At 72.4% G+C, this 461,373-nt stretch carries 355 protein-coding genes, 19 pseudogenes and 1 riboswitch (1 of these 375 only partly in view); of the genes and pseudogenes, 193 read left to right on the top strand and 181 right to left on the bottom strand.

All coding sequences use genetic code 11. From position 1 onward, the window contains the following. A protein-coding gene (locus tag ACFZDK_RS19585) for a non-ribosomal peptide synthase/polyketide synthase (protein ID WP_390973972.1) crosses the window boundary here: on the top strand, positions 1-4,408 show its end. It extends 17,498 nt beyond the left edge of the window; only the last 4,408 of its 21,906 coding nucleotides appear in the window; its start codon lies off the left edge, out of view; its stop codon occupies positions 4,406-4,408. Positions 4,409-4,465: 57 nt separating this feature from the next. Beyond that, complete coding sequence (locus tag ACFZDK_RS19580) at positions 4,466-4,669, top strand: MbtH family NRPS accessory protein (protein ID WP_390973971.1); 204 nt, start codon at positions 4,466-4,468, stop codon at positions 4,667-4,669. A 64-nt stretch (positions 4,670-4,733) separates the two neighbouring features. Here ACFZDK_RS19580 and ACFZDK_RS19575 read toward each other — a convergent pair whose 3' ends face one another. From ACFZDK_RS19575 to ACFZDK_RS19565, 3 genes are all read right to left on the bottom strand, one after another. After that, on the bottom strand, positions 4,734-5,810 hold the full coding sequence (locus ACFZDK_RS19575) for an ABC transporter substrate-binding protein (RefSeq protein ID WP_390973970.1): 1,077 nt from the start codon (positions 5,808-5,810) through the stop codon (positions 4,734-4,736). A gap of 62 nt (positions 5,811-5,872) precedes the next feature. Then, positions 5,873-7,798: an ABC transporter transmembrane domain-containing protein gene (locus ACFZDK_RS19570; protein ID WP_390973968.1), complete on the bottom strand. Its 1,926-nt coding sequence runs from the start codon at positions 7,796-7,798 to the stop codon at positions 5,873-5,875. Then, entirely contained in the window at positions 7,795-9,492 is a 1,698-nt protein-coding gene (locus ACFZDK_RS19565; RefSeq protein ID WP_390974249.1) for an ABC transporter transmembrane domain-containing protein, read from the bottom strand. The genes ACFZDK_RS19570 and ACFZDK_RS19565 overlap by 4 nt, the downstream gene beginning before the upstream one ends. A 463-nt stretch (positions 9,493-9,955) precedes the next feature. Here ACFZDK_RS19565 and ACFZDK_RS19560 point away from each other — a divergent pair, with 463 nt between their 5' ends. Continuing rightward, positions 9,956-11,179, top strand: a complete 1,224-nt coding sequence (locus ACFZDK_RS19560; protein WP_390973966.1) for a serine hydrolase — start codon at positions 9,956-9,958, stop codon at positions 11,177-11,179. Here ACFZDK_RS19560 and ACFZDK_RS19555 read toward each other — a convergent pair. From ACFZDK_RS19555 to ACFZDK_RS19520, 8 genes and pseudogenes are all read right to left on the bottom strand, one after another. After that, positions 11,176-13,548, bottom strand: coding sequence for a SpoIIE family protein phosphatase (locus ACFZDK_RS19555; protein ID WP_390973965.1), 2,373 nt, complete (start codon positions 13,546-13,548; stop codon positions 11,176-11,178). The genes ACFZDK_RS19560 and ACFZDK_RS19555 overlap by 4 nt on opposite strands. Before the next feature lie 224 nt (positions 13,549-13,772). Further along, positions 13,773-14,477 carry a GNAT family N-acetyltransferase gene (locus tag ACFZDK_RS19550; protein WP_390973963.1) on the bottom strand — a complete coding sequence of 235 codons (705 nt, stop codon included), beginning with the start codon at positions 14,475-14,477 and terminating at the stop codon, positions 13,773-13,775. Positions 14,478-14,616: 139 nt separating this feature from the next. Then, positions 14,617-14,771 (bottom strand): annotated as a pseudogene (locus tag ACFZDK_RS19545) (multicopper oxidase domain-containing protein); the annotation flags it as partial. 228 nt (positions 14,772-14,999) lie between these two features. Continuing rightward, positions 15,000-15,980, bottom strand: coding sequence for a LysR substrate-binding domain-containing protein (locus tag ACFZDK_RS19540; RefSeq protein WP_390973961.1), 981 nt, complete (start codon positions 15,978-15,980; stop codon positions 15,000-15,002). Between the two features lie 172 nt (positions 15,981-16,152). Continuing rightward, the gene (locus ACFZDK_RS19535; RefSeq protein WP_390973960.1) at positions 16,153-17,985 is read right to left on the bottom strand and encodes an alkaline phosphatase family protein; all 1,833 of its coding nucleotides are present in this window, start codon (positions 17,983-17,985) and stop codon (positions 16,153-16,155) included. 221 nt (positions 17,986-18,206) lie between these two features. Continuing rightward, entirely contained in the window at positions 18,207-19,439 is a 1,233-nt protein-coding gene (gene efeB, locus ACFZDK_RS19530) for an iron uptake transporter deferrochelatase/peroxidase subunit (RefSeq protein WP_390974248.1), read from the bottom strand. Positions 19,440-19,450: 11 nt separating this feature from the next. Continuing rightward, a complete protein-coding gene (locus ACFZDK_RS19525; RefSeq protein WP_390973958.1) occupies positions 19,451-20,647 on the bottom strand; it encodes an imelysin family protein in 1,197 nt (398 codons plus the stop codon). A 130-nt stretch (positions 20,648-20,777) separates the two neighbouring features. Beyond that, a complete protein-coding gene (locus tag ACFZDK_RS19520) occupies positions 20,778-21,827 on the bottom strand; it encodes an amidohydrolase family protein (RefSeq protein WP_390973956.1) in 1,050 nt (349 codons plus the stop codon). 114 nt (positions 21,828-21,941) lie between these two features. Here ACFZDK_RS19520 and ACFZDK_RS19515 point away from each other — a divergent pair, with 114 nt between their 5' ends. Together ACFZDK_RS19515 and ACFZDK_RS19510 are read left to right on the top strand one after the other, a co-directional pair. After that, positions 21,942-22,799 (top strand): aldehyde dehydrogenase family protein, encoded by an 858-nt coding sequence (locus ACFZDK_RS19515; RefSeq protein WP_390973955.1) that lies wholly within the window; start codon positions 21,942-21,944, stop codon positions 22,797-22,799. Beyond that, positions 22,766-22,954, top strand: a complete 189-nt coding sequence (locus ACFZDK_RS19510; RefSeq protein ID WP_390973954.1) for a hypothetical protein — start codon at positions 22,766-22,768, stop codon at positions 22,952-22,954. Before ACFZDK_RS19515 ends, ACFZDK_RS19510 begins: the two co-directional genes overlap by 34 nt. 30 nt (positions 22,955-22,984) lie before the next feature. Here ACFZDK_RS19510 and ACFZDK_RS19505 read toward each other — a convergent pair whose 3' ends face one another. Continuing rightward, on the bottom strand, positions 22,985-23,113 hold the full coding sequence (locus tag ACFZDK_RS19505) for a hypothetical protein (protein WP_390973952.1): 129 nt from the start codon (positions 23,111-23,113) through the stop codon (positions 22,985-22,987). Positions 23,114-23,145: 32 nt separating this feature from the next. On the opposite strand from ACFZDK_RS19505, the gene ACFZDK_RS19500 reads away from it, so the two are divergent. Continuing rightward, on the top strand, positions 23,146-24,072 hold the full coding sequence (locus ACFZDK_RS19500) for a zinc-binding dehydrogenase (RefSeq protein ID WP_390973950.1): 927 nt from the start codon (positions 23,146-23,148) through the stop codon (positions 24,070-24,072). A 146-nt stretch (positions 24,073-24,218) separates the two neighbouring features. On the opposite strand, the gene ACFZDK_RS19495 is transcribed toward ACFZDK_RS19500, so the two are convergent. After that, entirely contained in the window at positions 24,219-24,698 is a 480-nt protein-coding gene (locus tag ACFZDK_RS19495) for a MarR family transcriptional regulator (protein WP_390973948.1), read from the bottom strand. Between the two features lie 159 nt (positions 24,699-24,857). Here ACFZDK_RS19495 and ACFZDK_RS19490 point away from each other — a divergent pair. The 3 genes and pseudogenes from ACFZDK_RS19490 to ACFZDK_RS19480 form a co-directional block, all read left to right on the top strand. Then, positions 24,858-25,361: pseudogene (locus tag ACFZDK_RS19490) on the top strand (enoyl-CoA hydratase/isomerase family protein); the annotation flags it as partial. A 67-nt stretch (positions 25,362-25,428) separates the two neighbouring features. Then, positions 25,429-25,569, top strand: a riboswitch (cobalamin riboswitch). Between the two features lie 36 nt (positions 25,570-25,605). Beyond that, entirely contained in the window at positions 25,606-25,827 is a 222-nt protein-coding gene (locus ACFZDK_RS19485) for a CbtB-domain containing protein (protein WP_390973946.1), read from the top strand. Positions 25,828-25,849: 22 nt separating this feature from the next. After that, on the top strand, positions 25,850-26,605 hold the full coding sequence (locus ACFZDK_RS19480) for a CbtA family protein (RefSeq protein ID WP_390973944.1): 756 nt from the start codon (positions 25,850-25,852) through the stop codon (positions 26,603-26,605). Positions 26,606-26,696: 91 nt separating this feature from the next. Here ACFZDK_RS19480 and ACFZDK_RS19475 read toward each other — a convergent pair whose 3' ends face one another. Further along, positions 26,697-26,846, bottom strand: a complete 150-nt coding sequence (locus ACFZDK_RS19475) for a hypothetical protein (RefSeq protein WP_390973942.1) — start codon at positions 26,844-26,846, stop codon at positions 26,697-26,699. Between the two features lie 153 nt (positions 26,847-26,999). Between ACFZDK_RS19475 and ACFZDK_RS19470 the strand changes: the two genes are divergently transcribed. After that, complete coding sequence (locus tag ACFZDK_RS19470) at positions 27,000-27,386, top strand: barstar family protein (protein WP_390973941.1); 387 nt, start codon at positions 27,000-27,002, stop codon at positions 27,384-27,386. A gap of 121 nt (positions 27,387-27,507) precedes the next feature. After that, positions 27,508-29,148, top strand: coding sequence for a phosphoglucomutase (alpha-D-glucose-1,6-bisphosphate-dependent) (gene pgm, locus ACFZDK_RS19465; RefSeq protein WP_390973939.1), 1,641 nt, complete (start codon positions 27,508-27,510; stop codon positions 29,146-29,148). Positions 29,149-29,322: 174 nt separating this feature from the next. Here pgm and ACFZDK_RS19460 read toward each other — a convergent pair whose 3' ends face one another. Both ACFZDK_RS19460 and ACFZDK_RS19455 read right to left on the bottom strand, forming a co-directional pair. Beyond that, on the bottom strand, positions 29,323-31,983 hold the full coding sequence (locus ACFZDK_RS19460) for an AAA family ATPase (RefSeq protein ID WP_390973938.1): 2,661 nt from the start codon (positions 31,981-31,983) through the stop codon (positions 29,323-29,325). Between the two features lie 127 nt (positions 31,984-32,110). Then, a pseudogene (locus tag ACFZDK_RS19455) lies at positions 32,111-32,566 on the bottom strand (BTAD domain-containing putative transcriptional regulator); the annotation flags it as partial. Positions 32,567-32,831: 265 nt separating this feature from the next. Here ACFZDK_RS19455 and ACFZDK_RS19450 point away from each other — a divergent pair. Next, complete coding sequence (locus ACFZDK_RS19450) at positions 32,832-33,524, top strand: hemerythrin domain-containing protein (protein WP_390973936.1); 693 nt, start codon at positions 32,832-32,834, stop codon at positions 33,522-33,524. Positions 33,525-33,528: 4 nt separating this feature from the next. After that, positions 33,529-34,443, top strand: coding sequence for a pyridoxamine 5'-phosphate oxidase family protein (locus tag ACFZDK_RS19445; RefSeq protein ID WP_390973934.1), 915 nt, complete (start codon positions 33,529-33,531; stop codon positions 34,441-34,443). 54 nt (positions 34,444-34,497) lie between these two features. On the opposite strand, the gene ACFZDK_RS19440 is transcribed toward ACFZDK_RS19445, so the two are convergent. The 6 genes from ACFZDK_RS19440 to ACFZDK_RS19415 form a co-directional block, all read right to left on the bottom strand. Then, positions 34,498-36,027 (bottom strand): alpha/beta fold hydrolase, encoded by a 1,530-nt coding sequence (locus ACFZDK_RS19440; protein WP_390973933.1) that lies wholly within the window; start codon positions 36,025-36,027, stop codon positions 34,498-34,500. Then, positions 36,024-37,181: a serine hydrolase gene (locus ACFZDK_RS19435; RefSeq protein ID WP_390973931.1), complete on the bottom strand. Its 1,158-nt coding sequence runs from the start codon at positions 37,179-37,181 to the stop codon at positions 36,024-36,026. Before ACFZDK_RS19435 ends, ACFZDK_RS19440 begins: the two co-directional genes overlap by 4 nt. Before the next feature lie 89 nt (positions 37,182-37,270). Next, positions 37,271-38,536: a sigma-70 family RNA polymerase sigma factor gene (locus ACFZDK_RS19430; protein WP_390973929.1), complete on the bottom strand. Its 1,266-nt coding sequence runs from the start codon at positions 38,534-38,536 to the stop codon at positions 37,271-37,273. Continuing rightward, positions 38,533-38,874 (bottom strand): YciI family protein, encoded by a 342-nt coding sequence (locus ACFZDK_RS19425; protein ID WP_390973927.1) that lies wholly within the window; start codon positions 38,872-38,874, stop codon positions 38,533-38,535. Before ACFZDK_RS19425 ends, ACFZDK_RS19430 begins: the two co-directional genes overlap by 4 nt. Further along, entirely contained in the window at positions 38,871-39,605 is a 735-nt protein-coding gene (locus ACFZDK_RS19420; RefSeq protein ID WP_390973926.1) for a nuclear transport factor 2 family protein, read from the bottom strand. Before ACFZDK_RS19420 ends, ACFZDK_RS19425 begins: the two co-directional genes overlap by 4 nt. 98 nt (positions 39,606-39,703) lie before the next feature. Continuing rightward, on the bottom strand, positions 39,704-41,083 hold the full coding sequence (locus ACFZDK_RS19415; protein WP_390973924.1) for an FAD-binding protein: 1,380 nt from the start codon (positions 41,081-41,083) through the stop codon (positions 39,704-39,706). Between the two features lie 180 nt (positions 41,084-41,263). Between ACFZDK_RS19415 and ACFZDK_RS19410 the strand changes: the two genes are divergently transcribed. The 8 genes from ACFZDK_RS19410 to hypE all read left to right on the top strand — a co-directional run bounded on the left by ACFZDK_RS19410 (position 41,264) and on the right by hypE (position 50,356). After that, positions 41,264-42,454: an acyltransferase family protein gene (locus tag ACFZDK_RS19410; protein ID WP_390973922.1), complete on the top strand. Its 1,191-nt coding sequence runs from the start codon at positions 41,264-41,266 to the stop codon at positions 42,452-42,454. A gap of 20 nt (positions 42,455-42,474) precedes the next feature. After that, positions 42,475-44,145: an enoyl-CoA hydratase-related protein gene (locus tag ACFZDK_RS19405; protein WP_390973920.1), complete on the top strand. Its 1,671-nt coding sequence runs from the start codon at positions 42,475-42,477 to the stop codon at positions 44,143-44,145. Continuing rightward, entirely contained in the window at positions 44,142-44,723 is a 582-nt protein-coding gene (locus tag ACFZDK_RS19400; protein WP_390973919.1) for a hydrogenase maturation protease, read from the top strand. The genes ACFZDK_RS19405 and ACFZDK_RS19400 overlap by 4 nt, the downstream gene beginning before the upstream one ends. A gap of 66 nt (positions 44,724-44,789) precedes the next feature. Then, positions 44,790-45,512: a hydrogenase nickel incorporation protein HypB gene (hypB, locus tag ACFZDK_RS19395; protein WP_390973917.1), complete on the top strand. Its 723-nt coding sequence runs from the start codon at positions 44,790-44,792 to the stop codon at positions 45,510-45,512. Further along, positions 45,509-47,869: a carbamoyltransferase HypF gene (gene hypF, locus ACFZDK_RS19390; protein WP_390973915.1), complete on the top strand. Its 2,361-nt coding sequence runs from the start codon at positions 45,509-45,511 to the stop codon at positions 47,867-47,869. Before hypB ends, hypF begins: the two co-directional genes overlap by 4 nt. Positions 47,870-47,872: 3 nt before the next feature. Beyond that, the gene (locus tag ACFZDK_RS19385; protein ID WP_390973913.1) at positions 47,873-48,175 is read left to right on the top strand and encodes a HypC/HybG/HupF family hydrogenase formation chaperone; all 303 of its coding nucleotides are present in this window, start codon (positions 47,873-47,875) and stop codon (positions 48,173-48,175) included. Next, a complete protein-coding gene (gene hypD, locus ACFZDK_RS19380; protein WP_390973911.1) occupies positions 48,172-49,299 on the top strand; it encodes a hydrogenase formation protein HypD in 1,128 nt (375 codons plus the stop codon). Before ACFZDK_RS19385 ends, hypD begins: the two co-directional genes overlap by 4 nt. Before the next feature lie 67 nt (positions 49,300-49,366). Next, positions 49,367-50,356, top strand: a complete 990-nt coding sequence (gene hypE / locus ACFZDK_RS19375; RefSeq protein ID WP_390974246.1) for a hydrogenase expression/formation protein HypE — start codon at positions 49,367-49,369, stop codon at positions 50,354-50,356. Positions 50,357-50,409: 53 nt separating this feature from the next. On the opposite strand, the gene hypA is transcribed toward hypE, so the two are convergent. The 16 genes and pseudogenes from hypA to ACFZDK_RS19295 form a co-directional block, all read right to left on the bottom strand. Next, positions 50,410-50,748, bottom strand: a complete 339-nt coding sequence (gene hypA / locus ACFZDK_RS19370; protein ID WP_390973909.1) for a hydrogenase maturation nickel metallochaperone HypA — start codon at positions 50,746-50,748, stop codon at positions 50,410-50,412. A gap of 7 nt (positions 50,749-50,755) precedes the next feature. After that, on the bottom strand, positions 50,756-50,932 hold the full coding sequence (locus ACFZDK_RS19365; RefSeq protein WP_355729391.1) for a hypothetical protein: 177 nt from the start codon (positions 50,930-50,932) through the stop codon (positions 50,756-50,758). A 22-nt stretch (positions 50,933-50,954) separates the two neighbouring features. After that, positions 50,955-51,161 carry a hypothetical protein gene (locus ACFZDK_RS19360; protein WP_355729389.1) on the bottom strand — a complete coding sequence of 69 codons (207 nt, stop codon included), beginning with the start codon at positions 51,159-51,161 and terminating at the stop codon, positions 50,955-50,957. A 44-nt stretch (positions 51,162-51,205) separates the two neighbouring features. Further along, the gene (locus ACFZDK_RS19355) at positions 51,206-51,802 is read right to left on the bottom strand and encodes a DUF5947 family protein (RefSeq protein WP_390973906.1); all 597 of its coding nucleotides are present in this window, start codon (positions 51,800-51,802) and stop codon (positions 51,206-51,208) included. Continuing rightward, the gene (locus ACFZDK_RS19350) at positions 51,799-52,344 is read right to left on the bottom strand and encodes a NifU family protein (protein ID WP_390973904.1); all 546 of its coding nucleotides are present in this window, start codon (positions 52,342-52,344) and stop codon (positions 51,799-51,801) included. Before ACFZDK_RS19350 ends, ACFZDK_RS19355 begins: the two co-directional genes overlap by 4 nt. Beyond that, positions 52,337-54,127 (bottom strand): nickel-dependent hydrogenase large subunit, encoded by a 1,791-nt coding sequence (locus tag ACFZDK_RS19345; protein ID WP_390973902.1) that lies wholly within the window; start codon positions 54,125-54,127, stop codon positions 52,337-52,339. Before ACFZDK_RS19345 ends, ACFZDK_RS19350 begins: the two co-directional genes overlap by 8 nt. A gap of 58 nt (positions 54,128-54,185) precedes the next feature. Next, a complete protein-coding gene (locus ACFZDK_RS19340) occupies positions 54,186-55,277 on the bottom strand; it encodes a hydrogenase expression protein HypE (protein WP_355729381.1) in 1,092 nt (363 codons plus the stop codon). Between the two features lie 3 nt (positions 55,278-55,280). After that, positions 55,281-56,774, bottom strand: coding sequence for a hypothetical protein (locus tag ACFZDK_RS19335; protein WP_390973899.1), 1,494 nt, complete (start codon positions 56,772-56,774; stop codon positions 55,281-55,283). Between the two features lie 245 nt (positions 56,775-57,019). Beyond that, positions 57,020-57,853 carry a methyltransferase domain-containing protein gene (locus ACFZDK_RS19330; RefSeq protein WP_390973898.1) on the bottom strand — a complete coding sequence of 278 codons (834 nt, stop codon included), beginning with the start codon at positions 57,851-57,853 and terminating at the stop codon, positions 57,020-57,022. Between the two features lie 31 nt (positions 57,854-57,884). After that, positions 57,885-59,237, bottom strand: a complete 1,353-nt coding sequence (gene ccrA, locus ACFZDK_RS19325; RefSeq protein WP_390973896.1) for a crotonyl-CoA carboxylase/reductase — start codon at positions 59,235-59,237, stop codon at positions 57,885-57,887. Positions 59,238-59,243: 6 nt separating this feature from the next. Next, complete coding sequence (locus ACFZDK_RS19320; protein WP_390973894.1) at positions 59,244-61,568, bottom strand: beta-ketoacyl synthase N-terminal-like domain-containing protein; 2,325 nt, start codon at positions 61,566-61,568, stop codon at positions 59,244-59,246. After that, positions 61,565-64,639: pseudogene (locus ACFZDK_RS19315) on the bottom strand (type I polyketide synthase); the annotation flags it as partial. The gene ACFZDK_RS19320 and the pseudogene ACFZDK_RS19315, both read right to left, overlap by 4 nt. A gap of 61 nt (positions 64,640-64,700) precedes the next feature. Beyond that, positions 64,701-73,211 (bottom strand): SDR family NAD(P)-dependent oxidoreductase, encoded by an 8,511-nt coding sequence (locus tag ACFZDK_RS19310; RefSeq protein WP_390973893.1) that lies wholly within the window; start codon positions 73,209-73,211, stop codon positions 64,701-64,703. Positions 73,212-73,270: 59 nt separating this feature from the next. Next, on the bottom strand, positions 73,271-91,000 hold the full coding sequence (locus tag ACFZDK_RS19305; RefSeq protein WP_390973891.1) for a type I polyketide synthase: 17,730 nt from the start codon (positions 90,998-91,000) through the stop codon (positions 73,271-73,273). Positions 91,001-91,096: 96 nt separating this feature from the next. Continuing rightward, positions 91,097-92,320 carry a cytochrome P450 gene (locus ACFZDK_RS19300; protein WP_390973890.1) on the bottom strand — a complete coding sequence of 408 codons (1,224 nt, stop codon included), beginning with the start codon at positions 92,318-92,320 and terminating at the stop codon, positions 91,097-91,099. Positions 92,321-92,479: 159 nt separating this feature from the next. Further along, a complete protein-coding gene (locus ACFZDK_RS19295; protein ID WP_390973889.1) occupies positions 92,480-95,818 on the bottom strand; it encodes a BTAD domain-containing putative transcriptional regulator in 3,339 nt (1,112 codons plus the stop codon). A 457-nt stretch (positions 95,819-96,275) separates the two neighbouring features. On the opposite strand from ACFZDK_RS19295, the gene ACFZDK_RS19290 reads away from it, so the two are divergent. From ACFZDK_RS19290 to ACFZDK_RS19255, 8 genes are all read left to right on the top strand, one after another. After that, positions 96,276-99,122 carry a BTAD domain-containing putative transcriptional regulator gene (locus ACFZDK_RS19290; RefSeq protein WP_390973887.1) on the top strand — a complete coding sequence of 949 codons (2,847 nt, stop codon included), beginning with the start codon at positions 96,276-96,278 and terminating at the stop codon, positions 99,120-99,122. A gap of 222 nt (positions 99,123-99,344) precedes the next feature. After that, entirely contained in the window at positions 99,345-100,598 is a 1,254-nt protein-coding gene (locus ACFZDK_RS19285; RefSeq protein ID WP_390973885.1) for a cytochrome P450, read from the top strand. 46 nt (positions 100,599-100,644) lie between these two features. Then, positions 100,645-102,204: a BBE domain-containing protein gene (locus tag ACFZDK_RS19280; RefSeq protein ID WP_390973883.1), complete on the top strand. Its 1,560-nt coding sequence runs from the start codon at positions 100,645-100,647 to the stop codon at positions 102,202-102,204. A gap of 7 nt (positions 102,205-102,211) precedes the next feature. Beyond that, positions 102,212-103,558 (top strand): crotonyl-CoA carboxylase/reductase, encoded by a 1,347-nt coding sequence (gene ccrA / locus ACFZDK_RS19275; RefSeq protein WP_390973882.1) that lies wholly within the window; start codon positions 102,212-102,214, stop codon positions 103,556-103,558. 32 nt (positions 103,559-103,590) lie between these two features. Then, on the top strand, positions 103,591-104,619 hold the full coding sequence (locus ACFZDK_RS19270; protein WP_390973880.1) for a beta-ketoacyl-ACP synthase 3: 1,029 nt from the start codon (positions 103,591-103,593) through the stop codon (positions 104,617-104,619). Next, positions 104,616-105,491, top strand: coding sequence for a 3-hydroxybutyryl-CoA dehydrogenase (locus ACFZDK_RS19265; RefSeq protein WP_390973878.1), 876 nt, complete (start codon positions 104,616-104,618; stop codon positions 105,489-105,491). Before ACFZDK_RS19270 ends, ACFZDK_RS19265 begins: the two co-directional genes overlap by 4 nt. Next, the gene (locus ACFZDK_RS19260; RefSeq protein ID WP_390973877.1) at positions 105,488-106,285 is read left to right on the top strand and encodes an alpha/beta fold hydrolase; all 798 of its coding nucleotides are present in this window, start codon (positions 105,488-105,490) and stop codon (positions 106,283-106,285) included. Before ACFZDK_RS19265 ends, ACFZDK_RS19260 begins: the two co-directional genes overlap by 4 nt. Next, entirely contained in the window at positions 106,282-106,464 is a 183-nt protein-coding gene (locus ACFZDK_RS19255) for a ferredoxin (RefSeq protein ID WP_390973875.1), read from the top strand. The genes ACFZDK_RS19260 and ACFZDK_RS19255 overlap by 4 nt, the downstream gene beginning before the upstream one ends. A gap of 24 nt (positions 106,465-106,488) precedes the next feature. Here the strand turns inward: ACFZDK_RS19255 and ACFZDK_RS19250 are convergent, their stop codons facing one another. Together ACFZDK_RS19250 and ACFZDK_RS19245 are read right to left on the bottom strand one after the other, a co-directional pair. Next, positions 106,489-107,313: a maleylpyruvate isomerase family mycothiol-dependent enzyme gene (locus ACFZDK_RS19250; protein WP_390973873.1), complete on the bottom strand. Its 825-nt coding sequence runs from the start codon at positions 107,311-107,313 to the stop codon at positions 106,489-106,491. A gap of 70 nt (positions 107,314-107,383) precedes the next feature. Then, complete coding sequence (locus ACFZDK_RS19245) at positions 107,384-107,725, bottom strand: hypothetical protein (RefSeq protein ID WP_390974267.1); 342 nt, start codon at positions 107,723-107,725, stop codon at positions 107,384-107,386. A 63-nt stretch (positions 107,726-107,788) separates the two neighbouring features. Here ACFZDK_RS19245 and ACFZDK_RS19240 point away from each other — a divergent pair. From ACFZDK_RS19240 to ACFZDK_RS19230, 3 genes and pseudogenes are all read left to right on the top strand, one after another. After that, positions 107,789-108,231, top strand: a pseudogene (locus tag ACFZDK_RS19240) (aldehyde dehydrogenase family protein); the annotation flags it as partial. Positions 108,232-108,263: 32 nt separating this feature from the next. Then, positions 108,264-109,315: pseudogene (locus ACFZDK_RS19235) on the top strand (alpha/beta fold hydrolase). A gap of 53 nt (positions 109,316-109,368) precedes the next feature. Next, entirely contained in the window at positions 109,369-110,862 is a 1,494-nt protein-coding gene (locus ACFZDK_RS19230) for a glycoside hydrolase family 3 N-terminal domain-containing protein (protein ID WP_390973871.1), read from the top strand. On the opposite strand, the gene ACFZDK_RS19225 is transcribed toward ACFZDK_RS19230, so the two are convergent. Then, positions 110,816-112,072, bottom strand: coding sequence for a glycosyl hydrolase (locus ACFZDK_RS19225; RefSeq protein ID WP_390974245.1), 1,257 nt, complete (start codon positions 112,070-112,072; stop codon positions 110,816-110,818). The genes ACFZDK_RS19230 and ACFZDK_RS19225 overlap by 47 nt on opposite strands. Before the next feature lie 73 nt (positions 112,073-112,145). Here ACFZDK_RS19225 and ACFZDK_RS19220 point away from each other — a divergent pair, with 73 nt between their 5' ends. Both ACFZDK_RS19220 and ACFZDK_RS19215 read left to right on the top strand, forming a co-directional pair. Beyond that, on the top strand, positions 112,146-113,168 hold the full coding sequence (locus ACFZDK_RS19220; RefSeq protein WP_390973870.1) for a BadF/BadG/BcrA/BcrD ATPase family protein: 1,023 nt from the start codon (positions 112,146-112,148) through the stop codon (positions 113,166-113,168). A gap of 65 nt (positions 113,169-113,233) precedes the next feature. Continuing rightward, positions 113,234-115,366: a glycoside hydrolase family 3 N-terminal domain-containing protein gene (locus ACFZDK_RS19215; protein ID WP_390974243.1), complete on the top strand. Its 2,133-nt coding sequence runs from the start codon at positions 113,234-113,236 to the stop codon at positions 115,364-115,366. Between the two features lie 10 nt (positions 115,367-115,376). Here ACFZDK_RS19215 and ACFZDK_RS19210 read toward each other — a convergent pair whose 3' ends face one another. The 6 genes from ACFZDK_RS19210 to ACFZDK_RS19185 form a co-directional block, all read right to left on the bottom strand. Continuing rightward, entirely contained in the window at positions 115,377-116,255 is an 879-nt protein-coding gene (locus ACFZDK_RS19210; protein WP_390973868.1) for an ABC transporter permease subunit, read from the bottom strand. Further along, positions 116,252-117,262: an ABC transporter permease subunit gene (locus ACFZDK_RS19205; RefSeq protein ID WP_390973866.1), complete on the bottom strand. Its 1,011-nt coding sequence runs from the start codon at positions 117,260-117,262 to the stop codon at positions 116,252-116,254. Before ACFZDK_RS19205 ends, ACFZDK_RS19210 begins: the two co-directional genes overlap by 4 nt. After that, positions 117,262-118,635, bottom strand: a complete 1,374-nt coding sequence (locus tag ACFZDK_RS19200; RefSeq protein ID WP_390973864.1) for an extracellular solute-binding protein — start codon at positions 118,633-118,635, stop codon at positions 117,262-117,264. The genes ACFZDK_RS19205 and ACFZDK_RS19200 overlap by 1 nt, the downstream gene beginning before the upstream one ends. A gap of 156 nt (positions 118,636-118,791) precedes the next feature. Continuing rightward, positions 118,792-119,439 carry a peptidyl-prolyl cis-trans isomerase gene (locus tag ACFZDK_RS19195; RefSeq protein WP_390973862.1) on the bottom strand — a complete coding sequence of 216 codons (648 nt, stop codon included), beginning with the start codon at positions 119,437-119,439 and terminating at the stop codon, positions 118,792-118,794. Then, positions 119,436-123,698: an NEW3 domain-containing protein gene (locus tag ACFZDK_RS19190; protein WP_390973860.1), complete on the bottom strand. Its 4,263-nt coding sequence runs from the start codon at positions 123,696-123,698 to the stop codon at positions 119,436-119,438. Before ACFZDK_RS19190 ends, ACFZDK_RS19195 begins: the two co-directional genes overlap by 4 nt. 107 nt (positions 123,699-123,805) lie before the next feature. Further along, the gene (locus tag ACFZDK_RS19185) at positions 123,806-124,690 is read right to left on the bottom strand and encodes an SIS domain-containing protein (RefSeq protein ID WP_390973859.1); all 885 of its coding nucleotides are present in this window, start codon (positions 124,688-124,690) and stop codon (positions 123,806-123,808) included. Between the two features lie 151 nt (positions 124,691-124,841). Here ACFZDK_RS19185 and ACFZDK_RS19180 point away from each other — a divergent pair, with 151 nt between their 5' ends. Further along, a complete protein-coding gene (locus ACFZDK_RS19180; protein ID WP_390973858.1) occupies positions 124,842-125,630 on the top strand; it encodes a sugar isomerase domain-containing protein in 789 nt (262 codons plus the stop codon). Between the two features lie 19 nt (positions 125,631-125,649). Here ACFZDK_RS19180 and ACFZDK_RS19175 read toward each other — a convergent pair whose 3' ends face one another. Continuing rightward, positions 125,650-127,095: an amidase family protein gene (locus ACFZDK_RS19175; protein ID WP_390973857.1), complete on the bottom strand. Its 1,446-nt coding sequence runs from the start codon at positions 127,093-127,095 to the stop codon at positions 125,650-125,652. A gap of 102 nt (positions 127,096-127,197) precedes the next feature. On the opposite strand from ACFZDK_RS19175, the gene ACFZDK_RS19170 reads away from it, so the two are divergent. Beyond that, positions 127,198-128,073, top strand: a complete 876-nt coding sequence (locus tag ACFZDK_RS19170) for a helix-turn-helix domain-containing protein (protein WP_390973856.1) — start codon at positions 127,198-127,200, stop codon at positions 128,071-128,073. Between the two features lie 251 nt (positions 128,074-128,324). On the opposite strand, the gene ACFZDK_RS19165 is transcribed toward ACFZDK_RS19170, so the two are convergent. Both ACFZDK_RS19165 and ACFZDK_RS19160 read right to left on the bottom strand, forming a co-directional pair. Beyond that, positions 128,325-129,788 (bottom strand): ATP-binding protein, encoded by a 1,464-nt coding sequence (locus ACFZDK_RS19165; protein WP_390973855.1) that lies wholly within the window; start codon positions 129,786-129,788, stop codon positions 128,325-128,327. Continuing rightward, positions 129,785-130,546: a winged helix-turn-helix domain-containing protein gene (locus ACFZDK_RS19160; protein WP_390973853.1), complete on the bottom strand. Its 762-nt coding sequence runs from the start codon at positions 130,544-130,546 to the stop codon at positions 129,785-129,787. The genes ACFZDK_RS19165 and ACFZDK_RS19160 overlap by 4 nt, the downstream gene beginning before the upstream one ends. 409 nt (positions 130,547-130,955) lie before the next feature. Between ACFZDK_RS19160 and ACFZDK_RS19155 the strand changes: the two genes are divergently transcribed. The 5 genes from ACFZDK_RS19155 to ACFZDK_RS19135 all read left to right on the top strand — a co-directional run bounded on the left by ACFZDK_RS19155 (position 130,956) and on the right by ACFZDK_RS19135 (position 139,326). Continuing rightward, positions 130,956-132,530 carry an IucA/IucC family protein gene (locus tag ACFZDK_RS19155; RefSeq protein ID WP_390973852.1) on the top strand — a complete coding sequence of 525 codons (1,575 nt, stop codon included), beginning with the start codon at positions 130,956-130,958 and terminating at the stop codon, positions 132,528-132,530. A 37-nt stretch (positions 132,531-132,567) separates the two neighbouring features. Continuing rightward, positions 132,568-134,277 carry an IucA/IucC family protein gene (locus tag ACFZDK_RS19150; protein WP_390973850.1) on the top strand — a complete coding sequence of 570 codons (1,710 nt, stop codon included), beginning with the start codon at positions 132,568-132,570 and terminating at the stop codon, positions 134,275-134,277. Next, positions 134,274-135,479 (top strand): alanine racemase, encoded by a 1,206-nt coding sequence (locus tag ACFZDK_RS19145; protein WP_390973849.1) that lies wholly within the window; start codon positions 134,274-134,276, stop codon positions 135,477-135,479. The genes ACFZDK_RS19150 and ACFZDK_RS19145 overlap by 4 nt, the downstream gene beginning before the upstream one ends. Continuing rightward, positions 135,479-136,798, top strand: a complete 1,320-nt coding sequence (locus tag ACFZDK_RS19140; RefSeq protein ID WP_390973847.1) for an MFS transporter — start codon at positions 135,479-135,481, stop codon at positions 136,796-136,798. The genes ACFZDK_RS19145 and ACFZDK_RS19140 overlap by 1 nt, the downstream gene beginning before the upstream one ends. A 71-nt stretch (positions 136,799-136,869) precedes the next feature. Next, positions 136,870-139,326 carry a transglycosylase domain-containing protein gene (locus ACFZDK_RS19135; protein ID WP_390973845.1) on the top strand — a complete coding sequence of 819 codons (2,457 nt, stop codon included), beginning with the start codon at positions 136,870-136,872 and terminating at the stop codon, positions 139,324-139,326. Positions 139,327-139,369: 43 nt separating this feature from the next. Here ACFZDK_RS19135 and ACFZDK_RS19130 read toward each other — a convergent pair whose 3' ends face one another. Together ACFZDK_RS19130 and ACFZDK_RS19125 are read right to left on the bottom strand one after the other, a co-directional pair. Further along, complete coding sequence (locus ACFZDK_RS19130; RefSeq protein WP_390973844.1) at positions 139,370-140,122, bottom strand: polysaccharide deacetylase family protein; 753 nt, start codon at positions 140,120-140,122, stop codon at positions 139,370-139,372. Beyond that, a complete protein-coding gene (locus ACFZDK_RS19125; protein ID WP_390973842.1) occupies positions 140,119-141,453 on the bottom strand; it encodes a glycosyltransferase in 1,335 nt (444 codons plus the stop codon). Before ACFZDK_RS19125 ends, ACFZDK_RS19130 begins: the two co-directional genes overlap by 4 nt. Before the next feature lie 545 nt (positions 141,454-141,998). Between ACFZDK_RS19125 and ACFZDK_RS19120 the strand changes: the two genes are divergently transcribed. Further along, entirely contained in the window at positions 141,999-142,676 is a 678-nt protein-coding gene (locus tag ACFZDK_RS19120) for a phosphatase PAP2 family protein (protein ID WP_390973840.1), read from the top strand. A gap of 393 nt (positions 142,677-143,069) precedes the next feature. Here ACFZDK_RS19120 and ACFZDK_RS19115 read toward each other — a convergent pair whose 3' ends face one another. The 3 genes from ACFZDK_RS19115 to ACFZDK_RS19105 are packed head-to-tail and all read right to left on the bottom strand — an operon-like array spanning position 143,070 to position 145,277. Beyond that, complete coding sequence (locus ACFZDK_RS19115; protein WP_390973839.1) at positions 143,070-144,098, bottom strand: M48 family metalloprotease; 1,029 nt, start codon at positions 144,096-144,098, stop codon at positions 143,070-143,072. Between the two features lie 4 nt (positions 144,099-144,102). Then, on the bottom strand, positions 144,103-144,531 hold the full coding sequence (locus tag ACFZDK_RS19110) for a BlaI/MecI/CopY family transcriptional regulator (protein ID WP_390973838.1): 429 nt from the start codon (positions 144,529-144,531) through the stop codon (positions 144,103-144,105). Positions 144,532-144,584: 53 nt separating this feature from the next. Continuing rightward, positions 144,585-145,277, bottom strand: coding sequence for a hypothetical protein (locus ACFZDK_RS19105; protein ID WP_390973837.1), 693 nt, complete (start codon positions 145,275-145,277; stop codon positions 144,585-144,587). Between the two features lie 71 nt (positions 145,278-145,348). Here ACFZDK_RS19105 and ACFZDK_RS19100 point away from each other — a divergent pair, with 71 nt between their 5' ends. From ACFZDK_RS19100 to ACFZDK_RS19045, 12 genes are all read left to right on the top strand, one after another. Next, a complete protein-coding gene (locus tag ACFZDK_RS19100) occupies positions 145,349-145,486 on the top strand; it encodes a hypothetical protein (protein ID WP_390974265.1) in 138 nt (45 codons plus the stop codon). Between the two features lie 328 nt (positions 145,487-145,814). Next, the gene (locus ACFZDK_RS19095) at positions 145,815-146,504 is read left to right on the top strand and encodes a VTT domain-containing protein (RefSeq protein ID WP_390973836.1); all 690 of its coding nucleotides are present in this window, start codon (positions 145,815-145,817) and stop codon (positions 146,502-146,504) included. A 32-nt stretch (positions 146,505-146,536) separates the two neighbouring features. Then, a complete protein-coding gene (locus ACFZDK_RS19090) occupies positions 146,537-147,190 on the top strand; it encodes a response regulator (protein ID WP_390973834.1) in 654 nt (217 codons plus the stop codon). Then, positions 147,181-148,449, top strand: a complete 1,269-nt coding sequence (locus ACFZDK_RS19085; RefSeq protein WP_390973832.1) for an ATP-binding protein — start codon at positions 147,181-147,183, stop codon at positions 148,447-148,449. The genes ACFZDK_RS19090 and ACFZDK_RS19085 overlap by 10 nt, the downstream gene beginning before the upstream one ends. 38 nt (positions 148,450-148,487) lie before the next feature. Continuing rightward, complete coding sequence (locus ACFZDK_RS19080; protein WP_390973830.1) at positions 148,488-149,762, top strand: hypothetical protein; 1,275 nt, start codon at positions 148,488-148,490, stop codon at positions 149,760-149,762. A 299-nt stretch (positions 149,763-150,061) separates the two neighbouring features. After that, the gene (locus ACFZDK_RS19075) at positions 150,062-150,916 is read left to right on the top strand and encodes a hypothetical protein (protein ID WP_390973828.1); all 855 of its coding nucleotides are present in this window, start codon (positions 150,062-150,064) and stop codon (positions 150,914-150,916) included. Between the two features lie 320 nt (positions 150,917-151,236). Continuing rightward, positions 151,237-152,181, top strand: coding sequence for an ATP-binding cassette domain-containing protein (locus ACFZDK_RS19070; RefSeq protein WP_390973827.1), 945 nt, complete (start codon positions 151,237-151,239; stop codon positions 152,179-152,181). Further along, positions 152,178-153,020 carry an ABC transporter permease gene (locus tag ACFZDK_RS19065; RefSeq protein ID WP_390973826.1) on the top strand — a complete coding sequence of 281 codons (843 nt, stop codon included), beginning with the start codon at positions 152,178-152,180 and terminating at the stop codon, positions 153,018-153,020. Before ACFZDK_RS19070 ends, ACFZDK_RS19065 begins: the two co-directional genes overlap by 4 nt. 40 nt (positions 153,021-153,060) lie before the next feature. Continuing rightward, positions 153,061-154,350: a histidine kinase gene (locus tag ACFZDK_RS19060; protein WP_390974242.1), complete on the top strand. Its 1,290-nt coding sequence runs from the start codon at positions 153,061-153,063 to the stop codon at positions 154,348-154,350. Then, positions 154,347-155,015: a response regulator gene (locus ACFZDK_RS19055; RefSeq protein WP_390973825.1), complete on the top strand. Its 669-nt coding sequence runs from the start codon at positions 154,347-154,349 to the stop codon at positions 155,013-155,015. The genes ACFZDK_RS19060 and ACFZDK_RS19055 overlap by 4 nt, the downstream gene beginning before the upstream one ends. 144 nt (positions 155,016-155,159) lie before the next feature. Further along, entirely contained in the window at positions 155,160-156,656 is a 1,497-nt protein-coding gene (locus ACFZDK_RS19050) for a hypothetical protein (RefSeq protein ID WP_390973823.1), read from the top strand. Next, on the top strand, positions 156,653-157,591 hold the full coding sequence (locus tag ACFZDK_RS19045; protein WP_390973822.1) for a lysylphosphatidylglycerol synthase domain-containing protein: 939 nt from the start codon (positions 156,653-156,655) through the stop codon (positions 157,589-157,591). Before ACFZDK_RS19050 ends, ACFZDK_RS19045 begins: the two co-directional genes overlap by 4 nt. Positions 157,592-157,635: 44 nt before the next feature. Here the strand turns inward: ACFZDK_RS19045 and ACFZDK_RS19040 are convergent, their stop codons facing one another. The 5 genes from ACFZDK_RS19040 to ACFZDK_RS19020 are packed head-to-tail and all read right to left on the bottom strand — an operon-like array spanning position 157,636 to position 163,111. After that, positions 157,636-158,382: a response regulator gene (locus tag ACFZDK_RS19040; protein WP_390973820.1), complete on the bottom strand. Its 747-nt coding sequence runs from the start codon at positions 158,380-158,382 to the stop codon at positions 157,636-157,638. Positions 158,383-158,438: 56 nt separating this feature from the next. Beyond that, positions 158,439-161,090 (bottom strand): FtsX-like permease family protein, encoded by a 2,652-nt coding sequence (locus ACFZDK_RS19035; protein ID WP_390973819.1) that lies wholly within the window; start codon positions 161,088-161,090, stop codon positions 158,439-158,441. Continuing rightward, positions 161,087-161,749, bottom strand: a complete 663-nt coding sequence (locus tag ACFZDK_RS19030; RefSeq protein WP_390973818.1) for an ATP-binding cassette domain-containing protein — start codon at positions 161,747-161,749, stop codon at positions 161,087-161,089. Before ACFZDK_RS19030 ends, ACFZDK_RS19035 begins: the two co-directional genes overlap by 4 nt. Further along, positions 161,736-162,470, bottom strand: coding sequence for an ATP-binding cassette domain-containing protein (locus tag ACFZDK_RS19025; protein ID WP_390973816.1), 735 nt, complete (start codon positions 162,468-162,470; stop codon positions 161,736-161,738). The genes ACFZDK_RS19030 and ACFZDK_RS19025 overlap by 14 nt, the downstream gene beginning before the upstream one ends. 5 nt (positions 162,471-162,475) lie before the next feature. Next, positions 162,476-163,111, bottom strand: coding sequence for a hypothetical protein (locus tag ACFZDK_RS19020; protein WP_390973815.1), 636 nt, complete (start codon positions 163,109-163,111; stop codon positions 162,476-162,478). A gap of 154 nt (positions 163,112-163,265) precedes the next feature. On the opposite strand from ACFZDK_RS19020, the gene ACFZDK_RS19015 reads away from it, so the two are divergent. Continuing rightward, on the top strand, positions 163,266-164,588 hold the full coding sequence (locus ACFZDK_RS19015; RefSeq protein WP_390973814.1) for a histidine kinase dimerization/phospho-acceptor domain-containing protein: 1,323 nt from the start codon (positions 163,266-163,268) through the stop codon (positions 164,586-164,588). A gap of 59 nt (positions 164,589-164,647) precedes the next feature. Here ACFZDK_RS19015 and ACFZDK_RS19010 read toward each other — a convergent pair whose 3' ends face one another. The 3 genes from ACFZDK_RS19010 to ACFZDK_RS19000 all read right to left on the bottom strand — a co-directional run bounded on the left by ACFZDK_RS19010 (position 164,648) and on the right by ACFZDK_RS19000 (position 167,558). Continuing rightward, complete coding sequence (locus ACFZDK_RS19010) at positions 164,648-165,742, bottom strand: ABC transporter substrate-binding protein (RefSeq protein ID WP_390973812.1); 1,095 nt, start codon at positions 165,740-165,742, stop codon at positions 164,648-164,650. Between the two features lie 77 nt (positions 165,743-165,819). Beyond that, positions 165,820-166,701: an ABC transporter permease subunit gene (locus tag ACFZDK_RS19005; RefSeq protein WP_390973811.1), complete on the bottom strand. Its 882-nt coding sequence runs from the start codon at positions 166,699-166,701 to the stop codon at positions 165,820-165,822. Then, on the bottom strand, positions 166,698-167,558 hold the full coding sequence (locus ACFZDK_RS19000; RefSeq protein ID WP_390973810.1) for an ATP-binding cassette domain-containing protein: 861 nt from the start codon (positions 167,556-167,558) through the stop codon (positions 166,698-166,700). Before ACFZDK_RS19000 ends, ACFZDK_RS19005 begins: the two co-directional genes overlap by 4 nt. 259 nt (positions 167,559-167,817) lie before the next feature. Here ACFZDK_RS19000 and ACFZDK_RS18995 point away from each other — a divergent pair, with 259 nt between their 5' ends. Next, positions 167,818-169,515 (top strand): ATP-binding protein, encoded by a 1,698-nt coding sequence (locus ACFZDK_RS18995; RefSeq protein ID WP_390973809.1) that lies wholly within the window; start codon positions 167,818-167,820, stop codon positions 169,513-169,515. Continuing rightward, positions 169,512-170,201 carry a response regulator gene (locus tag ACFZDK_RS18990; RefSeq protein WP_351498275.1) on the top strand — a complete coding sequence of 230 codons (690 nt, stop codon included), beginning with the start codon at positions 169,512-169,514 and terminating at the stop codon, positions 170,199-170,201. Before ACFZDK_RS18995 ends, ACFZDK_RS18990 begins: the two co-directional genes overlap by 4 nt. Before the next feature lie 6 nt (positions 170,202-170,207). Here the strand turns inward: ACFZDK_RS18990 and ACFZDK_RS18985 are convergent, their stop codons facing one another. Further along, positions 170,208-170,486, bottom strand: coding sequence for a hypothetical protein (locus tag ACFZDK_RS18985; RefSeq protein ID WP_390973808.1), 279 nt, complete (start codon positions 170,484-170,486; stop codon positions 170,208-170,210). Here ACFZDK_RS18985 and ACFZDK_RS18980 point away from each other — a divergent pair. Then, the gene (locus tag ACFZDK_RS18980; protein ID WP_390973806.1) at positions 170,478-170,603 is read left to right on the top strand and encodes a hypothetical protein; all 126 of its coding nucleotides are present in this window, start codon (positions 170,478-170,480) and stop codon (positions 170,601-170,603) included. The two genes, ACFZDK_RS18985 and ACFZDK_RS18980, sit on opposite strands and share 9 nt — an antisense overlap. 424 nt (positions 170,604-171,027) lie before the next feature. Further along, positions 171,028-172,665, top strand: coding sequence for a hypothetical protein (locus ACFZDK_RS18975; protein ID WP_390974241.1), 1,638 nt, complete (start codon positions 171,028-171,030; stop codon positions 172,663-172,665). Positions 172,666-172,821: 156 nt separating this feature from the next. On the opposite strand, the gene ACFZDK_RS18970 is transcribed toward ACFZDK_RS18975, so the two are convergent. Together ACFZDK_RS18970 and ACFZDK_RS18965 are read right to left on the bottom strand one after the other, a co-directional pair. Further along, a complete protein-coding gene (locus ACFZDK_RS18970) occupies positions 172,822-175,119 on the bottom strand; it encodes an FUSC family protein (protein ID WP_390973804.1) in 2,298 nt (765 codons plus the stop codon). A gap of 135 nt (positions 175,120-175,254) precedes the next feature. Next, a complete protein-coding gene (locus tag ACFZDK_RS18965) occupies positions 175,255-176,025 on the bottom strand; it encodes a polysaccharide deacetylase family protein (protein ID WP_390973802.1) in 771 nt (256 codons plus the stop codon). A gap of 248 nt (positions 176,026-176,273) precedes the next feature. Between ACFZDK_RS18965 and ACFZDK_RS18960 the strand changes: the two genes are divergently transcribed. Then, a complete protein-coding gene (locus ACFZDK_RS18960) occupies positions 176,274-176,876 on the top strand; it encodes a TetR family transcriptional regulator (RefSeq protein ID WP_390974239.1) in 603 nt (200 codons plus the stop codon). A gap of 209 nt (positions 176,877-177,085) precedes the next feature. Here the strand turns inward: ACFZDK_RS18960 and ACFZDK_RS18955 are convergent, their stop codons facing one another. The 3 genes from ACFZDK_RS18955 to ACFZDK_RS18945 form a co-directional block, all read right to left on the bottom strand. Next, complete coding sequence (locus tag ACFZDK_RS18955; protein WP_390973800.1) at positions 177,086-178,150, bottom strand: LLM class flavin-dependent oxidoreductase; 1,065 nt, start codon at positions 178,148-178,150, stop codon at positions 177,086-177,088. Next, complete coding sequence (locus tag ACFZDK_RS18950) at positions 178,150-178,656, bottom strand: SRPBCC family protein (RefSeq protein WP_390973798.1); 507 nt, start codon at positions 178,654-178,656, stop codon at positions 178,150-178,152. The genes ACFZDK_RS18955 and ACFZDK_RS18950 overlap by 1 nt, the downstream gene beginning before the upstream one ends. An 82-nt stretch (positions 178,657-178,738) precedes the next feature. Further along, entirely contained in the window at positions 178,739-179,239 is a 501-nt protein-coding gene (locus ACFZDK_RS18945) for a winged helix-turn-helix transcriptional regulator (protein ID WP_390973796.1), read from the bottom strand. 148 nt (positions 179,240-179,387) lie between these two features. On the opposite strand from ACFZDK_RS18945, the gene ACFZDK_RS18940 reads away from it, so the two are divergent. Both ACFZDK_RS18940 and lpdA read left to right on the top strand, forming a co-directional pair. Continuing rightward, a complete protein-coding gene (locus ACFZDK_RS18940) occupies positions 179,388-180,086 on the top strand; it encodes an SDR family oxidoreductase (protein WP_390973794.1) in 699 nt (232 codons plus the stop codon). Between the two features lie 61 nt (positions 180,087-180,147). After that, positions 180,148-181,545, top strand: coding sequence for a dihydrolipoyl dehydrogenase (gene lpdA, locus ACFZDK_RS18935; protein WP_390973792.1), 1,398 nt, complete (start codon positions 180,148-180,150; stop codon positions 181,543-181,545). A gap of 68 nt (positions 181,546-181,613) precedes the next feature. Here lpdA and ACFZDK_RS18930 read toward each other — a convergent pair whose 3' ends face one another. Continuing rightward, positions 181,614-182,042, bottom strand: coding sequence for a VOC family protein (locus ACFZDK_RS18930; protein ID WP_390973790.1), 429 nt, complete (start codon positions 182,040-182,042; stop codon positions 181,614-181,616). 280 nt (positions 182,043-182,322) lie between these two features. Here ACFZDK_RS18930 and ACFZDK_RS18925 point away from each other — a divergent pair, with 280 nt between their 5' ends. The 3 genes from ACFZDK_RS18925 to ACFZDK_RS18915 all read left to right on the top strand — a co-directional run bounded on the left by ACFZDK_RS18925 (position 182,323) and on the right by ACFZDK_RS18915 (position 185,131). Further along, positions 182,323-183,531: a DNA alkylation repair protein gene (locus ACFZDK_RS18925; RefSeq protein ID WP_390973789.1), complete on the top strand. Its 1,209-nt coding sequence runs from the start codon at positions 182,323-182,325 to the stop codon at positions 183,529-183,531. Positions 183,532-183,630: 99 nt separating this feature from the next. Next, positions 183,631-183,981 (top strand): helix-turn-helix domain-containing protein, encoded by a 351-nt coding sequence (locus tag ACFZDK_RS18920; protein ID WP_390973787.1) that lies wholly within the window; start codon positions 183,631-183,633, stop codon positions 183,979-183,981. A 142-nt stretch (positions 183,982-184,123) separates the two neighbouring features. After that, a complete protein-coding gene (locus ACFZDK_RS18915) occupies positions 184,124-185,131 on the top strand; it encodes a zinc-binding dehydrogenase (RefSeq protein WP_390973786.1) in 1,008 nt (335 codons plus the stop codon). A gap of 41 nt (positions 185,132-185,172) precedes the next feature. On the opposite strand, the gene ACFZDK_RS18910 is transcribed toward ACFZDK_RS18915, so the two are convergent. Together ACFZDK_RS18910 and ACFZDK_RS18905 are read right to left on the bottom strand one after the other, a co-directional pair. Continuing rightward, positions 185,173-185,805 (bottom strand): TetR family transcriptional regulator, encoded by a 633-nt coding sequence (locus tag ACFZDK_RS18910; RefSeq protein WP_390973784.1) that lies wholly within the window; start codon positions 185,803-185,805, stop codon positions 185,173-185,175. A gap of 96 nt (positions 185,806-185,901) precedes the next feature. Continuing rightward, positions 185,902-186,414: a MarR family transcriptional regulator gene (locus tag ACFZDK_RS18905; protein ID WP_390973783.1), complete on the bottom strand. Its 513-nt coding sequence runs from the start codon at positions 186,412-186,414 to the stop codon at positions 185,902-185,904. Between the two features lie 61 nt (positions 186,415-186,475). Here ACFZDK_RS18905 and ACFZDK_RS18900 point away from each other — a divergent pair, with 61 nt between their 5' ends. The 3 genes from ACFZDK_RS18900 (at position 186,476) to ACFZDK_RS18890 (ending at position 190,414) form a co-directional block, all read left to right on the top strand. Next, a complete protein-coding gene (locus tag ACFZDK_RS18900) occupies positions 186,476-187,777 on the top strand; it encodes a Bcr/CflA family efflux MFS transporter (RefSeq protein ID WP_390973782.1) in 1,302 nt (433 codons plus the stop codon). A gap of 270 nt (positions 187,778-188,047) precedes the next feature. Beyond that, complete coding sequence (locus tag ACFZDK_RS18895) at positions 188,048-188,494, top strand: hypothetical protein (RefSeq protein WP_359222749.1); 447 nt, start codon at positions 188,048-188,050, stop codon at positions 188,492-188,494. A gap of 9 nt (positions 188,495-188,503) precedes the next feature. Beyond that, positions 188,504-190,414 (top strand): M64 family metallopeptidase, encoded by a 1,911-nt coding sequence (locus ACFZDK_RS18890; RefSeq protein ID WP_390973780.1) that lies wholly within the window; start codon positions 188,504-188,506, stop codon positions 190,412-190,414. Positions 190,415-190,445: 31 nt separating this feature from the next. On the opposite strand, the gene ACFZDK_RS18885 is transcribed toward ACFZDK_RS18890, so the two are convergent. Then, positions 190,446-191,096, bottom strand: a complete 651-nt coding sequence (locus ACFZDK_RS18885) for a hypothetical protein (RefSeq protein WP_390973779.1) — start codon at positions 191,094-191,096, stop codon at positions 190,446-190,448. 175 nt (positions 191,097-191,271) lie between these two features. Between ACFZDK_RS18885 and ACFZDK_RS18880 the strand changes: the two genes are divergently transcribed. Both ACFZDK_RS18880 and ACFZDK_RS18875 read left to right on the top strand, forming a co-directional pair. Further along, positions 191,272-193,011 carry a SulP family inorganic anion transporter gene (locus tag ACFZDK_RS18880; protein ID WP_390973778.1) on the top strand — a complete coding sequence of 580 codons (1,740 nt, stop codon included), beginning with the start codon at positions 191,272-191,274 and terminating at the stop codon, positions 193,009-193,011. Positions 193,012-193,225: 214 nt separating this feature from the next. Next, positions 193,226-193,576, top strand: a complete 351-nt coding sequence (locus tag ACFZDK_RS18875; RefSeq protein WP_390973776.1) for a metalloregulator ArsR/SmtB family transcription factor — start codon at positions 193,226-193,228, stop codon at positions 193,574-193,576. 9 nt (positions 193,577-193,585) lie between these two features. Here ACFZDK_RS18875 and ACFZDK_RS18870 read toward each other — a convergent pair whose 3' ends face one another. Genes ACFZDK_RS18870 through ACFZDK_RS18855 form a run of 4 tightly spaced genes read right to left on the bottom strand, consistent with a single transcriptional unit; the run spans position 193,586 to position 194,818 of the window. Then, a complete protein-coding gene (locus tag ACFZDK_RS18870) occupies positions 193,586-193,765 on the bottom strand; it encodes a DUF6126 family protein (protein ID WP_390973774.1) in 180 nt (59 codons plus the stop codon). 59 nt (positions 193,766-193,824) lie between these two features. Next, a complete protein-coding gene (locus ACFZDK_RS18865) occupies positions 193,825-194,295 on the bottom strand; it encodes an ATP-binding protein (RefSeq protein WP_390973772.1) in 471 nt (156 codons plus the stop codon). After that, positions 194,292-194,630: a metalloregulator ArsR/SmtB family transcription factor gene (locus ACFZDK_RS18860; RefSeq protein ID WP_390973771.1), complete on the bottom strand. Its 339-nt coding sequence runs from the start codon at positions 194,628-194,630 to the stop codon at positions 194,292-194,294. Before ACFZDK_RS18860 ends, ACFZDK_RS18865 begins: the two co-directional genes overlap by 4 nt. 5 nt (positions 194,631-194,635) lie before the next feature. Then, the gene (locus tag ACFZDK_RS18855; protein WP_390973769.1) at positions 194,636-194,818 is read right to left on the bottom strand and encodes a hypothetical protein; all 183 of its coding nucleotides are present in this window, start codon (positions 194,816-194,818) and stop codon (positions 194,636-194,638) included. Between the two features lie 207 nt (positions 194,819-195,025). On the opposite strand from ACFZDK_RS18855, the gene ACFZDK_RS18850 reads away from it, so the two are divergent. The 3 genes from ACFZDK_RS18850 to ACFZDK_RS18840 are packed head-to-tail and all read left to right on the top strand — an operon-like array spanning position 195,026 to position 196,908. Next, positions 195,026-195,448 carry a BlaI/MecI/CopY family transcriptional regulator gene (locus tag ACFZDK_RS18850; RefSeq protein ID WP_390973768.1) on the top strand — a complete coding sequence of 141 codons (423 nt, stop codon included), beginning with the start codon at positions 195,026-195,028 and terminating at the stop codon, positions 195,446-195,448. A gap of 34 nt (positions 195,449-195,482) precedes the next feature. Then, positions 195,483-196,448, top strand: a complete 966-nt coding sequence (locus tag ACFZDK_RS18845) for a M48 family metalloprotease (protein WP_390973767.1) — start codon at positions 195,483-195,485, stop codon at positions 196,446-196,448. A gap of 52 nt (positions 196,449-196,500) precedes the next feature. Further along, a complete protein-coding gene (locus ACFZDK_RS18840) occupies positions 196,501-196,908 on the top strand; it encodes a hypothetical protein (RefSeq protein WP_390973765.1) in 408 nt (135 codons plus the stop codon). Positions 196,909-196,924: 16 nt separating this feature from the next. Here the strand turns inward: ACFZDK_RS18840 and ACFZDK_RS18835 are convergent, their stop codons facing one another. The 8 genes from ACFZDK_RS18835 to ACFZDK_RS18800 form a co-directional block, all read right to left on the bottom strand. Further along, positions 196,925-197,593 carry a response regulator gene (locus ACFZDK_RS18835; RefSeq protein ID WP_390973763.1) on the bottom strand — a complete coding sequence of 223 codons (669 nt, stop codon included), beginning with the start codon at positions 197,591-197,593 and terminating at the stop codon, positions 196,925-196,927. After that, positions 197,590-198,861 carry a histidine kinase gene (locus ACFZDK_RS18830; RefSeq protein WP_390974237.1) on the bottom strand — a complete coding sequence of 424 codons (1,272 nt, stop codon included), beginning with the start codon at positions 198,859-198,861 and terminating at the stop codon, positions 197,590-197,592. Before ACFZDK_RS18830 ends, ACFZDK_RS18835 begins: the two co-directional genes overlap by 4 nt. An 88-nt stretch (positions 198,862-198,949) precedes the next feature. Further along, positions 198,950-199,792: an ABC transporter permease gene (locus ACFZDK_RS18825; RefSeq protein ID WP_390973761.1), complete on the bottom strand. Its 843-nt coding sequence runs from the start codon at positions 199,790-199,792 to the stop codon at positions 198,950-198,952. Next, positions 199,789-200,745, bottom strand: a complete 957-nt coding sequence (locus tag ACFZDK_RS18820) for an ATP-binding cassette domain-containing protein (RefSeq protein ID WP_390973760.1) — start codon at positions 200,743-200,745, stop codon at positions 199,789-199,791. Before ACFZDK_RS18820 ends, ACFZDK_RS18825 begins: the two co-directional genes overlap by 4 nt. A 147-nt stretch (positions 200,746-200,892) precedes the next feature. Beyond that, on the bottom strand, positions 200,893-201,555 hold the full coding sequence (locus ACFZDK_RS18815) for a transglycosylase SLT domain-containing protein (RefSeq protein ID WP_390973758.1): 663 nt from the start codon (positions 201,553-201,555) through the stop codon (positions 200,893-200,895). Positions 201,556-201,729: 174 nt separating this feature from the next. Next, on the bottom strand, positions 201,730-203,412 hold the full coding sequence (locus ACFZDK_RS18810; RefSeq protein WP_390973756.1) for a DEAD/DEAH box helicase: 1,683 nt from the start codon (positions 203,410-203,412) through the stop codon (positions 201,730-201,732). A gap of 87 nt (positions 203,413-203,499) precedes the next feature. Continuing rightward, on the bottom strand, positions 203,500-203,703 hold the full coding sequence (locus tag ACFZDK_RS18805; protein ID WP_007502648.1) for a cold-shock protein: 204 nt from the start codon (positions 203,701-203,703) through the stop codon (positions 203,500-203,502). A 153-nt stretch (positions 203,704-203,856) separates the two neighbouring features. Next, entirely contained in the window at positions 203,857-204,330 is a 474-nt protein-coding gene (locus tag ACFZDK_RS18800; protein WP_390973754.1) for a helix-turn-helix domain-containing protein, read from the bottom strand. A gap of 94 nt (positions 204,331-204,424) precedes the next feature. Here ACFZDK_RS18800 and ACFZDK_RS18795 point away from each other — a divergent pair. Further along, a pseudogene (locus tag ACFZDK_RS18795) lies at positions 204,425-204,538 on the top strand (diguanylate cyclase); the annotation flags it as partial. 10 nt (positions 204,539-204,548) lie between these two features. Here ACFZDK_RS18795 and ACFZDK_RS18790 read toward each other — a convergent pair. Then, entirely contained in the window at positions 204,549-205,178 is a 630-nt protein-coding gene (locus tag ACFZDK_RS18790; protein WP_390973753.1) for a TetR family transcriptional regulator, read from the bottom strand. A gap of 151 nt (positions 205,179-205,329) precedes the next feature. Between ACFZDK_RS18790 and ACFZDK_RS18785 the strand changes: the two genes are divergently transcribed. Then, positions 205,330-205,884: an isochorismatase family protein gene (locus ACFZDK_RS18785; protein ID WP_390973752.1), complete on the top strand. Its 555-nt coding sequence runs from the start codon at positions 205,330-205,332 to the stop codon at positions 205,882-205,884. Between the two features lie 9 nt (positions 205,885-205,893). Here ACFZDK_RS18785 and ACFZDK_RS18780 read toward each other — a convergent pair whose 3' ends face one another. After that, positions 205,894-207,168 (bottom strand): cytochrome P450, encoded by a 1,275-nt coding sequence (locus ACFZDK_RS18780; protein WP_390973751.1) that lies wholly within the window; start codon positions 207,166-207,168, stop codon positions 205,894-205,896. A 10-nt stretch (positions 207,169-207,178) separates the two neighbouring features. Then, complete coding sequence (locus ACFZDK_RS18775; RefSeq protein WP_390973749.1) at positions 207,179-208,537, bottom strand: glutamine synthetase family protein; 1,359 nt, start codon at positions 208,535-208,537, stop codon at positions 207,179-207,181. Between the two features lie 357 nt (positions 208,538-208,894). Between ACFZDK_RS18775 and ACFZDK_RS18770 the strand changes: the two genes are divergently transcribed. From ACFZDK_RS18770 to ACFZDK_RS18725, 10 genes are all read left to right on the top strand, one after another. Further along, positions 208,895-209,083 carry a 4Fe-4S domain-containing protein gene (locus ACFZDK_RS18770; protein WP_390973748.1) on the top strand — a complete coding sequence of 63 codons (189 nt, stop codon included), beginning with the start codon at positions 208,895-208,897 and terminating at the stop codon, positions 209,081-209,083. 2 nt (positions 209,084-209,085) lie between these two features. Beyond that, a complete protein-coding gene (locus ACFZDK_RS18765) occupies positions 209,086-210,321 on the top strand; it encodes an FAD-dependent oxidoreductase (RefSeq protein ID WP_390973746.1) in 1,236 nt (411 codons plus the stop codon). A gap of 10 nt (positions 210,322-210,331) precedes the next feature. Continuing rightward, positions 210,332-211,144 (top strand): acetoacetate decarboxylase family protein, encoded by an 813-nt coding sequence (locus ACFZDK_RS18760; RefSeq protein WP_390973744.1) that lies wholly within the window; start codon positions 210,332-210,334, stop codon positions 211,142-211,144. A 126-nt stretch (positions 211,145-211,270) separates the two neighbouring features. After that, on the top strand, positions 211,271-212,731 hold the full coding sequence (locus tag ACFZDK_RS18755; protein ID WP_390973743.1) for an aldehyde dehydrogenase family protein: 1,461 nt from the start codon (positions 211,271-211,273) through the stop codon (positions 212,729-212,731). After that, a complete protein-coding gene (locus ACFZDK_RS18750) occupies positions 212,724-213,650 on the top strand; it encodes a 3,4-dihydroxyphenylacetate 2,3-dioxygenase (RefSeq protein WP_390973742.1) in 927 nt (308 codons plus the stop codon). The genes ACFZDK_RS18755 and ACFZDK_RS18750 overlap by 8 nt, the downstream gene beginning before the upstream one ends. Before the next feature lie 11 nt (positions 213,651-213,661). Next, entirely contained in the window at positions 213,662-214,507 is an 846-nt protein-coding gene (locus ACFZDK_RS18745) for a fumarylacetoacetate hydrolase family protein (protein WP_390973741.1), read from the top strand. Between the two features lie 43 nt (positions 214,508-214,550). After that, positions 214,551-215,177 (top strand): TetR family transcriptional regulator, encoded by a 627-nt coding sequence (locus ACFZDK_RS18740; protein WP_390973739.1) that lies wholly within the window; start codon positions 214,551-214,553, stop codon positions 215,175-215,177. Between the two features lie 187 nt (positions 215,178-215,364). Next, positions 215,365-216,807 carry an amino acid permease gene (locus tag ACFZDK_RS18735; RefSeq protein ID WP_390973738.1) on the top strand — a complete coding sequence of 481 codons (1,443 nt, stop codon included), beginning with the start codon at positions 215,365-215,367 and terminating at the stop codon, positions 216,805-216,807. Positions 216,808-216,868: 61 nt separating this feature from the next. Next, positions 216,869-218,359: an aldehyde dehydrogenase family protein gene (locus ACFZDK_RS18730; RefSeq protein ID WP_390973737.1), complete on the top strand. Its 1,491-nt coding sequence runs from the start codon at positions 216,869-216,871 to the stop codon at positions 218,357-218,359. Next, positions 218,356-219,066 carry a gamma-glutamyl-gamma-aminobutyrate hydrolase family protein gene (locus ACFZDK_RS18725; RefSeq protein WP_390973735.1) on the top strand — a complete coding sequence of 237 codons (711 nt, stop codon included), beginning with the start codon at positions 218,356-218,358 and terminating at the stop codon, positions 219,064-219,066. The genes ACFZDK_RS18730 and ACFZDK_RS18725 overlap by 4 nt, the downstream gene beginning before the upstream one ends. A 1-nt stretch (position 219,067) precedes the next feature. Here ACFZDK_RS18725 and ACFZDK_RS18720 read toward each other — a convergent pair whose 3' ends face one another. The 3 genes from ACFZDK_RS18720 to ACFZDK_RS18710 are packed head-to-tail and all read right to left on the bottom strand — an operon-like array spanning position 219,068 to position 235,647. Beyond that, positions 219,068-219,640, bottom strand: coding sequence for a MarR family transcriptional regulator (locus ACFZDK_RS18720; protein ID WP_390973733.1), 573 nt, complete (start codon positions 219,638-219,640; stop codon positions 219,068-219,070). A 57-nt stretch (positions 219,641-219,697) separates the two neighbouring features. Continuing rightward, a complete protein-coding gene (locus tag ACFZDK_RS18715; RefSeq protein WP_390973732.1) occupies positions 219,698-222,220 on the bottom strand; it encodes a right-handed parallel beta-helix repeat-containing protein in 2,523 nt (840 codons plus the stop codon). A gap of 38 nt (positions 222,221-222,258) precedes the next feature. After that, positions 222,259-235,647, bottom strand: coding sequence for a hypothetical protein (locus ACFZDK_RS18710; protein ID WP_390973731.1), 13,389 nt, complete (start codon positions 235,645-235,647; stop codon positions 222,259-222,261). 171 nt (positions 235,648-235,818) lie between these two features. On the opposite strand from ACFZDK_RS18710, the gene ACFZDK_RS18705 reads away from it, so the two are divergent. Both ACFZDK_RS18705 and ACFZDK_RS18700 read left to right on the top strand, forming a co-directional pair. Next, positions 235,819-236,676, top strand: a complete 858-nt coding sequence (locus ACFZDK_RS18705; RefSeq protein WP_390973730.1) for a hypothetical protein — start codon at positions 235,819-235,821, stop codon at positions 236,674-236,676. A gap of 46 nt (positions 236,677-236,722) precedes the next feature. Further along, positions 236,723-237,034 (top strand): hypothetical protein, encoded by a 312-nt coding sequence (locus tag ACFZDK_RS18700; RefSeq protein WP_046730425.1) that lies wholly within the window; start codon positions 236,723-236,725, stop codon positions 237,032-237,034. 66 nt (positions 237,035-237,100) lie between these two features. Here ACFZDK_RS18700 and ACFZDK_RS18695 read toward each other — a convergent pair whose 3' ends face one another. Genes ACFZDK_RS18695 through ACFZDK_RS18685 form a run of 3 tightly spaced genes read right to left on the bottom strand, consistent with a single transcriptional unit; the run spans position 237,101 to position 243,447 of the window. Next, complete coding sequence (locus ACFZDK_RS18695) at positions 237,101-241,645, bottom strand: FtsK/SpoIIIE domain-containing protein (RefSeq protein ID WP_390973729.1); 4,545 nt, start codon at positions 241,643-241,645, stop codon at positions 237,101-237,103. 60 nt (positions 241,646-241,705) lie between these two features. Beyond that, positions 241,706-242,878, bottom strand: coding sequence for a hypothetical protein (locus ACFZDK_RS18690; protein WP_390973727.1), 1,173 nt, complete (start codon positions 242,876-242,878; stop codon positions 241,706-241,708). Beyond that, positions 242,875-243,447, bottom strand: coding sequence for a sigma-70 family RNA polymerase sigma factor (locus ACFZDK_RS18685; protein WP_390973726.1), 573 nt, complete (start codon positions 243,445-243,447; stop codon positions 242,875-242,877). Before ACFZDK_RS18685 ends, ACFZDK_RS18690 begins: the two co-directional genes overlap by 4 nt. A 314-nt stretch (positions 243,448-243,761) precedes the next feature. On the opposite strand from ACFZDK_RS18685, the gene ACFZDK_RS18680 reads away from it, so the two are divergent. Then, a complete protein-coding gene (locus ACFZDK_RS18680) occupies positions 243,762-244,697 on the top strand; it encodes a ricin-type beta-trefoil lectin domain protein (RefSeq protein ID WP_390973724.1) in 936 nt (311 codons plus the stop codon). 10 nt (positions 244,698-244,707) lie between these two features. Here the strand turns inward: ACFZDK_RS18680 and ACFZDK_RS18675 are convergent, their stop codons facing one another. Further along, the gene (locus ACFZDK_RS18675) at positions 244,708-245,370 is read right to left on the bottom strand and encodes a polysaccharide lyase family 7 protein (RefSeq protein ID WP_390973723.1); all 663 of its coding nucleotides are present in this window, start codon (positions 245,368-245,370) and stop codon (positions 244,708-244,710) included. Between the two features lie 234 nt (positions 245,371-245,604). Here ACFZDK_RS18675 and ACFZDK_RS18670 point away from each other — a divergent pair, with 234 nt between their 5' ends. After that, positions 245,605-247,923, top strand: coding sequence for a Tat pathway signal sequence domain protein (locus tag ACFZDK_RS18670; protein ID WP_390973721.1), 2,319 nt, complete (start codon positions 245,605-245,607; stop codon positions 247,921-247,923). Positions 247,924-247,948: 25 nt separating this feature from the next. Continuing rightward, entirely contained in the window at positions 247,949-249,841 is a 1,893-nt protein-coding gene (locus ACFZDK_RS18665) for a glycoside hydrolase family 97 catalytic domain-containing protein (protein WP_390973719.1), read from the top strand. Here ACFZDK_RS18665 and ACFZDK_RS18660 read toward each other — a convergent pair. The 3 genes and pseudogenes from ACFZDK_RS18660 to ACFZDK_RS18650 form a co-directional block, all read right to left on the bottom strand. After that, positions 249,832-250,146: pseudogene (locus ACFZDK_RS18660) on the bottom strand (NAD(P)-dependent oxidoreductase); the annotation flags it as partial. The gene ACFZDK_RS18665 and the pseudogene ACFZDK_RS18660 overlap by 10 nt on opposite strands. 13 nt (positions 250,147-250,159) lie before the next feature. Next, positions 250,160-251,074 carry a squalene/phytoene synthase family protein gene (locus tag ACFZDK_RS18655; RefSeq protein ID WP_390973718.1) on the bottom strand — a complete coding sequence of 305 codons (915 nt, stop codon included), beginning with the start codon at positions 251,072-251,074 and terminating at the stop codon, positions 250,160-250,162. Positions 251,075-251,126: 52 nt separating this feature from the next. Then, positions 251,127-252,083: an alpha/beta fold hydrolase gene (locus tag ACFZDK_RS18650; RefSeq protein WP_390973716.1), complete on the bottom strand. Its 957-nt coding sequence runs from the start codon at positions 252,081-252,083 to the stop codon at positions 251,127-251,129. A 230-nt stretch (positions 252,084-252,313) separates the two neighbouring features. Here ACFZDK_RS18650 and ACFZDK_RS18645 point away from each other — a divergent pair, with 230 nt between their 5' ends. Then, the gene (locus ACFZDK_RS18645) at positions 252,314-253,249 is read left to right on the top strand and encodes a LysR substrate-binding domain-containing protein (protein WP_390973715.1); all 936 of its coding nucleotides are present in this window, start codon (positions 252,314-252,316) and stop codon (positions 253,247-253,249) included. 110 nt (positions 253,250-253,359) lie between these two features. Then, positions 253,360-254,112, top strand: coding sequence for a DUF1275 family protein (locus ACFZDK_RS18640; RefSeq protein WP_390973713.1), 753 nt, complete (start codon positions 253,360-253,362; stop codon positions 254,110-254,112). Between the two features lie 18 nt (positions 254,113-254,130). On the opposite strand, the gene ACFZDK_RS18635 is transcribed toward ACFZDK_RS18640, so the two are convergent. After that, the gene (locus tag ACFZDK_RS18635) at positions 254,131-255,660 is read right to left on the bottom strand and encodes an amino acid permease (protein WP_390973710.1); all 1,530 of its coding nucleotides are present in this window, start codon (positions 255,658-255,660) and stop codon (positions 254,131-254,133) included. Between the two features lie 220 nt (positions 255,661-255,880). Between ACFZDK_RS18635 and ACFZDK_RS18630 the strand changes: the two genes are divergently transcribed. From ACFZDK_RS18630 to ACFZDK_RS18620, 3 genes are all read left to right on the top strand, one after another. Next, positions 255,881-256,522: a dienelactone hydrolase family protein gene (locus ACFZDK_RS18630; RefSeq protein ID WP_390974235.1), complete on the top strand. Its 642-nt coding sequence runs from the start codon at positions 255,881-255,883 to the stop codon at positions 256,520-256,522. Between the two features lie 171 nt (positions 256,523-256,693). After that, positions 256,694-257,113 carry a hypothetical protein gene (locus ACFZDK_RS18625; RefSeq protein WP_390973708.1) on the top strand — a complete coding sequence of 140 codons (420 nt, stop codon included), beginning with the start codon at positions 256,694-256,696 and terminating at the stop codon, positions 257,111-257,113. Then, on the top strand, positions 257,110-257,775 hold the full coding sequence (locus ACFZDK_RS18620; protein ID WP_390973706.1) for an NAD-dependent epimerase/dehydratase family protein: 666 nt from the start codon (positions 257,110-257,112) through the stop codon (positions 257,773-257,775). Before ACFZDK_RS18625 ends, ACFZDK_RS18620 begins: the two co-directional genes overlap by 4 nt. Here the strand turns inward: ACFZDK_RS18620 and ACFZDK_RS18615 are convergent. After that, a pseudogene (locus ACFZDK_RS18615) lies at positions 257,756-258,924 on the bottom strand (MFS transporter). The gene ACFZDK_RS18620 and the pseudogene ACFZDK_RS18615 overlap by 20 nt on opposite strands. A gap of 356 nt (positions 258,925-259,280) precedes the next feature. Here ACFZDK_RS18615 and ACFZDK_RS18610 point away from each other — a divergent pair. The 3 genes from ACFZDK_RS18610 to ACFZDK_RS18600 all read left to right on the top strand — a co-directional run bounded on the left by ACFZDK_RS18610 (position 259,281) and on the right by ACFZDK_RS18600 (position 263,747). Beyond that, positions 259,281-260,039, top strand: coding sequence for an alpha/beta hydrolase (locus ACFZDK_RS18610; protein WP_390973704.1), 759 nt, complete (start codon positions 259,281-259,283; stop codon positions 260,037-260,039). A gap of 180 nt (positions 260,040-260,219) precedes the next feature. Next, positions 260,220-262,403, top strand: a complete 2,184-nt coding sequence (locus ACFZDK_RS18605) for a carbohydrate-binding protein (protein WP_390973703.1) — start codon at positions 260,220-260,222, stop codon at positions 262,401-262,403. Positions 262,404-262,517: 114 nt separating this feature from the next. After that, positions 262,518-263,747, top strand: a complete 1,230-nt coding sequence (locus ACFZDK_RS18600; protein ID WP_390973701.1) for an alpha/beta hydrolase family protein — start codon at positions 262,518-262,520, stop codon at positions 263,745-263,747. Between the two features lie 17 nt (positions 263,748-263,764). Here the strand turns inward: ACFZDK_RS18600 and ACFZDK_RS18595 are convergent, their stop codons facing one another. Then, positions 263,765-265,228, bottom strand: a complete 1,464-nt coding sequence (locus ACFZDK_RS18595; RefSeq protein ID WP_390973699.1) for a tryptophan 7-halogenase — start codon at positions 265,226-265,228, stop codon at positions 263,765-263,767. Between the two features lie 40 nt (positions 265,229-265,268). Continuing rightward, positions 265,269-273,206 carry an SDR family NAD(P)-dependent oxidoreductase gene (locus ACFZDK_RS18590; protein WP_390973697.1) on the bottom strand — a complete coding sequence of 2,646 codons (7,938 nt, stop codon included), beginning with the start codon at positions 273,204-273,206 and terminating at the stop codon, positions 265,269-265,271. A gap of 392 nt (positions 273,207-273,598) precedes the next feature. Here ACFZDK_RS18590 and ACFZDK_RS18585 point away from each other — a divergent pair, with 392 nt between their 5' ends. Beyond that, positions 273,599-274,750, top strand: a complete 1,152-nt coding sequence (locus tag ACFZDK_RS18585; RefSeq protein WP_390973696.1) for an alcohol dehydrogenase catalytic domain-containing protein — start codon at positions 273,599-273,601, stop codon at positions 274,748-274,750. A gap of 585 nt (positions 274,751-275,335) precedes the next feature. Here the strand turns inward: ACFZDK_RS18585 and ACFZDK_RS18580 are convergent. Next, positions 275,336-277,495, bottom strand: a complete 2,160-nt coding sequence (locus ACFZDK_RS18580; protein WP_390973694.1) for an MMPL family transporter — start codon at positions 277,493-277,495, stop codon at positions 275,336-275,338. 247 nt (positions 277,496-277,742) lie between these two features. On the opposite strand from ACFZDK_RS18580, the gene ACFZDK_RS18575 reads away from it, so the two are divergent. The 3 genes from ACFZDK_RS18575 (at position 277,743) to ACFZDK_RS18565 (ending at position 282,071) form a co-directional block, all read left to right on the top strand. Beyond that, positions 277,743-279,179 (top strand): 2-oxoadipate dioxygenase/decarboxylase family protein, encoded by a 1,437-nt coding sequence (locus ACFZDK_RS18575; protein WP_390973693.1) that lies wholly within the window; start codon positions 277,743-277,745, stop codon positions 279,177-279,179. Beyond that, on the top strand, positions 279,176-280,705 hold the full coding sequence (locus tag ACFZDK_RS18570; RefSeq protein WP_390973692.1) for an aldehyde dehydrogenase family protein: 1,530 nt from the start codon (positions 279,176-279,178) through the stop codon (positions 280,703-280,705). The genes ACFZDK_RS18575 and ACFZDK_RS18570 overlap by 4 nt, the downstream gene beginning before the upstream one ends. Positions 280,706-280,847: 142 nt before the next feature. After that, the gene (locus ACFZDK_RS18565; protein ID WP_390973690.1) at positions 280,848-282,071 is read left to right on the top strand and encodes a GNAT family N-acetyltransferase; all 1,224 of its coding nucleotides are present in this window, start codon (positions 280,848-280,850) and stop codon (positions 282,069-282,071) included. A gap of 141 nt (positions 282,072-282,212) precedes the next feature. Here ACFZDK_RS18565 and ACFZDK_RS18560 read toward each other — a convergent pair whose 3' ends face one another. Continuing rightward, entirely contained in the window at positions 282,213-283,325 is a 1,113-nt protein-coding gene (locus tag ACFZDK_RS18560; protein WP_390973689.1) for a SpoIIE family protein phosphatase, read from the bottom strand. Between the two features lie 345 nt (positions 283,326-283,670). Here ACFZDK_RS18560 and ACFZDK_RS18555 point away from each other — a divergent pair, with 345 nt between their 5' ends. From ACFZDK_RS18555 to ACFZDK_RS18545, 3 genes and pseudogenes are all read left to right on the top strand, one after another. After that, entirely contained in the window at positions 283,671-284,339 is a 669-nt protein-coding gene (locus ACFZDK_RS18555; protein ID WP_365678397.1) for a glycoside hydrolase family 11 protein, read from the top strand. Next, a pseudogene (locus ACFZDK_RS18550) lies at positions 284,339-285,025 on the top strand (polysaccharide deacetylase family protein); the annotation flags it as partial. The gene ACFZDK_RS18555 and the pseudogene ACFZDK_RS18550, both read left to right, overlap by 1 nt. Before the next feature lie 111 nt (positions 285,026-285,136). Then, positions 285,137-286,804: a tetratricopeptide repeat protein gene (locus ACFZDK_RS18545; protein ID WP_390973687.1), complete on the top strand. Its 1,668-nt coding sequence runs from the start codon at positions 285,137-285,139 to the stop codon at positions 286,802-286,804. Here ACFZDK_RS18545 and ACFZDK_RS18540 read toward each other — a convergent pair. Continuing rightward, the gene (locus tag ACFZDK_RS18540; RefSeq protein ID WP_390973685.1) at positions 286,801-288,885 is read right to left on the bottom strand and encodes a SpoIIE family protein phosphatase; all 2,085 of its coding nucleotides are present in this window, start codon (positions 288,883-288,885) and stop codon (positions 286,801-286,803) included. The two genes, ACFZDK_RS18545 and ACFZDK_RS18540, sit on opposite strands and share 4 nt — an antisense overlap. Before the next feature lie 216 nt (positions 288,886-289,101). On the opposite strand from ACFZDK_RS18540, the gene ACFZDK_RS18535 reads away from it, so the two are divergent. From ACFZDK_RS18535 to ACFZDK_RS18520, 4 genes are all read left to right on the top strand, one after another. Beyond that, a complete protein-coding gene (locus ACFZDK_RS18535) occupies positions 289,102-291,579 on the top strand; it encodes a SpoIIE family protein phosphatase (protein WP_390973683.1) in 2,478 nt (825 codons plus the stop codon). Positions 291,580-291,851: 272 nt separating this feature from the next. After that, on the top strand, positions 291,852-293,369 hold the full coding sequence (locus ACFZDK_RS18530) for a hypothetical protein (protein WP_390973681.1): 1,518 nt from the start codon (positions 291,852-291,854) through the stop codon (positions 293,367-293,369). 43 nt (positions 293,370-293,412) lie between these two features. After that, on the top strand, positions 293,413-295,035 hold the full coding sequence (locus tag ACFZDK_RS18525) for a protein kinase (RefSeq protein ID WP_390973679.1): 1,623 nt from the start codon (positions 293,413-293,415) through the stop codon (positions 295,033-295,035). 125 nt (positions 295,036-295,160) lie between these two features. Then, a complete protein-coding gene (locus ACFZDK_RS18520) occupies positions 295,161-295,652 on the top strand; it encodes a nucleotidyltransferase domain-containing protein (protein ID WP_390973677.1) in 492 nt (163 codons plus the stop codon). A 6-nt stretch (positions 295,653-295,658) separates the two neighbouring features. On the opposite strand, the gene ACFZDK_RS18515 is transcribed toward ACFZDK_RS18520, so the two are convergent. From ACFZDK_RS18515 to ACFZDK_RS18505, 3 genes are read right to left on the bottom strand one after another with little or no spacing between them, the layout of a single operon-like run. Continuing rightward, positions 295,659-296,030, bottom strand: coding sequence for a VOC family protein (locus ACFZDK_RS18515; protein ID WP_390973675.1), 372 nt, complete (start codon positions 296,028-296,030; stop codon positions 295,659-295,661). 56 nt (positions 296,031-296,086) lie between these two features. Continuing rightward, positions 296,087-296,932: a PaaX family transcriptional regulator C-terminal domain-containing protein gene (locus ACFZDK_RS18510; RefSeq protein WP_390973673.1), complete on the bottom strand. Its 846-nt coding sequence runs from the start codon at positions 296,930-296,932 to the stop codon at positions 296,087-296,089. Positions 296,933-296,939: 7 nt separating this feature from the next. Beyond that, entirely contained in the window at positions 296,940-297,701 is a 762-nt protein-coding gene (locus tag ACFZDK_RS18505; RefSeq protein ID WP_390973671.1) for an EthD domain-containing protein, read from the bottom strand. A 371-nt stretch (positions 297,702-298,072) separates the two neighbouring features. Between ACFZDK_RS18505 and ACFZDK_RS18500 the strand changes: the two genes are divergently transcribed. Continuing rightward, positions 298,073-299,677 (top strand): MFS transporter, encoded by a 1,605-nt coding sequence (locus ACFZDK_RS18500; RefSeq protein ID WP_390973670.1) that lies wholly within the window; start codon positions 298,073-298,075, stop codon positions 299,675-299,677. Between the two features lie 51 nt (positions 299,678-299,728). Here the strand turns inward: ACFZDK_RS18500 and gap are convergent, their stop codons facing one another. From gap to ACFZDK_RS18485, 3 genes are all read right to left on the bottom strand, one after another. After that, positions 299,729-300,724 carry a type I glyceraldehyde-3-phosphate dehydrogenase gene (gene gap, locus ACFZDK_RS18495; RefSeq protein ID WP_390973668.1) on the bottom strand — a complete coding sequence of 332 codons (996 nt, stop codon included), beginning with the start codon at positions 300,722-300,724 and terminating at the stop codon, positions 299,729-299,731. 135 nt (positions 300,725-300,859) lie between these two features. Then, on the bottom strand, positions 300,860-301,816 hold the full coding sequence (locus ACFZDK_RS18490) for a helix-turn-helix domain-containing protein (protein ID WP_390973667.1): 957 nt from the start codon (positions 301,814-301,816) through the stop codon (positions 300,860-300,862). Positions 301,817-301,866: 50 nt separating this feature from the next. Then, the gene (locus tag ACFZDK_RS18485) at positions 301,867-302,226 is read right to left on the bottom strand and encodes a winged helix-turn-helix transcriptional regulator (protein WP_390973665.1); all 360 of its coding nucleotides are present in this window, start codon (positions 302,224-302,226) and stop codon (positions 301,867-301,869) included. 74 nt (positions 302,227-302,300) lie between these two features. Here ACFZDK_RS18485 and ACFZDK_RS18480 point away from each other — a divergent pair, with 74 nt between their 5' ends. Continuing rightward, positions 302,301-302,951 (top strand): NAD(P)-binding domain-containing protein, encoded by a 651-nt coding sequence (locus ACFZDK_RS18480; RefSeq protein ID WP_390973663.1) that lies wholly within the window; start codon positions 302,301-302,303, stop codon positions 302,949-302,951. A 100-nt stretch (positions 302,952-303,051) separates the two neighbouring features. Beyond that, positions 303,052-304,620, top strand: a complete 1,569-nt coding sequence (locus ACFZDK_RS18475) for an FAD-dependent monooxygenase (RefSeq protein ID WP_390973662.1) — start codon at positions 303,052-303,054, stop codon at positions 304,618-304,620. Between the two features lie 21 nt (positions 304,621-304,641). On the opposite strand, the gene ACFZDK_RS18470 is transcribed toward ACFZDK_RS18475, so the two are convergent. After that, entirely contained in the window at positions 304,642-305,745 is a 1,104-nt protein-coding gene (locus ACFZDK_RS18470) for a substrate-binding domain-containing protein (protein ID WP_390973660.1), read from the bottom strand. A 257-nt stretch (positions 305,746-306,002) separates the two neighbouring features. On the opposite strand from ACFZDK_RS18470, the gene ACFZDK_RS18465 reads away from it, so the two are divergent. Then, positions 306,003-307,061 carry a cellulase family glycosylhydrolase gene (locus tag ACFZDK_RS18465; RefSeq protein ID WP_355727646.1) on the top strand — a complete coding sequence of 353 codons (1,059 nt, stop codon included), beginning with the start codon at positions 306,003-306,005 and terminating at the stop codon, positions 307,059-307,061. A 61-nt stretch (positions 307,062-307,122) separates the two neighbouring features. On the opposite strand, the gene ACFZDK_RS18460 is transcribed toward ACFZDK_RS18465, so the two are convergent. Genes ACFZDK_RS18460 through paaI form a run of 3 tightly spaced genes read right to left on the bottom strand, consistent with a single transcriptional unit; the run spans position 307,123 to position 309,428 of the window. Further along, a complete protein-coding gene (locus ACFZDK_RS18460) occupies positions 307,123-307,611 on the bottom strand; it encodes a GNAT family N-acetyltransferase (protein ID WP_390973657.1) in 489 nt (162 codons plus the stop codon). A gap of 42 nt (positions 307,612-307,653) precedes the next feature. Beyond that, positions 307,654-309,000, bottom strand: a complete 1,347-nt coding sequence (gene paaK / locus ACFZDK_RS18455) for a phenylacetate--CoA ligase PaaK (protein ID WP_390973655.1) — start codon at positions 308,998-309,000, stop codon at positions 307,654-307,656. Then, on the bottom strand, positions 308,997-309,428 hold the full coding sequence (gene paaI, locus ACFZDK_RS18450) for a hydroxyphenylacetyl-CoA thioesterase PaaI (RefSeq protein ID WP_390973653.1): 432 nt from the start codon (positions 309,426-309,428) through the stop codon (positions 308,997-308,999). Before paaI ends, paaK begins: the two co-directional genes overlap by 4 nt. 152 nt (positions 309,429-309,580) lie before the next feature. On the opposite strand from paaI, the gene ACFZDK_RS18445 reads away from it, so the two are divergent. The 9 genes from ACFZDK_RS18445 (at position 309,581) to ACFZDK_RS18405 (ending at position 317,119) form a co-directional block, all read left to right on the top strand. Then, complete coding sequence (locus tag ACFZDK_RS18445) at positions 309,581-310,804, top strand: acetyl-CoA C-acyltransferase (RefSeq protein ID WP_390973651.1); 1,224 nt, start codon at positions 309,581-309,583, stop codon at positions 310,802-310,804. Beyond that, complete coding sequence (locus tag ACFZDK_RS18440) at positions 310,801-311,553, top strand: enoyl-CoA hydratase-related protein (protein ID WP_390973649.1); 753 nt, start codon at positions 310,801-310,803, stop codon at positions 311,551-311,553. The genes ACFZDK_RS18445 and ACFZDK_RS18440 overlap by 4 nt, the downstream gene beginning before the upstream one ends. After that, positions 311,550-312,401, top strand: coding sequence for a 3-hydroxyacyl-CoA dehydrogenase NAD-binding domain-containing protein (locus ACFZDK_RS18435; RefSeq protein WP_390973647.1), 852 nt, complete (start codon positions 311,550-311,552; stop codon positions 312,399-312,401). The genes ACFZDK_RS18440 and ACFZDK_RS18435 overlap by 4 nt, the downstream gene beginning before the upstream one ends. A gap of 114 nt (positions 312,402-312,515) precedes the next feature. Beyond that, positions 312,516-313,487, top strand: coding sequence for a 1,2-phenylacetyl-CoA epoxidase subunit PaaA (gene paaA, locus ACFZDK_RS18430; RefSeq protein ID WP_390973646.1), 972 nt, complete (start codon positions 312,516-312,518; stop codon positions 313,485-313,487). After that, entirely contained in the window at positions 313,484-313,774 is a 291-nt protein-coding gene (paaB, locus tag ACFZDK_RS18425; protein ID WP_355727655.1) for a 1,2-phenylacetyl-CoA epoxidase subunit PaaB, read from the top strand. Before paaA ends, paaB begins: the two co-directional genes overlap by 4 nt. A 9-nt stretch (positions 313,775-313,783) precedes the next feature. Beyond that, positions 313,784-314,617, top strand: coding sequence for a 1,2-phenylacetyl-CoA epoxidase subunit PaaC (gene paaC / locus ACFZDK_RS18420; RefSeq protein ID WP_390973643.1), 834 nt, complete (start codon positions 313,784-313,786; stop codon positions 314,615-314,617). Further along, complete coding sequence (paaD, locus tag ACFZDK_RS18415; protein ID WP_390973641.1) at positions 314,611-315,129, top strand: 1,2-phenylacetyl-CoA epoxidase subunit PaaD; 519 nt, start codon at positions 314,611-314,613, stop codon at positions 315,127-315,129. The genes paaC and paaD overlap by 7 nt, the downstream gene beginning before the upstream one ends. After that, a complete protein-coding gene (paaE, locus tag ACFZDK_RS18410) occupies positions 315,129-316,241 on the top strand; it encodes a 1,2-phenylacetyl-CoA epoxidase subunit PaaE (protein ID WP_390973639.1) in 1,113 nt (370 codons plus the stop codon). The genes paaD and paaE overlap by 1 nt, the downstream gene beginning before the upstream one ends. 113 nt (positions 316,242-316,354) lie before the next feature. Further along, positions 316,355-317,119, top strand: coding sequence for a DinB family protein (locus ACFZDK_RS18405; protein ID WP_390973638.1), 765 nt, complete (start codon positions 316,355-316,357; stop codon positions 317,117-317,119). Here the strand turns inward: ACFZDK_RS18405 and ACFZDK_RS18400 are convergent. The 5 genes and pseudogenes from ACFZDK_RS18400 to ACFZDK_RS18380 all read right to left on the bottom strand — a co-directional run bounded on the left by ACFZDK_RS18400 (position 317,043) and on the right by ACFZDK_RS18380 (position 319,735). Next, positions 317,043-317,744, bottom strand: a complete 702-nt coding sequence (locus ACFZDK_RS18400) for a TetR family transcriptional regulator (RefSeq protein ID WP_390973637.1) — start codon at positions 317,742-317,744, stop codon at positions 317,043-317,045. The genes ACFZDK_RS18405 and ACFZDK_RS18400 overlap by 77 nt on opposite strands. A 45-nt stretch (positions 317,745-317,789) precedes the next feature. Next, positions 317,790-318,269: pseudogene (locus tag ACFZDK_RS18395) on the bottom strand (DUF1684 domain-containing protein); the annotation flags it as partial. Next, the gene (locus tag ACFZDK_RS18390) at positions 318,185-318,385 is read right to left on the bottom strand and encodes a hypothetical protein (RefSeq protein ID WP_390974263.1); all 201 of its coding nucleotides are present in this window, start codon (positions 318,383-318,385) and stop codon (positions 318,185-318,187) included. The gene ACFZDK_RS18390 and the pseudogene ACFZDK_RS18395, both read right to left, overlap by 85 nt. Continuing rightward, positions 318,385-319,484, bottom strand: a pseudogene (locus tag ACFZDK_RS18385) (LLM class flavin-dependent oxidoreductase). Before ACFZDK_RS18385 ends, ACFZDK_RS18390 begins: the two are co-directional and overlap by 1 nt. After that, positions 319,481-319,735: a hypothetical protein gene (locus ACFZDK_RS18380; protein ID WP_390973636.1), complete on the bottom strand. Its 255-nt coding sequence runs from the start codon at positions 319,733-319,735 to the stop codon at positions 319,481-319,483. The pseudogene ACFZDK_RS18385 and the gene ACFZDK_RS18380 overlap by 4 nt, the downstream one beginning before the upstream one ends. Before the next feature lie 281 nt (positions 319,736-320,016). Between ACFZDK_RS18380 and ACFZDK_RS18375 the strand changes: the two genes are divergently transcribed. Together ACFZDK_RS18375 and ACFZDK_RS18370 are read left to right on the top strand one after the other, a co-directional pair. Further along, positions 320,017-320,358: a hypothetical protein gene (locus ACFZDK_RS18375; protein ID WP_390973634.1), complete on the top strand. Its 342-nt coding sequence runs from the start codon at positions 320,017-320,019 to the stop codon at positions 320,356-320,358. 108 nt (positions 320,359-320,466) lie between these two features. Further along, positions 320,467-322,077: a cytochrome b N-terminal domain-containing protein gene (locus tag ACFZDK_RS18370; protein WP_390973632.1), complete on the top strand. Its 1,611-nt coding sequence runs from the start codon at positions 320,467-320,469 to the stop codon at positions 322,075-322,077. A 72-nt stretch (positions 322,078-322,149) separates the two neighbouring features. On the opposite strand, the gene ACFZDK_RS18365 is transcribed toward ACFZDK_RS18370, so the two are convergent. Then, positions 322,150-322,896 (bottom strand): NAD(P)H-binding protein, encoded by a 747-nt coding sequence (locus ACFZDK_RS18365; RefSeq protein WP_390973630.1) that lies wholly within the window; start codon positions 322,894-322,896, stop codon positions 322,150-322,152. A 115-nt stretch (positions 322,897-323,011) separates the two neighbouring features. Beyond that, entirely contained in the window at positions 323,012-323,908 is an 897-nt protein-coding gene (locus ACFZDK_RS18360) for an RNA polymerase sigma-70 factor (RefSeq protein ID WP_390973628.1), read from the bottom strand. Positions 323,909-324,111: 203 nt separating this feature from the next. Here ACFZDK_RS18360 and ACFZDK_RS18355 point away from each other — a divergent pair, with 203 nt between their 5' ends. The 3 genes from ACFZDK_RS18355 to ACFZDK_RS18345 all read left to right on the top strand — a co-directional run bounded on the left by ACFZDK_RS18355 (position 324,112) and on the right by ACFZDK_RS18345 (position 328,650). Then, entirely contained in the window at positions 324,112-324,555 is a 444-nt protein-coding gene (locus ACFZDK_RS18355; RefSeq protein WP_390973626.1) for a cupin domain-containing protein, read from the top strand. Between the two features lie 195 nt (positions 324,556-324,750). Continuing rightward, positions 324,751-326,364 carry a fibronectin type III domain-containing protein gene (locus ACFZDK_RS18350; RefSeq protein ID WP_390973624.1) on the top strand — a complete coding sequence of 538 codons (1,614 nt, stop codon included), beginning with the start codon at positions 324,751-324,753 and terminating at the stop codon, positions 326,362-326,364. A 378-nt stretch (positions 326,365-326,742) separates the two neighbouring features. Next, positions 326,743-328,650 carry an FHA domain-containing protein gene (locus ACFZDK_RS18345; protein ID WP_390973622.1) on the top strand — a complete coding sequence of 636 codons (1,908 nt, stop codon included), beginning with the start codon at positions 326,743-326,745 and terminating at the stop codon, positions 328,648-328,650. 70 nt (positions 328,651-328,720) lie between these two features. Here the strand turns inward: ACFZDK_RS18345 and ACFZDK_RS18340 are convergent, their stop codons facing one another. Continuing rightward, the gene (locus ACFZDK_RS18340) at positions 328,721-330,082 is read right to left on the bottom strand and encodes an RICIN domain-containing protein (protein ID WP_390973620.1); all 1,362 of its coding nucleotides are present in this window, start codon (positions 330,080-330,082) and stop codon (positions 328,721-328,723) included. Positions 330,083-330,278: 196 nt separating this feature from the next. Between ACFZDK_RS18340 and ACFZDK_RS18335 the strand changes: the two are divergent. Then, positions 330,279-330,908 (top strand): annotated as a pseudogene (locus tag ACFZDK_RS18335) (hypothetical protein); the annotation flags it as partial. Positions 330,909-331,016: 108 nt separating this feature from the next. On the opposite strand, the gene ACFZDK_RS18330 reads toward ACFZDK_RS18335, so the two are convergent. After that, positions 331,017-331,397 carry a GntR family transcriptional regulator gene (locus ACFZDK_RS18330; protein WP_390974234.1) on the bottom strand — a complete coding sequence of 127 codons (381 nt, stop codon included), beginning with the start codon at positions 331,395-331,397 and terminating at the stop codon, positions 331,017-331,019. Between the two features lie 211 nt (positions 331,398-331,608). On the opposite strand from ACFZDK_RS18330, the gene ACFZDK_RS18325 reads away from it, so the two are divergent. From ACFZDK_RS18325 to ACFZDK_RS18315, 3 genes are all read left to right on the top strand, one after another. Continuing rightward, positions 331,609-331,815: a DUF2180 family protein gene (locus ACFZDK_RS18325; RefSeq protein ID WP_390973619.1), complete on the top strand. Its 207-nt coding sequence runs from the start codon at positions 331,609-331,611 to the stop codon at positions 331,813-331,815. A 101-nt stretch (positions 331,816-331,916) separates the two neighbouring features. Beyond that, positions 331,917-332,354, top strand: a complete 438-nt coding sequence (locus ACFZDK_RS18320; RefSeq protein WP_390974233.1) for a transcriptional repressor — start codon at positions 331,917-331,919, stop codon at positions 332,352-332,354. 203 nt (positions 332,355-332,557) lie between these two features. Beyond that, entirely contained in the window at positions 332,558-333,799 is a 1,242-nt protein-coding gene (locus ACFZDK_RS18315; RefSeq protein ID WP_390973617.1) for an MFS transporter, read from the top strand. A gap of 154 nt (positions 333,800-333,953) precedes the next feature. On the opposite strand, the gene ACFZDK_RS18310 is transcribed toward ACFZDK_RS18315, so the two are convergent. The 3 genes from ACFZDK_RS18310 to ACFZDK_RS18300 all read right to left on the bottom strand — a co-directional run bounded on the left by ACFZDK_RS18310 (position 333,954) and on the right by ACFZDK_RS18300 (position 336,605). Continuing rightward, entirely contained in the window at positions 333,954-335,636 is a 1,683-nt protein-coding gene (locus tag ACFZDK_RS18310; protein ID WP_390973615.1) for an ABC transporter transmembrane domain-containing protein, read from the bottom strand. A gap of 92 nt (positions 335,637-335,728) precedes the next feature. Then, a complete protein-coding gene (locus tag ACFZDK_RS18305; RefSeq protein WP_390973614.1) occupies positions 335,729-335,857 on the bottom strand; it encodes a hypothetical protein in 129 nt (42 codons plus the stop codon). 139 nt (positions 335,858-335,996) lie between these two features. Next, entirely contained in the window at positions 335,997-336,605 is a 609-nt protein-coding gene (locus ACFZDK_RS18300) for a DUF1062 domain-containing protein (protein ID WP_390973612.1), read from the bottom strand. Between the two features lie 253 nt (positions 336,606-336,858). Between ACFZDK_RS18300 and ACFZDK_RS18295 the strand changes: the two genes are divergently transcribed. Then, complete coding sequence (locus ACFZDK_RS18295) at positions 336,859-337,563, top strand: Clp protease N-terminal domain-containing protein (RefSeq protein WP_390973611.1); 705 nt, start codon at positions 336,859-336,861, stop codon at positions 337,561-337,563. Between the two features lie 132 nt (positions 337,564-337,695). On the opposite strand, the gene ACFZDK_RS18290 is transcribed toward ACFZDK_RS18295, so the two are convergent. Both ACFZDK_RS18290 and ACFZDK_RS18285 read right to left on the bottom strand, forming a co-directional pair. Further along, complete coding sequence (locus ACFZDK_RS18290; protein ID WP_390973609.1) at positions 337,696-338,130, bottom strand: VOC family protein; 435 nt, start codon at positions 338,128-338,130, stop codon at positions 337,696-337,698. A 9-nt stretch (positions 338,131-338,139) separates the two neighbouring features. Next, positions 338,140-338,730, bottom strand: a pseudogene (locus tag ACFZDK_RS18285) (MFS transporter); the annotation flags it as partial. A gap of 1 nt (position 338,731) precedes the next feature. Between ACFZDK_RS18285 and ACFZDK_RS18280 the strand changes: the two are divergent. Then, a pseudogene (locus ACFZDK_RS18280) lies at positions 338,732-339,066 on the top strand (helix-turn-helix transcriptional regulator); the annotation flags it as partial. Here the strand turns inward: ACFZDK_RS18280 and ACFZDK_RS18275 are convergent. Further along, positions 339,008-340,354 (bottom strand): MFS transporter, encoded by a 1,347-nt coding sequence (locus ACFZDK_RS18275; protein WP_390973608.1) that lies wholly within the window; start codon positions 340,352-340,354, stop codon positions 339,008-339,010. The pseudogene ACFZDK_RS18280 and the gene ACFZDK_RS18275 overlap by 59 nt on opposite strands. 120 nt (positions 340,355-340,474) lie before the next feature. On the opposite strand from ACFZDK_RS18275, the gene ACFZDK_RS18270 reads away from it, so the two are divergent. Then, positions 340,475-341,056, top strand: a complete 582-nt coding sequence (locus ACFZDK_RS18270) for a TetR family transcriptional regulator (RefSeq protein WP_390973606.1) — start codon at positions 340,475-340,477, stop codon at positions 341,054-341,056. Positions 341,057-341,304: 248 nt separating this feature from the next. On the opposite strand, the gene ACFZDK_RS18265 is transcribed toward ACFZDK_RS18270, so the two are convergent. Both ACFZDK_RS18265 and ACFZDK_RS18260 read right to left on the bottom strand, forming a co-directional pair. Continuing rightward, positions 341,305-342,162 carry a DMT family transporter gene (locus ACFZDK_RS18265; RefSeq protein WP_390973604.1) on the bottom strand — a complete coding sequence of 286 codons (858 nt, stop codon included), beginning with the start codon at positions 342,160-342,162 and terminating at the stop codon, positions 341,305-341,307. A gap of 69 nt (positions 342,163-342,231) precedes the next feature. Further along, positions 342,232-344,004, bottom strand: a complete 1,773-nt coding sequence (locus ACFZDK_RS18260) for an ATP-binding cassette domain-containing protein (RefSeq protein ID WP_390973602.1) — start codon at positions 344,002-344,004, stop codon at positions 342,232-342,234. Positions 344,005-344,210: 206 nt separating this feature from the next. On the opposite strand from ACFZDK_RS18260, the gene ACFZDK_RS18255 reads away from it, so the two are divergent. Further along, positions 344,211-344,474: a DUF2630 family protein gene (locus ACFZDK_RS18255; RefSeq protein WP_390973600.1), complete on the top strand. Its 264-nt coding sequence runs from the start codon at positions 344,211-344,213 to the stop codon at positions 344,472-344,474. 157 nt (positions 344,475-344,631) lie between these two features. After that, positions 344,632-345,627 carry an amidohydrolase family protein gene (locus ACFZDK_RS18250; protein WP_390973598.1) on the top strand — a complete coding sequence of 332 codons (996 nt, stop codon included), beginning with the start codon at positions 344,632-344,634 and terminating at the stop codon, positions 345,625-345,627. Positions 345,628-345,661: 34 nt separating this feature from the next. Here the strand turns inward: ACFZDK_RS18250 and ACFZDK_RS18245 are convergent, their stop codons facing one another. The 3 genes from ACFZDK_RS18245 to ACFZDK_RS18235 form a co-directional block, all read right to left on the bottom strand. Continuing rightward, positions 345,662-346,174 carry a hypothetical protein gene (locus tag ACFZDK_RS18245; protein WP_390973596.1) on the bottom strand — a complete coding sequence of 171 codons (513 nt, stop codon included), beginning with the start codon at positions 346,172-346,174 and terminating at the stop codon, positions 345,662-345,664. A gap of 47 nt (positions 346,175-346,221) precedes the next feature. Then, a complete protein-coding gene (locus ACFZDK_RS18240) occupies positions 346,222-346,887 on the bottom strand; it encodes a nitroreductase family protein (protein ID WP_390973594.1) in 666 nt (221 codons plus the stop codon). A 67-nt stretch (positions 346,888-346,954) separates the two neighbouring features. Continuing rightward, positions 346,955-347,587, bottom strand: a complete 633-nt coding sequence (locus ACFZDK_RS18235; protein ID WP_390973592.1) for a TetR family transcriptional regulator — start codon at positions 347,585-347,587, stop codon at positions 346,955-346,957. Positions 347,588-347,669: 82 nt separating this feature from the next. On the opposite strand from ACFZDK_RS18235, the gene ACFZDK_RS18230 reads away from it, so the two are divergent. The 4 genes from ACFZDK_RS18230 to ACFZDK_RS18215 are packed head-to-tail and all read left to right on the top strand — an operon-like array spanning position 347,670 to position 351,707. Further along, positions 347,670-348,467 carry a TIM barrel protein gene (locus ACFZDK_RS18230; protein ID WP_390973590.1) on the top strand — a complete coding sequence of 266 codons (798 nt, stop codon included), beginning with the start codon at positions 347,670-347,672 and terminating at the stop codon, positions 348,465-348,467. After that, complete coding sequence (locus ACFZDK_RS18225; RefSeq protein WP_390973588.1) at positions 348,467-349,585, top strand: Gfo/Idh/MocA family oxidoreductase; 1,119 nt, start codon at positions 348,467-348,469, stop codon at positions 349,583-349,585. Before ACFZDK_RS18230 ends, ACFZDK_RS18225 begins: the two co-directional genes overlap by 1 nt. Beyond that, positions 349,582-350,697, top strand: coding sequence for a Gfo/Idh/MocA family oxidoreductase (locus tag ACFZDK_RS18220; protein WP_390973587.1), 1,116 nt, complete (start codon positions 349,582-349,584; stop codon positions 350,695-350,697). Before ACFZDK_RS18225 ends, ACFZDK_RS18220 begins: the two co-directional genes overlap by 4 nt. Beyond that, the gene (locus ACFZDK_RS18215; RefSeq protein ID WP_390973586.1) at positions 350,694-351,707 is read left to right on the top strand and encodes a TIM barrel protein; all 1,014 of its coding nucleotides are present in this window, start codon (positions 350,694-350,696) and stop codon (positions 351,705-351,707) included. Before ACFZDK_RS18220 ends, ACFZDK_RS18215 begins: the two co-directional genes overlap by 4 nt. Positions 351,708-351,763: 56 nt before the next feature. On the opposite strand, the gene ACFZDK_RS18210 is transcribed toward ACFZDK_RS18215, so the two are convergent. The 4 genes and pseudogenes from ACFZDK_RS18210 to ACFZDK_RS18195 all read right to left on the bottom strand — a co-directional run. Next, the gene (locus tag ACFZDK_RS18210; protein WP_390973584.1) at positions 351,764-353,395 is read right to left on the bottom strand and encodes a phosphodiester glycosidase family protein; all 1,632 of its coding nucleotides are present in this window, start codon (positions 353,393-353,395) and stop codon (positions 351,764-351,766) included. Positions 353,396-353,748: 353 nt separating this feature from the next. Continuing rightward, positions 353,749-354,438, bottom strand: a complete 690-nt coding sequence (locus tag ACFZDK_RS18205) for a DJ-1/PfpI family protein (RefSeq protein ID WP_390973582.1) — start codon at positions 354,436-354,438, stop codon at positions 353,749-353,751. Between the two features lie 124 nt (positions 354,439-354,562). Next, positions 354,563-356,416 carry an arabinofuranosidase catalytic domain-containing protein gene (locus tag ACFZDK_RS18200; RefSeq protein ID WP_390973580.1) on the bottom strand — a complete coding sequence of 618 codons (1,854 nt, stop codon included), beginning with the start codon at positions 356,414-356,416 and terminating at the stop codon, positions 354,563-354,565. A 215-nt stretch (positions 356,417-356,631) separates the two neighbouring features. Then, positions 356,632-356,778: pseudogene (locus ACFZDK_RS18195) on the bottom strand (heme-binding protein); the annotation flags it as partial. A 3-nt stretch (positions 356,779-356,781) separates the two neighbouring features. Here ACFZDK_RS18195 and ACFZDK_RS18190 point away from each other — a divergent pair. After that, positions 356,782-356,850, top strand: a pseudogene (locus ACFZDK_RS18190) (DNA-binding response regulator); the annotation flags it as partial. A 27-nt stretch (positions 356,851-356,877) separates the two neighbouring features. Here the strand turns inward: ACFZDK_RS18190 and ACFZDK_RS18185 are convergent. Both ACFZDK_RS18185 and ACFZDK_RS18180 read right to left on the bottom strand, forming a co-directional pair. Further along, a complete protein-coding gene (locus ACFZDK_RS18185; protein ID WP_390973578.1) occupies positions 356,878-358,467 on the bottom strand; it encodes a protein kinase in 1,590 nt (529 codons plus the stop codon). Between the two features lie 205 nt (positions 358,468-358,672). Then, the gene (locus tag ACFZDK_RS18180) at positions 358,673-360,130 is read right to left on the bottom strand and encodes a catalase (RefSeq protein WP_390973577.1); all 1,458 of its coding nucleotides are present in this window, start codon (positions 360,128-360,130) and stop codon (positions 358,673-358,675) included. 373 nt (positions 360,131-360,503) lie between these two features. Here ACFZDK_RS18180 and ACFZDK_RS18175 point away from each other — a divergent pair, with 373 nt between their 5' ends. Beyond that, positions 360,504-360,713, top strand: a complete 210-nt coding sequence (locus ACFZDK_RS18175; protein ID WP_390973575.1) for a hypothetical protein — start codon at positions 360,504-360,506, stop codon at positions 360,711-360,713. A gap of 78 nt (positions 360,714-360,791) precedes the next feature. Here ACFZDK_RS18175 and ACFZDK_RS18170 read toward each other — a convergent pair whose 3' ends face one another. Together ACFZDK_RS18170 and ACFZDK_RS18165 are read right to left on the bottom strand one after the other, a co-directional pair. Beyond that, complete coding sequence (locus tag ACFZDK_RS18170; protein ID WP_390973573.1) at positions 360,792-362,411, bottom strand: cation acetate symporter; 1,620 nt, start codon at positions 362,409-362,411, stop codon at positions 360,792-360,794. Further along, complete coding sequence (locus tag ACFZDK_RS18165; protein ID WP_390973571.1) at positions 362,408-362,827, bottom strand: DUF485 domain-containing protein; 420 nt, start codon at positions 362,825-362,827, stop codon at positions 362,408-362,410. The genes ACFZDK_RS18170 and ACFZDK_RS18165 overlap by 4 nt, the downstream gene beginning before the upstream one ends. 447 nt (positions 362,828-363,274) lie before the next feature. Here ACFZDK_RS18165 and ACFZDK_RS18160 point away from each other — a divergent pair, with 447 nt between their 5' ends. The 3 genes from ACFZDK_RS18160 to ACFZDK_RS18150 all read left to right on the top strand — a co-directional run bounded on the left by ACFZDK_RS18160 (position 363,275) and on the right by ACFZDK_RS18150 (position 368,643). After that, positions 363,275-363,781: a DUF1203 domain-containing protein gene (locus ACFZDK_RS18160; protein WP_390973570.1), complete on the top strand. Its 507-nt coding sequence runs from the start codon at positions 363,275-363,277 to the stop codon at positions 363,779-363,781. A 104-nt stretch (positions 363,782-363,885) separates the two neighbouring features. Then, positions 363,886-364,101, top strand: coding sequence for a DUF4177 domain-containing protein (locus ACFZDK_RS18155; RefSeq protein ID WP_266705471.1), 216 nt, complete (start codon positions 363,886-363,888; stop codon positions 364,099-364,101). 300 nt (positions 364,102-364,401) lie between these two features. Continuing rightward, entirely contained in the window at positions 364,402-368,643 is a 4,242-nt protein-coding gene (locus ACFZDK_RS18150; RefSeq protein ID WP_390973568.1) for a discoidin domain-containing protein, read from the top strand. Between the two features lie 86 nt (positions 368,644-368,729). Here ACFZDK_RS18150 and ACFZDK_RS18145 read toward each other — a convergent pair whose 3' ends face one another. Beyond that, complete coding sequence (locus ACFZDK_RS18145) at positions 368,730-369,113, bottom strand: hypothetical protein (RefSeq protein WP_390973566.1); 384 nt, start codon at positions 369,111-369,113, stop codon at positions 368,730-368,732. 133 nt (positions 369,114-369,246) lie between these two features. Here ACFZDK_RS18145 and ACFZDK_RS18140 point away from each other — a divergent pair, with 133 nt between their 5' ends. Both ACFZDK_RS18140 and ACFZDK_RS18135 read left to right on the top strand, forming a co-directional pair. Then, entirely contained in the window at positions 369,247-369,687 is a 441-nt protein-coding gene (locus ACFZDK_RS18140) for a VOC family protein (protein ID WP_390973564.1), read from the top strand. Between the two features lie 216 nt (positions 369,688-369,903). Beyond that, positions 369,904-370,842, top strand: coding sequence for an Ig-like domain-containing protein (locus tag ACFZDK_RS18135; protein WP_390974231.1), 939 nt, complete (start codon positions 369,904-369,906; stop codon positions 370,840-370,842). Between the two features lie 245 nt (positions 370,843-371,087). On the opposite strand, the gene ACFZDK_RS18130 is transcribed toward ACFZDK_RS18135, so the two are convergent. The 9 genes from ACFZDK_RS18130 to ACFZDK_RS18090 all read right to left on the bottom strand — a co-directional run bounded on the left by ACFZDK_RS18130 (position 371,088) and on the right by ACFZDK_RS18090 (position 380,836). Further along, positions 371,088-372,023 carry a TIM barrel protein gene (locus ACFZDK_RS18130; protein ID WP_390973562.1) on the bottom strand — a complete coding sequence of 312 codons (936 nt, stop codon included), beginning with the start codon at positions 372,021-372,023 and terminating at the stop codon, positions 371,088-371,090. Further along, on the bottom strand, positions 372,020-372,628 hold the full coding sequence (locus ACFZDK_RS18125) for a nucleoside deaminase (RefSeq protein WP_390973560.1): 609 nt from the start codon (positions 372,626-372,628) through the stop codon (positions 372,020-372,022). The genes ACFZDK_RS18130 and ACFZDK_RS18125 overlap by 4 nt, the downstream gene beginning before the upstream one ends. Continuing rightward, entirely contained in the window at positions 372,625-374,184 is a 1,560-nt protein-coding gene (locus ACFZDK_RS18120; RefSeq protein WP_390973558.1) for a GMC oxidoreductase, read from the bottom strand. The genes ACFZDK_RS18125 and ACFZDK_RS18120 overlap by 4 nt, the downstream gene beginning before the upstream one ends. Positions 374,185-374,216: 32 nt before the next feature. After that, the gene (locus ACFZDK_RS18115; protein ID WP_390973556.1) at positions 374,217-375,347 is read right to left on the bottom strand and encodes an ROK family protein; all 1,131 of its coding nucleotides are present in this window, start codon (positions 375,345-375,347) and stop codon (positions 374,217-374,219) included. 8 nt (positions 375,348-375,355) lie between these two features. After that, positions 375,356-376,678: a carboxylesterase family protein gene (locus tag ACFZDK_RS18110; protein ID WP_390973555.1), complete on the bottom strand. Its 1,323-nt coding sequence runs from the start codon at positions 376,676-376,678 to the stop codon at positions 375,356-375,358. A gap of 2 nt (positions 376,679-376,680) precedes the next feature. Next, positions 376,681-377,562: an ABC transporter permease subunit gene (locus ACFZDK_RS18105; RefSeq protein WP_390973553.1), complete on the bottom strand. Its 882-nt coding sequence runs from the start codon at positions 377,560-377,562 to the stop codon at positions 376,681-376,683. After that, positions 377,559-378,431, bottom strand: coding sequence for an ABC transporter permease subunit (locus tag ACFZDK_RS18100; protein WP_390973551.1), 873 nt, complete (start codon positions 378,429-378,431; stop codon positions 377,559-377,561). The genes ACFZDK_RS18105 and ACFZDK_RS18100 overlap by 4 nt, the downstream gene beginning before the upstream one ends. After that, positions 378,428-379,726 (bottom strand): extracellular solute-binding protein, encoded by a 1,299-nt coding sequence (locus tag ACFZDK_RS18095; protein WP_390973549.1) that lies wholly within the window; start codon positions 379,724-379,726, stop codon positions 378,428-378,430. The genes ACFZDK_RS18100 and ACFZDK_RS18095 overlap by 4 nt, the downstream gene beginning before the upstream one ends. Before the next feature lie 153 nt (positions 379,727-379,879). Further along, positions 379,880-380,836 carry a cupin domain-containing protein gene (locus ACFZDK_RS18090; RefSeq protein ID WP_390973547.1) on the bottom strand — a complete coding sequence of 319 codons (957 nt, stop codon included), beginning with the start codon at positions 380,834-380,836 and terminating at the stop codon, positions 379,880-379,882. A gap of 101 nt (positions 380,837-380,937) precedes the next feature. On the opposite strand from ACFZDK_RS18090, the gene ACFZDK_RS18085 reads away from it, so the two are divergent. Then, on the top strand, positions 380,938-381,855 hold the full coding sequence (locus ACFZDK_RS18085; protein WP_390973546.1) for an MBL fold metallo-hydrolase: 918 nt from the start codon (positions 380,938-380,940) through the stop codon (positions 381,853-381,855). Between the two features lie 60 nt (positions 381,856-381,915). On the opposite strand, the gene ACFZDK_RS18080 is transcribed toward ACFZDK_RS18085, so the two are convergent. Genes ACFZDK_RS18080 through speB form a run of 4 tightly spaced genes read right to left on the bottom strand, consistent with a single transcriptional unit; the run spans position 381,916 to position 385,506 of the window. Then, complete coding sequence (locus tag ACFZDK_RS18080; protein WP_390973544.1) at positions 381,916-382,317, bottom strand: nuclear transport factor 2 family protein; 402 nt, start codon at positions 382,315-382,317, stop codon at positions 381,916-381,918. Then, positions 382,314-382,967, bottom strand: a complete 654-nt coding sequence (locus ACFZDK_RS18075) for a cyclase family protein (protein ID WP_390973542.1) — start codon at positions 382,965-382,967, stop codon at positions 382,314-382,316. Before ACFZDK_RS18075 ends, ACFZDK_RS18080 begins: the two co-directional genes overlap by 4 nt. A gap of 5 nt (positions 382,968-382,972) precedes the next feature. Further along, complete coding sequence (locus ACFZDK_RS18070; RefSeq protein WP_390973541.1) at positions 382,973-384,541, bottom strand: cytosine permease; 1,569 nt, start codon at positions 384,539-384,541, stop codon at positions 382,973-382,975. Then, a complete protein-coding gene (speB, locus tag ACFZDK_RS18065; protein WP_390973539.1) occupies positions 384,538-385,506 on the bottom strand; it encodes an agmatinase in 969 nt (322 codons plus the stop codon). The genes ACFZDK_RS18070 and speB overlap by 4 nt, the downstream gene beginning before the upstream one ends. Positions 385,507-385,660: 154 nt before the next feature. On the opposite strand from speB, the gene ACFZDK_RS18060 reads away from it, so the two are divergent. From ACFZDK_RS18060 to ACFZDK_RS18050, 3 genes are all read left to right on the top strand, one after another. After that, entirely contained in the window at positions 385,661-387,160 is a 1,500-nt protein-coding gene (locus ACFZDK_RS18060; protein ID WP_390973538.1) for a PucR family transcriptional regulator ligand-binding domain-containing protein, read from the top strand. A gap of 248 nt (positions 387,161-387,408) precedes the next feature. Beyond that, a complete protein-coding gene (locus ACFZDK_RS18055; protein ID WP_390974229.1) occupies positions 387,409-391,479 on the top strand; it encodes a beta-galactosidase in 4,071 nt (1,356 codons plus the stop codon). 40 nt (positions 391,480-391,519) lie between these two features. Then, on the top strand, positions 391,520-391,711 hold the full coding sequence (locus tag ACFZDK_RS18050; protein ID WP_390973536.1) for a hypothetical protein: 192 nt from the start codon (positions 391,520-391,522) through the stop codon (positions 391,709-391,711). Positions 391,712-391,760: 49 nt separating this feature from the next. Here the strand turns inward: ACFZDK_RS18050 and ACFZDK_RS18045 are convergent, their stop codons facing one another. Both ACFZDK_RS18045 and ACFZDK_RS18040 read right to left on the bottom strand, forming a co-directional pair. Beyond that, positions 391,761-392,675: a class I SAM-dependent methyltransferase gene (locus tag ACFZDK_RS18045; protein WP_390973534.1), complete on the bottom strand. Its 915-nt coding sequence runs from the start codon at positions 392,673-392,675 to the stop codon at positions 391,761-391,763. A gap of 126 nt (positions 392,676-392,801) precedes the next feature. Continuing rightward, a complete protein-coding gene (locus tag ACFZDK_RS18040; RefSeq protein WP_390974228.1) occupies positions 392,802-393,935 on the bottom strand; it encodes a trypsin-like serine protease in 1,134 nt (377 codons plus the stop codon). Between the two features lie 294 nt (positions 393,936-394,229). Here ACFZDK_RS18040 and ACFZDK_RS18035 point away from each other — a divergent pair, with 294 nt between their 5' ends. The 14 genes from ACFZDK_RS18035 to ACFZDK_RS17970 all read left to right on the top strand — a co-directional run bounded on the left by ACFZDK_RS18035 (position 394,230) and on the right by ACFZDK_RS17970 (position 412,376). Next, positions 394,230-395,708 (top strand): glutamate--cysteine ligase, encoded by a 1,479-nt coding sequence (locus tag ACFZDK_RS18035; protein ID WP_390973532.1) that lies wholly within the window; start codon positions 394,230-394,232, stop codon positions 395,706-395,708. Positions 395,709-395,812: 104 nt separating this feature from the next. After that, positions 395,813-397,039, top strand: coding sequence for an aminotransferase class V-fold PLP-dependent enzyme (locus ACFZDK_RS18030; RefSeq protein ID WP_390973530.1), 1,227 nt, complete (start codon positions 395,813-395,815; stop codon positions 397,037-397,039). 179 nt (positions 397,040-397,218) lie between these two features. Further along, on the top strand, positions 397,219-399,234 hold the full coding sequence (locus ACFZDK_RS18025) for a discoidin domain-containing protein (RefSeq protein ID WP_390974226.1): 2,016 nt from the start codon (positions 397,219-397,221) through the stop codon (positions 399,232-399,234). Positions 399,235-399,249: 15 nt separating this feature from the next. Next, a complete protein-coding gene (locus tag ACFZDK_RS18020) occupies positions 399,250-399,840 on the top strand; it encodes a TetR family transcriptional regulator (protein ID WP_390973529.1) in 591 nt (196 codons plus the stop codon). Between the two features lie 70 nt (positions 399,841-399,910). Further along, complete coding sequence (locus ACFZDK_RS18015) at positions 399,911-401,092, top strand: histidine kinase (RefSeq protein WP_390973527.1); 1,182 nt, start codon at positions 399,911-399,913, stop codon at positions 401,090-401,092. Then, positions 401,089-401,748 carry a response regulator gene (locus ACFZDK_RS18010; protein WP_390973525.1) on the top strand — a complete coding sequence of 220 codons (660 nt, stop codon included), beginning with the start codon at positions 401,089-401,091 and terminating at the stop codon, positions 401,746-401,748. Before ACFZDK_RS18015 ends, ACFZDK_RS18010 begins: the two co-directional genes overlap by 4 nt. 113 nt (positions 401,749-401,861) lie before the next feature. Next, entirely contained in the window at positions 401,862-402,500 is a 639-nt protein-coding gene (locus tag ACFZDK_RS18005) for a GPP34 family phosphoprotein (RefSeq protein WP_390973523.1), read from the top strand. A 20-nt stretch (positions 402,501-402,520) separates the two neighbouring features. Continuing rightward, positions 402,521-404,101: a carboxylesterase family protein gene (locus tag ACFZDK_RS18000; protein ID WP_390973521.1), complete on the top strand. Its 1,581-nt coding sequence runs from the start codon at positions 402,521-402,523 to the stop codon at positions 404,099-404,101. A 438-nt stretch (positions 404,102-404,539) separates the two neighbouring features. After that, the gene (locus ACFZDK_RS17995) at positions 404,540-406,123 is read left to right on the top strand and encodes an ABC transporter substrate-binding protein (RefSeq protein ID WP_390973520.1); all 1,584 of its coding nucleotides are present in this window, start codon (positions 404,540-404,542) and stop codon (positions 406,121-406,123) included. A 2-nt stretch (positions 406,124-406,125) separates the two neighbouring features. Next, entirely contained in the window at positions 406,126-407,082 is a 957-nt protein-coding gene (locus tag ACFZDK_RS17990) for an ABC transporter permease subunit (RefSeq protein ID WP_390973518.1), read from the top strand. After that, positions 407,079-407,978: an ABC transporter permease subunit gene (locus ACFZDK_RS17985; protein WP_390973516.1), complete on the top strand. Its 900-nt coding sequence runs from the start codon at positions 407,079-407,081 to the stop codon at positions 407,976-407,978. Before ACFZDK_RS17990 ends, ACFZDK_RS17985 begins: the two co-directional genes overlap by 4 nt. Further along, a complete protein-coding gene (locus ACFZDK_RS17980) occupies positions 407,978-409,705 on the top strand; it encodes a dipeptide ABC transporter ATP-binding protein (protein ID WP_390973514.1) in 1,728 nt (575 codons plus the stop codon). The genes ACFZDK_RS17985 and ACFZDK_RS17980 overlap by 1 nt, the downstream gene beginning before the upstream one ends. Then, on the top strand, positions 409,702-411,711 hold the full coding sequence (locus ACFZDK_RS17975) for a CocE/NonD family hydrolase (protein ID WP_390973512.1): 2,010 nt from the start codon (positions 409,702-409,704) through the stop codon (positions 411,709-411,711). Before ACFZDK_RS17980 ends, ACFZDK_RS17975 begins: the two co-directional genes overlap by 4 nt. Then, a complete protein-coding gene (locus ACFZDK_RS17970) occupies positions 411,708-412,376 on the top strand; it encodes a TetR family transcriptional regulator C-terminal domain-containing protein (RefSeq protein WP_390973510.1) in 669 nt (222 codons plus the stop codon). The genes ACFZDK_RS17975 and ACFZDK_RS17970 overlap by 4 nt, the downstream gene beginning before the upstream one ends. A 102-nt stretch (positions 412,377-412,478) precedes the next feature. Here the strand turns inward: ACFZDK_RS17970 and ACFZDK_RS17965 are convergent, their stop codons facing one another. Next, positions 412,479-413,306 carry a methyltransferase domain-containing protein gene (locus ACFZDK_RS17965; protein WP_390973508.1) on the bottom strand — a complete coding sequence of 276 codons (828 nt, stop codon included), beginning with the start codon at positions 413,304-413,306 and terminating at the stop codon, positions 412,479-412,481. Positions 413,307-413,378: 72 nt separating this feature from the next. On the opposite strand from ACFZDK_RS17965, the gene ACFZDK_RS17960 reads away from it, so the two are divergent. Further along, entirely contained in the window at positions 413,379-413,981 is a 603-nt protein-coding gene (locus ACFZDK_RS17960) for a TetR family transcriptional regulator (RefSeq protein WP_390973506.1), read from the top strand. A gap of 247 nt (positions 413,982-414,228) precedes the next feature. Here ACFZDK_RS17960 and ACFZDK_RS17955 read toward each other — a convergent pair whose 3' ends face one another. Together ACFZDK_RS17955 and ACFZDK_RS17950 are read right to left on the bottom strand one after the other, a co-directional pair. Then, positions 414,229-415,563, bottom strand: coding sequence for an aldehyde dehydrogenase family protein (locus ACFZDK_RS17955; RefSeq protein ID WP_390973505.1), 1,335 nt, complete (start codon positions 415,561-415,563; stop codon positions 414,229-414,231). 44 nt (positions 415,564-415,607) lie between these two features. Next, the gene (locus tag ACFZDK_RS17950; protein ID WP_390973503.1) at positions 415,608-416,708 is read right to left on the bottom strand and encodes a zinc-binding dehydrogenase; all 1,101 of its coding nucleotides are present in this window, start codon (positions 416,706-416,708) and stop codon (positions 415,608-415,610) included. A 307-nt stretch (positions 416,709-417,015) separates the two neighbouring features. On the opposite strand from ACFZDK_RS17950, the gene ACFZDK_RS17945 reads away from it, so the two are divergent. Further along, positions 417,016-417,639 carry a TetR family transcriptional regulator C-terminal domain-containing protein gene (locus ACFZDK_RS17945; protein WP_390973501.1) on the top strand — a complete coding sequence of 208 codons (624 nt, stop codon included), beginning with the start codon at positions 417,016-417,018 and terminating at the stop codon, positions 417,637-417,639. Between the two features lie 42 nt (positions 417,640-417,681). On the opposite strand, the gene ACFZDK_RS17940 is transcribed toward ACFZDK_RS17945, so the two are convergent. The 4 genes from ACFZDK_RS17940 to ACFZDK_RS17925 form a co-directional block, all read right to left on the bottom strand. Beyond that, entirely contained in the window at positions 417,682-418,233 is a 552-nt protein-coding gene (locus ACFZDK_RS17940) for a hypothetical protein (RefSeq protein WP_390973500.1), read from the bottom strand. A 151-nt stretch (positions 418,234-418,384) separates the two neighbouring features. Beyond that, entirely contained in the window at positions 418,385-418,918 is a 534-nt protein-coding gene (locus ACFZDK_RS17935; protein WP_390973498.1) for a GNAT family N-acetyltransferase, read from the bottom strand. Between the two features lie 92 nt (positions 418,919-419,010). Next, on the bottom strand, positions 419,011-420,717 hold the full coding sequence (locus tag ACFZDK_RS17930; RefSeq protein WP_390973496.1) for an MFS transporter: 1,707 nt from the start codon (positions 420,715-420,717) through the stop codon (positions 419,011-419,013). Between the two features lie 279 nt (positions 420,718-420,996). After that, entirely contained in the window at positions 420,997-421,452 is a 456-nt protein-coding gene (locus ACFZDK_RS17925; RefSeq protein ID WP_390973494.1) for a MarR family transcriptional regulator, read from the bottom strand. 107 nt (positions 421,453-421,559) lie between these two features. Here ACFZDK_RS17925 and ACFZDK_RS17920 point away from each other — a divergent pair, with 107 nt between their 5' ends. Both ACFZDK_RS17920 and ACFZDK_RS17915 read left to right on the top strand, forming a co-directional pair. Beyond that, positions 421,560-422,591 (top strand): aldo/keto reductase, encoded by a 1,032-nt coding sequence (locus ACFZDK_RS17920; RefSeq protein ID WP_390973492.1) that lies wholly within the window; start codon positions 421,560-421,562, stop codon positions 422,589-422,591. A 48-nt stretch (positions 422,592-422,639) separates the two neighbouring features. Continuing rightward, positions 422,640-423,761 (top strand): Gfo/Idh/MocA family oxidoreductase, encoded by a 1,122-nt coding sequence (locus ACFZDK_RS17915; RefSeq protein WP_390973490.1) that lies wholly within the window; start codon positions 422,640-422,642, stop codon positions 423,759-423,761. 9 nt (positions 423,762-423,770) lie between these two features. Here the strand turns inward: ACFZDK_RS17915 and ACFZDK_RS17910 are convergent, their stop codons facing one another. Both ACFZDK_RS17910 and ACFZDK_RS17905 read right to left on the bottom strand, forming a co-directional pair. After that, on the bottom strand, positions 423,771-424,298 hold the full coding sequence (locus tag ACFZDK_RS17910) for a hypothetical protein (RefSeq protein WP_390973488.1): 528 nt from the start codon (positions 424,296-424,298) through the stop codon (positions 423,771-423,773). A gap of 193 nt (positions 424,299-424,491) precedes the next feature. Continuing rightward, positions 424,492-427,704: an alpha-L-rhamnosidase gene (locus tag ACFZDK_RS17905; protein WP_390973487.1), complete on the bottom strand. Its 3,213-nt coding sequence runs from the start codon at positions 427,702-427,704 to the stop codon at positions 424,492-424,494. A gap of 385 nt (positions 427,705-428,089) precedes the next feature. Between ACFZDK_RS17905 and ACFZDK_RS17900 the strand changes: the two genes are divergently transcribed. Together ACFZDK_RS17900 and ACFZDK_RS17895 are read left to right on the top strand one after the other, a co-directional pair. After that, positions 428,090-429,049, top strand: a complete 960-nt coding sequence (locus tag ACFZDK_RS17900; RefSeq protein ID WP_390973485.1) for an SDR family NAD(P)-dependent oxidoreductase — start codon at positions 428,090-428,092, stop codon at positions 429,047-429,049. A 133-nt stretch (positions 429,050-429,182) separates the two neighbouring features. After that, on the top strand, positions 429,183-431,036 hold the full coding sequence (locus ACFZDK_RS17895) for an FAD-dependent oxidoreductase (RefSeq protein ID WP_390973483.1): 1,854 nt from the start codon (positions 429,183-429,185) through the stop codon (positions 431,034-431,036). Positions 431,037-431,402: 366 nt separating this feature from the next. Here the strand turns inward: ACFZDK_RS17895 and ACFZDK_RS17890 are convergent, their stop codons facing one another. Continuing rightward, the gene (locus ACFZDK_RS17890) at positions 431,403-432,428 is read right to left on the bottom strand and encodes a pyridoxal-phosphate dependent enzyme (RefSeq protein ID WP_390973481.1); all 1,026 of its coding nucleotides are present in this window, start codon (positions 432,426-432,428) and stop codon (positions 431,403-431,405) included. A gap of 205 nt (positions 432,429-432,633) precedes the next feature. Here ACFZDK_RS17890 and ACFZDK_RS17885 point away from each other — a divergent pair, with 205 nt between their 5' ends. The 4 genes from ACFZDK_RS17885 to ACFZDK_RS17870 all read left to right on the top strand — a co-directional run bounded on the left by ACFZDK_RS17885 (position 432,634) and on the right by ACFZDK_RS17870 (position 438,024). Next, positions 432,634-433,368, top strand: a complete 735-nt coding sequence (locus tag ACFZDK_RS17885; RefSeq protein ID WP_390973479.1) for a hypothetical protein — start codon at positions 432,634-432,636, stop codon at positions 433,366-433,368. Positions 433,369-433,395: 27 nt separating this feature from the next. Next, entirely contained in the window at positions 433,396-433,872 is a 477-nt protein-coding gene (locus ACFZDK_RS17880) for an OsmC family protein (protein ID WP_390973477.1), read from the top strand. 292 nt (positions 433,873-434,164) lie between these two features. Beyond that, positions 434,165-435,340, top strand: a complete 1,176-nt coding sequence (locus ACFZDK_RS17875) for a cytochrome P450 (RefSeq protein ID WP_390973475.1) — start codon at positions 434,165-434,167, stop codon at positions 435,338-435,340. Between the two features lie 413 nt (positions 435,341-435,753). Beyond that, a complete protein-coding gene (locus ACFZDK_RS17870) occupies positions 435,754-438,024 on the top strand; it encodes a M4 family metallopeptidase (protein ID WP_390973474.1) in 2,271 nt (756 codons plus the stop codon). A 70-nt stretch (positions 438,025-438,094) separates the two neighbouring features. Here the strand turns inward: ACFZDK_RS17870 and ACFZDK_RS17865 are convergent, their stop codons facing one another. Then, on the bottom strand, positions 438,095-438,649 hold the full coding sequence (locus ACFZDK_RS17865) for a TetR family transcriptional regulator (protein WP_390973472.1): 555 nt from the start codon (positions 438,647-438,649) through the stop codon (positions 438,095-438,097). Positions 438,650-438,682: 33 nt separating this feature from the next. On the opposite strand from ACFZDK_RS17865, the pseudogene ACFZDK_RS17860 reads away from it, so the two are divergent. Beyond that, a pseudogene (locus ACFZDK_RS17860) lies at positions 438,683-438,934 on the top strand (alcohol dehydrogenase catalytic domain-containing protein); the annotation flags it as partial. A 582-nt stretch (positions 438,935-439,516) separates the two neighbouring features. Further along, positions 439,517-439,921, top strand: coding sequence for a hypothetical protein (locus ACFZDK_RS17855; protein ID WP_390973470.1), 405 nt, complete (start codon positions 439,517-439,519; stop codon positions 439,919-439,921). Positions 439,922-439,966: 45 nt separating this feature from the next. Here the strand turns inward: ACFZDK_RS17855 and ACFZDK_RS17850 are convergent, their stop codons facing one another. The 4 genes from ACFZDK_RS17850 to ACFZDK_RS17835 form a co-directional block, all read right to left on the bottom strand. Beyond that, positions 439,967-440,659, bottom strand: a complete 693-nt coding sequence (locus tag ACFZDK_RS17850) for a TetR/AcrR family transcriptional regulator C-terminal domain-containing protein (protein ID WP_390973469.1) — start codon at positions 440,657-440,659, stop codon at positions 439,967-439,969. A gap of 39 nt (positions 440,660-440,698) precedes the next feature. After that, positions 440,699-441,454 (bottom strand): SDR family oxidoreductase, encoded by a 756-nt coding sequence (locus ACFZDK_RS17845; RefSeq protein ID WP_390973467.1) that lies wholly within the window; start codon positions 441,452-441,454, stop codon positions 440,699-440,701. Between the two features lie 232 nt (positions 441,455-441,686). Beyond that, positions 441,687-442,055, bottom strand: a complete 369-nt coding sequence (locus ACFZDK_RS17840) for an MmcQ/YjbR family DNA-binding protein (protein WP_390973465.1) — start codon at positions 442,053-442,055, stop codon at positions 441,687-441,689. Next, entirely contained in the window at positions 442,052-442,447 is a 396-nt protein-coding gene (locus ACFZDK_RS17835; RefSeq protein ID WP_390973463.1) for an MmcQ/YjbR family DNA-binding protein, read from the bottom strand. Before ACFZDK_RS17835 ends, ACFZDK_RS17840 begins: the two co-directional genes overlap by 4 nt. Before the next feature lie 128 nt (positions 442,448-442,575). On the opposite strand from ACFZDK_RS17835, the gene ACFZDK_RS17830 reads away from it, so the two are divergent. After that, positions 442,576-443,505 (top strand): helix-turn-helix domain-containing protein, encoded by a 930-nt coding sequence (locus ACFZDK_RS17830; protein ID WP_390973461.1) that lies wholly within the window; start codon positions 442,576-442,578, stop codon positions 443,503-443,505. Positions 443,506-443,532: 27 nt separating this feature from the next. On the opposite strand, the gene ACFZDK_RS17825 is transcribed toward ACFZDK_RS17830, so the two are convergent. Together ACFZDK_RS17825 and ACFZDK_RS17820 are read right to left on the bottom strand one after the other, a co-directional pair. Continuing rightward, positions 443,533-443,892 carry a cyclophilin-like fold protein gene (locus ACFZDK_RS17825; protein ID WP_390973460.1) on the bottom strand — a complete coding sequence of 120 codons (360 nt, stop codon included), beginning with the start codon at positions 443,890-443,892 and terminating at the stop codon, positions 443,533-443,535. Between the two features lie 223 nt (positions 443,893-444,115). Beyond that, positions 444,116-445,108, bottom strand: coding sequence for an aldo/keto reductase (locus ACFZDK_RS17820; protein ID WP_390973459.1), 993 nt, complete (start codon positions 445,106-445,108; stop codon positions 444,116-444,118). Between the two features lie 124 nt (positions 445,109-445,232). On the opposite strand from ACFZDK_RS17820, the gene ACFZDK_RS17815 reads away from it, so the two are divergent. Beyond that, positions 445,233-445,862 carry a TetR family transcriptional regulator gene (locus tag ACFZDK_RS17815; protein WP_390973457.1) on the top strand — a complete coding sequence of 210 codons (630 nt, stop codon included), beginning with the start codon at positions 445,233-445,235 and terminating at the stop codon, positions 445,860-445,862. A 244-nt stretch (positions 445,863-446,106) separates the two neighbouring features. Here ACFZDK_RS17815 and ACFZDK_RS17810 read toward each other — a convergent pair whose 3' ends face one another. Further along, on the bottom strand, positions 446,107-447,129 hold the full coding sequence (locus tag ACFZDK_RS17810; protein WP_390973455.1) for a zinc-binding dehydrogenase: 1,023 nt from the start codon (positions 447,127-447,129) through the stop codon (positions 446,107-446,109). Positions 447,130-447,178: 49 nt separating this feature from the next. Further along, on the bottom strand, positions 447,179-448,522 hold the full coding sequence (locus ACFZDK_RS17805; protein ID WP_390973454.1) for a carboxylesterase family protein: 1,344 nt from the start codon (positions 448,520-448,522) through the stop codon (positions 447,179-447,181). A gap of 367 nt (positions 448,523-448,889) precedes the next feature. On the opposite strand from ACFZDK_RS17805, the gene ACFZDK_RS17800 reads away from it, so the two are divergent. The 3 genes from ACFZDK_RS17800 to ACFZDK_RS17790 all read left to right on the top strand — a co-directional run bounded on the left by ACFZDK_RS17800 (position 448,890) and on the right by ACFZDK_RS17790 (position 450,381). After that, a complete protein-coding gene (locus tag ACFZDK_RS17800; protein WP_390973453.1) occupies positions 448,890-449,075 on the top strand; it encodes a hypothetical protein in 186 nt (61 codons plus the stop codon). A gap of 294 nt (positions 449,076-449,369) precedes the next feature. Next, positions 449,370-449,507: a hypothetical protein gene (locus tag ACFZDK_RS17795; protein ID WP_180292669.1), complete on the top strand. Its 138-nt coding sequence runs from the start codon at positions 449,370-449,372 to the stop codon at positions 449,505-449,507. A 214-nt stretch (positions 449,508-449,721) separates the two neighbouring features. Further along, positions 449,722-450,381 (top strand): SDR family NAD(P)-dependent oxidoreductase, encoded by a 660-nt coding sequence (locus ACFZDK_RS17790; protein ID WP_390973451.1) that lies wholly within the window; start codon positions 449,722-449,724, stop codon positions 450,379-450,381. A 417-nt stretch (positions 450,382-450,798) separates the two neighbouring features. On the opposite strand, the gene ACFZDK_RS17785 is transcribed toward ACFZDK_RS17790, so the two are convergent. Beyond that, positions 450,799-451,413: a TetR/AcrR family transcriptional regulator C-terminal ligand-binding domain-containing protein gene (locus tag ACFZDK_RS17785; RefSeq protein WP_390973450.1), complete on the bottom strand. Its 615-nt coding sequence runs from the start codon at positions 451,411-451,413 to the stop codon at positions 450,799-450,801. Positions 451,414-451,516: 103 nt separating this feature from the next. On the opposite strand from ACFZDK_RS17785, the gene ACFZDK_RS17780 reads away from it, so the two are divergent. From ACFZDK_RS17780 to ACFZDK_RS17750, 7 genes are all read left to right on the top strand, one after another. Further along, positions 451,517-452,686 carry an alpha/beta fold hydrolase gene (locus ACFZDK_RS17780; RefSeq protein ID WP_390973449.1) on the top strand — a complete coding sequence of 390 codons (1,170 nt, stop codon included), beginning with the start codon at positions 451,517-451,519 and terminating at the stop codon, positions 452,684-452,686. A 387-nt stretch (positions 452,687-453,073) separates the two neighbouring features. Next, a complete protein-coding gene (locus ACFZDK_RS17775) occupies positions 453,074-453,382 on the top strand; it encodes a hypothetical protein (protein WP_390973448.1) in 309 nt (102 codons plus the stop codon). 37 nt (positions 453,383-453,419) lie between these two features. Continuing rightward, positions 453,420-454,193: a carboxymuconolactone decarboxylase gene (locus ACFZDK_RS17770; RefSeq protein ID WP_390973447.1), complete on the top strand. Its 774-nt coding sequence runs from the start codon at positions 453,420-453,422 to the stop codon at positions 454,191-454,193. 69 nt (positions 454,194-454,262) lie between these two features. Continuing rightward, a complete protein-coding gene (locus ACFZDK_RS17765; protein WP_390973445.1) occupies positions 454,263-455,171 on the top strand; it encodes an MBL fold metallo-hydrolase in 909 nt (302 codons plus the stop codon). Between the two features lie 121 nt (positions 455,172-455,292). Further along, a complete protein-coding gene (locus ACFZDK_RS17760) occupies positions 455,293-456,228 on the top strand; it encodes an MBL fold metallo-hydrolase (RefSeq protein ID WP_390973444.1) in 936 nt (311 codons plus the stop codon). Next, positions 456,225-456,761: a CocE/NonD family hydrolase gene (locus ACFZDK_RS17755; RefSeq protein WP_390973443.1), complete on the top strand. Its 537-nt coding sequence runs from the start codon at positions 456,225-456,227 to the stop codon at positions 456,759-456,761. Before ACFZDK_RS17760 ends, ACFZDK_RS17755 begins: the two co-directional genes overlap by 4 nt. Positions 456,762-456,764: 3 nt before the next feature. Further along, on the top strand, positions 456,765-457,163 hold the full coding sequence (locus tag ACFZDK_RS17750; RefSeq protein ID WP_390973442.1) for a hypothetical protein: 399 nt from the start codon (positions 456,765-456,767) through the stop codon (positions 457,161-457,163). A gap of 209 nt (positions 457,164-457,372) precedes the next feature. On the opposite strand, the gene ACFZDK_RS17745 is transcribed toward ACFZDK_RS17750, so the two are convergent. Continuing rightward, positions 457,373-458,362, bottom strand: coding sequence for an aldo/keto reductase (locus ACFZDK_RS17745; protein WP_390973441.1), 990 nt, complete (start codon positions 458,360-458,362; stop codon positions 457,373-457,375). Between the two features lie 50 nt (positions 458,363-458,412). After that, complete coding sequence (locus tag ACFZDK_RS17740) at positions 458,413-459,000, bottom strand: NAD(P)H-dependent oxidoreductase (RefSeq protein ID WP_390973440.1); 588 nt, start codon at positions 458,998-459,000, stop codon at positions 458,413-458,415. A gap of 243 nt (positions 459,001-459,243) precedes the next feature. Here ACFZDK_RS17740 and ACFZDK_RS17735 point away from each other — a divergent pair, with 243 nt between their 5' ends. The 4 genes and pseudogenes from ACFZDK_RS17735 to ACFZDK_RS17720 all read left to right on the top strand — a co-directional run. Continuing rightward, positions 459,244-459,972 carry a TetR family transcriptional regulator gene (locus ACFZDK_RS17735; RefSeq protein ID WP_390973439.1) on the top strand — a complete coding sequence of 243 codons (729 nt, stop codon included), beginning with the start codon at positions 459,244-459,246 and terminating at the stop codon, positions 459,970-459,972. A 17-nt stretch (positions 459,973-459,989) separates the two neighbouring features. After that, a pseudogene (locus ACFZDK_RS17730) lies at positions 459,990-460,184 on the top strand (Tn3 family transposase); the annotation flags it as partial. Positions 460,185-460,711: 527 nt separating this feature from the next. Beyond that, positions 460,712-461,143, top strand: coding sequence for an Rrf2 family transcriptional regulator (locus ACFZDK_RS17725; protein WP_390973438.1), 432 nt, complete (start codon positions 460,712-460,714; stop codon positions 461,141-461,143). Positions 461,144-461,236: 93 nt separating this feature from the next. After that, positions 461,237-461,373 (top strand): SDR family NAD(P)-dependent oxidoreductase (locus ACFZDK_RS17720; RefSeq protein ID WP_390974225.1); only part of this gene is annotated, 137 nt, incomplete at its 3' end.

Genomic DNA, 461,373 nt, shown 5'->3' with positions numbered 1-461,373 from the left:
CTACGACCTCGAAGGCCCCCTGGACGCCGACCGGCTGCGCGCCGCCGCCCAGGATCTGCTCGACGCCCACGAGAACCTGCGCAGCGGCTTTGGGTACCTGTCCTCCGGACGGCCCGTGGCCGTCGTACCGCGTACCGCCGTGCTGCCCTGGCGGCAGCTCGACCTCGCCGGACAACCGCAGGACTGGACCCGGCTGCTCGCCCAGGAGCGGCGCCGCTTCGACCCCGAACAGCCGCCGCTGCTACGGCTGTTGCTGGCCAGGACGGGCCCCGGCCGGCACCGGCTGGTCCTCTCCCACCAGCACCTGCTCCTCGACGGCTGGTCGCTGCCCCTGCTCACCGCCGAGCTGTGGGCCCGCTACGAGGGCCGTACCCCGGCCCCGCCCGCCCCCTACCGGGCGCATCTGCGGCTGCTGGCCGCCCAGGACCCGGCCACGGCCGCCGGGGCCTGGGCCGAGGCCCTCACCGGGCTCGCCGAACCCACCCGGCTCGCGCCCGCCGACCCCGACCGGGCCGCCGCCGTCCCGCACACCCACACCGTGGAGCTGGACCCCGACCGCACCGCACAGCTGGAGGCGTTCGCCCGGAGCCGGGGCGTCACCGTCAACACCCTGGTGCAGGCGGCCTGGGGCGTACTGCTCGGCCGGCTCACCGGACGCGACGACGTGGTGTTCGGCGCCACCGTCGCGGGCCGCTCACCCGAACTCCCCGGGTCCGAGGCGATGATCGGCCTGTTCATCAACACCGTCCCGGTCCGGGTGCGCGTCCGCCCCGAGGAGAGCACCGGCGCCCTGCTGGCGCGGCTCCAGGACGAGCAGTCCCGGCTCATCGCCCACCAGCACCTCGGCCTCGCCGACATCCAGCGCACCGCCGGACTCGGCGAACTCTTCGACACGCTCGTGGTGTTCGAGTCGTACCCGGCAGCGGAGCGCGAGGGGGAGACGGGAGACGCGCCGCGCGTCACGGTCCGCGAGCACGCGGACTCCACCCACTATCCGCTCGCCTGGGCGGTCGAACCCGCCGAACGGCTGCGGGTGACCGCCGAGTTCCGCCTCGACCTGTTCGAGGCGGCCACCGTACGACGGCTCACCGACGCCCTCACCGGCCTGCTCACCGGCATGGCCGCCGACCCGGACCGCCCCGTCGGCCGGCTCGACCTGCTCGGCTCCGCCGACCGCTGCACCGTGCTGGAGACCTGGAACGACAACGCGCTGCCGGACGCCGAACGGCTCGGCACCGTACCGGAGCTGTTCGCCGCCCAGGCCGCCGCCACCCCGGACGCGATCGCCGTCACCGACGGCCGCACCACCTGGACCTTCGCCGAGCTCGACGCCCGCAGCGCGGAGCTGGCGCGGATCCTGGCCGGGCACGGCGCCGGCCCCGAGCGGATCGTGGCCCTCGCCCTGCCCCGCACCGCCGACCACATCGCCGCGATCCTCGCCGTGATGCGCGCGGGTGCCGCCTATCTGCCCCTCGACCCCGACCTGCCCGAGGCCCGCCTCACCGGCATGCTGGACGACGCCCGCCCGGTCCTGGTCCTCGCCACCGCGCGGACCGCCGCCGACCTGCCCGCCACCGGCACCCCGGTCCTCCTCCTGGACGCCCCGGCGGACGCCCTGCCCCAGGCGGAACCCACCGCCCCCGGCCCCGACCACCCCGCCTACGTCATCTACACCTCCGGCTCCACCGGCCGCCCCAAGGGGGTCGTCGTCACCCAGCGCGGAGTCGCCAACCTCTTCCACAGCCACCGCCACGACCTGCACGACCTGGCGAAGCAGCGCACCGGACTGCGCCGGCTGCGGGTGGGACACGCCTGGTCGTTCTCCTTCGACGCCTCCTGGCAGCCGCAGCTGTGGCTGCTCGACGGGCACGCCCTGCACATCGCCGACGACGACACCCGCCGCGACCCCGAACTCCTCGCCGAGTTCATCCGCGCCCGGGGCATCGACTTCATCGAGGTCACCCCGTCCCTGCTGGCCCGGATGGCGGACAGCGGCCTGATCGGACCCGACGGCGAATGCCCGCTCGCGGTGGTCGGCTTCGGCGGCGAGGCCGTACCCGAGTCGCTGTGGAACCGGCTCGCCACGCTCCCGGACACCGAGGCGTTCAACCTCTACGGCCCCACCGAGACCACCGTCGACGCCCTCGTCGGCCGGGTCCGCGACAGCGCCCGGCCGGTCGTCGGCCGCCCCGTCCACCACTCCCGCGCCTACGTCCTGGACGCGGCCCTGCGCCCGGTCCCGCCCGGTGTCACCGGCGAGCTGTACCTGTCCGGACCCGGCCTGGCCCGCGGCTACCTCGGCCGCCCGGAGCTCACCGCCGAACGCTTCGTCGCCGACCCCTTCGGGGTGCCAGGGGCGCGCATGTACCGCACCGGCGACCTGGCCCGCTGGACCGAGGACGGCCTGCTGGAGTTCGCCGGCCGCACCGACGACCAGGTCAAGATCCGCGGCTACCGGGTCGAACCCGCCGAGATCGAGGCCGTCCTCGACTCCCACCCGGCGGTCGCGCGGAGCGTCGTCGTGGCGCGTGAACACCGGCCAGGGGTAAGGCAGTTGATTGCGTACACGGTCTCCGACGGCGCCGAGGGCACGGAGTTGCGGGCGCACGCCGCCGGGACCCTGCCCGACTACATGGTCCCGGCCGCCGTGGTGGTGCTGGAGAAGCTGCCGCTGCTGTCCAACGGCAAACTGGACCGGGCCGCTCTGCCCGCCCCGGACTTCACCGCCTCGGGCGGCGGCCGGGCCCCGGAGAACGACACCGAGCGCGCCCTGCGCAACCTGTTCGCGGACGCCCTCGGACTGCCCGCCGAGGCGATCGGCACGGACGACGACTTCTTCGCCTTCGGCGGCGACAGCATCGTCGCCATGCAACTCGTCGCCCGGGCCCGCTCGGGCGGACTGCGGGTCACGCCCCGCCAGGTCCTCCAGCACCGCACCGTCGCCGCCCTGGCCGCCGTCGCCGTCCCGCTGGGCGCGGGCGAACGGCACGCCACGCACGGCGACGGCACCGGCACCGTCCCGCTCACCCCGATCATGCGCGCCCTGCTCGACCGCGGCGGTCCCCTCGCCGCCTACCACCAGGCGGCGCTGCTGCGCACCCCGGCCGACCTGACCGAACCCGGACTGCTGACCGTGCTCGGAGCGCTCGCCGAGCGGCACGACATGCTCCGCGCCCGGCTGGTCCGCACCCCGGAGGCCGCGCTGTCCGTGCCGGTGGCTGCCGACACCGACGTACGGACCTGGCTCGCCCGGGTCGACGTACGCGAGGCCGCCGGGGACGAGACCGCGCTGCGGGACGCCGTCGCCCGCCACGCCCGGACGGCTCTGGCGGGGCTCGATCCCGAAGGCGGGGCGATGGTGCGGGCCGTCTGGTTCGACGCCGGGCCCGAGCGGCTCGGACGGCTGCTGCTCCTCGTCCACCACCTCGTGGTCGACGGCGTCTCCTGGCGGGTGCTGCTGCCCGACCTGGCCACCGCCTGGGCGGCGGTCCGTGGCGGCCGTACCCCCGAACTCGCCCCGGTGGAGCTGTCGTTCGCCCGCTGGTCGCGGCTGCTCGGCGCCCGGGCCGTCGAACCGGCCGCCGAGGACGAGCTGCCCTGGTGGACCTCCGCGCTCGCCGAGAGCGCCGGACTCCCGCTGCCCCGGCCCCTCGACCCGGTGCTGGACACGGTCGCCACCACCCGCCATCTCTCCCTGACCCTGCCCGCCGACATCACCGGACCCCTGCTGAGCCGGGCCCCGGCCGCCTTCGGGGCGAGCGTCAACGACGTCCTGCTGACCGCGTTCGCCCTGGCCGTGGGGGACTGGCGGGCCCGGACCCTCGGCGCGGCCGCCCCCGGCGGACCGGTCCTGGTCGACCTGGAGGGCCACGGCCGCGAGGAGGGACTCGCGGGCGACGCCGATACGTCCCGTACGGTCGGCTGGTTCACCAGCGTCGTCCCGGTCCGGCTCGACCCGGGCGCGACCGGCCCGGACGCCCTCGCGGGCGGACCCGCCCTGGACGCGGCCGTGGCCCGGATCCGCGACCGTCTCACCACCGTGCCCATGGCCGGCATCGGCCACGGCCTGCTGCGCCGGCTCAACCCCGCGACCGGCCCGCTCCTCGCCGAACTGGCCGAGCCGCAGATCGAGTTCAACTACATGGGCCGCTTCGGCCGCCCCGAGGCCGCCGACTGGTCCTACGCCCCCGAGGAGGACGCCGCCGACCTCGACCCGGACGCCGGCATGCCGATGTCGCACCCGCTCACCCTCAACGCCCTCACCGAGGACCGTCCCGAGGGGCCGGAACTCAGCGCCCACTGGGCGTACGCGTCCGGACTGCTCACCGAGGACGCGGTACGGGAGCTGGCCGGGACCTGGTTCCGGGCGCTGGAGGCGGTGGTACGGCGCGCGGACGAACTGAGCTGACCCCGAAGCCACTTGAGACCCACACCGATCAGATCCGAAAGGCAAGGACCCGCTGACATGAGCAACCCGTTCGAGAACCCCGACGGCGTCTACTCCGTCCTCGTCAACGACGAGGGCCAGTACAGCCTGTGGCCCGACTTCGTGGACGTCCCGGCGGGCTGGACGGCCGTGCACGGCCCGGCGGGCCGGCAGGAGTGCCTGGACCACATCGAGACCCACTGGACGGACATGCGGCCCAAGAGCCTCGTCGACGGCTCCTGACACACGAAAAGAAAAGGGGGGTGGGTCCGGTCCCGGACCCACCCCCCTTTTCGTGTGCGCGTGGTCACGACGTCGGCTGGGCCACCTGCGTCGAGGCCTTGCCGTCCACCGCCGCCGCCAGCTGCGGCACCAGACGGTCCAGGACGTACGGGATGCTCAGGACGGTCGACAGGGACACCGCGTTGCCGTAGTCGCTGGTCTCCTTGATGAAGACCTCACGGCCCTGCTTCACCACGTTCAGGTCGGCGTAGACCTTGTCGTCGTGCAGCTTGGTGACCGACGCGGTGGTGTCCGGCACGATCCACACGTCGACGTCCTGGTCGAGGAGGTCGAAGCGCTCCTTGCTGATGTTGGCGCCGAACTGGTCCCCGATCACCTTGTCCAGGTCCTTCGGCAGCGAGAAGCCGAGGTCGGACAGGAGGCGGGAGCGCGGGTCCTGGCTGCCGTAGACGAGCGTGCCCTCGTACGGCGTCGCCATCACCGCGCTCGCGCCGGCGAACTCGGGGTGCGCCTTCTCGGCCGCCGCGAACTTGGCCTCGACACCCGACACCAGCGTCTTGGCCTCGGCCGCCTTGCCCAGCGCCTGGCCGATCTCCTCGGTCTGCTGCTGCCACGGCACGCCGTAGTCGTTGTACTGCTTGGGCTGGGCCACCACCGGGGCGAACTTCGACAGGCTCTCGTACTGGGGCTTCGTCAGCCCCGAGTAGACGGCGAGGATCAGGTCCGGCTTGAGCGCGGCGATCTTCTCCACCTGCGGGCCGGTGCCGGTGTCCTTGAGCACGGTCGGCGCGGCGGCGCTGCCCAGCTTGTCCTCGGCCCACGGGCCGATCGCGCCCTTGTAGCCGCCCAGCCACTCGGTGGTGCCGACCGGGACCTTGCCGAGGGCGAGGACGGCGTCCTGGTCGGTGAGGCCGACGGTGACGATCCGCTGGGGCTCGGACTTGATCGTCGTACTGCCGAACTTGTGGGCGATCGTCACCGGGAAGGCGCCGACGGCCGCCGACGAGCCCGAGCCGCCGGCCGAGGACGAGCCGGAGTCGTTGTCGGAGTCGGAGGAGCCGCAGGCGACCGCCGTCGCCGTGAGCAGGAGCACGGAGACGAGCAGGCCGGTCAGCCTGGACACTCTGGTGGCGCGGGGCATCGGATGATCCTTCTGTTCGTGACGACGGGTCCGGCGGGGGGCGGCTCGGATCAGGGGGCGGGTCAGCGGGGAGCGTCGGCGGTGGCGGGTGCGTCGGGGGAGCGCTGGTGCGACCAGGCCCGCCACAGAGCGGCGTACGTGCCCCGGGCGGCGAGGAGTTCGTCGTGCGTGCCCTCCTCCACGACCCGGCCGCCGCTCAGCACGACCACCCGGTCCGCGGCGGCGGCCTGGCTCAGGCGGTGGGCCACGACCAGTGCCGTACGGCCGCGCAGCGCCCGCTCGGCGGCCTCGTCGAGCAGCCGGGCGCCCGAACTGCCCGCCTCCGCGGTCGCCTCGTCGAGCACGACGACCGGCGGGTCGGCCAACAGCAGCCGGGCCAGGGCGAGTTGCTGGGCGCGGTCGGCGGTGAGCTGGTGGCCGCCGTCGCCGACGACGGTGTCCAGCCCCTCCGGGAGGGCCTCGGCCCAGCCGAGGGCGCCCACCGTGGCCAGCGCCTCCCGCAGCTCCTCGGCGCTCGCCTCCGGGCGGGCCAGACGCAGGTCCTCGGCGAGCGGCCCGGCGAAGACATGCACCTCCTGGGTGACGAGCCCCACCAGCCGGCCGGACTCGTCCGGCGCGATGCCGCCGACCTCGATCCGCCCCGCCGCCGGGCGGTGCAGTCCCGCCACCAGCTTGGCCAGGGTGGTCTTGCCGGCGCCGGTGGTGCCGACCAGCGCGACCCGTTCCTCGGTCCGCACCTCCAGGTCGACACCGTGCAGGACCGGGCGGCCGGGCACGTAGGCGTGGGAGACACCGGTCAGCGTCACGGACGCCTCGCCCGTCGCGCCGTCCGCGTGCGGGGAGACCACGGGCGCCGGTTCGTCGACGACTCCGACCAGCCGGGCCAGTCCCGCCGTCGCCGACTGGGCGTCGTCGAGCAGCACCAGCGCGGTGTTCACCGGTCCGAAGAGGCTGTGGAAGTACAGGGCGGCGGCCGTCGCCGTGCCGACCGAGGCGGAACCGGACCGCACCAGCAGAAACCCGGTGACCAGCACCGCGGCCAGGCCCACGTACTCGGCGATGTGCAGCCTGCTGTAGAAGCGCAGCACCAGGCGCACCCCGCGCATCGTCAGCTCCACCGCCGCCCGCGAGCGCTCGGTGACCCGGCGGGTGTGGCCGTCCTGCAGCCGGTACGCCCGTACCGTCCGCGCCCCGCCGATGGTGTCCAGCAACTGCTGCTGCTGGGCCCCGGTGGCGATCCGCTCCTGCGCGTACAGGGGGACGGCGTTGCGGAGGTACCAGCGGGCGGTGTGCGCCTGCACCGGCACGGCGACCAGCGCGGCCGGCAGGAACCGCCAGTCCAGCAGGGCGAGGGCGCCCAGGGTCAGCACGATCGACAGCCCGGAGCGGGCCAGTTCGGGCAGCGCGGTGCGGACCGCGTCGGCGACCCGGGACACGTCCCGGGTGACCCGGGCGTTGAGGTCGCCGGAGCCCGCCCGCTCCAGGCGTTCGAGGGGCAGGGACAGGGCGCGGGCCACGAACCGTTCGCGCAGCCGGGCGAGCGCGGTCTCGCCGAGCCGGGAGACCAGCGACATGCCCAGCGCGGTGGTGACGCCCTGCACCACGGCGACCCCGGCGAGCGCGAGCACCGGCCGGGTGAGCGCGTCGGGGGAGCGGTGCTCGGTGACCACGTCGACGATGTGGCCGAGCAGCGGCTGGGTGAGCAGCCCGACGGCCGTGGCGAACATCAGGGTGCCGAAGCCCGCGGCGGCCAACGCCCGGTGCGGGCGCAGCAGTTCACGGACGGCCGCCCGGGTGCGGGCGGGTGTGGCGGTGGGCAGCAGGGCGCGCTCGGTGCTGTTCGGCTCTTCGGCGGTGGCCACGGGGGAGCCGTCGGAGCCATGCCGCTCGTCGGTCCCGGTGACGGGGGTGCTGTCGGTGCCGTGCGGTGCGTCGGCCGGGGGCACGAGGGCGGGCTCGGCGTCGTTCGGCTTGTCGGTCCCGGTCATGTCAGCACCGCCGTACGGTAGTTCTCGTGGGTGCGGGCGAGTTCCGCGTGGGTGCCCTCGGCGCCGACCCGGCCGCCGTCCAGGAGCACCACCCGGTCGGTGACGGCGAGCAGTGCCGGGCTGTTGGTCACCACGACGGTGGTCAGGCCCTGCCTGATCTCCCTGAGCCCCTGCGCGATCCGGGCCTCGGTGACCGCGTCCACGGCCGTCGTCGGATCGTGCACGACCAGGACCGGCGGTTCGGCGCGCAGCGCCCGGGCCAGCAGGACGCGCTGCCGCTGGCCGCCGGACAGCGACCGTCCGCCCTCGCCGACCTCCGTCGCCGCGCCCCGCGGAAGGGAACGGGCGACCTCGTCCGCGTCGGCGGCCGCCATGGCGCGCTCCGTCCGCGGGTCGTCCCGCTGCCCGTGCCCGGTCGGTTCTTCCGGGTGCACGTTCGCGGCCAGGGAGCCCTCGAACAGCGCGGCGTCGTGCGCGGCGACCAGTACCGCGGCGCGCAGCCCCGCCGGGTCCAGCCGGGTCAGCGGCACCCCGTCCAGCTCGACCGAGCCCTGCTGCGGGTCGGTCTCCCGGCCCAGGCAGCCCAACAGGGCCTCGGCGCAGGCCGGATCGGTCACGGCGATCCCGGTCAGCCGCCCGGCGGGCAGGTCGAGGTCCACGCCGTCCAGTCCGCCGAGCCGTACCCCGCGCAGACGCAACTGCCCGCGCACCGCGTCCGGCACCGGTTCGTCCCCGCCGACCACGGCGGGCCCGGCGGCGAGCACCTCGGCGATCCGGGCGGCGGAGGCGCGGCCCTGCGCCAGTTCGGCGTTGACCCAGGCGAACGTCTCCAACGGCCCCAGCAGGAACAGCGCGAGACCCACCGCCGAGACCAACTGGCCCAGAGTGAGGGACCCTTCGAGCGCCAACCGCCCGCCCACCCAGGCGATCAGCGCGATGAACCCGCCGGTGAGGGCCAGGACCAGCCCGGTCTGCCACGACTGGGCCCGCGCGGCGCGCAGGGTGGCCGCGAGGGACACCCTGCTGGTGCGCCGGTAGCGTTCGACGGCGGCCTGTTGCGCGCCGAGCCCCTTGAGCACCCGCAGCCCGGCCACCAGATCGGCCGCGACGCCCGCGGCGCCGGCGGCCCGGTCCTGCTCGGCCTCGCTGCGCCGCTCCAGCGGTTTGCTCAGCAGATGCCCGAGCCACAGCAGCACGGGGGTGCCGAGCAGCACGATCAGACCGAGCGGCACGGACGTCAGCAGCAGCGCCACGGCGCTCACGGCGATCCCCGCGACGGCCCATGTGCCGCTCATCAGCGCCATGTTGACCGCGCCGACCCGCTTGGCGTCCTCGGTGGCGACATTGGCCAGCTCGCCGGAGAGCCGGTCGTCCCCGGCGCCGCCCCGGGGGTCGACGACCCGGCGCACGATCGCCAGCCTGAGCGTGTGGGCGGCCTCCTCGGCGCCGCGTTCACCGGCCCGTGCGCCCAGCCGGAAACTCCAGGACAGGCAGACGTACACGACGGCCAGGACGGCCAGCCAGAGCACCAGACGTCCGGCATCCTGCCCGGCCACCGCCTGGTCGACGACGACACCGATGAGTACGGGGACCATGGCTTCCCCGAGTTGGTGCACGCAGCCGAGTGCCGAACCGAGAGCGACGCGCCGCCCCTGCCCTCTGACCGAGCGTGCCAGGACGTCCCGCCCCGACAGTTCCCCTGATCCCACCGGCCACCCTCCGAAGACGGTCAACTTAGGCAAGGCTACTCTAAGTAAATGTGGCGGCGTCAATCCCCGATCACCCTCGCAGAGGTGTCGGCGCGGGACGGCGGAATGCGCACGGCCGCTGGGGGCGGCCATCCGCTCGGAGATTCCGGGTGGGTCAACTGGCTTGGTCGGCCAGGAAGTTCACGATGCAGCTCACCGTCTTCGCCCTCGCCGGGCCGCTGGGCGCGATCACCATGGCCCTCGCGCCGCTCGCCCGACGCCGGGCAGCGGCGGCTCCCCGTCCCGACCGGAGCCGGTCCGGCTCCGCAAGGACTTCGAGCCCGCTCCACAGGGGGCTACGTACACCCCGCATTCGGAGGACAGCCCCATCCACCCGCGCGCCCGGATCCGGTTGGCTGGAGATCGCCACCGACCAGGAACCAGAGCACCGGGGGATACGAACATGCGGATGCCGTCGACGAAGAAGGCCGGCGCGGTCGTCCTGACCGCGATGCTGCTCGCGCCGGCCTCACCCATGGCCGCGACCGCCGCCACCGGCCACCCGGCCGCGCGGCACCACTACGACGAGGACGCACTCCGGCGGGACCTCGCCGCCGTCCGGCAGGCCGGGGGAGGCGACGTGAACGTGCTGGCCCGGGTCGACGGACCGCACGGCGCGCCGCTCATGGCACGCATCGGCACCCGGACGGCCGGCTCCACCGACCCGATCCCCTGGAACGCGCACTTCCGCGTGGCCAGCACGACCAAGACGTTCACCGCGACCGTGGTCCTCCAACTCGCCGCCGAGAAGCGGCTGTCGCTCGACGACAAGGTCGAGCACTGGCTCCCCGGAGTCGTCGCCGGAAACGGGAACGACGGCCGCCGCATCACCGTCCGCGACCTGCTCCGCCAGACCAGCGGCCTGTACGACTACATCGACGACCCCGAGATCCAGGACCGGCTGATCAACCACTTCGAGGAGAACCGCTACGACACCACACCCGCGGCCGACCTGGTCGCGGTGGCGATGAAGCACCGGCCGCTGTTCGTGCCGCGACCGAGCGGTGCGACCCGATGGGCGTACTCCAACACCAACTACCTGCTGGCCGGGATGATCGCCGAGAAGGCCGGCGGCGCGAGCTGGCAGGAACTGGTCGAGCGGCGGGTGATCGCCAGGCTGGGGCTGCGGGACACCTCCGTCCCCGGGCTCGACCCCCACCTGCCCGCCCCGCACGTGAACGCCTACCTGACGGGCCCCGACGGCACCCGGATCGACGTCACCGAGCACAGTCTCCAACACACCGCGGACTCCGGCGTGGTGAGCACCACCGCCGACCTCAACACCTTCTTCCGTGCCCTCGCCGGCGGCAGGCTGCTCCCCGCCGGGCAGTGGCGGGAGATGCGCCAGACCGTCCGGCGGACCGACGACCCGGAGGACCTGGCCGAGATGCCCGAGGGCACCTACGGCCTCGGGCTGCGCAGGATCCCGCTCTCCTGCGGCGGTCACTACTACCTGCACGAGGGCGACGGGGCGGGCGTCAACACCCGCCCCGCGGTGAGCGCGGACGGCAGGCGCGCGGTCACCGTCTCCCTCACGACCGCGACCGCGCCCCCGGACCTGGCCGCCCTCAACCGCGCGACCGGCGCCCTCGTCGACCACGCCCTGTGCGACAGGCCCGCCACGAGCCGCTAGGGGACGGCCAGTTCGGCCCAGATGGTCTTTCCGGACGCTGTGTACCGGGTGCCCCAGCGCTGCGACATCTGGGCCACCAGGAAGAGGCCCCGGCCGCCCTCGTCGTCCCGGCGCGCCCGCCGCAGGTGAGGTGCCGTGTGCGCGTTGTCGGAGACCTCGCACAGCAGACTGCGGTCCTTGATCAGCCGCAGCAGGACGGGCCCGGTGGCGTACCGGATGCTGTTGGTGACCAGCTCGCTCACCACGAGCGCGGCGGTGAAGGAGAGTTCGGACAGGCCCCAGTCCGTCAGCTGGCGTTCGGTGTCCGTGCGAGCCCGCGCCACCATCGCCGGGTCCGGCGGCAGTTCCAGGTCCGCCACCTGTCCGTCGGCGAGCCGCCGGGTGCGGATGAGCAGCAGCGTGGCGTCGTCCGCCTGCGGTCCGGGCGGCAGCGTCGACAGCGCCCGGTCGCAGAGCTCCTCCAGCGGGCACCGCTGCCAGGTGAGCACATGGGCGAGACGGTCGATCCCGCTGTCGATGTCGGTGCGCCGGTCCTCCACGACACCGTCGGTGAAGAACGCCACCACGCTGCCGCTGGACAGGCTCAGCTCGACGTTCTCGTAGGGCAGGCTGCCCAGCCCGAGCGGCGGTCCCGGCGCCAGTGAGGACAGCGCCACCGAGCCGTTCGCGTCGGCCACGATCGGCGGCGGATGCCCCGCGCTCGCCCACACACAGCGGCCGCTGACCGGGTCGTAGATCGCGTACAGGCAGGTCACCCCGAGCGCCTCGTCGCCCAGCCCGTCGTCCGCGTGGGGCTCCGAGTCCTGGGCGACCAGGCCGTCGAGCCGGGTGAGCAGCTCGGCCGGGTCCAGGTCCAGCAGGGCGAGGGTCCGTACGGTGGCACGCAGCCGGCCCATGGTCGCCGCGGCGTGCACACCGTGGCCGACCACGTCACCGACGGTCAGCCCCACCCGCGCCCCGGACAACGGGATCAGGTCGAACCAGTCCCCACCCACGCCCACCCGGCTGTCGGCGGGAAGGTAGCGGTAGGCCACCTCGACCGCGCTCTGCGCCGGCAGGTGCTGGGGCAGCAGGCTCCGCTGCAGCACCAGGGCCGCCGCGTGCTGGCTGGTGTAGCGGCGGGCGTTGTCGATGCCGACGGCGGCCCGTTCGGCCAGCTCCACCGCGAGGGTCTGCTCCTCGGGCCCGAACGGGTCGGGATTGCTGCTGCGCCGGAAGGTCGCCAGGCCCACCACGGCGTCCCGGGCGAGCAGCGGGACGAAAAGGCTGCACCGGTGTCCGGCCGACGCCCGCTCGCCCGGGGCGCCGGGCGGGGCGGCGTCGACGACGGGGCGGCTGGTGGCCAGGCTCATGGCCTGCGGTGACGCCGGCGGATAGGAGACGGGACTGGTCCGGAACTCCTCCGGGGTCCGCCCGTGCATCCGCAGCATGCTGTGCCCCGGCGCCGAGCCCGTCGGCGGCTGCCGTCCCTCGATGACCGCGGGCGGCAGGTCCACCAGCACCTCGTCGGCCAGCTGCGGCACCGCCACGTCGGCGAGCTCCGCGGCGGTCCGGCGCACGTCCAGCGAGGCGCCGATCCGCTTGCCCGCCCGCACCAGCAGCGACAGCCGTTCCTGGGCGCGGTAGCGGTCCGTGATGTCCAGGGACTCCTCGAACAGCCCCAGCGGCTCGCCCCGGGCGTCCACCAGCCGGTGGTACGAGCAGGACCAGACGTGCTCGCGCCCCGGGTCGGCCGGGGCCCGTCCGCGGTAGTGCATGCCGAGGATCGGTTCCCCCGTCGTCAGCACGTGCTCCATGATCTGGTCCTCGTCCGGGGGGTGGTGCCGCGAGATGAACTCGCCCTCCGGAAAGAGGTCCGCGGCCGGCCGGCCCACGTACTGGGCGACCCCGGCGAGCTCCAGATCGGTCGAGGTGTTCCCCCAGACCACACGCATGTCGGTGTCGAAGATCGTCAGGCCCACGGCGGACTCGGTCGCCAACCCCTGCAGCAGCGCCAGCTGCGCCTCCCAGCCGCGCAGCGCCGACAGATCCGCCGCGACCACGACCGTCGCGGCCGTGCCCAGGTGCGCGAGGGGGCTGAACGTGACGGCCGCGCGCAGGGTCCGGCCGTCACGGCAGCTGAGGTCCAGGACCGTGCTGCGGGCCCTGTCCGCCTTGCAGAGGGCGGACAGCCGCTGCCCCGGTTCCGCTGCCAGCAGCCGGGTGGCCGGCCGGCCGAGCACGTCCTCGGGTGGATGGCCGAGGAGACGCTGGGCCGAGGAGCCCCACCCGGAGATGCGGCCTTCCGCGTCCAGAACCGCGGCAGCGGCCCTGGAGAGGTCAAGGGGACTGTGGAACTCGACATCGGCCGCATGCGGAAAACGATCCATGGGCACCGCTTCCCTCCGTGCCCCCTCAGCATCCCGTGCCGCACGACGGACGACAACCGCACGCACCACCGCACCACGGTGCCCCCGCCTGGACCGCCCGGCACCTGGACCGACAGGGCCCGCGGCGGCACGGCCGCAGGACCGCCTGCGCCTGCTCGCCTGCTTCTGGTCCGTCCGCCCCGTCCGGTCCGCCCCGTCCGTCCGGGACTCGCGAGCCGGAGCCGTCAGGGGGTGCGGAACCCGCGGAACGTCACCTTCTTGCGGGTCTCGAAGCCGAGCCGTTCGTAGAGCGCGATCGCCCCGGTGTTCGCCTCGGCAACATGGAGGAAGGGGCGTTCGCCGCGCGCCAGCACCCGTGCGGTGAGCGCGTTCACCAGGCGGACGGCGTGGCCGCGCCCGCGTGCCTCGGGGGCGGTGCAGACGGCGCTGATCTCGGTCCACCCCGGCGGCCGGAGCCGTTCCCCCGCCATGGCCACCAGCCTGCCGCCGTCGCGGACGCCGAGGTAGGTGCCGAGCTCGTGGGTGCGCGGCCAGAAAGGGCCCGGCCGGGCCCGCCCGACCAGGTCGAGCATCTCGGGCACGTCGGCCGCACCCAGCTCGACCGGTTCGGCGCCGGCCGGAGCCGGTCCCTGATCGGGTGCGTCGCCGCCGGGCCGGACCAGCTGCCGGCCTTCGAGGACGAAGACCGGCTCCCAGTCCGGCGGCGGGGGCGCGGGACAGCTGAACAGGTCGGCGAACTCACCCCGGCCGAGCAGCCGGGCGAGGTCGGCCCAGTCCGCCCGGTCCGGATCCGCGGAGAGCGCCGAGAAGGTCGCGACGTCCGGCAGATAGGTGGCGGCCCGGCCGAGCCTGCGCGCGAGCCCCGCGTGGTGACCGCGCAGCGACGCACCGACCGGGTCGTCCAGTGCGAGGGCGTCGCCGCTCGTCATGGTCTCGCGCCTCTTCCGCCGTCAGTGGAGGGCCGATCAGGCGTGATGCCACGCGGTGCCGGCGCCCATGTCGCCGATCATCGTATCCACGGGCACCGGCACGGCCGATCCGGTGGTGCGGACCGCCGCCCGGGCCGGGTCAGCCCCCGTGGCCCTCCCCACGACCGTCGTGGGCCCCGCCGTGGTCGAACCTCATCGCCTCCTCCGGCATCCCCACGAAGGGCCGCATCATGCCCATGTCCTCGTGTTCGAGGAGGTGGCAGTGGTAATGAACCGGCCGTACGCGCCGTCGAAGTCGACCGGGACCGGACGGGGGGCGGGCAACGGCGCCACGTACGGTGTCAGTTCGTCCGGTGCCGGCGCCGCTTCCCCCGCGCCGTCCCCGATGGTCCTCTCGATGATCTCGGTCAAGATCGAACACCCCCGTGTGTCCTGTGGTTCTCTTCCCTCACCCCACAGGACTCCCGGGCCATGGTCGACGTTCCAGGAATGTTCCGGCCACCTGTCGACGGTCTCCCGTGTCTAGGAGGCCTGGGTCAGCCGGGGGAGTCCGGTCCCGACGTCCCCGGCGGTCTCCTGGCCGAACGGCCGGTGGGCGCCGCCCAGCGAGCCGGCGACCCGGCGCACGGTCTCCCGCAGCCAGCGGTGCGCGGGGTCGGCGTGCCGGTTGTGGTGCCAGTACATGGCCTCGACCAGCGGCACCTCGGGGAACGGCGTCGGTACGGCGACACAGCGCGCGAAACCGGCATAGTGCCGGGCCAGCAGCTCCGGCACCAGCGCCACCAGGTCGGTGCCGCCCACCAGGAACGGCAGCGTGGTGAAGCCGGGCGCGCTCACCTGCACCCGCGGGGTGATGCCGAGGGTCTCCAGCTGGCGGTCGGCGTGCGTCAGCTGTTTGCCGAAGGCGGACGCGGCATGCGGCATCTCGGCCAGGTCGCGCAGGGTGAGCCGGCCCTTGGCGAGCCGCGGGTTGCCGGGGTCGACGATGCACACGAACCGGTCGCGCATCACCGCCTCGCTGACCCCCGGCAGATGGAAGCCGAGCGGCACCACCATCAGATCGTGGCAGCGCAGATGCGACTCCGACTCCGGCCGGCCGTCGACGATCGGGTGCACGTCCAGACGGATCCCGGGCGCCTCCTGGGCGAGGGTCCGCAGCAGCGGCTCCACGAGCACCGTCATGACGTAGTCGGACATCACGACCGAGAACTGCTGGTTGCTGTCCGTCGGGTCGAAGCGGCGGGTGAGTGACACCGCCTCCTCGGCCTTGTGCAGCGAGGCCTGGACGACCGGGAGCAACTGCTCGGCGAGCGAGGTGAGCTCGTAGTCACGGCCCACCCGCACCAGCAGCTCGTCGTTGAAGTGCCGGCGCAGCCGGGCGAGGGAGCCGCTCATCGCGGACTGGCTGATGGACAGACGGCTGCCGGCGTGCGTGACGTTCTTCTCCTCCAGAAGCGCCTCCAGCGCCACCAGAAGATTGAGATCGATCGCTCCCAGACCCATCGCACATCCCCTTCCGGCCGCGCCGTCGCAGCAGTGGTGGAGAGGAGCGTAACCAGCGGATTCGACTCGGGAAAGGCCCGGCCTGCCGGGCCGCTGCCACGGTCCCGCACGCACCTCGGCACGGTCCGGGGAGGAGGACCGTGCCGAGGTGATCAGGGCCGTGCGGGAGGGGTCAGGCCGTGGCGCGCTGCTTGCGGCGCAGCGTGAGGAAGGTGCCCGTGGCGCCGGCGGCCACCAGGGCGCCCGCGCCGAGGCTGACCGGAAGGGTCGGGAACTGGCCCGAGCCGGTCGTGGCGGCCGTGTTCTCCATGGCCGGACCCGGGGTGATGTGCGTGCTCACCGCGGCCACGTGGTGGATCGGCTTGACCGACTTGACGGAGCCGTTCGCGTTGAGCAGCACCTGCTTGTTGTTGGGGTGCTTGAAGTCGAACATGCCCGTCAGCGAGCCCGCGGTGGCGTCGAAGGAGTGGTCGCCGACCCGGCCGGTGCGCCAGTTGTCCTCGATGAAGCGGGTGATCGAGGACTGGTCGGTCTGGGTGTGGTCGACCTTGTTCACCTTGCTGTACGGCGAGATGACCAGCAGCGGCTGCCGGGTGCCGGGGCCGCAGCGGTCGGCGTAGCCGCCGGACGCGGCCGGGCCGGCCTGGCAGGCGGCGCTGTCCAGGGCCTTGCCGTTGGAGCCGACCGTGGTGTCCTTGGAGCCGTTGCGGGGCTTGGCGTAGGCGTGGTCGTACCAGCCGTCGGAGTCGTCGTAGGCGACGACGATCGCGGTGGACTTCCACTGCGGCGAGCTCTGGATCGCGTTGATCTCGTCGACCAGGAAGTGCTGCTCGTCGGTCGGGTCGGAGTAGCCGGCGTGGCCGTCCTGGTACTCACCGGCCTTGAGGAAGCTGACGGCCGGGAGCTTGCCCGCCTTGGCGGCCGCGGTGAAGTCGGTCAGGTCGTAGTTGTGGTTCGCCTGGCCGTTGTGGCCGATCTCGTTGACGTTCTTCGGCGCCACGTGGTGCGGGTTGGACGTCGACTTGTAGTACGAGAACGGGTTGTGGTGCGGGCTGTAGTCGACCACCGAGGCGCCGCCGACGTTGGTGTGCGTGGTGTCGCACTTGGCGTAGGAGCCGGAGGTGCCGGTGTAGGCCGTCGACGGGCGGAAGCCGCCCTGGAACCAGCCCCACGTGACGTGCTTGGAGTTGAGCAGGTCACCGATGTTCTTGCCCTGCAGCGACGCCAGCGCGCTGGTGCTGGTGTGGTCCTTGTCGGAGCAGTCGTCGTAGGCCGGGTCGGGGTCGTTGACGACCGTGCCGACGCCCTTCGCGTTCGGGGAGGCGATGGCGTACGAGTCCGGCGTCGACGTCTGCTTGCCGGTGACCGAGTCCACCGAGATCGCGCCGTGCGTCTGACCCGAGACCAGGTTGAGCGCGCCGGGCGTGGAGGGGCCGTAGACCGAGCTGTAGGAGTGGTCGTTGAGGGCGTACTGCTGGGCGTAGTTCCACAGACCGGTGACGGTGTTGCCGTCGTAGTAGTCCATGACCAGGCCGGGCTCGCCGAACAGGCCACCGGAGCACTTGTCGACCTCGGTGTTCTGCACGAACTGGTCGGCCTTGCCACCGTCGTAGGCCAGCTGCTCGGGGCCGTAGGAGTGGTTCTGGTCGCAGGTCATGGCCTGCGCCGGGGTGAGCCGCTTCGGCAGGTACTGGTTCGGGTTCTTCGTCAGCAGCCCGGCGTGCGCGAGGGTGTCGACGTCCTTCGGGGTGTTCTTCGACGCCGTGAACTTGGTGCCGTCGGTGTTCGCGGCCTTCGGGTAGGTCGCGAAGTAGTGGTCGAAGGAGATGTTCTCGTCGAACAGCACGACCACGTGCTTGATCGGGGTCGCGGTCGACGAGCCGCCGCCGTGTCCGGCGGGTACGGCGGCCCAGCTGGGCGCGGTGCCTCCGAGGACCGTGAGTGCGGCGGCCCCCGCGAGAGTGCCGAGGCTCCTCATCGCCGTTCGTCTTCCTGTGCTGGCCATGCTGCTTCCCCTCCGGGCATGAACGTCACTGCGTCGTACAGGCAGGGATGCTTCGCCCGCTTCCGGGCGGTCCGGCGGAGCCATGATGGCGGGTGAATGAACACCGGGTCAGGGATGCTGGGGCAAACCTTGACCGCGTATTGACCGATTGGGCTACGGAGTTGTTCGAACAAGCTCGGGTCCAGCGGGTGGCCAAATTCCGGTCAAGAGCGCGCGGCGGCTCAGGTCAGCAGCGCGCGCCCGTACCAGTCGCCGCCGTCCCGCACGCCGGGCAGCGCGAAGAAGTAGCCGCCGCCGAACGGGGAGATGTAGTCGACGAGCGGTTCCCCGGCCAGCCGCTTCTGCACCGCCTCGAACTGCCGGGCCAGATCCTGCTGGTAGCAGCTGAAGAGCAGGCCCATGTCGAGGTTGCCGTTGCTGTCCATGCCCCGGTCGTAGTTGTAGGCGCGGCGCAGCAGCCGCTGGTCCGCGGTGGCCGTGGTGCGCGGGTTGGCGAGCCGGATGTGCGCGTCCAGCGGGATGACGTCCCCCTTCGGGTCGTCGGCGTAGTCGGGCGTGTCGTGCTCGGCGTCGCCGTCCAGAGGCGCTCCGGACGCGCGGGAGCGGCCGAACATCCGTTCCTGCTCGCTGAGCGAGACCCGGTCCCAGAACTCCACCAGCATGCGGATGAGCCGCACCACCTGGTAACTGCCGCCGACCGCCCAGTCCGGCTCGCCGGAGCCCTTGCCGACCCACACCAGCCGGTCCATCTCGCGGGCGCTTGCGGTCTCCGGGTTGGCGGTGCCGTCCTTGAAGCCCAGCAGGTTGCGCGGGGTGCCGGACGGCCGGGGCGGGCTGGTGAAACCGTCCATCCGCCAACGGACCTGCATACCGCCCCGGGTGTGCCGGGCGATGTCGCGCAGAGCGTGCAGCACGGTGTCGGTGTCGTCCGCGTGCAGGTGCAAACTGAGGTCGCCGTGGCACCACTCGGGCCTGAGGTCGTCGTCCGGGAACGCCGGCATCGCCGTCAGCCGGCGCGGTCTCAGCTTCCCGAGCCCGTACCGGTCGTCGAAGAGCGAGGCCCCGACCCCGACGGTCACCGCCAGTGCCCCGGACGGCAGTTGCTCGCCGAGGACGCCCGAGTCGGCGGGCGGTCCGGTGACGCCGACCGGCTCCGGGGTGCCGCCCGAGGTCAGGAAGCGGGCGCGCTCGGTGAGGGTGTGCAGCAGCTCGGCCAGCCCGGCCCGGTCCCCGGCGGTGACGTCGAACGAGGTGAACACCGTGGCCCGGCGGGGCGCGGCGATCGCGGACTGCTGGCGGGGACCGTGGAACGGAGCCACGGGCGTCGCGTCCGTTTCGGAGGTGGCCGCGGCGCCGGGCGCGGCCGCACCGCCCGCCGCGAGCCCCGCGCCCGCGAGGGCCGCCCCGCGCAGAAAACCGCGGCGGCCCACCCCACCCGTCCTCGCGCTGCTCATCTCGTCGGTACTCACACCGTCCTCCGCGGATCGCACAGGGTCGCCACCGACGCCAGCCGTTCCACCAGGTCGTCGAGGGCCGCGTCGACGTTCTCGCGCTGCCGGTGGCTCAGCCGTGTCAGGGGGGTCCAGGTGCCGTCGTGTCCGAAACCGTCGAGCGTCTTCCCGGCCCGGTCCAACTCGCTCTCCAGGCCGGACAGACCGGCGTACCGGGTGGCCAGCAGCGGGTGCAGCCGGGACAGGACCTGCTCGGTGCCGTCCAGGTTGGCGCGGGCGGTGGCGAGGTTGCTGCCGCTGCCGTAGTCGGTACGTCCGGTCAGCTCGAACTGCACCGTGTTCTCCAGGATCTCGTGCGCCCGCAGCCCCAGCTGGGCCGGGTCCATGCGGGTCTGCGCCCAGTCGTCGCGCAGTGCGGTGACCGCCTTCAGCAGGCCGGCCGCCGGTCCGCGCAGGCTCGCGGCGGACTCGCCGTGCCACAGTCCGTACTCGACGCGGTGGAACCCGGTGAAGTCCTTGTCGTGCACCCCGCCGGGCAGCCCCGCGTCCGTGCCGTTGATCGCGCCGTCCGCGTCGCCGAAGGCGTCGTACGCCGCGCCCATCCGCTCGTACTCCAGATGGGCGGGCAGCCAGGCGGTGCGGGCGGCCGCGAGGTCACCGCGGTCGACCGCGTCCTTGAGCGTCGTGGTCAGCCGTACGACGTCGGACAGGCCGCCGCCGATCCACTTCTGGTAGGCCAGCGCGGGCGGGATCAGGTCGTGCTCGGTGACCGGGGCCGCGGCCGGTCCGCTGCGGCCCTTCGCGATGCGGACCGTGGGCCCGGTGACGGCGTCGGCGTCGTCGGGCACGCACTTGAACGCGTACGCGCCCTTGCCCAGGCGGACGGTCAGCTCCCGGGTGGTGCCCGGGCCGATGTCCTCGACCTCGCCGTACACGGCCTGGCTCTTCGGGTCCTCCAGGAGGACCTCGGCCGGGCCGTCGGTCGGGTTGCGCAGGTCGAAGACCTGGATTCCGGACACCGGCGCGCTCCACCCCCGGCCGCAGTGACTGGCGGACACCTCCACCGTGGTGTGCGGCAGGGCGGCCGGGTCGGCGTGTGCGGGGCGCGAGTCGTGCGTGAGCGCCAGGACTCCGGCCACCAGGCAGACGACGGCGACACCGACGACCGCCCAGGGACGCAACGACCTCCCACTGAGGCCGGACAACACCATCCCGAGCTCCCGGGGTTCGTACCGTTCGTGATCGCCTCATGTTAGGCAGCCCTTTGTTCTCGAACGGCCGTCCAAAGGAACCCATGACCAAGAGTTCCCTGCCGGTTCACCCGGCCTCCCGAGGACTCCCTCAGCCGGTTCCGGGCTGCACCAGCCGGAAGAAGGCGCGGGCACCGGCACGCCGGGCGGACTGCCGCAGCCGCGCCGGGAGCGGACGACGGGCGGGCGCCGGGGCGGGCGCGTCGGCCAGGCGGGGGAACAGGGCCTCGGCGTTGCCGCGGTCGACGGCGGCGAGGGTGGCGGGGTCGACCCCGCTGTCGAGGCCGTTGGCGAAGTACTGGCCCGCGGCGGTGGGGGCGAACGGCCAGTCGCTGCCGAACAGCACATGTCCGGGGCGGGCGAAGGCCAGCAGCGTGGGCAGGGCGACGGGGCTGGAGGAGAGCGCGGTGTCGAAGTAGAAGCCGCGCAGGTCCTCCAGGAGGTCGAGGGGGCTGCGCCCGGTGTCGGCGGCCAGGGCGACGGCGATGCGGTGGGAGGCGTACGGCACGAAACCGCCGGCGTGGCTGAGGACGAACCGGATGTGCGGGTACCGGCGCACGACCCCGTTGCGGACCAGCAGATACGCGGCGCGGGTGGTGTCGAGCAGGAAGTCGGCGGCGAACGGCGGGATGCCGTCGACGGCGGGCCCGGGCAGTTCGGCCGGATGGACGAACACGACGGCACCGTGCTCGTCCAGCACCCGCCAGAGGGCGTCCTGTCCGGCGGCGCCGAGGTAGTCGCCGGCGGTGTTGGCAAGGAGGGTGACGCCGTCGGCGCCGAGTCCGGCGAGCGCCCGCTCGGCCTCCCGCGCCGAGGCGGCCGCGTCGGGCAGCGGCAGGGTGGCGAACCAGCCGAAGCGGCCGGGGTGCTCGGCGGTGAGGGCGGCGGAGAAGTCGTTGAGCCGCCGCGCCAGGCCGGCGGCCTCGCCGGGGTCGGTGAGGAAACCGGTGCCCGGGGTGGAGATCGACAGGATCGCCGTCTCGGTGCCCAGCAGGTCCATCAGTTCCAGGGCCGCCTCCGGACTCCAGTCCGGCAGCGCACGGCCGCCTGCCTCGGTGATCCCCTGCCGGGCGAGCGCATCCCGGTAGAGGGGCGGGACCAGGTGCTGATGGACGTCGATCCGGCGCGGGGTGCTGGTCATGGGGGCTGCCTTTCCCGTCGTAGCGGCACTTGACCGCCCTCTGACGACCTGCTTACCGTAACGCCTGCTCCAATTGGAATGAACGCTACATCAATGAATCGTGGCAGGAGCGACATGAGGTACCCGGACAGGGAGAGCGGGGAGCGCGAGGGCGGCGCCTACGACGTGGCCGTGATCGGGTACGGGCCCACGGGGGTGACCGCCGCGAACCTGCTGGGCCGGGCGGGCCTCAGGGTCGTCGTACTGGAGCGGGACGCCGAGGTCTACTCCCGGGCCCGGGCCATCTCCACGGACGAGGAGGTCATGGAGCTGGGCGGCAAGAACCCCGTCGTCCTCGGCTCGGACGCGGACCTCGACCTCGCCGCGGAACGCGTCGCCGCCATGCGGCTGATGAACGGCGGCCAGATCTGCCTCTGCCCCGGCTACGTCTTCGTACCGCGCACCCGCCTGGACGACTTCGTGGCCCGCTACGAACACGCGGTCCGGACGTACTTCCCCACCTGGCTGGAGAACCCGGACGTGGTCTCGATCATCGACGACCGCAACTTCGACCGGGTCACGGCCCTCGTCGCCGACGCCGAGGCCAAGGGCGCCCGGGCCGTGACCATCGTCCCGCCCGAGGAGGCCGCCGCCCTGCCCCGGCGCGCGGGGCGCCGGATCGCCCCCACCGTGCTGCTGGACGTGACCGAGGAGATGGCGATCGCGTCGGAGGAGATCTTCGGCCCGGTCCTGGTGGTAAACCCGTACGACGACCTCGACGAGGTCATCGACTACGTGGCCGCCCGCCTCAGCCCCCTGGCGGCCTACTTCTTCGGCTCCGACGGGCCGGAGTTCCGCCGCTTCGTGGAGCGGACCACCTCCGGTGGCGTCACCCGCAACGACCTCGCCGCGCACTGGGGGTGGAGGGCGCGCCCTCGGGGGGCATCGGGAGCAGCGGCATGGGCGCGTACCACGGACAGGTCGGTTTCCTGACGTTCAGTCACCGCCGGACGATCGCCGCCAGTACGGTCGAAACGGGCCTGGCCCAGCGGCTGCTTCCCCCGGCGGGCGAGGCGGAGGCCGAGGCGCTGCGCCGCATCGTCGCCCAGACCCTGACCGACCTCCGCGCCCGTATCAACGGCGCCTGACCTGAAGGGATCCGGAGCACCCATGCGTACTCAGGCGGCCGTCTCGTACGGCCCGGACAGCGGCTTCACCCTCCAGGACGTCGAGATCTCGGACCCGCGCCCCGACGAGGTCCTGGTCCGCCTCAGCGCGGCGGGCATCTGCCACACCGACCTGGTCACGAAGGCCATGATGCCGGGCGGGAGTGCCCGCGGTGTACGGCCACGAGGGCGCCGGCATCGTGGAGGCGGTGGGCGCCGAGGTCACGGGTGTGCGGCCCGGCGACCGGGTCGTCCTCAGCTACAACAGCTGCGGCATCTGTGCCCGTTGCGCGGCGGGCCGACGGGCGTACTGTGCCCGGTTCGCGCCCCTGAACAACGCGGGGCACCGCCCGGACGGCAGCACCACCCTGAACCGGCAGGGGGCCGGGGTCTGGTCCTCGTTCTTCGGCCAGTCGAGCTTCGCCCGGCACGCCCTGGCCACCCGCGAGAACGTGGTCGTGGTCCCGGAGGACACCGACCTGGTGACCGCCGCGCCGATGGGCTGCGGCTTCCAGACCGGCGCGGGGTCGGTACTGAACGTCCTGCGCCCCGAACCCGGGTCCGCGCTGGTCGTGTTCGGCTGCGGCGGGGTCGGGCTCGCCGCGGTCATGGCCGCCGCCGCCCTGGGCACCGGCACGGTGATCGCGGTGGACCTCGACAGGGACCGCCGCGCGCTGGCTGCGGAGGTGGGCGCCACCCACACCCTGGACGGTGCGAGCACGGACCTCGGCGACCGGATCAGGGACCTCACCGGCGGCGGCGCGACTCACGCCTTCGACACCACCGGAGCCCCGTCGGCCATCCGCGACGCGGCCCTCGCCCTGGCCCCGCTGGGCTCCCTGGTCGTCGTCGGCCTCGGCGCGGCGGACATCGGCATCGACGCGATGGACCTCATCGGCGGCGGCAAGACGATCCGCGGCAGCATCGAGGGCGACGCCAACCCGCAGGACCTGGTCCCGCTCCTGCTCGACTGGCAGGCGGCGGGCCGCTTTCCGGCGGAACGCCTCGTCACGCCCGTCCCGTTCGAGCGGATCGACGAGGCAGTCGCCCGGATGAGCACGGACATCGTCAAACCGGTCCTCACGTTCTCGCCGGCGTGAGACCCGCCTCCGCCCCGGCCGCCCGCAACGGGCCCCCTGCGCCGACGCGCGCCTCGAACTCGGCCCGCAAGGCCGCCAACTCGGCCACGCGCGCGTCGACGACGACCCGGATCTTCTCCTCGGACAGCGCGCAAACCGCGTAGTCCCTAGCTCAACGGCCGGCCGGCGTCGCCCGTCGCCGCCAGGAGCCTGCTGCCGATCTCGTGCAGCTGCCGGACCTGAGTCCGGGTGAGCGGGTCGAAGACGAGACGGCGTACGGCCGCCACATGACCCGGTGCCGAGCCCACCACCTTGGCCCAGCCCGCCTCCGTCAGCGTCGCCACCGTGAAGCGGCCGTTGTCCCGGTCGGGCCCCCGGCGCAGCCAGCCGCGGTCCTCCAGCCGCCTGGCGACATGGGAGAGCCGGGACAGCGACCCGTTGACGAACACCGCCAGCTCGCTCATCCGCAGCGTGCGGCCGGGCGCCTCGGAGAGTCCCGCGAGCACCTGGTACTCGAAGTGGCTGAGTCCCGCGTCCCGCTGCAACTGCGCGTCCAGCTCCGCCGGCAGTCTGACCAGCATCCCGGCCAGAACGAGCCAGGCGCGCGTCTCGTCGTCCGCCAGCCAGCGCGGCTCGGGAGTCTCCATGGGGAAAAGCCTAGCTTGACGCCTCAAGTGATCCTACTGGCGGGTTCAGTTGACACTTCAAGCCGGTCGCAGCGTAGGTGTCAGCACGCCGGGGACCGACCACCGGGACACCAGCGACCCCGGTTCTTCGACGCCAACCTTCGTCGCCGTCGGCCGCCGCACTACCTGCCGTCCGGCTCGCTCCCGGCGTTCGTCGCCGACCTCGCCGGACTGCCCGTGCCCGAGGCGCTCGCCCGGTACGTACGGCAGGCGCCCGAAGGAGAACTCGACGGGCAGCGGGCCTGGATCGATGCCTGTCACGGCGGTGCGGACACCGTCGAGGAGATCGTCCACCGGCTGCTCGCCCACGGTGACCCGGCGGCCAAGGAGACGGCGGAGACCCTGCTCACCAAGTCGCCGACCGCCCTCAAGGTCACCCTCGAAGCCGTCCGCCGGGCCCGTCGGCTCGGTTCGCTGGAGCGCGTCCTGGACCAGGAGTACCGGGTCTCCTGCGCGACCCTCGCCACCCACGACCTGGTGGAGGGCATCCGCGCCCAGGTCGTCGACAAGGACCGCGACCCGCACTGGTCCCCGGCCACCCTCGCCGAGGTCTCCGACGCCGACGTCGACCGCTTCTTCGCCCCGCTCGGTGAGCGCGAACTGGGCCTCGCGCCAACGGGTTGAGCCCGGCCGACGACCGTCCACCAGGCGGGAGACGAAGATCACGCCTGGTGACGCGGTCTTGGCCGTGCCCCTGACACGCGGTACGGTCTGTCCGATATCGACGACGGCGAGACGGAAGCCGGTGGGAATCCGGCACGGTCGCGCCACTGTATGCAAGAGCCCCCGGGCGCTTGCGAGTCAGACCCGTGGCTGTCGTCCAACGCACCACCGAGATGGGACGCGAACTCCCAGAGGAGGTTCTGCCATGGCGCAGACCGTCGCTCCGCCGACAGCCAACACCCGTGCCGTTCCCGCCAAGCTGCCGCTGTCCGCGATAGCTCCCTGGGCGGTCTTCTTCGGCATCCTGATGATGATCCTGCTCTACTTCGTCGGCGCCGAGCAGGGCGCCACCTCCGTGTTCAACGGCACGGACGTCCACGAGTGGGTGCACGACGCCCGCCACCTGCTCGGCTTCCCCTGCCACTGACGCGAGGGACGCCGTACCGCCCATGAACTCCGCAACGGTTCGCAACCTCCTGGTGCGGGGCATGCTCGCCGGCCTGGCCGCCGGCGTGCTCGCCCTGGTCGTCGCCTATGTACTCGGTGAGCCGAACGTCGACAAGGCGATCAGCTTCGAGGACGCCCACGCGCACGAGCACGAGATGGAGGTCGTCTCCCGCTCCCTGCAGTCCACCGCCGGCCTGGCCACCGGTGTCCTGGTCTACGGGGTGGCCTTCGGCGGCATCGCCGCCCTCGCCTTCTGCTTCGCCCTCGGCCGCGTCGGCCGCTTCTCGCCGCGGGCGACCGCGCTGCTGCTGTCCGGTGGCGCGCTGCTCGCCGTGTACGTGGTGCCGTTCCTCAAGTACCCGGCCAACCCGCCCTCGGTGGGCGACCCGGACACCATCGGCAAGCGCACCACCCTGTACTTCCTGATGATGCTGCTCGGCGTGCTGCTGGCGGTCGCCGCGACCATCCTCGGCAAGCGGCTCCAGCCCCGGCTGGGGACCTGGTGGGCGTCCGTGCTCGCGGTGGTCGGGTTCGCCGTCGTCATCGGGCTGGCCTACCAGTTCCTGCCGGCCGTCAACGAGGTGCCGAAGGACTTCCCGGCCACCCTGCTGTGGCGGTTCCGGCTCTCCGCGCTCGCCATCCAGGTGACGCTGTGGGTCGGATTCGGGCTGCTCTTCGGCGAGTTGGCCGAGCGCGTACTCAACCCGAAGCCGGCGAAGGCCCGGTCCGCCCGCCGGACGGTCTCCGCGGCACACTGACCGACTCGACGACTCGACGACACGCGAGACGACCCGACGCGACACGCGAGGGCCCTTCGGCACCGCCGGGGGCCCTCGCGCACCCTCGGCCTCACTGTTCGGGCCGGGCCGTCGCCAGATAGGCGCGGACCAGCGCCTGGCCCGTCCGGCAGCGTGTGGGGTGGCAGTCGGGGCAGTGCCGCACATGGTCGAGGTAGGTGTCGTAGCGGTCCTGGGCGGCGGGCGCGAGGGTGTTCTCCACGGTGCGGCCTCTCGTGAGTGCCCCAAGGCGCGGGAGTTGACTGAAGTTCAGTATGTCCCGTCGGCGGCCTTTCGGAACGTCCGCCGCGCCAGTTCCCCGGCAGATCGGCGGCTTGTCCGCTGCGGGCCGTGCGACGGCCGTATCCTGCGGGCCGTGACGGTGACCTACGTACTGGACGGCGGCGGGATCAGGACGCTGGAGGACTTCTGGCGGGTGATCGGCGAGGCGGTCGACGGGCCCGGCGGCTACTTCGGACGCAATCTCGACGCGCTCGCCGACTGTCTCGGCGGCGGCTTCGGCACCCCCGAGGACGGCGCCTTCGTGTTCGAGTGGCGTGACCACGAGACCTCCCGGACCTGGCTGGGCCACGCGGAGACCGCCCGCCAGCTGGAGATCCGGCTGGCCCGCTGCCACCCCACCAACCGTGCCGCCGTCGCGGCGGAGCTGGCCGAGGCCCGGGCCGGACGCGGAGCCACCGTCTTCGACTGGCTGGTCGACATCTTCGAACAGCGCGCCCCGGGAACCCTGCGCCTGCTGTGAACCGGCCGTGAACCCGCCGTGTCTTCGCCGCCGGAGCCGGTGCCGCACTCGCGTCCGCCGCTGCTGACAAGGAAAGATGGGCGTCGAGCGATCGATCAACGACTGCGGAGGAAGTGGACTCATGCCGCATGAGCGAGCGGGCCGGCCGGCGGCTCCGGAGGACCTCGTCGACGTGGCCCGGCTGGTCACGGCCTACTACGCGCTGCACCCCGACCCGGCCGACCCCGCCCAGCGGGTTGCGTTCGGCACCTCGGGACACCGCGGATCGTCCCTGACGACCGCGTTCAACGAGGACCACATCGCGGCCACCAGCCAGGCCATCTGCGAGTACCGGAGCGGCCAGGGCACCGACGGCCCCCTGTTCCTGGGCGCCGACACCCACGCCCTGTCCGAGCCCGCCAAGGTCACCGCCCTGGAGGTCTTCGCCGCCAACGGCGTGACCGTCCTCGTCGACAGCGCCGACGGCTACACCCCCACCCCCGCCGTCTCGCACGCCATCCTCACCCACAACAGGGGCCGTACGAGCGGACTCGCGGACGGTGTCGTCGTCACCCCCTCGCACAACCCGCCCGCCGACGGCGGCTTCAAGTACAACCCGCCGAGCGGCGGCCCCGCGGCCTCCGACGCCACCTCCTGGATCCAGGACCGCGCCAACCAGATCATCGCGGGCGGCCTGAAGGACGTACAGCGCATCCCGTACGAGCGTGCGCTCGCGGCGCCCACCACCGGCCGCTACGACTTCATGGGCGTCTACGTCGACGACCTGCCCAGCGTCCTGGACCTCGACGCGGTCCGGGCCTCCGGGCTGCGGATCGGCGCCGACCCGCTCGGCGGCGCCTCGGTCGCCTACTGGGGCCGCATCGCCGAACGGCACTCGCTCGACCTCACCGTGGTCAACCCGTACACCGACCCCACCTGGCGGTTCATGACGCTGGACTGGGACGGCAAGATCCGGATGGACTGCTCGTCGCCGTATGCGATGGCCTCGCTCATCGAGAAGCGCGACGAGTTCCGCGTCGCCACCGGCAACGACGCCGACGCCGACCGGCACGGCATCGTCACCCGCGATGCCGGTCTGATGAACCCCAACCACTACCTCGCCGTCGCCATCTCCTACCTCTACCGCCACCGCGAGCAGTGGGCGGCGGGCGCCGGCATCGGCAAGACCCTCGTCTCCTCCTCGATGATCGACCGGGTCGCCGCCGACCTCGGCCGCCAACTCGTCGAGGTACCCGTCGGGTTCAAGTGGTTCGTCGACGGACTGGTCAGCGGTGCCATCGGGTTCGGCGGCGAGGAGTCGGCCGGCGCCTCCTTCCTGCGCCGGGACGGCTCCGTCTGGACGACCGACAAGGACGGCATCCTGCTCGCCCTTCTCGCCTCCGAGATCACGGCCGTCACGGACAAGACCCCGTCCGAGCACTACGCCGACCTCACCGCCCGCTTCGGCGAGCCCGCCTACGCCCGCATCGACGCCCCCGCGACCCGCGAGGAGAAGGCCCTCCTCGCCAAGCTCTCCCCGGCCCAGGTCACCGCCGAGACCCTGGCGGGCGAACCGGTCACCGCCGTCCTCACGGAGGCGCCGGGCAACGGCGCGGCCATCGGCGGCATCAAGGTCACCACGGACAACGCCTGGTTCGCCGCCCGCCCGTCCGGCACCGAGGACGTCTACAAGATCTACGCCGAGTCCTTCCAGGGCCCCGACCACCTGGCCCGGGTGCAGGAGGAGGCCAAGGCGGTGGTGATGACCGCCCTCGGCGCCTGACGCCCCACGCCGGAGGCGACGACCGGACCCGTCCGGACCACCGCCTCCGGCACCTGCCGGATCCGGCGCTGTGAAGGGGAATCTGGATCGGCCGGACCCTTGTGTCCCGGACCCGCCGGGTGTGGCCCGGGCGGGTTGCTGGATGCGTCTCTGTGACGGGGCAATCCGGCACGGTCAGGTCGCGAAGGTGCGTCGGCGTGTTCGGGCGTCGGCCAGGGCCGCGGCAGCCCGGCGGGCGCTCTCGGCGAGATATGTCGAACCCCAGGCGTGTGCGGTGCGTTCGGCGAGGGCGTAGCCGTCTGCTGCCGCGCGGTCGTCGCCGAGGAGGCGGTGCAGGTCGGCGAGGGCGTGGGCGAGGGGGCGGCTGGCGTAGGCGGCGCCGGCGGCGCCGGCCAGCTGGTCGCGCAGGGGGAGCAGGTGCGTGAGGAGGGTCGCCGCGGTGTCGTGGTCGCGGTGGAGCACCGCGAGCTGGGCGCGGAAGTCGAGTTCCAGGCCGTAGAGGTGGTCGCGGAGCGGTTCCGCGGAGACGGGTACGGCCAGCGCCTCGTCGAGCCTGCCGAGGCGGGCCAGGACGAGGGCCTGGGCCACCGCGACCGGACCGCCGGCGGACTCGTACACGGCCCGGACCATCGGCTCGATCTCGGCCGCGCGGTCCTGGGCGAGCCGCATGCTGATCAGCCCCAGCGTCCGCAGTCCGGTGGCGTGGTGGGCGCCCACCCGCTGGAGCAGGGTGTCGGCCTCGGCGTAGCCGGCCTCCGCCGCCTCGAAGCGGCCGGTCACCGCGGCCAGCATGGCCGAGCTCGCGGCGCTGAGTCCCTGCGCCCACACCAGACGGTAGCGACGGGCCAGGGCCAGGCCCTCCACGGTGTGGCGGCGTACGGCGGCGGGGTCGTTGCGGGCGGCGGCGGTCATCGTGTCGAGGTGCTCGCAGACCCAGCGGTAGGCGGGCAGGTCGTGGGCGTGGACGAGGTCGCGCAGTTCGGCGGTGAGCGGCGGCCGGTCGGCCGCCCGGGTCTCGTGCGGCAGCAGCCGGGCCGAGGTCATCAACGCGGCCGCCATCAGCCGGGGTTCGCCGTCCGCACGGGCGAGCGCCAGCTGGGCGCCGGCCGCCTCCAGGGCGCGGTCGGCGTCCTCGGCGGCGACCGCGTCGACGAGGACCTGCAGGACCCGGGCACGGGTCGGGCCGTCCAGCCCGGGATCGGCCGCGAGGCCTTCGAGACGGGCCAGGGCGGTCCGGTCGTACGGCCCTTCGAGCCGGCTGCGCCAGGGCGCCGGCTCGGTCCAGGCCCCGTAGACGGCCGCGACCAGGTCGCCCCGGTCGGCCTGTTCGGCGAGTGCGACGGCCCGCTGCCGGGTACGCCGGGCCGCGTCCGTGGCGCCGGTGCGCACCTGCGCGCCCAGCAGCCGCACCAGCAGGTCGATCAGCAGGTCGGGCGGGGCGCCGTCGCCCGCGGTCGCGGTGCGGGTCTCGATCGCCTGCTGGATCAGGGTGACGGCGACGTCGTGGGCGTAGCGCCGCTCGGCGGTCTCGGCGGCCCGCAGCGCGTAGTCCACGGCGAGCGGGGCGTCGGCGGCGCTGCCGGAGCGGGCGAAGTGGTGGGCCAGCGCGGCGAGTTCGCCGGGACGGTGGCGGCGCAGCAGCCGGGCGACGCGGGCGTGCAGCCGGGAGCGCCGTACGCCGGACAGGTCGGCGTAGACCGTGTCACGGACCAGGGCGTGCACGAACCGGACGCGGCCCGGCCCGGGTTCGGCGAGCAGGTCGGCGGCGAGTGCGGCGTCGAGGCCCTCCAGCACCTGTTCCTCGTCCGCCTCGGCGGCGTCGAGGAGCAGGGCGACCTCCGTCTCCAGGCCCAGTACGGCGGTGAGCTGGACGACGGACCGCGCGGGGGCGGGGAGGAGCGCGAGGCGCCGGCGCAGGACGTCGCGCACCCCCTGGGGGACCTCGGAGACCGCGACCAGAGCGCCCTCGTCGGCGAGCAGCCGGGCGCTCTCCAGCACGTAGAAGGGGTTGCCGCCGGTGCGTTCGGCCAGTGCCGTCACCGTCGCCGCGTCGACCGGGGTCCCGCAGACGGCGGCGACCAGGGTGGCGGTGTCCTGCGGGGGCAGACCGCCCAGCGTGATCCTGTGCGGGGCCGTCGGCGCCAGCTGGGCGAGCGTCTTGAGGAGGTGCTCGCCGACCTGGGCGGGGCGGTAACCGGCGACCACGAGCAGCGGGACGCCGGTGACGGCCGCCGCCGCCTCGACCAGGGCCAGGGTCTCGGCGTCGGCGCGGTGCAGGTCGTCCAGCAGGACGGCGAGCGGCGCGCCCGAGGCCGCGGCGCGCAGCCAGGCGGCGAAGGCGCGGTGCATACGGAAGCGGCCGGCGGTGGCCTCGTCGCGGCTGGGGGCGGTCGCGCTCTCCGGTTCCCGCAGCAGCACCGCCAGTTCGTCCGGCCGCTCCGGGGGCACCTCACGGGCGAGCGCGCCGAGCGCCTCCACCCACGCCCAGGCGGGTGGGGCGCCCTCGTACTCGGGGCAGCGTCCGACCACCACCCGCCAGCCGGCCTGCCGCAGCCCGGCGGCCGACCGTTCGAGGAACGCCGACTTGCCGGCCCCGGCCTCGCCCGTGACCAGCACCAGGCCACCCGACTCCCGCGCGGCCCGGGCGGCCGCGTCCACGGCACGCAGCTCCGCGGCCCGGCCGACGAACAGCCCGCGCCCGGTGCGCACCGGCAACTCGACGGGGGCAGGCTCGGGTACGGCCGCGCGCAGGACGTCGAGCCGCCCGGCGAGCACGGCGTGCTCCAGCCCCCGCAGAGCGGGACCGGGATCGCAGCCGAGTTCGTCGCGCAGCACGGCGGTGGCGCGGCGCAGCGAGGAGAGCGCGTCGGCCTGCCGGCCGCACGCCCACTGCGCGAGCGCCCAGCAGCCGCCAGCCCTCCTCGCGCAGCGGGCTGTCCCGGACGAGCGACTCGGCGTCGGCCGCCGCCTGCGCGGCCCGGCCGGTGCGCAGATCGGCGGCGACGGCGAGCTCACCGGCGTCGGCGCGCAGTCCGGTCAGCCGGGCCACCTCCGCGGCGGCCCACTCCTCGTCCGCGTGCTCGGCGAAGGCCGTTCCGCGCCACCAGCCGAGCGCCTCGGCGAGCAGCCGCCGAGCCTCCTCGGCCGGGGCGCTGCGGGCCCGGCCCACCCAGGTCTCGAACCGCCAGGCGTCCACCGCGTCCCCGGCCAGCCGGAGCGCGTACCCCGGGGGAGCGGTCACCAGCACGGTCGCGGGCGCGCGCGGCGGCCGGCCCGGCTCCAGCGACCGGCGCAGATTGGACAGATAGGCGTGCAGCGACACCGTGGCCTTCGCCGGCGGCTCACCCCGCCACAGCGCGTCCGCCATCCGCTCGACCGGTACGACACCGCCCCGGGCCGCGATCAGCAGCGCGAGCACGGCGCGCTGCCGCGGAGCACCCAACGCGACCGGTGACCCCGCGACTTCGGCACCCAGCGGCCCCAGGACTCGCAAACGCAGCACGCCGCGGGAATCTACCCGAGCACCGCGTCGATCCCGTCAACAGATGATAAACGCGGTGCCATCCGGGCCGTCGAGGCGGCTACCGAGCCGCATGCCAAGCCGGTCGCCAAGCGGACGCCAAGTGGGCTGCGCCACGGTGGGCGACCGACACCGACACACCTGATCGCTGGAGCAAGCAAGCGTGTCCCCCTACAGCAGCCAGGGCGCCCCGGTCACCGCGGAGCGTCCTCACACCCACGAAATGGTCGTGGTCCACCGGGTTTTCCGCCGTGAGTCGGCGATGCTGCCCCGGCTGGTGCGGGCCGTACCCGACGGCGACACGGCCCGCGCGGCCCGGGTCGCCGAGGCCCTGCGCGACTACACCAACGGCCTGCACCACCATCACCACGCCGAGGACGAGCTGGTCTGGCCGCTGCTGCGGTCCCGGGCCGCGCACGACGAGGCGCTGGTGGGCCGGATGACCGAGCAGCACGAGGCGATCGACGGCACCCTGACGGCCGTCGCCGAGTGGCTGCCGGTGTGGGAGCGGTCCGCCGACCGGATCTCCGGCGAGGAACTGGCCCTGGCTCTGGACGCGCACCGCACCGCCCTCCTGGAGCACCTCGACGAGGAGGAGCGGTCGGTACTGCCGCTGATCGCCGAGCATCTCACCGTCGCCGAGTGGGACCTGGTCGGCGAGCGCGGCATGGAAGGGATACCCAAGAACAAGCGCATGCTGGCCCTCGGCGCCATCCTGGAGGAGGCCACGCCCGAGGAGAGCGCCTACTTCCTGGGCAAGGCCCCGCTGATCGGCCGCCTCCTGTGGCAGGCCGTGGGCCGCCGCCAGTACGCCGGCTACCGCCGGACCATGCGTGCCCCGCTGGACGGGGAGTAGCCCCGTGACCGTACTCGACTCCGCCCCGCTCGACGTCCTGGACGCCTACCGCACCTGCGAGTTCGTCACCCTCGGCCGGGACGGCACGCCCGCGGCCTGGCCGACGGCCGTGTGGCGCCGCCCGGACGGGACCCTGCTGCTCAGCACGTCCCTGGCGTTCGCGCAGAAGGCGCTGAACATCCGCCGGGACGGCCGGGTCGCCCTGCTCTTCTCCGACCCCACCGGCAGCGGCCGCGAGGAGCCCCCGCAGATCTTCGTCGGCGGCCGTGCCGAGTGCCCCGACGAGATCATGACCGGACCGCAGGGCGCCGAGGACTACTGGCGGATGCTGTTCGCCCGGCAGCCGCACAGCCGGTCCTACCTCGCGCCTCCGATGCGCCTGCTGATGGACTGGTACTACCTGCGGCTGCTGATCACCGTGACGCCCGAACAGGTCGTCGTACGGCCGCCGTTGCCCCCGGCGCCCGGCACGCCCGCACCGGCCGGCGACCTGGTCGGCGCCGCGCAGCTCGCCCCCTACCCGACGGCCGTGCTCGCCGCCCGCGACGCCTCCGGCGCCCCGGTGCTGGCCCGGACCCGGCCGGTACCCACGCCCGAGGGCTTCGCCGTGGCCGTGCCGGCCGACTGCCCCGCCGCACCGGGCCCCGCCGCGCTCCTCGTGCACCGGCACGACGAGCGCCTCAACCACATGCACAACGCCCTTGTGCGCGGCGGACTGCGCGAGAGCGACACGGGATGGCTGCTGGTCCCGGACCGGGTGGTGGAGCCGATGGGCACGGGCCGCGCGAGCGACGCGGTGAGCGTGCTGCGCGCCACGAAGCGGGCCACCGACCGCTATCTGGCCCGGCGGGGCCTCGCCCGGCCCCGCGTGCGGTGGCCGGAGTTCAAGGCGCTGGCGCGGGACGCGCGCCGGACCTGATCCGGCCGGGAACCTTCGGGCCGCCCCCGTGCGGGAACGGCCCGGAGGCCGCCCTCAGTGCGGGGACGCGGCGCAGGCGACGTCCGCGCCGGGCAGCCGCCCGGTCGCGAAGTAGGCGTTCACGGTCGTGTCCACGCAGTCGCTGCCGTAGACACCGAACACCGCGTGCTGGTCCGCGCCGCGCAGGGTCACCAGGCGGGAGCTCGGCCAGCCGCGGTGCACCGCCTGCGCGCCCTCGTAGACGGTGCGCGGGTCGCCGGTCGCGTTGACGAGCAGGGCCGGCACATCGTCCCGGATCACGGTCGGCCGCTCGCGCGGCGGGTCCCAGAAGGCGCACGGCCCGATGTTGTTGGTCACCGGACCGAACAACGGGTCCTGCGCGCGGGCAGTTTGCACATCACGCCAGTACGTCCGCGGATCGCGGGGCGCGGCGACGTCACCGCACAGGATGGACATCTGCACACTTCCGTAGGCCGATTCGGACCCGGTGAGCATGAAGCCCAGCGTGTCCGCGAGCCACGAGCTCGGGGTGACGGTCCTGCCGCCGGCCGCGTCCCGCAGGTCGCGCACGCCTTGGGCGAAGTCGCCGTAGGCCGCGTCGTTGTCCTGGGAGAGGCCGCTGAAGACCACCATCGGTACGGCACCGTCGTCCACCCGGTAGGCGCCGACCCGCAGCGGCGCCCGTTCGGCGGCGGCCTGGATCCGGTCCACGACCGCCAGCACCGCGTCCCGGGTGCGGCCCAGGCCGTACGTCGTGTCCCGGGCGGCCGCCCAGGCGGCCCAGTCCCGCAGGGCGTGCCGGTTGGCGGGTTCCGAGCCGCGCAGCAGCCGGGGGCTGTAGCGGGCGGGGTCGGCCACCCCGTCCAGGACCACCCGGTCCGTGCGCTTCGGGAACATCGTGGCGTACACCTCGCCGAGGTAACTGCCGTACGAGTAGCCGAGATAGGAGATCCGCCGCTCGCCGAGCGCGGCGCGGATCACGTCCATGTCCCGCGCGGTGTTCCGGGTGGTGGCGTACGGCAGTACGTCACCCTCGAACTTCCGGCAGTCACGGGCGAGTTCCTCGGCGATGGCGGTGGAGCGGTCGAAGTCGGCCCGGTCGTGCCCCGGGCCGCGGATCCCCGACCCCGTGGGCCAGTGGCAGTCCAGGGCGGTACTGCGGCCGACGAACCGGGGGTCCACGCCGACCACGTCGTACCGCTTGCCGACATCCTTCATCGCCGCGCGCACCCACGGCGGGTCGCCGATCGTCTGCCCGCCCGGCCCTCCGCTGTTGAGCAGCAGCGCGCCGACCCGGTGGGCGGTGTCGGTGGCCCTGATCCGGGAGACGGCGACGGTGATGGTACGGCCGTTCGGGTCGGCGTAGTCCAACGGCACGGTGACGTGGGCGCATCGGGCGCCGGCCTTCTCCAGATCCTTGCCGGTCTCGTCGTCGGGCCCGAGCACGCAGCTCTTCCAGTCGAGGTGCTGGTGGTGGTAGCGGGCCAGGGGGTCGGGGGCGGCGCTGTGGGTGGTGGCCGGTGCGGCGCCAAGGGTCAGGGCGCTCGCCAGGGCCAGGGCGGCCGATGCCGCGAAGCCGGTCATGCGGAGGTCCTTTCGGAGGCGCAGAGGGATGCGTCGACGAGGTCTTGGAAGTCCTGTTCGGCCCGGAGGGTGTCCGGCACCTGGTTGAGGGCGACGGCCACGCTCCGGCCGCCGGGCCCGACGGCGACCAGCGCCCGGTGGCCGCCCGGCACGGTCCCGGCGTGCCCCCACCACACCCCGCCGCACGACAACGGCGACGAGATCAGCCCCAGCCCGTACCGGGCGCCCGGCCACAGCCGGTCCGGGTCGGCGGCCACCGTCCGCCGCATCTCGGCGAGTCGGGGCGCGGGCAGCAGCCGTCCGCCGAGCAACGCGTCGGCGAACCGGGTGAGGTCGGACTGCGTGGAGACGAGCGCCCCGCCCACACCGCCGAAGGTCGTGTTCCAGTCGGTGCCGTCGACGCGCCGTCCGTCCTCGGAGGTGAAGTAGCTGTGCGAGTACCGCCCCCGGATCCGGGTCTCGTCACCCGGCCAGTACGTGTCGCGCAACCCGAGGGGCTCGATGATCCGCCGGTCGATCTCCGCCTCCGGACCGCGGCCGGTGACCTGCTGGACGATCAGGCCCAGCACCAGGTAGTTGGTGGTGGCGTAGTGCCATGGCTGCTGCGGGCGCGGGAGTTCGAGGGCGCGCGCGATCAACTCACGGGGTTCGAAGTGTCGGTGGCGCAGCCGCTCCGGGTGCTCCCACTCGGGGGCATCGAGATAGTCGGGCAACCCGCTGGTGTGACGCAGGAGTTGGCGTACGGTGATGTGCTTCCCGGCATCGCCGAGAGTGCCCGGCAGATAGTGTTCGACGGAGGTGTCGAGCGAGAGCCGGTGTTCGGCGGCGAGTTGCAGGACGACGGTCGCGGTGAACGTCTTGGTGACGCTGCCGACGCGCAGCCGGTCGGTGGTGTTCATGCGGCGGCCGGTGCGCGGATCGGCCGTGCCCACGGTCTCGGACCAGCGCCCGCACGGGCCGTCGGCGAGGACCGAGGCTCCGGTGATGTGGTCATGTGCGGTGAGTGTGGTCAGCGCCCGGCGGACCTCGTCATGCCTGCCGCAGCGCTCGGACGGCCCTGGTGGGGACGACCGCGCGGAGGCCGCGGGTGCGGCCGCCAGCACGATCACCGCCACCGATGACGCCAGGGCGGACTTCGCGGAAATCGTTGCCATGCACCCTCACGCTAGGCAGAGCCCGCCCCGCGATCACTCCAGTGGGCTGCCGCATTCAGGGTGGGGGAAGCCCCCGGCCGGGGCTCCGGTCAACCCCCGGCACCGCCGCACTGGGCGAGCCGCTTCTCCAGGAACCGGCGTTCGGCCGCGTTCTCCACCAACTCCAGGGCGTGGGCGTACGATTCGGCCGCCTCCCGCATGCGTCCCATCCGGCGCAGCAGGTCGGCGCGGGTCGCGGGCAGCAGGTGGTAGCCGGCCAGCTCGTCCGCCGCCTCCAGCTCCGCCACCAGGGCGAGCCCCGCCTCGCCGCCCTCCGCCATGCCCACGGCGACCGCGCGGTTCAGCCGGACCACGGGGGAGGGGACGTACCGCTGGAGTTCGCCGTAGAGACCGGCGATGTCGGCCCAGTCGGTGTCGGCGGCCGTCGCCGCGGTGGTGTGGCAGGCCGCGACGGCCGCCTGGATCTGGTACGGGCCGGGCCGGCCGCGACGCAGGGCCCCCTCCAGGAGCGCGGCACCCTCGTCGATCGCCGCGCGGTCCCAGGCCGTGCGGTCCTGGTCCTCCAGGGTCACCAGGTCGCCCGCCGCGTCCACCCGGGTCTCCCGGCGGGCGTCGTGCAGCAGCAGGAGCGCCAGCAGCCCGACCACCTCCGGTTCGTCGGGCATCAGCCGGGCCAGCAGCCGGGCCAGGCGGACGGCCTCGGCGCACAGGCCGGCGCGCATCAGATCGGCGCCCGCGGTGGCCGCGTACCCCTCGTTGAACAGCAGATAGAGCACGCCCAGGACGCCCGTCGTGCGTTCGGGCAGCAGATGCGCGGGCGGCACCCGGTACGGGATACCGGCGTTGCGGATCTTGCGCTTGGCCCGCACCAGTCGCTGCGCCATGGTCGCCTCGGGGACGAGGAACGCGCGGGCGATCTCGGGCGTGGTCAGCCCGGCCAGGGTGCGCAGGGTCAGCGCGACCCGGGCCTCGATCGGCAGCGCCGGGTGACAGCAGGTGAAGAGCAGCCGCAGCCGGTCGTCCCGCACCCCGCTGTCGTCGCCCTCGTGGTCCGGGTCGTACGGCCCCTCGTCCCGTGCCAGCACCGCAGCCTCCCGCAGCTTCTCGGCGCCCACCGCCTCCCGGCGCAGCACGTCCAGGGCACGGTTGCGGGCGGTCGTGGTCAGCCAGGCGCCGGGGCGGCGCGGCACTCCGTCGCGCCGCCACCGTTCGAGCGCCTGGGCGAAGGCGTCCTGTGCGCACTCCTCGGCGAGGTCCCAGTCGCCGGTCACCCGGATCAGGGTGGCGACGACCTGGGCCCACTCCTCGCGGAAGGCGGCGGCGACGGCCGCCTCCACCTCGTCCGTGGCACTCACTCCCAGACCGGCCGCACCTCGACCGAGCCGCCGGCGAGCGCCGCGGGGTGCCGGGAGGCGAGCGCGAGGGCCTCGTCGAGGTCGGCGACCTCGATGATGTCGAGCCCCGCGATGTACTCCTTGGTCTCGGCGAAAGGCCCGTCGCTCAGCAGCACTTCGTCGCCCTGGACGCGCACCGTGGTGGCGTCGGAGGCGGGCCGCAGCCGGGCGCCGCCCCTGACCACGTCCCGGGTGCGGACCTCGTGGATGTACGAGGTGAAGCGCGGGTCCTCGGCGATCTCGGCGGGGCTGAGCTCCTCGCCGCCGACCGGGGTGCAGATGAACAGGACGTACTTCATGACCGCTTCGCCTCCGCGGGGACCGAGACGTGCTCGTGGGCGATCACCCAGCTGAAACCGGTGTCGCGGTAGCCGGTGGTGACCCGCACCACCTGGTCCAGGGGCTCCCCGGTCACCCTGGTGCCCCGCAGCCGGACGAGGGCGTGGCTGAAGGTGCTGCCCTCGCCGGGGCGCACCCGCAGTTCGAGCACCTCGCGGTGGACCGGCCCGCTCAGCGTCGCGAACCACTCCTCGACCGCCTTGCGGACCGCGGCGATCCCCGACTGCGCCTCGACGCCGGCCGGTCCGAAGGCCTCCACGTCATGGGCGTAGCAGGCCGTCATTCGGTCGACGTCCCGCTCGCGGGCGGCCGCGGTCAGCTCGCCGTCGATCCGGCGGACGGCCGTCTCGGCGTCCTCCATGAGCCCCTCGTCCCAGAACGGGCGTACCTCCATGGCTCCGATGGTGGCCACCGGGTGCTGGGCGGCGATCCGTACCGCCTCCTCCAGACCGGCGCAGTCGACGACGTCGAACCCGGCGACGTACTCCTTCGTCTCCGCGAACGGCCCGTCGGTGCGCAGCACCTCCCCGTCGCGGACCCGGACGGTGACCGCGGTGTCCGGCAGCCGCAGCCGGTGGCCGTACAGCCGGGCCCCGGTGCGCACGCCGTGCTCCTCCACCCAGGGTTCGACCGGCGCCATCCCGGAGGCGTCGGCGGTGTCGTCGCCGCAGACCAGCAGCATGTACTTCATGGGTTCCTCCCGGTCCTCATGTGCTTCCTACACCCCACCGACGAACGGCGGCGGGCGGAATCGACACACCGTGGTCCCGCACGTGTGTGTGGCCCCGGTCACAGCCACAGACCGTGCCCCCTGCCCAGCACCCCGTGCGGGTCGTGCACGCTCTTGGCCTCCGCCAGCGTTCCCCACTGGCTGCCGTAGTGCTCCCGCCAGTCGGCGGGCGACATCGGCAGCGCGTTGACCGGGTAGGCCACGGCGCCCTTCGCCCGCGCGTACTCGAACGCCGTGCGGTTGGCGGCCACCATCGGGTCGGCGGCGCCCGGGGCCGCCGTGCGCAGCAGGGCGAGCAGCAGGACGACCTCGCCGTGCGGGCGGCGGAACAGCGGGGCCCGCAGCGTGCGGGTGAGGAGGGGGTAGAGCAGGACCAGGCCGTTCTCGCGCAGGTCCGTGAAGGCCGGGTCGGCGAGGACGTCGGTCACCACGGAGGCCGCGGTGTCCTCGGGGAGCAGCAGGTTCAGCCAGGGGTGCGGGTGCAGCCACTCTCCGCTCGCGCGCAGGATCTCCTCGTCCTCCGCCACCCGGTCGGCGAACTCGGCGTAACCGAGGTCCGTGATCTCGGCCGAGTCGAAGGAGAGGTCCGCGAGGAGGGCCGTGTCGTCGGGCGGGGTCGGCCCCTGGTGGGCGGCCACCGCCTCGACCATGTAGTGCCAGCCGCCGGCGGTGTCCTCCAGGGGACGGGCCTGCCCCTCCAGATAGGCGAAGCGCCGGTCCGTCGCCAGCAGGTGCTGGTCGGACAGGTAGCCGTCCAGGTCGGGGTAGTACAGGCAGTAGCGGCGCACCAGGGCGGGCGCGGGGGCCAGCCGCAGGGTGGCCCGGACGATGACGGCCACCTGCCCCAGACCGGCCGGCACCGCGTGGAAGAGGGCGCCGTGCCGGTCCGGCGAGCAGACCAGGTGTTCACCGGCCCCGGTCACCACCTCCAGCTCCAGCACCGAGTCCGCGACCAGGCCGTGCCGGTGGCTGGCACCGCCCAGCCCGCCCGCGCTCAGCACCCCGCCGACGCCGGCACCGAGGTAGTCCGTGAGGACGGGCGGGGCGAGCCCGTGGGGCAGGGTCGCCGCGAGCACGTCCCGCCACAGCGCCCCGGCCCGCACCTCGACCCGGTCCCCGGTCACCGGCCCGACCGCGCTCAGCTCGCCCAGGTCGAGGACGATCCCGCCGTCCGCCTGCCCCTGGCCGTACAGGGAGTGACCGCCGGACCGCGCGGCCACCGGGATCCCGCGCGGCCCGGCGTACGCCAGCGCGTCCTTGATCTCGGCGGCGGACCGGGGCCGCAGCACGCCCAGCGGCGGTGCGTGCACCAGCCCGCCGAAATCCCGGGCCGCTTCCCGGAGGGTCTCCGGGCGGGTGTCGAGCAGTTCCTCGCAGCGGGCGGAGACACGGTCCGACGACGTCACGGTGGCACGCTCCCAGGAGATGGCGGTCGGCACGGACGCGACCATCTTGGTCCGGCGACCCGCCGGACGGGCGTGGTTTCCCGTGTCGACACCCACACGGAAGGGTGGGTTTACGCCGTGGAAATCCGGAGAGCAGCGTGTCCGGAGCGATGCCCCCCGGGGCCTCCGCCCCGTCTTTGCCCCCGTCCCCCGTCGCTTTCCGAAGCGCATGTCGTGTGTGAGAGGTGTTCTGGTCTGTCCGGCTCCCGCGAGACCGCAGCCACAGTCGACGCGTCGCCCGCGCGGGTCGCGGACCGGACACCGGTCCCGCCGCCGCGCCCGGGCGAGGCGGCCAGGAGCGGCCCGCCGGGCGGGCGGGACGCCTACTTCGACAACGCGAAGTACCTGGCGATCGTGCTCGTGGCCGTCGGGCACGCCTGGGAGCCACTGCGCGCGGACAGCCGTACCGTCACCGCGCTCTACACCCTCGTCTACGCCTTCCACATGCCGGCGTTCATCGTCGTCTCCGGCTACTTCTCCCGCGGCTTCGACGCGAGCCCGGCCCGCATCCGGCGGCTGGTCACCGGCGTCGCGGTGCCCTATGTGGTGTTCGAGGTCGCCTACACCCTCTTCACCCGGTGGAGCGACCACGCCCCGGACCGCGACATCAGCCTGCTGGACCCCCTGTACCTCACCTGGTTCCTGGCGGCCCTGTTCCTGTGGCGGCTGACGACGCCGATCTGGCGGATCATGCGGTGGCCGCTGCCGGTAGCGCTCGCCGTCGCCATGCTGGCGAGCCTCTCCTCGTCCATCGGCAACGACCTCGATCTGCAGCGTGTGCTGCAGTTCCTGCCGTACTTCGTGCTCGGCCTGTGTCTGCGGCCGGAGCACTTCCGCCGGCTGCGCCGTTGGAGCGTGCGGATCTGCGCGGTCCCGGTCTTCGGCTGTGCGCTCGCCGTGGCGTACTGGTCGGTGCCGCGCTCGGGCTACCGCTGGTTCTTCCACCGCGACAGCGCCGAGCAGCTCGGCGTGCCCGCCTGGTACGGGCCCGTCATGACCCTCGCCACCTTCGGCTGCTCCCTGCTGCTGGTCGCCTGCTTCCTCGCCTGGGTCCCGGGCCGCCGCACCTGGTTCACCGCCCTCGGCGCGGGCACCCTCTACGGCTATCTGCTGCACGGCTTCCTCGCCCAGGGCGCCAAGCCCGCCCACTGGTACGACCCGGCCTGGATGCACGGCCCGCCGGGCGCGGTGACGGTCACCCTCGCCGCCGCCGCGGCGGTGACCGCGCTGTGCACCCCGCCGGTGCGCCGGGTCTTCCGGTGCGTGATGGAGCCCCGGATGGACTGGGCGTTCCGGAAGGAGGAGGGGCGGGCGCCGCAGGACGGGCGACGAAACGCCGCGCGGGTCCTTTCCGGAAGCCGCTGAAGCGGCGAATATGCCGCACCATGGACATTCTGCTCGTCGCAAGCGCGTTCAACAGCCTGTCCCAGCGGGTCTACGCCGAACTGTCCGACCTCGGCCACCGGGTGGACGTCGTCCTCGCCGCCCATGGCCCCGACGCCGTCCGGTCCGCGGTCCGGGACCGGAGCCCGGAGCTGATCATCGCGCCGATGCTCAAGACGGCGCTCCCCGAGGACGTCTGGCAGCGGCACACCTGTCTCGTCGTGCACCCGGGGCCGCTCGGCGACCGGGGCCCCTCCTCCCTCGACTGGGCCATCGCCGAACAGGCCCCCGACTGGGGGGTGACCGTCCTGCAGGCCGAGGCGGCCATGGACGCGGGCGCCGTCTGGGCGAGCGAGCCCTTCCCGGTGGAGCCGGTCGGCAAGAGCGACCTCTACCGCAACGAGGCCGCCGACGCCGCCCTCACCGCCGTCCACCAGGCCGTACGACGGTACGCGGAGGGCTCGTACAAGCCACGGTCGCAGAGCGGTGACGAGATCCGCGCCCGGGTCGTCTGGCGTGACGTCTTCCGTCAGACGCGGCGGCGGATCGACTGGGCGGCCGACGACACCGCGACGGTGCTGCGCAAACTGCGCGGGGCCGACTCCCAGCCCGGGGTGCTGGACGAGGTCCGCGACCGGGAGGTGTTCCTGCACGGGGGCCATCCCGAGGACCGGCTGCGGGGCCGCCCGGGCGAGCTGCTCGCCACCCGCGCGGGCGCCGTCTGCCGGGCCACCCGCGACGGCGCCGTATGGATCCCCGAGCTGCGCCCCCGGAAGAACTCCGGCGACCCGGCCCCCTTCCGCCGCCCCGCGGCCGACGTCCTCGCCGGCCCGGCCCTCCCCGAGGACCCCGCCCCGCTCGAACTGCCCGCGGACCGCCGTACCTGGACCGACATCCACTACCGTCGGCACGGCGACGTCGGCTTCGTCAGCTTCTCCTTGCCCGGCGGCGCGATGAGCACCGGCCACTGCCGCCGTCTGCTGGCCGCGTACGAGTACGCCCTCGCCCGGCCCACCCGGGTCCTGGTCCTCGGCGGCCGGCGCGACTTCTTCTCCAACGGCATCCACCTGAACGTCATCGAGGCCGCCCCCGACCCCGCCGCGGAGTCCTGGACCAACCTCAACGCGATGGACGACCTGGTCGAGGCCGTGCTGCGGACCACCGACCGGCTGGTGGTGGCCGCGCTCGGCGGCAACGCGGCGGCCGGCGGCGCCATGCTCGCCCTCGCCGCCGACGAGGTCTGGTGCCGCACCGGCGCCGTCCTCAACCCGCACTACCGGCGGATGGGCCTGTACGGCTCGGAGTTCTGGACGTACTCGCTGCCCCGCCGCGTCGGAGCGGACACGGCGGCGCGGCTGACGGACGAGGCACAGCCGGTGAGCGCCGCGACGGCCGCCCGGATGGGACTCGTCGACCTACTGGTACCGGTACCCGCGCAGGGGTTCACCGCAGAGGTCGAGCGGCTGGCCGCCGCACTCGCGGAGCGGCCCGACCTCGATCGCCGGATCGCCGCCAAGGCCGCGACACGCCGCGCCGACGAGGCGCAGCGGCCGCTCGCCGAGTACCGGAAGGACGAACTCGCCCGGATGCGGGCCCTGTTCTTCGACCCCACCGCCCCCTACCACGCGCTGCGCTCCGACTTCGTCCGCAAGGTCCCGGGCGGTGCCCGGTGACGCGGCTGCTGGTGGCGGGCGTCGGCAACATCTTCCTCGGCGACGACGCCTTCGGCCCCGAGGTGATCCGCGCCCTGGCCGAGCGCCCGCTGCCGCCCGGGGTGCGGGTCCGGGACTTCGGCATCCGCGGCATGGACCTCGCCTACGAACTGCTCGACGGCTGGACGGTCGCCGTACTCGTGGACGCGGCCGCACGCGGGCACCGGCCCGGCACCCTGTCGCTCGTCGAGCCGGAACCGCCCGACGGCGCCTCGGCCGCCCCGCCCGAGGCGCACGGCATGGACCCGGCGAAGGTCCTGGCCCTCGCCGCCCACCTCGGCGACGAACCCCTGCCCCGCGTCCTCGTCCTCGCCTGCGAGCCCGGCGCGCTGCCGCGCGGCGACGAGGACATCGCCCCCGGCCTCACCGGACCGGTCCGGGACGCGGTCGGGCGAGCCGTCGTCGCCCTGCACGCCCTGGTCCCGGCGCTGCTGGCGGATCCCCTGGTCACGCCCCCGTTGGACCGCCCGGAGGAATCCGCGGGCCCCGCCGCGGCCGGGCTCCCGCACCCGGCCGCCACCGGCGCGGAGGATCGCTAGCGGACCAGGACGAGGACCCACCCGTGCCACCGGTCCTTCCCCAGCCGAAGCGACCGAGGAGCACCCATGTGTCAGTCGGAGGAGGTCACCCGGGCCGTCCTGGCCAGGAACGACGGCCTCGCCGCCAGCCTGCGCGACGACCTGGCCGCGCGTGGGGTGAGCGTGGTGAACCTGCTCTCCAGCCCCGGCAGCGGCAAGACCGAACTGCTCGGCCGGGTGCTGGCCCGGGCCGGGGAGCGGGACGTCCCCGTCGCCGCCTTCACCGCCGACCTCGCCACCGAGAACGACGCCCGGCGGCTGGCCCGGTCGGGCGCGCCGGTCAAGCAGCTGCTGACCGACGGGCTGTGCCATCTGGAGGCCCGGCAGGTCCGCGGCCATCTGGAGGGCTGGCTGCCGGCGGACACCGCGCTGCTGTTCGTGGAGAACGTCGGCAACCTGGTCTGCCCGGCCTCCTACGACCTCGGCGAACACCTGCGGATCGTGCTGATGGCGGTCACCGAGGGCGAGGACAAGCCCGCCAAGTACCCCACCGCCTTCGGCTCCGCACACCTGGTCGTCCTCACCAAGACCGACCTCGCCGGACCGGCCGGCTTCGACGGGGCCGCCTTCGCCGAGCAGGTACGGCGGGTCAACCCCGGAGTGGAGATCGTGTCCACCTGCGCCCGCACCGGCGAGGGCGTCGACACCGTCCTCGACCGGGTGCTCGCCGTACGGGACGGAGTCCCCGCCCACCGGCCGCCCCTCGCCCCGCACCCGCACGGTCACGTCCATGCCCCGACCGCCTCGTGACGGCCCCCACCACGGCGGCGGCCGTCCGCCGGCGCATCACGGTGCGCGGCACCGTGCAGGGCGTGGGCTTCCGCCCGTACGTCCACCGCCTCGCCGCCGACCTGGCGCTCGCCGGATTCGTCGGCAACACCGCGAACGGCGTGCTCATCGAGGTGGAGGGGGCGCCGGCCGGGGTGGAGCGGTTCTGCGAGCGGCTCGCGGACGAGCCGCCGCCGCTGGCCACCGTGACCGCCGTGGGCGTCGAGGAGGTACCCGCCACCGGGGCGGACAGTGGGTTCACCATCCGCGCCACCGAGGAGTCGTCCCCGGGCCGCGCGCTCCTCCCGCCCGACACCGCGACCTGCCCCGACTGCCTGCGCGAGCTGGCCGACCCCGCCGACCGCCGGCACCGGCACCCCTTCATCACCTGCACCCACTGCGGACCCCGCTTCACCATCGCCACCGGCATGCCCTACGACCGCGCGGTCACCACCATGTCCGGCTTCCCCCTGTGCCCGAACTGCGCCCGCGAGTACGACGCCCCCGCCGACCGGCGCTTCCACGCCCAGCCCGTCGCCTGCCCCGACTGCGGACCCCGGCTGCGGCTGGTGCCCGCCGCGGGCAGCGGGGTGCGGGCCGCCCGCGACGGCGACGCCCTGGCCCGGGCTCGGGAACTGCTCGCCGCCGGGCGGATCGTCGCCGTGAAGGGCATCGGCGGCTACCACCTGGCCTGCGACGCCTCCAACGCGCGGGCCGTCGAGACCCTGCGGACCCGGAAGGCGCGCGGCGACAAGCCGTTCGCGGTGATGTGCGCGGACCTCGCCCAGGCGGAGCGGATCGCCGTGGTCGGGGCCGCGGAGCGGACGGCGCTCGCCGGCCCCCGGCGGCCCATCGTCCTGCTCCGCCCCCGCCACGGGGTGCGGCTGGCCCCCGGCGTCTGCCCGGGCAGCCCGCACCTCGGCGTGATGCTGCCCTACACCCCCGTCCACACCCTCCTGTTCGGCCTCCCCGGCGACCCGCCCGGCCCGCGCGTCCTCGTCATGACCAGCGGCAACCGCTCGGGCGAGCCCATCGTCACGGACGACGAGGAGGCGCTGACCCGGTTGTTCGGACTGGCCGACGCCTGGCTCGCCCACGACCGGCCGATCGCCTCGCCCTGCGACGACTCCCTGCTGCGGGTCCGCGCCGACGGCACCGAACAGGTACTGCGCCGCTCCCGCGGCTACGCCCCGCGCCCGCTGCGGCTGCCCGTCCCGGTGCGGCCCGCGCTGGCGGTCGGCGGCGACCTGAAGAACGCGCTGTGCGTCGGAGAGGGCGACCTGGCCTGGTTCGGTCCGCACATCGGCGACATGGGCGACCTGGCCACCCTGGAGGCCGCCGTCCGGGCCGAACGGCATCTGCACCGGCTGACCGGAGTCCGCCCGGAACTCGTCGCCGCCGACCGCCACCCCGGCTACCACTCCGCCGCCTGGGCCCGCCGCCGCGCCGCCCAACTCCCGGTGCGGAAACCGGTGTTCGTCCAGCACCACCACGCCCACATCGCCGCCGCGATGGCCGAGGCGGGCCTGGACGGCACCGCCCCCGTCATCGGGGTCGCCTTCGACGGCACCGGCTACGGAGACGACGGCACCGTCTGGGGCGGCGAGGTGCTCGTCGCCGACTACACCGGTTACCGGCGCCTCGCCCATCTCGCCCCGGCGCCGCTGCCCGGCGGGGACGCGGGCGTGGCCAACCCGTGCCGGACGGCACTGGCCCGGCTGTGGGCGGCCGGACTGCCCTGGGACCCGGACCTGCCCAGTCTCGCCGCCTGCTCCCGCGAGGAACTCAGGCTACTGGCACGGCAGTTGCCCAGTCAGGTCGGCTGTGTGGCCACCTCCAGCATGGGCCGGCTCTTCGACGCCGTGTCCTCCCTCGCGGGCGTCTGCCACCGCGCCGGGTACGAGGCCCAGGCCGCCCTGGAACTGGAGGCGCAGGCCCGCCTGGCCTGGGACGCGGACCCGGCCGCGTACCGCTTCGGCGACCGCTTCGACCCGGCCCCCGCGCTGCACGCGATCGTCACCGACCGGCGCCAGGGCGTCCCGGTGCCGGTGATCGCGGCCCGCTTCCACCGCGGTGTCGCCCGGGCGGTCCTGGACGTCTGCCGCGCGGCCCGCCGGGCCACCGGCCTGACCACCGTCGCCCTCACCGGGGGCGTCTTCGCCAACGCCCTGCTCGAGGGCGCGAGTACGGACCTGCTGCGCGGCGACGGATTCACGGTCCTGCTGCACGGCGAGGTCCCGCCCAACGACGGCGGCCTGGCACTCGGGCAGCTGGTGGTCGCGGCCCACGAACGACCCGACCACGACCGACGTACCCGATTCAGCGACGAGACGGAGTGACCCATGTGTTTGGCAGTGCCCGGCAGAGTCGTGAGCATCGACGACACGGCCGATCCGCTCACCGGCCTGATCGACTTCGGCGGAGTGCAGAAGCAGGCGTGCCTGGAGTACGTCTCCGACGTGCGGGTGGGGGAGTACGTCATCGTCCACGTGGGCTTCGCCCTGCAGCGACTCGACGAGGAGTCGGCCCTGGCCTCCCTCAAGCTCTTCGAGGAACTGGGGCTCCTGGAAGAGGAGTTCGGTGACGCCTGGCAGCAGGCGGCCCGGCAGGCGGCTCCGGAGACCGAGGGGAGCGAGTCCCGGTGAAGTACCTCGACGAGTTCAACGACCCCCAGCTGGCCCGCCGGCTGCTCGACGACATCCGGGCCACCGTCACCCGGCCCTGGGCCCTGATGGAGGTCTGCGGCGGCCAGACCCACTCGATCATCCGGCACGGCATCGACCAACTCCTTCCCAAGGAGGTCGAGTTGATCCACGGACCCGGCTGCCCGGTCTGTGTGACCCCGCTGGAGTGCATCGACAAGGCGCTGGAGATCGCCGCCCGCCCCGACGTGATCTTCTGCTCCTTCGGCGACATGCTCCGGGTCCCCGGCACCGACCGGGACCTGTTCCGGGTCAAGGGCGAGGGCGGCGACGTCCGCGTGGTCTACTCACCGCTCGACGCGCTCCAGCTCGCCCGGCGCCACCCGGACCGGCAGGTGGTGTTCTTCGCCATCGGCTTCGAGACCACCGCCCCCGCCAACGCCATGGCCGTCCACCAGGCCAGGCGCCTGGGCCTGACCAACTTCACCCTGCTGGTCTCCCACGTCCGGGTCCCCCCGGCCGTCGAGGCCATCATGACCGCCCCCGCCTGCCGGGTGCAGGGCTTCCTGGCCGCCGGGCACGTGTGCAGCGTGATGGGCATGGCCGAGTACCCGGAACTGGCCGAACGGCACCGGGTCCCCATCGTCGTCACCGGGTTCGAACCGCTCGACATCCTGGAGGGCATCCGCCGCACGGTGGGCCAGCTGGAGCGCGGCGAGCACCGGGTGGAGAACGCCTACGCCCGGGCCGTCCGCCCGGACGGCAACCCGGCCGCGATCGCCATGATCGAGGAGGTCTTCGAGGTCACCGACCGCAACTGGCGGGGCATCGGCCGCATCCCCGCCAGCGGCTGGCGGCTCAGCGAGGCCTACCGGGCCTTCGACGCCGAGCACCGCTTCGACGTCACCGGCATTCGCACCGAGGAACCGGCCGAGTGCCGCGCCGGCGAGGTCCTGCAGGGGCTCATCAAGCCCACCGACTGCGCGGCTTTCGGCACCACCTGCACCCCGCGCACCCCGCTCGGCGCCACCATGGTCTCCAGCGAGGGCGCCTGCGCCGCCTACTACCTCTACCGCCGGATGTCCGAACCGGCCCTTGCGCGCGAGGAGATGAACCCCGTTGGCTGAGCAGACCGTAGTCGACCCTGCGAGCTGGAGCTGTCCGGCGCCGATCCGCGACCAGCCGGTCGTGGTGATGGGCCACGGCGGCGGGGGCGCCCTCTCCGCCGAACTGATCGAGCAGGTCTTCACCCCCGCCTACGGCAACGCCCTGCTCGCCGGGATGACCGACTCGGCCGTCCTGCACCTCGGCGGTGCCCGGCTCGCCCTCTCCACCGACTCCTACGTCGTACGGCCGCTCTTCTTCCCCGGCGGCTGCCTCGGCGACCTCGCCGTCAACGGCACGGTCAACGACCTGGCGATGAGCGGCGCCCGGCCCGCCTATCTCTCCGCCGCGTTCGTCCTGGAAGAGGGCGTGGAGCTGGCCGTCGTCGAGCGCATCGCGCGGGCCATGGGGGCGGCGGCCGAGACCGCCGGGGTCACCATCGCCACCGGCGACACCAAGGTGGTCGAGGCCGGACACGGGGACGGCGTGTACGTCACCACCGCCGGGGTCGGCCTGGTGCCCGAGCGGGTCGACATCCGGCCGCAGCGGGCCCGGCCCGGGGACGCCGTGATCGTCAGCGGGCCGATCGGCCTGCACGGGGTCGCCGTACTGAGCGTGCGCGAGGGGCTGGAGTTCGGCGTCGAGATCGCCAGCGACACCGCCCCGCTGGCCGACCTGGTGGCGACCATGCTGGACGTCACTCCGGACGTCCACGTCCTGCGCGATCCGACGCGCGGCGGGCTTGCCGCCTCGCTGAACGAGATCGCCCGCGCCTCGGGAACGGGGGTGCGGCTCGACGAGCGGGCGATCCCGGTGCCGGACGCGGTCGCCAACGCCTGCGGCTTCCTCGGGCTCGACCCGCTCTACGTCGCCAACGAGGGCCGCCTGGTGGCCTTCGTCCCGCAGACGGAGGCCGAGGCCGTGCTGGACGCCATGCGCGCCCATCCGCAGGGGGCGGGAGCGGCCCGCATCGGGCAGTGCGTGACCGAGCACCCCGGCATGGTCGTGGTCGCCACCGGCCTGGGCGGCACCCGCGTCGTCGACATGCCGCTCGGGGAGCAGCTGCCCCGGATCTGCTGAGGGGGGCGCGAGGAGCCCGCCGGTGCCCCGGTCCGCCCGGGGCACCGGCGGGCTCACTCGACCGCGGTGATCTCCAGCTCCCGGCCGCTGCGCAGCTCGGTGGAGGGCTGGTCGCAGTGCGGGCACCAGAAGAACGGCGGCATGCCCACCGCGAACTCCTCGGCGCACGGGCCGCACCAGGCCTGTGCGGACACCTGCTCGACGACGAGCCGCGCGTCCGCCAGGGCCGTGCCGTCGCGGGCCACCTCGAAGGCGAAGGTCAGTGCGTCGGGGACGACTCCGGACAGTTCGCCGACCCGGACGGACACCGTCGACACGGTGTCCGCCCCGTCCGTCCGGGCCCACTGGTCGGCCTGCTCCACGATCGCGGTCGCGATCGACAGTTCGTGCACGCCGGACTCACGGATACCGGTTGCCCGCGCGCAGGCCACCGGCGATGCGCCAGATCTTCAGCTCACGCACGAGGCTGGGCAGCTGGCTGACGGCCAGCGCCAGGACCAGCGCGCTGACCACGGCGACCTCGGCGGTCAGCACGCGCTGAGCCGTCGTTCCTGCTCTTTTCCGTTGGATCAACATCCGGGGAACTCCCTGATCTGTGTCATCCCGGCGGGATGTTCGGCATGACGTCCAGGAGGACGTCGTGACGTTTCCAGTCGATGTTGGTCGAGCGCCGCGCGTCGGCGGTGCCGTCCTGGTGGTGTCCGGTCTGTTTCTTGTAAGGCCCCTCGTTGCCCTGGTGTATGCCGGGCACGTGGGACGGCGTGTCGGGCCTTGCCTGGGCTCGGCCCACTCTGATGTTGCCCATGCGGTTTCTCCTTCCTGTGCTGCCGTTCGTCGAGGCCGCTCGGCTCAGGGCCGCTCGGTGAGCTCCTCGAAGAAACGCTCCACGGCCGGCCACATCCGGCCGCCGCCGGAGAGCCCGCGCCATTCCCGGCGGACCACGGCGAGCATGCGGAAGCAGTCGTCGACCGGGACGATCCAGTGGTGGTCCAGGCCGTGGACCGTGTTGACCAGCAGCGCCTCGACATCGGGGGCCATGCCGGCCAGCGGCGGGCAGCCCGCGACCGCCCGCTGCCAGGCCGCCGCGTCCACCTGCCAGCGCATGGCCCCCGCCGGGCTCGGCCCCTCCGCCGTGACCGAGCCGTCGGCCCGCGGGATGAAGAAGACCAGGCCGACCGGGACCCCGAGGGCCGCGGTGTCGACCTTCGGGAGGCGGACCCGGCGGGTGGGGATCAGCCGGAAGTGGCCCTCGCCCTGGGGGGTCTCGGCGAACAGCACCGAGCAGGGACGGCAGGCACAGCGGACCTCCGCCTGCCCGGTGTCGTACAGATGCGCGTGGTCGGCGGAGACCGGGGCGGCGCACAGGTCGCACACCTCCGCCTCCGCGGCCGGCCGGTGGTCGGCGGCGGAGCGGATGAGGCGGGCCAGAGCTCCGTCGGTGGTCACCGGGCCTCCTGTGGCCGGCGCAGCGAGTCCAGCGGGACGAAGGCGGGCGCCGGAGCCTGCGGCAGCGGCTGCACGTCGGACAGCTCGGGGGCCGCGGCGAGCACTGCCTCCCGGACCGCGTCGGTCACCTCCGTGGTACCTCCGCCGCACCCGGAGCCGCAACCGCTGCCGGCGGCCAGCCGCACCCGGCCCACCTCGCCCTCCACCCCGGCCCACTCGACGTCGCCGCCGCGCTCCCGTACCGCCGGGCGCAGCCGCTCGACCGCGCGGGCGGCCCGGCGCTCGGGGGAGTCGGGGTGGATGTCGTGCAGGACCAGGAGGTGGTCGAGCAGTTCGTCGGCGGCCAGGCGGTCGGCCAGCGGCGCGTCCGCCCGGTCGAGGACCCGGGCCAGCGCCTCGCCGTAGACCTCGGTCAGCAGGCGCACCGCCTCGACGGCGGAGCTGCCGGTCGGGCCCGGAGCGGACTCCAGGCCCTCCAGCAGCGAGTCGAGACGGGCCAGCCGGGCCTCGACCGCCGGGCCGTCGAGCCGGCCCTCAGCCATGGTTCGCCCCGTACGTCGGCGAGTGCGTGACCGTCAGCGTCTTGCCCTTGCCCGTGTACATGTGGACACCGCACGGCAGACAGGGGTCGAAGCTGCGGACCGTGCGCATGATGTCGACGCCCTTGAAGTCGTCCGGGCCGTTCTCCTCGAAGATCGGCTGGTTCATGACGGCGTCCTCGTACGGGCCGGGGGTGCCGAACTTGTCGCGAGGGCTGGCGTTCCACGGGGTCGGCGGGTACGGGTGGTAGTTGGCGATCTTCTTGTCCTTGATCACCAGGTGGTGGGAGAGGACCCCGCGCACGGCCTCGTGGAAGCCGCAGCCGATCGCCTCGTCCGGCACCTCGAAGTCCTCGAACACCTTGGTGTCGCCGGACCGCACCAGGCCCATCGCCTCGTCCAGGAACTGCAGGGCCATCGCCGCCGCGTAGGCGACGAAGTACGGCCGGGCGCGGTCCCGTTCGAGGGTGTTGGACCACTTCGGGATCTTCCACTCCAGCGTGGTCTCCGGCAGGGTCGCGCCCTTGGGCAGCGAGATGCGGACGCTGTGTCCGGTGGCCTTGATGTACGGCGTGTCGACCAGGCCGTTCAGCGCGGTCGACCAGAGCCGGGCCAGCGGGCCGCCGCCGGTGTCCAGGGCGAGGTGGTCGCCGGTGCGCTGGTCGAACCAGCGGGGGCTCATCACCCAGCTGTAGTTGCCCTCGAAGTCCCGCTTCTGCGGCACCGGAAGGGTCGTCTGGTTCCACGGGTGCCGCATGTCGACCGGGTTGCCGAGCGGGTCGTGGGTGACGAACGGGTCCTCGTTGACCCAGTCCTCGTAGAACGAGGAGCCCAGCATGATCCGCAGGCCGAGGTTGATGTCGACCAGGTTGTTGGTGACCAGCTTGCCGTCGACCACGATGCCCGGGGTGACGTACATCGCCTTGCCCCAGCGGTCCATGTTCTCGTACTTGTAGTCGACGACCTTCGGGTCCTGCCAGGCGCCCCAGCAGCCGAGCAGGATGCGGCGCTTGCCGACCTCCTCGTAGCCGGGCAGCGCCTCGTAGAAGAAGTCGAAGACGTCGTCGTTCATGGCGACGGCCTTCTTCACGAAGTCGATGACGTGCATCAGCCGGCTGAGGTAGTCGGTGAACGCGGTCGGTGACGGCATGGTGCCGACACCGCCCGGATAGAGCGTGGAGGGGTGCACATGGCGGCCCTCCATCAGGCAGAACATCTCGCGGGTGGTCCGGGAGACCTTCAGGGCCTCCTTGTAGACCTCGCCCTCGAAGGGGTTGAAGGCCTTCATGATGTCCGCGATGGTCCGGTAGCCGTGGATGTCACCGCGCGGTGCGGTGGTCTTCTGCGCGCGGGCCAGGACGCTCGGGTTGGTGGCCTTGACCATCTGTTCGCAGAAGTCCACGAAGACCAGGTTGTCCTGGAAGATCGTGTGGTCGAACATGTACTCGGCCGCTTCGCCGAGGTTGACGATGTGCTCGGCGAGCGGCGGTGGCTTGACGCCGTACGCCATCTGCTGGGCGTAGTCGGAGCAGGTGGTGTGGTTGTCGCCGCAGATGCCGCAGATGCGGGAGGTGATGAAGCCCGCGTCGCGCGGGTCCTTCCCCTTCATGAAGACGGAGTAGCCGCGGAAGAGGGAGGAGGTGCTGTGGCACTCCACCACCTCCCGGTTGGCGAAGTCGATCTTCGTGTAGATGCCCAGGTTTCCGATGATCCGGGTGATCGGATCCCAGGACATGTCCACGATCTGCGCGGGCTTGCGCCCCTTCTGCCGGGCCTCGGTTGTCATCGGCGTTCGCTGACCTTTGCTGTGGGGGACTGGGGGTGGGGGGACTGACCGTGGCGCGTCAGGGGCGCCAGCGCGGGGCGTAACCGCTGGTGAGCTTGCGCTTGTTGTGACGCCACTTGGGTTCGTGGTTCACCAGCTCGTTGGTGAAGCCGCGCAGCCGGCGGATGACCGCCCCGTACGGCTTGATCGCGAGCGAGGAGAGGGTGCCGCCGGGCGGCTCGTCCATGAACGGCATGAAGGCGTCCGGGAAGCCCGGCATGGTGCAGCCGATGCAGATGCCGCCGACGTTGGGGCAGCCGCCGATGCCGGCCATCCAGCCCCGCTTGGGCACGTTGCAGTTCACCACCGGACCCCAGCAGCCGGTCTTCACCAGGCACTTGGGGGAGTTGTAGTCCGCCGCGAAGGTCGCCTGCTCGTAGTAGGCGGCGCGGTCGCAGCCCTCGTGGACCGTGCGGCCGAACAGCCACTGCGGGCGCAGCATGTGGTCCAGCGGGGGCGGCGGGGCGGTGCCGGCGGCGTGGTAGAGCACCCAGACCAGGGTCTCCATGAAGTTCTCCGGCTGCACCGGGCAGCCCGGGATGTTCACCACCGGCAGCCCGCCCTGGGACTTGAACTCCCAGCCCAGGTAGTCCGCGAGGCCCATGGCGCCGGTCGGGTTGCCGGCCATGGCGTGGATGCCGCCGAAGGTGGCGCAGGTGCCGACGGCCACCACCGCCCAGGCCTTGGGGGCCAGTTGGTCGATCCAGTCGTTGAGGGTCTGCGGCTGGCCGGTCTCCGGGTCGTTGCCGAAGGACGTCCAGTAGCCGTCGCCCTCGATGATGTTCTGGTTCGGGATCGAGCCCTCGATGACGAGGATGAACGGCTCCAGTTCGCCCCGCGCCGCCTTCCGGTAGGGGGCGAGGAAGTCCTCGCCGCCCAGGCTCGGCGAGAGCACCTTGTTGACCAGGTTGACCTTCGGCATCCCCGGGATCAGGCCGAGGACCAGATCCTCGATGGAGGGCTGGTCGGCCGCGGTCACGGAGACGGTGTCGCCGTCGCAGCTCATGCCCTCGGAGATCCAGAGAATGGTGATCTCGTCGAACCCCTGGTGCTCGCCGGTTCGGGCGGGTTCGCCGCCGACGGCGGTGGTGGTGCCGTTGTGGGTGCTCATGCGCTAGGCCTCCGATGGAGAGGGCCCCGGGGACGGCTCGGCCGCCGTCTCTGGGTCCGGGACGTCGGTGCCCCCGAGCGGCTCGACTTCGTCGGGCCGGAAGTAGTGGAAACGGCCGTACCAGCCGTGCAGTTCGGCCGCCGGGTCGTCGTCGACGGTGACGGCGAGATGCGTGCTGCCGTCCACGTCGTGGAAGACGGCGGCCACGGTCGCGGTGCGGCCGACGAGGAACATGTCCTGGGCGTCGGCACCCCGGCCGCGCGGACGCAGCCGCACCCGGGCGCCGCCGCCGACCCGCACCCCGTCGACGAGAACCGTGTCGGTGGCCGGGGAGAGCCCGTCGTCGGCGCCCTCCTGCCACCAGGCGGGGCGCTCGGCAGGAGCGGGGCGGCCGGCGGGGCCGAGCGAGCGGATGGCTCCGTGCAGCCGTCCGAGGACCTCCGGCGGCATGGTGTCGACCCGGTCGAGGATCTCGGCGGCCCGCGCGTCGGTGGCCCGGGCCTCGCGTTTCTCCTCGTCCGTCAGCAGCATCGTGCGCAGGGTGAGGATCTCGTCGATCTCACCGGCGTCGTGCAGATCCCCCGGGCTCTCCGGCGCCACCTGCGGATGGTCGGGGAGGATGATCGGCGAGGAGAGCAGCAGGGCGGACACCGAGCCGGCCTCGGGGGCGACGGCGGGGGGCGGACCGCCCAGCACCGGGAAGGTGAAGTCGTTACGGCAGTTCCGGGCGGCCTCCTGGAGGGCCGGGCCCGGGTCGATCAGGGAGACGAACTCCGCGCCCTCGGCGCCCAGCAGGGTGTGGGTGGCGATGAGGGCCTGGCGGAGCGCCTGGTCTCGGGGAGCACGCGGATCCGCCGTACGGCCCTCGTTGGCGGTGCGCACCCGGATCCGGAACAGGTCCGCGCCGAGCCGTTCGGCCTCCAGTGTGGTGCTGGCCCGCACCTCCTCCCGGCGGCGCACGACCCGCCCGCCGCCGGAGGGCAGCGGCTCGGTGCCGGTACCGGCCGGGGCGCCCACCCGGACCGTGTGCACGCCCTCGGCCAGCGGGACCGCGAGGTCGGCCTCGCGCGGCACCGCCTCCTCGAACGTGAGCTGCACCGTGCCGTCGTCGCAGGTCAGCGACTCGACCGGGCGTCGCTCGGCGTCCTCGACCTGCTTGTGCTGCAGCTGCAGATACCGCACCCGCAGCCGCACGGTCGCGTCCGGCCGTCGTACCCGCAGCAGGCACTCGGTCTGCTGGTACCAGGAGTCCGCCGAACCCGACACGCCCGGGCTGACCGGGTCGTCGGCCTCCACCCAGTCCCGGGGGAACAGCACCCCGAACTGCCAGCGGGCACGGTTCTTCGGCGAGGACCGCCGATAGGGGTAGAGGAGATAGCCCTCGTAGAGGACGGCATCGGCGACGGCGCTCATCTGTTCGAAGGTCGACGCGGGACGGTCGAAGCCGTCCGCCAGGGCAGTGCGGGGCGCTCTGCCGTCGACCAGTCCCTCGGCCATGCAGCCTCCTCGGATCCGTGCGCGCGCCCATACCTTCCACCACGGTCACACCGGTCACGCCCGCCCGCCTCCTCTGGCTGAGCGACGTTGGGCCGGACGGGGGACGGAGACGGGGACGGGGGCGTACGCGGGCCAGGGGACTCGGGGACGGCGGGTCGAGGGGGCGGTGCGGATCCGGAGAGGGCACGAGGCCGGCCGCCGGGAGGGGGCCCGGCGGCCGGCCAGGGGGTGCGGTACCCCTGCGGTCAGGGGCGTACCGCCGCCACGAGCAGGCAGCCGAACTCGTCGACGCCCACCATGTCGGACGGCCGGAACAGATCCGGCAGGTTGGTCTGGCCGAGGGCCTCGGGGCGCTCGGCGTCGGCGGTCGGGCGGGCCAGTTCGGTGAAGGTGCGCTGCATGGTGTGCTCGGTGATGTCGAGCAGCCCGCGCAGCCGCAGGCCGGCCCGGTGCAGCATGGCGACGTAGTCGTCGGCGTCGGCGAGCGTCACCATGAAGTTGCGGCAGAACTTCTGGATGGACGGATGGGGCACCGCCTGCCTCGGCGCCCGCTCGAACACGTCGGTCAACACCAGCCGGCCGCCCGGCCGCAGCACCCGCGCCACCTCGGTGAGCACCTGCTCCCGGTCCGGCATGTGGATGATCGACTCCAGGGCCATCACGGCGTCGAACGTGCCGTCCTCGAAGGGGAGTTTCATCGCGTCGGCGTGCCGGAACTCCGCCCGGTCGGCGAGCCCCGCCTCCGCGGCCAGCCGGTTGGCGGTCTTCACCTGCTCCTGGCTGATGCTGATCCCGGTGACCCGGGCGCCGGTCCGCCGCGCCACCCGGATGCCGGGGCCGCCCACCCCGCAGCCCAGGTCGAGGACGTGCGCCGAGTCGTCCACCAGCAGCCGCTCGATCAGCACGTCGGTGAGCCGGTCGACCGCCTCCTCCAGCGTGGCCGTGGAGTCGGGGGTGTCCCAGAAGCCGATGTGGATGTTGGGGTTGAACGTGCCGTCGTTCAGCGCGGTCAGGGTGAGCCGGTCGTACAGCTTGCCGACGGCCTCCGGCACGGGCAGCGTCTGGGTGGAGTCGGTCATGGGATCCGCCTTTCCGGATAAGGGATGTACGTCAGCTGAGGGTGGCCGGATCGGCCGCGAACTCCCGCAGCGGGTTCAGGGCCTCCTCACCGATCCGGGCACGCAGTCCCGGTGCGGTGACGCCGAGGCCGGGCTCGGGGGCGAGGCAGAGCACACCGACCTTGCCGATGTGCCGGTTGAGCTGCACCAGCCGGGTCGCCTCGCCGACCCGGTCCAGCGGGAACAGCGAGGACAGCGCCGGGGCCAGGCCGCCGAGCGCGAACAGCCGGGCGCACTCGACCTGTTCCTGGAGGTTGGCGACATGGCTGCCGAGGACGCGCTTGAGTCGCATCCACAGGTAACGGTTGTCGAACCGGTGGACGTAACCGGTGCTGGAGCCGCAGGTCACGACCGTTCCACCGCGCTTGACCACGAACACCGAGATACCGAACGTGGACCGGCCCACATGCTCGAACACGATGTCCGGGTCCGTACCCACCGCGTCCCGGACGATCCGCCCGATCCGCTTGCCGGCCTTGAGCGTCAGCTCGGGGTCGTCGCCCTCGTCGTCACCGACGCCGACGTCCTGCCGGTTCACGACGACGTCGCACCCGAGCTTCCGGGCGGCCCGCGCCTTCTCCTCCGAGCCGACCACGCCCACCGCGATCCCGCCGCCGTTCTTCACCAGCTGCGCCGCGTAGGCGCCGAGCCCGCCCGAGGCGCCCCAGATCAGCACCACGTCGCCCTGCTTCATCCGGGCGCCCCGGTCGCTGACCAGCATCCGGTACGCAGTGCCCGCGCAGGCGGGGATCGTCGCCGCCTCCTCCCAGGTCAGGTGCGGGGGCTTGGGGATGAGCTGGCTGGCCCGCGCCACCGCGTAGTGCGCAAGTCCGCCGTAGTTCGTCTCGTACCCCCAGGCCAGCTGGTGCTCGCCCAGCATGCCGTCCGCCTGGTTGGCCGGCTCCTGGTCGTCCACCCGGGCCGCGTTCACCATCACGTGGTCGCCGATCCGCCAGCGCCGCACCCCGGTGCCCGTCCGGACGACGACCCCGGCCGCGTCCGAACCCAGCACATGGAACGGCCGGTCGTGCCGGGCCGCCCAGCCGCCCTCCCGGCCGTACGCCCGCAGGAAGCGGAAGGTGGACAGCGGCTCGAACTTCGCCGACCACACCGTGTTGTAGTTGATCGAGCTGGCCATGACGGCGACCAGCACCTCGTCCGGGGCCAGTTCGGGCATCGGGACCTCGCCGACGCGCAGGGTGCGGCGGACGTCCTTGTCCGGGGCGTCGCCGAACACCTCCTCGTCCTCCACCCGCAGATGCGCGGCGGTGAAGTGCGCGGGCAGCGGGGCGCGTTCCAGGTCGCCGGGGGAGGCCCCGGACAGGACGGCGTCGGTCAACGACATGGCGGATCACCTCTGTTCGGGGGAGCGGTCGAGGGGCGGGGCGTACCAGTGGTGCGCCCCGGCGAACGGATAGGTCGGCAGCGGCACCCGCCGCACCCCGGGCCCGCCGAAGACCGCCTCCCGGTCGAGTCGTACCCCGGAGACGAAGGCACCGGCCAACTGGTGGGCGAAGGAGTCGAGTTGGGCACCGGGCGCGGCGGGCAGGCGGATCAGCGCGGAGTCCGGGCCGGCCGGGGCGGGCTCGTCAGGTGGTGCCTCGCCGCCCGTGAGTCCGGCGAGCGCCGCGCCCAGGGTGCGGTCGCCGCGCAGATGCGCGGCGGCCCAGCGCCCGGCCCGGCCCTCGCCGAGCAACGTCGTGGCGGCGACCCCGCAGGCCTGCCACAGCCAGGTGTACGCCACGTGCAGCGCGAACGTGGCCACCGGCGCGTCCGGTCCCGACGCCGGCAGCAGCTTCGCCAGCGGCCGCCCGTCCGTGTACGGGACGAGCGCCTCGTCCAGATCGGCGACGGCGTCCCGGAAGGCCGGCCACTCCCAGGGCAGCCGGTCGTAGGAGGGCAGACCGGCGGGGCCGGGGTCGGCGCAGACCAGCGCGGTCCGGCCGGTGCGGGCGGCCCCTGACCGCACCCACAGGGACGGCTCCCCGTCCGCCAGCGCCCGCAGCCCGGCGAGGTACTGCCCTCGGTCGGCGCCGACCACCGCCGCCCGGTGCGTGAAGACACCGCGGGTCACCGCGAGGGAGTACGCGAGGTCCGCGTCGGACCAGCGCGCCGGGTGCGCGTCGAGGTGGGCGAGCAGCCTGCGGGCCTGCCGGCGCAGGGCCGCCGGGTCCTTCGCGGACAGCAGCCACGGCAGCGGACGCACGTCCCGTGCGGGCCCGGCGGACGCTCCGGACGGCGCGTCCGCCGGCCACGGCGGGTGCGCGGGGGCTTCGAGGACGACATGCCCGTTGGTGCCGCCCGCGCCGAGCGCCGTCACGGCCGCCCGTTCGGGCCGGTCCGTCCGCGGCCACGGCACGGCGGCCGGCACCGGCCGCAGCACCCCGCCGCTGCGCGCCACGGTCTCCAGCGGGGGCTCGCAGTTGAGGGTCGCGGGCACCGTGCCGTACCCGAGCGCGAGCACCGCCTTCATGATCCCGGCCATCCCGGACGCCGACTGCGCATGGCCCAGGTTGGACTTGACCGACCCGAACAGCAGCGGCCGCTCCGGCGGGCGCTCCCGGCCGTAGACGGCGAGCATCGCCTCCGCCTCCATCACGTCCCCCAGCGGGGTGCCGGTGCCGTGCGCCTCGACATAGTCGACATCCGCGCCCGACAGCCCGGCGTCCGCCAACGCCCGTGCCATCACCCGCTGTTGCCCCGGCCCGTTGGGCACGGCCAGGCCGTTGCTGGTCCCGTTCTGCCCCACCGCCGAGCCACGCACCACCGCCAGCACCGGATGCCCGCCCCGCTGGGCGTCCGACAGCCGCTCGAGGAGCAGCACCCCCACGCCCTCGGCCCAGTTGCCGCCGTCGGCCTCGGCCGAGAACGGCTTCGTCCGCCCGTTCCGCGCCAGCGCGCTCAGTCTGCTGTGCTCCAGGAACACATCGGGTACGGCCATCACGGTCACCCCCGCGGCCAGTGCCAGCGAGCACTCTCCCGACAGCAGCGAGCGCCGGGCCAGATGCAGCGCCGAGAGCGAGGAGGAACAGGCGGTGTCGACGGTGAGCGCCGGGCCGTGCAGCCCCAGGGCGTACGCGACACGGCCGGACGCGGCACTGGGCAGCGTCCCGACGGCCAGATAGTCCGTGCCCTCCTCCGGGCGCTCCCGCCCGCCGTCCGTCCCCGCGTACCCCTGCGGGGTGAGGCCCACGAACACGCCCGTGGGCGACCCGGACAGCGTCGACGGATCGATCCCGGCGCTCTCCACGGCCTCCCACGCGGTCTCCAGGAGCAGCCGCTGCTGGGGATCGGTCCCCGCGGACTCCTCCGGCGAGTAACCGAAGAACTCCGCGTCGAACACCCCGGCGGCCTCCAGGAACCCGCCCTCCCGCACGCTGCACCGGCCCGGGACCCCCGGCTCAGGGTCGTACATGCTCTCGACGTCCCAGCCCCGCCCGGCGGGGAACGGGGACAGGCAGTCCCGCTCCTCCACCAGGGCCCGCCACAGTGCCTCCGGGGTGTCGATGCCCCCGGGCCAGCGGCAGCCCATCCCGACCACCACGACCGGATCCCGCCCGCGCGACCGCTCCGCCTCGGCGAGCCGCTCACCCAGCTCGCCCACCTTCCGCCGCTCCTCCTGCAGCGCGGCCGTGGCCTTGCGCAGGTAGTCCCGCAGCCGGGCCTCGTCGCTCATCGCGCCTCCTGCGAGCCGTCGGCGTCGATCAGGGCGAACAGCTCGTCGTCCGTCGCGTCGGCCAGGTCGTCGTCGCTCCCGTCGCCCACCAGCCCGGCCAGATGCTCGGCCAGCAACAGGGGCGTCGGATGGTCGAAGGCCACGCTCACCGGCAGGTCGAAGCCGGTCGCCGCGACCAGCCGCCGACGCAGGTTGACCGCCGTCAGCGACTCGAAGCCCAGCTCCTGGAAGGTCCGTTCGGGGACGATCGGTTCCGGAGAGTCGTGCCCGAGCGCCACGGCGGCGTGCAGCCGGACGAGGTTGAGCATCTCGTCGAGCAACTCGTACGGGGAGAGCGCGGCGAACCGGTCCCGCGGAGCGCTGTCCTCGGCTGCCGTGGTGACCACGGGTTGCGGCGCACGGGCGGCCGGCTGGCTCGACTCCAGCCAGTAGCGCTGGTGTTGGAAGGGGTAGGTGGGGAGCGCGACGGGTCGGTCGGGGTTGTGGTTGGTCCAGGTGGGGGTGGTGCCGGTCACGTGGGCCTGGGCGAGGGCGGTGGTGAAGTCGGCGGGGGTGCCGTGGTCGCGACGGAGTGTGTAGAGCGCCGTGGCGATCTCCGTCTCCTCGATGGCGGGGGTGAGGACGGGGTGCGGGCTGGCCTCGATGGTGGTGCGGTGGCCGGTGTCGAGGAGATGGGTGAGGGCCTGGTGGAAGAGCACCGGGCGGCGGAGGTTGGCGTACCAGTAGGCGGCGTCCAGTTCCGGTCCCTGGACGGGTTCGCCGGTCACGGTGGAGATCATGGTGACCGTGGCCTGTCGGGGGCGGACGTCGGCCAGCGCGGTGGTGATTTCCTCGTGGAACGCGTCGACTTGGGGGGAGTGGGAGGCGTAGTCGACGTGGACGCGGCGGACGCGGATGCCTTGTGCGGTGCAGGTCTCGGTGAGTTGGTCGAGGGCTTGGGGGGTGCCTGAGACGACGGTGGTGGTGGGGGAGTTGTGGGCGGCGATGGTGGCGTCGAGGCCGGTCAGGTGTTCCTGGACCCGGTCGGCGTTGGTGTTGACGGTGGCCATGCCGCCGTGGCCGGAGAGGTGGCGCATGGCGGTGGAGCGGATGGCGACGATGCGTGCGGCGTCCTGCAGGGTGAGGATGCCGGCGATGTGGGCGGCGGCGATCTCGCCTTGGGAGTGGCCGATGACGGCGGCGGGTTGGATACCGGAGGCTGTCCAGAGGCGGGCGAGGCTGGTCATGACGGCGAAGAGGGCGGGCTGGACCATGTCCACCCGTTCCAGCCATGCCTCGTCCGTGCCCGTCAGGGTGTCGATGAGGGACCAGCCGGTGAGCGGGTCGAGGGCTTGGGCGCAGGCGTCGAGGGCTTGGCGGAAGGCGGGGTCGTCCGCGTACAGGTCGCGTCCCATGCCCGCCCATTGCGAGCCCTGCCCGGGAAAGACGAAGACCGGACCCCGGCCCGTGGGGCCGGCCTCTCCGGTGATGAGCTGCGGGGCTGGCCGGTCCTCCGCCAGCGCCCGCAGGCCGCTGATGGCGGTGTCGCGGTCGTCGGCGACCACGACCGCCCGGTGCGGGAGCAGTGCGCGGGTCGTTGCCAACGCGTGTGCGGCGTCGGCGAGTTGGAGATCCGGGTCGGTCTCCAGCCGTTCCGCGAGACGTGCGCCCAGCGCGGCCAGTGCCTCGGTGCTCGCGGCGGACAGCAGCAGGGGCAGGCGGGCGGGAGGCTCCTCGGTGGCGGGCGGCTCGGGGTCCTCCGGCTGCTCCAGGATGATGTGGGCGTTGGTTCCGCTGATGCCGAACGACGAGATTCCGGCCCGGCGTGGCCGGTCGGCCTCCGGCCACGGGAGGGCGCGGTCGAGGAGGTGGATGGCGCCCTCGGTCCAGTCGACCTGGGTGGTCGGTGTGCCGAGGTGGAGGCTGCGCGGGAGCAGGCCCTCGCGCATCGCCCAGATCATCTTGAGGACGCCCGCCACCCCGGCGGCGGCCTGGGTGTGCCCGATGTTGGTCTTGACGGAGCCGAGGTGGAGTGGGCTGGTGCGGTTCTGGCCGTAGGTCGCGAGGAGGGCCTGGGCCTCGATGGGGTCGCCGAGCCGGGTGCCGGTGCCGTGCGCCTCGACCACGTCCACGTCGGCCGGGGTGAGGTGGGCGTTGTCGAGCGCGGTCCGCAGGAGGCGGGCCTGGGAACGGCCGTTGGGCGCGGTCAGGCCGTTGGAGGCGCCGTCCTGGTTGACGGCCGTACCGCGGATGACGGCGAGGACGGGGTGGCCGTTGCGGCGGGCGTCGGAGAGGCGTTCCACCAGGAGGGTGCCCACGCCCTCGCTCCAGGAGGAGCCGTCCGCCGCGTCGTCGAACGCCTTGATGCGGGCGTCGGGGGCGAGCCCCCGCTGACGGGAGAACTCGACGAAGGACTCCACCGTCGACATCACGGTGGCACCGCCCGCCACCGCGAGGTCGCATTCGCCGCCGCGCAGCGACTGGACCGCCAGATGCAGCGCGACCAGCGACGACGAGCAGGCGGTGTCGATGGTCAGGGCCGGGCCCTCCAGGCCGAAGACGTACGACAGCCGGCCGGAGGCGATGCTGCCCGCCGTACCGGCGCCGATCATGCCCTCGAAGCCCTCCGGCGCGGGGGTCAGCCGGGTGCCGTGGTCGTGCGAGAGGATCCCGACGAACACCCCCGTACGGGAACCGGCGAGGCCGAGCGGGTCGAGGCCCGCGCGTTCGAACGTCTCCCAGGTCGTCTCCAGGAGCAGCCGCTGCTGCGGGTCCATCGAGAGGGCCTCACGGGGCGGGATGCCGAACAGGGCGGCGTCGAAACCGGCCGCGTCCTGGAGGAAGCCGCCCTCCTTGACGTAGATGTGGCCGACGGCGTCCGGGTCGGGGTCGTACAGCTCGTCGATGTCCCAGCCGCGGTCGGCGGGCATCGCCGAGATCAGGTCGCGTTCCTCGACGACCGCGCGCCACAGGTCCTCGGGCGAGTCGATGCCGCCGGGGAAGCGGCAGGCGCCCGAGACGATCGCGACGGGCTCCTGCCGCCCCGACTCCAGCTCCAGGAGCCGGGCGCGGGCCCGGTGCAGATCGGCCGTCACCCGCTTCAAGTACTCGATGATCCGCGTGTCTTCCACGGAACGCGTCCCTTTCTGAAGGTCAGAAGGTGCCCATGTCGTCGATGAAGGAGAGGAGTTGGTCGACCGAGGCGTCCTCCAGGCCGAGGTCGGGGCCGTCGGCCGCCGCTGGGGCGTCGCCGTCGCTCCACCGGGCCACCAGGGAGTGCAGCCGCATGGTGACCTTCGCCCGCAGCGCCGGGTCGGAGGTGTCGGCACCGAGCAGGGCGAGTTCCAGCCGGTCCAGGTCGGTGAGGACCGGAGGGGTGACCTCGACCGGGGTGCCGAACAGCTTCTCGTCGAGGAACTCGGCGATGGCCCGCGGGGAGGGGTGGTCGAAGGCGAGGGTGGCCGGGAGTTTCAGGCCGCTGAGCGCGGACAGCCGGTTGCGCAGGTCCACCGCGGTCAGCGAGTCCAGGCCCAGTTCGCGGAAGGCACGGCCGTCGTCGACCTGGTCGGCGGAGCCGTGCCCGAGGACGAGGGCGACGGTGGTGCATACGGCGTCCAGGAGACCGGCGGCGCGTTCGGCGGGGCCGCGCGTGGCGAGCCGTTCGCGCAGGCCGGTCTGGTCGGCGGCGCCCGCGCTGCGCCGGCCGGCCCGCACCAGGCCGCGCAGCAGCGCGGGGAGGGTGCCGTCGCCGGCCTGGGCCCGCAGGGTGGGGAAGTCGAAGCGGGCGGCGACCAGATGGGCGTCGGGGCCGTCGAGGGCCGCATCCAGCAGGGCGGTGCCCTGCTCGGCGGTCAGGCTGCGGGTGCCGGAGCGGGCCATCCGGCGGGCCAGGTCCTGGTCGGTGAGCCCGGCACCCATCTCTGAGCGGTCCTGCCACAGCCCCCAGGAGACGGACAGGCCGGGCAGGCCCAGGGACCGGCGGTGCCGGGCGAGGGCGTCCAGGAAGGCGTTGGCCGCACCGTAGTTGGCCTGGCCCGCGCCGCCGAAGGTGCCGGCCATGGAGGAGTACAGGACGAACGCGGCCAGGTCGGCGTCCCGGGTGAGGCGGTGCAGCTGCCAGGCGGCGTCCGCCTTCGTCCGCAGCACGGTGTCGACATGGTCCGGGGTGAGCGAGCCGAGGGCTCCGTCGGCGAGGACGCCCGCCAGGTGGAACACCCCGGTGAGCGGGTGGAGTTCGGGTACCTGTGCCAGGAGCTCGGCCAGGGCCTCGGGGTCGGACACGTCACAGGCGACGGCCGTGACCTTGGCCCCGGCCCGCGTCAACTCGTCGACGAGCGCTGCCGCGTTGGGGGCGTCGGCGCCCCGGCGGCCGGTGAGCAGCAGATGGCGTACGCCGTGCCGGGCCACCAGATGGCGGGCGAGGACGGCGCCGAGGGTGCCGGTGCCGCCGGTGACGAGGACCGTGCCCTCCGGGTCGAGCGCGCGCCGGACGGGGGTGTCGGCGGTGGCGGTCGCCCGCGCCAGCCGTGCGACGCGCAGGACCCCGTCCCGCAGAGCGAGTTGGGGCTCGCCCGAGCCGAGGGCCGCCGCCAGCACCACCGTCGGGACCTCGGCCGTGTCGCTGTCCAGCAGCACGAACCGGTCGGGCTGCTCCTGCTGCGCCGAGCGGACCAGGCCCCACAGCGGGGCGTGCGCGAGGTCGGTGGGCGCGTCCCGGTCGCCTGCCGCCACCGCGCCCCGGGTGAGGAACACCAGCCGTGCCTCGGCCCAGCGCTCGTCCGCCGTCCATGCCCGGCACAACTCCAGCGCGTCCAGCAGCACTTGCCGGTCCCCGGGCGCGCCGCCCGCGCCGACCACCAGCACCGCCTCCGGCACCGGGGCGCCCCCGTCCACGGCCGTGGCCAGCGCGGCCAGGTCGGCGTAGTGGCGGCGGGAGTCCACCTCGGCCGGCCACACGGCCTCGCACCGCTTGCCCAGCACCGCCCAGCGGGCGGCGGAGGTCTCGCCCGGCGGCAGCGGCGTCCAGTCCAGGCGGAACAGGGAGTTCTCCGTGGCGGTGCGGGTCGCGGTCAGATCGGCGGCCGTCATGGGGCGTACGGCGACGGACTCGGCGGTGAGCACCGGGTGCCCGGCACCGTCGTACAGGTGGAAGGCGAAGGAGCCGTCGCCGAGCCGTACCACCCGGACCCGCAGTTCGGTGGCGCCCTGCGCGTGCAGGGTGACCCCGCTCCAGCTGAACGCGAGCTGCCCGCTGTTCTCCAGGCCGTCCAGGACGACGACGTGCAGGGCCGCGTCCAGGAGCGCCGGGTGGATGCCGTACTCCGGCGCGTTCTTCGCCTCCGGCTGCGGGAGCCGTACCTGGGCGAGGAGTTCGTCACCGCGCCGCCAGGCGGCGGTCAGGCCGCGGAAGGCGGGGCCGTAGTCGATGCCGACGGCGGCGATGCGCTCGTAGGCGTCCTCGGCCGGCAGGGGTTCGGCGTCCCGCGGGGGCCAGTCGGCGAGCGGTTCGGGTGCCGCTCCGGCCGGGGTCAGGACGCCCTCGGCGTGCTGGGTCCACGGGGACTCCTCGTCGGCGTCCGGACGCGAGTGGACGCGTACCGCGCGCCGCCCGGAGCCGTCCGGTGCGTCGACCGTCACCTGGACGACCGTCCTGCCCTGCGCCGAAATCACCAGCGGGCGCTGCAGTGCCAGGTCCTCCACGGCCGCGCAGCCGACCGCGTCACCCGCCCGCACCGCCAGTTCCACGAAGGCGGCACCGGGCAGGATCGCCACCCCGGCCACCGCGTGGTCGTCCAGCCAGGGCAGCGCCCGTCGGGTCAGACGGCCCGTCAGCAGCGCGCCGCCGTCGGCGAGTTCGACACTCACGTCGAGCAGGGGGTGCCCGGTGCCGCGCACTCCGGCGCCCACCGGCCCGGACACCGGCTCCAGCCAGTAGCGTTCCCGCTGGAACGCGTACGTCGGCAGGTCGACCCGGCGGGCGCCGACCCCGTCGAACACGGCGGCCGCCCAGTCCACGTCCACGCCGTGCGCCCAGGCGTCCGCCAGGGCGCGCGCGGTGCGCTCCGGGCCGCCGTCCTCGCGGCGCAGGGTGCCCAGCGCGGCGACCCGCGCGTCCTGGGACGCGGCGATGTCGGAGACCGGGCCCAGCAGCAGCGGATGCGGGCTCATCTCCAGGAACACCCGGTGGCCCCGGTCCAGCAGATGCCGTACGGCCTTCTCGAACTGCACGGGCTCACGCGCGTTGCGATACCAGTACGCGGCCGACATCCCGGCGGTGTCCAGGAGCTCCCCGGTGACCGTCGAGCACAGCGGGACCGTGCCGTCCTGCGGAGCCAACTCTGCCAGTGCGTCGAGGAGTTGTTCGCGCAGCCGGGCCATCTGCGGGGCGTGGCCCGGTGCCACCGCGCCGCGCACCCGGCGCACCTGCGCGCCCTCGGCCTCGGCCACCGCGAGGAACTCCTCCAGGGCCGCCACATCCCCGGTGACCACCACGGACGCCGGCCCGTTGACGACACCGACGCTCAACTCCGTCTCCCACGGCCCGAGTCGGGCCGCGACCCACTCCGGGGACTTGGACACCCCGGCCATCGCGCCCAGGCCCACCACGTCCACGATCAGCCGGCTGCGCAGCGCCACCACCCGGGCCGCGTCCTCCAGCGACAGGGCCCCTGCGACGTGCGCGGCGGCGATCTCGCCCTGGGAGTGGCCCACGACCGCAGCCGGCCGCACCCCGGCCGCCTGCCAGGTGCGGGCGAGGGCGACCATGACCGAGAACAGCACCGGCTGCACCACGTCCAGCCGCTCCAGCGACGGCGCGTCCGGATCCCCGGCCATCGCGCCCGTCACCGACCAGCCGACCAGGTCGGCGAAGACCCGCTCGCAGTCCGCGAACGCGTCCCGGAACACCTCGGAGCGCTCCAGCAGCGCCGAGGCCATGCCCACCCACTGCGAGCCCTGCCCGGGGAACACGAACACCGCCTCGGCGCCGGTCGGCGTCCCCGTGACCACGTGCGGCGCCTCCTCGCCCGCCGCCAGCGCCGCGAGCCCGGCACGAGCCTCCTGCGGACCGGCGGCGAGGACCACCGCGCGGTGCGCGAGCGCCGTGCGCGTCGCCGCCAACGACCAGGCCACATCCGTCAGTTCCGGAGCGTCCTCGGCCGCCAGCAGTCCGGCCAGCCGGGCCGCCTGGCCGCGCAGCGCCGCCGGGGTGTGCCCGGACAGCACCAGCGGGGTCACTGGCAGCGGCAGCCGCGGCTCGTCCGTCACCGGCGCGGGCGGCGCCTGTTCGAGGATCACATGCGCGTTGGTGCCGCTCGCACCGAACGCCGACACCCCCGCCCGGCGCGGCCGGTCCACCGCCGGCCACACCTCGGCCTCGGTCAGCAGCCGCACCGCACCCAGCGACCAGTCGATCCGCGTCGACGGCCGGTCCACGTGCAGGGACCGCGGCAGCAGCCCGTGCCGGAGCGCCATCACCGTCTTGATCACCCCCGCCACGCCCGCCGCGCCCTGCGTGTGCCCGATGTTCGACTTGATCGAGCCGAGCCGCAGCGGCCGGTCCGCCGCCCGGTCCCGGCCGTAGGTCGCCATCAGCGCGTGCGCCTCTATGGGGTCGCCGAGCCGGGTGCCGGTGCCGTGCGCCTCGACGGCGTCCACATCGTCCGGGACCAGGCCCGCGTCGTCGAGCGCGGCCCGGATCACCCGCTGCTGGGCGGTGCCGTTGGGCGCGGTGAGCCCGTTGGAGGCACCGTCCTGGTTGACCGCCGTACCGCGTACGACGGCGAGCACCCGGTGTCCCGCCCGCAGCGCGTCCGACAGCCGCTCCACGAGCAGCATGCCGACCCCCTCCGACCACATGGTGCCGTCGGCCGCCTCCGCGAAGGACTTGCTGCGCGCGTCCGGCGCCATCAGCCCCTGCCCGGAGAACCCCACGAACGCGCCGGGCGTCGCCATCACCGTCGCCGCCCCGGCCAGCGCCAGATCGCACTCCCCGGCACGCAGCGCCCGCACCGCCTGGTGCAGCGCGACCAGCGCCGACGAGCACGCCGTGTCCACGGTCACCGCCGGGCCCTCGAAACCGAAGGTGTAGGAGATCCGGCCGGTGGCGATCGACCCGCCGATGCCCGTCGCGAAGTACGGCACCAGGTCGTCCGGCATCCGCTCCGGGCCGAGCAGGTAGTCGTGCCCGACCAGCCCCGCGAACACCCCGGTACGACTGCCGCGCAGCGCGGCCGGGTCGAGACCGGCCCGCTCCATCGCCTCCCAGGCCGTCTCCAGGAGCAGCCGGTGCTGCGGGTCCATGGCGAGCGCCTCGCGCGGCGAGATCCCGAAGAACGCCGGGTCGAACTCGCCCGCCTCGTGCAGGAATCCGCTCTCCCGCGCCTCGGTCGAGGTCCCCGGGTCACCGCCCGGGGCGAACAACTCCTCAAGGTTCCAGCCCCGGTTGTCCGGGAAGCCGCCCAGGACGTCGCGCTCGTCGGCCACCAGCCGCCACAGGTCCTCGGGGCTGGTCACCCCGCCCGGGAACCGGCAGCCCATGCCGATGATCGCGACCGGCTCGTCGGGCCTGCGCCGCGGGCGGGGCCGGGCCGGGGCGGACGGCGGGGCGGGTTCGCCCCGGACCTCCTGGTCCAGCTGGGCGGCGAGCACCTGCGGGGTGGGGTGGTCGAAGACGGCCGACGCGGGCACGGACAGCCCGGTGACCGCGCGCAGTTCGGCGCACAGCTCGACCGCGCCGACCGAGGTCACGCCCAGCTCGGAGAACGGCCGGTCGGCCGCCACCGCCTCCCGCGACGCATGGCCGAGGACGGCGGCGGTGGCGGAGCGGACCAGGTCCAGCGTCTCCAGCCGGGCCTGACGGACATCCGGCCGGATCTCGGCGAGCTCCACGGGGGCCGCCGTACCGTCGAAGGAGCGGCCCGCCGCGAGCCAGTACCGCCGGTGCTCGAAGGCGTACGTCGGCAACGGCACCCGCACCGCGCCCGTGCCGGCGAACACCGCGTCCCAGTCCACGGTCACCCCGGCCGAGTGCACCTGGCCCAGACCGAGGAGCAGGGAGCGGGTGTCGGGGCGGTCCTTGCGCAGGGTCGGGGCGAGGACCGCCGCCGCGCGGTCGGCCAGGCAGTCCGCCGCCATCGACGCGAGCACCCCGTCGGGGCCCAGCTCCAGGAAGACCCGTCCGCCGTCCGCCTCGGCGGCCCGCACCGCGTCCAGGAACCGGACCGGCTCGCGCAGATGCCGTACCCAGTACTCGGCAGCGGTCACCTCGCCCGGCCCGACGAGCCTGCCGGTGAGCGCCGAGACCAGCGGGATGCGCGGCTCGTGGTAGGTGACGCGGGCCGCCACCTCCCGGAACTCCGGCATGGCCGGCTCCATCAGGGCCGAGTGGAAGGCGTGGCTGACCTGGAGCCGCCGGGTCTTGTGCCCGCGCTCCGCGAGCGTGCGGGCCACCGCCTCGGTCTCCTCCGCCGCACCCGACAGGACGACGGACCCCGGTCCGTTGACGGCCGCGATGCCCACGCCCGGCGTCAGCAGCGGGGCCACCTCGGCCTCGTCCGCCCGCACCGAGATCATCACCCCGCCCGCCGGCAGCCGGTCCATCACCCGGCCGCGCGCGGCGACCAGCGCGCACGCGTCGGGCAGCGACAGCACCCCGGCCACGTGGGCGGCGGTCAGCTCGCCGACGGAGTGTCCGACCAGCCGGTCCGGCACCACCCCCCACGACTCCATCAGCCGGAACAGCGCCGTCTCGACGGCGAACAGGGCGGGCTGCGTGAACGCCGTCCGGTCCAGGGCCGCCGCGTCACCGAACAGGACCGGCCGCAGCGGGAGTTCGAGCAGAGGATCGAGGTGCTCGCAGACCTCGTCGAGGGCGGCGGCGAACCCCGGGAACTCGTCGCACAACTGCTGTGCCATGCCCACGTACTGGGCGCCCTGGCCGGTGAACAGGAAGGTGAGGGATGGCTGTTCGGCCGTCTCGCCGCGTACGACGCCCGCGCCCGGGGTGCCCTCGGCGAGGGCGTCCAGTCCGGCGAGCAACTCCTCGGTGTCGGCCGCGACGACGAGCGCGCGGTGCCGCATCCGGGCCCGGGTGGTGGCCGTCGACCAGCCGAGATCGAGCGGACGCAGCCCGGGGTGGGCGCGCACATGGCCGGCGAGCCGGGCCGCCTGGCCGCGCAGCGCGTCGGGGGTGCGGGCGTCGAGCAGGACGGGGCGTGCGGACGGGGTACCCGTCTCCTCGGTTCGGCCGTCCTCCGTCGGTTCGGCCTCCTCCAGCAGGACATGCGCGTTCGTCCCGCTGATCCCGAAGGACGAGACCGCCGCCCGGCGCGGCCGGTCCGTGCGCGGCCAGCGCCGCTCGTCGTGGAGCAGCCGGACACCGGCGGTGTCCCAGTCGACGTGCGCGGTCGGCGGGTCGGCGTGCAGGGTGCGCGGCAGGACGCCGTGGCGCAGGGCGAGCACCGTCTTGATGACACCGGCGACCCCGGCGGCTGCCTGCGTGTGCCCGAGGTTGGACTTGACCGAGCCGAGCCACAGCGGCCGCCCGGTGTCCCGGCTCCTGCCGTACGTCGCGAGCAGCGCGTCCACCTCGATGGGGTCGCCGAGCCGGGTGCCGGTGCCGTGCGCCTCGACGGCGTCCACGTCGGCCGGGGCCAGGCCCGCGTCCTTGAGCGCAGCCCGGATCACCCGCTGCTGCGCGGTACCGCTGGGCGCGGTCAGGCCGTTGGAGGCGCCGTCCTGGTTGACGGCCGAGCCCCGGACCACCGCGAGGACCCGGTGCCCGTTGCGGCGGGCGTCCGACAGGCGCTCCAGGAGCAGCAGGCCGACGCCCTCCGACACCGCGGTGCCGTCGGCGCGGTCCGAGAACGTCTTGCAGCGGCCGTCCGGCGCCAGCCCCCGCTGCCGGGAGAACTCCACCAGCGTCCACGGGCTCGACATCACCGTGGCCCCGCCCGCCAGCGCCAGCTCGCACTCGCCGCCGCGCAGCGCCCGCACCGCCTGGTGCAGCGCCACCAGGGACGCCGAGCACGCGGTGTCCACGGTGACCGCGGGCCCCTCCAGCCCCAGCGCGTAGGCGAGCCGGCCGGACAGCACGCTCTGGGTGGAGCCGGTGCCGAGGTAGCCGCCGAGTTCGGCGACCCCGTCCATCATCGGCGGCACGTAGTCCTGGCCGTTGGTGCCGACGAACACGCCGGTGCCGCTGCCGTGCAGCGCCGAGGGGGCGATCGCCGCATCCTCCAGCGTCTCCCAGGCGACCTCCAGCAACAGCCGCTGCTGCGGGTCCATGGCGAGCGCCTCACGGGGCGAGATCTCGAAGAACCCCGCGTCGAAGTCGCCCGCCGTGCCCAGGAAACCGCCCTCACGGACGTACGCCGTGCCGGGTGCGGCCGGGTCCGGGTCGTACAGCGCCTCCAGGTCCCAGCCCCGGTCGGCGGGCAGCGGCCCGATCGCGTCCCGGCCCTCGGCCAGCAGCCGCCAGAACCCGTCGGGGGAGTCGGCGTCCCCGGGGAACCGGCAGCCCATGCCGACGATCGCGACCGGCTCCGACCGCCCGGCCTCCAGCTGGGCCAACTGGCGCTTGGTCGCGTCGAGTTCGTGTGCCATCCACTTGAGGGTCTCGACGACCTTGTCGCCGCCGGGCGGGGGAGTCTCGCTGCTCGTCACTGCACGTGTCTCCTGTGCTGCTGGGGCCTGAAGCGGGGTCGGGCGTGCGGGTGAGCCGGTCACCGGCCGAACCGTTCCTGGATGAAGCCGAGGACCTCCTCGGCGGTCGTCGCCGACGCCAGCGCGTCCCCCGGGCTGTCGTCGTCACTGTCGCTGCCGCCGTGGGCTTCCGGAGCGTCCGGGAGCCGGGTCAGCAGGGCGCGCAGCCGGGCCGCCACCGCGGCCGACGCCGGTCCGTCGAGGCGGTCGAGGACGGCCTCCAGACGGTCCAGCTCGTTGTCCGCCGAGGGTCCTTCGGACGGCGGGTCGTCGTCGACGTCCAGTTCGGCGGCGACATGGGCCGCCAGCGCCTCCGGCGTGGGATGGTCGAAGACGACACCGACGGGCAGCCGCAGCCCGGTGGCCGCGCCGAGCCGGTTGCGGAACTCCACCGCCGTGAGCGAGTCGATGCCCAGTTCGCGGAAGAGCCGGGTGGGCGAGATCTCGTCCGGATCGGCGTGGCCGAGCACCGCCGCGAGCTGACGCAGCACCAGATCCCGTACCACCGCGCCGCGTTCACCCGGCGGAGCGGCCGCTACCCGGTCCCGGAAGCCGGAACCGGTCTCCGCCGGGCCGGTGCCGTCCGCCGCCTCCCCGGCCGCGGGCCGTGTCGCCTCCCGGTAGCCGGGCAGCTCCAGGAACAGCCGGGTGGCGCGGACCCCGGCCGGGTCGGCGTCCAGACGGGTGAAGTCCACGTCCGCGACGACCAGATGGCCGCTGTCGGAGCCCACCGCCCGCTCCAGCGCGCGGACCGCCCGCCGCGGGTCCATCGACTCCATCGCGAACCGGTGCAGCCGGTTGGCGATCACCTCGCCGCCCTCCAGACCGCTGCCGCCCGCCCAGTGCCCCCAGCCGACCGACAGCGCGGGCAGGCCGAGCGCCCGGCGGCGCAGCGCGAGCGCGTCGAGGTAGGCGTTGCCGGGCGCGTAGCCGCCCTGCCCCGCGTCCGCCGTGACGCCCGCGAACGACGAGAACAGCACGAACGCCTCCAGCGGCAGGTCCCGCGTCAGTTCGTCGAGGTGGCGTGCCGCCCGCGCCTTCACCCGAAGCGAGCGCTGGAGTTGGGGGAGCGTCAGGGAGGTCAGCAGCGCGTCGTCCACGGCGGCGGCCGTGTGCACCACGGCGGTCAGCGGATACTCGGCCGGCACCCGGCCGAGCAGCGCCGCCAGCTCCGCCCGGTCGCCCAGATCGCAGGCGACGACGGTCACCCGGGCGCCCAGCGCGGCGAGTTCGTCCGCCAGCTCCCGCGCCCCCGGCGCCTTTGGGCCCCGCCGTCCCGTCAGCAGGAGATGGGGTGCCCCGAGAGCGGCCAGATGCCGGGCCACCTGCCCGCCGAGCGCGCCCGTGCCACCGGTCACCAGCACCGTGCCCGTCGGCTTCCAGCCCTCCGGCCGCTCCGCCTGCGGGGCCGGCACCAGGCGCCGGGTCAGGGCCGCCGACGTCCGGATCGCCACCTCGTCCTCGCCGGTGGCCCCGGAGACCACGGCCACCAGCCGGGTCAGTGCCCGTGGGTCGAGATCCCCGGGCAGGTCGACCACCCCGCCCCACCGCTCGGGATGCTCCTGACGGGCGGTGGCCCCGAGCCCCCACACCATGGCCTGCTCCGGCGCGGCCACCGGGTCCGTCGGCTGCGCACCGACCGCGCCCCGCGTGAGCACCCAGAGCGGAGCCGCCAGGTCCCGGTCGCCCAGGGCCTGGTCGACGGCGAGCGTGGCCGCCAGCGCGCGCGGCACGGCGTCATGGCCGGCGTCGGCGCCGTCGAGCAGTCCGGTCAGGGCCAGTACTCCGGCGGGCGCGGCGAACTCGCCCAGCTCGTTGAGCTTGCCCAGCCCCTCCAGTGCTTCGGCGACGGCCGTTCGGTCGGCTCCGGCCGGGACACCGAGCCGCGTCACCCGCGCCCCGTGCGCGCCGAGCGCCGACTCGACCTGTCCGGCGACCGGTCCGACGGCCGGGTCCTCCGGGACGAGCAGCAGCCAACCCCCGGAGAGCACGGGCCGCGCCGGTGTGGCGACCGGCTCCCACACCACCCGGTGCCGCCACCGGTCCAGCGCGGCGTCCTCCCGCGACCGGTGCCGCCAGTCGGCCAGCGCCGGCAGCACATCTTGGAGGGACGCCAACTGGCCGTTCACCAATGGCAGTTCGCCCACGAGAGCGTCGATGTCCCCCCGCTCCACGGCGTCCCAGAAGCGTCGCTGCGCCGAGTCGTCGTCCGTGACCGGCGGCGGCACGGCCGCCGGGGCGGCGAAGTAGGCCGACTGGCGCGGTGCGTCCAGCCAGTAACGCTGCCGCTGGAAGGCATACGTCGGCAGCTCCACGGGGCCGGGCGGGACGTGCGAGTACACCGCGCGCGGCCAGTCCACCGGCACACCGGCGACGTATGCCGCACCCAGCGAGGCCGCGAGCCGGCGCGGCCCGCCCTCGTTCCGGCGCAGCGTCCCCAGCGCGACGGCCGAGGCGCCCGCGTCCTCCAGGGTCTCCTGAAGACCCGTCAGCAATACCGGGTGCGGGCTGACCTCCAGGAACACCCGGTGCCCGCGGGCAACCAACTCCCGTACCGCTTGGTCGAACCGGACGGGTTCCCGCATGTTGTCGTACCAGTAGTCGGCGTCCATCCCGGAGCCGTCGGCCACGGCTCCGGTGACCGTCGAGACGATGGGCACGGAGCCCGCCCTCGGCGCGACCGGGGCCAGCTCCGCGAGGACGCGCTCGCGCACCAGCTCCACCTGCGCCGAGTGCCCGGCCGCGATCGCCCCCTTCACCCGCCGGGCCCGCAGCCCCGCCTCCTCCGCGTCCGCCAGGAACTCGCCGACCGCGGCGGCCTCGCCCGACACCACCACCGAGGCGGGCCCGTTGACCGCCGCCACACTGAGCCGGTCGCCCCAGCGAGCCAGGCGTGCCGCCACCGACTCCCGGGGCGCGGCCACCGACGCCATCGCGCCCAGCCCGGACAACTCCTCCTGCATGGTCCTGCTGCGCAGGCAGATGATCCGGGCCGCGTCCGGCAGGGTCAGGGCGCCCGCGACACAGGCCGCGGCCACCTCGCCCTGCGAATGCCCCACGACGGCCGCCGGCACCACCCCGGCCGCCTCCCAGGTCCGGGCCAGCGCCACCATCACCGCGAACAGCAGCGGCTGCACCACGTCGAGCCGCTCCATCGAGGGCGCGCCCGGACGGTCGTACAGCACGTCCAGGACCGACCAGTCGACGAACTCGCCCAGGGCCGCGTCGCATTCGGCCAGCGCCAGTCGGAACGCCGGTGAGGTGTCGAGGAGTTCGACCGCCATGCCCGGCCACTGCGAGCCCTGGCCCGGGAAGACCAGGACGGGCCCGGCGCCCGGCGCCGCCGCCCCGGTGGCCAGCTGGGCGTGCGCCTCACCGTCCGCCAGGGCGGCCAGCGCGGCCAGCGCCTCGTCCCGGTCACCGGCGACCACGGCCGCCCGGTGCTCCAGGTCGGTCACGCGTGAGGTCGCCAACGCGCACCCAAGGAGCGGGAGTTCGATTTCGGGGCGGTCGGCGAGGGAGTCGTGGAGCCGCCGGGCCTGATCGCGCAGCCCGGCCGCGGTGGCGGCGGAGAGGGGGAGGACGGCGGGGGCGCCGGAGGTGGCAGGTCCGGCGGCGAGCGGGACGGCACCGGTCGGGGCGACGAGGGGCTCCATCGCGAACTCCTCCGCGAACTGCTCCGGGCGCTCCGCCGGGAGTCCGTCCGGGAATTCCTCCGCCTGCTCCAGGATCACATGCGCGTTCGTCCCGCTGATCCCGAATGCCGACACGGCCGCCCGCCGGGCCCGCTCCACCTGCGGCCACTCCCGTGTCTCGGCGAGCAGTTCGACCCCGCCCGAGGACCAGTCGACGTGCGAGGAGGGCTCGGCCAGATGCAGGGTGCGCGGCAGCACGCCGTGCCGCAGGGCGTGCACCGTCTTGATGACGCCCGCGATGCCCGCCGCGGCCTGGGTGTGCCCGATGTTCGACTTCAACGAGCCCAGGTACAGGGGCCGTTCGGCGGGGCGGTCCTGACCGTAGGTGGCGAGCAGCGCCTCCGCCTCGATGGGGTCGCCGAGCGGGGTGCCGGTGCCGTGGCCCTCGACGGCGTCGACATCGGCCGGGGTCAGCCCGGCGTCGGCCAGAGCCTGTCGGATCACCCGCTGCTGCGAGCGGCCGTTGGGCGCGCTGAGCCCGTTGGAGGCACCGTCCTGGTTGATCGCCGTACCCCGGACGACGGCGAGCACCGGATGCCCGTTGCGCCGCGCGTCCGACAGCCGCTCCACCACCAGGGTGCCGATGCCCTCGGAGAACGCGGAGCCGTCCGCGTCCTCGGAGTACGAACGGCAGCGCCCGGTCCGCCCGAGCACCTGCTGCCGGCTGAACTCCACGAAGCCGCCCGGCGTCGACATCACCGTGGCGCCGCCCGCCACCGCCAGGTCGCACTCCCCGCCGCGCAGCGCCCGCACCGCGAGATGCAGCGCGACCAGGCCCGCCGAGCAGGCCGTGTCGAGCGTGAGCGTCGGCCCTTCCAGGCCGAAGACATACGCGACCCGGCCGGACAGCACACTGGCGGTGTGCCCGAGCAGCAGATGGTTGGCGACGCCCTCGGGTGCGTCGGACACCCCGCCCGCGTAGTCCTGCTCGCCCGCGCCGACGAACACACCGGTGTTGCTGCCGCGCAGCGAGGTCGGCGGGATCCCGGCCCGCTCGAACGCCTCCCAGGTCGTTTCCAGCAGCAGCCGCTGATGCGGATCCATGGCCAGCGCCTCACGGGGCGAGATCGCGAACAGGCCCGCGTCGAAACCGGCGATGTCGTCCAGGAAGCCGCCTTCGCGCGAGTACGACGTCCCGGTCGCGGCCGGGTCCGGGTCGTACAGGGCGGCCAGGTCCCAGCCCCGGTCGGCCGGGAAGTCGGTGACGGCGTCCCGCTCCTCGGCGACCAGCCGCCACAGGTCCTCGGGGCTGACCGTGCCGCCGGGGTACCGGCAGGCCATGCCGACGATGGCCACCGGCTCGTCCGCCGACAGGACCGGCGCCGTCCCGGACTGTCGTTCCGCCGCGGATCCCCGCTCCAGGCCGGTGAGCCGGTCGCGGACCGCGGCGGCCAGATCGCGCGGGGTGGGGTGGTCGAAGACGACGGTGGCGGGCAGGGCCAGTCCGGTCGCCGCGACGAGCCGCCCCCGCACCTCCACGGCGGTCATCGAGTCCAGGCCCAGGCTCTTGAAGGTCCGGGTGACGTCGAGATCGTGTGCCGAGTCGTGCCCGAGCGCCGCCGCGACCTCGTCCCGCACCAGCGCGAGCACCGTCCGCTCCCGCTCGACGGGCGGCAGCTCCGCCAGCCGCCGGGCGAGGCCGTTGTCCGTCTCCTCCTCCTCGCTCTGCGGTGCCGTGAGCGCGAACAGCGGTCCGGGCCGTACGGCGGCGAACACCGCCGGGAGCCGGTCCCAGTCCACGTCGGCGACCACCCGGCAGGCCTCGCCCGACGCCAGCCCCTGCCCCAGCGCGGCCAGCGCGTCGGCCGGGGCCAGGGGGCGCAGCCCGCTGTCGCGCAGCAGGCCGGCCAGCGTGTCGTCGGCCGCCATCCCGGCTCCCGCCCAGGGGCCCCACGCGACACTGGTCGCGGGCAGCCCGTCGCCGCGCCGCCGCTCGGCGAGGGCGTCCAGCACCGCGTTGCCGGCGGCGTAGGCGGCCTGTCCGGTGCTGCCCCACACCCCGGCGATCGACGAGAACAGCACGAACGCGTCCAGTTCCAGGCGGAGTTCCCGGCTCAGCTCGTCCAGGTGGCGCGCTCCGGCGGCCTTGCCCGCCGTCGCCGTGGACCACCCCTCGGCCGACAGCCCGGCCACGGGGCACGCCTCGACGACACCGGCCGTGTGGAATATGGCGGCTGGGCGGTGACGGGTCAGCAGCTCGGCGAGCGCGGCACGGTCGGCGGTGTCGCAGGCCGCCACGGCCACCTCGGTGCCGTGCTCGCGCAGGGCCGCCACCAGGTCGGCCGCACCGGGGGCCGCCTCGCCCCGGCGGCTGGTCAGGACGATCCGCCCGGCGCCGTGCTCGGCGAGCCAGCGGGCCACCTGGGCGCCGAGCGCCCCGGTGCCGCCGGTGACGAGGACGGTACCGGCTGGGCGCCAGGGGCGTGCGGGACGTTCGGGGGCGGTCGGCTCCGAGGCCGACTGCGAGGCCGGTACGACACGGCGGCCCAGCACCCGCCCGGCACGCACCGCGACCTGGTCCTCACGGCCGGGCCGGACACCGTCGGCGAGTACGGCGCACAGGGCGTCCAGGTCCCGGTCGCCGAAACCGCCCACATCAACCAATCCACCCCAGGCCGCGGGCAGTTCGAGCGACACCACCTGCCCGAGACCCCACACCGCGGCCTGCGCCGTCTCCCGCACCGCATCCTCCGGCCCGGTGGTGACGGCACCCTCGGTCAGGAACCACACCGGGGCGTCCGCGGCGACCCGAGCGGCCTCCACCGCGAACCACCCGGGATCGGGGGCGAGCGCGGCCACGGCCACGACCCCGGCGAAACCGTCGGCGGGTGCGCCGGGGTCGTCGGTGTCGCCGGTGGGGCGCTCGGCCGTGTCGGGGCCGGCGGTTTCACCCGTGGAGCCCCCGACCCCGCCGCCGTCGCCGTCGCGTGCCTCGGCCCGCTCGGCGATACCGGCGCAGGCCGCAGCCCCGTCGGCGTCACCGGCCCGGTCCACCACGGCCTCCGCACCCGCCCGTGCCAGCGCGTCGAGCAGAGCCGTCACCCGCGCGTCCGCCGGATCGGTCCCGGCGGGCAGCATCACCCGCCACCGGCCCTGCAGCCGCGCCCCGCCGCCGACCACCGGCCGCCACTCCACCCGATGGGTGAGGCGCCGCAGCCGGTCCGTGCGGTCCGGCTCGGTGAGCAGTGCGTCGAGCGTCCGCGTCTGTTCCTCGCTGAGACCCAACTCGCGGACGGCGTCGGCGAAGTGGGCCATCGAGCCCGTCCTCGGGGCCGACGGGTCGAGCCAGTAGCGGCGATGCCGGAAGGGATAGGTGGGCAGCTCGACGACCCGCGCGGCGCTGCCGTCGAACGCCCTCGCCCAGTCCACCGCCAGCCCCGACAGGTGCAGCGCCGCCAGCGCCGCCACGAAGGCCGGTACCTCGGGACGGTCCGCGCGCAGCGCCGCGACGACCACGGGGGACGCGTCCGCCGGCACACTGTCCCGGACCGCTCCGGCCAGCACCCCGGCGGGCCCCAGCTCCAGGTATGCCGTCGCGCCCGCCGCGTGCAGGGTGCCGACGCCGTCCCCGAAGCGGACCGTCTCGCGCACATGCCGCACCCAGTAGGCGGGCGAGCACAGCTCCTCGGCGGTGGCCGGGCCACCGGTCACGTTGGACACGACCGGCAGCACCGGGGGGCGGAAGCCGACCCCGGCCAGGACGTCCGCGAAGTCGGCCAGCATCGCGTCCATGTGCGCGGAGTGGAAGGCGTGGCTGACCCGCAGCCGTCGTACCCGCCGCCCACGCGACCGCAGCCGCTCCGCGACCTCCTCGACGGCCTCCCGGTCTCCGGAGACCACCACGGCCGACGGCCCGTTGACCGCCGCCACACTCACCCGGTCGCCGTACCCGGCGAGTTCGGCCGCGACCTCGTCCTCCGTCGCCTCCACGGCGGCCATCGCCCCGTCCGCGCCAACGCCTCGCATCAGCCGCCCCCGGGCGGCCACCAGCGCACAGGCGTCGGCCAGGGACCAGACCCCGGCCACACAGGCCGCCGCGAACTCCCCGATGGAGTGCCCGATCAGCAGGTCGGGCGTCACACCCCAGTGCTCCAGCAGCCGGTAGAGCGCCACCTCGACGGCGAACAGCGCCGCCTGCGCGTGGTCGGTACGGTCCAGCAGCTCCGCGTCCGAGCCGAACACGACGTCCCGCAGGGGCTCTTCGAGATGCGGTGCGAAGTGCGCGCACACCTCGTCGAAGGCGGCGGCGAACACCGGCTGGGCCACGTAGAGTTCACGGCCCATGCCGAGCCGCTGGCTGCCCTGCCCGCTGAAGACGACCGCCAGCCGGCCCTCCTCCCGCGCCCGGCCCGTCAGCACCCCGGCGGCCGACCGCCCCTCGGCCAGCGCCCGCAGCCGCTCCCCGGCCTGCTCCGGCCCGTCGGCGACCACCGCGGCCCGCCAGGGCAGGGCGCTGCGCGTGGTCGCCAACGACCAGGCCACGTCCACAAGTTCAGTACCGTCCGCCGACACCGTCTCGGCGATCCGCGCGGCCTGCGCGCGCAGCCCCTTCTCGTCGGCCGCCGACAGCAGCAGCGGTACGACGGCGGGATCCGGTCCGCGCTCCGGCGGCTCGGCCTCCGACGGCGCCTGCTCCAGGATCACATGGGCGTTCGTCCCGCTGATCCCGAAGGACGACACGGCGGCCCGCCGTGCCCGGCCCACCTCGGGCCAGGCCCGGGTCCGGGCCAGCAGCTCCACCCCGCCCGCCGCCCAGTCCACGTGCGACGAGGGCGTCGCCGCGTGCAGACTGCGCGGCAGCACCCCCTCGTCCATGGCCATGATGGTCTTGATCACGCCGGCGACTCCGGCGGCGGCCTGGGTGTGCCCGAGGTTGGATTTGACCGAGCCCAGGTACAGCGGCCGTTCGGCGGGCCGCTCCCTGCCGTAGGTCTCCAGCAGGGCACCCGCCTCGATCGGATCGCCCAGCACGGTGCCGGTGCCGTGGCCCTCGACGGCGTCGACGTCGGCCGGGGCGAGCCCGGCGGCGGTCAGCGCCTGGCGGATGACCCGCTGCTGTGCGGCACCGTTGGGCGCGGTCAGCCCGTTGGAGGCGCCGTCCTGGTTGACGGCGCTGCCGCGCAGCACCGCCAGCACCCGGTGCCCGTTGCGCCGGGCGTCCGACAGCCGCTCCACCAGCAGCATGCCCACGCCCTCCGACCAGCCGGTGCCGTCGGCGTCCTCGGAGAACGACTTGCAGCGGCCGTCCCCGGCCAGCCCGCCCTGCCGGGAGAACTCCACGAACGTGTCCGGCGTGACCATCACCGTGACCCCGCCGGCCAGCGCCAGATCGGACTCCCCGCGCCGCAGCGACTGCGCGGCCAGATGCAGCGCCACCAGCGACGACGAGCACGCCGTGTCCACCGTCAGCGCGGGCCCGTGCAGTCCGAGCGCGTAGGCGATCCGGCCCGAGGCGACACTGCCCGCCCCGCCCGTCAGCAGATACCCCGCCACGCCCTCCGGCACCTCGGCCGTACCGCTGCCGTAGTCGTGGTACATCAGGCCGGCGAACACCCCGGTCCGCGAACCGTGCACGGCCTCGGCCGGGATCCCCGCGTGCTCCAGCGCCTCCCAGGACACCTCCAGGAGCAGCCGCTGCTGCGGATCCATGGCCAGTGCCTCGCGCGGCGAGATCCCGAACAGGGCGGGGTCGAAGCCGGCGGCGTCGTCGAGGAACCCGCCCTCGCGGGTGGCGCTGGTGCCGTGGGCGCCCGCCGCTGTGTCGAACAGGGCGCCCAGATCCCAGCCCCGGTCCACGGGGAATTCACCCACCGCGTCCCGCTCCTCCAGCACCAGCCGCCACAGGTCGGCGGGCCCGCTCACCCCGCCCGGATATCGGCAGGCCATGCCGATGATCGCGACCGGCTCGTCGGCGTCGCGCACCGCCGTGACGGCCTCCGTACCGCCCGGCACCGGGTCCGCGCCGGACAGCCGCCCGTCCAGGAAGCGGGCCAGCGCCCGGGGCGTGGGGTGGTCGAAGACCACCGTGGACGGCAGGGCGACCCCGGTGACCGTGGCCAGTCGGTTGCGGACCTCCACCGCCATCAGCGAGTCGACACCCAGCTTCCGGAACTCGCTCGCCGCATCGAGCCGTTCACCGCTCGCGTGCCCGAGCACCAGCGCCGTCTCGTCGCGCACCACGCCCAGCAGCAAGCGCTCCCGCTCGTCATCGGACAACCCGGCCAGACGCCCCGTGAACCCGCCCGCCCCGGCCGACGGCGCGGTCTGCGCGGCCGTCCGCCGTACGGTCCGCGGCGCGAGCCGCGACAGCAGCGGCGGCACCGGACGGCCACCCCGCACCAGCGCCCCCACGTCGAGCCGCGCCGGCACCAGCGCGGCCGGGCCCCCGGCCCGGGCCGCCTCGGCGAGACCCGCGTCCAGCAGCGCCAGCCCCTCCTCGGCCGACAGCGGCAGTACTCCGGCCCGCCGCATCCGGGCCAGGTCCCGCGCGTCCAGATGCCCGGTCATCCCGGACGGCCGCTCCCACAGCCCCCACGCCAATGACAAGGCAGGCAGGCCGAGTTGCGTCCGATGGACGGCCAAGGCGTCCAGATAGGCGTTGGCTGCCGCGTAGTTGGCCTGTCCCGGGTTACCCAGCACCCCCGCCACGGACGAGAACAGCACGAACGCCGACAGCTCCGCCCCGACGGTCAACTCATGCAGATGCAGGGCCGCTCGGGCCTTCGGCCGCAGCACCGCCGCCACCGCCTCCGCGCTCAGCCCCGCCACGGTGGCGTCCTCCAGGACACCCGCCGCGTGCACCACGGCCCCCAGCGGATACCCCGACCCCTGGACGTCCGCCACGACCTGCGCCAGCGCCTCCCGGTCCCCGAGATCACAGGCCCGCACGTCCACCACGGCGCCCGACCCGGCCAGCTCGCCGACCAGTTCGGCCACCCCGGCCGCCTGTGGACCGGACCGGCTCAGCAGCAGCAGCCGCCGCACTCCGTGCACGGTGACCAGGTGCCGCGCCACCAGCGCCCCCAGGCTCCCCGTGCCGCCGGTGATCAGCACCGTACGGTCGGCGTCGAAGGACGGCGCCACGGCATCCGCGGCGCGCGGCTGCCGTATCAGACGCGGCACGTACGACACCCCGTCCCGCAGGGCGAGTTGGGGCTCGTTCCCGAGCACCTCGGGACCGACCTCGGCATCCGCGTCGACCAGCACGAACCGGCCGGGATGCTCGCTCTGCGCCGACCGGACCAGCCCCCAGACGGCGGCCCCCGCCGGGTCGGTCACCCGGTCGCCCTCACCCACCGAGACCGCACCCCGGGTGCGCACCACCAGCGTGCGGTCCCGAAGCGCCGGATCGGTCACGAAGCGCCGCACGACCTCCAGCGCGGTCAGGACCGGCTCCTCCGCCTCCACAGCCGCGGACGAGGCGAGATCCAGCAGCACGGGCAGGGCGTCGCCGTCCGGTACCGAGCCCCGCGCCGTCTCCAGCACCGCGCCCCACTCCACCACCCCGGCCCCGGCCACCACCCCGGCCCCGGTTTCCTCCCACCGCACGGCGAGCAGCGACCCGGACCGCGCACCCGCGCGCAGCGTCTCCCCGGCCACTGGCAGCAGCACCAGCGACGCCACCGACACCACTGGCGCCCCGGCGCCGTCCACGGCCGTCAACTCCACCGAGTCCGCCCCCGTACGGCGCACCAGGACCCGTAGGACCCTCGCGCCCGAGGCATGCACCCGCACCCCCGACCAGGCGAACGGCAGCCGGATGCCCGCCTCTTGGGACAGCAGCCCCGTGGCGGCCACGGCATGCAGGGCGGAGTCGAGCAGCGCCGGATGCACCACGAACCCCTCGGCCGGGCCCGCCTCCGCGGGCAACTCGACCTCCGCGAAGACCTCGTCACCACGGCGCCACAGCGCACGGACGCCCTGGAAGGCGGGGCCGTAGTCGTACCCCTGGGCGGCGAGTCCGTCGTACACCCCGCCGACGGGCACGGCCCGGGCAGCGGGCGGCGGCCAGGCGCCGAGACCGTGGTCGGGCGTATCACCGGAGCCGCCCTCGGTGAGCACACCCTCGGCGTGCAGTGTCCACTCCGCCGCCGAACCGCCCGGACCCGGCCTGGAGTGGACCGTCACCGGACGGTGCCCCTCCGCGTCCGCCTCACCCACCGCGACCTGTACGGTCACCGGCCCCACGAGCGCGAGCGGCGCACGCAGCGTCAGCTCCTCCACCGAGCCGCACCCGACCTCGTCACCGGCCCGCACCACCATCTCCACGAACGCCGTACCCGGCAGCAGCACCGTGCCCGCGACCGCGTGATCGACGGACCACGCCGGAGCCCCCACACCGAGCGCACCCGTGAGCACCACCCCCGCACCCGCCAACGGCACCGCCGCACTCAGCAGCGGATGGTCCCGCCCGTCGACCCCGGGCTGCGCGGCGGCAGCCGGCGTGCGCTCCAGCCAGTAGCGCTGGTGTTGGAAGGGATAGGTGGGGAGGGCGACGGGTCGGTCGGGAGTGCGGCTGGCCCAGGTGGGGGTGGTGCCGGTGACGTGGGCCCGGGCGAGCGCGGCGACGAAATCGGCCGGCGCGCCCTGCCCCCGACGCAGTGTGTAGAGGCTGGTGAGGTCGCCGGCCTCCTGGATCGCGGGGGTGAGGACGGGGTGGGGGCTGGCTTCGATGGTGGTGCGGTGTCCGGTGTCGAGGAGGTGGGTGAGCGCCTGGTGGAAGAGCACCGGGCGGCGGAGGTTGGCGTACCAGTAGGCGGCGTCCAGCTCGGGACCCTCGACCACTTCCCCGGTGACCGTCGAGACCATGGGCAGCACGGACCGCTGCGGACGGATGTCGGCCAGCGCGGTGGTGATCTCCTCGTGGAACGCGTCGACTTGGGCGGAGTGCGAGGCGTAGTCGACGTTGATGCGCCGGACGTGCAGGCCCTCTCCCTGCCACCGGGCGGTGAGTTGGTCGAGGGCTTGGGGGGTGCCTGAGACGACGGTGGTGGTGGGGGAGTTGTGGGCGGCGATGGTGGCGTCGAGGCCGGTCAGGTGTTCCTGGACCCGGTCGGCGTTGGTGTTGACGGTGGCCATGCCGCCGTGGCCGGAGAGCCGGCGCATGGCGGTGGAGCGGATGGCGACGATGCGTGCGGCGTCCTGCAGGGTGAGGATGCCGGCGATGTGGGCGGCGGCGATCTCGCCTTGGGAGTGGCCGATGACGGCGGCGGGTTGGATACCGGAGGCGGTCCAGAGGCGGGCGAGGCTGGTCATGACGGCGAAGAGGGCGGGCTGGACCATGTCCACCCGTTCCAGCCATGCCTCGTCGGTGCCCGTCAGGGTGTCGATGAGGGGCCAGCCGGTGAGTGGGTCGAGGGCTTGGGCGCAGGCGTCGAGGGCTTGGCGGAAGGCGGGGTCGTCCGCGTACAGGTCGCGTCCCATGCCCGCCCATTGCGAGCCCTGCCCGGGAAAGACGAAGACCGGACCCCGGCCCGCCGATGTGGCCACACCCGTGACCACGTGCGGGAGGCTGACGCCGTCGGCCAGGGCGTGCAGACCCTCGATCGCGTTGTCGCGGTCGTCGGCGACCACGACTGCCCGGTGGGAGAGCAGTGCGCGGGTGGTCGCCAACGCGTGTGCGGCATCGGCGAGTTGAAGGTCGGGGTCGGTCTCCAGCCGTTCCGCGAGACGCGCGCCCGAAGCCGCCAACGCGTCGGCGCTCTCGGCAGAGATGAGCAGAGGCAGCCCGGTCGGCGCCTTCCCGGTTGGGGACGATGCCCGGTGCTCCTCCTCCGGCTGCTCCAGGATGACGTGCGCGTTGGTCCCGCTGATCCCGAACGCCGAGACGGCCGCCCGGCGCACCCGCCGTACCTCGGGCCAGGCCCGGCTCTCGGTGAGCAGTTCCACCGCGCCGGACGACCAGTCGACGTGTGACGTCGGCTCGGAGATGTGCAGGGTGCGCGGCAGCAGCCCGTGCTCCAGGGCGAGGACCGTCTTCATGACCCCGGCGATGCCGGCCGCGGCCTGGGTGTGCCCGAGGTTGGACTTCGCCGACCCGAGGTAGAGCGGGTGGGCGCGGTCCTGCCCGTACGTGGTGAGGAGGGCCTGGGCCTCGATGGGGTCGCCGAGCCGGGTGCCGGTGCCGTGCGCCTCGACGGCGTCCACGTCGGCCGGAGCCAGCCCCGCGGTGTCGAGCGCGGTGCGCAGAAGGCGGGCCTGGGAACGGCCGTTGGGCGCGCTGAGGCCGTTGGAGGCGCCGTCCTGGTTGACGGCCGTACCGCGGATCACGGCGAGTACGGGATGGCCGTTGCGGCGTGCCTCGGACAGGCGCTCCACCAGCACCGTACCCACCCCCTCCGACCAGCCCGTGCCGTCCGCGGACTCGTCGAAGGCCTTGCAGCGGCCGTCCGCCGCGAGTCCGCCCTGCCGGGAGAACTCCAGGAACATGCCCGGCGTCGACATCACACTGGCACCGCCCGCCACCGCGAGATCGCACTCGCCGCCGCGCAGCGACTGGACCGCCAGATGCAGCGCGACCAGCGACGAAGAGCACGCGGTGTCGACGGTGAGGGCCGGACCCTCCAGACCGAACACATAGGCCAGCCGTCCGGACGCCACGCTCGCCGCGTGCCCGGTCAGCAGGAAGCCCTCGCTGCCCTGCGCCGGACCGGGCGTGGTGTAGGTGGCGTAGTCCTGCTCGTTCGTGCCCACGAACACACCGGTACGGCTGCCGCGTAGGGAACCGGGGTCGATACCGGCCCGCTCGAAAGCCTCCCAGGCCGTCTCCAGCAGCAGCCGCTGATGCGGGTCCATCGCCAGCGCCTCGCGCGGTGCGATACCGAAGAGGCCGGCGTCGAAACCGGCGATGTCGTCCAGGAACCCGCCCCGACGGACGTATGTCGTACCGGAGTTGGACGGATCGGGGTCGTACAGCTCGTCCAGGTTCCACCCCCGGTCGGCCGGGAAGTCGCCGATGGCGTCCCGCTCCTCGACCAGCAGCCGCCAGAGGTCCTCCGGCCCCCGCACACCCCCGGGGAAGCGGCAGGCCATCGCGACGATGGCGATCGGATCGTCGTCCACCACAGCGGCACCCTCGGCGTCGGCGGACTCCGCCGGGCCCGGCTCCTCCGTCAGGTGGGCGGCGAGCTCGGCCGGACTCGGGTGGTCGTAGGTCGAGTTGACCGGCACCCGGCGCCCGAGCAGCGCCGACAGCCGATTGCACAGCTCCACGCCCGCGAACGAGTCGAAACCGAGGTCCTTGAACGTGGACCGCGGCGGCACGTCGGCGGCCGACGCATGTCCGAGCACCCGCGCGCATTCATTGAGTACGACGTCCAGCACATCGCCGGACCGAGGCGCGCCGGACGGCATCTCGGGTTCTTCCGGGGCGGGCGTCAGGTCCACGGTGCCCGTGGGTTCCGCGACCGCACTCGGCCAGTAGGAGCGCCGCTGGAAGGGATAGGTGGGGAGGGAGACACGGCGGGCGGGAGCGGGAAGCCGGTTGGTCCAGGTGGGGGTGGTGCCGGTGACGTGGGCCTGGGCGAGGGCGGTGGTGAAGTCGGCGAGGGTGCCCTGTCCTCGGCGCAGTGTGTAGAGGCTGGTGAGGTCGCCGGCCTCCTGGATCGCGGGGGTGAGGACGGGGTGCGGGCTGGCTTCGATGGTGGTGCGGTGGCCGGTGTCCACGAGGTGGGTGAGGGCCTCGTGGAAGCGGACGGGGCGGCGGAGGTTGGCGTACCAGTAGGCGGCGTCCAGTTCGGGGCCTTCGACCATGTCCCCGGTGATCGTCGAGACCATGGGGATGACGGCCGCCCGGGGGCGCACGTCGGCCAGGGCTTCGATGATCTCGCCCTGATACGCCTCGACTTGGGGGGAGTGGGAGGCGTAGTCGACGTGGACGCGGCGGACGCGGATGCCTTGTGCGATGCAGGTCTCGGTGAGTTGGTCGAGGGCTTGGGGGGTGCCTGAGACGACGGTGGTGGTGGGGGAGTTGTGGGCGGCGATGGTGGCGTCGAGGCCGGTCAGGTGTTCCTGGACCCGGTCGGCGTTGGTGTTGACGGTGGCCATGCCGCCGTGGCCGGAGAGCCGGCGCATGGCGGTGGAGCGCACGGCAACGATGCGTGCGGCGTCCTCCAGCGTCAGTACACCGGCGATGTGGGCGGCGGCGATCTCGCCCTGGGAGTGGCCGATGACGGCGGCGGGTTGGATACCGGAGGCGGTCCAGAGGCGGGCGAGGCTGGTCATGACGGCGAAGAGGGCGGGCTGGACCATGTCCACCCGTTCCAGCCATGCCTCGTCCGTGCCCGTCAGGGTGTCGATGAGGGACCAGCCGGTGAGCGGGTCGAGGGCTTGGGCGCAGGCGTCGAGGGCTTGGCGGAAGGCGGGGTCGTCCGCGTACAGGTCGCGTCCCATGCCCGCCCATTGCGAGCCCTGCCCGGGAAAGACGAAGACCGGACCCCGGCCCGCCGATGTGGCCACACCCGTGACCACGTGGGGGGCGTTGGCGCCGTCGGCGAGGGCCCGCAGGCCGCTGATGGCGGTGTCGCGGTCGTCGGCGACCACGACCGCCCGGTGCGGGAGCAGTGCGCGGGTCGTTGCCAACGCGTGTGCGGCGTCGGCGAGTTGGAGATCCGGGTCGGTCTCCAGCCGTTCCGCGAGACGTGCGCCCAGCGCGGCCAGGGCACCCGCGCCGGCCGCCGACACCACCAGTGGCACTGCGCCGACCGGCTCGGAGGCCGGTGCGGCTACCGGTCGGGCGGGCGGTGCCTCCGCGAGGAGCACATGGGCGTTGGTGCCGCCCACGCCGAATGCCGACACACCGGCCACCAGCGGTCGGTCCGGCTGGGGCCAGGGTCCCGGCGCCGTCCGGACGCGCAGCCGCAGCCGGTCGAAGGGGATGGCGGGGTTCGGGGTCTCGAAGTTGAGGCTGGGCGGGAGCGCCCGATGGTGCAGGGAGAGCGCGGTCTTGAGGAGGCCCACCACGCCGGCCGCGCCTTCGAGGTGGCCGACGTTGGTCTTGGCCGAGCCGACCGCGAGGTCGTGCGTCCGGTCGGGTGCCATGCCGAGTGCGGCGCCGAGTGCCGCCGCCTCGACGGGGTCGCCGACCGGGGTGCCGGTGCCGTGCAGTTCGACGTACTGCACCTCCCCGGGGCGCAGGCCCGCGTCCGCGAGCGCAGCCGTGACGACCTCCCGCTGGGCCTCGGCGTTCGGTACGGCCAGGCCCTCGCCGGCACCGTCGTGGTTGACGGCGGAGCCGCTGAGCACGCAGTAGACGCGGTCGCCGTCGGCCAGCGCCCGGGACAGCGGCTTCAGGACCACCAGGGCACCGCCCTCGCCGCGGGCGAACCCGTTGGCGCGGGCGTCGAAGGTGTGGCAGCGGCCGTCGGGGGACAGGGCGCCGAAGCGGTCGACGGCGGTGGTGCTCTCGGGCGCCAGGTTCAGCTGGACACCGCCGGCCAGGGCGAGCGCCGCCTCGCCGCGGCGCAGCGCCTCGGCGGCCAGGTGGACTGCGACCAGTGACGAGGACTGGCCGCAGTCGACCGTCAGACTGGGCCCCCGCAGCCCCAGCGAGTAGGAGAGTCGGTTGGCGATCACACCTCGCTGGACGCCGGTGAACATGTGCCGCGTGATGCCTTGTGGGCCGCCGCGGCGCAGGAGGGTGGCGTAGTCGTCGGCGATCGCGCCGACGTAGACGCCCGCGGGGGTGCCCCCGAGGGAGTCGGGGGCGATACCGGCGTCCTCCAGCGCTTCCCAGCCCAGTTCGAGGGCGAGTCGCTGCTGGGGGTCGATGGCCGGCGCCTCACGGGGGGAGACGCCGAAGAAGGCCGCGTCGAAGCCGTCGACACGGTCCAGATAGCCGCCGCGCCGGGCCTGCGGGGCGGCGGCGGAGTCGGCGGCCGGGTGCCGGTGGGGCGGCGGTTCGGAGATCGCGTCGCGGCCCTCGCTCAACAGCCGCCAGAACGCGGACGGGTCGGGAGCGCCCGGCAGCCGGCACGCCAGGCCGATCACCGCGACCGGCTCGTCACGCGGGCCTGTGGGAGCGCCGGCACCTGTGGTCGAGTCGTCAACCGCACGCATTGCAGACATCCCTTTCGCCGAACCGCCGGAGGGTGATCGACCGCGCGTCAGTGGTGAAACCTGAGTCGTCAGCCGTGACTCGTGAGGCGTCCGCCGTCAGCCGTCGGTGCCGTGCGGCCGGACCGGCAGCTTCTCCAGGCCGTGGGTGACGGTGCTGAGCCGCCACTGCAGCTCGTTCGGGTCGCAGGCGAGGGACAGGTCGGGGAAGCGGTCGAGCAGCATGCCGAGGGCGATCTCGGCCTCCAGCCGGGCCAGCGGCGCGCCCATGCAGTAGTGGATGCCGTGCCCGAACGTCATCTGGCCGCCGATCGGGCGGGTGATGTCGAAGAGTTCGGGGTTGTCGAAGCGGTCGGGGTCGCGGTTGGCGGCCATGAGGGACACCATGACCACCTCGCCGACCGGGATGGTGACGTCGCCGAGCGACACCGGGTCGATGGTGTACCGGAAGGTGGCGAGGTTCACCGGGCCGTCGAAGCGCAGGAACTCCTCGACCGCCTGCGGCAGCAGCGAGCGGTCGGTGCGCAGCTTCTCCAGCTCACCGGGGTGGGTGAGCAGGGCCAGCACACCGTTGCCGATGAGGTTGACGGCCGTCTCGGTGCCGGCCGAGAACATCAGGTAGATCGTGGCGAGCAGCTCGCCCTCGGTCAGCTTGTCGTCCTCGTCACGGGCGGCGATCAACGCGCTCAGCAGATCGTCGCCGGGGTTCTCGCGCTTGACCTTGATCAGCTTCACCAGGTACTCGCGCATCGCCCGGGTGGCCTCCTCGTACCCCTCGGGGGCGAGGTCGGAGAGTACGACGGCCGCGTACCGGCCGAAGGCGAGCCGCTCGGCCTCCGGCACCCCGAGCAGTGTGCACAGCAGCTCCATCGGCACCGGGTAGGCGAGCGCCTCCAGCAGGTCGATCTCGTCGTGCTTCTCCATCTCGTCGAGCAGCCGCGTGGTCAGCTCCTGCAGCATGGGTCGCATGCTCTCCACCCGGCGCGGGGTGAACGCCTTGTTGACGAGGCGGCGCATCCGCGTGTGGTCCGGCGGGTCGCTGGCCAGCATGTGCCCGACGAGCGCCTCGTCGTACTGCTTGGGCGCGTGGCCCTCCTTGGTGTGCTTGGCCATCAGTTCGTTGAGGCCCTTGAAGTCCTTGCTCAGCCTGGTCTCGCTGAGCGCCTGCCGGACCTCCTCGTAGCGGGTCACGATCCACACCAGCGACCCGTTGGGCAGCATCACCTTCACCGCGGGGCCGGCCTCGCGGAGCCGCTTGAGCACCTCGTGGGGGGTCTGGACGAAGCTGACGTCCAGCTCCTCGGTCACCTGGGTTTCCTGCACGACTGCGCCCTCCTGGCCACGGGACCGTGTCCCTGCTCCGGGTCCTACGGGGTTGCTCCCGGGAGCATGGTCCGCACCCCTTGCCGGGCACTGGCGGGAGGCCTTGCGGAACCCTGACAGGAGCCTTGCAGGGCGCTTGCGGGGCTCAGTCGGCGCGGCTCAGTCGTCCCGTGTCCCGGCACATGTTCCGGCCTGCTCCAGCTTGCGCCGCAGCGGGCCGGCGTCGGGGTGGCGCATCCCGTCCAGCAGGGACAGGGCCTCCTGCCAGGTCCGGGCCGCCCGCGCGTGCTCTCCGCGGGCCAGCCGGGTGTGCCCGATGTGGACCAGGGTGTCGGCCTGCAGATAACGCTCGTCCAGGGCGCGGTGGAGGTCGAGGGCGCGCTGGTAGTGGACCAGCGCCTCGTCGTAGGCGCCGAGTTGGCGGTGGGCGTAGCCGAGGCTGTCGTAGGCGGTGGCCTCGCCGGCCGGATGGCCCGCGGTGCGGCACAGACCGGCCGCGCGTTCGCAGGGGTCGAGGGCGGCGGCGTAGTCGCCCTTCAGCAGATGGGTCCAGCCGATGTCGTTGCGGGCGTCGGCCTCGCCGACCGTGTCCGAGGCCCCCCGGTACAGGTCGAGGGCCTGGTGGTAGTGGTGCAGGGCCAGATCGTGCCGGGTGGCGACATTGGCCCGGAACGCGATGCAGCGGTGCACCCCGGCCCGGCCCTGCTCGTCCTCCGCCTCCGTGAACAGGGTCAGCGCGCGGTGCAGATGGGTCTGGGCGTCGGTGTGCCGGCCCAGCCGGCCGTAGGCGAAGCCGAGCGCGCGGTGCGCGTGCGCGCGGGCCACCAGGTCGCCCTGGAGATCGGCGGTGAACAGGCAGGTCCGCTGCAGCGCGATCTGCTCGTCCCAGCGGGCCCGCCGGTCCAGCGGGAGTTCCAGCGCCAGCCCCAGCTGGTGGACGTGCGCGTGCAGGCCGAGCGCGGCCGCCTCGCGCAGCACGGCGCTGAGGACGGGCAGCAGCCGGCGGTCGAGCCAGTCGGCGGCCTGGGCGGGGCCGTGCAGCCGCTCCGGGGCGGTGCGCGGCTGGAGCGCGGGCAGCGCGCCGAGCACGTTCCGGTGCGGGGAGAGGCGGTACCCCGCCTCGCGGGCGGTGTGCACATAGTGGTCGAGCATGCGGCGTACGGCGAGCCGGCGCATGTCGTGGGGGTCGTGCGCGCGGGACAGCTTCAGCGCGAACGCGCGCAGCAGATCGTGCAGATGACAGGTGTCGGTGTCCTGCGTGCTGAGCAGCCGGGCCCGGGACAGCTCGTCGAGCATCGTCCGAGCCGGTCCGTGCGCCACCCCGGCGAGACTGGCAGCGGCGGACACCGGGATGTCCCGGCCCGGATGCAGGGCGAGCAGCCGGAACATCCGGGCCGTCTCGGCGGGCAGGTGCGCATACGACCAGAACAGGACGCGGTGGACCGTCTCGGCGGGGTTGGGCAGGCTGCCGGGCGGGGCGCAGTGGGCCCGCAGCTCCTCTGCCAGCGGGGTGAGTCCGTCGTCCGGACGGCGGGCGGCCACGGCGCCCGCGAGGGCCAGTGCCAGCGGTACGCCCGCGCAGCACGCTGCCAGGGCCGCCGCCCCCTCCGGTTCGGCCGCGGCCCGCGCCGCGCCCACCTGGCGGGCCAGCGCCTCGTAGGCCAGGGCCGGGTCCAGCGCGCCGGGTTCCAGCCGGCGGGCCCCTTCCCTGACGACCAGGTCGTCCAGCGGGTCCCGGCTCGTGACGAGGGCCAGACAGCCGGGGGAACGCGGCAGCAGGGCCCGTACGTGGCGGGCGTCCCGGGCGTCGTCCAGGACCACCAGGACGCGGCGGTCCGCCAGCAGGCCCCGGTACAGCGCGGCCCGCGCCCGCAGCCCGGCCGGGACCCGGTGCTCGGGCGTGCCGAGGGCGACCAGCAGCCTGCGCAGTGCCTCCTCGGCGGTGACCGAGTTGCCGGACGGGGCGTGCCCGCGCAGGTCCACGAAGAGCAGCCCGTCGGGAAAGCGCGCACCGAGCCGGTGCGCCGCGCGGACCACCAGCGCGGTCTTGCCGATGCCGGGCGGCCCCACCACGGCGGCCACGACGGCGCCCACGGGGGCGGCCGCCGGAGGCAGCACGGCCGCAGTGCCGGTGACCTCGCCGGCGGCCACCGCGCCGGGTAACGGCACCTCGCCTCCAGGTGTCTCCGTGGTGGCGCCCCGAGCTCCGGGGCCGACCTGTACGGAGAGGGAACCCGGGCCCGGGGCCGCGACGGCTTCCGGGACCGCGTCACCGTCTGAGGCCCTGTCACCGATCGGGTCCGCGTCACCTGCCGGGTCCGCGTCACCTGCCGGGTCCGTGCCATCGGCCAGGACCGCGTCATCGGCCAGGACCGCGCCACCGGCCAGGACCGCGTCACCGTCTGGGACCCCGTCACCGAGCGAGTCCGAGTCATTTGCCGGGTCCGTGCCACTGTCTGGGACCCCGTCACCCGTCGGGTCCGTGCCACCGGCCGGGACAGCGCCAGCGCCTGACATACCGTCACCGTCCGGGTTCAGGTCGGTCGGCACCAGCGTGTCGAGGAAGGCCAGTTCGGCCTCCCGGCCGACGAACTCGGCGGCGTCCGGCGGCAGCGGATCGGAGGACCCCGCGTCCGGGCCGCAGCGCTCGCGGTGCCCGCTGAACGGGCAGGGGCTGTCGAGCGGGGCGTGGGAGGAGAGCGTGGCGGACTCGGCGGTGCCGGGAACCGGTTCGGCGCTCCGAGTCCCGCGCAGCAGTATGTCCTCGTACACGGACCGCAGTTCGGGTCCGGGGGCTATGCCGAGCTGTTCGTCCAGATGGGTGCGGACCGCGTGATAGGCCTGCAGCGCCTCCGCCTGCCGACCGGTGGCGGCGAGCGTCTGCACCAGTTGCGCCTGGAGCATCTCGTCCAACGGGTGCTGGACGGCCGCCGGTTGGAGCACGTCGAGGACGGCGCCGGGCTCGCCCAGCCGCCCGGCGATCACCGCGGCCTCCTTCACGGCTGTCAGGTACTCGCCGTCCACGGCGACGAAGTACGGGTGCTGCGCCACGTGCGAGAGGATCCCCGAGGCGATCGGTCCCCGGGACAGCCGCAGCGCGCGCGTGAGCAGACGGACGCTCTCGCGCATCGCCCCTTTTCCGGCCAGCACCCGTGCCTGGCCCGTCAGTTGGCGGAAACTGAGCAGGTCGAGCGTGACCGGGCTGGCGTCCAGCCGGTATCCGCCGGACACCCGCACCACACGCGCGGCCGGCCGGCCCGCGCTCTGGTCACCGGTCTCCAGCAGACGGCGGATCGCGGCCGTGTGGCGGTAGACGACGTTGGCGGCGCTGCTCGGCGGATCCTGCCCCCACAGCACGTCGATGATCGTGGCGAGGCTGGTCGGCTGCCCCGTCCGGACCAGCAACAAGGCCAGCAGGGCCTGGCGTTTGGCGGGACCGAGATCGAGCTCCACCTCGTCCTGCCAGGCCCGCAGGGGCCCAAGTACGGTCAACCACACGCGTTCGAGGGTAAACCAGTTCGAATCAAATGCGTGGGTCATACAGCGGTGCGGCCGGATTCCATACGTGATTTTCACCCCGGTGAACTGGCCGGAAACCGTCCCATCGGTGGAGCGCTCTCAAGGCGCGTCACATTTTCGGCACAACCGGTGTTCTACGATCGCATTCAAGTGCCGGACGGGGGGCGGATCTTGGAGGTCCGGTATCGGTGCGTTCGCTCGTGTGAGCTGGGCGGACGCGCTGGTCCCGACGGGGGAGGTGAACGGCTGCAGAAGAATTCGTGGCGGAACAGACACCGGACGTCTTCACATCCGGCCGAATTCTTTCGGAAGCGGTGGCGATCCGGTTGGCCCTTCTGACCCTTTTCTTGCTGCGGTTCGTGCAGTTCGTGTGTGGCGCTCCGACCGGGTGCCACGCGATATTCCCCGAGCGCCTCCCTGTGGACGAAGGAAGTGTATGGCTGAAGTGTTCGAGCGCGCGATCCTGGAACAGGCGAGCGCGATGAGCCCCACGCCGACCACGGCCGGGCGGACCACGGGCAGAGAGGAGGAAAACCACCCCGCCGCATGGGAGTTACGGGTGTTCGGCTCGCTGACCGCGCTGCGGGCCGGACAGGCACTGCCGCTCGGGCCGTTGCGCCACCGCGCGTTGCTCGGGTTGCTGTTGGTGCGCCTGGGAAACGTTGTCGCGGTGGGTCAGCTGGTCGACGAACTCTGGGGCCCGCGTCCGCCCCGGCACCCCGTCGCCACCCTCCAGACATACGTCTCCCATCTGCGCCGGGCCCTGGCGAAGGCCAGGGAACAGGGCGGGGCCCACGCCCGGCTGCGCCACCTCTCCCCGGGCTATGTCCTCGACCTCGACCCCGAACTCGTCGACGCCTACCGATTCGAACGGCTGATTGAGCAGGGGCGGCAGTTCCTCGCCGACGGCCGCTACGACCAGGCCCGCGACGCGCTGACCCGGGCACTGGGGCTCTGGCGCGCCCAGCCCTACCTCGAACTCGTCTCCTACCGCCCCATCGCCGACGAGAACGAGCGGCTCGGACAGCTGCGCCTGACCGCGCTGGAGGCCCAGGCCGACGCCTGCCTGGCCCTCGGCGACGCCGACCGCGTGGTGCGGGCACTGTATCCGGAAGTCCAGCACAACCCCACCCACGAACGTCTTGTCGGCCATCTGATGACCGGCCTGTACCGGGTGGGCCGGCAGGCCGAGGCGCTGCGTCTGTACGAACAGACCCGCCGCCATCTGGCCGAGGAGCTCGGCGTCGACCCCGGCACCGAACTCCAGGGCGTCCACACCGGCATCCTCCACCAACGCCTGACCCTCCCCGACCCCCCGAAACGCCCCCGGCCGGACACCGCCGACACCGCCGCAGCGGCCGAGCGAGGCATGGGGGAGCCGACGGGGCGGGTGGGCGCGGCGAGTTCGGCCGGTTCGGCGGGGCCGGGGGCGTCGGTGGCGGCGGGTGTCGCCGACGACGGGGTCCCCGTAGGCTCCGCGCACGCCCAGGAGCGGCCGACGCCCGGTAGTCCGGCCCTGGCCGGCGGCACACGGACACCCACCGCCGCGTCACCACCCGCTGATTCACAGGGGGCACCCGCAGCTGCCGCTTCGCCGACGCCTGCCGTTTCGTACACGCCTCCCGTCGCGCCGACACCTGCCGGCTCGCCCGCGCCGGCCTCTGCGTCGACACCTGCCGACGCGAACCCGCCCGCCGCCGCGCCGGAGTCCTCCGCCTCGCACCCGCCGACCCCGCTGACCTCTTCGTCTTCTTCCCCCGTCTCGTCCGATCCCGGCGGACCGTCCCCGGCTCCCGTCCCGAACGAGCCGATCGCGCACGTGCCCGCTTCCGACGCGCCCGCCGCATACGCACCGTCGACGCACGCTGCCCCCGCCCCGCACGCGGCCCCCCACCCGCCTGCTGTCGGCCCGCCCCCGACGCTTCCTCCGTCCTCCGCCCCCTCCTCGTCCCCCACTCTCCACATGCTTCCGCAGCACGCCCCGGCCGCCCCGGGACCGGCGTCTCCCACTCCAGCCGGCTACGCCCTGGGCGACCTCCCCCGTGTCCGGGGTCTGTTCGTCGGCCGGGGCCGGGAGCGTGGCGTGCTCGGTGGGCATGTGCTGGACGCGCTGAACGGCGGCAGCCATCTCACCGCCGTGCTCGGGGAGATGGGCGTCGGCAAGACCGAACTGGTCGCGGAGGTCGGTGCGCACCTCAACGACCTGCTGCAGGAGGTGGTGTGGGGCTGCTGCACCTCCTGGGACGGCGTACCGGACTACTGGGTGTGGTCCCAGATCTTCCGGCAGCTCGCCGTCTCCCGCCCCGAACCGTTCCGCCGCGCCGAGGCCCGTTTCGGCCGGCTGCTGGCCCCGTTGATGCTCGACCCGCAGGCGGTGGGCCGGTTCCTGGCCGCCGAGGAGCAACCGCCCCTGGCCCGGTTCCTCGTCCAGGACGCGATGTGCGAGACGCTGCTCGCGCTGGCCGCCGAGGAGCCGCTGGTCGTCGTCCTGGAGGATCTGGACCAGGCCGACGGACGCTCCCTGGAACTACTGACCCTGCTGCGCAGCCGGCTGCGCAGCGAACCGCTCGGTGTCGTCGTGATCGCGGAGGACACGGGGGTCGCCGCGGACTTCATGCACGGCGGCGCGGTCACCGACGTCCTCAGCGACCCGCGCACCCGCAGCCTGCGGCTGACCGGCCTGTCCCGGGCCGAGACCGCCGAACTCGTCGCGGTGCAGACGGGGATCGAGGTGCCCGACGACGTCCTGCGGGTGCTGCACGAACGCAGCCGCGGCAACCCGTACTTCCTGCACCAGTTCCTGGCCGGCGTCGGCGACCCCGAACCGCTCCAGGACCGTACGGCGGTACAGGCCGCGCTGGCCGACGTACCGCTGGGCGTACGGCAGGCGCTGGGCCGGCGGCTCGCGGCCATGCCCGAGCCGGTGCTGGAGGTGCTGCGCTGTTGTTCGGCGCTGGGTGCCGCCTTCGACCTGGCGCTGGTCCAGGAGGCGGTGCCGCGGGGCAGCGACCCGGAGGCGGCCCTGGAGGAGGCCGTGCGCTGCGGGCTGCTGCGCCGGGAGAGCCGGTCGCCGTTCCGGCTGGCGTTCCGGGACGCGCTGACGCAGGAGGTGCTGCTCGCCGAGCTGAGCGGCACGGACCGCACCCGGCTGCGCAAGCGCGCCGTACGCGCGGTGCAGGAGCAGCAGGGGGCACACGGCACCGGCCGGGGCCCGCGGCGCCCGCTGTCGCACCGGACGCCACCGGTCCCGTCGAACGGCGCCACCGGCACCCATCGGGTCTGATCAGGGGGCCGGTCCCGCGCGGACCGGCCGCCCGCAAGGAAGCCGCAAGCGGTGTGCAAGGCCCCGGCAGGGAACTGATCCCATGCTCGGCGGTGCGTCGGGACGCGACCGCCCGCCGCGTGCCGTCCCCGACGGCCCGCGGGTGCGGTCCCCGTTCCGGTACGGCCCGGCGCGCGCCGACCACCTCGGCGCGCGTGCCGTTTCCCCGAGGAGGAGACCCTGGTGACCACCGCGGCCCGGCGGTTCGACACCGCCGACATTTCGTCCATCGACTTCTGGTCGCAGCCCCCGGCGGCCTGGGACGACACCTTCCGCGTCCTGCGCGACGAACGACCGGTCTCCTGGCACAAGGCGCCCGAGGGAAGCCTCCTGCCCACACCTCCGGACGACGGCTTCTGGGCGGTCGTACGGCACGCCGACATCGTGGCCGTCAGCAGTCAGCCGGATCTCTACATCTCCCGCAAGGGCGTGCAGTTCGAGGAGCTGCCCGAGGACATCCTGCAGGCCACCCAGTCCATCGTCGCCATGGACGCGCCCCGCCACCTGAAGGTCCGCAGCCTGGTCACCGCCGCCTTCAGCCCCGCCCGGATGGAGCAGATGCGCGGGTCGATGGAGGACGAGGTCCGCCGGATCGTCGAGGACTTCGCGACCGCCGGCGAGTGTGACTTCGTCGCCAAGGTCTCGATGCCGATGGCCCGTTGGACGATGACGTACATGCTCGGTCTGGACGCGGCGGAGCTGGACCGCTTCACCGAGGCCATCACCGTCATGCTGGCCAGCCGGGACGAGGCGGAGAAGCTCGGCCGGGACCGCGCCGACATCGTGAACGAGGTCGTCGGACTGGTCTCGCAGAAGGCCGTCACGATCGCCCAGGCGCGGCGCGCCGACCCGCAGGACGACGTGATGACCGACCTGGTGCAGGCCCGCGTCGACGGCGAGGGCCTGACCGACGCCGAGATCAGCGCCTTCTTCCTGCTGCTGATCGGCGCCGGCTTCGACACCCCGCGCCAGACCATCAGCCACGCCGGCAAGGCGCTCTCCGACTTCCCCGGGCAACGCGCCTTCCTCGCCGCCGACTTCGACGCCCGCTCCGGCAAGGCCATCGAGGAGCTGCTGCGCTGGTCCACCCCGGTGCTCACGCTGCGCCGTACCGCCGCCCGGGACACCGAACTGGGCGGGCGGCACATCAGCGAGGGCGACAAGGTGGCCCTGTTCTACCCCTCGGGCAACCGCGACGAGCGGGTCTTCACCGACCCGCACCTCCTGGACCTGGCCCGCACCCCCAACCGGCACATCAGCTTCGGCGGCGGCGGCCCCCACCACTGCCTCGGCAACGTCCTCGCCCGGATGGAGCTGCGCGTCCTGCTCAAGGAACTCCTGCGCCGCGTACCGGACTTCGAGATCGGCGAGCCGGTCCGCGTCACCAGCAACTTCGTCAGCGCCATCACCCGGATGCCGGCGGTGGCCCGTGGCTGAGCTGGGCCGCAGACAGCTGTTCGGATACGCGATGGCGGGAGCAACCGTGGCAGCAGGCACCACCGCGGGCCCGGCCCGGGCCGCCGAGACGACGACCGCGCCGATCGTCGTCACCCCGGACGAGGCCCGCTACGACGACATGACCAGCGGCTACAACAAGCGCTGGATCGGCACCCCGGACCAGATCCGGGTGATCCGCTCCACCGCCGAGGCGGTCGCCGCCGTCCAGGAGATGGTCGACACCGGCAAGCGGTTCTCGGTGCGCAGCGGCGGCGGCTGCTTCGAGAACTTCGTCTACAACCCGGAGATCGAGGTCGTCCTCGACCTGTCCACCCTGGACGAGGTGAGCTACGACGCGAAGCGCCGTGCCTTCTCCGTCCAGCCCGGTGCCATCCTCCTGAACGTCTACGACACCCTGCTGCACGAGTGGGGCGTCACCCTCCCGGCCGGCCTGTGCTACTCGGTCGGCATGGGCGGCCACGCCTGCGGCGGCGGCTACGGCCTGCTGTCCCGTCAGTTCGGGCTGGTCGTCGACCACTTGTACGCGGTGGAGGTCGTCGTCGTGAACTCCGCGGGCAAGGCCCGCGCGGTCGTCGCGACGGCCGACCCCGACGACCCCAACCACGACCTGTGGTGGGCGCACACCGGCGGGGGCGGCGGCAACTTCGGCGTCGTCACCAAGTACTGGTTCCGCACCCCGGGCGCCACCGGCGACGACCCGCGCACCCTGCTGCCCCAGCCGCCGTCGCACGTCCTGCTCAACATCGCCGCCATCCCGTGGAGCGCCATCGACGAGGCCGACTTCGGCCGGCTGCTCACCAACTTCATCGCCTGGCTGGGCGACCACAGCGCCCTCGGCGCCAAGGAGAACGCGCTGTCCAGCCTGTTCGGGCTGAACCACGTCTCCACCGGCGTGCTCACCCTGATCACCCAGGTCGACGCGACCGTGGACGGCGCGGCCGACATGCTCGCCGACCACCTGGCCGCGATCGGCGAGGGCACCTCCGACGGCATCCGCCAGGCCCTGGCCGCCGCGCCCACCAAGGCCACCTGGGGCCAGGTCACCCGGTTCGTCTCCACCTCGAACTACGCGGCCCCCGCGGTCCGGGTCAAGGCCAAGTCGGCCTATCTCAAGACCAACTTCACGGCCGAGCAGGCGGCGACCATCCACCGCCACCTGACCGCGACGGACTACAGCAACCCGGGCGCCTCCCTGATCATCTTCCCGTACGGCGGGCAGATCGCCACCGTCGCCCCGGACGCCACCGCCATCCCGCAGCGCGACTCGCTGGTCAAGATGCAGTACCAGGCGTGGTGGACCAACCCGGCCGAGGACGACAAGCACCTGGCCTGGGTGCGCGGCATGTACAAGGAGGTCTACGCCGCCACCGGCGGGGTGCCCGTGCCCGACGGCACCTGGGACGGCTGCTACATCAACTACGTCGACGCCGATCTCGCCGACCCCGCCCACAACGACTCGGGCGTGCCCTGGTCGACCTTCTACTACAAGGACAACTACCCCAGGCTCCAGCGGACCAAGGCGCAGTGGGACCCGCGCAACGTCTTCCACCACGCGCTGTCCATAGAACCGCCCACCGGCGAATGAGGTACCCATGTCCCTGACCGACGCCGTGCTGTCCGGGGCCGCCCCGGACGAGCTCGCCCGCGCCGAACTGCCCGACCGCTTCACCGCCGCGCACCTGCGCGTCGAGGACGAGGGCATCTTCGCCGAGGCCACCGACAAGGACGTCCGCCGTACCCTGCACGTCGGCGAGGTCCCGATGCCCGAACTCGCCCCGGACGAGGTGCTGGTCGCCGTCATGGCCAGCTCCGTCAACTACAACACCGTCTGGTCGGCGAAGTTCGAGCCGCTGTCCACCTTCCGGTTCCTGCGCTCCTACGCGAGGCAGGGCGGCTGGGCGGCCCGCCACGACCAGCCCTTCCACGTGCTCGGCTCCGACGGCAGCGGTGTCGTGGTGCGGGTCGGCTCGGGCGTACGGCGCTGGCGCGTCGGCGATCACGTCGTCGTCAGCCCCGCTCACGTCGACGACCAGGAGCCGGCCACCCAGACCGACGGCATGCTCAGCGAGGCCCAGCTCGCCTGGGGCTTCGAGACCAACTACGGCGGCCTCGCCCAGTACGCGGTGGCCCGCGCCAGCCAGCTCATCCCGAAGCCGGCGCACCTGAGCTGGGAGGAGGCCGCGAGCATCCCCGTCTGCGGCGGCACGGCCTACCGGATGCTGGTCAGCGACCGGGGCGCCCGGATGAAGCAGGGCGACATCGTGCTGATCTGGGGCGCCTCCGGCGGCCTCGGCGCCTACGCCGCGCAACTGGTCCGCAACGGCGGCGGGGTGGCCGTCGGCGTGGTCGGCTCCGAGGCCAAGGAGGCCGTCGCCCGGAAGCTGGGCTGCCAGGTGGTGATCAACCGCGAGGAGATCGGCATCGGCGACGACACCGGCGACGACCCCGAACTGGCCATCAAGGCAGGCAAACGGCTCGGCGCGATCGTCCGCCGGGAGGTGGGGGAGGACCCGCACATCGTCTTCGAGCACGTCGGCCGCGCCACCTTCGGCATCTCCGTGTTCGTCGTGCGGCGGGGCGGCGTGGTGGTCACCTGCGGTTCCAGCACCGGGTACCACCACACCTTCGACAACCGGTACCTGTGGATGAAGCTCAAGCGGATCGTCGGCAGCCACATCGCCAACCTCCAGGAGATGACCGAGTTCGCCCGCCTCTTCGGGCAGGGCAGCATCGTCCCGGTGATCTCCAGGGTCTACCCGCTGGCGGACGTCGGCGAGGCGACCCGCCTGGTGCAGCTCAACCAGCACGTCGGCAAGGTCGGCGTCCTCTGCCTCGCCCCCGAGCCCGGCCTCGGCGTCACCGCGCCCGAACTGCGCGCCCGCATCGGCGAGGAGACCCTCACCCCGCTGCGGTCCGTCACCGCGGCCGTCGCGGGCTGACCGGGCCGTCGGACACCCGAAGGGAAACGAACATGACAGCGGACCTGTCGGCCGGCGGCATCGGCATCCTCGCGACCGGCTCCTACCTGCCCGAACGGGTGGTCACCAACGCCGATGTGGTGGCGATGGTGCCCGGCACCAGTGAGGAGTGGATCGAACGCAAGACGAAGATCGTCTCGCGTCGGTTCGCCGCCCCCGACGAGGCGGCCTCCGACCTCGCCGTACACGCGGCCCGCTCCGCCCTGGACGCGGCCGGACTCGGCGCCGACGACATCGACTACCTCATCGTCTCCACCACCACCGGCGACGCCCCCATCCCGGCCACCGCGACCCTGGTGCAGGACGCGCTCGGCGCCCACCGCGCGGGCTGCTTCGACGTCAACATCGCCTGCTCCGGCTTCGTGACCTCGCTCGCCCTGGCCCGCGCCCTGATCAGCCTGCGGCCCGCCGCCCGGGCCCTGGTCATCGGCACCGACGTCTACTCCCGGTTCGTCGACTTCGACGACCGGGCCACCAGCGTCCTGTTCGGCGACGGCGCAGGAGCCGCCGTGGTCGCCGCCGTCGACGACGGCTCCGGCTTCCTGGACCTCGACATGATCGGCGGCGGCGCCGCCCACCGGCTGATCGAGATCCCCGGCGGCGGCAGCCGCCGCCCCGCGTCCGCGGAGACGGTGACAGGCCGCGGCCATGTCCTGCACATGCGCGGCCGGGAGGTCCGCGACTACGTCATGGACAACGTGCCCGGCATCATCGACGCCCTGCTCGAACGCTGCGACCACAAGGCGGCCGACGTCGACCACTTCGTCCCCCACCAGGCGAACGGCATGATGGTCACCGAACTCGTCGACGCCTGCGGCCTGACCGACGCCGTCACCCATCTGCCGCTCGACCACTCCGGCAACACCGGCAGCGCCTCCGTCGCCATCGCCCTGGACGAGGCCAACCGCTCCGGCGCCCTGCGCCCCGGCGACCTCGTGCTGCTCGCCGGGTTCGGCGCCGGCATGGCGGTCGCCGCGGGACTGCTGCGCTGGTCGGCGCCGGCCGAGCGGAGCGCGGCATGAGCGCCCGCCGGGTCGGCGTCGTCGGCGGCGGCACGATGGGCGCCGGCATCGCCGCCGAATGCCTGCGGGCCGGACTGGACGTGCGGATCCTGGGCTCCGGCCCGGCCTCCGCCGACCGCGCCCGCACCCGCGTCCTGCGCCTGCTCGACCGGGCGCACGCGAAGGGCCGTATCGACGACGCCCAGCGCGCCGAGGCCGAGGAGCGGGCGGTGTTCGGCGCCGACCCCGACGCCCTCGCCGACCGGGACTTCGTCATCGAGGCGGTCCCGGAGGAACGGGAGACCAAGCTGCGGCTGTTCACCGTGCTCGGCAAGACCGTCGAGGACCCGGAGGCGGTCCTCGCCTCCACCACCTCGTCCTTCGCCATCGCCGACCTGGCGGCCGCCACCGACCGCCCCGGCGACGTGATCGGCCTGCACTTCTTCAACCCGGTGCCGACCATGCCGCTGGTGGAGGTCATCCGGTCCGCGCACACCGCCGAACGCACCGCCGCCCGCGCCGAGGGCCTGGTCACCGGCGCGCTCGGCAAGGAGATCGTGCGCGCCGAGGACCGCTGCGGCTTCGTCGTCAACGCGCTCCTCATCCCGTACCTGATGGCCGCCGTCCGGATGTACGAGTCCGGCATCGCCACGGCCGAGGACATCGACCGCGGTATGACCCTCGGCTGCGGCCACCCCATGGGCCCGCTCGCGGTCCTGGACCTGATCGGCCTCGACGTCATCGCCGACGTGGCCCGCAGCATGGAGGACGGCACCGGCGACGCCGTGCACGCCGTACCGCCGCTGCTGGACCGGCTGATCGACGAGGGCCGGCTGGGCCGCAAGACCGGCCAGGGCTTCCACCGCTACGACGCCGTGCGCGCCGCCTCATGAGCGGCGACGCCCAGGGCACCCTGTGGATCCGCCGCTTCGAACCCCGCCCGGCGGCCCCGGTCCGCCTGGTCTGCCTGCCCCACGCGGGCGGTTCGGCCACGTTCTTCGCCGGGCTGCCCGCACTCCTCGGCGACGGCGTGGACGTGCTCGCCGTCCAGTACCCCGGCCGCCAGGACCGCCGCGGTGAACCCTGCGCGCCGAGCATCGACGTGCTGGCCCGCCAGGTGACCGCCGAGCTGCTCCCGTGGACCGACCGCCCCCTGGCCGTCTTCGGACACAGCCTCGGCGCCGTCCTCGGCTTCGAGGTGGCCCGCGGTCTGCAGGCGGCCGGCCGCACCCCGGTCGCGCTGTTCGCCTCGGGCCGCCGGGCCCCGTCACGGCACCGGCCCGAGGCCGCCCACCGGCTCGACGACGAGGGCCTGCTGCGGGAGATCCGCGCGCTCAGCGGCACCGACTCACGGGTCTTCGCCGACGAGGAACTCGTCCGCATGGTCCTGCCGGCGATCCGCGCCGACTACCGCATCGTCGAGAGCCACCAAGCTGCCCTCGACCCTCCCCTGGACTGCCCCATCACCGCCCTGACCGGCATTGACGACCCCAAGGTGACCCCTGAGGAGGCGCGGGCCTGGCGGGAGCACACCACGGCTGCCTTCGACCTGGTCGCCTTCCCGGGCGGACATTTCTACCTCACCGCGCAGGCGGCCGAGGTGGCGCGGGTGATCAGCACCGCCCTGGCGCCGCCGCCCGCCACTCCCGGGACCCCGCCTCCTCCTGAACTGATAGGCAGACCATGACCGTTGACGTGAACAAGGACGTCTGCATCGGTGCGGGCCAGTGCGCCCTCACCGCACCCGGAGCCTTCTTCCAGGACGACGACGGCTTCGGCACCGTCCGCGACCCCGCCGACCCCCTCGTACCGGAAGCCGCCCGCGCCTGCCCGGTCGGCGCCATCAGCGTCGGTGACCTCGGCTGAGGTCAGGGAGCGACTCAACGGCCGTCAGGGAGCGACGAACAGGGCGGGGAAGCGCGGCGCGAGCCAGGGCCTGCGCCCGTAGGCGAGCACCTGCCCCCGGGCCATGGCCGGCCAGGGACTGATGCGGCCGAGGGCGATCAGCAGGAAGACGACGGGATCGATGAGGATCGTGCAGTCCGGGCGGTCCTGCGGATCCGGCGTCACCCGCACGGCACCGTCGGCGACCGAGACCCCGAAGGCGTCGCCGCCACCGCGCAGCCGGATCGTGTACCGGGCGGTCGTCCCGGCGGTGGCCGAGCCGTTTGCCACGGCCGGCATCACCGCGTGCATGAACGGCATGCACAGCTCGACCCGTTGGGCGTCGATCATGTGCGGGCGCCGCAGCGCACGGGCCAGGTCGTAGCCGTGGCCCAGCATGTGGGTGAGCAGGTAGGAGGCGAGTTCCGGCCGCTTCAGCACACCGAGCGGGGTGACCGGCGCCGGACCGTCGGCCACCCCGGCCAGCGCGTCGACGCACCGCCCGGCCTGCTCGGTGATCATCGCCGCCAGCGGCTCGGCCCGCCGCTCGCCGAACACGGTCAGCGACTCGGCGTTGGCCGCCGCCAGGCTCTGCGGTGTGCCGTCCCCGTACGGGCGTTCCCGGCCCTCCGCGAGGTCGGCCATCAGTTCGTTGGCCAGCGCCAGATGGGCCGCCGCCTCGCCGACCGTCCACGCCGAACCCGGCACCGCGGCACCCGTGTCGGGCGCGCTCCGCACCAACGCGGCGATCTCGTCGGCGGTCCGCCCTATCGCCCGCCCGAGCCCTTCGGGCAGCGTCCCTCGAACGCCCTGTTCAGCGGCCTGATCCACGTCGGTCGCCCCCGTTCTGTCGCGCCGTACCCAATCAGACGCACGGGCGCGCGACAACCCCCTGCGGCGGTCACCGCGGGCCGAGCCCCCGCAGGAAGCTGTCCACGACCACATCGGCGGCCCGCGCCGCGCTGAGCTCGGGCAGCTGCTGCGACGCCAGATGCATGAGCTGCGGCAGCAGTGAACTCGCCCAGGCGACGGGGAGATCCGCGCGCAGCAGGCCCTCGTCGGTGGCGCGCCGCAGGAAGTCCTCGACCTCGCCGATCAGGGCGTCCCGCCGCTCCCGGATCGCGTCGTCGGCACGCAGCCGGGTGAGCTCCACGGGCCAGGTGCGGTTGACCTCGATGATCTCCTCGACATACCGGTGCAGCGCCACCGCCACGGGAGCCTCACGCAGCCTGGCGCGGTCCACGGCCCGCTGGACCGCGTCGTACCGCGCCTCGTAGATCGCCGCGAGCAGCTCTTCGCGGGACGCGAGCAGCAGCGTGTGCGTGAGTACATCGAACTCGGCATCATGGAGGGGGCCCGGCTCGTCACCGGCGGCCCCGGGATCGCGCCGGGGCTGGAGAGCGGGAACTACGTCACCCGACCGTGTTCGCCGACGTCGACAACTCCATGCGGATCGCCCAGGAGGAGATCTTCGGCCCGGTCCTCGTGGTCGTCGCGTACGACGACGAGGACGACGCCGTACGGATCGCGAACGACTCGGAGTACGGCCTCCCGGCCGGCGTCTGGTCCGCCGACGAGGACCACGCCCTCGCGGTCGCCCGCCGCCTGCGGACCGGCACGGTCACCGTGAACGGCGCGGCCATCTCCTTCGACGGCCCCTTCGGCGGCTACAAGGCCGGCGGGATCGGCCGCGAGTACGGGGCCGCCGGGCTCGCCCAGTACGTCGAGCTCAAGACCGTGACCGTGTGATCGGGCGCGTACGCGGACCGAGGAGGCTTCACGTGATCGACAGGCGCACCTTCAACGCGGCGATGGGGACCGGCGCGGCGGCGGTCTCGATGGGAGGACTGCACGGGGCCCCGTCCGCCACGGCCGCTCCTCATGACCCCTCCGCCGCGCCGGGAGACGCCGGTTCCTTCGCGCGGGTGAAGCTGATCAGGGCCGGACTGCTCGACGTCGGCTACGCGGAGGCGGGCCCGGCCCACGGTCCCGTGGTCGTCTGTCTGCACGGCTGGCCGTACGACATCCACAGCTACGTCGGCGTCGCCCCGCTGCTGGCCGACCAGGGCTACCGGGTGATCGTCCCCAACCTGCGCGGTCACGGCACGACACGGTTCCTGTCCGAGCGGACCTTCCGCAACGCCCAGCAGTCGGCCGTCGCCCTGGACATCGTGGCCCTGATGGACGCCCTCAAGATCGAGCGGGCCGTGCTGGCCGGCTACGACTGGGGTTCGCGCACCGCCGACATCATCGCCGCGCTCTGGCCGGAGCGGTGCCGGGCACTGGTGTCGGCGAGCGGGTACCTCATCACCGACGTGAAGGCCAATCTGGAGCCGGCGCCGGCGAAGGTCGAGTACACCTGGTGGTACCAGTACTACTTCGCCACCGAGCGCGGCCGGAAGGCCATGGAGGACCGGGACCGGCGCCGCGACCTGACCCGGCTCGTCTGGCAACAGGCCTCGCCGACCTGGGACTTCGACGACGCCACCTTCGACCGCACGGCGACCGCCTTCGACAACCCCGACTACGCGGCCATCGTCATCCACAACTACCGCTGGCGGCTCGGCATCGCGGACGGCCAGCGCCGCTACGACGGCCTGGAGAAGCAGTTCGCCGCACGGCCGCCCATCGCCGTCCCCACCGTCACTCTCGACGCGGAGCGCGACCCGTTCACGGCCCCGGGCGACGGCAGCTCCTACCGGACAGGTTCACCGGCCCCTACGAGCACCGCACCCTGGCGGGCGTCGGCCACAACGTCCCCCAGGAGGCGCCCGAGGCGTTCGCGCGGGCGGTGACGGACGCGGCGCGCCTCACGACCGCGTCTGCGTCCTGACCGGACCCCGATGCGTGAATGAATGATCCCGAAAGCGGTTGACTTTCGGTTGGATGAGCCACAGGATTCCCGGGGTGACCCTCCCCGAGCACGGCCCCGGCGACCTGCCCGAGACCCTGGACGAGGCCGCGCATCGCTGCCTGGTCGCCGGGTTCGACGGTACGACGACCGTCCCCGACACCCTGAAACGGCTCATCGACCGCGGCCTGGGCGGTGTCATCCTCTTCACCCGCAACATCCGCGACGCCGACCAGGTCCGCGAACTCACCGGGACACTGCGGGAGTTGCGGCCCGACCTACTGGTGGCCATCGACAACGAGGGCGGCGGCATCGGCCACCTGGTCGGCGCGGGCGCGCCGGAGGTGCCCGGCTCCTGGGCCCTCGGCGTCACCGACGACCCCGCGCTGACGGCCGCCTGCGCCGACTCCCTCGCCGGGCACCTGGCCACGCTCGGCATCACCGTGTCCTACGCCCCGGTCGCCGACGTCCAGCACCGCCCCGAGAACCCGATCGTCCGCACCCGTTCCTTCGGCGCCGATCCCGACCTGGTCGCGCGCCACCTGCGCGCCTGGATCGCCGCCACCGAAGGCCGCGGTGTCGCCTCCTGCGCCAAGCACTTCCCCGGCCACGGCGGCACCGTCACCGACAGCCACCACGAGACGGCGGCCGACCCGAGGCCGTACCACCGGCTCGACCTCGCCCCCTTCCGGGCCGCGATCGCCGCCGGTGTGCCCATGCTCATGAGCGCCCATGTCGTCTTCCCGGCCCTGGACCCCGACCGCCCCGCCACCCTCAGCCCCCGCATCCTCGGCGACCTGCTGCGCGGCGAACTCGGCTTCGACGGCGTGCTGGTGAGCGACGCACTGGAGATGAAGGCCATCGCCGACCGGTACGGCGAGGCCGCCGGCGCCCGGATCGCCCTCGCGGCCGGAGCCGACCAGGTCATCGTCGCCGTACCGCACCTGGAGACCACCCTCGCCTGCCGTGACGCCGTCCTCGACGCGCTGCGCTCGGGGGAGCTGGCGCGGGAGCGGGTCGAGGAGGCGGCGGCGCGGGTACGACGGCTCGCCCGACGGTACGCCACGCCACCGGAGGCGGTGGCTCCGTGGGACGCGGGGGCCGGACTGGAGGCGGCGCGACGGGCTGTACGGAGCAGGGGCGTGGTGCTCCCGCCCGTGCCGGGCGCCTACGTCGCCGATCTGTTCCCGCCGCCGCATCCCGCCCTCAACTGGGGCGGCGAGGACCTGCTCACCGAGGTGCGGGCCCTGGATCCGACGGCCACGGGGACGGCCCTCACGGACGAGCCGGACCCGGCCGCCGTGGGGGAGCTGCTGCGGGCGGCGGCCGGACGGCCGCTCGTGGTCGCCGTCTGCGACGCCGGACTGTATCCCTGGCAGAAGCGGGTGCGTGCGGCACTGCTGGCCGCCCGGCCGGACGCCGTGCGGGTGTCGACCGGGCTGCCGGAGGACACGGGGCTGTGTTCCTTCGGGCGGGGGCGGGTCAACCTCCGTGCGGTGGCGGAGGTGTTGGCCGGATCAGCTCCCTGATGCCCCGGGCCGCGAGATGACGCCCGTCGGCCGCCCGCTCCGCCAGGACGACGGCCGGCCGGACTCCCTCCGCGCGCGCCCTCATCCACGCCTCGAAGAACGCCCCGCCCGGACCCGAGACCGAGCGCGTGGCCGGGGTGCAGTCCAGGACCAGTGCGGTTCGCGGGACTGTCACGGCACGCTTCTCGCGCAGCTCCGCCACCGTCTCCGCGAGCGCGTGGGCGATCGGTTTGGGGCGGCCCGCCGAGTCGAACAGGCCCAAGGTGTATTCGAGTTCGGGGAAGTCCAGCAGGGCCCGGTCCACGTCGTGGGAGCACCACCAGGTGACGCCCCACAGCTGGGTGCAGTCCGCCGCGTTGAGCAGCGTCGCGCGGGCGAAGTCCGGGGCGTAGGCGGCCGGGATGTGCGGCTCGGGCGCGCCGGTCTCCTGGACCCAGACGGGGCGGGCGGGGTCGGTGGCGTAGGCCTTGGCGAGTTCGGTGCCGTACTCGGCGAGATGCCGTACCTGGGGGGAGCGGGGGCCGTAGCGGCGGGCGCAGTCGCCGGAGAACACCCAGGGATGGACGGTGGTCAGGTCGCCCTTGCGGGCCGAGGCCTCCGGGGTGAACGGGTGGTCGTCGCCGTACCAGGCCGCGTCGTAGGCGGAGTGGGTGACCAGTCCGGCACCCGTGCCCAGCCCCTCCCGGGCCGCCGCCAGCAGGGTGTCCAGGTAGTGGTCCACCTCGGCCGCCGTCACCGGGTTGTGCTCGACCAGGTTGTTGAGCTCGTTGCCCAGTTGCAGGCCGATGAGGTTCGGGCGGCCGGTGAGGGCGCGGCCCAGGGTGCGCAGGAGGGTGGCCTGGGCCTCGATGGCGTCGGGGTCGGTGAAGACGTTGCGGTGGTGCCAGCTGCGCGTCCACTCCGGGTAGAAGTCGAAGCTCGACAGGTGGCCCTGGATACCGTCCACGAGCACGTCGAGGCCGCACTCGGCGGCCAGGTCGACCAGTTGGGCGAGCCGGTCCACCGCGGCGGGGCGGATCAGGGCGCGGTTGGGCTGCAGCAGCGGCCACAGCGGGAAGACCCGGATGTGGTCCAGGCCCAGTCCGGCGATCTGGGCCAGATCCTCGCGGGCGTGCTCCGGATCGCCGTCGTGCCATGCGTGGAACCAGCCACGACGTGGGGTGTAGTTGACGCCGAAGCGGAGTTCAGGGGCGGGCGGGGGCGTGCTGATGGCGTCCTCCTCGGGGCCTGGGATGCTCCTCGGGCCTTGTCTGCTGCGAATGTATCAACCACCATGGGTGCCAATGAATAGTGATTTGAACCAGAGATCGGGTTGGGTCGTCGGGATCGACGCCGGCGGCACCCGTACCCGGGCGGTCCTCGCGGACGCGCGGGACGGGCGGCCGCGCGGGGAGGGCACGGCCGGACCGGGCAACGCGCTGACCGTTCCCGGGCCGCGGCTCGCCGATCAGCTGGCGGAGGCGGTCGCCTCGGCCGTGCCGGAGGCGGAGCGCGGACGCGTGGTCGCGGTGGTCGGAGGATTCGCCGGAGCCGCCCGGGCTCCCGAGGAGGAGCCGGGCCGGGTGCGGGCAAGGACCGCCCTCACCGCCGCGCTGACCCGGCTGGGGATCGCCACCGGAGCCGTCGAGGTCTACAGCGACATCGAGGCGGCCTTCGCCGGGGCGCCCGGGCAACCCGCCGACGGACTCGCCCTGGTGGCCGGGACCGGCGCGGTCGCCGCCCGGATCGAGGGCCGGGTGCTGGTCGCGACCTCCGGCGGGGACGGCTGGCTGCTCGGGGACGACGGCAGCGGGTTCTGGATCGGGCGCGAAGCCGCGCGGGCCGCCCTGCGAGCGGCGGACGGGCGGGGCGAACCGACGGCGCTCACCGGCACGGTCGGCCGGGCCCTGGGGCTTGCGGCGAGCGTGCTGCCCCCGGCCGCAGAGGAGACCTGGCCGTCGGCGCGGCGGGCCGCCTACCGGGCGCGGCTGCTGCCCGCCGTGCTGGACCGGCCGCCGGTGCGGCTGGCCGACCTCGCACCCCTGGTGCCGGACGCGGCGGCGGAGAAGGACGCGGTCGCCGAGGAGATCCTCCGGGCGGCGGCCGCCCATCTCGCCGGGACCGTGGCCGCGTTGCGACCCCGACCGGGCGAGCCACTGGTCGTCACGGGCGGCCTGGTCGCTCCGGAGGGCCCCCTGCTGAGCCCGCTCGCCGAACGGTTCGCCGGCCTGGGCCTGCGGATCACCCCGGTGCCGGACGGCTGCGCGGGGGCCGTGGCCCTGGCACGGCTCACCGCGACCGGCCACCGGCCCGCGGAGGACACGTGACCACCCCCGTCTACCGCACCCCCACCGCTCCCCTCGACGCCCGCGTCTGCGACCTCCTCTCCCGGATGACCCTCCGCGAGAAGGTGGGCCAGCTCAACCAGTGCATGTACGGCTGGGACGCCTACCGCCGCACCCCCGACGGCCGCTTCGCACTCACCGACGCGCTGCGCGCCGAGACCGAGCGCTTCGCCGGACTCGGCGCCCTCTACGGCCTGCTGCGCGCCGACGCCTGGTCCGGAGTGGAGCACGGCACCGGCCCCGGCGCCGCCGACAGCGCCGAACTCGCCGACCTGGTCCAGCGCCACGTCCTCGACAGCAGCCGGCTGGGCATCCCCGCCCTGTTCGTCGAGGAGGTCCCGCACGGGCACATGGCGCTCGACGGCACGGTCCTCCCGGTCAACCTCGCCGTCGGCGCCGGCTGGGACCCCGACCTGCACGAGCGCGCCGCCGCCCACGCCGCCGCCGAACTCCGCGCCCGAGGCGGCCATGTCGCCCTGGCCCCGGCCCTGGACATCGCCCACGACCCCCGCTGGGGCCGTACCGAGGAGTGCTTCGGCGAGGACCCGTACCTCGCGGCCCGCCTCACGGAAGCGCTGGTGCGCGGCATGCAGGGAGAACCCGCAGAGTACTTCGCCGCCGACAAGGCCCCCGTCGTCCTTAAGCACTTCGCCGGTCAGGGCGCCACCGTCGGCGGCCGCAACTCCGCCGAGTCCGCACTCGGACTCCGTGAACTCCACGAGATCCACCTCCCGGCGGCCCGGGCGGGCATCCGCGCCGGAGCGGCCGCCGTCATGGCCGCGTACAACGAGGTCGACGGCCTGCCGTGTGCGGGCAACCGGGCCCTGCTCACCGGGATTCTGCGCGAGAGCTGGGGGTTCGACGGGTTGGTGATGGCCGACGGCCTTGCCGTGGACCGGCTGGCCCGGATCACCGGCGACAAGATCTCCGCGGGCGCCCTCGCCCTCCACTCCGGGGTGGACCTGAGCCTCTGGGACGAGGGGTTCACGCACCTGGAAGAGGCCGTGGAGCGCGGTCTCGTCGAGGAGACGGTCCTGGACGCGGCCGTGGCCCGGGTCCTGCGGCTCAAGTTCCGCCTCGGTCTCTTCGAGCGGCCGTACACCCGGCGGACACCGCTGCCCGGCGGCGGGCGTGAGCTGAGCACCGCACTCGCCCGCCGCTGCGTCACCCTCCTCCACGACCGCGCGGGACTCCTGCCGATCGGACCCGCCGTCCGCCGCATCGCCGTCCTCGGCACGCACGCCTCCACCACCGCCCACCAGCTCGGCGACTACACCGCCCCGCAGTGCCCCGGCACCGGGGCCACGGTCCTGGACGCCCTGCGCGCACTCGCCCCGCCCGGCGTCCTGATCCACGAGGGGGAGACGGCGGCCGACCTCGCCGTGCTGGTGCTGGGCGGCAGCAGCGCCCGTACCGCCGACGCGGAGTTCGACGCCAACGGGGCGGCCCGGACGGCCGTCGCCGAGATGACCTGCGGCGAGGGTGTCGACCTCGCCGGACTCCGGCTGCCGGCCGACCAGCGGGCCCTGTTCGACGCGGTCACCGCCACCGGCACCCCCACCGTCGTCGTCCTCGTCCAGGGCCGCCCGCACGCCGTCCCCGAACTCGCCGAACGCGCGGGAGCCCTGCTCACCGCCTGGTACCCGGGCCCGTGGGGCGGCGAGGCGATCGCCGAGGTCCTCCTCGGACACACCGAACCCACCGGCCGGCTCCCCGTCTCGGTGCCGCGCTCCGCCGCCCAGCTCCCCGTCCACTACAACCACAAGGACACCGAGTACGGCGGCTACGCCGACGAGAGCGCCGAGCCGCAGTTCGCCTTCGGCCACGGGCTGTCGTACACGAGTTTCGCGTACGGGCCGCCACGGCTGTCCGGGCACACCGTGGAGGTCGACGTCACCAACACGGGCGAGCGCCCCGGCCGTACCGTCGCCCAGCTCTACATACGACGGCTGCGCACCCCCGTATGGCCGCGCACCCTCGAACTGCGCGCCTTCCAGGGCGTCGACCTCGTCCCCGGGGAGCGCCGCACGGTCACCTTCCACCTCGACGCCGCACAGCTCGCCCAGGTCGGGCCCGACCTGACGACGGCCGTGCTGCCCGGGACGCTGGAGATCCGCGTCGCGCAGTCCTCCGCCGCCGCGCTGACGGCCGTACCCGCCCTGCTCCGGGTCGAGGGGTGAGCGGGAGGTCTCAGAGCTTCACGGCCCCCGCCGAGACGCCCTTGTAGAACCACCGCTGGGTGATCACGAACAGCACCAGCACCGGGATCACGGAGATCACCGAACCGGCCATCACCACCCGCTGGTCGTAGCCGAACGACGAGCTCTGCAGCCGGGACAGCCCCAGGGTCAGCGTCATGTGGTTCTCGGAGCGCAGCACGATCAGCGGCCACAGGAAGTCGTCCCAGGCACTGATGAAGGTGTTCACGACCACGACCATGATCGCGCCCCAGGCGGAGGGGAGGTACAGATACCGGAAGCGCTGCCACTCGCCCGCGCCGTCGAGCATCGCCGAGTCCTCGATCTCGCGCGGGACGGCCAGGAACGCACCCCGCATCAGCAGGACGTTGATGGCCCCGACGAACCCGGGCAGCCACACCCCCGCGAGGCTGTCGACCAGGCCCAGGTCACGGATGCTCAGGAACAGCGACACCATGATCGACTCGAAGGGGAACATCATGGAGGCGACCAGCACCACCCAGACCGCCCTGCGGCCCTTCCAGCCGGGCTTGGAGAGCATGTAACCGGCGGTGGTGGAGAACACCAGCTGGCTGGTGATCGAGAGGACGACCACGGTCAGGCTGTTCCTGATGTACGTGGCCACCGGCACCTGCTCGAAGACCTCCCGGTAGGCCCGCAGGGTCGGGTGGCGCGGCAGGAGGGTGGCGTCCGCGCCGAAGACGTCCTCGCCGGTGCTCTTGAGGGAGGCCAGGAGCTGCCAGAGCAGCGGGCCGACGGTGAGGCCGAGGACGAGGAGCAACAGCAGGTAGCGGACGACGAGTTCGCGGGGGCGGCCGTACTCCCGCCAGCGGGGCAGGAGACGCCGGGCCCTGGGCACTGCGGTGGTCATGCCTCGTCCTCCTTGGTCAGGCGCTGTGCCAGCAGGGTCAGGCCGAGGGTCAGCACGAACAGGGCCACACTGACCGCCGAGCCGTAACCGGCGTTCCCGGTGAGCGGGTCCAGGCCGACGTCCCGGATGTAGAAGGGCAGGGTGCGGTCGGCGCCGCCGGGACCACCCGTGGAGCCGCCCAGCATGTAGATCTCGGTGAAGACCCGCAGCGAGCCGATGCCGGTGAGGGTGCCGACCAGCATCATGGCCTGCCGTACGCCCGGCACGGTGATGTGCCAGAAGCGGCGGACCGCGCCGGCCCCGTCCATGGCCGCGGCCTCGTGCAGTTCCCTGGGCACGTTCCCGAGCGCGGCCAGGTAGAAGACCATGTACCAGCCGAGGCCCTTCCACAGCGTCAGACCCATCGCACAGAGCAGGATCAGCCAGGAGTCGGAGAGGAAGGGGATGGCCGACCTGATCAGATGGGCCTTCTGCAGCCAGGTGTTGACGAGCCCGTCGTCGGCCAGCAGCCACTGCCAGCTCAGGCCCACCACCACGCTGGAGGCGAGCACCGGGGTGTAGAAGGCCGAACGGAAGAAGCCGATGCCGGGGAGGTTCTTCTCCACCAGTACCGCCAGCAGCAGCGGCAGCAGCACCATCAGCGGGACGACGATCACCGCGTACAGGACGCTGTTGCGGGTGGCGAGCCAGAAGTCGGAATCGCCCAACATCCGGGTGTAGTTGTCCAGGCCGACGAAGCTCGCGGCGCCGCCCAGCGGCTTGGCGTTCGTGAACGACAGCAGCACGGTGTTGAAGAAGGGGAACACCCCGAAGACGACGGCACAGCCGATCGCGGGCGCGGTCCACAGCCACGGCAGCCACCAACGGCGGTACAGTGCGGCCCCGTTGGCGCCCGGAGCGGGGCCCGGCAGCAGCCGTCGCAGACGGGACGGGGCCGCGCCCGGTGCGGCGGCGGTGCGCTGCGCACCGGGCACGGAGACGGTCTCGGCGGTCTCGGTCGCCACCATCAACCCGCCTGCTTCAGCAGCTCGTCGGCCTTCTCCTGGGCGTCCTTCACGGCCTGCTCGGCGCTCTTCTTGCCCTGCATGGCCAGCTGCACCTGGGCCACGATCGCGTTCTGCACGGCCGGGGAGAGGTTGGTCTGGTTGGCGTCGGCCGTCTTGAGCTGCTCGGCCACCAGTTTGCGGGCCTGGGCGAAGGGGTCGTCGCCGGTGACGTTCTGGAAGAACGGATCGTCCAGCGAGGCCGAGGTGGTCGGGAAGATCACCACGTCCGGGTCCTTGCACCAGGCCGTCTGGTTCTCGGCGTTGGTGAGGTACTCGGCGAACGCCAGCGCGACCGGCGCGTGCTTGCTGGTCGCGGCGACCGAGATGTACTGCGGGGCGCCGGTGGAGGCGTGGCCCAGCGCGTCGTAGGGCTGCTGGCTCACGCCCGTCTCGGCGTAGACCGAGGGGCTGTTCTGCTTCACGAACCGCACGAAGCTCGGGTTCGTCGAGCCGTACGCCACCTTGCCCTGGCTGTAGAGCGTGGACGGGTCGTTGCTGGAGGACAGCGAGTCCTGCGGCATCGCGCCCTCCCTGTACAGCTTCGCCATCCAGGCGACCCACTGGACAGTCCTCGGATCATTGGCGAAGACGGCCGACTTGCCGTCGGCGGAGAGGGTCTTGATGTTCATCTGGTCCCAGTCGGCCGGGATCCGCCAGATCGGGTTGGCCATCGTCGCGAAGTACTTGCCCTTGGCCGCTTTGGCGACCTTCTCGTAGTCCGCGAACAGATCGAAGACGCTCGTCGGCGCCTTCGTCGTGTCGACGCCGGCCTTCGCCAACAGGCCCTTGTTGTAGGTGATCAGGACACCGCCCGTGTACCAGGGCAGGGCGGTGTGGACCGACGTGCCCGAGGCGTTCTCGAAGGTGCTCGACTTCCAGAACGCCGGGACGAAGGGCTTGCCGACGTACGGGTCCTTCGTGCCCACGTCGAGCAGGTAGCCGGCCTTGGTGAGCGCGGTCGCCGTCGGGGCGTTGAGGTTGATGACGTCCGGCAACGTACACGCCTGGGCGTCGGCCACCGTGCGCGAGGTGAAGGTGTTGTCGCCCGGGTCGTCGATCCACTTGACCTTCGCGCCGGGGTGGGCCTTCTCGAAGGCCTTGATGACGCCGTTGAAGAAGTCGCCGAAGTCCTTCTTCAGGTTCGTCGTCTGGAAGGTGATCTGGCCCTTGACGTCACCTGTCAGCTTCCCGGAACCGACGTTGCCCTGGTCGACCTTGCAGCCGCCGGCCGTCGCGTCCCCGTCCCCGGAGCCGCCCGACAGGCCGCATCCCGCGGCCGTCAGGGCGAGGACGAGGACGCCTGTCATGGATCCGGTCAGTCTCTTCGCACGCATGGTTGCCCTCCTGCGGCCGGTCGGATGCCCGTGTGGCTGGCTCCGGCTGGTTCAAATCACCAACTTGGAGTTCGATTGATGAAAAGGTGGACCAGAATTCATCGGAGGTCAATGGTTTGCGTGTTGCGTTTGGGTTCCGTGCGTGAAGACGCAGGCTCAGTGCCGGTGTTCGTGGTCCGGATGCGCCGGGTCACCGGGATGCTCGTGCCCGGCCGGGTACGCGACGCCCTCGCGAGCCCGGTCCAGCCAGTCGAAGAACGCCTGCCGTCCCCGCGCCCGCCGCAACTCCCGTGCCACGTCGTCCCGTACGCGCTCGTACGGCCGGAAGTCGTCGGCCGTCGCCGTCGCGAAGGGGTCCACACCGCGTCGTAGCGCGTCCTTGGTGAGGAAGCGGTCCAGGTTGCGGACGTAGTACTCCCGCACGGCCTCCTCCGGCACCCGCTGTTCGGCCTCCAGAGCGGCCAACAGGGCGCGCGCGGCGGGGGAGTGGGCGAGCGCCACCGCCACGATGCTGCCCAGGTCGGCGACATCGGTCCCGGACACGGCGAGCACCCGCTCCGGGGACACCTCCCGCGGCGGTGCGAGGCCACGCTCCGCACAGGCCCGCCGGGCGAGTTCGTCCGTGACGACCACCTGGGTCGCCCACCGTCTGCGCTGCCGCTCGGCCCGCGCGAGGGCCTCCGTGCGGGCCGTTTCCCGGTCCCGGGCCGTTTCCCGGTCCCGCGCGGGAACGGCCGCCAGCAGCGCGTCCACCCGCTCCACCGGCACCGGCTCCCCGGCCACCACGGCCGCGTGCTCGCTCACGGCGTCACCTCCAGCACGACCGCCTCCGTGTAGGCGACGGATCCATGCCCGGCGACCTTCGCCAGCAGCCAGTACGACCCCGGCTCCACCGCCGAGCCGTCCACCTCGATCCCGCACTGCAGCGTCTGCCCGGCACCCACCGTGAAACCCTGGCAGCCCGGGGCGACGCCGCCCCAGGTGCCCCACGGCGACACCGCCCACAGCGTTCCGCCGACCGGCCCCCGGGTCGTGTTCCGCAGCACGACCGGTACCGTCGCCCGCTCCCCCCGGCGCACCCGGACCCGCTCGGCTCCCAGACGGGCCGTGAGAGTCCGCCCGTCCGGCTCGCCCTCCGGCACGGCGCCCGGCACATCGACGGCGACCACGTCCTCGTACGCCTGCCCGTCGTGGGTCAGCCGCGCGCCCAGCCAGTACCGGCCCGGCGGTGTGTCCGGCGGCGGGGTGACCGTCACCTCGGTGAGGGTGAAGCCGCCGGGGCCCAACGCGTAGGGCAGTTCGGTGGGTTCGGCCGTCCAGCCGGGCGGTCTGCGGAACCGGACGGTGCCCGACACCGGGGCGTCGGTGAGCTCGGAGGAGATCCGCACCGTCACGGTGACCGCTCCCGAGGCGGTGAGCAGGCCCGGCGAGAGAAAGACGGCGACCGGCAGGTTGCCGCGCGGCGCGGGCCCCGAGTTGTGCAGCCAGTAGCGGGTGGCGACCGGCTGGGCGGGCTCGTGCGCGGCGACACCGGGACCTTCCGCGTACCGCGCGTTCTGGGGAGTCGCCCGGACGGTGGCCACCTCGAAGCCGCCGAGGTCGAGATCGAGCGCGCCGCCGGCGGGGGCCAGCGGCTCCCCGGGCCTCTCCAGTACGTCGGCCCGCGCCCCCTGCGTCCAGGGGAGCGGACCGGTCACCCGGGCCCGCACCGGACGCCCGTCCACCTCGTGCAGCCGTACGACGACACCCCGCGCCGGATGCGCGGATGCCGCACTGCCGCGCGCGAGGGGCGAGCCGCTCGGCTTCAACGCGTCCAGCACCACCCGGCCCTCGGGCTCCAGGGACAGCAGGGTCCCCGTGCGCGGCAGCCGGCCGGCCTGTCCGGCGGGCGGTCTGATCCGGGCGGTGAGCGGGTGGTTGTAGGCATGCCCGGCCCGGGGCAGCCCCAACTCCCGCCAGTCGCCCGCCCCCGCCACCACCGCGTACTCGAACGTGTGGGACCAGCGCTGGAGTTGGAACCCCGACCCGTCGGGCGCGGTACGGCGGGGTGGGTCCACCCAGATGCCGGACGGCCAGCCGGTGCAGGACCGCATCAGGGACATCCACAGGTCGCCGGAGGAGGTGACCACACAGCCCGGCGTGCCCCGGTTGAGCACGGCGAAGCTCCGCCCGTCCCAGGCGTCACCCGGCGGCAGCGCCTCCCCGCGCCCGGCCGCCGTGGCCCGCACGACCGCGTCGTCCAGGTCGGCGACGAGCGCGTCGACCGCGTTCGCGTCGTCCTCGGGCCGGGCGCCCGCCACCACCAGCAGCGGCAGCCGCTCCAGATCGCGCAGGTCGGCGCCGGGCACCCACTCCTCGCGCAGCGAGGCACGCGGGGCCACCCAGATCGCGGCGAGCCCGTCCGCGGCCAGCTGCCGGTGCAGCTCCCGGGCCGCCGCCGGGTCCCAGCCCAGCGCCTCGGCGACCACGGGATTGCGGTCCGGGCCGCCGACGGCGATCCGGATGTCGGGCAGATTGGAGTCCACCTCCAGATCGCCGTAGCGCGGACCGCCCGCGATCGTGGACGTGGCCGTGACACCCGCCCGGACCAGCGCCGCCGCCAGCGGGGTGCCCAGCTCACCGGCGGTGTCCCAGTCGGCGTAGACGAGTTCGGCGACCCCGATCGCCCGGTGCCCGAGCAGCCGCCCGGTGTCGTCGTGCACCGCGACCCGGGCCGTCGAACCGAGTCCGAACCATGTGTTGGCAGGGTTGTCCAGCGTCCACGGGAACCGCTCGCTGTCCACGTCCACGAAGCCGAAGCCGCGCCCGATGACGGCGTCCGCGACCTCGTGCACGGGCAGCCCGCCCCGCACGTCCGAGGGCCAGCGCACCCGGATCAGCCGGTCGGCGCCGTCGTACCCGTCGACGGTCGTCGTCACGTCGAGCCGGTCGACGCCCGCCCAGAGCGTGAGTTGCTGGGTGTACCGGAAGAGCCCCAGGTCGCCGCGGACGGTGATCCGCGACCCGGCGGGGGAGCGCTCGACCTCGACGTCCGCGGTGACGTCCCGGCTCCGGGCGGCCGTCGTCCCGGTCGGGGTCAGGTGCCAGGGTCCTTCGCCGAAGCGCGGATGCCGTGGGTACTCCTCCTGGACGACCAGTTCGTTGCCGAGGTCGCCGGTCCGCAGCAACTCCCGGGCGCCCTCGGTGAGTCTGCGCAGAGCGCACACGCCGCCACCGCGTGCCGGGTCGACCGTGACCTCGTAGAACTCGTTGCGGACGGTGAGCCCCTCGCCCGGTGTCCAGCCGGGCACCGGACCCTCCGCGAGCGAGAGCGCCTTGAGACCCATGCCGGGTACGTCGGGTACGACGACCCGGAGCCGGCCATCCTCGCGCACCGCTGGCAGCGGCAGACCGGTGAGATCCAGCGGGACCAGCCCGCCCGGATCGTCGACGGTGAGCACGTCCCGCCGCTGCCAGGTCGCGGCGTTGAACACGACCAGGTCCGGTGCGCCGCCCGGGAGTTGGGCCACCTCGTGGGCGAGCGCGTCGGTGGCGTCGGCATGGACCGTCCGGGCGAGGTCGTGCAACTCCCGCCAGCCGGTGAGGAGATCGATGTAGACCTGGTCCGACTCCGAGCCGGTGATGGCGTCGTGGTGGGCGCCGTAGATCAACTGCCGCCAGGCCTTGTCCAGGGCCGCGTCCGGGTACGGATGCCCGGTGACGAGGGAGGCGAGGGTCGCCCACGCCTCCGCGTCGGCGAGCAGCGTTTCGCCGTACCGCTGGGCCTGCTTGGTGTCGATGTAGGAGACGTCCTTGCCGGTGTAGACCGGGTTCATGTCGCGGGTCTGCGGGGACGCCCTGCGTCCCTCGGCCGCCAACTCGGCGCGCACGGCGGCGAAGAAGTCCCGGGGGAGGGCGCTGACGAAGCGCGGCCAGACGTACCGCTCGTTCCAGTCGCGGTGGATGCCCATGACCCAGCGGCACGGCGGCGCGTAGTCCCCGCCGACCGGCAGCAGCACGTTCCTGGTGAGCGCGACCTTCTTGAGTCCCTGGAACAGCTTGAAGGCGGCGGCCTCCGCCGCGGGCAGGGTGGCGGCATTGTCGATCGCCCAGCCGGCGCCGTAGTGGTTGACCATGTAGGCCGTCAGCAGTCCGCGCCCCGACGGCGCGATCCAGCTGAACTCGGCCGGGAACTGCATCCGTCCGGGGTCGCGCGGTTCCTCGCCGAAGACGGAGAGCGTCGGCCCCCACTGGTGGAACGGCCCGCGCGCCCAGGAACTGGAGGAGATCCCGGCGTCCGCCATCAGTCCCGGGAACTGCGGATCGTGCCCGAACGCGTCCAGTTGCCAGGCGGTCTCGGGCGCCGCCCCCATGATCCGGCGCTGGAAGCCGTCGCCGTACAGGGCGTTGCGTACGGTGGCCTCGGCGCCGGTGAGGTTGGTGTTCGGCTCGTTGTAGGTGCCGCCCATGATCTCGACGCGGCCGGAGCGGATCAGCTGGCGCAGAAAGGCCCGTTCCTCGGGGAACGCGTCCCAGTAGGGCTTGAGGTAGTCGACCTCGGCGAGCACGAAGGTGTACGCCGGGTCTCGCCGGGCCAGGTCGCAGTGGGCGCGCACCAGGCTCATCCCGGACTGGCCGCGCGAGTCGAAGGTGCGGGCGGGCAGACCGGTGACGGCCGGTTCGTCGGCGTGGTCCCAGGTCTCGGTGTAGGCGGCCTGGGTGTTCCACCAGACGGGGTCGTAGTGGAAGTGGCTGACCATGAACATGGTCCAGCCGGGCTCGGCGGCCGTGAACTCGGCCGAGTGGTGCAGGAGCAGGCCCGCGTCGGCGTCCTCGACGGTGACGGTGATCCCGCGCCGGTCGCCGGGCGCGAGCGACTCGGCCGTCACGGGTATCTCCGCGCGTAGGGTCCCGTCCTCGCCGGTCGTGGCGCGGTTCTCGCCGACGCTGCGGACCCCGGGCCCCGCCACGGTCAGCAGCACCGGGCGGCCCGGGAGGTGCTCGACCTCGACGGCCACGACCTGGTGCGGCCGGTGCGCGGTGCCGGTGAAGAGCTCGGTCGACTCGACAGAGGTGACGCGCATGGGGCTCCTACGAGTGCTCGGCGGAGCCCCATCCTGGCATCGAGGGGTGGTTCAATCAACCATGAACATTGTTCATTGATGGTTCATCCATGCAGAACGGTTGGTGCTCAGCGAGACCGCCGCGCCTTCGCCGCATGCTGTCCGGCGATGTGGTCGGTCAGCGCCAGCGAGGCGCTGGTGCGCTGGTAGGTGAGCTGGGCGACCCGGACGTAGAGGCAGTCGATGAGGAGCAGTACCGAGTGGCGGGCACCGATGATGCCGGTCGGGAAGCTGGTCTCCGAGGTGGAGGAGATGAGCCGGATGTCGGCGGCGCGGGCGAGCGGGGAGCGCGGGTCGGAGGTCAGGGCGACGGTGGTCGCGCCGCGCTCCCCGGCGGTCTCGAACGGCTCGATCGTCTCGCGGGTCGCCCCCGAGTGGGAGATCCCGATCGCGACGTCGGCGGGCGTGAGCAGCGCGGCGGAGGTGGCCGCCGCGTGCACCTCGGTCCAGCCGCGCACCGAGCAGCCGACCCGGAACAGCCGGGTCTCGGTCTCCTGGGCGACGGCCCCGCTGCCGCCCACGCCGTAGACGTCGATCCTGCGGGCCCGGGCCATGGCCTGCGCGGCCCGCTCGACCGCGTCCAGGTCGATCCGGTCCACGGTCTGCTGGATGGCCCGCAGGTCCGCGGTGCCGACCACCTTCACGACCCGCTCCAGGCTGTCGTCCGGGGAGATGTCCGGCCCGATCTCGGCCGTGCCCCAGTCGGACACCTCGCCGCGGCCCCGCTCCTGGGCCAGCGCGATCAGCAGATGCTGGTAGGAGTCGAGTCCTACGGCCCGGCAGAAACGGGTCACGGTTGCCTGGGAGGTGCCGGTGCGGCGGCCCAGCTCCGCGGCCGAACAGTGGGTGACGGCGGCCGGATCCTCCAGGATCAGCTCACCGACCTTCCGCAGGGAGCCGGCCAGGCGCGGCAACTCGGTTCGGATCAGTGTGGTGACGTCGGTCGAGGGCATGAGGAGAAGGTATCAGCCACCCTATATGGGGCGAGTTGAATACCAGGACCGGATCGGCGAGGCATTGCACTGCATACCGGGCGCATGATTTATTGATTCATCGATAGGCGCGAATATTGGGTGGTTCAATCCATCAGTGGGGAGTGCGTACGTGTCCGTCGAGTCCGCCAACGAGTCCGGGACCGAGCCGGTGAACGCCGAACGCTTCGCCCGCGAGGGCCTCGCCGCGCTGCACCGCCTCACCGAGTCGGCAAACGCCGACGTGTCCCGGGCCGCCGCGCTCATCGCCGACTGCCTCCGCGCCGACGGGGTGATCCAGGCCTTCGGCACCGGCCACTCCCAGGCCATGGTCCTCGAAGTCGCGGGCCGCGCGGGCGGGTTGGTGCCCACCAACCGGATCAGCATCGCCGACCTCGTGCTCTACGGCGGCGAGCACCCCAGTGTCCTCGACGACCCCCTCCTGGAGCGCGAGCCCGGCATCGCCGCCCGCCTCTACGAGCTCGCCGCCCCGCGCCCGCAGGACCTGTTCGTCATCATCTCCAACTCCGGTGTGAACAACGTGATCGTGGAGATGGCCCTGCACGCCAAGGAGCGCGGACACCGCCTCCTCGCCGTCACCTCCCTCGCCCACACCCGGGCGGTCCCGGCGGGCCACCCCAGCGGCGGCAAACTCGCCGACCTGGCCGACGTGGTCCTCGACAACGCGGCCCCGCGCGGCGACGCGCTCCTCGAACTCCCCGGCGGCGGCGCGGTCTGCGCACTGTCCACACTCACCGGCGTCATGCTCGTACAGATGGCGGTGGCCGAGGCGGCCGGCCTGCTCCTCGCCGCCGGCGACCGCCCGCCGGTCTACGTCTCGGCCAACGTGCCCGGCGGCTTCGAGGGCAACCTCGACCTGGAGAAGCGGTACGCCGGCCGGATCCGGCGCACCGCGAGCTGACCCCGCCGGGCCCGGGTCCTCAGCCGACGGGCGGGCGGCGACCGCTCCAGGGCAGGGCGAGTTCCAGGGCGCGCGCCACCTGGAGCAGCAGGTCCTCCCGCCAGGGCGCGGCGACGATCTGGACGCCGACCGGCAGCCCGGTGGCCGCGTCGTGGTGGAGGGGCAGCGAGATCGCGGGCTGACCGGTCACATTGAACACCGAGGTGAACACACCCATCGGATAGCTGTTCAGGACCGCGGCCAGAGGATGGTTCTCGATGCCCGCCCGCCAGGCGCCGACGCGCGGCGGGAGGCACGCCATCGTCGGGGTGACCAGAAGGTCGAAGCCCGCGACGAAGCCCTCCACGATCTGCCGGGAGAACCGCTGGGTCCGCTGCACGGCCTCCGCGTAGGCCCAGGAGTCGATCGACCGCGCCGCCTCGCGCAGCGCCCGGTTGTGCGGCTCGATCCGCTCCGGGTCCGCGAGGTCCACCCCGGCGGCCCCGATGTTCCAGATCGTCGTGAACGCGGCGACCAACTCCTCCGCCGGAGGCAGCGGAAGCGGAGCGTCGACGACGTGGTGGCCGGCCGCTTCCAGTGCCCGCAGCGTGACCTCGACGGCCGTCACGCACGCCGGGTCCACGTCGATCCCGTCGACCGGAGAAGCGGTGAGCGCACCGACGCGCAGCCCGGCCGGCGGGTCCGCCTCCACCGCGGCGGCGAACGACCCGCGCGGAGACGGCGGCGACCACCAGGCACCCGGATCGTGGCGCGCCAGGACATCGACGACGGCCGCGGTGTCCGCCACCGTGCGCGTGACCGCACCGCCGGCGGCGAGCCCCTCCACGAGGACGGTCTCGCCGCCGATCAGCCCGCGGGTGCACTTGAGGCCGACAAGACCGGTGCAGGAGGCGGGAATGCGGATCGATCCACCGCCGTCCTCGGCGTGCGCGAGAGGCGCCATCCCGGCGGCGACGGCCACCCCCGCACCGCTCGACGACCCGCCCGGCGTGCGGTCCGGGTCCCACGGATTGCGCGAGATGCCCAGAGCCTCGCTCTCGGTGAACGGCAGGGCCCCGAACTCGGAGGTGGTGGTCTTGCCGAGCGGCACGAACCCGGCCTCCACGAACCGCCGTATGATCCGGTCCGAAGCCTCCGCCGGTGCCTTGCGGGCGCCCGCGGAACCGTAGGTGGTGGGCCAACCGGCCACGTCGACAAGGTCCTTGACCGGCAGCGGAACACCGTGGAAGGGCGGCAGGTCAGCGGGTGACGCGGCCCGTACCACCGCGTCCGCCGCCACGGCCGCAGCCTTGCGGACGTCGTCGTCGGCCCGATGACAGAAGGCGTTCAGCCGGGGATCCAGCTCGTTCATCCGCCGCAGACAGGCCTCGGCCACCTCCACCGGGCTCACCTCCTTCCGGCGGATGGCCGCGGCCAGTTCGACGGCCGGTGTGAACAGATCGATCGACTCCATCGGCGAGCGCATCACGAGCGGTCCTCTCAACTCCGGGACGCTTGCGGGAACGCCGTCAGTCTCGGCGCGCCCCGCCCCGCTCCGTCTTGGACGAATGTCCCCTACGCTGACGCCATGCGTTCCGCCCGGCCGGCCCAGGAGGCCGCGCAGATCTGGGACATCGCGACCCCGGCAGGGCCCGGTCGGCTGCCGGGGGTGAGCATGGCCGGTTTCCGCGCGCGGACCGCGGACGCCGTCGAACTGGGCGTGGTGCCCTTCCCGGCGGTCACGGTGGTCGTCGACCTCGGCGACCGCTCACTCGCCGTCGACGACCTCGACGGCCGACGCCATCACGGCGTCATCGTCGCCGGACTCGCGGCCAACGGCCTGCGCGGCAGTGGCCGTTGCGTCGAGTGCCTCCAGATACGGCTGTCACCCGTCGTCGCCCACGCGGTGTTCGGCGCCTCCTCGGAACTGGGCGGCACGGTGGTCTCCCTAGACGACCTCTGGGGCCGCGAGGCGGTACGCGTCCAGGAACGGCTGCGGGCCGCCGGATCCTGGGCAGAACGGTTCGCGCTCGCCGAGGCCGCGCTCGCCCGCCGCCGGCAGACAGGCCGCCCCGTCGACCCCGAGATCGCCTTCGTCTGGCAGCGGATGGCGACACACCTGGGCGCGGTCCGGGTCGAGCCGCTGGCGGCCGAGGCCGGCTGGAGCCGCAAACGACTCTGGTCCCGCTTCCGCTCCCAGACCGGCCTCACCCCCAAGCACGCGGCCCGCCTCATCCGCTTCGACCACGCGGCCCATCGCCTCGCCGCCGGGCACAGCCCCGCCCTGGTGGCCGCCGAAGCGGGCTACACCGACCAGTCCCACCTCCACCGCGACGTCAGAGCGTTCACCGGTGCGACCCCCACAGCGGTCTCCACCGCACCCTGGCTCGCCGTGGACGACGTCGCGTGGGCCGCACCCGGTTACCTGGGCGGCACACCGCCGCGAGCACGGGCCGGGCGGTGATGTGGTGCCCCGGCTCGGGTGGGTGGCCGGAGCCGTTGCGGGTGGTCGGCGGAAAGCGGTGCGCTGAGGGTCCCGGGTGGGTGTCGGGAGGGCCCCTCCGAACGTCCGCCCCACCGCCTCACCGGCTGAGCTGCTCCAGGCCGTCACCGCTTGTGGCGGGCTGCTCAGCAGTGCCTTGGCCACAGCCGGCCCGACCCTGCGCGCCTGGCCCCGGCAAACCTTCCCGGTCACAGCACCGGGGGACCCGCGCCTTACCGTGCGGGTGCGGAGCGGGCCGCCGAGTCGACGTCCGCGGTGGTGACGAGGCGGTCCTGCTGGTTGCGGCATTCGGCGTGCCGGAGGCGGACGACGGCGTCGAGCCCGCCGCCGGGTGCTGCCTCCAGGGTGACCTCGCCCCCTCCTGCGCGGGTGAGGTGCCGGACCAACGGCAGACCTAGGCCGGTGCCGTCGTGGTCGGCGTGGGGAGCGCGCCAGAAGCGGTCGAAGGCCCTGTGCCGTTCGGTCTCTGTCATGCCGGGGCCCTGGTCGATCACATGCAGCTCGGCCATGGACGGGGTGCGGGTGCCTTGGGCGGGGGTGGTGACGACGGCCAGTGTGACGGAGGTTCCCGGTGCGGACACGCGGAGGGCGTTGGAGAGCAGGTTGTCGATGATCTGTTCCAGCGCGCCGGGGACTGCCAGCACCGGAACGGACGTGCCTCCGGACACGATGATGTCGACCTGCTGTTCGTCGGCGAAGGCTGTCCAGATGTCCACGCGATCGGCGACCACCGCATTGAGGTCGGCTGTCTCCGCACGGATCTCGGCGTTTTCCAGCCGTGCGAGAGCCAGCAGCCCCTGCACCATGCGGCTGAGCCGCTCCAGCTCCCCGAGTGCCTTGTCGAGGCTGTCCTGGGAGCAGGGGGCGAGGTGCGGCTCGAAGTTCTCCAGGCGCAGGCGTAGCGAGGTCAGTGGTGTCTTGAGCTGGTGTGACACGTCGGAGGCGAACGCCTGTTGAGCCTGGAGCAGGTGCTGAAGCCGGGTCGCGGTGCGCGTGAACGACGCTGCGAGCCTGCGCAGTTCCGGTGGCCCGTGGTCGGTGGCCGGTGGATCGGTGATCCGGCCTTCGGCGAGTTGAGCGGTGGCGCGTTCCAGGGCCTGCACGGGGCGGGTGATCGAGCGCGCGAGAGCGAATCCGATCAGGGAGGCGGCGGCGAGGACTCCGAGACCGACGGCGGCGAGGACTACCCAGGTGGTGCGCACCCTGGCCTTGAGCGGGCCCAGCGCGTACACCGTTCGCACCACACAGGCGACGGCGGGATTGGACCCGCCTGGGACGGTGACGAAGAGGAGTTCACCGTCTGCGGGCGGGGCCCTGCGCGTGCCGACGGTGGGGCGATCGTGCAGGGCCGTGGAGATGTCCGGCTCGGCGGACAGGTCCTCGCCGACCACGGCGTGGGCAGCGGTGTCGGTGAGGACGACACCCCGTCGGTCGGCGACCAGCACGGTACCCCCGGTCCGCCGCCCGTACGCGAGGGCGAGGTCCGGCAGGTCGGTTGTCAGTCCGTGCTCCATCTTGTCCTCGCAGACCTCGGCGAGCGTCATCGCCCCTTGCTCCGCCGTGCGGGAGAAGCGGGCCAGCTCGCTGCGGGCGTAGAAGACGCCGAAGGGCACTTCGAGCGCGAGCAGGACGAGCAGTATCAGGCTCAGGTGGCTGAGCAGGAGGCGACGGGTCACCGGATCTGTCCGCCGTGCGCCTGCACCGCGGCGGACGGGGCGTCGGGATGTGCCGGGGGAACGAGGCGGAAGCCGATTCCGCGGATGTTCTCGATCCAGGACGCGTCGCCGAGTTTGCGGCGCAGGGCGGCGATGTGGACGTCCAGGGTCTTGGTGGGTCCGAAGAAGTTCGGTTCCCAGACCGTGTCGAGGATCTGCTGGCGGGAGCAGACGGCGCCGGGGTCCTCGGCGAGGCAGGTGAGCAGGTCGAACTCCTTGGGCGCGAGGGCGATGGACGACTGGTGCAGGCGTACTTGCCGGGTGCGGCGGTCGACGGTCAGCGGGCCGATCCGCTGGATGTCGGGCGTCCCGGGATGACCGAGGCCGTCGGAGGGGTTCGCAGATCCACACGGGGGGTCCGGAACCGCTGGGCGGGCGCGGCGGGTGACGGCACGGATCCGGGCGACGAGCTCCCGTACGCCGAAGGGCTTGGAGACGTAGTCGTCCGCACCCAGTTCGAGCCCGAGGACACGGTCCACCTCGTCGTCCCTGGCCGTGATCATGATGATCGGTACGGACGAACGGGCTCTCAGCGCCCGGCAGACGTCGATGCCGTCCATGTCGGGCAGCCCCAGGTCCAGCAGCACCATCGCCGCCTCCGGCGCGGCGAGGCCCTCGGCCCCCGTTCCGGCGTGTTCCACGGTGAACCCGAAACGGCGCAGCCCCTCCATCAACGGCCCGGCCACCCGGTCGTCGTCCTCGATCAGCAAGACACGCATGTCGAAAGGCTCACAGACGCTGGCCACGGCGCGTGGCGCAAACGCCGTAAGCTCCCCCGAGCCAGTGATCTTCCACGGTCGGCTCATTCGCTGTGGCGCGGCTTCTTGACGACATCAAGGGCCTGGCCAGCGTGGCGTAAGCCAAGAGTTAAGACGTCGGACGCCGGCACTCGGGCTCCCAGATGACAGTCGGAAGCTGATCCAAGGTCAGTCCGCGGGCCCCGGAGTCCTCCTCGGCCGGTTCGGCCGGAACCGCGTAGGACGAAACGTTGTTCCGGGGGCGTCCGCGACCTCCCGCTGTATTTGCTCTGGCAATTCCCTTGATCGTCTTCCCGTAGCGTCGGTCGGGCGGTCGGTGCCACCGGAGCACCACCGGACAACCCGCCACCGCAAGAACCAGGGACACCGCATGCCCATTGACGAACTGCGCCGCATCCGCCCGGATCTGGTGGAGCCCTTCGTGACCGCGCTCCCGGGAGCACGCGCCACCGTGCTGTCCCGGCTGTGGGGCGCTTTCGCACGAGAACCCCTGCCCGGTGTGACGACGCGTCGCCGTGAGTCCGGATCCTTGGTTGTCGAACTGCAACGGGGCGGTTCGCTCTCGGCGGCCGAGGCGGGCGCGCGACCGTTCGCCGACGTTCCGCAGGACTTCGCCGTGTCGGGGCCGGAGGGGCCGATCAGCGACCCGGCCCGGCTGCTGGCACAGCTGGGCCTGCGTACTCCTGCGGCGGAGCGGCTGGCGGCCGAACTGGACAACAGCGTCGTCAACCTGGCCCTGGCCAGAGCCGCGAACGCGGACCGGAAGGTCTCTCCGGCCGACTCGGCGGATGCCGAGCAGGCGGTCGTCGACGGCCACCCGCAGCACCCCTGCTGCCGGACGCGCACCGGCATGTCCGTCGCCGAGGTGCTCGCCTACGCTCCCGAGCACCACCCGGTCGTCCGGCTGGCCCTGGTCCGGGTCCCGGCCGACCGCTGGCAGGGTGCCGGCGACTGGCCGCGGACACTGCGCGACGGCGACGCCTACCTGCTGCCGGTGCATCCCTGGCAGCGGGACCACGTGCTCGGGCACCACTGCGACCTGGCCGTCGTGGAGGAGACGATCCCGGCCCGCCCGCTGCTGTCGCTGCGTACCCTCGCACCGCTGGGCGCCCTGCCCGGCTGCCACGTCAAGACCGCGCTCGACGTCCAGGTCACCAACTACCGGCGCACCATCTCCCCGGCCGAGGTCGCCGACGGGCCCCCACTGTCCGACCTGGTCGCGGCCGTCATCGACAAGGCCGGACACAGCGACAGCCTGCGCGTCCTGCGAGAGCTGGGCGGCGGCTCGGTGTGCGTCGACGGACAGCCCTCCGCAAGCCTCACCACCATGATCCGCGAATCGACCGAGTGCCATCTCGACGCCGGAGATATCGCCGTTCCGCTCACGGCCGTGCACGCGACCGGAGCCGCCATGGTGTCGGGGGACCCGGTGCGCTGGCTCCGGGACCTCGCCGGCCTCGTCCTTCCGCCGGCCCTGACGCTGCTGTCCATGGGGGTGGCGCTGGAGGCACACGGCCAGAACACGCTGGTCGTCCTGCGCAACGGGCGGCCGGTGCGGGTGCTGTACCGGGACCTGGACGGCGTACGGGTCAGCCCGCGCCGCCTGGCCCGGTGCGGGTTCACGCTGCCGCCGCTGCTCGGCACCCGCGCCGGCGACGACATCGGCGCGCTGCGCACCAAGCTCTTCGGCGGCCTGGTCAGCGGGGTCTTCAGCGAGCTGGTCGACATCCTCGGCCGGACCCGGGCGGCTGAGCCACGGGCGCTGTGGGGCACGGTCGCCGAGGCCGGACGCCGCGTCTTCGCCGCCCTGCCGGACCAGGAGGACGCGGCAGCGTTCTTCGGGGACACGATGCCGCTCAAGGCGACCGTCGCCATGCGCCTGTCCGAGGACCCGGGCGCCGCGCAATGGACGTCCGTGCCCAACCCCCTGGCGCTCTTCCGTTGACCTCCGACACCGACCGCTGTCCCACTGGAGCGACCACATGACCACCGGCACGGCCCCCCACACCGATAGCGCCACCACCGTCCCTTCCCCGACCGCAGAGCCGTCGCGGACAGCCGACCTCGTCACGACCCACACACTGCTCAACTGCCTGATCCGCGAGGTGTCCGCCCCCGAGCACCAGGTGACGGTCGTCGACGACCACCTCCTGCTACGACTGCCCCGCGGGGGCCTGCTGCTGCGTGCCGCCCTGCGTCGGACCTCGTTGATCGGAGCGCATCGCTTCGAGGGCTCGGTACAGCGGCTCGACGGCAATTCCTGGGTGACCGTGGACTGGCGCGAGCTGGCCGGCTGCATCCAGGAGGAACTGGAACAGCGCACGGGCCTGGCCAACGAGGAGTTCCTGGGCCAGGTGGCGGACAGCCGGGAGACGATCCGCTTCGTACTGGAGGAGCGGGCGGGCGTCCGGGCGGCCGCGGACCCGTACGTGGCCTCGGAGCAGTCCCTGGTGTTCGGCCACCGTTTCCACCCCACGCCCAAGGCCCGTACCGGCGACCCGGCGGACTGGCTGGCGTACGGCCCGGAGACCGGCACCCGCTTCCGCCTGCACTATCTTGCCGTGCGCCGCCACCTCGTACGGGAGGAGGGCGAGCCGCACGCGCTGGACGCGCTGCACCCGGTGGCCGACCCGGAGTTCGCCGTACTCCCCGTGCACCCCTGGCAGTACCGGCTGCTGAAGGACCACGACCGGCTGCGTGAGGCGGTCGCCGCCGGGGATGTCGTGAACACCGGCACGGGCGGCCCGGAGCTGGTGCCGACCGCATCGGTGCGGACGCTGTACGCCCCTGAAACCGACGCGTTCCTGAAGTTCAGCCTCAACGTCCGCCTCACCAACTGCGTCCGCAGGCACGCGAGTTACGAGCTGTCCGGGGCCGTCGCCCTCAACCGACTGTTGCAGCCCGTCTTCGCCCGGCTCGCCGACCGCTTCCCGGGCTGCGCGCTCCTGGCCGAGCCCGGCTACCGCACCCTCGACACGGCCGGCGACACCGCGCTCCTGGAGGGCTTCGGTGTCATCGTCCGCTCCGGCCTGCGCCACCATCTGCGTCCCGGGGTCACCCCCCTGCTCGCCGCCGCGGTGGCGGACGAGTACCCGACCGGCGCGGCCCATGTCTCCCACCTGCTCGCTCGCGGCGACGGGGACATCCTGGCCTGGTGGGACGCGTACCTCGGGCTGTTGCTGCCGCCGGTACTGGCCGCCTACTTCGAACACGGCGTCGTGCTCGAACCCCACCTGCAGAACGTCGTCGTCGGCGTCGAGGCCGACGGCACGCCCGCGCAGATGTTCTTCCGCGACCTGGAGGGCACCAAGCTCCTGCCCGGCCGCCACCGGCAGGCCCTCGACGAGCTCCCGGACGACGTGCGCGGTCCCCTCACCCACGATCCCGAACACGGCTGGAACCGGGTCGCGTACTGCCTCCTGGTCAACCACACCGCGGAACTCCTCAGCGCGCTGGCCGACCTCGACCCGGCGCTGGAACCCGCCCTGTGGGGCCTGGTCCGCGACCACCTCGCCGCCTACGCCCGCACCGCCGCCGAACCACCGCGCCTGCGCGCCCTGCTGTCCGGCGTACCGCTGCCGGCCAAGGCCAACCTCCTGCTGCGCTGGTCCCGCAAGGCCGACCGCCACGCGACCTACGTGCCCCTGCCCAGCCCGCTCGGCGCGGACTTCCCCCGCGAGGTGGTCCGGTGAGGCCCGAGACGTACGACCTCGTCGCAGCCCTCCCCGACGACGCTCTGCCCGCCTACGTCTACGACCTGCCAGACCTGCGCGAACACGTACGCATGATCCGGGCCGCACTGCCGGACCGCGTCGAGCTGCTGTACGCGGCCAAGGCCAACTCCGACCCCCGGATCCTGCGCACCCTCGCCGCACACGTCCACGGCTTCGAGGTGGCCTCCGGCGGCGAACTGGACCACGTCCGCGCCACCGTCCCGGGCGCACCGATCGCCTTCGGCGGCCCGGGGAAGACCCAGCAGGAGCTGGCCCGCGCACTGGACGCGGGAGCCGAGCGCCTGCACGTCGAGAGCGAACACGAACTCCGCCTGCTCGCCACCCTGCTGGGCGACCGGACCGTGGACGTCCTGCTGCGCGTCAACCTGCCCGTCGACGTGGGCCGAGTCGCCCTGGCCATGAGCGGCGGGCCGTTCGGCATGGATCCCGTACAACTGGACCGCTGCCTGCAGGTGATGGATTCGGTCCCGGGCATCCGACTGCGCGGCCTCCACTTCCACCTTGCCAGCGGCCTCCAGGCCCAGCCCCATCTCCTGCTCGTCGACAAGGTCCTCGCCTGGGCCGAGAGCTGGGCCCGCGGTCGCGGAGTGGACCTGCGCGAAGTCAACGTGGGCGGCGGCATGGGCGTCGACTACACGCATCCGCCCAGAGTGTTCGACTGGCCCGCCCTCGGCGCCGGACTGCGCCGGATCCTCGCCCGCCACCCCCACCTCACCCTGCGGATCGAGCCCGGCCGCTCGGTCACGGCGTACTGCGGCCGGTACGTCACCCAGGTCCTGGACATCAAGTTCAGCCGGGGGCACGCCTTCGCCGTACTGCGCGGAGGCACCCACCACCTGCGCACCCCGGCCGCGAAACAGCACGACCAGCCCTTCGAGGTGATCCCCGACGACACCTGGCCGCGACCCTGGAACCGCCCGGAGGTCCGGGACGAGCCGGTGACGCTGGTCGGACAGCTGTGCACGCCCAAGGACGTACTGGCAAGCCGGATCATGATCGAACGGCTGCGCGTCGGCGACCGCGTCGCCTTCGCCATGGCCGGCGCCTATGCGTGGAACATCTCCCACCACGCGTTCCTCATGCACCCCCACCCGACCTTCCACCACCTCGACGACACCGGCGTGCCCGTCGCAGGCGACACGTATGCCCGCCAGACGTGATGAGCGCCGTCTTCCGCCTGCCGGTGGCGCACGCACTCGCCGTCCGGAACTTCCGGCGCTACCTGCTCGGACAGCTGGTCTCCAACATCGGCACGTGGATGCAGCGCGCCGCCCAGGACCTGCTCGTCCTGCACACCACCGGCAACAGCGGCAGCGCGGTCGGCGTCGTGACCGCGCTGCAGTTCCTGCCGCAGACCTTGCTCGGCCTCATCGGAGGCGTGCTGGCCGACCGGTACCCCAAGCGACGGACGCTGCTCCTGACCCAGACGGCGATGGCCGCCCAGTCGCTCCTGCTGGGACTGCTCACGGTGACCGGAGCGGTGAACCTGCCGTCCCTCTACGCGCTGGCCTTCGCCCTCGGCACCGCCACCGCCGTGGACAGTCCCGCCCGCAACGCCTACATCGGCGAACTCGTGTCCCACGAGCAGGCGGCCGGCGCGGTCAGCCTGAACGCCGCCCAGTTCAACGTGGCCCGCGCCATCGGCCCGGCCCTCGCCGGCCTGACCGTCGCGGCCTTCGGCACCGGCCCGGTGTTCCTCCTGAACACCGCGTCGTACCTGGCCGTCCTCTACGGCCTGATCACCATCCGTACCGGCACGACGGACGCCCCTGTCCGCGCGCGACCGGGCCCCACCCGAGCGCGCGAGGCACTCCGCCACATCGCCACCACCCCGGAACTGCTCCTGCCGGTCAGCCTCATCGCCTTCGTCGGCACCTTCGGCCTCAACTTCCAGGTCACCGTCTCGCTCGTCGCCGTCACGGTGTTCCACACGGGCGCGGCCTCCTTCGGCTGCCTCTCCGCCGCCTACGCCTCGGGCGGCCTCCTCGGCGCGATCTACTGGGCCCACCACGGAAAGCCCCCCACCGCACGCCGGCTGACCTCCGCCACGATCGGCTTCGGCGCACTGGAAGTCGCGCAGGGCCTCATGCCGAGCTACGGCTCGTTCCTGGTCCTGCTGTTCCTCACCGGCTGTGGCGCGGTGACCGTGACGACCACCGCCAACGCGCTGATCCAGCTCCATGCCGACCCACCGCTGCGGGGCCGCGTCCTGTCCGTGTACTTCCTCGTCCTCCTCGGCGGCACCCCCGTCGGCGCACCGCTGGTCGGCCTGGTGTCCGACGCTCTCGGGGCCCGCTTCACCCTGGTCCTGGGCGGCGTCATCTCGCTCGTCACCGCGCTCGCGCTCTCCGTCCTGTTCGCGAGCCGAAACCGGCGGCGGGTGCGGGTCGAAGGTCTGCGGGCAGGCACCGAGACCGGAGCCGCGGCTTCCGAAGTTGGCCCGCTACCGCCTCTGGCCAGGGGGCGGCCGCATGCGTAGTGCGGGCACGCCTTAGTCTTACAACATGTAGGAGATGTTGGGGGCGGGGCGCTGACTGAGGAGTGGCGAGAATGAGCGAACACCGGCGTCGATCGTCGGGGAGGACCGCACCGTCCGGCTCCGACGGTATGCCCGACGGCGGCCGGGCCGCGGCGCGCAGGGCTGCGCAGTCCCGGGGCGCGCGCGCCCGCCGCGCGGAGCGCACGCGACGAACGGACGCCGGACGTTCCGGCCGGCGCCGCCTGATCGACTACCCGCGGACGGGCAGACGCGGCCTCCGCCGGTGGCTGCCGTCGTGGAAGCTGGTGTCCGGCACCTTCCTGCTGTTCGTCGCCGGCCTGCTGGGCCTGTTCGGCTACGCCTACGCCACGACGACCATTCCCAGCGCGAACCCCAGCACCCAGGCGCAGAGCAACACCTACTACTGGTCGGACGGCTCGGTCATGACCACCCAGGGGGCGACCAACCGGCAGAACGTCGACCTCGCCCAGGTGCCCAAGCTGGTGCAGTGGGACTTCCTCGCAGCAGAGAACGCCACCTTCTACTCCGATCCGGGCGTCGACACACAGGGCATGCTGCGCGCCGTCTACCACATGGCCACGGGCGGTGACGTCCAGTCCGGGTCCACCATCACCCAGCAGTTCGTGAAGAACACCTACCTGAGCCAGGACCAGTCGGTCACCCGCAAGCTGAGGGAGATCATGATCTCCCTGAAGATCGGCGGCCAGCTGTCCAAGCAGCAGATACTGCAGGGCTACCTCAACACCTGCTACTACGGCCGGGACGCCTACGGCATCGAGGCCGCGGCCCGCACCTACTACCACGTGCACGCCTTCCAGCTGAACGTCAGCCAGGGAGCCTTCATCGCCGCCACGGTCAACGAGCCGAGCCTGCTGATGCACGCCGACACCGACCCGCAGGCCAAGGCCCAGGCCAAGGCGCGCTGGACGTACGTGCTGGACCGGATGGCCAAGATCCACAAGATCACCGCGGCCCAGGAACAGCAGTACCTGGCAGCAGGGTTCCCCACGCCCAAGCCGTACGCGCCGTCGGCGGGCATGGCCGGGCAGACCGGATACCTGGTGCAGACCGCGGAGAAATACGTCGAGGCCCACACGTCCCTCACGGACCAGCAGCTGGGCCACGGCGGCTACCAGATCTACACCACCTTCGACAAGAAGAAGGTCGGCGCCCTGTCGGCGTCCGTCACGGCGATGGAGCGGAAGCATCTCGATCCGCAGCACCGCACGGCCGACAAGGACGTCCAGGTCGGCGCGGCGTCGATCGATCCGGCCACCGGCGCGATCGTCGCGCTGTACGGCGGGCCCGGCTGGAACAAGGGGCACTGGACGGACAACGCGGACGCGACGGGCGTGCCGGTCGGCTCCACCTTCAAACCCCTCGACCTGGCCGCCGCTCTCGACCACGGCGCCGTCCTCTCGCCCGGGCAGCCTGCCTCGCCCATCACCCCGGACTCGAAGTTCAACGGTGACGACGGCATCACCATCAAGAACCAGCAAGGCCAGGAGCTGCCGGATGCGAAGGACCCCACGGGACTCCTGCACCAGCGCAACGACGTCTCCACGAAGTGGGGCTACATCACCCTGCGCAAGGCCATGGAGCAGTCGGTCAACACCCCCTACGTCCAGCTCGGCGAGTACGTCGGCTACGACAACGTGGAAGGCGAGGCACTGAAGGCGGGGCTCCTGCGCACGAGCCTGCAGTACGACACCCCGGGCTTCTACATCGGTACGTCCACCCCGTCGGCGATCCGGATGGCGGACGCGTACGCCACCTTCGACGACGGCGGAGTCCAGCACGAGCCGTACTCGGTGACCAAGGTCGTCGCCGATGGCCGGCAGCTGACCGGCTTCGACAAGCCCAAGGGCACGATGGCCATGCCCGCCTCGACCGCCGACACCGTCACCGACGTCCTGCGAGGCGTCGTCAAGAACGGCACCGGTACCAACGCCCTGGCCCTGGGCCGCCCGGCGGCCGGCAAGACGGGTACGACCGACGACTACAAGTCCGCCTGGTTCATCGGCTACACCCCGCAACTGACCACGGCCGTGAGCATGTTCAAGGAGGACCCGAAGAACGCCGGCCTCCAGTCCATGCAGGGTGTCGGCGGCTACGCCAAGGTCTTCGGCGCCGACATGCCCACCGAGGTATGGACCGGCTACATGACCGCCGCCCTCCAGGGACAGCCCGTCCAGCAGTTCCCGCCCGCACCCGCGCTGGGCCGGTCCACGGACGAATACGGCGCGCCCTCGCCCACGCCCTCCGCCACCGCGGCCCCGAGCACACCCCCGGCCACCCCGACCGTGCCGGCCACCCCGACCCCCACCACCGCACCGTGCCGCGGACACGGGAGGCACTGTGTCAGCCCGAGTCCGACCGACACCGCAGGAACCACCGGCGGTAACGGCGGCGGCCTCCTCGGCGGCACGACCGGCGGCAACACCTCGCCCACACCCACGCCGACGAGCAGCACATCGGCGCCGACAGGCGTCCGCGGGCGGCCCTGAGCCGTCGCATCATCCGAGGCCGAGAGTGTGGCTCAGGGAGCGTTCACCCGCGGGGCAGGCCGGGGACACCGTGTTCACGCAGGGGGCCGACCTGCCAGCCGCGTTCCTGGCAGGTGTCGAGGATGCGCGGCAGGGCGGCGAGGGTGGTGCGCCAGGAGCCGGTGGCGGAGGTGCAGTCGGAGTCGTGCAGCAGGATGGTGCCGCCACCGCGCAGGTCCGTCAGGACGGTGCGCTCGACGGACTGCGGGGTGGCCCGCCTGCGCCAGTCCTCGCCCCAGCAGGTCCACAGCACCGGGGTCAGACCGAGGCGCCGGCACGCCAGATGGGCGGCGAAGCTCATCACCCCGTACGGCGGCCGGAAGAGCACGGGTGGTCTGCCGGTGACGTCGGCCACGACGTCGCGGGCGCGGGCGAGGTCGTCGTGGGCGGCACGGGGACCGCGGAGCAGCAGCGGGCGGTGGTGCCAGCCGTGGACGGCGATCTCGTGCCCCGCCGCGGCCATCTCCTTGGCCAGCCCCGGTGAGCGGGCCAGCATGGAGCCGAGCAGGAAGAAGGTGACCCGCAACCCGCGTGCGTCGAGGAAGTCGAGGAAGCGCGGGGTGGACAGGTGGTCGGGGCCGTCGTCGAAGGTGAGCGCGACGTGATCCGGCCGGCCGCGGCCGGCCAGGTGCGGCATGGCCGCGTTGCGCAGCGGCCCGAACGTGGAGATCACGGGTGCCGCGTGCAGTGCCGCGAGCGTGGGCACCGCCGCGGCCGAGGCGAGCGCCGTGGCACGGACAAGACGGGCCGGGGTCATCGACCGTCTCCGTCCAGGTAATGGGCGACGGCCGTGAAGCGGGCCGGCGTCTCGTTGTAGGCGTAGGCCAGGGGGGCGGCGACGCCCAGGCAGGCCGTGGCCGCCACGGTGACGGCCGTCAGGGTGATCCGTCGACGGCCGGCGAAGCGCCGCACCTCGGGCTGTGCGTCCGGCGCGGGGTGCGGCCCGGTTCTGGCGGCAATGGCGGTCACCGGTCCGGGGGCCAGGCGGTGCAGGTCGAGTCCCACCGCACGCTGGGCCCGGCCACGCGGTCCATGGAGGAGCTCGGCCAGCACCGGGCCGAGGTCCGCCGGTTCGCGGATCCAGGCCGCCAGGCCCGCCTCGTCCAGGGCGGCCGCGTTGGTCTGGCCGTGACCGGGTATGCAGCGGTAGCTGGCCACCGGCAGCCCGGCGGCGAACGCCTCCAGCGAGGTCAGCCCGCCCGCGTTCTGCACCAGGACGTCGCAGGCGTGCATCAGCCCGGCCATGTCGTCCACCCAGCCGAAAGTGTGCGCGATGCCGTCCCCGCGCAACTCCTCCGCGAGGGCCTGGTTGCGGCCGCACACCACCACGGGCACCGCGACCCCGGTCTCCCGTATCTCGGTGGCGGCCCGTCGCACCGGTCCGACCCCCCACGACCCGGCGACCAGCAGGGCCAGGGGAGCGTCCGCGGGCAGGGCGAACCGCTCGCGGGCGGCGGTCCGTTGCCCGGCGGTAGCGGGGGTGAAGCGTGCATCGGTGAGCGGACCGACGACGGTGGCGGCGGCCGCGCCCTGTACGTGAGCCTGGGCCGCGGGCACCGGGTGCACGGCCAGGTGGGCGTCGATGCCGGGGGCGACCCAGAGGGCGTGGACGGAGAAGTCGGTGAGGTAGGTGAAGGCCGGCACCGTCAGCTTGCCGCGCCGGCGCAGTGCGCCGAGGACCTGGCTGGCGCCGGGGTAGGTCGAGACGACCGCGCGGGTGTCCGGCGCGAGTGCCCGCAGGGTGCGCTGCTCGGCCGCGCGGAACAGTGCCCGCCACACCGCGCCGGGGCGTGCGGCGCGGTCGGTGGCCGCGTACAGGCGTTGGTAGCCGTCCGGCATCCAGGTCAGCATGCGGTGGTAGGTGCCGCACAGCAGTCGGCCCGCACCGGTGGGCAGCAGGTCGAGGAAGTCGTGCCGGTCCACCAGGTACCCGTGCTCGGCCAGCCGCTCGGCCAGCCCCGCGGCCGCACCGTCGTGTCCCGCGCCGACACCGGCCGAGATGATCGCGATCCGCCCGGCACCGCCCCGCGGCTGCGCGGCGGACGGCGGGGGCGCCGACTCCGGCACCAGATCGTCACGGTGGACCACGGTGGATCGCCTCCTGATGGGCTACGGGGCACGCCGGGCATGCCCCGGCCCAGACGGCGCTGCGGGCAGACCGAGGCCACGCCTGCGCGCGGGCCAGGGCCACGACTCGACCGCTGTGGTGCCGAGAAGGGAAGCTACTACATGATGTAGAACTTAGGAAACGATCGCCGCGTGATGGGAGGTCCGGAGGCGGTTCGGGCACCGGCATCCCTGCTGGTGCCGGTCAAATTACTACGAGATGTAGAGCAGTGATGGTTCGCCGGGGGGAGGGGCGCCGATGGCGTCAGGTCTCATCGCCATTGCGGCAGCGGCGGATCCGTCCCGATCCGGCCTGGCGGATGCCGCGCTGTGCGGCGAACGGCCCCTCCTCCTCGCATCTACAAGATGTAGTAGATTAGCCGGGTGGTCACTCTGACGCCGCCGCCATGACATTCAGGCGTCACCTCACAAGCGTGAGGCCACCGGTGACAGAGCCCGAGCCCCATTGCCGCTCGCTCATCCCGTGAGCACTCGACGCATTCGCACGGACGGAAGGACCTCTCCCTATGGCCGCGGCCGCCACCGCGCAACTGGCCCTCGACGGATCCGGCATCGACGGCTCGTTGTTCACCTCGGTCACCGACTTCGCCCGTGACACCAAGTGGCTCAACACGCCCATGGAGGTGTGGACCAACCTTGGTCTCGGGGTCTTCGCCATCCTCATGATCGCGGGCTGGTGGACCGCACGGCGCCGTGGCCCTCGGGCGATGACCGTCGCGCTGGCAGCGCCGGTCGCCGTCCTGACGGCCTTCGCCGCCACCGAGGTCGTCAAGAAGCTCGTTGCGGAGGTGCGGCCCTGCCGGTCAATGCCCCACGCCTACCTGGTCGACACCTGCCCGGCACCTTCGGACTACGCCTTCCCCAGCGGGCACGCCACCGTGGCCGCCGCGACCGTGGCAGCGCTCTTCCTGCTCGACCGCCGGCTGAGCGCCGTCGCCGCCGTGTTCGCCGTACTGGAGGGCTTCAGCCGGGTCTACGTCGGCGCCCACTACCCCCACGACGTCCTCGGCTCCGCCGCCGTTGCCCTCCCGGTCGCCTTCCTCGTCAGCTTGGCCCTGCGCCGCTGGGCCACCCCGCTGGTCGGCTCCCTGAGCCATGGGCCGCTGCGCCCCTTGCTGGCGACCGAGCTCATCGCCACCACAGCACCGGCCCGGCAAACCGTTTCGGCCGGGGATCCACTGTGACCGCCCGTCCGACGGCGCGGCCTCTCGACATCGTGCGGCGTGCCGGTACGGCCGAGACCGGGGGCGGCACCAGGGTCGGCAAGCTGGCGGTCGGCACCGAGTCGGCCGCGTGCCCGCGGGACCTTGGGGGAGTGGCGCGCGTATGCCGGCCCGTTCCGACGGATCCGGAGCCGGCCCCAGGCGTAGCCCTGCCGCTTGCCGCCGTCGGCAGTGACGCGGACTCGGCGTAGACGAGCCGGACGCCGGCATGGGCTCACGCTCGCCCGTGAACCGGCCTTGTCGCTCGGCGGTCGGCACGCCTTGGTGGGAGCCGTGCACCGCGCATGTTCGTCGTGCTCCTGCCGGTCCGCCCGGGCGACCGTGCGACGGGGGTGAGGACCGGCGCCTGGCAGGTCAGAAGTGCCGCTCTCCGTGCTCCGGACGATCAGGGGCGGCACGGCAGCCGTCCGGTCCGTGCCCAGGGGCGGTGTCGTGGTCGGTCGGCGCGGCGGCGGTGGCGGTATTGGCATGTGCCCTGCACAGGGCCCACTGCGCGCTGTCCAGCATGCGGTCGCTGTCCGAGGCGGCGTTCGCCAGGCTCGCGCAGCAGACGGCCAGCAGCAGACCGCCCGCCAGCAAGGGCAGGCTGCGACGGGCGGGCGGCGGGGCCAGCAGGGCCCGTACCCGCTGGGGCACCACCCCGCCGGTCGCGGCCAGCGCGGCGGGACGGGACGCACCGGCGGACGCCAGGGCGGCGCGGCCCACGGCGTGGGCGACGACCGTACGGTCGCCGACCCGCTCGGCGGCCTCCTCGTCGGCCCAGCGCTCCAGGACGAAGTTGCCCGCGACGGCCACCGGCCGCAGCAGCGGGTTCAGGGCGGCCGTGAGCCGCCACACGCTCTGGAACACGTGGTGACGTCCCCGCAGATGCGCCCGCTCGTGGGCGAGGAGTGCCTCGCGCTCGGCGTCGCCGAGACGGCACAGCATCCCCCGGGAGACGACGATCCGGCCCGGTGACCCAGGCAGTGCGAAGGCCAGCGGGACGTCGTCGTCGAGTACGGCAAGCTCCGTGTGTCCGGGCAGGTCGGCGCACTCCCGCCGGGCCCGGAGCAGGTGGCGGCCCTGCCGGACGGCGGCCACGCCGAGAGAGACGACACACACCGCGAGCACCAGGGTGCTGACGGCCGCGACCACGGCATAGACGGGATCCTGGGAGCGCAGCGCGGACACGGACCAGCGGCCCTCCTCCGCGATCTGCGGGACCTGCGCCACTCCGGTGAAAGCCAGCAGGGCGAGGGATCCCGCCCATCCGGCCGCCGTCACCAGCGCGGCGCAGGCCAGCGCCAGGGCCGCCGGGCGCGGGGGCAGCCGGTGCGCCACGGGCGGTGCGAGCACCGCGAGTGCCGCCGTGACGAGGAACGGGATGTAGACGCTGATCAGCACCGGCTCACCGCTTCCCGGGCGAACGTCGGCTCTCGGGGAGCACGTCGTCGTGCCCGGACAGCAGCTGCTGCAGCAGGTGCTCGTCCTGTTCGGACAGCTCCGAGACGAAGCGGGCCAGCACCGCCTGACGGTCGGAGCCACCCGTCAGCAGGGAGTGCATGCGCTGGGCGGTGTGCGACGCCTCGTCGCGGGCCGGCTCGTAGGCATAGCCACGGCCCTCGCGGTGCCGTACCAGCATGCCCTTGTCATGCAGCCGGGACAGGATGGTGAGTACGGTCGTGTAGGCGAGGTCGCCCGGCAGCTGTTCCCGGACTTCCCGCGCGGTCCGTGGCCCGTCCGCCGCCCAGAGCGCGGCGAGTACGTCGCTCTCCAGTTGGCCGCGAGCCCGCCTCCCGGATGCCTCGTGGGCTTCCTCGTCTCCTTGGTCCGTCACCTCGCCGTCCGCCTTCCCTCGCCGTCGTGGCGTACAGGCTACCCGCCCATGTCCTACTTGTTGTAGGACGTGTCCTTGCGGGAGACCGCCAGGTAGCCGACGAAGCAGGCGATGGCGACCGTCCAGGTGAGAGTGACCGGACCGAGTCCGAACCCGAGGCCGCCAGGAGTGTGCCCGAGTGCCATCCAGTCGGCGAGGGATGCGCCCAGGGGGCGGGTGATGACGTACGCCGTACAGAAGGCGGGCACGGCGGCCAGGGTGCCGAAGCGGTGGGCGAGTGCGGGTACGCAGATCGCCACGGCGAAGAGGACGGCCGAGCCGAGGTAGCCGAGTCCGGCGGTCGCGGTGAGGTCGCCGGCGGCGGTGCCGAGGGCGAAGGTGGCCAGGACGGCGGCCCAGTAGAAGAGCTCCCGGCTGCGCGTGGTGATGCTGTGGATGGACAGGGTGCGCTCGACGGCGTACCAGAGGGCGAAGACCGCGGCCAGTGTGGCGAGGAAGAGCGGAGTGGACACGATGTACGGCACGCCGAGGCCGACGTGCAGCACGTCGGTCGCCATCGTGCCGAAGACGCTGACCATGACGACGGCCGTCCAGTAGGTCCAGGCGACGTAACGGCGCACGGCGAACTGCACGGCCAGGGAGAGCGCCAGGGCGAGGCCTCCGAGACCGACCGCCGGCACCGGGCCGAGGACCTTGGCCAGCAGGTCCGACGCGGTCTCGGTTGGACGCGCGGTAGTGAAATTCATGCACCGGAAGTCCCCAAGCGACGGTAAAGGGGCCGGGGGAAGCGGGAGACGGCCATGTCATCGTGCGCACCATGACCACAGACCGTCTCCTCGACGACCGCCCCCTCACCTCCTTGCGCACCATGGCGAACAAGGTGCCGGAAGTGACCGCCTACTTCTGGATCATCAAGGTTCTCACCACCGGGATGGGCGAGACGACCACAACCTGACTGCCCCGCCGAAGCGCCTGGTCACGGTGGTGACGAGGATGATATGGCCGGCGCGGGCCGTCGTGATCGTCGTCGGGTGCCCGGCGATATGTGAGATTCCGGACGATTCCCGAACGGCTACTACATCACGTAGAGGTAGGGCGTACGGTGGGGGTGTCGCGGGAACCGGGCGGTCATCCGGTCTGTGCCGACCTTCTCTCGTCGGCTGCCGGGGTGACGGACGGGAGCGGGTGCTCCCGAGGGGTGTCTCCGGGCTCCCGAAGATGTCCACAAGGCTGTAGGCGGCTGGTTTCCTGCCTGAACTCATGCATCCGAAAGGACCCTGCCCATGACGGCACCGATTGCGGCGGCGTCCCAGTTGGCTGTGAACGTGCTCGACGCCCACTCCCTGCTGGCCGCCTTCGGTGTGCTGGGCGTCGCGGTGGTGATGTTCGCCGAGACGGGACTGCTGGTCGGATTCTTCCTGCCGGGCGACTCCCTGCTGTTCACCGCCGGCCTGCTGTGCACGGGCTCGGCCCAGGGAAGCCTGCATCTGTCTCTCGGGCCCTTGCTCGTGGCGGCGGCGGCAGGCGCGCTGGCCGGGGCTCAGTGCGGATACCTGCTGGGGCGGAAGGCCGGCGGAGCGCTGCTGGCTCGCAGCCGCTCCCCGCGACTGCACGAAGGGGCGAAGCGCGCCGAGGAACTCCTGGAGCGCTACGGGTATGCCAAGGCCATCGTGCTGGCCCGTTTCGTGCCCGTGGTGCGCACGGTCCTCAATCCGGTGGCGGGCGCGCTGGAGGTGCCGGTACGGACATTCACCCTGTGGCAGGTCGTCGGCGGTCTCGTGTGGAGCGTCGGCCTCACCCTCGCGGGGTACGCGCTCGGCTCGTCGATCCCGAACGTCGACCGCTATCTGCTCCCGTTGGTGGCGCTGATCGTCGTCGTGTCTCTGGTCCCCCTCGTCGCCGAGGTGTACCGCGGGCGCCGGGCGGCACGGGCGGCTCTCGCGCACCACCAGCGCGCTGGCCAGGGAGAATAGAGAACCGTTGGCGGAGTACCTAGGGTCAGCCTGTGGCTTTTATTGTGGTGTGTGAGGATGATGCGGCGGTCCGTGACGTGCTCAAGCGTGCACTTGAGCACGACGGCCATACGGTCGCGGTCGCTTCCACTGCGGACAGCCTGCTGCGGCAGCTCGAGCCGGTGCCTCACCTGGTCGTTCTGGATCTGGGACTCCCGGACGCCGACGGCCGCGATGTCTGCCTCGCGCTGCGGGCCCGTGGCGTCGATGCCCCGGTGCTGATGCTCACCGCTCTGGACGGCATGCATCACAAGGTGGGCGGCTTCGAGGCGGGAGCCGACGACTACATGACGAAACCGTTCGACATCCCGGAGCTGCTGGTGAGGGTCCGCGCCCTGCTGCGCAGAACAACCGCGACGACCCCACCGACGGGCGTCGTTCTCGATCCGGCGAAGCATGTCGTGATCCACGGTTCGACGAGCGAGAGCCTGACGCCGACCGAGTTCCGGTTGCTGGGCAGGCTCATCGCCTCACAGGGCGACGCGGTACGCCGCCATGCCCTGGTCGCCGCGGGCTGGCCGCATGGCGCGCAGGTCAGCGACAACACCCTTGACTCCTATGTTCGCCGGCTGCGGACCAAGCTCGGTTCGCTGGGCGTGGCCGACCGCCTGGCGACGGTCCGCGGGGTGGGCTATCGATGGGAGTGACAGGCTTCCGCGGGAGGGTCGTCGCCCTTGCGGTTCTGATCGCGACTGCGGTGGTCGCCGTGCTGGTGGTGGTCTCGCACGTGTTGCTGAGCCAGGTGACCGACGCCGACGCGAACGCTCTGGCACATACACGTGCGGAGGCGGTGGCGGCGAACGTGGCCGTACGCGGTGGCCACGTCGTGCTGATCGAGGGCGGCAACGAAGCGCTGGACACGGTCTCGTGGGTGTACGCCGACGGGCACCTCATTGACGGAATCGTGCCGGGCAGCTTCCTTGAACGTGTCGACGCTCTCGTCGGCTCCGGGCGGTCCCAGACCACCACGGTCGGCAGTCATCTTCTCTATGCTCAGCCGATCCGCCTGGAAGGCCACCACGTCATGGTGGTCGTGAAGGTGGATCTGACGCCGTACGAGACGTCGGAGCAGCACAGCCTGACGATGTCGCTGATTCTGGGCGGCATCTCGATCGTGCTCGCAGGCGTCGTCGCGCACCTCGTGGTGGGTCGCGCGTTGCGGGTGGTCCACGAAATGGCGGCTCTCGCCGACGAATGGGGCGATCACGAACCCGGGCGCCGATTCGACCTCGGCGTTCCTCGCGACGAGTTCGGGGAGCTCGGGCGAACTCTCGATCGCCTGCTCGACCGCGTGGACAACGCGCTCGCGGACGAGCGCCGGCTCACCGACGAGATCGCCCACGAGTTGCGGACCCCTCTGACGGCCCTGCGGGGCGAGGCACAGTTGGCGCAGCTCTCCGGTCAGCATGTGGCTCCGGAGGCCGTTCTGACCGAGGTCGACCGCCTGAACACGGCGATCACCACGATTCTCGGTGCCGCCCGGACACGGATCCCCGGCGGTACCCGCTGCGATCTCAGGGCGGCGGCGCGACAGGCGATCGCCGGTCGCTCCATCGAACTCGCCATCCCGGCCGACGTCGATGTCGCCGTGGCGACCGAACTCGTGGTGGCTGTGTTGTCACCCCTGCTGGAGAACGGCCTGCGGCATGCGAGTTCGCGCGTCTGGGTCACGGCGCGCGTCCAGCCCCAGGGGGTCGTGATCGATGTCCTCGACGACGGTCCCGGGTTCGACCCGGCGGAGGTCGACCGGGTCTTCGAAGCGGGCGTGACCAGCGGCGACGGGCACGGGTTGGGGCTGGCGGTGGTAAAACGTCTCGCCGTGTCCGCGGGAGTGGCAGTCCGTGCGATCGCGGATGGTCACGGCCGCGTCGAGGTGACCTTCCCCACGGCAGAGGCGATCGCGTAGTCAGGTTGTGTGCAGGTTGGCCACACCAACCTCATTGCATGACAACGACAAGCGAAGCTCGCACGCGCCGCAGTGGGCGGCTGATGCTGAACAAGGTTCCCGAGGTCACCATCTGGTTCTGGGTGATCAAGATCCTTTGCACGACCGTCGGTGAGAGCTTCGCCGACTGGATCAACATGAAGCTGGGCGTCGGCCTGGTGAACACGGCCTGGATCTTCACCGCGGTGTTCGTCGTGGTCCTGGGCGTCCAGCTGCGGCTGAAGCGGTACGTCCCGTTCCCGTACTGGCTGACCGTGGTCGTCGTCAGCGTCACGGGCACGCTGTACACCGACATCCTGACCGACCAGCTCAACGTGCCGCTGTGGATCAGCACCACGGTCTTCTCGGTCCTGCTCGCCGTGGTCTTCGGCGCGTGGTGGCTGCGCGAGCGCACCCTCTCGATCCACTCGGTCAACACGCTGCCGCGTGAGTCGTTCTACTGGCTCACCGTGCTCGTCACCTTCGCGCTCGGCACCGCGACCGGCGACTGGACCCTCGAACTCACGGGCTGGAGCCCGGGAGTCTCGGTCCTGCTGCCGCTCGGCCTCATCGCGGCGATCATGCTGCTGTGGAAGTTCGGCGCGAACCCGGTGCTGTCCTTCTGGCTCGCCTACATCCTGACCCGCCCGCTGGGCGCCAACATCGGCGACTGGCTCGCCTCCCCGAAGGTCGCCCAGCCGGGCGAGCCGACCGGCCTCGCACTGGGCACCTTCACCACCAGCCTGATCTTCCTCGGCCTCATCCTGGCGACCGTCATCTACCTGACGGTGACGCGCTCCGATGTGACCGAGACCTACGACGCCACGCACACCCCGCAGATCACCGCGAACCCGCGCAGGGAGCGCACCGCGCTGGCGGGCTTCGGCCTCCTCGCCGTCGCCACCGCGGGCCTGCTGGTCTGGGCGCACAGCCAGCCGCACGTCGGCCCGGCGCCGGAGGAGGACGCCACCTCCACCGTTCACCTCGCCCCTGGCCAGGCCGTGAAGAAGTTCCCGGCCACGAAGGTCGACGCGCTGAGGACCCTCGCATCGACCTCGCTCAGGGACGTACAGTCCGGGAACGCTACCGGGGCCCACACAGCTGCCCAGTCGCTGCGAGACCTCTGGGACGCCGACCAGGCTTCGTTGCAGCCGCTGGACAACACCGGATGGACGTTCCTCGACGCCCAGATGGACCAGGTCCTGAAGACCTTCGGCATCGACCACTCGAACCCGCCGATGTCGCAGGCCCACCAGGAGGCCGAACTCCGCACCCTCCTCACGGACATGCGCTGACGGACCTGATCGGGCGAGGGCGGCGGGGCGGCGAATCCGGCATCGCAGTCAGGATGTGTTCAGTCAGTCAGGTGTGTTCAGGTATGTGGCGGTGACCCGGAAGGACGTCACGCAGCCGCAGCAAGCCGCGCGCCACGCCGCCTGAACAGGGACGGGGCAGGTGTTCGGGAGATGTTCAGGTTGCCGCTGCCAAGGTCGTTGATCGCGATCGCCTCACCGCGGTCGCCCCTGTGGCAAGGTGCTCGCCCCCCATGACCGGGCGAGCACCTTGACCTGCGACCACACAAGGAGCCCCCACCTTGCAGCAGCCGAACGACACCGATCTCGACGTCGCGAGCACGACGAAATCGGTGATGAAGAAACTGCCCGAGGTCACCCTCGCCTTCTGGATCATGAAGATCGCGGCGACGACCCTGGGCGAGACGGCCGGTGACCTCTTCTCCCAGACCCTGAAGCTGGGTTATTTCCTCACCACCATCGCGCTGTTCCTGATCTTCGTGGTGACCCTCGTCGTCCAGCTCCGGTCCCGCCGCTACAACCCGTTCTTCTACTGGACGGTCATCCTGTCGACCAGCATGGCCGGCACCACGATGTCCGACTTCATGAACCGCGACGCCAGCACCAAGTACCTGTCCGGCGGCGCCACGTCACTCGGCTGGGGACCCCAGGGCCTCGGCCTCGGCTACCCGGCCGGCGCGGCGATCCTCATCTCGATCCTGCTGGTCGTCTTCGCCGTCTGGCGGCTGAGCGGAATGACGTTTCAGATCCGCGACATCGTCGCCTTCCGCGGTGAGGCCCTGTTCTGGTCGGCGATCCTCGTCTCCAACACCTTGGGCACCTCCATGGGTGACTTCCTGTCCGACAGCTCCGGGCTCGGTTACGCGGGCGGTGCGCTGCTGGTGACCGGGCTGCTCGCTGTACTGGTCGCCCTGATGGAGGTGCCCGTGGTGCCGAACGTCCTGCTGTTCTGGATCGCGTTCGTCCTCACCCGCCCGCTCGGCGCCACCGCGGGCGACTTCCTGACCAAGCCGGTCGCCAAGGGCGGTCTCGATCTCGGTACCCCCGGCTCTTCCGCGGTCCTGCTGGCCGTCCTGCTCGGCCTCATGGCCTACGCGCACGTCCAGGAAGGCAGGACCCGTAGCGAGCGGGCGTAGCCACCCAACCCAGGGCAGGCCGCGGAGGCAGGCTGCGTCCGTGCGCGCGGCAAGTGAGGGGGGGAAGCCCTCCGGAGCCGACGGAACCGGTGTGCCGTGAAGCCCCCGGCGGTCATGATCCGCACGATGGCACGCCGAACCTGAACGTGACCTGAACCGTGAGACCAGAGGCGCAGTGGCGCGTAGTACCGCGGTACGACCCGAAGGGAGTGGATCAGTCCGCGGTACCACCGAATCGGGGTGTTGCGCCTCCTAGCGTTGTCGGTGAGGCGTCGAGGGGCGACAGACGGGCGCCGGTTCCGACAGGGAGAGGCGCGCGCATGATCGACGCTCAGCAGCTGACCAAGAGGTACGGGGAGAAGACGGCCGTCGACGGCCTGGACTTCGTCGTGCGGCCGGGTATGGTGACCGGCTTCCTGGGGCCCAACGGCGCAGGGAAGTCGACGACCATGCGCATGATCGTCGGACTCGACGCGCCGACCAGCGGCTCCGTCACGGTGAACGGACGCCGCTACGCCGGCCACCAGGCGCCGTTGCAGGAGGTGGGGGCGCTGCTGGAGGCGAAGTCGATCCACCCGGGCCGCTCGGCCTACAACCACCTGCTGGCGCTCGCGCTGACCCACGGGATTCCCCGGCGCCGGGTCGACGAGGTCGTCGAAATGGCGGGGCTGGGCAGCGTGGCGAAGAAGCGGGCCGGTGCGTTCTCCCTCGGCATGGGGCAGCGGCTCGGTATCGCGGCGGCGCTGCTGGGCGATCCGCAGACGGTGATGCTGGACGAGCCGGTCAACGGGCTCGACCCTGAGGGCGTCCTGTGGATCCGCAACCTGCTCAAGGCCCTCGCCGACGAGGGCCGTACCGTGTTCGTGTCCTCGCACCTGATGAGCGAGATGGCCCTGGTCGCGGACCACCTGATCATCGTGGGGCGCGGGCGGCTGCTCGCCGACACCACCGTGGCCGACCTCGTCCGGGAGGCGGGCGGCGACACGGTGCAGGTGGCCACCCAGGAGCCGGCCCGGCTGCGGGAGGCACTGGCCGGACCGGGGGTCGACATCACCGGCCGGGCCGGCTCCGAGGAGCTCCAGGTGTCCGGGCTGAGTGCCCGGGAGATCGGCCTGAAGGCGGCCGAGCACGGGATCGCGCTGTTCGAGCTGACGGCCAGGGCGGTGTCCTTGGAGGAGGCGTTCATGAACCTGACCAGGGATGCCGTGGAGTACCACGGCTCCACGACCGTCGACACCCTTGAGACCGTCGGGAGGTCCGCATGAGCACCACCCTCACCACGACTGCCGAGGCGTCCCCGGCGGCCCCGCCGCGCCCCGCCTACCGGGTGACCGGACGGCGCGTCCTGGCCTCGGAGTGGACCAAGCTGTGGTCGCTGCGCTCGACCTGGATCACCCTGGGCCTCGGCCTGCTCTTCCTCGTCGCCTTCGGGCTCATCGCCGCGAACCACTACAAGTCGGGCGTCGGCTCCCCGCACCAGGACCGTGACTTCGCCACCGCGACGGCCGTGAGCCTCTCCCTCTTCGGCACCAACTTCGCGCAGCTTGCCCTCGGCGTGCTCGGCGTGCTGGTGACGGCGGGGGAGTATTCCACCGGGATGATCCGCTCGACGCTCGCGGCCGTGCCGCGCCGGCTGCCCGTGCTGTGGTCGAAGGCGGCCGTGTTCGGGCTGGTCGCGCTGGTGGTCGCCACCGTCGGCGCGTTCGTCGCCTTCGGGTTCGGCAGCGGCATCGTCTCCGGGACCCCGGCCGCCATGGGCTTCACGCATGCGGGCGTCGTACGCAGCCTGCTGGGCGCGGGTCTCTACCTCGGGCTGGTCGGCGTCATCGGCACCGCTCTGGGCGCCCTGCTGCGGTCGGTGGCCGGCGGCATCTCGGTCCTGGTCGCCTCCCTGATGCTGGTCCCGGGCCTGATTTCCCTGCTGCCCAGCTCCTGGCAGGACGACATCAGCCCCTACCTGCCGAGCAACGCGGGCGAGTCGATGTTCGCCCTGACCCACGACAGCACCACCCTGTCGCCCACCGCAGGGCTGCTGGTCTTCCTCGGCTGGACGGTGCTCGCGCTCGCGGGCGCGGCGTACCGGCTGGTGCGCAGCGACGTCTGACCGCCTGCACCATGGGCAGGTGACAACCTTGACCACCAGCATGATCACTGACGACGTCAGCGGGATGGGGCCGCTGGTCGCCCGGTTCGCCCGGGCCGGCCAGCGGCTCCGCCAGGCGGACCGCGCCCGCCCCTGGGTCCTGGACACGGCGGTGGTGGTGCTGGTCGTTCTCATGTTCTGCCTGCCGGACCTGCTGCACCACGGCCGGGTGGGGGACGGGGACGGGGACGACCGGCACAGGTTCCAGTTCGTCTTCACCCAGCTCCCCCTGGCGGCCGTGCTGGCCCTGCAGGCCGGTTTGGTGCTGCCGCTGCTGTGGCGGCGGCGCCGGCCCATGGGGGCCTTCGTCACCATCGCCGCGGTCTTCGTCCTGCAGTGGTCGCTGGACGCCGTGCTGCGCGCGGACGTAGCCCTCTTCGTCGCCCTGTACAGCCTGGCCCTGCACGGGCGGCTGCGCCGGCTGCCGTGGGCCTGCGCGGTCATGGCGGCGGGGATGGTGCTGGTCGCGGTGCGGGTCTCGCCGGCCATGTCCGTCTGGGACGCCCTGTTCTTCCTGCTGAGCACGGCGACCGCGGCGCTGGCCGTCGGCCTGATGGTGCGGACCCGGCGGGCCCAGCTTGCGGGGCTGCGGGAGCGGGCGGCGCGGCTGGAGACGGAACGCGACCAGCGCATCAGGCTCGCGACCGCCACGGAACGTGCCCGGGTGGCCCGTGAGATGCACGACATCGTCGGCCACAACCTGTCCGTCATCATCACCCTCGCCGACGCCGGGGCGTACGCCACCGACACCGCTCCCGAACGCGGCAAGGAGGCCCTTCAGCTCATCGGCGACACCGGCCGCACCGCCCTCGGCGAGCTGCGCCGGGTGCTCGGGGTCCTGCGCGAGGCGTCGGACGGCGCCCGTCAGGCACCCGAACTCAGCCCCCAGCCCGGCCTCGCGGACATCGAGACGCTGTGCGACGGCGTACGCACCGCCGGCCTGGAGATCGTCTACCGCACCGTCGGCGAGGTGGACGCCCTCGACCGGGGAATGCAGCTGACGGTCTACCGGATCGTCCAGGAAGCCCTGACGAACACCCTGAAGCACGCCGGTGCCGGCACCCAGGTGCACCTGACGGTGGTCGTCGGGGACGAGCGGCTCGTCATCCGGATCCGGGACGACGGCCCGGCCGGACCCGCCGGACCATGGAACGAGGAAGGACACGGACTGGTGGGCATGCGCGAACGAGCGGCGCTGTACGGAGGGACCGTGAGCGCCGGGCCCGCGGCCGACGGGGGGTGGGCCGTGGAGGCCGCCCTCGACCTGACACCGCAGGGAGGCACCCGGTGACCACGGTGCTCGTCGTCGACGATCAGCAGTTGCAGCGCTACGGCTTCCGGGTGCTGCTCGACTCCATGCCCGAGACGGAGGTGGTCGGCGAGGCCGCGAACGGCGCCGAGGCCGTCCGCAGGACCGCCGAACTCCGTCCCGACGTCGTGCTGATGGACGTGCGGATGCCCGGCATGGACGGCATCGAGGCGACCCGCCGGATCGCCGAGGCCGGGGGGCGGTCCCGGGTCCTCGTGCTGACCACCTTCGACGTCGACGAGTACGTGCATGCCGCCCTGCGCGCCGGAGCCAGCGGCTTCCTCCTCAAGGACGCGCGCCCCGACGAACTCCTCGCCGGGATCCGCGCGGTCGCCGGGGGCGACGCGGTGATCGCGCCGGCCCTCACCCGCCGCATCCTGGACGAGTACGCCCGGCACGTGCCCGCCAGAAGGGGCGACCCGGGCGAGGACCCGCGCCTGGCCTCCCTGACCGAACGCGAGCGTGAGATCCTCGTCGCCATCGGCAAGGGCTGGACCAACGGCGAGATCGCCGCCCGCTTCGTCGTGGCCGAGTCCACCGTGAAGACGCACGTGGGCCGCGTCCTGGCCAAGATCGGCGCCCGTGACCGCGTTCAGGCCGTGATCTTCGCGTACGACCAGGGAATCGCCCGCCCCGGCGCCGGCTGAAGGGAACGCGCGGTCCGAAGGGAACGGGCGTCTTCTCACCCGCCTCTCACCCTACGAGCCGTAGGGTGGGATGTCCTCCTACGGCCTGTAGGAGGTTCCGGTTCGGTGGCCGGTTCGGTGGCGTGCGACGACGAGAGGCAAACGATGACCGAGGGCTCGAACGCCACGACGACCGGCGTCCCCCGCATCGGCCTTCCGGCGCGGGCCGTCCGGCTCCGGCGCGCGCGGGGTGAGCCCCGGCTCGCGGCGGTCGCGGCCGCCTTCACGCTCGCCCAGCTCGTCCTCGTACGGCCCGGTCTCGGCCTCGGCTGGGACGAGACCGTCTACGTCGGCCAGGTCAGCGGTCACGTTCCCGCCGCCTACTTCAGCGCGCCGCGCTCCCGCGGCATCTCGCTCCTCGTCGCTCCGATCGCGTCGTGGTCCGACTCCACGTTCCTGCTCCGTGTCTACCTGGCCGTCCTCTCCGGCCTTGCCCTCTACCTCACCCTGCGTGTCTGGCGAGGCCACCTCGGGCCCGGCGTCCTGGCCCTGGCGGGCGCCCTGTTCGCCTCGCTGTGGGTGACGCTGTTCTACGGCTCCGAGGCCATGCCCAACTACTGGGTCGCCATCGGCGCCCTGGCCTGCGTCGGCGGCTTCCTGCGCGCCCGCGCGAACGCACGCGACAGGGCGGCCTGGTGGGGGCTGTTCGCGGGCGCCGCGCTGATGGCGTTGATGCGCCCGATGGACGCGGTCTACGTCGTGCTGCCCTTGCTCGCCCTCTCCGTGCGCCGCCCGCGTCTTCTCACCGTGCTGGCCGCGGGGCTGGTGGCGGGGGCCGGCGAGTGGGTGATCGAGGCGTACACGAGCTACGGCGGCCTCGCGCGGCGCCTGTCCGCCGCGTCCGCCATCCAGGGCGGCCTCGGCTGGCACCTCGCGGTGGTCGACCAGTTGCACAGTCTCGGCGGGCGCACCCTGTGCCGCCCCTGCACCGGAGCGGCCCCCAACCCGGCGGTGACCCTGTGGTGGTTCGCGCTGCCGCTCCTCGCCGTCCTCGGCGCGGTGGTCGCCGTCCGCGCCCGGCGCGCGCTGCCCGTGCTGCTTCCACTGGCCTGCGCTGTCACGGCCGCGGTCCCTTACCTGTTCCTCATCGGCTACGCGGCTCCCCGCTTCCTGCTGCCCGCCTACGCCCTGCTCGCCCTGCCCGTCGCCCACGGCCTCGTCCACCTGGTCACGGCGCCGATCGGCCGGATGGCGCGCACCGTCGCCCTCAGCCTGGTGGTGCTCGGTGTGGCGGGTCACCTGGCCGTGCAGTACGTCATCCTGGAGCACACCGTGCACAGCTCCGCCGCCTCCCGTGCCGAATGGGCCCGCACCGCCGCCGCCCTCCGCACGCTCGGTGTCCGGCGGCCCTGCCTGCTCAGCGGCTACGACGCCGTGCCGATCGCCTTCTACACCGGCTGCGGCTCCGCCCAGACGAAGGGGCACGACGCCAGCACCACCGTGGCGGAACTGAAGCGCGCCGCTCATCGCACGTCCTTCGCCGTGCTCGCTCCACCGAAGGGGCATCCGCCCGCGTACGCGCGCACCTGGACCGCAGAACGGGCCGGCGGTCTTCGGGCGTACCTGGCACCCGGTCCACGGCAGGGAGGGGGAGCGCCGTGACCGCGACCGAGGGCCTGCCGATCACTGTGGGCAGGCGGCCGTACTTCCAGCTGGGCATCACCCTGACTGTGCTCGCCGCCGCCGGTTGGGTGCTCGCCGCGCACCGGGCCACGCTGGACAGCGGCACCGACCGGCTGGCCGCCGCCGACCGGGAGTGGCTGGTGCTCGCCTGCGTCGCCGCGATGGGCACCTGGGTGTGCGCGGCCGTGGCACAGCAGGGGGCGGTGGTCGAACGGCTGCCCAGGGGGCGGCTGGTGGCGGCACAGTTCGCGGCCGGCGCCGCCAACCACCTCCTGCCGGCGGGTGCCGGAGCGACGGTGGTCAACCTGCGGTTCCTGACGCGGTGCGGGCTGTCCACCCGGCGCTCGGCGACCGCGCTGGCGGTGAAGGCGGCCGTCGGCGGATTGGTGCGGTGTGCGCTGGGGGTGGCTCTGCTGGTCGCCTCGCCCGGCACGGTCCCTCTCTCCGCGCGGGTCCCGCAGTTCCTGGTCCTGCTGCCGGTGGCGGCCGCAGTCGTCGTCCTGGCGGTTGTGATCAGCGGCCGCCTCAGACGACTGGTGGCCCGGGCCTTCGCCGACGTGCGGGACGTGCACCGGTGCCCGGGGCGGGCCTGTGCGCTGTGGGGCGGGTCGGTCGCGTTCGCCCTGCTGCATGCCGGGGTGGTCCTTGCCGTGATCCATGCGATCGGCCTCGGCCTCCCCGCGAACCGCGTGGTCATGGCCTACCTGGTAGCCAGCGGCGCGGCAGCGCTGCTGCCGACACCGGGCGGGCTGGGGTCTCTGGACGCCGCGCTCGCTCTCGCGCTCACGGCGGCGGGCGCGCCGGGAGCAGCGGCGGTGACGACGGTCCTCGGCTACCGCCTGCTGACCGGATGGCTGCCGATGGCCCCCGGGCTGCTGGTCCTGGCGCTGCTGGCCCGCCGCTCGGCCCTGTGAGCCGGCGAGGTGTGCGGCATACCGGGGGCACTCCGCGCGCGCCGTCAATCCGGTGGATCAGGCTGCCGTTCCAGGCGGTATCCGTGCCCCCGCAACGTGGTGATCCGCGGCAGCCGGGCCGGCCGCCAGCCCGTCTGCGCCGCCTCGGTGAGTCTGCGGCGCAGGCCCGCCAACGTCACGTCGAGGGTCTTGGTGGAGCCGAACCAGTTCTCGTCCCACACCTCGGCCATCAGCGTCTCGCGCGAGACCGCCTCGCCGGCCCGCGTGGCCAGCACCGCGAGCAGGTCGAACTCCTTGGCCCGCAGCGGGACGTCGACGCCGAGCAGCGCGCAGCGACGGGCCGTCACGTCGACGACCAGATCGCCCAGCCGCACCGGCTCCCGGGCGGGCACGGCCACCACGTGCCGTCTGAGGTGGGCCCGCAGCCGGGCGAGCAGCACGGTCAGGCTGAACGGCTTGACCAGGTAGTCGTCGGCGCCGGCGTCCAGCCCGGCGATGATGTCGATGTCGTCGGTCCGTGCCGTCAGCACGACGATCAGCAGGTCCGGGAGGCGGGCGCGCAGCTGCCGGGCGACGTCCAGGCCGTCCATGTCCGGCAGCCCCAGGTCCAGCAGCAGTACCTCGTACGGTGCCTGCTGGGCCTCCGCCAGTGCGCCCGCTCCGGTGCGGCACCACGTCGGGGCGTAGTCGTGGCCGCGCAGGCCGGTTTCCAGGTGGCGGCCGATGGTGTCGTCGTCCTCGACGACGAGGACGCGCAGTCGGCTGCGATCCGGTGCGGCGGGCGTGCGCATGGTCGACAGCCTAGGAGTCGCCGGGACGAGGGGCTCGTCATGGGTGCGCGCCGGGTTCACAGGTCGCGGAGCTCCTCCACGGCGGGGCGGTGGCTGCCGCGGATGCCGTTGAGGGCCGCTGCCAGGATGGCGGCGACGGCGGCTGCCCCGGTGAGTGCCAGGTAGGCACCGGGGACCGACAGGGCCGCGGGTGGCGGATCGAAGACGCCGGTCAGGACCTTGACCAGCATCTCCGACAGGGCCCAGCCGATGAGAGCGCCTCCGGCCAGGCCGGCGACGGCCAGGAGCAGGGCCTCGGAGAGGACCATGCCGCGCAGGTGGCGTGGTCGCGCGCCGAGAACGGTGGCGATGGCGAAGGTCCGGCGGCGTTCGGCGAGTCCGAGGGCGAGGACCAGGCCGCCGGCCCCTGCGGCGAGCAGGACGGCGAAGGCGAGCTCGATGCGGGTGAGGCCGGCCAGGTCGACGGAGGTCAGGCTGGTGCCGACGGTGCCGCGGGTCTGGGTGAGATCGGTGACGGTGGCCCGGGTACCGAGCTGTCCCCGCAGGTGGGCGGCGATCTGCTGCTGGTTCGTGCCGCCGGTGTCGAGGAGGAAGGCGCCGACCGAGTCGTCACCGGTGGCCTTGGCGATGTAGGCGGCGTTGGCGACGAAGAAGCTGTCCTTGGGGGCGGTGGGGAACTCCTTGGCGATGCCGGCGTAGTGGAAGGGGACCGTGCGCAGGGACTTGGTGCGCGCGTCCTGGATGCGCAGGTTGACGGTGTCGCCGGGGGAGAGCTGGAAGTCGTTGACGGTCTCGACGCTGACGAGGAGGTTGTCCGGGCGCTGGGCGAGACGGCGCATCAGCTGGTCGGCGGTGCCGCCGGCGAAGTAGGCGTCCTGGAGCGAGGTGGCCCTGGCGACGCTGTCCGGTCGGACACCGTAGAGGTCCTGCAGGTCGGAGCCGACGTAGGCGAAGCGGTGCTGGAGGGGTTCGACGTGCCGTACGCCGGAGACCTTCAGCGCTGCTCCGGCTGCGGGCGGGACCCGGGCACCGGGTGGTTCCGTGACGGTGACGTCGGCGCCGTTGGTCAGCCGGGCGTCGACCTCGGCCTGCTGGTGGTACGTGGCGTTGAAGACGGCGGTGGATACCGCGAAGGAGACGGCGAGGGCGAGCAGGACCACCGACCGGGCGAACGGGCGGCGGCGCCGGGCCAGGACGGCGGCGGTGGTGCCGGCCAGGGTCGCGGTCAGCGGCCGGACCAGCCGGGCCACGGCGGGCCGGCCGTGGGTGAGGGCGAGCAGAATGAGACGCCACAGCAGCAGGGCCGCGCCGGTCCACAGCAGGGCAGGGCCGAGAAAGGCCCAGTACGACACGGAGATGCTGGGGACGCCCTCCGGGGCGAGGACGAGTGCGTACTGGTTGCCGGAGGAGGCACGGAAGACGAGCCACGAGCCGACCAGGAGGGCGAAGTCCAGGCCGTGGCGCATCCACCAGGGCGACCGGGAGCCTCGTCCGTCCTCCTGCTTGCGGGTGTCGGCGACGGTCACCGTGCGCAGGTCCCGCAGGGCCGGGACGAGGACCGCACCCGCGGCCACCGTGGCCCCGAGCACGAAGGCGACGGCGTACCAGACGGACCAGGTGCCCGCGCTCGCCCCGAAGGAGGCCGTGCCGAAGGCGAGACGGCCGGTGAGGGCGGCGATGCCCAGTCCGGCCAGACCCCCCGCGAGGCCGATCAGGGCGGCCTCCAGACCGGCGAGTGCGGTGATCTGACGAGGCCGCAGACCGCGCAGCCGCAGCAGCCCCTGTTCCTGACGGCGCCGTTCGCCGCCGGCCGAGGCGACCGCCGCCGTCAGCGTGGCGGCCAGCACCGCGCCCGGCACACCGAGGAAGAGGAAGAGGATCTGGGCGTACAGGGCGTCCTGGCGGGCCGAGTCGAGAGCCGCGCCGATGTTGTTGCCGACCAGGGCCGTACCGGCGGAGCGGGCTTCGAGGTTGTGGGCGGCTCCGGTGACGGCGGAGTAGGCGGCGGCCGGGTCGGAGGGCAACCGGGCGTTGTCGCGGGCGCTGTGGATCTGGGTGGTGACACCGGTGACGCCGCGAGTGAGGGCGGCGAACTGGGTGGCGGGCAGGAGCACGACGTTGTCCGGGGGCGCGGTCGGCTGGGACTGGCTGGGGGCTCCGACGGTCTGGAAGAGGGAGTCGGCCTGCGGCAGGTCGACCACGCCGTCCACCTTCACCTGGCGCAGACCGGCACCCGGAAGCTGGATGCCGATGGTGTCGCCGGGTGCCGCGTGCAGGTTGGAGGCGGTCTGCTGGGCCAGCAGGACACCGCTGGACGAACCGGAGAGCGTGCGGACGGCGTCGGGGAAGCGGGCGCGGTAGCCGTCGGGCAGGCCGAGGGCCATGCCGGGGCCGGTGGCCTGGGTGCTTCCCTGCACGCGGGCGGTGAAGCCGCTGGTGTGCGCGAAGCCGACGGGCAGGGCGGTGCGGGTGCCCGGGGTCCTGGCCACCAGGGACAGGACCGTACGCGGGTCGGCGCCGGGCTGCACCTGGACCTGCCAGTCCACGGCGACCGAGCGCACGGCACGCTGGGTCATCGTCGCCTTCGACGCGGTGAGGAAGGAGCCGAGCGCGGCGACCAGGGCGACCGCGAGCGCGACGCCGGTCAGGGCGGCCAGCAGCCGTCCGGTGCGGTGGCGGGCCAGTCCGTTCGCCCACGTGGTGATCACGGAACCTCCTCGGGTGCGAGCAGGCGTCCGTCGCGCATGCTCCGGCGGACGGTGAGCCGGGCGGCGACGGCCGGGTCGTGGGTGGTGACGACGAGGGCCGCGCCGGTGTGGTCGGCGGCCGTCAGCAGCGCGTCCAGGACATGGGCGCCGGTGGCGTGGTCGAGGCGCCCGGTGGGTTCGTCGGCGAGGATCAGACGTGGCGCCTGGGCCAGGACCCGGGCGACGGCCACCCGCTGGGCCTGGCCGCCGGAGATCTCCTCGGGGAGCCGGTCGGCCAGGTCGGCGGCGTCCACCAGGGCGAGTGCCGCGAGCGCGCACAGTCGCGCCTCGCCCTCCGGACGATCGGTGAGGACCAGGGGCAGAGCGGTGTTCTCTGCCACGTTCAGGGCTGGTATCAGGCTATCGCCCTGGAAGACCAGACCGATGTCGTACGGCCCGAGCGCGGCGGCCCGGGTGACAGTGCCGCTGGTGGGCTGTTCCAGCCCGGCGAGCAGGTGCAGCAGTGAGCTCTTGCCCGAACCCGAGGGGCCGACGACCGCGAGCCGGTCCCCGGCCCGGATCTCCAGGTCGGCCCCGTGCACGGCCACGACCGCCTGAGGCCCACGGCCGAAGGTCAGGGCCGCGTCCGCGCAGCTGACAAGGACCTCATCCGACGGCATCGGGTGCCTCCTCGTGGTCCTGCCGCCGGGCATCGGTTGCCTTCCCGTCCGTCAGGGTGATCACCCGGTCCGCGATACGGACTGCTTCCCGGCTGTGCGTGACGATCAGCACCGCGCACCCCTCCGCGGCCCGCTCCCGCAGCATCGACAGGACCAACTGCTCGGTCTCGCCGTCGAGTTCACCGGTCGGTTCGTCGGCGAGCAGGACGGCGGGCGAGTTGGCCAGCGCCACGGCGAGCCCGGCCCGCGCCAGCTCTCCGCCGGACAACTGGCGCGGCAGGGCGTGCGCCCGGTCGGCGAGCCCCACCCGAGCCAGTAGTTCGCCGGCCGGGACGACGGCTCTGCGGCCCTGGGCCCGCTGCGGCAGGCGGACGTTGTCGCGCACGCTGAGGTGCGGCAGCAGGTTGCGGGTCTGCAGCAGGACGCCGATGTGCCGGGCCCGCAGCCGGGCGCGCTCGGTCTCGGGCCGATGGCTGATCCGTACGCCGTCGACGCGGACCTCGCCGCCGGAGGGCTCGTCGAGTCCGGCCAGGCACGCCAGCAGGGTCGACTTGCCGGCCCCGGACGGACCCACGACCGCGACCGTCTCGCCACGCCCCACCCTCAGCGACACCCCGCGCAGCGCGAGCGTCTCCTCCTCGCCGGCCCGGTAGAAGCGGTACAGCTCACGTGCCGTGAGGGCGTCGCCTGCGACACCGCCGCTCCGTGTGCCGTCGGACATGATGCTCACCGCCAGGTGAAGGAGTCGCTGACGATGCGCCACGGATCGACGTTGTCGGCCTTGACCGGCCCGGACAGGGTCAGATCCACCTCGTGCCCCGCGCGGTGGAACGCGTACCGCTCGAAGGCGTCCCGCACCACCTTGCCGGTGACCGGGTCCTTCGCCGAGTCGCCCTGATAGGTCAGCAGGACCACCCGGCCGGCGTGCCGGGTCACCTCACCCACCTTGGGCGAGGAGAACTTCGGTACCTGGGAGCGGAGTTGGGGCACAACCGTGTTGGAGACCGAGCCGACCGTGGGCGCGCCGGAGGCGGAAACGGCGGTGATCTTCACGGTGTTGAGCTTGTCGGTGAACGCGGTGGTGGAGCCCTGGCTCGTGCGGGCCCAGCCCTCGGGCACCTTCACGGTGAAGCCGGTGAAGGTAGCGCCGGTGGGCCGGTAGGAGACGTACACCTGGTTGTCGGGGATGTCGCCGGGCGGGTTGGACTCCGTGGGTGCCGGCTGCTTCTGCCCGCTGACGGTGGTCGCCCCGGACGCCGGGCTGCCGGAGCCGGCGCCCGACCCGGATCCCGAGCAGCCGGCGGTCACCGCCGCCGCGAGGGTCAGCCCGACGACCGCGTACGTCCTTGTGTGTGCTGCCATGGCCACTGCCCTCCAGGGGAGTCCTCGGACCGGACGCTCATGGCACCGACGCTAGGAAGTGGCCGGTTAACGCCCCGCTCGCAGCGGGTTAGACGACGGCAAAAGCGTGTGGCGCAATGCATCCGCCCAGGTGAGCGGCCCGCATGATGAGGACATGAGACTTCGCGTGGTGCGAGTCGCCCTGACCGCCGCTCTGGTCGCCGTCGTCCTCCTCGCCGTCCCGCTGGCCCTGGCGATCAGGTCGTCCCTGTACGCCGACCAGCGCGACACCCTGGAACGGTCGGCCCTGGCCGCGGCCGTACGGGTTAGCCCGGACTTCGTGACCGGCGACCCGGTGGAACTGCCCGCGCCCCCGGTCGGCGGGCGTCTGGGCCTGTACGACGCGCAACTGCGCCTGCGCGCGGGCAGCGGCCCACGGCCCGGCGACACCCCGGTCCGGCAGGCCCTGGGCGGTGCGGCGGTACGGGGCCGGGCGGGCGCCGACCTGGTGGTGGCCGTGCCCGTCTCCCACGCCGAGAAGGTGATCGGCGTCGTACGGGCCTCCACCCCCTCCGCCGCCGTGCGCGACCGGGTGGTCGCAGCCTGGACGCTGCTGCTCGGCGTCGCCGCCCTCGCGCTGACCGTCGCCGTGCTCGTCGCCCGCCGCCAGGCCCGGGCGCTGGCCGCGCCGCTGGAGGACCTCTCCCGCCACTGCCGGGCGGTGACCGAGGGCGACCTGAACGCACGGGCCGCCCCCAGCGACGTCGCCGAGATCGACCAGGTCGCCCGCACCCACAACGAGATGCTGCACAGCCTCTCCGAACTCCTGCGCCACGAACGCGACTTCACAACCAATGCCTCCCACCAGCTGCGCACCCCGCTCACCGGCCTGCAACTCGCTCTGGAAGCGGGCCTCGCCCAGGACGACGACGCCCGGCTGCGGCCCGTGCTGACCGAGGCGCTGGCCACCACGGAGCGCCTGCACCACACAGTGGAGGAGGTGCTGCGGCTGTCCCGCTCCCGGGAGACGGCTCGCCCCACCGCCGGGACCGTCGCCGTACGACAGTTGCTGCGGGAGACGGAGGAACGGTGGCACGGCCTCTTCGCCCAGGACGGCAGACGCCTGGAGTGCACCGGCCAGGACGCACCGGCCGACGTCCGCGTTCCCGGCGGGCCCGTGTCGGAAGTGCTCGGGATCCTGCTGGACAACGCCCGGGCGCACGGGCGCGGCACGGTCCGCGTGGCGGTGCGGGACCTGGACGACGCCCTCGCCTTCGACGTGAGCGACGAGGGTGCCGTGACGGGCGAACCGTCCCGGCTCTTCGACCGCGGCCGCACCGGGGACGGGCACGGCACGGGCATCGGCCTGGCCCTCGCGCGTGACCTGGCCGTCTCGCTCGGCGGCAGGCTCTCCCTGACCGGTCGGCACCCTGCCACGTTCACCCTGCTTCTTCCTGTCGGTCAGGACGAGACGCAAGAGACGGGGACGGTTGGGTGAGCATGCCGCGGAGGCCGCCCGGGTGGCTGTCACCTGGGCGGCCCCGGGTCCGGTGGGGATCAGCCGGTCGGTCCGGCCGGCGTCGTGGTGGTCTTGAAGCCCTCCGTCTTGTTGGCCTGGACGGCGAAGTCGTTGGTGAAGGTCTTGCTGAGGTCCACCGAGCCCTTCACGTTGCCGACGAGCTGCTCCGTGGCCAGGGAGGTCTTCGGACCGCCGGCCGGCATGATGCCGTCCGGGAGGAACTGGCCCTTGTCCTCGGTCAGGGCGGTGATGTAGTCGGCCTTGGTCACCAGCTGGTTCGACACGAACGACGCCGGCAGCTTGTTCGCTATGTCGGCCGCGCTGTGCGTGTTGATCCAGTGCATGGTGGCGACGAGCGCGTCGACGACCTTCTGCACGGTGTCCTTGTGCGCGTTCACCCAGTCGGTGCGGGCGAGCACACTGGCCGCGGGGAAGGCGCCGCCCATCGCCGCCGTGGCGCCCTGCGTGGTGGCCAGGTCGATCGCGGAGGTGCCGACACCCTTCTTCTCGATCGCGGCGACCGTCGGCTGCGTCGTCATCACGCAGTCGACCTTGCCGTTCTGCAGCGCGGCGATGGCGGTGGAGCCCGCCCCGACCCCGATCCGGTGGAACTGGCTGGTCTTGACGCCCTTCTTGGCCGCCAGGAACTGGGTGAGCGTGTCGGTGCCCGAGCCCAGGTCGGTGACGCCGAGGGTCTTGCCCTTGAAGTCGGCGCCCGAGGTGACGCCCGACTTCTTGGTGCACATCTCCCGCTCGCCCGGCGCACCGGAGAGCTGGACGACGTCCTCGACCGCCTTGCCCTTGGCCTGGAACTCGATCGTGTGGTTGTACCAGGCGCCGGCCATGTCCACCTGCCCGGAGGCCATGGCTTCCTCGGCGCCGACACCGCCGTCCTGCTCGGTGCTGAGCTGGACGTCGACGCCGTACTTCTTGTAGAAGCCGAGGTTCTGGGCGAGCTGGTAGGGCAGGTAGATCTGCTTGTCTATGCCGCCGACCATGAGCTTGACCGTCGGCGTGGAGCCGGAGCCGCTGGTCGCGGTGGTGCTGCCGGAGTTGCTGGAACAGGCGCTGACCGAGCCGAGGGCGAGAACGGCGAGGAGCGACGCGGCGACGGTGGCGGGTCGTCTGGACATGGCTGGCCACATTCCTTTTCTGAGGTCGAACAGGGAAGAGCGGGGAAGGGGAGGGGAGGGGGAGCGGAGGGGCTGGTTCAGAGGGCGTTGGACGCCTCGGAGGGGGCCGGCGGTCGCCAGGACAGCAGCCGGTGTTCCAGCTTGCCGATCACCCACTCGGCGCCGAGCACGATGACCGAGATGACGAGCATCGTGGCGAACACGCCGTTGGGGTCGAAGTTGTTCTGCGCGGTCTTGATGACCAGGCCCAGGCCGCTCTGCGCGCCGAGCACCTCGCCGACCAGTGCGCCGACGATGGCGAAGCCGAAGGCGCTGTGCAGGCTGGCGATGATCCACGTGAGCGCGGACGGCACGGTGACGTGCCGGATGATCTGCAGCTGGGAGGCGCCGAGCACCCTGGCGTTGGCGAGGATGTTGCGGTCGACCTCGCGCACGCCCTGGAAGGCGTTGAAGAAGACGATGAAGAACACCAGCACCGCGGCGAGCAGGATCTTCGGCAGCACGCCGATGCCGAACGCGACGATGAAGATCGAGCCGAGGACGATCCGCGGGATCGCGTTGACCATTTTGATGTAGGGGCCCAGAACGTCGGCGAGGAAGCGGCTCTGGCCCAGCGCGACACCGACGACCACGCCGGCCGCGGCCCCGACGGCGAAGCCGACCAGCGCCTCCTGGATCGTCGTCCAGATGTTCGCGTAGAAGGACCCGAACTCGGTGCCGTGCTGGAAGAGGTCGACCAGCCGCTTGGCGATACCGGAGGGCTGCCCGAAGAAGAACGGGTCGACGATTCCCCAGGTGGTGAACGCCTGCCAGCCGCCGATGACCAGGACCGCGAGGCCGACGCGGCCGGCCCAGACCAGGGCGACGCGGCGCCGACGAGCGCGTTTGACGGCGGCTCCGGCCGAGAGAGGGGCGCCACCCTTGACGGGAGCGGGGGAAACTGCGGACGCCGTGCTCATGCGGTACCTCCTGCGGTGCGTGCGTAGGCGCGCTCCACCTCCTCGCGCAGCGAGTCCCAGATCTGGTGCTGAAGTTCGATGAAGCGGGGCTGGAAGCGGATCTCCTGGACCGAGCCGCGCGGGCGGGGCAGGTCGATGTCGAAGACCGCCTTGACCGAGCCGGGGCTGGACGTCATGACGACGACCCGGTCCGCGAGCGCCACGGCCTCGTCGAGGTCGTGGGTGATGAAGATGACCGACGGCCGGATCTGCTCCCACAGGCCGAGCAGTTCGGTCGACATGATCGCCTTGGTCTGCACGTCCAGGGCGCCGAACGGCTCGTCCATGATCAGGATCCGGGGCTCGTTGATCAGTGCCGCGGCCATCGCCACGCGCTTGCGCATACCGCCGGAGAGCTGGTGCGGGTAGCGGTCCTCGAACCCCGCGAGGCCCACCCGGCGCAGCCAGTCGCGTGCCGATGCCTGGGCCTGCTGCTTGGGTACTCTGCGGAAGACCGGGCCCATCAGGACGTTGCCGAGCACGGTCTTCCAGGGCAGCAGGGCGTCGGCCTGGAACATGAAGCTGACGCCGTCGGTGACGCCGTCCACCTGACGGCCGCCGACCTTCACCGAGCCCTCGCTGGGCCGGTCGAGCCCGGACACCATGCTCAGCGTCGTCGACTTGCCGCAGCCGGTCGGGCCCACCACCGCGCAGAACTGGCCGGGCTCCACGGTGAACGAGACATCCTGCAGCGCCGTGAACACCTCACCGGCAGGAGTCAGAAATCGTTTGGTGAGCCCGGAGATCTCGACTCGTGCGCTGTCCTGGCCGGCTTTCCCGGCGACCGGACTCACTGCGGCATCGTTTCGCAAAGCCATCTGAGGTTGTCTCCTTCCTGACCTCGGGGGGTCGGACCTCGGGGGTCGAGGAAGGCAGACGCTAGGGGCCGCCGGGTGTTACGTCGCTGTTTCATCCGTATCCCGCGTAAGCCGTGTTAGCCGGACTTCTGCTCGTTCTGCTCAGCGATCCGGGGCTGGGCAGAGGGCCGAGGGCGGGGGCACAATCACGCCACCACGGGTACGGCGCAGGGGCCGGGCCCGGTAGCCGTACGACAGGCGAGAGACGCGAGGGACGCTGGTGAAACCCATCCGTATCCCGGTCGGACGTGGCGGGAAGGGGCGGCTCTCCGCGCGCATTCTGGCCAACCAGCTGGCCATCCTGGCGCTGACCGGGCTGATCGGTTTCGTGCTGTTCGCCTTCGCACAGCGGGGCGAGATCGACCGCACCTACGAGCAGCGGGCGCTGGACATCGCGCAGACCACGGCCGCCGAACCGCAGATCCGGCACGCCATGCAGTACGGGGGCGGCGGCGACGACGTGGTGCAGACCGTGGCCGAACGGATCCGCAAGGCGTCGGGGGCGTCGTACGTGGTCGTGCTCGACCTCCGCGGCATCCGCCATTCCCATCCCGACCCGGCCCTGGTCGGCGACCCGACGGGCGATCCGATCGTGGTGCTGGACGGCAGGCCCCACGTCGGTACCGACCAGGGCGCGACCGGGCGGTCCGCCAACGGCAAGGCTCCGTTGTACGGGCCCACCGGCAAGCTGGTCGGTGAGGTGTCCGCCGGCATTCCCGAGCACTATGTGCTGGGCGAGTTGTGGCGCGAGCTGCCGACCTTCGGCCTGTACAGCGCCAGCGCCGTCGCGCTCGGCTCGGCGGCCGCCCTCCTGCTGGCCAGACGGCTCAAGCGGACGACGTTCGGGCTGGAGCTGGAGGAGATCGCCGGTTTGCTGCAGGACCGGGAGGCGATGCTCCACGGTATCCGTGAGGGAGTCGTCGCCTTCGACCCCGACGGCCGGATCACGGTGGTCAACGACGAGGCTCGCGACCTGCTCGGCCTCGGCACCGCGCTCGGCAGAACGCTGGCCGAGGTCCTGCCGGACGGGCGGCTGCGCCGCGCCCTGGACGGCACCCTGACCGGGAGTGACATCAGTGTGCTCACCGACGACCACTGCCTGGTCGTCAACCGGATGCCGGTGGCCCTGCACGGCCGTGAACTGGGCGCCGTGGTCACCGTGCGCGACCGCACCGAGCTCATCGGGCTGCTGCGCGAACTGGACTCGGTGCGCGGGCTCACCGACGCGCTGCGCGCCCAGCAGCACGAGTTCACCAACCGGATGCACACGGTGGCCGGTCTGCTGGACATCGGCGACCACGACGCCGCCTACGAGTTCGCCGTCGAGACGGCCGGCGCCGAGCAGGCGCTGACCGAGTCCGTACGGGAACGGATCGGCAACCCGCTGCTCGTGGGACTGATCGTCGCCAAGACCACGGTGGCCGCGGAACGCGGGGTGCGGATCGTCCTCAGCGACGACTCCGCCCTGGGCGAGGACCCGCCGCATCTGCGCCGGCTGCTGACCATCGTCGGCAACCTGCTGGACAACGCGATCGACGCGTCGACGACAGCGTCGGCGCGGCCGGGCGGCTGCGAGGTGCGGCTGTCGCTGATCGAGGCCGTCGACGTCGTGCGGGTGGAGGTGGCCGACACCGGGCCGGGCATTCCGCCGGGCGCCACCGAGTCGATCTTCGAGGACGGCTGGTCGACCCGTCCGGACCGGGGCACCGCCAGGCGCGGCCTCGGACTCGCCCTCGTCCACCGGCTCGTGCAGCGGCACGGCGGCACGATCACCGTCAGCGAGGGGCCGGGCGCGGTCTTCACCGTGACGCTGCCCCTGCCCGACACCGCCCCGGCCCCGCAGGGCGCCCTGTTCACAGCGGTTCCGCCGGTGCCGGTCGGCGCGCCGGTCGGCACCGCGGGAGGTGACCGCTGGTGATCCGGACCCTGGTGGTGGACGACGACTTCCGGGTCAGCCGCATTCACTGCGACTACGCCTCCCGCGTCAGGGGCTTCGAGGTGGTCGGCCAGGCCGCGACCGTGGACGCGGCGCTGGACGCGGTGCGCACCCTCCACCCTGACCTGCTGCTGCTCGACATCTTCCTGCCCGACGGCAGCGGACTCGACGTGCTGCGCCGGCTGAGCGGGGACGAAGGCGGCGACCGCCCCGACGCCATCATGATCACCGCCGACCGGGACATCACCTCGGTGCGGACCGCGATGAAACTCGGCGCCGTCGGCTACCTGGTCAAACCCTTCGGTGCGCCCGACCTCGCCGAACGGCTCACCGCCTACCGCGAGCTCCAGCACCGCATGGACGCTCTCGGTACCGTCCCGGAGACCGACCAGGCCGACGTGGACGCACTGTTCAGCGCCGCCCGTCCGCCGGCCGTGCCCCGCGTCCCCGCCAAGGGCCACTCCGCGCCGACTCTCGCCCTGCTGCACCAGACCCTGCGCACCACGCACGACGCCCTGTCGGCCGCGGAGGCCGCCGAACGCACCGGGGTCTCCCGTGCCACGGCCCAGCGCTATCTCTCCTACCTGGTCAAGGAGGGCATGGTCCGGCTCGAACTGCGCTACGGAGCCACCGGACGCCCCGAGCACCGCTACCGCGCCGCGCACTGAGCCGGATCAGGGCGCGGCGAGGACCGCCGTGGCGCCGAAGCCGACGCCGACACCGAGCGGCTTGCCCATGCCGAGCCAGCCGGCGAGTGAGGCGCCGAGGGGGCGGGTGAGGACGTACGAGGCCCAGAACGCGGCGATGGCGTTCAGCCCGGCGCAGCGGAGCAGTAGCCACGGCACGAGGATCGCCGCGGTGCCCAGGGCGAAGGTGAGCAGCACGGTGAGCCAGTAGAAGACCTCGCGACCGAGCGGACGGTGTGGATCGACACCGTCCGCTCGGTGGCGCACCAGGCGGCGAAGCACCCGGCCAGGGCGATCGCGTACCCGGTCGTCGTGACCGGCAGGGGCACGTGCAGTCCGCTCCAGCTCCGGGACCGGGTGCAGGTCGTGATCTTCGCCTACTAGCACCGACTGCGCCCGCACGGAGCCGGACCGCTCACGCCCGCGCGCCGGCGGTAAGAGACGGGTGTCTTACCGGTGGGTGGTTTCACGCGAACCGCTTACCGACTACATCCTTGTAGACGTCAGGTGAACTGGAGATGATCGAAACGGGGCGTCCATTCGCCCCTGCCCTGAACGGCGAGAGCGTGAACTCCGTGCCGGGGCGGTCGGACGAGCCTCCGGCGCGGCGGCACCGGCCGGTCCAACACCTGCGGTTGCCGCCCTGCGGGGGGCGAGGCAGAGGAGGCAGTCCTTGGCTGACACCCATCCTGGCGGAGTGGGCGTCGAGACCCGTCGTCGTGCCGCGCCGCACCTGGCGGCGCCGCCCCCGACCCGCACGCTGGCCCGAGGCGTCCCGGACGCCGGACCCCAACAGTGGCACCGGGGTATGACCCTGATGGCCACGATCAGCCTCTTCATCGGCACGCGCGCCGCCTGGACGACCGCGATGGCCTCGCGTCCGCCGGTCGCCGCCGTCATCTCCGTCTGCTACGCCTCGATCCTCGTCTGCGCCGTCCTCGCCCTCCTCGTACGGAGCCGCCGGGCACTGATCAGGGTCGACGCGGCGGTACTGGTCACCGCCGTCGCACTGGTGATCTGCGGCTACCTGCTCGACCACGCGGGCACGGACGAAGCCGCGCTGACCGCCCAGGCCGCGAACCAGATCCTGCACGGCCGTCCGGTCTACGGCCAAGCGTGGCCCTGGTTGTTCGACACGCACGGCGTCGGGGTCACCAAGACCATGTCCGGCGGCGCCGACTACACGTACGGCTATCCCCCGCTGACCGCCCTGCTGGCCGCACCGGTGCACGCCGTCCTCCACTCGACGGCAGCCGCGACCCTGGTCCCCACCGTCGCGCTGCTGGCCTCCTCGGTCCTGCTGTGGTTCCTGCTGCCGGCGCCCTGGCGATCCGCCGGTACGGCCGTCTGCCTCGGCTTCGGTCTGCTGCCCCACTATGCCTACGCCGGCTATCCGGCCGTCACGGCCCTTGCCCTGCTCGTCCCCGTCGTGGTCCGCTGGCCCGGCACGGGCGAGGGCGGCAACCTCGGACCAGGGGGCGTCCTGCGGGCTGCCTGCCTGGGTGCCGCCTGCGCCGCCCAGCAACTCGCCTGGTTCCTCGCCCCGTTCCTCCTGATCGGCCTGTACGCCGTCCGGCGAGGCGAACTCGGCCCCCGGCGCGCCCTCGCGGTCACCGCCCGCTATACGGCCACCGCCGCTCTCACCTGGGCCGCGGCCAACGCGTACTTCGCCGTCCAGGACTTTCCCGGCTGGCTGCACGGCATCCTGCTGCCACTCGACCAGAAGGCGATCCTGCACGGCCAGGGCGTGATGGGCATCTCCTACTACTTCACCGACGGCAGCAGCCGCCTCGACTTCTACTCGTACGGCAGTCAGCTGCTCCTGCTCGGCCTGCTCGCGGCCACGCTGCTGTTCGTCCGGCGGCTCGGCCCGGCTCTCACCGTCCTGCCGTGGCTCGCGTTCTACCTCGCCACCCGCTCCCAGGACGGCTACTTCCTGATGATGACCCCGCTGTGGCTGGCGGCCGCCGCCACCGTCCCGGCCGCCGCGTTCGCCACCGCCTGGCAGCCGCGCCTGCCTCGCTTCGCCAACCGCCGCGCCAAGGCCGTCGTCGCGGCCGGGTTGCTCGTCCCCGCTCTCGCATGCGTGGTCATCGCCGCCGCGAGCCCGCCGCCCCTGCACATGAGCCTCACGGCGCACTTCGCCAAGCATGGGTCGCGTGTCGGTGTCACCACCATCGACGTCCGGGCCGTCAACACCACAGGCACGGCGCTTGAACCCCACTTCGCGAGCCGAACCGGCCAGGGCGCCTCCAACTGGTGGACCATCGCCTCGGGTCCGGCCGTGCTGGCCCCGCACGCCTCCGCCGACTACCGAGTGGAGCCCGAGGGGGGTTTCCGCGCGATGCCCGGCGGCCACGGGCCGCGGAGCTGTCTCATCGCCGTCACCGGCACCCCGATGACGATCACCTCCGCCCCCATCCCGGTCGGTTCCGCAGTCCGGTGAGAGGGTGGGCCGGGCAGGTCGCGCTCTACCGGCCGGCACGATCAGGCCGAACGCCCGGCACGTCTCCATGAACGCACCCATCGGTACTCCACCTCATCGTCGTCGCGTCCTCCTCCGCGCAGGTCCCGCGGCCAACTGTTCGTGTCTCCCCTGCACTCAGCGGGTGCGGCCCTTGCGGGTCCAGCTGTGGTGGGCGCGGGCCTGGGCTCGGGCGGCGTCGGCGAGGCCTGGTTGGAGGCGGCGGGCGGCGTCGACGTGGTCGTCGGTCCAGATGACCCGGACGGCGACGGGGGTGGCGCGGCCCTGAGCGTCGCTGAGTTCGGTACGCACGGAGTCGACGAGTCGCGCGGCGCCCTCGGGCCACAGCGGGACGACGTCGGGGACGGTCGAGCGGCCGCCGAGGCTGGCGGCGAACTCGTGGTACCAGCCCGTGACCTGGGCCGCCGCCCCGAGGACGGCACGGTGGGCGTCGGCCCGGACCGCCTGGACCCGGGCCAGGTCCTCGCCCTGCCACAGGGAGACGACCGCGTCGCCGGCCAGGCGCAGCCCGACGACGCCGGTGACCAGGGTGGTCGTACAGGCCAGTGAGAGCGGCTTGGCGCCGCGTTCGGCCAGGTAGCTGCGGAACGCGTCGTCGAGACGGCGGGCGGAGGCCGCCGCCTCGCGGCCCTGCGGATCGGGGTCGACGGGACGGTGGTGGCCGAGGGCGTAGTCGACGGCGCCGCCGAGGTAACCCGCGCTGTCGTGGTAAGCGTCGGCGAGCGCCTTGTGGACGGCGGCCCGGGCGCCGCGCGGCCAGAAGAACACGGCGACGAGGATGCTGACCGCGCACCCCAGCGCGATGTCCTGGACGCGCAGCAGGGCGATGTGCCAGTTGGGGTCCTGGCCGATGTTGAACAGCACCACGAGCGTCACGGTGAACGCGGCCTGCCCGGCGGCGAAGGAGACGGCGGCGGGCGCGATGCCGGCGACGAGGACAGCCACGGGGAGCACGAACCAGAGCGCGGTGCCGTGGTGGCCGATCAGATGCAGCAGTGCGGCACCGACCACGGAGCCGGCCACCGTCCCCAGCACCGCGCGGACGGCGTTCTGCCCGGTGCTGAGCGCGTTGGAGCGCAGCACGGACAGGGTGCCCAGCAGGACCCAGAAGGAGTGCCCCACGCCGGTCACCCCGGCCAGGTACACGGCGATGCCCAGGCCGACGGCGCCGCGCAGACTGTTGTGCAGCCACACCGAGTCGGGACGGAGATGGGTGGCGGCCCGTTCCCGGGCGGCGGCCAGCGGCGCGGCGAGGGCGCCCGGCTCACGGCCGAGGAGCCGCTCGGGCCAGCTGCGCTGCCAGGCGGTGGCCGCCGTGTCGACGTTGGCGGCGATCTGCAGCACGGCGAAGCCGACCTCCTGGGCGCGGAAGGAGACGTCGAGCGTGGCGATGAACCCGTAGACCTCCGCCGTGCTGGTGCCGCCCGGGTGCTCGGCGGGCACCTGGACGGTGGAGCTGTGCTCCATCCCGGCCAGCGCCGCCCGCAGCCCCTTGACGTTGGCCCGCAGCGGGCCGGGGTCGCCGTTCAGGTCCGTCAGCAGGTCGCAGGCCGCCTCCAGGACGCGGGCGGCGGCGCGGCGCACGGTGTGCGCGGCCGGATCACAGCCCGGGGGCTCGTCCGTGTAGTCGGACCGGTCGACGAGGACGGCGCACAGCCAGGTGAGCTCGTCCACCAGCCGGACCAGGGCACGGGAGCTCGCGGACAGGCCGGTGGGGCGATAGGGGGTGGCGTCGAAGACGCCCCGCAGGTCCGCGCGGCTGTCGGCGGTACGCTCCGCCGCCGCCCGGCACCGGTCGGCGTCGGACACCGGCCCGTCCGGGCCCGGCAGGGAGGCCCGGGCGCGCAGATACCCGGCGGCGGCACGGCAGACGGCCGCCGCCGGGGCGCTGAGCGGGTCGGCGACGGGACGCGGCCACAGCAGGGCGACGGCGGGAAGCGCCACCGCCGCCGCCAGGCCCGCGCCCGCGAGACGTTCGGGCAGCTGGGAAAGGGGCACCGGTGCGCTGACGGGCAGCACGAAGGCCAGCAGCAGCGCCGTCGAGCTGCCCGCCAGTACCGAGCTGACCACGCCCGCGAAGAGGATCGCGAAACCCACCAGGACCGTGCTCAGCACGGCGAGCCACAGCTGTCCGGCCGCCAGCGTCCCGGCACAGATCAGCACCAGCCAGGCCACCGCGAGAGCAGCCTGGGCTCGCAGCCGTTCCACCATCGGGCCGGAGTAGTCGACCAGCAGCAGCATCGAGAACGACCCGAACGCGGCATAGCCCGCCATCGTCGGGGAGCGGAGCACCTCGGTGCACAGGGCGAACAGGGCGGGCATCACCAGCGCCGTACGCGCCGCCCGCCGGGTCGCCGCCAGGTCCGGGTCCCTGTCGCGCAGCCACGTCACCCAGCGTGCTGCCCGCCCCGACATGCACACCTCCAGCTGGGCCCAGGGCAGCCGGCCCCGCCGCCGCGCCGCGCACACCACCCATATGCGGCCACGGCCGGGCCGTCCGCAACATTTGCCGGGGGCGGGCGGCGCCCGGGCGGGAGGCGTGCCCCGCGCTCAGCGCACCGGGAAGCCGAAGGAGTAACCCTGCTCCTTCAGCCACGGCAGCACCTCGCGCAGTGCGGCCACGGTCTCGGAGCGGTCGCCGCCGGCGTCGTGGAAGAGGACGGTCGGGCCGTTGGACATCTCGTCCTTGACGGTGGCGACGACGGCCTCCGTGCCGGGGCGTTCGAAGTCCTTCGAGTCGACGTTCCAGCCCAGCGGGCGCATGCCGTGGGAGGCGGCGAGCTTGCGGCTGTACGGGGTGAAGGCGCCGCCCGGAGCCCGGTAGTAGAGCGGTCGTACGCCCCCGGACGCCTTGGTGATCATGCGTTCCGCGTCGAGGATCTGCTGGGACTGGTAGGCCTCGGACTTCTTGTCCATGGTGACGTCGTGCGACACCGTGTGGTCGCAGAGCCGGTGCCCGGCCGCCACCACCGCCTTGACCAGGTCCGGGTGCGCCTCGGCCTGCGGGCCGATCATGCAGAACGTGGCCTTGACGCCGTACTCCTTGAGGACCTGGAGCACCTGGGGCGTCCAGACCGGGTCCGGTCCGTCGTCGATGGTGATGTTCACGCCCCGGGCGCCCTGATCCGAGGCGTGCGCGATCTCCACCGACACCGGGGCCGCCTTCGGGGCGGTGCGGTGCGCCGAAGTCCCGGCTCCCGACCGGGTGTCGACGGGACCGGCCTGCGCGGTCCACAGCGAGGCGGCCACGGCCACCCCCGTGACCCCGAGCGCCGCCGCGGCCACCTGGCCGTACCATCCCCGTCCGCCGTGCCGCGCCATGTCCGCCCCGATCCTTCTCGTTCAGTCGATCTCGTGCACCCGTCAGGACGGGTGACAGCGGCTGTCGGCTCCGTCCGTTACCGATCACGGACAATTCCGCGAGAGTTCTGCGACAGACGCTCCGCGTGACCTCTAACGCGGCGCGGGGCGATCGGTGTTGGCGGTGACGGAAGAACACGGATCGACTCGGACGGCCCCGCCCCCAGCGCGCCCGCGGTGAGGCTGCCAAGCAGCAGCGCGAGCGGGAGATCCTCGATGCCGCCCGCAGGCTCGGCACCGAGCGCAGCGTGCGCGAGGTCACGCTCACCGACATCGCCGCCGCCGTGGGCATGCACAAGTCCGCGGTGCTGTGCTACTTCGAGACCCGGGAGCAGATCTTCCTCACGCTCACCGGCGAGGGCTGGCGGGAGTGGTCGACGGCGCTGCGCGCACGGCTGGACGAGCTGACCGGCGCCGGCCACGAGGAGATCGCGGCCGCCGTCGCCGAGTCGCTCGTCGCCCGACGGTTCTTCTGCGACCTGCTCGCCCAGGCGCCGCTGAACCTGGAACGCAACGTGTCGCTCGACTCCGCGTACGAGTTCAAGACCGTCGCGCTCGGCGAGGTCACCGCGATCGCGACCGTGTTGCGCGGGTTGCTCGGGATCGACGAGAGCGCGGCCGTGGACGTGATCTCCACGGCCACCGGCATGGCCGGCGCGCTGTGGCAGATGGCCGCACCCGGCACCCACCTGCGCGAACTCTACGAAAGCCACCCTGAGTTGGCGCACGCCGTGATCGACGTCGAACCACGGCTGACCCGCATCCTGACCGCCCTGCTGGACGGGCTGCGCGGCACGGCGACGGACTCCTGACGCGCCCCTCCCGGCGCGGTGCCGACGATCGATGAAACCGGCGACCTCAGGGTCACAGCCCGCAACCACCCGTCGCGTCGATCACCCGCCCCGGTCACCCGGCGCGCGTCGTCCGAGGCGAGGAAGGCCACCACGCCGGCCACGTCCTCCGGCTGCCCAGCCCATCCCATCCCGGCGCTGCCACCGGGCGCCGGGAAACCGAGGAACCCTCAGGCGCCCTCGGCCCGGCCCAGTTCGTGGACCAGTTCGATCGCCCGGCCCAGCGTGTTCAGCCGCTCCCGCGGTGTCTCCCCGGCCGGGTAGAGGCGGACGGTGTCCACGCCCGCGTCGTGCCAGACGGCGAGTCGCTCGCGCACCATGGCCTCGGTGCCGATCAGCGTCGTACCGAGCACCATGTCGTCGGTGACCAGGGCGGCGGCGCCGTCCCGGTCGCCGGACTGCCAGCGATCGCGTACCTCGGCGGCGACCTCGGCCCAGCCCTGGCGGCTGTAGGCGTTGTTGTAGAAGTTGGTGGACGCCGAACCCATCCCGCCGAGGCTGAAGGCCAGTTCCTTCTTGCGTCCGGCGACCATCGCGCCGAGCGCCTCCTCGTCGGCGGCGAAGGCGACCTCGGCGCCCTGGCAGACGTCCAGGTCCGCGCGGGTACGACCGCTGCGGGCGAGGCCCTCGTCGAGGTGCGCGAAGTAGGCGTCGGCGGCGCCCTCGGGCACGAAGCTGGTGCCCAGCCAGCCGTCGGCGACCGCACCGGTCAGCCGGAGCATCGCGGGGGAGAGGGCGGCCAGGTAGACGGGGATCTCGTGCTCGGCGCGCATCGACAGCCGCATCGGGACGGCCTCGCCGCCCGGCAGCGGCAGAGTGAACTCCTCGCCGGAGTAAGTGAGTCGGCCACCCTCGACCACCCGCCGCACGATCTCCACCGTCTCGCGCATGCGCCGCAGCGGCCGGGCGAAGGAGACACCGTGCAGCCCCTCGATCACCTGCGGGCCGGAGGCGCCGAGACCGAGCAGGAACCGCCCGCCGGACAGGTTGGAGAGCGTGACGGCCGTCTGGGCCACGGCCGTCGGGGTCCGGGTGCCCAGTTGCATGACGCCCGAGCCGAGCAGCATCCGGTCGGTGAGCGCCGCGTAGTACCCGAGCGCCGAGGGCGCGTCCGAGCCCCAGGCCTCGGCGACCCAGCAGACGTCCAGGCCCAGCTTCTCCGCCTCGACGACGAAGTCGGCCTGCTGGGACCAGTGTTCGCCGCCCGAGGCCTCGATCGTGGTGGCCGTCCGCATCACGCCTCCGCCCGCTGCTTGATCTGCGCCAGAGTGGCGGTGATGCTCCGTTCGAACTCCCGCAGCCGTACGAACACGATCTTCTGTTCCTTCTCCGGCATCCGGTCGATCGCCACCGACAGCCCCGAGCGCCCCGGACCCAGCTGCATCCACTGCGCCAGTTCGGTCCCGCCGTCCCGGGGCCGCAGCCGGAACCGCCAGACCGCGGAGGGCTCGGCGGGGTCCTGCACGGCCCAGGCGAGGACCGTCTCCGGCACGTACTCGATCACCTGGGAGGTGGTCTCCCACGTGCCGAACGCCTCGTGCTCGCTGCGTCCGACGAACCTGGCCCCCACCGCCGGCCCCGCGGCCCCGTCCAGCCAGGCGACGGACCGGAGTTCCTCGCTCATGTCCGGCATCAGCTCGATGTCGCTGACCAGCGCCCACACCGTGGCCGGTGGGGCGTCGATCCAGGTCCGTACCTCGACCGTCGGTCTGTCCGCGTAGCACGCGCCCGTCCACTCCAAGGCTGCCGGCCTCCTTGCCGTCAGGGATCTGACCTCCAGAGTTGCTATATGAGACTCACCCTGTCAAGAGGCCGTGCCCCGCTCAGTCGGTGCCGAAGCGTCGCCGCACGTCCGGCCGCAGCTTGAGCCGCTCGGGGTAGCCGGGCCCCATCCGCATCGAGGTCTCCTCGGACCGCAACGGCGTCCGGCACTGGGCGCAGACGACCTCGGGCGTGGTGTCGTGGTCGCAGGCCTCGTGATGGAAGACCACCGGGACGCCCTGCTCCCCGGCCAGCCACCGGTCGCCCCACGCGGACATCGCGGCGAGCACCGCGAACAGGTCCCGCCCCTTCTCCGTGAGGACATAGTCGTAGCGCGGCGGCTCGGCCTCGTACAGCCGCTTCTCCAGGATCCGGTCGTCCACCAGCCGGCGCAGCCGGTCGGTCAACGTGTTGCGGGCGATGCCCAGTTCATGCTGGAACTCGTCGAAGCGACGGATCCCGTAGAACGCTTCCCGCACCACCAGCGGCGTCCAGTGGTCACCCAGCAGATCGACGGTCCGTGCGATGGAGCACGGCCACTTGGCGAACGACATCCGTTTCATAGCCCTAGGATAGCGAGTCTCAGTATGAGACCCAGCTGACGGCGGCCTTCCCGTAGCGCCCCGCCGGGGTCACATGGACATCGATGCTCGGCGCGCTTTCACTGGTCATGACGGGTTCCTTCGCAGCGGTGGAACGAGGTGTCCGACCATGAAGATCGAGGGATCGGTCGCGCTGGTGACCGGAGCGAACCGGGGGATCGGGCTGGCGTTCTCGCGCGCCCTGCTGGCCCGGGGCGCCGCCAAGGTGTACGCGGGCGTCCGCCGGCCGGAGGACTTCGCCGAGCCGGGAGTGGAACCGCTGCGCCTCGACGTCACCGACCACGACCAGATCGCGGCCGCCGCCCGGACGGCGTCCGACGCGACCATCGTGATCAACAACGCGGGCATCCAGGCCGGGCCCGGCCTCCTGGAGGGGCCGCTGGACGGCGCCCGGCGTGAGCTGGAGGTCAACTACCTGGGCACCTGGGCCGTCTCGCGGGCCTTCGCGCCGGTACTCGCCGGCCACGGCGGCGGCGCCCTGGTGAACATGCTGTCCGTGGCGTCGTGGCGCTCCACCGAGCGGTTCCCCAGCTACGCCGCGTCCAAGTCGGCGCAGTGGTCGCTGACCAACGCGCTGCGGGTCGCCCTGCGGGAGCAGGGCACGCTGGTCGTCGGCGTGCACGTCGGCTGGGTGGAGACCGACGCCACCGTGCGGGTCGACGAGCCGAAGACGGATCCCGCCGAGGTGGCCGCGCGGACCATGGACGCGATCGAGCACGACGAGCCGGAGGTGCTCGTCGACGAGACGGCCCGCCGGGTGCGTGCCGCGCTGTCCGGGCCGCTGGATCTCCTCTACCCGACCGCCTGATCGCCTGATCGTGCGACGGTGGAGTGAGCAGATCGACCCGACACCACGGTGAGGTGGAGACATGCACACCGATTTCGACGTCGCCGTCCTGGGCGCCGGGCCGGGCGGCTATGTGGCCGCGGTCCGCGCCGCCCAGCTGGGCCTGCGCACCGCGATCGTGGAGGGCCGTTTCTGGGGCGGTGTCTGCCTGAACATCGGCTGCATCCCGGCGAAGGCACTGCTGCGCAACGCCGAGGTGGCCCAGCTGATCCTGCACGACGCGGAGAAGTTCGGCGTGAAGATCAGCGGAGAGGTGAGCCTGGACTACCGCGCCGCCTACGAGCGCAGCCGGGTGGTGGCCGACGGACGCGTCAAGGGCGTCGGCTATCTCATGCGCAAGAACAAGATCGAGCAGTTCGAGGGGCTGGGCACCTTCCTCGACCCGAACACCCTGCAGGTGCGCATGCGGGACGGCGAGACGACGCTCTCCTTCCGCTCCTGCATCATCGCGACCGGCTCCACGGTGAAGCTGCTGCCCGGGACGGCACTCGGCCGGCGTGTGGTCACCTACGAGGAGCAGATCCTCTCCGACAGCCTCCCGGCGAGCCTGGTCATCGCGGGCGCGGGCGCGATCGGCGTCGAGTTCGCCTATCTGCTGCGGTCCTACGGTGTCGACGTCACCCTGGTGGAGTTCCTGGACCGGATCGCACCACTGGAGGACGAGGAGGTCTCGGCCGAACTCACCCGGCGCTTCAAACGGCAGGGCATCAAGATCCTGACCTCCACCGCCGTGCAGTCCATCGAGGAGACCCCGGACAACGTCCGCGTGACCGTACGGCAGGGCGACACCGAGCAGGTCCTGGAGGCGGAGAAGGTCCTGCAGGCCACCGGCTTCCAGCCGCGCACCGCCGGTTACGGGCTCAGCAGCACCGGGGTCCGGCTCACCGAACGCGGTGCGATCGACGTCGACGGGCACTGCCGCACCAGCCAGCCGCACATCTATGCCATCGGCGATGTCACGGCGAAGCTGATGCTCGCGCACACCGCCGAGGCGATGGGCATCGTCGCCGCCGAGTCCATCGCGGGCGCGGAGACCATGGAACTCGACTACCGGATGATCCCGCGCGCCACGTTCTGCCAGCCGCAGATCGCCAGCTTCGGCTGGACCGAGGCCGAGGCGCGCGCCCAGGGCTTCGACGTCCGCGTGGCGAAGTTCCCCTTCACGGCCAACGCCAAGGCGCACGGCCTCGGCGACACCGTCGGGTTCGTGAAACTCCTCAGCGACGCGCGGCACGGCGAACTCATCGGCGGCCACATGATCGGACCGGACGTGACCGAACTGCTCCCCGAGCTGACGCTGGCGCAGCAGTGGGATCTCACGGCGTACGAACTCGCCAGGAACGTCCACGCCCATCCGACGCTGAGCGAGGCGGTCCAGGACGCCCTGCACGGACTCGCCGGACACATGATCAACCTCTGACGCGCGCTTGTGCGGGGACTGAGGCCCGCGCCGTCGTACGAGGACGAGGACGCGGGCCCGGGGAACCGCTAGGGGCGGACGTAGGGCCGGGTCATGATCTCCATGTTGTGGCCGTCGGGGTCCTCGAAGTAGGCGCCGCGACCGCCGAACAGGCCGTTGGTGCGGCCGGGTTCGGTGTGATGGGGGTCCGCGTAGTAGGTGACGCCGGCCGCCTCCAGCCGGGCGATCATCCCGTCGAACCCCTCCTCCGGGACAAGGAAGGCGTAGTGCTGGGACTGGATCGGCTCGTCCTGCTTCTCGTAGTAGTCGAGCGTGACGCCGTTGCCGAGGTCGACGGGGAGGAAGGGCCCGAACGGGGTGCCGACCCGCAGGCCCAGGACGGCGGCGAGGAACTCGGCCGACCGGTGCCGGTCGGTGGCGTAGATGTTGGTGTGGTCGAGCCGGACGGCGGCCGACGGCCGCTCGGATGCGGGCAGGTGTGACTGAGCAGTGGGCAAAGGTGTCTCCGGTCTCGGGATGCGCGGGAAGAGGGCGCCGCTTGCGGGCGCCGGGGCGAGGACGCGGAGGGAACGGCGGACCCCTGGCCCGCCTCGTGCTCACGCCGAGGCCGGGAACCTCACTCGTGCGTGGCCCATGGCCGACCCGGCAGTCACCCGGCCGACCCTAGTGCCGACTGCCCACCGGGGCAACGGAGTTGTCCGGCGTTCCGCGCACCGCGCTGCCGGTGCGCGCGTCGACCACGACCGGCCCGGCATCGCACCCTCCCGACCTGCCGAGGTGCGACCGCACTACGGTGGCGTCATCGTCACCGCCGGGATCGACGGCGAGTACGACAAGACCGGCCGCCCGACCCCCGCCGAAGCAGCGCCTCCTGGAGGAACCGTGCCCACCGCCGACGAGCTGATCAGCCCGGACAGCATCCGCCGTCTGGCCGTCGTCCTCCGGGAGGCCGCTCCCGGAGCGTCACGCTGGCAGACCGTCGCGGACAGCGTGGCCGTCCTCGGCCCGCTGGGCCTCAGCGAGCGGGCGCGGACGGTCGGCGACGCCCTCCTCGCCGACTGCGGCCAGGACTACGAGCTACTGGCCCGGTCGGTACGACAGGCCCTGGCCCGCGCCGATCTGGCGGGCTGGATGATCTGGCCGGTCACCGAAGCCGTCGCCACCGGCGCCACCACGTCCGGCGTCCGCCGGCACTTCGACGACGGTCTGGACCTGCTCGCCCGGCTGACGCCCCGCCTCACCGGCGAGTTCGCGCTCCGCACCTTCCTCAACGCGGATCTGGACCGCACCCTGGCGACGGCGCTCGCCTGGACCGAGTCCCCGGACCCGGCCGTCCGGCGGCTGGCGAGCGAGGGCAGCCGCCCCAAACTCCCCTGGGCGCGGCAGGTCCCCGAGCTCAACCGCAACCCCGGAGCCACGATTCCGGTGCTGGACATGCTGCACACCGACCTCTCGCAGGACGTGCGCCGATCGGTGGCGAACCACCTCAACGACCTCTCCCGCCTCGATGCCGCACTGGCCGCCGGAACCGCCGCGCGCTGGCTGCGGAACCCGGAGCCGACCACCCCGGCCCTGGTGCGTCACGCGATGCGCACCCTCGTCAAGCAGGGCGAGCCGGCCGCCCTGGAGCTGGTCGGATTCCATGGCGGCCGGGAGGACCTGGAGGTGGTGGGGCCGCTGCTGACGGAGACCGACGTCCCGATGGGCGGCGACCTCGTCTTCACCGGGCGCATCACGAACGTCTCGGACCGGCCGGTCTCCCTGGCCGTCGACTACGTCGTCCACCACCTCAAGGCGAACGGGAGACTGGCGCCCAAGGTGTTCAAGCTAGCCAAGCGCGAACTGGCCCCCGGCGCCTCCGCCGACGTGACGCGCAGCCATTCCTTCCGCCCGGTCACCACGCGCGTCTACTACCCGGGGGCGCACGCCCTGCAGCTCCAGGTCAACGGCCACCGCTTCGGCATGACGGACTTCCGGCTCGGCTGACCGGAACCGCGCCGCGGGGAATGATCTTGGGGTGGGCGGTGGTTTCGATGGCGGTCGTACTATGACGTGACCGTCCATGAGCCGCCCCGAGGAGTCGCCGTGGCCCGCCCCCGCACCAGCACCCGCACCGTGGAGCACCCCGAGCTGTCGGAGGTCTCGGTCCAGCAGGTACTGGAGGCGCTGGTGGATCCGGTACGGCGGCGGGTGACGGCGCAGCTCGCCCGTGCCGGGGAGGACATGAGCTGCGGGACGTTCGACGCGCCGGTGTCGAACTCCACCCTGACGCACCACTTCAACGTGTTGCGCGAGGCCGGCGTGATCCGGCAGTACTACGTCGGGACGACCAAGATGAACACCCTCCGCGCCGACGAGCTGGAGCAGCGGTTTCCCGGCCTGCTGCCGGCCGTGCTGGCCGCCTCGGCCGCGGAGGAAGAGGCGAGCGCGGTCTGAGCCGGAGGGCGGACATCTATTTCGATGATGCTCGAAGTTTGACGCCCGTCGAAGTTTGGGGCAGGGTGGGTGCCACCACCGAGGCGATTCGGTGTGTTTCCCCTGGATCCCCCCGGATTCCTGCCTTCAGGACGGATGCACCATGGCACGAGTTGTACAGTTCGACCGGACCGGCGGCCCCGAGGTCCTGACCCTCCGCGACGTCGAGGTCGGCCCGCCCGGCGCGGGCGAGGCCCGGATCCGCGTCGACGCCATCGGTCTGAACCGCGCCGAGATCATGTACCGCGAGGGCGGCTACTTCTACGAGCCGGTCTTCCCCTCCCTGCTCGGCTACGAGGCCGCCGGCGTCGTCGAGGCCGTCGGCCAGGGCGTGACGGGCCTCGCCGAGGGCGACCCGGTCGCGGTCGTACCGCAGTTCCTGCAGACCGACTACGGCACCTACGGCGACCAGGTCATCGTCCCCGCCTCGGCGGTCGTGCCCCGCCCCGCGGAGGTCGACCCGGTCCTGGCGGCGGCCGTGTGGATGGCCTATGTCACCGCGTACGGCCCGCTCGTCGAGAGCGGCCGGGTGCGGCCCGATGACCATGTCCTGATCACGGCCGCCTCCAGCAGCGTCGGGCTCGCCGCCATCCAGATCGCCCGCCACATCGGCGCGATCCCGATCGCCACCACGCGCGGCGCCGGCAAGAAGCAGCGCCTCCTGGACACGGGCGCCGCCGAGGTGATCGTCACCGACGAGGAGGACCTGCCCGCCCGCCTCAAGGAGATCACCGGCGGCGAGGGCGTCCGCCTGGCCTTCGACCCGGTCGCGGGGCCCGGCGTGGAGACCCTCGCGCAGGGCATCGCCCCGGGCGGCTTCCTGGTGGTCTACGGCGCCCTCGACCCGCGCCCCACCCCGCTGCCCAACGCCCAGTCCTTCCCGGCGCTGAACAGCAGCACGTACACCCTCTTCGAGATCACCACGGACCCCGAGCGCCTGCGCCGCGCGGTCGCCTTCGTCAACGCGGGGCTCGCCTCCGGCGCCTTCGCACCGGTCGTCGACCGCACCTTCGACCTCACGGACATCGTCGAGGCGCACCGCTACATGGCGGCCAACGAGCAGGTCGGCAAGATCGTCGTCACCGTCACCCGCGGCGACACCGCCTCCTGACCGGGCGGTGGGTCGCGTGCGGGGCGGGGGCGTGACGGTCGTCAGCGCCCCGCGGGCGGAGCCAGCCGGGCGGCGGCGTCGTAGATGAGCCGGGCGTGCAGTTCGAACAGGGTCACCAGGTCGACGGAGTCGCCGTTGACCTCCCGGTGCACGAACAGGCCGTCGGCGCCGGCCACCGCGTAGGTGGTCAGGGTCTGCACGTCGTCCTCGGCCAGGGTGGGGAAGAGGTCGGTGACGACCTCGGCGACCCGCTGCTGGGCGACTGCGCGGACCTGGAGGTAGACCGCACGGCCGCGGGGCTCGGCGGGCCGGCGCTCCAGCGCGAGCATCAGTCCGAGACGCAGGAAGTCCGGCTCGGCGACGAGGGACCTGGCCACGTTCGCCGCCATCAGGGCGACGCGTTCCTGTGGGGTCCCGGCCTCCTCGCCCGGCAGGGTGACGGCCGCGAGCCAGGTCTCGAAGCTGCGCTCGATGACGGCGGCGATCAGGTCGTCCTTGTCCTTGAAGTGCCAGTAGATCGAGCTGGCGGGCAGCCCGCACTTGGCGCTGACGGCCGCGATCGAGGTGCCGTCGTAGCCGCGCTCACCGGCGATCTCCACCGCGGCGTCGAGGATGCGCCGGCGCGACTCCACCCCGTTCGCCCGCTTCCTGCGTGCCGTCTGCGGCCCGGTCATCTCTGGTGTGCCTCTCGGGGATCACGGCGGCCTGAGCGCAGACCGCCTCCGAAGCGTCCACTCTAATTGGAACACCTCCTACAGGAGGAGTCCCGATCAGCCCTGCCCCACGCGCGACTCCATGGCCTCCACCAGCCGGTGCAGCGCCCTGGTCACCCCCTCCCGGTCCTCGCCCAGACCGGCCAGCAGGCTCACCTCGACGGAGAGCTGCCGGGGAAAGAGCCCGTCGACCGCCGCCGCGCCGGCCTCGGTGATGGTGACCAGGGCGGCGCGCCGGTCGGCCGGGTTGGGGGTACGGGTGATGAAGCCGCGTTTCTCCAGCTTGCCCAGGGTCTTGCTGACGCCGGCCCGGGACAGGCCCAGCCGCTCGGCGAGGCTGCGGGCGATGAACGGCTCGGTCGCGTGCCGGAGCGGGATCAGCATGTCGACCTCGGGCGCGGTGAGGGCGGCGCCGGCGTAGAGGTGTTCCACGGCGCGGTTGAGCAGACCCGTGGCGTGCTTGAGCAGGCCGACCAGCTCCATGGGGCTGGTGTCCAGGCCCGGGTTGTGGGCGGCCCACTGGGTGCCGACGTCGGAGGCCGAGGGGCTGGCGGAGGCGGGGGAGGGCATGCGGCTCGTCTTCTCGCACTTCGTGTTTGTTAGCTGGTGAACTATCGGTTACCTTTATTTCATGGTAGCTCCGTCATCCTCGCGCAACCGCGCCGACGCCGTCCCCGACACTGCCGGACCTGCGCCTTCGGGCCGTGCGGCCACCACCCTCATCGCCGTGCTCGGCGCGCTGACCGCCGTCGCCCCGCTCGCGACGGACATGTACGTCCCCGGCTTCCCCGCGCTGGGGGAGGCGCTCGGGGCGAGCAGCTCGGCCGTACAGCTGACCATGACGGCGTTCCTCGCCGGACTCGTCGTCGGCCAGCTGGTCATCGGCCCGCTCAGCGACGGGCTCGGCCGGCGCCGGCTGCTGACGGCCGGGTCGGCCGGGTTCGTCCTCTTCTCCGTCGCCTGCGCCGCCGCTCCCGGCATCGCCGCCCTGACCGGCGCCCGCTTCCTGCAGGGTGTGGCCGGTGCGGCGGGCATGGTGCTGGCCAGGGCGGTCCTGACCGACCGCTTCCACGGACCCGAACTGCCCCGCTTCTTCGCGGTGCTGTCCCAGGTGATCGGCGTGGCGCCGGTCACCGCGCCGGTGCTCGGCGGGGCCGTGCTGTCCCTGTCCACCTGGCGGACGGTGTTCGCCGTGCTGGCCGTGCTCGGGGTGCTGCTCCTGCTCGCCGTGGTGCGGGCGGTGCCCGAGTCGCTGCCGCCCGAGCGGCGGCACGGCGGTGGGCTCGGCAGCAGCTTCCGGGCCATGGGCACCCTGCTCGCCGACCGCATCTTCATGGGATACGTCCTGGTCGTCGCCCTCGTCTCGGCGGCGCTGTTCTCCTACATCAGCGGCTCCAGCTTCGTCTTCGAGAACCTCCACGGAGTCTCCTCGACGACGTACTCCCTCATCTTCGCCACCAACGCCGTCGCCATGCTGGCCGGCGGGGCGGCCTTCGCCCGCCTGGCCGGACGAGGCGTCCGCCTCAACACCCTGCTCTCGGCCGGGGTGGGCACCGCCCTGCTGGGCGCACTGGCGCAGGTGCTGCTGGTGACGACCGCGGGCGAGACCCTCGCGGGCACCTGGGCCACCCTGTTCGTGACCGCCGTCGGTATCGGCCTGGTCTTCCCGAGCGCGATGAGCATCGGCCAGGCGGTGGGCCGCACGGCACCGGGTGCGGCCTCCGCGCTCCTCGGCGGCTTCCAGTTCCTCTTCGGGGCCCTGGCCGCACCCCTGGTGGGGGTGTTCGGCGAGGACAGCTCCCTGCCGATGGCGGCCGTCATGCTGATCGCGCTGGTGGGGGCGGGGCTGGCGCTGGTGGGCCTGGCCAGGCCCTGGAAGGGGCACGGCGAACCGCTCGCGGCGGTGCCCGCGCCGCGGGAGGTGCGCGGCTGACGGATCGCCGGGGATGCTGTCCCCCTGGCCGCCTTGCCGACGGGCGGGCGAGATCGGCCGGCCCTACCCTGTTGAAGGACTCCGGCCTCGCGGTTCCGCCTTCCGTCCCGCACCCCCGTCGGACTCGCTAGGCCCGTTGTGTGAGCCCCGATTAGACGGGACAGGGCGCTCGGATGCGAGTTCCTGTGCATGAGTGCGCGTCGGCCTTGCCGGGCCCCTCGCCGACCGGGAACATCTCCGGACATCACACTCTCCGGGGGAGGAATCGCCATGGCAGGCCCGCAACAGACACCCACCGCCCGAGCCGTGCGGCTGATCTTCGAGTACGAGGGCGACTCGGTGACCCTCGTCTCCCAGCAGCCGGTCGACGCGGTCATCAGCGGCTTCGACGCCCATCCCGAGGTACGGCCGGGCAACTTCGTGGAGACGCGGGACGAGAAGGGGCAGCGCCTCGCCCGCGTTCCCGCGCGCGGCGCCTTCCGGGAGAGCGCGGAGGTCTTTCCGGAGGACCACTCGCAGCCCATCACCCGGGTCGACGTGGAGGCGCGCGGTGCCTTCACCGTGCTGCTTCCCGCACCGGACGAGGCCGTCCAGGTCGCCGTGGTCCGCGCCGCACCGGCCGCCCCCGACGCCCGGCTGGCTCCCGGAGGCGCGACCAGTCCGCCTCCCGGGGCGACGGAGGACGTCGACCTCGCCACCTTCCGGCTCGAGCGGTAGGGGGCCGGGATGACCACGTCCGACGGGACGGTCCAGGGCCGTACCCAGATCTTCGGATCCGCGCCGCGCAACCGGGCCTTCACCATCGTGCTGCTGGGCGACGGATTCACCGCCGCGCAGCAGACCGACTTCGACACCGCCTGCAAGGACTTCGTCAACGCACTGACCGCCACCGCGCCCTACGACGAACTCGGGCCGGCGATCAACATCTGGCGGGTCAACGTCACCTCCACCGACTCGGGCGCCGACGACCCGGTCGCCGCGGGCGGCACCGGCGCGACGGCCCGCACCTACTTCGACTCGACGTTCGGCGCGAACGGCATCAGGCGGCTGCTCGTGTGCAACAGCTCGACGGTGCTCCAGACGGCCGCGGCCCAGGTACCGGAGTTCTCCGCCGCGATCGTCGTGGTCAACTCCACGGTCTACGGCGGCAGCGGCGGCTCGGTCGGCACGTACTCCCTCGCGAGCGGCGCGACGGAGATCGCCATCCACGAGGCCGGGCACACCGCGTACGGGCTCGCGGACGAGTACCCCTACTACGCCGGCGGCAACGAGACCGGGCACGACCACCACCCGGCGGGGGAGCCCGGCGAGCCGAACGTCACGCTGAACACCAACCGCACCACCCTGAAGTGGGGTTGGGCGGTCGCCGCGAGCACCGCCCTGCCCACGATGAGCAACCCGAACTGCTCGACGGTCGATTCGCGGGCCAGCACGGTGCCCGCCGGGACCGTCGGCGCCTTCGAGGGCGCGCACTACTACCACTGTGGTGCCTACCGGCCCGAATACACGTGCAAGATGCGCGAGTTGGGCGTCCCGTTCTGCCGGGTGTGCCGGCAGGTGATCTGGAACCGGATCGGCCCGCTCGCGACGCTTCCGGCCCGCGACCGCACGCCGATCAGCGTCGTCGCCCGCTACCCGGAGCACCTCGACGTCTTCGCCGCGGCGGCGGACGGACGCACCATGTCCAACTGGTGGGACGCGAGCAGCGGTTGGGCCGGATGGTTCCAGGTCTCCGGGGGCTTCGCCTCTCCCGGCGGCACGGGCGCTCCGATCACCTCGGTCGCACGGTACGCCGGTCACCTCGACCTGTTCGTCGTCGGCACCGACAACCGGATCTGGAGCACCTGGTGGGACCGGTCGACCGGCTGGGCGGGCTGGTTCCGGGTCGGCAGCCTGGTCGCGCGTCCCGGTTCGACGGTCAACGTCGTCAGCCGGTACGCCGACCATCTGGACCTGTTCACCACGGCGTCCGACGGCCGGACCATGTCCACGTGGTGGGACGCCCGTACCGGCTGGGCGGCCGACTGGTTCCAGATCGGCGGCGGGGTCGCGGCGAACGGCGCCACGGTCACGGCCGTGGCCCGCTACCCCTTCCACCTGGACGTCTTCACGGTGGGCACGGACAACCGGGTCTACAGCGCCTGGTGGGACGAGCGCACCGGCTGGTCGGCGTGGTTCCCGCTGCCGGGCATCAGCTGCCGGCCCGACTCCACCGTGACAGCCGTCTCCCGCCACCGTGACCACCTGGACCTGTTCACCACGGCCTCCGACGGCAAGATCATGTCGACGTGGTGGGACGCACGCGGCGGCTGGGCGAGCTGGTTCCAGGTGTCCGGGGGTGTCGCGTCGGCGGGTTCGCCGGTCACCGCCGTGGTGCGCTACACGAACCACATGGACCTGTTCGTCGTCGGCACCGACAACCGGATCTACTCGACGTGGTGGCACGACACCACGGGCTGGGCCGGCTGGTTCAACGTGTCCGGCGGACTCGCCAAGCCCGGCAGCCAGATCGCGGCACTGACCCGGATCACCGAACACCTGGACCTGTTCGCGGTCGGCACGGACGGAACCGTGTACAGCACCTGGTGGGACGCGACCGGCGGCTGGGCCGGATGGTTCCAGCTCGGCATCACCTGACCCGCCGCGGGGTGTCAGCCGGTGTGGCCGGTCACCTCGCCGATCCAGGTGATGAAGTCGGCCGGGTCCTCGTCGGCGCCGTGGGCGGCGTCCCAGTACACGAGGGCGTTGACGTCGTCCCCGAGGTGTCGGTGTCCTTGGTGCCGGTGCGGATCCACCAGTGCTTGGCCCGGTCGTCGTTGCCGTCGCCGATGAAGTACATCGGGTTCATCAGTTCGAGCTTGGCGGGGAGGTCGCTGTCGAGTGACGTGCCGCCGCTGCCCGAGGTGTCGTTGGCCAGGCTGTAGTCGGTGAAGTGCCGGGCCTCGGTGGTGCCGACGCCGAACTCGTTGTTCTCGCCCGCCGACAGGTCGAAGGCGTCGAAGGCGGGCGCGTCCTTGCCGCGGGACCCGACGTGGTCGAGGTAGTCGGACCAGGAGAACGTGGCCGACGAACCGTCCCAGGTGATGAAGGTGTTGGAGGACAGGCAGGTGGTCCGGTCGTCGTCCGACAGCTCCGCCAGGTAGCTGGTGGCGGCCGGCTCAAGGTAGGTCGCCAGGAGGTAGTCGTCGAGGTTGTCGGCCGTGATGGTGCCGTAGTCGTCCGCCGTCAGGCCGAGCCCGGACTGGTACGTCTCGAACAGGGCTCTCAGGTCCGCTGACACGTCCTGGTCGACCTCCTCGCCGCTGCTGCAGAGTTTCACCGTCAACCCATCGAGGGCGTCCCCAAGCCTGAGATTCCTGAAGGCCCCCGCCTTGGAGGAATTGCAAAACTTAGCAATTGGTTAGATGCTGTGTTCGTTGTGTCTGCAGGTGTCCGTGGACACCGCCTTGTGCGTCCGCCTCCCGGGTGGGCCTGTAGGGGAATCCGAGAGGCCGATGACCACCGCATTCGGCCGGGCGTGGGTCCGGTTCGTCTCGCTGCTGCCCGGTCCGGCCGACCTCGCCGGGGCCCGGCGAGACCCGCGCCGGAACCTGCTCGCCGGTCTCACCGTGGCGATCGTCGCGCTGCCGCTCGCGCTCGGCTTCGGGGTCTCCTCGGGGCTGGGCGCCGAGGCGGGGCTGGCGACGGCCGTGGTCGCGGGCGCCGTCGCCGCGGTGTTCGGCGGGTCAGACCTGCAGGCGTCCGGCCCGACCGGTGCCATGACCGTCGTCCTGGTGCCGATCGTGGGCCGGTACGGGCCGACCGGGGTACTCACCGTCGGGCTGATGGCGGGTGTGATGCTCGTCGGCCTGGCGGTGCTGCGGGCCGGGAAGTACATGCAGTACGTGCCCGCCCCGGTCGTCGAAGGCTTCACCCTCGGCATCGCCTGTGTGATCGGCCTCCAGCAGATCCCGAACGCGCTCGGTGTGCCCAAGCCCGAGGGCGACCGCGTGCTGGTGGTGACCTGGCGTGCCGTCGAGGAGTTCGCGCAGCACCCGAACTGGACGGCGGCCGGACTCGCGGTCGCGGTGGCCGCGGTCATGCTGGTGGGGGCGCGGTGGCGGCCGGCCGTGCCGTTCTCGATCGTCGCCGTGGTCGCGGCGACGATCGTGGCACAGCTGGCCCACCTGGACGCGGCGAGGCCGATCGGCGAGTTGCCGGCCGGACTGCCCGCGCCGTCGCTCTCCTTCCTCGACCCCGGCTCGCTCGGCACCCTCCTCGCGCCCGCCGTGGCGGTCGCCGCGCTCGCCGCGCTGGAGTCCCTGCTGTCCGCCTCGGTCGCCGACGGCATGACGGTCGGGCAACGGCACGACCCCGACCGGGAGTTGTTCGGCCAGGGCCTCGCAAACATCGCCGCCCCGTTGTTCGGAGGGGTCCCGGCCACCGGCGCGATCGCCCGCACCGCGGTCAACGTCCGCACCGGCGCGAACTCCCGGCTCGCCGCCCTCGCCCACGCCGCCGTCCTCGCAGTGATCGTCTTCGCGGCGGCGCCCGTCGTCTCACGGATCCCGCTGGCCGCCCTCGCCGGCGTCCTGCTGGCCACCGCGATCCGCATGGTGGAGGTCGGCTCGCTGAGGGCCATGGTCAAGGCCACCCGCTCGGACGCCCTCATCCTCGTCCTGACCGCGGTGGCGACGCTGGCCCTGGACCTCGTGTACGCGGTGATCATCGGGCTCGTCGTCGCGGGCGCCCTCGCGCTGCGCGCCGTGGCCAAGCAGGCCCGTTTCGACCAGGTGCCGCTCGACCGGGGCGACCACAGCGCGGAGGAGCACGCGCTGCTGGCCGAGCACATCGTGGCCTACCGCATCGACGGACCGCTGTTCTTCGCCGCCGCCCACCGCTTCCTGCTGGAACTCACCGAGATCGCCGACGTCCGGGTCGTCATCCTGCGCATGTCCCGGGTGTCGACCATGGACGCCACCGGCGCCCTCGTGCTCAAGGACGCGGTGGACAAGCTGCACCGCCGCGGCATCCTCGTGCTGGCCTCCGGCATCCGACCCGGCCAGCGCCGGGTCCTCGACTCCCTCGGCGCACTCGACCTGCTGTGCCACGAGGGCCGGGAGTACCCCACCACCCCCGACGCGATCCGGGCCGCCCGCGACCACCTGGAGACAGCCGGCCTCCTGCCGGTCCGCAAGCCCCGGACCTCCGGCGAAGAGGCCCTGCGACCCGCACAGGGAAGTTCCTCACCCTGACCATCGACCGGTAGCCGGACCTCAGTAATTGCTAACATCGGCAATTACTGAGGTCATCACCGGAGGATTCGGTGGTCCGCTGCTCGGGTGTGGTTTCGGCTCGGACGGTGCCGCGGGTGAGGATGGGCCCCATGTTCTCGACGAGTGGGTGGATGCGATGCGCCGAGGCCCGGCCGGTCGTGCCGTGCTGCGGTCCGGGGGAGGGGGCGGTCAGGTGAGTACGCCGCTGTACCAGCTGAAGGCCGAGTTCTTCAAAACCCTCGGGCACCCGGCCCGCATCAGGGTCCTGGAACTGCTGAGCGAGCGCGAGCACGCGGTCGCGGAGATGCTCCCCGAGGTGGGCATCGAGGCGGCGCACCTCTCGCAGCAGCTGGCCGTGCTGCGGCGGGCGAACCTGGTGCGGACCCGCAAGGAGGGGTCCAACGTGTACTACTCGCTGGCCAGCCCGGAGCTGGCGGAACTGCTGCGGGTGGCCCGCTCGATCCTGTCGGGCGTGCTGGCGGGGCAGGCGGAGCTGCTCGCCGACCTGAAGGCGGCCCAGCCGGAGGTCAGGCCGCCGTCCTAGCGACCGCCGTCAGCCTTTTCGGCCCAGGTAGAAGAGCAGCATCACCCATCCGGCGACGAGGTGCGTCCCGAAGATGTAGAAGCCCGCGCGGATCATCACACCGCGCTCGATCTGCCACTCCCTGTCCTTCTTCTTCGCCTTCCGTTTCCGCTTCTCGACCGCCGACCCGTCGGAGACCTGTTCGCTCACCGCGACATTCCCCCCTTCCTTCCTGGAATGTCCATAACTGTCCACCGATGTTCCCGTGCTCACGACGGCATGCCGAACCGCACGAAGACGACCTTGCCGTCGTGATCCGCGGCGGGCCTCGCGCCGACCTCGCCGTCGTGGTCCGCCGCCACCTCGGCCACCAGACGCAGCCCCGCGCCCATGCCCGCGTCGCTGAGATCCGGCAGTCCCGGTTCGGTGTCCGCGACGCTGACGACCAGCTGCCCGGCGGCGACCGTGATCCCCACCTCCATCACGGGTGAACGCGGCGCGTGCCGCAGTACGTTGGCGACCAGTTCGCTGGTCACGAACAGCACGGCGTCCGCGAACGCGGAGGCGGGCGGGACGCCGACCGCGGGGAGGCAGTCGGTCACCGCCTCCCGGGCCCGCCGCACCGTCTCGGGACCCGGCGTGAACGAGGAGACGTGCCGCTGCGCCGGCGGCAGCGCCTGCTCGGCCGTCGGGGCCGGCCCGCCGTGCCGGCGCGGCAGCCCGGACCCGCCGTCGGTCACCGTGAGGCCTCCGTCTCCCGCAGCTCCTCCAGGAGGCCCTGCCGGCCGGTCAGCAGGTTGGCCAGGATCCGCCGCGCCGCGGCGAGCAACTCGGCCACATCGCCCCCGGCCAGCTCGTACATCACCGTCGAACCGGTACGGGTCGCGGTCACGATGCCGGAGCGGCGCAACACCGCGAGCTGCTGGGACAGGCTCGACGGCTCGACCTCGATCGCCGCGAGCAGCTCGCGCACCGGCTTGGGGCCGTCCTGCAGCAGCTCGAGCACACGGATACGCACCGGGTGCCCGAGCATCCGGAAGAACTCGGCCTTCGCCTCGTACAGCGGAACCGGCATCCCGATCACCCCTCGTCCGTCCCTGTCGCCTCGGTGTCCACCCCGTGCCGCCGCGCCAGCCGTATCGCGTCGTCCAGCTCGTCCTCGGCCACCGCCACCGCGTACGCGTCCGCGGCACTCAGGGCGGCCGCCAGAGCGGCACGCGCCGCGCGCACCCGGGCCAGCAGCGCCTCGGCGACCTCGTTCACGGGAACCTCCGGTCGGTGGATGGGAGTCAGGGACTGTGGCAACTAACCAATTGAAGAAGTCTTCAACTTGATTGTAGGGGGGGTCGGCCACGGCAGACCACGCGGACCGCGGCCTGAGGCATGGTTCCCGGCCCGGAACTCGTCTCCTACGGTCCGTAGGAGACGTCCGGGTACGCTGGGCGCGACGACGGCGAAGGAAGGCGGACGGTGGCGGACCGAGGCGGCGACGAAGCCCAGGAAGCATCCGGCAGGCGGGCACGCGGCGAACTGGAGGGCGATGTCCTCGCCGCGCTCTGGGCCGCGGACGGCCCGCAGACCGCACGCGAGGTCCGCGAACGGCTGCCGGGCGATCTGGCCTACACCACCGTCCTGACCATCCTGTCCCGGCTGTACGACAAGGGCCTGCTCGTCCGGCACCGGGAGGGCCGCGGCTACGCCTACGAACCGACCCGGGACGAGGCGTCCCACACCGCCCGGCGGATGCACACCCTGCTGGAGGGCGGCTCCGACCGCGAGGCGGTGCTGGCCCGCTTCGTCTCGGAACTGTCCGCGCAGGACGAGAACGTGCTGCAGCAGCTGCTGTCCGGGCACGACGAGCCCGAGAACAAGCGCGGCCACGGGAAGCGGTGAGCCGGTGCGGATCAGCGTCTACGTTCCGCTCCTCGTGAGCGTCGCGCTCGCGGTCCTCGCGCCCGGCGTGGCGCGCAGGCTGCCCCCGCGCCCGGCCGCCTGGGCGCTGGCCTGTGCCGCGCTGGTCACGGCCGTCGGCTGGACGGGGTCGCTGGCCCTGCTGGCCTTCTCCGGAGTGGCGCTGATTCCCGAAGTGGCCGAGGAGGGCCGCTGGTCGGTGACGGCACTGCGGGCCGAGGACCCGGTGTACTTCGTCGTCGCGGCCGGCAGCGCGCTGATGCTGGCCACGGGTGTCGTCGCGCTGGGCGTGGCCGCCGTACGGCAGATCCGGCACCTGGCCTGGGCGCGGGCGGAGTGCGCGCGACTGGACGGAGACCTGGAGCTGGCCGTGATCGACGATGCGGTCCCGGCGGCCTTCGCGCTGCCCGGGGCCCCGGGCCGGATCGTGGTCTCCCGGGGCATGCTGCGCTGCCTCGGCGACCGTGAGCGGGAGGCCCTGCTGGCCCATGAGCGGGCGCATCTGCGCGGCCGTCACCATGTCTTCCAGAGCCTGTGGCGGCTCACGGCCGCACTGAACCCCCTGCTGCGGCGCATGGCCGTCGCCGGTGGTTTCGTCCTCGAACGCTGGGCCGACGAGGAAGCCGCACAGCGGGTCGGCGACCGCCGTATCGTCGCCCACGCCGTCGGCCGCGCCGCTCTCGCGTCCGCCGGGTCACCCCGCCCCGCCGCACTCGCGGTGACCGGCGGAGCGGTGCCGCAGCGGGTGCGGGCCCTGCTGGCCCCACCGCCCGCCCGCAGGAGCCTCCCCCTGGTGCTGGGCGGCCTGCTGCTGGCCCTGTGCTGCGCGAGCCTGGCCAATGCCGCATCCGACAGCGACCGGATGCTGGACAGCGCGCAGCGGGCGCAGTGCGCGGCGCACGCCGACATCGTGGGCATGCCACCGGCGGCCGATCACGGGCATGAGCCGGGTCCCTGCTGTACCGGTCACGGCCACCCCTAGACGATCGGTTCCGCCCATGGGAATGGTCGAAAGGCTCTGGGAGGCGGGGGAGATGCCGTCTCGGGACGGCCTGTACCGGCCGGACGACACGGGCCTGGAGTGGCATGTCGAGGGTCCGGGCGCGTACCACCCGGATGCCGGGCAGCCGGTCCCCTTCCGCGTCGGCGGACCCTTCGATGTGGCCCGGGCCATCGAGGAGCACGGCGTCGACGGGGTCGACACCTACTTCGAGAGCCCGCTGCCGGACGGATCGGGGTGGGTGACCGGCGGGGGTGGCGGCGGGATGGGCAACATCGGCCACCTGGCCCGTCTCGACGCCGACCGCTCGTTGAGGTGGGTCGCCGTGATGTTCCACTCCAACCCGTTCGTCGGAGTGCGCTACGAGGGCACGAGCGCCGTCTTCACCAACGACTGGGGAAACCGGATGGCGCTCGACCTCACGAGCCCGGTCCTCGGCTGACACCCGTTGAAGCCGCTCAGTCCGCGTGGGGGCGGGCCAGGCCGTGGTCGTAGGCGAAGATCACGGCCTGGATGCGGTCGCGGGCGCCGATCTTGGCGAGTACACGGCCGACGTGTGTCTTCACCGGCGACTCGGAAAGGACGAAGTGCGCGGCGATCTCGCCGTTGTTCCAGCCCTTGCCGATGGCGACGAGGATCTCGCGCTCGCGTTCGGTGAGGGAGCTCAGGCCGGGGCTTTCGGCGGGGTCGCCCGCGGGGGGTGGCACGAGATGGGCGAACTCGTGCAGGAGACGGCGGGTCAGGGCAGGCGCGATCACGGCGTCGCCGCCGGCGACGGCGCGGATACCGGCGAGGAGTTCGTCGGGGCGGGCGTCCTTGAGGAGGAAGCCGCTGGCCCCGGCGCGCAGGGCGGCGTGCACGTACTCGTCGAGGTCGAAGGTGGTCAGCACGAGGACGCGGGAGCGGTCGCCCGCGGCGGTGATGCGGCGGGTGGCCTCGATGCCGTCCATGCCGGGCATGCGGACGTCCATGAGGACGACGTCGGGGCGGAGTTCGGCGGTTTTGCGGACGGCCTCCGTGCCGTGGGCGGCCTCGCCGACGACGTCCGTCTCGGGGACCGAGTCGAGGAGCAGGTGGAACGCGTACCGCTGCAGGGGCTGGTCGTCGACGATGAGGACGGTCGTCATCGGGCACCACCGTCCTGGGGCGTGAGGTCGAGGACGGCCTCGATGGTCCATCCGCCGCCGGCGGGGCCGGCGCTGAGGCTCCCGCCGTAGAGAGCGGCCCGTTCGCGCATTCCCATCAGACCGTGTCCTTCCTCGTTCGCCGGGCCGTCCCGCCGGGACGTACCGGCCGGACCGGTGTCCTGGACGGTGACGGTCAGCCGCGTCTCCTTCACGACGATCGTGAGGGTCACGCGGGTGTCGGCGCCGGCGTGCTTGAGCGTGTTCGTCAGGGCTTCCTGGACGATGCGGTAGATCGTGAGCTGGACGCCGCTGTCGAGGGAGTCGACGTCGCCGGCGGTCCGGTAGGCGACCTCCATGCCCGCGGTGCGCACGCCCTCGCAGAGCGTGCCGATGTCGGTGAGGCCGGGCTGCGGGCTGAGTTCCGGTTCGTCACGCGGGCCGTCCGAGGCCTCCCGCAGGACGCCGAGCACGCGTCTCAGCTCGCCGAGGGCCTGGCGGCCGGTGTCACCGATCAGGTGGAGGGCTTCCCGGCCGCGTTCCGGAGTGACGGCGGTGGCGTAGGCCCCGGCGTCGGCCAGGGTGATGATGACGGCCAGGTTGTGGCCGACGATGTCGTGCATCTCGCGGGCCACCCGGGCCCGTTCGGCCGCGGTGGCGAGTCGGCTGCGCTGGTCGCGTTCTATCTCCAGGCGGGCCGCCCGGTCCCGCAGCCCCGCGAGCTGGGCCCGCCGGATGCGGACCACCAGGCCGAGCGCGAGGGCCGCGGTCGCCGCACTGAGCAGGAAGAACAGCGCGTCCCCGATGGTCACCGCGACCGATGCCCGCACCGCGACCAGCGCCATGGCGCCCAGCATGACCACGCAGGCCCAGGGCAGCTGTCGTAGCCGCCCGTGCAGGACGAGGCTGTACAGGGCGATGAACAGGGCAACGTCCGCGCGCAGCGCCGCCCCCAGCGACCACTGGAGCACGTACACGGCCGCGACCGCCCCGAAGGCGACCGCGGGACGGCGCCGCCGCCACAGCAGGGGAAGCACGAGTCCGGCCTGGAACGCGAGCATCCCCGCGACCGGCAGCTGGGTGAACACCAGCCGGAAGTGGCGCGGCTCGTCGCCGTCCCGGCCACCGCCGCGCGCGTGCAGCACGTCGGGGAGGCAGAACAACAGGACGACCAGGACCACCACCGCGGTGTCCAGCACCCAGGGGTGCGCCCGGTCGGCCTTGCGCAGCCGCTGGCCGGCCCGGGAGAACCGGGCGACCAGCGGCCCCATCCCGCCGAGATCCTCGACGGGACGGGTGGGCGCGATGACCTCGGAGATCACAGGGGGCACGGGGATCACCCGCTCATCATGCAGGGCGTCACACGTCGCTGCGCAGCAGCCGGTAGGCCGCCCCGGCGAGGGCGAGCGCGGTCCAGCCGAGGAAGACCAGCAGACCGGCACCGGGGGACAGACTGGTGGTGTCGTGGGTCAGGGCGAACATCGACTCGCCCGCGTTGCTGGGCAGATAGGGGCTGATGTCGTCCCGCCAGGAGCTGGGCAGCAAGGAGATCAGCCCGGGGATCAGCATCAGCGTGGCGACCAGTACCGAGATGCCGCCGGCCACCGACCGCAGCAGCGCGCCGAGCGCGGTGCCGATCACGCCGACCAGGCCGAGGTAGAGACCGGCGCCCAGCAGGCTCCGTACGACCCCGGCGTGCGAGAAGTCCATCGCCGCGGGCGTGCCGGAGACGATCCGGCTGCCGAAGAAGAAGGCGACGAACACACCGACCGTGGAGACGGCCAGGGCGACCAGGCCGAACACGGTGGCCTTGGACCACAGCACCGGCAGCCGGCGCGGCACCGCCGCCAGGGTGGAGCGGATCATCCCGGTCGAGTACTCGCCGGCCGTGACCAGCACGCCGAGGACGCCCAACGCCAGCTGCGCGAAGTTCGTACCGAACAACGACAGGCTCACGGCGGTCGAGCGGGCGAAGTCCGGGTCCATGTGGGCGGAGCCGATGCCGGACTTGTACCGGCTCGACGCGATCAGCCCGAACGCGACCAGGAACAGCAGCCCCAGTCCGAGGGTGATCCAGGTGGACCGCAGGGTCCAGAGCTTGGCCCACTCCGAGGCCAGCACCCGCCGGCCGGTCACCCGGTAGGCGGGGCGGGCGGCCGCGGCGACCGGCGCGTCGGGGGCGGTGGCGGTGAGGGTGCTCATGCGGTGCTCCCGACAGGCTCGGCGCTCTCGGCGGTCTCGGTCGCGGTCGTGGCGCCGTGGTACTCCACGGCATCCTTGGTCAGGTCCATGAAGGCCTGCTCCAGCGACATCTGGCGGGTGCTCAGCTGGAACAGGGCGATCCCGTGCTCGGCCGCCTTCAGCCCGATCTCCCGCGCGCTCAGCCCGGTCACCTGAAGCTCCTCCGAACCGATGCGCCCCTCGATCCCGACCTCCGGACCGGCCAGGACGTCCCGCAGCCGCGCCGGTTCCTGCGTGGCCACGTGCACGGTGTCACCGCCCGCCTCGCGCACCAGGTCGCCCACGGTCGTGTCGGCGAGCAGCCGGCCCCGGCCGACGACGATCAGATGGTCCGCCACCAGCGCCATCTCGCTCATCAGGTGCGACGACACGAACACCGTGCGCCCTTCCTCGGCGAGCGAGGTCAGCAGGTTGCGGATCCAGAGCACGCCCTCGGGGTCCAGCCCGTTGACGGGCTCGTCCAGCATCACGGTCTGCGGGTCGCCCAGCAGGGCCGCGGCGATCCCGAGCCGCTGGCCCATGCCGAGCGAGAAGGCACCGGCCCGCTTCTTCGCCACACTGCCCAGCCCGGCGAGCTCGATGACCTCCTCGACCCGGCGGCGCGGAATGCCGTGGGTGAGCGCCAGCGCCCTGAGGTGGTGGTAGGCCGAACGGCCCGGATGGATCGACTTGGCCTCCAGCAGGGCACCGACCTCCTGCAGCGGGGCCCGGTGCCGGGCATAGCGCCGGCCGTTCACCGTGACGGAACCGCTCGTGGGGGCGTCCAGGCCGACGATCATGCGCATCGTCGTGGACTTCCCCGCGCCGTTGGGGCCCAGGAAGCCGGTCACCGTACCGGGCTTCACGACGAATTCCAGGCCTTCGACGGCCGTCTTCTCGCCGTATCTCTTGGTCAGCTGCCGTGCGTCGATCATCGGAGCTCTTTCTCTCGGGCTCGGCGTCCCTCACAACTGACGCCTCTGAGCCACGCTAAGTCCGTGATCGGCCCGAACCGGTCGTACCGGGGGCTGAACGGGGCCCCACCCGTGGTACCGGGGTACTACGCGATTCCGAGCACGGGCTCAGTACGCGTGGTGGACCTGCCAGAAGGCCCAGGCCTGGCAGGGGCTGCCGTACGTGGTGTTCATGTAGTTCAGGCCCCACTTGATCTGGGTGGCCGGGTTGGTCTGCCAGTCGGCGGCGACGGAGGCCATCTTGGAGCCGGGCAGGGCCTGGACCAGGCCGTACGCGCCGGAGGAGGGGTTGACCGCCAGGTAGTTCCAGGTGGACTCGTGGTCCACGATGTTGCTGAAGCACTGGAACTGGCCGGTGCCCACGATCTGCGCGGCCATCGCCTTGAGCTGCGCCACGGTGTAGGAGCTCCGCACCGGGAAACTGGCCGAGGGATCGCCGGCCGCGGCCTTGGCCTCCGCGCGTTCCTTGGCATCGGCCATTCTCGCCTCGGCGGTTCTGGCCGCCGCCACCCGGGCCGCCTGCTCGGCGTCCTTCCTGGCGCTCGCGTCCGCCCGCACGGCCATGGTGTCGGCCTGGTGCGTGAGGGAGGCGGTCTGTACCCGGGCCTGGTGGCCCACGGGTATGTCCGCGAGGAGGGGGGTGTCGGGAGCCGTCGCCTGCGCGTCGTTGTCCTGCGTGCTGCTGGCCGAGGCGACCCCGGCCACGCTTCCGACCGCGGTGACCGCGGTGGCCGAGACGACCGCGAGTCCCCGCACCGACATCCGGCTCACGCGCTTGCCTTCCTCTGGAAGCATCCCGCTTGCTGGGTACGACAGTCGGCATACTCTTGCGCACCCGCCCGGCCGACGCAATCGTCCGCAGCCGTGACAAGAGTCAAGCAGCAACTGATTGCTCGATTGTTGTCGGGCTGCTCCCGGCTGCCCGGGAGCCCCTGACAAGCGTCGCTAGGCGGCGTCGCCCGCGGATCTGCGGGTCGCCGTGCGGCGGCCGGACGTCCGCGCGGTGTTGCCGGAGCCGGCGCGGGCGGCCGTACTCGCGGTGGACCGGCGGGTGGAGCTCCGGCCGCCCGCCGCGGGGGTGCCGCCCGTCGCCTTGGCGGATCCGGCCCGGCGGGCGGCGCCGCGCTCGCCCGTCGCCGGGGTGCCGCCGGAAGCCTTCGCCCCGGCCGTGGACCGGCGGGCGGAGCCCTCACCGCCCGTCCTGGAGGCGCCGCCCGACGGCGTCTGGGCCTCACCGCCGCCGTTGCGGCGCCGGCGGGCGGGCCGTCCGCCGGTCTTGGCGGTGCCGCTCTTGCGGGCCGGGCGGGACTCCGCCGGTGGCGTCGGCTGCGGGACCTCGATGATGACGGCCACACCGGACGGCTCGCGGGCGCCGGTGATGGTGGCCAGTTCCGCGTCGCCGGAGGTGACGCGGGCGGTCCTGGGGCGGATACCCGCGTCCGACATGAGCCGGGTGACGTCCCGCTTCTGCTCGGGCAGGACCAGCGTGACCACACTGCCGGAGCCGCCGGCGCGGGCCGTGCGGCCGCCCCGGTGGAGGTAGTCCTTGTGGTCGGCGGGCGGATCGACGTTCACGACCAGGTCGAGGTCGTCGACGTGTATGCCGCGGGCCGCGACGTTCGTCGCCACCAGCGCGGTGACCTGGCCGTTCTTGAACTGTTCCAGGGTGCGGTTGCGCTGCGGCTGGGAGCGGCCTCCGTGCAGGGCCGCCGCGCGGACCCCGACGGCCAGCAGCCGCTTGGTGAGCCGGTCGGCGGACCGCTTGGTGTCGAGGAAGAGGATGACCCGGCCGTCACGGGCCGCGATGCGCGTGGTGACGGCCTTCTTGTCGGTCTCGTCCTGCACGTGCAGCACGTGGTGCTCCATGGTGGTCACCGCGCCCGCCGACGGGTCCACGGAGTGCACCACGGGGTCGGTCAGGAACCGCTGCACCAGACGGTCGATGTTGCGGTCCAGGGTGGCCGAGAAGAGCATGCGCTGCCCGTCGGGCCGTACCTTCTCGATCAGCTTGGTGATCTGCGGCAGGAACCCCATGTCGGTCATCTGGTCGGCTTCGTCCAGCACCGTGATGCGGACGTCGTCGAGCACGCAGTCCCCGCGTTCCACGAGGTCGTTGAGGCGGCCGGGGCTCGCCACGACCACCTCGGCTCCGCGCCGGAGGGTGGCGGCCTGCTTGGTGATGGACAGCCCGCCGACCACGGTGGCAAGGCGGAGGTTCACCGCCGTCGCGTAGGGGGTGAGCGCGTCCGTCACCTGCTGGGCGAGCTCACGGGTGGGCACCAGCACCAGGGCGAGGGGCGCCTTGGGCTGTGCGCGCAGTCCGGCCGTGCGCGCCAGCAGCGCCAGCCCGAACGCGAGGGTCTTGCCGGAGCCGGTACGTCCCCGCCCGAGCAGGTCGCGCCCGGCGAGCGAGTTCGGCAGGGTGGCGGCCTGGATGGGGAAGGGCGTGGTCACGCCCTGCGCGGTGAGGGTCTTCAACAGCCCGGCGGGCATGTCCAGACCGGCGAAGTCCTCGACGGGGGGAAGCGCGGGGGTCGTGCCTTCCGGGAGCCGGAACTCCCTCGGCGCCGACGGGGACGGCGAGGGCGACGAGGCGCGCCGGTTGGACTTCTGGGGCCTGCGGGACATGCGGTGGTCTGCCTTCCTGGAAACAGCACAAACCGGGGTCCGCACCATGACGGTGCGGACCCCGGCCAGCGGATACGCGTCCGGCGATCAGGCGGGGACGATGTTCTCCGCCTGCGGGCCCTTCTGGCCCTGCGTGACGTCGAAGGAGACCCGCTGGCCCTCCTGGAGCTCACGGAAACCCTGGGTCGCGATGTTCGAGTAGTGGGCGAAGACGTCCGGACCGCCGCCGTCCTGCTCGATGAAGCCGAAGCCCTTTTCCGAGTTGAACCACTTCACAGTGCCCTGTGCCATGACAGTCTCTCCTTCTGTAGGCAATGGCCCCATCCGGAGATGCCGGAAAAACAATGCGCCTGAAGGAGAAACATTCCCGTCAGGCGCACATAGGTTCATGGGTACCACAACTGCAACGCGTAAAAGCCTAACACAGCCCGGCTGTCCGAACGTCTATGCCTGGTGGCCGGTGCTGGTGAAGCGCCTGCGGTAGTGGGACGGGGTCGTGCCCAGGTGGCGGGCGAAAGCGCGGCGGAGGGTCTCGTCGGTGCCCAGGCCGCTGTGCCGGGCGGCGGAGGTGACGCTGTGGCCCTCCAGGAGCAGCTGCTGGGCGTGGTCCAGACGGACCCGCTCGACCCAGCGCGCGGGCGTGGTGCCCGGCTCGGCGGTGAACAGCCGGGTCAGATGCCGGGCGCTGACGGCGGCGGACGCGGCCAGGGCGGGCAGGCTGTGGTCGGCGGTCGGGTCGGCGAGCACGGACGCGATCAGCGTGCGCAGGAGGTCGGTGCGGGCCGGAGGCGTGGTGACGGCCGTGGAGAACTGCGACTGCCCGCCCGGGCGTTGCAGGAAGACGACCAGCTCGCGGGCGATGTCCCGGGTCACGTCGGCCCCGTGGCCGTCCTCCACCAGGGCGAGGGTCAGATCCATGCCGCGCTGATGCCCGCCGAGGTGATGTACCGCCCGTCGCGGATGTGGATGGCGTCCGGCTCGACTCGCACCCGGGGGTAGCGGCGGGCGAACACGGCCGCGTGCCACCTTCGGCAACGTCAAGGCCGATGTGCTGGCCCACTACGTCCCGGGATTCCGGCGCGGTGACTTCGTCGAGGTCGTCCAGGGCTCCGCCTGGCCCGAGTGACCGGCGGGGGTCAGTCCGGCTGCGGGCCGAGCAGGCCGTCCACGACGTCGAGGAGCGGGCCCAGCAGGTCCTCGGGTGTCGCGTCGGCGAGCGGCCGCAGGCCCACCGCGGACCGTACGACGGCGACCCCCACCCCCAGGGCGACCAGGAGTTCCGCCCGCAGCAGGGCGTCGGGCGCCGCCGGGGCACCCGACGCCTCCAGCACCTGCCGGCCGAACTCCTCCAGGGCCCGCCGGCGCAGTCCGGCCACCTGCTCGTCGCCGGAGTCCCGCAGCAGCATCAGCACCGGATGCTCGCCGAACTCCGCCCACGCCCCGGCCGCCAGCTGACGGCTGAGCGCCTCGGCGAGGGCGGTGCGGCCGTGCGGGAACTCCGCCTCACCCCCCAGGAACCTCGGCGTCGAGGCCAGTGCCGCCTTGAACAGGCCCTCCTTGGAGCCGAAGTACCGCTTGATCAGCGCCAGGTTCACCCCCGCGTCGGCGGCCACGTCCCGCAGCGTCGTGCGGTCGTACCCCAGCCGGGTGAACCGGGTGCGGGCGGCCAGCAGCAGGGCCCGGCGCGTCGCCGCGGCGTCCCGGCGCCGAGGCCCGTCGGCGTCCTGCTCGGTTGTGTCCCGCTCGGTCGTGTCCTTCGACGACACAGCGGCTCCTCTCGTGCACACCACCGTGGACCCTTCGGCGGGCCGAGGCCCCACCACCAAGTCATCGTTCGTTGACATTGTCCCCGAGCGGGGCTACGTTGCCAAGTAATCGCTTGATGACTAACGGGGTCGTGTGGAAGGAACAGAGCCGGTGCCTCAGCAAGCCCTTCTCGTCATGGATGTCCAGCAGGTCGTCGTCGACCGCTTCCCCGACCCCGACTACCTCCCACGGCTGGGCAAGGCGATCGAGGCCGCGCGCGCGGGCGGTGTCCCGGTGATCTATGCGGTCGTCGGATTCCGCCCGGGATACCCGGAGGTCAGCCCCCGCAACAAGATGTTCCGGGGGCTGGTGGGCGCCGCGACCCGCAAGGCCGGTGACGACCGTGCCACGCAGGTCCATCCGGACGTGGCGCCCGCGCCCGGCGAGACCGTGGTCACCAAGCGGCGGGTCAGTGCCTTCGCCGGCAGCGACCTCGACATGGTGCTGCGGGCCGGCGGGATCGACCATCTCGTCCTCACCGGCATCGCCACCAGCGGGGTGGTGCTGTCCACCCTGCGCCAGGCCGCCGACCTCGACTTCGAGCTCACCGTCCTGTCCGACGGCTGCCTCGACTTCGACCCGGAGGTGCACCGGGTGCTCACGGAGAAGGTGTTCCCGATGCAGGCCGAGGTCACGACCGTGGACGCGTGGGTGGGGGCCTTGTGATCCCCTCCGTCAGGCGAGGGTGACCTCGACCGGCAGCTTCTTGATGCCGTTGACGAAGTTGGAGCGCACGCGCGGGACTTCGCCGGTCAGGCGGATGTCGGCGAGGCGCGGGATCAGTTCCTCGAACATGATGCGGATCTCGGTGCGGGCGAGCAGGTTGCCCAGGCACAGGTGCGGGCTGCCCTTGCCGAAGGTGACGTGGTCGTTGTCGGTGCGGGCGACGTCGAAGTCGTACGGGTTCCCGAAGACCTCCTCGTCACGGTTGCCCGAGGCGTACCACATGACGACCTTGTCGCCCTCCTTGATGTTCCTGCCGCCGAGTTCGACGTCGCGGGTCGCCGTGCGCCGGAAGTGGTAGACGGGGGACGCCCAGCGCAGGAACTCCTCGACCGCCGTGGGGATGAGGGACGGGTCGTCCTTGAGGCGGGCCAGCTGCTCGGGGTGCTGGAGGAGGGCCAGCATGGAGTGGGTGATGGTGTGCCGGGTGGTCTCGTTGCCGGCCACCACCAGGAGCAGGAAGTAGTTGTCGAAGTCCTGTGCGGACAGCGGGACTCCGTCGCGCGGGGTGGTGTTGACCAGCTTGGAGACCAGGTCCGTGCCCGCGCCGCCGCGCCGCTGCCGGGCCAGCTCCCGTCCGTACTCGAAGACTTCGAGCGAGGCGGGGGAGCGGAAGGGCAGGTCGCGGTACTTCTCGCTCTCCGCGCTGTGCAGGAGGACGTCCGCGTAGTCGGGGTCGGTGTTGCCGATGATGCGGTTGCCCCAGTCGATGAGCTGCTGGTTGTCCTCCGGCGGTACGTCGAGGAGCCGGGCGAGGACGTTGATGGGGAAGTCCGCGGAGACCTCCTTCACGAAGTCGAAGGTGCCCTTGGCCAGCGCCGCGTCCAGGGTCTTCGCCGTCAGCCCGCGCAGGAAGTCGGTGTAGCTGTTGATGACACCGGCGCCGAACTGCCGCTGGATCACGCTGCGCAGTGCCCGGTGGCGGACGCCGTCCAGCTCCAGGATCGAGGCGCGCTTCTTGATCTGGTCCTCGTCGACCTCCTCCAGGTTCACGAACCTCGTGGAGGTGAAGGTCTCGGCGTCCCGGTCGACCCGTGCGATGTCGGCGTGCCGGGTGACCGCCCAGAAGCCGGAGTTGGGCGCCTCCTCGGGCTGCCAGTGCACCGGGTCCTCGCGGCGCAGGGTGTGGAACATCCGCCAGGGGGTCACCCCGTCGGTGAAGTTGTCCAGGTTCGCGAGGTCGACGTCGGCGAGGCGCATGGCCTCGACGCCGGTGGCTGTGGTCATCGGTGATCCTTCACAGGTGGTAGGCGTACTCGGTGAACTCCCAGTCGGTGACATGCCGTTGGAAGCGTTCGACCTCGTTGCGCTTGTAGCAGAGGTAGGAGTCGGTGAAGTCCTTGCCGAGCAGTTCGGTGAGCGCGGTGTCCGCCTCCAGGGCGTCCAGCGCGGCGGACAGGTCCATCGGCAGCACGGTCGCCTTCGCGGTGTCGTAGCCGTAGCCCTCCAACGGCGCGGGCGGCTCCTCGCCGGCCAGCACGCCGAGCAGGGCGGCGGCCGCGGTCGCGGCGATCGCCAGGTAGGGGTTGGCGCTCGCGTCGCCGAGGCGCAGTTCGAGCCGGGACCCGGCACCGCGCTCCGGCGGGACGCGGACCATCGCGCTGCGGTTGTCCAGACCCCAGTCGATCAGCCAGGGGGCGAGGGTGTCGGGGCCGAAGCGTTTGTACGAGTTGACGGTCGGGTTGAGCAGCGCGGCCAGGGCGGGGGCGTGGGCCAGAACACCGGCGATCGCGTGCCGGGCGGTGGCGGACAGGCCGTAGGCGCCGGACGGGTCGTCGAAGGCGTTGCGCCCCTCGGCGTCCGACCTGTCGGTGCAGGAGAGGTGCAGATGGAAGCCCGAGCCGCCCGCGTCGTTGAAGGGCTTCGCCATGAACGTGGCGAGCCGGCCCTCGCGCCGGGCCAGCTCCTTGATCGCGGCCTTGAAGCGGAACGCCCGGTCGGCGGCGGAGAGGGCCTCGGAGTGCAGCAGGTTGATCTCGAACTGTCCGCCGTCGAACTCGTGGTTCCCGCTCAGCACCCCGATCCCGAGGTCGCGCACCTGCCGCAGGGTGCGCAGCAGGTGGTTGTCGGGGTCGGCGCGCAGCCCGGCCGTGTAGACGACGCCGGGGTTGCCGCCGTAGCGCCGCCAGCCGCCGCCCGGTTCCGGCTCGCACAGGAAGTACTCCAGCTCGGGGCCGACGACCGGGCTCAGCCCGTGCTCCCGGCACCGGTCGAGGACCGACCGCAGCAGGTCGCGCGGCGACTCGGGGGCCGGTGCCCCGGTGGCAGGGTCGACGACGCCGGCGAGACAGGCGGCCACGCCCGGCTCCCAGGGCAGGGCGACCAGCGTGCCGAGGTCCGGCCGTACGGAGATGTCCGGCAGGCCCGCGTCCAGACCGCCGCTGACCGGGACCACGTCGCCCTGCGGGCTGGTGTGGTAGACGGCCCGGCAGAAGGCCAGCCCGTGCTCCAGGGCGCGGGGCAGCTCCTCCACCAGCACATCCCGGGCCCGGTCGGTGCCGATGAGGTCGGGATACGTCACCCGGACGACATCGATGCCGTCCGCGGTGAGCCGGTCCAGGTGCCGGCGGACTTCTGACAGGTCTTGATCGCTCACCGTTGTCTCCTCGGGCGGACGGACGTCGGGGCACCGCCTCCGGGACCTGTGATCCGGGGTCCGGGAGGCGGGTGGCGTGGGGAGTGACAGCCGGGGCGCGTGGTCGAGGGTGGCTCTCCGGCCTGCTGTTTGAAGCCAAACGGTAGGCAGGTGCGCACCTTGCCGCAAGGGGGCGACGGAAAGAATTTATCCAGACGGATAGGTATTGACCAGGGGGTGGCGCCTGTTTACCTTGTTTGAAGCCAAACGAGTTCGGGTCGCGGTCCGCCGCAACCCGTTGGCAGGGCCCGGTCGGCACGGCCGGCCGGGCCCGTTCCCTCCCCTCCCTTCGCTTCCGCTCCCTCAGGAGGACCGGCCATGAAGGTCGTCGTCGACATGAACAAGTGCCAGGACCACGGCCAGTGCGTCTTCGCGGCCCCCGACGTCTTCTCGATGGACGACGACGGCCACTTGGCCTACGTGTCCGACCCGGACGACGCACTGCGCGACGAGGTCGAGGAAGCGGCCGACGTCTGCCCGCTCCAGGCCATCCGGATCGAGGCCTGACCGTGGACGCGCGCATCGTCGTGGCCGGCGCCTCCATGGCCGGCCTGCGCGCCGCCGAACAGCTGCGCGCGGCGGGCTGGACCGGTGCGATCACCCTCGTCGGCGACGAACCGCACATGCCCTACAACCGGCCGCCCCTGTCCAAGGAGGTCCTGGCCGGCAAGGCCCCCTTCGACTCCCTCGCCTTCCGGCCGCGCGCGAGCGTGTCGGACGTCGAGTGGCGGCTCGGCAGGAAGGTCGTCTCCGCCGACCTCGACGAGCGGACGGTACGGCTCGACGACGGCGGTGCGCTCGCGTACGACGGCCTGGTCGTCGCCACCGGCATGCGCCCCCGGCGGCTGGCCTGCCCCGGCCCCTCCGCCGGCCGGCACACCGTCCGCACCCTCGACGACGCCCAGGGCCTGCGCGAGGCGCTGACCCGGCCCGGCGCCCGGGTCGTCGTGGTCGGCGCGGGATTCATCGGCTGCGAGGTCGCCGCGACCGCGGTGGGCCTGGGCGTCGCCGAGGTGACGGTCGTCGATCCGCTGCCGCTGCCGATGGTCGGCCCGCTCGGGGAACTGCTGGGACGTTCCCTGCAGCAGCGGCACGAGGACCGCGGGGTGCGCTTCGCGCTGGGGACCGGGGTGGCCGGGTTCGCCGGCGACGTGGGGGCACCTCCCAGCGGTAGCCGGGGGAGGGTCACCGGCGTGGTGCTGGGCGACGGCTCCGTGCTGCCCGCGGACGTGGTCGTCGAGTCGGTCGGGTCGGTCGCCAACACCGAGTGGCTCGACGGCAACGGGCTCGATCTGCGCGACGGCGTGCTGACCGACGAGCTGCTGCGGGTCGGTGGCCGGCCGGAGGTCGTGGCGGTCGGTGACGTGGCCCGGTTCCCCAACGCCCGCTACGACGGCGTACCGCGCCGGGTCGAGCACTGGTCGATCCCGACCGACACCGCCAAGCACGCGGCGAAGGTCCTCGTCCGTCATCTCTCCGGAGGCCAGGAGGAGTTGGCGCCGTTCGCGCCGCTGCCCACCTTCTGGAGCGACCAGCACGACTTCCGGCTCCAGTCCTTCGGCGCACCGGTGCTCGGCAAGGACGACGTCCGGATCCTCGACGGCGATCCGGGTGGGGACGTTCTCGTCGGCTACCACCGCGACGGCCGACTCGTCGGTGTCGTCGCGCTCGGCGGGCAGGCCGTCGCCGCGTCCGCCGCCCGTTACCGTGCCGAGCTGCTCCGGCAGCCCGCCCTCACTGTTTAAGGAGCCCCAAGTGGCCAGTCTCCGTGGTTACTTCCATCCGAAGACGGCGAGCGGTGCCTCGTCGCTGATTCCCTCGCCGCCGTGGCGGTACTCCGGCGATCTGCTGACCGTCGAGTACCGGACGGATCCCGCGTGGGTGCGTGAACTGCTGCCTGAGCCGTTGGAGTTGGCCGACGAGGATCCCGGTGCGGTCGCGCTGATCTGGGCCGACTGGCAGTCCTGCTCGGCGTCGGGGGAGGAACTGCTGGATCCGGTGCTCTCGCAGTACAAGGAGGCGTTCGCGGTCGTCCGCTGCACGTACCGGGGGCAGACGTACTCGCGGTGCGTCTACATCTGGGTCGACAAGGACTTCGCGATCGCCCGTGGGCTGCACCAGGGGTACCCGAAGAAGCTCGGGTCGATCCACCAGACGCGGCCGCATCCCTACGGGCCCGCTCCGCGGATCGAGGCGGGGGCGCGGTTCGGGGCGACGCTGGCGGCGGCGGACCGGCGGTTGGCGCAGGCGGTGGTGACGCTGCGGGAGCCGTCCGCGACGAACGGGTTCGTCAACGGGCATCCGATGGCTCATCACCGGTGGCTGCCGTCGATCGAGAAGGGCAAGGGCCTGGCTTTGGACGAGTTGATCGAGTCGGGTGCGGCGTCCTTCGAGGGCGGTCAGGCGTGGGTGGGGGACGCGGAGTTGGAGTTGTTCGAGGCGCCTACGGAGGAGCTGGCGCGGCTGGAGATCCGGGAGCCGATCGCCGCGTATTACCGGCAGGTCGGGGTGGTCTGGGATGGGGGGCGCTTGTTGGAGAGCGGGATGTCCGGAGTGGTTGCCGGGTGAGGTGCGTGGGCGGGTGCGGCTGCGTTGCGGCTGGTCGCGCCCACGCGGCGGTAGCCGCACATTCAACACAGCCCCGCGCCCCTGAGGTACGTGGCAGGTCCCTTCGTATGAATGGAAACCCTTCTCATGGCTGACAAGATCGTCGTTGCCGGAGTGTCCGTCGACACCCGGCACTGGATCGGTGGCGAGCGGGTCGCTTCCGCCGAGACGTTCACCGACCACTCGCCCATCGACGGGCAGCCGGTCGGCGAGATCGCCCGCGGCGGACCCGCCGAGGCCCGTGCCGCCATTGCCGCTGCCAAGGCGGCCTTCCCCGGCTGGGCCGCCACCCCCCGTGCCGAGCGGGCCCGTCTCCTGCACGCGATCGCCGACGGTGTGGAGAAGCGGATCGAAGAGCTCGGGATCGTCGAGACCACGGACAACGGGGCGCTGCTGCGTTCCCACCGCCGTGGTGTGATGCCTCGTGTCGCGCACAACTTCCGGTTCTTCGCGGACTGGCTGCTGAGACTGGAGCACGAGGACTTCGAGACCCGGGGACACGCGAATCACGTGAGCTGGGACCCCTCCGGGCCCTGTGTGCTGATCACGCCGTGGAACGCCCCGCTGATGATGGCCAGCTGGAAGGTCGCCCCCGCGCTCGCCGCCGGGAACACCGTGGTCCTCAAGCCCGCCGAGTGGTCCCCGCTCACCGCCTCGCTGCTCGCGGACATCGCCGCCGAGGCGGGGCTGCCGGCCGGTGTCCTCAATGTCGTGCAGGGTTACGGCGCGGAGATCGGCGACGCGCTCACCTCGCACCCGGACGTGCGGCGGATCAGCTTCACCGGATCGGTACCCACGGCCCGGCGGATCGCCGCCTCGGCCGCCACCAACCTGACGCCCCTGAGTCTCGAACTCGGCGGCAAGTCGCCGCTGTTGGTGTTCGCCGACGCCGATCTCGACCTCGCCGTGGACCTCGCGGTGGAGCAGTACGACAACGCCGGGCAGGTCTGCCTGGCGGGCACCCGGCTGCTCGTCGAGGAAGCCGTCGCCGAGGAGTTCACCCGCCGGTTCGCCGAGAAGGCGAACGCGCTCGTGCAGGGCGACCCGCGTGACGAGGCGACCGACGTCGGCCCGAACATCCACCCCCGTCAGCTGGAGAAGATCGACGCGTTCGTGCAGCGGGCGATCGCCGACGGGGCTCGTGCGGTGATCGGCGGGCAGCGCCTGGACGGGCAGTTCTACGCGCCGACGCTCCTCACCGATGTCGCGCAGGAGAGCGAGATCGTCCAGGAGGAGGTCTTCGGGCCCGTCCTGACCCTGCAGACCTTCACCGACGAGGACGAAGCCGTCCGTCTCGCCAACGACACCCGGTTCGGGCTGGCTGCCACCCTGGCCACCGGCGACCGGGAGCGTGCCGAGCGTGTCACCGCACAGCTGGTCGCGGGCACCGTGTGGGTCAACTGCTTCTTCGTCCGCGACCTCCAGGCACCCTTCGGCGGCTCCCGCCTGTCCGGCGTCGGACGCGAGGGCGGCACCTGGAGCTTCGACTTCTACTGCGACCTGAAGAACACCGTCACCGCACCCGGAGGGTGGAAGGACCATGGGTGAGATCGTCGGGGCGGGGCTCCTCGCCCACGTCCCCACCATCGTGCTGCCGGAGGCCGACCGGCTGGAACTCAACGAGGGCAAGGAGATCACCCTCGTCACCGGACTGCGCCAGCTGCGCCGGGAGGTGTTCGAGCGGGACGACTACGACACCGTCGTCGTACTGGATTCGCACTGGGCGACCACCGTCGAGTTCGTGGTCACCGCCCAGGAGCGGCGGGCCGGGCTGTTCACCTCCGAAGAACTGCCGCGCGGGATGTGCCGGATGCCCTACGACTTCCCCGGCGACCCGGAACTCGCCCGCAATGTGGAGAAGTTCGCCGACAAGCACGGCACCTGGATCACCGCGATCGACGACGACTACCTGCCGATCTACTACGCCACCATCAACCTCTGGAAGTACCTCGGCGAGGGCCTGCCCGACAAACGGTGGGTGACCATCGGCGTCTGCCAGACCGGCGACATGGAGGACCACCTGCGGCTCGGCCGTGCCCTCGCGGACGGGATCGCCGCCACCCCGGGGCGTCGGGTGCTGCTCATCGCCTCCGGCGCCCTCTCGCACACCTTCTGGCCGCTGCGTGAACTGCGCGACCACGAGGCCAGCGACCCCGTCCACATCTTCACGCCCGAGGCCCGCGAGGCGGACTTTGAGCGCATCGCCTGGTTCAAGGAGGGCCGTCACGGCAAGGTCCTGGACACCATGGACGCGTTCTGGAAGTTCAGGCCCGAGGCGAAGTTCTTCCACTACCTGATGATGGCCGGCGCCCTCGGCGAGCAGGCCTGCACCGCCCGGGCCCGCCAGTACGGCGAGTACGAGAACTCGATCGGCACCGGCCAGGTCCACCTCTGGTTCGACCGGCCCGCCGACGGCTGGACCGGCACCGGAACACCCGCCCCGCGCACCCCCCACAGCCGTATCTGAGGAGCCCCGACATGCCCGAGTACCGCCGCATCCTCCTCGACGGCGCCGCCGCCCAGGTCACCCTCGACGGGGACGAACTCGTCGCCGGGGACGGCCGGCGCGTGAAAATCGCTGACGCCCCGCATCTGCCGCCGGTCGTGCCGTCGAAGGTGATCGCCGTCCATCTCAACCACCGCAGCCGGGTGGACGAGTTCCAGATCGACCTGCCCGACACACCGACCTACTTCCACAAGCCGACCTCCTCCCTCAACTCCCACAAGGGCGCCATCGTCCGCCCCGAGGGCTGCAAATGGCTCAACTACGAGGGCGAGGTCGCCATCGTCATCGGGAAGACCGCGCGGAACGTCTCGCCGGCCGAGGCGGGGGAGTACATCGCCGGGTACACCATCGCCAACGACTACGGGCTGCACGACTTCCGGGACACCGACGCCGGGTCCATGCTGCGGGTGAAGGGGTCGGACACGCTGTGCCCGCTCGGCCCGGGACTGGTCACGGACTGGGACTTCCACGGCAAGCGGCTGCGGACGTACGTCAACGGCGAGGTCGTCCAGGACGGTTCGACCGACGAGATGAAGTGGGACATGCACTACCTCGTCGCCGACATCGCCCGGACCATCACCCTGTACCCCGGTGACGTCCTGCTGTCCGGGACCCCGGCCAACTCACGGCCGGTCCAGCCGGGTGATGTCGTCGAGGTGGAGGTGGAGGGGCTCGGGCGGCTGACCAACCACATCGTCACCGGACCCACCCCGATCCGTGACGACGTCGGCGCGCAGCCCACCGAGTCCGAGGAAGTACTCTCCACCGCGCTCGGCGGCGACTGGGAGTTCCGTGGCGTCCGCCCACCCCGCAGGTAGGCGTCACGACAGGCGCCGGGACCCGGCGGGTAGGGTCGCGACCATGACCGAATCCGCCGGGACCCCGCAGCCGTCCGAGGCCCGGTCGCGCAAGCGGCTGGGGTACGGGGAGGGCCGCGAGGCGCTGCTCAAGGCCGCGGTCAGGGTCGTCGGGCGACGGGGGCTGCGCCACCTCACCTACCGTGCGGTGGCCGAGGAGGCTGGGGTCACCCATGGTCTGGTCGTCCACCACTTCGGCTCCCGGGACGCGCTGATCGAGGAGTCCCTCGCCTACGCGGTGCGGCTCAGCCTCAGCAGCAGCCTGCTGGAGCCCGGCACCGGGAAGCCCGAGGACTTCGTGACCGGTCTGACGGACATGGTCGAGGACGACGCGGACGTGCAGGCGTACCAGTACGAACTGCTGCTGGAGGCCCGCCGCCGCCCCGAGCTGCTGGCGCAGGTCCGGGAGCTGTACGACGAGTACTTCGGCGCCTCCCGGCGCGAGCTGGCCCGGATACTGCCCGACGACGCGAGCCCGGCGTTCAACCGGCTGGTCTTCGCGGCGCTGGACGGACTGGTGCTGCACCAGCTCACGGGCATCGGAGACCGCGCGGACACCGAGGCCGCCCTCGCCGAGCTGCGTGCGCTGCTGCACACCCTGGGTGAGCGGCCGCCGGAGAAGCGCGACTGAGCGTGCCCGACACGGAACCCCCCGTCGCGGTCGCGCCGGGGGGTTCGTCATGCCCTGGGCAGGGCGGTTTCCCCGGCGTAAATTCCCCTCCCCACCCCCTTGCCGGATGGATAGTTCTGGCCCACCATGAGGCAACTCGTTTGGCTCAAAACGAAAACTCCTCCCTTCCCCTCAGCAGGTGATCCGAGTGGACAGTCAGACGGTCGACGCCTCTCCGCAGACCGGGGAGGGCCGCCCCGCGGCCGCCCTCAAACGCAACGCCCTGGGTGTCCTGGGCATCCTCTTCTTCGTCCTGTCCGCCCAGGCGCCGCTCACCGGTATCGCGGGCGCCGTCCCGATCGCCGTGGCGGTCGGCAACGGCGCCGGGGCTCCGGCCGCCTACGCCATCGCCGGAGCGGTGATCCTGCTGTTCTCGGTGGGCTTCGTGGCGATGGGCCGGCACGTCGTGAACGCCGGCGCCTTCTACACGTACATCGGCAAGGGCCTGGGCCGGACGACCGGCAGCGGCAGCGCGGCCGTGGCGCTGTTCGCCTACTGCACGGTCCAGGCCGCCATGTACGGCCTCTACGGGTTCACCGTCAGCGGGCTGGTCGAGCACTACTCCGGCGCGCACATCGCCTGGTGGGTGTGGGCCCTGGTGACCATGGGCGTCGTCCAGGTGCTGGGCGCCGCCGGGATCGAGCTGGGCGCCAAGGTGCTCGCCGTGTTCGTGCTCGCCGAGTTCAGCATCCTGCTCGTCTTCGCCCTGGTCACCCTCGTCAAGGGCGGCGGTCCCGAGGGACTCGACTTCGGCGGCACCTTCTCCCCGAGCGCGGTGCTCCAGGGCGCGCCCGGTGTGGCCCTGATGTTCGCCGTCGCCTCCATGTTCGGCTTCGAGGCCACGGCCATCTACGGCGAGGAGGCCCGCGAGCCCCACAAGACCGTCCCCCGGGCCACCTACCTGTCGGTCGCCGTGGTCACCGGCTTCTTCGCCTTCGTGTCATGGATGCTGGTCTCCTCCTACGGCCCCTCGAAGGTCACCGCGGCCGCGGGCAAGGCGCTCGCCGGCGGCGACTCCACGGTCTTCGTCTTCGCGCCCATCGCCGCCCAGTTCGGCGGCTGGGTCAACGACGTGCTGCCGATCCTGCTGGCCACCTCGCTCTTCGCCGGCATCCTCGCCTTCCACAACTCCGCCAACCGCTACCTGTTCTCGCTGAGCCGCGAGGGCCTGCTGCCGGGCCGCCTGCGCACCCTCAACCACCGGCACTCGCCGTGGATCGCGGGCCTGGTCCAGACGGCGCTCGCCGTCCTCCTGGTGATGCCCTTCGCCCTCGCCGGCAAGGACCCGGTCCTCACCCTCTTCTCCTGGTTCAGCGGCGTCGGCGTGCTGGCCTGCATGCTGCTGTACTTCCTGACCTCGGTCTCGGTGATCGTCTTCTTCCGCCGCGAGCGCCTGGACACCCGGCGCTGGCACACGCTGATCGCCCCCGCCCTCGGCGCGCTGGGTATCGCCGCCGTGATCTGGGTGGTCCTCACCAACTTCACGACCCTCATCGGCGGCGACGCCACCACGGCCCTCCGGCTGGTCCTGGCGGTCCCCGCGGTGCTGCTGCTCGGGGCGGGGAGCGCACGGTTCGTCCACGGTCGCTGACCCACCCTCGCCGGGTCCGGCCGCCCCGCGGCCGGACCCCCGACCCCTCGACGGGACCACCATGCTGGATCTCACCCACGACGAACTCCTCGGCCGCGCCAAGGCCCTCGACCTGCCCGCACACCACCACATCGACGGCACCGACGAACCCGGCGGCGGTGCCGCCTTCGCCGTGGTCTCGCCCCGCGACGGGCAGCTCCTCACCCGGGTCGCCGACGCCGGGCAGGCCGAGGTCGACCTCGCCGTGGCCGCCGCCCGCCGCGCCTTCGACTCCGGCCCCTGGCCGCACCTGGCTCCCGCCGAACGCGGCCGGATCCTGCTCCGCATGGCCGAACTCCTCGAGGAACACCGGGAACGGCTCGCCCTCACCATCACCCTGGAGATGGGCAAGCCGATCACCGAGTCGTACGCCATCGAACTGCGCGCGGCGATCAACACCTTCCGCTGGTACGGGCAGCTGGCCGACAAGCTCACCGACGAGTCCCCGCACACCGCGTCCGACGCCCTCGCCCTGGTCACCCGCGAGCCGACCGGGGTCGTCGGCGCGGTGGTCCCCTGGAACTTCCCGCTCACCCTGGCCGGCTGGAAGGTCGCCCCGGCGCTCGCGGCCGGCTGCACCGTCGTACTGAAGCCGTCCGAGTCCTCCCCGCTCTCCGCCCTGCTGCTCGGCCGGATCGGCACCGAGGCCGGACTCCCGCCGGGCGTGCTGAACGTCGTCACCGGCGACGGGCCCACCGCCGGGCGGGCCCTCGGCCTCCACCCGGACGTCGACGTGCTGGCCTTCACCGGCTCCACCGCCGTCGGACGGCACTTCCTGCGCTACTCCGCCGACTCCAACCTCAAGCGGGTCTGGCTGGAGCTGGGCGGCAAGTCGCCCAACATCATCCTTCCCGACGCCCCCGACCTGGACGCGGCTGCCGCCACCGCCGCCTGGGGCATCTTCTTCAACCAGGGCGAGATGTGCACCGCCCCCTCCCGGCTGCTGGTGCACTCCTCCGTCGCCGAGCGCGTGACGGACGCGATCGTCAGCCGGGCCGAGGAACTGCGGATCGGCGACCCGCTCGACCCGGCGACCGAGATGGGCGCGCTGGTCGGGGAGGCCCACCTGGGACGGGTACGGGACCACATCGCCGTCGGTCGCGAGCAGGGCGCCCGGCTGCGCACGGGAGGCGAGCGGGCGCTCGCGGAGACGGGCGGCAGCTACCTGCGGCCGACCGTCTTCGACCGCGTCGAACCCGGGATGCGCCTCGCCCGCGAGGAGATCTTCGGCCCGGTGCTGTCCGTCCTCGCCTTCGACGACGTCACCGAGGCGGTCCGGCTCGCCAACGCCACCGAGTACGGGCTCGCGGCCGGCCTGTGGACCTCCGACCTGTCCACCGCCCACCAGGTCTCCCGCGCCCTGAAGGCCGGCACGGTCTGGGTGAACTGCTACGAGGAGGGCGACCTCACCGTGCCCTTCGGCGGCATGAAGCAGTCCGGCAACGGGCGGGACAAGTCCGCGCACGCGATCGACAAGTACACCGAACTCAAGACGACCTGGATCCAGCTGTGACCCGTCCGCACCGTCAGCTCCGTCCGCTCATCGCCGTACCCGCCCGGTTCTCCGCCACCACCTCCGCCCTGCGCTACGCCGCCGAGGTCAACGCCCGCGCGCTGATCGAGGCCGTCTGGCGGGCCGGCGGCGAACCCGCGAGCATCCACCCCGCCGACACCGACGTGGCCGGCCGGCTCGCCCGCTTCGACGGGGTGCTGCTGCCCGGCGGCGGCGACCTCGCGCCGTACCGCTACGGCGCCACCGACACCCACGACAGCGTCTACGACGTCGACGACCTCCAGGACGCCTTCGACCTCGAAGTCGCGCGCCACGCGCTGGAGTCGGGGCTGCCGCTGCTGGCGATCTGCCGGGGGCTCCAGGCCGTGAACGTGGCACTCGGCGGCACCCTGGAGCAGGACATGGGCGGCCCGGACCGCACCCACCGGCACCTGCGCCACCCGGTGACCGTCCGAGCCGGCTCCCGCGTCGCCCGGGCGCTGGGGGAGGAGAAGGCGGACGCCTCCTGCTACCACCACCAGCGGGTGGACCGCCTCGGCCAGGGGCTCACCGTCACCGCGACCGCCGCGGACGGCACGGTCGAGGGCCTGGAACTCCCCGGCGCCCGAGGCTGGTTCACCGCCGTGCAGTGGCATCCGGAGGACACCGCGCACGAGGACCCCGTCCAGCAGCGGCTGTTCGACGCGCTGGTACGGGCCGCCGCCTGATTCAGGCCTTCGGGCGGCGCCCGCTGCGGCGGGGCGCGGGCTCGGCCCCGTCCAGCAGCTCCCGGCGCCGCTCCTCACCGTGCTCCTCCACCTGGAGCACGACCCGCCGCAGCCCCTCCGCGAGGCTGCGGCACTCGGCGTCGCTGAGACCGGTGGTCACGAAGGCCTCCTCCTCGTTGAACGCCGGGAACACCCGCCGCATCAGCTCCTCGCCCTTGTCGGTGAGGCTGAGCAGCACCAGCCGGCCGTCGCTCGGATGCCCGGCCCGGGCGAGCAGCCCCCGCGACTCCAGGGTGCGGACCACCCCGGTGAGCGTGCCCTTGGAGATCCCGGCCTCCTCCGCCACGTGCCGGGTCTCCGACTCGCCCCACACCCACACCACCCACAGCACCACGAACGCGGTCCAGGTGAGGTCCGAGCCGCGCAGCACGGAGTTCTCCAGGTGCTGCCGCACCGCGGAGGCAGCCCGGTAGATGTTCGCCACGGCCGCCATTTGGTCCCGGCGGATCGGAGTACCGCCGAGCTTCGCCGAGGCGAGCTTCTCGGCTTCGGTGATGGACCGCTGACCGGGCACGGGTGGCTCCTTCGTGACGTTCGTTCGGCCTCAAATTGTACGGAACGCAGCGCGCCCTCAGCGGGCGGCCGGGTGGGGCAGGTCGTGGGCCTCCAGACTGATCAGCTGCTCCGGCGTCGGAGCGGCGAGCTCGGCGACGCGCTGGGCCTGGCGTTCGGTCGTCTCCTGGAAGATCTGCCGGGCCGAGCGGCCGTTGCCGAAGCCCTCGCCCCGGGGCATGGCCTCGAAGAGACCGACGAGCTCGCTGCGGGCCGTGGGCGTGAGCTCGTAGCGGTGCTGTCCGGCCTGGTACTCGACGATCGACACCAGCTCGGCCGGCTCGTAGTCCTCGAAGAGGAGGGTGCGGCCGAAGCGGGAGGCCAGACCGGGGTTCGAGCCGATGAAGCGGTGCATGTCGCCGGGGTAGCCGGCGGCGATGACCACGACGTCGTCGCGGTGGTCCTCCATCAGCTTCACCAGCGTCGCCACGGCCTCGGTGCCGAAGTCGTTGCCCGCGAAGGCCGGGGCCAGCGAGTAGGCCTCGTCGATGAAGAGCACCCCGCCGAGCGCCCGGTTGAAGGCGGCCGTGGTCTTCGGGCCGGTGTGGCCGACGTACTCACCCACCAGCGCGGTCCGGTCGACCTCGACCAGATGGCCCCGGCGGAGCAGACCGAGGGCCTTGAGGAGGCGGCCGTAGAGGCGGGCGACGGTGGTCTTGCCGGTGCCGGGGTTGCCGGCGAAGACCAGGTGGCGGCTGAGCGGCGGGGCGGGCAGCCCGGCCTCCTCGCGGCGCCGGACCGTCTGCATGAGCTTGACCAGGGAGCCGACGTCCTGCTTCACCCGGTCCAGGCCGACCAGTTCGTGCAGCTCGCCGAGCAGGTCCTCCAGGTTCTCCTCCTCCGGCTCGTCGGAGTCGTCGACGGCCTTGGCGGTGGACGCGGAGGGCGAGGCCGCACCGGGTCTGCCGTTCGCCGGAGCCGCGGCCGGGGTGCCGAAGGCGAGCGGGGTGCCGTCGGCCGTGCAGTCCTCCAGGACCGGCTCGGCGCCCTCGTCGGTGCCCAGCGCCTCCGCGCAGTCCCGGATCCGGCAGTGCCGGAAGAGCGGGTCGGCGCCCTTGGCCACATGCAGGGCGGGGAAGCCCGCGCGGGTGACCTCGACCGCGGTGAACGTGCCGCCCGCGCCCTCCGCCAGGAACACCCCGTTCTTGCCCGGGCGGTCGATGTGCAGGCCGGTCACCTCCGGGCGGGCGCCGGTCCACACGACCGCGCCGGAGCCCGCGCAGTCCTCGACCCGGCCGCCGACCACCGTCGCCTCGGCGCCCTCGTCGACCACCAGCCCGGCCGCCCCCGCGCCGCTGATCCGGATCCCGGCGAGGGCGGCGGCGGCGCCCTTGGCGACCTGCACACCGATCTCCTTGGTCCCGGTCACCGTGGTGTCGGCGACCGTGCTGCCGGCCGGCGAACCGATGCCGATCCCGGCGGCTGACCCGGCGACCCGGCAGCCGGTGAGCGTGGCCACCGCCCGCTCCAGGACACTCACCCCGGTCATGGCGACGTCGACGATCCCGCAGTCGGTGAGTTCGACCCGGGCCTCGCCGGTGGCGTGCACCCCGTGCTCGGAGCCGCCCCGCACCCGGCAGTCGGCGAGCCGCCCGACGGCCGTACCGGCCAGATGCACGGCGCTGAAGGCGCTGCGGTCGATCCTGCAGTCGGCCAGGTCCGCCTCCGCCGAGCCGGTGACCAGCAGCCCGTTGGCCCCCGCGTCGGCGACCGAGCAGCCCGAGGCGCTCAGCCGGGCCGTCTCCTGCACGACCAGACCGCTGGCGGCCGCCCCACGGATCCGGCAGTCGGTCAGCTCCGCACGGGCCGAGCCGGTCAGATGCACCCCCGCCGCGCCGGGCGTCTCGATACGCGACTCCCCGGCCGTGGCCTCGGTCGCGTCCTCCAGGAGCAGTCCCGCCCGGCCGCTGCCCGCCAGCACCGAGTCGGTCAGCCGCAGCCGGGACCGGCCGCGCAGCCGCACCCCGGACCCGGTCGTCCGCTCCAGGCGCAGCCGTACGGCGTCCAGGCTCGCGGTGCCGGACAGCACCACGCCCGTGCCGTCGACGCCGGTCACCGCGGTGTCCTCCAGCCGGGCCCGGACACCGCCCGCCAGATGCAGTCCGGCCAGCCGGGCCCCCTCCAGACGGCAGCGGCGCAGCACGACCGCCGTCGTACCGCCCTCCTCGTCCTCCGGGCCCTTGACCTGCACCCGGCCGCCCTCCACCGAGCACTCTTCCAGGACCAGCCCGGCGCCGGGCGACACGCTCACGGCGGGCAGGCCCGCGTCGGACCCCCACACGGTGATGTTGTGCAGGGCGCAGTCCGGGCCGTCCACGGTCACCGCGGCCGCCTCACCGGGCGGCGCCGCGATCACCACACTGCCCCGGCCGTGCTCCGCCGTGAGCACGACCTCGCGGTCCAGCACCAGGTTCTCGGTCCAGGTGCCCGGGGCGATCACCACCAGATCGCCGGGCGAGGCGGCCCGTACCGCCTCGCCGATGGTCCGGTACGCGCCCCGGCCGCCCTGCCCCTTGGGCGCCACGGTGTGACGGGTGGTCATCTGTGTTCCTCAGTCCTCGGTGATCGCCGCTGCGTTGATCAAGGTGCCTGGTAATAGGTGGGATTGATGCTCGCACGATAGGCACTGGTCAGGTACAGCGACTGGATCGACTTCTCGAAGATCTTGAAGGGTAGCTGGATCCAGAACTCGGCGAAGCCCTGGCGGTGGAAGAGCCGGCTGCCCGCGCTCATCACGAACACGTTCTTGACCAGTCCGGTGGTGGCGGCCGTGGTCACGGAGGCGGCGGCGTTGATCCCGCCCTCCCAGACCGCGTCCCCGCCGTGCAGCTTCACGGTCTGCCCGTCGGCGTTGGTCACGCCCCAGACAGCCGCGTTCATACTGCCGTTGACCCAGCCGGACAGCGCGCTGCTGAGGACGCCGAACGAGAAGTCGTAGGTGCCGCCGCGCCAGCGGGTCGGCGTCTCGTTGCCCGCCCACTCGTTGACCCAGGTCTTGTCGTGGTTGAGCGGCCGCCGGGTCCACGGCTTGCCGCCGTCGATGTTGGCGATACCGGCCTTGAACTGGCCGAGCTTCTCGAAGCCGAGGGCCCGGTTCTCGTGGACCGCCGTGCTCAGCCCGGTCTTGATGCCCGCGCCGACCGCCGCGTTGGCGAAGGACTTCAGCGCGTCCTTGCCGGTGAACGGCTTGTTCTGGACGGCCGCCACGATCCCGTTCACGGCGAGGTTCGCGCCGAACTCCAGGATGAACTCCTGGCCGAACTCCAGCGCCGCCTTCTTCGCCACGCTCTGCCAGTACGGCTCGTAACGCGCCTCGCGCAGCGCCGCGTTGCCGTCCGGCAGGACGGTGCCCGACCAGGGCATGCGCTGCGCCTCACGGGTCGTACGGCCCCAGCCGCGGATCTCGGTCAGCGCCCCGCGGAAGTCGTACTCGTTCCCGGTCAGCTCCATCCGGCCGAAGCTGTCCCGCTCGAACACCAGCCCGTTGTCGGTGCGTTGGGCGATCAGATCGCCCCGGTCGTCGTAACGGTTCCACTGGCCGCGCCAGGAGTCGGTCTCCAGGAACCCGGTGCCCTGCGGCTTGCGTTCGCGGACCACGCTGCCGTGGTCGTACTCCTTCCAGACCGAACCCGGCGTGGCGGCTTGGGTGTCGTACGTCCGCACCCGCACCGGACCGCCGCCGCGCACCGGGGTCTCGCGGAGCACGGTGGGTGCGCCCTGGCCGGTCCCGGGCAGCGAGTCGCGGAAGTGGCGGGCGCCGGGCGCCCATTGGTCCTGCCAGGCGCCGCCGTGCCACCAGCGGCGGGCCTGGTCGGCCAGGGCCGGGTCGAGGGGCGTGCCGTCCCGGTTGAAGACGTTGGCCGACCACCGGCCGTTGTTGTCGCGCCAGGCGTCCACGTACCGGCCCGAGTCGAGCATCCGGCGCTCGCGGACCAGCCGCCCGTCGGCGTCGAAGTCCCGGTAGGAGTCGTCCCAGGGCAGCCGGGAGTCGGTGGAGCCACGGAAGAACTCCCGCTCGCCAGAGGCCACCTGGGCGTCGTTCGCGTCCAGCTCCCGCCAGGTCCAGCGGCCGGAGTCGGCGCGCCCGGAACCCTGGATCACACGACCCGGGTCGTTCGGCTTGGGATGACTCTGGCCGACGAGGTTGCCGTGCGGGTCCCGGTCCACCCAGGTGCGGTCACCGGTGAACTCCCGCACGACCCCGTTCGGACGGCCTTCGCGGGCGGTCCGGGTCACGCCGCCGGCGTCCTGGTAGACGTCCTGCCAGAGCCTGCCGTCCGGGTCGTTCGTCAGGGGTTCGCGGTAGCCCCGGACGTTGCCGGCCTGCCAGGGGTGGTCGGTCGGGTTGGCCGGAGCATGGGCGGGGCGGCCGGCGTGGTCGCCGACCTTCAGGGAGGTGCCGTCGTGCAGCTTCCCGCTGAACCGGGCGAAGCCGCCGTCGGCGGCCAGGTCGAGGGCGCTGCCGTCCATGCCGACGTACCGCACACCGGAGGCGGCGACCGTACCGTCGCCCGCCTCCCTGCTCCAGGTGAACAACTGGTAGGTGTCGTCGCCCCGGACATGGGCGAACGGCGGCTGCGCGTGCTCGGCGCCGGCCAGCCAGCGGGTGCGCACCCAGGTGGGCGGACGCTGCTCGCGCCAGCGGTCGGTGGTGAGGAAACCGTCGCCGAACACCTCGTGCTTACCGACCTCCTTGCCGTGCGGGGAGTGCCGCTCCCAGGTGCCGGTCAGGCTGCCGTCGGCGGCCATCGCGTGCTCCTGGTACTGCCCGGCCCGCTCCGGCCACTCGGCCATGCCCCACTGCCGCTGGGCGAGGTCACCGCCCGCGGTGCGGTCGGTCCAGCCGCTGCCGACGTGCTCACGGGTGCGCGGACCCGAGGCGATCTCCCGGCCCGCGCCGTCGTAACGGTGCCAGGTCCAGGCGCCGTTGCCGTTGTCGACGCCCAGGGTGTGGCCGGTCCGGCCGTTGAACTTCTGCAGCCCGTCGCGGTGTTCGCGCACCGTGCGGCCCCAGCCGTCGGTGTCGCGCCAGCCGGTGCCCGCCGTGTCGTAGTGCCGGCTTCCGGTGCCCACCGGGGTCCCGGACCCGTCCCAACGCACCCAGTGTGTACGGGGGTTGGTGCGTGCGAAGGCGATCGTGTCGGTGCGCCGGAAGGAGTCGACCACGTCACCGGAGGCACCGGGCAGCACCCGGCGCTCGAAGACCGGCACCTGCTTCTTGGTCGAGCTGAGCAGCTGGACGTGCCCGTGGGCCGCGCCGGAGAGGTCGGCGGTGCCGCGATGGAAGGATCCCGGGGCCGTGGGCGCCCCGGCCCGGGTGGTCCGCTCCCAGGTGCCGGCGGTGTGGTCGACGACGTACCGGAAGTCCGTGCGCCGCCCCTCGTCCAGCACGTTGAAGCCCTGTCGGGTCACGGTGCCGTGGGCGTCCAGGTGCAGGAACTCGCCGCGTCGTGGGCTGTCCGGTGCGCCGAACTCGATCCGCGTAGTGCCGTCGGGCCGCCTGACGACGTCCCAGTGCGCGAGCCTGGCGCCCGCCGCGTCCTCCAGCCAGGCGCCGGGGTGCGCGGCGGTCGGCGGCGCCACGACGACGAGGCGTCCGCCGTGGCCCGCGGGCAGCGGGGTGCCGGTGGCCGTGACGGCGTTCTGGCCGTCGTAGCGGGTGAACGACCGGTCGGCGAGGGTGGTCTGGTGGCCGCCGCCGGGCAGCGGGACCGTCTCCTGGACGAAACCGCCGGTGTTCTGGTCGAAGATCTGGTGGCCGCCGCCGGGCCGGGCGATCTCGATGCGGCCGCCTCCGTCGAGGGCGACCGCGCGCGCCGGGTCAGGCGCGAAGGTGTCGTCCAGCCAGCGGGGCGCTCCGACGAGTGGCCGGTCGAGGTGCCCGGCGGGCGCGCCGTCGCGTCCGGTCAGCCGCAGTCCGTCGCCCGCGAAGTCGCCGTTCGGACCGAAGGTGTGGTGTCCGGTGCCCTGGACCGTGCGGAAACCGGCGTTGCCCGGGAGCGCGGTCACGGTGTCGGGCAGCGCCGTGCCGTCGGCGTCGGTGAGGCGGTGACCGCCGGCCCCGTCGGGCTCGGCGAAGCGTGCGCCGCGCCGGCCGCCCGCCGGGTCGGCCAGCGCGGTCGACGTGCCCGTCGGGTGCCCCTGGGCGTCGTGCAGCACGGAGGCGCCGGTGGTGTCGTCGATCGTGCGCAGCCGGGCGTCGCCGACCTCGACGACCCGCTGCGGAAGCGGCTGTCCGGCGATGTCGGTGAGCCGGTGGCCGCCGGTGCCGTCCGGCACGGCGACCCGGCCGTCGCGGGCGTTCGTCGCCGGGTCGAACAATGCCCGGCCGGTGTCCTGGAAGGTGCCGTCGGCCGCGTACCGGGTGGTCGTGCCGGTCGCGTCGTCGGTCACCCGGAATCCGGTGGTGCCGGGCAGCGTGGTCACCGTCTCGGCCTGCCGGGTGCCGGCCGCGTCGGTCAGGAAGCGGCCCGTGCCGTCGTCGGCGACGAACCGCTGTCCGCGTGTGCCCTGTGCGTCGGTGAGCGAGACACCGGCCTCCTGGAGCCGGCCCCGGGCGTCGTAGCGGTCGGAGACACCCGTCACGTCCTCGGTGACCCGCACCCCGTTCCCGTCGCCCAGGTCCTGGACCCGCAGGTCCAGGCGGTTGCCCGCGAGATCGGTGACATGGACCTCCGTGCCGTCGGTGACCCGCACCCGGTCGGTCCCGGTGGGGACCCCGTCCCGGCCGGTGAGCTGGAGGCCTTCGTCGAGTCGGTGTCCCAGGGCGTCGACGCGGTGGGTGACACCGGTGTCGAGGTGGGTGATCCGCGTCGCGTCCCCGGGCAGGACGAACGCGGCCAGCCGGTCCCCGCCGGGGCCGTCGACCCTCGGGGTCTGCCGGCGGCCGTGGCCGTCGATGTCCGTGTGCAGCCGCGTTCCCGTCGGCTGCCCGGCGCCGTCGTACAGCGGGATGTCGTCGGCGATCCGGTCGCCGTTCGCCGTGTACGTCGTGACGACGTCCGACGCCGTGTGCCGGACGTCGAAATGTCCGTCCACCGCACGGAGCGTGACCGTGCGTGCCGGGTCCGGGTGCAGCTGCCCGTCCAGTACCCGGAGCGTCACCGTGTTGTCGGCGGCCACGGTGCGCTCGATGATCAGGCCGTTCGGCCCGGAGACACCCGAGTTGTTCAGCCCGATCTGCTGGACGGAGGCCGGGACCGTGTCGGGCACGGTGTCGAGCTTGCCCGCGCCCAGCGTCGCGCCGCGCCGGGTGGCCGCGGACTCGATCTCCTGCATCCGGGCGTCGATGTCGGCCGGGTGGACGCCGATGTCCTCCAGGTTCCGGTAGGCGGTGTCGAACCTGTCCCGGGCGTGCAGCAGTTCGTTGGTGAGCTGGACGTCGTACGCGCTGACGCCCTGCGAGGTGCTGGCTCCGCCCGGTCCACGGCGCAGCTCCTCCACCCGGCTCAGCTCCTGCCGGGCGGACGTCAGCTGGGACCACGCCTCGCGCAGCGGGCGGCCCTCGCCGCCGAGGAGGTCGGTGACCGCCGCCGATTCCGCCGCCCACGGCGTGGCGCCCGGCTGCCGGACGGGTGCCTTGCCGTGGTCCTGCCGGACGGGCGGGGCGGTGTCCAGCAGGTCCAGGGCGTCGGTCTGCTGTCGGGTCAGCCGGGTCCGGTCCAGCTCGTCGAGCATGGTCTGGAGCCTGGTGTGGGTCCCCGGGCCCGTGCCGCCGGCCGAGAGGGCGGTACGGGTGCGGTCGGCGAGGCCGTCCGGTGCACCGCCCGGCCGGCGGAAGTCGTCCAGCAGGCGGTACGCGTTCGCCTCGGCACGCGCCTGGTTCAGCAACCGCTCCACGCCGGTCCGGCGGACCGACTCCGGCCGGACCTGGAGGAAGCGCTCGGCGGCGTGGGCCAGGTCGTCGAGAGCGGTGGCCCGCTGCCCCAGCTGGTCGGCGGGCACGCGGAGGAAGTCGTCCAGCGCCCGGTCGACGTGCAGGATCTGCGAACGGGCCCGGATGCCGTGCGCACGGTACGTGCTCTGCCGGAACGCGGCCCGGTCGAGGAGATCGGGCGTGGCCGGGTGACCGCCGCCGGGCGCCGCCGTGTCCGGCGCGGTGTCGGGGTTCCGCCGGGGCGGCGGCCGGAGCATGTCGTCCAGCACGGAGTCACCGAGCGGCCGGGCCGACCGGCCGCCATCGAGCCGCGCGCTGTCCGCCGGGGGTGTCGGCGTGGTGTGCCCGGTGTCGGCGCGGTGGGGCGCGGGGGTGGTGGTGTCGGTGTCCAGGCGGTGGGGTGTCGGGGCGTCGGTGTCGGCGAGGTGCGGTGTCGCCGTCTCGGTGTCCGCGGGGCGCGGGGTGGTGGTGTCGGTGTCCGCGAGACGAGTTGCGGTGGTGTCGGTGTCGAGCGGGTGCGGCTGGAAGGAGTCCGTGTCCGTGAGGCGGGACGGTGTGGTGGTGTCGGTGTCCTTGGCGAGCGGTGGGGTCGTGTCGGTGTCCAGGCGGTGGGGTGTCGGGGCGTCGGTGTCGACGGGGTGCGGGGCGGGGACGTCGGTGTTCAGGCCGTGGGGCGGGGTGCTGTCCGTCGTCAGTGTGGGCGGCTTGGTCTCGGGGCCCGGCTGGGTGTGGGGGAGTTGTGGTTCGGCGCGGACGGGCGTCGTGTGGACGTCGGTCGCGGTGGTGGACAGGGCAGGCGCCGGTGTCTTCGTCTCCGCGCTCGGCGGCAGTTGCAGCAGCGCGCGGCCCTCGTCGGTGAGGTGGAGACCGGCCGGGTTCCCGTAGACCAGGTTCGCCTTGCGCATGTTCTGGAACGCGACATCGAACTCGCTCACGCCGAGTCCGACCGCGCCCTTGGTGTGGGAGGCCCTGCCGGAGTTCTTGAGCGCGCGGAAGCCGTCCGAGTGGCCGAGCGCCCGCGCCATCTGCTTCATGTCAGCGGTGATGCCCGGAATCGAGTCCAGTGCCTGCTCGACCTGGTGCGGCAGCGCGCCCAGGTCGGCCGTGCCCGCGCCGGGGCCCGCCGTCGAGGTCCCGGCGGCCGGGGTCTTGACGGCCGGGGCCTTGGCCGGCTTCGGGGTGGTCTTGAGCGCCCCGATCCGCGCGTTGATGTCGTCCAGGCGGTGAACGCGTTCGTCGAGCAGCGTCTTCGCCAGGTCCTTGCGGGCGCCGTCCGCGACGTCGTGGAACTGCCGCGTCAGCTCGACCGACTGCTCGGCGTGCGGCCGTGCCTTGTTGAGGTTGTAGCGGACCCCCTTGGCGTTGCCGCTCTTGACGGCGTTGTCCGCCTGGCGCACCCGGTCGGACGCCTCGTCGAACGCCTTGCCGGCGGCCCGTGCGGCCGGGTCGACCGTGCCGTCGGCCAGATAGCGTCCGTCGCCGTCCGCGTCGTGCACCGCGAGCGGCCTCGGCCACTCGGTGTCGACATGGCTCCCGAGCGGGTTGACGGGCAGCCCGGAGCCGAACTTCGCCTCGGGCCGGTACAGCTTGGAGATGACCGAGCCCAGCTCCTCCGGGTGGCCGCCCTCGGCGAGGAGCCGGAAGACGTCGTCCTTGAAACCGCCGCCGATGAGGTGCACCTCGCGGACCACCGACAGGGCGAGCGCCTCGCGCACGTGCGCCCCGTGGAAGACCTCCTGCTCGAAGGAGACGTGCCGGGTGCTGTGGTCGGGGTACTCGTACGTCCAGCGACCGCGCTTGCCGACCTCGTCGAAGCCTTCGTCGTACTTGGCGCTGCGGACGACGTCGTCGCCGAACGTCAGCCGGCTCATCGTGTCGCGGTCCAGCGGGTGCAGCTGGTCGTGGAGCGAGACCCAACCGCCCTTCTCCTCCAGGACCTTGGCGTCGAAGACGAGTGTGGTCGGACCGTACCGGGTGGCCATCGGCCTGTCGCCGACGTCCATGCGGAAGAACACGAAGTCGTCGTTGCCCAGGTTGGAGGTGTTCTTCGCCGAACTCTTGCCGGAGGCGAGGAACTTGACGCCGCGCCGGGTCAGGTCGCCCTGGGAGGACATGACGCCGCTGTTGGCGATGGCGTGATAGGCCGGGGTGGCGTGCTTGATCCGGTAGGGCAGGTTCTGGAGCGTGTCCCGCAGCTGCTCGAAGCGGGCGCGTTCCGCGGACGGCAGGTCGTTGAGCATCCTGTCGACGTCGGCCCGCAGGTCGGCGATGTTCCGCTCGGACAGTGTGCGGACGAAGTCGTGCTGCTGGGACCGCGAGAGCTTGTCGAAGCCCTTGAAGTCCTCGAACACCTTCTGCCACTGGGCCTCGGTCCCGGGCAGCACCGCCTCCCACTGCCGCCCGGTGTGCACGTCGCCGAACGCCTGGTTCTCGCGGTAGCGGCGGACGAGGGCCGGCAGATCGCGCCGGACCTGGGCCACCGAGGCGTCGATACCGTGGAAGCCCTTGAGGACGACCAAGTCGCCCGGCTTCGCGGCCTGGACGGCGTCGTCCACCAGCTTGGAGAGGTGATGGGCCACGGCGGCGACGGGACCGTGCTCGTTGCGCAGGGTGTAGGTGCCGCCGAACCGGGCGGCGTCGATGACGTGCCCCTGGAGGGACACGTCGAGCTCCTTGGCGGCCGTTTCGAGCTCGGCGGCCAGTTCCTTGAGGGCCGCCGGGGACGCGGTGCCCGTCTCGACGAGGCCTTCGAGATCCCTCGCGAGCTGCTGCACGGTGTGCGACTGGCCCTGGATCTCCTCGCCCGTCCGGATGAACTGGTCCGGGCGGCCGGCACCGTCGGCCCCGCCGCGGGAGCGGGTGTCCAGGTCCCGCGCGTGCTGCTGCAGGGTCCGGGCCCGGTCGATCTCGCCCGCCCCCGCGAACTGGTCGACGAGCTGGTTCAGTTCACGCTGGGAGAGCAGGCTGTTGTCGAGCTCGTGCTGGAAGGCCTGCTCCAGTTCGCGGGTGGTGTCCTGGAACTTGGCGTCCGCCTCGGCCCGGTTCGCCTTCGCCTCGGCGATCTTGCCGGGGTCACTGCCGGACTGTGTCTGCTGGATCTCGGCCTGCTGAAGATCCTGGTGGGCCTTGGTGCGGTCCCCCAGGATCTCGTCCAGCCGCCGGGGAGGCGCCGCGGAGGCGGCCGCGTTCGTCTCGCCGTGCGCGGCCGGGGAGGTGACCGCGGGCGGGGGAGTGGCCTCGTTCACCGGGGTGGCGGTGCCACCGAGCAGCCGGGGGCGTTCGTTGAGGCTCAGGTTGCGCAGGACCGCGAGATCGGCTTCCATCCGGGCCGGGTCGACGCCGAGTTCGGTCAGCCGGCGGTGGGTGGCGTCGTACTGCTGCTGGGCGAGGTCGACGTTCTCGCGGGCCCGGATCTCGCTGGACGTGGGACCGCGGGAGCTGCCCGCGTGACCGTTGTGCGGCAGCAGCTCCTCGGCACGGCCCAGGTCGTAACGCGCCTGGACATGATCCCGCCAGGCCTCGCGCCTTGCCTGGCGCAGCGGATCGTCCACGTGCCCGAACAAGGTGTCGACCCGTTCGCCGTCCCGGAACCACGCCTCCCGGATCTCCGCCGGGGTGAGCCTCGTCCCACGCCCGGGCAGCTCGTTGCCTCCCGCGTGCGCCGCCGTCGTCTCCGGGGTACCCCGGGCCGGACTCGGAACGGCCGTCCCGGTGTCCAGGGGGGTGTGGTGGGTCGTGGTGGGGAGCGCCGTGTCCGGATGGAGTGTGGTGTGGGTCGTGCTCGGCAGCGTCGTGTCGGTCCCGGGCGTGGTGTGGGGCATGCCCGGGGCGGCCGTCTCCGTGTGCGGGGTGGCGCGGGCCGGGCTTGGGGCGGCCCGGTCCCAGGACGTCGGCGTCGGCAGCGAGCTGAGCAGTTCGTTGTTGTGGAGGACGTGGCCGCGCAGGTCGGCGGCGAGGTCGTTGAAGCCGGTGCCGCTCCACTCCCTGCTGAAGGTGCGGTCGCCGCCGGTGATCGTGACGGAGACGGCGTCGTCGTCCACCTTGTGGGTGACGGTGATGGTCATCTCGTCCGCGTAGCCGGGCCGGCCGACGGTGAACGTCCTGACGTTCGGGCCGTCACCGCTCTCCCGTACGATCGCGTCGCCGAGGCCCTCCCAGCGGCGCATCGCGTCCTGCCCGAAGGCACGGCCGAAGTCCTCGAACGCCTCGCCCGAGGGCAGCCCGGACCACTTGGCGTTGATGAGGTCGCCGAGCTGGGCATCCGGGATCTGCTCGGCGCGCACCGGCACGACCGTGATGCCGTCCTCGACCCGGGCCGGCCCGGTCCGCACCAGCCGGGTCGGCGAGAGAGTGACCTCCCACTGGTCCTGGTTGAGCGCGAGGGCGTCGTCGGCGGCCTTGGTGTACCCCGGCGGGTAGGCCATGGCGAGCTTGCCGTGGTCGGCGGGGACGTCGATCTCGAACACGACGCGGTTGCTGTTGACGCCGTTCTTCGCCCACTCCGCCTGGAAGGCGCGGTTGTTGGAGGTCGAGGCGGGCAACCGCTCCACGAACACGTCGGCCTGTGCCGCCCGCGGGTCCATCGACACGCCCCGCCACACCGTCATGCGCTGGTTGGGACCCTCGAACATCAGGTCATCGGCGACCTTGTTGAACTGCTCGACCTTGCCGACCAGGCCCGGATTGCCCTCCAGGACACTGGGCTTGACGAAGCCGCCGTACCCCTTCTTCGAGGTGAAGGCGCCGCCGATGACGCCCTGCATGAACAGCTTGACCTCGTTGTCGGTCGCGGCCTTGCCCATGTGGCCGCGGGCCGCGTGGGCGGCCGCGTCCCAGCTGTCGGCGGCCTGGCCGGTGAGGCCGGCCGGGCGCGGGGGCAGGGTGACGTCCGGGGTGGCCGAGCGGAGGAGCTGACCGGTGGCCCCGCTGTAGACATGGCTGCCGGAGGCCGAGGCGATGACGATCTCACCGTCGGCGCCCAGCTTCGCGGGCCACCGGGCGGCGTCGTCGGCCGGCACGGCCGACTTGTCGGTGACCTTGACCGTCACGCCGCTGAACGGGCCGTCCGCGAGGCGCACGCTCTGGTCGGCGAGCCCGATCCGCATGCCCACGCGCCGGAAGTTCCAGGTGTGGACGACGACGGTGCCGCCCACGGCCTCCAGCTGCCGTACGACGAAGCCCGTCGGGCCGTTCTTCTCCACGGTGAACAGGCCCGACCGGGCCGCGTCGCCGTGGAGTTCGGGCTGTTCCCCGCGGGGGGCCCGGACCGCGAGTTCGTGATCGCCGGGGACCTTGACGACGTTGCGGTCCTTGAGGAGCTCGTCGAAGGGGACGCCGCCGTCGCCGGTGGTGTGGGGCGCGGGCGCCGGGGTGTGCTGCGCGGGCAGCGGGGTGTGGGTCTGCGGCGGAGTGGGCGCGGGGTGCGCCGCCAGGTTCTCCGGGGCGTGCCCGGAGCCGCCGGAGGCCGACCCGGCCAGGCCCTTGTCGGCGTCGGTGTGGGCGGGCGCGCCGGCGAGGGCGGGGGTGTCGGTCTCGCGGGCGCTGCGGCCGGTGTCGACGAGGTCGAGGGCCGAGGGGCCGTGCTGCCCGCCCGGTCCGGGGTGCCCGGAGCCGCCGGGGCCGACGGGGCCCCGGTCGTGCGGGGCGGGGGTGGCCGTGAGCCGGTCGGGGGTCGTGGTGTTCACCGTGAGCCGGTCCGGGGCGGCGGGGCGCACGGTCGGCCGGTCCGGTGTCGCCGGGTTGACGGTGAGCCGGTCCGGGGTGCCCGGCGCCGGGTTCGGCGAGCCGTGCGGCAGCTGCTCGGGCGGGGTACCGGGGCGCGGCGAGCCCGGCTGGTGGACCAGTTCGTCGAGGTGGAGCCGGGTCTGGTTGGCGTGCAGGGCGCTGGTGGTGCGGTCGGCGAGGGCGCTGCCGGTGCCGGGGGTCACGGGGGAGTCCGGCGTGCGGTGGCCGCCGCCCGCGAGCAGGTCGAACGCCGACACATGGGCGTCGACACTCCCCGGCCCGGTGTGCCCGATGCCGGTCGGGGACGGGTGGGCGACGGTGGTGGGGCCGGTGAGCAGGCTGTTGGGGGCCGTCACGTCGTGCGGGGCGCCGGGCGAGGGCGTCGAGTTCAGCGCGGTGTGGGCGACGTTCGTGCCCGGGGTGCCGGTCAGCGTCGTGTGGACGGTGCCGAGGCCGGGGGTGCCGGGCGCGTGGACGGTGCCTACGCCCGGGTTGCCGGTGAGGGCGGAGTGCAGGGTGCCCGGCGTGGGCGTGCCCGGCGTGGACAGGTCGCCGAGCGTGGCGGCCACCGGGGGCGGCGAGGAGTGGGTGCCGGTGAGGATCGAGGTGCCCGGCGCGTGGGTGCCGTTGTGCGCCCCGCCCGGCGTCAGGACGTCACCGGCGGCGGTGACGGTGTGCGGGGTCCCGGGCAGCCCGGTGAGCGTGGTGTGGGCGCCGCCGGAGACCGCTGTGACCGGCGTGTTGGTGATGCCGTGCGTGGCGCCGGGGACACCGGCCGACGCGGGCACATGGAGGCCGGACGCGGTGGTGATGGTCGGCGTGGCACCGACGCTCACTCCGAGCTGGTCCGAACGCCCGCCCAGCGAGCCGAAGTTCCCCACGTGGACGTTGCTCAGCTGCACATGGGGCATGTCCACCAGCGCGTCCACGGTGCGCCCCGCCTGGACGCCGAAGTTGCCGCGGTGGGCGATCGCGCCCACGTCCCCCAGGTTCAGGGTCGGCGGACGCAGCGTCGAGGTGACGTCCAGATGGGTGCTGGGGATGTTCAGGTCGAGGTTGCGGATGCTGCTCTGTCCGGAACCCGCCCCGAACCGCACCTCGTTGAGCTGGATGCGCGGCATGTCGACCAGAGCGTCGACGGTGCGCGGGTCGACCGGGACCGAGCTGATCGTACGGCCGATGGTGCTGGTGATCGGGGCGCCGAAGACGTGCTGCCCGAGCACACCGCGGTCGAAGAGGCTGATGCGCAGGGCGCGCGCGAAGCCGTACTCGCCGATCTCCGCCGCGTCCACCGGCAGGAAGATCCGCAGCCACTTGGTGCCGCCGAACTCCTTGCCCACCCACTCCTTCGTGGTCTGCCAGCCCCGGGAGAAGGTCTCGGGCAGTCCACGGACGAAGCCGGGGATCGCCTTGAACCCCTGCACGATCGTCAGGCTGACCGAGTCGACTCCCTTGCTGATGATGTTGGGCAGGTTGTGGATGCCGTCCAGCACCCACAGGCCGCCCTTGTAGACCCAGGTGCTGCCGAGCCGCACCAGGTCCTTGAGGCCGAGCAGCAGGGTGGTGGGACGGAAGCCGTTGGTGAACAGGTTGCGCAGGGCCTGGAAGGTGCCCCGGGCGATGTTGGCGAAGCCCTTGGCGAAGGCGGTCGTACCGACGCCCTTGATGATCTGGAAGATCGGCAGCGCCTTGGTGGTGGGCGCCAGGATGCCGAGCCCGGCCAGGAAGAGGTCGAGGAAGCTGGCGTCACCGTTGGCGAAGTCGACGATCGTCTTGATGAAGAGGGTCAGGTTGACGCCGAGGGCGAGCAGCGCGATCGGGCCGCCGAAGATGAGGGCGGGGACGATCAGGATGATCGCCAGCCATTGGAACGCCTCCCAGAAGAGCTGGCACTTGGAGATCGGCAGCTGGATGTCGGAGACGCCGGAGATGCTGCCCGCCGCCGCGGCGGCGCCCTCGCCGTGCTCGGTGCCGGCCTGCCGGGCCGTCGAGGCGTAGGTGTCCCGGTTCGGGTCGTCCTCGGACAGTCCCCGGCCCGAGTTGAGGGCGCCGTCGGCCCGGGACTGGAGGTCGACGAGCTTGTCCGCCCAGGTGGTCAGCGCGCTCGCCGCGGTCTCGAAGGACTGCGCCACGTCCTCGATGTGCCCGCGCAGCCGGTCGTTGACCTTGTCGCGCAGCGCGTTGGCGGCCTCGCCGACGAAGACGCTGTCGCCGGCGGTGTTCATGACCGCGTCGATCGCCGTACTGATCCGCCGGGCCTCGGAGCCCAGGTGGTTGAGTTCGGTGGACAGCGTCCGGATCTGGTCGGGATCGCCCGGTGTGGGGTCGCTGTCGAGCCCGATCGCGTTCCAGTCGGTCGGGCGTGGCATACGAGTTCCTCCCGGAAGCTGCGGGGCTCGGGGCGGTCACTCCCCAACTGACCACGCCACAGCGGCCGATGCGGTTCACGTGATCTGAGTTACACCCTCCGTTTGCGGTGAACCGGCGGAGCGTGTGCGGCGTGGTCCAACTGACCGGAGTCCCGACGGGGAGGCCCAGGCATGGCCGATTCACTCAAAATCGAATACAACGTCCTGAACGATGCAAAGCGGGACTTGGAGGCCCTGGCCGGCGACATCGGTCCGCTCCTCGACAACAGCACGTTCTCCCGGCTGGGCCAGACGGACTACGACGGTTACACCTCCAGCGACGCCCTGACGGTCCTCGGCGACCAGACCCTGGCCGACGCGCTCTCGGGTTTCTACTCCAACGCCAGCAGCACCATGTCCCACGCGGACAAGGGACTCAAGGAACTGGCGGGCGCCTTCGGCTCGGTGGGCGAGGCGTTCCTGTCGTTCGACTCCGAGCTGGCCCAGGGCATGGGCATCACGGGCAGCAACCTGGGCCTGCAGAACTACTTCCGGGACAAGGACCTGTGGGACTACAAGCAGTCCCACCTCGACCAGTGCGTGCCGGGACCGGACGGCAAGATGCCGGACTTCTGCTCCGCGACCGACCCCGGGGACCCGCCGCTGGACCAGACGATCAACACCGCGCGGGGCAGCGTCCACACGCACCTCACGCTCGACGACCAGCGTCATGTGATCAAGGAGGAGTCGACCGTCACCTACGACGGCAAGACGTACACCTCGGTCACCAACTACTCCAGCGACGGCAACCACTACACCACCGACACCTCGTACCCGGACGGCAGCACCGTCCACTCGGAGACCAACCTCAACTCCGACGGCAGCGGCACGATGGTCACCACCGGCAGTGACGGCGACCGCACCGAGTACACCCGCGGCCCCAAGGACGCCAACGGCAACCAGCCGGACTGGCAGCAGGTGGGTGGCACCACCGATGACGACGACGACGGCGGGGACGACGACTACAACTCCACCCCCGCCGCCTGGTGACCACCCGCCCACCGCATCGCGACCGACAGGAACGGACAGGAACCCCATGGCCAGCTACAACGGCATCAACCTCGACTACCACAAGATCGAGGAGGTCGTGAGCCTGCTGCACGACGCCCACGAGAACCTGCTGCCGGTGCTCAGCAACCTGCGCAACCGGGTCAACACCCTCGTCGACGACGGCATGGTCTTCCAGCAGTCCAGCGAGGTCATCCGGACCACCTACAACAACTTCGACACCAGCCTGCTGGCCGCCGTGAAGGGCATCAACGACTTCTCGGAGATGTTCAACGGCATCAAGGAGAACGCGATCCAGTTCGACCAGGGCATCAGCAGCAGCCTGCAGAACAACTCGTAGGTCTCGCACACGCGGAAGGGGCCTTCCCGGACTCGCCGGGAAGGCCCCTTCCGCATGTGCCGCGGATCAGGCCCGCAGCGGGGTGAGCGGCACCTGCAGGGCCAGCAGCGCGCCACCGGGACCGGCCATCCAGGCCCGGCCCGGATGCGTCGTCGCCCGCACCACACTTGGCATCAGCCGTACGCCGACCAGGTCGCCCTCGGTGAGGTTCTTCGGCGAGAGCAGCAGACCGCGGCGGGCCCGCCGGGCCGCGAGCGTCCAGCCGCTCATCCCGCTCTGGAAGCCCTCCGCCGAGGCCGCGTAGACCAGCCCGAGACCCTGGTCCCGGCCCGAGACGGCGATCTCCTTGAGGAGCTTGTCCGCCGCCGAGTTGGTGATCAGGTCGGCGTCGTCGATCATCACGACCCGCGGCCCCGGCAGGGCGTCCAGCGCCGCCCGCACGGTGTCCGCCGACGGGTCGTTCTCGGTGAGCACGGTGGCCGTGCCGTGCCGCTCCAGGGCGCGCAGCGGCGACTCGCGCGGGGTGAGGACCACCAGCGAGGTACCGCCGGCCAGCAGCGACACGGCGATCGAGGCGAGCGCGTTGCTGCGGCCCGACCCGGCCGGGCCGAACACCCCGAACGCCGACGCGGAGCCCGCGAGGTCCGTGCCGACCGCACCGCCCTCGTCGCCGCCGACCCCGAGCAGCCCCCACATCGGCCGCCGGTCGGTCGCGGCGACCTTCTCGTAGGCCTCGGCGAACTCCACCGAGCGCGGCAGCACCGCGACCTGGAACGGCCGCCGGGCGTCCGGGACCTGGGCGTCCCGCTTGCGGGCGCTCTCGCCGATCGCCCGCAGCGCCTCGGCCTGCTCGGTGCCGCCGCCGGTCGCCAGCAGCGCCACCTGGGTCTCGGTGCCGCTGAGGACGTGCCAGCCACGGCCCGGCGGAATGTCGGCCGGGATCTTGTTCGGCATCATGCCGACGGCCTGGTAGTCACTGCGGTCGCCCTGCCGCAGCAGCAGCTTGTGGTCGTTGTGCGCGGCCATCCGCCCACCCAGCAGCGAGCGTTCGGAGGTGGCGATGACATGGATGCCGGCGGCGGCGCCCTCGCGGATGAGCCGGGTCACCTCCTGCACCAGCTGGCCGTGGTCGTGCTCGTCGATGATGACCGAGAGCGAGTCCCAGCCGTCGATGAACAGCAGGATGTGCGCGGGCCGCTCGGCCTTCGGCAGCAGCTTGCGCAGCTCGGCGATGCCGGTCGCGCTGTGCGTCTGCGCCAGGTCCTGCCGCTCGGTCAGCTCCCGGTTCAGCCGGCGCAGCATCCGGCCGAGCCGCTCCAGGTCGTGCCGGGAGACCACACCGCCGCAGTGCGGCAGCGCGCCGAGGGCGGTCAGTCCGCCGCCGCCCGCGTCGATGCCGTAGATGTGCACGTCGGCGGTGCCGGCCGCGCGGGCCGCCGAACCGGCGATGGTCCGCAGCACCTGCGTACGCCCCGAGCGCGGGGCGCCGATCACGTACAGGTGCCCGAAGGTGGCCAGGTCGGCCACGGCGACCCGGCGCTGCTGGAGCTGCGGGACGTCCTCCAGGGCGTAGGGGATGACCAGCCGGCCCTCGCGGGTGGCGCCGAGTCCGTCCAGGTCGTCCAGGGTCAGTTCGCGCTGGAGCGGAGGCAGCCAGGGGCTGGGCTGCTGGGTGAAGTCGTCGAGCAGGTCGGCGGCGGTGCGGATCTCCTCGACGAGGGCCTGGAGGTCGGTCGGGGCCGGGCCCTGGGCGGACGTGGTCGTCACCGTCCGCCGCTCGGCGGGCAGTTCGGCCGGACGGCCGAGCGCGTCCCAGCCCACGTCCACCGCACGCACCGGCTTGCGCGGGCCCGCCGCCTCCGTCTCGGCCGTCGCGGCCGGGGTCTCCCGGGGCCGCTCCGCGCCCACCCAGGCGGTCTGGAAGGGGTCCGCCTGCTTCGGTCCGCGCCGGACCAGGGCCCGGCCGGGGGTGGCGGAGGAGATGTCGACGGCGTCCTTGACGTCGATGATGTCCTGGCTCTCGGTCATGTCCGTCACCCGCAGCGCGATCCGCAGGTTCGTGTTGGCGCGGATGTCACCGGTGACCACACCCGCCGGGCGCTGCGTGGCCAGGATCAGGTGGATGCCGAGCGAGCGGCCCCGCTGGGCGATGCTGATCAACCCGGGCACGAAGTCCGGGACTTCGCGGACCAGGGTGGCGAACTCGTCGATCACCAGGAGCAGCCGGGGCAGCGGGGCCAGCGACGGATCGGCGGCCCGCTTGGCCCGGTACTCGGGGTGGTCCTTGGCGTCGGCGGCGGCCAGCACCTGCTCACGGCGGCGCAGTTCGGCGCCGAGCGACTCCAGGGCCCGCTCCACGAGGTGGGCGTCGAGGTCGGTGACCATGCCGAGGGTGTGCGGCAGGTTGGCGCACTCCTTGAAGGCGCTGCCGCCCTTGTAGTCGACCAGCACGAAGGTGAGTTCGTCGGGCCGGTTGGCGGCGGCCAGCGAGGCCACGAACGTCTGCAGCAGCTCCGACTTGCCGGAACCCGTCGTACCGGCGACCAGGCCGTGCGGTCCGTCCTGCACCAGGTCCAGGGAGAGCGGCCCGTCGAAGCCGGTGCCGATCAGGAAGGAGGTGGAGGCGGGCTCGGACCGCCAGCGCTCCCACAGCGCCTGCGCGTTGGGCGGCTCCTGCTCCAGCAGGTCGAGCAGGCGGACCCGCTGGGGGAGTCCGGCGTCGTGCTCGGGGCTGACGTCACGGATCGGGGCCAGGGCGCGGGAAAGCTGCTCGCACCACTCGGGGGAGACCCCGTCGGCGCGGACGGCGGGCAGATCCGGCGCGCCGGGCCGCCGCACGGTCAGCCGGCCGTCGGCCGCGAGGACCACACCCGTGCTCTCCTCGGGCAGCAGCCGCTCCTGCTCGTCCAGGCAGACACTGAAGATCCGCACCCGCGGGCCTTCCTTGAGCACCTGGACCATGCCCGGCACGTCGCGCAGCCGCCGCGCCCCGTCCGCGATCACCAGCACATCGGGGTCGGTGAAGACCACGTCCCGCTCATTGCCGGCCTGCCGGCGGCGCGACTGCACCTGGGAGACCAGCTCGCTGATCCGGGCGGCGGTGGACTCGGGGTCGTTGCCGATCAGCACCACCGGCCCGGCGGCCGTGCCGGGCTTGAGATGTGGCAGCCAGCGCGTCCACGCCCAGTCCGCCACCCGGTCCGGCTCGGTCAGGACCACGACCCTCAGGTCGCGCGGGCTGTGCAGCACGCCCGCCTGCGCCACCAGCCAGCGGGCCAGCGGCTGCACCTCGGCGGCCGGACCCGCGATGCCCACCACACCATGGGCGGTGATGTCGACGCCGATCGGTGTGTCGGGGATGTTCCAGCGGATCGAACGGTGGTTCTCGTCCCGCGCCGGGTCCTCCAGCTCGCGTACCGAGGGCTGGTCCACTGTGCCGAGGCGCAGCACGAGGTGGTCCGGGTCGCGGCGGCGCCGCTCCCAGAGCCGGCCGCCGGGGCCGGTCGCGATCAGCGCGACGGCGGCCGGGTCCGGGCCGGTCTTGTCCCGCACCCGCCGCTCGCCCACCACCGCGTCCCGGACCTGCTCCTCCAGGACGTCACGGCGCCGCTCGTAGGCCGCGTCCGACTCCAGGAACTGCTTGCGGGCCGCCCGCCGGCCGGTCGCCCAGTTCGACAGCATCATCATCGGGCTGAGGAACAGGAACACCAGGAAGTAGTACGACTTGAAGATGCTGACCATGAACAGACCGAGGACGATCGGGGAGATCATCATCACGGTCGGGAACGGCCGCTTCTGCGGTGGCGACGGCGGCTGCGGCAGCCGGACCCGCTCGGCGTCCAGGTGCGGGGCGATGCGCGGCGGCCGGTTGTAGTCCACGCCGTAGCCGTCGGCGGACGGCGTGACGGCGGCGTCCGGCTCGACGGGCGCGGTCATCCGCAGCAGCACCGGGCCGACGGTCAGATCCTCCCCGGCCGGCCACGGCACCGGGCCGGGCCCCGCCGGGCGTTCGCGCGGCGGCTGGGGGCGCGGCCGGCGCAGCTGGGTGATGGCGTCGTCCGGCGGCGGCGAGGCCAGCCGGGCCCGGACCGCGGCCTCGGGGTCGGCGTCGATGCGCTGCCAGGTCGCGGTGCCGTCCGCGCCGACCGTCACCCACAGCCCGGACTCGGGCACCCCGTCGGCGGGGTCGAGCCGCAGGGCGCACAGCGGGTCGGTGCCGATCTCGTGGCTGCCCGGCGCGAGCCGCCAGGTACGGCCGGCACCCGGCCCCGAGACGAGGTGCACCTCGGCGAGCACACCGTCCCGCTCGCCGTCGTCATGGACCCGGACCAGGTCGGCCGGGCGCGCCGGACCGCCGAGCCCGAGCAGCCCGCCGTCGTGGACCCCGCTGCCGGACACCGGTGCGGCGGGGTCGAGCCGGAGGTCCCCGGCGTAGAGGCCGCGCGTGCGGGGCGCGCCGGCCGTCGCCCAGTCCGCGCCGCCGGTGGCGGCGTCCTCGTCCTGGGAGAGGGCGGCGGCGAGATCGCCGACGGTGGCGTTCGAGGGCAGCCGGACCTGGTGGTCGCGGCGCTGTCCGTCCGTGGCGTCCACGGTGGTGATGGTGAGGTTCACGGCTCCCAGCCGGGCGGTCGTTCGTACGGGATCGGGGGACGGGTACGGCGGTCGGGGCGGTTACGGCGCCTGCGGCGAGGTCGCGGAGACGCCGGCCGCTTCGGGGGTGCTCGGTTCCGCGAAGTCGTCGTCGCCGTCGACGGTCACGGCCGGAGCCGGTGCGGCGGCGGGTGCGGGCTCGGGGTCCTGCCGGGTCGCGGAGACACCGGTCGGCTGGGTGGCGGGGGCCGCGCCGGCGTCGAGGTCCGGCTCGTCCGGCAGCAGGTCGGGGTCGGTGACGGGTGTGACGTCCGCCGGGCGCGCGACCTCGTCGTCCGGCAGGCCGGGACCCGGCGGCAGGACGGCCAGCGTCCGGGCGACGGCCCGGGACAGCGGCAGGACGTCGACCCGGGCGGCGGCGGGCGCGCCGTGCACGGTGAGCATCGAGTCCGGTGCGATCTCAAGCAGCCGGGTCCGGCCCCGGGCGACCCCGAGGCTCAGCAGCCGTACACCGGACGGCAGCGCGCGCTCCAACGGCTCGGCACACACCGCGACCTCGATACCGGGCTGCCCGACGGCCGCCGCGGCCGGCAGCCCCGGATGCCGCGGATGCACTCCGGCGCCGATGGCGACCCGGCCCTCGGGCAGCCGGGCGTCCAGCTGGGCCGCGAGCGCCTGGAGGACGGCACGGGCCGTACGGGCGGCGCGCGCGGGGCCGTACACCGACAGCGCGGGCGGTCCGGAGCGCACGTCGAGCAGCACGGCGTGGCCCAGGTCGTGCCCCACGCACACCAGCAGCGGTGAGGGCAACTCCTCGGCCTCGTCCGTCAGGTCGGATCGGTCGATCCACCACAGGCGCGGGTCGCTCTCGTCCGCCGCCCAGGGCTCCGGAGGCTCGCGCAGGGCCTCGCCGTCCGCCGCGACCAGCACGCCCAGCCACTCCGGTCCGGTCAGCACACCGTACGGCCGGACTCCGGGGCGGAGGGCCGCGGCCAGCGCGATGGCCCGCTCGGCGTCGGCCCACACGGCCGGGTCGCGCAGCAGCCGCACCAGCAGGCGCAGACCGCGCCGGTAGCGCAGTTCCGTGCGCACCGGTCCGGTGAACGCCCGCACGGTGAGGGTGATCTCCCGCCCGAGCCGGCGCCACAGGGCCTTCCAGCCGCCGCCGCGCCGCACCAGCCAGTGCGTGACGGCGAGCACCAGGACCAGGACGCCGACGAGGCCGAGCAGGGTGGTGATGGTGTCGGAGGTCATCGCGTCTCTTTCCGGAGATGCTCGGCCCCGGCCGGGCGGAAGCCGTGGGATTCGAGGGTGGTGCGCAGGGCGCGGATGCCGTGGTGGGTACGGGACTTGACCGTGCCCGGGGGCAGCCCGAGCCGGCGGGCCACGTCCTCGCCCGGCTGCCCGAGCAGATGGACCCGGGCGACCGCTTCGCGGTGCGCCGGCGTGAGGGTGCGCAGCGCGGAGACCAGGACCCGGCGGTCGCCGACCTGTTCGGCGTGGTCGGGCACCGGCGCGGGCATCGCCGGGCCGAAGTCCGCCGCCGTGATGCCCACCGGAACGGTCCGGTCCCGGCGTTGTCCGTCGACCACGAGGTTGCGGGCCACCCGGAACAGCCACAGGCGGATGGGCCGGTCCCGCCAGTCCAGCCGGTCGGCCGACTGCCAGGCCCGCAACAGGGTTTCCTGGACGACGTCCTCCGCGCCGTGGGGATCGCGCCCCATCAGGCCGGTCACGAAGCGGCGCAGGCTGTCGCGCTCCGCGAGAAGGAGGCCGAGCGTCCGGTCCGCGCCGTCGGCGCGGTCAGGGTCGATGAGGCTCACGGCCTCCGCCTTCCGGTGTCGGGTGGTGCTGTGGTGCTGTGGTGCCCGTGGGGGTGTGGAGCGGGGGGTGTGGGGTGTGGTGAATCGCTTCAGTGGCGAACGCTAGCGCGAAAAACGGGAGTTCCCGAAGTCGCCCTTGCTGCACACGTCAACGAATTCGTCACAGCCAACTCCGCATAGGTGGACGGAAGGTGACGTTCGGCGGGATCTTCGTGGACGGGCGGGCGGTTCGGCGCCGTCCCTTGGTTACTGTTCCTGTGCCCCCGCTTGTCCCGGGCGCTCCGAGACCTTCACGAGACCTGACAGGAGACGACGTGCCGCCCCTTCGCAAACCCCGGCCCTCGGCGGAACGGCCCGGTACCCCGGCGGGACGCTTCAGCGACACCTTCGCCCGCCGCCCCGCCACGCCCCGGCGCGGGCTCGTGCCGGGCGTGCGGGTGTGGGCGACCGTCGGCGCGGCGGCCGGACTCACCGTCGTCACCGCCCTGGCCGTACCGCTGCTGAGCCGGGTGGACCTCTTCCCCGACCCGGACTCCACGACGGCCGCCGCGGTGGCGGCGGGGGAGCCCACGACCCTGTCCGCGACCTCCGAGTCCCCGTCGGCCTCCCCGTCGTCGTCGCCGAAGCCCTCGCACACGCCGTCCCACCGGCCCGCGAAGGACACCTCCGGCGGTTCCGGGTCGGCCGGCGGCACAGGCACCGGCTCGACCGGGCAGCAGTCCGGCGGCGGGTCCGTCGGCTCGGGCTCGGGTTCGAACTCGGGCTCCACGTCCTCGGGTACGAAGTCCGGCGGTACCAAGTCCTCCTCGTCCGGGTCGTCCTCCTCCGGGGGCTCCTCGTCCAGCGGCGGCACCAAGTCCACCACCGTCGCCGGCGTGAAGCTGATCGGCACCGGATCCGGCCGGTGCGTCGACGTCACGGGCGGGGGCGGGGACGGCACCCGGCTGCAGATCGCGGACTGCTCGGGCGCCGCCCGGCAGAAGTGGGTCTTCCAGTCGGACGGCACCATCCGCTCGCTCGGCCTGTGCATGGACCTGGCCTGGGGCAACACCGCCGACGGCACCGCGATCCAGGTCGCCAACTGCAGCGGCAACCGCGCCCAGCTGTTCTACCTCAGCTCGGCCGGCGACCTGGTCAGCGCCCTCGCCGACAAGTGCGTCGACGTCACCGACAACGCCACGGCCAGCGGCACCAAGCTCCAGCTGTGGACCTGCGCCGGCACCAGCAACCAGAAGTGGCGCAAGGGCTGACCGCGGCCGGTCACCTCGTCCAGTAACGGAGGTTGCGGAAACGGGCCTCCGCCCGGCCGGAACCGTGGTTGTACACGCCGTTCTTGAAGTAGCGGGTCGCCGGGCCCCGGTCGTCCACCGTCAGGACGAGGGAGTCGTCGAAGTAGACCCGGACGGTGCCGGTCCCGGTGCTCGCCTCGTGCGCGATCTTCACGTTGAACCAGGTGTCGTACGCGCCGGTTCTGAGCACCGTGCCGTCGTACCGGCGCACGGTGCCGCCGCCGGTGTCGTACACGTTGAGCATGATGTCGGTGGCCGGGGTGCCCGACGGATGGACGCTGCGCAGGATCTGCACGAAGGACGCGCCGTCGGTGCCGGACGGCAGGTACACGTCGGCGTCCCACATGTGGCTGCCCGTGCTGTAGTCGACCTTCCAGCGCATCTCGGTACGCGGGTCGGTGTCGCTGCCCTCCTCGAACGGCTCGTCGGTGGCGTACACCCACATGCGGTGCACCCCGTCGGCATAGCTGTGCCGATCGGCGAGGTCGAGGTTCCAGGGCTTCTGCCAGCTGTAGGTGAACGAGGTCTGTGTCCAGCCGGCGGTCGGGTCGGCCGCCGCGACGGCGGTGCCCGTGGTCAGCCGGAGGGTGAACAGCGCTCCGGCGCCGGCCCGTAAGACGGATCTCCGGTCCATCGAGGGTCCTTTCCGGTGAGGAGGTGCGAGCGAAAACGCAGGCAACCTCAATACGTCGGAGGAGTCAAGAACTTGAGTGATGGTTATCGATGTGAACGCTCAGGTCAGAGGCTGATTTTGGCCCAAGTCGGCCGAATTCGCGCACTGTTGGGGTTGTTGACAGGTGTACCTCGGATCCCTAGGTTCCCCGATACACCCGATGTATCGATGATCCGTCAGGTCTGGAGGACGACGATGACCTCGCAGCCGGAAAACCGTTCACCGATGCCCCGCCGAGCCGTGCTCGGCACCGCCCTCGGCGGCGCCGCGGTCGCGGCCCTGCCCGCGACCGCCCGTGCGACACCGGCGGAACCGGCCGACGCCGTGGCCGCCGCCGGGCGCCGCCCCTGGACACTCCGTGACACCATGACCACCGACGGCGCCTGGGACCGCTTCCTGCGCGGCCAGGACCTGCTGTGGAGCAGACTTCCCACCCTCTGGTACGAGGGGCCGTTCCTCGGCGACGGGCTGCTCGGCAGCATGATCTACCAGGAACCGGGCGCCAACCAGGTCCGTTTCACCGTGCAGCACGGCCGGGTCCAGGACCACCGTCCACAGTTCGGGAGCGGCTGGGGCACCGCCCGCCTCCCGGTCGGCCACCTCACCCTCGAACCGGTCGGCACCATCACCGCCGTCGACTGGCGCCTCAGCCTCTGGAACGCCGAACTGACCGGCACCGTCACCACCACCGCCGGCACCCTCACCCTCGCCGCCCTGATCCACGACGAGGTGCTCGCCGTCCGTGCCACGGCCGACGGCGGCGAACAGGTCAGCTGGACCTTCCACCCCGAGGAGGCCATCAGCCCCCGGAAGATCCAGGAGTCACCGCCCGCCGGCTACACCGCCAACCCGCCCTGGACCACCCGGACCACGGCCGACGGCACCGAGCAGGTGCTCCAACCCCTCACCGGCGGCGGCCAGACGGCCACCTCCTACCGCCATACCGGCGACGAACTGCTCCTGAGCGTCGGCCACAGCTTCCCCTCGGACACGGCCGCCGAGGCCGACTCCCGGCGGAACCTGCGCGGTGCCGTGTCGTACAGCGCGCTCAGACGGCGTCACACCCACTGGTGGCACGCCTTCTACCGCAAGAGCTTCGTCTCCTTCCCCGACCAGCGCCTCCAGAGCTTCCACTGGATCCAGCTGTACAAGGTCGCCTCGGCCAGCCGCGCCGACGGCCCGGTCATGGCCACCCCCGGCCCCTGGCTGGAACCCACCCCCTGGCCCGCCGTCTGGTGGAACCTCAACGTCCAGCTCGAGTACTGGCTCATCCAGGCCTTCAACCACCCGGAACTGGACTCCCTCGCCACCACCCTGCGCCAGAGCCAGGAACAGCTCACCGCCAACGTGCCCGCCGCCTACCGCACGGACAGCTCCGGCATCGGCCGCAGCTCCGACATGTTCGCCAACCGCGAGGTGGGACAACCGGGAACCGGCGCCGAGACCGGCGACCTCACCTGGGCCCTGCACAACGTCTGGCTGTCGTACCGCCACTCCATGGACAAGTCACTGCTCCGCGACACGATCTACCCGCTGCTACGCCGCACGATCAATTACTACTGGCACTTCCTCACCCCGGGCAGCGACGGCAAGCTGCACCTGCCGAGCACGCTCTCGCCCGAGTACCCCGTCGTCCCGCCGCAGGACACCAACTACGACCTCGCCCTGATCCGCTGGGGCTGCCAGACCCTCCTCGACTCCGCCGAACTGCTCGGCATCGAGGACGAGTTGAAACCACGCTGGCAGGAGGTGCTGGCGCGGCTCACCCCGTACCCGGTCGACGACAACGGCTTCATGATCGGCGCCGACACCCCGTACGCGCAGTCCCACCGCCACTACTCGCACCTGCTGATGGTGTACCCGCTGTACCTCGTCAACTGGGACCAGCCCGAGAACCGCGACCTGATCACCCGGTCCGTCGTCCGCTGGCACGCGCTGACCGGCGCCCACCGCGGCTACAGCTACACCGGGGCCGCCTCGATGTACGCGATGACCGGCGACGGCGACACGGCCATCGGCTACCTGCGGAAGTTCTTCGACCCCAGCACCCGCTACCCCTGCCGGCCCAACACCCACTACACCGAGGCCGGTCCGGTCATCGAGACCCCGCTGTCCGCCTCGCAGTCCCTGCACGACATGTTCTGCCAGAGCTGGGGCGGGATCGTCCGGGTCTTCCCGGCCGTCCCCACCGCCTGGGCGGACCTCACCCTGCACAACTTCCGCACCCAGGGCGCCTTCCTGGTCAGCGCCGCCCGCAGGGGCGGGACCACCCGCTTCATCCGCGTCCGCAGTCTGGCCGGCGAACCCCTCCGGCTCCGGCACGGGCTGACCGGCCCGCTCACCGTCCTGCTCGACGACGGCTCCCCGGCCCGCACCCACGACCTGGGCGACGGCACCCTCGCCATCGACCTGCCGCGCGGCCGCGAGGTCCTCGTGCACTCCGGTTCCCGTCCCGACCTCGTCATCGCGCCGGTCGCCGTCAGCGAACCGGGCGCGGCGTGGGGACTGCCGTAACCACCGACCAGAAGGCAGGGTTCTCATGGCTGTTCCGCTCCCCAGAACCATGGTCGCCGCGCTCTGCGCCGGACTGGCGGCCACCCTCCTGACGACCGCGCCCGCACGCGCCGAGCAGCGGTCGCACACCTGGACCGTCTCCGAGGCCGCCCACGCACCCCGGGCCCGGATATCCCTCGACGACACCACCGGCACGCTGAGTCTCTCGGTGACGCGCGAGGGCCGTACGGTCGTCGAACCGTCTCCCGTCGGCATCGTCACCGAACAGGCCGATCTGTCCCAGGGGTTGCGCTTCCTGCACCGCAGGGACCGCACGGTCGACGAGCACTACCGGGCGAAGTCCGGCAAGCGGCTGGACCGCAGGGTGCACATGAACGAGACCCGGCTGTCCTTCGCCACCGCCGCCGGCGCCCGCCTCGACCTCGTCGTCCGCGCCTCCGCCGACGGCATCGCCTACCGGTACGTACTCCCCGCCGGGTACGGCGACGTCCTCGGCGAGAGCTCCGCCTTCACCCTGCCGCCGGACGCGGGCGCCTGGCTCAGCACCTACCGGGTCGACAACGAGGGCCAGTTCAACCAGTACACCGCCGCCACCGCGCCCACCGGGGCGTACTCGGACCAGGCCCTGTTCGCCACCGACGGCGGCTACACCCTGCTGGCCGAGTCCGACCTCACCGGCAGCTACTCCGGCGCCCGGCTCGCGCACACCCAGGGCACCGGCACCTACCGGATCGAGCTCGCCGACGCCCGGGTCCACACCGACGGGCCGCTCGCCACCCCCTGGCGGGCGATGATCACCGGCGATCTCGCCACCGTCACCCAATCCACCTTCACCGACGACCTCGCCCCCAGGTCGAAGGTCGCCGACACCTCCTGGATCCGCCCCGGGACGGTGCTGTGGACCTGGCTGGCCGGCGGCCGCACGGCGGGCCAGAGCCTCGCCGCGCAGAAGGCCTACGTCGACTACGCGGCCCAACACCACTGGCCCTACGAGGCGGTCGACTCCGGCTGGTACTTCAAGAAGGACGAGTGGGACGTCACCGACCCCGACTGGCAGACGAACAGCTGGATGCCCGAACTCGTCGACTACGCGCGAGCCAAGGGCGTCGGGATCGTCGTCTGGATCCACCAGCGCGACCTCGACACCCCCGAGGAACGCGCCCAGTGGCTGCCCACGCTGGAGCGCTGGGGCGTCAAGGGCGTCAAGATCGACTTCATGAACTCCGAGGCGCAGTCCATGTTCCAGTGGTACGACACCATCCTCGCGGAGACCGCCGCACACCACCTGATGGTCGACTTCCACGGCGCCACCCTGCCCAAGGGCATCCAGCGCACCTGGCCGCAGGTGATGACCATGGAGGCCGTCGGCGGCGAGGAGAAGCGCACCAACACCGCCACCCACCTCACCACCCTGCCCTTCACCCGCAACGTCATCGGCTCCATGGACTTCACCCCCGGCGGCTTCCAGCGCGTCGGGCTGCGCCCCAACTCCGACGCGGCCGAGGTCGGGCTCACCGTCGTCTACGAGTCGGGGCTCCAGATGTTCGCGGGCACCCCCGAGTCGTACGACGCCCGGCCGCTCGCCCGGGACTTCCTCGACCAGGAACCCGCGGCCTGGGACGACACCCGACTGCTGGCGGGCAGTCCCGGTCAGGAAGCCGTGCTCGCCCGCCGCAGCGGGGACCGCTGGTTCCTGGGCGGGGTGTACGCGGGCGCCGCCCGCACGGCCACGGTGCCGCTGACCCTCGGCGGCGGACGGTGGCTGGTGGAGACCGTCCGGGACGGCGCCGACGGCCTCGTCCAGGACCGCCAAGTCCTGAACGGCGGGGATGAGCTGACCGTCGATGTCGTCGCCAACGGCGGCTTCGCCGGGATCGCCTGCCGCTGGCACCCGGGCGTCACCACCTGCTACCGGTGAACGTGATTGCCGTTGCCGGGGACCGCCGCGGTCCCCGGCAACGGCGTCCGCGCGGGACGGCCCTGGAGGACGTCGAGGATGTTGTCGACGGCCAGGTCCACCATGGCCGCCCGGGTGCACTCGGTCGCCGCCCCGATGTGCGGCAGCGTCACGACGTACGGCTCGGCGGCCGGCGGGGAGGGCTCCGCGCCCATCGGCTCCCGCTCGAACACGTCCAGACCCGCCGAGTGCAGGGCCCCCGCGCGGATCGCCTTCAGCAGGGCTTCCTCGTCCACCACGCTCCCGCGCGAGGTGCTGACCAGGGTCGCCGTCGGCCGGTCAACGGCGTGCCGTCCGGGCGCCGCGCCGGGCGGCCAGCAGCACCTTGAGCGTGCCCGGCAGGGACGGCGACGCCGAGCCGCGCAGCACCCCGGCGCCGCGCGCGAGCACCGCCTCGGCGGTGAGCAGCTCGATCTCGATCAGGGCGCCGACCATCGGCCGGCCGGCGGCCGGGACCAGGTCGAGGAGGTCGCGGGCCGAGCGCAGGTCGGCCCGGGCGGCCTCGGCCTCGTGCTCCACGAGCGACCGGACGGCGGAGGACTCGTGGCCCGCCGCGAGGTCCTCCTCCGCGACCGAGAAGCGCTTGAGGGTCTCCGCCGGGATGCCCGGCCGCCCCTCCCGCAGGTCCTCGGCGAGGTCGTTGACGAAGTCCAGCCGCTGGCTGCCGTCGATGAAGGTGCGGCAGCCGGCGTGGAACGCGCCGTCGGGATCGGTCTCGGGGCCGATCAGCGCCGCGACCAGGAGGAAGGCCGGAAGCGAGTAGGCGTCCAGATAGGACTGGTAGTCGGCCTCGGTGGCGAACCCGGTGAACTCCAGGTCGACGGTGGCGGTGGCCATGAACGACTCCACGAGCCCCCGGTGCCGGGGATACGCGGCGACCGTGTGCAGCAGGGTGCGGAGCAGGGGATCATCGGTCGTCCCCGTCTCCAGGGCGGTGCGCACCTGCTGTTCCCAGGCGGTCCAGGCCGCCGCCCGCTGTGGCTTCGGGCCGGTGTCCAGGAGGTCGTCGCCGTGGTGCATCAGGGCCGTGGCGCCCAGGACATGGGGCAGCACCGCCGGTGGCAGCAGCATCCGGCAGGCCAGGTAGGCGCTGCGGCGGTACCGCCGCACCACGCGTCGCTGGGTGCTGAAGTCCCGGCGCAGCTTCGGCTCCCGGACACCGGCCGCGGTCAGACTCTGGTTCCACGTACTCACGGGATGATCGTAGAGGTACGCGGAGACCGCGGAGCCCGACCGCGGAGGGGCCTCAGGTGAGGGACTTGAGGAACTCGACGAGTGCCGCGTTCACTTCATCGGGCCGTTCCTGCTGGGTCCAGTGTCCGCAGCCCGCCAGCTCGAGGGGTTCGCGCACCAGGTTCGGCATCAACCGGGGCAGTTGAGCGATGAGTTCGGGTGTGCCCGGGAACGCCGGGACCACGTCGCGGTCGCCGTACATGTACAGCGCGGGCGGGGTGACGATCGCGTCCTGCCAGGGAGCGGTCAGTTCCCAGTTGCGATCGAGGTTGCGGTACCAGTTGAGCGCCCCGGTGAAGCCCTGGGAGAAGCTCTCGGCGAGGGCGTCCAGGTCCGCCTCGGTGAGCCACTCGGGCAGTTCCTCGGGGTCGGGCATGTCCGCGAGCCAGCCGCGCTCGGGATCGACGAGCGGCTGCGCGATCTCGCCGCTGCCGTCGCCGGCCGCCATGGTGAGGAACTTCCGCAGCGTGGTGCGGGTGTCACGGGCGAACTCGGCGTCCGCGACGCCCGGGAGGTTGAAGTAGTTCCAGTAGAAGTGGCCGCCGAACAGCTTGTTCATGGCCTGCAGCGGCGGCTCCGCACCCCGGAACGGCGGCGGCACGCTCAGCCCGGCCACCCCGCGCACCAGGTCGGGCCGGAACAGCGCGGTGTGCCAGGCGACCGGAGCACCCCAGTCGTGCCCGACGACGAACGCCCGCTCCTCGCCCAACTCCCGGATCAGTCCGACGACATCGCCGACCAGGTGGAAGATGCTGTACGCGTCGACATCCTCCGGGTGGTCGCTGCTGCCGTACCCGCGCTGGTCGGGCGCGACCACGTGGTAGCCGGCCGCGGCCAGCGGGCCGAACTGGTGCTGCCAGGAGTGCCAGGATTCGGGGAAGCCGTGCAGCAGCACGACCAGCGGGCCGGAGCCCTCCTCGGCGATGTGCAGCCGGATTCCGTTCACGTCGATCGTTCGATGCTGGACCATGTGCACGAGCGTACGCGCAATGATCTTCGCCGAGCGGGTCCGGCTCCTGTACGGGGGCGGATCAGGACACCCGGTCGGGCGCGGCGGCGATCGCCTCGGCGGCGAAGCGTGCGTCACCTCCGCCGGGTCCGGGTTTCGTGCTGACTGCCATGTGGGCCGCTCCGTCGCCACTCCCCATCGGTGCACCCTGTCAATTGACCGGAATCGATCGGTGGGAGAGATTGATACCCATGGAGCTGCGGCATCTGAGGTACTTCCTGGCGGTCGCCGAGACCCACAGCTTCACCCGGGCCGCCGCGCGTTGCTATGTCGCCCAGTCGGCGCTCAGCCAGCAGATCGCCCGCCTGGAGAAGGACGTCGGCGCCCCGCTGTTCAGCCGCACCAGCCGGTCCGTACGGCTGACCGCGGCCGGCGACCTGCTGGAACCGCTGGCCCGGCGCATCCTGGCCGACGTCGACAACGCCCAGGCCGCCCTCGACGCGCTGGCCGGACTGCGCCGGGGCCGGCTGCGGCTCGGCCTGGTGCAGACGATGGCCGTCTCCTTCGACATGGTGGAGGTGCTGGCCGAATACCACGCCCGTCACCCCGGCGTCGACCTGCGGGTGTCCAACGCCCCCAGTCCCCGGATGGCCGCCGAGGTCCTCGCCGGCACCCTCGACGTCGCCCTGGTCGGCCTCGGTGCCCGGCAGGTGCCCGAGGGGCTGGACCACCGGGTGCTGGGCAGCGCCCCGCTGGTCGTCGTCGTCCCGCACGACCACGCCCTCGCGGACCGCGAGACCGTCGGCCTCGCCGAACTGCCCGACAGCCACCCCCTGATCCAGTTCACCCGGGGCACCGGCCTGCGCCGCCAGGTCGAGGCCGCCTTCGCCCGGGCCGGGGTGCCGGCGGGCGAGCACTTCGAGGTCGGCCAGCTCCACGACATGATCCGGCTGGCCGTGCACGGGGTCGGCGTCACCGTCGTCCCCCGCTCCACCGTCGTCGGCCCCGGCTCCCTGCTGGGCTTGGACTCCGCCGACGACCTGCCCCGCGGCGCGCGGATGCTGCGCCTGACGGACGACGAGGCCGTGCACCACATCTGCGCGGTCTACGACGGCACCCGGCTGGCCCCCGCCGCCGCGGCCTTCCTCGGCGTGCTCGACCAGTACGGGACCGATCGATCGGTATGAGCGATCGCTGGGTCCGGATCCATATGTTGGACAGCGCGGCCGGGCGGCCGGACGCTGGAGGGGAGCCGCCGCGTGAGGCGCGCCGCCGTTCCCGTCCCGAATGGACCGTCATGTCGATCAAGGAAGCCGTCCACCCCGTCCTGCGTGAGGCACGCGCGACCGTGCTGCCCGACCCGGCGGACCGCCACGGCCCGCTGCCTCCGGTGATGCTCGCCCTCACCGTGGTCACCGGCCTGGTGGACGCCTTCAGCTACCTGACGCTGGGCCATGTCTTCGTCGCCAACATGACCGGCAACGTGGTCTTCTCCGGCTTCGCGCTCGCGGGCGCCGCGGGCTTCTCCCTGGTCGCCTCGCTGGCCGCGCTGGTCGCCTTCGGGGCGGGCGCCTTCCTCGGTGGCCGGATCGCCCACCGGGCGCGGACCCATCGCGGCCGCGTCCTGCACCGGGCGCTCGTCCTGGAGACGGTGCTGGTCCTGGCCGCCTACGCCGTCGCCCGGTTCGCCGGCCCCCTGGACACGGCCGGCTCCCGGTACTCGCTGATCGCCCTCCTCGGCCTCGCCCTGGGCGTCCAGAACGCGACCGCCCGCGCACTCGCCGTGCCCGACCTGACCACGACCGTCCTGACCCTGACCATCACCGGCATGGCCGCGGACAGCAGGGCCGCCGGAGGGCCCGGCGGCCGGAGCGGCCGCCGGGCCCTGTCGGTGCTGGCGATGTTCGCCGGGGCCCTGGCCGGGGCCTTCGCCGTCCTGCACGGCGAGCCGTCCCTGCCCCTGCTGCTGGCCGGCCTGCTGCTCGCGGGCTGCACGCTCGACGCGTTCGCCCTGACCCGGTCCGACGCGGGCTGGACGGACCCGGTCTGACCGTGACTGCGGAGCGGACTACTTCCGCCCGGCGATCGACGCCCGGGTCGGCCTCCCCAGCGCCCAGAAGACCACGCCGAGCAGCATGAACCCCACGAGTGGGACCAGCTCCGTCAGCAGGTACTTCACCCGCTCGTCGTGGTGCCAGCCGTCGGGCCGGTAGTCGGCGCCGAACCAGTGGTCGCCGGCGCCCGGAGCGATCAGCTGCACGCTGGCGAAGACGATCAGCAGGGTGAGCACCGTGCTGATGGTCCACGCGAACGGGGCCCGGTAGGGGCGGGGCGTGTGCGGGAACTTCCGGCGCAGGAACGGCAGCGCCGGGAAGATGCCCAGGTAGCTGATGAGGGTGGTGGAGATGGCGAGCCCGAGGACCGCGCCGAAGAGCTTGGCCGCGCTGCCGTTGGTCAGCTCGTGGGCCAGGATCAGCACGCCGGTGGAGACCAGGCCGCTCAGGATGTTCACCCGCACCGGGGTGCCGAACCGGCTGGAGATCACACCCAGGAAGCGGGGCGCGGCGCCGTCGTAGCCGGAGACGGCCAGGGCGCGGTCGGAGCCCATGATCCAGGTGACGCCGGAGGACAGCACCGTGAGGATGAACATGATCGCGGCCAGGTCCCCGAGCACCGAGCCGAACCCGCTGAGCGTGGCCGTGCCGTCGGCGGCGACATGGCCGCCGTACACCGTGAAGACCTGCCGGATCGCGTCGACGAAACCGCCGAGGCCGGTGATCGCCTTGACGGGCAGGACGAGCAGGATGCCGAGGATCGGCAGCGCGTACAGCAGGACCGAGAGCACGGCACTGCGGAAGATGCCGTACGGCACGTCCTTCTGCGGGTTCGTCATCTCGTCGCCGGCCGTGTTGGGCAGCTCGAAACCGACGTAGTTGAACATCAGGACGGGCACCAGACCGACGAATCCGGCGTAGGTCGGCGAGAACTCGCCGATCCCGAAGCCGTGCAGGCCGTGCTGGATGCCGTAGACCACGACCGTGACCGTGAACAGGCCGAGGAGCAGGAAGCGGCTCCAGGCGCCGATGGTCGGGATCCACTTGCCGACGTCGAAGGAGAGGATCGCCGCGAGCACGCCCACCCAGACGAAGACGAGGGTGAAGACGTAGAAGGCGGGGGCGCTCAGGTCCTTCCCGTCGTTGAAGAAGGTCGTGTAGGCGGTGACCGCCGAGACGGCGAGGGTGCCGCCCAGCCACACCGGGTTGGTGATCCAGTACAGGAAGTTGTTGACGGCGGCCGCCAGCCGCCCGAAGGCCCGGCTGGTCCAGATGTAGGGCCCGCCCTCGTCGGGGAACGCGGCCCCGAGCTCGGCGATCAGCAGCGCGGACGGCACGAAGAACACGACGGCCAGCACGATCAGCCAGGTGAACGCCTCGGCACCGGAGGAGGCCACCGTGCCGATGGTGTCCACGCCGACGATGGTGCACAGCAGGAAGAACAGGATGTCGAAGCGGCCGAAGTGCTTGCGCAGCTTCCGCCGCTCGGTCTCGGCCGCGACGGTCGTGTCGACCGGCTCGGAAGCGATGGGGCCAGCGGTCACCGGGACCTCCAGCAGACTCGGGGTACGGGCGGGATCCGGCCATGGTCCACTCCGAAAGCACAAGCACACAAGCGCTCGGCCCAAGTCGTGACCATCGCCCCCGCACTCACAGCCGCCGGAAACCCCGGCGAAACACGGGGGGTGCGGTCCGCAGGAGGGAGACTGGTCCTGACCGGCGCTTGAGGGGTTCCACGGTGAGGAGGATGCCGTGAACGCAGTCATGGAGAGTGTGCGGATACCCGCCACGGGGGTGCTGCTCGAAGCCGACGTGGCCGTGCCCGAGGCGGCGAGGGGCGTGGTGCTCTTCGCGCACGGCAGCGGCAGCAGCCGGCACAGCCCCCGGAACCGCTTCGTCGCCGCCGAGCTGCGGGCGGCCGGGATCGGCACCGTGCTCGCCGACCTGCTCACCGGGGAGGAGGAGGCCGCCGACGCGGTCACCGGGAGGCTCCGCTTCGACATCGGCCTGCTCGCCGCGCGCCTGACCGGCCTCGCCGACTGGCTGGAAGGCTACGGACCCGCGGCGGGCCTCGGGCACGGGCTGTTCGGCGCGAGCACGGGCGCGGCGGCGGCCCTCGTCACGGCCGCGGCGTGCCCGGACACGGTCCGCGCGGTCGTCAGCCGGGGCGGACGGCCGGATCTGGCCGAGGGCGCGCTGCCGTCGGTCCGCCCGCCGACGCTGCTCGTCGTCGGCGGCGCGGACCAGGAGGTGCTGCGGCTCAACCGGGCGGCGATGCGGCAGATGCCGGGTGAGACCCGGCTCGAAGTGGTCCCCGGCGCGACCCATCTGTTCGAGGAGCCCGGCGCGCTGGAGCGCGTGGCCCACCTCGCTGCCGACTGGTTCACACGCCATCTGCCGATGTGACGCCGCGTCCCGCCCGTCACGGGGGCGAGGGCCGGGTGTCCGTCCAGTCGGCCATCAGCCGGCGCTCGGCGAACAGCCACACCCCGTCCTGCCTGACGAACGTGTCGCGAGGGCGACCTTCTACAACCGCTGCAGCACCCCCTGGACCCGCTCATCCAGGTGCTCCGCGACGTGGAGCGCGGTCAACGCACGGAGGACGCGCTGCGCGCCCAGGGCGGACACTCCGCCCAGGAACTCCTCCGCCTCGCCACCGCCGGGGTCGCCGACCACGTCGAACGGTTCATGGACGTCTACCGCAACTCCCTCGCCGACCCCGCGGACAGTGGGGTGTACGAGGCCCTCGTACGGCACTTCGGCGAGTACACTCTCGCGTTCATGGCCCGCGCCGGGCAGCCCGGCCTGCCCGGCGCCGACCGTCAGGTGATCGCCCGGTTCCTCGCCCACGGTTGGGCCGGGGCCGTCAAGACCTGGTTCGACGACCCGTCTGTCACCAAGCAGGACATGGTCGACGCGGCCGTGGCCCGCGCCCCCGCCTGGTGGACGTCCGGCCCCGGACCGGATGCCACCCCCTTGCAACGGAGCCCCTCGTGAACGTCGTCGTCTTCGGCGCGTCCGGCATGGTCGGACAAGGTGTCCTGCGCGCCTGCCTCCTGGACCCCACGGTCGACACCGTCCTGGTGGTGGGCCGGCGCCCGCTGGGCGTCAGCCACCCCAAGCTGAGCGAGGTCGTCCACGACGACTTCACCGACCTCTCCGCCATCGCCGACCGGCTGACCGGTGTGGACGCCTGCTTCTACTGCCTCGGCGCCTCCTCCGCCGGGATGGACGAGTCCGCGTACACCCGCGTCACCTACGACTTCACCCTCGCGGCCGCCCGTGCGCTGGTCGTCGCCAGTCCCGGACCGACCTTCGTCTATGTCTCCGGCGAGGGCACCGACAGCACCGAACAGGGCCGCACCATGTGGGCGCGCGTGAAGGGCCGTACCGAGAACGACCTGCTCGCCCTGCCCATGAACGCCTACATGTTCCGCCCCGGCTACATCCAGCCCCGCCACGGAGCGGTCTCCCGCACCCGCTCCTACCGCGTCATGTACACCCTCACCTCCTGGCTCTACCCGCTGCTGCACCGCCTGATCCCGGCCCACACGACGACCACCGAGCACCTGGCCCGCGCCATGCTGGCGCTGACCCGCCCGGGGACGACCGAGAGCCGGATCCTGTACAGCAGGGACATCAACCGCCTGGGCGCCTGACGGTTCGGGCGGCGACCAGCATGACGGCCACGGAGGCCAGTGCGATCGCGGCGCCCGTGTACAGCGGGGCCGTGTAGCCGAGGCCCGCGGTGATGGCCAGGCCGCCGAGCCAGGCGCCGAGGGCGTTGCCGACGTTGGACGCGGACACGTTCGCGCTCGCGGCCAGCGCCGCACCGTGGGCGGCGTCGGTCACCCGGGTGATCATGCCGGGGACGGCGGCGAAACCCGCCACCCCCATGAGGAACACCAGGACCACCGACGCCACGGCGCTGGCGGCGAGCGCACCGAACACGGCCAGGGTGACGGTCAGTCCGAGCAGCGCGAGCACCAGGGTGCGGTCCCGGTCGTGGTCGGCGGCCCGCCCGCCGACGAGGTTCCCGACGACCAGACCCGTGCCGTACACCATCAGCAGCCAGGCGACGTCCGTCGAGGCGAACCCGCCCACCTCGGTGAAGGTGTACGCGAGGTAGCTGAACGCTCCGAACATCCCGCCGTAGCCGAGCGCGGTGGCCGTGAGCGTCAGCCAGACCTGCGCGGACCGGAACGCGCGGAACTGGTCCCGCAGACCGGTGGGCGCCCCGTCCCGTCCCCCGTCCCGGTCCCCGCCCGGCCGGGGACGAGGGCGAGGATGCCGGCCAGCGCCAGCACCCCGACCGCCGTGACGGCCCAGAACGCCGCCCGCCATCCCCAGCGCTCGCCCACGAAGGCACCGAACGGCACGCCCAGCACGTTCGCGAGCGTCAGCCCGGCGAACATGACCGCCACCGCACGGGACTTGCGCTCCGGTTCGACCAGGTCGCGGGCGACGAGCGAGCCGATCCCGAAGAACGAGCCGTGACACAGGGCGGCGACGACCCGCCCGAGCAGCATCACCGCATAGGTGGGCGCGATCGCGGACAGCAGGTTCCCGACGACGAACAGCACCACCAGACCGGCCAGCACCCGCTTGCGCGGCAGCCGCGCCGTCGCCGCGGTGAACGCGATCGCGCCGACGGCGACACTCAGCGCGTACCCGGAGATCAGCCTGCCCGCCGTCGCCTCGGACACCGAGAAGCTCGACGCCACCTGCGGCAGCAGCCCGGCGATCAGGAACTCGGTCAGGCCGATGCCGAATCCGCCCAGGGCCAGCGCCACCAGACCACCCGGCACGCGCGGCCGCACTGCCGTCAGCCGTTCCGCCCGCTCGTCCGCCCGCACGTGCCGGTCGTCGACCCCGAATCCGCCCATGGACCGACCCTCACCGCCGGCCGCCGCTCCGTCCATGGACAAAGATCGGCGGGGCTTGGACGAATCAGCGGGAAATGCGGTGGACGGGCGGGCGGCCGGCCCGTAACGTCCGTGGGGCCGTGACGCCGTACGAGGAGGTGAGACCCATGAACGCTGTAGCTCAGTGGGTGCTCCCGCTTCCCGTCACGGTCGGGCGAACGACGTAGGTGTTGTCGCCGGGAGCGCCTGATCGACGAGGCCCTTCCGAAAGGCAACACCCCATGCATGCACAACACCCCATGCGTTCCGTGCACTTCACCGCGGAGTCGACGACCGACGGTGTCGTCGAACGCGACTTCACCGTGGGCGAGATCCCCGGCGTGCTCTGGTCGCCCGTGTCCGGCCCCGACCGCGCGCCCCTGGTACTGCTCGGCCACGGCGGCGGCACCCACAAGAGGTGGCCGGCGATGACCGGCCGTGCGCGCCTGCTCGTCACCCGCTGCGGATTCCACGTCGCCTGCGTCGACGCACCCGGGCACGGCGACCGGCCGCGCACCCCGCACGACGAACGGGAGATCGCCGCGCTGTACCGGGCGCGGGAGGCGGGCGAGCCGGAAGGCCCGATCGTCGTCCGGTACAACGCCCACCTGGCCGACCGCGCCGTCCGCGAGTGGCGGGCGACCCTGGACGCCCTCCAGGAACTGCCGGAGATCGGCGCCGACGGGCCGGTGGGCTACTTCGGGCTGAACATGGCCACCGCGATCGGTGTGCCGCTGACCGCGGCCGAGCCGAGGATCACCGCCGCGGTCTTCGGTCAGCACTGGCCGGACGCCCTGGCCGAGACGGCACGGCGGATCACCGTCCCGGTCGAGTTCGCGCTCCAGTGGGACGACGAGCACATCCCGCGCGAGGCGGGTCTCGCGCTGTTCGACGCCTTCGCCTCCAAGGAGAAGACGCTGCACGCCAACGCGGGCGGCCACAAGGAACTGCCCAGGTTCGAGGCCGAGAGCGCGGTCCGCTTCTTCGCCCGGCATTTGACCAGGCAGCCGTCGGCCTGACGGCCCGCCGGCGCCCGGTCACCGGCCGGGCGCCGGCATCGGCCGGCATGCGCCGAGTCACCCGAAACCCTTTCTTCACACCTTGACTTAACATTGCGGATATTGCTTGGATCTCAAGTCCCCCAGAGTCCAGGAGTAGTTGTGAGACGTACGCTCACCGCGATCGCGGCCGTAACTGTCATGACACTGCCACTTGTCGGCGCGGGTCCCGCCACCCACGGCAAGGTGGTGACCGGCACCTACTCCACCGGCGGCGCGCAGGCCTGGCGGCCCCTGCCGATCCTCCGGACGGGCACGGACACCGGCGGTCCCGTCGACGCCACCGTGGTCGCCGACCCCAGCGCCCTCAGGCAGCAGTACACGGGCGTCGGCTTCTCCCTGGACGAGACGAGCGTGTCCAACCTCTGGAAGCTGACCCCCACTGAGCGCGCGGCGGCCATCCGGCTGCTCGTCGACCCCCAACACGGCGCCGGACTCGACCGGTTCCGGCTGACGATCGGCAGCCCCGACCTCATCGAGCACCTGCCGTTCTGGTCGGAGGACGACCTGCCCGCCGGGGTCACCGAGGACTTCGGCCTGAAGCACTTCTCCGTGCAGCGCGACCTCGACCTGCACATCATCGACACCGTCAAGCTCATCCAGCGCTACAACCCGCACGCCACGTTCTTCGCGTCGGCGTGGAGCGCGCCCGCCTGGATGAAGACCAACAACCGCTTCCTCGGCGAGGTCGCGCTCAAGCCCGGCAGCAGCACGGACTACTACCAGGTCGGCACGTTGCGGGACGACTGCGTCGAGGTGTTCGCCCGGTACTACGTCAAGTTCGTCCAGGCGTACGCCCGGCACGGCATCCGCGTCGACGCGCTGACCCTGCTCAACGAGCCCGGCATGGACGTCGTCTACCCGGCCATGGACATCAGCGTCGCCCAGCAGCAGAAGCTGGCCCTGGCGATCAAGCGCGAACTCCGCTCCGCCCGCCTGGACACCCAGCTGTACGTGCACGACTTCAACTTCTGGGACTGGCGCGACCCCAACAGCACGGCGACGAAGAACTACCACCGCATCTTCGAGGACGCCCCCGACGGATCGGTCACCGGCGCGCAGGTCCGCAAGGCGGCCGACGCCATCGCCTTCCACCCCTACTGGGGCGACCCGCGCGTGATGCGCGACGCCTACGAGCAGACCGGGAAGCCGGTGCAGCTCACGGAGACCAGCGACCTGTCGCCGGCCACCGTCCTCGACGACTTCCGCCTCGACGCCGGCTCCTACATCCTGTGGGCCCAGACCACCGACCAGGACGGCGGCACCCTGCACTGGACACCGGCCCGCGACAACGACATCGACTGGGACCAGGTCGCGGCCACCACCAAGTGGCCGGACCGACTGGTCAAGGTGAACACGACGACCAAGGACTTCACCGTCCGCGACGAGCTGTACGGGCTCGGCCAGTTCGCGAAGTACCTCTCACCCGGTGACGTACGCCTGGAGTCCAGCGCCTCCGAACACGGTGTGAGCAACGTCGTCTACCGCACCCGCGCCGGCGGTTACGTCGCCGTCCTCGGCAACAGCGCCACCACCGACAGCAAGGTCCGGCTGGTCGTCGGAGACGAGACGTTCGTCGTGACCGTACCGGCGGGCTCCTACGCCACCTACCGGTGGCAGGGTGACGCCCCCGCGCACTCCCGCAACCACGCCCCCGCCTTCGCCCCGGCCGCCGATCTCGTCGCCGACCAGTACGGCACCGCGCACCTCCAGCTCAACGCGACCGACCCGGACGGCGACCGGCTCGCCTACTACGCCCCCGAACTGCCCGACGGCGTCAGCCTCGACCCGCGGACCGGCCTGGTCACCGTCCACCCGACCGCCACCGGCGAACAGGACCTGGCCTTCTACGCCACCGACGGCCGGGCCCACGCCAAGGTGGCCGTGCACCTGACCGTCCGGCCGCACGCGGCACCCGTCGGTGAGAAGATCGAGGCCGAGGGGTACACGGACCAGCACGGCTGGCCCGCCGACGGCAGCAACTTCGTCGAGAGCAACCCGTCCGCCAGCGGCGGCAAGGACGTGGGCTGGACCGCCCCCGGGAACTGGCTCACCTACCGCGTCGAGGCTCCGCAGGCCGGCTCCTACGACCTCGAACTCCGGGTCGCCAACGGCACGGGCGGCACCGCCGCGAACGCCGTGTCCCTGCGCGACGACAGCGGCACCACCCTCGCGACGGCGTCCGTACCGGCCACCGGCGGCTGGGGGAGCTACCAGTCGGTTCACGTACCCGTCTCCCTCCGGGCCGGAGAACAGACCGTCACCGTCTACTGCGAGACCGGCGGCTTCAACCTCGACTACCTGCGCATCACCGCCGCCGGATGACGGCCCCCTAGGGCTGACCCCCCGGTGCGACCACCGGAATGCCGGATGGTGACGGCCGGCCCGATGCACAAGGCTGAGCGGTGTCGCGACAACGCGCAGACAAGGAGAACCGCCTTGCTCACCCGCCGCTCCGCCGTGCTGTCGGCCGTCGCCGCCGTCACCCTGCCCGCCGTCTCCACCCGCACCGCGTCGGCCACGCCCCGCACGTCCGGACGGGCCCGGCTGACCCTGCCCGCGCCCGGCGGACCGCACCCCGTGGGCACGGTCTCCCTGCGCCTGGTCGACACCGCGCGCGCCGATCCCTGGGTCCGGCCGCGACCGTACCGGGAACTGATGATCAGCGTCCGCTACCCGGCGCGAGCCGTCGGCGGCCATCCGAGGGCACCGCAGATGCTCCCCGGGGAGGCCGCCGGCTTCGCCACCGTCAACAACCTCACCCATGTGCCCGCCGACCGGGTCGACTGGTCGGCGACCCGCACCCACGCCCACGAGGGCGCTCCGGCCGACCGGGACCACGGCCCGTACCCGGTCGTCTGCTACTCACCCGGGGCCGGCGACCCGCGCTCCCTCGGCACCACCCTCTGCGACGACCTCGCCTCCCGCGGCCATGTCGTGGTGACCCTCGACCACACCTACGACGCCACCGCCGTCCAGTTCCCCGACGGCCGCGTCGAACGCACCGTCCTGCCCGCCGAGTTCGACAAGGCGTCCCCGGACCAGGACCGCATCACGGCGCTCCTGAGGAAGACCGTGGCCGTCCGGGTGGCCGACACCCGCTTCCTCCTCGACGCCCTGCCCGGCGCCCTGCCCCGCGAACTGCGCGGCCTGCCGGACTGGGACCGGCTCGGCATGTTCGGCCACTCGGCCGGCGGCTTCACCGCCCTCCAGGCCATGCACGACGACCCGCGCATCGCGGCCGGGGCCAACTTCGACGGCGTGCTCGCCTACGTCCAGGAGGACGGCGACCCGGGCAACCTCTCCACCGTCGCCGCCGAGGGCCTCGACCGGCCCTTCCTGCTGGTCGGCAAGGACGGCAACGACCTCTCCACGGTGCCCTCGTGGAACGCGCTGTGGCGGCACAGCAGCGGCCCGCGCGAGGGCCTGAGCCTGCGCGGCGCGGAACACGCGACCTACACCGACGCGGAGGCGATGCTCCCGCAGATCGCCCACCAGCTCCGCCTGCCGAGGAAGACGGTCGCCGAGAACATCGGCACCATCGCCCCCGCGGACGCGATCACCGCCGAACGGGCCCGCCTCGCCGCGTTCTTCGACCACCGACTGCGCGGCCGCGAGGACGCGCGCCTGCCGGGCGGCCGTTCGCAGGCGTGGTCCTTCGCCGGCTGAGGAGCCGCGGCGAGAGGTCAGGCCGGGAGCCAGGACAGACCGTCCGCGGCGACCGCCAGCCGCCCGGGGGCGGACGACAGGGCGCCGTACAGGGCCTGTTCCTGGAGGTCGTTGCCGGTGCGGAAGGTGTCGGTGACGACCCGGGTGGTGAGGAGCGGGTTCGTCCGGTCGTCGGAGGCCGCCAACCGGGCCACCGCGTCCTCCAGTTCGGCCGTCGCGGTGCTCCACCGGGCGCCGAGCCCGCCCGTGGCGGGCAACCCGGTGTCACCCGAGGCCGCGCCCCCGGCGAGCTCGGCGAAGGCGGCGGCCTCGTCGACCTCCACCCGGGTGATCTTCTTCGCCGACCAGAAGTACGAGTCCTCGTTGTGTTCCATGTCGTAGAAGGCGATGAGGAAGTCGTAGAACACCCCGTACTCCCGGCGGTAGCGCGCCTCGAACTCGGCGAAGCCGCGCTCCTCCGCGACACTGCCGTCCAGGGCCGAGTTCACCGCCCGGGCCGCCAACAGGGCGCCGTACGTGGCCAGATGGACCCCCGAGGAGAGCACCGGGTCCACGAAGCACGCGGCGTCGCCGACCAGCGCCAGGCCCGGCGTCCACAGGGACGTCTTCCAGTACGAGTAGTCCTTGCGCACCCGGACCTGGTCGTACGGCGGCTCGGTCGCGACCGGTACGTCCGTCAGCAGCCGGTCGACCTCCGGGCAGGCCTTGATCATGTCCTGCCAGGCGGCCCGCGGGTCGTTCTGGACGGCCGGGTAGTGCTCCGGCGCGATCACCGCACCGACGCTGGTCAGGTCGTCGCGCAGCGGGATGTACCAGAGCCAGCCGGCGTCGAACGCGGCGCAGAAGATGTTGCCGCTGTTCGGCGCGGGGAGCCGGCGGCCGCCCGCGTAGTAGCCGAACACGGCTAGATTGCGGAAGAAGTCGGAGTAGACGCGCGCCCCGCCCACCCGGCCGTGGATCCGGCTGGTGTTGCCGGACGCGTCGAGGACGAACCGGGCGTGCGCCGTGCGCGGATTCCCGTCCCGGTCGGTGTACTCGACACCGCGCACCCGCTCGTCCTCGGCGAGCACCCGGCGCACCGGGCTGCCCTCCCGGACCTCGACGCCGACGCGTTCGGCGTTGCGCAGCAGGATCTCGTCGAACCGGGACCGCTCCACCTGGAAGGCGGTCGCGGTCGGCTCCGGCAGCCGGGGTGTCATGGCGAAGGAGAACTGCCAGGGTTCCGGGTCGCGGCCCCAGCGCAGGGTGCCGCCGCGCTTCAAGGTGAATCCGGCCCCGGCGACCTCGTCGGCGACCCCGAGCAGACGGCACACGCCGTGCACCGTGGCGGGCAGCAGCGACTCGCCGATCTGGTACCGGGGGAAGGTCTCCCGCTCCAGCAGGAGCACCCGGTGCCCGCGCAGGGCCACGGCCGTCGCGGCGGTCGAGCCGGCCGGCCCGCCGCCGACGACGATCAGGTCGTAGTCCGAGTCCGAAGTCATCCGGGTTCTCTCCTTCTGGTGGGCCTGCGCGGTCGGTCGGTCAGTCGGTGAGTCGGTCGGCCGTTCGGCCGTTCAGCCGAGCGCGGATCGCCGCGGCCGTGCTGTCGGCGTCCTGCTGGAGCAGCGAGTAGTGGTCGCCGGGGATGTCGACGCCGTCGTGCGGCAGCGGCCAGTGGGGCCGCCAGTCCCCGTCGGGAGCGATCCGCAGCATCTCGGCGGTGGGCCGGCCGCGCAGCAACAGGGCGGGAACCGGGGACGGTTCGGGCCGCCAGCTCTCCATCACGCGCGCATACCCGCCCCCGGCGATCAGCAGGGAGTCGTCGAGGCCGTCGACGACGTCGGCGGAGAGCGCGGCGCCCGCGGCCATCAGGGCCTGTCCACGCGCGTCGCCCCGGCGCAGCACCCCGGCATGGGAGTCGATCAGGATCACCCCGGCCGGCGGCTGCCCCTCCCGCGCCAGCTGCCCGGCCACGGCATGGGCGATCGCCCCGCCCGCGCAGTAGCCGACGAGCACGGGCGCCCTCTCCAGGGGCAGCGACCGCACGGTGTCGGCATGCGCCCGCACCAGCGTGGCCACGCTGTCGGGAACGGCCCGTCGGGTGCCGAACCCGGGATGCTCCAGCAGATGGAGATCGCGCTCGCCGTCGAACCGCCGGGCCAGCGCGGTGGGCAGCCGCAGGTGCGGTGTCAGGTAGTCCGGGAGGTAGACCAGCGGAGTGCCGTCGCCGTGGGCGAGCTGGAGCGCCGGGACGGTGTGCCGGGCGCGCTCGCCGTCGGAGAAGACGGGGAGCGCGTACGACGCCAGGAACCGCAACGCCATCGCCTCCGCCGGCCCCTGCTCCCGCAGCACCCGGTGGTAGAGGGGACTGAACCGGTAAGGGGCGGAAGAGAGTCGAGGTGCCACGTCGGCCGGTGGCGTGGGCTCGGCCGGGATCTCGCGGGTGCCTCCCACATGTACGGCATCCGTCTCGGTCTCCGTCTCCGCTCCTGTCCCCGCTTCCGGCGGCGCGTCCGCGTCCAGCAGCGCCGCGTGGACGTGTGCCGTCAGCTCGGGCAGCGTGGGGTACTCCAGGACGACGGTCGGGGACAGTCGTACCCGCGTGAACGCGCTGAGCCGGTTGCGGATCTGCACGGCGGACAGGGAGTCGAAACCGAGCTCCGTGAAGGACCGCTCGACGGGCAGCGCGGCCGGGTCCGGGTAGCCCAGGACCGCCGCGATCTCGGCGCGGATCAACTCGGCCAGGAGGGCGAGGCGTTCGGGTGGTGGAACGGCAGCGAGCCGCTCGCGCCAGGCGCCGGGCCGTTGCTCGGCGGCAGCGACCGACGGGACCGCCTCGATCGCGGCCGGGCCCGGCGGCAGCAGGTCGGCGAGGACGGGCGGCGCGCCCGCACCGGCCGCGGCCCGCAGGTCCAGCGGTACGGGGACCAGCACCGGTTCCGGTGTGCGCAGCGCGGTGTCCAGGAGGTCGATTCCTTCCCGTTCGCCGACGGGCAGCACGCCGCCCTCGCGAAGACTCCCGGGAGCGACCCGGCCCGCCATCCCCGGCGCGTCCGCCGTCGCCCACGGCCCCCACGCCAGCGCCTGCGCGGGCAGCCCCTGGGCCACCCGGTGCCGGGCGAGGGCGTCCAGGAACCCGTTGGCGGCCGCGTAGTTCGACTGTCCGGCCCTGCCGAGCACCCCCGCCGCCGAGGAGTAGAGCACGAACGCGGACAGGCCGATGCCCTTCGTCGCCTCGTGCAGATGCCAGGCGCCGTCCGCCTTCGGCGCGAGCACGGCCGCGAGCCGATCGGGCGTCATGGCGTCGACGACACCGTCGTCCACCACCCCGGCCAGGTGGAAGACCCCGCTGAGCCCCGGCCCGCAGGACGCCACCAGGGAGTCCACGGCGGCCCGGTCGCTCACATCGCACGCCACCACCCGTACGTCGGCGGGCAGTTCGCCCGCCCACTCCGGGACCTTTCCACTGCGGCCGGCCAACACCAGCCGCCGCACGCCGCGTTCGACGGCCAGATAGCGGGCCAGACTCGCCCCGAGCGCGCCGCCGCCTCCGGTGACGAGCACGGTCCCTTCCAGGGCCGCTTCGGTCGTCCCGTCGGCCGGCGGATCAGCGAGCGCCAGCCGGGGCGCCAGGACGGCCCCGTCGCGCAGGGCCAGTTCAGGCTCGCCGGACCGCAGCGCCGCCTCCAGGACCGCCGGTGCGACCGGCGCGTCCCGTCGGTCGACCAGCACGATCCGCCCGGGATGTTCGGAGGACGCACTGCGGACCAGTCCGGTGACGGCGGCCTCCGCGAGGTCGGGATCGTCACCGCTCGCGTTCCCGGTGAGCACCAGCAGCCGGCCCGGCCGCGCGTCGGCGGTCCAGTCGCGCACCCGCTCCAGCACCTCGGCGAGCAGCCCGCGCACCCGCTCGGGCACGGTGGCGTCCGACGGCAGCCCGGCGGCCAGCCGCGCCACGTCGAGCAGCTCGTGCTCGGTGCTCACGGCGGCGTCCGGCCCCACGGGCCGCCAGACCAGGTGGTACGTCTCCGCGGACGGCCGCGTCGAGATCGCCCGCGTGACCACCGACTCCACCACGGCCAGGGGCCGCCCGGCACCGTCGGAGAGGGCGACCCGGAACTCGTCCGGACCGAGCCGTCGTACGACCGCCCGCGCGTCGGAGGCACCGCTCGCGTACACCGTCACACCGGAACAGGTGAGCGGCGCCTTCGGCTCACCGGGCTCCTCGGCCAGCAGCGCGGCGTGCAGCGCCGCGTCGAACAGGGCGGGATGCAGGGTGTACGACCCCGCAGTTGCCGCTTCCCCCGGCGGCAGCGCCAGTTCGGCGAAGACCTCGTCGCCCCGCCGCCACAGCGCGGTCACCGCACGGAAGGCGGGCCCGTAGTGGTGGCCGTGGGCGGCGAGGCGCGGGTAGTCGACGGCGACGGGCCGCGCGTCCGACGGCGGCCATGTCCCGGGCGTGTCGGCAACCGGTGCCTCGGCCGGTGACCCGGCCGGCGTCCCGGCCGGTGCGGTCGTCGCCGTGGCGTGCCGGGTCCACCGTCCCGGCGCGTCGGCCCGCCGGGCCCAGACGGTGACCGGCCGACCGCCCGTCTCGTCCGGCGTCCCGGCCACCACCTGGACGCGCGCCCCGGCCCCCGGATGCAGCACGAGCGGCTCGTGGAGGGCCAGTTCGGCCAGCCGCACCGGGCCGGGGGAGCCGTCGGCCCGTCCGGCCCGTCCGGCCAGTTCGGCGAAGACGGTCGCGGGCACCACCACCCGGTCGCCGATCAGGTGGTCGGCCAGCCAGGGCTGGCGGTCGAGGGAGAGGACGGCCGTGTGCCGGATGCCGGGCCCGTCCGCGTCGGGCACCGGCTCGCCCAGCAGGGGGTGGCCGGAGCGGCCCGTCTGCCGACCGGCGTCGAGCCAGTACCGCTGCCGCTGGAAGGGGTAGGTCGGCAGCGGACGCCGGCGGGCACCGGTGTGCGCGTACACCGACCGCCAGTCCACCGCGACCCCGTGCACATGGAGCGCGGCCAGCGCCTCCACCGTCGTACCCGCGTCCCCGCACGACGGGAACACCGCACCCGCGTCCGGCTCCACGCACTCCTCGGCCGTCACCGCCGACGAGGGCGCGGGACCGGCCTCGACGAAGGCCGTGACGCCCTCCTCGGCCAGCACGCCCACCGCCTCGGCGAACCGGACCGTCTCACGTGCCTGCCGCACCCAGTGACCGGCGGTGGCGAGCGCGTCCGACGCGATCCGGCCGGTCAGCGTGGACACGACCGGAACAGACGGCCGGTGGTAGGTCACCGACTCGGCGACCTCGCGGAACTCGGCCAGCATCGGGTCCAGCAGCGGCGAGTGGAAGGCATGGCTCACCGGCAGCCGTCGGTACGGCCGTCCGACGGCGGTCGCCAGCTCCGTCACCGCCTCCTCGGGCCCGGAGAGCACCACCGACTCCGGTCCGTTGACCGCGGCCACCGCGACCGTCCGGCCGGGAACCTGGTCGACCAGCCGCGTCACGTCGGCCAGCGGGGCGCGCACCGCGAGCATCGCGCCTCCGGCGGGCAGGGCCGCCATCAACCGGCCCCGCGCGGCGACCAGCCGTACGGCGTCGGCTCGGGAGAACACCCCGGCCACGTGGGCGGCGGCCAGTTCGCCGATCGAGTGGCCGAGCAGGTACGCCGGACGGACCCCGAGGTCGGCGAGCAGCGTGTGCAGGGCCACCGCGTGGGCGAAGAGCGCGGATTGCGCGTAGTCGGTGCGGTGCAGCAGCTCGGGGTCGTCGAGGACCTCCAGGAGCGGGCGGTCGAGCCAGGGGGTGAACTCCTCGCACAGACCGGTGAAGGCCGCGTCGAACACCGGGAAGGCCGCCCGCAGTTCACGGCCCATCCCGGGGCGCTGGGCTCCCTGGCCCGGGAAGAGGAACGCCACCTTCGGACGCGGGCGCGCGACGCCCCGCAGCAGCGCCGGACCGTCGACGCCGGCCGCCAGGTCCCGCAGCCCCGCGAGCAGGCCCTCGGCATCCGCGGCCACGACGGCCGCCCGGTGCGACAGCGGCGCCCGGGTCGTGGCGAGCGAGTACGCGGCGTCCAGGGCACCTGCCGAGTCCCCTACGTCGGATAGGGCCGCCGCCAGCCCCGCGGCCTGCGCGCGCAGCCCGGCCTCGTCACCGCCGCCCACCAGCCAGGGGGTGACCGGCAGCGGCGCGGTCGGCTCCGCGGCGTGCTCCGGTGCCTCGTCCGTCGGCTCCTCGATGATCACGTGCGCGTTGGTGCCGCCGATACCGAACGACGAGACCGCCGCGCGGCGCGGGCGGTCCCGGCGCGGCCACGGGCGGGCCCGGTCGAGCAGCCGTACCGCGCCGTCCGCCCAGTCGACGTGCGGCGACGGCCGCTCCGCGTACAGGGAGACGGGCAGTTCCTCGTGGCGCATCGCCTCGATCAGCTTGATCAGGCCCGCCGCCCCCGCCGCGGCCTGGGTGTGTCCGAGGTTGGACTTCACCGAGCCCAGCCACAGCGGGTCGGACGGATCGCGGTGCCGCCCGTACGTCGCGAGCAGGGCGCCCGCCTCGATGGGGTCGCCGAGCGCCGTTCCCGTGCCGTGCCCCTCCACCGCGTCGACGTCGGAGGGCCCGAGCCCCGCGTCGGCCAGCGCCAGCCGGATCAGGTCCCGCTGTGCCTCGCCGTTCGGGGCGGTGAGACCGTTCGACGCGCCGTCCGAGTTGACGGCGGAGCCGCGCAGCACCGCCAGCACCGGATGGCCGTGGCGGCGGGCGTCCGACAGCCGCTCCAGCAGCACGAGACCGACGCCCTCGGCCCAGGCGGTGCCGTCCGCGTCCGCGGCGAACGACCGGCAGCGGCCGTCCGGCGACAGCCCGCGCAGGCGGCTGAACACCACGAACGGATGCGGGTTCGACAGCACCGTCACCCCGCCGGCCAGTGCGAGCGAACACTCCCCGGCGCGTAGCGACCGGGCGGCCAGGTCCAGCGCGACCAGCGAGGACGAACACGCCGTGTCCAGGGTCATGGCCGGACCGCGCAGTCCCAGGACGTAGGCGATCCGGCCGGACGCCACACTGGCGGACGCGCCGACACCGAGGTGGGACTCCAGCTCGTGCGGCGAGAGTCCGCCGGCGTACCCGCCGGCGTGCATCAGGCCCACGAACACGCCGGTGCTGGTGCCCCGCAGCTCCGGCGCCGGAATGCCGGCCCGTTCGAAGGTCTCCCAGGCGACCTCCAGGAGCAGCCGCTGCTGGGGATCGGTGGCGAGCGCCTCTCGGGGCGACATGCCGAAGAACAGCGGGTCGAAGTCCGCCACGCCGTCGAGGAAGCCACCGCGGCGGGTGTACGTCGTCCCGAGCCGGTCGGGGTCGGGATGGTACAGGGACGCCAGGTCCCAGCCCCGGTCGGCGGGGAACCCGGCGGTCGCGTCGACCCCGTCGGCCACCAGGTGCCAGAGGTCCTCGGGCGAGCTCACTCCGCCGGGGAAACGGCAGCCGACCGCCACGATCGCCACCGGCTCGCTGTCCGGGCCACGCCGGACCGTGGCCGTGGCCGATGCGGAGTCGGCGGTGCCGTGCAGCCGGTGGTCCAGGTGGGCGGCGACCGCGGCCGGGGTCGGGTGGTCCCAGACCAGCGTCGCCGGGAGCCGTAGTCCGGTGCGGGTGCCGAGCCGGTGCCACAGGGTCATGGCGTCCATCGAGGTCAGACCGAGATCGGCGAACGCGGTGCCGGGGTCGGCGGCCGTCCCGCGGATCGCCGCCGTCTCCGTGCACACTAGGTCGGTCAGGGCGGCCCGTCGCTCGCCCGGGGTCCGGCCGGCCAGTGCGGCCAGGCCCGGTTCGGCCGGGCGGTCGGCGAGGGCCTGCCGCAGCAGGGCCCGGCGCGGTTTGCCCGCGGCGGTGCGCGGCACGGCCGGGGTGAACAGCACTTCCTCGGGCACCTTGGGCGCCGAGAGCACGGCGGCGCAGGCGCGCAGCAGCGGCACCGGATCGAGGTCCGGCCGGTCCGGCACCACGAAGGCCACCGGAACCTCACCGAGCAGCGGATGGGCCCGCCCGACCACGGCCGCGTCCCGCACCCCGGACAGGCCCAGCAGCACCCGCTCGACCTCGGCCGGATCGACGTTCTCGCCGCCGCGCACGATACGGTCGTTCGCCCGGCCGGTGACGGTCAGCCGGCCGTGCTCGTCGAACCGGCCCAGGTCACCTGTGCGGTACCAGCCGTCACGCAGGGCGTCGGCGGTCTCCTCGGGCCGGCGGTGATAGCCGAGCATGACGCCGGGGCCGCGTACCCAGATCTCGCCGTCCCCGCCCGCAGCGTCCCCACCTGTGGAGTCCGCGTCTGCGGAGTCCCTGCCCACAGAGTCCACGTCCGCAGCGTCCCCGCTTGTGGAGTCCACGTCCGCAGCGTCCCCGCTTGTGGAGTCCACGTCCGCAGCGTCCTCGCCTGCGGAGCCCTCGCCTGCGGAGCCCTCGCCCGCGGTGTCGACCTCGACGAGCCGTACTTCCGTCCCCGGCAGCGGCGTCCCGCTGTCGCCGCGCCCCCGCGGCCCGTCGAGCCCCTCCATGGTGATCTTCCCGCAGGTCTCGGTGGAGCCGTAGCCGTCCAGCAGCGGGGCGCCGAACCGGGCCTCGACCTCCTCCCGCAGCTCCGGATCGCTGGGTGCGCCGGCCGTGACGCACAGCCGCAGCGAGGGCAGGCGGCCCAGCCCGGTGTCGAGCAACTGCCGGTAGGTGAGCGGGACCCCGGCGAGGACGGTCGGGGCGTACGCGGCGGCCAGCCGTGCCAGTGCGGCCGGATCGGCGGTCGCGGTGATCCGGGCGCTCGCTCCGGCCATGGTGGTGCCCAGGACGCAGAGCGAGTGGGCGTAGGTGTGGGAGAGCGGCAGTGGCCACAGCACGCGGTCCGTGTCCGACAGCCCGAGCCGGGGCAGATAGCAGGCGGCCGGGGACCAGAGCGCGGACCGCTGGCTGGAGACCGCCGCCCTGCTGGAGCCGGAGGTCCCGGAGGTGTAGAGGAGCCAGGCCGGCTCGTCCAGGCCCAGGTCGTCGGGTGGGGCGGACGACGGTGCCACGGCCAGCGCCTCCCAGGAGATGGCCCCGGCCGGCAGCGGGCCCTCGCCGGTGACCAGCAGCCGCACCTGCCGGTCGGCGGTCAGCCGGGCGACCCGTGCGAGATGGTGCCGGTCGGTGACGAGTACGGCCGGATCGCAGTCGGCCAGCAGCTCGGCGAGCTCGGCATCTGTGGCGCGGGAGCTCAACGGCGCCCCCACCGCGCCGGCCCGTACGGTGGCGAGCAGCCCCTCGGCCAGCTCCACGCCGTTGTCGAGGCAGAAGGCCACCCGGGCCGACCGGGCCGCTCCCATCCCGGCCGCCAACCGGCCGGTCCTGCGCTCCAGTTCGGCCCAGCTCACCGCCCGCCGGTCATCGGCGAAGGCGATCTTCCCGCCCCGCCGCACGGAGTTCTCGACGAGCAGTTCCGCAACGGGCCGCACGGCCGGCGTCTCCGCCACTCCCACCGGATTCCCCCTTGGTCCAACACCCCTGTGATTCAGGCCTGTTGGCGAGCGTACGTCCCGATGTGGACATCTCGGGGGGAGCGACGCGCGGTGCGCGGCGACCGGGCGCCGAGCGGATCAGCCGGACGACGTCCTCGCCGCCGGCTGCGGTGCGCCAGCGGGGGCGGCCCGGACCGCCCGGCAATCCGCCCGAAGGGGTTGCGGCGTCCGCTGGACCGGCGTTCTCTGGAAGTATCCGATGGTGAAACAAGAGCGCCTAGGGTCGCGGCACGGACCGGGGGCTCTGCCTCGACGTGTTTCTCCTGGCCACCGCCTCGGTCTGCGCGGTCCGTCGTCGTCGCCCGGCGCTCGACGCGGAGGTGAGCCAGGTGAAAGCCGTCGTCTACGAGAAGCCCTTCAGTGTCGCCGTGAGGGACGTCGATGATCCGCGCATCCAGCACCCGAACGATGTGCTGGTACGGGTCACGTCGACCGCCATCTGCGGATCCGACCTGCACATGTACGAGGGCCGCACGGCCGCCGAGTCGGGGATCGTCTTCGGACACGAGAACCTCGGCATCGTCGAGGAGATCGGCTCCGGCGTGACCTCCCTGTCCAAGGGCGACCGCGTCGTCATGCCGTTCAACGTCGCCTGTGGATTCTGCAAGAACTGCCTGGCCGGCAAGACCGGCTTCTGCCTCACGGTGAATCCGGGCTTCGCCGGCGGAGCCTACGGCTATGTGGCCATGGGCCCCTACACGGGCGGGCAGGCAGAGCTGCTGCGAGTACCGTTCGCCGACTTCAACTGCCTGAAACTGCCGCCGGGCGAGCAGTTCGAGACCGACTTCGTGCTGCTGGCCGACATCTTCCCGACCGGCTACCACGGCTGTGAGCTGGCCCAGGTGTCGCCCGGCGAGAGCGTCGCGGTCTTCGGGGCCGGCCCGGTCGGGCTGATGGCCGCCTACTCCGCGTTGCTGCGCGGTGCCTCCAAGGTGTTCTCGGTCGACCGGGTGCCCGAGCGGCTCGCCAAGGCCGAGCAGATCGGGGCGATACCGATCGACTTCACCCAGGGCGACCCGGCGACCCAGATCAAGGAACACACCCGCGGCGAGGGCACGGACAAGGGCGTCGACGCCGTCGGCTACCAGGCCCAGGCGCACGACGCGAGCCACGAGGAACCCGCCGTCGTCCTGAACACCCTGGTCGAGACGGTACGGCCGACCGGCATGCTGGGCGTGCCGGGTCTGTACGTCCCGTCCGACCCCGGTGGTCCCGACGAGCACGCCAAGCACGGCCAGCTGCTGGTCTCCATCGGCAGGATGTTCGAGAAGGGGCAGCGGATGGGGACAGGTCAGTGCAATGTCAAGCAGTACAACCGCCAGCTCCGTGACCTGATCATCGCCGGGCGGGCCAAGCCCAGCTTCGTGGTCTCCCACGAGCTGCCGCTGGAGGACGCCCCGAGGGCGTACGAGAAGTTCGACCAGCGGATCGAGGGCTACACCAAGGTCGTCCTGCACCCCGGCCACGCCCTGGCCGCGTAGGACCGTCCACCGCCTCGGCGGGCCGGCCTTCCTGGCCGGCCCGCCGAGTGCGCCCACCGCGCTCGCGCAAAAGCGGCCGGTCGGGCCACACGAAAAAGGGAGACGGGAAATGACCCAGGAAACGATCAAGCTGGCCCCGATCGAAGCTCAGCGCACCGTCGAACGACCGCGGAAAGTCGGGCTCGCTCACCGGCAGCCGGGGAAGCCCCCTCAGGAAGGGAACGGCCTACTGGTACCTGATGGGCTCCACGAACAATGACACGGGGGTGTTCACTACGTGATCAAAGGCTCCGGCAACAATTGGCGCAAGAAGGGCAACCGCGTGAAGCGCAGCGGGAAATGGTCGGACGGCCATAAAGCGGCGCTGATAGTCGCTGATCACAAGTGGCGCGGTATTTACTATCTGAGGGACGTGAGTACCGGCGAGTACGTGGAGCACCACTGGAATGGTCCCTGCACCTACGGAGACAAGCACAAGGCGCGTTTCTTCCTCCGGCCAGGAGTAGGGCCTGCCTCGCCGGACCCCACCTCGCCGCCGGCTTCGCCCGGTCGGCGAGGTGGGCCGAAGGAACCGAAGGAACCGGTCTAGCCGGGACGCCCCGCGGCCTGGTACTCGTCCGCGGCCGGGGACGGGCCGTCGGTGCCCGCTCCCGGTTCCGCCCGGTCGGCGTGGCCCGGCCACCAGGCCGCGTGGCCGATGAGTGCCGTGAGGCTCGGGGTGAAGAACATCGCCATCACGAAGGCGGCCACCGCGATGCCGAAGGAGACCGCGAAGCCCATCTCCGTGAGCAGCGAGTTGCCCGCCAGCATCATCGTGGCGAAGGTCGCCGCCAGGATGAAGCCCGCCGCGGCCACGGTCGGCCCCGCGTGCCGCAGCGCCATACCGGCCGCCTCGCGCGGATCCCGGCCCTCCCTGGCCTCCTCACGGAGCCGGGCGATCATGAGGATGTTGTAGTCGGTGCCGATGGCGACCACGAACAGGTACATGATCACGGGGAGCATGAACATCAGGCCGGGCTTGTTCTGCGCGTCCTGGAAGATCCAGACCGTGGCACCGAGGGTGGAGCCGAAGCCGAGACCCACCGAGGCGATCAGGTACCAGGGAGCGACCACACTGCGCAGCAGCAGCCCCAGGATCACCATGATCAGGACGGCGGCCACGGGGAACACCGTCCGGTAGTCGTGGTTGACCGCGGAGTCGATGTCCTTGTAGATCGAGGACATACCGCCGACGAGCGCCTCGGTGCCCTGCGGGGCGTTGTCGTGGGCGACGTCCCGGACCCGGCCCACGGCGTCGATCGCCTTGTCCGTCGACGCCTCGTACTTGAGGGTGACGGTGAAGTCCGCCGTCGTACCGGCCTTGTTGACCTGGCTCATCCGGGCGCTCGCGACACCGTCCACGGCCCCCAGCTTCCGCGCGTACGCGTCGAAGCCGGCCCGGTCCAGCGGCTTGCCGTCGGTGCTGGAGAGATAGACGTCGGTGGGCGCGGCGGCACCCGCCGAGTACGCCGTCTGCATCTCGTCCTGGACGACCATGGACTCCTTGGTCTTGGGCATCGAGCCCGACGCCAGGTCGAACGTGGCCTTGTAGCCGAGCGTGCCGAGCGACAGCACGAGCAGCACGAGACCGGACACCGCGGCGGCCAGCGCCGGGCGGCGCCGCACCCCACGGCCCAGGGCCGCGAAACGGGCGTTCGCCGGTTCCCGCTGCCAGGACTTCGAGGGCCAGAACACCTTCGGGCCGATGAGCGAGACCACGGCCGGGATCAGCGTCAGCCCGGCGATCAGGGTGACGGAGACCGCGATGGCGAGCGCCGGGCCCATCTGCTTCAGGAAGCCCAGCGTGGACAGCACCAGCGCGAGAAAGGCGATGATGACCGCGCCGGCTGCCGAGGCGATGGCCTCGCCGACCCGGCCGACCGCGTTGATCATCGCCTCCTTGGGCTCGTCGCCCGCGCGCAGCCGTTCGCGGTAACGGAACATCAGGAACAGGAAGTAGTCCGTGCCCACGCCGAAGAGCACGACGATCAGGATCGACGACACGGAACTGTTGGCCTGCAGATCGAACAACTTGGTGGCGTACGAGATCAGCCCGTTGGCGATCGCGGACACCAGGCCGATCGTGATCAGCGGCAGGAACGCGAGGATCGGCGCCCGGAAGATGATCAGCAGGGTCACCAGGATGATCACGAAGGTGCCGATGCCGATCAGCGCCTCACCGCGCTTCGACGAGTCCTGCTGGTCCAGGGCCTGCGCGGCCGAACCGCCCAGCCTGACCTCCAGGTCGGTGCCCTTGACCAGTTGCTTGACGTCGTCGCGCAGCACCTTGGCCGCGTCCGCCTGCACGGGCTGGCCGGCGTTCTTGCTGTCCATCTGGACCAGGGTCAGGGTGTACCTGCCGTCCTCGGACGGCTGGCCGGGGACGGCCTTCTGCACCTGGTCGATGTGTTTGGCGCCCAGTTCGGTGGTGATCCGGGCGACGTCCTTCTTGTCGTCGGCGGTGAGCCTGCCGCCGTCGGTGCGTTGGTACAGGGCGATCGCGGACGGGGTGAAGGCGCTGGGGAACGCCCTCTCCTGGAGATCCGCCGCCTTGATCGACTCGTAACTCTTGGGCAGGAAACTGCTCTCGTCGCTGTTCGAGGGCAGGCTCGGGGCGGTGGCGACGATCGCCACCGCCGCGATCAGCCATGCCACGATCGTCCAGACGGGATGTCGGACGACGACATTGCCAATACGTCGGAACATGCGGAAGGTCCTCCTGAGTAGGAAGATCACCGCAGCCCGGGGAGCGGACCCTGGCATCGGCGACCTCGACCGGCTCGCATCCGACGGACCGGTCGCATGGTTGTCTTGCGGTCAACATGGTAGGGATCACAAACCAAGATCGGTCCACTGGGTTTTCCGTGGCGCGTACGTGGTTTGCCGCCGCGACCCCCGCGTGCCCGGCCCCGCCGTCTGTACGGCGGCGGCCCGGTCGGCGACCATCGGAGACATGATCGCCACTCTGCCAACGGTCAGTCAGTGGCAGCTGCGGGCCGCGTTCGCGGTACGGCTGTCGGAGATGTACGGGCGGGAGGTGCCCGCGTACACGACGCTGGTGGACGTGTCGCGCGAGGTCAACGAGGACGTCCTGCGCGCGCGGGGAGCCGGCGCCGAGCGGCTCGGCTCCCTCGCCCGGGTGACCGCCGAGCGGCATGGCGCCATCCGTGTCGGCACACCGCGCGAACTGGGGCAGGTCGCCCGGGTCTTCGGCGCCCTCGGCATGCACCCGGTCGGCTTCTACGACCTGCGGGAGGCCGCGGCCAGCGCCGTCCCCGTCGTCTCCACCGCCTTCCGGCCGGTCGACGGCGAGGAACTGGCCCGCAACCCCTTCCGGGTGTTCACCTCCCTGCTCACTCCGGCCGACCCCCGCTTCTTCGACGCCGACCTGCGCGCCCGTGTGGAGACCTTCCTCGCCGCCCGCGAGCTCTTTCCCCCGGAACTCCTCACGCTGGCCGACCGCGCCGCCGCCGACCGCGAACTGCCGGCGGACGACGCCGAGCGCTTCCTCGAACTGGCCGTGCGGGCCTTCGAACTGTCGAAGGAGCCGGTGGACCGGGCCTGGTACCGGACCCTGGAACGGGTCTCCGCCGTCGCCGCCGACATCGGCGGTGTCCGCAGCACCCACATCAACCACCTCACCCCGCGCGTCCTGGACATCGACGAGCTGTACCGCCGTATGACGGACCGCGGCATCGAGATGATCGACACCATCCAGGGTCCGCCGGCCTGGAAGGGCCCCGACGTGCTGCTGCGCCAGACCTCCTTCCGCGCGCTGGCCGAACCCCGCCCGATGCGCACCGAGGACGGCGCCGTCGTCAGCGGCGCCCTGCGGGTGCGCTTCGGCGAGGTCGAGGCCCGCGGCATCGCCCTGACCCGCACCGGACGCGCCCTGTACGACGACCTCCTGGACCGGATCGACACACAGGCGTCCGAGCACCCGACCCGCGCCCGTGACGACATCGCGCGCACCGTCTGGGAGCGGCACATGGCCGGCAGCGAGGAGGAACTCGCCGCCCGGGGACTCGCGTACTTCACCTACCGGCTCGCCGACGACCGGCCCCGCGACGGCAGCCGGCCGCCCGCCGGCATCGGCGAACTGGTCCGGCAGGGCTGGCTGCGCGCGGAACCCGTCGTCTACGAGGACTTCCTGCCCCGCTCCGCCGCCGGCATCTTCCAGTCCAACCTCGGCGCCGAGGGCACCCGCGACGACGACCGCCAGGGCACCGTCCACGACGCCGACTGGCTCTCCGGTGCCCTCGGCCGCGAGGTCCTCGACCCCTTCGCCCTCTACGAGCAGCAGCAGAACCGCTCCCTCGCCCAGGTCGCCCGCACCCTCGGCCTCACCGACCCCCCGCGCCGACTCCGCACCCCTGGAGGACCACGATGACCAGCACCGCGCTGCCCACCACGGACGAGCTGCGCACCCGCGCCCTGGCCTGCCTGCGGAACATCGGTGCGCGGGTCCCGGAGGGCGAGGACTTCCCGGCCCGCACCCCCGTCACCGGCGAACACCTCCTCGGACTGAAGGCCGCCACCGGCACCGACGTCGAGGAAGCCGTCGCCGCCGCCTGCACCGCCTTCCTGACCTGGCGCACCACACCCGCCCCGCGCCGCGGCGAACTCGTGCGCCGCCTCGGCGAGTTGCTGCGCGCGCACCGGAACGACCTGGCCGAGCTGGTCACCGTCGAGGCGGGCAAGATCCGCTCCGAGGCGCTCGGCGAGGTCCAGGAGATGATCGACATCTGCGAGTTCGCGGTCGGCCTGTCGCGCCAGCTCTACGGTCGTACGATCGCCTCCGAACGCCCCGGCCACCGCTTGGCCGAGACCTGGCATCCGCTCGGCGTGGTCGGTGTCATCTCCGCCTTCAACTTCCCCGTGGCCGTGTGGTCCTGGAACACCGCCGTCGCCCTGGTCTGCGGCGACACCGTGGTCTGGAAACCCTCGGAACTCACCCCGCTGACCGCGCTGGCCTGCCACCACCTGCTCGCCCGGGCGGCCGAGGAGACCGGCGCCCCCCAGGACGTCCACCGTCTGCTGCTCGGTGACCGCGCGGTCGGCGAGCGGCTCGTCGACGACCCCCGCGTGGCCCTCGTCAGCGCCACCGGCTCCACCCGCATGGGCCGCGAGGTCGGCCCGCGCGTCGCCGCCCGCTTCGGCCGCAGCCTGCTGGAACTCGGCGGCAACAACGCGGCGATCGTCGCCCCCTCCGCCGATCTGGACCTCGCCGTCCAGAGCATCGTCTTCGCCGCGGCCGGCACGGCGGGCCAGCGCTGCACCACACTGCGCCGGCTCATCGCGCACCGCGACATCGCCGACGCCCTCGTCGAACGCCTCACCGCCGTCTACGGCAAGCTCCCCGTCGGCAACCCGTTCGACGACACCACGCTCGTCGGCCCCCTCATCTCCACCACCGCCCTGGACGCCATGCGGCACGCCCTCACCCGCGTGCAGGCCCAGGGCGGCAAGGTCCTGGCAGGCGGCAACCGCCGACTGGCCGAGGCGGCACCCGGGGCCGCCTACACCGAGCCCGTGCTCGTGCGCGTCGACGAACAGACGGACGTCGTACGGGAGGAGACCTTCGCGCCGATCCTCTACGTCCTCACCTACGACACCCTCGACGAGGCGATCGCGCTGCACAACGACGTCCCGCAGGGCCTGTCATCCAGCATCTTCACCCGCGACCAGCGGGAGGCCGAGATCTTCCTGTCCGCCGCGGGATCCGACTGCGGTATCGCCAACGTCAACATCGGCACCTCCGGAGCCGAGATCGGCGGCGCCTTCGGCGGCGAGAAGGACACCGGCGGCGGCCGGGAGTCCGGCTCCGACGCCTGGAAGGCGTACATGCGCTCCGCCACCAACACCGTCAACTACTCCGGTGAACTCACCCTGGCCCAGGGCGTCAGCTTCCTCTGACCGGGCGTCAGTCCTCCTCCCGGGAGCGGGCGGCTCACCTCGGGGATGCGTGAATTCGTTTGACCTGGCCAGGGGCCGAGGCGGCAAGGTGTCGTGACACCGCGACCCGTGGTGCCCGTATCCAGGGGAGGCAGCGGCCACGATGGAGATTCGTCCCACGACCGACCAGGACTTCGACGTCTTCGTCGACACGCTCCATGCGGCGTTCGGAAGCTTCCCGGACACGCCGGCCGAGGGCGGTGGCGGGGTCTGGTGGGCGGCGCTCGAAATGGACCGCGGCCTGTTCGCCGTGACGGCGGACGGACGGCCCGTCGGCACCGCCAGCGCGTACTCCTTCGAGCTCACTCTGCCTGGGGACATCCTTGTTCCGGTGGGCGGGGTGACCGCCGTCGGCGTGCTGCCCTCGCACCGGCGCCGGGGCGTGCTCACCGCGATGATGCGGCATCAGCTCACCGAGCTGCGGGCCCGAGGGGAGTTCCTCTCCGTGTTGCTGGCCTCCGAAGCCCTGATCTACCGCAGGTTCGGCTACGGCCCGGCGACCTATACACAGCGGCTGACGGTGCCGCATCACAAAGGCTCTTTCGCCCCCGACCGGGCGCGCGGAACGGCCGACGCGCCGGAGACCGGCTCGGTCGAGGTGCTGCGGCGCGCCGAGTGCGGCGAGCTTCTGGAGGAGGTCTACGACCGGTACCGCCGCGCGCAGCCCGGTGCGGTGTCCCGGCCGCACCGCTGGTGGACGCTGGGCGCGGGGCAGCCGCCGGTCTCGTCCGCGAAGCGCTATGTGGCCGTGCACCGCGACGCCGACGGCGTCGCGGACGGATACGCCGGCTACGCGATCGGCGAGAACCGGACTCTGACGGTCGACGAGACGATCGCCGTCGACGACGGCGTGTTCACCGCCCTGGCCCGGTTCGTGCTCGGCCACGACCTGGTCACCGAGGTCGTCTTCAAGCACGTCCCGCCCGGACACCCGCTGCGCTGGCAGCTCGTGGACTTCCGGGCCGCCCAGGTCAGCGGTGACACCGACTGGCTCTGGGTGCGGCTGCTGGACATCCCGCGGGCGCTGACCGCACGCGGCTGGTGCACGGACGGGGAACTGGTCCTCGACGTCGACGATCCGTTCCTCGGCGAGCACGGGCGCTACCTGCTGACCGTCCGGGACGGCAAGGCCGACTGCGTCCCGACGGACCGGGAGCCCGACCTGTCCCTGGACGTGACCGACCTGGGCTCGGTCTACCTGGGCGGCACCGCCCCGAGCACGCTGGTGCGGGCCGGGCACATCCGGGCCCATCGCCCGGGCGCCGCCGTCCTCGCGGACACCCTCTTCCGCACCGAGCGCGCTCCGCACTGCCTGCACTGGTTCTGACCGCTGCCCCGCCGCCCGGACCTCGGTTCCCGGGGATTCGCTGTGCGATGTCGCGCACGACGACGGCCTCGAACCGCTCGGCGTTACCGCACAGCGTCTTCTCCGGCAGCCTCGCGGTGGCGGAGTCTCCCACCACGTGCGTCACGGCAGCAGGAACGCGGTGAGCGCGGCCGTGTCGTCCTGCAACTGGTCGTGGCTGTATTCCAGCAGGTCCTGGTGGAGCCTCTCCAGCAGTTCCGGGGGCGGCACCGGGCCCCAGGAATGCAGCCGTTGCAGCAGGGGGTAGAAGGAGCCGTCCGGGTCCCGGGTCTCCGTGACGCCGTCCGTGTACAGCAGCAGTTGGTCGCCGGGGCCGAAGGCGTAGGTGTCGACGCGGTAGGGGTCCCCGACGAGCATGCCGAGGTTCAGCGGCGGCCCCGGCTGTCCGCGGTCCAGCTCGCGGATCTCGCCGGGGCGGATGAGCAGCGGCGGCGGATGGCCGCAGTTGAGGATGCGGACGATCCGCTCGTCCTCGGGGATCTCGGCGAACACGGCGGTGACGAACCGCTCGCCGGTCTCGCTCCCGCCCAACTGGTCGGCCCGGCGCGTCATGCTGATGTCCACCCGCTCCACCAGGGCACGCAGGTCGGGTTCGTCGTGCGCGGCCTCGCGGAAGGCGCCCAGCATCGCGGCCGCGGTCTCGACGGCGAGCAGTCCCTTGCCGCGTACGTCACCGATGAGCAGCCGGACCCCGTGGGAGGTGGGCACGGCCTCGAAGAGGTCGCCGCCGATGCGGGCCTCCGCGGCGGCGGACAGGTAGAAGCTCTCCAGCAGCAGGTTGCCGATCCGGTGCGGGACCGGTCGCAGCAGGACGCGTTGCGCGATCTCGGCCACGAACCGGACGTCGGCCAGGGTGCGTTCCCGGCGGATCCGGTGCGCGGCCAGGATCGTGCCCAGGGCGCCGACCAGGGCGGTGCACGCGTAGGCGGCCACGTAGTGCTGTTCCCACAGGAGGCCGACATGGCGTCCGGCGCAGCACGGTGTTCCGGCCAGTAAAAGTTCGAGGCCGATGGCGAAGACGGTGGCGCCGGCGACGACGGCGGGCGGGTGCGCGAAGGCGGTCACCAGGGGCAGGGCGATCAGCGCGAAGCTCACCGGCCACTCCACGGGGGTGACCGGCTCGACCAGCAGCACACCGACGACGTACAGGACCGGAAGCCAGCGCGTCCACGCGGGGGGCGCGGGCAGGGCTGGGATGCGACCGTCGTGCCTCACCCGGGACTCCTGGCATACGAATCTCGACAAGACGCCCAGCCTCCCGGGCCACCGCCCGACCCGCCGGTGATTGCTCCACTCAGCGGCATGTTCCCTCGCCGCAGCAGCATTCGGGTGGGGCATCGAAACATTCGGGGATTTGAGGGCGTGATATTTGATCTTGGAATGGCCGATTTCCGGTTCTCGTGATCGCATTCGGATGATCCGCGTACATGAGCTGCTGCAATCGGCGAACCGGTGAATCGAAGGTTTCGAAATAATCACCGAAACTGTTGACAGGTGACATGCGCAGACCAACACTCCCCACCAAGTCACACCCGCACAGGCCACACGAGGAGGCACCGCATGAACCCGCTCGACCACGCGCTGAGCCGACGGAGCGCCGGCGCCCTGCTGCTGGGCGCCGCCGCCGGGCTCGCCCTGCCCGGCACCGCCCGCGCCGCCACGGTCGTCACCACGAACCAGACCGGCACCAACAACGGCTACTACTACTCGTTCTGGACGGACGCGCAGGGCACGGTCTCCATGACCCTCGGCTCCGGCGGGAACTACAGCACCAGCTGGAGCAACACCGGCAACTTCGTCTGCGGCAAGGGCTGGAGCACCGGCGCCCGCCGGAACGTCACCTACTCCGGCAGCTTCAGCCCCTCCGGGAACGGCTACCTGTCCCTCTACGGCTGGACGTCCAACCCGCTCGTCGAGTACTACATCGTCGACAACTGGGGCACCTACCGGCCCACCGGCACGTACAAGGGCAGCGTCACCAGCGACGGCGGCACCTACGACATCTACCTGACGACGCGGTACAACGCCCCGTCCGTCGAGGGCACCAAGACCTTCAACCAGTACTGGAGCGTCCGCCAGTCCAAGCGCACGGGCGGCACGATCACCACCGGCAACCACTTCAACGCCTGGGCCAACGCCGGAATGTCCCTCGGCAGTTTCAGCTACTACCAGATCCTCGCCACCGAGGGATACCAGAGCAGCGGCAGCTCCAACATCACGGTGGCCTGATGCGCGCCGCAGCGGAGCACTCGTCACGACCCCTGCTGGCAACGGCCGCCGCGGTCACGCTGGCCGCCGCGGCCACCCTCGCGGCCGGCACCGTCCCGGCGCACTCCGCGAGCTGCGCCGGCTACGTCGGTCTCACCTTCGACGACGGGCCGTCCACCGCCCACACCCCCGGCCTGCTCAGCGCCCTCAGGGCGAACGGGCTGCGGGCCACGATGTTCAACGAGGGCCAGTACGCGGTCGCCTACCCGGCCCAGGTCCAGGCCGAGGTGAGCGCGGGCATGTGGGTCGGCAACCACAGCTACACCCACCCGCACCTGACCCAGCAGACCCAGGCACAGATCGACTCGGAGATCTCCCGCACCCAGTCGGCCGTCGCCGGTGCCGGCGGCGGGACGCCGACCTTGTTCCGGCCGCCGTACGGCGAGACCAACGCGACCGTGCGCACGGTCGAGGCCAAGTACGGGCTCACCGAGATCATCTGGGACGTCGACTCGCAGGACTGGAACGGCGCGAGCACCGACGCGATCGTGTCGGCCGTCTCCCGGCTCACCGGCGGCCAGATCATCCTCATGCACGAGTGGCCGGCCAACACCCTGGCCGCGATCCCGCGCATCGCACAGACCCTCGCGGCCAAGGGGCTGTGCTCCGGGCGGATCTCCGCGCAGACCGGCCGCGCGGTCGCTCCCTGAGCAAGCGGTGGCACCGGTGGCGCGGCGGTCCGTCAACCGCCGCGCCATCCTCATGACTTCGGATGAACGGGGATCTGCCGGAGACTCCGCGTCGATAGGTTCGGCACCGTGGACTACTACGACCTGGGCCGTCACACCCGGCCTGTGACCACTTCGTCCGCCGAGGCGCAGACCTGGTTCGACCGGGGCCTCAACTGGACCTACGCCTTCAACCACGAGGAGGCCGTCCGCTGTTTCGAGGCGGCCGGCGCGGCGGACCCGGACTGCGCCATGGCCGACTGGGGCGTGGCCTACGCCCTCGGCCCCAACTACAACAAACCCTGGGAGTTCTTCGACCAGGAGGACCTGGCGCGCACGACGGAGCGCACCCACGCCGCCGTGGAACGCGCCCACGCCAAGGCCGCCCACGCGAGTCCCGTCGAGCGCGCCCTCGTCGAGGCGCTGCGTGCCCGCTACCCGCGGGCCACGGCCCCGGACGCGGCGGACTGCTCGGTGTGGAACGCGGGCTACGCCGACAGCATGCGGACCGTGTACGAACGGGCGCCCGACGACCTCGACATCGCGACCCTCTACGCCGACGCCCTGATGAACCTCACCCCCTGGCAGCTCTGGGACATCCGCACCGGCCGGCCCGCCGCGGGCGCCCGGACACCCGAGGCCAGGGCCGTGCTGGAACGGGCCCTCGGCACCGAGGCGGCCACCCGGCACCCGGGACTGCTGCACCTCTACATCCACCTGATGGAGATGTCCCCGACGCCCGAGGCCGCTCTGCCCGTCGCCGACCTGCTGCGCGGCCTGGTGCCCGACGCCGGGCACCTCCAGCACATGCCCTCGCACCTGGAGGTCCTCTGCGGCGACTACCGGCGCGTGGTCTCCGACAACGCGGCGGCCTCCGCCGCCGACGAGAAGTACCACGCCCGCGCCGGCGCCATGAACTTCTACACCCTCTACCGCTGCCACAACCTCCACTTCGGCATCTACGGCGCGATGTTCCTGGGCCGCAGCCAGGACGCCCTCGCCCTCGCCGCACGGCTCGAAGCCGCCGTGCCCGAAGAGCTGCTGCGGGTGGAGAGCCCGCCGATGGCCGACTGGCTGGAGGGCTTCCTGGCGATGCGGGTGCACGTCCTGGTCCGCTTCGGCCGCTGGGACGACATCCTGCGCCTGCCGCTGCCCGCCGACCCCCTGCTGTACTGCGTGACCATCGCGATGCTGCACTACGCCCGCGGTGTCGCGTTCGCGGCCACCGGCCGGATCCCCGAGGCCGAGACGGAACGCGCCCGCTTCCGGGACGCCGTCGCCGCGGTCCCCGCCAACCGCATGCTGTTCAACAACACCTGCGCCGACATCCTGGAGATCGCCGCCGCGATGCTCGACGGCGAACTCGCCTACCGCAAGGGCGACTTCGACACCGCCTTCACCGCCCTGCGGCACTCGATCGACCTCGACGACCACCTGCCGTACGACGAGCCCTGGGGCTGGATGCAGCCCACCCGGCACGCCTACGGCGCCCTGCTGCTCGAACGCGGCCGGGTCGAGGAGGCCGAGACGGTCTACCGCGCCGACCTCGGCCTGGACGACACCCTGCCCCGGCCCCTGCAGCACCCGGGCAACGTGTGGTCCCTGCACGGCTTCCACGAGTGCCTCCAGCGGCTCGGCAAGGACGGCGAGGCACGGATCGTGGCCCAGCAGCTGAAGCTGGCGGCGGCGACGGCGGACGTGCCGATCACGGCGTCCTGCTTCTGCCGTACGGACCCGGACTGCTGCGGCGGCCGCTAGAGCGTCCGCGCCACCAGCAGGGCCACGTCGTCGTGGTCGTCCGGGTGGCGCAGACCGTGCAGCAGCAGGTCGCAGGTCTCCTCCAGCGGCCGGTGGGGCTCGTCCAGGAAGCCGAGCAGGACGTTCAGCCGGTCGTCGATGGGATGGCGGCGGGTCTCCACCAGGCCGTCGGTGTACAGGACCAGCAGGTCACCGGCGGTCAGGTCGACGGCGGTGGTCTCGAAGGGGATCCCGCCGACGCCGAGCGGGGCGGCGGGCGGCAGCTCCAGCAGGGTGGCGGCGAGCCCCGGCCGGGCCAGGGCGGGCGGCATATGGCCCGCGTTCGCGATGTCGCAGCGCCTGGTGTGCGGGTCGTACACCGCGTACAGGCAGGTGACGATGTAGTGCTCCAGGTCGCAGGTGATCCGGTCCAGGTGCTGGAGCACCGCCGCCGGGGGCAGCTCCAGGTCGGCATAGGCGCAGGTGGCGGTGCGCAGCCGGCCCATCGTGGCGGCCGCGTCGATGCCGTTGCCCATGACGTCGCCGACGACCAGCGCCGTCCTGTCCTGCGACAGCGGGATCACGTCGTACCAGTCGCCGCCCACCTCGCTCGTCGCCTGGGCCGGCTCGTAACGGGAGGCCACTTCGAGGCCCGTGTGCTGCGGCGGGTGGTCGGGCAGCAGGCTGCGCTGCAGGGTGAGGGCCGTGTTGCGGACGCTCTGGAACCAGCGGGCGTTGTCGATGGCCACGGCGGCCCGGCCGGCCAGCTCGGTGGCGAGGACGACGTCGTCCTCGTCGAAGGGGAGCGGATTGCGGGTGCGCTTGAGGTCGAGGGCGCCGAGCACCTCGCCGTGCGCGATCAGCGGCACCGCGAGATACGAGTGCACACCGGCCCGCGCCAGCAGGGCGCCCGCCTCGGGGTTGCGGGCGATGCGCGGCAGATCGTGCGGGCCGACATGGGGGACCAGGACCGGGCGCGCGGTGTGCACGCAGAGCGTGACCAGCCGGTCGCCGTCGTAGGCGGCGAGCTTGCCGGGCTGGTCCGCGGCGCGTAGGGCGACCGTGGGATGGGCCGCCTCGAGGGCCAGGGCGCGGAACAGTTCCGGGCCGTTGCCCGGGCGCCGGGAGCGGCGCAGGGCCAGCGCCGAGTCCAGCACGTCCACGGCGACCACGTCCGCGAGGACCGGGGTGGCTATCTCGGCCAGCTCGTGCGCCGTCCGCTCCACCTCCAGCGAGGTGCCCACCCGGGCCGAGGCGTCCGCGATGAGCGCGAGCCGTCTGCGGGCCCGGTCGGCCTCGGCGGCCGCGCGGTGCCGCTCGGTGACGTCGACGACCGAGGTGGCCGCCCCCAGCACCCGGCCGCCGGGATCCTCCAGCCGGTAGAACGACAGCGACCAGGCGTGCTCGTGCTCGGGATCGGACGGCGGCCGGCCCACGTGGTACTGGTCCAGCAGGGGCGTGCCGGTGGTGAGCACCTGGCGCAGCGCCGACTCCACGGTGTCGATGTCGGGCAGTGGCAGGGTCTCCCGCAGATGGCGGCCGATGTGCTCCTCGGCGGGAACGCCGTCGATCCGCTCCAGCGCCGGGTTCACCAGGAGATAGCGCAGGTCGGGGTCGAGCAGGGCCAGCCCGATGGGGGACTGGTTGATCAGCCGCTCGCACAGCGCCAGGTCGGTCTCCACCCGCTGCAGCAGGGTGTGGTCGGCGGCGATGCCCAGCGCGTAGACGTCGCCGAGATCGTCCAGCAGCCGCATGGTGCGGAACTCCGTCAGCCGGCTGCTGCCGTCCTTGTGCCGGACCGGGAAGGCGCCGGCCCAGCTGCGACCGGTCTCCAGCACGTCCGTGAAGAGGCCCACCACGGCCTTCAGATGCTCGGGGGCGACGAGCAGCCGCGCCGCGTTCCTGCGCAGCGCCTCCTCGGCCGTGTAACCGAACAGTTCCTCGGCCTGCGGGGTCCAGAACACGATCCGGCCATGCACGTCCAGTGCCACCGCGGCCACGCTCAGGACATCCAGCAGACCGGTCGGACGCGGCCTGCCGGGGCCGTACTCCTCACCACCGGAGCCGCCGGCGCCACCGGACCGCAGGGAACCCACAGCCATCCCTCAACCACCTCCACCGGCCACGGGCCGCCGACGCAGCTGCTACGGCACTTCCATGCTGCCCCGTGCCCGCCGCTCGCCCAACTCCAGGACGGGTACCCCTCCCCGCGCCGCGGTCCCGCCCGCACCCGCACAACCTCACCGTTCTCTCTCCTTGCGGGCCGTGCGCGGCGGGCGGACAAGCAGGAACATGGGGTTACGTAGAGGATGTAGCCAATGAATTCTCCGAATTCTCCGCGCGAGGGCTTCGACGTGCCCGCCCCCGCGGGCCCGAGCGGGTTCCTCGACGCCTCCAGCGACGCGGCGGCGGTGCTGTCGGCCGAGGGCGTCGTGATCGGCTGGACCCCGGGCGCCGAGGCGCTCCTCGGCCACCCGGCCGCCGAGGTGGTGGGCACTTCCGCGGCGCGGCTGCTCGCCATGCGCGCCGACCCGGCCCGCGCCGCCGGTGTCGCCGAGCGCTGCCGCTCCGGCATGGGGTGGAGCGGACTCATCCCGGTACGCCACCGCGACGGCCGCAGCATCGACGTCGCCCTGCGGGTCTCCGCCTCCTTCAGCATGGACGGCGGGGAGTGCTTCCTCCTCTCGGCCCGGGAGCAGCGGCCCCAGTGGGCGATGGGTCAGTCCGTCCTCGACGGGTTCCTCACGCGCTCACCCATCGGCATGGCCGTGATGGACCTTGACCTGCGCTACGTGTGGCTGAACGACACCCTGGAGCGCTTCGGCGGAGTGCCGCGCGAGCAGCGCCTGGGCCGCCGGCTGAGCGAGCTGCTGCCGGGTCTGGAGGCCACCACCATCGAGGGCCTGATGCGCAAGGTGCTGACGACCCGGGAGCCGGTCACCGACTACGAGTACCTCGGCTGGAGCTGGGCCGATCCGCACCGCCAACGCGCCTACGCCACCTCGTTCTTCCCCCTTGTCGACACCGACGACTCGGTGACCGGCGTCTGCTATCTGGTCACCGATGTCACCGAGCGGTGGAGCGTCCGCCAGCTGCTGTCCATGGTCAACGAGGCCGGCACCCGCATCGGCACCACCCTCGACGTGCTGCGGACCGCCCAGGAACTCGCCGACTTCGCCGTCCCCCGCTTCGCCGACTTCGTCATCGTCGACCTCCTGGAGCCCGTCCTCAGCAGCGAGGGCCACGGCGCCTGGCTGACCGACGCGGGCCCGGCGCCCGCCAGGCCGGTGATGCGGCGCGCCGGGCTGAAGAGCGTGCGTGAGGGCCACCCCGAGGCCGTGGCGCAGGTCGGCGACCGGGTGGACTTCCTCCCCCCGCCGCACGGCGTCGACCTGCTCATCCGCGGCGAGCCGATCCTCATCCCGGTCCTCGACCCGGACGACCACCTGTGGGTCACCGAACAGCCCGCCCGCACGGCCCGCATCCGGGAGTTCGGACTGCACTCCCTCATCTCGGTCCCGATGCGGGCGCGCGACACCGTCCTGGGCCTGACCACGTTCGCCCGCTCCCTCAACCAGGTCTCCTTCCAGCCCGACGACGTCCTGCTCGCCCGCGAGCTGGTGGCGCGCGCCGCCGTCTGCGTCGACAACGCCCGCCGCTACACCCGGGAGCACACGGCCGCCGTCACCCTGCAGCGCAGCCTGCTGCCGCAGGCCCTGAGGGGCGGTACGGCGCTGGAGGTGGCCTCCGCCTATCTGCCGGCGGACGCCACGGACGGTGTCGGCGGCGACTGGTTCGACGTGATCCCGCTCTCCGGCGCCCGCGTCGGCCTGGTCGTCGGCGACGTGGTCGGCCACGGCCTGTCCGCGGCGGCGAGCATGGGCCGGCTGCGCACCGCCGTGCAGACCCTCGCCGACATGGAGATGCCCCCCGACGAACTCCTCGCCCACCTCGACGACCTCGTGCTGCGGCTCGGGGAGGAGGAGAGCGGGGGCGCGGCCGGCGAGGGCAGCACGGCCACCTTCGTCGGAGCGACCTGCCTGTACGCCGTCTACGACCCGGTGACCCGGCGGTGCGCCATGGCCCGGGCGGGACACCCGCCGCCCGTCGTCGTGGCACCCGACGGGCACGTCCACTTCCCCGAGATGCCGCCCGGACCGCCGCTCGGGCTCGGCGGCATGGCCTTCGAGGCCACCGAGATCGAACTCGCCGAGAACAGCCTCCTGGGCCTGTACACCGACGGTCTCATCGAGGGCGCCGACCAGGACGTCGAACGGGGCATGTCCCGGCTGCGCGCCGCCCTGAGCGGCCCCGCCACCGACCTCGAAGCGCTGTGCACCTCCACGGTCCACCAACTGGTCCCCGTTCCCCAGCCCGACGACATCGCCCTGCTCCTGGCCCGCACCCATGTCCTGGCCGCCGACGACGTCGTCTCCTGGGACGTGCCCGTCGACCCGGCCGCCGTCGCCGACGTCCGCGCCCGGGCGACCCGCCAGGTCGTGGAGTGGGGCTACGACGAGCTGGCGGTGACCACCGAACTCATCGTCAGCGAACTCGTCACCAACGCCATCCGCTACGCGGAACCGCCCATCCGGCTACGGCTGTTGCGCGACTCCCGGCTGACCTGCGAGGTCGCCGACGCCAGCAGCACCGCCCCCCGCCTGCGTCACGCCCGCAGCACGGACGAGGGCGGCCGAGGACTCTTCCTGGTCGCCCAACTCGCCCACCGCTGGGGCGCCCGCTACACCGGCGACGGCAAGATCATCTGGGCCGAGCAGGAATTCCGGCAGCACTAGGGCGCCGAGGGTCGGCGGGGCCGGGGCTCTGTCGAATTCGTACGTTTGGCCGTACGCTGTCAATTCATAAGGATTCGGCAGCAATTGGGGGAGCCGCCATGTCCGGGGACGCGTACGGTCCGTATCAGGGACCGCCGAATCAGGGACCACCGCCGGGCCAGGGGGGCCCGGACCAAGGGGCGCCGCACCAGGGTGCCCCGGGGCAGGGCGGATTTCCCGGCCAGGGGTTCGCGTACCAGGGGTTCCCGCCCCCGGGATCCTTCGTCCCGCCGATGCCGGCCGCCCCGCCGCCCGCGCCGCCGGACGCCCTGCGGGCCGTCGCGGTGGCCCTCCTCAACCTGAGCGGACTCGGTCTCGGCTATCTGCTCGTCCGAAGATGGCTCCCGATGGCCGCGTGCCTGGCGGCGACCGTCGTCCTGCTGCTCGTCGCCCTGCCCGCGGACGCCGACGGCGTGCCCGGAGCCGCGCTCGTCCTCTACCTCGTGTTCCTGCTGCTGGCCGCCCTGCACGGCGCGTTCGTCGGCCTGCGCACCCGGCTGGTGTGGCCGGGCCGGCGACCCGTCGCACTCGTGCTGGGCCTCGTCCTGCTCGCCGTCCCGGTCGGCGGCGCCCTCTGGTACGACAGCGCGCGGCAGGAAGCCGTCGAACGCGCGCTCCTGGACCGTCTCGACAGCGCCGACCAGCAGGTGACGGCGGCGGGCAAGGAAGGCTTCGCCGCCGCCAAGTCCGAGTACCAGGACGCCCTGGCCGTCTACCGCGACCTCGTCGTCCACCACTCCGGCTCCCGCGCCGCCGCCCAGGTCCCCGACCGCCTGAAGACCTACTACACGACGGTGGGCGCGGCCTACAGCCACAACGACTACTGCACGGCCGTAGAACCGCTGAAATACCTGCGGACGGTGCCCGACTCGATGCCGAAGGACCAGCTCGGCTCGCTCGCCGACTGGCCCGACGACCGGCTGGCCACCTCGCTGTACGAGTGCGGAGCCGACGCCTTGACCGACGGCGGGACCGACTGGGTCACCCAATTCGGCGACCTACTGGGCACCTTCCCCGAATCCGACCAGGCCGACAAGGTCGTACCCGCCGTCGACGCGGCCGAGAAGAAGGCCGCCAAGGCCGTCTCCGGCAGCGACCCCTGCACCGCCGTCACCCGGTTGCACACCCTCAACACCCAGATCATCCAGCTGTCGAACGACGCGAGCGGCCAGTCCGACGGCCTGACCAAGGTCGCGGCCCGGGCCGACAGCAGCGGTGACGCGGGCGAGTACGAGTGCGGCGTCAAGCAGTACAAGGACGGCGACTTCGAGCAGGCACAGGAGACCATGCAGCAGTTCGTCACCGACAACCCGCACCACAGCAACCGCGACCGCGCCCGCAAGATCGCGATCGGCGCCGAGGTCGCCCAGACGCTCCCGGCCGCCGGCAAGAAGCTGCCCACCACCGCGGGCGGCGGCGGCATCTCCGTGACCGTCAAGAACGACAGCCCCGACGACATCACCGTTCTGTACACCGGCCCGGTCACCGGCAGCTTCACCCTGAAGGCGTGCGGGAGTTGCAAGGCCTACTCGTTCGCCAGCTCGCTCATCTCCGGATGGGAACCCTGCAGCGACAGCGGCAAGAACTACCCGCAGCGCACGATCAGCCTCCCGCCCGGCACCACCTACTTCGTGCACAAGCCGAAGAACGACACCACGGCCACCCCGGGATCCGACACCGCCAAGCTGCGCTACGGCTACGTCTACACCGAGTGCGCTTACACGACACAGTCCCTGGGGTCCAGCTACTGAGCGCGGTACGAGGTTGTCGGTCCCGGCAACTAAGCTCCCGCGCATGGACGACGAGGGCAGAGACAACCCCGCGAGACGGGTCGTCGACGGGCGGTTCGAGCTGCAGGCACGTCTCGGTGGCGGCGGCATGGGCATGGTCTGGCGCGCCACCGACCTGGTGCTGCACCGCAGTGTGGCCGTCAAGGAGGTACGGCCGGCCGACCCCGGGCTCGCCGAGTACGACCCGGAGGCCGCGCGGCTGCTGCGGGAGCGGGTGCTGCGGGAGGCCCGGGCGCTGGCCCGGGTCGACCACCCCAACGTGGTGACGATCCATCACATCGTTGACGGCGGCCCGGGCACCTACCCGTGGATCGTCATGGAACTCGTCACCGGCGGCTCCCTGGCGGACCGTCTCGCCCGCGGTGCGATGAGCCCCGCCGAGGCCGCGCGCATCGGCCGCGAGGTGCTGGCCGCCCTCCGGGCCGCCCACGAGGCCGGCATCGAGCACCGCGACGTGAAGCCGGCCAACGTCCTGATGCGCCCCGACGGCCGTCCGGTGCTCACCGACTTCGGTATCGCCGCGGTCCGTGAGGCCACCGCCCTCACCGCCACCGGTTCGGTCATCGGCACCCCCGACTACATGGCCCCCGAGCGTGTCTCCGGCAAGGACGGCGGCCCGGCCGCCGACCTGTGGTCGCTCGCGATGATGCTGTACGTGGCCGTCGAGGGCCACCATCCGCTGCGCCGGGGCACCACCCTCGCGACGCTCGCCGCCGTCCTCTCCGACGACATACCGCCGCCGGTCAACGCCGGGCCCCTGACGGACGTCCTCAACCGCGTCCTGGTCCGCGACCCGCAGGCCCGCCCGGACGTCCGGCAGCTGGACCGGATGCTGGCCGACGCCGCCGCCCGGCAGACCGAGACCACCCCCACGTCCTTCCCCCTCCAACCCCCGGTGGCGCCACCCCAGGACACCACCGGACCGCAGCACGTGGGCCCGACCTCTCCCGTGCCGGCCGCTCCCCGTCGCCGCTGGACCCTGTTCGTCCTGCCCACCGCCGGAGTGGCCCTCGCGGGCGCGCTCCTGTGGACCCAGCTGCCGGGATCGGGCACGCACGACTCCCCGTCCGGGGGCTCCACCGGTACGACCTCGCCCTCGACGGGTGCCACCGGCTCTCCCACGGCCACGGGCTCTGGCTCTGGCTCTGGCTCTGGGGAGACCAGCACGACCGACCTGCTGACCCCGCAGGGCATCCGCACCGCCGTCGCCGCCTTCGAGAAGAAGACCGGCCGGGACCGGTTCGGCAAGCTCGCCGTCTACCCGGAGTACGTCATCGCCTGGGTGATGGTGAAGGGCAGTAATAGCGCGTACGACAGCTACACCTACCGCTCCGGCGAGGGCGTGACGGAGGACATCATCAAAGGTTCCCTGCCCGACAGCATGGGAACACCCGTCCGCCTGGACGGCTTCGACTGGGACAAGGTCCCCTTCCTGCTGGCCCAGGCGAAGAAGAAGCTCAACGTGCCCAACGTGAACACCCGCTACCTGCTCGTGGACCTCCCCGGCAACGCCTTCGGCGACCCCGCCGGGATGTCCGTCTACCTCAGCAACGAGTACAGCCAGAACGGCTACCTGCAGACGGACGCGAAGGGCAAGCTCGTCCGGGTGGTGGCGAACGAGGACTGACCCGAGGCGGTCGTGCGGGTGGCGGTCGGTGCAGGTTGTCCCGGTTGGCGGCGAGTTGGCCCTGGACATGCAGGTGACGGCGCCGCGGGCGGAGTCGGAGCGTTCCGGGAAGGTGGAGCCGAGTGATGTCGTCCGACGACGTGCTGTCCGTGCTGGCGCTGCTGAGGCGCGCGGAGGCCGACGTGTGGGTCGGTGGCGGCTGGGGGATCGACGCCCTGGTCCGCGAGCAGACCAGAGCCCATCGCGATCTGGACCTCATGCACTGCCTGGATCAGGAGGACGCCGTGGTGGAGGCACTCGCCCGCGCCGGATACGCGGAGCACCTCGACCAGCGCCCCGTCCGGTTCGTGCTCACGGCTCCGGACGGACGGGAGATCGACCTCCATCCGCTGGTCTTCGCCGACGACGGGTCCGCGCTACAGGCCTCCTTCGACTCGGACCACCCCTTCCACTACCCCGCCTCCGCCTTCGTCACCGGCACCATCGACGCAACCACCGTCCCCTGCCTCTCGGCCGCCCAGCAGGTCCACTTCCACCAGGGCTACGACCCCACACCCCGCGACCGTCACGACATGGCCCAGCTCCGCCGGGTCTTCGGCATCGCCACGCACTTCTGACCGCCGTCATACCTCCTGGTACAGATTCACGACGGCCCCGTCCGGATCACGCACCCAGACCGACCGGCGTCCCCACGCCTGGGTCGTCGGCGGCTTGAGAATGAGCACGCCCTGGGACAGCAGCCGCTCGTGGCAGGCGTCCACATCGGCGATCCGGAACTCCAGGGTGACGCCCCCACGCGCGCTGCTGACCGCAGAACCGGGCACCATCGCCTCCATTCCCCGGCGCGAGAAGAACGACAGCACCGCCCCGGGAACCACCACCCGCGCGAAGGGGTCACCACCCTCGACCTCCGCGTCGAGGACCGCCGCATAGAAGCCGGCGAGGCGCGGAACATCGTCGATGAGCAGGCAGGTGCCGGTGAAGTGTGGCTGCATGCGGGCATCGTAGAGCGAGGGTCCGACAGGCGAAGGGGAGCCCCGGGCGGGCGACGTCAGAGTGAGAGCAGCGCTTCGGTCTCCTTCTCCGCGGCGGGGCCGAGTCGGGTGCGGGTGCGGGTGAAGGTGGCGGTCGAGTGGGGGGCGGGCCAGTCGTCGGGGAGGTGGGGGGTGGGGAGGCCGGGGTCGGCGCGGAGGAGGCGGCCCCAGTCGTCGATGAGCAGGAGCAGGTGGGGGAGGGAGTCGCCGGGGTTCGGCTCCGGGTGTTCCCAGCGGTCGAGGAACTGTGTGTGAGCTGCTCGCAGGGCGGTGAGGTCCCAGGCTCGGCGGATCAGTTCGGCCGGGTCGCTGGGGGCGGTCGGGGTGCCGTGGAACGCCTGGGCCAGGGGGCGTACCTCGGGCGTCAGCAGATCCCCGAGCATGGTCTCGACGTCCACGCGGCCCGGCGCGACCCACACATGCGGCTGGACGGCGCCGAACCCGGCCCAGGTCAGCCGGGTCTGGAGCTGGTAGCGCACATTGCGCAGGGTCTCGGGGAGGGGGCAGCTGAGGACCGTCCAGATGTCTGGTTCGTGGTCGAAGGGGGTGGGGGAGAACAGGCGGTCGCGGCCCTGCGCGAGCAGCGTGCGGGCCTCCGGTGTCAGTTCGAACGCGCTGGTGCGGCCGTCCTTGTGACGGGCCAGCAGACCACGGTGGACCATCCGGTTCAGGGCGGCCCTGGTCGCCGCGTCGGACACCCCCAGCCGCTCCAGCACGGTCAGCAGCACCCGGGTGGGAACCCGTACCCCCGCCTCGCGCGGCCTGGCGCCCTGCCCGAACACGCACAGGCCGAAGAAGACGAGCACCGCCTCCTGCGGCACGATCTGCCGCTCGACGGCCGTCTCGTCACCCTGCGCGCTCATGGGGCGATCATACGAGCGCCTCCGTGTCCTTCGTGTCGTCGAAGATCACGACTTCCCGAGTGAGGAGGAAGAAGGAGAGCGACGGCTGGTGGAAGGGACCGCCCTGGCGCTCCGCATGCCGGGCGAGTTCCGTTTCGTAGGCACGGATGCCCGCGATCGCGTCCCCCTCGTCGAACCACAACGCCGCGTAGGCCTCGTACGTCGGCTGTTCGGACCCGCCGAAGTAGGCGGCGTTGCCGCCGCCGGCCGCCGCGGGATTCCACTCGTAGCCCCGCAGGCGGTGGGCGACGGCTCCGGACGGATCGGCCAGCGCCGCCGCGTGGGCCTGCTCCCAGCGCTGCTGGAACACCCCCGGCGCCAGGCCCTCCGCCGCCTTCAGGAAGTACAGGACCTTGACCGCGCCGGGGCCGGGCCGCGGCACCTCGGTCCGCCGCTCCTCGACCAGCAGGCTCAACGCCACCGGCACATCACTGAAGTTGACGCCGTCCGGGCCGACGACCTCGCGGGTGTACGGATCGGCGAAGGTCTGTCCCATCGTCTCGACGCTGTCGAAGTACAGCTCGGTGACAGAGTCGCGCGGCAGCGTTACCTGGTAGCCAGGGTCGCCGAGCGCGCCGTAGGCACTGTCGAAGACGTGGTTCTGCACGTACTTGCGCAGGGTCAGTTTCCTGGCCACGGCGATGCCGCCGTGCACCTCTCGCACGTAGTCGGCGTACTCGGCGTGTGTCATCCCGGGACGGCGCCGCACGGCGGCCACCAGCTTGATCATCGCAACCTCCTCGTGGGGGAACCCGAGGGGGAGAATGTATGTCATTTATCTGTGGAATCACAATGATGTGCAACATGATGGCCATCGCGTGCCCGTCCGACCAGGGGCAGGCGTCAGCGGCGTTCACCTTAGGTTGCAGGTCCAAGGGCATCTCCGCGGGCGGCGCGTCGGTATACGGTCCGTAGCGCTCGTCCCGACAGAAGTGGCTCACGTCAACGGAGATTCCGGCCGAAACACGCCGCGCAGGCGCCGCGCGGCCGTGCGGCGGGTTCGACACGACGGGGGCCGCGCTGTCGGCCCGGCGGTAGAGCCGCGTCCGCCGCCGATGTACGTCGCCCTGTCACTCCACTGCTTCGAGGTGCCCTGTGGCCATGCCTTCTCCTGCCTCGTCCCCGTCCGCGCCGCCCGACACCGGCAACCGGCACACCACGGCCACCATCGTGCTGGCCTGCCTCGGGGTGTTCGTCTCCTACCTGCCGGTCGTCGGGGTCTCCGTCGCGCTTCCGGTCATGCAACAGGCCCTGGACGCCTCCACCGTCGGGCTCCAGTGGATCACCGACGCCTTCATCCTGCCGACCGCGGCACTGCTGCTGACCTGCGGCATGGTGGGTGACCTGTACGGCCGCAAGAAGACGTACCTGGCCGGGCTGGTGCTGTTCTGCCTCGGCTGCCTGGTGTGTCTCACCGCCGGCAGCGTCGTCCAGGTCTGTGTGGGCCAGGCGCTCACCGGCGTCGGCACCGCCGCGCTGCTGCCCTCCACGCTCGCGCTGATCGGGCATGTCTGCCCGGACCCCCGCAGGCGCGCCCGGGCGATAGCCCTGTGGACGGCCGCCCTCGGCCTCGGACTGACCCTCGGCCCGGTGGTCAACGGCCTGATCGTGGAGCACGCGAGCTGGCGGTGGATCTTCCTGCCCTCGCTCGTCGTCGCCGTCGCGACCGCCGTGATCGGCGCCGCCCTGCTGACCGACTCCCGGGCCGAGCGCGAACGCCACCTGGACGTTCCCGGCCAGCTCCTGGCCGTCGTCGCCATCACCGGACTGGTCTACGGCGTCATCGAGGGCGGCAGCGACGGCTGGTCGTCGGCGCAGGCCGTGATCGCCTTCGTGGCCGCCGCTCTCGGCGCGGTCGGCTTCGTCCTCGTGGAACTCCGCTCGGCCTGTCCGATGCTGGACATGCGCCTGTTCAAGTCGGCGGCGTTCTCGGGCGCGGCGATCGTCATGGCCGTCACCCTGTTCGCCCAGGTCGGCCTGGTCTTCGCGCTGAGCGAGTACTTCGGGCTCGTCCACCACGCCTCGACGCTGGACATCGGCATCCGGCTCATCGCCATCAACGGCTTCACGGTGGTGCTCGGCCCGCTCGTCGGGCGGCTGATGAACCGGGTCACGCCCGGACTGCTGCTGGTCACCGGTCTGGTGGTCGGCGGGATCGGCGCCCTGCTGGTGAACGCCTTCCAGGCCGACACCGGCACGGGTGAGGCCGCCCTGGTCATCGGCGTGCTCGGCATCGGCATCGCGCTCGCCATGGCACCGATCACCACCATCGCCATGAACGCCCTGCCGCACCGGCTCGGCGGCACCGCCGCCGCGGCCAACAGCGCGCTCCGCCAGATCGGCAGCGCCCTCGGCCCCGCCGTCTTCGGCGTCGTCCTCACCCACCGCACCCTGGCCACCCTGCCCGGACACCTCGCCTCGTCCGGACTGAGCCCCGCCGACCAGGGACAGGTGAGCGGACTGGTCTCGCACGTCGGCATCCAGGCCGGGGCGTTCCTGCAGCTGAAGACCCCGGAGAGCACCGGACGGGCCCAGGGCGCCTACGGCGCGAGCTTCACCGACGCCCTGCACACCTGCGCCCTCGTCGGCGGGATCGGGATGCTGGTGGCCGCGGTGATCGCCGCGGTGCTGATCGGGATCCGCCCGGCGCGGGCCCCGCGGCCGGCGACGGAAGCGGCGGCGCACCCGGCCGGCGCCGCGAGCTGACACACGGCAGGGAGCGGCCGGCCACCGAACCGTGGCCGGCCGCTCCGCCCGTCAGCGCGCGAGCAGTTCCAGCGTGTCGATCACCCGGTTCGAGAAGCCCCACTCGTTGTCGTACCAGGCGACCACCTTCACGTGCCGGCCGTCGACGCGAGTGAGGGCCGAGTCGAAGATCGACGAGGCCGGGTTGCCCGTGATGTCCGAGGACACCAGCGGGTCCTCCGAGTACTCGAGGACGCCCGCGAGCGGCCCCTCCGCCGCCGCGTGGTACGCGGCCTGCACGTCCTCACGCGTCACGTCACGGGACACCGTCGTGTTCAGCTCGACGATCGAGCCCACCGGCACCGGCACCCGGATCGAGTCACCGGACAGCCTGCCGTCGAGGTTCGGCAGCACCAGGCCGATGGCCTTCGCGGCGCCCGTCGTGGTCGGCACGATGTTGACCCCCGCGGCCCGGGCGCGCCGCGGATCGCGGTGCGGGCCGTCCTGCAGGTTCTGCTCCTGGGTGTACGCGTGCACCGTCGTCATGAACCCGTGCTCGATCCCGGCGAGTTCGTCGAGGACGGCGGCCAGCGGCGCGAGCGCGTTGGTCGTGCAGGAGGCGTTGGAGACGACCGTGTGCGTCTCCGGGTCGTACGCGTCGGTGTTCACGCCGTACGCGAGCGTGACGTCGGCACCGTCCGACGGCGCGCTGACCAGCACCTTCCGCGCACCCGCGTCGAGGTGGGCGCGGGCGGCCTTCGCCGACGTGAAGCGGCCGGTCGACTCCAGCGCGATGTCCACGCCCAGCTCGGCCCACGGCAGCTGCGCCGGCTCGCGCTCGGCGAGCACCTTGATACGACGGCCGTCGACGACGAGGACATCCCCGTCGACGCTCACCGGACGCCCCAGCCGGCCCGCCGTCGAGTCGAAGGCGAGCAGCCGCGCGAGCGCGGTGGGCTCGGTGAGGTCGTTGACGGCGACGACCTCCAGGTCGCTGTCCCGCTCCAGCAGAGCGCGCAGCACATTGCGTCCGATGCGGCCGAATCCGTTGATGGCGATACGAGTCATGAATGGCGTCCCTTCGCTACACCCCCAGATTCGCGGCCCGCCTCCGGCCGCGACAGCGGCGAGATCGCCATGGTTCAAAAGGATCCCGCCACCAGCCGTCGGGGACCTCGGTGCACGTGGAGCGCTCGGCGGCCGCTACTCGCCCTTGGTGAACGTCCGCCGGTAGTCGCTCGGTGTCGTCCCGAGGAGCCGCTGGAAGTGCAGCCGCAGGTTGGCGCCGGTGCCGAGGCCGACGTCGTCGGCGATCTGCTCGACGCTCCGCTCCGAGCGCTCCAGCAGCTCCCGCGAGAGGTCGATCCGGGCTCGCATCACCCACTGCATCGGCGTGTACCCGGTGTCCTCGACGAAGCGCCGGGAGAACGTGCGCGCAGACACCCCCGCGTGCCGGGCGAGCGCGTCGAGGGTGAGCGGTCCGTGCAGCCGGTGCAGGGCCCACTCGCGGGTCGCGGCGAACCGCTCGCCCAGCGGCTCGGGCACACTGCGCGGCACGTACTGCGCCTGACCGCCGCTGCGATAGGGCGCCGCGACCAGCCGCCGGGCCGCGTGGTTGGACGCGGCGACCCCGAGGTCACCGCGCAGGATGTGCAGGCACAGGTCGATACCCGAGGCGGCACCGGCCGACGTCAGCACACTGCCCTCGTCGACGAACAGCACGTTCTCGTCGACCTTGACCAGCGGATGCTTCTCGGCGAGCGCCCGCGTGTAGTGCCAGTGCGTCGTGGCCCGCCGCCCGTCGAGCAGCCCGGTCGCGGCGAGCGCGAAGGCCCCGGTCGAGATCGCGGCCAGCCGCGCACCCCGCGCGTGCGCGGCCAGCAGCGCGTCCACGACGGCCGTCGGCGGATCCTCCCGGTCCGGGAACCGGTACCCGGGCACGAACACGATCTCCGCCCACTCCAGCGCGTCGAGGCCATGGGCGACGTGGTACGACAGCCCGTCGCCACCGGTGACCAGACCGGGCGCCGCCCCGCACACCCGTACCTCGTACGGCATGCTCGCCCGGGTCGTGAACACCTGCGCCGGGATCCCGACGTCCAGGGGCTTCGCCCCCTCCAGCACCAGGACGGCGACGCGATGCAGACGAGTGGCAGGCACATCGCACAGGGTACGAGCCCGTGACCGGCAACGGCGTCCGAGGCGGTGGCTCACTCGGCGGCGGTGCGGCCGGACTCCTGTGCGGCCATGACCTCGTCGCCGTGTGCGAAGGCCCAGGCCCCGACCACGTCGATGGGGCCCAGCAACGACTGCCCGAGAGCGGTGAGCCGGTACTCCACGCGCGGCGGGGCCCCGGGGAAGGCCCGGCGCGTCACCAGGCCGTTGAACTGCAGGCGGCGCAGGGTCTCGGTCAACACCTTGGAGCTGATGCCCCCGATCCGCTCCCGCAGTTCGAGCGGGCGCCGCGGCCCGTCCCGCAGGGCCCAGAGCACCACGGCGTTCCAGGTGTGCGAGAGCAGGTCGAAGGCGAGGCGGGCGCGGCAGTCGGCGAGGAAGGCGTCGGTCGTCACGTACCAGATGGTGCCCGACGGGCTGCGTAGCGTCGGAGCGAACGACTCAAGCGGGCCTGGAGAGGGAGCAGTTGATGCGGATCGGCGTACTGGGAACGGGCAACATGGCGCACGCCCTCGCCACCCACTGGGCGCGGGCCGGGCACGAGGTCACCGTCGGGGGACGGGACACCGGCCGGGCGGAACGGCTCGCGGCGCGGATCGGGGCCGGCACCCGGGCCGCAGGTCTGCGCGCGGCGGCCGAGTCCGGTCCCGTGGTGCTGGCCGCGCTGCCCTTCGAGGCGGGCGCGGCCGTGGTGGGGGAGTTGCGGGCGGCCCTCGACGGGAGGGCGGTGATCGACTGCTCCAATCCGGTCGGCGCGGGATTCCGGCTGCTGACGGCGGGCGGTGCGTCGGCGGCGCGGCGACTGGCCGTGGCGGCGCCGGGGGCCCACGTGGTCAAGGCGTTCAACCTCTGCCACGAGGACGTGTGGCGCATGCGGCCACCGGTCTTCGACGGGCGGCCGCTGGCCGTTCCGCTCTGCGGGGACGACGAGGAGGCGCTCGCGCGGGTGGGCCGGCTGGTACGGGACGTGGGCTGCGTACCGCTGGCCGCCGGTGGCCTCGACCGGGCGGGGCTCCTGGAGGCGACCGCCGCGCTGTTCATCGGACTGTGGGTCGGCGAGGGAGCGGACGTCCAGGCCATGGCACCACCGCTGGCGTACGCGGCAGGCCCCCGGACCTGACCGCCGGGGCCGCCGGGACCGTCGCGCCCGCCAGGACTCGTTCGGGTGTACCGCGATCCGCGGTGATTGCGGCCGGGCGGCGGGACCGGATGATGGAGCCATGCCTGGAGCGGACGTCGAGGTACCGGTGCTGATCGTCGGTGGTGGGCCGGTCGGGCTCACCGCCCGGGCGTTGCTGGACCGCTGGGGCGTGCCGAACCTGCTGGTCGAGAAGCACCGAGAGCTGTCCCCCTTCCCCCGGTCCCGGCTGGTCAACGTGCGCTCGATGGAGATCTTCCGCCAGCTCGGCATCGCCGCCCGGATCGCGGCCGACGCGTTCGCGCCCGAGTACGGCCGGGTCCGGTTCCGCGACACCCTGTACGACCCCGACTTCGCCACCGCCGCGATGGCCGGGGTGCACGCGCCGGTGCCCGAGAGCCCGGTCGTCGGCACGCTCACCTCACAGGACCGGCTGGAGCCCATCCTGCTCGCGGCGGCCGGGGGAGACGTACGGTTCGGGGCCGAACTCGTCGACCTGGAGGAGGAACCCGAGGGTGTCCTCGCCCTGGTCGCCGACCGTGAACGCGGCACCCGCACCCGCGTCCGCGCCCGGTACGTGCTCGCCGCCGACGGCGCGAACTCCACCGTCCGCGAGCGGCTGGGTATCGGCACCACAGGTCCCGGAGCGCTCGGCAGCTTCACCACCGTCGTGTTCGACGCCGACCTGGCCCACTGGTGCGCGGACCAGCCCGCCGGGGTCTACTTCACCGCGTTCGGCACCTTCACGCCGCTCTACCCCGACGGCGGCTGGGCCTGGTTCGGCGCCACGCCCGGCGACGCCGAGCACGCCGACTGGTCCGGCCTGGTCTCCCGGGCCCTCGGCCCAGGCGCCGACGTACGGGCCGACGTGGTGCGGGTCCAGCACTGGTCGATGTCCGCGTCCGTGGCCGAGCGCTTCGCCCGGGGCCGGGTCCTGCTGGCCGGCGACGCCGCGCACGCGGTCCCCCCGATCGGCGGCCTGGGCATGAACGTCGGCGTCGCCGACGCCCACAACCTCTGCTGGAAACTGGCCGGCGTGCTCCAGGGCTGGGCCGAACCGGCCCTGTTGGAAACGTACGAGACCGAGCGGTTGCCCGTCGCCCTGGAGACGCTCCGCCAGGCCGTCGGGAACACCCAACTCCTCGTCCAGGTGCAGAAGCTGCGCAACGAACACCTCCGCAGCGGCGCGTCGGCGTCCACACCGGTCGAACTGCCCTGGTCGGAACGGTACTTCGCGCAGCTCGGCCTGGTGCTCGGCGTGGCCTACCACTCCGGTGCCGTCCTGACCGACCACACCGGCCCGCCCGACTCCTCCGGCACCGAGTACGTCCCCACCGCGCGGCCGGGCCACCGCATGCCCCACCGCTGGCTCGGCCCGGACCGCTCGACGCTCGACGCCTGCGGCGAGTGGTTCACCCTGCTCACCCCGGACCCCGCCCGCTGGGAGCAACAGGACACCGCCTGCTGGCCGTTGCGGGTCGGGATCCTGCCGGGCGAGCACGCCGGCCCGGACCGCCTGAGCCCGCACGGCGGCGCCCTCCTCGTCCGCCCGGACGGCCACATCGCCGCCCGCTGGGACGAACCACCGTCGAACGGCACCACCCTCCGGCACGCCCTGACCGCCCTCACCTCGCACGCGCCGGCCGGCTGACCTGAAGGACCTGAGGCGCGATCACGATCCGGCTGAGGCGCGGGGCGGGGCGGTGCTGGCCCGGATCACCAGGTGGGCCGGGACCAGGTCGGTGCCGGGGCGGGAGTCGTCGTGGGTGCGGATCTGGCGGAGGACGCCCTGCACGCAGCGGCGGCCGACCTCGGCGAAGTCCTGGTGGACGGTGGTGAGGGGCGGGATGAAGAACGCCGCGTCGGGGGTGTCGTCGAAGCCGACCACGCTGATGTCCGCCGGCACGGACCGGCCGCGCTCGTGGAAGGCGCGCAGCAGCCCCAGGGCCATCTGGTCGTTGGACGCGAACACGGCGGTGCAGCCCGGCTCTTCGGCGAGTACGAGCCCGGCCGCGTAACCGGACTCGGCCGACCAGTCTCCGCGCAGCGGCGCCGGGATGGGGCGCCCGGCCTCCTCCAGCACGGTCCGCCAGGCCTGAGTGCGGCGCTCGCCCGCGTACGACGTCCCGGGACCGGACACATGCCATACGGTCCGGTGTCCCAGCTCCAGCAGATGCCGTACGGCCTTGCGGGCACCGTCGGCCTGGTCGGTGTCGACCACGCTGTAGCGGTCCCCGGCATCCGAGTCCACCACCACGACATGCACGCCGGGCGGCAGTTGGACCGTACCGCTGTCGAGCAGATGGATCTCCATGATGACGATGACGGCGTCCACGGCCAGCTCGCCCATCCGCGTGAAGGCGCCGAGCACGTTGTCCTGGGTGGCCACGTCGATGGGGATGAGGGTGATCGCGTAGCCCTCGGCCGCGGCATGCGTGGCGATCGCCTCCACAGTACGGCTGCTGCCCGTGGAGGCCAGGCTGAACAGGATCACGCCGATGGTGTTGAACTGGCCGTAACGCAGGGCGCGCGCCGCGCTGTTGGGCCGGTAGCCCAGCTCGCGCATCGCGGCGAGCACCTGCTCCCGGGTGGCGGCGATCACCCCCGGATGGCCATTGGAGACCCGTGAGACGGTCTGCGACGAGACCCCGGCGAGTTCGGCGACATCGGCCATGGAGACCCGCTGCTTGCGGCGCCCGCCGGGCACCCCGGACCCGCTGCGCCGCGCACTGCCCGCGGTCGGCGGCGCCCACTGCTCCGGCTCGTTCAGATCCATCGCCCCACCCCTCAATTCTCCTTCATGTACGGGAAGTCAGGACCGGAAACCTTGACGGCCGCAGGGGCGGATGCCACGATTCCGACGCTTTCGAGTTTACGTAAACATCGCCGTGTGACCAGCCCCGACGGAGATCCCGTCGCAGCGTCGCGCAGGGGATGTTCACGTAAACACACCGCGTCGATGTTTACGTGAACACGTGGTCCGGGGCCGTCGGGCCCCTGCGTCGAGCCGCCGTCTCCTGAAAGGGCACGTTGATGCGCAAGACCCCCGCCAGAACCCGTATCACCCCCCGTACCCGCGCCGCCCTCGCGGCGGTCGCGATCGCCGCGGTGGGCGCCACCACCCTCACCGGCAGCCCGGCCTCCGCCGCCGTCCCGGGCCACGGCACCAGCCAGTTCAAGGGCGTCAACTGGGCCGACCCGCGCGACAACTACGCCGACGACCCGGTGGTCCTCTCCGGCCTGTCGCTCTCCGACAGCTACGCCCAGACCTACGCCAAGGCGACCCGGGTGATCGCGGCGTTCCGCGCCAACCTCGGGGCCAACACCGTACGGCTGCCCATCAACCCGTACACGGTGAACGGCTCGTACTGGAAGTCGTACCGCGGGGTCATCGACGCGGCCTCCGCCCAGGGCTTCAAGGTGATCGTCTCCTACTGGGAGGGCACCGGCGCCAACAAGGACGGCTTCATCGACGACGAGGCCACCTACTGGCCCATGTGGGACACGGTCGTGAAGGCCTACCGCCACGACCCGCACGTCTACTTCGAGCCGATGAACGAGCCGCATGGCTACACCGACGCCGAATGGGCCGACCTCGCCGCGAAGTGGCTGGCGACCTACCCGTCCGTCCCGCACAACCGGGTCTTCGTCAGCGGCGCCGGCTACAACGACCACGTCACCACCGTCTGCGCCGACCCGCGCCTGAAGGGCACCTATCTGTCCCTGCACCACTACGGGTTCTGGAAGAGCTACGCCACCTACGACCAGTGGGTGGCCGACCTCAAGGAGCGCCTCGGCGACTGCGCGGGACGCACCGTCGCCGACGAGTTCGGTGCCCCGATGACCACGGGCCTCGACTACAACAAGCCCGCGCCCGACGACAATTCCGTCAACTTCATCCAGGCCGACACCGACGTGTTCCGCGAGCTCGGCATGGGCTCGGTGTACTGGCCGGGCCTGCGCACCGACGACACGTACTCGATCCAGAAGCTGATCGGTGACGCGTCCCGCCCCTGGCTGGCCACCACCAACCAGTCCGGCGCGGACCGCCTCGCCTGGGCGTGGGGCCGTGGCAGGCCGGTGAGCGGCTGACCGGTTCCCGGAGGGCCGCGGCGCACCACGGGTGCCGCGGCCCGGTGCCGGTCAGGGCACCTCATGAACCCTTGAGCAGGCGCAGGTAGGTCAGACCGGGGCGGCCCGAGAGCCGGATCTCGCCGGTGACGGTGAACCCGTTACGGGCCAGTACGGTCCGGGACGCCGCGTTGTCCTGCCGCGCGGCGGCCCGCAGAGCGGTCAGTCCGTAGCTGTCGGCGGCGAGTTGGCAGATCTCCCGCACGGCCGAGGTGGCCAGCCCCCGCCCGGCGGCGCGCTCCGCGATCCGGTACCCGAGATCGGCGGCGCCTTCCGCCACGTCGACCAGGTTGATCCGCCCCAGCACCTCGCCCGCCGCGTCGACCAGCACATGGAAGTAGCAGACCCCGGCCTCCTGTTCGGCCAGCCGCGCGCGGTGGATCTCGTCGAAGCGGGCGAAGTAGTCGTCGCCGCGATCGGGGATCGTCGCCGCGAAATAGGCGCGGTTGTCCCGTTCGAAGGCGAGGAGTGCCGGGGCGTGGTCCGTGCGGAGCAGCTGGAGCTCGGGCATGGGGAGGACGGTAGGCACCCCGGCCCCTCGCCCGCCAGCGTTTTAGGCCTTGCGCAGGTCCTTGACCCGGCGGAGCTTGCCGAGCGACCGCTCCAGGGTCTCCGGGTCGACCACGTCGACCTCGACGCTGATCCCGACGCCGTCCTTGACGCCCTGGGCGATGGTCCGGGCGGCCGACGCGCGGTCGGCGGGACCGGCGTCGGGCCGGGCCTCCACGCGCACGGTCATGTGGTCCATCCGTCCCTTCTGGCTGATCTGGATCTGGAAGTGCGGGGCCACGCCGGGTGTCCGCAGCACGATCTCCTCCACCTGGCTGGGGAAGACGTTGACCCCACGCAGGATGATCATGTCGTCGGAGCGGCCGGTGATCTTCTCGATACGGCGGAACCCGGGGCGTGCGGTGCCCGGCAGCAGCCGCGTCAGGTCACGGGTGCGGTAGCGGATGACGGGCAGCGCCTCCTTGGTGAGCGAGGTGAAGACCAGTTCCCCGCTCTCGCCGTCGGCCAGCACCTCCTCGCCCAGCGGGTCCACGACCTCGGGGTAGAAGTGGTCCTCCCAGACGTGCAGCCCGTCCTTGGTGTCCACGCACTCCTGCGCGACCCCGGGGCCGATCACCTCGGACAGCCCGTATATGTCGACCGCGTGGATGTCGAGGCGCTCCTCGATCTCGCGGCGCATCTCCTCCGTCCAGGGCTCGGCACCGAAGATGCCGACCTTCAGGGAGGTGGAGCGGGGGTCGACGCCCTGGCGCTCGAACTCGTCGAGCAGGGTCAGCATGTAGGAGGGCGTGACCATGATGATCTCGGGGCGGAAGTCCTGGATGATCTGCACCTGGCGCGCGGTCATGCCGCCGGACGCGGGGATCACCGTGCAGCCGGCGCGCTCGGCGCCGTAGTGGGCGCCGAGGCCGCCGGTGAACAGCCCGTAGCCGTAGGAGACATGGACCTTGTGCCCGGGGCGGCCGCCGGCGGCCCGGATGGAGCGGGCGACGACGTCCGCCCACATGGACAGGTCGTTGTCGGTGTAGCCCACCACGGTGGGGCGGCCGGTGGTGCCGCTGGAGGCGTGCACCCGCCGTACCTCGGACATCGGTACGGCGAACATGCCGAAGGGGTAGGTGTCCCGCAGGTCGGCCTTGGTGGTGAAGGGGAAGCGGGCGAGGTCGGCGAGGGTGTGGCAGTCGTCGGGGTGCACACCGGCCGCGTCGAACTTCTTGCGGTACAGCTCGACGTTGTCGTACGCGTGCCGCAGTGTCGCGCGGAGCCTGGTGAGCTGGAGCGCCTGGAGCTCCGGGCGGGACATCCGCTCGGCGTCGTCCAGCAGCGCCTCGGGGAGCGGCTCTCCCCGGCGGGTGCCCCTGGGCTCGGGCGCGATCACTTCGCTGCTCATTGCGGCTCCTCTTTCCTTGTGCGCAGGGTGCGACTGCGGCCGCGGAACTCCGCGATCACCTCGTCGCCGCGCACGACCCTCACGTCGTAGACACCGCTGCGGCCGAACCGGACGCGCTCCCGCGCGGTGGCGACCAGGACGTCCCCCTCGTACGCCGGGGCGATGAAGTCGATGTCGGCGCCGGCGGCGACGGTCACGGGGCCGTGGCTGTTGCAGGCGCAGGCGAACGCCGAGTCGGCGAGCAGGAACACATAGCCGCCGTGGGCGATCCGGTGCCCGTTGACCTGGGAGGCGGACACGGTCATCCGCAGCACGGCGGTCCCTTCGCCGTGCTCCAGCAACTCGATGCCCAGCCGCCGGGACGCCTCGTCCGCGGCGAACATCGTTTCGACGGGGCCAGGTGTCGTACCCGGTACCTGGGTCGTCATTTCCACCACCTTGTGAACCGACCGAACATTCGGTTAGCGTGCGGCGTGGTCAAGTAATCCAGCACGACCCCCGCATGTCAAGAGGGGGAACGAGGCCGTCGAGAGGCGTGCGCGCGGGGCGCCGTCCACCCCTGAGCCGAGGAGGCTGTCCGATGCCCGACGACGTGTTCCTGATCGACGGGGCCCGCACCCCGCAGGGCCGCTACGGCGGTGCCCTGGCCGCGGTACGCCCCGACGGCCTCGCCGCCCTCGTCGTCGGTGAGGCCGTACGCCGGGCCGGGGTGCCCGGTGCGGCCGTGGACGAGGTCGTGCTGGGGGCCGCCAACCAGGCGGGCGAGGACAACCGGGACGTGGCGCGGATGGCGGTGCTGCTCGCCGGGCTGCCGCACACCGTGCCCGGCTATACCGTCAACCGCCTGTGCGCCTCGGGTCTGACCGCCGTGGCCTCGGCGGCCCAGACGATCCGCGCGGGGGAGGCGGAGCTGATGGTCGCCGGGGGAGTGGAGTCCATGACCCGGGCGCCCTGGGTGATGGAGAAGCCCGGCACCCCGTGGGCCAAGCCCGGGCAGGTGCACGACACCGCCCTGGGCTGGCGGTTCACCAACCCGCGCTTCACCGCCGCCGACCGTGCCGTGCCCGCGGACGCCGGACCGGAGGCGGTCCGGGTCACCCTCTCCATGGGCGAGACCGCGGAGGAGGTCGCGGCTCTGGACGGCATCACCCGCGCCGACTCCGACGCCTTCGCCCTGCGCAGCCACCAGCGGGCCGTGGCCGCCCAGGAGGCGGGCCGCTTCGACCGCGAGATCGTGCCGGTCCCGGTGCGCGACGGCGAGGTGACGCGGGACGAGGGCCCGCGTCCCGCCACCACCCTGGAGAAGCTGGGCTCCCTGCGGACCGTCTTCCGTGCGGACGGCATCGTCACGGCCGGCTCGTCCTCGCCACTGTCCGACGGCGCGGCGGCCCTGGTGGTCGCCGGTGCCGAGGCGGTGGAGCGGTACGGCCTCACGCCCCGGGCCCGGATCGTCGCCTCGGCCTCCGCCGGGGTCCAGCCCCATCTCATGGGTCTCGGCCCGGTCCCCGCCACCGAGAAGGCCCTGGCCCGGGCCGGCTGGCAGACCGGCGACCTGGACGCCGTGGAACTCAACGAGGCGTTCGCCGCCCAGGCGCTCGCCGTCATCCGCCGGCTCAAGCTCGACGAGGGCAAGGTCAACGCCGACGGCGGCGCCATCGCCCTGGGGCATCCGCTCGGCTGCTCCGGCGCCCGCATCCTGCTGACCCTCCTCGGCCGCCTGGAGCGGGAGAACGGCCGCCGCGGTCTTGCCACGCTCTGCGTGGGCGTGGGCCAGGGTGTCGCCCTGCTGGTGGAGCGGGTGTGACCGCCTCCCCGGAGTACGAGACGCTGCTGGTGGAGGAGCGGGCCGACCGGGTCGTCGTCACCCTCCACCGTCCCGAGGCCCGCAACGCCATCAGCGGCCGGATGATCGGCGAACTGCACCAGGTGTGCGAACGGTTGGAGAGCGAACCCAGGCTGCTGCTCCTGACCGGCCACGGCGGGGTCTTCGCGGGCGGCGCCGACATCGCCGAACTGCGCGAGCGCGGCCGGGACGAGGCGCTGCAGGGCATCAACAGCCGTCTGTTCGAGCGCGTCCGGCGGCTGCCCATGCCCACCCTGGCCGCCGTCGAGGGCTGGGCCCTGGGCGGCGGGGCCGAGCTGGCCTACGCCTGCGACCTGCGGATCGCCGGTCCCGGCGCCGTCTTCGGCAACCCCGAGCCCGGCCTCGGCATCCTCGCGGCGGCCGGCGCCTGCTGGCGGCTGCCCGAACTGGTCGGCGAGTCCGTCGCCAAGCAGATCCTGCTCGCCGGCCGCACCCTCGACGCCCCGGCGGCACTCGCCGCCGGACTGGTCATGGACGTCGTGCCCGCCGCGGAACTGCTGGAGCACGCCCATGCCGTGCTCGACCGCATGGCGCGCTCCTCCGCCCTGGCCCTGCGGCTGACGAAGGTCGTCGTCGACTCGCCCGGGGCCCATCCCCTCGCGGGCGACCTCGCGCAGGCCGTGCTCTTCGAGGGAGCGGACAAGACAGAGCGCATGACACGATTTCTGGAGAAGAGGAGTCGCGCATGACGTCGGCACCCAGGACCGTCGCGGTCGTCGGCGCGGGCCGCATGGGCGCGGGCATCGCCCAGTCCTTCGCCGCCGCCGGCTCGGCCGTGACCGTGGTGGAGAGCGGGGCGGAGGCCGCCGCCGCGGCGCTGGAGCGGATCGAAGGCAGCCTGCGGCGGGCCGAGGAGCGCAGTCACCTGAGCGAGCCCGCGGCGCGGGTGGCCGCCCGGGTGTCCGTCGTCCACGCGGTGGACGCGCTGCCCCCGGAGACCGAGCTGCTCGTGGAGGCCGTACCCGAGGACGCGGCGCTCAAGGCCCGTCTACTCAAGGCGGCCGAAGAGGCCGTGGGCGACACGACCGTGCTGGCCACCAACACCAGCTCGCTGTCGGTGACCGACCTCGCCGCCGTCCTGCGGCGCCCGGACCGCTTCCTCGGGATGCACTTCTTCAACCCGGTGCCCGCCTCCGCGCTCGTCGAGATCGTCGTCGCCCCCGGCACCGCCGCGCCCACCGTCGAGGCCGCCCTGGAATGGACCAGGGCGCTGGGCAAGCAGGACGTGGTGGTCAAGGACTCGCCCGGCTTCGCCAGCAGCAGGCTGGGCCTCGCCCTGGGGCTGGAGGCGATCCGGATGGTCGAGGAGGGCGTCGCCGCGCCCGAGGCCATCGACGACGCCATGCGGCTCGGCTACAAGCACCCCATGGGTCCGCTGCGCCTGACCGACCTCGTCGGACTCGACGTACGGCTCGCCATCGCCGAGTACCTGCACACGACCCTCGGCGACCGCTTCGCCCCGCCGCGGCTGCTGCGCGAGAAGGTGGCCCGCGGCGAACTCGGTCACAAGACGGGACAGGGCTTCTACACCTGGTGACCGGGGCGGGGCGGCCACCCTTCCGCGCGCCCTGATCGGGCGCGGCCCTTGCCAGATCGGGGAGGAAGCACCTTATGATGAACCGAACGAATGGTCGGTTGGGAGTTGGTGGAGATGACTGAAGCGGCCGGAAGGGACGCCGAGCACGCGCTGGAGTCCCACTTCGAGGCGACGATCGCGCGGGACCAGCGGATCGAGCCGCGTGACTGGATGCCGGAGGGCTACCGCAGGACGCTGGTCCGGCAGATCGCCCAGCACGCGCACTCGGAGATCATCGGCATGCAGCCGGAAGGCGAGTGGATCACCAGGGCACCGTCGCTGCGCCGCAAGGCGATCCTGTTCGCCAAGGTCCAGGACGAGGCCGGACACGGCCTGTACCTGTACTCGGCCGCCGAGACCCTGGGCGCCGACCGCGCGGACCTCACCGAGCGCCTGATCGAAGGCCGCCAGAAGTACTCGTCGATCTTCAACTACCCGACGCTCAGCTTCGCGGACGTCGGTGTCATCGGCTGGTTCGTCGACGGCGCCGCCATCTGCAACCAGGTGCCGCTGTGCCGAAGCTCCTACGGCCCCTACGCGCGTGCGATGGTCCGGATCTGCAAGGAGGAGTCCTTCCACCAGCGGCAGGGCTACGAACTGCTGATGACCATGATGCGCGGCACCGACGCCCAGCGGGAGATGGTCCAGGACGCCGTGGACCGCTGGTGGTGGCCGTCCCTGATGATGTTCGGCCCGCCCGACGACGACTCGCCCAACTCGGCGCAGTCGATGGCCTGGAAGATCAAGCGGCACAGCAACGACGAACTGCGCCGTCGGTTCGTCGACATGACCGTGCCTCAGGCGGCCAGGCTCGGCGTGACCCTGCCCGACCCCGAGCTGCGCTGGAACGAGGAGCGCGGCCACCACGACTTCGGCACCCCCGACTTCGGCGAACTCAAGGAAGTCATCAGCGGCAACGGCCCCTGCAACACGCAGCGGATGGAACGCCGGCGAACCGCCCACGAGGAGGGTGCCTGGGTGCGTGCGGCCGCCGGCGCCCACGCCGCCAAGCAGGCCGCCCGGGCACGCGAGGAGGCCGTGGCATGAGCGACACCGGGAACTGGCCGCTGTACGAGATCTTCGTCCGGGGCAAGCGCGGCCTCAACCACGTCCACGTCGGCTCGCTGCACGCGGCCGACGACCAGATGGCCCTCACCCACGCCCGCGATCTGTACACCCGGCGCAACGAGGGCGTCAGCATCTGGGCCGTGCGCTCGGACCGGATCGCCGCCTCCACCCGGGACGAGAAGGACCCCTTCTTCGACCCGAGCGCCGACAAGGTCTACCGGCACCCGACCTTCTACGACATCCCCGACGATGTCCCGCACATCTAGGAGCCGGTGATGAGCGACGACGACCACGTCTACCTGAGCCTGGCCGAGGGCCACGACGACGGCGACGCCCGGTGGGCGTTCGGGACCGGCTTCGAGGACCCGCTGCACGGCGTCGACACCGCCGTGCCCGAGGGCGTCGACGCCACCGCGCTGGCCGCCCTGTGCCTGGCGCTCGGCGACGACGCCCTCGTCTTGGCCCAGCGGCTCGCCGAGTGGGTCACCCTCGCCCCCGAGCTGGAGGAGGAGGTGGCGCTGGCCAACATCGGGCTCGACCTGCTGGGCCAGGCCCGCCTGCTCTACTCCCGCTGCGGCCAGACGGACGGCACCGGCCGCACGGAGGACGCCTACGCCTACTTCCGCGACCCCGCCGACTTCCGCAACGTGACCCTCGCCGAACTCCCCAACGGCGACTTCGCCTTCTCCGTCCTGCGGCTGCTGGTGTTCGCCAGCTGGCGCCTGGCCCACTTCACCGAACTGGCCGCCGCACCCGACCCGGTGCTCGCGGCGATCGCCGCCAAGGGCGTCAAGGAGCTCACCTACCACCGGCAGTACGCCGCCGAGTGGGTCGTACGCCTGGGCGACGGCACCGAGGAGTCCCACGCGCGCATGCTGACGGCCCTGGAGTCGCAGTCTCCCTACTGGGCGGAGCTGTTCGCCGCACAGGACGTCCGCGGGGCGGTCGATGCGGACCTCCGGCAGGTCCTCGACGCGGCCGGACTGCCCCTGCCGCACCCCGCGTCCCTGCCCTACGACGGCCGGAACGGCGACCACACCGAGCACCTCGCCCCGCTCCTCGCCGAGCTGCAGAGCGTGGCCCGCGCCCACCCGGAGGCGACATGGTGACCACCGTGCTGTCCGACCTCAGGCGGGCCCGGCACCTGGCCGAACAGGTCCCCGACCCCGAACTCCCCATGCTCACCCTCGCCGACCTCGGTGTGCTGCGCGAGGTCACCGTCGAGGCCGACGGGACCGTGGTCGCCAGCCTCACCCCGACCTACTCCGGCTGCCCCGCCATGGCCGAGATGCGCGCCGGGGTCGCCGCGCGGCTGCGGGACGCCGGCTTCGGCCGGGTGGAGATCCGCACGGTCCTCGACCCGCCGTGGACCAGCGACTGGATCACCCCCGACGGGCGCCGCAAACTCGCCGAACACGGCATCGCCCCGCCGATGACGGCGCCCCGGCGCCCCGTCGGCCCCGTCCCGCTGACCCTGTCGCCCACCCGGCGCACGGTGGCGTGCCCGCGCTGCGGATCGGCCGACACCGAGGAGACCTCCCGCTTCGCGGCCACCTCCTGCAAGGCGCTGTGGCGGTGCCTCACCTGCCGCGAGCCGTTCGAGTACGTCAAGGAGATCTGATGGCAGAGCTGACGGCACCGACCGCCGGTGCCCCCGCGACGACGGCACGGCGGCGCCGCCCGGCCTTCCATCCCCTGCGCGTCGCCGCGGTGCAGCGCCTGTGCGAGGACGCCGTGGCGGTGACGTTCGACGTCCCCGCGGCCCTCACCGAGGAGTTCGCCTTCGGCCCCGGACAGTCGCTGACCCTGCGCCGCGAGGTCGACGGGCGGGACGAACGGCGCTCGTACTCGATCTGCTCGCCGGCCGGCGCGCCGCCCCGCATCGGCGTCCGCGAGGTGCCCGGCGGACTCTTCTCCTCCTGGCTGGTCCACGAGGTACGCCCGGGCGACACCGTCCAGGTCATGGCACCGACCGGGGCCTTCACCCCCGACCTCACGGTGCCCGGCCACCATGTGCTGATCGCGGCCGGCTCCGGCATCACCCCCATGATGTCCATCGCCGAGTCGGTCCTGGCCGCCGACGACCGCTCGCGGGTCACCCTGTTCTACGGCAACCGGCGCACCGACACCGTGATGTTCGCCGACGAACTGGCCGACCTGAAGGACGAGTACCGCACCCGCTTCCACCTCGCCCATGTGCTGTCCCGCGAACCCCGCGAGGCCGACCTCCTCTCCGGCCGCCTCGACGGCGACCGTCTCGGCGCGCTGATCGAGGGGTTGATCGACGTCCCGTCCGCCGACCACTGGTGGCTGTGCGGCCCGCACGGCATGGTCCTTGATGCCCAGCGAGTGCTCGCCGGGTTGGGCGTGCCCGGCGGCCGGGTCCACCAGGAACTCTTCTACGCCGACGAGCCGATCGAACCCCTCCGGCACGAGGACGCGGTGGCCACCGGCCCGGCCAGCGAGGTCACCGTCACCCTGGACGGCCGCTCCACCACCGCCCGGCTGCCGCGCGGCACCACACTCCTCGACTCCGCCGCCCGCATCCGCCCGGACCTCCCGTTCGCCTGCAAGGGCGGCGTGTGCGGCACGTGCCGTGCGCGCATCACCGACGGCGAGGCCGACATGCGCCGCAACTACGCCCTCGAACCGGCCGAGGTGGACGCCGGGTACGTGCTGACCTGCCAGTCGTACCCGGTCTCCGAGAAGCTGACGGTCGACTTCGACAGCTGACCGGCCGTGCCCCGGCGGAGCGGGCGCGGGAATTGTGTCGCGTCCCGCGCGGGCGAACCGTTAATCTCCGCCTGACCACGGCGCGTTGGGCGCCACTGCGGAGGGAGCCCGCCATGGGGACCGGCCGTCTGGCGGTACTGCTCGACCAGTTCGACTGCGCCAGGGAACGGGCCCAGGTGCGACTGACGGGGCTCGGCGACGAGGAGTACCTGTGGGAGCCGGTACCCGGCTGCTGGTCGATCCGGCGCCGGGGCGAGGCGACTACCCCCAGGGCGTACGGACCCGGCGACTGGGTGCTCGACCAGGGCGCCCCGGACATCCCGGCGGGCGAGTACGCCGAGGTCGCCCGGCAGGCCGCCGCCGGCATGACCGTCGCCAAGATCGCCGACGACTGGAGCGTGAGCGTCGAGCGGGTCGAACAGGTCCTCGCCCACACCGGACCCCCGGAACCCGACCGGACCCCCATCACCACCATCGCCTGGCGGCTCGGGCACCTGCACTCGGGCTTCGCCGGCGACTGGGAGTGGACCTTCGGCGAGCGGCGCCGGGAACCGAAGGAGCTGGTCGACTTCACCCCCAGCGCCGCCCTGGCCCTCGACCGGTTCTGGGCGGCGGTGGACCGCTGGCGCGACAGCGTCGCCACCGTGACCGACGCACAGCTCGACACCGTCGGCTACTCGCAGTACCCCTACGGCTCGAACCCCGACGACGCCTTCGTGGACGTCCTGTGGGGCACCAACCTCGAACTCGTCCACCACATGGCCGAGATCGCCCTCCTGCGCGACCTGTGGCAGGCCCGGTTCAGTCCTGGTCAGGCGGAGCCTGCGCCGGTTCGGGCCGCACCAGACCCATCAGCTGCTCCACCAGCGGGTCGCTGAGGCCGGGCGTCGTCAGCGGGGCATCGTCCGGGCGCTGCCGCAGGCCGTTCAGGAGGATCTCGATGTAGCGGCGCCAGATGTCGGGCCGTCGCCCCTGGGTGAACTGGGCGGCGGCGATCAGCATCTGCTGCATCACGGGGATGTCGGAGGGGACCACCTCGGCACGCAGCTGCCCGCTGTCCTGGGCCCGCCGGATCAGCGCCTCCAGGTAGGGGCGCATACCCCCACGGGCCGTCTCGAACGGCTCGGAACTGTGGCTCCCCAGCATGATCACCTCGTGCAGACCGCGGCTCTCGGCGAGATCCGCGGTCATCGTCATGAGGAAGTCGACCAGCCCCTGCCAGGGATCGGGATGTTCGAGCGCCTGCTGCGCAGACTCCTGCCGCATCGCGAGATCCTGCTCGAACACGGCCCGCACCAGGGCCTCTTTGGTGGGGAAGCGCCGATACACCGTACCGACGCCGACTCCCGCGTGCCGGGCCACGTCGTCGAGGGTGACGCCCAGTCCGCGCAGCCCGAAGACCTCCCGCGCCGCGTGTACGATCCGTTCCCGGTTGCGGGCGGCATCGCGCCGCAGGGGGCGGTCCTCGTCCTTCGAACCGGTGCCCCGGGAACGCTCAGCCATGGCCACATCGTAGCTCTGTGGATCAAGCCCGCCCGGACGGCCGGGTCAGGAACCGCCGCGCTCACGGGGGATCTTCTGGCCCGCCTCGATCGCCACCGGCAGCCGGTTCTCGGCGGGCGGCAGCGGGCAGGTGGCCAGGTCCGTGTAGGCGCACGGCAGGTTCGCGGCCCGGTTGAAGTCCAGGACGACCGTGCCGTCGGCCGCGGGCGGGCCGACGGACAGGGACCGGTTGGCCGCATACGTGGTGACCCCGGAGGTCGCGTCGGTGAACAGCACCATCAGCGCGCCGGGCCCGCGTCCGGGGAACGCGGTCAGGGCCAGCTGCCGCCCGTCCAGTTCGAACTCGATCCGGCCGGGGGCGTCGTACACATGCTCAAGGCCCTCCACGGCGGCGCCCACGGTGATCGGCCGCGGTACGTCGAAGGGCACGTAATGGCCCGTCACGGCCCACCGCGGGTCGGGTGCGTAGGCGGGCGTGACGTTGAAACCGTCGACCGCGCCGTGCCGTGCCGTACGAAGCGGGCGAACTTGTCGGCCAGGCCGGACGGGGTGCCGACGTGACCGCGCTGCGGGCCGAGCGCGATGACGGTCTCGCGCAGCGACCAGCCGTGCGCCTCCGCCTGCGCCCGCCATTCGTCCATCACCGCGCGGGATCGGCGACGCGCCGGGCGACGAAGGAACCGTCGTTCTCGGCGACCACCGGATCCTCCGCGGGCAGCGGCCCGTCGGCGTCGCGGCCCGTCAGATCGAGGCCCCACAGCAGCCCCGCGATCCCCAGGGCCGTGGCGGGGGTGACCTGCTGGAGCCGGATCCAGCGCTTCTTCTCCCGGGCCTCCTCCTCGGTGGCGCCCAGGATGATCTCGGTGCCGGGCAGGATTCGCAGGTCGTCGTCGGGCCGCCCGACCGCCCGCAGCCGCCGCCGGATGTCCTCGGCGAAGACCAGCGCGTCGTCGAAGTCGGTGCCGTGCGCGGAGAAGATGACGTCGGCGTTGCGGCCGCGAAGTCGCGTCCCTCGCCCGAGTCGCCGGCCTGGAAGATCACCGGGTGGCCCTGCTCGCTGCGCGGCAGGGTCGGGGCGAGGCCGACGTCGAACTGCGGTCCCCGGTGGCGTACCCGCCGTACGGCACCGGGCGCCGACCAGGCGGGCGCCCCGACGGAGGTGGCCACCGCCTTGTCGTCCCAGCCGTCCCACAGGGCGCGGGCCACGGTCAGGAACTCCTCGGTCCGCCGGATGGGGGTCCCCCCGGTTCGAGCGAAGTCGAGAACTGGGGGGGCGTGGTCGAGGTAGCCGCCGCGCCGGAAGTTCGCGCCGGTCCAGGCGTTGTCCGTGGTCACCACGTTCCAGCCGACCCGGCCTTCGGAGAGCAGATCGAGGCTGGAGAGCCGGCGGGCGAGGTCGGCGGGTTCGTTGAAGGTGGAGTTGGAGGTGGGGACCAGGCCGATCCGGCGGGTGACCGCGGCCAGCGCGGCGAGCTGGGTCAGGGCGTCCGGCCGTCCGGCCACGTCGAGGTCGTGGATCCTGCCGTCGACCTCCCGTAGCCGGAGCCCCTCGCCGAGGAAGAACGCGTCGAACAGGCCCCGTTCGGCGGTCTGCGCGACCCGCCGGAAGGACGCGGGGTCGATCTGCGAACCGCTGGCGGGGGCCGACCAGACGGTCCAGTGGTTGACGCCCTGGAAGAACACCCCGAAGTGCAACTGGGCGTGCGGCCGTGGCACGTCGAGGGGATCGGCGCGGGTCATCGGGCTTCCTCCGGGACGGCGGTGGTCGCGAAACGGTTGGCGGGGCGCTCCAGACCCAGGGTCGTGCGCAGGGCCGTGCCGGGCAGCGGGCGGGCGACGAGGCGCCGCGCGGACAGGTCCGGCAGGACGAGCCGGAGAGCGATGCTCACGTGGTACCCGTCCCGCTTCAGAGCGTCGTAGACCCCCTGCCGGCCGGATCCGTCCACGAAGCCTCCGTGGACGAGAACGACGTTGCGCGCTTGCGTACTCATGACGTCTCCTTCGGCGTGCCCGACCGTCGCGGTCACGTGAAGGAACCCAGGCGGCGGCCGCCGCGAGCGATTCCGTCAAGTGACGTGGTTCGGCGCCCTTGCGGCTTCCGGTGGAAGTTGTCACGCTGGTGGTTCACACCTTTTGCTCCAGCTCTCCGCGGCGTTCGCGAGATCGCCGGTCCCGACCCGTCCCGGCTCGATACGTTCGTGCGCGCTGCTCTCCCTCGCCGGCGCTGACCGCGACCGGCCGGACGGCCGCCGCCTCACCTGTGGAGCACACCATGGACACGAGCGAGGAGGCCGCCCGCGGCCTGAGCGACCTCCAGGACTTCCTGCACCAGCAGGCGCACCTGCGCGCCGCACGCCGGCGCGTGACGGACTTCACCGCCCGGGAGCCGGGACTGACCCCGGAGCAGCGCACCGACATCGAGCGCTGGTACCTGGAGGAACAGACCTACGTGGCCCGCATGGTGACCGAGCACATCGCCACCAGCATCAACGTGGTGGAACAGCGGCACCGCGCCCGCTTCGGGCAGTGGCTGCGGGGAACGCTGACCGCGATGATCCTGATCACCGTGGCGATGGGGCTGTGCGTCACCATGATCCTCGTCGGCGTGTCGTAGCAGCAGCTCCGCAGGCCCCGTTCGGCCCCATGTCACAGATCCGGCTCCCGCTCCGTCTCATAGCAGAAGCACGACGTGAGGCGATCGGCGAATGGGGTGCTGCAGGCCATGGGGGAGCAGAGCCAGGACGACGAAGAGCGACGCGGAGGCAGGGGCGAGAAGGTCGCCGACCGGTTCGACGGACGCCTCGGTGTCCACCGCCTGATCGGGGCGAAGGCGCGCAGGTCCGCCTTCCCGGACCACTGGTCCTTCCTGCTGGGCGAGATCTGCCTGTACAGCTTCGTCGTCCTCGTCGTCACGGGCGTGTATCTGACGCTGTACTTCCACCCGTCCATGAACCAGGTCCGGTACGACGGCGGTTACGCCCCGCTGAAGGGCCGGATGGTGTCGGAGGCGTTCGACTCGACGCTGCGCATCTCCTTCGACGTACGCGGCGGACTGCTGATCCGGCAGGCCCACCACTGGGCGGCACTGGTCTTCGTCGGCGCCGCGCTCGTCCACATGATGCGGGTGTTCTTCACGGGTGCCTTCCGCAAGCCCCGTGAGCTGAACTGGCTGTTCGGGTTCCTGCTGCTGGTCCTCGGGATGTTCGGAGGGCTGACGGGATACGACCTTCCGGACGACCTGCTCTCCGGGACCGGACTCGCGGTCGTCAACGGAACGATCCTCTCCGTACCGGTCGTCGGAACCTATCTGTCGATGTTCCTGTTCGGAGGCGAGTACCCGGGCCCCGACCTGGTGGCCCGCTTCCACACGGTCCATGTCCTGATCATCCCGGCCCTCATGGTGGCGCTGCTGACCGCCCACCTGATCCTGATGCTCCGTCACCGGCACACGCAGTACCCCGGTCCCGGACGCAGCAACGGGAACGTCGTCGGCCTGCCCCGCCACGTACGCGCCGTGAAATCCGCCGGGTTGTTCTTCCTCGTCTCCGGTGTCGTCTTCGCCGTCGCGGCGATCGCGCAGATCAACCCCGTCTGGCAGTACGGCCCCTACCGCACCGACCAGGTCTCGGCCGGATCCCAGCCCGACTGGTACATGGGCGTGGCGGACGGGCTGCTGCGGGTCATGCCCGGCTGGGAGATCACCTTCCACGGCCACACCCTGGCCCTGGACAACCTGGTTCCGCTGACGGCCGGTGTCGGGCTCTTCCTCGCCCTGGGGGCCTACCCGTTCATCGAGACGTGGGTGACCGGCGACGACCGTCACCAGCACCTGCTCGACAGACCGCGCAACCGCCCGGTGCGCACGGCCCTCGGCGTCGCCTGGATCGGCTTCTACGTGGTGGCCATGGTCGGCGCCGCGAACGACATCATCGCCACCCGCTTCCATGTCTCCGTCGAATCCGTGACCTGGACGGTCCGTGTCGGTCTCTTCGCCGTTCCTGCCATCGCCTACGTCGTGACGAAGCGCATCGCCCTCGGTCTGCAGCGCGCGGACCGCGACAAGGTGCTGCACGGCCGTGAGACCGGCGTGCTCGAACGACTGCCGCACGGCGAGTTCGTCGAGGTGCACGAGCCGCTCGGCCGGGAGGAACTCCACCTGCTGACCCAGCACGAGCAGTACCGGCCGATCGCCCCCGGCCCGGACGCCGTCGGCGCACGCGGTGCCCGGCGCCTGCGCCGCAGGCTCAGCCGAGGCCTCTACGGCGAGGACACCCAGATCACCAAGGCGACCGTGCGGGAGTACGAGGAAATCGCGGGCAAGCACACACGCTGATGCCCCCCCGACCGCCCGGCGGCGCAGGAAGGCGGCCCCCGCCATCGCGGCGGGGGCCGGCTTCCTCGCGGATCACCGCTGTCGTGCGAGCCAGTCGGCGAACCCGACCTCGGCGATGTGCGCGTCCGGGCCGGGCAGGAGTGTGTCGTCCTGCAGTTCGGCGCCCCAGTAGGTGGCCGCCGGGTCCGTGACGATCTTGCGGGGGTCGTGCTGGGCGCTGAGGCCCATCCGGATGAACTCCTCGAGCGAGAACGCCTCGGGGCCGGCGACCTCCACCACGCCGTCGACCGGGGCGCCGACGGCGGCGCGGGCGACGGCGGCGGCCACGTCGTCGGAGACGACGGGCTGGATCCTGGCGTCGGGCAGGCGCACGGTGTCGCCCTCGGTGACCCCGTCGGCGAGCCCCTTCGCGAACTCGAAGAACTGGGTCGCGTGGACGATGGAGTACGGGAGGCCGGACGCCTCGATCAGCTCCTCCTGGGCCTGCTTGGCCCGGAAGTACCCGCTCCCCTGGAGCCGGTCCGTGCCCACCACGGACAGCGCCACATGGTGCGCCACGCCGGCCTCGGCCTCCGCCTTGAGCAGGTTGGCCGTGGAGGCACGGAAGAAGTCCATGACGGCCTGGTCCTCGAACGACGGGGAGTTGGACACGTCGACCACGACCGAGGCGCCCTCCAGGACCTCGGCCAGCCCCTCGCCGGTGAGGGTGTTCACGCCGGTACTGGGCGCGGCCGCGACCGCCTCGTGCCCGTGCTCGCGGAGCCCGGCGACCACCTTCGAACCGATGAGCCCGGTGCCACCGATCACGACGATCTTCATGATGCGTTCCTCTCGGAAGTTTCTGTCTGCATCACTGGTGACCGGACAGCCGCTCCCGCTGTGACACCCGCCCGGAGGAATCTCGGCAGCCCGGGCAGCCCGGGCAGCCCGGGGGTCAGCCCTCCAGCGACGCCACGTAAGGCGCCAGCTTCGCCGGGTTCATCACCCACATGAGGCGTTCGATGCCGCGCTCCGACACATCGGCGGTCAGCAGGGCGACCGCCGTGCCACCGGCCGAGACCAGCACGGCCGGCCTGCCGTTCGCCTCGACCCAGCGGACCTCCGCCGGGGGCCAGAACCGCGGCGCGAAGGCGACCAGGTACCGGGAGACGTGCGGCAGCCCGACCACCGGGATCCTGGACGCCCCGCGCACTCCGCCACCGTCGGCGTAGCTGACCACGTCCTCGGTGAGGACCTCCTCGAGCACCGACAGATCGCCGTTCTGCGCGGCGGCGAGAAACACCTCGAGGAACCGCCGGTGCTCGGCGGAACCGACCGGTTCCCTGCGCTCCGCCGCCAGCCGCTTCCGGGCCCGGCTCACCAGCTGGCGCGCGTTGGCCTCGCTCGTCTCCACGATGTCCGCGATCCGCCGGTAGGTGTAGTCGAACGCCTCCCGCAGCACGTACGCGGCCCGTTCCACGGGATTGAGCTTCTCCAGCAGGAAGAGCACCGCCATGTCGAGCGCCTCCGCGCGCTCCGCGCCCAGCTGCGGATCCGGACTCGTGTCGACGGGCTCCGGAAGCCAGGGGCCGACGTAGGACTCCCGGCGCACCCGGGCGGACTGGATGAAGTTGATCGCCAGCCGGGTGGTGACCGTGGTCAGGAACGCGGCCGGTTCCTCGATGCCGGCCCGGTCGGTGCCCTGCCAGCGCACCCAGGCCTCCTGGACGATGTCCTCGGCCTCGACCGCGCTGCCGATCACGCGGTACGCGATGCCGAAGAGCCGGGGACGCGCCGCGACGAAGTCCTTCGTCGCCCGGTCGAGGGAGTCCGCGTGGTCACCGGCGCGCATGGATGTCCTCCAGAGTTGGATCATCATGCTACAAGCCGGCCCGGCGCCGCCCCGCGCGCCTGCGGCGGCGGCCGCCGTGTCACGGATCCCCCGCGTGTCCGGTGAGCACGGAGAAACGCCGCACGGGATCCGAAGGGTGAATGCGCGTCCCGCCGAGGATGCGATGGTCCCATGGGGCGGTCGACCTACGGAGGTGGAACACCATGGCGGACAAGGACGCGGTGCACGGCACCGGCGGGCAGCCCCGTTCGGAGGGGTGGAAGACGGCCGTGACGTTGCTGCAGGACGCGGCACCGATCACGATTCCCGAGGGTGCCTCGGCGATGACCATTCGGGTGGAGTGGGAGCCCGGCGACCCGGGCACCCCGCCGCACCGCCACTCGGGACCCGCGTTCGGATACGTCGTCGAGGGCGCGGTCCGCTTCGAGCTGGAGGGCGAGCCCGAGCGCGTCGTCGAGGCCGGCGGAACGTTCTGGGAGCCGGGCGGCGACGTCATCCACTACCAGGACGGCAACGCGCTCACCGACGCCAGGACCCGGTTCGTCGTGACCATGATGTGCGCGCCCGGCAAGCCCATGCTGGAACTCGTCGACGAGAAGGAACTGGCCGAGCGCGCCCATCTGCGCGCCCCGCGCCCCACCGGCTGACGGAACGTCAGGCCGGTCCGCGGCACGAGGGTCAAGGAAGGGGCGGCTGCCGGTAAAGGGGAGGGCGCGTGTCGGTCATTGCGGTCTTTTGCCTGACGCGTGATGGCCATGTGGTCATGTGGTGTTCATGTGGGAGCAGTTGGGCTGGGTCAGGGTGCGGTCGTTGTCAGCTCAGCTGCACGTCGGGAGGGCGTCATGACCACACAGGCAGACTCGTCAGAGGGTAGATCGTCGGGGGGTTCGGAAGGGTTCAGCCGTCGTCACGCGCTGGGCCTGCTGGGGACCGCGGGGGCGGGCGCCGCCGCCACCGGGCTGCTGGGGGCGGGTGCGGCACAGGCCGCGCCGCCCGCCGCCCCGGCCTTCCACCTCACCGCGGACTCCTCCGGTGCGCCCCCCGTCCAGGGCCTGCACCTCACCTTCGGCGCCGACCCGCGCACCCAGATGACGGTCTCGTGGATCACCGACCGGCCGGTGACCAAGCCCGTGGTCCGCTACGGCACCCTGGAACACGGTTTCGGATCAGCCACCGCCGCCCGCACCGTCACCTACGTCGACGGCACCTCGAACCGCACCGTCTACGTCCACCACGCCGCCCTGAACCGGCTCTCCCCGGACACGGACTACCTCTACCTCGCCACGCACGAGGGGGCGACCCCCGACAGCGGTACGTTCCGCACCGCTCCGCGCGGACGCAGGCCCGTCACCTTCACCAGCTTCGGCGACCAGTCCGCCCCGCAGGTGACCTGGGCGGCCGACGGCACGGTCGGCCTGGACGCGAACTCCACGCCCGCGACGAAGGACATCGTCACCGGCATCGAGCAGGTCGCCCCGCTCTTCCACCTCCTCAACGGCGACCTCTGCTACGCCAACCTGGACGTCGACCGGGTGCGGACCTGGAACAACTTCTTCACCAACAACACCCGTTCGGCGCGCTTCCGCCCCTGGATGCCCGCGGCCGGCAACCACGAGATCGAGAAGGCCAACGGTCCGCTCGGCCTCGGCGCCTACCAGACCTACTTCTCCCTCCCGTCCACGGAGACCGACGCCGAACTCGCGGGCCTGTGGTACGCGTTCACGGCCGGTTCGGTCCGGGTGATCGTGCTGCAGAACGACGACAACTGCCTCCAGGACGGCGGCGACGTCTACATCAGCGGCTACTCCGGCGGCCGTCAGCTCGCCTTCCTGGAGAAGGAACTGAAGGCGGCGCGCTCCTCGAGCGACATCGACTGGGTGGTCGTGGCCATGCACCAGGTCATGATCAGCTCCTCGGACGCCAACGGCGCGGACCTCGGCCTGCGCGAGAAGTACGGCCCGCTGTTCGACCGGTACGGCGTCGACCTGGTGCTCTGCGGCCACGAGCACAACTACGAGCGGTCGCTGTCCGTGCGCGGCGTGATGACGGGCAGCGAGACGCTGACCCCCAACCCGGTCTCCCAGGCCACCGACGACATCGACGCCGGTCTGGGCACCGTGCACATGATCCTCGGCGGCGGAGGCGTCTCGGGCACCACGAACCAGAAGTTCTTCACCGACGGCACCGCCAAGGTGATCACCGCCGTCTCCGCGACCGCCGGCTCCAACGGCAAGCGCACCTCCACCTATGTGAAGGAAGAGGCGGTATGGGTCGGCGTCCGGGACGTCGAACACCCCTACGGCTTCGCCGCGTTCACCGTCGACCCCGGCCGGCACCCCGGTGACACCACCCGGATGCACATCACGTACTACAACGTGAACAAGCCGAACGGCGACCTCTCCGTCTTCGAGAAGTTCACCCTGCACCGCAAGCGCTCCGACGGCCACGCGGGCTGAACCGGCACCGGCAGTACGGCGGGGGGGGGGGGGGGGGGGGGGGGGGGGCCCCCCCCCCCCCCCCCCCCCCCCCGCCGTACTCCGAAACGGTCGACTGGCCGAAAACGGCGAACTCCCGCCGGACCGTGCGAGATCGAGGTGAAACGCCCACTGGAACTACTTGGCTGAGCAAGTATATGCTCGCCGACGGGGGCGACAAGCGAAGAAGGCAGCACGCCGCCATGAGGACCGCGTCGCCGCCGCATGGACCGGTCGCGTGGTTCGACACCATGTCAAGCGTGTCGCAGTTCCGCCGGTTGACCGCCGTCCGGCGTGGACGTGCAGTGTCCGGTGGTGCCGCGGTGACGTTGAGGTCAACCACTCCTGGAAGGAAGAGCCGTGGCACCGGTGCTGGTCGGGCTCGAAGGTCTGCTGGCGGGGGAGCGCATCCCGGTCCTGGACACCCGCGTCACCTTCGGGCGCAACGCGGAGAACACCGTCGTCATCTCCAGCCTGAGCGTTTCCCGCTTCCATGCGGAGATCGTCTTCGACGAGGACAAGGGTTACGTCCTGCGTGACCTGGAGAGCAGCAACGGCACGCTGGTCAACGGGCAGGAGGTGGAGTCCCGGCTGCTGCAGCCCGGCGACGAGATCACCCTGGGCGACCAGGAGTTCCGCTTCGAGGTCGCCGACGCCATGGAGACGCTCATGGCGCTCTCCCTGCCCCGGTCCGTCACCCACGGCTCGGTGGACAGCGGGCAGGGACCGGTCCTGCGGGTCACGGTGGCCGGCGGCGGCCCCGTCGGCCTCTCCCTCGCCCTGCTGCTGGAGCACTTCCTCGGCTCCCAGGTCCACATCACCGTGTACGACGGCAGGTGGCGCAAGCAGGGGCGGACCGTCGTCTGGAAGAGCCAGGAGGAGGGAAACGTACGGCGCCAGCAGGTGGTGACCGTGCAGAGCCGCCAGTACCTCGCGTGGCCGGAGGAGGTCCGCACGCGCCTCTTCGACCCGGAGCACTACACGGAGATGTGGCCCTCCGGCCCGGACTCGGTCGGCGACCACCACCCGCGCAACATGCGTATCGCCTACATCGAGGACCGGCTGCTGGAGCTGGCCAACGAGAAGCGGGACCGGATCCGGCTGATACCCGGCCGCTTCGACGCGGCGGAACAGCAGGAGGCCCTCGCCGGCCAGCATGTGCTCGCGATCTGCGACGGCGGCCGCTCCCGCACCCGGGAGCACTTCGCCGCCCGGTTCGGCAAGGCCGACGAGTCGATCTACTCCCTCGACGGTCGTCATCTGCAGGACGTCGTCCTCGGCCTGCGCGTGAAGTCGGGCCTGACGGACCCCATGGCGGTCCTGATGACGGTCGCCCAGAACCGCTTCCTCCTCAACTCGCTGCGCGGCGAGGGCTTCCTGAACATGCGGCTGACCGACGCCGAGGCGGCCGAGGTCATCGGCCTCGACCCGGTCCGCCGGGTCTTCGAGGAGTGCATCGCCTCCCGGCCCTGCCTGATGGACCGCGACGAGTACGGCGACTTCCAGTGCTCCACCCACGGCACCCTGTTCCTGCCCGCACTGGTCAAGGGCTCACCGCTGTGGCGGCGGGTACGCGAGGGGCTGCTGCTGTTCGGCGTCGAGGCCGACGACCTGTCCGCGGTCACGAGCTTCCGCCTGGACATGGTGCAACGCCCGCGCTTCTCTGCGGAGTTGCTGCCGCCGACCACCAACACGCCCGGCACCTACGGTTTCCTCCTCGGCGACGCCGCCAACGCCATCCACTTCTGGCCCGGCCGCGGCCTCAACAGCGGCCTGGCCTCCGCCATCTCGCTGGCCCGCTCCCTCAACGGGGCCTGGAACGGGAGGCCGTTCCGGGACGCGGACTTCCTGCGGCACGAGGCGGCGATGTCGATGCTGCAGTACCGGCACAAGAGCCGGGCGTGGAAGGCGATGGTCACCACGGACGACCGGGGCGTCACCTGGGCGATCAAGGACATCATCGGGCACGGCATCGACGGCATCCCCGACGAGCCCGACCGCGCGGCGGACACCAAGACGCTGCTGGAGCGCATGCAGGCCATCCGCGCCCGGCTCGCCCCCAGGCTGGCGGGCATGCCGGACGACGAGGCGATCCTGGAACGCCTTGCCACCCTGCAGCCCGCCACCCTGCGCATGCTCGTCCTCAGCGGCGCCTGGGACACGCTGACGATGGGCGGCGAGGAGGTCGACATCGACATCTTCTACGGCCAGGACTCCTCGGCCGCCGCCGCCGCGGTGGAGGCGTTGGAGCCGGCGGCCAAGCCGTAGCGGGCGGGCGGAGCGAAAGGCCGGCTCCGCCGTTTCACTGCCATCCGCGGGTCAGGGGCGGGCCGAGCCCTCACTGGCCCGGCGTGAGGATGTACGTGTTGAGGGTGCCCACGGTCGACAGCGGGGTCGGCGAGCCGGTGTCGTAGCGGTCCACGGCGAGGTAGTTGGGCTTCTTGCGGGCGGCGGGTGTGCAGAAGTTCTGGGCGCGGTTGAGGAGTTTGCCGTTGTCGGTCGCGGCGGTGGAGCTGATCGGGTAGTCCCGGAAGTGGTTCATCACGAACAGCGGGTGGAAGGCGGCGGAGTCGGTGGCGAGCGGCCTGCCGGTGCCCCAGCGGCTGTAGCAGGACCAGTCGGAGTCACCGAGACCGGCGCCCATGGACCAGTAGTTCTCCACGGTCCACTCGCGCTGGTACATCACGCCGAAGGTGTCCCGGGTGACCCAGCCGTTCGAGGTGTCGCTCGCCCGGGTCCGGTCGCTGAAGATCAGGAGCTGCTTGCCGCGGGCGGCGAGGTCGGCCATCGTCGGCCAGCCCTTGGTGGCGACGCCCTCCTGGTCCGGCCGGTACAGCACGTCGGAGAGGCCGTTGACGGCGGCGAGCGAGGACTTCAGCACGTCGGAGGAGGCGTAGTCCTCCAGGAAGACGGTGGCGAACTGGCCGGGGTTGGCCTTCAGGAAGTCGACCATGCGCTGGAGATCGGTGGCGAGCGGGACCGGGCTGCTGACGCCGTCGCAGCTGTTGTGGCAGAGGACGGCCTGGCCGCCCACGGTGTAGTCGTCCAGCATGAAGCCGCGGACGCCGTCGGACAGCTGTCTGCTGATGCCGTAGTTCTGGTTGGGGAACAGGTTCACCGGGAACGAGGCGAAGTTGCCGTCGGAGCCGTTGGCGAAGGCGTTGTGCGCGGTGAGGAAGGTGACCTGGTCGAGGGTGCGGGTGTCGGCGGAGGGCATCGCCGTGGTGGCGTACGAGACCGGGGTGAGGTACCAGCGGGCGAGGTCGCCCGCGGAACCGAGTTGTACGGCTGCGGAGTCGGCGGAAGCGGCGGTGAGGTACTGGGAGGTGCCGGGGACCGTGACGGTGTAGGTGCTGTCGGCGCCGGCGGTGACGGTCCAGGTGGTGCCGTCCGCGCCGCAGGTGGCGGTGACCGCGGCGGTGCCGCTGCGTCCCAGGCAGGTGCCGGACTCGTCGGCGTTCTGGAGCTGGTAGCCGCCGCTGACCGCGACGGGTGTCCACTGCTGGTGGTCCTCGTTGCCCTTGGGGTTGTGGGCGGCCACGGTGCCACCGCTGTCGGCCGCGTTGAGGCCGGTGGCGTAGTTCTGCAGGTAGACCGAGGCGGTGGGGACCGCGGCCGAGGCGGTGCCCGGGAGCAGGGCGGGTGCCGACAGGGCGAGGACGGCGGAACAGCACAGAACGCGCAGGGGGCGCAGGCGCACGGGTTTTCCCTTCACTCTGGCACGAGTTGCCAATAGCTGTCAGTGGCATGACATACCCGGTGGGATGTGTGCTGCGCCAGGGGTCCCGGTTGAATTCCTCGTGGGCGCACCCGAGTTGGGCCGCATCCGCGCGAGGGCGTTCGGGGGCGGCCGCGGCGGCAGCGGTACCCCGCTGCCGTTGCCGTAGATCGCCTGGATGCCAACGGTGCTGATTCCGTTGAGGTTCAGCGGCGCGGTGGTGATCTGCTGGTACCGGCCGGCGCTGAGGCCCGGTGCGGTGCTGGTCAGACGCACCCATCCGCCACTCGTCGGTGAACTGGTCGCGAAGGTGGGCCGGCGGCGGCTCACGGCCGTTTTCGGCCCGTCGGGGCGCGGGAAATCCTCGTTGTTGAGGGCGGGCCTGGTCGCCGTGGCGAAAAAGACAGGGCTGAACGGCACGCCCCTGCCCGTCCTTCTGCTCTCGCCGGGGACGAGCCCGCTGGAGGAGTGCGCCGTCAGGCTGGCGGAACTCACCGGCGATTCCCCGGGCACACTCAAGGCGGAGTTCCTCGACGATCCCGGCAACCTCCATCTGCGCATCCGGCAAGCCCTGGTGGACCGGCCCGAGGAGGCCGACCTGCTGATCGTGGTCGACCAGTTCGAGGAGGTCTTCACCCTGTGCTCCAACCGCGCCGAACGCGACGGATTCATCGCGGCCCTGCTCACCGCTGTCGGCGCCGCGACCAGCCGGGCCCGCGTCGTACTCGGCGTCCGTGCCTACTTCTACGGCCACTGCGCCCAGAACCCGGCCCTGGCCGACGCGTTGCGGGACGCGCAGGTCATGGTCGGGGCTGAGCGAACCGCCGTCCAGCCCGCGCTCGGGCAGCCCGGCCAGGCCGCCGACGGCCGGCACCCTGCTGCGCTCCAGGGACACGCCCGGCCCCTCGATGAGCCGTCAGGCCCGGTCCAGGGCGATGAACGCGCCCGACGTGAGCCCGAGCCGGGCGGCCAGCTCCGGATCGGAGACCTCCTCGAAGCGGAGGATCTCGGTCGTCAGCTCGGTGCCCTGCTCGGCCGGCGCCCGGGTCCAGCCCAGCCGGCTGTCGAGCGGCGTCCCGTCGAAGGTGACGAACGAGCCGATGCCCGCGTGGGTGGAGATGAGGCCCTCCTCACCGAGGACCCGAAGGGCCTGCCGAAGGGTGGTCCGGCTGACGCCGAACCGCTCTCTGAGCGTGTGCTCCCCGGGGAGTCGGCTGCCGTCGGCGTGGATCCCGGCTCGGATCTCGTCGGCCAGAACGTGAGCGATGCGTTGATGCTTGTGAACCTGTCCAGGCATGTCTAGGCAGTAGGTGAACAAGTGCTCGTGGTCCAGAGGTGCCGGGGGAACGGTGGATGGTTCCGCGGATGGCTCCATGGATTCCTAGAGTTGACTCTGTCAAAACTAGCGGGCTATGTTCGAAGGGCGGCGAGGGCGTGAGCGCCCGTCGCGCAGACATCCGACACCCCACTGCGCAAGGTGAGTGGGCCAGTTCACTTCGGGAATCGCCATGCACTGTTACGACTGCGCCCAGGAGGGCCGCACCGACCACACCGGGATCGGCGCCTGCACGCGCTGCGGACTCTTCACCTGCGCCGACCACTCGCGGATCACGCGGACGACCGTTCAGCGGCCCGTCGGGGTCATCCCCATGACCAGTGCCGTCCAGGCGCGGCGCCTGGTGTGCGGCGCGTGCCGTACGGCCGAGGTCGCCTAGAACTGACTGAGTCAACTCTGGGTTGTTATCGTGGGGCGGGAGACGCCGTGGCCGCGCAGGAGCGCCGCCCGGCAGACAGGCCCTGGGAGAGCGAGATGACCATGGAGCAGCCGGTGGGTGACCTGCTCAGGCGCAAGGGGCTGCGCAGCACCGCCCAGCGCCGGGCGGTGCTGACGGCGCTGCAGGGCCATCCGCACTCCACGGCGGCGGACCTCGAGACCCGCATCGGCACGGACCCGGCCGCGGCCGGCGGACTCTCCCGGCAGGGCCTCTACAACGTCCTCGAAGACCTCACCAAGGCACAGCTGATCCGCTGCATCGAGCCGGCCGGTTCGCCCGCCCGGTACGAGCTGCGGGTCGGCGACAACCACCATCACCTCGTCTGCCGCCGCTGCGGCCTGATCGAGGACGTCGACTGCAGCGTGGGTGCGGCGCCCTGCCTCAACCCCGAGAAGGACCTGGGCTTCGCCGTCGACGAGGCCGAGATCACCTGGTGGGGAGTGTGCGCGGGGTGCCAGGAGGCCCTCGCGCGGGGATGAGGACCCGGACCTCCGGCGTGGTGACGCAGCTCACCCCGTTCTACGGGCCGATCCCGGAATGCACGCCCAATTGATCTCGCTGCAACGTTCTTGGGGTGTGCTGGGCAAGGACGCTCGGCGCGGCCGGTCCCGGAGAAACCGTCCCGGTTCCGCCCCGCTCACCGTCCCCGGATCCACCGTCCCCGAAAGGCCCCTCCGCCACCATGCCATTGGCTCTGCTGGCCCTTGCCGTCGTCACGTTCGGCATCGGCACCACCGAGTTCGCCACCATGGGCCTGCTGCCCCAGATCGCGGACGGACTCGGGGTGTCGGTGCCGCACGCGGGCAACCTCGTGTCGGCGTACGCGCTCGGCGTCGTCGTCGGTGCTCCCGTCCTCACCGGCATCGGCGCGCGGGTTCCCCACAAGCGGCTGCTGCTCCTGCTGACCGGGCTGTTCGTGGTGGGCAACACGGCGTCCGCGCTCGCCCCGAACTTCGGTCTGCTCTTCGCCGCCCGCTTCCTCGCCGGACTGCCGCACGGCGCGCTGTTCGGCGTCGGCGCCGTCGTCGCCTCCAAACTGGTCGCCCCCGACCGCGCGGCACGCGCCGTCTCCCGGGTGTTCCTCGGCCTCACCATCGCGAACATCATCGGCGTCCCCGCCGGCACGGCCCTCGGCCAGCACCTGGGCTGGCGCTACGCCTACTGCGCGGTCGCCGTCATCGGTCTGGTGGCGCTCGCCGCCCTCGCCCTCCTCGTGCCCCACCAGCCCCGCGGCCCGCAGGCGGGCATCCGCCAGGAGCTGCGCGCGATGGGCAACCGGCAGGTCTTCATCGGCCTGGCCACCGCCGTCGTCGGCTTCGGCGGCTTCTTCGCCGTGTACAGCTACCTCGTCCCCATGCTGACGCACCTGACCGGCATCTCCGACGCGTCGACCACCCTGGTCCTCGCCCTGTACGGCGTCGGCATGACCCTCGGCACCCTGGTCGCGGGCCCCCTCACCGACCGCGCCCTGCGCCCGACGCTGTACGCCGGCATCACCCTGCTCGCCGCCGCCCTGGTGACCTTCTACTTCACCGTCCACAGCACGGTGCCGGCCCTGGTGACGGTCACCTTCATCGGCGCGATGGGCGCGCTCATCACCACGCCCGTCCAGATGCTGCTGATGATCAACGCGAAGGACGCGCCGACGATGGCGGCGGCCTCCAACCACTCCGCCTTCAACATGGCCAACGCGGCCGGTGCCTGGCTCGGCGGCCTGGTCATCTCGGCGGGCTGGGGCTGGGCCGCGCCCAACCTGGTCGGCGCGGTGCTCGCGATGGCGGGCCTGGGGCTCGCCGTCACCGGCGGCTTCCTGGACCGCGGTGACCGTCCTTCGAAGGTGGTCGCCGTCACCGCGCAGGGCACCGGCGAGGTGGGGCACGCGTCTGCGTCCCCGTCCGAGGGCATGCGGGACCGCGCTGTCTAGAACCGTCGGCCGGCCCGTTGACGAAACGGGCCGTGCCCTCGAGCGCCGGGCGGTGCCGCGCTGGTCACCGTGCCGTCGGACAGATGCAGGACGAGGTCGGCCCGGGCGGTCAGCCGTAGGTCATGGGTGATCAGAAACGTCGTACGGCCCGCCGTCAGCCGGCCCAGGGGCCCATCACGCGGGCCGCGGCGGCGTCGGCGAGGCCGGTGGTGGGTTCGTCGAGGACGAGCACGGGAGCGGTCCGCAGCAGGGCGCGGGGCAGCGCGATCCTGCGGCGCCGGCCGCCGGAGAGAGCGCTGCCGCGTCTGCCGACCGGGGTGTCGTAGCCGTCGGGAAGCGCGGCCACGAAGTCCTGGGCGTCGGCCGCGACCGCGGTGGCGCGCACCTCCGCGTCGTCCGCGTCGGGCCGGGCGACGGCGATGTTGTCGCGGACCGTGCCGTCGAAGAGCATGCTCTCCTGGGGCAGCAGTGTGATGTGCCGGCGCACCTCGTCCACGGGACGGCAGTCGATGTCCTGCCCGTCGAGCAGGATGCGGCCCCGTGAGGGCTCGTGGAAGCGCAGCAGCAGACCGGCTGGCGTGGACTTGCCCGCACCGCTCGGCCCGGTGACCGCGACCAGCGGACCCGGCGGAACATCGAGGTGTACGCGGTCCAGCACGGGCCACCGCTTGCCGGGACAGGCGAAACCGACGTCCTCGAAGGTGACGGCACCACGCACCGGCCCGGTCGGTACCGGGACACCCGGACTCGACCTGTCCGGACCCGGGGCGGTGCGCAGGACCTCGACGAGCCGTTCGCAGGCGGCGGTCGCCGAGGAAGCGCCGACGACCAGTTCGCCGAGCTCCTGCAACCGCGGGTGGAGATAGCCGAGGTAGGCGGCGAAGGCGAGCAGTCCGCCGACGCTGAGGTGGTGCGCGGAGATCTGCCAGGCGCCGGCTCCGATCACGGTCAGCACGCTGACCGTCTCCAGGAGTTCGCCGAGCGGGCCGTACACCGACGACAGCCGGATCTGCCGGAGCCCGGCACGCATCCAGTCCCGCCCCTTGCGGTGCACCTTGGCGCGCTCGGCCTGCTGACGGCCGTAGGCCTGCACCAGTGGCATGTTGGCGAGGCTCTCCTCCAGCAGGGAGGCCAGCCGGCCGTTGCTGTCGCGTTCCGCGCGGGTCGCGCTGCGCATCAGCGTGCCGAAGACCCGGGCGCCGACCCGGATCAGCGGGGCGGCGGCGAACGTGATCAGCGCCAGCCGCCAGCTGGTGTACAGCGCGGCGACGGCGAAGACGAGCGCGCCGACGGCCGAGGTGAGCAGTTCGACGGGCGCGGAGGCCACCAGGGTCTCCACGACCTCGATGTCCCCGGTGAGACGGGAGAGGAGGTCGCCGGTGCCGAAGCGGTCAAGACCGTCCGGCGGCAGTCGCTGGAGATGGGCGAAGAGACGGTCCCGCAGACCGAGCAGGAAGTGCTCGCTCGTCCAGCCGGCCAGGCAGCCACCGGCCGCGGCGGCGACCGCGCCGCACGCGGCGAGCCCCAGCCACAGGGCGGCGGGATCCCAGAAGGCGGCGAGGTCACCGGGCGTGAGCACGTCGTCGGTGAGCCGGCCCGCGAGGTCGATCGCGCCCGCGTCACAGCCCGCCGACACCACCAGGAGCAGCGCCGACACCAGTACGGCGGTGCGATTGCCGCTGACCAGGGGCCAGAACGTACGGAACGCGGTCCACGGCGAGAGCCGGGCGTGCCGCATCCGCGCCGGCGCGGCGGCGGCACCGGTGGGACGGGTGGAACTGGCGGGACTCGCGGGGCCGGCGTGGGCGGACCTGTCGAGCGGTGCGGCAGTGGACATGACCGGCCGGTACTCCCTGACTCCATGGGCGCGCCGGGACCGTCCGCCCTGTGCGGGAGGCGGTCGAACCCCGGCGCCGTCCGGCGGTCGCGTTACTTGGCCTGCTTCTTGTGCTTACGGTGGTGCTTCTTGTGGTGGTGCGGGTGATGCGCCTCCTTGGCGGCACACCCGACTTCCTTCTTCTTGGCCTGCTTTGCCAGCGTGATCTTCGCGAAGGACACGGCCACTCCTCCCTTTCTCTCCCGTACTGCCCGCGTGTGCGGTTCGAGCGTGAATACGGGATCGGGAGAACGCCGATTCAAGACGGCAGTTGAGGGTTGGATGGGATTTGCTTGCCGAATCTCTCACCTGAAATCCCCGTCAAATCAGCCCTGTTGACGGCGGGGCTTGATCGCCGCGGATGGTGCCCGGCCAACCGTCCTGGTGTTTGAGTGTGAAGGTGAAGTCGCCGGAGACCTTGCCGTTCAGCCGGGCCGTCGAAACGAGTCTCCCCTCGGTGATCAGCCTCTCGACCTCGGCCCGGGACAGACCGCACGCTTCGGCGATCAGTCGCACCGGCCGGACGGGGATCGGGGCCGCGAAGCGGACCGAGACGTCGATGGCCTCGCGGTCCAGGTGGTCCGAGCCGCCGGTGTCGAGGTGCCAGGCGCCGTCCCAGTCGAGGGCGATGCGGTTGCGGCGCCGCACCACCGGATCCTGGAGCAACTCGGCTGTCAGGGCGAGGTCGTTGTCGTGCAGTCGGTCCAGCAGGTCGGGCCGCACGGAGCGCACGTTGACCCGCTCCAGGACCGTGAGTTTCGCCGTTTCCCCGCAGCCGGTGCAGAGGACGAGGAGCCAGACGTCGATGAGTTTGTGGTGTGCGTTGACGCGGAACTTGCCGCTCGCCCGGAAGGTCCCGGACGCGCACGTGTGGCAACGGCGCAGGACGAGCGGCAGGCAGGTGGGCATGACCACCCAGATGTTGAGCACAGAAGTACACCGGTTTCAGTGAGAAGTCCGCAGCAAAAAGCAGCGCGGCGCACGGATGCGACGCGCGACAGATCAGCGCTCGGGGGGTCTCACACGGTGTACAAGGGCACGTCCTTGGCGAGGCGGCTGGGATCGGCAGCACGGTACGGGGACACGGCGGCGCCGCTCCACTGATTTTCGAGCGCCGCGTCGCCGGGCGCCTCAGCGTCAATTGCAAGTTGACGCTGAGGCATCGTCAACTTAAGATTGACGCATGAGTCCACTCGACATCAGCCTCGCCGACCTGATCGCCCGTCTCGACGAGGAACTCCCTGAAGCCAACGAGCTGGCCCGCATCAGCGAGGCGCGACTTCGTGCGCAGACGTTGTCCGACCTCGGTGACCAGCTCATCGACCACTACGTCAGCAAGGCCAAGCAGACCGGCGCGTCGTGGACCGAGATCGGCGACGCCATCGGGGTGTCCAAGCAGGCCGCCCAGCAACGCCACGCGCCCTCCGCGTTCGAGGGGTTCACCAACCTGAACCGGCACAGCATCGTGCTGGCGCAGGAGGCCGCGCGCACGTACAAGCACGACTCCATCGGTACCGAACACCTGCTGCTCGGCCTGCTCGGCGAACCGCGGGGCCTGGCGTACGAGGTGCTGGTGGCGAGGACCGAGTCGGAGCAGCGTGTCCGCGACGCGATCACGGAAGTGATGCCGGCGGCCGGGGAGAAGGCGCTGCGGGGCCACATCCCGTTCCGGGAGGAGAGCAAGGAGGCGATCGGGCAGGCGCGCCGTGCGTCGGCGGACCTCGGCCACGACTGGGTCGGCACGGAACACACGCTGCTGGGTCTGGTCCGCGTCGAGGAGAGCCCGGCCGCGCAGATCCTGCGCAACCTCGGCTTCACGTCGGACGAGTTGCACGAGTCCGTCAAGGCCGAGATCGTCCGACGGCGTGCCGTGCGCGACGAGGAGTAACGGGACGACCGGTCGCCGCGGAAAGCGGGACCGGACCAGATCGGCACCGCCTTTCCATCCGCCGCCGCCAACAACTGTGCAGCGCGCGGGGGATGGGAGGCGGTGCACCGTCCCGCCGTCATCGCAGGGCGCTCAGTCGAGGCAGAACTCGTTGCCCTCGACGTCCTGCATCAGGATGCACGACTCGTTCTCGTCGTCGGCGAGCAGCACCTTCACCCGCACCGCGCCGAGCGCGACCAGCCGTGTGCACTCGGCCTCCAGCGTGGCCAGGCGCTCTTCCCCCACGAGCCCGGTGCCCACGCGCACATCGAGGTGCACCCGGTTCTTGACGACCTTGCCCTCGGGAACACGCTGGAAGAACAGCCGCGGGCCCACATCCGAGGGATCACTGCAGGAGAACCATTTGTCCCGGTCCTCCGGAGACCGGGAGTCGTTGTACTCGTCCCAAGTGGCGAACCCCTCGGGTGGCGGCGGCGCTTCGTACCCCAGCACCTCGCACCAGAAGCGGGCGACGCGCTCGGGTCGCGCGCAGTCGAAGGTGACTTGGAACTTCTTGATCGATGACATCGGCGCACCTTAGCAGGGGGCTCGGTCGCTCACTTCCCGGTGCGGATCCGGTTGGTGGCGGGGCACACCGGGTTCGCGCAGGGTGCCGAACAGCGGGCCGCTCAGCACCGGCATCAGGACCAGCGGCGCCAGGGCCGTCTGCAGCGAGGTGGCGTCGGCCAGGCCGCCGATGCTCACGGTCAGGCCGAGGGTGACCCCGCCGGCCGTGCCGATCCGCGAGGGCAGACAGTCCTGACCGAGCGTCACCTGGAGCGAGAACGGCCCATACAGCCCGGCCGACGTCAGCGCCACGAACGGGTAGAGGGCCGGGCCCGGCACCCACACCACACCCGCGACGGCCACGACGGCGAGCGTGTACGACCAGCGGCAGACGGCCACCCGGCCCCACCGGCCCGCCAGGGCCCCGCCCAGCACGGACCCGACCGCGCTCCCGAGGTAGAGGACGGTCAGCGCCGCCGTACCGGCACCCGTGCCGCCGCCCGTGCGCTGCCGGGCGTACAACGAGACGAAGGTGCTCAGACCGACGAACGCGACCGACCGGAACACCACGGCCAGGGACAGCCGTACGAAGGAGGGCACGTCGTCGCTCCCGGCCGGCACCCAGCCGCTCCACCTGCCCACCCCGGCCGCACCCTGCTGCGCGAGCTGTGCGCGATCCTGCGGGCGGACCCGGCCGACGAGCGCACGCTCAAGGAACTCGGCCGCGTCGTCGGTGCGAGCGACCGCACCCTGTCCCGGCTGTTCCACGGCGACCTCGGCATGACCTTCCCGCAGTGGCGCACCCAACTGCGCCCGCACCACGCGCTGATCCTGCTCGCCGACCGCACCCCGGTGACGACGGTCGCCCACGCCTGCGGCTGGTCGTCGGTCAGCGCGTTCATCGACGCCTTCCGTCGGGCTTTCGGTCACACTCCGGGCTCGCATCCGGCGAGCTGACGTACGGCGTCGACGCCGACGCCGACGCCGACGCCGATGCGGATGCGGATGCGGATTCCGACGGGTACCCGCGGGCCGCCTCCGGGTCCCGTACCGCTCGCACCTCTCGCACCTCTCGCACCGGCCGCGGCGAACGCGCGGCAGGCGTGGCGAAGGCCGCCGCCACCACCAGCACGAGCACCAGGATCAGCGCGTGCCGCAGCCCGAAGCGCTCACCGAGATAGCCGAGGGACGGCGGGCCCACCAGGAAGGCGACATAGCCGACGGTCGCGGCGAGCGAGACCCGCGCGGCCGCGTCCTCGCCGGAGTCGCCCGCCGCGGAGAGCGCGACGGGGAACCCGAGCGAGGCCCCGAGTCCCCACAGGACGGCGGCGGCAGCCGCCACCGCCTGGTTGTCGACGAAGATCACCAGGGCCAGTCCGGCGGCCCCCACCAGCGCGCTCCCGCACAGCGCCGCCGCCCGCCCGAACCGGTCGACGAACCGGCCGCCGGCGAACCGCCCGACGGTCATCGCGGCGGCGAACACGGCGTAGACGGCCGAGCCCAACGCGGCGTCGAAGCCGTGCCCGTCCACCATGACCAGCGGCAGCCAGTCGTTCGCGGTGCCCTCAGCCAGGGCGAGGGCGAGGATGACGCAGCCGATGAGCAGGAGCGTGGGGTCCTTCCAGACCGCCGTGCGGGCCGCGCCCGGTTCACGGCCACCGGTGGCGGCCTGGCGGCCCACCTCGGCCGGGACGCGCCGGATGACCAGGGCGAGTGCGACCAGGACGACGGCGGTGACGGCGAGGAGATGGACCAGTACGGGGAAGTCGATCGCCGTCAGGCACATACCGCCGACCGCGCCGACGACGGTGCCCAGGCTGAAGAAGCCGTGCATGGCGGGCAGCGTGGAGCGGCCCAGCAGCCGCTCCACCTCCGCGCCCTCGATGTTCAGGGCCACCTCGCCGCCGCCCATGCCGAGACCGAACAGTCCCAGGCCCAGCGCGACAGCGGGACCCGAGCCGACGGCGGCGCCGACACCGACGACCGCCGCACCGGCCGCCACGGTCGAGGTGCCGACCAGGATGACCAGCCGGGCGCCCCAGCGGGCCACGACCGCGCCCGAGCACAGGATCCCGGCCATCGAACCGACCGAGAGCCCGAACAGGATCAGACCCATCTGCGCGGTGGAGGCGCCGAGCAGGTCGCGCACGTCGGGGGTGCGGGTGACCCAGGAGGAGATCGTCAGGCCGGGGACGAAGAACAGGACGAAGACGGCGGTACGGCGCCGGGCAAGATCGGCGGTCATGGGCGGGGGCTCCAGAGGTGTCCGGGCAAGAGTCTGTGCGACCGAGTCTGTACGACCGTACACACTTGGTTGTACATCTGTACACACTCGGGGCCGCTCCACCCATGACACATTGAGGGCGTGAGCGGCACACGACGCGAGATCCCGAACGACCCAGGACGCAAGGAGCGCATTCTGGACGCGGCCCTCGAGGTGATCGCCGAGGGGGGTGTGCACAGGACCACCCATCGGAAGATCGCGGCGCGGGCGGAGGTCCCGCTCGGTTCGCTGACGTACTACTTCGACGGCATCGCGGACCTGTTGGCCCAGGCCTTCGCCCGGCTCTCGGACACGATGTCGCATCTCTACCGGCGGACCCTGCAGTCCGCCGCCTCGACGGCCGAGGCCGAGGCGGCCGTCGTCGAGCTGATCTGCGGACCGGCCTACGCGACGGAGCGCGACATGACGCTCATCTTCGAGATGTACGCCTACGCCAACCACAACGAGGCGGTCTCCGCCACCACCCGCACCTGGCTGGAGCGCAGCAGGGACAGCCTCGCCCTGCACTTCACGCCCGGGGTGTCCCGCGCGCTCGACGCGCTGATCGAGGGCTGGCCGATGCACCGCGCCTTCGACGACACGCCCCTGGACCGGCGCCTGGTCACCGAGACCGTGCACGCGATCGTCACCGCCGCCCCGGAACTCTCCACCGGCGCCGGTTGAGCGGGGACGGGCCCGTACGTCCGGTGTGACCATCACACCATCGGGTGCGCTATTCTTGATCCAGAGCCGGTCGCCGTGAAGTCCCGGCGCTCGGCGACGCGTTGGTGGTCCAAGGAAAGACGCTTCGCTTCCTGCGGAGAAATGCAGGTGCAAGGCCTGCCTGGCGCTCGATGAAAGGGCCCGTCCGCACTGCGGACGGGCCCTTCGCCTTGCCGTCCGCGCGAGAACGCGCGGCGCGGGGCGCCCGCTCAGTGCACGACGTCCGCGAGATGGGGCACCACACGCGTCAGCCGGACCACCCCCCACAGGATGAGACCGGCGCCGACCGCCTCGGGCAGCAGCCACCAGCCGGTCCGTACCGACTCGTCGAACAGGGCGACGCCCAGCAGCAGGCTGACCGCCGCGTCGCCGATGGTCAGCGCGGGCTGGGAGGCCACGAGCGGACCGGCCTGCAGCGCGTTCTCCAGGAGGATCAGCGCCGTGATCCCGGCGAGCGCGAAGCCGTAGGTCTGCCAGGTGGTGAGGAAGGCGGGCAGACCCGCGTCGGCGAGGCGGTCGGTGGCCGACTTCATGAGCGCGGCGGTCAGCGCGTTGCCGATCGCGGCACCCGTCGCCAGCGCCGCCGCACGGAACAACGGCGACGAGGAGGACCGCTGCAGCAGCACGGTGCCGGCGATGGCGCCCAGGGTGAGGACCAGGGCCGGGATCCAGCGCTCCATGGACGCCTGGTTCCGGCCGCCGGACGGCGCCGCCGAGCCGAGCAGGAGGGCCAGGCCGGCCACCACCACGGCGACCGCCCACCAGCCCTGCGCGTTCGGCCGCCGGTGCAGCAGCGGCACCGCGATCAGCAGGGCGAACGGCAGCTCCAGCATGAACAACGGCTGGACCAGCGCCATCGGGCCGTTCACCAGGGCCAGCGCCTGGAACACGGCGGCCCCCGCGACCCCGGCGATCCCGATGGCCCAGGCGGGCCGCCGTACCAGGGTGAGCAGCAGGCGCACCCCACGGCTGCCGGGCACGGTGGAGGCGGCCTTGCGCTGGAAGGCCGTGCCCGTCGCATTGCTGACGGCACCCAGGACGGCGAAGAGCACGGCGAGCCCCATCATGCTTCCAGCATGCCGTCAGCGGACCGCCCGCTCTTGCGGACACGCGGCCGGTCGACGCCCGTGTCCCCGTCAGGCCACCTGTCCGCCGTGCAGCGCGGTGTAGACACCGCCCCGGCGCAGCAGTTCCTCGTGGGTGCCGATCTCGTGGATGCGGCCCTCGTCCATCACCACGATCCGGTCGGCGCCGCGCACGGTGGACAGCCGGTGGGCCACCACGAAGGTGGTACGGCCCCGCAGCAGCCGGGCCAGGGCCTGCTGGACCAGTGCCTCGGAGCGGGTGTCCAGCGCCGAGGTGGCCTCGTCCAGCACCAGCACCCGTGGGTCGCGGATCAACGCCCGTGCGATGGCAAGGCGTTGGCGCTGACCACCGGAGAGGCGGGCGCCCCGCTCGCCGACCACGGTGTCCAGGCCCTGGGGCAGCCGGTCCACGAACTCCAGGGCGTTGGCGTCGCGCAGCGCCGCGCGCACCGCGTCCTCGTCGGCCTCGTCCTCCATGCCGTAGGCGACGTTCTCCCGGACCGTGCCGTCGAAGAGGATCGACTCCTGCGGGACGACCGAGACGAACCGCCGGTAGGTGCGCAGATCGAGGCCGCTCATGTCGGTGCCGTCGAGGAGCAGCCGGCCGGCGGTGGGCCGGATGAACCCGATGACGAGGTTGAGCACGGTGGACTTGCCGGCCCCCGAGGCGCCCACCAGGGCGACGGTCTCGCCCGGTACGACATCGAGGGTGAAGTCCGCGACGGCCGGGCGGCCGGTGTCCTCGTAGGCGAAGCCGATCCGGTCGAAGGTGACGGCGCCGCGCACGGCGGTGACCTCCGTCCGGCCCTCGTTGTCCTCGAGTTCGGGCGCCTGCAGCACCTCGCCCACCGAACGCACCGACTCCAGCCCCTTGGTGATGACCGGCGCCAGACTGGTCAGCGTCGTCGTGGAGTTGGTGAGGGTGGTCAGGAAGGCGCTGAGCATGACGACGTCACCGGCGCTGACGCCCCAGACGCCGTAGTACGACACCAGCGCGGCGGCGCCCAGCACGGCGACGCCGATCACGTTGAGGACCACCCAGGCCAGCGACCCGAAACGGCCGTTGACCAGGTCCAGGCGCATCCCCGAGGTGAGCAGCCGGCGCAGGGTGCCGTCCATCCGGCGCAGCGCCTTGCCCTCCAGGCCGTGCGCGCGGGTGACCGGGATGAGCCGCGTCATCTCGGTCACCCGGGACGACAGGGTCTCCACCTCGTGCCGGAAGTGTTCGTTGTGGCTGCGCAGGCGCGAGCGCAGCCGGGCCACGATCAGCGTCGCGCCCGGCACCACGATCAGGAAGACCGGCAGGAACTCCGGGGTGCGGACGCCGATGATGACCAGTCCGCCGGCCAGCACGGTCAGCGCGCCCAGGCCCTGTTCGGCGGTCTGCTGGACCATCTGCTCGACGGTCTCGACGTCCCGCACCACCTTGGCCTGCAGCACGCCCGCGCTGACCCGGGAGTGGTAGCCGATCGACAGCTGCTGCATGCGCGTGCACAGCGCCGAGCGCAGCGTGGTGCCCATCCGGCGGACGCTGCCGTAGAGCAGCCGTACGTACAGCACGTGCAACGGGTAGTTGACCAGCAGGATCGCCATGATCACCGCCACGGCCGTCCACAGCCGGGAGACCGGCCGGTGCCCGACGACCGTGTCGACGACGGACGCGGTGATCAGCGGCAGCAGCCAGATGGGACTGTGCTTGACGGTGAACACCAGGACCGCCACCGCCAGGCTGCGGCGGTCGGCGCGCAGCAGGTAGGCGAGGGTGCGGACGGGGTGTTCGCCCCGGTAGCGGTGGTCGAGCGGTCTCTGCGACGTCGATGCCATCGACGGTGTCCCCCCTGCTGCGCCCGGCTTTCAGCAACCGCTTTCCGTCGATCACCGTACACCCGGCGCCGGACGGCCACAGCGGATCGGGGCGACTGACCGATGCGCCCGGGAGCCGGGTGGGAGAAGGTGGGGGAGAGGGGCGGACGATACGGTGGGCGCCCCGTCGTACTCCGCACCACTTTGTCGTCCGGAAAGAGGCAGCCATGACAGGACCAGAGGCCGAGGCCGAGAAGGAGATCCTCGGCCGCATCACGGAAATGATCAGCCAGGAGAAGGACCTGCGTGACCGCCTGGCGCAGGAGGAGATCGACGGGACGACCGAGCACGCCCGCCTGGCCCGCCTGGAGACCGAGCTCGACCAGTGCTGGGACCTGCTCCGGCAGCGCCGGGCCCGGGTCGCGGCGGGGCAGGACCCCACCGGGGCGAGCGTCCGTCCGGCGTCCGAGGTGGAGGGCTACCTGTCCTGAGGGGATGTGCCGGGAGGGCGGCACCCCTGCGCGTGGGTGCCGCCCTCCACGTCCTCGTGCGGTCACGGAGGTCGCCACCGTCGCGTGATGATTCCCTCACGCGCAGCCGCCCGGGACGGGCTGGACGCGTCGTCCGGCAGTACCGATCGTGGGCGGTATGAACGATCACCGCACGGCACCCGCAGGCCCTGCCGAACCCGCCCCCGCCCACGGCCACTTCCACCCGGCGGGAACACCGGTGCCGAGCGAGGCCGCCGGTGCGGGGGCGGGTGTGAGTGCCGCGGAGGCCGGAGAGGTACGCCGTTTCACGGAGCGGCTGGGTCTGCCCGGACTGGTCGACGTCCACACGCACTTCATGCCCGAGCGCGTGCTGCACAAGGTCTGGAACTACTTCGACACGAACGGACCGCTGATCGGCGGTCTGGAGTGGCCGATCACCTACCGCAAGAAGGAGGCGGAACGGACCGCACTCCTGCGGGAGTTCGGCGTCCGGGCCTTCACTTCGATGCTCTACCCGCACAAGTCCTCCATGGCGACCTGGCTGAACGCGTGGGCCGCCGACTTCGCGGGCCGTACCCCCGACTGCCTGCACACCGCGACCCTCTTTCCCGAGCCCGGCGTCGAGACGTACGTCGGCGAGGCCGTCGAGGCGGGCGCCCGGGTGTTCAAGGCGCACGTCCAGGTGGGGGCCTACGACCCGGCCGACGAACTTCTCGACCCGGCCTGGGGGTTGCTGGCCGACGCCGGGACACCGGTCGTGATCCACTGCGGCTCCGGTCCCGCGCCCGGCAAGCACACCGGTCCCGAGTCGATCGCCCGGGTGCTGGCCCGGCATCCGCGACTGCGGCTGGTCGTCGCGCACATGGGGATGCCCGAGTACGAGGAGTTCCTCGGCCTCGCCGAGCGCTACGAGGAGGTGCGGCTGGACACGACGATGGCGTTCACCGACTTCACCGAGCAGTTCATGCCGTTCCCCGGCCGTGCCCTGCCCCGGGTCGCCGGCCTGGGCGACCGCATCCTGCTCGGCTCCGACTTCCCCAACATCCCCTATCCCTACCTGCATCAGCTCCAGGCCCTGGAGCGTCTGGACCTCGGACCGGAGTGGCTGCGGGCGGTGTGCCACGACAACGCGGCGCGCCTGTTCGGGGTGTGACCGGGACGCCGGGTGCCGGGTGCCGATCGGTCGGTCAGACCGGTGGCGGCTCGGGTGCGGCGACGACGGCGACACCCACCTCCAGCTTCTCGAACAAGTCGAGCAACTCGGCCAGGGAGACCGGTCCGTAGCCGTGGCCGATCAGCGCGACCGGCTGCCGGAAACCGTCCCGTTCGGCGGGTACGAAATCGCTGACGGTCTCGCGGCGCACGAGGACGACCCGGTCCTCGTCCAGGGGATCGCGGGGGAGCGAGTCGAGGTGGGCGCGCAGATCGGCCGGATGCGAGGTCAGGTCGTCGGCGAGGAGGCTCCGGTAGGCCAGCAGGGACACGGCGAGCCGGTCGCCGGTCCGCTCGTAGCGGGCCGAGAGATCGTGCGGCAGCAGGTAGAACACGCCCTCCTCGCCCTCGTGACCCCGGTTCAGCAGCATGCCGGCCATGCGCTCGGCCGGATCGGAGGAGGTGTGGTCGAGGTCCAGGATCACGGCCCGGTAGTCCGGGTCGAGCGAGGGAATCGCGCTGATCCACATGCGGGCGGAGCCGTCCATGGCGGGCATTCAAGCACACGGCCGAACCGAAGCTCACCGGCCCCGGGTCACATCCCGATGAACCGCACCGTCTCCGCCAGGTCCGCCCGTCCGGTGCGCACCGGTGGCACGCCCTGCCGCTCGAAGCCCACCGCGACACCGCAGAGCAGCACGAGTCCGTCGGCGGCCCCGACCAGCCGGCCGACGGTCTCGCGGTACATCGTCCACATCACCTGGGGGCAGCTGTGCAGCCCTTCGGCCCGCAGCAGCAGCATGACCGTCTGCAGGTACATCCCGGCGTCCGCCCACTGCCCGGGGCCCATGGTCCGGTCGAGGTAGCAGAACAGCACGACGGGTGCCCCGAACGCCTCCGAGTTGAGGGCGGCGATCTTCAAGGGCCGGTCCGGGTCGTGGCGTTCGATGCCCAGCGCCGCGTACCGCTGGGCCGCCGCCTCCGCGAAACGGTCCCGGTACGGCGGGCCCAGCTCGGCCGGGTACATCGGGTACTCCCGCTCGTCGCCCGGGTCGCCCGCCCGGGCCCTGGCCGTCGCCCGTCGCTTCAGTTCGGCCAGGGGCTCGCCGGTCACCACGTACACCCGCCAGGGCTGGAGGTTGCCGCTCGACGGCGCCCGGGCCGCCGCGGCCAGCACCCGATCGAGCACCTCGCGGTCCACCGGCTCGTCACTGAACGCCCGCACGGCCCGGCGGCTGTCCACGGCTTCGTACACATCCACGACGGCTCGTCCTCTCGGAGCTGGTCGATGGGGCGGGAGGCTGAGGGAGTTCGAACGGGCGGGACGGCTAGGGGAGTTCGACGCGGATGAGCCTGCGCAGCATGGTGCGCAGATGGGCCGGCATGTCGATGGCGTCCGGGCTGAGCAGCCACTGGATCTGCAGGCCGTCGATGAACGCGATGAGGTCCGCCGCCAGCCCCGACGCTTCCACGCCGGGGCGCAGGAGATCACGTCGGGTCAGGTCGTCGACGGCCACCTGCATCTCCCGGCGGGTGCGTTCGTAGCGGGCGACGAAGTACGGGCGCGCCGGGTGGTCCGCCGCGGTGGCCTCGCTCGACAGCACGGCGAAGAGGCTCACGATCAGCGGGTGGGCCTGGTTGTGCGCGAGGAGCCGGACCATGCTCGCGAAGTAGGCGAGGCCGTCGTGGGCGACCGCACCCGACTGGAAGAAGTCCACGCCGTCCTGCCGGTCACGTTCCTCCAGGACCGCCTCCAGCAGCGACTCCTTCGTCGGGAAGTGGTGCAGCAGCCCCGCGCGCGAGACACCGCAGGCGGCGGCGAGCTGGACCATGCTCGCGTTGCGGTAGCCGACCTGTCCGAACGCGGTGAACGCGGCCTCGATGATCTGGGCGCGCCGGCGCTCCCCCTTGGGGTAGTTCCGTGGGGCCGTCCCCGGCCGCGCCGCCGTCTCCCTTGCCATGAACGAGATGCTAACCACCTCTAGAAACCAGCACCCCTGTCGGTATTCTGTTGTCGGCCGTCCGCCACGAGAGGAGTTCCTCATGTCGACACCACAGCTGTCGGTTCAGCTCTACTCCGTACGCCAGGCTCTGCAGGCCGATGAAGCCGCGACCCTCGGCCGCCTGGCCGCCCTGGGACTGAGCAACGTCGAGGTCTTCGGCTTCGTGGACCGCGCCGACGAACTCGCCGACGCCCTTGCCGCCCAGGGCCTGTCCGCACGGACCGGACACGCCGGTTTCCTGTCGCCCGACGGGGCATCGCCGGACGCCCTCGACGACACCTTCCGGGCCGCCCGCCGCCTGGGCCTGGAGATCCTCTTCGACCCGTTCGTCCCCGCGTCCCGGTGGGCCGACGAGAAGGAGATCACCCGCACCGCCACCCTCCTGAACGAGGCCGCCGAGCGCGCCGCCGACCACGGGCTCCGGGTGGGTTACCACAACCACTCGCAGGAGTTCGTGCACACCGTCGCCGGGGTCAACGCCTTCGACCACTTCGCCGACCTCCTGAACCCGGAGGTCGCCCTGGAGATCGACCTGTTCTGGGCCTCCGCGGGCGGCAACGACGTCGTCTCCCTGCTGCACCGCCTCGGTTCACGGGTGCGCGCCCTGCACGTGAAGGACGGCCCCGTCATCGACGACCCGTTCACCTCGGGCGCCCCCTTCGACCCGGCCGACACCGGCCAGGTCCCGGCGGGCCGCGGCCGGATTCCGCTGGACGCCTCGCTGGACGCGGCCCCGCACGCCGAGTACGCCATCCTCGAGTTCGACCACTACGACGGCGACATCTTCGAGGGCATCGCGGCCGGCGTCGCCTACCTCCACGGGAAGGGCATCGCCTGATGGCGGCACGGAACCCGGTCGGTGTGGGCCTCATCGGCGCCGGCAACATCAGCGACCAGTACCTCACCCACCTCACCGCCTTCCCCGACCTGCGCGTGGCCGTCGTGGGCGACCTCGACACCGGGCGCGCAGAGACCCAGGCCCGCAAGTACGGTGTCGAGCAGTGGGGTACCGCCGGGGACGTCCTCGCCCACCCGGACGTGGACATCGTCGTCAACCTGACCGTCCCCGCCGTCCACGCGGAGGTCAGCTCGGCGATCGTCGCGGCGGGCAAGCACGTCTGGTCCGAGAAGCCCATCGCCGTCGACCGCGCCGACGCACGCGCCCTGCTCGACCGGGCGGCCGAGTCGGGCCTGCGGGTGGGCGTCGCCCCCGACACGATCCTCGGCCCCGGCCTGCAGACGGCCCGGCGGGCCATCGCGCGCGGCGACATCGGCACCCCGCTGTCCGCGCAGACCGTGATGCAGTACGCGGGACCCGACCTCTGGCACCCGAACCCCGAGTTCCTGTTCGCCGAGGGCGCCGGGCCCCTCTTCGACATGGGGCCCTACTACCTCACCGCCCTGGTCTGCCTGTTCGGGCCGGTCGACCGGGTCGCCGCGCTCGGCTCGACCGCCCGCAAGGTGCGCACGGTACGGAGCGGTGAACGCGCCGGCACCGAGTTCACCGTGGCGGTGCCCACCCATGTCTCCGCGCTCACCCGGTTCGAGGGCGGCGGGGTCGGCCAGAGTGTGTTCAGCTTCGACTCCCCGCTCACCCGCACCGGGTTCGTCGAGGTCACCGGCACCGAGGGCACCCTGGTCCTGCCCGACCCCAACACCTTCGCCGGCGACGTCCGGATCACGCGGGTGCAGCAGCGGGACCGGGACCCGGAGTGGGAGACCGTCCCGCGCGTCGGCATCGAGGCCGGCCGCGGGCTCGGCGTCCTCGACATGGCCCGGGCGATCCGCGGCGGACACCCCCACATCGCCACCGGCGACCTCGGCTACCACGTCCTGGACACCATGACATGCATCGACGAGGCTGTCGTCTCCGGCGAGACCGTGCCCGTCGCCAGCACCGCACCCGTGCCCCCGCTGGTCCCCGAGGACCGCGACCCCTACGGAGCCACCCTGTGAACCACCCGGTGAACGCACCCCTGCGCGCCGGATTCATCGGCGGCGGCTTCATGGCGGCCGTGCACACCCGCGCGAGCCGGGCCGCGCGCGGTCGGCCGACCGCCCTCGCGAGCTCGACGCCCGAACGCGGCGAGGAGGCCGCCCGGAGCCTCGGCGTCGAACGCGCCGAGCCGGACGCCCACAGCCTCGCCACGGCCGGCGACCTCGACGTCGTGCACGTGTGCAGCCCCAACCGCCTGCACACCGAACACGCGTCGGCGGCGCTGGCCGCCGGCGCCCACGTCATCTGCGAGAAACCCCTCGCGACCACGGCGGCGGACGCCGAACGCCTGGTCCGGGCCGCGCGGGAGGCCGGAAGGGTGGCGGCGGTCCCCTTCGTCTACCGCTACCACCCGATGGCACGGCAGGCCCGCTTCCTCGTGGCCGACGGACAGCTCGGCACGGTCCTCACCCTGGACGCCGCCTACCTCCAGGACTGGCTCCTGGACCCCGGCGACACCAACTGGCGTGCCGACCCGGCGGCCGGCGGTGCTTCCCGCGCGTTCGCCGACATCGGCTCCCACCTCTGCGACCTCGTCGAGTTCGTCTCCGGACAGCGCATCCACCGCCTCGCCGCCCGCACCCGGACCGTCTTCGGCCGGCGCGCCGGCACCGAGGTGACCAACGAGGACACCGCCGCCCTGCTCGTGGAGCTCGGCAACGGGGCGCTCGGCACCCTGCTCGTCAGCCAGCTCGCCCCCGGCCGCAAGAACAGCCTCACCTTCGAACTCCACGGCACCCGGCAGAGCGTGCGCTTCGAACAGGAACGCCCCGAGGAACTCTGGATCGGCGGGCGCGAAGGGTCGCGGCTGCTCCTGCGCGACCCCACCGCCGCCGCCCCCGACTCCGCCCGGATGTCCGTCCTGCCGCCCGGCCACGCCCTGGGCTACCAGGACGCCTTCACCGCGTTCGTCACCGACGTCTACAGCGCCGTACAGGGCGGACACCCCGAAGGGATGCCGACCTTCGCCGACGGACTGCGCGCCGCGCGGCTCACCGAGGCCGTCCTGGCCTCCGCCGCGCAGGACGGCACCTGGATCGAGACCCCACCCGAGACGGAGGACCCCGCATGACCGCAGCCACCCACCCCGTCACCCTGTTCACCGGACAGTGGGCCGACCTGCCCTTCGAGGAGGTCGCCCGCCTCGCCGCGCAGTGGGGCTACGACGGCCTGGAGATCGCCGCCTCGGGAGACCACCTCGACCTTCAGCGCGCCGACGAGGACGACGCCTACGCGGCATCCCGCCTGGAGATCCTCGACCGGCACGGCCTCACGGTCCACGCCATCTCCAACCACCTGGCCGGACAGGCCGTCTGCGACGCCCCCATCGACTTCCGGCACCAGGCGATCCTGCGCCCGTACGTCTGGGGCGACGGCGACCCGGAGGGCGTCCGGCAGCGCGCCGCCGAGGACATGAAGCGCGCCGCGCGCGTGGCCCGCAAACTCGGCGTCGACACGGTGGTCGGCTTCACGGGCTCCTCCATCTGGCCCTACGTCGCCATGTTCCCGCCGGTACCGGCGTCCGTCATCGAGGCGGGCTACGAGGACTTCGCCACCCGCTGGAACCCGATCCTCGACGTGTTCGACGCCGAGGGCGTGCGCTTCGCCCACGAGGTCCACCCCGGAGAGATCGCCTACGACTACTGGACCAGCGTCCGCACCCTGGAGGCGATCGGCCACCGGGAGGCCTTCGGCTTCAACTGGGACCCCAGCCACATGATGTGGCAGAACATCGACCCGGTCGGGTTCATCACCGACTTCAAGAACCGCATCTACCACGTCGACTGCAAGGACACCCGGCTGCGCCCCCGCAACGGCCGCGCCGGCGTGCTCGGTTCGCACCAGCCGTGGGGCGATCCGCGCCGCGGCTGGGACTTCGTCTCCACCGGCCACGGCGACGTCCCCTGGGAGGACGCCTTCCGCGCCCTGGAGTCCATCGGCTACGCCGGTCCCATCTCCATCGAGTGGGAGGACGCCGGCATGGACCGCCTGCACGGCGCCGCCGAGGCCATCACCTTCGTACGATCGCTGCTGTGGCCCCTCCCGAAGGCGTCCTTCGACGCCGCGTTCAGCAACCAGTAGCCGGGTGACCCGGCAGGAGCGCCCCGCCCGTACCGCGCTGGGCGGGGCGCTCCGGGTCAGTCCTTCCGGACGTCCGGCAGGACCTGGACCGTGTCCCCGACGGCGCGCTCGCCGGTCGCGTCCGACGTGGTGTTGACGAGGGTGCCGTGGACCGCCATCGCGGTGGAGCCGCCGCCGTCGAGGTTCAGCGCCTGCACGGCGCCCAGGGAACGCATGAACGCGGCGGCCTCGGCAAGCGTGAAGCCCTCGCTGACGCCGGGCTGCCGGCCGTCGACCGTGACCAGGAGCAGCCGGCCGCGGCGGTCGACACCGGCCAGGGTGCGCGGCTGGCGCACATTGGACCAGGCGAAGCCGAAGGACAGGTCGAGCGGGTCGAGCGTGCCCTCGGTGGCCGCGTCGATGTGCACCCGGCCGTCCTCGACCAGGGTGGGCGCCGCGCTGACGACACTGTCGTCGGGACCCAGCCGCACCTGCCGCCCCGAGGAGTCCCGGACGACCTCGCGGACCGTCAGCCGATGTCCCGGCTCGGCGTGCTCGGTCAGCCAGGCGGCGGCCGCACCGGTGCCCTGGAGCACCGAGCCCCCGGCGGGCACCGAACCGCCCCGGTCGCCGAGCGAGACCACGACACCGTGCCCGTCCAAGACCACCTGCACCCCGGCTCCCGTCGGCAGCGGAGCCCCGAACGCGTCGGTGAACCTCACGAGATCGTCCGCGAGGGTGCAGGTGACGTCCTGCCGGGGGAGTGCTGTGGGCACGGCGCCGGGACGGCCGCAGTTGCGCACCTTGCCCGGGACCCGGTTGATGCCCTCCACCGCGTGCACGGCGGCACCGGAGCGCACGGTGACCGTGCTCGACAGGTCCGCGACCCGCACCCGTCGGCCACCGTCCTCGAGGATCAGCGCGGCGCGCGAGCCGGCCGCCATGGACCGCAACTCCCCGTGCACCACGGACAGTCCGGCCGAGGTGCCCTGGACGCCGTCCGCGTCGGAGGTGATGAAGAAACCGCCGTTGACGCCCACCAGGGAGCCCAGCCGGGCGGCCACCGTCGACGTCTTCTCACGGTCGGCGGCGTCACCGCCGTCGCTCACCTCGACCGTGCCCGCCGGCCGGGCCGGATCGACCACGGCGACGTGGACGCGCTCCGCGTCGGCGGACTGCCGCCCGTCGTAGCCCGACCACTCCACGGCCGTACGGAAACCCGCCGCCGACACCGCGGAGTTGAGCGTGCCCGCCTCGGCCTGCGTGGCATACCGTCCGACCCTGACCTGCCATCCCATGGTGCCGTGCGGGGTGTCGGCGTACCGGTCCCACATCACCTCTTCCAGGCGCGGGGCGAACCCGGCGGCCCGCAGCCGTTCGGCGGTGGCGTCGGCCCAGTCGCGGTCACCGAGCGGGGCCCAGGTGGCGGCACCGGTGAGACGGTTGACGGCCGGGGCCTGGACGGTGACCGTCCACACACCGGCCGCCCGCGGGTCGTCGAGCACCCCGGTGCGGACCTGGACACCGGGCGCCACGTCCCGGGTGGTCCAGGAGTACGTGCCGGCCGCCGGTGCGGTGACCTCCGTACTCGCGGCGGCCGGCGGGACGAACGCGATCAGGGCCAGAGCGGTCCCCAGCGCGAACCCCTGTCCGACTCGGCGTCGTCCACCGCGCGCTCCGCGCCCCTGCGTCCCGGCTGTGACAGACATACCTCTCCTGACCTACGACTCCCGCGGTGCCACCCGGCACACCCGCACCGCGCCCGCACATCCCAGTGCGGTGCGAAGGCGTTCACGTGAAGAGCGGGCACCCGCCGGAGGAAAACCTCGCCGACATCCGCGCCCGCCGCCCCTAGGAGGACGACGCGAGGGCGCGGCGCCGGCCGGTGACCTTCGAGGCGGGCAGGCGCCCGGCCTGCTTCCAGGTGAGCCGGCCGTCGTCGAGGAGTACGTCGTCGAGCGCGACCTCCTCTCCCGCGCCGCGCGCGGTACCGACGTGCCTTCGGCGGACATGGTGTGTGGTCTTTCCTCACTGTGCGGTGCGGGGAAAAAAGAGACGGGGCTCAGAATTGGGCGGGCCGTGGGCCCGTGTTCCGCCAGACGGTGCCGCGACGCTCATGGGCGAACAGCTCTTCGACGGCGTGTGCGACCTGCGGGCCGACCTCGCGTTCCAGCAGGTACAGGCCCAGGTCGAGCCCGGAGGTCACACCGGCGCCGGTGACGAGGTCGCCGTCGTCGACCACCCGGGCGCGTACGGCGTGCGCTCCGGTGGCGTCGAGGAGGTCCAGGCCCATGTGGTGCGTGGTGGCATGGCGTCCCTCCAGCAGACCGGCCATCGCCAGCACGACCGAGCCGCCGCAGACGGCGGTGAGGAGCACGTCGGGGTTGGCCGCAGCGGCCTTGAGCAGCGCGGGCAGTTCGGTGCCCAGGGTGCGGCCCAGCAGTTCGGGGACGGTCGAGTCCGGCCCCGACTCCGTTGCCCCGGCCTCGTGGTCGGGCACCTCGGCGGGATCGCCGATACGGCCCGCCGCGCCCGGGACCAGGACCAGTCCGGCGCGGTCCGGGTCGAGCCGCGCGGTGGTCCGCAGCGCGAGCCCGCCGACACCGCCGACCACGTCACGGGACCCCTCGGCCGAGACGAGTTCGACGGTCACCGCACCTTCGGTGGCGGCCCCGCCGGCGGACAGCACTTCGTAGGGAGCGATCACATCGAGCGGATCGAAGCCCTCGAACAGGACGATCTGGGCGTGCATGACGGGTCCTTCGGCCGGCGGAACACCCGGCCGCTGCCGGGCACGCACCGAACGTAACCAGCGGCCGTGCCACCTCCCAGTGGCATGAGTGACACCCTTCGACGGAAAAGCGCCAGGCCCACGCTCAGCTCAGACCGAACTTCTGCGCGTCGGCGCCGTTGCAGTCCCAGATCTGCAGGCGGGTGCCGTTGGCGGTGGCGCCGCTGGGGGAGTCGAGGCAGCGTCCTGACTGGGGGTTGAGGAGGGAGCCGTCGGCTTGCTGGACCCATTTCTGGCCGCCGACGCCGTTGCAGTCCCACAGCTCCACCTTGGTGCCGTTCGCCGTGCCGTTGCCCACGATGTCCAGGCAACGTCCCAGCGTCGACAGCGAGTTGTCGGACCGGTGGTACCAGTGCTGGTCGATCGCGTACGACTGGCACCCCCACAGCTGTACGGCGGCGCCGTTGGTGCCGGTGTCGTCGGCGGCGACGTCCACGCAGGTGCCGCCCGGCCCCTTGACCGGCCCGCCCCCGTTCACCGAGAACTTCTGCGCGATGGCGCCGTTGCAGTCCCAGATCTGCAGGCGGGTGCCGTTGGCGGTGGCGCCGCTGGGGGAGTCGAGGCAGCGTCCTGACTGGGGGTTGAGGAGGGAGCCGTCGGCCTGTTGGACCCATTTCTGGCCGCCGACGCCGTTGCAGTCCCACAGCTCCAGCTTGGCGCCGCCCGCCGTGCCGTTGTTCTCGATGTCGAGGCATCGGCCGAGGGTGGACAGCGAACCGTCCGGGTTGTGGGTCCAGTGCTGGTCCTCGGCGTACGTCTGGCAGTCCCACAGCTGTACGGCGGCGCCGTTGGTGCCGGTGTCGTCGGCGGCGACGTCCACGCACGTGCCGCCCGGCCCGGTGATCGTGCCCTGCGGACCGTTGGGCACATCGGTCTCGCCGCTGTAGCCGACGGAGACGACGTTCGCCTGGACGGCGTTCTCGGCGGCGTCGGTGGGATAGCCGGAGACCATGACGCCCTCGAAGAAGGTGCCCCGGTTCCAGTTGCTGTTGTCGCCGCCGATGCCCAGGATGATGCCGCCCTCCTGCTGCATGGGCTGATAGCCGCCCCGGGTGGGCAGTGCCCCGTCCCACCAGGTGCTCAGCCCGCCCGACTGGGAGTTGCCGCCCTTGAGCGCGTACCTGGTCTGCCCGTTGTTCTTCAGGACGGCGGTGACGAAGGTGCTGCTGTTGCCCAGGTTGGCCGTGTTGGAGCCGTTGTCGCCCTGGAACATGCCGTTCTCCAGGTCGGCCTCCACCCAGGGGCCGTTGCCGGTGCAGGGTGCGAAGTAGCAGGTGGTGGCGATCGAGACGGCGTCCATGTGCCCGTTGCCGGTGTCGGCCGGGGTGCGCTCGGCGTTGCCGTAGTCGAAGCAGCAGGCGGACCCGACATGGGTGCCGCTGGCCACCATGTAGGCGCCCTCGGGCCGGCCGTTGACGGCGACCCCGGAGGCGACCCCGGTGTAGCGGTAGCCGACACCCGGCGAGATCCACAGCCCGTACACCTTGTGCCCGCCCGCGCCGACGGCGATCTCGGAGGCGTCGGCACCCCGGTCGTCGCCCATGCCGGCGGTGCCGGCCGGGCCGGGGGTGAGGTCGTTGTGGCGGCCGCTCTGGTCGTAGATCCTCGTCACCCGGCAGCCGCCGCTGTTCGCGCAGAACGCGTCCTGGGCCGCCGCGTTCGCGTACCCGCCCTGCGTCAGCGTCCCGATGTCGGCGGTCGCGCCGTCCGAGACACGGGTCACCTGGTAGAGCGGGCCGTCGTAGGAGGCGAGCAGGGCACGGGTGACGCTGTGCGCGGCCACGCAGGGGGTGCCGGCCGCCGCGTAGATGTCGCACGGCAGCGAGCCCGCGGCCTGTGAGGCGGCCGGGAACCCGAGCAGCAGACCGAACGCGAGACCGAGGGCGGCCAGTACGGCGACCACCCGCGGCCTCCGTGTCCGTGAGGTTGGCAGGCGCATGACATTCCGGACGGACGGGGATCCACGCATGGCACGTCCCTTCGAAGCTGGAGTGGGGGAGGCCGCGCCGACGGCGCGGCGACACAGCTCTTCGACCGGCTCGGCCCGGAACCTACGCACACTGTTCGACCGGGTCAATATTTGTTTCCTCTTTGGTTCAGACCAGGCTTGAAAGTGTGCGCGGGTGTCGGGGCGTGGGGGATCCCGCGGATCCGTCAGCGGCGTGCGAGCGCGTCCGCGCCCGCCTGCGCGAACCGCTCGTCCTGGGCTCCGGACGGCGCGCCGGCGACCCCGATGCCGGCGACCGGCGCGTTCCGCGCGTCGACCGGGACGCCGCCCGCCAGGAACAGGGTGCCGGGGATGACGACAAGCTCGGCGTCGACACCCGCGCCGGCGCGGTGGCGGTCGCCAAGGAGCGGCGCCTGCTGCGGTGAGGGCCGACCCGGGGCTGTGACCGCCCGTCAGGTGACGCGGTGCAGGCGGGACGGCGATCCGGCCGTCTGGCTGCCCTCGTCCCCGAGCGCCAGGGTGTCCGCCCCGTCCTTGGTGAGGGTGTAGAGGTTGCCCGGCCTGCACACGACACCCACCGAGGGATCCGTGGGGGTGCTGGTGACCGCCTGGAACACCATCGTCGTCGCGTGCGTCTCCTGCAGACGCAGGGTCTCGGTGCAGCCGATGTCGTCGCCGCCGCCCGCCTCGGTCACATGGCTGACCTGACGGCCCACCAGACCGCCCCGCTTCGCCGCGTGCAGCTTGAGCGTCACCGACACGCCCGTCGTCCGGGCCGTGAACACCCCGTCGCCCGCGGTGGAGCCGGGACCGGAACCCTGCCAGGTCCCCACCCAGGAGGCCGGCAGCGTGTCGGCGGCGGTCGAGCCGGACGACGAGGACGACGAGGACGGGGTCGGTGACGGGGCCTTGCCGCGCGCGCCCTGTCCGTCGCCGGCCCACCCCGACCAGGTCGCCGCGGCGACGACCGCGACCACGGCCAGCACGCCCGCGCCCACGAGCGCCGTCCGGATCCGTGCCGACCCGCTCCCGGCAGCGGAAGGGAGGGCAGGAGGGACGGTCTCCGGAGGACCGTACGCCGTCGGCGGCGGGCCGAATCCCGGCGGTGCGGGCGGAACCGGCGGCGCCGTGACGGCGGTCGGCGTCTCCAGCAGCGCCCGCAGTTCGGTCTCGCGTGCGGCGAGATCCCCGGCCAGACCAGGCGGCGGGACCGCGGCCCACTCCTCGGCGCCCGGTCCGAGCCGTTCCAGCAACTCCTGCGCCGTGGGGCGGGATTGCGGTGCCTTGTGGAGACAGTCCGTCAGCACCGGCACCAGCGACGGCGGTACGTCGTCGAGCCGGGGTTCCTCGTGGACGATCCGGTAGAGCAGCTGCGCCGCCGACGGCTCCTCCCCGCGGCGCAGGAAGGGCCCCTGCCCGGTGGCCGCGTACACCAGCACCGCCGCGAGCGCGAAGACGTCGCCGGGCTCCGCCGCGGCCCCGCCCGTGATCTGCTCGGGAGCCATGTACCCGGGCGAGCCGATGACACCGCCGGTGCGGGTGTGGCGGGTGTCGTCGGCGGCCCGGGCGATGCCGAAGTCGATGAGCAGCGGATGACGGCGGGCGAGCAGCACGTTGGACGGCTTCACGTCCCGGTGCGCGAGACCCGCCCGGTGCACGGCCCGGAGCCCCTCGGCGAGCTCCGCCCCCAGGGCCCGGACGGCCGCCTCGGGCAGCGGACCGTGCCGATGCACCCGGTCGGCCAGAGTGGGCGCCGCGACGTACTCCGTGGCCAGCCACTGCGGCCGCTGCCCAGGCGCGCTGTAGTCGACCACCGAGACCGTCCACGGCGAACGCACCTGGTCGCTGCTGGCGATCTCGCGCGCGAACCGCTCCTCGAAGCCGGGATCCAGGCCGAACTCGCTCCGTACCGTCTTGAGCGCCAGCGGGCGACCGGAGGACGTGCGGGAGAGGAAGACCTGCCCCATGCCGCCCTCCCCGAGCCGCGCCAGCAGCGGGTAACCGCCGACGGCGGGCGGATCCGAGGGATCCAGACTTCTCATCAACGTCTCCGGGCGGTGAGCGCGTCGCAACCGGGCGGGCCGCCACCTGCGTGCGGAGCCCCCCTTGGCATCCGCGTGGACATGACCTGCGGTGAGGTATTCATATCAGTTGGCGTGGTTCGGCTGTGCCCGGGCTGTGGCACCACACGGCCCGGCCCCGCCGTTCGCATGCGACGGCGGGGCCGGGTGACGCGGGGGCGGCCTGCTAGCCCGTCTTCGCGCGTACGCCGTCGGCGATGCGCTTGCCGGTCGTCTCGTCGATGTTCGACCAGTAGGCGAAGGCGCGCTCCAGGACGGGTTCGGTGACGCCGTCGAGGAGATGGCCGACGACGTTGTCGACCAGCCGGTCGCGGGCGGCGTCGTCCAGCACCTCCCGCACCAGGGTGCCGGGCTGTCCCCAGTCGTCGTCCTCGGGATGGGAGACATAGGCGGCGCGGGTGATCTCGCCGTCCGCGGCCCAGCTGGGCGCCGGGCCGAAGCTCGCGGGGTCGGCGGCGGGACCGCCCTTGGAGTTGGGGGCGTACACCGGATCGCTGGTCTTCCGGTAGGCCATCGCGCCGTCCTTCGAGTACGTGTGGACGTCGACGACGGGTGCGTTCACCGGGAGCTGCTGGTAGTTGGCGCCGATCCGGTGCCGGTGGGCGTCCGCGTAGGAGAACAGCCGGGCCAGCAGCATCCGGTCGGGGCTGGGCCCGATGCCGGGCACGAAGTTGTTGGGCTGGAACGCCGCCTGTTCGATCTCCGCGTGGTTGTCGGTCGGATTGCGGTCCAGGGTCATCCGGCCGACCGGGACGAGCGGATAGTCGCCGTGCGGCCACACCTTGGTGAGGTCGAACGGGTTGAAGCGGTAGCCCGCGGCCTCCGCGTACGGCATGAGCTGCACGTACAGGGTCCAGCTGGGGAACTGGCCGTCACGGATGTGCTCGAACAGATCACGCATGTGGTAGTCCGTGTCGACGGCGGCCATCTGGTCGGCCTCGTGCTGGGTGAGGAACTCGATGCCCTGGTCGGTCTTGAAGTGGTACTTCACCCAGAACCGTTCGCCCTTGGCGTTGATCCACATGTAGGTGTGGGAGGTGTAGCCGTTCATGTGGCGCCAGGTCCGGGGGATGCCGCGGTCGCCCATCAGCCAGGTGACCTGGTGCGCGGACTCCGGGGAGAGCGTCCAGAAGTCCCACTGCATGTCGTGGTCGCGCAGGTTGCTGTCCGCGCGGCGCTTCTGGGACCGGATGAAGTGCTGGAACTTCATCGGGTCCTTCACGAAGAACACCGGCGTGTTGTTGCCGACCATGTCGTAGTTGCCCTGGCCGGTGTAGAACTTCACCGCGAAGCCGCGCGGGTCGCGCCAGGTGTCGGGGCTGCCGCGCTCACCGGCGACCGTCGAGAAGCGGATCACCAGGTCGGTGCGGGTGCCGGGCTGGAAGAGGCCGGCCATGGTGTACGCGCTGACGTCGTCGGTCACCTCGAAGTGGCCGAACGCGCCGCTTCCCTTGGCGTGCGGCTGGCGCTCGGGGATGCGTTCCCGGTTGAACTGCGCCATCTGCTCGATCAGATAGGCGTCCTGGAGCAGGATCGGCCCTCCGGGCCCCACGGTCAGCGAGTGCTCGTCGCTCTCGACGGGGGCACCGGAGTCGGTGGTGGTGGGGGGTGGTTTCTGCGTCATGGCTCTGCCTTTCTCCGCACAGGGCAGTGGGGGAGCCGGTCCTCGCGGCGTCCGGGGACCGGCGGGTGCACCCGTGGCCTCGCCGCGGGACGGCGCCGTACCGGTGTGCTCGCGTCCGTCGCCTGCGGAGCCCTCCGGCTCCGGCTGAACGGGTGACCCTGCGGGTCCGAGGCAAACACCGCGCGCCCGGTGACTCGGGCCGGCGCGGCCCGGCCGGGCTCTCTCCGGCATCCAGCGTGGTCCCAGCGGGCCGGGGCCGCCACTCGGGGCACGGCTCGGCGGCGGGCCCCCGCCGCACCCCGGCGGTCCGGGACCGGGACACCGAAAGGCTCCGGCATCGTGTCCCGGGCCGCGGACGGTCGTTCCTGAGGGCGTGAAGAGGATCATCACTGCCGCCGCGCTCGCCCTGACGGGCGTGGCTCTCGCCGCCCCTGCCCACGCCGCGGACGGACCGGCCCCCGGTCACACCCGTGACCTCGCCACCAAGGTCGCGGGCGCACTGCCCAAAGCCGCGGTGGCGGGTCTGAACGCGGCCGCCACGTCCATGGCCGGCGGCCTGGAGGACCGGCCCGCGGCCAAGTAGGGTCCGGCCGTCCGCTCAGGCCCGGGGAAGGTCCGTCCAGGCGGCCTTCCCCGGGCCTGAGCGCGCTCCGGTCGGTGACTACCGGGGCGAACGGTGTGGCGGCGGCGGGCCGGTGAGCAGGTGGTGCTCGTGGGACTCGTAGCGGCTGCGTTCGCGGGCGCCGGCCCGGCTGCCGGACAGCACGGTGGTGAGCCAGCCGGCGAGGAAGCCCGCGGGCACCGAGACGAGCGCGGGCGTGTTGTAGGGGAACCAGGCGAAGTCGGCGTCCGGGAAGGCCGACAGCGGCGTCCCGGAGACCAGGGTGGTGCCGGGGGTCAGGGCGAGCACGCTGAGGGTGCCCACGACGAGGGTGGCCAGGAGCGCCCTGCGCGTGTAGCGGCGCCAGAAGAGCGTGTAGAGAAGCGCGGGGGCGATGGCGGAGGCGCCGAGCGTGAAGGAGACCGTGGCCAGGGGCTGCAGGCTGCGGTGCTGGGCGAGTACGGCGAGGAGGACGGTGGGGACGCCCACGGCCAGGGCGCTGAACCGGGCCAGGGCGAGTTCCCTGGCGGGTGCCGGGGGAGTGGCGCGGGACGCCGTCAGGTCGTGGGCGAGGGTGTTGGCGCAGGCGAGCGTCATGCTGGCGACGGAGGCCAGCAGGGTGAGGAAGACGGCGGTGGTGACGGTGGCGAAGAGCAGGCTCTCCGGCCGGGACAGATCGGATCCGAACGCGGCGCGGGCGCCCAGGAGGTAGGCGGTCGTGCCGTGCGCGTCGGCCGCGGTGATGCGGTCATGGCCGACGAGCGCGGCGGCGCCGACGCAGATCACCGTGAGCATCAGGATGAACAGGGTCACCGAGGAGACCGCCCAGGACATCGCCCGGCGCACCTGTCGCGGCGTGCCCGCCGTGTACATCCGCATGGTGACGTGCGGCAGACAGGCGCCGCCGAGCACGATGGCGCACTGGGTGCTGGCCATGTCCAGCGCGGGATGCGGACTGCCGCTGTACTGCAGGCCCCAGGTCAGATAGGCGGGCCCCGCGCCGCTGTGCCGGGCCGCCACGTGGAAGAGGGCCTGGGGCTGCCAGTCGAAGAGGCGCAGGATCAGCACGCTCACCACCAGCCCGGAGCCGAGCAGCGCCACCGTCTTGATGATCTGGACCAGCGCCGTGCCGGGCATCCCGCCCAGCGCCGCGTAACTGATCATGAGAACGCCCGCTCCGGCCACGCACCCGTTCTTCATGCCGGCGTCGGTGAACCCGAGGACGTACGCCAGGAGTTCACCGACCCCGGCGAGCTGTACGACCATCATCGGGACGAGCGCGGCGAGGGTGACCAGGCACGCCGTGACGCGTACGGACCGGGCCGGGTGACGGCGGGAGAGCGCGTCGCCCATCGTGTAACGGCCGGTGTTGTGGAGGGGTTCGGCCAGCAGGAACATCAGCAACAGCAGGGACAGCAGGGCACTCAGCGCCAGGACGATGCCGTCGTAGCCGCACAGCGCGATGATCCCCCCGATGGTGAGCACGGTCGCCGCGGAGATGTAGTCACCGGCGACGGCGAGCCCGTTGCGCAACGGCGACAGGGACCGGTATCCGGTGTAGAACTCGGGGAGGTCGTCCGCCTCCGGGCCGGTGAGCACGCACAGCAGCAGGGTGAGGGCGACGACCGAACAGAACACGACGAGGGACCAGGACTGGGCGGAACCGCCGAACCCGGTCATGGCGCCTGCTCCCGGTCCGCGACGGCCACCCGCGTCAGGCGGCGGGCGCGGCGGGCCAGGGGGTCCACGAAGCGGTGCGCGGCGGCCTCGTAGAGGAGGACCGCCAGCCAGGTGACGGGGATCTGCACGAGGGCCAGCACCAGCCCGGTGGGCAGGCCGCCGGGGCCGGGGCGGGCCATCAGGGAAGGCGCCTTGACGGTCAGGGTGAGGAAGGCGGCGAAGTAGCCGAGCGCGGTGACGGTCGCCACGCGCCGCTGCCAGCGGTACGCGCGCCGCAGCAGGCGCAGGGTGCGGTGGGCGCCGGAGCGGGGGGTCGGCGGCTGGGCGCCGGACGGCTCCCGTTCGGTCGACCAGGTGGGGGACGGGCGGTCGTACGGCGGCCGTCCCGAGGGTAACTCGGGGGGATCGTAGGACATTTCGGCGACTCCTCGTAGGGGACCGGGCCCGGCTGTGGCGGACCGCGTGCGGGGAGGGCGGTTCGGGTGACCGCACACCGTGCGGTCGGAAGAGCGTGCGAAGCCGGTTGCGCCGGTCGTCCGGGACGCCGTCTGGTGCGTCGCGATCGTGTGAGCAGGGCGCCATGGTCTCCGGCGGGGGCGTGGTCCGCCAGAGGGGTGGCCGGAGTCGGCGGGAGCGGTCCGTCGGGTGCGGAGCTGACCGTGGGATCTCTGCCCAGGAGGTGCTGAAGCATTCGGGGAGTGCGAGGTGGCGTGAATGCTTCGGAAAGTGCGCCGTCGCACACCTCGTGAGCCTCAGGGCACGCACCGGTGTGTGCCGGACCCTCCGCTGAGGATCCCCGGGCGCGCAGGACGGCGTCCGGTTCCCGCCGGTGTCCCGGCCCGGCCCGCGCCACGCTGGACGCCATGACCACCACCACCTTCCCTCCCCTCCCCATCCCGTCCGTGGCACTGAAGGAACTCCGGGGCCGCGACGACGCCGGCCGTCCGCCGCGCCCGTACACGGACGACGAGGGCGGCGCGCCCCTGCGCTGCTGCCTGCGGTCCAGCACGGTGGGAGAGCGCATCGCCCTGGTCTCCTACGCCCCGCTGCGCCGCTGGGCCGCCCAGGCCGGCGCCGATCCCGGGGCCTACGACGAACAGGGGCCGGTCTTCGTGCACGCCGAGGAGTGCGGCGGCCCGGCCGGCGACAACTCCGGTTACCCATGGGCCCGTCCCGGCGCGCTGCGCGTGCTGCGCCGCTATGACGACCGGGGGCACATCACGGGCGGCCGCATGCTGCTCCTTCCCGACGACGCCCACGCGGCTTTCGAACACGCCCTGGCCGAGGCCTTCCACGACCCCGGCACGGCCCAGGTGCACGTGCGCGCCGTCGAGTTCGGCTGCTACCACTTCCGCGTCGACCGCCCCTGACGGAGAAAAGGGCGGCCACCTGTGCGCGGCGGAACCCGGGGATGATTGTCTGGCCCTGGCCAATCCACCCCGATCCGGCTCGGCCGGCAGGAGGACCCGCAGTCATGAGCAGCGCTTACACCTACGAGTACAAGGTCGTCAGCTTCCGGGAGTCGCTGATCGGCGACGCCCTGGACAGCGACAAACTGGAGAAGGTCCTCAACAAGCATGCCGAGGACGGCTGGGCCCTCAAGGCCATCACGTCCGCCGACGTCAAGGGCCGCATAGGTCCCGGAGCCGTCGAGGGTCTGCTGCTCACCTTCGAGCGCCCGCGCGGCTGACCAGAGCACTTCGAACGCCCCCCGACCCGCAAGGGTTCGGGGGGCGTTCGTCGTTTCCCCGGGATCTGGAGTGTCGACTGCTGACGCGGAGGTGCGCAAGGAGTTGCGTGATCAGCGTTTACCAGCGCGCTAGTGGTGAAAATTGTGCAGTTCTGCCGGTAGACGGGTCCATATTGCTCTGCAATATTTCGATGAAACAACGCAAGATTCTGCGCACCGCATCTTTCTGCACCACTCCGCCAGGAACGAGCCGCCCTCGCCGCCTCCCGGCGCGCGAGCCTCCGCAGGAAGTGACCCCGCATGACTCGACACAAGCCGAGATCCTGGAGACGGCGCGCCGCCACCGCCGCGCTCGCCTCCGCCGTCATGGTTCTGGGCCTGCCGGCCGTCGGCGCCCACGCGGCGACCAAGGCGGGCAGCGACCGAGGCGCCCACGCGGCAGCCAACGTCACCGACGGTGACACCGACACCTACTGGCAGGCCGGAAAGAAGTCGGCCCAGTGGGTCCAGACCGACCTCGGGCGGACCAAGCGGGTCCGCGAGGTCGTGCTGCGCCTGCCCGAGCACTGGCAGACCCGCAAGCAGACGCTGGCACTGCAGGGCAGCGAGGACGGAAAGAGTTTCGCCACCCTCAAGTCGTCGGCGCGGTACGTCTTCGGCCCGGGCAACGACAACACGGTGAAGGTCACCTTCCCCGCGACCCTCGCCCGGTACGTACGCGCCGACTTCACCGCCAACTCGGTGGCAGGCACCGCCCAGCTCGCCGAGCTGCAGGTCCTCACGAGCGCCGCCCCGACCCCCAACCTCGCCCTCGGCAAGACCTTCAGCGAGAGCGGCCACGCCGACGTCTACGGCGCGGCCAACGCCGGCGACGGCAACCGCAACACCTACTGGGAGAGCGCCAACAACGCCTTTCCGCAGTGGCTCAAGGTCGACCTCGGCTCGTCCGTCCAGGTGAACCAGGTGACGCTGCGGCTGCCCAGCGGCTGGCCGAGCCGCAGCCAGACCTTGAAGGTCCAGGGCTCGACCGACAACCAGAACTTCACCGACCTCACGGCCTCGAAGGCGTACACCTTCGACAGCTCCAACGACCAGTCGACGACGATCTCCTTCGACACGACCACCACGCGGTACGTACGCGTGTACTTCACCGCCAACAGCGGCTGGCCCGCGGGCCAGGCGTCCGAGCTGGAGGTCTACGGACCGGCGACCGGCGACACCCAGGCCCCCACCGCGCCGGCCAACCTGAGCTACACCGAGCCGGCCACCGGGCAGATCAAGCTGACCTGGAACGCGGCCACCGACGACACGGCCGTGACCGGCTACGACGTCTACGCCAACGGCCAGCTGCGGGCGAGCGTCGCCGGGAACGTCCTGACCTACACCGACACCCAGCCGGCCGGCAGCGACATCACCTACTACGTGCGCGCCAAGGACGCCGCGGGCAACGTCTCCGCCAACAGCAACAGCGTCACCCGCAAGGGGGCGAGCGGCGACACCCAGGCGCCCACCGCGCCCGGCAACCTCGCCTTCACGCAGTCCGGCAGTGACGTGAAGCTCACCTGGCAGGCGTCCAGCGACAACGTCCAGGTCACCGGCTACGACGTCTACGCCAACGACCAACTGGTGAAGACCGTGGCGGGCGACGTGACGACGTACACCGACACCCCGTCGGCGACGGACACGGTCACCTACTACGTGAAGGCGAAGGACGCGGCCGGGAACGTCTCGGTGGCGTCCAACAGTGTCACCCGGCCCGGCTCCGGAACCGGATCCGACCTCGCCCAGGGCAAGCCCATCGAGGCCTCCTCGTACACCTTCACCTATGTCGCCGCGAACGCCAACGACGGGCAGATCGGCACCTATTGGGAGAGCGGGGGCGGCGCCTACCCGGCCACCCTCACCACCAAGCTGGGTGCCAACGCCGACCTCAGCCAGGTCGTCGTCAAGCTCAACCCGGACCCGGCCTGGTCCACCCGCACCCAGAACATCCAGGTGCTCGGCCGCGACCAGGACGCGACGTCCTTCACCAGCCTCGTCGCGGCGAAGGACTACACGTTCGACCCGGCCACCGGCAACACCGTGACCATCCCGGTCTCCGGCGCCGCCGCCGACATCCAGCTCAAGTTCGCCTCCAACACCGGCGCCCCGGGCGGGCAGGTCGCCGAGTTGCGGGTGATCGGCGCCCCGGCCGCCAACCCGGACCTCAAGGTCACCGGCATCACCCACTCACCCGCCGCCCCCGTCGAGTCGGACGCCATCAGCCTCACCGCGACCGTCACCAACAGCGGCAGCAAGGCGTCCCAGGCCACCGACCTGAACTTCACGCTCGGCGGCACCAAGGCCGCCACGGCCGACGTCCCGGCCCTCGCGGCCGGCGCCTCGGCGACGGTCAGCGCGAGCATCGGCACCCGGGACGCGGGCAGTTACCCGGTCGGCGCCGAGGTCGACCCGTCCAACAAGGTCATCGAGCAGAACGAGGGCAACAACACCTTCACCCGCTCCGACGCCCTCGTCGTCAAGCCCGTCTCCAGCTCCGATCTGGTCGCGGCCCCGGTCGCCTGGACGCCCTCCAGCGCCTCGGCCGGTGACCCGGTCGCGTTCACGGTCGCCCTGAAGAACCAGGGAACGGTCGACTCGGCCTCCGGCGCCCACGGCGTCACGCTGACGGTCCAGGACGCGGGCGGCGCCACCGTCAAGACGCTCTCGGGCTCCTACAACGGCACCATCGCAGCCGGCCAGACGACCGCACCGATCAGCCTCGGCTCGTGGACGGCCGGCAACGGCAAGTACACCGTCACGACGGTCATCGCCGACGACACCAACGAACTGCCGGTCAAGCGCACCAACAACACCAGCACACAGAACCTGTTCGTCGGACGCGGCGCCGACATGCCGTACGACATGTACGAGGCCGAGGACGGCACGGTCGGCGGCGGCGCCAAGGTCGTCGGCCCCAACCGCACCATCGGCGACATCGCCGGCGAGGCGAGCGGCCGCAAGGCGGTCACCCTCAACGCGACCGGCCAGTACGTCGAGTGGACCACCCGCGCGGCCACCAACACCCTGGTGACCCGCTTCTCCATCCCGGACGGCACCGACTCGACCCTGAACGTCTACGTGGACGGCCAGTTCCTCAAGGCCATCGACCTCACCTCGAAGTACGCCTGGCTCTACGGCAACGAGACCGCGCCCGGCAACTCGCCCAGCTCCGGCGCCCAGCGCCACATCTACGACGAGGCGAACCTGCTGCTCGGCAGGACCGTCCCGGCCGGCTCCAAGATCCGCCTCCAGAAGGACGCGGCCAACACCTCCACCTACGCCGTCGACTTCGTCAACACCGAACAGGCGACGGCGATCCCCAACCCCGACCCGGCCGCCTACACCGTCCCGGCCGGCTTCACCCAGCAGGACGTCCAGAACGCCCTCGACAAGGTCCGCATGGACACCACGGGCAAGCTCGTCGGCGTCTACCTGCCCACCGGCGACTACGAGACCTCCAGCAAGTTCCAGGTCTACGGCAAGGCGGTCAAGGTCGTCGGAGCGGGCCCGTGGTTCACCCGCTTCCACGCCCCCTCCTCGCAGGAGAACACCGACATCGGCTTCCGCGCCGAGTCCACCGCCAACGGCTCGACGTTCGCCGGCTTCGCCTACTTCGGCAACTACACCTCCCGGATCGACGGCCCGGGCAAGGTCTTCGACTTCTCCAACGTCTCCCACATCACCATCGACAACATCTGGGCCGAGCACATGGTGTGCCTCTACTGGGGCGCCAACACCGACAACATGACCATCTCGAACTCGCGCATCCGGGACACGTTCGCCGACGGCATCAACATGACGAACGGCTCCACGGACAACCACGTGGTCAACAACGACGCCCGCGCCACGGGCGACGACAGCTTCGCGCTCTTCTCGGCCATCGACGCCGGCGGCGCCGACGAGAAGAACAACCTCTACGAGAACCTGACGTCCACCCTCACCTGGCGCGCGGCCGGTATCGCCGTCTACGGCGGCTACGACAACACCTTCCGCAACATCCGCGTCGCCGACACCCTCGTCTACTCCGGCATCACGATCTCCTCGCTGGACTTCGGCTACCCGATGAACGGCTTCGGCACCGATCCCACGACGATCGAGAACGTCTCCCTGGACCGGACCGGCGGCCACTTCTGGGACTCCCAGGTCTTCCCCGCCATCTGGGCCTTCTCCGCCTCCAAGGTCTTCCAGGGGATCCGGGTCAACGACGTCGACATCGACGACTCCACCTACGGGGGCGTCATGTTCCAGACCAACTACGTCGGCGGCCAGCCGCAGTTCCCGGTGAAGGACACGATCTTCACCGACATCTCCATCACCCATTCCAAGAAGAGCGGAGACACCTTCGACGCCAAGTCCGGCTTCGGCATCTGGGCCAACGAGCTGCCGGAACCCGGTCAGGGCCCCGCCGTCGGCGAGGCCACCTTCCGCAACCTGCGGATGAGCGGCAACGCCCAGGACATCCGCAACACGACCAGCACCTTCAAGATCAACATCGAGTAGCCGCCGTACGACGCCGAACGGTACGGGGCCGCCCTCGCCAGGGGCGGCCCCCTCGTCGTCAGGCGCATTGCTGCGATCGAGGATGATCAGCCGCTGACCACCGCGGCGAAGTAGGGCCAGCCGTCCACTTCGAGGTCCTGCTCCAACGCCCGGATCCCCAGAGCGGTCGCGGCGGCGTCGAACAGGCGCCGGGCCGTTCCCGGCTCGTAGAGGTTCAGCCAGCTGCGGTCGGGGAGCCGCACGACCGTGCCCGCCTCGAAGTACGAGTTCGAGACGATCCTGTCCGGCCCGGGCGCGAAGACCAGCGACAGCCGACGCCGAGCACCCCCCTTGGGTGCCTCCGGTACCTCCGGGAAGAAGGAGAGCGTCAGGCGGCAGTCGGCGTAGTCGGGCTTCACCCGCTGCCGGACTGTCCAGTTCCAGACGGCCCCGTCCACCACGAGGCGGCGGACGCGTCGGTCGTTCCTCATCGGGCCACAGTAGAACGTCGGGGTGTTGCGAACGACGGCCTTTCTTCCGGCGATCCGGTCGACGGCGGCTCATCGGCTCCGTCCCAGGGGCGGATGCGGCTACCGTGGCCGTGCCAGGTGAAGGAGGCCCAGCATGGCGATCCAGCGGATGGACAACGTCCTCATCGTCGTCGACGACCTTGAGGCGGTCATCGCGTTCTTCGTCGAACTCGGCATGGAACTGGAGGGCAAGGGGCCACTCGAATGGCGCGGGGCGGAGCGGGTCATCGGGCTCGACGACGTGCGGCAGGACATCGCCATGCTGCGGGTCCCGAACGGCCACGGGCGGGTGGAGCTGGCGAAGTTCCACCGGCCGAAGGCCATCACTCCCGAGCCGAAGGACGCGCCGGCGAACACGCTCGGCCTCCGGCGCGTCATGTTCGCCGTCGACGACATCGAGGACGTCGTCGCCCGCCTGCGGGCCCACGGGGCAGAACTCGTCGGCGAGATCGTGCAGTTCGAGAACGTCTATCGGCTCTGCTACGTCCGCGGGCCGGAGGACATCGTCGTCGGACTGGCGGAGCAGCTCGGCTGAGGCCGGCGCAGGGGCAACCGGGTTGCCCCTCCCCACCGCTGCGGACCGATTCTTGATCCACGCTTTACGCGCCACACGGAACCGCTACCCCTGCCGAAGGGGTCACACAGGAATGTGGGGGCCTTCGGGAACCGGAGAGCGGAAAACGTGAGAAGAGCGAGGCAGGGCGTGGGACGGCGTAAGGGCGGCATAGGAATCGCACTCGGTGTGGTCGCGATGTTGGTGGGTGTGACCGCCTGCGGCGGGGGCGGCAGCGACAAGGCGAGCGGTCAGGACGCGAAGGCATCGGGCAAGCCGAGTGCGAGCGCCTCGCCGTCGCCCACGAAGCCCGCGGGCCCGCCGATGCTGCTGGAGACGATCACCCCGCAGACCGGCACCACGGTCGGCGTGGCCATGCCGATCTCGGTGATCTTCACGAACCCGGTGGCGGAGAAGGCACGGGCCACCGTTGAGAAGCACATGAAGGTCAGCGCCTCGCAGTCGGTGGTCGGCGCCTGGCACTGGATGGGCGACAAGCGCGCCGACTGGCGGCCGAAGGACTACTGGCCCTCCGGTACGAAGGTGCGGATCGACGCCGACATGACGGGCGTCAGCAACGGCAACGGACGCTACGGCGTGCACAGTTACACCCACACCTTCACCGTCGGCGACGACGTCCGCGCCGACGTCTCGGTGACCGGCCACACCATGAAGGTCACCCGCAACGGCGAGGCGGTCCGTACGCTGTCGATCAACGCGGGCAGCGCCGAGTACCCGACGTGGGACGGCACGATGGCCGTCATCGACAAGCAGGAGAAGGTCCACATGACCTCCTGCAGCGTCGGCATCAGCTGCGACAAGGGCAGCCCCAACTTCTACGACCTGACTCTGCCCTGGGACATCCACCTGACCCAGTCCGGCACGTACGTGCACTACTCGACCGGCGACCCCTACCCGGGCAGCGGCAGCGCCCGCGGCTCGCACGGCTGTGTCCACCTGTCCATGGCGGACGCCAAGTGGTTCTACGGCCAGGTCAAGCAGGGCGACCCCGTCACCATCACCGGCTCGCCCCGCGGCAAGGCCCCCGCCGACAACGGCTACGCCGACTTCAACCTGGACTGGAGCCAGTGGCTCACGGGCAGCGGATCCGGAGAGCAGACCACCACGACGCTGTGATCCGCGGCTGATCTCGACGGCCGTGCGGGCGACCTCTGTTCAGGGGGCGTCCGTACGGCCGTCCTGCTGTACGCCCGGCAGCAGCACCAGGTGGCGTTGCAGGACCGCGCGGGCCGTGTCCGGGCGTTGGGCGCGCCTCGCAGTTCCCGGTCGCCGACGGGAGTGCCCCGGCCACGCTGCGGATCTGGCCGTACGCCGAGGTGTCTGCGCCCCGTGACAATCCCGAGGCGAAGCCCGGAGGGCGTTCACCCGGCCGGTGCGAGTGCCGCCCGCGCCACCGCCGTCCCGGCCCGCAGGGCCGCGACCGGGTCGGCGGCCTCGTCGAGTTCGATGAGGACGGTGCCGGCGCCGGGGGTGCGGGACATGGCGTCCGCCCAGCCCCGCCAGTCCACGACGCCCCGGCCCAGCTCCGCCATGTACGGCTGCTGCTGGGCGTAGACGGTCTCGTCGATGGTGAGGTGCACGTCGATGGGGCCGACGGCGTCCTTCCAGTGGGCCAGGGCGATACGCGGCGCGTGGCGGCGGGCCACGGCCACCGGGTCGCCGCCGCCGAGGGCGATGTGGCAGGAGTCGGGGCACAGCCAGACGTAGCGCGGGTCGGTGAGGGCCATGAACAGGTCGATGTCCCGCTCGTACCAGAGGGTGCTGTGGGACTCCGTGTGGAGGGCGAGCCGCACGCCCTGCCGTGCGACGGCCTCGCCGACGGCGTGGGCGATGTCGGCCATCCGGCTCATGTACGCGGCGTCGACGAAGAAGGGCGGCCGGGTCCCGTACGTCGCCCGCATCGGCAGCCCGGTGACGAGGAGTCCGGCCCCCACCTCGGCGAGGAAGGCGGCGCGCCGCTCGGCGTCGGCGACGATCGCCGGGAGGTCGCCGCCGTCCCGCCAGTGCGGGGCGTCGCTGTCGGCGATGAACGCACTCACCACGGACAGGCCCCGGGCGGCGAGTTCGCCGCCGAACGCCGACGCGCTGCCGAACGCCCGCAGCGCGGAGGCGATGTCGCCGGGCGCGAAGGTCAACTCGATCCCGCTGACGCCGGATTCGGTGAGTGTGTCCATCACCCGTTCCCAGAAGGCGTCGGGGTGGGCGAGTGCCCAGGCGCGCACGGCGTCGGCGGAGTCGAGGGCCCAGAAGCCGGGGTGGTAGAAGGTGATGACGTCGGTGGCGAAGCGCGGGGTCACTCGGCACCTCCACGGGCGTTGTAGACGTCGACGCCGCCCGCGTCGACGGCCTTGCGGTAGTCCCGGAACACCGTGAGGGCCTCCTCGCGGAGCACGTCACCGACGACCTCGATCCCGCGGGCCTCGAACTGCTCGGCCCAGTCGGCGCCGAGCGGGCCCTCGTCGAAGGTGGTGATCTCCTCCAGCTCCGGCCCCTCCCCGGCGACCACCAGCGCGCGCACCCCGGACCACAGGGTGGCGCCGTAACACTGCACGCACGGACGCCAGTTGACGACCAGCTCATGGACGGGCAGCCCCGCGCCGCCCAGGTCCCAGCCGCCGGTCGCCGTCTGGGCGAGTCCGAGCGCGAGGACCTCGGCATGGGCGCTGGAGACACCGGAGGCGAGGACGACGTTCACGCCCACCGAGACGATCCGGCCGGTGTCCCGTTCGGCGACGAGCGCGGCGAACGGACCCCCGTTGCCCTCCCGCCAGTTGCGGTCGGCCAGCCGGTGCACGAGCCGCATCCGGTCCTCCCGGCCGGCGACCACGGCGGGCACGTCGGCCAGCTCGTCGTCGATCCAAGCGGGCAGCGAGACGCGGAACTCCCTGGCGATGTCGATCATGCGTGGTCCTTCTGTCGAGGGGCGGTGAGCAGGGCTCCGCGCCGAGGAGCGGTGCGGAGCGTGACGGCCCGGGCCGCCCTGACGGCGGTCATCGCGCCGGTGAGGGTGACGTTGGCGGCCATGGCGGTGGGGATCACGCCGTTGCCGGCGAGATACAGGTTGTCGAGGCCCCACACCCGGCCGTCCGGGTCGCACACGGTGGTGCCGTCGTCGGCAGGGCCGCAGCGGACCGTACCGGTGACGTGCAGCGAGGAACCCGGCGGCAGCAGCGCGCTCTCGGTCACCGGATCGAACGGGCCGAACTCCTCGGCCAGGGACCGCACTTCGTCCAGTGCCCGGTCGATCAGCGCCCGGTCGGCGGCGGAATACGCGAACTCGACGCCGATGCGCGGCATCCCGGCGAGGTCCGTGTCCGACTCCGAGAACACCAGCCGGTTCTCCGGACGCGACTCGACCGGGACGTAGAGCGAGATGCCGACCGAGTGGGCGAGCGGCCGGCCGCCCTCGTCCACGTACGTGCGGTTCATGATCTGACCGTGGAACGGCTGGCCGGGGCCGTTGCGCGGCAGCCACAGGGAGTCGGTGCAGAACTCGCCGGGGCGCGGCAGCGGCAGCGAGTCGACGTCGGTGCCGAACCGGTCGACGTCGAGCAGCACCCGGGCGGTGACGAAGGCGTGCTCGTTGAGCCGGCGGCCCAGCGCCCCGGGCCGGATGCCCGACGCGAACAGCAGTTGCGGAGTGCGCAGCGCGTCGGCGCACACCACCACGGCGTCTGCGTCGAGGTCCGACTCGTGGCCGTCGGCGACCCGGCGCAGCCGGGCGCCCGAGACCCGGCCGTCCGCGACCCGGAGCCGGGTCACGAGCGTGCCGGTGACCAGGGTGAAGACGGGGTCCGCGCCGGAGGCCATGGCAGGGAGGATCGTCCCCGGGGCGGTGCGCGGCAGGGGTCCGGCGGCCGTCGGGGTGACGGCCATGGGCATCGGCTGCGGGCGCCGGTCGGCCGGGCCGAGGCCGGCGTAGCGGCGGCGCAGCACGTCGAGCACCAGCTGCCCGGTCGGGGTCGGGCCGATCGCGGCCGGCGTCACCGCGAGCAGCCGGCGCGCGGTCTCCAGGTCCGCGGCCCAGCCGGCCGGATCCCCGAAGTCGAACACCTCGTCCCCGTCCGGCCAGGGCGTCGCGGCCGTCCAGTGCACCCCCATGCCGCCCGCGTTCCAGGCGAGCGCCGCACGGGGCATCGCCTCGGCGTCCTCCCCGAGGGCGAGCGCGTGATACATGCCCGGCGGCAGGGCGGCGAGGGATCCGGGGACATCCCGGACCACCTCGGCCCCCGTGTACATGCCCTGGACGCCGGTGGCGACCTGTTCGTTGTAGCGGGCCCACAGGGCGGGGTCGTCGAGGTCGTGCAGATGCCGTCCGGGCGCGTCGCCGATCGCGGTGCCGGCGTCGACCATCGTGATCCGCAGGGCCGGGTCGGCCGCGCGCAGCCGCCGGGCCACGACGGCGCCCATGATGCCGCTGCCCACGATCAGGACATGGGTGTGGGGGGAGTAGGTCACATGAGACTCCGTTGGTGGGTGTCGCGGAAGGGTCAGTGGCCCGGGGCGAGCGGGCCGAACAGCTCGGTGTCCATGCGGTCGAGGGCCAGCCTGACCGCGCCGACGAGCGGGGCGTCGGCGCCCAGGGCGGTCGCCCGCAGCTCGACGGCGGGGGTACGGGCGGTGCGCAGCGCCTCGCGCACCCGGGGCAGCAGCACGTCGGCCGCGTCCTCCAGACCGCCGCCCAGCACGATCAGCGAAGGAGCGACCGTCCAGGACAGCGTGGTCAGGATCGAGGCGATGTGCGCCACGAACTCGTCGACCTCCGCGAGCGCGCCGGCCTCGCCCGCCCGGGCGGCCGCGAAGCGCTCCAGCGCGACACCGCGGCGGTCCGGGTCCGGCGAGGTCAGCCAGGCGACCGGCCGGTCCTCCACCGAGCCCGTCGGCATCGACACCGCCTCGATGATCTCGCCCGCCGCGCCGTCGAGCCCCCGGTGCACGGCGCCCCGGATCAGGATGCCGAGGCCGGCCCGGTTGCCGAGCACCGCCCACACGACGTTGTCGTGGTCGCCCGCCACTCCGCGCCAACGCTCCGCCAGCGCACCCAGGTTGGAGTCGTTGTCCGCGAACCAGGGCACCGGGACCCGGCGGGCCAGTTCCCCGGGCAGATCCACGCCCTCCCAGCGGGTCGTGTGCACGAGCCGCCGTACCACTCCCTCGTCGTCGATCGCGCCGCCGCTCGCGAGCGCGCCGGCCCGCAGCCGCGCGGCCGAACCGCCCGCTGCCTCCAGCGCCTCCCGTACCAGGTCCGCCACGTCGTCGAGGGAGGCCTGCGGATCGAGGTAGGAGCGCAGCGGCCGTCGCGCGCGGCCGACGATACGGCCGCGCACGTCGGCGACGACCGCGGACACGTCCCGTGTGGTGATCCGCGCGGCCGCCAACAGGGCGTGCTCGGCCCGCAGTTCGTAGCGCCGCGCGGGCCGGCCCGCACTGCCCTGGGCGGGCACCCGGTCCAGTTCGGCCACCCAGCCGGCCGCCACCAGCGAGTCCAGGATCAGTTCGATGGTGCGCCGCGACAGAGCCGTCCGCTCCGCGAGGGCGGTCAGGGTCGTCGGCCCGGCCGACACCGCCAACGCCCGCAGGATCACCGAGGTGTTGACCCTGCGTACCGCGCTCTGGTTCATCCCCGACATCAGCACGCCGCCGCCCCCGTCCGGACCACGGGGTCGTAGACGCCGGTGGTGTCGGCGACCGGCCCCGCGCCGGGACGGCCGTACTCGCGCGCCGGATCGCCCGGCCCCCCGCCCGCCCGCGCCCAGGACGGCTCACGGCCCTGCACGAACCCGGCGAGATCGGCGTGCATCAGCGTGGCCAGTTCGGCGGGCGGACACGGGCCGAGCGCCTCCGGGACACCGGGGGCGTCGAGGACGTCGAAGAAGAACGGGATGTCCACGCAGTGCGTGGCGCCGCCCGTCGCGGGGGAGGGCCACTCGAAGGAGTACAGCCAGGTACCGGCGCCGGCCCGCCGCCGGGCGCGGGCCGCACGCGGGCAGGCGGCGCGGAAGAGGATGTCGGTCGTCCGGGTGCCCGTGGCGCGGGCGGACTCCGGGGCCGTGTCCCCGTCGAACTCGTCGCCGGTCGCCCCGAGCAGCAGCGGCACGTCCAGGCCGTGCCCGGCGAGCCCCTCGGGGACCGCCACCGGCAGGATGTCGTCCCCCGTCACCGGCCCGAGCACCAGCACTCCCTCACCCCTCACATCCCTTACCCGGCCTTGCAGTTGCTCCGCTCCGACACGCGAGAACCCCTCGCGCGTCGGCGGCACGGCGAGTCGGTCCCCGAGCCGCTCGAGGAAGCCGCGGGCCGCGCCTCGGCCGACCTCGAAGAAGCCGCCGGACATGCTCACGGCCCGCTGGAACCACCCCTCGGCGGCCGGTGAGGAGAGCAGCGCCAGTACCGCGGCGCCCCCGGCCGACTGCCCGGCGAGCGTGACCCGGCCCGGATCACCGCCGAACGCGGCGATGTTCTCCCGCACCCAGTCGAGCGCCAGCAGTACATCGCGCAGCCCGAGATTGGCCGGTACGCCGTCCAGCGGGGCGAATCCGTCCACCCCCAGGCGGTATCCCACCGTCACGGTGACGACCCCGTCGCGGGCGAAGGAACGCCCGTCGTACCAGGGGCTCGCCGGGCTGCCCGCCAGGAAGCCGCCCCCGTGCACCCACACCAGGACCGGGCAGCCCGCCCCGTCGACCGGGGCCGTGACGCTCAGGTTCAGCACGTCCTCGCCCGGCACGGACGGCTCCGGGATCGTGGTCGTCGCCGACAGCGGCACCCGCTGCGCGGTGGCTCCGGGCCGGGAGGCGTCGTACGGCTCCCGGAACCGGCCGCGAGGGACCGGCGCCGCGAACCGCCGTACACCGACGGGCGCTTCGGCGTACGGGATGCCGAGGAAGCGTCGTACCCGGCCCTCGCGGCGGCCCACCACCAAGCCCGCGGGGCACTGCACCAGATCCTTCATGGTCACCGCATTCCCGTTCCGGCGACGCCCTGCACGAAGTACCGCTGCAGGCAGAGGAAGAGCACGAGGACGGGCAGCATCACGACGATCGCGCCGGCGAGCAGCAGACCGTAGTCGGTGACGTGCGCCGCCGCCTGACTGGTCGCGGCGAGCCCCACCGGCAGCGTGTAGCTGGACATGCTCTGGGCCACGACGAGCGGCCAGACGAAGTTGTTCCAGGAGGTGAGGAACGACATGATCGTGATGGTGGCGACCGCCGGACCGGCCAGCGGCAGGAAGATCCGGACGAAGATCCGGAACTCGCCCGCCCCGTCGATCCGGGCGGCCTCCAGCAGCTCGTCGGGGATCGACAGCGCGTACTGCCGCATGATGAACACCGAGAGCGGCAGCGCCACGGCGGGGAGCGCGATACCGGTCAGAGTGTCGGCCAGGCCCAGGTCGACGGTGATCACGAACTGGGTGACGAAGACCGTGGTGAACGGCACCATCATCGCCGCCATGACCGCGCCGAACGCGAGCCGGCGGCCCGCGAACTCCAGCTTGGCGAGGGCGTAACCGGCGGCCGACGCGGCCACCACGTTGCCGACGACCACCATGACCGCGACGACCACGCTGTTGACCAGGAACCGGCCGAAGCCCTGCGTCCGGAACAGCCGGGCGAAGTTGTCGAAGGTGACATGGTGCGGCAGCCAGGCGCCCGGATCGGAACGGATCTCGTCCAGGCTGCGCAGCGACCCGCCGACCACCCACACGAACGGCAGCAGCGTCAGCAGCGCGCACAGCACCAGCGCGCCGTACAGCAGGGGCTGGGAGAGCGACCGGTGGCGTACGGCGATCCGGTCGGCGGCGGGTTCGGCCTTCTGGTATGCGGCTACGGCGGTCATGAGCGGGGCCTCAGCAGTCGGAACTGGACGACACTCACCAGGGCCACCAGGACGAGCATCACGAAGGACGCGGCGGACGACATGCCCAGCTCACCCGAGCCGAACTGGTGGTAGGTGTACAGCGCCACCGACTCGGTGGAGCCGAGCGGGCCGCCGTCGGTGAGCAGATAGGGCTCGTCGAACACCTGGAGGTAGAAGACGGTCAGCAGCACGGACACCATCAGCGTGGTGGGCATCAGCATCGGCAGCGTGATGTGCCGCAGCTGCCGCCATCGGCCCGCTCCGTCGAGGGCGGCCGCCTCGTACACGTCCCGGGGGATCGCCTGCAGCCCGGCGAGGAACAGCACCATCGCGGTGCCGAAGTTGCGCCAGACACCGAGCGCGATGACCACGGGCATCGCCAGGTGGGTGTCGTCCAGCCAGTTCGGCCCGGCCAGGCCCACGGCGGAGAGCACGCTGTTGACGGTGCCGTTCTCGTTGAAGGCGTACCGCCAGATCAGGGCGACCGCGACGACGTTGGTGACGACCGGCGCGAAGAAGACCGTACGGAAGGTGCCGCGCAGCCGCCGGATCCCGGAGTCGAGGGCGAGCGCCAGTCCGAACCCGACGGCCATCGTCAGCGGCACCCCGACGGCCACGAACAGCCCGGTGTTGAGGACGTCCCGTACGAAGCTGTCGTCCTGGAACAGCCGGACGTAGTTCTCCAGGCCGGTGAAGTTCACCGCGAGCGGATGCCGCAGGTCCGAGCCGCGCAGGTCGGTGAGGCTGAAGCCGAGCGCGGCGACGGTGGGGACGGCCGTGTAGAGCACGAAGACGAGCGTGAACGGTGCGAGGAACAGCCAGCCGACAGCCGTCCTGCGGGTCCTCACTTCGCTCCCGTGCCGAGGCTCTCGGCGTACGCCTGCACGTTCGCCGCCGCCTTCGCCGCGCTCTCGGTGCCCTTGGCCACGGCCTCCGTCTCCTTGCCGAGCCGGGTGGCGACCTGCTGCCAGGTGGACACGCGTGGGAACGCCCGGGTGTTCTTCAGCTGGGTGAGGAAGGCGTCGAGCAGCGGCTGCCCCTTGATCGCCGCGTCGTCCCAGGCGGAGACGACGGCCGGCAGCGAGCTGTACGCCTTGTACTGCGCGACCTGGGTCGCGGGCTTGGCGAGGTACCGCACGAACTTCCACGCCGCGTCCGGATTGGCGCCGTCCGCGAGCACGCCCCAGCTGCCGCCCGCGGAGAAGGAGGCACTGCCCGACGAGCCCGCCGGCAGCGGAGCGGTGGCGACATGGGCCGCCGTCCAGCCCTCCTTCTTCGCCGCGGTGTCGAGCTGCCCCACGACCCACGGGCCGGTGATCATCATGGCCGTCTTCCCGGACACGAAGTACGGCTGCGCGTCGAGGAACGTCGGTCCGCCGGTGTCGGCGACCCCGGAGGTGAAGAACGACGCGTTGTACGTGAGCGCGTCGACCATGGCCGGCGTGTTCAGCGTCCACTTCCCGCCGGAGAGCAGCGAACCGCCCGCCTGCCAGGCGTACATGGCGACGTCCTGGCCGTTGAAGACGTCCCAGCCGATGTCCGCCCCGAGCCCGTGCCCGGCGCCCGCGCGCTGCAGGGCCTTCAGGAACGGCACCATCCCGTCCCAGGTCGTCGGCGCCTTGACACCGGCCTCGCGGGCGAGGTCGGAGCGGTAGACGAGCGCGTAGGTGTACGCGTACCAGGGGACCGTGTAGGCGACGTCCCCGACCACACCGGCCTGCCACAGGCTCGTGAAGAAGGACTTCGGGTCGACCAGCCCGTCCGGCACCGCGCGCAGGATCGACGGATCGAGGAACTGCGCCTGCGACTCCGGGAAGAACTGGGCGACGTCCGGCCCCTTGCCCGCGGCGATCGCGGACTGGAGCTTCGTGTAGTACTCGGCGTTGGGGATCAGCGTGAACTTCACCGTGAGCTTCGGGTTCGCGGCCCGGAACGGCTTGATCACCTTGTCCAGGACGTCCGCGTCACCCTGGGCGGCCCACACGTTCAGGGTGCCGGTGGCGGGGGAGTCGCCGACGGGTGTGGCGGAGGATGCGGCGGCGGGGGTCGCGGTGTCGCGGCCACAGCCGGTCAGGGCGCCGGCGCCGAGCAGCGCCAGGCCGGCGGACAGCTTCAGGGCACCGCGTCTGGAGGGAAGGGACACTCGGGGGCTCCTGGATTTCGCGGGAAAGCAGCGTTATTGCTGACTGCGAAGCTACGAAGGCCGTGTTGCACCGAAATGGCCGAGCCGTCACGAATAATTTCGGAACTTGTAGCGAAATCCAGCGGCCGTGCGGGGCGACGGTGCCCGCCGCGTTTACGCCCCCGGAGGGACGGCCTCCGGGAGACCTTGTCCGCGCTCCGCGGCCTGGACCCGGTACCGCCCCGGCGTGAGGCCGAACTCCCTTTCGAAGGCGTGGGACAGGGCGTACGGGCTGCCGTAGCCGACCCGGTCCGCGATGGCGGCCAGGGTGTCCGGGGTGTCTCGCAGCAGGCCCGCGGCGATGATCAGGCGCCACCAGGTGAGGTACGCCATCGGAGGGCGGCCCACCAGGGCGGTGAACCGGCGCGCCAGGGTCGGGCGGGAGACGCCCGCCGCCGCGGCCAGGCGGTCGTTGCCCCAGGGCGCCGCCGGGTCCGCGTGCAGGGCCCGCAGGGCGGCGGCCGTCACCGGGTCGCCCAGCGCGGCGGGCCAGGCGCCTCCCGTGGTCTCGGCCATCCAGGAGCGGATCATGTAGACGAGGAGCAGGTCGAGCAGGCTCGGCAGCGCCACGCCGGCCCCGGCCCGTCGTTCGTCCAGCTCGCCGGCGAGCAGGTCGATCGCGGCACGGAGTTCGGGATGGCGGCCCACCCGGTTGGGCAGATGGACGACCTCGGGAAGTTCCGTCATGAGCGGGTGCATCCGGCTGCAGTCGAGCCGGTACTTGCCGCAGAGCAGCTCCGTCGCGTCCCGGTCGGGCGGCCAGGCCCGCGGCCCGGTCTCCTCGGACCAGCGCTCGAACGGCACCGCCTTCGCCGCCGCGACCGCCGGGTCGAGCGGGGAGTCCGCGATCACATGGCCGGTGCCGTGGGGCAGCAGGACGGCGTCCCCCACACCGAGGGACACCGGGGCGCCGCCGTCGGGCACCAGCCAGCAGCCGCCCTGCAGCACCACGTGGAAGCCCGCACCGTCGTACGGGTCAAGCCGCGTGCACCAGCTCCCACCGATCCGCACCCGGTTCGAGGAGGGGTGCCCGAGGTGTACGGCGGAGATCGCGTCGCTGACCACGTCCATGCGCCCAGCGTATCCCCCGTACACACGCATGAGACGGATGCGTATCCAGGTGAGCGTGGAGCGCATTGAGAGGCTCACTCGGCCTCTCTAGGCTCGAGCTCATGACGAACGAGACCGAGAGTGCGCAGAGCATGGTGCTGGGGGATGTCGAGATCATCCGGGTGGTCGAGTGGCAGCAGCCGTTCGCGCCGACCTCCGACATGTTCCCGGAGGTCCCCGCCGAGGTGTGGAAGGAGAACGAGGACTGGCTGGTACCGGACCACTGGGAGCCGCACAGCGACCGGGCGGTGCTCGCCCTGCAGACGTGGGTACTGCGCAGCGCCGGGCGGACCGTCCTGGTCGACACGGGCGTGGGCAACGGGCGCGAGCGGCCGGGCATGGCGCCCTTCCACCGACGTCAGGGCGACTTCCTCGGCCGGCTGGCGAGGGCCGGGGTGCGCCCGCAGGACGTCGACGTCGTCGTCAACACCCACCTGCACGCCGACCACGTCGGCTGGAACACCGTCGACGCGGGCGGGGAGTGGGTACCGACGTTTCCCAACGCCCAGTACCTCGTTCCGGCCGCCGACGACTTCCACTACGGCCCGCGCAACACCGGCGGGGACGGCCTCCGGGAGGTCGACCGACTGATCTACGAGGACAGCGTCGCGCCCGTGCACCGGGCCGGACAGGTCGTGCTGTGGGACGGCCTGCACCACATCGACGAACACCTGACGCTGGAGTCCGCGCCCGGCCACACCCCCGGTTCCTCCGTGCTGCGCCTCGCGTCGGGGAGCGACCGTGCGGTCTTCGTCGGAGACCTGGTGCACAGTCCGGTGCAGATCCTCCAGCCCTGCTGCAACAGCGGCGCCTGCCTCGACCCGGAACAGGCGGCGCAAAGCCGCAGCCGCATCCTCGAACGGGCGGCAGACGAACGCGAACTGCTCATCCCCGCGCACTTCGCCGGCGCGGGCGCCGTCGAAGTACGCCGGGGGGACGGCGGGTTCGTCCTCGGGCCCTGGGCCACGACCGCGCGCTAGCGTCTCCCCCGGCGGTTGGGCGTAGGCATGCCGCGACGGCTCGCGGGCGGCCGCCCGCGATCAGGCGGCCGCCGGCGACAGGTGCTCGTGTACGGCGTGCCAGTCGCCGTCGCCGTCCCCGGTGCGGTGGAAGACGATGGTCTCGCGCTCGTGCACCGTCTCCTCCCCGGCCTTGGTGGAGACGCGGGTGGTCACCGAGTGGGTGAACACGGCGGTGTCGCCGAAGAGCTGGAGTCGGCGGTCCGTCGAGTCGCAGGCAAGGACGCGGAAGTCGTCCTCCTCGCTCCAGGTGCGCCACAGGTCGCGGTATTCCTGGGTGGAGTCCAGACGCCTGCCGGTGGTGTGGAAGACGAAGCTGGCGTCGGGCGAGAAGGCGTCGAAGTAGTCGTCGGTGCGGCCCTCGGCGAAGGCGGCGATCAGCGCGTCGGCCGCGGCGAGGACGGTGTCGTGGTCGTTCGTCATGGCTGCGGCTCCGGGATCCGGGCCACGGCGCGGACGGGTGCGCCGTCCGCGCCGGGCAGGTGAAGGGGGAAGAGGCTGACGTGGACGTCGTGGCCGGCGTCCTGGGCGTCGAGGACCTCGGCCAGGTTGGTGAGGTTCTCGGCGATGACGGCGCCCGCGCCGCACAGGATGCGGTGGGCCGCAAGCGTCTCCCCGGGAGTGGGATCGACGCTGAGCGCGTCGATCCCCACGGTCCGCACGCCACGGGCGACGAGGAGGGCGGCCGCCTCCTCCGTCAGGTAGGGGTGGCCGTGGTAGGCGTCGGTGCCCCAGTGGGCGGACCAGCCGGTGGCCAGCAGCACGATCCGGCCCGCGGGCACGTCCGCGAACAGGTCCGCCCCGATGGCCGCCCGGGGCGGCAGGCCCCGGGCGTCGACCACGTGGGCGGGGCCGTCGAAACGGTCCAGCGGCAGCTCGTCCAGCGCGGGCAGGCCGTCCTCGATGTGGGAGGGGGCGTCCACGTGGGTACCGGACTGCGAACCCATCCGCAGATGGAGGACGTTGACACCGTCCTCGGCGGCGGTGAGCGCGGGCCGGATGTCGACCTCCGGGTCCCCGGGGTAGACCGGCATGCCGGTGCGCAGGGGCACGGACAGGTCGATCAGCCGCATCCCGCTCACACCTCGGCCGGCTCGGGGACGCTGACCCTCGACCCGTCGGCGGAGGTGATCGGCGGCACCGCAGAGTCGACGGCCCGCACCAGCCGCGGACCCTCGGGACCGAAGACGGCGCGCGGCTCGGGGAAGAACCACAGCAGCGCGAGGTAGCTGATCGCGGCCAGGCCCAGTCCGACCGGCAGGGAGATGTCCACGCCGCCCGCGAGGTCGCCCAGGGAACCGACGAACTGGCCGGGCAGGTTGACGAACTGGACCGCGAGCAGGGCCGAGGCCAGCCAGGCGGTCATGCCGCGCCAGTTCCAGCCGTGCGTGAACCAGTAACGGCCGCCCCGCTGACGCCGGTTGAAGACCTGCAGCGAGTCGGGGTCGTACCAGCCGCGGCGGGTGAGGAAGCCCAGGGTCATGATGACCATCCACGGCGCGGTGCAGACGATGATCAGCGTCGCGAAGGTGGAGATGGACTGGGTCAGGTTGGCGGCGAAACGGCCGACGAAGATGAAGGAGATCGACAGGACACCGATGAACACGGTGGCCTGCACCCGGCTGAACCGGGGGAACACACTGGCGAAGTCCAGGCCGGTGCCGTAGAGCGAGGTGGTGCCGGTGGACATGCCGCCGATCAGCGCGAGCAGACAGACCGGCAGGAAGTACCAGGACGGCGAGACGGCCAGCAGACCGCCGACGTAGTCCGGGGCGCTCGGGTCGAGGAACTTCCCCGCCTTCGCGGCGATGATCGAGGCGGTCGCCAGGCCGAAGAAGAACGGCAGGATCGTCGCGATCTGGGAGAGGAAGGCCGCGCCCATGACCCGGCGGCGCGGGGTGTCGGCGGGAATGTAGCGAGCCCAGTCACCGAGGAAGGCACCGAAGGAGACCGGGTTGGAGAGCACGATCAGCGCGGAGCCGATGAACGCCGGCCAGAAGCCGGGCGTGCTCAGCGAGTGGAAGCTGCCCTGGTAACCGGCGTCGAAGTCGCCGCCGAACGCAAACAGGCCGAGGACGAAGAGCAGGGAGGCCGCGGCGACCGCGATCTTGTTCACGAAGAGCATGAACCGGAAGCCGTAGATGCACACCGTCAGCACCAGCGCCGCGAACAGCCCGTACGCGAGCGCGTACACACCGTCGCTGGTCGGCAGGTGGAACATCCGGTGCGCGCCGCCCACGAGGGCGTCGCCGGAGGACCACACGGAGATGGAGAAGAAGGCGACCGCCGTCAGCAGGGAGAGGAAGGAGCCGACGACCCGCCCGTGCACGCCCAGGTGGGCAGAGGAGGACACCGAGTTGTTGGTGCCGTTCAGCGGCCCGAACACGGCCAGCGGCGCGAGGATCAGCGCGCCGACGGCCAGGCCGAGGCCGGTGGCCGCCAGGCCCTGCCAGAAGGACAGCCCGAACAGGATCGGGAAGGCACCCAGGACGCAGGTGGCGAAGGTGTTCGCGCCGCCGAAGGCCACCCGGAACAGGTCCAGCGGCCGGGCGGTGCGGTCGGCGTCGGGGATGCGCTCGACGCCGTAGGTCTCGATCTCGGTCAGCGCCGGGGCGTCGTGCTGCTCCCCGTGGGGGCTGGTGGTCATCTCTGCTCCTCGCGGGGGACGGCGGAGTCCAGGGTCAACAGGCTGATCAGGTCGTAGGCCACGTGGGACGCGGCGAACGAGGTGATGTCGGCGTGGTCGTAGGCGGGTGCCACCTCGACGATGTCACCGCCGACCAGGTTGAGACCGGCCAGGCCGCGAAGGAGCTCCAGCAGCTCGCGCGAGGTCATGCCGCCGGCTTCCGGGGTGCCGGTGCCGGGGGCGTGTGCGGGGTCGAGGACGTCGATGTCGACGGAGACGTACAGCGGCCGGTCGCCGATGCGCTGCCGCAGCGCGTCCACGGTCTCGTCGACGCCCCGGCGCAGTACGTCGGAGGAGGTGACGATGCCGAAGCCGAGGCGACGGTCCTCCTCCAGGTCCCGCTTGCCGTACAGGGGGCCGCGGGTGCCGACGTGGCTGAGCGCCTCGGTGTCGACGATGCCCTCCTCCACGGCGCGGCGGAACGGGGTGCCGTGGGTGTACTCGGCACCGAAGTAGGTGTCCCAGGTGTCGAGGTGAGCGTCGAAGTGGAGGACGGCGACCGGGCCGTGCCGCTTGGACACGGCGCGCAGCAGCGGCAGCGCGATGGTGTGGTCGCCGCCGATGGTGACCAGCTTCGTCCCCTCGGACTGGAGCCGGCCCGCCTCCTCCTCGACGGTCTCGATCGCCTCGTTGATGTCGAAGGGGTTCACCGGGATGTCGCCGGCGTCGGCGACCTGCGCCGCCGCGAACGGCGACACGTCGAGGCCCGGGTGGTACGGGCGCAGCAGCCGGGACGCCTCGCGCACCGCCGCCGGGGCGAACCGGGCGCCGGGCCGGTAGGAGACACCGGTGTCGAAGGGCACGCCGACGACGGCGATGTCCGCCCGCGCCACCTCGTCCAGCCGCGGCAGCCGGGCGAAGGTCGCCGGTCCCGCGTAGCGGGGGACACGGGAGGAATCCACGGGTCCACGGGGCTCGGTCGTCATCGGGCACCTTCCTGTCGAGCCCGGACGCGCACCGCCGGGAAAGAACGGATCCCGTACTCGGAGTGAACAATTCCGGTAGCGGGGGATGCCTCAGTGTGCGAAGCGGCTGCCCATCCGGTCAATTGTTGACGGCACGAAGAACTACAGTTGACTTGTGTCCGACCACAAAACCGATGCCGCGGGTCCGGCCCGCTCCCCCCTCACGGTTCGCGACCTGCTGTCCTTCCCGGCCCTGCAGATGCGCCTGCTCGCGGGTAGGGGCGGCCTGGGCCGTACGGTCTCCTGGGCGCACGTCAGCGAGCTGGAGGACCCCACCCCCTGGCTGCACGGCTCAGAGGTGATCATGACCGTCGGCCTCGCCGTGCCCCGCACCGGCGAGGGCCAGCGGCGCTACCTGGAGCGGCTCGACGACGCGGGCGTCGCGGCCCTGGTGCTCAGCACCCAGCTGCGGACCCCACCGCTGCGCCAGGCGTTCCTCGCCGCGGCCGAGGAACGCGGCTTCCCGGTGCTGGAGGTACCGCTCGCGGTCCCCTTCGTCACCATCGCCCAGGAGGTGGCCGCCGCCGTCAGCGAGAAGTCCGCCGAGCGGCTCGGCGCCCAGCTCCAGGTCTTCGGCGCGCTGCGCTGGATGGCCGAGGAGAACCTGGACATCCCCGCGCTCTTCGACCGCCTGGAGCAGCTCAGCGGCTACCGGATCCTCCTCTGCACCACCCAGGGACGCCCGCTGCTGCCCGGCGTCGCGGCGCCCGAGGACCTCTCCGTGCTCCCCGAGGACCCCGACGCCCCGCCGACCGTGCCCGGCGGTTTCGTGCTCCCCGTCCTCGGCCCGGGCGGCGCGGCCGGCTACCTGGTCGCGCTGGAGCAGTCCGGCGCCCGCCCGGCCGGACTGGCCGTCGTCCAGCACCTGGCCACCGTCGCCGCGCTGCGGCTGGCGATGGTCCGCCAGGAACGCGAGGTGCTCCGCCGGGAGGGGGCGGAGACCCTCGCCGAGATGCTCCAGGACACCCTCGACCCGGCCGGCGCCCAGCGCCGGCTGGCCCACCACGGCCTCGACGCGCAACGGCCCGTCGTCCTCGCGGTGGTCCGGCGCGCCCCGGACGAGCACCTGGGCGTCGCCCTCTTGGACCACCCCCACCTCACCCTGCGCCGCGGTGACGACCGGCTGGTCCTGGCCGAGCCCGGCTTCACCGAGGCCCTGGCCGACCTGCCGGGCGCGGTGTGCGGAGTGAGCCGGCCCTTCACCGTCGGCGAGCCGCTGCGGGTCGCCCGGCAGGAGGCGGAGTGGGCGGCCGGACGCGCCGAGGAAGCGGGCAAGCCGCTCGTCCACTACGGCGAGGATGCCACCGGACGCTGGCTGCCCGAGGACCGCCGGCTGCTGGCCGCACTCGTCGAGCAGGTGCTCGGCGAGGCCCTGCGCTACGACGAGGCGCACGGTTCCCAGCTGCTGGTCTCCGTCCGCACCTGGATGGAACGCGACCGCCGCACCGAGGACGCCGCCGCGGCCCTCCACATCCACCCCAACACCCTGTCCTACCGGCTGCGCCGCTTCAGCGAGGTGACCGGCCGCGACCTGGCGACGACCGCCGCCTTCACCGAGGTCTGGTTCGCCGTACGCGCGGCGACCGAGCTGGGGGTGGCGGCGGAAGGCCCCTAGGACCGCCTGGGACCCCTAGGACCGCCTGGGACCCCTAGGGCCAATAAGTGTCCTCCCGCCCCATTGTGTGGGAACTCGTGTGGCTCTACTGTTCGGCTTTGCCTGAGTCTGTTCGATCCTGATTGCTCGGGCGGATGGAGGCCGCAGTGGGGAGCAGTCGGATCCGTTCAGAGGTCGCGAGACCCGGTCGTGGCCGGTGGTGGCGGGCGGTCCTCGCGACCACCGCGACCATCGCCCTGGCCGTGGGCATGACCGCGCCCGCCGCGGCACGGGACGTCGGCGAACAGCCACCGGCCGCCGCGCCCGCCGCCGACCCGCAGACGCACACGGTGACCCTCGACGGCTACTCGTTCCTCGTCGACGGCCGGCGCACCTACCTGTGGTCCGGCGAGTTCCACTACTTCCGGCTCCCGAGCCAGGACCTGTGGCGCGACATCTTCCAGAAGATGAAGGCCGCCGGCTTCAACTCCACTTCCCTGTACTTCGACTGGGGCTACCACTCGCCGAAGCCCGGCGTGTACGACTTCACCGGGGTGCGGGACGTCGACAGGCTGCTCGACATGGCCGAGGAGGCCGGTCTCTACGTCATCGCCCGCCCGGCGCCGTACATCAACGCCGAGGTCGACAGCGGCGGTCTGCCCGGCTGGCTGACCACCAAGGCCGGGAACAACCGCAGCGACGACCCGCGGTTCCTGAAGTACGCGGACGAGTGGCTGACCCAGATCGACCGGATCATCGCCCGCCACCAACTCACCAACGGCACCGGGTCGGTGATCGCCTACCAGGTCGAGAACGAGTACTACAACGGCTCGGCCGCCGGCCGCTCCTACATGCAGCACCTGGAGGACAAGGCCCGCGCCGACGGCATCACGGTCCCGCTGACCGGCAACAACAACGGCACCTTCAACTCCGGTACCGGCGCCCTGGACGTCGACGGCCCGGACTCCTACCCGCAGGGGTTCAACTGCTCCAACCCCTCGAAGTGGAACGGTGTCCCCGACATCAGCTACGACCACCCCGCCGGAAAGCCCCTGTACTCACCCGAGTTCCAGGGCGGCGCGTTCGATCCCTGGGGCGGACCGGGCTACGACAAGTGCGCCCAGCTGATCAACGACCAGTTCGCCAACGTGTTCTACAAGCAGAACATCGCCGTCGGCGCCACCGCGCAGAGCTTCTACATGACCTACGGCGGCACCAACTGGGGCTGGCTGGGCATGCCGGAGAACTACACGTCGTACGACTACGGGGCCGCGATCCGCGAGAACCGGCAGCTCGATCCGAAGTACGACGAGGACAAGCTGATCGGGTACTTCACCCAGGCCGTCGCCCCGCTGACCAAGACCGAGGCGATCAGGGCCACCCCGCCGGACGACTCCGCCGTCGTCGACACCGCCCGGATGAACCCCGACACCAAGACGCAGTTCCACGTCCTGCGGCACGGGAACTCCACCTCCACGGCTGTCGACAAGACCCACATCTCCCTGGACTTCAACGCCCAGCCCGTCACGGACACCACCTACACCTGGGACGACCCCGACTCCGCCCTCCAGTACAGCGGTTCGTGGTCGCATGTCGCCAACACCAGCTACACCGGCGGCGACTACCAGCACACCGAGTCGTTCTCCAAGCAGGCCGGTGACTCCCTCACCGTCCCCTTCGACGGCACCGCGATCCGCTGGATCGGCTCGAAGACCAACAACCACGGCTACGCCGACGTCTACCTCGACGGCACCAAGGAGGCGACCGTCGACGACTCCGGCTCCGAGAACCAGGCGGTGCTCTTCCAGAAGACCGGCCTGACCCCCGGCGCGCACACGCTGGAGATCGTCGTCAGCGGCAGCCACAGCTCGGCGTCCACGGACAACTACGTGGCCGTCGACGCCATCGACGTGCCCACCGCCGACACCGCGATGCCGACCTACCCCCTCGTCCCGCAGCAGCCCGGCACCGCGATCACCCTCGACGGCCGCGACTCGCACGTGATCGTCGCGAACTACCGGCTCGGCGACTCGCAGTTGCAGTACTCGACCTCCGAGATCATGACCAGCGCGACCATCGGCGACCGGGACGTGGCCGTGTTCTACGGCGACGCGGGCAGCGACGGCGAGACGGTCCTGCGCTACTCCTCCGAGCCCACCGTGACCACCAGCGACGGCACCGCCGCCACCACCTGGGACCCGGCCACCGGCGACCTGCGGCTGAACTACACGCACAAGGGGCTGACCCGGATCAGCATCAGCGGAGGCGGCAAGCGCCCGCTGCTCCTGCTCGTCGCGGACAAGGACACGGCGAAGACGTTCTGGCGCCAGGACACCGCGAACGGCCCGGTCCTCGTCCGCGGCACCCACCTGCTGCGGACGGCGACCAGCCTGGACGGCGGCCACACCGTGGCGCTCACCGGCGACAACGCCGACGACAAGAACATCGAGGTCTTCACCTCCGCCGCCCGCGTCACCTGGAACGGCCGGACCGTGCGCACCCGGGCCACCGACACCGCGAGCCTCACCGGGGCGATCCCGGTCGCCGCCGCGGTGCACCTCCCGGCGCTGACGAACTGGAAGCACGCCGAGGAATCCCCCGAAGCGGCCCCCGGCTTCGACGACTCCGGCTGGCAGGTGGCCGACAAGTCGACCACCAACAGCGTCTCCGGCGTCAACTCGCTGCCCGTGCTCTACGCCGACGACTACGGCTTCCACACCGGCAACACCTGGTACCGCGGCCGGTTCCGCGCCACCGGCAAGGAGACCGGCATCCACCTGGTCTCGGACTCCGGCGGCGACGCGCAGGCCTTCTCCGTCTGGCTCAACGGCACCTTCCTCGGCAGCTCCACCACCGGCAGCGGCGACTTCACCTTCCCGGCCGGCGCGCTGAAGTCCGAGGGCGACAACGTCCTCTCCGTGCTCACCGTGAACATGGGACACGAGGAGGACTACAACTCCACCAACGGCAACAAGACCGCCCGCGGCCTGACCAGCGCCTCCCTCGTCGGCGCCCCGCTGACCTCCGTCACCTGGCGCCTGCAGGGCGTACGCGGCGGCGAGGACCTCCAGGACACGGTGCGCGGCCCCCTCTCGACGGGCGGACTGTACGGCGAACGGGCGGGCTGGTCCCTGCCGGGCTACCCGGACGCCAAGTGGAACAAGGTGACCCTGCCGACGACCGACACCCGGCCCGGGGTCTCCTGGTACCGCACCGACGCCGACCTGGACCTGCCGCGCGGTCAGGACACCTCGGTCGGACTGACGTTCACCGACGACGCGTCGCGCAAGTACCGGGCCACGATCTTCGTCAACGGCTGGCAGCTCGGCAACTACGTCAACTACCTCGGCCCGCAGCACACCTTCCCGATCCCCAACGGGATCCTGAACCCGAACGGCCACAACAGCATCGCCATCGCCGTCTGGAACCTGGACGGCAGCACCGGCGGCCTCGGCGAGGTCGCGCTCACCGACTACGGCAGCTACGCGTCCTCCCTGCGCGTCGCCCAGAACGACAGCCCCCGCTACGACGCCCACACGTACGCGATGCCGAAGCGTCCCGGCGCCGACGTCACCCTGGACGTGCCCGACACCGCCCAGCCGGCCCAGGCCTTCACGGCCCGCACCACCGTCCGGGTGCCCAAGGACGCACCCTCCGCCTCCGACCTCACGGCCGCCCTCGCCGCCCCCGACGGCTGGAGCGTCACCGCCACCGGTCCCACCTCGGTCAAGCGGGTACGGCCTGGCGGATCGGCCACCGTCACCTGGAACGTCGTCCCCCCGACCGGCACCCTGCCGTCCGCCTCCGCACTCACCACCACGGTCCACTACGTGCAGTACGGACGGCAGGCGACCGGTACCGACGAGCGCATCGTCGGCGGCATCCCACCCGCTCCCCCCTCCGGGAAGAGCGCGGTGAGCGACCTGCCGTTCCTGTCCGCCACCAACGGCTGGGGACCGGTGGAGCGCGACAGCAGCGTCGGCGAACAGGCGGCCGGCGACGGCCGCCCGATCAGCATCGCCGGCGTGACCCACACCAAGGGCCTGGGCACCAACGCGGTCAGCGACGTCCAGCTCTACCTCGCCGGAAACTGCTCCCGCCTGACGGCGGACGTCGGCGTCGACGACGAGACCAACGGCGCGGGAACGGTGACCTTCTCGGTCATCGCCGACGGCAGGACCCTGGTGACCACGCCGACGATCCGCGGCAAACAGGCGGCGGTGCCGATCGACGTCGACGTCAGCGGCGCCCAGGTGATCGACCTCGAGGTCGGCGACGCGGGCGACGGCAACGGCAACGACCACGGCGACTGGGGGACACCGACACTGACGTGCGGTTAGCGCAGGTCACAGCTCGATCAGCGCCACCCTGGCCACACAGATGCGGCTACAGGTCCACCCGCTGGTGCTGTGGGGCATCGGCGGGGTGCTGGGCTCGATCCCGCTCACCTTCCGGCTGGTGACGAGACGGCAGGTGCTCTGGCGGGGAACGGGACGGACCCTCGTCGCTCTTCGGTACCTGTCGGCCTTTCTCGTCTCGGTGCCCAACGCCTGGCTGCTGTACACGGAGTGAGGGCGCGGGGACGGGCGACGCGCGCCGGGCCCACCGGTCGTTCGCCAGGTCAGCACTCCGCCACGGCCACCCGGCCGGACCGCAGGGACGACCGCCGCTGCGCCGGGCTGCCCAGCGTGTGCGCGAGTGCGAGGAGGTCGTCGTCCACCACCACCCGCAGGCCGTACTCCGCCAGCAGTGCCGCCATCCGCCGCGGCCGCCACAGCGAACGCCACGGCTCGCCCGAGGTCACGGAACTGCCGAGCACGCGGGCGAGACGGCGGCCGACGGTCGCCCTCGCCGACGGAGCCTGGTAGTTGACGACGAGCGCGCTGCCCGAGGCGGTCCGGGCGGCGAGGGCGGCCACCGTGGTCCGCACCTCGTCGCGCGTGAGGTACGGCACGACGCCCTCCCACAGCCAGACGGTCGGGGCCGACGGGTCGTGCCCGGCCGCGTCCAGCGCCGCGCCGAGATCATCGACGGCGAAGTCGACCGGAGTGAACCGTACGGAACGGGCGACGGCCGTGGGTTCTGGAGTGCCCGGACCGTCCTCCCCGGGACCCCCCGACAGGGGCGCGGCGTCCGCGAGGCGGTCACGTTTGTCCTGCTGGGAGGCCGGATGATCGACCTCCCACACATCCGTCCGGGCAAGCTCCGGCAGCCGCCACGCACGGGTGTCCAGACCGGCGCCGAGGATCACGAGCTGGCCGGCCGGACGGGCGCGCAGCGCGTCGTCGATCGCGACCGACCTCGGCACGACCACCTCGGCGCAGGCCCGCACACTCTCGTACGCGACCCGCGCCTGCCAGCCCTGCGGCACCCTGCCGGCCCGCACCTCGTCCACGGGCGCCCGCTCCGCGGCACGCAGCAGCCGTACCGCCACCGGATCCGCGAACCGTCCCGTGGCCATCGTGCCGTCCGCCACCGCCCGACCCTGGCAGACCAGCACCGCCGTCCGGCTCGCCGCGCGTCCGCTCTCGCTCATGAAGCCGCATTCAACACCACGCCGCCGGCCGGGCGCCGCGCGAAGCCCCGGCGGTCCACGAAACCGCGGCGGTGCACGACGCGAACCGGCAGGGACGGCGGTCGCGCGTCGTGCACCCGGCCCGGGTCAGGCCGTGTGGAGCGTCAGACCGTAGCGGCTGAGGATCTCGTTGATCGGCTGGTACCAGGTCTCGCCGCCGGAGGAGCAGTTGCCCCAGCCGCCGGAGGTGACGCCCTGGGCCTGGTCGCCGCTGATGAAGGAGCCACCGGAGTCACCGGGTTCGGCGCACACGCTGGTCTTGGTGAGCTGGTAGACCGTGCCCTGGCTGTAGTTGACCGTCTCGTTCCTGGCCAGAACGGTGCCGCAGTGCCAGTGCGTGGTGGAGCCCGAACGGCAGATGGACGCACCGACGGGAGCCTCGGCGGAACCGCGCACCAGCTGGTCGGAGACCGTGCCCCAGCCGAGTACCACCGGTACGGTCCACCAGCCGCTGCCGACGCTCACCCAGGAGTAGTCGTTGTCCGGGAACGAGGAGCCCTGGAAGGTGCCGACGTACGAGCCGTCCCAGCCGTAGACCGCGGCGCCGGGCTGGCCGCAGTGGCCGGCGGAGACGAAGCCGCCGTACACCGAGAAGCCGATGGAACAGCGGACGTTGCCGGTGTAGTAGGGATCGCCGCCCACGGTTCCGGCGGCGAGGGTGCTCGGCGCGTGCGCGGTCCGCCGTACCTGGACGGGGCCCGCCGAGCGGGCCTGCGCGAGGAAGGACCGGACATCGTTGTCAGCCTGGTGCGCGTCGACGACGTTCACGACGACCGCGTCGGCCTCGGGGTCGACGTACCAGCTCGCGACGCCCTCGGGGGCGGACAGTGCGTCGATGCGCGCCTTCACCGCGTCGAGCTGCCGCGCGCTGTGCTCGACGAGGCGTACGGTCGCGCCGGTCGCGCGCACGGCGTCGGTGTTCGCGTCGCGGGTGACGGCGACGGTCAGGGTGCCGCGCTCGGCGTCGAACCAGGAGCCGGCGTAGGACGCTCCGGCGGCCCGCTTCGCCGCGCGTTCCACGGTGGTCGCCGTCCGCTCCGCGGCGAGCCGGGCCTCGGCCTGGGTCCTGGTCAGGCCCAGATCGCGCTGCATGGCGGAGACGAGGGCGGGAGCGCCGGGTTCCGCCGCGGTGCGGGCGGGGGTGTCGGCGGCGGAGGCGGGCAGGGTGCTCGCGGTCGCCCAGGTGGCGAGGAGCAGGAGCGCGGACAGGGCGGAGCGCATGGCTGTGGTGCGTCTCAAGGGAGTGCCCCTTCGTTGTTCCAGTGATGTGGGGGTGGAACGGCAGACCGGTGAGAGCGCTCTCAGGCGTACGCGGCCGAGCTTAGCCGCTGATCATGGGCAGGTCCATGCCAATCCTTGACCTTTTGCCGGCCGTCGACGGCCGACCGTCGCCGGTCACTCTGCGCCCCGCCGCCGGGTGCGCCGCGTGAGCGGAGCGACGACGAGTGTCGGGGACACCGATGAGGTGCGACGCTGGGACGGCAGGCATCCGCCGAGGGGACTCGGGAGGGCCCGATGGGACGTGATGTGCCGGCCCGGGTGTTCACACGGGAGGACCGGCGCCGGTACCGAGAGAAGATGTACGGCTGTCTCGACGCACTGGCGCAGATGCTGCGCGGATCGGGGTTCGAGAGCGAGCGCCCCCAGGTCGGCATGGAGATCGAGCTCAACCTGGTGGACGACGACGCGCTCCCGGCGATGCGGAACACCGAGGTGCTGCGTGCCATCGCCGATCCCGCCTGGTCCAGCGAGCTGGGCCGCTTCAACCTGGAGATCGACATCCCGCCCAGGCAGCTGACGTCCGGCGGCCCCGGCGCCTGGGAGCAGACGATCCGCGACGCGCTCAACCACGCCGAGGACCGCGCCGCCACCGTGGGCGCCCACCTCATCATGATCGGGATCCTGCCGACGCTGGGGGAGTCGGACGTGGGCGAGACGTCCCTGTCCGGCGATCCGCGCTACCGGCTGCTGAACGAGCAGATCTTCGCGGCCCGCGGCGAGGACCTGCGGATCAGGCTGGAGGGCGTGGACCGCCTCTCCATGTACGCGGACGCGATCACCCCCGAGGCCGCCTGCACCAGCACCCAGTTCCATCTCCAGGTCGAGCCCAAGGAGTTCGCGGACTACTGGAACGCGGCCCAGGCGATCGCGGGCGTGCAGATCGCCCTCGCCGCCAACTCACCCTTCCTCTTCGGCAGGGAGCTGTGGCGGGAGACCCGTATCCCCCTGTTCGAACAGGCCACCGACACCCGTCCCGAGGAGATCAAGGCCCAGGGGGTACGACCGCGGGTGTGGTTCGGCGAACGGTGGATCACCAGCGTCTTCGACCTGTTCGAGGAGAACGTGCGCTACTACCCGGCGCTCCTGCCCCTGTGCGACGACGAGGACCCGCAGCGCACCCTCGACGCCGGCGGGGTGCCCCAGTTGGGCGAACTCACCCTGCAGAACGGCACGATCTACCGCTGGAACCGCCCCGTCTACGCCGTCACCGACAGCGGCCCGCACCTGCGCATCGAGAACCGGGTCCTGCCCGCCGGCCCCACCGTGGCCGACATCATCGCCAACGCCGCCCTCTACTACGGCCTGACCCGCGCCCTCGTGGACGAGGACCGCCCGGTGTGGTCGCGGATGTCCTTCGCGGTCGCCGAGGAGAACCTGCACACGGCCGCCCGCGACGGCATCGACGCCCGCCTGTACTGGCCCGGCACGGGCGAAGTACCCGTCACGGAGCTCGTGTTGAGACGGCTGCTGCCGCTGGCGCACCGGGGCCTGGAGCTGGCCGGCCTGGACGCCTCCTGGCGCGAGCCCATGCTCGGCATCATCGAGCGACGCTGCGTCGACGGCCGCAACGGCGCCCTGTGGCAGGCGGAGACGGTCCACCACCTGGAGAACACCGGCATCCACGACCGCCGGGAGGCGCTGCGCCGGATGACCACCACGTACATGGACTACATGCATCTCAACGCGGCCGCGCACACCTGGCCCGTGGACTGAGCCTCGCCCGTCCTGCGGTGGAGCCGTGCCCCCGGCCCGCGGGCACGGGGCACCGCCGTGTCAGGATGCCGGGTGATCACACCTGTTCCCGGAGGCCTTCCCGCGTGAGTGAGACCGAGGTGGCCGTCGCGCCGCACCCCCTGCTGCTGCCCGACGGCAGGCCCGCCGCCGCGGCATGGTCGCTGGACCCGGCCCTGCGGCACCTGAACCACGGATCGTTCGGTGCCGTCCCGCTGGTGGCCCAGGAGCGGCAGGCGGAGCTGCGCGCCGAGATGGAGCGCGCGCCGGTGGTGTGGTTCCCGGAACTGCCGGAGCGCCTCGCCGCCACCCGGGCGGACCTCGCCGGCTTCCTGCGCGTCGACGTCGGCGACCTCGCCCTGGTGCCGAACGCCAGCGCCGGCGCCAGCGTGGTCTACAACGCGCTCGAACGCCGCGCCGGCGGGGAGATCGTCGTCACCGACCACGGCTACGGGGCCGTCACCATGGGAGCCGAGCGGCTGGCCCGCCGCTGGGGCGGCCGGGTGCGTACGGCGCGGGTGCCGCTCGACGCGGACGAGAACGAGGCGTACGAGGCCGTCGTCGCCGAGATCGGCGCGGCCACCGACCTGGTCGTGGTCGACCAGATCACCTCGGCGACCGCCCGCCGGCTGCCGGTCGAGCGGATCGGCGTGGAAGCACGCCGCCGGGGCGTACCGATGCTCGTCGACGGCGCGCACGCGCCCGGTCTGCTCGCCGCGCCGCTCGCCGACGCCCCTTACGACTTCTGGACCGGCAACCTCCACAAATGGGGCTGCGCCCCGCGCGGAACCGCGGCCCTGGTCGCCCGCGGGCCGCTGCGGGACCTGCTCCACCCGCTGATCGACTCCTGGGGCGCCGGGGAGCCGTACCCCGGCCGCTTCGACCACCAGGGCACCCTCGACGCCACTTCCTACCTGGCCGCCCCGACCGCCCTGGCCTTCGTCGAGCGCGCCTGGGGCTGGTCCGCCGCCCGCCGCCACATGGACCGGCTCGCGGACCACGCCGCCCAGGTCATCGGCGCCGCCTTCACCCGGCTCACCGGCGCGGACAGCCGGGCCGACGTCGGGATGCCGGTCCCCGGCATGCGCCTGGTGCGGCTGCCCGACGGCCTCGGGCGCAGCCGGATCGAGGCCGACGCGCTGCGCGACCGGGTGGCCCGCGAGCTCGCCGTCGAGGCCGCCTTCACCAGCTTCGACGGCATCGGCTATCTGCGTGTGTCCGCCCACGTGTACAACACCCCGGCCGACTACGAGTACTTCGCCGAGCGGTGCGTCCCCGTACTCGGCGTCTGGGCGCGGGAGTTCAGCCGCTGAGTTATCAGGTCAAGCGTCCCGGACACTTGACTCGGTAGGCGTGCGGCCCGATCCTCGTCCCAGGTATTGCGCGGTTCATGACAACCTCAAGGTTTCGCCAACCGCGCCCTCCCGTCGACCGAGGGACGTGGGCCGTGACGCCGATTCGACGCTCGCACCGCGGACGCAAGAACATCACCATGCTGTCGCTGCTGCTCCTGGTACTGGCCATGGCCCTCGGGCCCACGCCGAGTTCGGCGGCCGGCAACGACTGGTGGAACCCCACCGCTCGGCCCGCCCCGGACGTCCAGATCAACGTCACCGGCGAGCCGTTCACCGGCACCAACTCGGCAGGCGAAGTACAGGGGTTCGTCGACGCGCACAACCACCTCTTCGGCAACGAGGCCTTCGGCGGCCGGCTGATCTGCGGCAAGGTCTTCTCCGAGGCCGGTGTCGCCGACGCCCTCAAGGACTGCCCCGAGCACTACCCGGACGGCACCCTCGCGCTCTTCGACTACATCACCCACGGCGGCGACGGCAAGCACGACCCGGTCGGCTGGCCGACCTTCAAGGACTGGCCCGCGTACGACTCGATGACCCACCAGGCCGACTACTACGCCTGGGTGGAGCGGGCCTGGCGCGGCGGCCAGCGCGTACTCGTCAACGACCTTGTCACCAACGGCATGATCTGCTCCATCTACCCCTTCAAGGACCGCAGTTGTGACGAGATGACCTCGATCCGGCTGCAGGCGAAGATGACCTACGCGCTCCAGGCCTACATCGACAAGATGTACGGCGGCACGGGCAAGGGCTGGTTCCGGATCGTCACCGACAGCGCGCAGGCCCGGCAGGTCGTCCAGGAGGGCAAACTCGCCGTCGTCCTCGGGGTAGAGACCTCCGAACCCTTCGGCTGCAAGCAGATCCTGGACATCCCGCAGTGCAGCAAGGAGGACATCGACAAGGGCCTCGACGAGCTCTACGCGCTCGGCGTCCGCTCCATGTTCCTCTGCCACAAGTTCGACAACGCGCTGTGCGGCGTCCGCTTCGACTCCGGCGGCCTCGGAACGGCCATCAACGTCGGCCAGTTCCTGTCCACCGGCACCTTCTGGCAGACCGAGAAGTGCACCGGCGCGCAGCACGACAACCCCATCGGGAGCGCCTCCTCGGAGGCCGAGTCGGACCTGCCGGCGGGCGTGGACGTCCCCGCGTACGACTCGGACGCCCAGTGCAACAAACGCGGTCTCACCGAACTCGGCGAGTACGCCGTGCGCGGCATGATGAAGCGCAAGATGATGTTGGAGATCGACCACATGGGGGTGAAGGCAGTCGGCCAGGCCCTCGACATCCTGGAGTCGGCGTCCTACCCCGGCGTCATCTCCTCGCACAGCTGGATGGACCTGAACTGGACCGAGCGGGTCTACTCCCTCGGCGGCTTCGTCGCCCAGTACATGCACGGCTCCGAGGGCTTCGTCGCGGAGGCCGCCCGGACCAAGGCGCTGCGCGACAAGTACGGCGTGGGCTACGGCTACGGCACCGACTTCAACGGCATCGGCGACCACCCCGCCCCGCGCGGAGCGGACGCCGCGAACAAGGTGACGTACCCCTTCAAGAGCGTCGACGGCGGCTCCGTCATCGGCAAGCAGACGTCCGGCGAACGCACCTTCGACATCAACACCGACGGCGCGGCCCACGCCGGGATGATCCCCGACTGGATCGAGGACATCCGGCAGGTCGGCGGCCAGGAGGTGGTGAACGACCTGTTCCGGGGCGCGGAGTCCTACCTGGACACCTGGGGCGCCACCGAACAGCATCAGGCCTCGGTCAACCTCGCCAAGGGGCAGCCGGCCACGGCCAGTTCGTCCGAGTCGAACCCGTTCACCAGCTACCAGCCGGGCCGCGCCGTCGACGGCGACGACGGCACCCGCTGGGCCAGTGACTGGAGCGACGACCAGTGGTGGCAGGTCGACCTCGGGTCCACCCACCTGGTCTCCCGGGTGACGCTCGACTGGGAGCGCGCGTACGGCAAGTCGTACCGCATCGAACTCTCCACCGACGGCGCCACCTGGCAGACCGCCTGGTCCACCACGAGCGGCGACGGCGGCCTGGACACGGCCCGCTTCACCGGGACCCCGGCCCGCTATGTACGGGTCCACGGTCTCGACCGCGGCACCGACTGGGGATACTCGTTGTACGAGGTCGGGGTCCACAGCGCCTGAGGCGGGGGTTCACGGATGGCACGCATGCCGTCGGCACAGCGGCGCGAACAGCTGACGGAAGCGGCCATCAGGACGATGGCCCGGGACGGCGTCGCCAAGGCGACGACCCGGGCCATCGCCGCCGAGGCCGGCGTGTCGCTGAGCGTCTTCCACTACTGCTTCGACTCCAAGCAGGCCCTGATCGAGTCCGTCATCACCACCCTCACCGACCACTCGGTGACCGTCGTGCGCGAGGCACTGCGGCCGAGGGCCACGCTGGAGGAGACCGTCCGGGCCGGCTTCGAGGCGTACTGGGAGCATGTCCGCGACCGCCCCGAAGAGCACATGCTCACCTACGAACTGACCCAGTACGCCCTGCGCGAGCCGGGATGCGAGCACCTGGCCCGACGGCAGTACGAGCTGTACGGCATCGCCTACACCGAGCTGATCGAGCAACTGCGCAGCAGCCGGGACCTCGAACTCCGCGTCCCCGTCTCCGTACTGGCCCGCTATCTCGCCGCCGTGACCGACGGCCTCACCCTCAACTACCTCGTCCTGGGTGACGAGTCCGCCTGGAACGACATCCTCGACACGGTCACCACCCACATCGCGGGCCTGGTGGCCTGAGGGACCCCCGGCGCACCGCGGCGGTGGTTCGCTGAGCGGCCCGGCCGTCGCCGCTGGGTAGGGTCGGGGCGTGGACCGCTGGAACAGACTGCCTGACGACGCGCGTGCCGGGGAAGCGCGGGGTGAGCTGTCGGCCCGGTCGGCCCGGGCGCTGTGGTGGGGGTCGGCCGGTCTGGTCCTCGCCGTCCTCGGCACCTCGGTGCTCGTCGCGGGCACCGACCACGGCCGCCGACTTCCCGTGGCCCTCGCCCTGGTCCTCGCGCAGGCCTGCGCCCTGCGGTGGCAGACACGCGCCCCCGTCCTCGTACTGGCCGCGAACGCGGTGACGGGGCTCGTGGTGTGGGCGCTGCTGCCCGCGGTGAGCCTGACCGGGGCGCTGCTGGCGGCGCAGGTCACCCTGTGTGTGCTGTCCGCCACCAGGCCACGGCGGGTCTCGGCGGGGGCGCTCGCGGCGATGTGCCTGCCCGCGCCACTGCCGTTCCACGCGGGCGGACCCGCCGGGCTCGCGGTCTATCTGCTGACGGTGCTCCTGGCGTGGACCGCCGGGCAGTGGCGCGGGGCGCAGCAGGCACGGCGCAGGGCGGAGACGCGCCGGGCGGTGGTGGAGGAGCGGGCGCGGATCGCCCGCGAGGTCCATGACGTCGTCGCACACACCCTCTCGGTGATGGTCGTCCAGGCGGCCGCCGCCGACGACGTGTTCGCCGAACGGCCCGAACAGGCCCGCCAGGCACTGCGCGCCATCGAGACGGGCGCCCGCTCGGCTCTCGGCGAACTGCGCCTGCTGCTGCGGGCGTTCCGGCCCGAGACGGAGGCCGTATCCGGTGGGGGTGACAGCGACAGCGACCGGCAGCCGGGGCCCTCGCTCGCGCGGCTCGACGAGCTGGCCGACCGCGTGCGCGCGACCGGGATGACCGTGCACGTGTACCGCGACGGTGCCGCCGAGGGGCTGCCCGCCGCGGTGGACCTCGCGGCGTACCGGATCGTCCAGGAGGCCCTCACCAACACGCTGCGCCACGCCGACGGCGCCGACGAGGTGCGGGTGCGTGTGACGGTGGAAGGGGAGTGCGTGGAGGTCACGGTGGTCGACAACGGGCGGACCCGGCAGAGCGGCCCGGCCTCGCCGGGAGCGGGCCGCGGCCTGGTGGGGATGCGGGAGCGCGCACGGCTCGTCGGCGGCGGCCTGCGCGCCGGCCCGCTGCCCGGAGGCGGGTTCGAGGTGGCGGCGCGGCTGCCCGTGGAGCCCGCGTCATGACGCTGCGCGTGGTGGTGGCGGACGACCAGGCCCTGGTCCGCACCGGATTCCGCATGATCATCGACGCCCGGGACGACCTGGAGGTGGTCGGCGAGGCCGCCGACGGCCAGGAGGCGGTACGGCTGACCAGGGAACTGGACCCCGACGTGGTGCTGATGGACGTACGCATGCCCGTCGTGGACGGCATCGGGGCGACCCGGCAGATCGCGGGGAGCGGCAGCCGGTCCCGGGTGCTCGTGCTGACCACCTGGGACGTGGACGCGCACGTGGTCGCCGCCCTGCGGGCCGGGGCGAGCGGCTTCCTGCTCAAGGACATCCGCCCCGGCGAACTCGTCGAGGCGATCCGTCTCACCGCGCGCGGCGACGCGCTGCTGGCACCGGCCGTGCTGAGCCGCGTCCTCGACCGCTTCCTTCGCACCACGCCCGACCCGGCGCCGCCACCGTCCCTGCGGGACCTCTCCGGCCGCGAACGCGAGGTGCTCACCCTGATCGGCCAGGCGCTGTCGAACGCGGAGATCGCCGAGCGGCTGCGCCTGTCGGAGGCCACCGTCAAGAACCATGTCACGGCCGTGCTGCGCAAACTGGGGCTGCGCGACCGCGTCCAGGCCGTCGTCGCCGCCTACGACCACGGTCTCGTGCACCCGCGCCGCCCCTGACCACACCGTCTCCTCCTCAGGGAGGAGACCGGACGGCGGTCCTCCCACGTTCCCAGTCCCGGTCCGTTCCCGCGGCCGATCCGCGGCCGGGCGGCCGGCCATAGCGTCGAAGGGTGATCGACGACCTGGCCTGCCTCATGTATCTGCTCGCCCACGACGACGTGGCCGGTGGCCCCTACGACCGTTCCCGGACCGAACTGCTCCTCCGCGCCGCCGCCCTGGTCGACCTCGCGTCGCGCGGCCGGCTCGGCGAGGACGGCGGCACGGTCACCGTCTCCGGCACGGAACCGACCGGTGACCCCGTCCTGGACGGCGTGCTGCGCGACGCCGCCGCCGGGCACGGCTGGAAGGGGCTCATGCGCCGTCACCGCCGGCGGACCCGGACGGAGGTGGAGGACCGGCTCGCCGCGGCGGGAGTCCTCACGGTGCGGACACCCCGCACCCGTTTCGGCACCCGACGGCTGACCCTGACGGACCCCGCGGTCGTCGCCGCCCTGCGCGCCCGGGTCTCCGTGGCCCTGCGCGGGGACGGGCCCGTCGGGGAGGTTCCCGCCACCGACGCCGCACTGCTCGCGCTGGCCGCGGCGGGCCGTGTCCGCTCGGTCGTGTCCCGACCGGACCAGAAGGCCTACCGGGCCCGTATCGACGCCTGCACGGGACGTCTGGCCGCGCTCGCGCCCGGCCTGGAGAAAGCCGTACGCGCGCTGCCGACGACCATGATCGCCGCTCAGGGCGGCATGGGCGGCAGCTGACCGGAGGGGGAACGACCAGCATGCACCGTGCCCTGACCACCTGGGGCCGCGCCGCGACCGGCGTCGGCTGCGCCCTGACCGCCGTGCTCATGACGATGGCCTGGTCCGCGGCGCCGCCGACGGCACAGGCCGCGGCTGCCGCCACGACGGTAGGTGTCCGCGAAGGGCTGGTGCGCGGCACCGCCCACCACGGCTACCGCACCTTCGACGGCATCCCCTACGCCGCGCCCCCGGTCGGCGGGCTGCGCTGGGCCCCGCCCCGCCCCGCGGCCCCCTGGCCCGGGGTGCGGGACGCGACCCGGCCCGCGAGCCCGTGCCCGCAGCCGGCCGGCGAGGTGCCCGGCGGCAGCACCGACGAGGACTGTCTCCACCTGAACGTCACGACACCCGACGGAGCGACCCCGGCACAGCCCCGCCCGGTGATCGTGTGGCTGCACGGCGGCGGACTCACCACCGGAGCGGCCGCCTCGTACGACGCCCACCGCATGGCCACCCGCGGCGGTGTCGTGGTCGTCACCGTCGACTACCGCCTGGGCGCCCTCGGCTTTCTCGCGCACAGCGGCCTGCCGGGCTCCGGCACCTTCGGCCTGGCCGACCAGCAGGCGGCGCTGCGCTGGGTCCGCGCCGAGATCGGCGCCTTCGGCGGCGACGCGCACAACGTGACGCCGGCCGGCGAGTCGGCGGGCGGCTACAGCGTCTGCGCCCAGCTCGCCTCACCCGCCGCCGCGGGACTCTTCGACCGGGCGATCATCCAGAGCGGCCCGTGCACCGGCCGCCCCGACCGCCCGTTCGCCCCCTCCTCCGTCCCCCTGTCCACCGCCCGCGCCACCGGCGCGGACCTGGCCGCCGAGGTCGGCTGCGGCTCGGTCCGGGACACCATGGCCTGTCTGCGCCGGGTGTCCGTCCCCCGCCTGCTCGCCGCCCAGGGCACCGACCAACAGCCCGCCCACTCCACACCGTTGCTGCCCCGCGACCCCGCGACGGCGATCGCCACCGGCCGCTTCCGACACGTCCCCGTGCTCATCGGCGGCAACCACGACGAGGGCAACGGCTGGGCCGCCGGAATCATCCAGTCCGGCCACCCGGTCACCTCCGAGACCTGGCCCGACGCCGTCGGCGCCTTCTTCCCTTCCCCGGGACAGGCGAAGGCGATCGTCCATGAGTACCCAGTGCACCGCGCCGACGGCGGACCGGTCTTCGGCGCGGTCATCGGCGACGCGAACTTCGCCTGCCCGACGGCACGCACCGGCCGCCTGCTCGCCGCCCAGGTGCCCGTCTGGCGCTACGAGTTCGCCGACGAGCACGCCCCGCCGCTCACCCCGGGGACACCGCCGTTCCCGCTCGGGGCACCCCACGCGAGCGAACTGCCGTACCTGTTCGACCTGGGCGGCCGCCCACGCGACCTGACCCCGGCCCAGCACCGCCTGGCCAACGCGATGATCGACTACTGGACCCGCTTCGCCCGCACCGCCGACCCGAACGGCCCGTCCTCGCCGTACTGGGCGCGGCAGACGGTGCTGTCCCTGGCACCGGACCATGTCGTCCCCACCCGCACCACGCGGCTGCGCCACCACTGCGCCTTCTGGGACGCCCTTCGGTGACTGGGCGTCATGGCCGGCCACCGGCCCGCCGGTCAGACGGTGTGGACGGTGGCGCGGGCGGACTCGTCGACGTGCAGGGTGAAGACGTCGGGCCCGGAGTAGCGGCCCGCGGGGTCGAAGTCGAACCGGGCAGGCCGTCACCGGCCGCGACCGCTTCGACCCGGCCACCGCCCGGCGCACCTTCACCCTCGGCATGTCCGACGACCTGGAGGCGGCGCTGCTGCCCCGGCTGCTGACCGCCACGGCCGGCCTGGAGGGCATCCGTGTCGCCGGCACGCCTAGGTGGAGGCGCCCCTGCGCCTCCTGTGCCGTTACCGATGCGTTTCCGCAGGTTAATTTCCGCGTCCGAAGGGTTGGCTGGAAGTCGTCTCCTGGTTATCGTTCACGAACTCCACTCAATCGTTCCGCTGAACGAATAGCGAGAGAGACGGTCGGTCCATGCCCGACATCCACCTCCCGGGGCGTCGCTCGGTGCTCGCCGCGGGCGCGGCCGCGACGGCCTCGCTCGGCGCGTCCTGGCTGCTCACCGGCTGTACGGGGGCAGCCGCCGCCCCCGACCTGACGCCTGCCGCCCTGAAAGGCACCCCCGACCCCGGCGGCACCCTGCGCATCGCCCGGCCGCCGGCCTCCGACGCCGAGACCCTCGATCCGGCGAGCTCCCTGTCGGCGTACGAGTACCTCGGCGCCCTCTACAACCGGCTGGTCCGGGTCGGCACGGACGGCGAACTCGCCCCCGACCTCGCCGAGTCCTGGGAGTCCGACGCCAAGGCCCGCACCTGGACCTTCCGGCTGCGCCAGGGCGTCACCTTCCACGACGGACGCGCCTTCACCGCCGCCGACGCCGCCTACACACTGCGGCACATCCTCGACAAGGCCACCGCCTCGCCCCAGGCCGCCGTCCTCGCCCCACTCGTCGACCCGAGCACGCTGCGCACCCCGGACGCCCACACCCTCGTCGTCCCCCTGAAGACCCCGAACGCCGAGTTCCCCAGCCTCCTCACGCACTACAACTGCTACGTCATCCCCGACGGCAGCGCCAAGGGCATCGGCCGCACCGGCATCGGCACCGGCCCCTTCGAGCTGGAGTCCTTCGCCCCGGCGGGCCCTGGCCGGGTCACCGCGTACAAGGACCACTGGGCCGGCCGCCCGGTCCTGGACGCCATCGCCTTCTACTCGGTCGCCGACATGTCCGCCCGCTCGGGCGCCCTGCTCGCCGGACAGGTGGACCTGCTCTCCCAGACCAACCTCGACTTCGCCACCGCCCGGGTGGTCGCCGCCTCGGACCGGGCCACCGTCGCCCGGGTGAAGGACGCGCAGTGGTACGTGCTGCCGATGCTCACCACGGAGAAGCCCTTCACCGACGTGCGCGTCCGGCAGGCGATGAAGCTCGCCTACGACCCCGAGCACGTCGTGAAGGTGGCGCTCCAGGGCGCGGGCACCGCCGGCTGGGACAACCCCGTACCGCCGAGCGACCCCGCCCACATCTCCGCCCACCCCGCGCACGACCCCGAGAAGGCGCGCCACCTCCTCAAGCAGGCCGGGCACGAGGGGCTGAGCATCGACCTCTACACCTCGTCGTACGACCCGCTGTTCACACCGATGGCCCTCGCCTACCAGGACTCCGCCAAGCGGGCCGGTATCCGGATCAAGGTGAAGACGGCCGCCGCGGACTCGTACTACACGCAGATCTGGATGAAGAAGCCGCTGATGGCCACCTACTGGTTCACCGGCCGGCCCGTCGACCAGCTGTTCACCCAGATCTTCCGCAGCGGCTCCTCCTACAACGAGACCGCCTGGTCCGACAAGGAGTTCGACGCCGTCCTCGACCGGGCCCGCGCCGAGACCGACGACACGGAACGCCGTGAACTGTACGGCGAGGCACAGACGTTGGTGATCGAACGGGGCGGCGCGATGACCCCGATGTTCGCCGACCGGCTCGTCGGCATCTCCCGCAAGGTCCGCGGCTACGCCGAGCACGGCTTCGAGTTCGACTACCTCAACATCGGCGTGAAGGGGGCCTGAGCATGCTGTCGTTCACCCTGCGTCGGCTGGCCTCTGCCGTCGGCACACTCTTCCTCTCCTCCGTCCTCGTCTTCCTTGCCGTCCAGGCCCTCCCCGGTGACGTGGCCACCCAGATCCTCGGCAAGGACGCCACCCCCGACGCCGTGGCCGCCCTGCGCGCACAGCTCGGTCTCGACCGGCCCGCATGGGAACGCTACGTCGACTGGATCAAGGGCGCCCTGCACGGCGACTTCGGCACCTCCCTCGTCTCCGGCAAGGGCGTCGGCGGCCAAGTCGCCCTGTACCTCGGCAACTCGGCGCTCATCGCCGTCGTCACCGTCCTGTTCGCGGTGACCGGGTCGATCGTCCTGGGCGTCCTCGCCGGCCTGTACCGGGACCGCTGGCCCGACCACGTCATCTCCACCGTCAGCCTGGTCGGCATGAGCGTCCCCGAGTTCGTGGTCGCCACCGTCCTGGTGCTGGTCTTCTCGGTCGCGCTGCCCTGGTTCCCGGCGGTCGTCCTCTACGGCCCCGAGGCGAGCACCGGACAGCTCCTGCCCGCCGTATGGCTGCCCGCGCTCGCGCTCGCCGTGGTGATGGCCGCCTACATCGTGCGGATGGCCCGCACCTCCGTCATCGACGTGATGGCCGGCGAGTACGTCACCACCGCCCGCCTCAAGGGCCTGTCCACCTGGCGGATCGTCACCCGGCACGCGCTGCCCAGCGCCCTGCTGCCCACCCTGCACGTGATCGCCCTCAACGTCGCCTGGCTCGCGGGCGGGGTCGCGGTCGTCGAGAACGTCTTCAACTACCCCGGCATCGGCAAGCTGATGCTCTCCTCCGTGCAGAACCGCGACCTGCCCGTCATCCAGGCCATCGCCCTCGTCAGCGCCGTGATCTACGTCGTCTGCAACCTCGCCGCCGACCTCGGCGCCATGGCCCTCAACCCCAGGCTCCGTACCCGAGGGAGGATCCGGTGACCGCACTCGACACCACCCCGGCCACCGCCGGTGCCGCCCCGGCGGCCCCGCACGCGGCCGTCCGCGCGTGGCGCGGCCTGCGCTCGTCCCGCACCGCCCTCGTCGGCCTCGCCGTCGTCGCCGCGCACATCCTCGTGGCGCTGCTCGCCCCGCTGCTCACCTCCTACGACCCGATCGCCAACGATGCCTCGCACGCCCTGCTCGGCCCGAGCTGGGAGCACTGGGCCGGCACCGACCAGTACGGCCGCGACGTCCTCGCCCGGGTGCTCTACGGCGGCCGGTACGGGCTCGGCGTCTCCGTCGCCGCGACCCTGATCACCGTCGCCCTCGGCACGGTCGTCGGCTGCGCGGCCGCCCTGCGCGGCGGCTGGTTCGACGACTTGCTCGGCCGGGTCCTCGACGCGATCCTGTCCGTGCCGTCGATCCTCGCCCTGCTCGTCATCGTCACGGCCCTCGGCACCGGGCCCGCGGTGATCGTCCTGGCCATCGCCGTCGTCTACGTCCCGCAGGTCGTCCGCGTGGTCCGCGGCGCCGCGCTGGCCGTGGTCCCCATGGATTACGTCACCGCCGCCCGGGCCCGGGGCGAGAGCACCTGGGCGATCCTGCGCCGGGAGGTGCTGCCGAACATCACCGATGTGGTCTGCGTGGAGTTCGCGATGCGCGCCTCCTGGGTGGTGCTGCTGATCTCCTCGCTGTCCTTCCTCGGCTTCGGCGCCGACCCGCCCACCCCGGACTGGGGGTTGATGGTCGCCGAGAACCGCACCGCCATCACCGTCGTCCCGATGGCGAGCCTCGCGCCGATCATCGCTCTGGCCACCCTCGTGGTCGGGCTCAACCTCGCGGCCGACGGCCTCTCCAAGGCGTGGGGCGTGGACCGGATCAGGGAGGGTTCCTGATGACCTCTGTCGTATCCGTCGACTCCCTCTCCGTCGCCTACCGTTCCGGTGGCCGTGAGGTGCCGGTCGTGCACGAGGTGTCCCTGGAGGTGGAGCCGGGCCGTACCCTCGCCCTCGTCGGCGAGTCCGGCAGCGGCAAGTCCACCGTCGCCGCCACCCTGCTGGGCCATCTGCGGCACGGCTCCCGTGTCACCGGCGGCAGCGTCCATGTGGACGGGCGGGACGTGTTCGCGCTGCCCGCACGGGAGTTGCGGCTGCTGCGCGGCGGGACCGTCGCCATGGTCGGCCAGAACGCCGGACAGGCGCTGACCCCGACCATGCGCATCGGCCGGCAGATCGAGGAGGCGGGCGGCGAGGTGCCGGTCGTCGACCTGCTCGAACAGGTCCGCCTGCCCCGCCCGGCCGAACTCGCCCGCCGCTACCCGCACGAACTCTCCGGCGGGCAGCAGCAGCGCGTCGCCATCGCCATGGCCATCGCCGCCCGCCCCAAGGTCCTCGTCCTCGACGAACCCACCACCGGCCTGGACGTCATCACCCAGCGCAGCGTCCTCGACCTGATCGCCGCCCTGCGCGACGAACTCGGCCTGGCTGCCGTCCTGGTGAGCCACGACCTCGGCGTCGTCGCGCACATGGCCGACGAGGTGTGCGTCCTGAACTCGGGCCGGGTGGTGGAGTCGGCGGCCACCCGCCGGCTGTTCACCGCGCCCCAGGACCCGTACACCAAGCGGCTGTTGGCGAGTGTGCCGCGCCTGGACGACGCCGGGCTCGCGGTCGTGGACGAGGCGGGGGAGCGGACGGTCCGCGCCAAGGCCGCCGTCGCCGACGGCGCGCCGGTCGCCGTCGCCGCGCACGACGTGACGATCGACTACGGCAGCACCCGCGCCGTGCACGGCGTGTCCTTCGACGTCCGCCGGGGCGAAGTCCTCGCCCTCGTCGGCGAGTCGGGCAGCGGGAAGTCCACGCTGGCCTGGACACTGGCGGGACTGCGCACCCCCTCCGGCGGCACCATGACCCACGAGGCCGGCGACCTGGCCCGCCCGGCGCCGAAGCGCCCGCTCTCGCTGCGCCGCCGGGTCCAGCTGGTCTTCCAGAACGCCGACACCTCCCTCAACCCCCGCCGCTCCGTGGGTGACGCGGTCCGCCGCCCGCTGCGCTTCTTCGGCACCGCGACCGGCCGCACCGAGGCCGCCGAACAGGCCCGCCGGCTCATCGCCGACGTACGCCTCGACCCGGCCCTCGCCGACCGGCTGCCCGCCCAGCTCTCCGGCGGACAGCGCCAACGCATCGGCATCGCACGGGCGCTGGCCGGAGAACCGGACGTACTGATCGCCGACGAGATCACCACCGCCCTGGACGTCTCCGTCCAGGCCGAGGTGCTCCGCCTCCTGGACGACCTGCGCCGGGAACGCGACCTGGCCTGCCTGTTCATCAGCCACGACCTCGCCGTGGTGCGCGGCATCGCCGACCGCGTCGTCGTCCTGCGGCACGGGGTCGTGGTCGAGGAAGGGCCCACCGAGGCCGTCTTCGGCGCGCCCGGCCACCCCTACACCCGCCGGCTGATGGCCGCCGCCCTCGAACCCGACCCCGACGCACCGCCCCGCGCCGACGACGCCCTCGACTGGACGGACGCGGCCGACGCGGACGCCGGCTGGACCGACCTCGGCGACGGTCACCGCGTCCGCCGCTGGACGCCCCTCAACACCCCCGTGGCCGAAGGAGTTTCGTGAAGTACCGCGAACAGTTCGAGCGCCAGGTCGTCCGCGAGGACGTCTGGATCCCCACCGGGGACGGCGCCACCCGGCTGCACGCACGGATCTGGCGGCCCGTGGACGCCGAGGCCCACCCCGTACCCGCGCTGCTCGAATACCTCCCGTACCGCAAGAGCGACTGGACCGCGCCCCGCGACGCCCAGCGCCACCCCTGGTACGCCGGACACGGCTACGCCTCCGTCCGCGTCGACATCCGCGGCCACGGCGACAGCGAGGGCACCCCGGGCGACGAGTACGACGCCCAGGAACTCGCCGACGGCGTCGACGTCGTCAACTGGCTCGCCGCCCAGCCCTGGTGCACCGGCAAGGTCGGCATGTTCGGCATCTCCTGGGGCGGCTTCAACTCCCTCCAGATAGCCGCCCTCGCCCCCGAACCGCTCAAGGCCGTCGTCACCGTCTGCTCCACCGACGACCGCTACGACAACGACGTCCACTACACCGGCGGCGCCGTCCTCGGCATCGACATGCTCGCCTGGGCCGGCACCATGCTGGCCTTCGCCTCCCGCCCGCCGGACCCGGCGAGCGTCGGCGCCGACCGCTGGCTGCCCATGTGGCGCGAACGCCTCGACGCCCTCGACCCCTTCCTCCACACCTGGCTCGACCACCAGGAGCGCGACGCCTACTGGATGCACGGCAGCGTCTGCGAGGACTACGGCGCCATCGACGCCGCCGTCCTCGCGGTCGGCGGCTGGCACGACCCGTACCGCGACACCGTCCTCCGCCTCGTCGAACACCTCCCGGCCGACCGGGTCCGCGGCCTCATCGGCCCCTGGTCCCACCAGTACCCCGACCGGGGGCTGCCGCCCGGCCCGGCCATCGGCTTCCTCCAGGAGACCCTGCGCTGGTGGGACCAGCACCTCAAGGGCACCGACACCGGGGTGATGCGCGAACCGCTGCTGCGCGCCTGGATCAACGGCCCGGTCCCACCCGCCACGTCGTACGACGTGATGCCCGGCCGCTGGGTCGGGGACGACAACTGGCCCTCCCCGAAGGTGACCTGGAGCGAGCGCACCCTTGCATCCGGCGCTCACGCCCCAGTCCTGGTCCGCTCCCCGCTCCACACCGGTCTCGACGCCGGCCGCTTCTTCCCCTTCGGCAACGCGAGCGACCTGCCGCCCGACCAGCGCGAGGAGGACGGCCGTTCGGTCTGCTTCGACTCCGAACCCCTCGCCGAACGCGTCGAGATCCTCGGCAGGCCCCGCGTCCGGCTGCGCCTGGACAGTGCCACCCCGCGCGCCAACGTGATCGTCCGGCTGTGCGACGTCGCTCCCGACGGCTCCTCGACGCTGGTCACCCGAGGGGTGCTCAACCTCCTCAGCCGGCACGGCCGGGACCGGACGGTGGAGTGGACCCCGGGCACGTACGAGGACGTCGAGATCGAACTCACCGGCATCGGCTACGCCTTCCCGCCCGGCCACCGCATCCGGGTCGCCGTCTCCGACGCCTACTGGCCGTGGGTGTGGCCGCACGGCGAGCGCGGCGAACTGCGGGTCGTACCCGCCGACAGCGCCGTACTCCTGCCCGTGCGGGCGGCCGGAGAGGAACCGCCGATCGCCTTCGAGGAGCCGGAGCAGGCGCCACCGCTTCCGGTGACCTACGACCGGCCCGCCGAGCCCCGCCCCGAACGGCTGGTCACGCACGACGTGGCGGCGGGGGAGTGGACCCTGGAGGTCGACCCCAACTACGGGGGATCACGGACCTACCCGGACGGGCTCCGCTACGAGGAGAGCGCCCGGGAGACGTACCGTGTCCGCGGCGACGACCCGCTGTCCGCGAGCGCCGTCTCGGAGTGGCGCATCCGGTTGCGGCGCGGCGACGCGTACGACGCTGAGATCATGGCGCGTACGGAGCTGCGCGCCTCGGCGGCGGACTTCGTCATGGACAGCCGTATCGAGGCACGGGCGAACGGAGAGACAGTGGTCAAGCGGTCCTGGCACCACACGAGCGCGAGGACGTCGGGATGACCGCCGCCAAGCCGCAGCGCACCGCGAAGCCCCCGCGCCGGGCCGTCGCCGCCGCCGACCGCACCCGCCAGCCCACCGAGGTGCGCCGGCGGCTGATCGTCGAGGCGGCCATCCCGCTGATCGCGGAGCGCGGCTACGCCTCGGTGGGCGTCCGGGACGTGGCCGCCGCCGCCGGAGTATCCGTCGGTACCGTCACCTATCACTTCGGCAGCGTCCAGGAGATCCTCTCCGAGGCGATGGTGCTGCACATCGAGCGCTACTACGCGGAGCTCAGCGAGGCCGCCGAACAGGCGGGCAGCGGCGCCGAGGCGCTGCGGCTGCTCGTCGACGCCCTCTTCACCGAGGACACCGACCGGCACTGGCGGATGTGGTTCGACTACTGGCACGCGGGCGAACCGGCCACCGACGAGGCCTTCGCCCGCGGCCAGGCCGACCGCTACACGGCCTGGCACCGGCAGATCCGCGCCCTGGCCGAACGGGGCGTCACGGACGGCGAGTTCACCGGGGACGACCTCGACGGCTTCACCGTCCGCTTCGCCGCCCTCGCCGACGGCCTCGCCCTCCAGCGGCTGCGCCAGTCACCCCCGCTCAGCACCGACGACGCCCGCCGGCACCTGAACCGGCTGGTGGAGACGGAACTCGCGGTCCGCACGGACCACGGCTGACCGTGACGCTGTGCGGGCAGACACACCCCTCCCGGCTCGTGATCGCAGCGAACCCCGCCGGTGCCCCTGTCCCCGTGCCACGGTCCGCTTCCGCCGATGGTCTCAGGAGGTGGCGGCGCGCACGGCGGTCGCGGCCAGGGTGGTGTAGTTCATCGTGAACCGGCCGCCCAGGGAGTCGATGGCCTCGCCGACCGCGTCCAGAATCTCGGCCAGTTGATCGGGACGGAGCTGGGTGAGGCCGCCGGTGGTGGGCAGCAACTCCAGCCACTGATCGCGCGTGTAGGACCGCGCCCAGTCGAAGCGCCACTGTTCGGGATCGTCGAACTGTTGCGTCTCGCGGATCCTGTCGGCGAATTTCGCGTACGCCGCCTCGTACAGATCGAGCGGACGTCGGGCAGGTTGGCCGTTGAGCGGGGAGTCGGGCGCTGCCCGCCGGTAGGCGGCGGCGAACGGTTCGGCCACCTCGGGGGGCGGCTCGTAGACGTGCCCGAAGACCGCCAGCCGTCCCCCTGGACGCAGCACACGTGCCGCCTTCAGGGCGCCGACGTCCGGATCCACCCAGTGCCACGACTGGGCGGCGATGACCGCGTCGAACGTCCGGCCGGCCGACTGCCAGGCTTCGAAGGTCGCCGCCTCCACGCGCAGGCCACGGGCTCGCGCGAAGTCGGCCATCCGCGCATCGGGCTCGATGCCGAGGACCGTGCAGCCGGCGGCCTGGAACTGGCGGGCCGCGATACCGGTGCCGCAGCCGACGTCGAGCACGTCAGGGCCGGGGTTTCCGGCGACGATCCGCGCCACCAGCGCATCCGGGTAGCCGGGCCGGGCCTGGTCGTAGCGGTGCGCGTCCACGCCGAAGGACTCGGCCATCCGCCGGGCTTCATGCGGCTCGGTCGGGGAGGGCTCCGGTTGCTCTCGCGGTAAAATGGGCATGCGCCCACCTTAGTGGGCAGGTGCCCACTGGGCAACGGTCGCCGTCGGGACGACATACGAGAGGATCTGTGAATGCCGACTGGGGTGCACCTTCGCGACGCACGACAGCAACTGTTCGACGCCGCGGAACGCGTGCTTCTGCGGGACGGGCCGAACGGGCTGACCAGCCGGGCCGTCACCGAGGAGGCGGGCTGTGCCAAAGGCGTCCTGCACCGGCACTTCACCGACTTCGACGCCTTCCTCGCCGAGCTGGTGCTCGACCGGGCCGCTCAGCTCGAGACGCAGGCGAGTGCGCTGCGGGCGTCCGCGGGTACCGGGACGGTGGCCGAGAACCTCACCACCGCGCTGACCACCCTGTTCGGACCGGTTCCGATCGCGATCATCCCGCTCATCACCTTCCGGGACGAGCTGCGCGCACGGCTCCGGCAGGCCAGGCCCGGGGGCGGTATCGCGATCCTCGCCCAGGCCACGACCGCGATCTCCGGTTACCTGACCGACGAACGTGACCGGGGCCGCATCGCGGCCGACGCCGACATCGACTCACTCACCCTCTCCCTGGTCGGCGGCGGCCATCTCCTGTTCGCCGACCGCGACCCCGGCCCGCCGGCCACGGCAGTCGTCAGCAAGTTCGTGACAGGGGTGGTCGCCGATTCCGTGCAACGACGACCGCACTGATCCGGCGTGAGGAACTGCTGAGAGTGCCTTTGGGAAACGGTGTCCTGGTCGAGGACGCGGTCTTCGATCCCGGAGCGGACGATCCGGGCGTCGCTGTCGTCGAACGATCGGGAGGCGCAGTTGGCCACCGCGAGCGTGCGCCGGAGAACGTTCAGCTACCTCGGCGGCCCCTGGCTCGTGCGGCGCGGGCCCCGCGCGAGGTGCCGTCCGGCACCCCCGGAGCCCGCCCGCCGATCCGCCCCACCGCTCAGGCCACCGTGCGGATCAGCTTCTTGTTGGTGAACTCCTCGATGCCGAGACGGCCGAGTTCCCGGCCGAAGCCGGAGCGCTTCACCCCGCCGAAGGGCAGCTCGGCGCCCTCCGCGCCGACGCCGTTGACGAAGACCATGCCGGCCTCGATGCGGTCGGCGACCCGCGTGGCCTGGTCCGGGTCGGTGGTGAAGACGTAGGAGCCGAGGCCGTAGGGGGTGTCGTTGGCGATCCGTACGGCGTCGTTCTCGTCGGCGGCGGGGAAGACCATGGCGACCGGTCCGAACAGTTCCTGGCGGGCCGCCGTGTGCTCGGTGGTCAGGCCGGTGAGGACGCCGGCCGGGAAGTAGGCGCCCTGCCGCTCGACGGAGCCGTGGAGGGTGGCGCCTTCGGCCACCGCCTGGCCGACCTGCCGGGCGAGGGTCTCGGCGGCGGCCGCCGAGGAGAGCGGGGCCCCGGTGGCGGAGTCGAGGAGCCGGGCCGTGAACTTCTCCACGAACGCGTCGTACAGGTCCGCCACTACCACGAACCTCTTGGCGGCGTTGCAGGCCTGGCCGGTGTTGTCGAGGCGGGCGGCGACCGCGGCCTCGACGACGGTGTCCAGGTCGTCGGTGGACAGCACCACGAACGGGTCCGAGCCGCCGAGCTCCAGGACGACCTTCTTCAGGTGCCGACCGGCGATCTCGGCGACGGCGGCCCCGGCCCGCTCGGAGCCGGTCAGCGAGACGCCGTGCACGCGGGGGTCGGCGATCACGTCGGCGATCTGCTCGTTGGTGGCGTACACGTTGACGTACGCGCCCGCCGGGAAGCCGGCCTCGGCGAACAGCCGCTCCAGCAGCGCCGCCGTGGCGGGACACTGCGGGGCGTGCTTGAGGACGATGGTGTTGCCCACGGCCAGGTTGGGGGCCGCGAACCGGGCGACCTGGTAGGCCGGGAAGTTCCACGGCATGATGCCGAGCAGGACGCCGACGGGACCGCGCCGCACGACGGCGGTGCCGGGGCCGGAGGTGACGTCGAGAACCTCGTCGGCGAGGAACTCCTCGGCGTGGTCTGCGTAGTAGTGGTAGATGTCGGCGCAGAAGCCGACCTCGCCCTCCGCCTCGGCGAGCGGCTTGCCCATCTCCCGCACGATGCTCGCGGCGAGTTCGGCACTGTGCTCGGCGTGCAGGTCGCCCAGACGGCGCAGCAGCGCGGCGCGCTCGGCCACGGAGCTGGACCGGCCCCAGGCGCCGGCGGCGTGCGCGGCGTCGAGGGCCGCGGCGATCTCGGCGTCGCTGGCGGTCGGGTAGGTCTCGACGATCTCGCCGGTGGCCGGGTCGGTGACGGCGTACATGGTGCCTCCAAGGAGCAGGGGGATGAGGGGGAGGAGGAAGCTGGTCAGGGTTGGAGGACGGTCCTCAACCCGGTGTTGGAACTGAGGTCGTCGAACGCCTGGGCGGCCTCACCCAAAGGGCGGGTTCGGCCGACGAGTTCGTCCAGGGGAAGGCGGCCGGAGAGGTACGGGCGGGCCAGCTTGGGGATGTCGATCTCGCCCACGCTGGAGCCGTAGTTGCAGCCCAGGATGCGCGTGCCCCGGTCGGCCAGGTCGAACAGGTCGAAGGAGCCGGTGGCGCCGGTCGCGGTCATGCCGACCAGCACGGCGGCGCCGCCGGAGGCGAGCATGTCGGGCAGCGACTCGATCACCTTCGGGCTGCCGATGGCCTCGAACGCGTAGTCCACACCGCCGAGTTGCTCCTGACACCAGGCCGCGACGTCGTCACGGCCGCCGTCGAGGGTGTGGGTGGCGCCGAAGCGGCGGGCCACGGCGAGCCGTTCGGGGGAGAGGTCCACCGCGACGATCGGATCGGCGCCGACCAGCCGCAGGCCCATCACCACGCAGAGCCCGACCCCACCGGTGCCGATCACGACCGCGGACTCGCCGGGCCGGACCCCGGCGGTGTTGATCACCGCACCGACGCCCGTGGTCACCGAGCAGCCCGGCAACGCGCCGACACCGAAGGGGAGCGCCCCGGGGACGCGCACCACGGCACTCTCCGGAACCGTCAGCCGTCCGGTGAAGGCGCCGAGACCCAGGTACGGCCAGACCGCCGTGCCGTCGGTGCCGGTGAACGGCGTGCTCCCGTCGGGCAGGGTGTTCGCGACGGCCCTGGTGCCGGTGCACAGCCAGGCCTGACCGGCCGCGCAGCGACGGCACCGGCGGCAGGGCGCGAACCACGACAGGACGACATGGTCACCGGGCCGCACGGAGGCGACACCGGGGCCGACGCCGCCGACCACGCCCGCCGCCTCGTGCCCGAGGACCAGCGGCCGGTCGGCCGGCCAGTCGCCGGAGACCACGTGCAGGTCGGAGTGGCAGACACCGGCCGCACGGACCTCGATCTCGACCTCGCCGGGGCCCGCGGGCCGTACCGCGACGTCACGGATGTCCAGGCCCGTGTCCGGGTCGAGAACGACGGCCGGGGAGAGCTGCGACGACATCAGGAGGCCTTCACTTCTTCAGTGTGGAGGGTCGGCGCGGGGGCCGCGAGCCTGGTGCGGGGCCGGGAAAGGCGACGATCACCGCCCGGATCTTCGTGGGGCCCACGACGACGGCCCAGCTCACCGGCATCGGTGGGGGAGTTGTTCACGTGGGTCTCCTGACGGTGCTGCGTCGGCCGGGGTCCGCAGCGAGCGGCGGTCCCGGGCGGACATCGGCCTCGCGGTGAGCGTCGGCTTCCGGTCGACCCCTCTTATTGGGTGAACGACCAATTGCTTTATTGGTCGCCCACTCAATAACATTCGCCGTATGACGTCAAGAGCCCCCGGCAAGCGCGTCCGCAAGGCGCCCGCCGAACGCCGCAGCGAGATCGTCGCCACGGCGTCGCGGATCGGGCTCACCGAAGGCCTGGAGTGCGTCACCCTGCGCCGGGTCGCCGACGAGCTCGGTGTCCAGCCCGGACTCGTCGGCCACTACTTCCCCGCCGTGGACGAGCTGGTGGCCGAGGCGTTCACCCATGCCACGATGAAGGAGCTCGACAGCCTGCTGCCGCCCGAGCCGGACGGCCCCCTACCGGCCTTCCGGAGGTTCTTCGGCCTCACGTCGAGCGCCGACTTCGACGACGTCAGCAAGCTCTGGCTCAACGCACGGCACCTGTCTCGCTACCGTCCGGTGCTGCGCGAGCACGTGACGAAGCAGGAGCTGCTGTGGTGCCGGCGCCTGGAAGAGCTGATCGCCGCCGGGGCGGCGGCCGGGGTCTTCGTCTGCGCGGATCCCTGGGGAGCCGCCACCCGCATCCTCGTCGCGATCGACGGCGCCAGCGCGTACATCAACACCAGCGCCGACCACCGCAGGGCCCCCACGCAGGACATGCCGCGCACCGTGGCCGAGGCCGAACTGGGGCTGCGACGCGGCATGTTGCTCACCGACTGACCTCTCCAGCAGGCCGGGGCAACCCAGGGGAGTCCCGGCCCTCTACAAACCGGCCGCCTCGGCCAGTGCCGTCCGCTCACCTTCGCCCAGCTCGAGCTCGGCCAGCAGCTCGTCGTCGGCCAGCAGACGTCGTACCCACGCGGCGTCGGCGGCGAATGCCGCTCGGCACAGGGCCCGTTCAGGATGGTCGGCCTCGGGCCCGCTGACCGCCAGGTCCCAGGAGCTGTGGGGGTTGGTCGGTGCGGACAAGGCGGCGGCCACGAGGACGAGCCCGACCAGCTCGTCGCGGCGCGGGACCGACGGATCGGCAGCCAGGCGCAGCAGATAGGGGACGACCGCCGGCATCGTGGCACTGATGGACATGGGTCCTGACATCACCAGCCAGTCCAACGCCCGCTCTGCCATCTCGGCCGCGTCGGGATCGACCAGCCCATGCAGGACGACCGAGACATCGACCGGGCACCCGGGAATGGACGCCCACTCCACGTCCTCGCATCCTTCCAGCGCCGGATGCGCGGCAGCCCCCTGTCCCAGGTGCGGATGGGCCGCCGCCAGAGCCGCTGTCGCGGCCATCGCCGCGGCCTCGTGATCCACTCTGCACACCGACGTCGCCTCCTTGACGGCGGCATCTGGATCAGGGGCCCGGCCGCGGTTCCATGAAAGCACGGCCTCCGCTCGGCGGAGTCCGGTCGGGGACGTGCAGGCAGCGCTCAGCAGCCGTGTGATGATCGATGGTGCGGCTGCTTCACGCCTGGAACTCCGTCAGGTCGATGGAGTGAACGCGCAGGAGGTGGCCGTACACCGGGTGCACCGTCTCTCGCTCGGGAACCATGCCGAGCTTGCGGATGACGTTCTCGGAGGCGTCGTCCCCCACCCGGCTGATACTGATGACGCGGTCGAGGCCGCGGTCCTGGAGAGCGAACTCCAGCGTGGCGTGGGCGGCTTCGGACGCGTATCCCTGCCCCCAGAACTGTGACCCGAACCGCCAGCCGACGGCTACGGCGGGCATCACCTCCGGCAGGAAAGAGGGCACGGACAGGCCGGTGAATCCCGCGAGCTCACCCGAGGCCAGCAGTTCGACGGCGAAGAGCCCGAAACCTTCCTCGTCCCACTCCTCCTCCCACTCCTCGATGGCCGTGGCCGTGTCCTCCAGGTCGCGCACCGAGCCGTCGTCGATCCAGCGCATGACGCGCGGGTCCGCGTTGATGTCAGCCATCGGCGCGAGGTCGTCGTCGTACCAGCGACGAAGGAGCAGGCGGGGGGTGCGGATCTCGGTCATGGTGCCCATCCTGCCGAAGACGAGGGCCGCGCCGGTAATCCGGTGCCCCGCAGCCGGCCGCCCCGCCCGCGGACGGCCGGCTGCGCGTCCGGTCAGTCCTCGGCGGCGGCGAGAGCGGCCAGCTCGCGGTTGACCGCGACCTCATGCGCCTCAGCGTCCATCCGCGCCTTCTTCGGGCTCCAGCGACCCGCCATCACGAAGACGAAGGGCAGGAAGAGCACCTGGCCGCCGACGCAGATCCACCACCAGTTTCGCCATTCGCCGGGCCCGTCCTCGGTCGCCTTCTGCACCTCGGCGCCGTACTCCTGCACCACCTTCAGCTGCGGCGCCGCCTTCTGTACGACGGCGAGGTCCTCCGCGCCGACCTCCCGCACGGCGCGGGCGTTCAGCTCGGCCGGCACGGTGGCCGGGGTGTACTTGTTCAGCTCGGCGAAGAGATCCGGGTGCGCGTTGACGACGGCCAGCGCGGGCGCCGCCTGCGCCGAGGCGGCCTTGACCTCGGCGCCGTGCTCCACGAGCGGGGTCACGGAGGTGACCAGTACCGGGATGAAGGCCGCGGAGACGGCGACCACGATCCGTACCGTCCAGCCCCACACCGCGAGCCCTGCCGCGGTCGCCGCGGGGTTGTGCTTCTCGACCGTCTCGGTGAAGCTCGCCATCCAGGGTGCGTAGGCGATGCCGCTGAAGACACCGATGCCGACGAACAGCCAGGCGAACGTGTAGTAGTCGGTCGTCAGGTGGGTGGCGCGGGTGGCGAAGACCGCGGTCACCACGATGGAGCCGACCGCGCCGACGATCATGAACGGCTTGCGCACCTTCAGCCGGTCCGAGAGCAGGCCGACCAGCACCAGGGCGATGGCGTTCGCCACCCAGTACCAGTTGGCCAGCGCGTTGGTGCGCTGCTCGCTGTAGCCGAAGACGGTCGCGAAGTAGACGACGAAGTTGCCGACCGCCGCGTAGTACAGCAGCAGGAACACGGCGATGGCGAAGGCCGAGCCGAGCACGTCCAGGCGCATCATCTGCCGCCACTCGCCACGGCGCAGCGCCTCGGTGTCCAGCCCCTTGGCGCGCGCCTCGACCAGCGCCCGGTCCCGCAGTGTCACCATGATCTGGTCGCGCAGCGCCGGGGACAGCTCGCGCAGCGCGAAGATCGCGACGACGAAGACGACGAACCCGGCGATCGCCGAGTACCGCAGTTCGTCCTGCCAGGTGGCGCTGTCGAGGGTGTTGCTGGTGACGGTGGTGACCACCAGGGAGCCGATGACCGGGCCCATCGTCCAGTACCCCATCGCGGTGGCCCGGCCGAGCTGTGGGGAGAAGTCCCTGATCAGCGCGGGGGTGGCGACCAGCACGATGCCCTCGATGAAGCTGACGAGCGCGAAGAGCACGAGATAGGTGGTCTTGTTCGCCGCGTTCGGCAGCCCGAAGAAGACCAGCAGCGCGGCGATCAGCAGCCCGTAGACCACCAGGTTCGCCCGGCCCCAGCGGTCCGCAAGGCCGGCCACGAGCGAGGCGAAGGCCCCGATCGCGTTGCCGATCACCGAGACCCAGATGAAGTAGCGGTACGTCATGCCGAAGTGCGTGATGATCGACGTCGCCACCGCGTACTGGATGTACAGCATGTAGTACAGGACGACCGTCGTGACGACCACGATCGCGAGATACGCCATGCGGCGGCCGGTGGACGGATAGTCGGCCAGTTCACGGCGGTACAGCCGGGCCAGCGGGCCGCGGGCGTCCGCTGAGGGCCCATCGGGCGCGGGTCTGTCGGCGTCGAACGGCGTCGTGGCGGCGGACATACGGCTCCTCCCAGGGATGCCCGGAGACCGGGTGCCCACGTCGGTTCGACGAGGGTGCGCGGCGACCCGGCTCCGAGAGCGTGGCCAGAGGGTAGTACCGACTAGTCGGTACGCCTAGAGGGGCTGCACGAGGTCATTTCCCTGACTCGACTGTGGCCTGGTGGTGGGGGTGTTTGTGCCCTTGGCGCGAGCGCAGGGCTCAGCACTTCCTCGCCTTGTCCGCCCCGGAAGTCACGGTGGTGTGGTGTCAGGCGGATCGCCGGCTGCGTGTGCTCGCGGCTAGAGCCGGCCGAGCAGGGAGCTCAGTGTTTCGATCTCCTGCGCGGAGAGTTTGTCGGTGAAGTGGCGGCGTACGGCGGCGTCCAGGCCGGGTCCCACGTCGATGACGGCCTGGCGCCCTGCGTCGGTGAGGACGGCGGTGACGCCGTCGCCGCGTTCGCGGGTGACGAGTCCGCGCTTGCCCATGCGGGTGAGCTGGTGGGAGATGCGCGTGCGGTCCCAGCCGAGCGACGCGGCGAGCTCGTTCTGACGGAGGGCGCCGCCCGCCTTGTTGAGGCTGACGAGGATCGCCAGATCCGGCTCGGACAGACCCGCCGCCTCGGCGGTGTCCGTGATCACGCGGGCGCGGACGATTTCATGGGCGCGTTTGAAGGCCGACCAGAGGTCGACGGGCTCCGGTGCGGCGTCGCCCGTGGGTTCGCCCGGCGCGCCGTCACGCCCACTCGGTGTTGACATATCAACGCACGCCTTTCTAGTGTTGAGATGTCAACGCTAACAGGTGGCCGCGCCTTCGGCGGCGCCTGTCGTGCGTACCCACCGCACTCGTCCTCGCGGAAGGACTCATGCAGACCCGACCCCTTGGAACCGCCGGCCCGCAGGTCGCCCCTCTCGCACTGGGCTGCGCCGGCATGTCCGACCACACCGCCCCCGCCGACGAGGCCGATGCCATCGCGACCATCCACACGGCCCTCGCCGCCGGCGTCACCCTCCTCGACACCGCCGACTTCTACGGCATGGGCCACAACGAGGAACTCATCCGCCGCGCCCTGCGCGGCAGCGATCGCGACAAGGCACTCCTGAGCGTCAAGTTCGGCGGCCTGCGCGACCCCGACGGAGCCTTCGTCGGCATCGAAGGCCGCCCCGCTCACGTCAAGAACGCGCTCGCCTACTCGCTGCGCCGCCTCGGCACCGACCACGTCGACATCTACCGCCCCGCACGAATCGACCCCGCCACCCCGATCGAGGACACGATCGGCGCCGTCGCCGATCTGGTCCAGGCGGGACACGTGCGCCACATCGGCCTCTCCGAGGTCGGGCCGCAGACCATCCGCCGCGCCCACGCCGTGCACCCGATCCGCGATGTACAGATCGAATACTCCCTGTTCAGCCGAGCCCCCGAGACCAACGGCATCCTGGACACCTGCCGCGAGCTGGGGATCGGCGTCACCGCGTACGGAGTCCTCGCCCACGGCCTGCTCACCGGCTCCTACCGGCAACCCGCCGGAGGTGACCCGCGCGCCCACTGGCTGCCGCGCTTCCACCCCGACAACCTCGCCACGAACCTCGCCCTCGCCGACCGCCTGCGCCCACTCGCCCACGCACACGGCATCAGCGTCGCGCAACTCGCCACCGCCTGGGTCATCGCCCAGAGCCGGGAGCACGGCACCGTCGTGGCCGTCCTCGGCGCCCGCCGACCGCAGCGCATCGAGGAGGCCCTGGCCGCGGCCGACGTCACCCTGACCGACGCGGACCTCCGCACGATCCACGAAGCCGTCCCGGCCGAGGCGGTGGCCGGAACCCGGTACGCCGCACCCCTCATGGCCCTGCTGGACAGCGAGCGCGGCCCGAAGACGTCGGCGGGCACAGCGGACTGACCACCGACGGCGAACTTCCGGTCCACACAAGAGAACAGGCTGCACATCATGAACACATCCGAGTCACTGCTTGCCGGGCTGGCCCGGTCCGAGAAGCCGATCGGAGTAGGGGTCATCGGACTCGGGGCGCACGGGAGCTGGGCCGAGCGATCCCACCTGCCGGCCCTGCGCGCCGTCCCGGGTTACGAACTGAGGGCCCTGAGTACGAGTTCGGCACAGTCGGCGGAGCGCTCCGGTCACAAGCACGGCGTCTCCCGCACCTTCGGGACGGCGGCCGAGCTGGTCGCCTGCGACGAGGTGGACCTGGTGGTCGTGGCGGTGAAGGTGCCGCACCACCGGGAACTGGTGCGGACGGCGTTGGACGCCGGCAAGAGCGTGCTGTGCGAGTGGCCGCTGGGCAACGGTCTCGCGGAGGCCGAGGACATGGCCCGGCGGGCGCACGCCCGGGCCGTGCCGACCGCCGTCGGACTCCAGGCACGGTCGCACCCGGCCCTCGTCCACGCCCGCGACCTCGTGGCCGAGGGCTACGTGGGGGAGGTGCTGTCCACCACGGTCGTCGGCTCGGGCGGCGCCTGGGGAGCCACCGTCGGCCCCGGCGATCACTACGTGCTCGACGCCGCCAACGGCGCGACCCTGCTGACCATTCCCTTCAGCCACACCCTCGACGGACTCGCCTCCGTCCTGGGAGAGCCCGAGGAGTTGCAGATCCAACTGGCCTCACGGCGTACGTCGGCCGTGGACACCGAGAGCGGAGAACGCGTGCCCATGACCGCGGCGGACCAGGTGGTGGCCGCGGGGCGGCTGCCGGGCGGCGCGGTGGCCACCTTCCACTACCGCGGAGGGACGGCCCGGGGCACCAACCTCCGCTGGGAGATCAACGGCACCGAGGGCGACCTCGTCCTCACCGCCCCGACCGGTCATCCTCAGCTCAGCCCGGTCACCCTGGAGGGCGGCCGCGGGAGGTCCACCGGACTCGCTCCCCTCGCGGTGCCGGAATCGTACGTGCGCGTTCCGCGCCTGGACGCCCGAGCCGACGCGCCGGCGTACGCGGTCGCCCACGCCTACCGGCAGTTCCTGGACGACCTGCGCGAGGGCACGTCAGGCGTACCCGATTTCGCACACGGTGCCGCCCGGCACCGCAGCATCGAATCCGTCGTCGCCGCAGCCTGACCCGCACGCTCACCAGAGCCCGGTGGGCTCCATCCCGGCCGCCCGGAGCAGGATGTCCCGCGTGGAACCCATCCCGTACTTGTCGACGTCACCGGAGAGTTCGGCCACCTCCAGCAGCAGCGGCCGAATGTCGACACCGGCATCCCGTGCCTGCCCGCACAGATCGTTCAGGGCGACCATCATGTCCCGGGTGTCCTGGCCCTGGTCCTCGACCGACATCTCCAGCAGTCGCTGCCGGAAGCCCTGGGACGTGGAGGCGAAGGGCAGTGTCGTCGCCCAGCAGAACGAGTGGCACCGTTCCAGGAGTGCGCGCAGGGCGGCCCGGACGTCCTCGCCGCCCGCCTCGTACCGGGAGAGTACGTCCCGCAGCGCCGCCTCGGCCTCCGGCCGGAGCCCCGCCTCGTCCAGCGGATGCGGGCTTTCCTGCACCTTCCGCAGCCAGTCGGGATCGGTGAGATCCACCTGCCCCGTCGCGATGGGCTCGACGCACGCGTCGATCAGCGCCACCCATTCGCCGAGCTCCGCCAGTTCTTCCATACCGCCGCTTCCCCCCCGTCCCGCTCACGATGACGCCCCTGGGATACCCCGCCCCACCCCAACACCGTCACCCCGAAGGCGACTTGCCCACGCCCACATCCAGAATGCCCCCTCCGGCGGCGGCCCGCTGCCCCGCACGCCGCCGCCGGAATCACCAGGCCTGGCCCCCCCGTATGTGTCGGACGGGCGGCCGTCAGGCGGTGAACTCGTGGGTCCCCGAGCCCACCCGGTACACCGCGCAGCCGTCCTCGCGGCGCAGGAACGTGCCGTGGGTGTGGGTGACCGTCGCCGGGTCGGACGCCGGGACCCAGACCTCGGCGGTCGTGTTGGGCGGCACCTCGCAGGTCAGGGTGAAACGGCCGGACCGCAGCCGCCAGCGGGTGGAGACGGGCCCGTACACCGAGGTGAACGTGGCGCGGGCGGAGGTGACCGCGCCTCCCGGACGCGGGCGGACGACGATCTCCCGGTAGCCGGGCCGCCCCGCCGCGATGCCGGCGATGTTCGTGTACATCCACTCGCCCACCGAGCCGTAGGCGTAGTGGTTGAAGGAGTTCATGCCCGCGTCCTGGAAGCTGCCGTCGGGCCGGATCGAGTCCCAGCGCTCCCACATCGTGGTGGACCCCCGGTCGATCTGGTAGCCCCAACTCGGGTACGAGCGCTGCTCCAGCAGTCGGTAGGCGACGTCCGTGTGTCCCGTGTCGGTGAGGACGGGCAGCAGCCGGGGCGTGCCGAGGAACCCCGTGGACAGGTGCCAGTCCCGGCCCTGGATCAGGGCCACCAGCCGGTCGGCGGCCGCCTTCCGGGACGCGTCCGGCAGCAGGTCCATCGACAGGGCGAGGACGTACGCCGTCTGCGTGTCGCCCCGCACCCGGCCGTCGGCGGTGACGTAGGCGTTCTGGAAGGCCGCCCGGATCCGGCCGAAGAGGTCGCTGTACGGCGCGGGATCCTCGCCGAGTTCACCGGCCATCCGGGCCGCGAGGTCGGCACTGTGGGCGAAGTAGGCGGTGGCGATGACGTCCTTGGGGGTGTCGTCGTCGACGTTCAGCCAGTCGCCGTACCCCTCGGCCGGCCGCAGCAGTCCGGCGCTGTGCTGCTCCAGGTAGGTGAGCCAGGCCCGCACCGACGGCCAGGCGTCCGCGAGGACCTGGCGGTCGCCGTAGGCCTGGTAGAGGGCCCAGGGGACGGTGACACCGGCGTCGCCCCAGCCCGCCGTACCACTGCCGAGCGTGCCGACCACCGGCGCCACGTCCGTGAAGGCGCCCGCCGAGGTCCGCGAGTCCCGCAGGTCGACGAGCCACTTGGACAGGAACCGAGCCGACTCCATGGTGTAGGCGGCGGTCGGCGAGAAGACGTTGATGTCGCCGGTCCAGCCCAGCCGCTCGTCGCGCGCGGGCGTGTCGGTGGGCACGGAGAGGAAGTTGCCGCGCTGCCCCCAGGTGATGTTGTGGTGCAGTTGGTTGAGCATCGGCACGTCGGTCTCGAAGTCGAGGGTGAAGGGGGCGTCCGTGTGCATGACGCGCCCGGTGACGGCCCTCGCGGTGGGTGTGCCCGGAAAGCCGGTCACCTCGACGTACCGGAAGCCGTGGGAGGTGAAGCGGGGTTCGTAGACCTCCTCTTCCCCCTGGCCCTTGAGGGTGTACGTGTCCGTCGCCGCCGCGCTGCGCAGGTTGGCGGTGTAGACGGTGCCGTCGGGATTGAGTACCTCGGCGTGCCGCAGCCGTACGGTCGTCCCCGCGTCGCCGGAGACCCGCAACCGCACCGAGCCGACCATGTTCTGCCCAAGGTCGAACACATACACTCCGGGCTTGGGCTGGGTCACCGCCTTCGGCGTCAACTCCCGCTCCACCCGCACCGGCCCGTCCACCTGCGCGACGATCAGCCCCGGCCCGATGTCGCCCTCACCGCGTACGGGGAGCCAGCTCGCGTCGTCGAAGCCGGGCGAGGTCCACCCAGGGGTCTCCTTGCGCGCGTCGTACGTCTCCCCGTTCAGCAGGTCGGCGGCGACGATCGGCCCGGCGGCGGCCCGCCAGTCGGTGCCGGAGGTGACGCGCTCACCGGTCCCGTCCGCGTACTCGACCTCCAACTGCGCGAGCAGCGCCGGGTGCGGGCCGTACTGGCCGGGCCCGAACATGCCCACGTTCCCGGCGTACCAGCCGGGGGCGAGGTAGGCGCCGAGAGCGTTGGCGCCAGGTCTGAGCAGGCCGGTGACGTCGTACGTCTGGTACTGCACGCGGGTGCGGTAGTCGGTCCAGCCGGGGGCGAGCTGGTCGGTGCCCACCCGGCTGCCGTTGAGGTGGGCCTCGTACAGGCCGAGCGCGGTGGCGTACAGACGGGCGCGGGACACCTTCTTGCGCGGCAGCCGGAACGTGTGCCGCAGCTGGGTGACGGCGTACGACACCGGGACGACCCGCCCCCAGGGGCCGCCGCCCCAGGCCGCCGCCACCCGGACGGCCGGCCACCCGCCGTCGTCGAAGTCCAACTCCGCCCACCCGTCGGCGGGTTGCTGGTCGGTGGTCTTCCAGGAGGCGTCCGTGAACACCTTCTGCTCACCGGAGGCGGTACGGACCACGAGGACGGCGAGGAGCCCCGCCGGGCCCACGGTCGCGTTGGTGGCGGCCACGGCGACAACGTTGTCCCCGGCGCGCACCTGGTCCAGTACGTCGACGACGGCCGGGCGCCGCCAGTCCTCGTTGTCGGTGTCGAGGTCGGTGTGGGCCACCTCGACACCGTTCACCAAGACGGCGTACACGTTGTCGGCGGTGATGGCGAGCGTGGCCGCCGTGACGCCGTCGGGCAGGTCGGCCCGGCCGCGGAACCAGCGGGTGGCCGCCGGCACGCTGCTCGTCGGGTCGCCCTCGGGGAACCAGATCCAGGAACCGCCCTCGAAGGACGGCGCGTCGGTCAGGCTCGCCGGGGCGGAGATCCAGTCGGCGGTCCACTGCCCGGTGTCCATGAGCCCGGTCTCCCACCACGAGGGTTCGCTCCAGCCGGACACCTTGCCGTCGCCGTCCCACACCCGCACGGACCAGTGGTAGCGGGTGCGGGGCTTGAGGGCGGGCCCTGCGTACGGCACGAGCGCGGACTCGGCGGAGGTGACCTTCCCGCTGTCCCAGACGTCCGGACGCGCCAGCCCCGAGGCGCTGCCGGCGACCCGGACCTGGTAGGCGCTCTGCCGCACACCCGTCCCGTCGGCGGTCAGCGGCCAGCTGAGACGGGGGTGTTGGGCGTCGATGCCCAGGGGGTGGCGCACGTACTCCACGGTGGGCCCGGCGACGCGCGGGCCCGCGCCCTGCGCTTCGGCCTGCGCCGGTCCGCGCAGCGGCGCGGCCACCGCCGACCCGTTGTCGACTGCCGCCGCCACGACCGCGGCGGCGGCGCCCGCGAGAATGTTCCTCCTGCTGATCATTACGACTCCTCGCACAGAGAAAGGAATGAATCGATTCAGAACGGAGAGGCGTGGAAAACGTAGAGCCGGGCGGGACGGGGGTCAATCGTCGTGCAGTTCTTTTTCTCACGTGCTCAGTTCGAGGCGTCGAGCAGCGCGGGGCGCCACGGGGTGGCGGTAAGTCGATTGAACGGTTTCAATCCGGCGTGGGTACGGGGCTCGGTTGCCGGTGACCGGCGGCATGTGGGTGCGGGCGGGATGTGGGTCGCGGCCGGAGCTGTCGGTGGTCCATCGGTGATCCATCGGACGTCTGTCGGTCCTCGCTGGAACCGTGGCTGCCGAGCCGCCCGGTTCGGCAGCCACGATCCCCACCGCCTCGCCTCCGACAGCAAGGGAGCCCGCCGCCATGTCGTCCACCTCCGCCCCACCGCCCTGGAGTGTGCACCGGCTGCCGCGTGCCGACGGGCGGGTCTTCCTGGTCACCGGCGGCAACGCCGGAATCGGGTACTTCGTGGCCGAGCAGCTGGCCGCGACCGGAGCCACCGTCGTGCTCGGCAGCCGTGACACCGCGAAGGCCGAGGCCGCCATGGCCTCGATACGCGCACAGGTCCCTGGCGCGCGGGTGCGGGCCGTACGACTGGACCTCGCCGACCTCCCTTCGCTCGAAGCCTCGGTGAGGTCAGTGGGAATGGGGCACCTGGACGCCGTGGTCAACAACGCGGGCGTCGCGCTCGACGATCCGCCGCGCCGGGAGACGTCGGACGGCCATGAACTCATGTTCGCGACCAATCACCTCGGGCACTTCGCGCTGACCCGGTGGCTGATGCCGTTGCTCTCGGCCGCGCCGACGGCCCGCGTGGTGACCACGGGCAGCTTCGCGGCCAAGTCCGAGCGGCTCGATCTGGACGACCTGCAGTCCCGGAAGGACTACCGGCCCAAGCGCGCCTACGGACGTTCCAAGCTGGCGCAGATGTCCTTCGGCGTCGAACTCGACCGGCGGCTACGGGCGGTCGGCAGCACAGTGGCGAGCGTGGTGGTCCACCCCGGCGGCGCACTGGACTCCCTCACCCCGCCACGGCCCTCGGTCCATGCGCGCACGGCCGGCGCCCGCTGGGGCGCGGCACCCGCGGCCCTGCTCGTCCAGGGCAAGCACGCCGGCGCCTGGCCCGCGGTCCGTGCGGTACTCGACCCGTCCGTGCACGGCGGCCTGCTGTGGGGGCCACGCGTCTTCGGTCTGCGCGGCGAACCCCGACCCGAACCGGTGTGGAGCCATGTCGCCGACCCGTCAGTGGCGACCCGGCTGTGGGACGCGAGCCGTGACCTGACCGGTGTCGACCCCGGCACGGTCATCGGTGTCATCGGTTAGAGCCGGGTCCATCAGATCAACCTGCCTTCCTGGGAAGGAAGTTGGAAAGGACTCCCTGTGATTGTGAGGATGCTGTAGGTGACAAGGGAAAAGGCTTCCGGCTTCCGGAGACCCTCCCTAGCCTCCGATGCCCATGGCAACAGAACACGCGCAGCAACAGTCGGCGCAACAGTCCCAGAGCCATGACGGACACAGCCGGAGACACTTCCTGACGGCGACCGGGGCAACGGTCGCCGGAGTTGTCGGCGGGGGAGCGGTCGGCACCGTGGGAGCCGCCGCCGGAAGCGCGGCCGCGGCCTCCTCGGGCAAGCGCGTCGCCGTCCTCGGCGGCGGGGTCTCCGGCCTCAGCGCCGCCCACGAACTCGCCGAACGCGGCTACGAGGTCACGGTCTACGAGTACTACGACACCCTCGGCGGCAAGGCCCGCTCCATGGACGTCCCCGCGACCGGAACGGGCGGCCGCAAGCCGCTCCCCGGCGAGCACGGCTTCCGCTTCTTCCCCGGCTTCTACCGCAACCTGCCGGACACCATGCGCCGCATCCCCTTCCCCGGCAACACGAACGGCGTCCACGGCAACCTCCGCAACGGCACCGAGGAGTTGTTCGCCCGCGACTCCGGCCGCCCGGACCTGCACTTCCCGCTCCGCCGCGCCACCACCCCGCCCGCCCCCGGCGACCTCACCCCGTCCTGGATCCGCGACCAGATCCTGTCCGTGCTGGACCTCGCCACCCGCCTCCCGGCCCACGAGGCCGCCTACTTCGCCGACCGCCTCCTGGTCCACCTCACCAGCTGCGACGCCCGCCGCGAGGGCCAGTGGGAGAAAGTCGCCTGGTGGGACTTCATCCGCGCCGGCGAGATGAGCCGCGAGTACCAGGTGCTCCTCGGTATCGGCCAGACCCGCAACCTCGTCGCCACCCGCGCCGAGATCGCCTCCACCCGCACCGTCGGCCGCGTCATCATCGAGGCCCTCATCCTGTGGGGCCTGCTCGGCCGCGGCATGGACGGCGACGCGGACATCGACCGGGTGCTGAACGCCCCGACCAGCGAGGCGTGGATCGACCCCTGGGAGACACATCTGCGCTCCCAGGGCATCGAGTTCGTGCTCGGCACGGAGGTCCGGGAGGTGGTGTACGGCGGCGGCCGGGTGACCGGCGTACAGGTGGCGGCACGCGACGGCAGCCGGCAGCGCACCATCACCGCCGACCACTACGTCTGCGCCCTCCCGGTCGAGCACGCCCGCGTGACCTGGGGCCCGGCCCTGCGCGCCGCCGACCCCCAACTCGGGCGGTGCGACGCGCTGAAGACCGACTGGATGACCGGCGTGATGTTCTACCTGCGCACGCCCACCCCCGTCGTGCACGGCCACATCAACTGCCTCGACTCACCGTGGGCGGTCACCGGAATCGGCCAGACGCAGTTCTGGGACGGACGGGACTTCGCCCGTGACTACGGGGACGGGCAGGCCCACGAGTGCCTGTCCACCATCATCTCCGAGTGGGACAAGCCCGGAATCCTGTACGGCAAGACGGCCCGCGAATGCACCAAGGACGAGATCGTCAGCGAACTGTGGGCCCAGCTCAAGGACGGGCTGAACGACTCGGGCAAGACCACCCTCAGGGACGAGGACCGGCTCGGCTGGTTCATGGACCCGGCGGTGACCGGCCTCGGCGGCCCCGCCCCGCAGAACCGCGAACAGCTCCTCATCCACCCCACCGGCACCCTCTACAACCGCCCGTCGGCGCGGACCGCCGTACCGAACTTCTTCCTCGCGGGCGACTACGTCCGCACCGACGTGGACCTGGCAACCATGGAAGGCGCCAACGAGTCCGCGCGACGCGCCGTCAACGCACTCCTGGACGCGGACAGTTCGACCGCCGAGCGGTGCCACATCTGGGACTTGTTCCGGCCCCCGGAGATGGAGCCCCTGAAGCGGATCGACGACGTGCGCTACCGACTGGGGTTGCCCAACACCTTCGACCTGGGGTAGTACTCGGGGCCCGGTCCTGGAACGCATCCGGGCCATGTGCACCCTGGCCAAACCGACAGTTGCCCGTTGCCCGTTGCCCGTTGCTCGTTGTCGGCGCCGCTTGTCGCGGAATGCACGAGCGCGATGTCGGGCAACGCGGACACGACGCCCCGGCCTCTGAGGGCGGGGCTAGTCCGCAGTCTCCTGGTCTCCTGGTCCCCGCCGGTCCGCCCTCGCCTGTCGCGCCGGTCAGGCCACGCCGTCCGGATCATGACCGGGCACGGCGCGCAGGGCGATGCCTGCGGTGGCGTGCAGCGCCGGCGTCGGCCCTCAGGAAGGCCTCGATTGGGAGCGGCGGAGACGCTGAGACACGGCGACGGCCCTCGATCACATGGTGCGGGCCGCGACAGCCTCTCCGGCCCGCACCAGTGCCTCCTGATGGCCGAAAAGCCCGGGAAGCCCGCCCGTGTGCACGAAGACGGTGCGCTCACCCGGACGGATGTCCCCCTCGCGCACGGCGGCGACGAGACCGGCCATGGCCCGCCCGGTGTAGACGGGGTCCAGGACGAGCCCCTCGGTCCGGGCGGCGAGCAGGACCGCGTCGGCGACCGGTTCGGTGAGGCGGGAGTACCCGGCACCGACCTGGTCCAGCCGCAGCCGTAGAGGTGGCTGCCGCGGCGCGGGGGAGGGCGCGTACAGGCCGGTCAGCAACAGGTCGACTGTGCGTGCGGGATCCGCCACCGCCCCGCAGTGCACGCCCAGGACCCGCTCCGCGCCCAGAGCACGTACCAGCCCGGCCATCGTGCCACCGCTGCCCAGCGCGACCACGGCGGTGGCCAGGTCGGGAGCCTGCGCCAGGAGTTCGCGCCCGCCCTCGACATAGCCCAGGGCGCCGACGGGACTCGATCCGCCGAAGGGAATGAGCGCCGGAGCCGCGTCCCGCTCGCGCAGTTCCCCGACGACACGGTCGAGGACGGCCGCGAGTTCCGCCCCGCCCACCGCACCCGCCCAGACGATCCTCGCGCCGAGAAGGCCGTCGAGAGCCAGATTGCCCGCGGCCGTCACGGTTCCACTGTCGCTGTCACCGTCGCTGTCGGCGGGCTCGCCCGCGAGGACGAGCACGACGTCCATGCCGAGACGGGCTCCGGCCGCCGCCGTGAGGCGCGCGTGGTTGCTCTGCGGCGCCCCGCTGGTGACGAGGGTCCTCGCACCCTCGGCCAGGGCCTGTCCGCAGGTCCACTCGAGCTTGCGGACCTTGTTCCCTCCGCCGCCCAGCCCGATCAGGTCGTCCCGCTTGATCCACAGGTCGTCCGGCCCGAGACCCAGCGCCCGGGCGAGACGCGGGGCCGGTTCGAGCGGTGTCGGCCAGGAGGCCAGGGTGACCCTGCGGTGCTCCTCGCGCGTCGTCTCCATGCGACAACCCCTTCGTCTCCGTGCCGACGTGTCCGCCCCGGTGCACCCATGCTTTCGCCAGGGACGCACCCCGCTCAACACCGGCCTCACCCCGCCGCGCCCCACCCCACCCCGCTTCGGCCCGGCCGGACTCCAGGTAAGAGACGCACGAAGACCTGCGATGCCGTACGACCGACCGGCGGGCCACCCCTGGACAATGAACGCCATGAGCGACCGTATGAGCGATGCCGAGGACCGGCTGGCCAGGATCGAACGGCGGCTGCAGAGCGGCGAGCGCGACGTCGTGCCCGCGTGGCGCAGAGCCACGCAGGGCGAGCCGCGCTGGGCCGTGACCGCCGTCATCCTGGTCGCCGTCGCCCTCCAGCTCATGCTGCCGCACCGGCTCGCCTTCCAGCCGTACTGGGTCCTGCCGGTCCTGGAGACGGCGCTGCTGGCCGGCCTGATCGCCGGCAACCCCCGGCGGGTGGAGCCCCGCACCCGATGGCTGCGCCTGCTGGGACTGGCCCTGATGGCCGTGATCAGCCTCGCCAACGGCTGGTCGGCGGTCCGACTGGTGGCAGGCCTCGTGAACGGCACCGAGGGCAAGGACGCCGGACCGCTGCTCCTGACCGGCGGCGGCATCTGGCTGACCAACGTCATCGTGTTCGCCCTCTGGTACTGGGAGTGGGACCGTGGCGGACCGATGGCACGGGTCCGCGGCCACCAGCAGTACGCCGACTTCCTGTTCGTACAGATGCAGAGCCCCGAGACCGCGCCGGCGGACTGGGAACCGGCCTTCCTGGACTACCTCTACCTGTCCTTCACCAACTCCACCGCCTTCAGCCCGACCGACGTGATGCCGCTGTCCCGCTGGGCCAAGATGCTGATGATGCTGCAGTCCACGGTCTCCCTGGTGACAGTGGTCCTGGTGGTGGCACGGGCCGTCAACATCCTGCGCTGACGGCAGGGGTGCCCTAGGTTTTCCGACATGAGCGAAGACTCCCTGCGCCTGGTCACGGTCGAGCGCACCGGCACCGGCCACTTCACCGCGACGAACGCCCGCGGCGGCACGATCGACTTCGGTACAGGCACAGGCACAGGCACAGGCGACGGCACGGAGTTCACCCCAGTCGAACTGCTGCTCGCCGCGATCGGCGGCTGCACGGCGGCCGACGTCGACGCCTCCACCAGCCGCCACACCGAGCCGACCGCCTTCACGGTCACCGTCAGCGGCCACAAGGTCAGCGACGAGGACGGTAACCGCATGACCGACCTCGCCGTCAGCTTCCACGTCACCTTCCCGGCCGGCGCACAGGGCGATCGTTCCCGCGCCATCCTGCCCCGGGCGGTCGCCGTCTCCCACGAGCGGCTGTGCACCGTGAGCCGCACGGTCGAGGCCGGTACCCCCGTGGCCGTGTCGGTCGACGACGTGTCGGCCAAGGACCTGCCCGCCGAGGACGCCTGACCGCGGTCGCCTGCCGCAGTCGTCCGCGCCGAGCCCGTTCGCCGGGCGCCGCGTTGTCCCGTGGAGGTGCCGGGGACAAGAACTCCGGCCTCGCGCCCGCAGCCCGATGGCCTGGCGCCTGCAGCCTGACGGCCCCGCGCCCGCGGTCCGACGGTCCCCCAGTCTGCGGCCCGACGGCCCCTCAGGCCGCGGCCCGACGGCCCGTCACGCGGGGGCCGGTGGACCGGCCGGTCGGAGCGCCGTGGTTAGGATGCCCCGTGCATCCTTTCCCGCTCCCCGGCCGGACGGCGCGATGACCACCGCCGTCTCCTTCCCCCTCGGCGCCTCGACCACGCTCGCCGAACTCGCCCGGGATCCGCACCCGCGCCTGGCGCTGCTGCGTGCCCACGAACCGGTGTCGTGGCTGCCCGAGCTGAACGGCTGGCTGGTCACCCGCCGCGACCTGGCGCTCGACGTCATGCGGGACTCCGTCACCTTCACCGTCGACGACCCCCGGTTCACCACCGCCCAGGTCGTCGGCCCGAGCATGCTGTCCCTGGACGGTGCCGAGCACGCCCGCCACCGGGAGCCCTTCGCGGCGCCCTTCCGGCCCCGGAGGGTGCACGAGGGCTTCGCGGGGTTCATAGAACGGGAGACCGACCGTCTCGTCACCGCGCTGGAACCGGCGGGCGCCACGGAACTGCGCCGTTCCTTCGCCGGACCGCTCGCCGTGGCCGTCGTCACCGAGGCACTCGGACTGGTCGGGGCGACCACCGACACGGTGCTCTCCTGGTACGACGCCATCGTGAGGTCGGTCTCGGACCTCACCGCGGGCCTGGAGGCAGGCCCGGCCGGTACCGCCGCCTACGCACAGCTGCGGTCCGCCGTCGAGGCCACCGTCGCCGACCGGCACGCGTCCTCGCTCCTCGTCTCCGCCGCCGGGCAACTGGAACTTGCCGAAGTGGCGTCCAACGCGGCGGTCCTGATGTTCGGCGGCATCGAGACGACCGAGGCGATGATCACCAACGCGCTGCTCCACCTGCTCCAGAATCCCGGCCAACTCTCCCTCGTACAGGCCGATTCCACCTTGCTGGACGGAGCCGTCGAGGAGTCCCTGCGCCTGGAGCCCGGCGCCGCCGTGGTGGACCGCTACGCCACCCGCGACACCGTTCTCGGCTCGGCCGCCATCCGCCGCGGCGACCTGGTCAGCGTCTCCCTCACGGGTGCCAACCGTGACCCGGCCGTCTTCACCGACCCGGACCGTTTCGACGTCCGCCGCGCCGACGCCCGCCTCCAACTGGCCTTCGCCCATGGCCCGCACCACTGTCTCGCCGCCCACCTGGCCCGCCTGGAGACCCGTATCGCCCTCCAGTACCTGCTCCAACGCCTCCCCGGGCTGCGCCTCGACCCGGAGCGGCCCGCCGCGCCGTACGGTCTGGTCTTCCGCAAGCCGGACGCGCTGCACGTGCTGTGGGACGTTCCGGCCTGACGGCTCTTGACAGTCCTCGACCGTCCTTGACGGCCGGGCGGCCGCCCCCGACACCTCGGCAACACCCCGACCGGCGCCCCTTGCTGCCCATGCCCGGCCAAAAACCGTCGCCGCGCCGCTCGAAACCGTAGCTCGCAACCGTCAGTTCCAGCCGTTGTGGTGTTGCGCTCATGACAATCGCGAGCGGCGGATGTCAATCTGCTCTGCGAAAGTTCACCGCGAACACACAGCTGTCTCACGCAAAGCCCAAATCTCATCCCCCACTTCACCGCACGGCCGAGCAGACGTCACCCCGTCGCACCGTGCCCTCCTGCCCTGCCCCCCAAGACCCGCGCGCCGCCGGACGGCTCGACCCAGCCGACCCGCTCTCCCGGGCTCCACCGAGTCCGACCACCCCACAGAAGGAGAACGCCATGTTCCGGCAGGACCGTCACCACCGCCGTGTCAGACACAGCATCACCCTGGCGCTGACCGCGGCAACCACCCTCCTCGCGGCCGGCCTCCAGAACGGCACCGCCCTGGCCGCGCCCGGCGACCCCGGCCCCGCCAGGATCCACGCCACGCCCCGGGCCGGCGCGGCCCCGGCACCGCTGTCACCGGCCAAGCGAGCCGCCCTGCTCAAGAGCGCCGCGGCCGACGCCCCCGGCACCGCGAAGACCCTCGGCCTGGGTGCCGACGAGAAACTCCTCGTCAAGGACGTCACCCGCGACGCCGACGGCACCACGCACACCCGCTACGCCCGCACCTACGCCGGCCTGCCCGTCCTCGGCGGCGACCTGGTCGTCCACGACAGCGCGGGCCGCCTGACCGTGTCCCGGGCCTCGAAGGCGGACCTCGCGGTCCCGTCCACCAAGGCGAAGATCTCCTCGGCCAAGGCGAAGGCCCAGGCGCTCGCCGCCGCGGCGAAGGCGGGCGCCGAAAAGCCCGCGGTCGACGGCAGCCCTCGTCTCGTCGTCTGGGCCGCCTCGGGCAAGCCCGCCCTGGCCTGGGAGTCCGTGGTCGGCGGCCTCCAGGACGACGGCACGCCCAACGAACTCCACGTGATCACCGACGCGGTCTCCGGCAAGCGGATATTCCAGTACCAGGGCATCGAAACCGGCACCGGCACCGGCCAGTTCAACGGAACCGTGCCCCTCGGCACCACACTCTCCGGCTCGACCTACCAGCTTGTCGACGGCGACCGCGCCGGACACCGCACCTACGACCTGAACCAGGGCACCTCCGGCACCGGCACCCTCTTCACCGACGACAACGATGTCTGGGGCGACGGCACACCGGCCGACCGGCAGACCGCGGGCGTGGACGTCGCCTTCGGCGCCGCCGCCACCTGGGACTTCTACAAGAACGTCTTCGGCCGCAACGGCATCCGCAACGACGGCGTCGCCGCCTACAGCCGCGCCCACTACGGCAACAACTACGTCAACGCCTTCTGGTCGGACACCTGCTTCTGCATGACGTACGGCGACGGATCGGGCAACACCCACCCGCTGACCGCGCTCGACGTGGCCGCACACGAGATGAGCCACGGCGTCACCGCGGCCACCGCGGGCCTCACCTACTCCGGCGAGTCGGGCGGCCTGAACGAGGCGACCTCCGACATCTTCGCCGCGGCCGTCGAGTTCTACGAGAACCTGCCCGCCGACGTCCCGGACTACCTGGTCGGCGAGAAGATCGACATCAACGGCAACGGCACCCCGCTGCGTTACATGGACAAGCCCTCCAAGGACGGCGCGTCCAGCGACTACTGGAGCCCGTCACTGGGCGGACTCGACGTCCACTACTCCTCGGGCCCCGCCAACCACTTCTTCTACCTCCTCTCCGAGGGCAGCGGGGCGAAGACCGTCAACGGGGTCTCGTACGACAGCCCCACCTACGACGGCCAACCGGTGACCGGCATCGGTATCGAGAACGCCCAGCGCGTCTGGTACCGGGCGCTGACCACCTACATGACGTCCAGCACGAACTACGCGGGCGCCCGCACGGCCACCCTCCAGGCCGCGGCCGACCTCTTCGGCGCCTACAGCCCCTCCTACCTCGCCGTGGCCGACGCGTGGGCGGCGATCAACGTCGGCAGCCGGATCGCGCTCGGCGTGAACGTGGCACCGATCGCCGACCAGATCAGCGGAATCGGGCAGGCGGTGTCCTTCCAGACGGACGCCTACACCACCAACTCCGGTGCCGGCCTGACGTACACGGCGACCGGTCTGCCGGACGGACTCACGATCAGTGACACAGGCCTGATATCCGGCACCCCGACCACCCTCGGCACCAGCGACGTCACCGTCACGGTCACGGACGACACGGGCGCCTCCGCCACGGAGCAGTTCTCCTGGCAGATCGCCTACGTCTACGCCAACGCCACCCGGGTCGACATCCCCGACAACGGCGCCGCGGTGGAGTCCCCGGTCACCGTGACCGGCCGCACCGGGAACGCCTCCGCCACCACCCAGGTCTACGTCAACATCGTCCACACCTACCGCGGCGACCTGACCGTCGACCTCGTCGGCCCCGACGGAACCGTCTACTCCCTCCTCAACCGCAGCGGCGGCTCCGCCGACAACGTCGACCAGACGTTCACCCTCGACGCCTCCGCACAACCCCTCTCCGGCACCTGGAAACTCCGGGTCCAGGACCACGCCGCGATCGACGTCGGCTACATCGCCCAGTGGCGGCTCATCCCCTGACCCCACCCGGCCCCGCCGGCCGTAGACGCACATCGTCCCGGGACGCCCACCGCGTCCCGGGACAACCCGTTCACGCAGGTCGGTTCGTCAGGATCGCGCTCGCGACAACATCGAGCAGGTGGTCCGCGCGTGGCGTGAGCGAGGGCTGATCACCGATCCAGGCCAGCGCCGCCACCAGCGCGAACAGATCGGTGCCGTCGATGTCGGCCCGGGCCGCGCCCGCGGCCTGGGCCCGGGCGAGGAGCCCCGTGCCGGCCGCGCGCATCGTGACGCACGAGGCGTGCAGTGCGGACTCGCTGTCCTCCAGGGCGGCCGCCATCAGCGCGGTCGCGCCCCGGTACTCGTGCGCGCACGCCACGCAGTCACGCAGCCACGAAACGAGTGCATCCTCGGGCGAACTCGACGTCTCGAGCTCGCCCGCCCTTGCCGTCAGCCCGTCGAAGCTCGTGCGGAGCAGGGCGTCGAGCAGTGCCTCGCGCGTGGGGAAGTGACGGAGCAGCGTGGCGAGCCCCATGTCGGCCCTGCGTGCGATGTCGCGCAGCGACGCCTCGGCGCCCTGCTCGGCGATGGCGGCACCCGCGACGGCGAGCAGGTGGTCGCGATTCTTCCTGGCGTCGGCCCGCATCCATCCCTCTTGACTATCCGGCAGGAGGAAACGATGCCAGGACGCACGATGAGGGCCATCCGACTGCATGAGCACGGCGGCCCCGAGGTTCTGCGCTACGAGGAGGTGCCGCTCCCCGAGCCGGCACCCGGCGAGGTGCTCGTCCGCGTGCACGCGGTCGGCGTCAATCCTCCCGACTGGTACCTGCGCGACGGGCTGAGCAACATACCTCCGGAGACAAGGCCCAGGTTCGACCTGCCCGTGATCCCGGGAACGGACGTGTCGGGCGTGGTCGAGGCCAGCGCTGAACCATGAATCCCTCGACACGCTGCCCCAACGGGCTGCCACCGCCTACGTGCGCGGGCTACTCGTCACCGCTGGCATCTTGCCGTCACGCGATGAGAACCTCGCTCTGCTCACCAACTGGGTCGCCCGGACCGTAGCCGGACTCCCAGCGCGGCATGCCAATCTCATCCGTCCGTTCGCCGAATGGCACATCATCCGCGACGCCCGCCGACGCTCAGCCCGCGGCCGTTACACCTACGCCGCGTACAAAGGGGACTGCGGCAACGTGGCTGCAGCCATCGACTTCCTGAACTGGCTCGACTCGCAGCATCTGAGCCTTCGTCGAATTCAGCAACCGCATCTGGATACCTGGGCGTCCGAGAGGTCAACCCTGCGCACCCGTTCCATCCCTTCCTCCGCTGGAGCACCGCCCGACGCCTCTGCCCAGCCGATCTGCGCATCGAGCGTGCAGCCTCTCAACTCCCCGGTCACTTCCAAGCCGAGGACGAGGCCCGAGACGAGCTGGTGCGCTGCCTGAACGACTCCGCGTTGCCCTTGGACGTCCGCGTGGCAGCTGCTCTCGTCCGTCTCTACGCCCTTCCCTTGACCCGGATCGTCGAGCTCACCGAGGACCACATCAGCCGCGACCAGGAGCACACCTACCTGGCGGTCAACCAGCACCCCTTCGTGCTCCCGCCGAAACTCGCCCGTCTCATCGACGATCAGCTCCGGCACAGCACGCCCCGGCACAGCACCACGGCCGGACGTAGATACCTCTTGCCCGGCCAAAGCCCTGGACGCCCGCGTAACCCCCTCGGCCTCGCCGACACCCTGAGACACCATGGACTGCCCGCCCGCGCAGCTCGGAACACAGCCATGATGGACGCCCTGGCCGACCTGCCGCCCATGGTCATCGCTGACCTGCTCGGCATCCACCCCAAGACAGCCGAACGCTGGGCCACCCTCGCCGGCGAAAACTGGTCCGCATACTTGGCGTCGCTGAAGTGACGCACCCTTGTGCATAGGCGATCAGCGACCCGGCTGGTCCGGGGATCAGGATCCGGTGCTGTAGCGGGTGAGCATGAGGGCGACGGCTTCGTCCACGATCGCGGCGTCGGCGGGGTTGGGCGGGACGAAGTCGGTCCGTACGAGTTGAGGCCACAGGAACTGGCTGCAGATCATGCCGAGGAACTGTTCGGCCACTGCGGATGCCGACTGTGGCCGTCCGTCGGCCGAATGGAAGTCGAGTGTGCCGGCCTGTGCCTCGGCGTCCAGGTAGTCGCGGAGCCGGTCGAAGAAGGGTCCGCGGTCGATGGCGAAGCCGGTGCCGACGATGTCGGCGAGTTCCGGCATCTGGGGCAGCTCGGTGATGATGAGGCGGCACAGCGCCGCCGTGCCCGGCCGCGCGACCAGGCAGGCGTAGTCACGGCCGATGTGGTCCAGACCGTACCGGGGATCACCGGGCGGGGGCGGTTCGGCGTACTCCACATCCAGCTGCCACTGTTCGGAGGTGACGGCCGCGAACAGCGCGGCCTTGGAGGGGTACCGCTTGAAGAGGGTGCCGGTGGAGACGCGGGCCTCCTTGGCGATCTGAGCCAGGGAGGTCTTGTCGTATCCCCGGGCGAGGAAGAGGTCGCGGGCGGCGCGGATAATACGCGCACGGTTCTCCGCTTTGATCTGCGCGTGATACCCGGCCTGGCACGCATCGCCACCGCTTTCCGCTCGGTCACGGTCCGCCACCGACATACCCACGCCCCTCGCCCGTCTCCGGCCGCATCCCCGCTGTCAGAGGACGGTCTGGCCGCCGTCCAGGATAAGGTCCTGGCCCACCGCGAAGGCGGAGGCGTCGGAGGCCAGGTACACGACGGCCTCCGCGACCTCCTCCGGCAGACCCATGCGGCCCAGCGGGATGCCGGCGCTGATCCCCTCCAGTACCGCCGCCTGCTGCGCGGGGTCCTCGATCCCGAGCTTTGAGTAGAGCGGGGTGTCCACCGGGCCGGGGCTGACCGCGTTGAACCGGATGCCGTGCGACCTGAGCAGGTCCGCGTTCCACGACCGCATCAGGGAGCCGACAGCCGCCTTCGTCGCGGCGTAGGCGTTCGAGTTCCCGTAGCCGCCGTGCGCGCTGCTGGACGCGTTGAGGATGACCGAGGACGGGTTGGCCAGCACGGGCACCAGGGCCTGGGTGAGGAAGAAGACGCTCTTGACGTTGATGTCGAAGAGCCGGTCGAAACTGTCCTCCGTGTGGTCCTCGAACGGCCGCCAGTCCGAGACACCGGCGTTCAGGAACACCACGTCCAGCTCCCCGAAGTGCTCACGCACCCGCTTGGCCAGGCCGCGCTGCGCATCGAGATCGCGCGCATCGGCCTGCACGACGGGCACCTTGTCCCCGAGGACCTGCCGGGCCCTGTCGATGCTGGCCGGGGTCACGCCGGTGACCAGCACGTCGGCCCCCTCCGCGACAAAACGCTGCGCGGTCTCCAGACCGATCCCGCTCGTGCCGCCGGTGATGAGGGCGCGCTTGCCCGCAAGACGATTCATGGTGATTGTTCCTCGCCGAGAAGTAAGGTAAGTCGATGGACTCACCTTCTAAAGGTAGCCCCCGCGCCTCGCTCATGGCAAGTCGATCCACTTACCATCGGGGCCGGGGGCGGTTCTGCTGAGCCGGGGAAGGTGGCCGGCACCGGCTCGAATGCCATCTCGCGGTCGTCGGTGAGGAGTCGGGCGATGGTGTCTTCCCGAGCCCGACGGCCCCGCAGGAATCTCGCGGGGCTCATCGGGCTCTGGGGCGGTTGCCTCTCGGCAACTGCTCGGCGGCCAGGTCGTAGGAATCCTCGACCGCGTCGGTGATCAGCCGTTCGGTGACGCCGGGTCCCGGCCCCAGTGAGATCCAGTGGCGCTTGTCGAGATAGCGGCCCGGCGTGATCGAGGCGTGGCCACGCTCCAGTGCCCGCGCGTGCTCGGGCTCGCACTTGACCGTGATGATCTGGTCGTCCGGGTCGTCGGTGACGATCAGGAACACCTTGCCGGCGACCTTGTATACGTCGAGTCCCGGAGTGAAGGGGTAGCCGTGGCTGACGTCGGGGAGGGACAGGGCCGCCTGGCGGGCGATGTCCTGGAGCCGGTCACCGGCCGCGCTCACCGGGCCGCCCGCGTGCCGGTGCCGTAGGTGTGCGGGTCGACAGGCTGCTGGGCCTTGGGCAGGTGGGCGACGACGAGCCGGTAGGAGTCGGTGACGAGCTCCCTGACGAACTCCTTGTCGACGCCTTCTCCGCTCTCCAGGGTGATCCAGTGCTTCTTGTTCATGTGGTAGCCGGGGGTGATGTGGCTGTATTGCTCCCGCAGGGCGTGGGCCTCGCCGGGGTCCGCTTTGAGGATCACGACGGGCCGCCCCGGGACTTCGGTCATCAGCATGAACACCTTGCCGCGCACCTTGTAGACCTCCCAGTCGGGGCCGAAGGGGTGCTCCAGCTGGGATCCCGGGAGTTCCTCCGCGCATTCGGCGGCGGTCTTGTGCAGGGCCGATCCGTTCATGGGGCGTTGCCTTCCTCAGGTGGTGACGGACTGTGGCATCGAAGGACGCGGAGGGTGCGCCGCGCGGGCGCGGTGGCACGTCCATCCTTCCGCCGCAGCCGAGCAGAAGGGCGGTAGGCTGCGGACACGTGATGGTCGACAAGCGACACCCCGGCCCGAGCGGAAGCGCGGCCGGTCCGGCCGCGGTTCCGCTGTTCGCTTTCCAGCCTCCGGTCGGTACCCCGTACGGCCTTGAGGTAAGTACCGTCGAGGACTTCTTCGCCCACCACGACGACTGGCCGTGGAACCCGCCCCGTCCGGGCCGCGCCACCTTCCACTACCTCATCGCCGTCACCGAGGGTGAGCTGCTGCATGACGTCGACCACGTCACGCGGACCGTCGCGCCCGGTCAGTGGCTGTGGGTGCGTCCCGGGCATGCCCAGTGCTGGCATCCGCCCGGCGCGGCCCGCGGCCCGTTCATCCTGTTCGAACCGGACGTGCTGCGGCCCGACCTCGCCCGTCTCCTGGCCCCACTCACCGCGCACGAGGCCCCTGCCGTGCTGACCCCGCACCCCGACGACACCGCCTGGCTCCGGCAGACCGCACTCCAGCTCCTGGACGAACACCGCGCACTGGGGCGCCGCCCCCTCGACATCCACCACGCCCTGCGGCGCAGCCTGCTCGAATCACTGCTGCTGCGCCTGGCCAACTCCCCGGGCATCGCCCCCATCGGCACTGCCACGGCCCACGCGGGCCGCGCCGACCGGTACGGACGCTTCCTGGACGCCTTGGAGCTGCACTTTCGCGAGCTCCACCAAGCCGCGGACTACGCCGAGTTGCTCGGCTGCTCGGTCCGCACCCTAAGCCGTGCCGCCCGGGACGCCACCGGCAAGGGTGTACGCGAGCTCATCGACGAGCGGCGCCTGCTGGAAGCCCGGCGCCTGCTGGGAGTTGCCCGGTGGGATGCCCGGGCTGTGGCCGTCCACCTCGGCTTCAGTGATCCCGCCAACTTCGGCCGCTTCTTCCGCGACCGCACCGGCCTCACCCCGGCCGCCTTCGCGGCCGGCGAGGCCGGCTGACGGTTCTCGGTGGTTTCCGGGCGGGGCTCAGTCGATGGCCTCGATGGTGACGTCGACCGTGCCGTCGTACTTCTTGAAGGCATCGGCCCCCGAGTCGATTTGGCCGAGGATGACGATGCCGGGGTCGGGGATGGACTGGCCGTCGTGGGCATAGAAGAGGGCGATGTCGGGACCGGGTGACCAGTAGGCGATGTCGCCGATCCCGTAGCCGAACCGCGGCTCGCCTCCCACGGCGAGAGACCGGGACAGGTGACCGTACTTCTCGCGCTTGAACAGGTCATCCATCCGCAGAGTCAGCGGAAGCAGCGAGGCGAAGTCGCGTGCCGTCGCATTGTCGTCGAGGGTTGCGGTGAGGACGGTCTCTCCGGCGGTCAGTCGGATTCTCATAGGGGTTCCGCTCTCCGGGGTGTAGTTGCAGTGATCGTCAGGCCGACTCGGACGCCGCGTTCATCGGGTGCGAGCTTCACTTCGGCACGGACCGCGTGAAGCAAGTCGATTCACTTACCATTCTCGGCCGCCGGGCCGGTTGACGATGATGACCCGCATCGTTGCCTGTGCGGCGTCACCGGCTGCTGTCGGCTGGCCCGTGCGGGCCGCGTGGAGGGGCGGTTCAGTCGGTGGTGAAGCTGGACAGCATCGCGGCCGGGAGGCGGCCGCCTGCCGAGCCGTGGGGAAGGATCTCGGCGATTCGGGCCAGATCGGCGGCGGAGAGCTGGACGTCGGTGGCGCCGGCGTTCTCCTCCATGCGCTTGGTGCTGCGGGTGCCGGGAATGGGTGCGACATCCTCGCCCTGGGCGAGCAGCCAGGCCAGCGCGAGTTGGGCGGTGGTTATGCCCTTGGTGTCGGCCAGCTTCTTGAGCTGTTCGATGGCGTTCACGTTGTACGTGTAGTTCTCGCCCTGCCAACGCTCGTCCCAGCTGCGCATGTCGTCCGCGGGGTATTCGCTGGCGGGCTTGACCTGGCCGGTGAGGAAGCCGCGGCCGAGCGGGGAGTAGGGCACCAGGCCGATGCCGAGTTCCCGTAGAACGGGAAGGATCTTTTCCTCGACCTCTCGCTCGAAGAGTGAGTACTCGTACTGGAGCACGGAGACCGGGGTGACGGCGTGGGCGCGGCGGATGTACTGGGGGCCGACGTTGCTCAGGCCGAAGTACTTCACCTTGCCTTCGGTGATCAGTTCGCCGACCACGCCGGCGACCTCCTCGACCGGAACGGCGGGGTCGGAGATGTGCTGGTAGAAGAGGTCGATGTGGTCGCTCTGCAGGTAGCGCAGGCTGTTCTCGGCGACCTTGCGGATGTTTTCCGGGCGGCTGTTGAAGCCGGGGCTGAGCGCCGGGGCGGTCATGTCGAAGCCGAACTTGGTGGCGAGGACCACCTCGTCGCGGAAGTCTTTGACCGCCTTGCCCAGGAGGATCTCGTTGCTGCCGGTACCGGCGCCGTACAGCTCGGCGGTGTCGAAGAAGTCGATCCCGAGTTCGTGGGCGCGGCGGATGGTCGCGAGGCCCTCGTCGTCGTTCGAGGCGCCGTAGGCCATGGACATGCCCATGGTCCCCAGGCCGAGCGCCGAGACGCGCAGGCCCTGAGAGCCCAGATTGCGGTGCTGCATGAGTTCACTCCCTCAGTGTTTCGCCGGTTTCACCCGCAGAGGTCAAACCGAACTGTTCCGTTTGACTCTACGCGGCGATCGCCCGGACGCCAAACCAAACGGTTCGGTGCTCTATCCTGGGTCTATGTCCCAGTCCCGCGACTCCGACCAGACCGCAGCGCCCGCAGGAGCCGCCGGCGGCGGCGACACCACGCGCGAGCGCATCCTTACCGCTGCCATGGAGGAGTTCGCTCGCCACGGCATTGCCGGCGCGCGCGTGGACCGCATCGCCAAGCTCGCCAAGACCAGCAAAGAACGCGTCTATGCCTACTTCCGCAGCAAAGATGCGCTCTATGCCGCTGTCGCTGCGCGGGAGTACGTCGTCATCGCCGAGGCCACCCAGATGGACCCGTACGACCTGCCTGGCTATGCGGGCCGGCTGTTCGACTACTTCGTCGCCCGTCCAGACCACCACCGCCTGATCACCTGGGGCCGCCTCGAACTGCCGGGCACCAGAGCCGTTGCCGACGATCCCGACCAGGCAGTGATCGCCCGCAAAATCGACCAGCTCCGCCAGGTGCAGCAAGCTGGACAGCTCGACCCTGCCTGGGACCCGGCCGACGTCCTCGCCCTGGTCAACCAGATCGCCATGACCTGGGCGTCGCAACCCGAACTCAGCGAGGCCGCCGCCACACACGCCGTGGACCCCACCACCGCCGCCCGCCGCGCCGCGGTGGTGACCGCTGTCGAGCGGCTTTTCCCTCGAACACGCTGAGGTCCCCGGACCGGCGGCAGCCCTGCTCGAACATTCCCCAAACGGCGCCGGCCGCCCTTGTCACCAATGGGCGCATCCTGCTGACGAATCAGAGCTCCTGGCAAGGGGAACAGGTGCCTGGTGGGGCAGGCACGGGCGCCCCTTGCGCCTCACGCGGTGTCAGGATTTCGTGCTCACCGGCGCTTACGTTGTCGGCCCTCGCACATCGGAAGTGATTGGTTGTCGTTTCTCGGTTGCCCGGGTCTCAGTCGTCCAGGACGACGACGTGCTTGCCCGGCGTGGTGCCGGACTCGACGTCGGCCTGGGCGTCACGGACCTGTTCCAGGCCGTGGTAGACCTTCGCGACCGGGACTTTGAGGCGCCCTGTGGCGATGGCCTGGAGCTGGTGGGCGAAGACGTCGGCCGGGAGGTCTGCGGCCTGACCGCCGTAGGACGTCAGCCGCACCCCGCCCGGGATCATGAACGGGCTGAAGTCGGGAATCGTCCACTGGCCCGCCAGGGCTCCGGTGAAGCAGACCGTGCCGTGCCGGCGGACGGCGTCGAGGGTGTCGGCGAGTACCGAGCAGCCCACCAGCTCCAGTACGGCGTCGACGCCCTCCGGCATCAGCTCGCGCACCTGGTCGGCGATCGTGCCGCTGTCGACGAGGGGATGGTCCACGCCCGCGGCCCGCAGGTCCCGAGCCCTTTCCGGGGTGCGGGTGGTGGACAGCACGGTGGCTCCGAGGTCCTTCGCGATCGTGGCCGCGCTCAGCCCCACCGTGGAGGTGCCGCCGCGGATCAGCAGCGTCTGCCCGGCCTTGAGGTCCAGGCCGGTGGTCAGCGATCCGTAGGCGGTCTGGAACATCTCCGGCAGCGCACCGACGACCTCCCACGGCAGGCCGGTCTCGAACGGGATGACCTGCGCCGAGGGGACGGTCACGTACTGGGCGTACGCGCCGTCGTACGAGCGGCCCATGCCGCCCATCATCGTGGCTACCTGCTGGCCCGGCCGCAGCGAACCGTCCTTGTCGGCCTCATCGACCACGCCGACGCCCTCGATGCCGGGCACACGCGGGTAGGTGACCTCCGAGTCCGACTCCCCCTTGCGGGTGGTGACCTCGGACTCGTTGACGCCGAAGGCCTTCACCCTGATCCGCACCCAGCCGGGCTTGCGTACGGGCACCGGCACATCCTGGATCTCCAGTGCGTCGAGGCCGCCGGGCCGGGTGACGACGACGGCCCGCATCGTCCCCGGTGCGGTGTCACCGGCTGCTGACGGTTGGCTCATGTCGAGTTCCCTACTCCCTGGTGCGCTGTTGCGTATCGTCCGACGGCCGTCAGGGGCGGGCGATGTTCTCGAACAGGTCGAGGACCTCCTGATAGTGGGCGCCGGGCTCGTAGGGAAGGCTGCCGATACTTCCCGAGGTGGGCCGGTCCGTGACGGCGGGCCACAGACGCCTCTGCTCGCCGGTGACGAAGTCGAGGACGATGTCGCGGATACGCGTGTCACGGTCGGCTTGTTCGGGGCTGCGGCCCGGCTTTTCCTGGCCGACCAGGGCGTACATCTCGGTGCCGTGCACGGCAGGCGCGCCCTCGGCGGGCCCGATCGCGAGGAGATGGGCGTTGCCGCCCGCGGCGGCGTGGGCCAGAGCGCCGCGGGCGGCGGGGAGCGTGAAGATGTAGTCCGTCAGGGCCGCGGCGCGGACCTCGGCAGGGCTGCGGCCGCCCTGGTCGTAGATGTCGACGATCTTCTTGGCGCGGGAGCGGGGAATGCGCCACCCCGCGAATTCGTCGGTGACGCGCTCGACGGTGTGCGGGTCGAACCGGTCGAGGTCGTTCGCCACCCACCAGCCCATCTCGTCACTGGCCGTGCTCAGGAGTACGTCGATGTCCCGGTGCGAGCCCGAGGCCAGGACGTCCAGGGGGTGGGCGTGCACCACCCCGCCGGGCTGTCCGGCGTCCAGGACGACGCCGAGGCTCTGGTTGTCCATCCCGCCGCGGACTCCGAGGTCCGTCGGACAGACCGTGTGCAGGGCGGCCACCAGGGAGGCGGCGTCGAGATCGATCAGCTTGTCGGGGTTGCCCGCGACACCGAGTTCGGTGACGAACCGCTCCGCGAGTTCCTCGGCCCACCAGGCCGGGACGAGACGCGAGGGCGCGCCGGAGAACCCGGCCAGTCGCCGGTACAGGCCGTCCGCGGAGGAGGCCCCGAGCAGCCCGAGGGTGGAGTAGGCGCCGGCGCTGTGGCCGAAGACGGTGACCTCGTCGGGGTCGCCACCGAAGGAGGCGATGTTCTGCTTGACCCAGGTGAGCGCGGCGATGACGTCCTGCAGACCCAGGTTGCTGGCCTCGGCGAGCCGCCCGCCGTACTGGGAGAGCGAGAGCGCGCCCAGGGCGCCGAGCCGGTAGTTGACCGAGACGCTCACCACGCGCCCCGTCGCGGCGAGACCGGCGGCGTTCGAGGTGGTCTGCGTGTTCGCGCCGTACTCGAATCCGCCGCCATGGATGTACACGGCCACCGGAAGCGCCTTCCCGGCCGGCTGCTCGGGAGCCCACACGTTCAGGTTCAGGCAGTCCTCGCCCGTCCCGCTGTCTGCTTCGAGCCAGTCGCCGGCATCGGGCTGGACGGAGACGACGCCCTTGCGGTCATAGAGACGGTCCGGAGCGAAGTCCGCGACCACGGGGCGGCGGTATCACTCGGCGGTGGCGTACGGGATTCCCCACCAGGACCGCACCCCTGGTGCAGTCGGAGCCTTGGGCGCGGTCGCGGTCATGGCGTGAGATTCCTTCCGGTGCGGTCGAGGTAGTGCGCGCGGCGTGTCGGCGGCTGATCGCTCGCCGTGACGCTCTCCAAGCATTCCCTGGACTTTGACAAAGTGCCGTGCGGACAGCGGTCACCTGGTGGTCATCAGGTGACACATCTCCTCACCTCGTTCTCGTCGCCGGGGCCGCTGCGGCGGCCCGGACGGCCTGAGGTCCTGCTGTCAGCGCGCCCGGTGGATTTTGGCCAGGGGAACCCAGTCGTGCAGGCACAGCACGGCACCGACGGTGAAGGAGATCGTGCGTTCGTCGCGGAGGTTGATCAGCGGTGAAACTGCGGGCACGGATCGCGCACATGATGGACGCCTGTTGGCCGGCACCCCGGGCTCGGAGACCTTCACCCTGCGCGTCTATGGCGGCGGCCAGTACTTGCGGCACCCGCAGGTGCCGGGCCTGCAACTGCCCAAGCCCTGACGGAGCCCATACGCACCGGTCGCGGTCGACCCGCCCGCGGATCGCGTCCTGGAACGCGCCGTTGTCGTCGTTGCGGTCGATGCGCCGCACCATCAGTCCGACACGTCCGCGAGCTGCGGCGCGTCCGTGAACCCGGAGAGAGCGGGGGCGCCTCACATGCGTGCCGCACACAATCAACCCCCGGCACAGCCACACGGCCGGGTGTGGATACCGCCCGATCACAGCCCTGGACACTCGCGTCGGCAGACTGAGACATCACGGTCTGCCCACCCGCGCAGCGCGGAACGCCCGTTCATGATGGCCGCCCTGCCGCCCATGGTCATCGTCGACCTGCTCGGCATCCACCCCAAGACAGCCGAACGCCAGGCCACCCTCCCCGGCGGGAACTGGTCCGACTACTTGGCAGCGCGACGATCCGCCCCGCAGGGCTAAAGCCTCGCGCGGCTCCTTCAGGCGGCTGCCATCGCTGGGCGCTCTGTCCGCCGACCCCACGCCATCGAACCCGTGCAGAGGGAATAAGGGGAGGTCAACCATCCTTGCGGTAATCGCTAGGGCGCGAACGTACCTCTTAACGTACCCATTTGGGAGCACCCCGTCGGCTCGATGTGGGGCACCGATGCAGCACCTATGTGAAGAACGGGACACCATGACCCTTGGAACCGCAGCAATCGTCGGTGTCGGTCCGGGCCTCGGCCTCGCGCTCGCCCGCACTTTCGCCCACGCCGGGCACCCGGTCGCGATGTTCGCCCGTGACAAGGTGAAGCTGGAGACCTACGCGACCGAACTCGCCTCCTCCGGCCAGGAAGTGCGCGGGTATGCCACGGACGCGGCGGACCCTGACAACCTGCGCTCCGCACTGGACACCGCATTCACGGAGCTCGGCGCTCCCGATGTGCTGGTGTACAACACCGGTGTGTTGCGCCAGGACTCACCACTCGGCGGTGACGACCAGGACTGGGCCCATGCTCTGGCCGTCAATGTCCTGGGTGCCAGGGTCGCGGCCGACGCCGTCCTGCCCGTACTGCGTGAGGGCCGCGGGAGCCTGCTGTTCACAGGCGGCGGTCTCGCGCTGTCCCCCCACCCGCAATTCGCGTCGCTGTCCGTCGGCAAGGCCGCGCTTCGCGCGTACGTACAAGCACTGCATGCACAGCTGGCGGGAACGGGCGTGCATGCGACCAGTGTCACCATTGCCGGAGCGATCGGCGGCGGTGAAACGCGTTTCGATCCGGCCGTGCTCGCCCAGGCATACCTTGACCTGCACCATCAGCCGGAGAGCGAATGGCAGCACGAGCTGCTGCGCGACTGAGCCTTCCATGATCCGCTTGCAGTGAGGGGCTCCACGTCGAGGACGTGGAGCCCCTCAGTCTCACCAGGCTCACCCTCGCCAGCGCCGTCCTCACCGCAGAAGACGGCCGCTCAGCACAGGGCCTGTCTGCCACCGACAACGTCGTGCCGTTGCGACGGCCACCCATCTGAACGCGGGGTTTTTGCTGGCGAGGGCGGCATCGATCGTGCCCGAGGCGTACGACCCGATGCTCGACGTGGATTTCACGCGCGACGACTTCATCGAAGCTGCCGACTAGGGATCCCGTGTACCCGTACGGCGTATCATCGCGGCGCGCCGACCAGGGTGTTCACATAACGTCGCTAAATGGCGACTTTGCGCAAAGCGGGATCAATGGCAGCACACGCCCGCCGTCGAAGTCCGCCGTTCGCCCGTCGGTTAGCGGATGGCCGCTCTCAACGCCGCCTCGATCGCGTTGGTCAGCGTTTCCAGATACTCGTCGTCGCTGCGGCCCTGTAGGACCAGCACACGGAATGCGAGCGGGGCGATCAGCAGATCGGTGCCGAGTTCCAGGTCCAGCCCGGGCGGGAGTTCGCCGCGGTCGATCGCGCCCTGCAGTATCGCGCGCGCCGCAGCCCGCCGCGGTGCGGTCACTGCGGTGTAGATCCCCTCCGCCAGCGCGTCGTCGTGACTGGCCTCGGCGAGCAGTCCGGCTGCGATCCGGGCCAGCAGCGGATTGGACAGTTGGCTGCGGAAGGTGGCGAGCAGCTCGCGCAGATCGGTGTGCAGGGCACCCGTGGCCGGCGCGGGCGGGATCGCGTCGGCGACCCTGCTGCGGATCAGCTCGGTGACCATCGCCTGCTTCGAGGGCCAGCGCCGGTAGAGCGCGGCCTTGCCCACGCCGGCACGCCGTGCCACCGCCTCCATCGACATCCGCGCATACCCGGCCTCGGCGAGTTCGGCGAGGGCCGCCTCGGTGATCGCCTCGGTCACCCGCTGCCGCAGGACCGCCCCGCCGGTCGCCGGCCGGCCCTTGTTCTGCTCCACTGTCATGCCCCCAAGCATAGCGAACGGAACGGGTCCGTTCCGTGTGTTAGCCTTGGGCGAACAAGACGGAACGCATCCGTTCCGTTCCATTCCTGGAAGGGAGTACACGATGAAGTTCCTCTACGACGACGAGTCCTTCTCCTTCGAGGCGCTGCGTGCCGCGGGCTATGCCGGCTATGCGGGTGCCGACCTGGGCGAGGTCCTGGTCACCTGCCGGCAGATCCCGGAGGGTGACGAGGAGGCCTGGTCGGCCCAGTGGGCCGCGACGGCCGAGCGCGTCGAGCGCATCGGCCGGGACGCGGTGGCCGCCGGTCACCGGGTCAGCGCCCGGGAGGCGCTGCTGCGCGCGTCCAACTACTACCGGACCGCGGACTTCTACCGCCGCGAGGATCCCGCCGCCGATGCCGAGTCGGCGCGGCTGGCCAAGGCATCCCAGCAGACGTTCGCGGATGCGGCCGCGCTGCTCGACACACCGGCCCGCGCCCTGCGCATCCCGTACGAGGACACCACGCTTCCCGGCTACCTGTTCCTCGTCGACGATTCGGGCACCCCGCGCCCCACCCTGATCTACCACGGCGGCTACGACTCCACCCTCGAGGAGAACTACTTCGCGCTGGCCGCAGGCGCACTGCGGCGCGGCTACAACGTCCTCGCCTTCGACGGCCCCGGCCAGGGCAGCACCGTCCGCGAGCAGGGCCTGCACTTCCGCCCGGACTGGGAGGCCGTGGTCACCCCGGTCGTCGACTTCGCGCTCACCGTGCCCGAGGCGGACCCCGAACAGCTCGTGCTGGTCGGCACAAGCCTGGGCGGCTACCTCGCCGCGCGGGCGGCCGCCTTCGAGCACCGCCTCGCCGCCTGCGTGCTGCACGACGGCACCTGGGACTTCCACGTGGTCGTCGCCGCACTCGCCGACCGCGCCGCTGCGATGCCCGGCGGGATCGAGGCGCTGATGGCGCACAACACCCAGGTGCGGTGGATCGTGCGCAACGGCCGCTGGACCCTCGGCGTGACCGGTCTCGAGGAGATGGTCAAGGCCACGGAGGCGTACACCATGGCGGGCATCGCCGACCGCATCACCTGCCCGACACTCGTCCTCGACGCCGAGAACGACCAGTTCTTCAAGGGACAGCCGCAACACCTGTTCGACGAGCTGACCTGCAAGAAGGAACTGATCCTCTTCCGCGAGGACGAAGGCGCCGGCGAACACTGCCACGAGGGCGCGATGTCCCTGTTCCACCAGCGCACCTTCGACTGGCTCGACACCCAACTCACCGCCTGACCCGTCAGGCTGCCGAGGCACAGAAGCGACCCCGGCCCGCCGTAACGTCCCCGGCGAACCGAACCAGTAGTCCGTTTCATCGAGTAGCGGATCACCGTCAGACAAGGGAGATCGTGATGCGGCTACCGCTGATCCGCCCGGCCGAACCAAGTCCCAAGCAGTGGACTCTGTACGACGCCTTCGACGGGATGGTCGAGGCCGACGAGTACACGGGCTTCGAGGTGCGCAACGCCGAGGGTGCGTTCGTCGGGCCGTGGGGCGTGATGCTCCACTTCCCGGACCTGGCGCAACCGCTCGGTCGCTTCGTCGACCTCGCCCAGCGGCTGCCCGGACTTTCTGAGCGTGCGCGGCAGGTCGTCATCCTGACCATCGGTGGGCGCTTCAAACGTGGCGTACGAGATGTACGCGCACGCCAGGCTGGCATCACGGGCCGGACTGCGGCCGGATCAGGTGGCGACGCTGTGCACGGGCGGGCGCCCGTGCGACCTCACCGAGGAGGACGTGCTCGCGTCTGACGTCGCGACCGCACTGATCGCAGGAGGCCCTGTGCCCGGGCCGCTGTACGACACCGTCGTCGAGACGCTGGGACAGGAAGCTTTCGACGCGATCGTGTTCATCACGATCCACTACCTGGCGCTCGGGACCCTTCTCAACGCCCACGACGTGCCCGCCGGAAAACGGAGCTCAGGAAATTGACGGGGCCCGAAGCGGCCCCGGCAGGAAGGGAATCTCCATGTTTGATGATCCCGCAGACTTCGGGACGTTCGGCCGCTACGTGGAGACGCCGGTGGAGGAGATGCCGCCGGCCATGCGCCGCGCCTACGACGTCACGCTGAAGCTGCGCGGCCTGGTGCCCGGCCCGCACAAGATCTGGCTGGCCAACCCCAGGCTGCTGACGGCGATCGTGCCGACCGGCGCGTACTTTCAAACGGACTCGTCGCTGTCGAAGGCAGAAATCGAGATCGTCACCAACATCGTCACCGGCCGCTGGCTTACGGCGTACGCCACCTACGAACGCGAGAAGATCGGGGTGGCGCTGGGCGGCCTGAAGCCGCAGAAGGTCGAAGTCCTCATCGCCGGCCTCCCGACCTCGTTCGTCGACCCCCGACAGCAGATCGTCTACGAACTCGCCTCCACCCTCGTGCAGCCGCGTGTGGTCCCCGTCGGCCTGTACCACCGGGCCAAGGACACGATCGGCCAGGAGGGCATCGTCGATCTCACCGTGCTGATGGGCTGGTTCACCGCTGTCTCGCTGACCCTCGCCGCCTTCGACGTGCCCTCGAACGCCGTCCGGCCTGAAGCAATAGCCCAGCCCGAACAGCGATCAGCAAGTGATCGTGAAGATCGATGCGGTACTCCCGTCGCGCCCGACACCTTCGAGGCCCAAACACCAGGCGCCCTGAAAACGCCGAGTCTGCATCGCGGCACAGGGGCCCGCTCCCGGCCCTACCCCCTCTCAGGGGCGCCGGCCGGTGCGGGCCAGGATCCCCGCCACGCGGCCCCGTAACGATCCGATGGGACGGTCAGCCCTGCCGACACCCAGCAGCGAAGCGGTACACCGAAAGGAGACGAAACGATGAAGAAATCCACGCTCCCCATGCCCTCCCCTCTGCCCGCGTCGATCCCGGTCCCCGAGGCCAGGCCGCCGGCCGACATGGACCTCGTCGCGGTGCCGACCGGCGTCAACCACCGGACCGCCGCCTACGCGTACACCGGCGGATCCCTCTTCGACAAGCGTGACTTCTACATCGGAGCCGCGCTCATCAAGCATCCGCAGGGTGATCTCCTGGTCGACTCCGGCTTCGGACGCGACATCGCGAAGCAGATCGCCACCATGCCCCGCTTCTTCCAGAAGATCACCAAGTACGACGTCTGGAAGACCGCCGCCGACCAACTGAAGGCAGCAGACTACGACTTCAGTCGGCTGTCCGGGATCCTGCTGACCCACGCCCACTGGGATCACATGAGCGGTATCCCCGACTTCCCCGGCCTGCCGGTCTGGGTCTCCCCGCGCGACCGAGCCGCGTTCTACAGCCACGAGATGTTCGGCAACTTCCGCGGCTACTTCCAGGAAACCCCGTTCAACTGGCGGGATTTGACCTTCGAGGGCGGACCCTTCCTCGGCTTCCCCCGCCACCACGACGTGTACGGCGACGGCTCGATCGTCTGCGTCCCGGCCCCCGGACACACGCCGGGCAGCATCATCGTCTTCGTGACACTGCCGAACCAGGTGCGCTACGCCCTGGTCGGAGACCTCGTGTGGCAGCGCGAAGGCCTCACACGCCGCCTGGAACGCCCGTTCCTCATCAGGCGCCTGGGAGACTTCGACAACGATGGCAACCGCCAGAACATCCTCAAAATGGTTTCGATCATGCAGCGCATCCCCGGTCTGATCGTGGTGCCGGCCCATGACCAGCGCGCCTTCGCCGAAATGAACCAACTGCCGAACGTCACCACCAAGGGCCTAATCCTTGCAGCTCAGTGAACTGCCCTGCGCCTGAGCCTGATGTCTGACCCGGCTGCTGTTTCAGACGAACGTGCCCGGCCGGCGCCTGATTTCCGTGACGTGGATCTACCACTGCACACCCCCAGAGGACCGACTGATCATGAGCACTCAACCGGCCACCGACCCGACCCCCACCCCCTCCTGGACCGTGGGTGACGTCACCGTCCACCGCATCGACGAGACCCTCCTGCCCCCCGCCACCGGACCGTGGCTGCTGCCCGGCGCCACCCCGGACCTCGTCGCCGCGCAGGACTGGCTGCACCCCCACTTCGCCGACGACGAGGGAACCCTGCACATCTCCAGCCACAGCTTCGCGTTCACCCTCGGCGGCCTGCGCATCCTGGTCGACACCGGTATCGGCAACGGCAAGGAACGGGCCAACCCCGCCTGGCACCACCTGGACACCGACTACCTGCAGCGCCTGGCCGCCGCCGGATTCCCCCCGGACTCCGTCGACCTGGTGATCCTCACCCACCTGCACGCCGACCACGTCGGCTGGAACACGCGCGAGGTGAACGGTGAGTGGGTTCCCACCTTCCCCCACGCCCGCTACCTGACCTCCCGCACCGAGCGGGAATTCTGGGCCGGCTGCGACATGGACGAGGCGCGCAGCCAGATGTTCCGCGACTCCGTCCTCCCCCTCGAGCAGGCGGGCCTGCTCGACCTCGTCGACCTCCCGCCCGACGGTGCGGTGATCGCGCCCGGCTTGCGCCTGCTGCCCACCCCCGGCCACACCCCCGGCCACCTCGCCGTCGAGCTCACCAGCCAGGGCGAAACGGCGCTGATCACCGGCGACTCCATCCACCACCCCGTCCAGCTCGCCCACCCCGCCATCGGCGCCTGCGTCGACATCGACCCCGAACAGTCCGAGGCCTCGCGCCATACCCTGCTCGACTCACTCGCCGACACCGACACCCTCGTCCTGGGTACCCACTTCGCACCGCCCACCGCCGGCCGCGTGATCACACACCAGGACACCTACCGCCTCCTGCCCGTTCCCCCGACCGGACGCCCACCCAGGAGGAAGCAATCATGAGCCAGCCCACCCACCTCGACGTCGAGTTCCCGGCCCCCGACGGCCTGATCCTGCGCGGAAGGCTCTCTTTTCCCGACGGCCCTGGCCCGCATCCCGCGATCACCATGGCCCACGGATACGGCGCAGTGAAAGAACAGACCGTCCTGCGCCTCGCCGACCTGTTCACCGGGGCCGGCTTCGCCGTCCTGGTCCACGACCACCGCACCTTCGGCGCCAGCGACGGCACCCCGCGCCAGGACATCGACCCCTGGCGGCAGATCGAGGACTGGCGGCGCGCCCTCACCTACCTGGAAGCCCGCCCCGAAGTCGACGCCGACCGCATCGGCCTGTGGGGATCCAGCTACGCCGGCGGACACGCCCTCGTGCTCGGCGCCACCGACCGCCGCCTGAAGGCCGTCGTCGCCCAGGTACCCACCATCAGCGGCTTCGAGCAGTCCAGGCGCCGCGTCGCCCCCGACAACCTCCCCGCCCTGGAAGCCGCCCTCAACGCCGACGAACACGCCCAACTGGCCGGTGAACCACCGCACACCTAGGCCTTGGTCAGCGCCGGCCCTGCCGTCGCCGCCTCCTACCGGGCCCCGGACGCCGTCAGCTACTACCTCCAACAGCCCCCCGACGGCACCCGCTGGGACAACTCCGTCACCGTCCGCTCCACCCGCAAGGCGCGCATGTACGAGCCGGGCACCTTCGTCGACCGCGTCTCGCCCACCCCGCTCCTGATGATCGTCGGGAAGCAGGACACCGTCACCCTCACCGACACCGCGCTCGCCGCCTACAACCGGGCGCTGCATCCCAAAGAGCTGGTGATGCTCTCCGGCGGGCACTTCAGCCCGTACACCACCGAGTTGGCTCAAGCCTCGGTCGCAGCCACCGACTTCTTCCGCAGCCACCTGGCACCGAACACAAGCCGACAGGAGGACGCGGCGGATCGCTGAGCCCCCGTCAGCGGACGACGGTCGGCAAAGCGCGGTCCCCTCCCCGAGGCGCCGGCGATAGTCGGCGGTAGGAAGGACCGGTGAAGGATAGCGACGAACCGGGCGAGGGCGAGATCCTGCCCGAGCTGTGTGATCTGTGCGGGGTCGCGGTGGCCGACCAGCCGGAGGTCTATGCGCTCGTACCGGATTCGTCTGTCCCAGGGTGGGTCTCAGATCCAGGTGGGCACGTGCCCCTCGGTGTAGCGGGCGCCGAAGCCGCCCTGAGGCAGGATCTCGTCGATGGCCTTCATGTCGGCGTCGGTGAGGGTGAGGTCGGCGGCGCCGGCGTTTTCCTCGATGCGCTTCGGGCTGCGGGTGCCGGGGATCGGCACGATGTGCTCGCCCCGGGTCAGGAGCCAGCCCAGGGCCAGCTGGGAGACGGTGGCACCCTTGGCCGCCGCGAGCTCGGCGAGCCGGTCGACAGCTTCGACATTCTTCTCGAAGTTGCCCGGCTGCCAACGCGGGTCGACGTTGCGCATGTCGGTGGCTTCGTACTGGCCGGCGGGCTTGGCGGTGCCGGTGATGAACCCGCGGCCGAGGGGGGAGTAGGCGACGAAGCCGATGCCGAGTTCGTCCAAGGTGGGGAAGAGCTGCTCGACGTCCCGTTCGAACAGGGAGTACTCGGTCTGCAGGACGGAGACCGGCTGCACGGCGTGCGCCTTGCGGATCGTCTCGGGTCCGGCCTCGCTGAGGCCGAAGTACTTCACCTTGCCCGTGTCGATCAGCTCCTTGACGGTGCCCGCGACCTCCTCGATGGGCATCTCGGGGTCGACGCGGTGCTGGTAGAAGACGTCGATGTGATCCACGCCGAGGTAGCGCAGGCTGTTGTCGGCGACCTTGCGGATGTTGTCGGGCCGACTGTTGAGAGCGCCGCCGATCTGCTCGGGAGGCACGGACATGTCGACACCGAACTTGGTGGCCAGGACCACGTCGTCGCGGAAGTCCCTGACCGCCTTGCCGAGAAGGATCTCGTTGGATCCGGTGCCCCAGCCGTACATCTCGGCGGTGTCGAAGAAGGTGACGCCCAGGTCGTGCGCGCGGCGCAGCGCGGCGACACCATCCTCCTCGTCGGTGGGTCCGTAGGCCATCGTCAGGCCCATCGCGCCGTACCCGATCGCCGAGACCTCAAGGCCCTGGCTTCCCAGTGTCCGATGCTGCATGACGCACTCCTCTGAAAGAAACTAAAGGCAATTTCTGGCGGACCGTGGTGTCAGTGCGTTGCGGCGGTCAGTCCGGCGCGGTGGATGCGGGTGTGCTCGGCGACGCGTCGGCCGAGGTGGCGGGCGGTGTTCAGGTCTGCGTCGTGGACCGCGGGGGAGTCGTTGAAGCTCTGCGCGCCGGCGCCTAGGTAGAAGCCGAGGCGGTTGTCGTCCTGGGGGCTGGATGTGGTGGTGTTCCAGCCCGGCAGGAGACCCAGGCTCACCCAGAGCATTCCGTGCTGGGCCGCCAGGAGCGAGAGGTACTGCAGGGTGTGCAGCTTGTCGCCGCTCATGGAGCCGGAGTTGGTGAATCCCGCCGCGAGCTTGTCGCTCCAGGCGCGGGTCATCCACCGCTTGCTGCTGGCCTCGGCGAAGGCGTGGAACGCCCCCGACGCGGTGCCCATGTAGGTGGGGGTGCCGAAGATGATGGCGTCCGCGGCGTCCATCAGTTCCCAGTCGGCGTCGCTGAGGGAGGCGACGTCCACGCGGTGGACGTGCGTCGCGGCGATGGAGCGCGCGCCGTCGGCGACGGCCGTGGCGATCTGCGCGGTGTGGCCGTAGCCGGAGTGCGACGCGATGACGATCGAGATATCGGACATGGGTGTTCCTCTCCTGCCGCGATGGCGGCGTGTTCGGTGGTGGTGCCGGCGGACGACGAGCTGCCCGCTGCGGCGCTCGGCCGCACTGCTCCACGGGCAGGGGGGGGCCGGCGGCCCAGGTCAGGGTGTGGCGCATGCTCGGTGTCGCGGGCAGCGTCGGCCACCATCAGCATGGATCGTCGTTCCGCTTTCTAGCGTAACACCGATAAGGCGACGATACGCAAAATCGGGTATCGTTGTTCCATGAACGAGGGACGACGCGCCGCGCGGCGCCAGGTGCTGCAGGTGGCCGCCAAGCTTTTGGAGGAGGGCGGCAGCGAGGCGGTCTCCACGCGCGCTGTCGCTGCAGCCGCGGGTATCACGGCTCCCGCGCTGTACCGGATGTTCGACGACAAGGACGGGCTCCTGGCCGAGCTGGCCGCCTACGGGTTCGAGATGTACCTGGCCGAGAAACGGGAGGCACTGGCGCTGACCCCCGACGACCCGGTGGCCGACCTCTACCGCGGCTGGGACCTGCACGTCGACTTCGGCGTGCAGCACCCCGCGTTCTACATGCTCATGTACGGCACCGTGCAGCCCGGGCGGCGGCCCCCGGCCGCGGACGAGACGCACGCCCTGCTGGTGACACTGCTGGGCCGGGCCGCCGACGCCGGGCGCCTTCGGGTTCCGGTGGAGCAGGCGACCCGCGTCATCCACGCGGCGACCACCGGTGCCACGCTGGCGCTGATCGGCGAAGAGCCCTCGGAGCGGGACCTGACCACTTCGGCACGACTGCGGGACACCGTCATCGCCTCGATCACCACCAACTCGCCCGCCTCATCCGGGTCGGACCTGGCCTCGCGCGCACTCGCCCTCGATGCCGCACTTCAAACCGCGCTCACGACCGGGCCCCCGGCCGCGGGCGCCGGGCTACCTCTGCGGGAGGCGGAGACGGCTCTGCTGCGCGAATGGCTGCAGCAGCTGGCAGGCTGAACCGGCCGCCTGCTCCGCAGGAGGGCCGCCGCGCGCTCGCCCGGAAGATCTTCCACGGCCGTGCCGGACAGCTCCACCGGCACTACCAGGAAGGCATGGAGGACCAGATCGGCGCGCTCGGCCTGGTCCTCAACGCTCTGGTGCTGTTCAATACCCGCTACATGGACGCCGACGTGGTCCAACTCTGCGCCGAGGGCTTCGATGCCCAGGACACCTGCTCCCCCTGTACGTGCTTCTGGAAAGCGGCCAATTCCCCCCTCGTCGCGATGCCGCTCGGGTCCCTTCCGGCCGACAGCTGGCAGCCCGGCCCTTCGGGGATGATCTGCCAGAGGAAGCCGTCGATGTCCGTCTTGGTGTAGATGCGCGGGATGTCCTCGAAATCGTCCTGGTGCCCGCTCGGGGTGCCGGCGACGTCATCACCATTCGTGATCTTGTACTCGCCGGGCTCCGGCGTCACTCCTGTGGTGTGGGGGTGAAGGTGCTGGCGGCCCGGCGTCAGGGGCGGGGGATGCGGCGGTCGGCATCTCGCCGCCGCTGCGGGCGGCGCCCGCAGCGGCGTGCTCGACGACATGGGGCAGGAATGTGAGCCGGGAGCCCGTCCCACCGTGGGTGAAGAAGGCCAGGTACCCGCGCCAGGCGGGCTGACGAGGCCGGTCCGGCCGGCCGCGCGGGATTTGCTGCAGTTGTAACAACTATCGTTATGACTAGCACCGAAGGGGCGAGGGAGGTGGAGTCCGACGTGAGTGCCAACAGCAGGCTGACCATCGCGGTGCACAGCCTGACGTGGATCGGGCTGTATCAGCGGCGTGGCCACGAGGTCGCCACCTCCGAGCAGATCGCGACGAGCGTCAACACCAACCCGGTGGTGATCCGCCGCCTGCTGGCCACGCTGAGCAAGGCCGGCCTGGCCGATTCACGGCGGGGGGCGGGGGCGGGCTGGATGCTCGCGCGGGACCTGGCGGCGATCACCCTGCTTGACGTCTACCAGGCGATCGAACCGGGACCGGTCTTCGCCCTGCATCGCGCGGCACCGGACCCCGAGTGCGTCGTGGGCCACGGCATCGGGCCGGCAATGACCGCCGTGTACGACGATGTGGAGGCCGCCCTGCGCAGGGAGCTGGCCAAGACCACTCTGGAGGACGTGCTGCGGGACGTCTTGAACGCCGCCTGACCTCGGACCGTCGACTTCCCTCGGTCGAGGGGGGTCGCATCCCGCGCTCATAGATGTAACCAAAATTGTTACATTAAGAAATTGGAGAGTCTCATGGGACAGCTGGACGGCAAGACCGCCCTTGTCACCGGCGCTTCCAGCGGTATAGGCCTGGCGATCGCCCGCCGTTTCGCCGCCGAGGGCGCGACCGTCTACCTGACCGGCCGCCGCAAGGACGCGCTGGACGCCGC

The organism is Streptomyces sp. NPDC007901, from assembly GCF_042959465.1.
Lineage (GTDB): Bacteria > Actinomycetota > Actinomycetes > Streptomycetales > Streptomycetaceae > Streptomyces.
The sequence above is the reverse complement of the archived record's forward strand: the minus strand, read 5'-3'. Positions and strand labels throughout refer to the sequence as shown.

Bases quoted from the DNA above. Each gene is read 5' to 3' on its own strand.
- ACFZDK_RS19580 (WP_390973971.1), top strand. From the start codon at position 4,466: ATGAGCAACCCGTTCGAGAACCCCGACGGCGTCTACTCCGTCCTCGTC.
- ACFZDK_RS19575 (WP_390973970.1), bottom strand. From the start codon at position 5,810: ATGCCCCGCGCCACCAGAGTGTCCAGGCTGACCGGCCTGCTCGTCTCC.
- ACFZDK_RS19570 (WP_390973968.1), bottom strand. From the start codon at position 7,798: ATGACCGGGACCGACAAGCCGAACGACGCCGAGCCCGCCCTCGTGCCC.
- ACFZDK_RS19560 (WP_390973966.1), top strand. From the start codon at position 9,956: ATGCCGTCGACGAAGAAGGCCGGCGCGGTCGTCCTGACCGCGATGCTG.
- ACFZDK_RS19555 (WP_390973965.1), bottom strand. From the start codon at position 13,548: ATGGATCGTTTTCCGCATGCGGCCGATGTCGAGTTCCACAGTCCCCTT.
- ACFZDK_RS19550 (WP_390973963.1), bottom strand. From the start codon at position 14,477: ATGACGAGCGGCGACGCCCTCGCACTGGACGACCCGGTCGGTGCGTCG.
- ACFZDK_RS19540 (WP_390973961.1), bottom strand. From the start codon at position 15,980: ATGGGTCTGGGAGCGATCGATCTCAATCTTCTGGTGGCGCTGGAGGCG.
- ACFZDK_RS19535 (WP_390973960.1), bottom strand. From the start codon at position 17,985: ATGGCCAGCACAGGAAGACGAACGGCGATGAGGAGCCTCGGCACTCTC.
- efeB (WP_390974248.1), bottom strand. From the start codon at position 19,439: ATGAGCAGCGCGAGGACGGGTGGGGTGGGCCGCCGCGGTTTTCTGCGC.
- ACFZDK_RS19525 (WP_390973958.1), bottom strand. From the start codon at position 20,647: ATGGTGTTGTCCGGCCTCAGTGGGAGGTCGTTGCGTCCCTGGGCGGTC.
- ACFZDK_RS19520 (WP_390973956.1), bottom strand. From the start codon at position 21,827: ATGACCAGCACCCCGCGCCGGATCGACGTCCATCAGCACCTGGTCCCG.
- ACFZDK_RS19515 (WP_390973955.1), top strand. From the start codon at position 21,942: ATGAGGTACCCGGACAGGGAGAGCGGGGAGCGCGAGGGCGGCGCCTAC.
- ACFZDK_RS19510 (WP_390973954.1), top strand. From the start codon at position 22,766: ATGGGCGCGTACCACGGACAGGTCGGTTTCCTGACGTTCAGTCACCGC.
- ACFZDK_RS19495 (WP_390973948.1), bottom strand. From the start codon at position 24,698: ATGGAGACTCCCGAGCCGCGCTGGCTGGCGGACGACGAGACGCGCGCC.
- ACFZDK_RS19485 (WP_390973946.1), top strand. From the start codon at position 25,606: ATGGCGCAGACCGTCGCTCCGCCGACAGCCAACACCCGTGCCGTTCCC.
- ACFZDK_RS19480 (WP_390973944.1), top strand. From the start codon at position 25,850: ATGAACTCCGCAACGGTTCGCAACCTCCTGGTGCGGGGCATGCTCGCC.
- pgm (WP_390973939.1), top strand. From the start codon at position 27,508: ATGCCGCATGAGCGAGCGGGCCGGCCGGCGGCTCCGGAGGACCTCGTC.
- ACFZDK_RS19440 (WP_390973933.1), bottom strand. From the start codon at position 36,027: ATGACCGGCTTCGCGGCATCGGCCGCCCTGGCCCTGGCGAGCGCCCTG.
- ACFZDK_RS19435 (WP_390973931.1), bottom strand. From the start codon at position 37,181: ATGGCAACGATTTCCGCGAAGTCCGCCCTGGCGTCATCGGTGGCGGTG.
- ACFZDK_RS19425 (WP_390973927.1), bottom strand. From the start codon at position 38,874: ATGAAGTACGTCCTGTTCATCTGCACCCCGGTCGGCGGCGAGGAGCTC.
- ACFZDK_RS19420 (WP_390973926.1), bottom strand. From the start codon at position 39,605: ATGAAGTACATGCTGCTGGTCTGCGGCGACGACACCGCCGACGCCTCC.
- ACFZDK_RS19405 (WP_390973920.1), top strand. From the start codon at position 42,475: ATGGACATTCTGCTCGTCGCAAGCGCGTTCAACAGCCTGTCCCAGCGG.
- hypB (WP_390973917.1), top strand. From the start codon at position 44,790: ATGTGTCAGTCGGAGGAGGTCACCCGGGCCGTCCTGGCCAGGAACGAC.
- ACFZDK_RS19385 (WP_390973913.1), top strand. From the start codon at position 47,873: ATGTGTTTGGCAGTGCCCGGCAGAGTCGTGAGCATCGACGACACGGCC.
- hypE (WP_390974246.1), top strand. From the start codon at position 49,367: ATGGGCCACGGCGGCGGGGGCGCCCTCTCCGCCGAACTGATCGAGCAG.
- ACFZDK_RS19365 (WP_355729391.1), bottom strand. From the start codon at position 50,932: ATGTTGATCCAACGGAAAAGAGCAGGAACGACGGCTCAGCGCGTGCTG.
- ACFZDK_RS19360 (WP_355729389.1), bottom strand. From the start codon at position 51,161: ATGGGCAACATCAGAGTGGGCCGAGCCCAGGCAAGGCCCGACACGCCG.
- ACFZDK_RS19350 (WP_390973904.1), bottom strand. From the start codon at position 52,344: ATGGCTGAGGGCCGGCTCGACGGCCCGGCGGTCGAGGCCCGGCTGGCC.
- ACFZDK_RS19345 (WP_390973902.1), bottom strand. From the start codon at position 54,127: ATGACAACCGAGGCCCGGCAGAAGGGGCGCAAGCCCGCGCAGATCGTG.
- ACFZDK_RS19340 (WP_355729381.1), bottom strand. From the start codon at position 55,277: ATGAGCACCCACAACGGCACCACCACCGCCGTCGGCGGCGAACCCGCC.
- ACFZDK_RS19335 (WP_390973899.1), bottom strand. From the start codon at position 56,774: ATGGCCGAGGGACTGGTCGACGGCAGAGCGCCCCGCACTGCCCTGGCG.
- ACFZDK_RS19330 (WP_390973898.1), bottom strand. From the start codon at position 57,853: ATGACCGACTCCACCCAGACGCTGCCCGTGCCGGAGGCCGTCGGCAAG.
- ccrA (WP_390973896.1), bottom strand. From the start codon at position 59,237: ATGTCGTTGACCGACGCCGTCCTGTCCGGGGCCTCCCCCGGCGACCTG.
- ACFZDK_RS19320 (WP_390973894.1), bottom strand. From the start codon at position 61,568: ATGAGCGACGAGGCCCGGCTGCGGGACTACCTGCGCAAGGCCACGGCC.
- ACFZDK_RS19305 (WP_390973891.1), bottom strand. From the start codon at position 91,000: ATGCGTGCGGTTGACGACTCGACCACAGGTGCCGGCGCTCCCACAGGC.
- ACFZDK_RS19290 (WP_390973887.1), top strand. From the start codon at position 96,276: ATGGCTGAAGTGTTCGAGCGCGCGATCCTGGAACAGGCGAGCGCGATG.
- ccrA (WP_390973882.1), top strand. From the start codon at position 102,212: ATGTCCCTGACCGACGCCGTGCTGTCCGGGGCCGCCCCGGACGAGCTC.
- ACFZDK_RS19270 (WP_390973880.1), top strand. From the start codon at position 103,591: ATGACAGCGGACCTGTCGGCCGGCGGCATCGGCATCCTCGCGACCGGC.
- ACFZDK_RS19265 (WP_390973878.1), top strand. From the start codon at position 104,616: ATGAGCGCCCGCCGGGTCGGCGTCGTCGGCGGCGGCACGATGGGCGCC.
- ACFZDK_RS19260 (WP_390973877.1), top strand. From the start codon at position 105,488: ATGAGCGGCGACGCCCAGGGCACCCTGTGGATCCGCCGCTTCGAACCC.
- ACFZDK_RS19255 (WP_390973875.1), top strand. From the start codon at position 106,282: ATGACCGTTGACGTGAACAAGGACGTCTGCATCGGTGCGGGCCAGTGC.
- ACFZDK_RS19230 (WP_390973871.1), top strand. From the start codon at position 109,369: ATGAGCCACAGGATTCCCGGGGTGACCCTCCCCGAGCACGGCCCCGGC.
- ACFZDK_RS19220 (WP_390973870.1), top strand. From the start codon at position 112,146: ATGAATAGTGATTTGAACCAGAGATCGGGTTGGGTCGTCGGGATCGAC.
- ACFZDK_RS19215 (WP_390974243.1), top strand. From the start codon at position 113,234: ATGACCCTCCGCGAGAAGGTGGGCCAGCTCAACCAGTGCATGTACGGC.
- ACFZDK_RS19210 (WP_390973868.1), bottom strand. From the start codon at position 116,255: ATGACCACCGCAGTGCCCAGGGCCCGGCGTCTCCTGCCCCGCTGGCGG.
- ACFZDK_RS19205 (WP_390973866.1), bottom strand. From the start codon at position 117,262: ATGGTGGCGACCGAGACCGCCGAGACCGTCTCCGTGCCCGGTGCGCAG.
- ACFZDK_RS19200 (WP_390973864.1), bottom strand. From the start codon at position 118,635: ATGCGTGCGAAGAGACTGACCGGATCCATGACAGGCGTCCTCGTCCTC.
- ACFZDK_RS19190 (WP_390973860.1), bottom strand. From the start codon at position 123,698: ATGCGCGTCACCTCTGTCGAGTCGACCGAGCTCTTCACCGGCACCGCG.
- ACFZDK_RS19185 (WP_390973859.1), bottom strand. From the start codon at position 124,690: ATGCCCTCGACCGACGTCACCACACTGATCCGAACCGAGTTGCCGCGC.
- ACFZDK_RS19175 (WP_390973857.1), bottom strand. From the start codon at position 127,095: ATGCGCTCGCCGATGGAGTCGATCGATCTGTTCACACCGGCCGTCGAA.
- ACFZDK_RS19170 (WP_390973856.1), top strand. From the start codon at position 127,198: ATGCGTTCCGCCCGGCCGGCCCAGGAGGCCGCGCAGATCTGGGACATC.
- ACFZDK_RS19160 (WP_390973853.1), bottom strand. From the start codon at position 130,546: ATGCGTGTCTTGCTGATCGAGGACGACGACCGGGTGGCCGGGCCGTTG.
- ACFZDK_RS19155 (WP_390973852.1), top strand. From the start codon at position 130,956: ATGCCCATTGACGAACTGCGCCGCATCCGCCCGGATCTGGTGGAGCCC.
- ACFZDK_RS19150 (WP_390973850.1), top strand. From the start codon at position 132,568: ATGACCACCGGCACGGCCCCCCACACCGATAGCGCCACCACCGTCCCT.
- ACFZDK_RS19140 (WP_390973847.1), top strand. From the start codon at position 135,479: ATGAGCGCCGTCTTCCGCCTGCCGGTGGCGCACGCACTCGCCGTCCGG.
- ACFZDK_RS19135 (WP_390973845.1), top strand. From the start codon at position 136,870: ATGAGCGAACACCGGCGTCGATCGTCGGGGAGGACCGCACCGTCCGGC.
- ACFZDK_RS19130 (WP_390973844.1), bottom strand. From the start codon at position 140,122: ATGACCCCGGCCCGTCTTGTCCGTGCCACGGCGCTCGCCTCGGCCGCG.
- ACFZDK_RS19120 (WP_390973840.1), top strand. From the start codon at position 141,999: ATGGCCGCGGCCGCCACCGCGCAACTGGCCCTCGACGGATCCGGCATC.
- ACFZDK_RS19105 (WP_390973837.1), bottom strand. From the start codon at position 145,277: ATGAATTTCACTACCGCGCGTCCAACCGAGACCGCGTCGGACCTGCTG.
- ACFZDK_RS19100 (WP_390974265.1), top strand. From the start codon at position 145,349: ATGACCACAGACCGTCTCCTCGACGACCGCCCCCTCACCTCCTTGCGC.
- ACFZDK_RS19095 (WP_390973836.1), top strand. From the start codon at position 145,815: ATGACGGCACCGATTGCGGCGGCGTCCCAGTTGGCTGTGAACGTGCTC.
- ACFZDK_RS19085 (WP_390973832.1), top strand. From the start codon at position 147,181: ATGGGAGTGACAGGCTTCCGCGGGAGGGTCGTCGCCCTTGCGGTTCTG.
- ACFZDK_RS19080 (WP_390973830.1), top strand. From the start codon at position 148,488: ATGACAACGACAAGCGAAGCTCGCACGCGCCGCAGTGGGCGGCTGATG.
- ACFZDK_RS19070 (WP_390973827.1), top strand. From the start codon at position 151,237: ATGATCGACGCTCAGCAGCTGACCAAGAGGTACGGGGAGAAGACGGCC.
- ACFZDK_RS19065 (WP_390973826.1), top strand. From the start codon at position 152,178: ATGAGCACCACCCTCACCACGACTGCCGAGGCGTCCCCGGCGGCCCCG.
- ACFZDK_RS19060 (WP_390974242.1), top strand. From the start codon at position 153,061: ATGATCACTGACGACGTCAGCGGGATGGGGCCGCTGGTCGCCCGGTTC.
- ACFZDK_RS19050 (WP_390973823.1), top strand. From the start codon at position 155,160: ATGACCGAGGGCTCGAACGCCACGACGACCGGCGTCCCCCGCATCGGC.
- ACFZDK_RS19040 (WP_390973820.1), bottom strand. From the start codon at position 158,382: ATGCGCACGCCCGCCGCACCGGATCGCAGCCGACTGCGCGTCCTCGTC.
- ACFZDK_RS19030 (WP_390973818.1), bottom strand. From the start codon at position 161,749: ATGCCGTCGGATGAGGTCCTTGTCAGCTGCGCGGACGCGGCCCTGACC.
- ACFZDK_RS19025 (WP_390973816.1), bottom strand. From the start codon at position 162,470: ATGTCCGACGGCACACGGAGCGGCGGTGTCGCAGGCGACGCCCTCACG.
- ACFZDK_RS19020 (WP_390973815.1), bottom strand. From the start codon at position 163,111: ATGGCAGCACACACAAGGACGTACGCGGTCGTCGGGCTGACCCTCGCG.
- ACFZDK_RS19015 (WP_390973814.1), top strand. From the start codon at position 163,266: ATGAGACTTCGCGTGGTGCGAGTCGCCCTGACCGCCGCTCTGGTCGCC.
- ACFZDK_RS19010 (WP_390973812.1), bottom strand. From the start codon at position 165,742: ATGTCCAGACGACCCGCCACCGTCGCCGCGTCGCTCCTCGCCGTTCTC.
- ACFZDK_RS19005 (WP_390973811.1), bottom strand. From the start codon at position 166,701: ATGAGCACGGCGTCCGCAGTTTCCCCCGCTCCCGTCAAGGGTGGCGCC.
- ACFZDK_RS19000 (WP_390973810.1), bottom strand. From the start codon at position 167,558: ATGGCTTTGCGAAACGATGCCGCAGTGAGTCCGGTCGCCGGGAAAGCC.
- ACFZDK_RS18975 (WP_390974241.1), top strand. From the start codon at position 171,028: ATGACCCTGATGGCCACGATCAGCCTCTTCATCGGCACGCGCGCCGCC.
- ACFZDK_RS18970 (WP_390973804.1), bottom strand. From the start codon at position 175,119: ATGTCGGGGCGGGCAGCACGCTGGGTGACGTGGCTGCGCGACAGGGAC.
- ACFZDK_RS18965 (WP_390973802.1), bottom strand. From the start codon at position 176,025: ATGGCGCGGCACGGCGGACGGGGATGGTACGGCCAGGTGGCCGCGGCG.
- ACFZDK_RS18955 (WP_390973800.1), bottom strand. From the start codon at position 178,150: ATGCGGACGGCCACCACGATCGAGGCCTCGGGCGGCGAACACTGGTCC.
- ACFZDK_RS18945 (WP_390973796.1), bottom strand. From the start codon at position 179,239: ATGAAACGGATGTCGTTCGCCAAGTGGCCGTGCTCCATCGCACGGACC.
- ACFZDK_RS18940 (WP_390973794.1), top strand. From the start codon at position 179,388: ATGAAGATCGAGGGATCGGTCGCGCTGGTGACCGGAGCGAACCGGGGG.
- lpdA (WP_390973792.1), top strand. From the start codon at position 180,148: ATGCACACCGATTTCGACGTCGCCGTCCTGGGCGCCGGGCCGGGCGGC.
- ACFZDK_RS18915 (WP_390973786.1), top strand. From the start codon at position 184,124: ATGGCACGAGTTGTACAGTTCGACCGGACCGGCGGCCCCGAGGTCCTG.
- ACFZDK_RS18910 (WP_390973784.1), bottom strand. From the start codon at position 185,805: ATGACCGGGCCGCAGACGGCACGCAGGAAGCGGGCGAACGGGGTGGAG.
- ACFZDK_RS18905 (WP_390973783.1), bottom strand. From the start codon at position 186,414: ATGCCCTCCCCCGCCTCCGCCAGCCCCTCGGCCTCCGACGTCGGCACC.
- ACFZDK_RS18900 (WP_390973782.1), top strand. From the start codon at position 186,476: ATGGTAGCTCCGTCATCCTCGCGCAACCGCGCCGACGCCGTCCCCGAC.
- ACFZDK_RS18895 (WP_359222749.1), top strand. From the start codon at position 188,048: ATGGCAGGCCCGCAACAGACACCCACCGCCCGAGCCGTGCGGCTGATC.
- ACFZDK_RS18890 (WP_390973780.1), top strand. From the start codon at position 188,504: ATGACCACGTCCGACGGGACGGTCCAGGGCCGTACCCAGATCTTCGGA.
- ACFZDK_RS18880 (WP_390973778.1), top strand. From the start codon at position 191,272: ATGACCACCGCATTCGGCCGGGCGTGGGTCCGGTTCGTCTCGCTGCTG.
- ACFZDK_RS18860 (WP_390973771.1), bottom strand. From the start codon at position 194,630: ATGCCGGTTCCGCTGTACGAGGCGAAGGCCGAGTTCTTCCGGATGCTC.
- ACFZDK_RS18840 (WP_390973765.1), top strand. From the start codon at position 196,501: ATGCCGTCTCGGGACGGCCTGTACCGGCCGGACGACACGGGCCTGGAG.
- ACFZDK_RS18835 (WP_390973763.1), bottom strand. From the start codon at position 197,593: ATGACGACCGTCCTCATCGTCGACGACCAGCCCCTGCAGCGGTACGCG.
- ACFZDK_RS18830 (WP_390974237.1), bottom strand. From the start codon at position 198,861: ATGGGGCCGCTGGTCGCCCGGTTCTCCCGGGCCGGCCAGCGGCTGCGC.
- ACFZDK_RS18825 (WP_390973761.1), bottom strand. From the start codon at position 199,792: ATGAGCACCCTCACCGCCACCGCCCCCGACGCGCCGGTCGCCGCGGCC.
- ACFZDK_RS18820 (WP_390973760.1), bottom strand. From the start codon at position 200,745: ATGATCGACGCACGGCAGCTGACCAAGAGATACGGCGAGAAGACGGCC.
- ACFZDK_RS18810 (WP_390973756.1), bottom strand. From the start codon at position 203,412: ATGTCCCGCAGGCCCCAGAAGTCCAACCGGCGCGCCTCGTCGCCCTCG.
- ACFZDK_RS18805 (WP_007502648.1), bottom strand. From the start codon at position 203,703: ATGGCACAGGGCACTGTGAAGTGGTTCAACTCGGAAAAGGGCTTCGGC.
- ACFZDK_RS18800 (WP_390973754.1), bottom strand. From the start codon at position 204,330: ATGGATCTGACCCTCGCCCTGGTGGAGGACGGCCACGGGGCCGACGTG.
- ACFZDK_RS18780 (WP_390973751.1), bottom strand. From the start codon at position 207,168: ATGACCACAGCCACCGGCGTCGAGGCCATGCGCCTCGCCGACGTCGAC.
- ACFZDK_RS18770 (WP_390973748.1), top strand. From the start codon at position 208,895: ATGAAGGTCGTCGTCGACATGAACAAGTGCCAGGACCACGGCCAGTGC.
- ACFZDK_RS18755 (WP_390973743.1), top strand. From the start codon at position 211,271: ATGGCTGACAAGATCGTCGTTGCCGGAGTGTCCGTCGACACCCGGCAC.
- ACFZDK_RS18750 (WP_390973742.1), top strand. From the start codon at position 212,724: ATGGGTGAGATCGTCGGGGCGGGGCTCCTCGCCCACGTCCCCACCATC.
- ACFZDK_RS18745 (WP_390973741.1), top strand. From the start codon at position 213,662: ATGCCCGAGTACCGCCGCATCCTCCTCGACGGCGCCGCCGCCCAGGTC.
- ACFZDK_RS18740 (WP_390973739.1), top strand. From the start codon at position 214,551: ATGACCGAATCCGCCGGGACCCCGCAGCCGTCCGAGGCCCGGTCGCGC.
- ACFZDK_RS18730 (WP_390973737.1), top strand. From the start codon at position 216,869: ATGCTGGATCTCACCCACGACGAACTCCTCGGCCGCGCCAAGGCCCTC.
- ACFZDK_RS18715 (WP_390973732.1), bottom strand. From the start codon at position 222,220: ATGACCACCCGTCACACCGTGGCGCCCAAGGGGCAGGGCGGCCGGGGC.
- ACFZDK_RS18710 (WP_390973731.1), bottom strand. From the start codon at position 235,647: ATGCCACGCCCGACCGACTGGAACGCGATCGGGCTCGACAGCGACCCC.
- ACFZDK_RS18705 (WP_390973730.1), top strand. From the start codon at position 235,819: ATGGCCGATTCACTCAAAATCGAATACAACGTCCTGAACGATGCAAAG.
- ACFZDK_RS18700 (WP_046730425.1), top strand. From the start codon at position 236,723: ATGGCCAGCTACAACGGCATCAACCTCGACTACCACAAGATCGAGGAG.
- ACFZDK_RS18690 (WP_390973727.1), bottom strand. From the start codon at position 242,878: ATGACCTCCGACACCATCACCACCCTGCTCGGCCTCGTCGGCGTCCTG.
- ACFZDK_RS18675 (WP_390973723.1), bottom strand. From the start codon at position 245,370: ATGGACCGGAGATCCGTCTTACGGGCCGGCGCCGGAGCGCTGTTCACC.
- ACFZDK_RS18670 (WP_390973721.1), top strand. From the start codon at position 245,605: ATGACCTCGCAGCCGGAAAACCGTTCACCGATGCCCCGCCGAGCCGTG.
- ACFZDK_RS18665 (WP_390973719.1), top strand. From the start codon at position 247,949: ATGGCTGTTCCGCTCCCCAGAACCATGGTCGCCGCGCTCTGCGCCGGA.
- ACFZDK_RS18650 (WP_390973716.1), bottom strand. From the start codon at position 252,083: ATGGTCCAGCATCGAACGATCGACGTGAACGGAATCCGGCTGCACATC.
- ACFZDK_RS18645 (WP_390973715.1), top strand. From the start codon at position 252,314: ATGGAGCTGCGGCATCTGAGGTACTTCCTGGCGGTCGCCGAGACCCAC.
- ACFZDK_RS18640 (WP_390973713.1), top strand. From the start codon at position 253,360: ATGTCGATCAAGGAAGCCGTCCACCCCGTCCTGCGTGAGGCACGCGCG.
- ACFZDK_RS18630 (WP_390974235.1), top strand. From the start codon at position 255,881: ATGGAGAGTGTGCGGATACCCGCCACGGGGGTGCTGCTCGAAGCCGAC.
- ACFZDK_RS18610 (WP_390973704.1), top strand. From the start codon at position 259,281: ATGCGTTCCGTGCACTTCACCGCGGAGTCGACGACCGACGGTGTCGTC.
- ACFZDK_RS18605 (WP_390973703.1), top strand. From the start codon at position 260,220: ATGACACTGCCACTTGTCGGCGCGGGTCCCGCCACCCACGGCAAGGTG.
- ACFZDK_RS18595 (WP_390973699.1), bottom strand. From the start codon at position 265,228: ATGACTTCGGACTCGGACTACGACCTGATCGTCGTCGGCGGCGGGCCG.
- ACFZDK_RS18580 (WP_390973694.1), bottom strand. From the start codon at position 277,495: ATGTTCCGACGTATTGGCAATGTCGTCGTCCGACATCCCGTCTGGACG.
- ACFZDK_RS18575 (WP_390973693.1), top strand. From the start codon at position 277,743: ATGATCGCCACTCTGCCAACGGTCAGTCAGTGGCAGCTGCGGGCCGCG.
- ACFZDK_RS18570 (WP_390973692.1), top strand. From the start codon at position 279,176: ATGACCAGCACCGCGCTGCCCACCACGGACGAGCTGCGCACCCGCGCC.
- ACFZDK_RS18565 (WP_390973690.1), top strand. From the start codon at position 280,848: ATGGAGATTCGTCCCACGACCGACCAGGACTTCGACGTCTTCGTCGAC.
- ACFZDK_RS18555 (WP_365678397.1), top strand. From the start codon at position 283,671: ATGAACCCGCTCGACCACGCGCTGAGCCGACGGAGCGCCGGCGCCCTG.
- ACFZDK_RS18540 (WP_390973685.1), bottom strand. From the start codon at position 288,885: ATGGCTGTGGGTTCCCTGCGGTCCGGTGGCGCCGGCGGCTCCGGTGGT.
- ACFZDK_RS18535 (WP_390973683.1), top strand. From the start codon at position 289,102: ATGAATTCTCCGAATTCTCCGCGCGAGGGCTTCGACGTGCCCGCCCCC.
- ACFZDK_RS18530 (WP_390973681.1), top strand. From the start codon at position 291,852: ATGCCGGCCGCCCCGCCGCCCGCGCCGCCGGACGCCCTGCGGGCCGTC.
- ACFZDK_RS18525 (WP_390973679.1), top strand. From the start codon at position 293,413: ATGGACGACGAGGGCAGAGACAACCCCGCGAGACGGGTCGTCGACGGG.
- ACFZDK_RS18520 (WP_390973677.1), top strand. From the start codon at position 295,161: ATGTCGTCCGACGACGTGCTGTCCGTGCTGGCGCTGCTGAGGCGCGCG.
- ACFZDK_RS18515 (WP_390973675.1), bottom strand. From the start codon at position 296,030: ATGCAGCCACACTTCACCGGCACCTGCCTGCTCATCGACGATGTTCCG.
- ACFZDK_RS18510 (WP_390973673.1), bottom strand. From the start codon at position 296,932: ATGAGCGCGCAGGGTGACGAGACGGCCGTCGAGCGGCAGATCGTGCCG.
- ACFZDK_RS18505 (WP_390973671.1), bottom strand. From the start codon at position 297,701: ATGATCAAGCTGGTGGCCGCCGTGCGGCGCCGTCCCGGGATGACACAC.
- ACFZDK_RS18500 (WP_390973670.1), top strand. From the start codon at position 298,073: ATGCCTTCTCCTGCCTCGTCCCCGTCCGCGCCGCCCGACACCGGCAAC.
- gap (WP_390973668.1), bottom strand. From the start codon at position 300,724: ATGACTCGTATCGCCATCAACGGATTCGGCCGCATCGGACGCAATGTG.
- ACFZDK_RS18480 (WP_390973663.1), top strand. From the start codon at position 302,301: ATGCGGATCGGCGTACTGGGAACGGGCAACATGGCGCACGCCCTCGCC.
- ACFZDK_RS18475 (WP_390973662.1), top strand. From the start codon at position 303,052: ATGCCTGGAGCGGACGTCGAGGTACCGGTGCTGATCGTCGGTGGTGGG.
- ACFZDK_RS18470 (WP_390973660.1), bottom strand. From the start codon at position 305,745: ATGGATCTGAACGAGCCGGAGCAGTGGGCGCCGCCGACCGCGGGCAGT.
- ACFZDK_RS18465 (WP_355727646.1), top strand. From the start codon at position 306,003: ATGCGCAAGACCCCCGCCAGAACCCGTATCACCCCCCGTACCCGCGCC.
- ACFZDK_RS18460 (WP_390973657.1), bottom strand. From the start codon at position 307,611: ATGCCCGAGCTCCAGCTGCTCCGCACGGACCACGCCCCGGCACTCCTC.
- paaK (WP_390973655.1), bottom strand. From the start codon at position 309,000: ATGAGCAGCGAAGTGATCGCGCCCGAGCCCAGGGGCACCCGCCGGGGA.
- paaI (WP_390973653.1), bottom strand. From the start codon at position 309,428: ATGACGACCCAGGTACCGGGTACGACACCTGGCCCCGTCGAAACGATG.
- ACFZDK_RS18445 (WP_390973651.1), top strand. From the start codon at position 309,581: ATGCCCGACGACGTGTTCCTGATCGACGGGGCCCGCACCCCGCAGGGC.
- ACFZDK_RS18435 (WP_390973647.1), top strand. From the start codon at position 311,550: ATGACGTCGGCACCCAGGACCGTCGCGGTCGTCGGCGCGGGCCGCATG.
- paaA (WP_390973646.1), top strand. From the start codon at position 312,516: ATGACTGAAGCGGCCGGAAGGGACGCCGAGCACGCGCTGGAGTCCCAC.
- paaB (WP_355727655.1), top strand. From the start codon at position 313,484: ATGAGCGACACCGGGAACTGGCCGCTGTACGAGATCTTCGTCCGGGGC.
- paaC (WP_390973643.1), top strand. From the start codon at position 313,784: ATGAGCGACGACGACCACGTCTACCTGAGCCTGGCCGAGGGCCACGAC.
- paaD (WP_390973641.1), top strand. From the start codon at position 314,611: ATGGTGACCACCGTGCTGTCCGACCTCAGGCGGGCCCGGCACCTGGCC.
- paaE (WP_390973639.1), top strand. From the start codon at position 315,129: ATGGCAGAGCTGACGGCACCGACCGCCGGTGCCCCCGCGACGACGGCA.
- ACFZDK_RS18405 (WP_390973638.1), top strand. From the start codon at position 316,355: ATGGGGACCGGCCGTCTGGCGGTACTGCTCGACCAGTTCGACTGCGCC.
- ACFZDK_RS18400 (WP_390973637.1), bottom strand. From the start codon at position 317,744: ATGGCTGAGCGTTCCCGGGGCACCGGTTCGAAGGACGAGGACCGCCCC.
- ACFZDK_RS18390 (WP_390974263.1), bottom strand. From the start codon at position 318,385: ATGGACGAATGGCGGGCGCAGGCGGAGGCGCACGGCTGGTCGCTGCGC.
- ACFZDK_RS18380 (WP_390973636.1), bottom strand. From the start codon at position 319,735: ATGAGTACGCAAGCGCGCAACGTCGTTCTCGTCCACGGAGGCTTCGTG.
- ACFZDK_RS18375 (WP_390973634.1), top strand. From the start codon at position 320,017: ATGGACACGAGCGAGGAGGCCGCCCGCGGCCTGAGCGACCTCCAGGAC.
- ACFZDK_RS18370 (WP_390973632.1), top strand. From the start codon at position 320,467: ATGGGGGAGCAGAGCCAGGACGACGAAGAGCGACGCGGAGGCAGGGGC.
- ACFZDK_RS18365 (WP_390973630.1), bottom strand. From the start codon at position 322,896: ATGAAGATCGTCGTGATCGGTGGCACCGGGCTCATCGGTTCGAAGGTG.
- ACFZDK_RS18360 (WP_390973628.1), bottom strand. From the start codon at position 323,908: ATGCGCGCCGGTGACCACGCGGACTCCCTCGACCGGGCGACGAAGGAC.
- ACFZDK_RS18355 (WP_390973626.1), top strand. From the start codon at position 324,112: ATGGCGGACAAGGACGCGGTGCACGGCACCGGCGGGCAGCCCCGTTCG.
- ACFZDK_RS18350 (WP_390973624.1), top strand. From the start codon at position 324,751: ATGACCACACAGGCAGACTCGTCAGAGGGTAGATCGTCGGGGGGTTCG.
- ACFZDK_RS18330 (WP_390974234.1), bottom strand. From the start codon at position 331,397: ATGCCTGGACAGGTTCACAAGCATCAACGCATCGCTCACGTTCTGGCC.
- ACFZDK_RS18325 (WP_390973619.1), top strand. From the start codon at position 331,609: ATGCACTGTTACGACTGCGCCCAGGAGGGCCGCACCGACCACACCGGG.
- ACFZDK_RS18320 (WP_390974233.1), top strand. From the start codon at position 331,917: ATGGAGCAGCCGGTGGGTGACCTGCTCAGGCGCAAGGGGCTGCGCAGC.
- ACFZDK_RS18315 (WP_390973617.1), top strand. From the start codon at position 332,558: ATGCCATTGGCTCTGCTGGCCCTTGCCGTCGTCACGTTCGGCATCGGC.
- ACFZDK_RS18310 (WP_390973615.1), bottom strand. From the start codon at position 335,636: ATGTCCACTGCCGCACCGCTCGACAGGTCCGCCCACGCCGGCCCCGCG.
- ACFZDK_RS18295 (WP_390973611.1), top strand. From the start codon at position 336,859: ATGAGTCCACTCGACATCAGCCTCGCCGACCTGATCGCCCGTCTCGAC.
- ACFZDK_RS18290 (WP_390973609.1), bottom strand. From the start codon at position 338,130: ATGTCATCGATCAAGAAGTTCCAAGTCACCTTCGACTGCGCGCGACCC.
- ACFZDK_RS18275 (WP_390973608.1), bottom strand. From the start codon at position 340,354: ATGACCGCCGATCTTGCCCGGCGCCGTACCGCCGTCTTCGTCCTGTTC.
- ACFZDK_RS18265 (WP_390973604.1), bottom strand. From the start codon at position 342,162: ATGATGGGGCTCGCCGTGCTCTTCGCCGTCCTGGGTGCCGTCAGCAAT.
- ACFZDK_RS18260 (WP_390973602.1), bottom strand. From the start codon at position 344,004: ATGGCATCGACGTCGCAGAGACCGCTCGACCACCGCTACCGGGGCGAA.
- ACFZDK_RS18255 (WP_390973600.1), top strand. From the start codon at position 344,211: ATGACAGGACCAGAGGCCGAGGCCGAGAAGGAGATCCTCGGCCGCATC.
- ACFZDK_RS18250 (WP_390973598.1), top strand. From the start codon at position 344,632: ATGAACGATCACCGCACGGCACCCGCAGGCCCTGCCGAACCCGCCCCC.
- ACFZDK_RS18245 (WP_390973596.1), bottom strand. From the start codon at position 346,174: ATGGACGGCTCCGCCCGCATGTGGATCAGCGCGATTCCCTCGCTCGAC.
- ACFZDK_RS18235 (WP_390973592.1), bottom strand. From the start codon at position 347,587: ATGGCAAGGGAGACGGCGGCGCGGCCGGGGACGGCCCCACGGAACTAC.
- ACFZDK_RS18230 (WP_390973590.1), top strand. From the start codon at position 347,670: ATGTCGACACCACAGCTGTCGGTTCAGCTCTACTCCGTACGCCAGGCT.
- ACFZDK_RS18225 (WP_390973588.1), top strand. From the start codon at position 348,467: ATGGCGGCACGGAACCCGGTCGGTGTGGGCCTCATCGGCGCCGGCAAC.
- ACFZDK_RS18215 (WP_390973586.1), top strand. From the start codon at position 350,694: ATGACCGCAGCCACCCACCCCGTCACCCTGTTCACCGGACAGTGGGCC.
- ACFZDK_RS18210 (WP_390973584.1), bottom strand. From the start codon at position 353,395: ATGTCTGTCACAGCCGGGACGCAGGGGCGCGGAGCGCGCGGTGGACGA.
- ACFZDK_RS18205 (WP_390973582.1), bottom strand. From the start codon at position 354,438: ATGCACGCCCAGATCGTCCTGTTCGAGGGCTTCGATCCGCTCGATGTG.
- ACFZDK_RS18200 (WP_390973580.1), bottom strand. From the start codon at position 356,416: ATGCGCCTGCCAACCTCACGGACACGGAGGCCGCGGGTGGTCGCCGTA.
- ACFZDK_RS18185 (WP_390973578.1), bottom strand. From the start codon at position 358,467: ATGAGAAGTCTGGATCCCTCGGATCCGCCCGCCGTCGGCGGTTACCCG.
- ACFZDK_RS18180 (WP_390973577.1), bottom strand. From the start codon at position 360,130: ATGACGCAGAAACCACCCCCCACCACCACCGACTCCGGTGCCCCCGTC.
- ACFZDK_RS18170 (WP_390973573.1), bottom strand. From the start codon at position 362,411: ATGACCGGGTTCGGCGGTTCCGCCCAGTCCTGGTCCCTCGTCGTGTTC.
- ACFZDK_RS18165 (WP_390973571.1), bottom strand. From the start codon at position 362,827: ATGTCCTACGATCCCCCCGAGTTACCCTCGGGACGGCCGCCGTACGAC.
- ACFZDK_RS18160 (WP_390973570.1), top strand. From the start codon at position 363,275: ATGACCACCACCACCTTCCCTCCCCTCCCCATCCCGTCCGTGGCACTG.
- ACFZDK_RS18155 (WP_266705471.1), top strand. From the start codon at position 363,886: ATGAGCAGCGCTTACACCTACGAGTACAAGGTCGTCAGCTTCCGGGAG.
- ACFZDK_RS18150 (WP_390973568.1), top strand. From the start codon at position 364,402: ATGACTCGACACAAGCCGAGATCCTGGAGACGGCGCGCCGCCACCGCC.
- ACFZDK_RS18145 (WP_390973566.1), bottom strand. From the start codon at position 369,113: ATGAGGAACGACCGACGCGTCCGCCGCCTCGTGGTGGACGGGGCCGTC.
- ACFZDK_RS18140 (WP_390973564.1), top strand. From the start codon at position 369,247: ATGGCGATCCAGCGGATGGACAACGTCCTCATCGTCGTCGACGACCTT.
- ACFZDK_RS18135 (WP_390974231.1), top strand. From the start codon at position 369,904: ATGTTGGTGGGTGTGACCGCCTGCGGCGGGGGCGGCAGCGACAAGGCG.
- ACFZDK_RS18125 (WP_390973560.1), bottom strand. From the start codon at position 372,628: ATGATCGACATCGCCAGGGAGTTCCGCGTCTCGCTGCCCGCTTGGATC.
- ACFZDK_RS18115 (WP_390973556.1), bottom strand. From the start codon at position 375,347: ATGAACCAGAGCGCGGTACGCAGGGTCAACACCTCGGTGATCCTGCGG.
- ACFZDK_RS18110 (WP_390973555.1), bottom strand. From the start codon at position 376,678: ATGAAGGATCTGGTGCAGTGCCCCGCGGGCTTGGTGGTGGGCCGCCGC.
- ACFZDK_RS18105 (WP_390973553.1), bottom strand. From the start codon at position 377,562: ATGACCGCCGTAGCCGCATACCAGAAGGCCGAACCCGCCGCCGACCGG.
- ACFZDK_RS18090 (WP_390973547.1), bottom strand. From the start codon at position 380,836: ATGGACGTGGTCAGCGACGCGATCTCCGCCGTACACCTCGGGCACCCC.
- ACFZDK_RS18085 (WP_390973546.1), top strand. From the start codon at position 380,938: ATGACGAACGAGACCGAGAGTGCGCAGAGCATGGTGCTGGGGGATGTC.
- ACFZDK_RS18080 (WP_390973544.1), bottom strand. From the start codon at position 382,317: ATGACGAACGACCACGACACCGTCCTCGCCGCGGCCGACGCGCTGATC.
- ACFZDK_RS18075 (WP_390973542.1), bottom strand. From the start codon at position 382,967: ATGCGGCTGATCGACCTGTCCGTGCCCCTGCGCACCGGCATGCCGGTC.
- ACFZDK_RS18070 (WP_390973541.1), bottom strand. From the start codon at position 384,541: ATGACCACCAGCCCCCACGGGGAGCAGCACGACGCCCCGGCGCTGACC.
- speB (WP_390973539.1), bottom strand. From the start codon at position 385,506: ATGACGACCGAGCCCCGTGGACCCGTGGATTCCTCCCGTGTCCCCCGC.
- ACFZDK_RS18055 (WP_390974229.1), top strand. From the start codon at position 387,409: ATGACCGCGCCCGCCGCGGCACGGGACGTCGGCGAACAGCCACCGGCC.
- ACFZDK_RS18050 (WP_390973536.1), top strand. From the start codon at position 391,520: ATGCGGCTACAGGTCCACCCGCTGGTGCTGTGGGGCATCGGCGGGGTG.
- ACFZDK_RS18045 (WP_390973534.1), bottom strand. From the start codon at position 392,675: ATGAGCGAGAGCGGACGCGCGGCGAGCCGGACGGCGGTGCTGGTCTGC.
- ACFZDK_RS18040 (WP_390974228.1), bottom strand. From the start codon at position 393,935: ATGCGCTCCGCCCTGTCCGCGCTCCTGCTCCTCGCCACCTGGGCGACC.
- ACFZDK_RS18035 (WP_390973532.1), top strand. From the start codon at position 394,230: ATGGGACGTGATGTGCCGGCCCGGGTGTTCACACGGGAGGACCGGCGC.
- ACFZDK_RS18025 (WP_390974226.1), top strand. From the start codon at position 397,219: ATGCTGTCGCTGCTGCTCCTGGTACTGGCCATGGCCCTCGGGCCCACG.
- ACFZDK_RS18020 (WP_390973529.1), top strand. From the start codon at position 399,250: ATGGCACGCATGCCGTCGGCACAGCGGCGCGAACAGCTGACGGAAGCG.
- ACFZDK_RS18010 (WP_390973525.1), top strand. From the start codon at position 401,089: ATGACGCTGCGCGTGGTGGTGGCGGACGACCAGGCCCTGGTCCGCACC.
- ACFZDK_RS18000 (WP_390973521.1), top strand. From the start codon at position 402,521: ATGCACCGTGCCCTGACCACCTGGGGCCGCGCCGCGACCGGCGTCGGC.
- ACFZDK_RS17995 (WP_390973520.1), top strand. From the start codon at position 404,540: ATGCCCGACATCCACCTCCCGGGGCGTCGCTCGGTGCTCGCCGCGGGC.
- ACFZDK_RS17990 (WP_390973518.1), top strand. From the start codon at position 406,126: ATGCTGTCGTTCACCCTGCGTCGGCTGGCCTCTGCCGTCGGCACACTC.
- ACFZDK_RS17980 (WP_390973514.1), top strand. From the start codon at position 407,978: ATGACCTCTGTCGTATCCGTCGACTCCCTCTCCGTCGCCTACCGTTCC.
- ACFZDK_RS17970 (WP_390973510.1), top strand. From the start codon at position 411,708: ATGACCGCCGCCAAGCCGCAGCGCACCGCGAAGCCCCCGCGCCGGGCC.
- ACFZDK_RS17965 (WP_390973508.1), bottom strand. From the start codon at position 413,306: ATGCCCATTTTACCGCGAGAGCAACCGGAGCCCTCCCCGACCGAGCCG.
- ACFZDK_RS17960 (WP_390973506.1), top strand. From the start codon at position 413,379: ATGCCGACTGGGGTGCACCTTCGCGACGCACGACAGCAACTGTTCGAC.
- ACFZDK_RS17955 (WP_390973505.1), bottom strand. From the start codon at position 415,563: ATGTACGCCGTCACCGACCCGGCCACCGGCGAGATCGTCGAGACCTAC.
- ACFZDK_RS17950 (WP_390973503.1), bottom strand. From the start codon at position 416,708: ATGTCGTCGCAGCTCTCCCCGGCCGTCGTTCTCGACCCGGACACGGGC.
- ACFZDK_RS17945 (WP_390973501.1), top strand. From the start codon at position 417,016: ATGACGTCAAGAGCCCCCGGCAAGCGCGTCCGCAAGGCGCCCGCCGAA.
- ACFZDK_RS17935 (WP_390973498.1), bottom strand. From the start codon at position 418,918: ATGACCGAGATCCGCACCCCCCGCCTGCTCCTTCGTCGCTGGTACGAC.
- ACFZDK_RS17930 (WP_390973496.1), bottom strand. From the start codon at position 420,717: ATGTCCGCCGCCACGACGCCGTTCGACGCCGACAGACCCGCGCCCGAT.
- ACFZDK_RS17925 (WP_390973494.1), bottom strand. From the start codon at position 421,452: ATGTCAACACCGAGTGGGCGTGACGGCGCGCCGGGCGAACCCACGGGC.
- ACFZDK_RS17920 (WP_390973492.1), top strand. From the start codon at position 421,560: ATGCAGACCCGACCCCTTGGAACCGCCGGCCCGCAGGTCGCCCCTCTC.
- ACFZDK_RS17915 (WP_390973490.1), top strand. From the start codon at position 422,640: ATGAACACATCCGAGTCACTGCTTGCCGGGCTGGCCCGGTCCGAGAAG.
- ACFZDK_RS17910 (WP_390973488.1), bottom strand. From the start codon at position 424,298: ATGGAAGAACTGGCGGAGCTCGGCGAATGGGTGGCGCTGATCGACGCG.
- ACFZDK_RS17905 (WP_390973487.1), bottom strand. From the start codon at position 427,704: ATGATCAGCAGGAGGAACATTCTCGCGGGCGCCGCCGCCGCGGTCGTG.
- ACFZDK_RS17900 (WP_390973485.1), top strand. From the start codon at position 428,090: ATGTCGTCCACCTCCGCCCCACCGCCCTGGAGTGTGCACCGGCTGCCG.
- ACFZDK_RS17895 (WP_390973483.1), top strand. From the start codon at position 429,183: ATGGCAACAGAACACGCGCAGCAACAGTCGGCGCAACAGTCCCAGAGC.
- ACFZDK_RS17890 (WP_390973481.1), bottom strand. From the start codon at position 432,428: ATGGAGACGACGCGCGAGGAGCACCGCAGGGTCACCCTGGCCTCCTGG.
- ACFZDK_RS17885 (WP_390973479.1), top strand. From the start codon at position 432,634: ATGAGCGACCGTATGAGCGATGCCGAGGACCGGCTGGCCAGGATCGAA.
- ACFZDK_RS17880 (WP_390973477.1), top strand. From the start codon at position 433,396: ATGAGCGAAGACTCCCTGCGCCTGGTCACGGTCGAGCGCACCGGCACC.
- ACFZDK_RS17875 (WP_390973475.1), top strand. From the start codon at position 434,165: ATGACCACCGCCGTCTCCTTCCCCCTCGGCGCCTCGACCACGCTCGCC.
- ACFZDK_RS17870 (WP_390973474.1), top strand. From the start codon at position 435,754: ATGTTCCGGCAGGACCGTCACCACCGCCGTGTCAGACACAGCATCACC.
- ACFZDK_RS17865 (WP_390973472.1), bottom strand. From the start codon at position 438,649: ATGCGGGCCGACGCCAGGAAGAATCGCGACCACCTGCTCGCCGTCGCG.
- ACFZDK_RS17850 (WP_390973469.1), bottom strand. From the start codon at position 440,659: ATGTCGGTGGCGGACCGTGACCGAGCGGAAAGCGGTGGCGATGCGTGC.
- ACFZDK_RS17845 (WP_390973467.1), bottom strand. From the start codon at position 441,454: ATGAATCGTCTTGCGGGCAAGCGCGCCCTCATCACCGGCGGCACGAGC.
- ACFZDK_RS17835 (WP_390973463.1), bottom strand. From the start codon at position 442,447: ATGAACGGATCGGCCCTGCACAAGACCGCCGCCGAATGCGCGGAGGAA.
- ACFZDK_RS17825 (WP_390973460.1), bottom strand. From the start codon at position 443,892: ATGAGAATCCGACTGACCGCCGGAGAGACCGTCCTCACCGCAACCCTC.
- ACFZDK_RS17820 (WP_390973459.1), bottom strand. From the start codon at position 445,108: ATGCAGCACCGCAATCTGGGCTCTCAGGGCCTGCGCGTCTCGGCGCTC.
- ACFZDK_RS17815 (WP_390973457.1), top strand. From the start codon at position 445,233: ATGTCCCAGTCCCGCGACTCCGACCAGACCGCAGCGCCCGCAGGAGCC.
- ACFZDK_RS17810 (WP_390973455.1), bottom strand. From the start codon at position 447,129: ATGAGCCAACCGTCAGCAGCCGGTGACACCGCACCGGGGACGATGCGG.
- ACFZDK_RS17795 (WP_180292669.1), top strand. From the start codon at position 449,370: ATGATGGCCGCCCTGCCGCCCATGGTCATCGTCGACCTGCTCGGCATC.
- ACFZDK_RS17790 (WP_390973451.1), top strand. From the start codon at position 449,722: ATGACCCTTGGAACCGCAGCAATCGTCGGTGTCGGTCCGGGCCTCGGC.
- ACFZDK_RS17785 (WP_390973450.1), bottom strand. From the start codon at position 451,413: ATGACAGTGGAGCAGAACAAGGGCCGGCCGGCGACCGGCGGGGCGGTC.
- ACFZDK_RS17780 (WP_390973449.1), top strand. From the start codon at position 451,517: ATGAAGTTCCTCTACGACGACGAGTCCTTCTCCTTCGAGGCGCTGCGT.
- ACFZDK_RS17770 (WP_390973447.1), top strand. From the start codon at position 453,420: ATGTTTGATGATCCCGCAGACTTCGGGACGTTCGGCCGCTACGTGGAG.
- ACFZDK_RS17765 (WP_390973445.1), top strand. From the start codon at position 454,263: ATGAAGAAATCCACGCTCCCCATGCCCTCCCCTCTGCCCGCGTCGATC.
- ACFZDK_RS17760 (WP_390973444.1), top strand. From the start codon at position 455,293: ATGAGCACTCAACCGGCCACCGACCCGACCCCCACCCCCTCCTGGACC.
- ACFZDK_RS17755 (WP_390973443.1), top strand. From the start codon at position 456,225: ATGAGCCAGCCCACCCACCTCGACGTCGAGTTCCCGGCCCCCGACGGC.
- ACFZDK_RS17745 (WP_390973441.1), bottom strand. From the start codon at position 458,362: ATGCAGCATCGGACACTGGGAAGCCAGGGCCTTGAGGTCTCGGCGATC.
- ACFZDK_RS17740 (WP_390973440.1), bottom strand. From the start codon at position 459,000: ATGTCCGATATCTCGATCGTCATCGCGTCGCACTCCGGCTACGGCCAC.
- ACFZDK_RS17735 (WP_390973439.1), top strand. From the start codon at position 459,244: ATGAACGAGGGACGACGCGCCGCGCGGCGCCAGGTGCTGCAGGTGGCC.